Raw genomic sequence first — 449,767 nt, forward strand, 5'->3', positions numbered from 1 at the left:
GCCGAACAGCGTTCCCTGCGGTCCGCGCAGTTCCTCGACCTGGGCGATGTCGGCAAAGTCGAAGGCGGCAGTCGCGGGTCGCGCGTGATAGACCTGGTCGACGTAGAAGCCGACCCCTGGCTCCAGCCCATCGTTCGCCTGGCTGACCGCAACCACGCTGGAGCCGAGCCCGCGGATGGTGAAGGCGGTGTTGCGAGGGTTGGCCGAGCTATAGTTGAGCGTCGGGATCAGCGTGGTCAGCGCCTGTGTGTTGACGGTGTAGCTGCGGTCGACGAGTGCGCCGGACACCACGGAAAGCGCGGCGGGCACGGCTTGCTCCCGCTCGTCCCGGCGGCGGGCGGTCACGACCACGTCGGGCAGGCGATCCGCCGGTTTATCCCGCGACACCAAAGCCCCGTCAGGCGAAGGCGCAACGCCCGTGACCTGCGCCCCGGCCGCGGCAACCGGCATCAGCGCAGCGATCACGCAAACAGCCGCCAGCATGCGATGAGACATGGTCGATACCCCGATAGCCGCGGCCGTCCGCGCCGCTTTATATCCGAGCGTATATCAACACTATATTCCGTCGTATATAACCGGTCGACCGGTCAGTCGGATGTGCGCGGCTCCGTACGAAGGTGCTCGCGCAACCGCGCATAACCCGCAGCCTGGGCGATGGCGGCCACTTCCCGCTCCATCTCGCGATAGGCGTCGAGGACGGCGAGCCCGGTCGGCGTGACGCGTGCGCCGCGCTCCGTGCCGCCACCGCGGATCGTCTCCACCAGCAACGGGTCGAAGCAGCGGTTCATCTCGTCCACCAGCAGCCAGGCCCGGCGGTAGCTCATGCCGAGCGCGCGGCCGGCGGCGCTGATCGACCCGTGCGCGACGATCGCGTCGAGCAGATCGGCCTTGCCCGGGCCGATCGCCAGGGCATCGCCGCAGGCGATCTGGATTTTCACCCAGAGCGGACCGAGCTTCACGTCACCGGCTCGCGATGCAGGCGGCCGCCGCGCGAGCCCGCGTTGATGCTCTGGCATGAGGGCGGAGGGGCACTGAGGCGATCCAGTTACGCACGTCGATCTGCACGGCAGGTCCTTCGTTGAAGCCCGGCACCCGCGGCGGCGCCTCGCCGCACCCTATCGCCCTTGTGCCCGGACCGCCACGTTTCCGGCGCGCTGCCCGATCCGCTGCGCCATTGACCCATTGGCCGCGCCAGACGTTCTGGCCCCCATGAAGATGATCACCTTTCCCGATGGTGCCAGCGTTCCGGCGCTCGGCCAAGGCACGTGGATGATGGCCGAGGATCACGCCCGCCGTACGGAGGAGATCGCCGCGCTGCGCGAGGGGCTGGCGCTCGGCCTGACGCTGATCGACACCGCCGAGATGTACGCCGACGGCGAATCCGAGCGGCTCGTGGGCGAGGCGATCGCGGGCGCGCGCGACCAAGTGTTCCTCGTCAGCAAGGCCTATCCGCAAAACGCCTCGCGCGATCGCCTGCCCCGCGCCTGCGAGGCCAGCCTCGCGCGGCTCGGCACCGATCGGATCGACCTGTACCTGCTCCACTGGCGCGGCCGCGTCCCCCTGTCCGAGACGATCGAGGCGATGGAGCGGCTCGTTGCCGCGGGCAAGATCCTGCGCTGGGGTGTCAGCAATCTCGATACCGACGATATGGACGAGCTCGTCGGCAGCGGCGGCCGGTCCTGCCAAACGGATCAGATCCTGTACAACCTGACGCGACGCGGGCCCGAGTATGATCTCCTCCCCTGGCTGGATCGCCATCATATGCCGGTCATGGCGTACAGCCCCGTCGAACAGGGCCGCCTCGTCGCCCATCGCGATCTGCTGCGGATGGCGGAGGAGCGCGACGCCACACCCGCGCGGGTCGCGCTGGCATGGCTGCTGGCGAGGGACGGCGTCATTCCCATTCCCAAGGCAGGAACGGTCGCGCATGTTCGGGACAATCGCGCCGCGCTGGACATGACCTTGTCGGAAGCGGAACTCCGCCGCCTCGACGCGATCTTCCCGCCGCCGAGCGGACCGGAGCCGCTGGCGATGCTCTAGTCCGATACGGGCGCGCGCCGCGGCCTCAGCCCAGTGACGAGCCGCATCGCGACATGCTTCGTCAGCTGGTCGATCTCCAGCGTCGTCTCCAATTGGCGCAACCGGTCGAGCTCGAGCAAGGTATAGCCGTGTAGCGTCGACCAGACGGTCACCACGGCGGCGGATACATCGTCCTCGTCGTCGACATCGATCGAGAAGATTCCGCTCCTGCCGCCTCGGATCAGCAGGTCGCGCAGGACATGGCGCGCCCGGTCCGCGGCACTGCGCAGTTCCGGCGAGAGGCTGCCGTCGGGGTTCTTGACGTCCTTACCGATCATCAGGGCATAACGCGATCGATCTTCCAGCGCGAAGGCGACGAAAGCTCCGATGAGCGCCGTCAGTCCCTCCGCCGCATCCGGTGCGCCGGCAGCCGCGCGCTCCACCGTCAGTCGCAGCCGATCGTAACCCGCTGCTGCGACCGCCGCGAGCAGTTCGGCCTTGTCCCTGAAATGACGGTAGGGCGCATTGTGACTGACCCCCGCGCGCCGGGCGACCTCACGCAGTGACAGGCTTGCAGCTTCGGACTGCGCGAGCAGTGCCGCAGCCGCGTCGATCAGGGTCGTTCGCAGGCTTTCGGTACCAGATGTCGCTGGGTGCGCTTCCTTCATCCCGCATATTCGCGACACCAGTTGACACTGTCAACATTTCGATTCATGTTGACAGTGTCAACAGGGGCGAGTCGATGACCTCCTCAATCAGCAACGAGGCGGTCGCTGACGTGCGTGGCGCCGATCGATCGCCTGCCCCTCGCGCGAAGGGTAACTACGGTGCGCCGCCTTCGGCGCATCCGTCGCGCGCGCCTCCGCAAACGTCCGTCATGCCGCTCCCACCAGTTCCCACTCCCTCCGAAATCAGGCTCAAGGATATGACCATCATCGCCAATCCCGCGGTTCGCCACGCCGTCGGCGACTTCATCGTGACCGCCCTCTCCTACGGATATGCTGACCTGCCGCCACCCCTTCTCGTCAACGGGGACGGATCGACGCTGCCGGGGGCGGACGTTCCGCTTCGGGTCGAAGTAAACGCCTTTCTCATCCAGGGGCGCGGACGGACGATGCTGGTCGACACGGGCGCAGGTCACTTCATGCAGCCGAGCCTGAATCAGCTCGACGCGGCGATGCGCGCGGTGGGCGTCTCACCCGATACGATCGATGCGATACTCCTGACGCACCTGCATCCCGATCATGCCGGCGGTCTCGTCGACGCCGCCGGTGCCGCCGTGTTCGATCGGGCGGAGCTATGCGTGCATGAGTACGAACTCGCGTTCTGGGACGGAGACGAGAATCTCAGTCGCGCACCGCTGGCAATGCAGCCCGGCTTCCATGCCGCCCGCACGGCACTGGCCCCCTACCGCACCCGCCTGACGCCGTTCCGTGATGCCGAGGTCATGCCCGGCATCACGCCGCTCGCGCTTTTCGGCCACACGCCGGGCCATTGCGGGTTTCTGATCGATGGCGGCGGCAGCGAACAGCTGCTGATCTGGGGCGACATCATCCATCGACTGGACGAGCAATTGACGAACCCGGACACGGGCGTCGCGTTCGATTGCGACGGCCATGCCGCGCGCGCGGTCCGGCGCGCGACGTTCGACCGTATCGTGGCGGACGACCTCACCTTCACCGGCATGCACGTGCCGATGCCGCAGATCGGCAAGCTGTTCCGCGACGGTCACGGGTTCGCCTACCGGCCGGTCGAGACCGTCGTCTGCTGACGCGGGGCGGCTCCGCACTGTGGCAAGGGCCGTGTTAGCGCTGGCCCCGACCAGGACGGCGTGGATGAAACAATCCACCGGCAACCCGCATCGCCGGTGGCCCGCTCACCGTTCGGCCCGGAAAAATCGCGGCCCCGGCCCGTCAGAGCGACCAGCCGCCATCGACCGAGATCGCCGCGCCCGTCACGAACGCTCCCAGGTCGGAACACATCCACAATACGGCTTCGGCGATCTCCTCCGGCTTGCCCAGACGTCCGACCGGCTCAAGATCGATCGCCTTCTGGATATCGCCGCCGGTGAAGCGATCCATCATCGGCGTTTCGATGTTGCCGGGCAAGACGGCGTTCACCCGGATGTTCTGCTTGGCATAATCTAGCGCGGCGGATTTGGTCAGGCCGATTATAGCGTGCTTGGATGCCGTATAGGAGGCTCCACCGGGAACCCCGCGGACGCCAGCGCCCGAGGAGGTGTTGACGATCACGCCGCCGCCTTGCCGTACCATCTGCGCAAGCTCGTGCTTCATGCACACGAACGTACCGCGCAGATTGATGTCGAGGATGCGATCCCATTCGGCGAGCTCGATCTCGTGGACAGGGGCGGCCGTGTTCTCGACGCCCGCGTTGTTGAAGGCGACATCGAGTCGGCCGAACGTCTCGATCGCCTTCGCGACCGCCGCCCCGACCTCGTCGGGCTGTGCGACCTCGCAACCGAGCAACAGGGGTTCGGCGCCCGCGTCGCGAACGGCGGCGGCGGTGCCGGACAGCGCGTCCTCCGTACGATCGAGGATGGCGAGGCGCGCGCCCTCTCGCGCGAAGGCGATGGCCGTCGCGCGGCCGATGCCGCTGGCGGCGCCGGTGATGAAGGCGACCCTGCCTTCGAAACGCTGGGTTGTGGGCATGACGATGAACCTTTCGCGAATGGTCTGATCAGCCGGGCTCAGTCGGCGGTTTGCCCCCCGGCCGCGGGGCGTGGCTTGCCGAACACGGGAAAGGCCCGGGCCTCGCCATAGTCGAATGCCGCGATCGGATGGCCGAGACGCGCCATGTCTTCCGGCGCGATCTCGAAATCGATGTCGATGTTCTGCCGCAGATGATCCGCGTCCGTCGACTTGGGCAAAGGCACCAGACCGAGTTGCAGGCAGAAGCGGATGCAGAGCTGTGCGACGCCGACGCCATATCGCGCCGCACAGGCCGAGATGTCGGCGTCGCGCAGCGCCGCGCCGTGCGCCACCGGCGAATAGGCCTCGACCAACACGTCCTGCGCACGGCAATAGTCGATGAGGTCGAAGGGCATGTTGCCGACATGCGCCAGCACCTGATTGACGGCGGGCCGTACCGTCCCGTGCCGCAGGATGTTGTCGAGATCCGCGCGTTCGAAGTTGGAGACGCCGATCGCCCGGATCTTGCCGGCGCGATAAGCCTCCTCCAGCGCCCGCCACGCCGCCAGGTTGCCGGCATCATAGTCGCCGTCTTCGCGGAATTCGGCCCATGGCTGCGGGCTGTGGATCAGCATCAGATCGATATGGTCGAGGGCCAGCGCCCGCAGCGAGCCGTCGATCCGTGCCCTGGCATCGGCGAGGGTCTTCGCCTCCGCCGCCAGCTTCGTCGTCACGAAGACGTCGTCACGGGGGATGCCGCTGGAGCGCAGCCCCTCGCCTACCCCCCGCTCGTTGCCATAGGCTTGCGCCGTATCGACGTGCCGATAGCCGATGGCCAGCGCGTCGCGTACGACCCGGCTGACCGATGTGTCATCGATCCGCCAGGTCCCGAGGCCGATGACGGGGATCGCCACGCCGTCGGCGAGCGTGAACGTCCGATCGAGAATCATGGCCGTTCCTCCGCGTCGGCGGGCGGCTCGCCGTAGCCGGGACGCTTGGCGAGGCTTGTCCACCTGGCCTTGATGTCCGGCTTGTACACGCGGGCGTTCCACTGCGCCGGCGGCACCTCCTCGAACGCGACCGACACGGCGTCCTCGTTGTAGCCGAGCGAGTCGGTGACACCCTGCACGATCGTCGCGGCAAAGCGACGCTTCTGGTCCTCGGTCTTGCCGGGCCAGAGCTTTACGATGACGTGCGGCATCGCCTCAGTCGCTTCCAAGCGGTGCGAGATACTCCTCGTCCGTCACCTTCTCCATCCAGGTCACCGGCGATCCTCCGACGGATTCCTGGATCGCGATATGCGTCATGCCCTCATGCGCCGAGGCACCATGCCAATGCTTGTGCTCGGCCGGGCACCACAGGATGTCGCCCGCACGGAATTCGAGCTTCGGGCCGCCCGCGATCTGCGTCCAGCCGACACCCTCGGTCACGATCAGGGTCTGGCCCGCGGGGTGCGTGTGCCAGGCGGTGCGCGCGCCAGGCTCGAAATGCACGATGGCGCCGGACACGCGCGACGGTGCCTCGCGCTGGAATTGTCCGGTGATGGTGGCCTTGCCGGTGAAATAGTCGGCCGGCCCGTCGACGGTCTTCATGTCCGTCTTGCGTTCGATCGCCATATCCGTCCTTCCTTTCTGAGCCTGGACGCCCGCGGGCAGCGACAGCGCCGCCAGGCAGATGCCGAATGTCCTCATGCTGGTTTCCCTCGGCGCTATCGCCCGTCCCGATGACGGGCGTCGAGGACGACTATCTAGAGCACGAGGCCGCCCGTGATTACCGACGCCAAAGCCAATGAACTGGTGAACCAGGCTCAACAATACGCTATGCCGCGACCATGCAGATCAGCCGTTCGGATCTGGCGGACTTCGCCTATTTCCTGGCCATCGCGCGGCTCGGCAGCTTTCGGCGGGCGGCAACCGCCATGGGCGTCACGACATCGGCGCTGAGCCATGCGATGACGGCGCTCGAAGCCCGGCGCGGCGTCAGACTGTTGAACAGGACGACGCGAAGCGTGACGCTGACCGCCGCCGGCGAGGAGCTTCGCGCGAGCATCGAACAGCCGATGCACGCGATCGAAGACGCCGCGGGCCGTCTCGACCGGTATCGCGACGCGCCCGCGGGGCGGGTCCGCATCAACGTGCTCGAGGATGCGGTCGGCCTGATCCTGGAGCCGGTCATGCCCGTGTTCGTCGATCGCTACCCCGACGTCGCGATCGACGTCAGCGTCAGCAACCGGATGATCGACATCGTCGGCAGCGGCTTCGACGCCGGCATCCGTTACGGCGGTACGGTGCCGGAGGACATGATCGCGCAGCGGCTGTCGCCCGACCTGCGCTGGATCGCCGCGGCAGCACCTGCCTATATCGCGCGCTTCGGCATGCCCCGCGTTCCGGACGACCTAAGCACGCATCGCTGCGTCGGTATCCGCCTGGGCAACGAGAAGCTGTATCATTGGGAGTTCGAGCGGGACGGCCAGGCGATCGCAATCGCGACGCCCGGCCCGATCACGGTCGACGCGAGCCACGCGGCCATTGCCTTCGGCCTGCGTGGTGCGGGGATCATCTATGCGACCGAAGCCGTGCTCCGCCCGTTTCTGGACAGCGGCACCCTGCTTCCCGTGCTGGACGACTGGTCGCCGATGGGAAGCGGCTTCCATATCTATTACCCCGGCCGCCGGCACCTTCCCACGGCGCTACGTCTGCTGATCGACCTGATCAGAGAGGTTCGGCCGCTTCGCGGCTGAGTGGGCGACGGCGCAGCGTCCATCGCGATCGGCGAATTCCGACCTGTCTCAGTCCGTCCCGGTGATAGCCAGCGCGGCGAAGCTCGCGAGCCAATGTTCGCCCATATAATCGCCCGCCAGCTCGCCGATCCCGGCCGCGAGATGGTCGGCGGCGGCCGCTTGCAGCGCTGCCTGCAGCCGGCCGTCCGACGCGCCCGCGAGCGCGCGCATGGCCCATGCGCGGCTGAGGTTGAGGCCGTCGAGATGCGCGATCCGTCCGTCGGCGCGATCGCTGACACGGGCGGGTGCCGCCAGGGTCTCGGGCAACGAAGGCAGGAAGCCGGCGAACCAGACTGCGAACGTCTCGGCCGGCATCAGGCACTGCATCGCCATCGCCTCCATCAGCGTCGGGGACAGGAAGTCCTCGCCGCTCGGCTCCCACGCCTGCGCCTGCCGATCGCGGCCGAACCAAAGCTGCGCGCGCTCGACCATGGCGTCTCGCATCGCCGCATCGCCGGCGACACGAGCATAGCGGTCGGCGAGGACCAGCGCGAAGGCGCTATTGGCGTGCGTGCCCGCGCGCACCGGATAGGTCATCATCGGCAGATGCGCGCGCCATCGCGCCGCGAACGCGTCCGCGAGCGGCCGCAGCGTGGCGGCATGCGCCAGTCCCGCGACGACCAGTTCGCTGTGCAGCATCAGCAGCCATGCCCAGCCATAAGGGCGCTCGAAGCCGCGTGCGTCCGGGCGGTCGAGATAGCGGCATTCGGCGGCGACCTTCTTGGGAGTGAAGGCATCCGCGAAGAGGGCATCGATCGCCGTGGCCTCCGGCAGGTCGGGAAACAGGCGGCGGACGCGGGCAAGCAGCCAATAGCCGTGGACGCAGCTGTGCCAGTCGAAGCTGCCGAAGAAGATCGGATGCAGGTCGCGCGGCGTGTAGATATCGGCGCGATCGATCATGATATGGTCGGATTTGTGCGGATATTCGCGCGTCACATGGCCAAGGGCGATCCGCGCGAACGCCGCGGCCTGCTCGGGGGTCATCGCCACCGTCCGGGAAAGGCACACAGGGCCAGCACCGCGATGTTGAAGGCGAGCAGCATCAGCGCCGTCGGCCATTGCACCCGGATCACCCCGAACCGGTCGCGCAGCTCGAGGACCGCCGCAGGCACGAGGTTGAAATTCGCCGCCATCGGCGTCATCAACGTGCCGCAGAACCCCGAAAGCATGCCCAGCGCCGCGACCACGGCGGGATCGCCGTTGAAATGGCGGATCAGCAGCGGCAGGCCGACGCCTGCGGTCATGATCGGAAAGGCGGCGAAGGCATTGCCCAGCACCATCGTGAACAGCGCCATGCCGACGCAATAGGCGATCGTGCCGGCGAGTGGCGTGTCGAGCGCGACGACATGGACCATACCGCCCGCGACCACCTTCCCCACGCCGGCCATCGCGAAGACGCCGCCCAGGGCCGCCAGCATCTGGGGCAGGACCATCGCCCAGCCGATCGAATCGACCAGCCTGCGCGCCTCCGCGACGGGTGCGGCACGCGGCGGACGGGTCAGCACGACGGCCAGCGTCAGCGCGACGACCGCGCCGATCACCAGCGCCGCCAACGTCACCTGCTTCGGATCGATCAGCGCCACGCCCGCGATGCGACCGTCGCCGACGAGCAACGTGCCCGCCAGCGTGACCGCCGGCAGCATCAGCGCGGGTACGAACAACCACGCCCCCAGCCTCGCAGCGTCGGCACGACGGCGATCCGCACCGCTGCTGGCGACGTCGGACGGGCGAAGGCCGAGCGTCGCCAGCGCGACCATCGCCAGGACCAGGCACCCGTCGACGAGGTCGGGCAGCCATGGCCCCGCCCCGAGCAACAGTGCGAAGATCCCCCAGAAGCCGGCATTGCGCCACCGCGTGGGTGCGCCCCGGTCGCGAGCATGATGCACGGCCACCGCCGCCGGCAGCGTCGCCGCCGCCACGCCGATGGCATCGAGCCCGATCACGGTCGCCGCCGCAATCGACGATCCAGCAACAGGAGCCGGACGCCATGGATCAGGAAGGCGGCGATGGCGGTGGGTATCGCCCACACGGCCACCGAAAGCGGCGCCACCGTCACGCCATCCTGTTCCAGGATCGCCCGGATGAGCAGGATGGAGCCGATCGCGACGAACAGATCCTCGCCGAAGAACATGCCGATATTGTCGGCGGCGGCCGCATGCGCGCGGATATGGTCGCGCGTCGCGGGGTCCAGCGGCGGCCGGTCGTCCCGCTCCTCGGCACCCTCGGCCATGGGGGCGACGATCGGGCGGACCATCTGGACATGGCCGCCCAGCGACACCAGCCCGAGCGCCGCCGTGATCTGCCTCAGCGCGAGATAGCCGAGCAGCACCCTTCCGGTGGTGGCGCGGCGCAGCCGACGGACGAAGTCGCGGGCCTTGTCGCGCAGGCCGGCCCGTTCGAGCAGTCCGATCGTCGGCAGCGCCAGGAAGGGGACCGCGAGGAACCGGGCGTCGACGAAGGCCCGGCCGATCATGGCGATCACGGCGATCGGCCCATAGCCCGCCGCCGCGGCGCTGGCCAAGGCGGCGACGGTCACGACCAGCAACGGGTTCACGCCCAGCGCAAAGCCGATGACGATGATCACGATCCCCGACAGGACGAGCATGGCAGGCGGTTCCCGCTACAGCGTGGCGGCGGCGCGCGCCGCCTGATTGTATTGGCCGGACAGGCGCCGCAACAACTCGGCCGCGGCAGACAGGGCCGGGCCGTCCGGACCGTCGGCGGCGACGGCCGTTGCCAGGACGCCTTCGCGGATGTCGCGATAGCGTGCGCAGAAGGAGCGTCCCGCATCGGTGGCGGACACCAGCTTCTCCTTGCCCGACCGCTGCGTGGCGACCAGTCCCGCCCGCTCCAGCTTGCGGATCGCATAGGTGATGAGATGCGTGTCCTCGACGTCCAGCACGAGGGCGATGTCGGCAAGCCGCTTGGCGCGGTCGCGATGCCGGACGGTGTGCAGGATCAGCACGTCCAAGGGCGCCAGCGCCAGACCCGCGGCCGACGCGCAGCGCGCGATCCACCGCTGATACGCCGCCGCCGCCAGTGTCAGGCTGAATTCGAGCTCCGAGAGCGCCGGCGTCGCGCCGTCCGCGAGATGCGCGGACGATACGATCGGCCGCCTGTCTTCCGCCATGCCGGCCTCCTCCGCATCAGGGTTGCGTTCTTTGCGAAGCGTGTCAATCCAAGCCACGTTTTATCGATAAATCGTATTTGAATCACCGGGAGAAGAACGCGATGGCAGGCTGGTCGTTCTGGGTCGATCGCGGCGGCACCTTCACCGACGTGGTGGCGCGTGCGCCCGACGGCACGCTGACCACCGCCAAGCTGCTGAGCGAGGCGCCGGAACGCTACGCCGACGCCGCCATTGCGGGCATCCGCGCGATCCTGGGCCTGGATGAGCAGGAGCCGTTGCCAGTCGACCGGATCGAAGAGGTCAAGATGGGCACGACCGTCGCCACCAACGCGCTGCTGGAACGCAAGGGCGCACGCACCCTGCTGGTCGTCGACGCGGGGTTCGCCGATCTCCTGACGATCGGCGACCAGACGCGGCCGCGCCTGTTCGACCTTGCGATCGATCGGCCGGCGCCGCTGTTCGACGGCGTGATCGAGATCGGAGGACGGATCGCGGCCGATGGTGCGCTCGTCCTGCCGCTGGACGAGGCCGAAACCGCCGCGCTGCTCGCCGCCCGTCGCGCGGAGGGGTTCGAGGCGGTGGCGATCGCCCTCACCCATGCATGGGCGCATGGCGAAACGGAGGCGCGCGTAGCGGCACTGGCGCGGATCGCCGGCTTCACCCAGATTTCGGCCAGCCATGCCGTCAGCCCGATGATCGGCCTGGTCACGCGGGGGCGAACGACCGTGGTCGACGCCTATCTGTCGCCCGTCCTGCGCCGCTACGTCGACCGCGTCGCCGACGCGCTGGGTCCGATTTCCCTGCATTTCATGCAGTCGAGCGGCGGCCTCGCGGAGGCGCGCGTCTTTCAGGGGAAAGACGCCATCCTGTCAGGACCGGCGGGCGGGGTCGTGGCGGCGGCACGCACCGCACAGGTCGCCGGCTTCGACCGCGTGATCGGTTTCGACATGGGCGGGACCTCGACCGACGTTGCGCTCTATGCCGGACGGTTCGAGCGCGTACTCGACGCGGAGGTCGCCGGCGTCGCGATGCGCGTTCCGATGATGGCGATCGACACCGTCGCGGCGGGCGGAGGATCGATCCTCCATTATGACGGGTCGCGATTTCGGGTCGGGCCCGACAGCGCGGGTGCGAACCCCGGCCCCGCCTGCTATCGCCGCGGCGGACCGCTGACGGTGACCGACGCCAACCTGCTCGTCGGCAAGATCCAGCCCGACCATTTTCCCGCCGTCTTCGGACCGTCCGGCGACCAGCCGCTCGATGGCGAGGCGCCGCGGCAGGCTTTCGCCGCGCTCGCCGGCGCGACGGGTGCCGACGACCCGCGTGCGGTGGCGGAGGGGTTCCTGGACGTCGCCGTCGCCAACATGGCGGCCGCGATCAAGCGCGTCGCGCTGGAGCGAGGCGAGGACGTGGCTGATTTCGCGCTCCAGTGTTTCGGCGGAGCGGGTGGCCAGCATGCCTGCCGCGTTGCCGAAGTGCTGGGGATGCGCACGGTCCTGATCCACCCGCTTGCGGGCGTGCTCTCCGCCTATGGCATGGGCCTCGCCGACCGGGTTGCGATCCGGCAGCGTTCGGTGGAGCGGCCGCTCGGCGAGGCGCTGGACGACATCGTCGCGACGCTAGGCAATGCCGCGGCGGCGGAGGTCGGCGCCGACGCGGAGCGGGTTGCGACCGTGCACCTCCGCTACGCGGGGACGGATACGGCACTACCCGTCGCCTGGGCCGCGACGGACGTCATGCGCCTCGCGTTCGAAGAGTCGCATCGGGCGCGCTTCGGCTTCGTCAGTCCCGACCGGCCCATCGTCATCGAGAGCGTGATGGTGGAGGCGGTCGTGGCCGGCGAGCGGGCAACGCCGCTGCCGCTACCGCCGCGTGACGGCCCGATGCCGGCACCGCTCGCACACGTCACCGTGTGGACCGGAGGGGAGGAACACAGCACGCCGATCCACGACCGGGCGGCACTGCGGCCCGGCGACCGGATCCATGGGCCGGCCCTGATCCGCGAAACGATCGCGACCACCATGGTCGAGCCGGGCTGGCTTCTCTGCGTCGGCACGGGCGGCGAACTGCGGCTGACGCATGATGCAGGCGACAGGCAGCGCGTCCCCGACCCGCTCACCGTCGACCCGGTACGGCTCGAACTGTTCAACACCCGCTTCATGGGCATCGCGGAGCGGATGGGGGTCGTGCTGCGCAACACGGCGAGCAGCGTCAACATGAAGGAGCGGCTCGATTTCTCCTGCGCGCTGTTCGATGACCAAGGACGGTTGGTCGCCAACGCCCCGCACGTCCCGGTCCACCTTGGCGCAATGGGAGAAAGCGTCCGCGCGGTCATCGCGGCGCGGGGCGATACGCTCAGGCCGGGCGACGTCGTCGCGCTCAACAATCCGTTCAACGGCGGGACGCACCTGCCCGACGTGACGGTGATCGCGCCCGTCTTCGACGAGGAAGGCAGGGACATCCGTTTCTTCGTCGCAAACCGGGGTCATCATGCCGACATCGGCGGGCTGACGCCGGGATCGACGCCGCCCCTATCCCGCACGCTCGAGGAGGAGGGCGTCGTCATCGACGACTTCCTCCTCGTTGACGGCGGCACGATGCGCGAGGCCGCGTTCCGTGACCTCCTGGCCAAGGCGCGTTTTCCCGCGCGCAGTCCCGACACCAACGTCGCCGACATCAAGGCGCAGCTCGCCGCCAATGCGACCGGCATCGCCGAGCTGAAGGCGCTGGTCGCGGCCAGCGGCTGGCCGATCGTGCGTGCCTATATGGGCCATGTCATGGACCATGCGGAGGAGAGCATCCGCCGCGTCCTGTCCCGGCTGGAGGACGGGACGTTCACCTACCCCATGGACGACGGCACGTGCTTGAGGGTCGCGGTCACCATCGATCGCGACGCGCGCGCGGCGACGATCGACTTCACCGGAACCGGCCCGGCGCGCGACGGCAATTTCAACGCGCCGCCCGCGGTGACAAGGGCCGTCGTCCTCTATGCCTTCCGCTGCCTGATAGGCGAGGACCTGCCGCTCAACGAGGGCTGCCTCGCCCCGCTCACCATCGTCATACCCGCCGACAGCTTCCTCGCGCCCCCGCCCGGCAGCGCCGTCGTTGCCGGCAATACCGAGGTGAGCCAGGCCGTGTGCAACGCCTTGCTCGGGGCGCTGGGCGCCTGTTCCGCGTCGCAGGGGACGATGAACAACTTCCTGTTCGGCAACGCGCGCCACCAATATTACGAGACAATCTGCGGCGGGACCGGTGCCGGACCGGGGTTCCACGGCGCATCGGCGGTGCATAGCCACATGACGAACACGCGGATCACCGATCCGGAGATTCTCGAGCTTCGCTATCCCGTCAGGCTGGATCGCTTTTCCCTGCGACGCGGCTCCGGCGGCGGCGGGCGTTTCCGCGGCGGCGACGGTGTCATCCGCGCGCTCACCGCGCTGGAGCCGCTGACCGCCACGATCGTCGCCTCGCGTCGCACCGTGGCGCCGTTCGGCCTGGCGGGCGGAGCGGACGGCGCCGTCGGTCGGCAGCGCTTGGAACGACGGGGCGGCACGCATCGGGAACTCGACGGCGTGGCGCAGATCGAGTGGGCGGCCGGCGACCGCATCGTCATCGAAACTCCCGGTGGCGGCGGCTTCGGCGGCGGTTGAGCGGCTTCGGCGGGGTCGCCGCGGGCCGGGCACTCGACGCCCATCCGGCAACGGCCGCGCCGTCACCGGCGCCCCCAGAATGTCATTTGCCGGATCCGCCGATACCGGTACCATCCCGTCGTCCGGATCGCGATATCCAGAAAGGCTTGGGACATGGTACGCTCGAGTTTCGTCTTCGCCGCCATGCTGGCCGCGGCCCTTGGCGCACCCGCGCAGGCGCAGGATCATCCGCCGGCGAAGGACGCGAGCCGCGCGGCCAGGGACAGGGACAGGGACAGGGACATCATCGTCACGGGCACGCGGTCGAGGCTCAGCAACTGGAGGCAGGCGGATACCGATCATGTCTCGCTGATCGGCGACGGGTCCGAGGCCGAGCTGTCGCGCATCGCCCGCAACGTGGAGCGGTTGCACTGGCTGCTTTCGGGCCTCTTCGGGCGCAGCGATCAGGCCGACGACGTCGTCAGGATACGCATCACCCTGATCGGCGATACGGCGGAATTTTCCGCCATGGACCTGCAGAACACGCGGTGGCAGCAAGGTCCTTTCAACGACCTGTTCCAGGTCACCCGCTATTACGACCCGCGCGAGGACGGCGCCGTCATGGCGACGACGCGGGTCGACCAGCGCACGGTGATCGAGCGAACGCCGATCAACCTGCGGTCCATCCAGAGCGCGGTCTCTTCCCTGGCGATGACGGCGACGCCGCCGACGACCGGCGCGCCGGACGCCGGGGGCGCCAATGCGATGGGCGCGCTGGCACAGCAGTCCGCCCTGATCGGCGACTTCGCGGCGGCGGGGCTGCGTGGCCCTCACGACCTGACGGTGACGGTCAACGCCAGATCGATCGACGTGCCGGCGACGAGCATGATCTACGCGGGCTACGCCCAGCATTTCCTGATGACGTACTTCCCGGCGGCCTATCCACGCTGGTACCTCGACGGTTTCGGCCAGATCTTCGCGTCCTTCGCGCTGCAGGGTCAGAACCAGCTCATCTTCGGCCGCTCGCCCGCGGGTGCCGGCGCGGTATTCGACGAATTCGGCGGCTATCCGCTCGGCAAGGTGCTCGACGACAGCTATCTGGCGGAACAGCCCCGCAAGACGGGATGGACGCCGATCCACGCCTGGCTCCTGACGCATTACCTGCTGTTTTCCGATACGCGACGGCCGCAGCTCAACCGCTATCTGGCGATGCGCGCCAATGGTGCAGACGCGGCGGAGGCGGCGACAGTATTCGGCGATCAGAAACAGCTCGCGGCGGAGATCCGCAAGTACATGTTCGCGCGCAAGCCCTATGAGCAGGTGGTCTACACCCCCACCAAGGACGATGCGCCCTTCGTCCGACGCCTGACCGAGGGAGAGGCGGCGTTCGTCAAGGGGCGGCTGGAGCTCGGGTCGCGCATCGCCATTCCCGACGCGCCGCAGCCGGGTACGCCCCCCGGCCTCGCCCAGGCGATCGAGAAGGAGCGCGCCAGGGCGCTGGCGGGCCGCGACCGGTGGCTGGCGCGATTGCGCACGACGGCAACCCGGTGGCCGAACGAAGTGGGCGCGCACCTGCTGCTCGCCGAGGCGGAGTGCAAGAGCGACCGTGCGCCGGAGTGCCTCGCGGCGGCGGAGCGGGCTCGCACCCTCGCGCCCGAGGCCGCCGCACCGATGGCGTGGCAGGGCATGGCGCTGGTGCTCGAAGCCGCGCAGGCGCCGGCCGACCAGCGACCGGCGCTGATCGCGCGCGCGCGGAGCGCCATCGCGGCGGCGAACCGGATCGACGGCGAGGCGATCGAGCCGCTGCTCGCCTATCATGCCAGCTTCGCGCAGATCGGCGCCACGCCGCCGACCCGCGCGCTCGACGCCCTGCAGAAGGTGATGACGGAGGTGCCGAATGCCCCCGCCCCCCGGCTCAAGCTCGCATCCGGTCTGGTCGGCGTCGGCAATATGGCGGCGGCGCGCACCGTAATCCTGCCCGTGGCGGCGGGCGCCTACGACAGTCCGGAACGGCCGACAGCGCGCGCGTTGCTGCAGGCGACGGCCGCGCCGGCGATCGGGCACCCCTCGCCCGGCGCCGACACGCCCGGCAACGGCGATGCGCCGAACCGCCCCGCCGCGCCCTGATCAGCGGACGGGTCGGAGCGCTTTCACCCTAACCCGGCGGCCGGACAGGGATCCAGCCGCCGCTTCACGCACGGTCACCTGACTGCGCCCGGCCCGACGATTTTGTATTCCTTGGGCGGCGTCGCCCCCATGAGGTTCTCGACGAAATAGTCCCAGCGCCGCCGCATCATGTAGCTGGAGGTATCGCCATAGCCGTGATGCGCGCGCGGAAAGAGAATGAGGTCGAAGTCCTTGTTCGCCTTTTCCAGCGCGTCGACGACGAGCAGCGTCGAAGACACCGGCACATTGTCGTCGAGCAGTCCGTGCGCCAGCAGCAGCTTGCCCTTCAGGTTCTTGGCAAGATCCTGATTGGCCTGCAGGTCGTAGTTCGACGTCTTGCCATCGCTGGTCAGCAGACCGAGATATTTCTCGTAATAATCGTCTTCGTAGTTCCGGTTGTCGTGATTGCCGCTCTCGGCGATCCCGACCTTGAAGAAGTCGGGAAACCGGAACATCGCCGCGGCGGTCGCATTGCCGCCCCCCGAATGGCCCCAGATGCCGACGCGATCGAGGTCCAGCCACTGATGTTGCGTGGCGAGATCCTTGATCCCGGTAACCTGGTCGGGAACGGCCTGCTCGCCCATGTCGCGATAGTAGAAATCCTGGAACGCCTTCGACCGGCGCGGCGTACCCAGCGCGTCGATCTCCACCACCGCGAAGCCGAGCTGCGCGAGCGCGTTCGCGTCGCCCATCGACGGGGAAAACTGGCGAGAGGCGATCGTCCCGATGAACGGTCCCGGATAGATATAGTCGATCACCGGGTATTTCCGTTGCGGATCGAGCTGCGCCGGCTTGAAGAGCAGGCCATAGCAGAGCGTCCGGCCGTCGCTGCACCGCACGGCGATATTCTCCGGCGGCTGCCATCCCGCGTTGCGCAGACGCGTCGCGTCGCCCTTCGCCAGTTGCTCCACCACCGATCCGTCCGCCCGTCGTAGCACCGCGCTCTGCGGCTGTTGGGGGGTGGAATAGATGTCGACGAAATATCGACCGTCGTCCGACGGCACCGCGATATGGTCCTGCTTCTCCGGCGTCAGCAGCTTCGGCTTGCCGCCGTTCAGATCGACCGCGTAGATGCTCCGGTAATAGGGATCGACACCGGGCTCCCGCCCGACGCCGGCGATCAGCATCCGTCCGCTGCGTTCGTCGATATGGACCGGATGATCGACGTTCCACCGGCCCTCAGTCACCTGCCGCACCAGCTTGCCGCTCGCCGCGTCGTACAGATAGTAATGGCCCCAGTCGTCGCGCTGCGACCACCACAGGATCTGGCCGCGCTCCGACAGATAGCGCCAGTTGATCCCCTCGTCATTGTAGCCGCTGTCGAACCAGGTCGGCACGGTCTCGGCGAACACGTCGCGCACTGTGCCGGTGCTCGCATCGGCGATCCGCATCGTCTCCACCTTGTGGTCGCGCGACGTCGAGACGAAGGCGAGCGTCCGGGCATCCTTCGCCCATTGCATGTCCTGCGGTCCCTCCCCGCATACCACGTCGTCGCACAGCGACGAACGGTGCAGGTCCGCCGGCATCTTGAGGCGGAGGACGCGTCCATCGTCGACGTCGACGATCACCCGCTGGATGTGGATGATCTCCTTGTCCCCGACGAAGGGATATTTCCATGTGTCCACGCGCGAATGGCCGACCTGCGTCGTGGTCGTCGAGAAATCGGCCACGGCGCGCTGATCCTGCTGAAAGGTCGCGACCTTCCGAGAATCGGGTGACCAGATGACGATCGGCTGGTCGGAATGCTTCCAGCCCGCGTTGTCGGTCGCATAGCCGAAATCCTTGACGCCGTCCCTCGTCAGCTGCCGCTCCGCCCCGCTGGCCACGTCGCGAACCCACAGGTTCCAGTCGCGCAGGAAGACCGCACGCTTGCCGTCCGGAGAGAGCACCGCCGCCGCCGCCGCACCCCGCTGTACGAGATAGCCGGCGATCTGCCCGGCGTGCAGCGCGGGAAGCTTGGTACAGACATAGGGGCGAGCCAGCCCGCAATCATACCGCTCGCCCCCGATCGACACGATCGCGCTGGTCTTGGCGGCGTTCGGTTCCAGGTTTTCGAAGCCGAGCTTGGTCGCATCCCGCTCCTTCAGGCCGGCGGCATTGAGCGACGCCAGCAGCCCAAGGGTCTCGAATGCCGGCGCCTTCGTGCCAGCGACCGCATCGCCCAGCATGATCGTCGGCACGCCGTGATCGCTATCCACGTACCAGAAGCGCCGCGCGTCGATCCAATGCGCCGAGCGCACCGCATGATCGACGAGGGGCGCCGTCCACGGTGCCAGCTGATGGTTTGCGCGGGTGTAATCCGCGGCGGTCACCTGCGGCTTGTCCTGCGCGGCGGCCGACCCGGCGATCATGACGGCACATAGGCAACTGGCGATCAAACGCATCGGGCGGCTTTCGACAAGAGGGGATCGGACGGCCCGCGCGTGGACGAACAAAGGGGTTCCTGAATCCCGCCGCTCCCCATACGCGATCCCGCCGCGGCAGGTACGATCTACGGTCATTATGCAGACCACGGCGGCGATCACAATAGCTTGGCGGGCAAGGTCTGCTGGCGCCGCCGAACGCCGTCGGCGACGGCTGCGGGGACCGGGAACTCCGATGCGCCCTGGCCGATCCTCCCATGCGCCGGCGGCCGTGCGATCCCGCCAAGGCCGGGTTCGCGCACGCGGCCGGGACCGCTTTGCAGGAAGACGCCGCCGGCCGCCCCACGCCGTGATCGTAACGGTTGATCGGCAACGCCTTATGCTGTCACGGTGACGCGGTGCGCGATCGAATCGGGTGGCGCATGTTCGAGGGGGTCCACATGCTCAAATCCGTTGCCGCCGCCGTCCTCGCGCTCTGCGCATCCGCAGCGGGAGCGGAGACCTACGCGATCCAGGCCGGTCGCTTGATCATCGACGCATCGGCGCCCGCACGCGGCCCTTCCACCGTCATCGTGACGGACGGCCGCATCACGCGCGTCGAGACCGGCGCGGTCGCGCCCGCCGGCGCCACGATCGTCGACCTGCGCAACAAGACGGTCATGCCCGGGCTGATCGACGTCCACGTCCACCTGACCAGCGACGCCAATTTGCCCTGGTACGAGACGCTGCGACCCAAATATTCGGATAGCTACGCCGCGGTCACCGGCGTCAAGAACGCGCTGATCACGGCGCGGGCCGGTTTCACCACCGTGCGGGACGTCGGATCGAGCGGTACGTCCGCCATCGCGGTACGCGACGCGATCCGCGACGGCAGCGTGCCGGGACCGCGGATGGAAGTGTCCGGCCAGCCGCTGTCGATGATCGGCGGCCATGCCGATCCCGCCGTCGGGCTTTCGCCGACGCTTCGCGACGCGCTGGAGGCCACGCCGGAGATGTTCACGGTCTGCACGGGCACGGAAGAATGCAGCAAGGCGGTCCGCCGCCTGGGGGCGCAGGGCGTCGACGTCATCAAGTTCATGGCGACGGGCGGCGTGCTCGATCCCGGCGATATCGGCCTGGAGCAGCATTTCTCCGACGCCGAGATGAAGGCGATCATCGATACCGCCCACGCGCTCCACCTGAAGGTCGCGGCGCATGCGCACGGCGCCAAGGGCATCGATGCCGCGGTACGTGCGGGCGTCGACTCGATCGAGCACGGCACCTTCGTCGATGCCACCGGCATCGCCGACATGAAGACGCGCGGCACCTTCTACGTTGGGACCTTGCTGGCCTTCCGCGGCGCGGTGCAGATGGTCGGCAAGGGCCTGCTGCAGCCGTCGAGCGAGAAGAAGGCGCGGCAGGCGTTCGAAGCCTGGGGCGTCGGCCTCAATCGCGCCTACAAGGCCGGGGTGAAGATCGCGCTGGGTACCGACGCCGGCGTCTTCCCGCATGGCCAGAATGCGCAGGAGATCGGCCTGATGGTGACGAAGGGCGGCATGACGCCGCGCGACGCACTGATCGCCGCGACGAAGGGCGGGGCCGAACTGATGGGCCTGACCGCAGAGACGGGGACGCTCGACAATGGCAAGAGCGCCGACCTGATCGCCGTCGACGGCGATCCGCTGACCGATGCCGATGCTGTGACGCACGTGTCCTACGTCATGGTGATGGGAAAGCCGATCCCGATGAAGTGACCCGCCTCCTCAGGCAGGCGGGAGCTGAAGCGTCGGAGCTCAGCCTGACCTAGGGGACGTCGTGTCGAGGATCCGCCGGCCGTCGGCTGTAGACCGACGGCCGGAAAGACCCCCTTACCCTGCGTTGCCCGGGGTCACTGCGCCTGCTGATCCTTGGCGCTACGGGCGACCTCAGCCTTGCCCATCTGGGAGACGAGGACATCGCCTGATCCGCTGAAGTTGCCGGCGGGCAGGCTGGCGAGCCGGTTGCCGACGGCGACCGTCACCGCCTCGACCGCGCCGCTGGCCGTGGTGCGGACCGATTGAACCGTTCCGATCACGCGCCCGCGTGCATCCGCGACGTTCATGCCGCGTGTGATGGTGAAACTCCCCGCCCCCTCCGCGGCGGCGCTGCCGGCCAAGGCCAGCTGCCCGGTGCCAAGTCCACCCGCCGCGCTGCTGCCTCCTGCCGCGCCGCCGCCGGCTGCGAGCGTCTGTCCGGCTGCCGTCCGGGCGCCGTTCATCACCGTGCCACCGACGCTGCGCACCTGCGACACCGCGCCGCGGGTAGCGGCGACGCCGCTGCGCGCCGCGCCTGTCAGCGCATCCGTCCCGACGAGCTGTGCATCCGCCGAGCCGCCCGTGGAGCCGGTCGCGCCGGCGGAACCGCTGGCCGAACGTCCGCCGAGACCCGTGGCGCCGTGCAGCGCCGATGCTCCCGACGCGTTGCCGGAAGCGCTTGCCCGTCCGCTACGGGTGTCGATGCTGCGCTGTGCCTGCAGCGAGCCGCTCGACGCGGCCGCGCCGGTGGCGCGTCCCATCGTGTCACCGAGCATTCCGCCGGCGCTGCCGGAGCCCGCACCGCCCAGAGCGCCGCCAAGCATGCCGCCACCGGCACCGCCCAGCAGCTGCGCCGAGGCGGGCGCTACGGTCATCAGGCAGAGGGCCGTGCCGATCAGCCACTTGATCATGTCATTCTCCTTCAGCTGTTGCGTGTCTGATCGGAGAACGGATGCGCCGATGCGTTTAATCCCGAAAAATATTCAGCGAGGCTGCGTGCGGCAATCGCCACATACGACACCGCGTCCATAGCGGGGACCGAGCGGTCGCGCCGCGCGATCGACGGACTCCAGTGCCGCCGCGCGACGGCCAGGGTCGGCCGATTGATAGACCCGGGCGAGCGTCGCCGCGACGAGCGGCGCGGCGAACGACGTCCCGCGTACGGCGACGGTCCCTCCGTCCGCTGCCGACGCCATCATGTCCGCGCCGGGTGCGGCATAATCGAGATGCGTGGCGCGCCCCGCTTCGATCAGGACGCGGTTGCGGGCGTCGACCCCGGTCACCGCGACGACCCCCGGATAGGATGCGGGAAAGCTCGGCGGCGACGCCGGGCCGTCGTTGCCGACCGGCGCCACGATCAGCATGCCCCTGGCCTGCGCCGCCGCGACGACGCGGGCGAGCAGCGGATTGGCAGGGCCGACGAGACTGACGTTCACGACGGGGACGCCCCGTGCGGCCAGCCAGACCAGCGCCTTTGCGATGGCGGTCGCGTTGCCGCCGGCCGGATCGGCACCGTAAACATCCGCCACGACGAGCCGGGCTCCCGGTGCGGCGCCACGGATCGGTCCCCTGCCCGCGATCAGCGAGGCCACCGCGCTCCCATGGGCGCTGGGCCTTGGGGCGCCGGTCGCAAACCCGCGCTGATCGGGCGCGTCGGCGACGCCGCCGTCGATCACGCCGACTTGAAGCGCGGCCCCGCTCGGGCCGGCCGCCCGGGCAGGGACGATGGGCGCGGCCGCGATGGCGCCGCTTTCGACGTGCAATTGATCGGCCGCGACGTCGCTGGCGCCGAGCCCGCGCAGATCGCGGATCGCCGCCGCGAGACTGCGACCGGGCGGGACCGCCAGCCGGGTAAAGCGCACGCCGAGCAGGTCTCCGCTCTCGATCTCGCGATAACCTTGCCGGGTCGCGGCGGCGACCAGCGCCGCATCGGGGTCGGTCAGGACCAGCTCGCCGGCACGCGCCGGAAACCCTTGCGGGTCTTTCGCGATCCGATCGGGATAGCGGCGGACCAACTCGGCGACACGGTCGATCCGCAAGGCCTCCAGCGCGCGGGCGCCGCGCTCAGGAATGCCTGCGGCGGTATCCGCGACCGGACCGAGCGCCGGCGCCAGCTCACCGATACGCGGCATCGCGGGCAGCAACTGGGCCGCCGCCGTGCCGGCGCCCACCAACAACGTCGCCGCCAGGAGGGACGCTAGTCTCGCTTTCATCGCCAGGAATATGTCATCATGGGGATGAAACGGCCACCCGCATCCGTTTCATCCGCCATCAAGGACATCGGAGCGACATTGGCGAGGTTCGAGGACGAATTGCTGGCGATCCTGCCGCGCCTGCGGCGCTTTGCCCGCTCGCTGTCGCGCGACGCCGCTGACGGTGACGATCTGTGCCAGATTGCGATCGAAAAGGCATTGAACGCACGCGACCAATGGCAACCGGGAACGAGGATGGACAGCTGGATGTATCGCATCGCGCGCAATGCCTGGATCGACCAGGGCCGCGCCCGCACCCGGGCCGCGCAGACCTTCCTGCCCGAAGAGGCCGGGGTCGCGATCGGCGACGACGGTGCCCGCGCGATCGAGGCGCGGCTGGAACTGGCCCTGGTACAGCGCGCGATGACGGAGCTGCCCGATGAACAGCGGGAGGCGGTGGCGCTCGTCCTCGTCGAGGGGCTCGCCTATAAGGAAGCGGCAGCCGTGCTCGACGTGCCGATGGGTACGCTGACGTCGCGCCTCGTCCGCGGACGACAGGCCCTGCTCGCGCGGATGGGAGAAGCGGCATGACGATCGACGATTCGCTGCTGATGGCCTATGCCGATGGCGAGCTCGATCCCATCGCCGCGAAACGCGTCGAGCAGGCGATGGCGAACGATCCCGCGCTCGAGCGTCGCGTGGCGGACCATCGCGCGCTGCGCGACCGGATGGCCCGCGCCTTCTCGCCGATCGCGGAGGAGCCGGTGCCCGATCGCTTCGCCGCGCTGCTGACCGATAACGTCGTCTCACTGCCGCCGCGTCGCTCCCGTATCGCACGCTGGTGGCCGGCCGGAGCGGTGGCTGCCGGGCTGGCGCTCGCGCTCGGACTGGCGGCGCCGTGGCGGCAATCGCCCGGCAGCGGCGATCATGCCGGCGGCGCGCTCGGCGAGGCGCTCGACACGCGCCTCGCAGCGACCGACGGCGATCCTCGGGTGCTGGTGAGCTTCCGTAATCAGCAGGGCGCCTATTGCCGAGTCTTCGCGGGCCGCGCGCGGGACGGCATCGCCTGCCGCGACGGCGAAGGCTGGCGGTTGGTGAGGACCACACCGGGGAGCCGTGCGGCGGGGACCGATTATCGCCAGGCAGCCTCGGGCGACGCGGCCCTGCTGAACGCGGCGCAGGCAATGATGGCCGGCGACCCGCTCGATGCCGCCGGCGAGATCAGGGCACGGCAGCGCGGCTGGCGGTGAGCATCGTCTGACCCGGGGCCTGATTCACCTCCATGAAAGCGGGACCGGCATCGCTCCCGATCCAACCCTGGCGGATCGTCCTCTAGAGGCGGACGCCGATCCGCATGCCCGCGCTCGCGGCCGGCGCGCTGCGGCTTACCCCGGTGCTGCCCTGCACGCCCAGCGACAGGCGTGATGACAGGTTCGTCTCCAGGCCGACCGCGACGTCCTGCCGGTCTCCTGTCGTCTCGGTAACGCGCGATGCGTGATCGAAGTAGAGGCTGACCTCGCTCGTCCGCCCGACGCGAAGCGCCACGCCCCCTTTGGCGGTCGTGACATTCTCCAGCCGATAGTTGGCGGGCTGGCCCGTAACGGTATAGCCGAGCGCGGCAAAGGGCGTCACCTTGCCGGGCCGCGCTGCTTCCATCGTCACCGCAAAGTCGGCCTTGCCCGTCCCGAGGCCGCGAGCGGACGACGCCGTCGGCAGCTTGGCGCTGCCCGTCACAGCGAGTGCGACATGATGCCGGCGCGGCTCGACCAACTGGACCGACGCCCCGACGACGGCGTCGCCAACCCCGCCGCGCCGCACGCGCGTCGCGGGGCGCGCGGGATCGATCAGGATCGGCAGGCCAAGAAGGCCGCCCGTCGAGACGACATTGCCGGGTGCATCGACGTGGACGACGGGAAGACTGGCAAAGGTGCTCACCCGCTTTCGTCTGACCCGCAGTCCGATGGCGGCGCTCGACGTCGTGATCCGCGCCCCAGTGCCATAGCTGCCGCTGCTATGATCTGCGCCGACCGACGCGATGACCTGCGCCGCCGCCGGCTCGGCGGCACCCAGGCCGACCGCCATCACCGACAGAAACATGGCTCCAGCGATCCGCTGCATTCCTCGTCCCCCGATTCCAACCATCCTGTGGCGGGAACGACGGGGATCGTGGTTTTAATCCGGCGAAAACATTCGATCGGCCGCTTCCCCGCCACGGGCTGTATTCTTGCGAGGCGCCCCTCACCCCTATCCTTCGTCGGTTGCGCCACGAAGCGTGAGCTCGTCCTCGGCGGCCTCGCCCGTCCGCCGCAGCGCGTCCAATTCCTCCGTCGACTTCGTCTCGATACCCGCCACTTCGTTGCGGGCACCCTGAATGGCGTAGACCAGCTCGTCGATCTTGAGGTGCAGCGCCTGCTCGGAGCGACGCTGCCCGTTCAGCACCATCTGGGTGAGGGTGATCGACAGCACCGACAGGATCAGGGTCAGTGCGTTCTCGCCGGCCGCGCCCGCCGCCAGAAACCAGATCGCGCAGAAAAGCGCGACCAGGACGATCGAAGCGGGGTGGCCGAACAGGTCCGCGCCACGCCCGCAGATGCGGCAGCCCAGGTTGTAGAGTTTACGTCCCACCTTCCACCCTCGGCTGCCGCAACGCCCTCGTCCTAGAGGACGCGGTCGCCGTGCGTTGAGAGGGACGCGCGATCGCGCTCCACCTCGTCGCGCGTATAGGCAGGGGCGGAGGCGTCGAACGCGCTCCATCCTTGCGCGCGATAGGCGGCGCCGCGCGCGCCCGGGTCGACGGAACGATAGGTGTCGAGGATCGCCTCCACCTGTCCCGGCGCGGAATCGTCGGTGCGCACGCTGACCAGCGTCCCCCCGCGACGAACGCCTTCCGAATAGACGTTGGCGTCCTCGTCGCTATGGCCCGCGTTCTTGAGCGCGCCGACGATGCTGCCCGTCGCCGCGCCGCCCGCCGCACCGATCCCGGCGCCCGCCGCGGTGGCAGCGAGCCAGCCTGCCGCGACGATCGGGCCGAGACCGGGAATGGCCAACAGCCCCAGACCGGCAAGCAGGCCGCCGGCCCCGCCCAGGACCGCGCCGGTCGACGTGCCCCGGCTGACGTCGCCATGGTCGTTGACGCCTTCGTGCACAGCATCGGCGCGCGCGCCGTCGCCGGTCTGGTGGCGGCCGTCGGCATTGTTGGCGACGATGCTGATGTCGTCGCGCGCTACGCCATGGCTCTCGAGCGCCGCGACGGCGGCGTTGGCGTCCGCATAATCGTCATACAGGCGCGTGATCGTCCTGGTCATGATCTGTCTCCTGGTTGGCTGTTCGGCCCGCTTCAGCGGGTGGTGATATTGCCCTTGTAATCGAGCATCACGGTCGCCTTGGCGCCGTTCTTGATCGCGGTGCCCTGCCAGACGCCGTTGCGATCCTTGGTCAGGGCGCTGACGCCGCTGAAGCCCGCCTTTTCGAGGCGACCGCGTGCCTGCGCCTCGGTGAACGAATTGCGACCCTTCGCCGGCGCCGCCACGTCATGGGCGGTGGGGTGTTTCAACGCCGGGTTGTGCGATCCGTGCGCGCTCTGTGCGGACGCGCCCGCCGCAAGGGACGCCGCGACGAGTGCGGCGATGACGTGCCTGTGCATTGTGACCTCCTTGGTCGTAGGTCGCCGCCCGCCGTCCGCCGCACGCGTCGTGCGGACGGGAACCGGAAGGGAGCGACGGAATGTTCAGCGGACGGTGCCGCGGCGAAAGAGATTGACGATCCCCAGCAGGACCACCGCGCCCAGCAGCGACACGAGGATGGACGGCAGGCTGATGACACCGCTGGTGATGGGCGCGCCGCCGATCAGCGGCGTCAGCAGGAAGCCGGCGAGCATGGCACCGACGATCCCGACCACCACGTTGAGGAAGATCCCCTGCTGACCATCGGTCCGCATGATGATGCTGGCGACCCAGCCGATCAGCCCCCCGACGACGAGTAGAATTACCAAGCCCATGACATCCTCCAAGGACGAACCGGCGGAATTGCCGATCATCGTCTCTGCGGGCGTTCAACCGTCGGCGGGACCGTGGCGTTCATTCGGCATCAACAGGCGCGCGAGGCGGCCTGGTCATTCCGTCACGATGGGCTTGGTACTTCCGTCACGTCCGGGCCGGAACCCGAAGCGTTGCCGGGGGCTTGAAGCCGCATGAGCCAGCGACATCCGCATGCGTCCCACGCGCCCACCCTGCGTCATCTGGAACAGCTAATGGCGGGGCTTACCGTCGGCGTCATCCTCGTCGATCCGTCCGGTGCGATCGTCGGCACCAACGCGGCGGCGCTGGCGATGCATGGCGTGACGCAGGCCGACGCGCTCGGCGCGACGGCGGACGATTATTGCCAGCGTTTCTGCCTGCGCTATCGCAACCACCAGCGCCTCGCCCGGCGTGACTATCCAATCATGCGGATGCTGGCGGGCGAGAACTTCCCGGACGTCGTCGTCGAGGTGGCGCCGGTCGGCGTCAACGAGCCACGCTGGACGCATATGGTGCACGACGTCGTGATGGACGTCGATGGCGGCGATCCGGATTATCTGGCGCTCGTCATCCAGGACGTGTCCGAGCGCTACGACGCGGAGGCGCGGTTCGAGGCGATGTTCCAGGCCAATCCCGCCCCGGCCCTGATCCTGCGCCTCGCCGACCAACGCTTCCTCCGGGCGAACTCGGGTTTCGCCGAACTTTGCGGATGCTCGCGGGATTCGATCGAGGGACGCCATCTTCGCGACTTGGACATCCTGGCCCATACCGAGCGTCATTCTCTCGTCGCCGAGCGGCTACAGCATGGCCTGACCATTCCGCAGGTCGAGGCGGAATTGCCGCTGCCCGACGGGTCCTTGCGGCTGGTCATCCTGGCCGGTCAGCCGATCGAGGTCGGCGATCAGCGCTGCATGCTCTTCACCTTCGCCGATCTGGAACCGCGCCGGCTCGCGCAACGCGCACTGGCGTCGAGCGAGCATCGCGCCGCGACGATGTTCCGGCTCGCGCCCGGCGGAATGGTGGTCACCGCCCTGCCCGACCACCGCATCGTCGAGGTCAACGAAGCCTTTCTGCGCCTGACCGGGCGGGGCACGCACGAGCTGATCGGGCGCGATGCGGACGAGATCCAGTTGTGGAACGACGCTTCGCAGCGAGAGGAGGTCGAGCGCGAGTTGGATCGGCGTGGCGGCATACGCACGCTCGACGTCCGGTTGCGGCCGGCCACGGGATCGCCGATCGACTGCCTCGTCTCCGCGGAGGTCATCGACGTGCGCGGCGACCGCTGCGCCCTATGGCTTTACCAGGACGTGACCGAGCGCCGGCATGGCGAGCTCGAACTGGTCGAGGCCATCGATGCGGTGATGAAGGACGCGAGCTGGTTCAGCCGTTCCATCATGGACAAGCTCGCGACCTTGCGCGGCGGTGGAGACGCGGAGCGGCATCCTCCGCTCGATCTCAGCAAGCGCGAGCGGGAGGTGCTCGAGCTGATCTGCCAAGGCGCCGACGACAAGGCGATCGCGGACCGGCTCGGACTGACTGGCAATACGGTGCGGAACCATGTGTCGCGGCTGTATGCGAAGATCGGCGTCAACCGGCGCAGCGCGGCGGTGATCTGGGCACGCGAACGCGGCATCGGCATCCGCTGAACGGCAACGTCCGCTCTGTCGCCCTGGAGGCTTGCGCCCTCTCGCGTGCATCGAGGATGCGGCAGGCAAAGGACCGTTGGTTTGCCCTCCCGAGGAAGGGATGAGCACGGGATTTGCATTTTTTGATGATGGTTATGCCGCGCACGGATCGCGTCAAGAAAGGCAGGGCTGAGTGCCGGATGGGGTGTAGAGCGCTTATCAGCGCCGCTACACAAATAGCCGCGGAGTCGTTGGATTAGGGTCAGGACCCATTGATGTGGGAGGCGCGATCTGATTCAGGCTCCGTGAGGAGAGAGTGGATGAGCGACCTGTACTGGCTGACGGATGAGCAGATGGCGCGTCTGCAACCGTTCTTTCCCAAGAGCCATGGCAAGCCTCGGGTCGATGATCGGCGGGTGCTCAGCGGCATCATTTTCGTCAATCGCAACGGGCTACGCTGGTGTGATGCACCGAAGGACTATGGGCCGCACAAGACGCTCTACAATCGCTGGAAGCGGTGGAGCGAGAGGGGTATTTTCCTGCGAATGATGGAAGGTCTCGCGGCAGCGGAGGCCGTGCCGAAGACCGTCATGATCGACGCGACCTACCTGAAGGCACACCGCACGGCATCGAGTCTGCGGGTAAAAAAGGGGATCTCGGCCGTCTGATCGGCCGCACGAAAGGCGGCATGAACACCAAACTGCACGCCGTCAGCGATGCGGACGGGCGGCCCTTGAGCTTCTTCATGACCGCCGGGCAGGTCAGCGACTACACCGGCGCGGCAGCCTTGCTCGACGATCTGCCGAAAGCACAGTGGCTGCTTGGCGACCGTGGTTATGATGCCGATTGGTTCAGAGACGCCCTGGAAGCCAAAGGCATCCAGCCCTGCATCCCGGGCCGCAGATCGCGCAACGAGCCGGTCAGATACGACAAGCGCCGCTACCGGCGCCGCAGCCGCATCGAGATCATGTTCGGCCGTCTGAAGGATTGGCGCCGCGTCGCAACTCGCTACGACCGCTGCCCAACCGTCTTCTTCTCTGCCGTCGCCCTCGCGGCCACCGTCATCTTCTGGCTATGACCAATGAGTCCTGACCCTAGCTTGGCTGGGGCGGCAGGATTCCCATCCCAGCAAAACTGCTAGCTAAGTACTTGATTCCACTAGCGCGCAGGTACCGCCTGCACACACCATTGCTACAGTGCATTGGCACAATTTTCAATCATGATTTGGGCGGTGTTTATGGGTGCTGTCAGGAGTCAGTTTTCCGGAGCAGGCAACCAAAATGATTGCCAGTCGTCAACCAAGCTATTGCGCGCCATCATAACCGCCGGGCGCCAATCGGCACATGCATGGCGGGTAGACCCACTTGCAGACATTCCCGAGCGGCTTTCCGCTCTTCCACATCGGCCATTCGTTCTGCTGGCTGGAACGGCGGGTGTTTTGGACCGATTACTTTCGAACGACACTGGGGGGGATGGTCACCGGAGACATGACGAAGGCGGAGGAGCGATGTTGGCCGATACGCGCGCGTGCAGTCGTTTAATTTGCTGCGCGCTTCATGCGCTTACCTAGCCAAAAAGTCGTTCGCCGTCGCGATCACAGGATCTATCCCGTACGTCTCCAGTCGGACCGAGTCGAGTTCATCGAGATGGGGACTCACATACAGCCCGGGGAGCTTCAGATTACGCGTCGATAACAGCCGTTGACTCGTGATATCTCGAACCGAGTGACCGATCACTATGACACCATGGGTTTGCAGGAGTTTGTTGACTGCGTTCCAAAACGGTTCTGCCGTTGCAGCCCTCGCGGCATCCTCATGCGTCAGGACGAGAGTGTCAGGATCGTCGATCGAGCCGTCGATTTTATAGATCATGACCGGCGCAACATCAGGCAACGGGCGATGAGGCGTCGCCACAGCATATTTCCTACCGAGGGCTGCACACGCTCGCTCGAAAAGGAGATCATAGTTCGTGGTCAGGATCGTGGAAAAAGACTGCGCGGCGCGGAAGTGGGCTGGCGTCGGATTGACGGGTATCGGAGTGTCGAGCAGTTCGCGAACCACTTCAAGCAGCTCAGAACGACCCAACCGCCTTTCTGCAAAGGACGCGATTTCCGCGAATGAATGTCGCGCGAGCATCTCCGGCCCATTCATGCTTAATCCAAGTCTCTTGCCCAGCACGTCTGCCAAGGAGCTTGCTGTTGGATACCCGGCCGATATCGAAAAGCCGGCACCGGCCAACAGTAGGGCTTCTGCGAGGCGAGTCGCGCCGGCGGGCTCCGGCGGCACCGTCGCAGGTTCGTAGGTCAGCTTACTCCCGGCTGAGTTGACCTGCCGAACGGCACGCTTCAAGTAAGTATCTTGGAAGACGTCCAATAATGCTTTCCGAACCTTTCGGGCAAGATCCAGGGCGAGATCAAATTCGGCGCGAAAATGGCCGTCCTTCCACTCTCCGATTTGCTTCCGGAAAGTATCTCGTCGGACGGCGTCCTCGCTTGTTGAGTCGGTGCCGTACTTAAGCCTCTTCACAAATGGCAATACCGGCAGGCCGGAGATCCGCGCGAGATCAACCTCGAGATGAGTTACGGACTTACCTGAACCGGCCCCAGCTCCGCTAGTGGGCACCCAGCCATACCGGTCACCCATTAGGAGGACAAAGATATGCGAACTTGCAATTTCGTCCGCGAGAAGATCCCAGCTTGTAGCACCATTCGGCAGAAGTCCTTCAGCGTTCACCGGCTCGAGACCGAGATCTGCGATCTGCTCTACCACGGCCTGCCGCTCGTTCGCCAAATCCTCCATGGTGCTGCTGAGGAAAACACGGACCTTACCCGGCATACTTCGTTCTACCCTAAGCTCAGCGGTGCAGGCCGCGTTGATGTCCCATCCATGACTACGCGGCAGACAGCCCGTCAAATGGAAACTCGCGCCTCAGTAGCGACATACGCAGCTCATCAAACCGTTTCCTCTTTGAAGAGGACCCAGAAACGAACGTTCTGGCCGCCCCGCTCGATTCTCAGCTTCGGTCGCCCATTCATGTTGACTGTCTGGTGGCCGTAAGAGACGTGTCGACGACGCGGAACGGTGAAGCGTAATAAATTGCTGCCGTTCGCATGCAGCAATTTGAATGGCAGCTGTTATCGGAAGCTATCGTTCAACGCTCTCCCAACCGGTATCGCAAAACGACATAAGAGGGCCACGGAGCAGACTGGCCGCTTCGTTGATCGCGAAAGGACCGCCCACCGGTTCGACCGTGCCAAAGTCAAGCAGACCGTTTCGAATGACCTGCGCGAGCCAGCGGCGACCGGTTAGACCAACAAGGCTGGATTCGGAACCGGAACGGTGGAATTCAGCGCGCGCGTCTCGACTTTTGACCCCATGCATGATGAATAGGAAGCCGACACTAGGGGGATATTGTGACCTATCACGACGCGTCGAGGCAACTCGACTACATTCGCCAGTCGCTGTCGCAGAACAAGAAACATGTTGGTTTCTTCATCGGCGCAGGGTGCCCGCTGGCCGTCCGTGTCGAGCGCCAGCTCGAAGGTGGGCAAACCGTCAACGAACCGATCATTCCGGACGTTGCCGGCCTCACCAACATGATTGCCGCGAAGCTCAAAACACCGGCCGGCGGCAAAGAGAGCCTGTACGACCGCCTGGCAAAGCTGTTTGTCGAGGACGAAAAGGCGCAGTTCAATATCGAAGATGCGTTATCGATGATCCGCTCGATGTCGCAAGTCGCAGGCAAGGGCTCGGTGCGCGGATTCAACGCAGCGGAGCTTGAACAGCTCGACCGGTCGATCTGCGAGATCATCTCCGACATTGTCGACAGAAATCTTCCGACCAAAGAAGGTCCTTATCACGACCTGGCGATATGGGCACGGTCGCTGTCCCGCGACAAACCCGTGCACATTTTCACCACCAACTACGATTTGCTGATGGAAGAAGCGCTCGAGGACGCGAGCGCACCCTATTTCGACGGGTTCATCGGATCACGAAATGCGTTCTTCGATCTCGGCGCGGTCGAGAACGAAAAACTAATTGGTCCGCGCTGGCTCAGGCTCTGGAAGATACATGGGTCGATCAACTGGAAACTGAAGCCCTCGCAGAATGCCGCGGCTGGATCGGTCATCCGTTCAGAAAAGATCGAACCTGGTCAGAAGCACTTGATCTATCCGTCGCATCTGAAGTTCGATCAAAGCCGGAAGATGCCGTATCTGGCTCTGATGGATCGATTGAAGGATTTTATCAGCTGCCCCTCTGCGATTCTATTTATGTCTGGATATTCGTTCAGCGACGATCACATCAACGATATCATCGTGAGCAGCCTCAAGAACAATCCGACCGCGATGGTGCACGCCTTTCTCTTCGGCTCGTTGGGAGGCGCAGGCTATGCCAAGGCCATCACATGCGGGCAGCAGACCCCCAATCTCGTGATCGCTGCGCAGGACGAGGCTATCATCGGCCGCCGGCGAGCGGGCTGGATTAGCGTCGGCGTGTCGGAGCCAGGTGGGCTGGCGCAGGAGGTCATTCACCTTCTTGGCGTGGAAACCGACGAGAATGAGGGCCGAATTCCCTGTCAGCTCAACCTTGGCGATTTTGCGAATCTGGGCTTACTGCTGCGGTCGCTGAGCCGCGACGAACTGCAAAGCACAGCTCATGAATAGCGTGTCGCCAACCCTCATCGGAACTGTTCAGGATGTTAATGGCACTTCGGTCAGTGTTGCGCTGACCGGCGCACAGCTTTCGGGCCTGACCTTCGTCGATGGTCAGGGATATCGAATCGGCCAGATCGGTAGCTTCGTACGCATCCCGGTCGGCTATGCCGATCTGTTCGGCATTGTTTCGCAAGTCGGCGCAAGCGCCATTCCCGAGACTTTGGCGGACAACGGAGGCGCCGGATATCGCTGGCTCAAGGTCCAGCTCATCGGAGAGGGTTCAGCCGGTGGTCAGTTTCGGCGCGGTATCTCGCAATATCCAACTATCGATGACGACGTCCATCTGGTGTCGCAACGCGATCTCGAGCGGATCTACGGACGGCGCGGTAAGCAGCATCACCTCGTGAAGGTCGGCCACATCGCGGGATCTCAGTCGATCGACGCGCTCGTAGATATCAACAAACTAGTCACTCGGCACAGCGCGGTGGTGGGGACGACGGGCTCGGGAAAATCAACCACCGTAGCCAGCGTCGTACGATGCCTGTCGTCGTCGAAAAACTATCCGTCGTCGCGTATCTTGATCCTCGACATCCATGGCGAATATCAGGCCGCGTTTGCGGATCGTGCTCATGTCTACAAGGTCAACATTGACGCCAGCAAGACAGATCAGGAACGGCTGTGCCTGCCGTTCTGGGCGATGGAATTTGACGAACTGATGAGCCTCACCTTCGGATCCTTTCCGGCGGATTCGAAGGCCAGAAATCTCATCATGGAGCGCATCATCGCAGCGAAGGTCGCGACGGTCGAAGCGGATGAGGACAGCGACATCGACCCAGAGGCGGTGAACGCCGATTCGCCCATTCCGTTCGATATCAAGAAGCTGTGGTACGATCTGTATTGCCAGGAGTTCGGCACCTATTTCTCCGGTAAGGGCAAACTCCCGGTCGAGGAAAACTGGGCATACAAGCTTGATGCACAGGGCCAGCCGATCAAGGGTGACGCTTCAAAGGGCCTCCCTCCGCGCTTTCGCGAGGTCAAAAGCGTGGCGGGCGACGACGAGAAGATAAACTATCTGCCCGAGGCCTTAAACATACGTGCGCAGCTCGAGGCGTTCGGTGCTAAGCTGCGTATCCCCCGGTATAATTTCTTTCTGCGACCTGGCGCATGGGATCCCGATCCGGAGGGAAAGACCGATGAGACGTTGGCAAGGCTGATCAAAGGGTGGATCGGGTCGGACCGGCCGGTCACCATTCTCGACCTGTCAGGCGTTCCGAGCGCAATCACCAACGACGTGATCGGTATTCTCCTTCGGCTGATATACGACTGCCTCTTCTGGGCGCGTCACCTGTCGCAGGGCGGCCGCGAGCGCCCGCTGCTGCTGGTGCTCGAGGAGGCCCATACCTACCTCAATGGTGACATCGGCGGGCGTGCTTCAACCGTGGTGCAGCGCATCGTCAAGGAAGGAAGAAAATACGGAATTGGTGCGATGATCGTCAGCCAGCGCCCCTCCGAGATCAATTCGACGATTCTGTCGCAATGCGGCACCTTCTTTGCGTTGCGCCTGTCCAACGGCAACGACCGGTCGAAGATCACGGGCGCAATTTCCGAGAATCTCGAAGGTCTCACTAGTATGTTGCCCATCCTGCGTACGGGTGAGGCGATCATTCTTGGCGAAGGCGTCGGCATCCCAATGCGCACGATGATTGAGCCACCGCCGAAGGACAAGCGACCCGACAGCGCCGACCCGGTGGTGTGCGACGAAACAAGCCCCGAAGACTCGATGGTTCCCGGTGGCTGGGGTATCCCGATGGAGGCAGATCCTAACTATGAGGAAGTCGTTGCGTTGTGGCGGCAGCAGACCCCGTTCACATCCGCATTGGTCAATCTCGATGAAGCGCAAGGATAACAAATGGAAACTTATGACGCGTTCGAATCCTCGAACATTGCATCGCTGAAGTATGATGCTGACACCTTGACGCTGCAGGTGTCGTTCCACAATGGCTCAGACTATCAGTATTTCGATATCCCGCAGCGAATCTGGGAGGCTTTCAAACTTGCGGAGTCGAAAGGTGTATTCCTGAATGCCGAGGTCAAGGGCACCTATCGTTACAGTAAGGTCTAATGGATAGAATTCAGGACTGTCATGCCTTCCATCAAGCTCAATCACGGCCTTCGCAGGCTAGAAGTCACCGGTATCGAGCTGGAGAATAATCTAATTTTCGACTACTTCGACCGGATTCCCGCCGATCAGCGTGACAGCGTGTTCGCGAAGGCGCTTCATATCGGTGTGCTTGCGCTAAGCCAGGAACGCCTTTCGGCGTTTCTCGCCCGCACAGAAAACGAGCTCGGCACCGAACTGGAATCGTTGAAGATCCGGTTCGACATGAGCACTGAGATTTTCTCGAAAAGTTCGATGAAGGGTATCGCCGGCGAGATTGCAGTAGCGGAATATCTCGGCGAATTTCTCGCTGCGAAGGACATCCGCGATACGATCTCGCCGACCGGAAACGTTGCCGGCGCGCTGGCAAAGAATAAGACAGGCGATATTCTATGCTCCATCGACGACGGCGATGATCGGTCCATCGTCATCGAATGCAAATTCGACAAGACGATCAGTCTGGGCAATCCCAACGAGCGCGATTGGTACGGGAAGAATATTGATACGGCGCTCAATCAGCTACTGGAAGCGCAGGTCAATCGCAGGAGTGCGCAAGCGATCATCGTTTTCGATCGGTCCTCGATCAATCCTTCATTGCTAAAGCGCGTCGATAATGTCGCGTATCGCGCCGGCTTCGGGTTCATCGTCGTGATCGACATGCTGCACGGCGATTTTTCTAATCTCGGTCTCGCCTATCTGGTAGCGCGAGACCTTGCGGTCGCTGATCGACAGGTTGATCTCGACACTAATATTCTCGACCTGCTGATCGGCAGGGTAGTCAGCGAAATCAACCGCCTGTCGGACATCCGGAAGCTGATCGAACGCAATATCAAGAACTGCGAGGAAGTCCTCGGGCGGATCGATCAGTCGATGCTGTCCATTGAGTTCTGCCGGTCCTACCTGGCCAAATTCCTCAGCGACGGCATACTGTCAAAAGAAGATTTATTGGTGTTTGCCACCGGAGGCGATCTGAAGGCGCGGTATCAGCTGATCGCAACCGAGCTTGCGAACGAGAGCGAGTGAGCAGTCGGAGATCGGAAAAGGGTAGCTCTAGTTTTGACTTTCAGGCCGAGCGTGATGGACCATGATACTTTTGGAATATGACATCGACGAAAGCCCGGCGCGCCGGCTGCCGTCGCCTGGCAGATGCATCTACTGCGGCGCGACCGGAGTGAAGCTCACCGAGGAGCATGTCATTCCCTTCGCCATCGGCAAGAATGCGACGATCCTCGAAGAGGCCTGCTGCGAGAACTGCCAGAAGATTATCCAGCCTTATGAGCAGCGCGTTCTCAGGCATCAGCTGGGCGTGTTCCGCGCAATGGTCGAAGCCCCGACGCGGAACAAAAAGGATCGGCCGAAGGTGATCCGGCTTCCGCTTGTGGAAATCGTAGCGAGCGGCGCCGCTGGACGGGATCTGGGAATGCGCGAGGTTCCCATTGCCCAAGGACCGTTGATTCTCAATCTGTGGCAGTCTCCGCCGCCGTCCATCCTTGGCGAAACGATCGATCCCGCGAATGCCGATGGTGGCCCCTGGCGGTTCATCGAATCGTCCAGGGCAGACCCGATCCTACAGGCGGTGGCTGACGAGCAAGGTGTCGAGCGGGTCGGAATCGTCCTGCCACCTGTGAACCGCCTCGACTATCTTCGCTCGTTGGCGAAGACCGCCCACGCCTATGCCGTTGCCGAACTGGGGGTCGATTCGTTCGAGCCTTTCCTAAGGGACGTTATCCTCAACACCTCCGACGACATTGCGCACTTCGTGGGCGACATGCCGCGTGTCGCCAATCTCGAAGGCCCAACCGGGCACAGCTTCAAAATCACTCTTGGGCAGACCCCGCCAGAACTCGGCGACGCGGGCGGTCTGATCGTCGTCTTCATGCAGTTCTGGGCTGAACTGGGCTCGCCGCCACATCTTGTCGTCGTTGGCAGGCCGTTGATAGACATGGATGAGCATTTCACGGCTAGGTCCGCGCAGTACTTGGCTGACGGGGGGGATTGAGCCGGCGAAAAGCGGACGCGACGGTGTTCGCTTCGAGATGTCTTTGCAGATGGCCAGTATAACGGCACGCCGGAGGAAGTCGCATCGTCGACGAGAACAAAGATTGAACAGCTAACAACGAATTGATATCGTCGGAGAGCAGAGCGGGGTAGTGAGGTAGGCTTGAGGGATTGGACGGGGCCGATGGACGTCAGCGCGCGCGGCGCTGCTCGGATCGATCCGGTTCGTGCATCACGCGACGGGCATCAGTTCCACGAGGCTTGGGCTGCCCGCAGTGCCCTAGCGCTCTTGCCGCCAGACACCAATCTCGTTGCGATCGCGATGGAGGGGTTCAGCCGCGAAGATGATGGCGCCCACAGCCAGACGGCAACAGAAGTCGCGGATTTGGTGCGATATTATGGCGGGCGCACGGTCGCTGAAGCCGACCGTATCGAGGTCGTCCAATTCAAATACTCAATCGCCAGTGCCGAGATACCGGTTCGCGCCAGCGATCTACGGGCAACCGTGGCAAAGTTCGCGAAAGGCGAGGCCGAGCGGATTGATAATTTCGGCGAGGAGATCGCTCGACGCGCGCATTATGAGTTCGCGACCAATCGGCCGATTCACGAGAACCTGATGCTCGCCCTGGCAGCGCTGGCGTTAGAGACAGTCGTCACGGGGGATGCGGGTACGCAGGCCGAGCAACTGCGGGAAACGCTCGCCGCTGCCGGTGTGGATGCCCGCGCGTTCTTCCAACGCTTTGTTGCTCTCGGGCGGCTAGGCAGCCTGAAGGAGGCGCGTCAGGGGCTACGGCGAGAAATCGCCAACTGGAGCGCTCCCGGTGATCCGCAGACCCGCATTCGGCTGCGCGGGCTAGAGCATCTGGTGCGCGAGAAGGCGGGATCTGCCGGCCAACAGGATAATCTCATCGAGCGCGTCACCGTCCTCGGTGAGCTCGATATCGATCATGAGGACGATCTCTACCCAACGGCAGACGCGTTTCCCGAGGTCGGTGCGATCATCGATCGCCCGATTGTGGCTGAACTCGTCGGCAAGGCCAGGGCATCTACGCTTCCGCTCATCCTCCATGCTGAGGGCGGTGTCGGCAAGACCGTGCTGATGCAGGCGCTGGCCGAGCGGTTGAGCGCCTCCTACGCCGTCGTGCTCTTCGACGGGTTTGGTGCGGGGAGGTGGCGGGAGCCGGCATATCCTCGACACTTGGCTAGCCGCACGATCGTTCATCTCGCCAACATGCTCGCGGCGCGCGGCCTGTGTGATCTCCTGCTTCCAGCCACCCAGGAAGACACGCTGCTTCGCGGGTTCCGCCTTCGGCTTAAGGATGCGGTCGCAGCGGTACGGCAAACCGATCCGGAGGCGGGGGTGGCCCTGGTCCTCGATGCCATTGACCATGCCGCGATCGCTGCTCGTGACACTGGCGCCAATTCGTTCGCCTACCTGCTTCTCAAGAGCCTGAGCATCGATCCGATCGACGGCGTTCGTGCAGTCGCATCATGCCGAACCAGTCGGCTTGAACTGACGAGGAGGGATATAGAGACCGAGGATTTCCCGGTTCCGCTTTTCACGCTGGAGGAAACGCAGGCGCTGATCCTCACGCATGATCCATCGGCCACCTCGGCCGATATCGCTGCGCTGACCACCCGCTCAGGTCGGAATCCTCGCTGCCTTGCGGCCTTTCTGGCAGCCGGACAACCCTATGACGTGCAAGGCCCTCAGGACGGTGACGCAGGCGACGTCCTCGAGTCGATCCTGCGCGAGCGCATCGCGGCGGCGCGGCGCGAAGCAGTCCGACGCGGGGCGACTCAGACCGAGGTAGCAGCTCTGCTTGCCGGCCTTGCGATGCTTCCGCCGCCTGTCCCTCTGGACGAACTCGCAGCCGCGCAAGGCCTGACCATTGGCGACATCGAGAGTTTCGCGACGGATCTGGCACCGCTGCTGGAGCGAACGCGCTACGGCCTGATGTTCCGCGACGAGCCTACAGAGACGCTGATCCGAAAGATGTCCGACGAGGACCCGGTCGCCCGCAATCTAGTGATCGCGCGCCTTTCGGAGCGGCAAATCTACTCGGACTATGCGGCGCGCGCTTTGCCGCAAGTGCTGACCGCGACGGGGCAGGTGGACGAGCTCGTCTCGCTCGCCTTCGATCCCGCCCTCCCGACAGGATCCAGCGAAATCGGCAAACAGGAGATCCGGCTCGCCCGCATCGTGGCCGCACTTCAGGCGGCGGCACGGGCCGGCCGAACCGACGATCTCTTCAGGCTTTCATTAGAAGCGTCGCTTGTGGCTGCCGGTCACGAACGCGCCGATCGATTCCTGTACGAGCATCCCGACCTCGTTGCCATTTCGGGAGATCAGGAGGCTCAACGCCGGCTCTTTTCAACAAGAACGGGTTGGCCGGGCGGCCGACATTCAGCTCTCGCTGTAGCCTATGCCTTCGCCGGCGAAGCCGACGAGGCGGAACGTCATGCGACCCGTGCGATTGACTGGCATCGCCACCGGACAACCCACCGCGAGGAGCATTTCGACGATCGAGGTTCGGACCTGGAACGCTCGGGATTCAGTTATGTCAAACTCCTGCTTGGCGACGATCGCCGGATTTTCTCTTGGCTCGCGGCAAATGGTGATGCCTTCGCCTATGACATCGTCCGGCAGGCTCTGGAGCTTGGCGATCGGCATGCGGTCGGCGGACTCGATCAGCCTGATATGGCACTCGCGCGCCGCAAACTGGCGCGGTGCCCGGTTGCCATCCGGGGTGCCTTTGCTGCCGCCCTGATGCAGTCCGACGGAAATCGAAACCTCGACCGGACCCTTGTCCGCCGCCTGGCGTCGACGCCAAGCACGGAAAGTTATACGCTGCCACTGGAAGCCTCGCTAGTCGCGGGGCTACGCGCCGCCGACCTTGGCTGTCGAGCCGAAGCGATTGCGATCGCCGGATCCTTCGATGCGCGAACGAACACCGTATTCGCTTTCGACGAATACCGCGCCAATGAGATGGCGCCGATCCATGCCGTCGTGGCGGCCGGGCTGGAGGCGGCGCTCAAACGAAGACCGACCGCCCTGATCGATATCGCACCCACCGAGCTTTTCCAGTTGGTGCCGAAGAGCTCGCGGACGAAGGGGCCGGCCACGTTCGAACGCGAACTTGTCGCGCGCCTTGAGGGGCGCGGCGGGCGATCGCCGGGCGGGCGAGGCCGGACGACAAAGGCCGTCGGCTATAGCTCGCAACAGCGAGACCGATACGAACGCGAAAAGCGTCTGCTAAAACACCGAGTGAGACCAGCTTTAGCGTATGCCGAGCGCGTGCGTGTCTTGATCGTCGCAGCGCCAGCAGATCGGGGTGCCCTCATCCAAGATTGGCTCGGCGCCCTCGAGAAGGACGTATCTACCGCCAGCCAATATCCGTTCCGCGATGGGGCTACCTTCATCGCCCGGCTCGCCGGTCTTTCACTACTTCTAACCGGAGCCGTTCTAGAGGCATTCGATGCCCAATCTGCCCAGCGGCTAGCAACCTCACTCGCCGAGGCGCGGGATATGCCGATCGACCCGCTGATCTGGTCGATCGAGCGCCTGTCACGCAATACCCATCTTCATAACGCGGTGATGATGCTCGCCGGCAGGACCGAACGCCTCATCGTGCAGCTGACCGAGACATCGGCGCGTCTCAACGAATATGGGCGTCTTGCACGCGCGGTCTGGCGGACCTCGCCTGAAGATGCCGCAGTATACTTCCGGCGGGGCCTCGATCTAGCCGAAGCGCTGGGTGCCGATGATTTCGAGCGCGCGAACTCGCTGCTTCAGCTCGCGCCAAATTTTCATGGTCCGCCACTCGTCCGGAAAGTGTCTCACACGCTTCCGCGCATCTTCGAATTGCAGTTCTCCGATGCGGATCGCTACCCATGGTTCGAATGGTCGGAGGCTCTGCATGGCGTTCTTGGGCTTGGCATGCTGGCGACCGTTTCCCGGCTCGACGATCGTCATACCGCCGCTTTGTCGTTCACCCTCGCACCGACCCTTCGCTCGCTCACCGGCGCCGGCAAGTTGTCACCGGACATCGCCGCGGCGCTCGCCTGTCTTGCGCCCAACAAACGGACCAAGGGCGCGCGGCTCGACAAGCTTGCGGCAGCGATCCTGCCTGGTCTCGCAACGCACTACCACGAGCGACTCTTCGAAATCCTTCTGCGTGAAATCGACTGCGATAGCGCCCTTCTGGCGGACTCACGGGTCGTTGCCGGTCTTCGCCGGCTAGCGCTTCATCATCTGTCGGCCGATAGTCCCATGCGCGTGCGTCTCGAAGGCCTGCGAGCATATCCTGAGAAGGATGATGCGCCACCTGTACGCGGCGGTCGCGCAGGGGAGCCAGAGCCGCCAGAGATCCCGCTTTACGATCTCGATGCGATCAACGCGACCATTCTGGCAGCCGATGGCCAAGGGTATCGATGGCCCAAACGGGTCCTCGAAGTTCTCGTCTCACGCGCCGAACGGCCAAGGGAGCGGGTGGCCCTGTTGAAAGTCATCCCTTCCGTCGAGGGAGCTGACCTCGCCGACAAGCTGGTAGCGCTCGAGCCGGTTCTGTCCGACTGGTCGGGGCAATCGCCGGCGATTGCGGAGCTATCGCCGACGATCGGGCGGGGCCTCATCTCGCATCACGCAGAAGAGCTTGCCGGTACGGGCTGGGAAGTGACCCGATCATGGCGTCGGATCACGTCTTTGTTCGGTCTCGAGCGTGGTGAAATAGCTACGTTGGTCGTGAAGCGTCTCGGGCCTGACGCGGTCAATTTTTCGGGCGAGGACTGGCTTTCGCTCTCCGCAGAGGTGGCGCCCGCAGTGAGCCAGTTGGCGCTGGGGGAAGGTCTCGAACATCTCCTCAACCGCGTCGGCGATACCATTCCCGAGGAGATCGGGGATGGCCCGTGGCGCGACGCCTATACAGGACCTCTAAGCGAAGCGGAGAGCGTCGCCGGGTTGCTTTGGATGCGGCTCGGCCATCCCGATGCGGCAATGCGCTGGCGTGCTACCCACGCTTTGTATGAACTGGCGCGCTTCGATCGGTTCGATGTGATCGATGCCGTCGTCGCTCTCTACGATCGCGATGGCGGTGCCTTCTCCGATCCGGCTCTCCCGCTCTTTGTCCTGAATTCGAAGCAATGGCTGTTGCTCGGCTTAGGACGGATCGCGCGCGACTATCCTGAGCAGTTAGGAAAGCATCGCGCGTTCCTGAAGGCGGTGGCGCTCAATTCCCATTTTCCCCATCCCGCGATCCGGGAGGCGGCGCTCGTCGCGTTGCGCCATATGCTTGCGGTGCTCTCTAAAACGCAACGTGCCAGCGGAGAACGCGCGATCTTCAAGGCCAATCGTTCGCCGTTCCCGGCCTACAAAGGGGAGCGCTTCTACTTCGACTCCCATGATATGCCGCCCGAGGGAGAGCGTGACCCCGACGATCATTTTTACTTCGACTATGACTTCCAGAAGTATCAGGTCGCGACCGTCGCCAGGCTGTTTCGCGAGGAACCCTGGAAAATCCGCCGGCGCATCCTCGAGATCGTGCGCGAATATGATCCCAAGATCCACAGCATGTCATCTTGCCCACGGCCACATTATGAGAATGACCGGTCGAGCTCCTGGTCGGGCGGCTATCCGCCCGAAAAGGACCGTTATGGCGGATACCTCGCCTTACATGCGCTCCATATTGCGGCGGGCGAAATGCTCACTACCCGGGCCGTCAGCCGCAGCGAATATCGTGACGACGATTGGGGCGGTTTCCTCAGAAGCATCGGCCCCTCGCGGAGCGATCATGCGTGGCTTGCAGAGTGGACCGATCTCACGCCGCTCGATATCGGCGACACGATTCCAATGCCGGACACCGACCGTGCTGCGATCAACGATCCTGAGGATGAGCGCTTGTTAAGTCCTCTGGTGGGGATTTCGAATCGCCAGATTGGGAAGCGCGGCCTTGTCGTCGCGGGGCACTGGCAAAGCTCCGACCACAAGGATCTGTACGCAACCAGCTTGTTGGCTCCGGCAAAAATTGCCAAGGCCGCTCTGTTGGCGGCCATGCTCGTCGAGCCGTTTCATCGCGGCCTCCCAACGCCAGACGATTATGGCGATAACCGTCACGATTTCCCCGGCCACGGCGCTTCGGTCCAGTGCTGGATCAACACTCGCGATTATTCCGACCGATCGCTTGATCGATACGACCCGTTCGGCTCCTGGAGTGCGCAGGGACGTCCCTCTCCGGGAGCGTGGTTGCGGGAAACGCACGGGCTCACACGGGCCGATGATGCGGGGCGGATCTGGCTCGACGGGACGCAAGTCGCTTTCGTCGGAGAGGCCTGGGGTGGACCGGAATATTGGTCCGATGAGCGTAGCGGCGGGGGAAATTGGTTGCGTGCAGACGAGGCCTTTGTGAGCGGCTTGCTGAACAAGACCGATCTCGTTCTGGCGGGATTTATTCAGGCACGGATGCACCGACGCGAAGAGCGAAACAAGACCAACGACCGCATGGTCCACCGGACCTTCGGATATCTGATCGATAAGTCAGGTCGAATCACGGTGATCAAGCAGATTCCGAAGAAAATTCGGGAGGCGGTCGACCGGCTCGACCGATATAGCAAGTTTGATTTTTCCAAACGGTTCAGTGTTATTCTGCAACATCTAGAATAACGGCGGAAAAGTCCCCGATCTCGGCCGCTCCGCGGGCGCTCAAACGAACGGCAACTTCGGCATCGAGCAGCACGACCGGGGATAAGCGAAATTGGGGCTCGTAGCCGCCGTGAGGCGATCGGTGAATGAACGGCGGCTGAGTCGGTTCAGGTGCCGAAAGCTGCCGTGCTGCTTCCCACCAGTGATTGCAGCAGGCTGGGCTTTTCAGACGGCGGCCAGCTGCCGTCACACAGGGGCAGTGATAAGGGTCAGCCTTTGCCCTGAGGCAGCATGAAGCTTTTCGCAATGGAGCTGGATGCCGCTTCGGTTTCGACCAAGAAAATAACGGTACGCAGGCGCCGACCACCGTTTAGGTTGGGATTCGGGTTCGCCGCCTTGGTCGTCCATTGGGACATCAAGCCGCAAACGCCACCCTTTGGGCAGAGCGGCCGATCGCCTGAACCAGCGGCGCCCATCCGGCTCATCGACGATAAGGGCGAACCGGCCAGCGTGGAGGTCGGCCAGTCGCAGCGCTGCTGCCAATCTGCTCACCTGAAATAGCCGAGCAACGCCATTCACCAACTCGATCGACATCGGCGCTTCTGCCATCCACGGCCCAAGCATGAAGCGCGGCATCAGCACATCCGCGGCGTAACGATCGGCCTCCCGCTCGCAGGTGTGAGCTTGCGCATTCCCCGACGCATCATGACAGATCAGCCGCTGCCCGCGATGATGGTGCCAATGACCAAGCTCATGCGCGACCGAAAAGCGTTGTCGCACGCGGCTTGCTCTATCGTCGACCGTGATGATCGCCCGGTCACCCAGTCCAATAATGCGTGCATCCCCCTGCAGTAGGGGGCGATAGCGCACCCGCGCGCCAACGGACCAGGCGATCACCTCGACGTCGATTTCATGCGCTTCGGTGATGCCGAGATCCAGGAGCAGCCGTTCCGCCGGCGACAGGCTCGTCATTTCAGCTGGTCGGCATCCATCCGTTCGAGTTCGGCCAGATCGTCGATCAGCGCGTCCCAGTTGTCGGGATGGGTGCCGCGTGCGGCCAGGGTCAGCGGCGTGTCGATGTCGCTCGCCATCGCTTTCTGCAACTCAGCACGGAGCCGGGCGCGATCGATCGATACGACGGACGCGCCGCCGTCACGGTCGAGCAGCGCGCGGATTTCATGAAGCCGCGCCTTCTTCACCTTCAGTTCGGCGGCTTCGAGCTCGGCGTGCCAGTCGTCGAGGTCGGGTTCGCCGTCCTCGAGGAAATCATCCAGCAGTTGCAGCCGGGCGAGTTCGTCTTCGTCGGTCATGACACCGTCTTTCCTTTGCCGGCGCGACCGATCGCGCGGTTCATTCTCTTACGAAGGGCCGCAAGCCCATTCTCGTCGACCCCGAACTGGGTCTGTAGCTCCTCGCCGCGTTTTCCGGCGAGGACGGCATCAAGCAACGCGAGCAATCGTGGGTCGGAACGAAGCGCCTCCCGGATGCCCGAGATCGTGCGTCGAGCGTCGATCGGATCATGCGTCATCTGTTCGAACGAGGCCACGTCGTTATCCAAGCTGGCCGCGTCGAGGTCATCGTACAGGACCAGGGCTCGCCCTTCGGCCTCGGCGCGATAGTCATCACGGATCATGCTGCGCATGACCCCATTGAGGAACGCGACGATGTCCCAGCTCTCGCGGCACTTGCGGCGACCATCGAGCGCTCGGCAGATCGCCTCCTGGCGAAGATCGGCGGCGAGCAGCCGCTGATCGCGGACAAGATATTGTGATCGCACGGCAAGACGCCGGTACTGATCCGTGGTCAACGCCCGCAGGCGTTCGCGCACCTCGTCGATCGATAGATAAGAATCGTCGTCGACATCATCTGTGATCGGCGTTGGATCTGTCGGCGAGATGGCGGCCTCCTCATACCCTATACGGACAGGGTGGCATATTCGGACACGAAGGTAACAATTGTATTGGCAGGTGTCCGAATTGCCCGGCTCGTCCGTATAGGGTGATAGACCCTCGTCCGATTGATCAGGCGGCTTGCGCCCGCAGTGTGCACTGCGCGTCGTCATATTGGACGCCCGGCCGCATGACCTGCCGAGTGAGCCATGCGCTGGCGCGTTCCACGCCCTCGCTCAGATCGTCGGCGGGCTTGCCGTCGATGTGCACGATCTCACGCGGTGCGAGGCGGAAATGGCCGCGCACATGGGCCTGCGGCAGGATAAGACCCCGGTTGCCCGCCTTCGACACCCACAGGCGGCAACCGCTCTGGATGTGGCAGCGGCCATCGCGCGGCAGGAACCGCGCGATGCCGGTCAGCGCCGGGGTCAAACGGTTGCGAAATTCGAGGTGCAGCAGATCGGAACCGGTTTCCACGGCATGGCGGCCCATCTCGATCTGGTCCTCGATCCCGAGCGGATCGCCACCGGTGATGACGACGCCGGGCTTGAGCTTGCGGCTACCGAGCAGCAGCTGCACGATCGCGCGGGTGACGGCGGCTTCGAAGGTCGTGGCGGTCATCATTCTATCTCCTTATTTCATCCCCGCATCGGGGCCGTTGATCATGTCGTTCATCTCAACCCTGGTTCTCGCTGCGGCAGGCGCGCACGATCTGAGCGGCGGCGCACTCCAGCCCGGCAGCGCGGTCCCACAGGCAGTTCCAGGGCAACCGGGTGCCGATCTCGACCCCGTGACGGCCGAGCTTCACCGACAGCCCGCCACGAGCCGGAACCAGATGCAGGCCCTGATCACGGTCGCGAAAAAAGTTGAGGTCGGTGAGCAGCAGCGGGCCGGTAATCGAGCGCAGCGCTACGTCGACGCGAACGGGGTCGATCGTCTCGGGGTGAAAACCGTGCTTGATCAACATCGTGTCCCGCCTGCGCGTCGCGGCGCAGCGCAGCAGCGCCTGATCGAACAGCGGCTCGGTAACGGGGGTCATCGCGATGATGACGTTATGGTCGAGGCATTCGACCGCCCCGGGCAGGCCGGAGTTGCCGAAAAGCGGCGCGGGTTCGTCGCAGCCGAGGGCTGCGAGGACATAGTGCATCAGTGCGACCGATGCGGTCGAGAGCGTGTCATGGATCATGGGGTGACCGAGCCTTTGCAGGACAAGCGTGATCCCCAGACCGGTTGGTCTGGGTGAGGCCCCTTCGATTTTCATCTCTCGTCAGGGCTTCGCTCGGCTCCGGCCGATCTTCCCTTCCTTGCGCGACAGCGGTCGCGGCCATCGCGGAAAACAGCGTTGCCGATGACGGCATAGGCCCAGCTATCGAGCGTGCGGGCGCTGCCCGCGATGGTGCCGGAGCGATGGATCACGGCGGCCGGGCAATAGACTTCGGCCATGGCCGGCACCCAGCCGGCGATGCTGCCGGCGGGCTGACGTTGCCACCATTGCCCGGCAACCAGGGCGGTCAGCAGCACGACGGCGCTCACGCGGAACACGAGGGGCAAGCGGCGCTTCATTTTCTTTCCTCCAGCAGATTGTCGCTGCTGGAGAGGGTAAGCATTTCGAAATATGTCATATTGTTCAGGCAAAAGCGGCCAAGCTTGCCGCATGTTGCAGAAACCCGAATGTCATTCCTGCACGGCAGGACTTGGTTCGTTAACCGGTCTGGCCTACACCAGCCCCGTTCGTCAGCAGGCGGACCGAGGCGTGAGAACCTCGCTATAAGTAGCCGAATGCCCGGCCCGAACCAGTTTCGGCCGGGGGGCGCACGCGTATGTCCAGGGTTCCTCCGGGAATCTAAAGGCGTGCGCGCTCGTCTTATAGCGAGTTCTCAACTCCCGGCTTTCGGGCCGGCATCGCCTCGTTTCACGGGGCGGTGCCGCCGGCTGGGGAAGCCGGATGCATCGCCCGACACGGGGGTGCGTATGGTTGCGGGACACAGCCGCCAGTGGCGGAAAGCATTTCAAACACCATCGGTGATTTCGGCGGCCATGCTGCTCGCTGCCTGTGGCGGCGGGGGCGGTGGCGTCGCTTCGTCCGGTTCATTGCCGACGCCTGCACCCACGCCGACGCCGAGCCCGACACCAACGCCGTCTCCCACACCGACCCCGCCGCCCAGCGCTGCGGATAGCGCCGAGTACAAAGCGTCCGCCGCCGTGGTCGGTGCGAAAGCCGCCTATGCCTATGATAAGGGCATCACCGGCAAGGGCGTGACCATCGCGGTCATCGACACCGGCATCGCCACCAGCAGCGCCGAGTTCGCCGGCCGCATCTCGCCCGACAGCAAAACGTTCGAGAATAAGATCGCGCGTTGCGCGACCTGTGCACCGGAGACGGTGACCTTCCCGCTCGACGATGTGCAAGGCCATGGCACCGAAGTCGCCTCGGTCGCGCTGGCAGCCAGGAATGGGAACGGCATGCACGGCGTCGCCTATGACGCGACGCTGCTCGCGCTCAAGATCGCCGCACCGAATCTCGAGAACGTCACCGCCACTTCCGTCATTAAGGAGGCCGATGGCGCCAATCCGATGGCTATCGCCCCGGCCATCACCTATGCGGTGGAGAAAGGCGCGTTTGTCATCTCGCTGAGCGTGAACGGCGAGGCAGCCGGTCAGGTGGCGACCGACCAACGCACCGCCATGGACGGCGTCGTCAAAGCCGACCGGCTGCTCGTCCAGTCCGTCTCCAACTTCGTCGACGACAAGAGCGCCGCACCCGGCACCATCACCCGCAATCTCGTTGGCGGCGATCTGCAAAACAAGGGCAACTTCCTGTTCGGCATCCGTGTCGACAGTGCGCTGCGACCGCCGAGCGGCAATGGCCTGCCCGGCGATCTCGCCGACCGCACGCTGGCGGTCGTGGCGGTGGACGTCAGCGTCGTCGGCAAGGACGGGCAAATCACCACGGTCACCGGCAATAGCTTCGCCGCGCCGGCCATCGCGGGCGCCGCCGCGCTGCTCAAGCAATACTGGCCGCGGCTCGGCGGCAAGGCGATCTCGCGCATCCTGCTCGATACCGCGACCGACCTTGGCGACAAGGGTGCCGACCAAATCTTCGGCGCTGGGTTGCTCAACATCGAGGCGGCGATGAAGGCGCAGGCGCCCACCAGTGCTTTCGCCGCCGCCGACATGGTGCTGGCGCGCTATTCCTCGCTCAGCCTCTCCGGCCCATACGGTGGCGGTGGGCAGTTGTCCGACGCCGTCACCCGGATGACGGTGTTCGACCGCTATGGCCGCGACTTCGCGATGACTGGCACCGGCGGACCACGCAACCGGGGTTCGGGGTTGCTGGCGGGCGCGATGCTGGGGACGATCGATCCGCCTTGGCTGGCCACCACGGCCAACGACGCGAAGTTCGGTTTCACCTCCGCCGCCACCGGACCATGGGCCGCAGCGCGGTCCAACCGCCCGGCCACCTTCGCCTTCTCGCCTGCCGCAGGCCAGACCGTCAGCTTCAGCGCCAACGTCGCGGTCGGGCAAGGCGCAGGTATCGCAGGTTCTGCCTTGCGCGGTGTCGTCGCAGCGCCGATCGGCATGTCATCGTCATGGAGCGGAGTCGGCTGGTCGGCAGGCTTTGCTTCCGGCGCGTCGCGTGACGGCCGCTCTGCTTTGCACAGCTTCACTCTCGCGACGCCGTTGGGGCTTGGGGTTGAGCTGTCGGACCTGACCGAGCGCGGTCAGGTGCTGGGCCTGCGCGGGCCGGCTGGCTTTGCTCTCTCGGGTAGCCGGACGACGCTGGCCACACTGACCGCCAGCCGAACCGTTGCAGGGGTGCTGCTATCGGCAAGGGCAACGGCCGCCATTACTCGGGTCGATGGCGGATCGGACCTGCTGCGCTTTATTGGCCGGATGACCGGCACCGCCTTCGCGCTCGACGCCGCGCATCGCCTCGGCGGCGGTACCGTCACGCTTGGTCTATCATCACCGCTCCGGCTCGAACGTGCCCGCGCGGTGGTCGAGGCGCCAGTCGCCTATGATCTGATGACCGGCGCGCTCGCCACCCGCCTTACCAGTGTCGATCTGACGCCAACCGCGCGCGAGATGGACGTCGAGCTCGGCTGGTCAGCCGCGTTGTCACCAACCTCCTCGCTGCGGCTCGGCGTCGCGCATGCCTTCGACGCCGGGCACGTCGCTGGCGCGCAAGACACCGCCGGCTTTCTCAGCCTGACCCTCCGCTGATCCAGCATCACCACAAGGACATAGTCATGTACGATAGAATGATATTCGCAGCGGTTGCAGCCGGACTGCTCACCTTCGCCGCGCCCGCCTATGCCGCCGATCCGGCGACCATGGACGTGGCCGGCATCCGGCTCGGCGACACGCCGCAGCAGGTGAAGGCCGCCCTGCAACAGGCCGGATACAGGGTGACCGAGACGCGCAAAACTGCGTCCTTCTCTCAGCGCGTCGCGGTCGAGGTCGCAAACCGTAAAGGCCTGGCGGCACCCAATCCCACCTATGCCGGGATCGCCGCAATCATCGCCATGGGGCCACACCAAGAGCGCGCCGACATCCAATTCGCGCAAGCATCCGACGGCGACAGCGTGTCGCGCGTCGAGGTGACCATCCCGGGCACCGCGATGGGCGAAGCCGCGATGAAGGCACAGCTCTCCGCCAGATACGGCAAGCCCGATGCGGCGAAAGATCAGGGGCTGACTTGGCACTGGTGCGCGCCGCAGGCGGTGAAGATCTGCGGCATGACCTATACCAGTGGCGAGCTCGATACGGCATGGCCGACGCTGCGGGGCAACACCGCCATGGGCACCAATTCCATCATCCTGGAAGCGGGCACCGATGCCGATCGCCGCCTCAAGCAGGCGTTCGAGGCGGCCGTGCTGGCGCGGGCGCCCAAGACCGACCGGGCCGCGTTCTGACGATCGAACGGGGTGGCAGCGGCCACCCCGTCCATCTGTTCAAAAGCCAAGTCGCACTGATTGGCCAGGTTTCACGGCGACCTCCGCGCGCAGCCGTTCAACCAGTTCCAGCGCATCCGCCGCTGGCCAGTGACGCAACTGGCGCGCGACCACCGCGAAGTCGCCGGGCGTCAGCCCCTCTACCATGCCAAGGCATGTCGGGGCGGGCTCTCCGAAAAAACGCAGGAAGGCGGCGGCGGCACGCTCTGCCCCGAGCGGTTTCAGCCGGAGTTTAAAGACGAACCGCCGCAATGTCGCCGGGTCCAGCCCCGCCTCATGGTTCGTCGCCGCGACGACCGGCAACGGATGCAGGTCGAGCCACGTCAGCAGTTCGTTGACCTGTCCCACTTCCCAACTGGTTCGCGCCGTACTGCGGTCGAACAGCAGCGAGTCCGCCTCGTCGAACAACAGCACAGCCTCCCGCCGCCGCGCCTCGGCAAAGGCGTCGGCGATCTGCGCCTCGGTCTCGCCGACCCATTTGGACAACAGGTCGGACGCTCGCTTGACCAGCAGCGGCCGGTCGAGCGCCCGTGCCAGATGATGCGCGAAGGCGGTCTTGCCGGTGCCCGGCGGGCCCGTCAGTAGCAGCGACACGTCGCTTGCCCCGCCATCTGCCATGGTCGCGAACAGGCGATCGACTGGTCGATCGGTCTCGAACAGGTCGAGGTCGAACGCCGCCGGGCCGGGCGGCGGCAGCGTGCCACCGCGTAACGCCCGCACCAGCGCCTCGGCTGCGACGGTGCCGCCATCCGTCTCGCCCGCCAGCTTGCCCGCACGCGCGGCCATACGCAGGACGGTCGCCGCTTCCGGCGCGGCGTCGAGCAGGGTGGAAAAGCCCGGACCGGGCGTCACCTGCTCCTCCCGCGCCACCCGGTCGAGCATCGCCGCTGCCGCCGCCCGCGACGGCAGATCGAGCCGCAGCACGAAGCTCATCCGCCGCAGGATCGCCGCATCGACATTGCCGATTGCGTTGGTCGTCCAGATCACCGGCACCGGATTGGCCTCCAGCAGCCGGTTGACGAAGACCTTGCTGCCCTCACGCCGGCTGAACCAGTCGCCGCCCGCGGACGGGCTGGCATCGCCGATCAGGTCCTCCATCTCGTCGAACAGCAGCACTGCCGACCCGCGCCCGCCAAGCAAACGTTGCGCTAGCGCCAGTGCTGCGACGCGGTCCCACCGGCCGGGTTCCTCGCCGTCCTCGTCCGCCTCGCCGACGCCGTGAAGCACCGCGCCTGCCGCCGCCGCCAGCGTACGCGCAAGTTCGGTCTTGCCGGTGCCGGGCGGTCCGTAGATCAGGATGTTGACGCCCGCCGCCGCCTCGCCCAGCGCACCGCGCAGCAGGCGGACGAGAAAGTCGATCGGCTCGACATGCGCAAAGGCGTCGAGCTCCAGCGTGGCCGCTTGCCGCCGACCGACCAGCGTATCGAGCATCGCCTCTTCGCTTGCCGGAGCCCGGTCGAGCAGACGCTGCAAGGTCCAGCGGATTTCGACATCGGCCTCACCCTCACGGGTTGCTGTAAAGCAGGCCAGACCCATCCGCGTGACCGCACCCCGCCGCGCCGCGCGGTCCGCGTCCTCCGCACCCGCCCCGGCCATCTCGCCGAGGAGTTGCGGCAGGTCATGCCCGTGACGGCTGAGCAACCGCGCCAGGGCACCGACGCGCGGCAGTCGGTCGCACGCGACCATCAGCCGCAGCAGGGCCGCATCGACGGGCGACAATCCCAGCAACCGCGCCAGCGTGCCTGCGAGTTCTAGCGCCTCCGCCCGCACCGGTTCCCCACCCGGAGCAGCCAGACCGGCGAGTAAGCCTTCCCAGTTCCATTCGCCTTCCATATCGGGCAGCAGCCAGGGCCGATGCGGCTCCGCCCATTCCAGCAGCGCCTTGGCGAGCGGTGCCGTGGCGGGCAACGCGCCCGCCGTCCGGAGCATCAGGCCCCGAACGATATCCAGTTCGTCCATGTCGTATCCACGAGTCTCTCAGGCCGACGGCGCAAGCGCGCGCGTCGACGTCATTCCTGTCGAAAGGGTGAGGTGCGGCGGGGGCGGATGCCGGCCCGCCGCCAACGTCGTGGGACGTTTACGCGAAAGGCCGAAGACCGCCGACCCGTGCACCGCAATAGGCGGCAAGGTCGAACACAGCATGTCTCCGTATGGCCCGCCGGTTGGTACGGGCTGGCAGGGTTGATAGCAGAAAGTCGTTACGCTCGCAATCCGTCAGGCGATCGTCACGGCATGCGCCCCTCCCGCCTGCTGCTCGAACCGGGTACGCCGCCCGGTGAAGCGCTCGATCACCGCCGCTGCCGTGCGGGCATGCTCGCTCGGCTTGACGGTCGTGAACACGCCGCCGCCCCCCAGAGCCATCGGCAACAGCAACTGGTCGGCGAGATACGGCCCGGCAAAGGCGTCACACGCCAGATAGCCGCGCATCCGCCCGACCGCCGTCTTCGCGACCCGCTCCGCCGTCACGCCCAATTGCGCGAAACCACTGACAATCTCGGTGACATGTTCGAATTTCGCCTCCAGTAGCAGGATGTTGCCCGGCCCCTGATCGACCGGCAATTCCCGCATGAAGCATTCGCGCTCCGACCAGCCGAACGCCTTGCGGACAACGGCGATCTCGCGCTCGGCAATCGACATGGGCAACCCGGCGAACAAGGCGCAGGCCGACACGCCGAACGCCTCGCCCCGCGCCATGCACTCGACCGGCCGGAGCGGGCCGGGGGCGATATCCACCTCGATCCGCCCACCGCCACGCGGATAGAAACCATGCCGGACCAGCCGCGCCTCGACCTGCCCGCCCATCCGCCGGACGATCGGCAGGAAGCAGCGCTCGATGAACTCGAACGGCGGGGCCAGCATGTTGTGGGTCCCGCCCTCCAGCACCAGCCGCGACGGGGCGTCGGCGAGCAGCAGCGGCATCAGCACCGTCTGCAACACCAGCCCCGTCGATCCCGCCGTTCCGACCGAAAAGCGATAATCGCCAGCCTTTACCCGGCCGGGACGGAAGGTCAGGTCGGACGCCCCGACGACCAGCCCCTCGCACGTCGCGCTGCCGATCGCGCAGGCCGCCTCGATCGCGGTGACATGCTGACGCATCAGTCCCGGCTTCGATCGCTTGGCGCGGACGTTGGTGATGCGGACCGGCTCCCCGGTAACAAGCGACAGCGCGCACGCATTGCGTACAACCTGTCCCCCGCCCTCTCCTTCCGCTCCATCAATCTCGATCATGATATTCACTCTGACCAATGGTGTGCGTCGTTCACGGCCGCCTTGGCGGCCGGTGAAGCGGGGCAGCAGGCGCCCGGCCTGTCGCTATCTCCCGCTTCACCCTTTGACGCACACCACCTGTTTCAACGTGTGGACGATCTCCACCAGATCGGCCTGGGCGGCCATCACGGCTTCGATCGGCTTATAAGCCTTGGGCGTCTCGTCGATCACGCCCTCGTCCTTGCGGCATTCGACGCCCGCCGTATCGGCGATATGCTCGTCCAGCGTCACCAGCTTCTTGGCGGCCGTTCGGCTCATCACCCGGCCCGCGCCGTGGCTGCAGCTATCGAACGAATCCGGGTTGCCGAGCCCACGGACGATGAACGACTTGGCGCCCATCGATCCGGGGATGATCCCCATCACCCCCTTCGCCGCGCGCACCGCGCCTTTGCGGGTCACCAGCACGTTCTCGCCGAAGTGGTTTTCGCGCGTGACGTAATTGTGGTGGCAATTGACCGCCTCCAACTCTGCCTCGAACGGCTTGGCGATGACCTTGCGCAGCGCGGCGATGACGTTGATCATCATCATCCGCCGGTTGAGCGCCGCATAATCCTGCGCCCAGCCGACCGCCTCGACATAATCGTCGAAATGGTCGGTCCCCTCCGGGAAATAGGCGAGGTCCTCATCGGGCAGGTTCAGGTGCCATTTGCGCATGTCCTGCTTGGCCAGTTCGATGAAGAAGGTGCCGATCGCGTTGCCGACGCCGCGCGAACCGGAGTGCAGCATCACCCACACCCGCGCCTCTTCGTCGAGGCACAGCTCGATAAAGTGGTTGCCGGTGCCCAGCGTCCCCAGATGCACGAGGTTGTTCGTGTTCTTGAGCCGCGGGTGCTTCTCGCAGATCCGGTCGAAGCGCTGGACGAGAGTCGCCCAGGCCGAGACGATCGCGGGCGGCGGCGAGCCCCAACTCCCATTGTCGCGCTTGCCCCGGCCGACGCTGCGGCCGTGCGGCACCGCCTGCTCGATCGCCGAGCGGACGCCCTCAAGATGGTCGGGCAGATCGCTCGCCATCAGCGAGGTGCGCGCCGCCATCATGCCGCAGCCGATATCGACACCGACCGCCGCCGGAATGACCGCGCCCTTGGTCGGGATCACCGAACCCACCGTCGCGCCGATACCGACATGGACGTCAGGCATCGCTGCAACATGCTTGAAAATGAACGGCATCTGCGCCGCCCGCGCCAATTGCGCCCGCGCGCCGTCCTCGACCGGAACGCCCCGCGTCCAGGCCTTGATCGGCACGCCGCCGGGAACGTCGGTGTATTCGTAAGCGATGGCGGTCATTGTCTAACTCCTCGGACTTACCTGTGAGGCGGCCGGCCTATTCCGGCCGCCTCTGCCGCGTGTCGGACCGTTCAATGCCATGCGACCCGACGAATGCTGCTTCGCGAGAAGCGTGCCAAAAGCCGTCAGGCGGTCGAAGACTTGGCCTATCCATCTCACAATTCACGCTTTTCTCAAAAGTCCGATACTAAGCGGATTGACTTACACCTGACGCGGTCACGATCGACAGGGATCGTAATTTATCCTATCGTATCGCCATGAAGCCCACTGTCGCTATCGGTTTTCTCGGCTCGACACTCGACGCGAGCAAATTCGACACCGGGCGCTGGAGCCGATGGCGGCCGACGGTCGGCCTCACCATGCACGAAGACCTACGGATCGACCGGCTCGTCCTGATCCACGGGACCCAGCATGCGCGCCTTGCCGCATTCGTGGCGCTCGACATCGCCTCCGTGTCGCCGGAAACGCGGGTCGAGATGCAGGTGATGGACTTCGCCGACCCGTGGGACTTCGAGGAGGTCTATGGAAAGCTGCTCGACTTCGCGCGGGCCTATCCGTTTGATCCCGATGCGGAAGACTATCTCGTCCACATCACGACCGGTACGCACGTCGCGCAGATCTGCCTGTTCCTGCTCACCGAGGCGCATTATCTGCCGGGTCGCCTGCTTCAGACACAGCCTGCCCGTGGGTCTGGCGGCGCGGCGGGGACGTGGAACATCATCGACCTCGACCTGTCGCGCTACGACAGCATCGCAACGCGCTTCGCTGCCGACAGCGCCGAGAGCACTAGCTTCCTGAAATCGGGCATCGACACCCGCAACGCCGCCTTCAACGCGATGATCGACGAGATCGAGCAGGTCGCGGTCCGCAGCTGCGCGCCCTTGCTGCTGATGGGTCCGACCGGCGCTGGTAAGAGCCAGCTCGCCCGGCGCATCTACGAACTGAAGCGGGTTAAGCGGCAAGTGAAGGGGCCGCTGGTCGAGGTGAACTGCGCGACGCTGAAGGGTGACAGCGCGATGTCGGCCCTGTTCGGCCACCGCAAGGGCGCCTTCACCGGCGCCGCCGCGGATCGCGCCGGGCTGCTGCGCACCGCCGACACCGGCGTATTGTTTCTCGACGAGATCGGCGAACTTGGCCTCGACGAACAGGCGATGATCCTGCGCGCCATCGAGGACAAGCGCTTCTTGCCGGTGGGCGCCGATCGCGAGGTCGATAGCGACTTCCAACTGATCGCCGGCACCAACCGCGATCTTGCCGCCTGCGTGGCGGCGGGGACGTTCCGCGACGACCTGTATGCGCGGCTCAATCTCTGGACCTTCGCCCTGCCCGGCCTTGCCGAGCGCCGCGAGGATATCGCGCCCAATCTCGACTATGAACTCGACCGCCACGCCGAGCGCGAGGGCGACCGCATCACCTTTAACAAGGAAGCGCGCGACCGTTATCTCCGCTTCGCGACCAGTGCCGAGGCGCGCTGGCCGGGCAACTTCCGCGACCTCGCCGCCAGCGTCACCCGCATGGCGACCTTCAGTCCGTCGGGACGGATCAACGTCGACTGCGTCACCACCGAGATCGCACGGCTCAAGCGCCTATGGACGAGCGGGGCGGACGCGCCCGATGCACTGGCCGGACTGATGTCGCCGGAGCAGTTGGAGGCGCTGGACCCGTTCGATCGGGTCCAGTTGGCCCATGTGGTGGACACCTGTCGCGAGAGCCGCTCCTTGTCCGACGCCGGACGAACCCTGTTCGCCGCCTCTCGCCGCCAGCGCACCTCGACCAACGACGCCGATCGCCTGCGCAAATATCTGGCGCGGTTCGATTTGAGCTGGACCGACGTGATGGGCGACCGCTGACCCTGTAGCTTACGGGGCGGCCGATGCCGCCCCGTACCGCTCAGGCCGCCGCCGTGATCCTGCTCCAGCCCGTGCGGAAGGCGCTGATCTCGTCCGCCCAGAGTTGATGGGCCGTGTCCACGAGATCGGGATGCTCACCGGCCCATCCGCTCGGCAGGTGCTGCCGCGCCAACACGCAGAGGTGGACATGCTGCCGGGCGGTGCTGAGTCCGTCACCAGGCACGTGCAGCACTGCCATCGTCGACAGGCGACGACCGCCGGCCAGATGAACAGCCGCATAGGCCGACGCCATGTCGAGCAGGTCATGCGAAGGCATGTCATACTCGCCTTTGATGGTCAGGATCGCGGCGAGCAGCCGCTGATGCGGCCGGACGTTCGCATCGTAATCCTCCAACAGCCGCAACAGCGGCGTATCGGGTGCCCCCTGCGCCAGGATCAGCCGATGGTCACGGGCCGTGACGGGGAGACCGCACGGTGTTCGCGGCGCATCGGCTTCCGGTTTGAACGGTGCCAGCTTGCTGCCGAACACCGCCATGACGTGGTTGACGCTCTGCCGGGATCGCGGACGCAGCAGCGCATAGCCGACGGCCTCACAGCCGGGTTCGCGCACGTCATAGATCATGTCCATGACCTCGGCCGGGCTGTGCCACGGTACCACGGCCGCATTCTTGGTCTTCATTGTCTTTGTCACTCCGGCAGCGTGGGCTGCACACGCGTCGCCTTCTTTTTCACCCTGACGGTACAGCCGCCAAGGCGCACTCCTGCTTCTCTCCTTGTGCTTCCGGCGCTCGCCTAGCGCCCGGCCCCTCGCCCATGAGGCGGGAAACCGGGGGGAAAGTCTATATCGCTCGGCCCTTTGCTCAGGCGGGGCGGGTTCGCATCACGCGCTTTTCGCCGTTTGCTTTGGTCCACGACGGGCAGCGCGAAGTCAGGCGCGGTCGATGTCGGTGGAAGCACCGTCGTATGCGGCACGGGTTCGGGTATCGCCGTTTGTCTCGCAACAGGCATTGGTCGTTTGACCACGTTCACCGCTGCTGATGCCGGAGGAACGGCCTCGGCCGAGCTAGGCGGCCCCGCATCGTTCGCACCCTCGACCTGACGAGCAGTCGGGGCGAGCGACGGCGATCGACCGACCGCAGCGGCGAGCGGTGGGGTCGCTCGTCCGGTGAGAGCATGACGAGGCACCTTCGCGTGCGGCTCAGGTTCAGGCACCGCGGGTGACTTCGCTTGGGGCATTGGTCGCGTGATCACGTTTGCCGATGGTGATGCCGCCGGAACAGCCTCGACCGAGCTTTCGGGCACCTCATGCTTTGAGACTTGAACCTGATGATTCGTCGGGACGGGCGATGGCGATGGAGCAACCGCAGCAGCGGCCGGTGGGACAACTCGCCCGAGAGCATGATCCGGTTGCGGGAGCGACGGCTGAAGCGCACGCCACCGCTGCGCCAGATCGGGGTCCGCCAGTGCATCGGCGAGGCGATATCTGACGGCCATGGCGAAAGTCCGCTCGCGGAATTCGCGATCGCCGGCCACGATCACCCGGCCGTCCGATTTTTGAACGGCAAGACGAAACGCCGCGAGCATGGCCGCCTCGTCCCGTGCGATCACGTCGATTGTCTCACCCCTGTCGAGGAAGGCTGTGGGACCATCGGCTTTCCGGGCGTAGCGGACGCCGTCCGAGCAGGGATAGGCATGAAATCCATCGATCGACGGCAGGTCGGTCGGGCGCTTGCCGCTCCCCACTCCGAAACTGGGGAACGCCCTTGCGCTATGGCGATGACGCCACGCTTCGGCCAAGGCACCTTCCCCCTGCTCATAATACCAGCTTTCCAAATTGGGAGCGGGCCGTTTGGGCGCCTTTTGCCTGGCGAGGGCAGCTGCGCGTGCACGATCGGTGGTATGCTCTGACGATGCGGCGTCGCGCTTGGCTTTCTGCCACCTTTTCCACCGTTCGAGCTCGCCGCGATATTCATCAGCCCTGAAGGCCTTAGCTAGCCGATCCCTCTTCGCGTCACGGGCCGCGATTTCCACAGCGGCCGCCCGCGGGACGAAGTCTCCAAGGCGCTTTTCCAAGCGCACGCGGGTGATCGACCGATCGACGGCCGATGCTCGTACCTTCTCGTTTCCAACCGACAGGATGACGCCGTTCGTCCCGATGGTATCATAGCTGATACCAACCTCGGCGAGCGAGCGATGCAACGCTTCCCACGATCGCGCCGCCCGGATCAGGGGCACGGCTTCCTCCTGGGCGATGCGGTGCGCGGAACGATAGCCCGTCCGGGTTTCGAACGCCGCGGCCTTCTGCGGGATCGATTTCCGATCCGCATCGACGCGCGCCGCTGCCCCGGCACTCATCACCACCCGACCATCGACCACCTGATAGCGAGCATCGGCTTCGGCCTGCCAGCCGAACCGATCGACGATCAGGGCAACCGCCTGATGCGCTGCCTCGAGCGTGAAGCCGTCGTTGATCTCGATCATCCGCCGGGCAAGCGGATCATAGCGGTTGAGCGCGATATGGACGTGACGATTGTCGGTGTCGCCATGGCAAGCATAGATGCACGGCTGGTCGCTGACGCCGAGATGCTCGAGGAACATGCCGACCGCTTCGTCGATCTCGGCGCGCGTCGGCAACTCGCCCTCACGCCAACTCAGCAGCCAGTGGTCGATAGGATTGGGACTGCGGGTTGCCGCCTGCGCGACGGCGATCATCTCGGCGCGTTGCCCCTCGATGGCGGTGCTGACAAAGTTGCGACCACCGATATGGAACAGGCGCTCGCCTTTCGTGCCGCCGAGCTTCTCGCGCAGCATATAAGCGACCTGATAATCCTTCTCCTCGCTCTGCTTCTCGGGCTGCCGGAGATAGTCAACGAGGTTGCGGGCATGCCTCGCCCGCTCCGTGGTCGCATTGCGCCCGGCCGGGCGCGCCGGGATGCGTTTCACGATCACGGGGTGTCGGCCTTTTCATCGCCATCCACCACATCGTCCAATTCGTCGACCAACCCCAGGATCGCGGTGCAAACGTCGCCCAGCGTCGTGGCGATCACGAACTCGTCGACATCGTGCGTCTCGGCCAGCTGCTGGATGCGGCGACCCGCGACGTGCAGCGCGGCGATCTTGCGCAGGGCATCACGATTGCGCACGCCGCCACCGAACAGACGGGCGCGAACGTAGGTGGAAATTCCCACTTCGCCGGCCTCGCTGACCAAGCGCTGCCGCTCCTCGGCAGTCACCCGGAAGACGATGCGGTTGCCGGAATCCTTCCTCGGCGGACGCTTGCCGCGCGCCTTCCGAGGAGCTCGGCCCGCGTCATTCTGGCTCACGCCGTTTCTCCTGCGACAAGCCTTCGGCGCGGAGCAGGCCCCGCTGCGCGGCCGGTGGTGTCATACACCACCGATCCTGCTACCTTATTTCCTCCCTCTTCAGGGCGCAGGCGAGAGCCGGAGCGCGTGCTCCTTCTCACCTGGGTGCGCACCCTCGTTCTTCTGTTCTGCCCAGCCCGCCGGGCTGGCTCGGGGCGCGTCATGCGCGGCCCCCTTTCGCGCGCGTCGGGCGCGCCTGCCGCAGTTTCTGCGGCAGGAGGCGGATGGTCCGCTGGTCTGGCAGATGGCCCGTCACGATCGGGATCTTCGCCACCGTGGCCTTGAGCTTCTCGAGCGAGGCGCGCCCCGGATAGCGGGTCATGCCTTCGCCACCCGTCCCCTTGTGGCCGAGCAGATCGTTGCGGAACTCAATGAAGACCTCTTGGTCCTTCAACTCGTCCGACACGGTATGGCGGGCGGAGTGCATCGCCTGACCGCGCTTCCGGTCGGGCACGCTCGGCGCGATATAGATCCACCACAGCTTGTAGAAGACGTCGCCCAGCTTCCGCTTGGTATCGCCGCCGGGCACGAACTCGGGGAACAGCAGCGTCTCGCCGGCCGCGCGCATCGCCTCGACATAGCGGAGGAAGCCGAGCCGGATCAGCTCATCGGCAATGACGATTACGCGCCGGGCGGACTTGTTCTTGATCCGCCCGGTGATGGTGGGGCGGATCAGCAGATAGTCGATGCCATGCCGCTCCTCGACATCGTCGAGCATGAGCTTGGCCAATTCCTCGCGCCGCGCGCCGGTGTACCAGACGAGCAGCAGCAGATAGAACAGGCCATCGTGGATGACCTTGGGGCCGGTCTTCAGTCGCTCCTCGACGTCGACGCAGCCGGTCCATGGCGGCAGGCGGAAGATCGCCTCACCCTGCTCACGTGTATAGCGCAGCCGCGCCTCGCGTTCGTCCTTGTCGATCGGGGCCGTGAACTCACCAAAGTCGATCGGCTCGGCGATGGCCACTGCCTTGCGCGTGAAGCTGTGGATCTGGCCCAGCTTGTTGAAATGCTTGTTGGCGGTGCCGGTGGACAAGCCGATCTGATCCATGGGCACATCGCCCGTCTCGACCCGATCGGCGAAAACGGCTGCCGCCTGTTCCAGGCTCTGCCCAAGGTCGTGGTCGCCAGCCGCCTTGCCATAGTTGACGGAGAGCTGATCGAACCATTTGTCGAGCTTGACGATGTCCGCCTTGGTAACCCGCCACATCGGCGTGCCGGGCGGCAACGACTTTTGCAGCAGCACGGCAGCCCAGCGAATCTGGCGCAGCGTCTGTTCGCCGACGCTATCCTTCTCGCGCTTGCCGCCCTTGCGATGCTCCAGCAGGCGGGGCGTCGTGGCGATCATCCGCTCCGCTGCCTCGACCGGGGTGCAATGCAGCCAGTCGTCCGGCACCGCTGGCGCGGCACCGACCGGCGCCGGATGAACGCCTGCGACCGGCAAAGGCGACGGCTGCGCCGGTGCAGGCGTGGGCGAACTGCCAGGCGCCACCGTCCCGGGCATTGCCGCACCTCGAAGCTGCGCCTCTGCGGCGGCATAGGCGTCGCGGTAGGCCGGATAAAGGGCTAGCTCCAGCATCCAGCGCAGCCGGTCATCGACCGCGAAACCGGCGGCGGCAAGATGGCGATCGATCTCGTCCTGCCGGATCGGGTCGGCCCCTTGCTCCTCCCGCATGGCGATGATCCTGCGCAGGTCGGCGATCCGCTGCGCGCTCCAGCCCTCCGCCTGCAACTTTCGCTCTTCGGCTGGCAGGAAGGACATGCGACCGCCCTGGTTCTTCAGCCGCTCGAAATAGTCGACGAACGCCAGATTGGCGGCCGAGTGGTTCTCGACGTCGTATGGCGTCGATCGCTGCAGGGTGCAGACCTCCGCCAGCCGCTCCTCGTACATCGCCTTGGCGATCGCCTGGAGCTCCTGCTCGGTGATATCGGTCTTCTGCCTGGCCCGCCTGTCGAGCATCTCCAGCACCCTCGGCGTCACCGCCGTGAGCGCCGCCCCCTTGTTGCGCGCTGCCTTCCGGTCGGTGGTCCGCAGCGACAGCCGGACATCTAGGGTGCCATTATCCAATAAACGGTGAATTCGGCGCCACCAAAAAATATGCCCGCGCCGATATACATGCTGAAGACAGTCCAAAACCGCGGCCTTCCCGGCCAGCGCATTGGCACAATCCGATGCACAATTGTGCAGGTGCCAACGGCCGACCCTGATAGTCAGCCAGCGTCTTCAAACACTTAGCAGCCAATTGGCTGGGATTTCAGGCAGATGGCTGGGGCGGCAGGATTCGAACCTGCGTATGACGGTACCAAAAACCGTTGCCTTACCGCTTGGCGACGCCCCAGCAAGAAGGGCGGCCTTATAGCCGCAGCGGCGGGGTTGGGAAGCCCCGCCGTGCGTCTTTATTGCTGCCGGGCCGGGGTCAGCCGAGCCGCTGCACCCAGCCGTGCGCGTCGGTGCCGCGGCCGCGCTGGATCGCCGTCAGCGCATCGAGCATCCGCTGCGTCGTCTGGCCGGTGCCGCCCGAACCGATCGTGAAGTCGCCGTCCGCGCTCTTGACCTGGCCGATCGGCGTCACGACCGCCGCGGTGCCGCAGGCGAACGCCTCGACCAGCCGCCCGCTCGCCGCATCGGCGCGCCACTGGTCGATCCCGTACAGCTCCTCGCGCACCGTCATGCCCTGGTCGCGGGCGATGCGGATGATCGAATCGCGGGTGATACCGGGCAGGATCGTACCGGTCAGCGGCGGCGTGACGAGACTGCCGTCGTCGAACACGAAGAAGACGTTCATCCCGCCCAGTTCCTCGACCCAACGCCGCTCGACCGCGTCGAGGAACACGACCTGGTCGCATCCCTGTCGGATAGCCTCAGACTGCGCCGCGAGGCTGGCGGCATAATTGCCGCCGCACTTGGCCGCCCCAGTGCCGCCTGGCGCGGCGCGGCTGTAGTCGCGGCTGACCCAGATCGACACGGCGCGTGCCCCGCCCTTCCAATAGGCCCCCACCGACGAGGCGATGACCATGTAGATGTATTCGGCCGACGGCTTGACGCCCAGAAAGGCCTCGCTCGCGATCATGAACGGACGCAGGTACAGCGCGCCGCCGTCGATCGTGGGGATCCAGTCGCGCTCCGTCTCCACCAGCTTCCGGCAGCTTTCGAGGAACAGCGCATCCGGCAGTTCGGGCATCGCCAGCCGGCGCGCAGAATCGCGGAAGCGCCGCGCATTGGCGTCGGCCCGGAACAGCGCGACATCGCCGTCGTCGAGGCGATAGGCCTTCAGCCCCTCGAAGATCTCCTGCGCATAATGCAGCACTGCCGTCGACGGGTCGACCGTGAGCGGCGCGCGCGCGGTGATCTGCGCATCGTGCCAGCCGCGCCCCTCCGTGTAGCGGATCAGCGCCATGTGATCGGTGAAGACGCGCCCGAACCCCGGGTCGACGAGGCGCGCCGTCCGCTCGTTCGCCGCGACGGGCGACGGGTTCGGATCGAAGCGGAAAGCGGGCAGGTCAGCGGACATCATCTCTCTTCTTCAGGCTTTCGGGGTTGCAGTCGCGTACGGGCGGTGGCTAAACCGGTCAACATGGCTGCCCCAGCTCCCTCCTCCGCTTCCGCCCAGTTCCTCCGCGAGCCCGAACTCCGTCGCGGCATGGAGCTTCTGTACTTCGGTCACAGTCACCTCACCCGTTCCGTCGATCAGGGTCTCGCCGCGCAAGGATTGGGCCGGGCCCATCACCGTGCGCTCTATTTCATCGCCCGCAAGCCGGACCTGACGGTCAGCGAGCTGCTGGCGCTGCTGGCGATCACCAAACAATCGCTGGGTCGGGTACTGAACGAGCTCACCGATCGCAAGCTGGTCGAATCGCGGCCCGGCGAGCGCGACCGGCGCCAGCGGCTGCTGCGCCTGACGGATGCGGGCGCGGCGATGGAGGCGGAGCTGTTCGAGGCGGTGCGCACGCGCATGTCCGCCGCCTATCAGGCCGCGGGCCAGGAGGCGGTGTCCGGCTATTGGGCGGTGCTGGAGGGGATGATCCCCGACTCGGATCGTGCCCATGTCGAGGGTCTGCGCGGCTGAGCGCCACGAGCCGCGCGTTGGTCTCAACCCGATCGGCAGTCTGACGCGCACCCCCGTCGCCCCCCTTGGCGCGGTTCCATGCCGTGCCACGACGTATCATAGGGTCTGATCCACGTGCGTGGAAGCGCGACCGGCCGCATTGCAAACGTGTAATGTCCTGTGATCGGCGTTGCGCGCCACCGCGCGGCGTCGCAGGAGCGCGCAGCCATGCAGATAGCGTTTCTCTTCTTCGCCGCCGTCGTCGCCTTCGCGGTCAGCACGATCGCCGGCGGCGGTGCCGGGCTCATGCTCATCCCCGTGCTCGCGCTGCTGCTGCCCGGCGTGGAGGTTCCGGCGGCGCTATCGATCGGCTCCGCGACCAGTTCGTTGTCGCGCATCGCGCTGTTTCGCCGCGCGATCCGCTGGGACATCGTGCGCTGGTTCCTGCCTGCCGCTCTGCCTGCGGCCGCGCTCGGCGCGTGGATGCTGAGCCGCTTCGATCCGATGTACGTGAAGCTGATCCTCGGCCTGTTCCTCGTCGCCAATCTGCCGCTGCTGTTCCTTCCGCCGCGTGGCGGGGCCGAAGCCGGCACAAGCGCCGCACGACCGGCGCTGCTGCTATCGCTGGGCGCCGCGGTGGGTTTGCTGTCCGGCTTCACCGGTGCGGTCGGCGTCGCGTTCAATCGGATCTATTTCCGGCTGCGACTGGAAAAGGCGGAGATCGTGGCGACCCGCGCGATGAACGAAATGCTGCTGCACATCGTCAAGATCGCCCTGTACGCAACCTTCGGCGTGCTGACGACGCGGAGCGTCATCGCCGGGGCTGTCGTCGCGGCCGGCGCGATCGGTGCGTCCTGGGTGATGGCCCGTATCCTGCACCGCATCGACGAGACGCTGTTCCGCCGTGCCAGCACGATGGCGATGGTCGCCGCCGGAACGAGCATGGTCGCGAGCGCCGCCCCGGCGGCGCTGGAACGCCAGAAGGCGGGCGTCGCCCTCACCAGCACCGCGGAAGACCGCGAGCTGCAAGCCTATTGGGGGCGTCATGGCTATGGGCTCGCCTGGTCGGCGCGGAACGGCATCGTGCTGGAGAAGCGGCTGTCGCTCGCGCACCTCAAGCCGCGCTACGCCCGTGCGCTGCCGCCGACCCCGTCCGGCGCGCGGATCGTCGCGATCGAGAAGTTCGCGCAGCTCGATCGCGAGGGGCTGGAGATCCAATACGCGCGCGGCAGCACGCGGTGGGAGACGGTGGTGGTGACCGAGCGGGATTAGCGTCCGATGCTTTTGCGTAAAGGCGGTGAAGGCCGGGACCTCGGCTATTGCGACCGCGCCTGTTGCGCCATCTCGCGATTGCGCCGCGCGGACGCGGCGAGCGTTTCGGCAAGAAGCGAGACCAGTCCGTCGGGACGGTCAAGCACGTCGAGCCCCGCGCGCGTCGATCCGCCGGGGCTGGCGACCCGATCGGCGAGGACATGCGGCGTATCGGGTGAATCCGCCGCCATGATCGCTGCGCCCTCCAGCGTCGCCAACGCGAGCCGCGCCGCCTGATCCCCGGGCAGGCCGAGCGCCGCGCCCGCCTGGGCCAGCGCATCGGCGAAGCGGAAGACGAACCCCGGCCCGCATCCCGCGAGCACGGTGACATCGTCGAACTGATCGGCGCGCGCGATCCACTCCACGAGTCCCAGCGGCCGCATCAACGCTTCCACCGCCGCCCGCGCCGCCGCGTCGGCTCCGTCCGCGTTCAGCGCGACCACGCCCCGCCCGATCGCGACGGGCAGATTGGGCATCGCCCGCACGATCGATCGCGCGCGCGGCATCACGGCGGCAAGCGGGGCATGTTCGACCCCAGCGAGGATCGAGATCAGCACGCGCGGCGCATGGGCGGCGAGCGGGCCATCGCGGAATTGCGCGAGCTGCTGCGGCTTGAACCCCAGCATCACGATGTCGAACGGGGCCGCATCATCGGCATGCGGCACGCTCGTGACGACCGAAACCCCCTGGGGCATCGCCCGCCCGCTCGGACTCACGACAGTGACCAGCGACGCATCCAGTCCCGCATCCAACCAGCGACGCAGCATGGCGCCGCCCATGTTGCCGCAGCCGACCAGCAGCATCCGGCCATCGGGCAGATCGTGGTTCATCGCGTCAGGCTTCGCCCTGGGTCTCGATCAGCGCCGCAGCGAGCGCCTCGCGCGGGGTCTTGCCGCCCCACAGGACGAACTGGAACACGGGATAGAAGCGCTCGCATTCCTCGATCGCCGATTCGACCAGCAGTTCGGCGGCGCCCAGCGACATCGTGCCCTCCTCGTCGCCGTCGATCATCGCTGCGTGGCGATAGAGCAGCACCCCCGACGAGGACCAAAGCTCGAAATGCCCGATCCACAGTTGCTCGTTGACCAGACCGATCGCCTCATAGACCGCCACGCGGCGATCGTCGGTGACCTTGATGTCGGGAAAAGCGAGAAACTGCAGGACGCTGTCGTCCTCGCGCCAGAGCGCCCGCAGTTCGTAGGTGGTCCAGCTGCCCTTAACCGTGGCGACGATCTCGTCGTCGTGCCGTTCGTGTTCCCAGCCATGCGCGGCATAATAAGCCTCGAGCATGTCGATCGGGGCGGCGGCGTCCTGGTCGTGGTCGGCGTGGTCGAGCATGGCCATTGCTCCTTATCGCACGAAGAGGCTGCCGCGGCAAAACCGCGACGGCAACCCCGGTCGATAAGGTTGCGGATAAAACTGTGGAAAAGTCAGGCGTCGGTTCCCGTCGCGCCCGACGCCTGCTTCGCCTCGAGCGCGTCGAGCCGCGCCTTGAGCGCGTCGGCCTCGTCGCGCGCGGCGATCGCGATCGCCTTCACCGCATCGAATTCGTCACGGCTCACGAAATCTAAGCCGCCGATCCACTCGCGCGCCCGCGCGCGGGCGTTCGACTCCGCCTCCCGGCCGACACCGGCGAGCGTGCCGGCGGCGCCGTTCACGAACTTGACGACATCATCGAACAGGCGGTTTTCGGTCTGCATGCTGGGTTCCGGTACGAATGGGGAAAAGCGTCTTCACAGCATCTGGGACGTGTGCGCCGCCGGCGCAAGGGTTCCGGCATCCGGGTTCAGCTGGCCGATCCGCCAGGTGAGCACCCCGGCAAAGCTGATCCAGACCAGATAGGGCAGGAGCAGCCATGCCGCCGTGACGCGGATGCGCGAGAAAGCGATGGTGGTGGCGATCGCCGCGACCAGCATCAGCACGATGACGAGCAGGGCCGCACCGATCTGGTGCATGCCGAAGAACAGCGGCGTCCAGATCAGGTTGAGCGCGAACTGCACGACGAACAGCCCGATCGCGAGCGGCCGACCGCGCGCGCCGCGCGCGTGGAGGATCATTGCGAGCGCGAAACCCATCAGAATGTACAGCGTGGTCCAGGCGACGGGAAAGACCCAGCCGGGCGGCGTCAGCGCGGGCTTCGCGAGCGCCACGTACCAGCCATTCTCCATCCCCGAAGGCACCGCCCGCCCCGATGCGAAGCCGAGCAGCAGGATCAGCGGCACCGTCACCGCCGCCCAGCGCAGGAACGACATTCGAAGTTGATCCTTGGATGCGACGACGTTCACGCGATGCTCCATCCCTTCCGGTCGGCGTCCTGTGCCCTGCGCCGCAGCATCCGTAAAGCGTCCGCTATGAAGATCGTTCCGAAAGCGGTCCGATCCGCCGCGCAGCGACCAGAAATTCCACGTTTCCTTCCGGCCCGGTTATCGGACTGGGCACCACGCCATCGACCGACCACCCTGCCCCGGACAGCCAGTCGGCGACCGCCGCGCACACCCGCGCGTGAACGGCCGGATCGCGGACGACACCGCCCTTTCCGACCTCCTCGCGGCCAGCCTCGAACTGCGGCTTGATCAGCGCGAGCAGCCGTCCGCCGTCGCGAACGAAGGACAAGGGACGTTCCAGCACCTTGGCGAGACCGATGAAGCTCGCGTCGCAAACGACGAGGTCGATCGGCTCCGGCACATGCGCGTCGGTCAGGATGCGGGCGCTGGTCTGTTCGTGGACGACGACGCGGGGGTCCTGACGCAGCTTCCACGCCAGCTGGTTCGTGCCGCTGTCGACGGCATAGACGCGCGCCGCGCCGCGGGCCAGCAGCACGTCGGTGAAGCCGCCCGTCGACGATCCGACATCGATCGCGACCGCGTCCGCCACGTCCCACCCGAAATGGTCGAGACCGTGCGCGAGCTTGATGCCGCCGCGCGACACCCAGGGATGGTCGCGACCGCGCACGTCGATCGCCGCATCCGGAGCGAGCGCCTGTCCCGGCTTGTCGACCTTGCGATCGCCGACGAAGACGAGGCCGGCCATGATCAGCGCCTGCGCGCGCGTGCGCGATTCGGCGAGGCCGCGATCGACGAGAAGCTGGTCCGCACGGGTCTTTGCCATGCCGCCCGATAGCCGCTCCCCGCGGCCGCATCCACCCGGCGCGAACGGCCCTCCGCTCGGCGCTTCGCTATTGTCCATCGGAATAGTGGGTATAACTTGACCGTTGGTGGGGGCGTGCCGGACGGCGTCGCTCGAGACTACAGGCCGGACATGCCCTTTCGTATTGGAGGGAGATGGCAATGACTGGTTTCGCGACGTTCGAATCCGCTGGCCCGACAATCCTGACCGTGCCGGGCCTCGGCGGATCGGGTCCCTCGCACTGGCAGACTCTGTGGGAAGAAGCGCGGCCGGATACGATCCGCGTCGAGCTCGGCATGTGGAACACGCCGCACCGCAACGCCTGGGTCACCAAATTGGACCAGGCGATCCGCGCCGCGGAGGCGCCGGTGATCCTTGCCGCGCACAGCCTCGGCTGCCTCGCGGTGGCGTGGTGGGCGGAGCTGAGCCCGCAGCCCTACGGATGGCCGGTGGCCGGCGCGCTGCTCGTCGCCCCGGCGGACGTCGACCGGCCCGACGCGCCGGAGGCGCTGAAGGGCTTCGCCCCCTCGCCGCGCACGCCGCTGCCCTTCCCGTCGATCCTCGTCGCCTCGCGCGACGATCCGTGGATCACGATCGACCGCGCGCACAGCCTGGCAGCCAATTGGGGCAGCCATTTCGTCGACGCCGGGCCGCAGGGGCATATCAATGCCGCAAGCGGCCTGGGCTGGTGGCGCGAGGGGCAGGACCTGCTCGACCGCGTCATCGCCGCCAGCAGCGACGGCCGCGGCCACGCCCGCAGCCCGGGAGACGCCCGCGCCGTCCTGGCCATCAACGCCACCGACGCGGCACAGGCGCATTATCTGGGGCGGTGATTATCCACGAACGGGCGCGAACGGATTGACGATGCGAAGCCGCCCATCGACCGTCAATCCGTCGTGCATATCCTCAGAATAGAGCTTATCGCACCCCGCGGTCAGGGCAGCGGCGGCGATCATCGCATCGTAGATCGACAAAGAGTATTGCTCGGCGAGGCGCAGGCCAAGGCGGTGAAGGTCGGGCGTCAGCGCCACGATCGCCGGGCACCGAAAGGTCACAGCCTCTATCGCGCGTGCGACCTGATCCCATGTCCACAGCCGCTTGCGGCGAAGGACGTTGGCAAGCTCGTTCAGCGACTGCACGCTGATTGCACCGCCATCCTCCAGCAACCGCGACGCAATGCCGCTCCGCGAATCCTCGTCGAGTGCGTAGACCAGGATATTCGTATCCAAGAAAACGCGGGTCACCGCGCGTTGGCTTCCTCGCGATCGAACTTATAGCCTGCGGGCAACGGATTATGGCGGGAAAGCTTGCGGATCGTGTCCATTGCCCATTCGCGCTGCTCGTCTGACACGTCGATGGTGACGATGGGAGGCTTGACGACCTGCACTTCGTCTCCCTCATGCAGCCCGAGCGCCATAACGACATCGTCAGGAACCTGTATGACGTAGCCCTCAGGGGATCGGGTGAGCTTCATACGGCGCAGCCTATCACAGGATCGACGCCCACGCGAGCCATCGGCCCGGTCCGAACCGCTACCGGGGGGCTCAGCGCCCCCCCCCAATTAGTCGCCGTCGTTCGCACGCGATTGTGCGTTCTCCACCCGCCCCCTCATGGTTGCGGCCTTGACCATACGGTACAACCGCGCATTGACCGCGATCACCACGACGACAGCCAGGCCGATGAGGATTGCGGCCCGGACCGATCCACTCACGCCCGCGCGCCCTCGGGCACCGCGGCGCTGTTGTGGCGCAGCGCCTTCAGCACCGTCTCGACGATATGATCGGCATCGAGCCCGGCCTCGGCATATTGCACCTCCGGCTTGTCCTGATCCTGGAAGACGTCGGGAAGGCGCATCGTGCGCAAGCGCAGGCCCGCGTCGATCAACCCCTCGTCGCTCGCCAGCGTGAGCACATGGGCGCCCAGGCCACCAACGGCATTTTCCTCGATCGTCACCGCGACCTCGTGCGTGGTGAGCAGGCGCCGGATCAGCGCCTCGTCGAGCGGCTTGGCGAAGCGCAGGTCGGCGACGCTGGTCGACAGCCCCTTCGCCTCCAGCACGTCCGCGGCCTTGAGCGCCTCGGCCAGCCGCGTGCCCAGCGACAGGATGGCGACCGTCTTGCCTTCGCGTACCAGCCGGCCCTTGCCGATCTCCAGACGCTGCGGCGTCTCGGGCAGCGACACGCCGGTGCCGTTGCCGCGCGGATAGCGCACCGCGATCGGGCCGCTGTCGTGCAGCGCGGCCGTATGCGTCATGTGCACCAGTTCCGCCTCGTCCGCCGCCGCCATCACGACGAAATTCGGCAGCGTCGCCAGATAGGTGACGTCGAAGCTGCCGGCATGCGTCGCGCCGTCGGCACCGACCAGACCCGCGCGATCGATCGCGAAGCGCACGGGCAGGTTCTGGATCGCGACATCGTGGACGACCTGGTCGTAGGCCCGCTGCAGGAAGGTCGAATAGATCGCGCAGAACGGCCGCATCCCCTGCGCGGCGAGTCCCGCGGCGAAGGTCACCGCATGCTGCTCGGCGATGCCGACGTCGAACGTCCGATCGGGGAAGGCCTTCGCGAACCGGTCGACGCCGGTACCGGACGGCATCGCCGCGGTGATCGCGACGATCGTCGGGTCACGTTGCCCCTCCTTGACCAGCTGGTCGCCGAACACGTTCTGATAGGCGGGAGGGCCAGGAGGCGCCTTCGCCTGCGCGCCGGTGATCACGTCGAACTTCTGGACACCGTGATATTTGTCCGCCGCCGCCTCGGCCGGGGCGTAGCCCTTGCCCTTCTTGGTGACGACATGGACCAGGATCGGGCCTTCCTCCGCATCGCGCACGTTCTCGAGCACGGGAATGAGATGCTCGAGATTGTGGCCGTCGATCGGCCCGACATAGTAGAAGCCGAGTTCCTCGAACAACGTGCCGCCCATCGTCATGCCGCGGGCATATTCGTCGGTCTTGCGCGCGGCCTTGTGCAACGGGCGCGGCAGGCGGCGGGCGAGGCGCTTCAGCACCTCGCGCACGCCCAGGAATTCGCGGCTCGACACCATGCGTGACAGATAGGCCGACAGCCCCCCGACCGGCGGCGCGATCGACATGTCGTTGTCGTTCAGGATGACGACCAGCCGGTTGCCGGCGGCCTCCGCGTTGTTCATCGCCTCATAGGCCATGCCCGCGGACATCGAACCGTCGCCGATCACCGCGACCGCCTTCGATGGCGAGCCGGAGAGGCGATTGGCGGTGGCGAAGCCCAGCGCCGCCGAAATCGACGTGGAGCTGTGCGCCGCGCCGAACGGATCATATTCGCTTTCGGTCCGCTTGGTGAAACCGGACAGGCCGCCGCCCTGGCGCAGCGTGCGGATGCGGTCGCGCCGCCCGGTCAGGATCTTGTGCGGATAGCATTGATGGCCGACGTCCCAGATCAGCCGATCGGTCGGCGTGTCGAAGACATAGTGGATCGCCACGGTCAGCTCGACGACGCCCAGTCCCGAACCCAGGTGCCCGCCGGTGGTGCCTACGGCCGATATCGTCTCCGCGCGCAGCTCGTCGGCGAGCTGGCGCAACTGCTCCGGCTTGAGCTTGCGCAGGTCGTCCGGGGTCTTGACGGTGTCGAGCAACGGCGTGGCGGGAAGGTCAGACATCCGAACCGCTTACCCCTTCCGATCCGAGGTGTCGATTGCCGGTCTGATCCTGGTCAATGCTTGGCCGCGACGCAGTCGGCGCAATCGCCGCGCACCTCGACCACCGGCCGAATGGCCCTGAAACCCGCGGCTTGCGCGGCTTCGCGCACGCCCTGGGTCAACGGATCATTGTCGAGGTGCACGATCTGCCCACAGGAATCGCATACCAGGAAGATGCAATCGTGCAGGCAATCCGGATGCGCGTTCGCGACATAGGCATTGGCGCTCTCGACCTTACGCGCCAGGTTGGCGGCGACGAAGACGTCGAGGATGCGGTACACGCTGTTCGCAGCCACCCGGCGTCCCTGCGCCTGCGACACCGCCTCCGCGAGGTCGTAGGCGGAGGCAGGCTTGGCGAATCCCGCGAGCGCATCGAACACGGCGGCGCGCATCTGCGTCCACTGTTCGCCCGCCCGCTCCAGCGTCGCCTGCGCGACCTCGGTCAGTTCATCGCCCTGCGGTTCGTGATGCTTGTGCGCCTGCGCCATGATCTGGATTTAGGATGCCGCCCGCGCGCGGGCAAGCGGATCAGGCGGTGGCGCGCCGGTTGAGATCGTGGCCGAAGGCGAGCAGGCCGACGCCGACGACGGTCCACAGCGTCTCCGCGCCGCCGCCGGCGTCGTGCGGCAGGCTCATCGCGCCCGCCATGATGCCGAGGCCGAGCGCACCCATCGCCGCGGGCATGACATAGCCATGTTCGAGGATCCCCCGTCCCAGGGCGAAGGCGCCGAGCAGGATCGCGAACGCGAGCCCGACCTCGTGGAAGATCGGGTTGAGCAGCATCGCGCCCGCCGCGGACAGCATCGCGAGCAGCACCGCGCTGGCGACGCAATGGACCACGCACAGCCCCGACAGGCCGATCGCGAGGCGATCGAGCCCCGGCCACCACCGGCGCGAGGGAATCGTGGTCGTCATAACGCGTCGTCATCTAGGCGCATCGGGGGCGCGTTACAACATCACATGTTGCCTTTCGGCGCCGCCTTGCCGGTCGCATCCCGCTCGCGGAGCCGGGCCGCGTCGTCGGACAGGGGCGGCGTGGCGCATCGAGCGCGGTCCGCCACGCTCATCGTCGGAGGCGGCGTGGCGCAGACGAAGCGCGCCTGCGGAATGGGGATGAGGTCGAGCGGCTCGAGACTGGGATCGCGGCGCGCGATGACCGGCCCCATCTTCGCGAGGAAGGCCGCGTTACCCGGATCGGCGTCGCCGGTCGCGGCCAGCGCGGTACGCCGCATCGCTTCCGCCGCGTCGAACCGTCCGAGTTCACGCAGCGCGTTGGCGGCGCGCATGTCGACCCAGCTGCGCGCCTTCGCCGGCACATCCGCCGGCAGCTTGCGCGCGAGGCGCACGAATTCCTCCTGATAGGCCCGTGCCTTGGCCAGGCGCGCCGGCGTCTGCGACGCAGAGAGCATGCCGCCCTTCACCTCCCAGGTGGCGCACAGCAGCAGCCACAGCACGTCGTCCGCCGGCCGGCCTAGCTTCGCCGCGAGCCAATAGGCACGATAATAAGGCGTATCGCCCGCCGCCAGCAGATCGCGATAGCCGGGACTGGCGATCAGGGCCGGCAACCGCGCGGTCTCGCCGGGCGTGAAGGCATCGAACATCACCAGCCTGTTGCCGGGGCACTCGGGCAGCGGGAGCGGGAACGGCAGGTAACTATACGGTCGCCCGTCGGGACGCTGGCCGAACGTGCTGTACATCGTCGGCCGCCACGCGCTGAACGTCTCGCCGCCGACCGCGCAGGTCATCGTGGCGGGGCCGCCATGCAGCGGCGGCAAGGGCGGCTGCGGCGCCGCAGCAGGGGGCGACGCCGCTTGCGCGAGCGTCGCGAGCAACAGGCCGAGCATCCGCGTCTCCTCGATGACGATCCGCTTGGCGCGGCATGCGCCAGGGTGTAACGCCCTGGCATGTTGCAGCCAAGCGCCGCCTTCCTCTCGCGTGCCCGGCCACGCGCCCTCTCCCGCTGGTTGTTCGCCGTCGCCGGCCTCATCGTCGCGATGGTCGTCGTCGGCGGCATCACGCGCCTGACCGAGTCGGGCCTGTCGATCACCCAGTGGAAGCCGATCAGCGGCATCATCCCGCCGCTGACCCAGGCACAATGGCAGGCCGAATTCGACGGCTACAAACGCATTCCGGAATATGCCGCGTTCAATCAGGGCATGACGCTCGCCGGGTTCAAGGCGATCTTCTTCTGGGAATATGTCCATCGCCTGCTCGGTCGCGTGATCGGCATGGCGTTCGCGCTGCCGCTGCTGTGGTTCGCGGTGCGCCGGCGCATCCCGTCGGGCTATGGCTGGCGGCTCGTCGCCATACTCGCGCTCGGCGGATTCCAGGGCGCGATCGGCTGGTGGATGGTGGCGAGCGGCCTGTCGGTGCGTACCGACGTCAGCCATGTGCGTCTCGCCGTCCACCTGCTGACCGCGCTGACGATCCTGGCGGGTATCGTCTGGACGGCGCTCGACCTGTACGCGCTGCACCGCGACCCCCTCGCCCGCCCCGCCCGTCTGACCCGCGTCGGCGCGATCGCGCTGGGGATATTGTTCGTGCAGATCTGCTGGGGCGCCTTCACCGCCGGGCTGGACGCGGGCTATGCCTTCGCCAGCTGGCCGCTGATGGGCGACAGCCTGTTCCCGGCCGGCGTGCCGATGCTGGCGCCGGAATGGCGCAATGCGGTGGACAATCCGGTGGTCGTCCAGTTCATCCACCGCTGGTGGGCCTTCGCCGCCGCCGCGGCGCTGACCGTCCTTGCGGTCCGGGCGACGCGGGCGGGATCGCGCGCCGGCTTCCTCGTCGTCGCGCTGGTGGTGGCGCAGATCATCCTCGGCATCGCGACGCTGGCGAGCGGCGTGCAGATCGTCGTCGCGGTCGCACATCAGGCGAACGCCGCGCTGCTGCTGATCGCCTCGGTCTGCGCGGCGCATGCGGTCGGCCGTGGCGCGATGCGCGCCGCGGCATGAACGCCATCGCGCTCGTCCAGGCGACCTTTCCGGACGAGGAGGAGGCGCGCGCCATCGGCGGGCGGCTGGTGGAGGAGCGACTCGTCGCCTGCGCCAACGTATTGGGACCGTGCCTGTCGGTCTATCGCTGGGAGGGCGCGGTCGAAAGCGGCGCGGAGGCCATCGCGCAGTTCAAGACGCTGCCGCAGCGGGTGGAGGCGGTCGTCGCGCGGATCGCGGAGCTGCACAGCTATACCTTGCCCGCCATCGAGCATTGGACCGTCCAGACGAACGAGGCGGGCGCCGCCTGGGTGCGGGACTGCCTGACGGGGTGATGAATCGACCACTCCGGTGGGGCCGGCCAGACGTCATGGTATTATTTTACCCGTCGTGAAACCCGCACTTTGCTTGACTTCGCCGACCTCTTCCAGCATTAGCCCGCTCGTTCGCGCCGCCTCTCTCGGGCGGCGCGTCTCGTTTCGAACCGGAAAGGTCACGCCATGAAGGCGCTCATGAAGACCACCAAGGCGGCCAAGCCGCACGAGGTGGAGAAGAAGTGGCACATCGTCGACGCCACCGACCTCGTGGTCGGTCGCGCTGCGACGATCATCGCCAACGTTCTGCGCGGCAAGCACAAGACGAGCTTCACCCCGCACGTCGACTGCGGTGACAACGTCATCGTCATCAACGCCGACAAGATCCGCTTCACCGGCAACAAGGCCGCGCAGAAGGTCTATTACAAGCACACCGGCTATGCCGGCGGTATCAAGGGCGTCACTGCCGCGAAGGTACTGGAAGGCCGCTTCCCCGAGCGCGTGCTGGAAAAGGCCGTCGAGCGCATGATCCCGCGCGGCCCCCTGGGCCGTCAGCAGATGCGCAACCTGCGCATCTTCTCGGGCGCCGAGCATCCGCACGAAGCGCAGAACCCCGAGGTCCTCGACATCGCGGGCATGAACCGCAAGAACAAGGTGGGCGCATAATGTCCGACAACCGTCAGTCCCTCGCCGACCTCGGCGCCGCGCTGAACCAGCAGCGCGATGCCGCCCAGGCCGATTCCGACACCCGCGCCGATGCCTATCTGGCCGGCGAGCTGAACGAGCCGACGCAGACCGCTCCGCTGCGTGCGCAGGAGCTCGACAAGTTCGGCCGCGCCTATGCCACCGGCCGCCGCAAGGACGCGGTCGCCCGCGTCTGGCTGAAGCCCGGCACCGGCAAGATCACGATCAACGGCCGCGACCAGGAAGTCTATTTCGCACGTCCGACGCTGCGCCTCGTCATCAACCAGGTGTTCGGCATCACCGAGCGCGAGGGTCAGTATGACGTCGTCTGCACCGTCAAGGGCGGCGGCCTCTCGGGCCAGGCGGGCGCGGTCAAGCATGGCATCAGCCAGGCGCTGACCAAGTACGAGCCGATCCTGCGCACGCCGGTGAAGCGCGCGGGCTTCCTGACCCGCGACAGCCGCGCGGTCGAGCGCAAGAAGTACGGCCGTGCGAAGGCACGTCGCAGCTTCCAGTTCTCGAAGCGCTGATCCGGCGGCTTCGGCCAAGGTTCAAGCGAAGGGGCGGTCCGGCAACGGGCCGCCCTTTTCGTATCGGCCGACCATCGCCGCCCTTCGCCCTGCCCGATCGATCCGGATCGACGTCGGCCGCCCTGCGTTCGACAGGCGGACGGCATCATGCAACGGAAAGGGCAGGCGATGGACCGCACCACCCCATGGCCCCTTGGCTCCAGCGCTATGGCCGAGCGGATCAGGGCGTTCGACTGGTCCGCCACGCCGCTCGGTCCGGTGGCCGGCTGGCCCGCCATGTTGCGCGACACGGTCCAGCTGGCGCTGCATCATGCGATGCCGATGGCGGTGCTGTGGGGCGACCAGCGAATCCAGCTTTACAACGACGCCTGCATCCCGATCCTCGGCAAGCGCCACCCGGACAGTCTTGGCCGACCAGCCTTCACCAACTGGCCCGAAGCGGCGGGCCCGGCGGAACCGCTGCTCACGCGCGCGATCGCGGGAGAGACGGTGACGCTGGCAGATGCACCGCTCCGCCTCGATCGCGACGGCCGGGACGCGGAGGCCTGGTTCAGCATAACGACCTCGCCGCTGATCGACAGCGACGCGGGGCCGCGCGCTGCGGGTATCCTCGTCACCGCGTTCGAAACGACCGCCACCGTCATCGCCGATCGCGAGCGTGCCGCTGCCTTCGCCGTCCTGCGCAAGCGCGAGGCGCAGCAGCGCGTGATCCTGGAGGTGCTGCCGGTTGGGGTCGCCGTGGTGCGACCCGACGGCGAGCTGGAACAATGCAATGCGGTGATGCGGCATTTCCTGCCTACGGAGACCATGCCGTCGCGCGATCCCGAACGACAGGGACGATGGCAGGGCTGGGACGCGGAGGGACGGCCGATCGACGTGCGGGATTTCCCCGGTGCCCGGGCGCTGCGCGGCGAGAGCGTGCTGCCCGGCACGGAGATGCTCTACACCGAGGATGATGGTCGCCGCGTCTGGGTGCGGGTCGCCACCGTCCCGCTCATGGACGCCGAGCGCCGGCCGCAGGGGCAGATCACCGTCGTCCACGACGTCGATGCGATGAAGCGCGGTGCGGAGGCGTTGCGGGCCAGCGAATCCCGCTTTCGCAGCCTGGTCGAAGGGATTCCGCAGCTCGTGTGGCGCGCCAGGGAAGGTGGCCTGTGGACATGGGCCAGCCCCCAGTGGACCGCATTCACCGGCCAGTCCTGCGCGGACAGCCTCGACATGGGATGGCTCGATGCGGTGCACCCGGAGGATCGCGACGATGCGCGCGCGTTATGGGAAAAAGCGGCGGCGAGCGGCAGCCTGGCGATGGCGGGACGTCTGCGCCACGCCGCGAGCGGCGAGTATCGCTGGTTCCAGACCCGGGCGACGCCGGTACGCGACGCCGACGGCACCATCATCGAATGGCTCGGCACGTCGACCGACGTCCACGAACTGCGCGCGCTGAAGGACCGCCAGCAGATCCTTGTCGCCGAGCTGCAGCATCGGACGCGCAATCTCATGGGGGTCGTACGCTCCATGACGCAGAAGACATTGGAGACCAGCGTCGATCTCGACGACTTCAGGGCGCGCTTCTGGCACCGGCTCGACGCGCTGGCGCGCGCGCAACAATTGCTCTCCCGTCTCGACGACTATGGCCGCGTGACCTTCGACGAGCTGATCCGGACGGAGATCGCGGCGATGGACGGTGGTCCCGAGCGGGTGACGCTGGATGGTCCGATGGACGTCCGTCTCCGCTCCTCGAGCGTCCAGACGCTCGCGATGGCGCTGCACGAGCTGGCGACCAACGCGGTGAAATATGGCGCGCTCGGCCAGGCGCAGGCGACGCTGGCGATCCGCTGGTGGGTGGAACGGGCAGCGGACGAGGATCGACCCATGCTGTGGGTCGACTGGCGGGAAAGCAACGTGCGGCATGAAGGTGCGCAGCAGGGCGACCGCTGGGGGCACGGCCGCGAACTGATCGAACGCGCGCTTCCCTATCAGCTCGACGCCCGGACCAGTTTCGCGCTTACCCCGGACGGCGTGCATTGCACGATCGCCGTCCCGGTCTCGCACACGACCGCGGCCTTCATGGACATGCCGGGGAAGGATCATCGATCCGTACGATCCGCGTCGCGAGGCGGCTAGCCTCCTCCGGATCGTGCGTGACCATCAGGATCGGCAGGCCGACGTCGTCCCGCACGCGCTCGATCGCCACCATGATTTCCTCGCGGCGTGGCCGATCAAGCGACGAGAGCGGCTCGTCTAGCAGCAGGAACGCCGGATCGCTGAGCAGCGCCCGCCCGATCGCGACGCGGCGTGCCTCACCACCCGACAGGGTGCGCGGCCAGCGATCGAGCAACTGGCCGATGCCGAGCATCGCGACGACATCGTCCAGCGTCGCCGTCGCCGGCGCACCGTACATCAGATTGGCGCGGACCCGGCGATGCGGAAACAATCGCGGCTCCTGGAAGACATAGCCCGCGCGGCGAGCCTGGGTCGGCACGTCGATCCCCGCCGCCGCGTCGAACAGCAGGCGCCCGCCCACCGCGATCCGTCCGCGATCGGGCCGCAGCAGGCCGGCCACCATGTTGAGCACGCTCGTCTTGCCGGCCCCGGATGGCCCGAACAGCACCGTCAGGCCTGCCCCCGCGGTCAGGGCGAGCGCTATGTCCGTATCGCCCAGGCGGCGCGCGATCGCGATGTCAAAGGACATGGAAACCCCGCCGCACCCGCCGCGCGAGACTCTCCGACAGGATGAGCGCCACTAGGCTGAGCAGGATGGCGATCCCCGACAAGCGCCAGACCATTGCGTCCCCCCCGGGCTGTTGCAGCGCCGAGTAGATGGCGAGCGGAAGCGTCTGCGTCTGGCCGGGCACGTTTGAGACGAAGGTGATCGTCGCGCCGAACTCGCCGATCGAGCGCGCGAACCCGAGCACGGCGCCGGCGAGCACCCCGGGCAGGCTCAGCGGCAGCGTGATCGTCCAGAAGACCCGGCCCGGCCCGGCACCCAGCGTCCGCGCCGCGCTTTCCAGCCGGCGATCGACCGCCTCGATCGACAGGCGCATCGCCCTCACCATCAGCGGCAGTGCCATCACCGCAGCCGCGATCGCGGCGCCCGTCCAGCGGAACAGCACGCTCGCCCCGAACAGGCGCAGGAGCGGCGCACCGAGCGGGCCTGCCGGCGCGAAGGCGAGCAGCAGCGCCCAGCCCGTGACCACCGGCGGCACGACGAGCGGCAGGTGCACGACCGCGTCGAGCAGCACCTTGCCCGGAAAGCGCACGCGGGCAAGCAGCCAGGCAAGACCGAAAGCGATCGGCAACGTCACGACGATGGCGGTGCCGCCCACCTTGAGCGACAGGCCGACGATCGCCCATTCTTCCGGCGTCAGCATGCGGCCTGCCGCCTCCGCACGCGCCCCACGTTTCGTCGCCCTCGACGACGGCCGGCAGTCCGACACCTCAATGGGAACGGAGGTCTCACCGCGGATCGACGAAGCCAAAGCGGTGGAAGATCGCGCGCGCCTCGTTGCCGACCAGGAAGCGGCGGAAGGCTTCGGCATCGGGATGCGTCGACGCCCGCAGCCGTGCGACGGGATAGGTGATTGGCGGATAGCTCGACGCCGGGAAGACACCGGCGACCCGTACGGTCGGCGCGGCCTTGGCGTCGGTGGCATAGACGATGCCGAGCGGCGCTGCGCCGCGCTCGACAAGGGTCAGCGCCGCGCGCACGCTGTCGCCGCGCACCACCTTGGCCGCGACCGCGTCCCAGACGCCGAGCTTGCGCAACGCCGCCTCGCCATAGCGACCCGCCGGCACGGGCGTGTCGGCCATGGCGAGCGGTCCCGCCGCGAGAATCCTGGCGAGCGCGGCGCGCCCGAGCGGGATGCGGACCGTCGTTCCCCTCGCCGCGACGATCACCAGCCGGTTGCCCAGGAGGGTGGCGCGGCTCGCCGGGACGATCAGCCGCTTTGCCTCGAGCGCATCCATCCATTGTTGATCGGCCGAGACGAACAGATCCGCCCTGGCCCCCGCCTCCGCCTGCCGCGCGAGGGCGGACGAGGCGGCGAAACTGATCACGGGCCTCGGATGCCCCCGTTTCGCCCAGGCGTCCGCCGCCGCCGTCATCGACTCCTGCAGGCTGGCCGCCGCCAGCACCAGCGGTCCGGCCCGTTCCGCCGCCGCGCCGCTGCGTGCGCACACCAGCGCCGCGATGGCGGCGATGGCGCGCGCGACGATGCCGATCCGCATCATCAAGCTCACCGCGCGGGCGCGACGACGTAGCGATCGCCCGCCCAGCGTGCGACCTGCCCCGTATCCCGTCCGAACCGCAGCGTGCCGCCATCACCCTGCGCCAGGTCGAAGCCCGATGGATCGGCGATCTGCTGCGCCACGACGGCACGGTGATCGGGATCGGCGCCGCGCTGCACGACCAGCCGATATCCCATCCCCGCCGCGACCCCGACCAGTGCCGCCGTGTCGGGCAGGCGATCGCCGTCGAAATCGCCCTGGAGCGTCACGACAGGCTCGTTCACCCCATCGTCGTAGACCGGAAGACGCCCGGCGTCGCTGACCGCATCCGCCCAGTCGGCGACCGCCCGGCGGTAGCGGACCACCGGGTCGCCGCCATAGAGCGACAGCGACAGGCGTCGCGCGCAGCCCGGCCGCTGCCGCTCGACCGCACAGGCGCCATGGACCACGCCGACCGCGACGATCTTGCCGCCCGCGACGATCAGCGCTCCCTTCTCTCCGCAGGCATCCTTGCGACAGGCGGTGAACAGCCAGCCGCCGGCGATCTCCCGCGGCTTGTCCCCCGGCCCGCCGAGAACCGCGAGCGCCTGCTCCGCCACGGGTGGCAGGCCGTCGCGGAGCAGGTTGGCGCGCTGCCCCGCGGTCGCGGCACGGATGCCCTCGACGACACCCGGCGCGGCGATCAGGTCCGCGGTCGTCGCGCAGGCCTGTGGCTGCGACAGGCCACAGGTTCCCGATACGGCGGCGGCAAGGGCGAGGAGGAGCATGCGTCGGAAACCTTTCTTGGCGATGGCGTAACGCCCGGCTCAGCGCGGCGGCTGCGCCTGCTGGACCGCGGGTCGGTTCTTGACGGTCCTGTCGAGGAAGTCGAGGATCGTCGTCCACAGATGGTCGCTCACGCCGGGACCCCCGACGCGGTGCGTCTGGCCCGGATAGAACATCATCTCGAACGGCGTGTCGCTCGTCTGCATCCTGGCGGCGAACCGCGTCGAATTGTCGAGGAAGACGTTGTCGTCCGCCATGCCGTGCAGCAGAAGCAACGGCTCCCGGATTTTCGGCGCGTCCGCGACCGCGGCGGCTGCGGCATAGGCCTTAGCGTCCCTTGCCGGATCGCCCATATAGCGTTCGGTATAGTGCGTGTCGTACAATTGCCAGTCGGTGACGGGCGCCCCCGCCACCGCCGCCGCATAGACGCCTGGCGTCGTCTCGAGCATTTTCAGCGACATGTATCCGCCGTACGACCAGCCATAGGTTGCGATCCTGGACGGATCGACGAACGGCAGCGTCTTCAGATAGTTGGCGCCCGCGAGCTGGTCCTCGACCTCGACGCTTCCCATCGCATGGTAGATCTGGTTCTCGAACGCCCGCCCGCGGTTGGGCGAACCGCGATTGTCGATCTGGAAGAAGATATAGCCGCGCTCGACCAGATATTGCGGCAGTGCGCCCTGCCAGCCGCGCGTCACCGTCTGGCTGCCGGGGCCGCCGTAATGCTGGAAGAACACGGGGTAGCGCCTGCCCCGTTCCAGCGGCGGTGTGATCATCTCCCAGTGCAGCACCGAACCGTCGGCGGCCTTGATCGTGCCGAATTGCGTCGGCCGGTGCTGCGCGAGATAGGGATGATAGGGATGGCCCTCGACCAGCGCATTCTCGTCGATCCAGGCGATCCGCTTGCCGTCGCTGCCGGCCAGATAGACCTGCGGCGGCTGCGAGGGATTGGATCGCTGGACGATGACGCGGCTGGCCGCCGCATCCATCGTCGCCACGTGGGTCCATCCGCGCTCGGTCAGGCGCGTGACCGGCCCCGGCCGAATGTAGTCGACCGCATAGAGCTGTTGCTCCAGCACGTCGTCCTTATTGGCGGTGAAATAGAGCCGCCCCCTGCCCTCGTCGACCCCGACCAGCGCGGTGACCACCCACGGGCCCCTGGTCAGCTGCGTCCACCGTCCGTCCGGTTGCCAGCGATACAGATGGCCGAAGCCGTCGCGCTCCGATCGCCAGATCATGGTGCCGTCCGCCAAGGGGCGATAGGCGTCGGAAAGGTTGATCCAGCTCCTGTCCGGCGCGCGCTCGGTGAACAGGACGCGCGCCTTCCCCGTCGCGGGATCGACGGCGAGCATGTCGAGCGTCTTCTGGTCGCGGCTCTGGCGCTGGACCAGCAGCGTCGCCCCGTCCGCCGCCCAGTCGACGCGCGCGAGATAGATGTCCGGATCCGCGCCGAGGTCGACCTTGACCTGTCCCGTGCCGTCCGGCCGCATCACGTAGAGATCGACCAGGACGTTAGGCGTTCCCGCCGCCGGATAGCGCTGCTGGTAGATGCTGGTGCCGGTCGCGCCGATCGACGCCCGGGTTGCGATATGGACGGGCGCCTCGTCGAAGCGCTCGACGGCGACGAACCTTTCGTCGGGGCTCCACCAATAGCCGGTGCGGCGGTGCATCTCCTCCTGCGCGACGAACTCCGCCTCACCGAAGTGTACGGTCCCCCCGCCGCCCGTCGTGATCGCGCGCGCCGGGCCGCCGGCCAGCGGCTGTACCCAGAGGTTCTGGCCGCGGACGAAGCTGACGAAGCCGCCCCGCGGCGAAACGATCGGGTTGAGCGCCCCGCCCGGTGCCTCGGTCAGCCGCCGCACCGTGCCGTCGAGACCGGCCAGATAGAGATCGCCATCGAGCGGCACGAGCACCGACTTGCCGTCGGGCGCGAAGTCATAGGCGACGATGCCCTTCGATCCGCCGATACGTTCGCGCTCGCGCTGCATCTTCTCGGCTTCGGACAATTCGGCACCGCTGCCGACCTTGCGGCTGTCGACGAGCATCCGCTCCGCGCCGGTGCGCGTATCGCGCGCCCATAGGTCGGTGCGGTCGCGCTCGTCTGCGCGGGCGCGCAGGAAAGTGATCAGGCTGCCGTCCGGCGACAGGCGCAGCAGGCGCGGCGGCGTGCCGGACAGGTCGGGGCTGCCGAAGACGCGCGCAAGCGTCAGGGCCGGCGCCGCGGCGGGTGCGGCCTGCCCGGCCTGCGCGGCGGCGTCAGGACTCACGCCGCCCGTCGCGACCGATGCCAGCGCCATTCCCAGCATCCATAAGCGCATCCCATCCTCCGGTGATTTCGTGCGGGCGTTCATACGCAACGGTTCGGCGCCGTAAAGCATGGGTTTCGACAGGGTTACCGTCCTATCAACCGTGTCTTTACGTGCTTCGGTATAGATCGGGGTCCAGACAGGGCCTGCCGCGACAGTCAAAGGCTCGCGCGGCGGGTATTCTGCTCACACGGTCGGGGAAGTATGTTGGACACGGCGCGGACGGGATGGCACGCAAGTGCCTGGGACATGGTGGCGGCGTTCGGCATCGCCGACGGCAGTGCCGCGCATCCGCATGTCGCGCGCCTGCTCGCCCCCCATGCGGCGCCGCGCGACCTTTCGGATGCGGTCCATGCGCTTTGCACCCTGCACGGCCATCATCCGGGTCTTGCCGCCGAGGCCCGCCAGCATTGCGCGCAGCCCGACGCCTGCGACTGGCTGGAGGCGATCGCGGACGCCTTCGTGCTCGAACGCGGCTATATCGCGCGCCTTGCCGCCGCCGCCGGCCCGTTGCCCTCGACCCCCGGGCAGGCGGAAAGCGAGGCGGCGCTGCTGACCAGCGGCCATGCGCTAGAGATGCTGGCACGGTCCGAACGTCGCGGCTGCGCCACCGGGGCGGTCGCCGCCCTCGTCCACGACTGGGCGACGATCCGCGGCTTGCTCGACCATGCCGCGACGCGATTCGGCATCGACGTGCAGCCGCAGGCCTTTCCCCCGCCGGCGTACACCGGCCGCGCGATCGCGATGCTCGCGGCGACCCCCGCGACGGAGCGTGCGGTGAGCTTCGGCGCGCAGCAGCTGCTCGCCCAGCATCGCGCCCTCTGGGATCTGCTCGAGGCCCGCGCGAGCGCACGCGAGGGATGACCCGACAGCGCGCTTGCGCGCGCCCGCGCAAACCGCCTATCGCCATACCCGTTCTTCCAACGGGATATCGACCATGCAGCGTTTCGAAGGCACGCAAAGCTATGTCGCGACCGACGACCTGAAGGTCGCGGTCAACGCCGCGGTGACGCTGCGCCGGCCGCTGCTGGTCAAGGGTGAACCGGGCACGGGCAAGACGGTGCTGGCCTATGAGATCGCGAAGGCGGTCGGCGCGCCGCTGATCGAGTGGACGATCAAGTCGACGACCAAGGCGCATCAGGGCCTGTATGAATATGACGCGGTCGCCCGGCTGCGCGACGGCCAGTTGGGCGACCCCCGCGTGCACGACATCGCCAACTACATCCGTCGCGGCAAATTGTGGGACGCGTTCACGCAGCCCAGCCCGCCCGTGCTGCTGATCGACGAGATCGACAAGGCGGACATCGAATTCCCGAACGACCTGCTCCACGAGATCGATCGCATGGAGTTCCACGTCTACGAGACGGGCGAGACCGTGCGCGCGACCGAGCGTCCGATCGTCGTCATCACGTCCAACAACGAGAAGGAACTGCCAGACGCCTTCCTGCGCCGCTGCTTCTTCCACTACATCCGCTTCCCCGACCGCGACACGATGCAGGCGATCATCGACGTCCATTTCCCCGGCATCCAGAAGATGCTGGTCGGCCGCGCGCTGGACCTGTTCTACGAGGTGCGCGAGGTGCCGGGCCTCAAGAAGAAGCCGTCGACCAGCGAACTGCTCGACTGGCTCAAGCTGCTGCTGCACGAGGACATGCCGCTCGAGGTGCTGCAGAACCGTGATCCGACCAAGGCGATCCCGCCGCTGCACGGCGCGCTGCTGAAGAACGAGGCGGATGTGATGCTGTTCGAGCGCCTCGCGTTCATGGCCAAGCGACAGGGCCGCTAGGGTCCGATCCGGCAAAGCGGGATCGGCGCGGTGCCGGCACCGCTTCCGCGTCGGCGGGTCGGGGTCCGGACCCGCGGGCGGGTCGAGGATCGTGGGACGGGCGCGCCCCCCCTCACACCCGCCATCCGCCTCTAAGCGCTTTAGATCATTACCCGATCGCAATGACTTACGGGCGGTGCAACTCATCGCACCGGCGCATTTTGAGCGCGCGTTAACCATAAAATCCAACCGTCCGGTCATCGCGCGACGGCTATGCCAACTGCATGCGGGGCGTATCTCCCAGATTCGGCGTGTTGGCCGCAACCCTCATCGCGGCGATGTCGGCGGCGCTGCCTGCCGCTGCCAGCAATCTGCTCGATTACGTCGGCCAATGCGTCCCCTTCGCGCGCGCCGCCTCGGGCATTCATATCTACGGCGATGCCTGGACGTGGTGGGACCAGGCGCAGGGCCGCTACGCGCGCGGCCACGACCCAAGGGTCGGCTCGGTCATCGTATTCGCCAAGACCGGGCGCCTGCCGCTGGGACATGTCGCGGTGGTGAGCCGGATCGTCGAACGGCGCGTCCTCATGCTCACCCACGCCAACTGGTCGCGGCAGAATGGCGAGCGCGGCCACGCCGAACAGGACGTGACGCTGTACGACGTGTCGCCCGACAACGACTGGAGCGAGGTCAAGGTGTGGTTCCGCGACAATGACGGGCTGGGCGGCAGCGTCTACCCGGTCAAGGGCTTCATCTACGCCACCGGCCGCCCCGCGCCCGGCCTGTCGTCGCGCGATCCCGATTATGTCGGCGCGCTGATCGACGCCTATGTCCCGGATGCGGGGCGCCGCTAGGGCCTGCCCATAGCGGATTGGGATCCGGCGGCGTCGGGTGGATGATCGCGCCATCCCCCACGTACGCCGGCCTGCCGAAGAGGGGGCGGCCCATGACGCGGCGCTGCGACCGCCGTTCGTCCTTTTCCGCATGGCCGGCGGCCGACAATGTGCGTTGACGACTTCCACCGCCCCCATGGCTGTGCCACGCTGTCCGCAACGTTTCGTTACAGGACCTGCCATGCGCCGCGCGATCGCCACTTCCCTCCTCGCCCTCGTGCTTGCCGGCAATGGCCACGCGCAACAGCTCGGCTCCGACATTCCGAAGAGCTTCAAGGCCGTGGATGCGGACTTCGACTATGAACGGCGCAGCGTCGACATACCGATGCGCGACGGGGTCAAGCTGCATGCGGTGATCGTCCAGCTGAAGGGGCTGAAGGACGCGCCCATCATCCTGCAGCGCACGCCCTACGGCGCGGAAAGCGCCACCGAGCGCGAGGCGAGTTCGCACGGCGACATGGTGGTGCGCGCCTCCGACGCGGCGCTGCTCAAGGCAGGCTACATCCGCGTCTACGAGGACGTGCGCGGCAAATACGGATCGGAGGGTGAATACGTCAACGAACGCCCGCTGATCGGACCGCTCAATGCCACCAAGGTCGATCACTCCACCGACGCCTATGACACGATCGACTGGCTGGTGAAGAACCTGCCCAACACCAACGGGCGCGTCGGCATCATCGGCACCAGCTACGATGGGATGATGGCGGCGATGGCGCTGGTGAAGCCGCATCCCGCGCTTAAGGCGTCGGTACCGATGAATCCCGTGATCAACACGTGGATGAACGATGACGACTTCCACGGCGGCGCCTTCCGCCTGATCGGCTTCGACTATTATTACGGCCAGGATGCCGCGAAGGGGAATGCCGGCGACCTGTGGCGCGACGCCTATGACGATTACGACGTCTTCCTGCGCGCGGGTTCCGCGGGCGATTTTGCGCGGGCGCACGGCCTGGAGCAGCTGCCCTGGGTGAACCGGATGATGGCGCATCCCGCCTATGACGCCTTCTGGCAGGCGCAGGCATTGGAGACCATCCTCCCGAAGCAGCCGCAGACGGTGCCGACCCTGTGGGTCGCGTCGCAATGGGATCAGGAGGACATCTACGGCGCGGTCGCCGCCTATCGCGCGGTCAGCAAGGTCGATCCGCACCACGTCAACCATCTCGTCCTGGGACCCTGGGCGCATGGCGGCGCGAACGGCGACGGCTCGACGCTGGGAGCGATCCGTTTCGATGCGGATACCGCCCTGTGGTTCCGTCGCGAAGTGCTTCTTCCGTTTCTCGACGCCCATCTCAAGACGGGCGGCGCGCCTGACAGGCTGGCCCCCGTCACCGCGTTCCAGACCGGCAGCAACCGGTGGCAGACTCTGCCGGCCTGGCCACTCGCCTGCGAGCGCGGTTGCGCAAGACCGATGCAGCGGCTGTATTTCGCTGGCGGCGGCACGCTCGGCTGGACGGCGGGCGCCGCCGAGGGCGGCGACAGCTATGTATCCGATCCGGCCAAGCCCATTCCCTATCGGCTTCGCCCGATCCGCCCGACCTATGCGACCGGATCCAGCTGGCGCCAGTGGCTGGTCGACGACCAGCGCCCCTTCTCCGACCGCACCGACGTCCTGGTCTACCAGACGCCGGTCCTGACCAAAGCGGTCGCGATTTCCGGCGCGGCGGCGGTCGATCTCGTCGCGGCGACGACGGGGACGGACGGCGATTTCGTCGCCAAGCTGATCGACGTCTATCCGGCCGACTACAGCGAAAAGCCGGAGATGGGCGGCTACCAATTGCCCGTCGCGATGGACATCCTGCGCGGTCGGTACCGCGAAGGGTTCGAGATGGCCAAGCCGATCGCGGCCAATACGCCGCTCGCCTATCGCATCGTCCTGCCGCACGCGAACCACGTGTTCCTGCCGGGGCACCGGATCATGGTCCAGATCCAGTCGAGCTGGTTCCCCCTGTACGACCGCAACCCGCAGACCTTCGTCCCGACGATCATGGAAGCCAAACCGACGGACTATCGCAAGGCGACGATTACCGTCGGCTATGGCGGCGCGCAGGGCAGCTTCGTCGAGCTGCCGGTGGTCGACGCGAAATAGCGGAGCAGGAAGGCTGTTCAGTTAGCGCTGTCCTACATGGCCCGTGGATGGTATAAGGCGCGCATGGTCCGTACCCGGTCTTCGAATGGACTATCGTCCAAGAGGCGAACCTGTGCGACCTTTGTGACTTTCCGCGCGCCAAGCGCCTGTAAGGGCGCGTTTTCGTGTTCCTGAATTTTCTCGACGAATTACGTACCGCGGGCATTGCGGCGAGCATGAAGGAGCATCTCCTCCTGCTCGAGGCACTCGATGCCGAGGTGATCGGCCGCTCGACCGAGGATTTCTACTATCTCGCCCGTGCCACCTATATGAAGGACGAGGGGTTGCTCGACCGCTTCGACCAGGTGTTCGCCAAGGTCTTCCGCGGCCTCGAGACGCGGTACGGCACCACCGCCGCCGACATACCGGCCGACTGGCTGAAGGCCGTCGCGCAGAAATATCTGACTCCCGAGGAGATGGCGAAGATCGAGTCGCTCGGATCGTGGGACGAGATCATGGAGACGCTGAAGCAGCGCCTCGCCGAGCAGGAAGGGCGGCACCAGGGCGGCAACAAGTGGATCGGAACCGGCGGCACCAGTCCCTTCGGCAATGGCGGCTACAATCCCGAAGGGGTACGGATCGGCGGGGAAAGCACGCACAAGCGCGCGTTGAAGGTGTGGGAGCAGCGCGACTTCCGCAACCTCGACAACACCCGCGAACTCGGCACGCGCAACATCAAGGTCGCGCTGCGCCGCCTGCGCCGGTTCGCGCGCGAGGGGGCGGCGGACGAGCTCGACATCGACGGCACGATCGACGGCACCGCCCGACAGGGATGGCTCGACGTGCGCATGCGCCCCGAACGGCGCAATGCGGTCAAGGTCCTGCTGTTCCTCGACGTCGGCGGCTCGATGGACCCCTGGGTCAAGCTATGCGAGGAATTGTTCAGCGCCGCGACGAGCGAATTCAAGAACCTCGAATTCTTCTATTTCCACAATTGCCCCTATGAAGGGCTGTGGAAGGACAATCGTCGCCGCTTCCAGGAGCGCACGCCGACGATGGAGGTACTGCACAAGTTCGGCCACGATTATAAGCTGGTCTTCGTCGGCGACGCGTCGATGAGCCCTTATGAGATCACCTATCCCGGCGGCTCCGTCGAGCATTTCAACGAGGAGGCCGGGGCGACGTGGGTGCAGCGACTGACCACCACCTATCCGGCGGCGGTGTGGCTGAACCCGATCCCGGAGGCGCAATGGGGTTATACCCAATCGATCCAGATCCTGCGCCAGCTGATGTCGGACCGCATGTACCCGCTCACCCTCGCCGGTCTCGACGCCGCGATGCGGGAGCTGACACGCAAACGCTAGCCAGGCCATTTCGGACATGATAGCATCGTCGCTTACGGGAGAATTGCCATGCCGCTGATCCTCATCCTGGCGCTTCTCGGCACGGATGCCACGGCCGCGCGCTCGACCTCGGCAAAGCCGTGCGTGAAAGTCGACGCGGAGCATATTCGCCGCGACGCACCGAAGCCGACGCTGCGCAAGCTCGGCGAACTGCCACCCGCCAAGCCCTTCTACACGGTGCTGCGCGAAATCGACGGCTGTCCGCAGAACGTCGTCGTACCTGCGCGCGCGCGCTGAACGCCGGTCGACGCGCTCAGGGGTGGCTGACCACGCCGCCGGTCATCGCCTGCGGCACGCCCGTCGTACCGGGGAAGCTGATCGGCAGATCGTTCAGCCGCCGCACCGCCATATAGGCAAAGCCTTCGGCCTCCATGGCGTCGCCGTTCCAGCCCAGCGCATCGCTTGGCTCGGGTGTCAGGCCGGTACGGGCGGCGATCATCGCGAGCAGCGTCGGATTGTGTCGGCCGCCGCCCGCGACGATCAGCCGCCGGGGCCGCTCGGGCAGGTGCGACAGCGCGTCGGCGACCGATGCCGCGGTGAAGGCGGTCAGCGTCGCTGCGCCGTCCGCAGGCGACAGGCCGCGCGCCGGTTGGATGGTGAAGTCGTTGCGGTCGAGCGACTTCGGCGGGGGGAGGTCGAAATAGGGATGATCGAGCATCGCAGTCAGCACCGTCTCGTCGACGCGCCCCGCCGCTGCCAGCGCGCCATCGGCATCGAAACGCGCGCCGCTCTCCGCCTCGACCCAGCTGTCGATCAGGCCATTGGCCGGACCGGTATCGAAGGCGATCAGCCTCTGGTCGGCACCGACGAAGGTGATGTTGCCGACTCCGCCCAGATTGAGCACCGCCACCGGCTTCGGCAGTGCCGCCGTCAAAGCGGCGTGATAGACAGGCAACAGCGGCGCGCCCTGCCCGCCCGCCGCGACATCGGCGCTGCGCAGGTCGCTGACCACCGGGATGCCGGTGGCGCGTGCCAGCACCGCACCGTCGCCGATCTGCCATGTCCAACCGCGATCCGGACGGTGCGCCACCGTCTGGCCATGGTAGCCGATGACTCCGACATCCGACGCCTCCATGCCTGCATCGCGCAGCAGCTTGTGGACCGCCATGGCATGCGTCCGATCGATAAGTTCGCCGGCCGCCACCAGATCGGGACTGGCGCGGGGCCGATCGAAGGTCAGCGCCAGCGCGGTCGCGGCGGCAAGCTGTGCCCGCGCCGCATCCGAATAGGGTTCGCCGCGAAAGGCGATGGGCCGCACGACCGCTTCGCCATCGGTTTCGATCACCGCCGCATCGATGCCGTCCAGCGACGTTCCAGACATGAGTCCGATCGCGAGCATGATCTTCGTCCTCCCCCTCCCGCCTGCACGGTCGCGGCCGACCTGTCGACCGCTTCCGAGCCGGCCCGTGTCCGATCAGCGGCGCGCGATGACCAATTCCCCCGCCTTGGCGGCATCGGGGATGTCGAAGCTGAGCGTACCGGCGGCCGGGTCGAAACGTGCCGACGACGCGCGCAGTCCGCTGACCCGACCATCTCCCTGCCAGCCATGGACGACGAGCGCGATGCGCGACCACCAGGGTTTGAAGCGCCCCTGTCGCGTGTCGAACGCGATACGCAGACCGTCGGGCGTGACGGTGCAGCGCACCTGCTGGCGCAGGAGCATGCCCTTGCGGAACGCCATCGAGTGGCCATCGTCGGCGTAGAGGTCACCGCGGCAATCGTCGCCTGGATAGACGTCGAGCTGCAGCGGCCCCTTTGGCGTCTCGCTGGTGCTCTGCACCAGCGGCTGGCGCGGCAGGATCGTCCCCGCCCGGACGAAGACGGGCAGATAGTCCAGTCGCGGCGTCACCGTCAGCCGATCGCCACGCGCGGTCGCTTCCCCGGTCGCCTGGCTCGCCGACTGGATCTGCCCCGCTTCCTGTTTCTCGGGCGTACCCGCACGCCGTCCGGTCCAGTAATCGTACCACCCGCCCGCGGGCAGGCAGACGTCATAGGCGATCGGCTGGTCGGGCCGCGGCGACGGGGCAACGAGCAGCGAGCGGCCGACGGTGAAGGTCCACGACTGATCGCACGACAGGCGCAGCGCGGAGGGATAGTCGTAGAAGACCGGGCGCAGGATCGGGTCGCCCAGACGGCTGTTCTGGTCTGCCAGCGCATAGAGATAGGGCATCAGGCGATAGCGCTCCTCGATGAAGCGCCGGCGGATCGCCAGATGCTCCGGCCCGTCGACCCAGGGCTCGACTCGCGGCGTTCCCTTCGCCGAATGATCGCGGAACACGGGGTAAAAAGCGCCGATCTCGAACCAGCGGGTTGCCAGGTCCGCGCTGGGCCCGCCCGCAAAGCCCGTGACGTCCGCCGCGCCATAGGAGAAGCCGGAAAGACCCAGGTTGATGATCTGCTGGACCGACAGCTTGAGATGATCCCAGGTCGCGAGATTGTCGCCCGTCCACGTCACGGCATAACGCTGCCCACCGGCGTAGCTGGCGCGTGTCATCACGAAGGCGCGCTCGTTCGGCGCCAGCTTCCGCAATCCGTCGTAGGTCGCGCGCGTATTCTCCATGCCATAGACGTTGTGGATCTCGGCATGCGGCGCCGTGCGGGCCGCGAAATCGTCGCTGGCGATCCGGTGCATCACGTCGGGCGGCATCGTCTTGGTCGGCGTTTCGAAGATCGCCGGCTCGTTCATGTCGTTCCATGCACCGGCGACGCCGTCCGCGACCTGCTGCGCGAACAGGCCGCCCCACCAGTCGCGCGTCGATTTCTGCGTGAAGTCGGGAAACACCGATGGGCCTGGCCAGACCGGCGCGACATAGATCGACCCGTCCGCCCGATGCACGAACCGGTCGCCCCTGATGCCGCTGTCATACGGCGCATAGCCCTGGTCGGGCGCGCGCGCGACATGCAGGTCGGTGATGGTCACCACCTTGAACCCGTCCTTGCCCATGTCCCGGATGAGACCCTTCATGTCGGGGAACGTCTGCGTGTTGACGGTGAACGGTCGGTTGCGGTCCTGGAAATCGATGTCGAGCCACAGAACGTCGGTAGGGATCCGCTCCTGCCGCAGCCGGCCCGCGACGCCGCGCAGCTCGTCCGCACTCATGTAGCTATAGCGGGACTGCTGATAGCCCAATGCCCATTGCGGCACGAGCGGAGCCTTGCCCGTCAGGTCGGTATAGCGGCGTACGACCTCCGCCGTGGTGGGGCCGGCGATGACATAATAGTCGACCGGACCGTCGGGCGCGCCAAAAGCCAGAACATTGTCGTCGCGGTGCCCGAAATCGAACCAGCTGCGCCAGCTATTGTCGAAGAAGATCCCGTAACTGCCGCCCGCGCCGCCGACGGCGATGAAGAAAGGAATCGATTTGTAGATGGGATCGTCGCCGCTACCGAAGCCAAATGCGTCGGTATTCCAGTCGACGAAGCTCTTGCCGCGACGGTCGAGGCCGCCGGTCTTGTCGCCCAGTCCGAAATAATGCTCCCCCTGCGGCATCGCCTTGCGCAGCGTGAAGGCAGCGCCGTCGCGGGCGAAGGGCTGCGCGGCATCCGCGGTGATCACCTTGCCGGCCGGATCGGTGACGGTCATCCGGCCGTCGGGCGCGAAGGCGACGCGGAGCGCGGACGTGGCGAAACCGTCCGGCGTCGGCGTCACCCGAACGCGCTGCCTGCGGACATCCGCCTCGACCGCCCAGCTTGCGTCCTCCGGCATCGCGCCATCGCGGTCGATCCGCACGCGCAGGATCGAGTCGGTCAAGGCAACGACGCGCACCGTGCCGCCGGGACGGCGGACGGAGACGCCATCGAGCTGCGCAACCACCGACGCAACCACCGACGCGTCCGGCACCTGGGCCGCCGCGACCCCCGGCATGACCGCGAGCGGCGCGAGCGAAAGCAACAAGGCGGCGCGGCGCCGGGCGAGGGGCGCAAGGCCACGCGAAATCATGATCATCTCTCCCTGGGGATGGGTATGCTATGCTTCCCCAAGGAGTTGCGGGAGGAGAACCCGCGCGTCAACCACGGATGATGGCGGACGTGGCACGGGCCGGCGGACGTAGCCCGTCAGGCGCGCCGCTGCATCCCCGCTTCGCGCGCGATCGCGATCCCGTCGACGACAAGTTCGTAATGCGCGGGCGAATAGCCCGCCGCCAGGAACGACCGAACCTCCGCCGAGGGCACCGAATAGCCCCGACGCCAGCTCAGCACCGCGATGCGACGCAGCGCCTCCAGCTTCGGGTCGGCGAGCTGCGTGCTCGCCTTGATCCCGAACACCCATTCGATCAGCCGCGAGAGCGGCCCCGGACCGCGCAGCGACGACAGACCGTCACCCCGCGCCAGCCCGATCACCGAGCGTTCGAGCTCGGTCAGCATCGGCTTGTCCTCGACGGGCGCGGCCAGCCGCTGCACCGCCGCCGCGCGGGCAAATCCGGCCATGCCGGGCTCTGCGAATGCCATATATGCCATGATCGACCTCCCTTCCCGCGTCCGACCGGACGACCCCGCGCGCCACCACGGCGCACAGACCCGTTTGCGGTCCGACGGATGAACCTTGTTTACGAACGACTGGAACATCGGGCGGCCGATCCGCCGCCCCATCTTCTATACTGATCGGTATATAAGGCGGTTCATCCGCCGTCAATCGTTTTGTACCGACCGGTAGCAAAAAATTTGCGGTGGATCAGCGACCCGGCCAGACCGCCAGGCTCGTCTCGACGAGCAAGGTCAAATCCTCACGCGTCGCCCCCGCCCCGGCCTGCACGGACATCCCCAAAAAGAGTGCGAACAGATAGCTCGTCAGGCCGACGGGATCGATGTGCGGCGGCAGGTCGCCCTCGTCCCGCGCCCGCGCGAACCGCTCAGTCAGCGCCGCCTGCGACGAGGCGCGGCGCGCCAGCAAGGCATCGCGGATGGACTGCGCCTCGGGTCCGCAGGCCATGGAATTGATCACGCCCATGCAGCCGTGCGGCTCGCCCCGGCCGGTCTGCGCATCGAGCGCGCCGCGCAGCAGATATTCCGCCACGCCTCGCGCCGTCGGCTGATCCAGCGCACCCCGCATATAGGCCAGCTTTTCGGCCTCGTAGAGGTCTAGCGCCTTGTGAAACAGGGCCTCCTTGTTGCCGAAGGCCGCGTACAGGCTGGGGCGGGTGATCCCCATGGCCTCCGTGAGGTCGGTCAGCGAGGCGGCGTCATAGCCCTTCGCCCAGAACACGCGCAGCGCCGCCGCGAGCGCGGCATCGGTGCAGAATTCGCGCGGGCGCCCCTTGGCGGGGGTGCACGGCGAAGCCGGCAGAGGCGACGGGGCGGCTAGAACGGTTTCCATATCGAGCGGTATATATATCGTCGTGGCGCATCCGCCAAGCCGTTCCGTTCGAACAGCCGCATCCCCTCCCGCCGTCCTGCCGGACGCCGGCGAAGCGCCGCAGCGCCACCGCCGACGTGCCGGTCGAGGATATTCCGCCGCTCCGTCGCGTTGACGGGAACGACGCGAAGGAGAGCGACATGACCGATATCCGCAAGGTCGATCCGGGGCACGGCGCCGGCGGCGCGCCGTTTGATGACGAAAACGGTCTCTATGGCCAGGACTATCATCGGGATCGGGAGGCTGCGATGGGACGTGAACGCCCGAGCGGCACGGTGGCCGAGGACAAGGGCGCGGCACCGCATCCTGCCGAAGGCGGCGCGCGCCAAGCTGATATTCCCGCCGACAACGGTCGCCGCGCGTCGTTCGACCCACGGACCGGCGAGGTCCACGGCAGCGGCAGTTCGGCCGGCGGCGGCAGCGAAGGTGATGACTTCAGCAGCGACTCCGAGGCGGGCGATGGCTATCCCTTCACCGGCCGGGAAGGCACCGTGCAAAAGGCACCCGACGATCTAGGGCCGCCCCATTTCAAGGAGTGAGGCGCAGTCATGTCCCGCGTCGGCCGGACGCGGGGCCTCCCGTCGCATCGCTCAGCGCAGCGGCACGATCACTTCGTTGGGATGCGCGACGTTCAGTTCCTTGCGGACCATCTCGTCGACCATGTCCGGATTGGCATGGTCGGGGTCGAGCAGCGCTACGCGGTTCTTCAATACCGCGCGCCGCTGATCCAGCAGCGCATATTGCTTCTCGCGCTTGGAAAGCTGTCGCTTGTAGTCGCCATAGGCTATGATGCCGTCCGGCCCAAGCACGGCATAGACGCCAAAGATCGCGACAATCGTGAGGCCGACGGCAGGCAAGGCCGCGCGACGCATCGTCTTGCGAAAGGCAGAGGATTTCGTCGCGCGGGCCATGCATCCATCCTGATTCGGGCCGACTCGCGCGTCAAGCCCGTAAAAGCGTCAGGCCTTAAGAACGCTACGCCCGGCATAACGTGCCACCGAGCCCAGCTCTTCCTCGATACGGATCAGCTGATTGTACTTCGCGAGCCGGTCCGAGCGCGCGAGGCTGCCGGTCTTGATCTGGCCGCAGTTGGTCGCGACCGCGAGGTCGGCGATCGTCGCGTCCTCGGTCTCGCCTGAGCGGTGGCTCATCACGGCGGTGTAGCGGGCGCGCTGCGCCATGCTCACCGCTTCAAGAGTCTCGGTCAGCGTGCCGATCTGGTTGACCTTCACCAGCAGCGAATTGGCGTAGCCGCCCTCGATGCCGCGCGCGAGACGCTTCGGATTGGTGACGAACAGGTCGTCGCCGACCAGCTGGACCTTGTCGCCCACCAGATCGGTCAGGGCCTTCCACCCTTCCCAATCGTCTTCGCTCATCCCGTCCTCGATCGAGAAGATGGGATAACGACGGGTCAGATCGGCGAGATATTCGGCCATGGCGCCGCTCTCGAGCACCTTGCCCTCGCCCGAGATGTTGTAACGGCCGTCCCTGTAGAACTCGGTCGCCGCGCAATCGAGCGCCAGCATCACGTCGTCACCCGGCGTGTAGCCCGCCTTCTCGATGCTCGCCATGATGAAGCCCAGCGCTTCCTCGGTGCTGGCGATATTGGGGGCGAACCCGCCCTCGTCGCCGACGCCGGTCGCAAGCCCCTTGTCGTGCAGCGCCTTCTTTAGCGTGTGGAAGATCTCCGAGCCGCAACGGACCGCCTCGACGATGCTGTCGGCGCCGACGGGCACGATCATGAATTCCTGGAAGTCGATGGGGTTGTCCGCATGCTCGCCGCCGTTGATGATGTTCATCATCGGTACCGGCAGCACGTGCGCGGAGACGCCGCCGACATATTTGTACAGCGGCAGCCCCCGCGCGTCCGCCGCGGCCTTCGCCGCCGCCAGGCTGACGCCCAGGATGGCGTTCGCGCCCAGCCGGCCCTTGTTCTCCGTACCGTCGAGCGCGATCATCTTGGCGTCGAGCTCCGCCTGATCCTCGGCGTCGTAGCCGACAAGCGCTTCGGCGATCTCGTCATTGACCGCATCCACCGCGCCATCGACACCCTTCCCACCCCAGCGGCTCTTGTCGCCGTCGCGCTTCTCGACTGCTTCATGTGCGCCGGTGGAGGCGCCCGACGGCACCGCCGCGCGACCGAAGCTGCCGTCCTCCAGCAGCACGTCGACCTCAACGGTCGGATTGCCGCGGCTGTCGAGAATTTGGCGGCCGTGGATGTCGATGATTGCGGTCACGTAACGATGCTCCTACCTTTTGGGGCGAGATACGGGCCGGCCTCTACCCCGCTCGCTGCATAGCGGCAATCTCCTATGGCCGGAGGGAACCGCCATCTGGCGGGGCGGGTTGAGGCGGTCGAACAACGAAAGGGTTCGTCATGTCCGACACCGACGCAAGACCGATGACCGACGCGGACGTGCTGCCCGCCTCGGCCGGCGACACGCTCGACGCCGACACGTCCGGCACCGCGCAGAGCAAGACCGCTCAGGCCAAGCAGGCGATCAGGGATCAGGCCGACAAGTTCGGCGGTCAGGCCAGCGACCGCATCCGCACGCTGGCCGACACCGGCAAGGAAAAGGCCGGCAGCGCGCTCGACCAGCTCTCGCAGATGATCGGCGACGCCGCCGGTCAGGTCGACGAGAAACTGGGCGCGCAATATGGCGATTACGCGCGGCAGGCCGCGACGACCGTCTCGCGCTTCTCCGAGCAGGTGAAGGGCAAGGACGTCGACGATCTGCTCGAAGACGTCCGTGGTTTCGTCCGCGAAAGCCCGGGCGTCGCCGTCGGCGTTGCCGCTGCGCTCGGCTTTGCGCTCGCGCGGCTGGTGCAGTCGGGCCTCGACGGCAACAAGGGCTGAGCGTTCTTGGCTAGCACGGGGAACAGGCAGATGACCGAGGAGCCGGGCGTGGCGACACTGGTCGGCCAGCTCGTCGAGGACACACGCAATCTCGCCAGCGCGGAAATCGCCCTGGCGAAGGCGCGTGTCGGCGAACGGGTCTCGGCCTATAAGAGCGCCGCGATCTTCTTCGCCATCGCCGGGGTGCTCGCGCTCGCAGCCTTGGTGGCGCTGCTCGTGGGGCTCATCATGACATTGACGCCGCTGATCGGGCCGGGCTTCGCAACCGCGGTAGTGGTCGTGCTGGTCCTCGTTCTGGCGGGCGTGCTCGGCATGATCGGCAAAGCCCGGCTCGCACCGGCGAAGGTGGTACGATGAGCAACCTTCCCGGCACCCGTCTTGCCGATGCCGAGGCGGAGGCGACCGCCGCGCGCGAACGGCTCAACACGACGCTCGCGCAGCTGCAGGTCAAGCTCGACCCGCGCACGCTGACGCGACAGGCGACGAAGGAAGTGGTGGACAAGAGTGCCGCCGCGGCGGCCGCGGGGATCGACACCGCGCGCCGCAATCCGGGCGCGGTCGCAGGCGCCACCGCCGTCGCCGGGCTCTTCCTCGCGCGCCACAGGATCGCCCACCTGTTCCGCCGCAAACCCAAAACAGACCGCCGGGATTGACCGGCCACCGCGATAAAGGATCGACCCATGGCTCCCAATCACGAAACGCAAGGCCAGATCGCCGACATCGTCCACACGGCCGAAGACAAGGCGCGCGATGCCGCGCGCGCGCTCGAAGGAAACCCGATCGGGCTCGTCGCAGGCGGCCTTGCCGTCGGCGCGATCGCGGGCATCCTGATCCCGCGCTCCGCCAAGGAAAAGGAACTGCTCGCTCCGGTCGGACGGACGATCGCCGAGCGTGCCCGCTCGGCAGTCGGTGCCGCCCGGGAAGCGGGCTATCAGGCGCTCGACGAGCGTGGGCTGACGAAGAACGCCGCGCGCGATCAGGTCAAGTCGCTCTTCCAGGGGTTGACCGAGGCGGTCCAGACGGCCGGCTCCGCAGCCGCGGCATCGGCGCGGAACAAGGGCTGAAGGCTCCGCCCCGGCGGTCGACCCGCCGGGGCGGTCAAGGCCTTCAATATTGCGCTGCAACAGGCTAATGGGCGGCGATCCCTCCCTAGCCAGGATTTCGCATGAGCAAGCTTCACCTCGTCTTCGGCGGCCGCGTCACCGATCCGCGTACGCTCGATTTCGCCGATCCCGCCAGCCTCGAAGTCGTCGGGATCTTCCCCGATTATGCCAGCGCCGAGAAGGCGTGGCGTGCGGCCGCACAGCGGACCGTCGACGACGCGGAGATGAAGTTCGTGGTCGTGCACCTCCATCGCTTGCTCGAGCCGGATCTGGTCGCGCCCACGGCGTAATCGCGCACGGCGACGAACGCCGTCGCCGGCACGTTTGGATCATTCGTGCCTCGGCAAGCCCGGCACGAACGGGCAGCGCGGATCGCCCGTCGGGCAAATCGGATGGCGTCAGAACAGCTCGTCGAGACAGCGATGGAATTCAAGCCGTTCCCCATCGAGCGCGGCGATGCCGTAACCGGCCAGAAATCGCGTGGCAGCATCATCGCCGAACTCGCGCAAATTCTGCCACAGGATCGCGATGTCTTGATAGCGGTCTGCAACGCCAAGTCGCCCGACATTGATGCAACCGGTGACCACGCCCGTGGCGTCGATCAACACGTTCCCCAACGAATAGTCGCCGTGCGTGACGACGCCGTGGCGCACCGCCGGTCGTAGCGCCACCAGTCGCTCCCACATTTGAGCGGCGGACCAGCCGGCATGGTCAGGGTCGAAATCCTCATGGTCGACCATCCCTCCATCAATCAACCGGCGAGCGTGCGCCAGACGCACATCCGCGCCGGCTTCGAAGGGGCAATCGGCGATCGGCAAGGCGTGAAGGCGACGCAGGAAGCTGACGAAGGCATCGATGACGGCGGGAAGCATGGCGGGATCGTGCGCGATCCAGTCATCGCCCGTCCGCCCCGCGACGGCCTCAGTCAGCAGCCATGCTTCGCCCGGCCCCCGCATGAAATGGAGCGGCGTTGCGCAGGGAAGGCGGCCGTGCAGCCAGAACAACCGATGCGCCTCGTCGGCGACATCGTCCGCGATGCGTCCCCGACCGAATTTGAGGTAACGCGCCGGCGCGTCGCTGCGGGTCAGGCGTAAGACGCTAGCCCCGGCTTCTCCGCAGAGAACCGGCTCGACCGACCAGCCATCAATCAGGTCTTGGAGGGGACGCGGCACCGACTGCGACACGCCCCCGCCCCGATCAGATGAACTCGATCTTGCTGACCAGATAATAACGGTCGCCCGCGGGCACGGAGACTTCGACCTCGTCCTCGACCTTGCGACCGATCAGCGCGCGGCCGAGCGGCGAGTTGTAGCTGATCCGGCCGGTCTTCGCGTCCGCTTCGGTCTGCCCGACGATCTGGTATTTGACGGGCTTGTCGTCCTCGTCGAGCAGGGTCACGGTCGCACCGAACACGACCTTGTCGCCCGACAGATCCTTGGGATCGATGATCTGGGCGCGGCTGAGCTTGTCCTCGATATCGGCGATCGACGCCTCGATCTGGCCCTGGCGCTCCTTGGCCGCATGATATTCCGCGTTTTCCGACAAGTCGCCGTGCGCACGCGCTTCCTCGATCGCGTCGACGATCTGGGGACGCTCGACTTTCAGACGCTTCAGGTCCTGGGTGAGCTTGTCATAGCCCTCCTGGAGCATCGGCATCTTTTCGACGGTGGCCATAGTCTCGTGTCCCCAAATTCCCTTGCCCCCGTGCGGGCCGGTTACCCGGCCCGCCCGCACGTCACGCCATTATGTCGGAGGATCGATGGTGCGACTGCGAATAGTAGGATTGCAGGGGCCGTACTTCAAGGGAGGCGGTCCCGATCGCCTTGGCGACCTGAAGACTCGCGGGCGCGGTGGTGAAATAGGGGATCTTCTGCCCCAATGCCGCCTGGCGGATCGGCTTGGAATCCTTCAGGCTCTGCCACCCCTCGGTGGTGTTGAAGATCAGCGTCACCTCGCCGTCCATGATCCGGTCCAGGATGTGCGGACGCCCTTGCGCGACCTTGTTGACCTTTTCCACCTCGATGCCCGCGCGGGTCAGGTAATCGGCCGTCCCGCCTGTCGCCAGGATGTGGAAGCCGCGCGCGACGAGTTCGCGTACCGCGGGCACGATATGCGGCTTGTCGGTGTCCTTGACGCTGACGAACGCCGTGCCGCCGGTCGGCAACACGGTGCCCGCGCCGAGCTGCGACTTCATGAACGCGGTGGTGAAATCGGGGTCGATCCCCATGACCTCGCCGGTGGACTTCATCTCGGGCGACAGCACCGGGTCGATGCCGGGGAAACGGTTGAACGGGAACACCGCTTCCTTGACCGCATAATGATCGATGTGGCGGTCGATCGTCGGCAGGTCCTTCAGCTTCTCGCCGGCCATGACGCGGCTGGCGATCTTGGCGATCGGCGTGCCGATCGCCTTGGCGACGAAGGGCACGGTACGCGATGCGCGCGGATTGACCTCGATCAGATAGACGACGCCGTCCTTGACCGCGAACTGGATGTTCATCAGCCCCCTGACGCTCAACGCGCGCGCCAGCGCCTCGGTCTGGCGCTCGATCTCGGCGATCACCTCGGCGGGCAGGCTGTACGGCGGGATCGAGCAGGCGCTGTCGCCCGAATGGACGCCCGCCTCCTCGATATGCTGCAGCACGCCAGCGACCACCACGTCGTCGCCGTCGCAGATCGCATCCACGTCGACCTCGATCGCGTCGCGCAAATACTGGTCGATCAGCACGGGGCTGTCGCCCGACACCTGCACCGCGGTCTGGATGTAATCGTCGAGCTGCTGGATCGAATCGACGATCTCCATCGCGCGGCCACCCAGCACGTAGCTCGGCCGCATCAGCACGGGGAAGCCGATCCGCTCGGCCGCCGCCACCGCCTCGTCGCGGCTGCGCGCCAGACCGTTGGCGGGCTGCTTCAGCCCGAGCTTGTTGACCAGCGCCGCGAAGCGTTCGCGATCCTCCGCCAGGTCGATCGCGTCGGGGCTGGTGCCGAGGATCGGAATGCCCGCCTTTTCCAGCGCGCGCGCCAGGTTGAGCGGCGTCTGGCCGCCGAACTGGACGATGACGCCGACCAGTTCCCCGCGCGACTGCTCGACGTGCAGGATCTCCAGCACGTCCTCGGCGGTCAGCGGCTCGAAATAGAGGCGATCGGACGTGTCGTAATCGGTGCTCACCGTTTCCGGGTTGCAGTTGATCATGATCGTCTCGAAGCCTGCATCCGCCAGCGCGAAACAGGCGTGGCAGCAGCAATAGTCGAACTCGATCCCCTGCCCGATCCGGTTCGGCCCGCCGCCCAGGATCACGATCTTCCTGCGATCGGACGGCTGCGCCTCGTTCTCGGGCTCGCCGAAGCTGGGCGCCTCATAGGTCGAGTACATGTACGGCGTCTTCGCGTCGAACTCCGCGGCGCAGGTATCGATACGCTTGAACACCGGACGCACGCCCAGTTTGTGGCGATGCTCGCGCACCTCCTCCTCGGTGACGCCGCCGGTCATCGCCTTCACCGCCTCGTGGATCAGACCCGATCCACGCGCGATGCCGCGCGCCATGCCGCGCAGATTCGCGGACTGCAGCGCCAGCCACGCCAGCCGCTTGTCGCTGAAGCCCATCGCCTTCAGGCGGCGCATGCCCGCCGCATCGATCGGCAGGCCGTTCTTGCAGACCTCTTCCTCCGCCGCGACGATCTCCCCCAGCCGCTCGACGAACCAAGGGTCGAACTTCGCGATCGCGTGGATCTCGGCGACGGTGAAGCCCTCGCGCAGGGCCTGCGCCGCGACCAGCAGCCGGTCGGGGCTCGCCACCGCCAGCGCCGCCTCGATCTCCTCGCGCGGGGCGCCGGACAGGCGCTCGACGCGGTTGAAGCCGGACAGGCCCGTCTCCAGCCCGCGCAGCGCCTTCTGCATCGATTCGTGGATGTTGCGGCCGATCGCCATCACCTCGCCGACCGACTTCATCGCGGTGCCGAGCACGGCTTCGGCGCCCTTGAACTTCTCGAAGGCGAAGCGCGGGATCTTGGTGACGACATAGTCGATCGTCGGCTCGAACGACGCCGGCGTCGCGCCGGTGATGTCGTTGTCGATCTCGTCGAGCGTATAGCCGACCGCCAGCTTGGCTGCGACCTTGGCGATCGGGAAACCGGTCGCCTTGGACGCCAGCGCCGAAGACCGCGACACGCGCGGGTTCATCTCGATGACGATCAGGCGGCCGTCCTTCGGATTGACCGCAAACTGGACGTTGGAGCCGCCCGTCTCGACGCCGATCTCGCGCAGCACCGCGATGCTGGCGTTGCGCATGATCTGATATTCCTTGTCGGTCAGCGTCAGCGCCGGCGCGACGGTGATCGAATCGCCCGTATGGACGCCCATCGGATCGATATTCTCGATCGAGCAGATGATGATGGCGTTATCCGCGCGGTCGCGGACCACCTCCATCTCATATTCCTTCCAGCCGAGCAGCGACTCCTCGATCAGCACCTCGGTCGTCGGCGAGGCGTCCAGGCCCTTGCGGACCATGTCGACGAACTCGGACCGGTTGTAGACGACGCCGCCGCCGGTGCCGCCGAGCGTGAAGCTGGGACGGATGATCGCGGGCAGGCCGACCTGCTCCAGCCCGGCCAGCGCCTCCTCGACCGTGTGCGCGATCGCCGAGCGGGCGCTTTCCAGCCCGATCCGGGTCATCGCCGCCTTGAACTTCTGGCGATCCTCCGCCTTGTCGATCGCCTCCGCATCCGCACCGATCATCGTCACGCCGAACTTCTCCAGCGTGCCGTCGTGGAACAGCGCCAGCGCGGTGTTGAGCGCGGTCTGCCCGCCCATCGTCGGCAGGATCGCGTCCGGGCGCTCCTTCTCGATGATCTTGGCGACCACCGCCGGGGTGATCGGCTCGACATAGGTCGCGTCCGCGCCCTCCGGATCGGTCATGATCGTCGCCGGATTGCTGTTGACGAGGACGATGCGATAGCCCTCCTCGCGCAGCGCCTTGATCGCCTGCGTGCCCGAATAATCGAACTCGCACGCCTGGCCGATGACGATCGGTCCCGCGCCGATCACGAGGATGGAGGAGATGTCGGTGCGTTTTGGCATTAGTGCCCCTCAAGCGGCGGAACCCCGCCGGTAAACCCAATAATCGCTGACCACTCGGGCCGAAAGCTTGCAGCCACCTTCTGCCCTTGTGCTTCCGAGACATCAGCGACTTCGATGGCCACGGCGCCGTCGTCGCGTCGGTACACGGCAGCCGGCTCGATAACTGCTTCGCGCAACATCGCCAGAACATCGTTGACATGCTCCGGCTTGATGCGGAAGCGCGCCCAAATCATTTCTACAACGACCCCACAAAACGCTCGAACAGATACAGGCTGTCCTGCGGGCCCGGGCTCGCCTCGGGGTGATATTGCACGCTGAACGCCGGACGATCCGTCAGCTCGATCCCCGCGTTAGATCCGTCGAACAGCGACACGTGCGTCTCGCGCGCGTTCGCCGGCAGGCTCTCGCGCTCGACCGCGAAGCCATGGTTCATGCTGGTGATCTCGACCGCACCGTCGGACAGGCGCTTGACCGGATGGTTGGCGCCGCGGTGGCCTTGGAACATCTTGGTGGTGCGCGCGCCGACCGCGAGGCCGAGCAGCTGGTGGCCGAGGCAGATGCCGAACAGCGGCTTCCCCGTATCGAGCAGCTGGCGGATCACCGGCACGGCATACTCACCCGTCGCGGCGGGGTCGCCGGGGCCGTTCGACAGGAAGACGCCGTCCGGTCCCTGCGCCATCACGTCTTCGAACGTCGCGGTGGCGGGCAGCACGGTGACCTTCGCCCCCGCCTGGACAAGGTTGCGGAAGATGTTGTGCTTGCTGCCGTAATCGATTGCGACGACGTGCGGGCGCTCGCCCTCGCCGATGCGATCATAGCCGAAGCCGAGCCGCCACAGGCCGCCTTCGCGCGTCTCGCCCCAGGCATAATGCGTCTCGGTGGACACATCCTTGGCGAGGTCCATGCCTTCCAGCCCCGGCCAGGCGCGCGCCATCTCCAGCAACGCGTCGAGGTCGAAATCGCCGTTCGGGCTGTGCGCGACAACGCCGTTCGGCGCACCGCCAGCACGGATGCGGCGGGTCAGCGCGCGCGTGTCGATGCCCGACAGGCCGATGCGCGCATGCCGCTTCATCCAGCCGTCCAGCCGCTCGACAGCGCGGAAGTTGGACGGTGCGGTCACGTCCTCGCGCACGATCATGCCCAGAGCGTGCGGAGCGTCCGCCTCGATATCGTCGGGATTGGCGCCGACGTTGCCGATATGGGGGAAGGTGAAGGTGATGATCTGCCCCGCGAAGGACGGGTCGGTCATGATCTCCTGATAGCCGGTCATCGCGGTGTGGAAGCACACCTCGCCGACCGCCTGTCCTTCCGCGCCGAACCCGCGACCCCAGGCCACCTCGCCGTTGGCGAGAACCAGAACCCCCGTGGCGCCTTCCGGCTTTTCGGGCATGACGATGGGCTTGGCGTCGGCCATGATGCGGCGGGCACTCCTTATGGGTCGAACAGCAATGTCGCTAAGCCGCGCCCGCTACCCCTCGTATACCCCGCCGTCAACCGGGTGACGTGGCGGCGCGTCTGCGCTACAGTCTCCGCTTTCCCATTCGAACGAGAGCATTTCGCATGATCCGCGACGACATCAAGGCCGCCCAGATCGCCGCCATGAAGGCCGGCGACAAGGACGCACGCGCCGCGATCAGCCTGATCCAGGCCGCGATCAAGAACCGCGACATCGAGGTCCGCACGCAGGGCCCCGTCGCCGACGACGACGCGCTGGTGGTCGAAGTATTGCAGAAGATGGTCAAGCAGCGTCGCGAATCGATCGCCATGTATGAAAGCGGCGGCCGCCAGGAACTCGCCGACGCCGAGAAGGCGGAGGTCGCGGTGATCGAGCGGTTCCTGCCTGCGCAGATGAGCGAGGAAGAGACCAAGGCCGCGATCGAGTCGATCAAGGCGGACCTGGGCGCGACGGCCATGAAGGACATGGGCCGCGTGATGGCCGAGCTGAAGGCGCGCCACGCCGCCAGCCTCGACATGAGCAAGGCGAGCGGCTGGGTAAAGGCGGCGCTGTCCTGACAATCGCAGGCGGCAGGTCCAAGCCCTGCCGCCTCCTGTCGCGTCAGAGGGTGCGGATGATGCCGGAGAAGTCGGTGCCGCCCTCGCCCTTCGCGACGAACGCCTCGTAGAGTTCGGCCGCACGGCTGCCCATCGGCGTGGCGGCACCCGCATCCGCGGCCGCCTCCATCGCGAGGCGCAGGTCCTTGAGCATCAACGCAGCCGCGAAGCCGCCCTGATAGTCCCGATCGGCGGGGGTTTCCGGCCCGACGCCGGGCACGGGGCAATAGGTCGTCATCGACCAGCTCTGCCCCGAGCTTACCGACGAAATGTCGTAGAAGGTCTGCAGGTCCAGACCCAGCCGCTCGGCGAGCCGGAATGCCTCGCAGGTCGCGACCATCGTCGCTCCGAGCAGCATGTTGTTGCACATCTTCGCCGCCTGCCCGGCGCCGCTTCCGCCGGCATGGATCACCGTCTTGCCCATATCCGCCAGGAACGGTTGCGCGCGCGCGAAACCGTCGTCGCTGCCGCCGACCATGAAGGTCAGCGTGCCGGCCGCCGCGGCCGCGATCCCGCCGGACACGGGCGCATCGACCGCGACAAGACCGTTCGTCGCCGCCTGTTCCGCCAGCCGCCTAGCGGTCGCGACGTCGATCGTCGAACAGTCGATCAGGATCGCCGAGGGCGCGGCCTGGCCGAAAACCGCCTCTGCATAGACGCCTTCGACGTGTTTGCCGGCGGGTAGCATGGTGATCACCGCTTCCGCCCCCTCGACGGCAGACGCGGCATCGTCGACCGGCAGGCAACCCGCGGCCCTCGCCTTGTCCAGCGCGTCCGCGCTGAGGTCGAAGGCGCGCACGTCGTGCCCCTTCTTCGCCAGGTTCGCGGCCATGCCGCCACCCATGTTGCCCAGACCGATGAACGCGACCCGTGCCATATCTGCCTCTCCTTATCGTTATCGGCGGCGTTACTGCCGCAGCAGGTCGCGCCCGACGATCATCCGCATCACCTGGTTGGTACCCTCCAGGATCGAATGGACGCGCAGGTCGCGCCAGAATCGCTCGATCGGATAATCCTTGAGATAACCGTAGCCGCCATGAAGCTGCAGCGCGCGATCGACGATCGCCGAGCCGCTGTCGGTCGACAGCCGCTTCGCCATCGCGGAGAAGCGCGACTTGTCCGGCGCATTCGCGGTCACCTTTGCCGCGGCGAGGTAGAGCAGCGCACGCGCTGCCTCCAGGTCGGTCGCCATGTCGGCAAGCATGAACTGCGTGTTCTGGAAGTCGGCGACGGGCTGGCCGAACTGCTGCCGTTCCTTGGTGTAGCGGATCGCCTCGTCCAGGCAGCGCTGCGCCCCGCCCAACGAACAGGCGCCGATGTTTAGCCGCCCGCCGTCGAGCCCCGCCATCGCGATGCGGAACCCCTCGCCCTCCGCACCGACCAGATTGGCGACGGGCACGCGGCAATCCTCGAAGATGACCTGCGCGGTCGGCGAGGCATTCCAGCCGAGCTTCTTCTCGGGCGCGCCGAACGACAGGCCGGGCGTGTCCTTCTCGACGACGATCGCGCTGATCCCGCGGCTTTTCTCCTCCCCCGTCCGCACCATGCAGACGTAGAGGTCGTTGTAGCCCGCGCCTGAGATGAACTGCTTGGTCCCGTTCAGCACGTAATGATCGCCGTCGCGCCGCGCGCTGGTCTTCAGCGCCGCCGCGTCCGAGCCGGAGCCGGGCTCGGTCAAGCAATAGCTCCCGATCGTCTCCATCGTGACGAGGCCGGGCAGGTAGCGCGCCTTGACGTCCGCCGAGCCGAAACGATCGATCATCCAGGCGGCCATATTGTGGATCGAGATGAAGGCGCTGGTCGCCGGACACCCATAGGCCATCGCCTCCATCACCAGCGCCGCCTCCAGCCGCCCGAGCGCGATCCCGCCCGATTCCTCGCTGACGTAGATCGCGCCGAAGCCGAGCTCCCCCGCCGCCTTCCACACGTCGACGGGATAATGGTGCTTCTCGTCCCACTCCGCCGCGAACGGCGTGATGCGGTCGGCGGTGAAGCGGCGCGCGAGTTCCTGGATCTCGCGCTGGTCGTCGGTGAGGTCGAACTGGTTCGTCATGCCGGGCACTTCTGGTAACGGGTGGCGCCGACGCGGTCGGCGGGGGCGGTGACATCGCGGACGAGGACGCGACCGTCGTCCTTGAGCGTCAGGATCGTGGGCTCGGACCAGCTCATCCCCTCGCCGCTCATCGGCAGGTCGAACAGGATGCGGTCCGCGCCCTCGCGGCGAATCCGCGTCGCGGTGCCGCGCGACTCGTAGAAGGAGAGCCGGTCGCCCGCAATCGTCAGCAGCCCCTTGGTGTCGGCGCGCTTGGGGTCGCAGTCGTTCGCGACCATGCCCCATCGCCCCTGGAAGGCGGCGGGGATCGCCTTAAGCGCGACCGGCGACGGCAGTGTGACGGGCAGCAGCGCGTTGTCGGGATCTTCGGTCAGCTTCGCCGGTGGTTCCGCCTGGGCGGTCGCGGCCTGCTGGCTGTTGTTGCCCGCCCCGCCCCCGCCTCCGCAGGCGGCGACCGGCAGGGCGAGCATGAGCGCGAAGCAAAGCGTCGGAGCGCGCATCATCCTACCCCATGGTCGGAATGACGAAGGCATCCTGGATGCGGCTCGGGCCGCCATCCTCGCTGCCCGGCGACAAGGCGGAGCCGTCGGGCCAGCGTTGCGTCACCGTCTTGACCTTGGTCCAGAAGCGCACGCCCTCGGTGCCGTGCTGGTTGACGTCGCCGAACGCGCTCCGTTTCCAGCCGCCGAAGGTGTGATAGGCGACCGGCACCGGGATCGGCACGTTGATGCCGACCATCCCGACATTGACCCGCGCCGCAAATTCGCGCGCGGCATGGCCGTTGCGGGTGAAGATCGCGACGCCGTTGCCATATTGATGCTCGCTGGGCAGCCGCAGCGCGGTCTCGAAATCGGGCGCGCGCACGATCTGGAGCACGGGACCGAAGATCTCCTCCTGGTACGAGCGCATCTGCGGCGTCACGCGGTCGAGCAGCGTCGGCCCCACGAAGAAGCCGTCCTCATGGCCCTGGAGCGTGAAGCCGCGCCCGTCGACCACCAGCTCCGCGCCCTCGTCGACCGCGGTGCCGATCCAGTTTTCGACGCGCGTCTTGTGTGCGGCATTGATCACCGGTCCGTAATGCGCCTCCGCGTCGGTCGACACGCCGACCCGCAGCGCGCGGATCGCCGGCACCAGCTTGTCGCGCAGGGCGTCGGCGGTCCGCTCGCCGACGGGAACGACGACCGGCAGCGCCATGCACCGCTCCCCCGCCGAGCCGAACGCCGCGCCCGCCAGATCGGCGACGACCTGGTCGAGGTCGGCGTCCGGCATGACGATGCCGTGGTTCTTGGCACCGCCCATCGCCTGGACGCGCTTGCCTGCCTCGACGCCGCGGCGATAGACGTAGTGCGCGATGTCGGAGGAACCGACGAAGCTGACCGCGCTGATCGCGGGATGGTCGAGGATCGCGTCGACCATCTCCTTGTCGCCATGGACGACCTGCAGGATCCCCTCGGGCGCGCCCGCCTCCAGCATCAGTTCGGCAAGGCGGACCGGCACCGAGGGATCGCGCTCGCTCGGCTTGAGGATGAACGCATTGCCGCACGCGATGGCGACGCCGAACATCCACATCGGGATCATCGCCGGGAAGTTGAACGGCGTGATGCCCGCGCCGATGCCCAGCGGCTGGCGCATCGAATAGACGTCGATCCCCGGCCCCGCGCCCTGGGTATATTCGCCCTTGAGCACATGCGGGATGCCGCAGGCGAATTCGATCACCTCCAGCCCGCGCTGGATGTCGCCCTTGGCGTCGGCGATGACCTTACCGTGCTCGGAGGATAGCAGATGCGCCAGGCTGTCCATCTCGCGCTCGACCAGTTCCTTGAAGCGGAACATGACGCGCGCGCGCCGCTGCGGGTTGGTCGCGGCCCAGCCCGGCTGCGCGGCCTGCGCGGCGGCGATCGCCCGGTCCAGGTCCGCCTGGCCACCCAGCGACACGCGCGCCTGGACCTGGCCGGTGTTGGGATCGAAAACGTCGCCGGCGCGGGCAGCGGAACCGCCGCCGGCATGCCCGACGATGAGATGGTCGATCTGACGCATGACTCTCTCCTTTTGCGCCAAGCTGCCGCGAAAAGCGCCCCGCGACAACCGCTGGACGCGCAGCCCTGGCCTGCAATAGTGCAGCCAGATGAACTGGGACGACCTGCGCATTCTCCTTGCCGTCTCGCGCCACGGCCTGATCGCGCGCGCGGCGAGCGAACTGGGGACGGACCCGACGACAGTAAGCCGCCGGCTGCAGCGGCTGGAAAAGGCCTGCGGGCAGACGCTGCTGGAACGCCATCGCAGCGGCCCCAGACTCACCGCGGCGGGCCGTAGGCTCGCCGACAGCGCGGCCGCGATGGAAGCGGCGTCGCTGGGCAGCGGCGCGGCGGACCCTCATGCAGGCCGCTCCGTCGTCCGCGTCAGCACGGCCGAGGGATTCGGCACGTGGTTCGTCGCCGAGCATCTCGCCTCGTTCCTCGAGGCGCATCCATCCGTTCATGTCGAACTGGTCGCGTCGAGCGGCTTTCTCAGCCCCTCGCGGCGCGAGACCGACATCGCCATCCTGCTCGCCAAGCCGCGCCGGGGCCCGCTGATGATCCGGAAGCTCAGCCCCTATGTGCTGCGCCTCTACGCCAGCCGCGACTTCCTCGACCGCGCCGGCCCGGTGACGCAGGTCGCGGACCTGCGCGCCCACCCGTTGGTCGGCTATGTCCCGAACATCCTCTACGCGCCGGAACTCGACTATCTCGACGAGATCGGCGCGGGCCTGAGCGCATCGGTAACGTCAAGCAGCATCAATGCCCAGCATCGCCTGGTCGCGGCCGGCGCGGGGATCGGCGTGCTGCCGTGCTTCATCGGCGACATGGATGCCGGGCTCGTCGCCGTCCTGCCGGACCGCGCGATCGAACGCGCCTTCTGGCTTTCCGTCCACCGTGACGTCCGCGAGCGTCCGCAGGTCCGGCAATTCCTCGACTGGCTCGCCGAGGTCGTCGCGCGCCACAAAGGGCTACTCCTCGGCCACGCCTCGCGGCGATAAGCCCGCGCCCGCCCGCGAAGCCCGCACCCGCCCGCGCGCTCCGTGGTTCGCGCGCGCGATGGTGGCGCGGGTCAATCCGCTTCGATGGTATACGATTTGCCGCAACGGATTTCCGCCACCTGCGCGGTTTTAGCAAACTCCTACTCATTCGCTTAGCGCAACGACCAAGAATTGAGAAAAACATTTTCTCGCCGCGCTCCTAATGTCCGACCCACGCAACGGGGGATTCGGCAGCTGGTGAATACACCCGCGCCGAATATCGGTGTCGTGCGAAATATTGGGGGATTAAATGAAGAGAATGAATTTCTTGCGGCGTCTTCTTGTGACCTCCGCCGCAGCCGTGTCGACTTGCGCGCTAGCCGGCCCTGCCTTTGGCCAGGCGGCATATCAGTCCTGGTGGTTTAAGGACGGCACGCTGTATATGACCGGTTCGGAAACCAGTTGGGAGGCCGACTTTCTCGAACTCTACTTCAGCGAGGCTGCAAAGCGCGGCATCACGATCAACCGGGTCGTGCTGCGCGACAATCCCGGCGGCATCGCCCTCGGTGGCCTCTTGATGGCCGACTATTTCTTGAAGCACAACGTCACGGTGGTCGTCGACGGCGGCTGCTATTCGGCCTGCGCCTTCGCCCTGATCGGGTCGCCAAATCGCGGCATCGCCGATGCGTCCCAGCGGCCGACCATCTACGACGGGTTCGGCCCCGCGACCATCATCGGCTTTCACGGCGGTTCGGCAGAAGGGCAAGTTCTTTCCTCCGGATGGCAGGACGCGTTGCTCGACTATCTGTCGGAGCCGCTGGCCAGGCTGCCGCAGTCGCTGCGCGACCGTATCGTGTACGCCGTCCACCATATGAAGGACTCGCAGGCGTTCCTGCGCTATCAGGATCCCGCAGGGAATCTCGAGGGCAATCCCGTCACATCCTATTGCGATACCGGCGACGGTTGGCACAGCGGCACCCTGTCCGGCTGCATTACTTACAACGGCGTCGACATGCGCAACGACGGGCTGATCACTATGCCCGGCTATCAGACGATGGACGACATCCTGAAGATCACCGGCAGGGTGAAGGGCGATCTGAATCCCAATTTCAACGCCACGACCGCCGATGCCTTCTTCAAAGGGCAATACGGACAGATCACCGTCGACACCGGCGGCCGGTGGGATCTGGATACCACCAGCGGCGCCTATACCGTCTGGGTCAAGACTGGCGTTCTGAACATCCAGAAGGGCGGCTACCTCCACAACGGACAGATCGTCGCCGACCGGGGCATCATCAACCTGGATGGCGGCACCATCACCACCAACAACGAGGAAAGGCTATACGGGAACTTTGACCCCGGCCTTCTGGGTCCTCTGTTGCTCCTTAAGAACCTTGCAACGCTGTCCGGTTCGGGACGGATTGCCGGCTACAGCGTTCTCGCCGGAACGATTCTGCCGACCGCCCTCGAATTTCACGTGCCGTCGAGCGATGTCGAATCCCCCATTCGGGCCGACGTCAGCGGCCTGCCCCGTTACAAGACGGAGTTGCGTCCCACGTCGCAGACGATCTTCCAGGTATCACCGGCGACGACGAAGGCGGCTCTCACCAATTATCAGGAGCGCGTCTGGCTCGCCTCCGGCTCGCGACTGAAAGACGGAGGCGATCCGCTAAACTTTGGAGACTATATCAATATTCTTCGATCATACAACGTCGTGGCGCCGATCAGCATCTTCCCCGGCGCCACGGTCGGCGCCAATTTCGCGCAGGGCTTCTACCGTCCGGGCCAGGTCATCCCGCTGATGCAGGGCGTGATCGATTCGCGCGACAAGCCAATGCCACGGAATTGTATCGATCAAATCGCGATCGGCTACGCCGGATGCGAATTTGGTGGGGTTGGAACGACGGTTCCGTTCTATGACGATCCTTACATCGTCCCGAACTTCTTCCGGGGTCGATTCGGATATTTTCTGCGTGATGGTGAAAAGATCGCGCTCGACACGACCCGATTGTCGCAAATCGTGACCGCGAAGAAGGGCAGCATGCTCGGCTTCGATCTTGTCTACACGCCGATGGCGGCCGTTCAGGGGTTCAGTGCGACGCAGCAATACTTCAACGCCACCGACGACGGCTTCTCGTCGCTGTCGCTGGTGGCGCGGCCGGCGTTCGAGGATACGTCGGTGTTCGCCAATGCGGCGTCGGGCGACGGGCTGGGCAAGGCGCTGCGCACCGCCTCCAATCTGTCGACGCCCGGCAACGCGGAGCTGCTCGGCGCGCTGCAATTCTCCACCTTCGACCAGGCGCGTGCCGCCTCGGGCGACCTGCGCGGGGACGGCCATGCGACGCAGGTGCTCGCCGACCGCGCGATCCTCGACAGCGTCGCGCAGGTGCAGGACAGCCGCATCGCCGATCTACGCGGCGGCCGCTTCGACACGCCGACGGTCGCGGGCGAGGTCAGCGCGACCGCGCTCTCGCGTATCCCCGGCACCACGGATGCCGCCATCGGCGCGCTCGTCGATGCCATCCCCGACGCCCCCGTCGCGCTGGCCGGCGCCGGCGACGTCAATCTGTCGCAGTCGCTCGACGCGGCGGCGACCCCGGCGACGGCAGACGCCGCATCCCAGGCGGACGGCGCTGCCCAGGCCACCGGCGGAGCGGGCGACGGCGCGACCGACGCAGCACCCGTCGCGCGCACCGGCCGCAGCTGGGCGCGCGTGCTCGCGGGCCGGACCAAGGTCGGCGCCGGCGGCGGCGTGCGTGCGCTGCGCTCCGACTATGTCGGCGTCGTCATGGGCTATGACGTCACGCCCAATGACGGCGACGTCTCCCTTGGCGGGTCGCTGTCCTACGTCACCGCCGATTCGGCTGCGGGCGGCTACGCCTATCGCGACCATCTGAAGGGCTATGGCGCCAGCATCTTCGGCGTCGTGCGCCACAAGCTGGGCTCGGTCGCGCTGCAGGGCTCGGTGACGCGCATCGACCATGCCAGCAACCGCCTGGTCAGCGGCATCGACGGCATCGCGGGCGTCAACCGCGGCACGCTGTCGCGTACCGCCGTCTCCGCGCAGCTCGACAACGTGCTGAGTGCAAAGGGCAAGAAGGGGCTGACGATCGACGCCTACATCCCCGTCGTCACCTATCGCTCGCTGTCGGGCGGCAGCACCGTGGAAAGCGGCTCGCCCGCCGCCCTGGCGGTGGCCGGCACCACCTTCCAGTCGATCCAGGTCGGCGCCGGCGGCGGCATCGCCTATCGCATGCCGCTCAAGGGCCAGGGTTCGATCACGCCCTTCGCCCGCGTGTCCTACAGCCACGAACTGGGCGACACCAACGCCGCGCTGTCCGGCGCCTTCGCGACCCAGGCCGACGTGCCCTTCGCGATCCGTTCGCAGACCCTCGGCCGCGACGCCGCGCGGATCGCCGCCGGCGTCACCACCGCCGCCTCCGACCAGCTGAAGATCACGCTCACCTACCAAGGCGCCTTCCGCGACAACCTGCGCGACCATGCCGGCCTGATCGGTATTGCCGCGCGGTTCTGATCGGTCCACAACAGACTCATCGGGAGCAATGACACGACGCAGGGGGTAGAACCATGGTCCGGCACCACAAACTCTCCACTCCGGACCCCGTTCTGCCCCTCGCCGTCCCTCCGCAGCGATCAACGCGGGACGACGAGGTGCGACGCCTCGACCGGCTCGAGGTGGCAATTCTGAAACTGCTTCAAAAGGATTGCGAGATCAGTCTGGCGGATCTCGCGGAACGGGTCGGATCGACCCCGACGCCCTGCTGGCGACGCATCGACCGGATGACGCGCGAAGGCATCATCCGCCGGAAGGTCGCGCTGCTCGACCCGGCCAAGCTTGGCCTGAGCGTCCAGGTCTATGTGATGATCAAGATCGATGCCGACGGCCGCCTCAACCTAGACCAGGTCTCGGAGCAACTGTGCCGGATGGACGAGGTCGTCGAATGTCACATGCTGATGGGCTCGTTCGATTTCCTCCTTCGCGTGATGGTCGTCGATATGGAGGAATACCTCCAATTCCTGCGCGAAAAGCTCAACAAAGTACCCTATCTGTCGGAGGTCAGCAGCATCGTCTCGCTCAAGCAGGTGAAGAGCGTGACGGAAGTGCCGCTGATGTGATCGCGTGGCTGGCGGAAGGTTCGTCCAGCTTTACCGTGCGTCGGACGGGCCGGATGCCGCCCATCCCGCCCAGGCAGTCTTGCGATGCGGTCGGTCGCTCCCCGGCGGGTATGCTCCGCTTCCTACCCGACCGCGCGCACGGTCGAGGCGCGCGTCCGATGGATACGGTTCCGCTCGACCGAACCGCCGCATTCTGACAAACGCATGCGATGGTTCTGTTCGCGTATCCCGGGAGGCATGGCAAAGACGGCGTCCGCGCGCCCTTCCAGGATCGCCGGCGCCCGGGCGAACGCCTCGGCCCGGTGAAGCGAGAAACGCTGCATCGCGCATCGATGATCAGCACCGCGGACCTGCCACCGGCGGCGCGCATCGTCACGGGTGCGGCATGAGCCTTTCGCCCGCCTTCCTCGACGAGCTACGCGCGCGGACCTCGCTGTCGGCGTTGGTCGGCAAGACGGTCAAGCTGCACAAGGCTGGGCGCGAGCACAAGGGATGCTGCCCGTTCCATAACGAGAAGACGCCGAGCTTCTACGTCAACGACGACAAGGGCTTCTACCACTGCTTCGGCTGTTCGGCGCACGGCGACGCGATCCGCTGGATGACCGACCAACGCGGCCTGCCGTTCATCGATGCGGTCAAGGAACTGGCGCAGGCGGCCGGCATGGAGATGCCGGCGCAGGATCGACGCGCCGCGCAGAAGGCGGAGAAGGCCAAGGGTCTGCACGAGGCGATGGGCGATGCCGCCAGCTGGTTCAGCGAGCAGCTGAACGGCATGGAGGGGGCGGACGCGCGCGCCGTGCTGGCGAAGCGCGGCGTGTCCGCGCAGACCGCGCGCGCGTTCGGCATGGGCTATGCCCCCGACAGCCGCGGCAAGCTGAAGGCGGCGCTCAAGGATTATGGCGATCCGGCGCTGATCGACTGCGGGTTGCTGATCCAGGTGGAGGGCAAGGAGCCCTATGACCGGTTCCGCGGCCGGCTGATGATCCCGATCCGCGACGCGCGCGGCAGGACCATCGCCTTCGGCGGTCGGGTGATCGGCGATGGCGAACCCAAATACCTGAATTCGCCCGACACACCGCTGTTCGACAAGGGGCGTACGCTCTACAATATCGATCGCGCCGCGCCGGCCGCGCGCAAGGCGAACCGCGTGCTCGTCGTCGAAGGCTATATGGACGTGATCGCGCTCGCCCAGGCGGGAATCGCGGAGGCTGTCGCGCCGCTGGGCACCGCCTTGACGGAGCACCAGCTGGAACGGCTGTGGCGGATGGTCGACGTGCCGATCCTGTGCTTCGACGGCGATGCCGCGGGGCAGAAGGCAGCCCTGCGCGCCGCCGGCCGCGCGCTGCCCCTGCTCGCCCCGGGGCGCAGCCTGCGCTTCGTGACGCTGCCGCAGGGCCAGGACCCCGATGATCTGGTCAAGGCCGGTGGCGCGGGCGCGATGGAGGCGCTGCTGGCGGAGACCCAGCCGCTGGTCGATCGGCTGTGGCAAAGCGAACTTGCCGCCGAACCGCTCGACACGCCCGAACAGCGTGCGGGGCTGAAACAGCGGCTGCACGATCTCGCTGCGACGATCGCGCATCATGGCGTCCGCATCGAATATGAGAGCGAGTTCAAGCGTCGCTTCTACGAGCATTTCAAGCCGCAGCCGCGCGCGTTCGTCCCCTTCGATCAGCGGCCGCGCGGCCGGCGCGATGCGAAGGGCAATTGGAAACAGCCTGCGGCCCCGGTCACCGACGATGCCAAGGCGATCCGCGCCGTCGGCCTCGACCGCGTGCTCGCGAAAGCGGTGCTCGCCGGATTGATCCGCCACCCGGTGGAGATCGCACGGCACATGGAGGTGCTGGGCAGCCTCCGCATGGCGGATGGCGCACTTGGCCGATTGTTCGAAGCGGTCGTCGACGTCGCGCTCGAGGACAGGGCGCTTGATAGCGCAGCCTTGCGTACCATATTGGCGAACAGCGGTTTCGATTCAGTCGCGAGCGACCTGCTGAGAGCCGATACGATGCCCTATTCGTTTACGCGCAATGGCGGTGATCCGGTGCGTGCCCGGGCCGATCTGGACGAGGCGATCGCGATCCTGGTCGCTCAGCCGGAAGTGGAACAGGCGCTGGGCGAAGCGACGGCGGCAATGCAGCGGCATTTCACCGACGATGCGTTCGAACGGCAGGTGGCATTGGTGAAAGAGAAACAGGCGTTGGAGCTTCGACTTGCAAATCTGGTGCAGTCGAACGAAGACGCCCGAGCATTTGGGTCCGAGGACAATTGATGGCGAAGGCGAACATGGCGGCGGACGCGACCGATACGGCTGATACGGGCGACGCGCCGCTGATCGACCTCAACGATGCGTCGGTCAAGAAGCTGATCGCGCGCGCGAAGAAGCGCGGGTACATTACCTACGACCAGCTGAACGAGGCGATCCCGCAGGGTGAGATGTCGAGCGACCAGCTCGAGGACATCATGTCGGCGCTCAACGAGATGGGCGTCAACATCGTCGAGAATGAAGAGCAGGGCGAGGACGGGGAATCCGAGGAGGATTCCAACGACGGCGACGAGGCGACCGAGGTCGATTCCGACGGCGCCGGCGGTCCTGCACCGGAAACGAAGAAGAAAGAGACGGTCGATCGCACCGACGATCCCGTTCGCATGTACCTGCGCGAGATGGGCGCGGTCGAGCTGCTGTCGCGCGAAGGCGAGATCGCGATCGCCAAGCGTATCGAAGCTGGTCGCGACACGATGATCCTCGGCCTGTGCGAATCGCCGATCACCTTCAACGCGATCATCGACTGGTCGACCGCGCTCAACGAGGGCACGATGCAGTTGCGCGAGATCCTCGATCTCGACGCGATGCTGTCCAAGGGGCCGTCGGCCGAGCAGGTCGAGGGTGCCGAGGACGATACCGGCGAGATCAGCGAGAGCGCCGCAGGCCCCTCCTTCAAGGAAGAGGAAGAGCCCGAGGAGGTTTCTGCCGACGAGGACGAGGAGGGCGGCGAGCGCCGTCCGCGCGCCACCGAGGACGAGGACGAGGACAATACCCTCAGCCTCGCGCAGATGGAGGAGACGCTCAAGCCGCAGGCGCTCGAGAAGTTCGCCAATATCACGGCGATCTACAAGAAATTCGCCAAGGTGCAGCAGAGCCGTCTCGATGCCATGGCGGCGGGTGCAGAACTGTCGGCGGCCGACGAGCGCAAGTACCAGAAGCTGCGCGAGGAGCTGACGGCGGAGGTCGAAAGCGTCCAGTTCCATCAGGCGAAGATCGAGTATCTCGTCGACCAGCTCTATGCCTACAACCGACGCCTGACCGCGCTTGGCGGGCAGATGCTGCGCCTCGCAGAGCGACACAAGGTCAGCCGTAAGGACTTCCTCGACCGCTATATGGGACAGGAGCTGGACGAGAACTGGCTCGACACCGTTCGCGGCCTCGACAAGAAGTGGGGCAATTTCGCAGCGAACGAGGCGGATGCCGTCGATCGCATCCGCACCGAGATTAGCGATATCGCGCAGCAGACCGGCATGGCGCTGAGCGAGTTCCGCCGCATCGTCAATATGGTTCAGAAGGCGGAGCGCGAGGCCCGGATCGCCAAGAAGGAGATGGTCGAGGCGAATCTGCGGCTCGTCATCTCCATCGCTAAGAAATACACGAACCGCGGCCTGCAGTTCCTCGACCTGATCCAGGAGGGCAACATCGGCCTGATGAAGGCGGTCGACAAGTTCGAGTATCGCCGCGGTTACAAGTTCTCGACCTACGCGACCTGGTGGATCCGCCAGGCGATCACCCGCTCGATCGCCGATCAGGCGCGGACGATCCGCATCCCGGTCCATATGATCGAGACGATCAACAAGCTGGTCCGCACCAGCCGCCAGTTCCTGCACGAGCAGGGCCGCGAGCCCACGCCCGAGGAAATGGCGGAGCGCCTGAGCATGCCGCTCGAAAAGGTGCGCAAGGTGATGAAGATCGCGAAGGAGCCGATCTCCCTCGAAACGCCGATCGGCGACGAGGAGGACTCGCATCTCGGCGACTTCATCGAGGACAAGAATGCGGTCATCCCCGTCGACGCGGCGATCCAGGCGAACCTCAAGGAAACGGTCACCCGTGTCCTCGCCTCTTTGACCCCGCGCGAGGAGCGCGTGCTGCGCATGCGCTTCGGTATCGGCATGAACACCGACCACACATTGGAGGAAGTGGGCCAGCAGTTCTCGGTCACCCGCGAACGTATCCGGCAGATCGAGGCGAAAGCCCTGCGCAAGCTCAAGCACCCGAGCCGCAGCCGCAAGATGCGCTCGTTCCTGGATCAGTAACTCCCTTCGTCCGGCTTCCGGTCGGATGAGCTACGAACGGCGCCCGCCCGGTCGATGGACCGGGCGGGCGTTCGTTTGTCCAAACACGATGGCGACAGGAGCCGCACGCTGGCACCGATAACCGGCATGAAAGCACTTTCGCTATTGCAAGTTATTCGCATTCCTCGGTAGACGGCCCGTGCCCGCCGCAAGGAACGTTTCCTTCTCCATGATTGCCGATCGCCAGTATCCGCCTCGACGCCCACTGGGCGCAGCGTGGCTTGCGATCTCGGCACGCGCGTTCACTGCCCTTGTCGGAGGCTATCTGGCGGCGGCAGCGCTCGCGACCCTGCTCGCGCGGCTGCTGCCGGGGGCAAGGGCGGAGGCGACGCTGTGGGCACTGCTGCTCAGCCCCCTGCTGTACGTCATTGCAGGCCTCTGGGCTTTTCACGAGCCAAGGCTGACCCGGGTTCTTGCCATCATGTGGGGCGGCACGCTCCTCGCCGACGGGGCGATTGCACTGCTTGGCATGGGGTCGTGACCATGTCGCTGCGTCGAACGATGGCATGGATTCACGGCTGGCTGGGCCTTCTGGCGGGGTGGCTGCTGTTCGCAATGTTCCTGACGGGCACCGCCAGCTATTTCAGGCCGGAGATCACGCGCTGGATGCAGCCGGAACTGGCTATGCGCCCCGTCTCTGCCACGCACGCAGCAGCGGCCGCAGTGTCCTACCTCCAGCGCGTCGGTTTCGACGATACCTTATGGTACGTCTACCTTCCCGATTCGCGGACCAACGTCACCCGCGTGTTCGCGCTTCCCGCGTCGAAGCCGGGCGCGCCCCGCCACGATCAGGACCTGGTGCTCGATCCAGCGACCGGACATCCGGTCCGTGCGCGGGAGACACTGGGGGGCGAGCATTTCTACCGCTTCCATTTCCAGCTCGAGCTCCCCTATCCGCTGGGCCGGTGGGTCGCCGGGGCGTGCGCGATGTTCATGCTGGGCGCGATCGTGTCGGGGGTCATCACCCACAAAAGGATATTCGCCGACCTGTTCACGCTACGCTGGAACAAGGGGCAGCGCAGCTGGCTGGATGCGCATAACGTCTCTGCCGTTCTCGCCCTGCCCTATCATGCGATGATCACCTACACCGGCCTGCTGACGCTGATCGCCATGTACATGCCCTCGCCGATCGCCACCAATTACGCGAGGCCGGCCGATTTCGATCGGGAGGTATATGGTACGCCAGCCGAGATCGCGCCGACGGGTCGCCGTGCACCGCTGGTCGCCATCGCGCCGCTTGCCGACGATGCGGCGCGGCGCTGGAAAGCACCACCGGCGACGATGATCGTGCAGCATCCCAATGACGCGGCGGCGCGGGTCACCTTCATCCGATCGACGCTCGGCACCCTCAACGCCGGCGCGGCGACGCTGACCTATTCCGGCGCGACCGGGCAGCTGCTCGGCCGAACCGGCGGCGGGACAGGCGCCGCGGCATCGACGGCTGGCACGATGCTGGGCCTCCATGTCGCGCACTTCGCCGGACAGGACCTGCGCTGGGCCTTATTCTGCCTGGGACTTACCGGGACGGCGATGGTCGGCACGGGGCTGCTGCTCTGGACGGCGGCGCGGCGGCGGGCGGGCGCGGTGCCCTTTCCGGGCCTGTGGCTGGTCGAGCGGCTCAATATCGCGACGATCGTCGGCACGCCGATCGGCATGGCGGCCTATCTGCTGGCCAACCGCCTGATCCCCGCCGGGGCGCCGGGGCGCGCCGACATTGAGGTGCAGGCGATGTTCTGGTCTTGGGGCGTCGTCGCGGTCGCCCAATGCGCACGCCCGGTGCGCCGCGCCTGGACGGAGGGACTGGCCTGCGCGGCCACCGCCTTTGCCGCAGTCCCGCTGGCCAACGCGCTCACCACCCATCACGGCCTGCCCGGGTCGCTGATCGAGGGAGATTTCGTCTTCGCCGGCTTCGACGCGGCGATGATCGCCATGGCGTCGCTGTTCGCGCTGGCAAGCTGGCGCTCGCTGTCGACGGGGAAGCCCCTCCTCTCGAAGCGTGTACGCCAGGGAGCGGACCGTGCTTGAGACCGCGGTCATCACGGCCTGTGCCTGGCTGTTGCTGGCGGGAGCGTCCTTTCGGCATCGGCACGCGACGGGCGAACCGGGGCGGCGGGCGATCCTGCTTCTCCGCCTCGGCGGCTGGACGATCCTGGCAGCGGCGCTGATGCGAAGCGGCACCGACATCGGCGGCGAGCGCATCGTGCGGATGCTCGCGTCGGCGTCGCTGTCCGGAGGGGCGGTGGTGCTGGCGCTGTCGGTGCGGCCGGCGGTGGTGCTGGCGCCCGTACGCCTGCTGCTGGGCCTGTCGCGCCGCACCGAGGCGACCAGCGTCGCCGCCGCTTCGCGCTGACACGAAAAGGGCGCGGGAGGCATCCCCCCGCGCCCTCTCGTTACCCTGCCGGAAGGACCGGCGGCCCGATCACTCGGCGGCCGCGGTGCCCTTGGCCGGACGCGTGTCGCGACGCTCGGCGATACGCGCCGACTTACCGGTGCGGCCACGCAGGTAATAGAGCTTGGCGCGACGCACCGCACCCTTGCGGACCACCTCGATCGAATCAATGTTCGGCGAATAGAGCGGGAAGACACGCTCGACGCCCTCGCCGAAGCTGATCTTGCGGACGGTGAACGAGGAGCCCATGCCCTTGTTCGAGCGCGCGATGCACACGCCCTCGTAGTTCTGGACGCGGGTACGCTCGCCCTCGACGACCTTCACGCCGACCTTCAGCGTGTCGCCCGGACGGAATTCGGGGATCGCGCGCTTGGCGGTCAGCTTTTCGATCTGCTCGGCTTCGAGCTGCTGGATCAGGTTCATGTCACATCATCCTTCATGCGCCGCGCGCCAGAGGGAGACTGGACCCGAGCGCCCTCATGGCGCTCCCATAAGTCCGGCCTCCTTAGCCGTGTGTCGGTCTCGGCCATCGACTGACGCCAGGCCGCGATCCTCGCATGATCCCCCGATCGCAGCACTTCGGGGATCGTGCGCCCTTCCCATTCATAGGGGCGGGTATATTGCGGATACTCGAGCAGCCCCGTTTCGAAGCTCTCGTCATCCCCGCTGGAAGCCGCGCCCATTACGCCGGGAAGCAGCCGGATGCAAGCGTCGAGCAGCACCAGCGCCCCCATCTCGCCCCCCGACAGGATATAGTCGCCGATCGACACCTGTTCGATGCTGCGCGCCTCCAGCAGCCGTTCGTCGAACCCTTCGAACCGGCCGCACAGCACGACGACGCCGGGGCCGGCGGCGAGCTGCCGCACCCGCGCCTGGGTGAGCGGCGCGCCGCGCGGGGTCATGGCGAGGACGGGCCGGCCATCGGCGACGCTGTCCACCGCCGCGGCGAGCACGTCGGCGCGCAGCACCATCCCCGCCCCGCCGCCCGCCGGTGTATCGTCGACCGACCGATGCCGGTCGGTCGCGAAGTCGCGGATCTGCACCGCCTCGCACGACCAGCCGCCCTCACGCAGCGCACGGCCGGCGAGCGACACGCCAAGCGGGCCGGGGAACATCTCCGGGTACAAAGTGAGGACAGTCGCGGCGAAGATCATTGGGTCCAGTTTTCCACGGCGAGGTCCGGAATGTCGGCGAAGTCGGCTTCGTTGTTGGTGACAATCGTCATGCCGAGCGCCAAGGCGTGCGCGGCGATGAGCCGATCGAGCCGCCGCCGCCTGAATGGAATCTCTGGAAAGCGACGGGCCTCCGCCACGGTGAAGGGCAGCGGCGCAATGACGTCGAGCAGGCGACTCAACGCGGCTTTTTCCTGAGCATCGACGATGCCGTACAGCGTTTCCGCCACGCACAGCGCTGATGTCGCCACGGTCCCCGGCTCATGCTCTTCGACACGATCACGAAGTCGTTCGCTGACCCCGCCGATGAGATAGACGAGGATGTTGGTGTCAAGAAGGTATCGCGGGTTCGTCATGGGCGAAGCAGCTTGCCTTCCCAATCCAGGTCGCGTGGCGCCATCTCCAACCGCTCGGCCGGCCTGATCCCCGGACACGAACCCCAGATGCCGGTCAGGTCGATCTTCTTCGCCACAACCGGCGCCGGTTCGGCGACGAAGCCGCCCTGCTCCTCGCGCAGCACCATCTCGTCGCCTTCCTTCAGCCCCAGTGCCTTGGGCAGGCGGAGCGCCACCGAATTCCCCGATTTGAACACCTTGGCGCGATATTCGTTACCCATGGCGACCTCCGTATCTACAGGATGTATATACATGCGTGCAGCGGTTCAAGCGTGATGGACGATTGCATCATCATCGGCGCCGGCCCGGCCGGGCTGACCGCCGCAATCTATCTGGCGCGGTTCCATCTTTCGATCCGGCTGTTCGACAGCGGATCGAGCCGCGCGGCGATGATCCCGTGCACGCACAACCACGCGGGCTATCCGGAGGGGATCGCGGGCAAGGAGCTGCTGCGGCTGATGCTCGCGCAGGCGGAGCGCTACGGCGCGGTGCGCGAGCCGGTGAAGGTCATCGCGATCGAGCGGGACGGCGACGACTTCGTCGTGCGGACCGATCACGGCACCTATCCCGCGCGTACCGTCCTGCTGGCGACGGGCGTGGTGAACCACCGCCCCGCGGGGCTGTTGCCGGAGGTGCACGACCCGGCGCTGGAACGGGGCCTGCTTCGCTATTGCCCGATCTGCGACGGATATGAGGTGACCGATCGGCGCGTCGGGGTGATCGGTACCGGCGACCATGGCATGCGGGAGGCGCTGTTCCTGCGTGGCTATACGCGCGACGTGACGCTGATCGCGCCGGAGGCAGGCCACGAACTGGACGACAGCTGTGCGCGGGCGCTCGACGAGGCCGGTATCGCCAGGGTCGACGGCCCGTGCGGCGGCTGGGCTATCGAAGGCGCGCAGCTGGCGCTCGATACCGCCGGCGGGCGCATGGCGTTCGACAGCATCTATCCCGCGCTCGGCTCGCGCATCCGGTCGCACCTGGCAGTGGCAGCGGGCGCCCGCGCCAATAACGAGGGATGCCTGGAGGTCGACGATCACCAGCGCACCAGCATTCCTGGCCTGTTCGCGGCAGGCGATGTGGTGAAGGGGCTGGACCAGATCAGCCATGCGATGGGCGAGGCCGGGGTCGCAGCGACGACGATCCGCAACCTGCTGAACCAACGGCAGCCGATCCGAAGATGACAAAAGCGTTAGAAAGTCGCAGTGTTTAGGGGTCGGCAGACGATCGAAACATCGCGTTTTCAAGGCTTTGTTGGATCGAAAAGTCACATGCCCGTTTCGGCCATAATTAGCCCTGATCGGCACGTTCGCTGCACCGCCATTCCCGCGCCGCCAACGCGGCAATGCGACGCGCCCACATTCTTGCACACCCCCTCCCACAGCCGCGGTCATTGCGACCGGCTTTGCTGGGGATGACCGAAGCTGCGCCGCGGGCGATGCGCTTCGCTCCGATCGTGGCGACGGCCCAGGCGGGCCGCGGGAACAGTGTCAGCGACAGCCGTCCTCGGCTGAGCTTATGCCCAATCAGGACATTTGACGACGCTAGACCATAAGAAAGAGGCAGCCGCGAGGATCACGAACAAACCGATTATATGGCAGAAATGGACGTTCTTGTCCAGCCTATTCGACGTAGGCAGGATCGACGACGAGTCGCTCCGCATTCCATTCGGGCACGGCCTCCGGACGCATCGGCACCATGAAGCGCTTGCCCGTTGGCCGTTCGATCTCGAGCACGTCGCCCGCGCCGAAATTCTCGACCAGAACGATCGTGCCGAGCGGCTCGCCATCGGGGGTCTGCGCGGCGACACCGATCAGGTCGGCGTGATAATATTCACCCTCCCCCAGCGGCGGCAGCGCGCTACGCGGCACGGTAAGCTCGGTGCCCCGCAGCGCCTCGGCGGCGGTGCGGTCCGTGATCTCGGCGAAACGGGCGATCGTGCCGTTAGGCCCGGCCTGCGCCGACTTGAGCGTCAGCGCGCCGCCGTTGAACTGGCGATAGCTGGCGATATCGTCGGCGAAGACCTTCAGCCGCACCTGGCCATGGATGCCATGCGCGCCGATGACGACCGCGAGGGTCACGGTCGGCGCGCCGCCTGACGCGGATTCAGCCTTGGGGGCTGCCTTCGTCGCCGGCGGGGGCGGAGTCGTCGCCTTCGGCGGGGTCGGTGCTCGAGACCCCTTCGTTGCTGGCGTCTTCATCGTCCTCCGGCGCGGTGCGCGGGTCGGGAAAAGGGTCGTTGGCCATGATGCGCTCTCCTAAGACAGGAGCGCTAACGCATCATGGCGCAACGGGATGCCTGATGGGTGCCGACACCCGCTGCGCCGGGGCGCAATGCGCGGCACCGTCGGGACATCCGCCGCGCGCGGCAGATGTCCGACCGGCGATTACTCGGCGGTCGCCTCGGCGGCGGTCGCCTCCTCGGCCGGCGCGGCATTGGCGGCGGCTGCCGCTTCCTGCTGCGCCTTCAGCTTCTCTGCACGCTCCTCGGCGCGCTCGGTCGCCTTCTCGCCCGGCTTGCCCTTGTTGGGGTTGCTGCGCGCGGCACGCTCACGCACGCCGGCGGCGTCGAGGAAGCGGGCGACGCGGTCGGTCGGCTGCGCGCCATTCGACAGCCAGTGCTTGGCGCGCTCGGCGTCGAGGACGATGCGCTTCTCGTCATCCTTGGCGAGCAGCGGGTTGTAGTTGCCGATCTTCTCGATGAACTTGCCATCGCGGGGGCTGCGCGCATCGGCGACGACGATGCGGTAATAGGGACGCTTCTTCGAGCCACCACGCGACAGGCGAATGCTGAGTGCCATTTTCGTATTCTTCCTTGCTAAATCAGTTGTTTATTTCTTGTTCTTCAGAAAATTCTCGAACCCTGGCGGCAGCTTGGGCATGCCATCCGGCCCCGCCCCGCTGCCGAGGCCGGGGAGTCCCCCGCCCGCCTTGTTCATCATGTCGCCAAGGTCGGCGCCGCCGATCGCATTGCCGAGCCCGCCGAGACCGCCCATCGGGCCGCCCTTGCCGAGCATCGCCATCATGCCCTTCAGCCCGCCCATCTTCTTGATCTTCTTCATGGCGGTCGACATTTCGAGGTGCATCTTCAGGAGCTTGTTGACCTCCTGCACCGTCGTGCCGGACCCCTTGGCGATGCGGATCTTGCGCTTGGCGTTGATCAGGGCCGGGTTGGCGCGCTCCTTGACGGTCATCGAACCGATCATCGCGTCCATGTGGATCAGCACCTTGTCGCCGCCTGCCTGGGCGACGGCATTCTGCGCCTTCTTCATCCCCGGCATCATCCCTGCGAGCGCGCCGAGGCCGCCCATGCGGCGCATCTGCGCAAGCTGGCCGCGCAAGTCGTTCATGTCGAACTGGCCCTTCAGGAGCCGCTTCGACATGCGCTCGGCGTCTTCCTGCTGGATCGACTCCGCGGCGCGCTCGACAAGGCTGACGACGTCGCCCATGCCGAGGATACGGCCGGCGACGCGCGAGGCGTGGAAGGCCTCGAGCGCGTCCATCTTCTCGCCCGTGCCGGCGAACTTGATCGGCTTGCCGGTGACGGCGCGCATCGACAGCGCGGCGCCGCCGCGCGCATCGCCGTCCATGCGGGTCAGCACGACGCCGGTCAGCGGCACCTGCGCCGAAAAGTTCTGCGCGACGTTGACCGCGTCCTGACCGGTCAGCGAGTCGACCACGAGCAGGATCTCGTGTGGCGTGGCGATGTCCGCCACCGCCTTCATCTCGTCCATCAGCGCCTGGTCGACGTGGAGGCGACCGGCGGTGTCGAGCATCAGGACGTCATAGCCCTGCAGCTTCGCCGCCTGCATCGCGCGGCGGGCGATGTCGACCGGCTGCTGGCCGGGCACGATCGGCAGCGTCGCCACCTCGATCTGCGTGCCAAGCGTCGCGAGCTGTTCCTGCGCGGCGGGGCGATTGACGTCGAGCGACGCCATCAGCACCTTCTTGCGGTCGCGCCCCATCGCGCCCGCGCTGAGGCGCCTCGCGATCTTCGCGGTCGTCGTCGTCTTGCCCGACCCCTGCAGGCCGACCATCATCACGACCGCGGGCGGCGTGACGGACAGGTGCAGTTCGGCGGCCTCGGGATCGTCGCCGCCGAGCATCTCGACCAGCGCGTCGTTGACGATCTTGACGACCTGCTGCCCCGGCGTGACCGAGCGCAGCACGTTCTGGCCGACCGCTTCCTCGGTGACCTTGTCGACGAACTGGCGCGCGACCGGCAAGGCAACGTCCGCCTCGAGCAGCGCGACGCGCACCTCGCGCATCGCGGCGCGCACGTCGGCCTCGGTCAGCGCGCCACGGCCGCGCAGGCGATCGAAGACGCCGCCAAGCCGGTCGCTCAGACTGTCGAACATCGCCTCAAAACCCCATACATACGCACAACGCAAAAGACGCCGGCGGACGAAACCTCGTCGGCCGGCGTGCGCTCATGGCGCTTGCCTTTCACGTCCCACGATCGGAACAAGGCGTGCGCTTAGGGGAAAAAGGCGACGGTGGCAAGTATCGGGATGGACTGCCGGCGCGTGTGCCCGCAGGCTTGTGCCGTCTTTCCGGCTACCTCCCTCATCCCGGCCGCCTTCGTCATCCCGGCGGAAACCGGGACCATGGACGCGAGACGGCGGCGAGGTTTCGAGCCCCTCGAGCCGATCGCTACCATGGGTCCCGGCGTTCGCCGGGATGACGAGGGAGAGGCAGCCTCCCCCCACCATCCAAATCGTCATCCCCACGCAGTCGGGGATCCAGGAACGTGACGTTGAGGAAAGAGCCGCACGGCCAGCCAGTCTGGATCCCCGCTTGCGCGGGGATGACGGCGGTGGCGCGCACGACGGGCAAGCGGGGATGACGGGACGGCGCGAGGATGTCCGGGGGGCCGCATCCACTGCATGGACTTACCCCGCCGCCGCCACTAGATCGCGGCGCATGTCTGTTCCCGCGCCAGAGGTCATATCCCTCGGCTGCCGCCTCAACATCGCCGAGAGCGAGACGATCGCCGCGCTGGTCGCCGGGCGCGACACCGTGGTGGTGAACAGCTGCGCGGTGACGAATGCCGCCGTCAAGGCGACGCGCGCCGCGATCCGCAAGGCGCGGCGGGCGCGCCCGGGCGCCGAACTGGTCGTCACCGGCTGCGCGGCGCAGATCGATCCGGCGGGCTTCGCCGCGATGGCGGAGGTCGACCGGGTGATCGGCAACGCCGAAAAGCTGCTGCCCGCCGCCTGGGCAAGCGCGGCGCCGGTGGTCGTCGGCGACATCATGCAGCTGCGCGAGACCGCACCGCATCTAGCGGCGAGCTTTTCCGCGCATGCGCGCGCCTTCGTCGAGGTGCAGAACGGCTGCGACCATCGCTGCACCTTCTGCGCCATCCCCTTCGGCCGCGGGCCGAGCCGCTCGGTACCCGCGGGCGCGGTGGTGGAGCGGATCGCCGGACTCGTCGCGGCGGGGCACGGCGAGGTGGTGCTGACCGGCGTCGACCTGACCAGCTATGGCCAGGACCTGCCGGGCAGCCCGACGCTGGGCCTGCTGGTCGAGCGGATCCTGCGCCATGTTCCCACGCTGCGCCGCCTGCGGCTGTCGTCGCTCGACTCGATCGAGATCGACGAGAGGCTGGCGGAGATCGTCACCGGCGAGGCGCGGGTGATGCCGCACGTCCATCTGTCCTTTCAGGCGGGCAACGACCTGATCCTCAAGCGGATGAAGCGGCGGCACAGCCGCGCGCAGGCGGTGGCGATGGTTGCGGCGCTCAAGGTCAGGCGGCCTGAGATCGCGATCGGCGCGGACCTGATCGCGGGCTTCCCGACCGAGGACGAGGCGATGTTCGCCGACACGCTGGCGCTGATCGGCGACGCCGACATCGTGCATGCGCACATCTTCCCCTATTCGCCGCGCGCGGGCACGCCGGCGGCGCGGATGCCGCAGGTCGCCCCCGCCGCCATCAGGGACCGGGCCGAGCGGCTGCGCGCGGCGGCGGCTCGGCGCAGGGCGGCGTGGCTGGCCGGGCTGGTCGGCAGCACGCAGGATGTGCTCGTCGAGCGGCCGGGCGAGCGCGGCCATGCCGGCAATTTCGCCGATGTCGCGCTCGCGCAGACCGCCGCGCCGGGCACCATCGTTACGACGCGCATCACCGGCGCCACCGACACCCACCTCATCGGACGGACGATATGAGCACCACCCCCTCCTGGCACGAACGCCTGCTCGGCGGATTCCGCAAGACGTCGGACCGTCTGGTCGGCAACCTCGCCGGCCTCGGCGGCGCGCGGCTGGACGATGCGACGCTGGACGACATCGAGGAGGCGCTGATCGCCTCCGACCTCGGCCCCGAGACCGCAGGCCGCATCCGCACCCGGCTGGCGGAGGGGACGTTCGAGCGCAACATGGAGGAGCTCGGCATCCGCCTCGTCGTCGCTGAGGAGGTGGAGAAGGCGCTCGCCAGGGTCGCGACACCGCTGGAGATCGAGGCCTTTCCGCGGCCGCAGGTGATCCTGGTCATCGGCGTCAACGGATCGGGCAAGACGACGACGATCGCCAAGCTCGCGCATCTCCTCATGGAGCAGGATTACGGCGTGATGCTGGCGGCGGGCGACACGTTCCGCGCCGCCGCGATCGGGCAGCTGGCGACCTGGGCGAGCCGGGTCGGGGTGCCGATCGTCACCGGCCCGGAGGGCGGCGACGCCGCCGGCGTGGTATGGGACGCGGTCAAGAAGGCGACCGAGACGGGCATCGACGTCCTCATCGTCGACACCGCCGGCCGCCTGCAGAACAAGCGCGAACTGATGGACGAGCTGGCCAAGATCCGCCGCGTGCTCGGCCGCCTCAACCCCGCCGCCCCGCATGACGTCGTGCTCGTCCTCGATGCGACGACGGGGCAGAACGCGCTCAGCCAGATCGAGGTGTTCAAGGAGGTGGCGGGCGTCACCGGCCTCGTCATGACCAAGCTGGACGGCACCGCGCGGGGCGGCGTGCTGGTCGCGGCGGCGGAGAAATACGGCCTGCCGATCCATGCCATCGGCGTCGGCGAAGGGATGACCGACCTGAGGCCCTTCGACCCCAATGAGGTCAGCCGGATCATCGCCGGCGTCGATGCGGGGGTGAAGAAGTGAGCGCGCCGGCCTGCCTCTCCAGTCCCGCCCCTCGCACCTCCCCGTCCCGCGCACCGCGACCGCCTGCCCGGACGACGACGCGGCTGCAGAACGACATCCGGCAACACGACAAGGCGATGATGGCATGAGCAAGGCGCCCGCATCCTCTCCCGGCCTGCGCATGGGCATCGAATACGGGCCGCTGCTCGTCTTCTTCGCGGCCAACTTCCTGTTCCCGTCCGGCCTCGCGATGCGGCTGGTCGGGGCGTCGACCACCTTCCTGTCGGACATGGACCGCGCGGGCGCGCTGGTGATCGCGCGGGTGATCGTCGCGACCGTCGCCTTCGTGCTCGCGACCGTCGCGGCGATGGTCGTGTCACGGGTCAGGCTCGGCCGGGTATCGCCGATGCTGTGGATATCGGGCGCGTTCGTCGTGCTGTTCGGCGGCCTGACCGTCTACTTCCACGACCCCAAGTTCATCCAGATGAAGCCGACCTTCGTCTACGGCATGTTCGCCGCGGTGCTGGGCTATGGCCTGTTCAGCGGCCGCCCGCTGCTCGAGGGGCTGCTCGGCGCCGCCTACCCGGGCCTGACGGCGGAAGGCTGGCGCAAGCTCACGCGCAACTGGGCGTTGTTCTTCCTGTTCATGGCCGCGCTCAACGAGGCGGTGTGGCGCTCGACCAGCTGGGATTTCTGGGTCGGGTTCAAACTGTGGGGAGCGATCCCGCTGACCCTGCTGTTCGCCTTCGCCAACATCCCGATGCTGCTGCGGCACGGCCTGACGACCGACGACGCGACGACGACGCTACCGCCGCAGGAATGATCCCGCGGCGGTAGTCGGAATCAGGCCACCGTGACCTTGCCGTCGTCGATCAGGCGCTCGACCGGCTGATCGCTGATCGGGCCGGGCGACTGGTCCTCGCGGCTGTGGGCGAAGAGCCAGCGCGCGCCAAGTCCCGCGACCACCGCGCCGCCGATGGGCGCGACCCAGAACAGCCACAGCTGCGACAGCGCCCAGCCGCCGACGAACAGCGCAGGCCCCGTGCTGCGCGCCGGGTTGACCGACGTATTGTCGATCGGAATGGACACCAGGTGGATCAGGGTCAGCGCCAGTCCGATCGCCAACGGCGCGAACGGTCCCGACGAGCGCTGATCGGTCGCGCCGAGGATGACGACGAGGAAACCGGCGGTCAGCAAGGCCTCCGCGAGGAAGGCCGTCGCCATGCCGTAATGGCCGGGCGAATGAACGCCATAGCCGTTGGCGGCAAAGCCGCTCGCGACCAGATTGAAGCCGGGCGCGCCGCCGGCGAGCAGCGCGAGCGCGGCGCTGGCGAGGACCGCGCCGACGAGTTGCGCCACCACGTAGCCCGGCACGTCCCGCGCCGGAAAGCGACCCGCCACGGCCAGACCGATACTGACGGCGGGATTGAAATGACCGCCCGAGATGAAGCCGACGGCAAAGGCCATGGTGAAGACGGTCAGGCCGAAGGCAAGCGCGACGCCCGCCATGCCGATGCTGCCGGGCAGTGTCGCGCCGGCGGCCAGCACCGCCGCGCCGCAGCCGCCCAGCACCAGCCAGAAGGTGCCGATCGCCTCCGCGGCGAGGCGGCGCGCGGCGGCGATCGGCCGCGGGCGGTCGGCGGCCGTCCGGACGTTTGACTGAGCGGGAAGCGAAAGTGTCTGGTGCACGGTGATCCTGCCTCCTTTCGGGCCGTGACCCGCCACGACATCGCGGCGAACCGGCAGAGTGATCGGCGGCAAACGCGTCCGGTTCGGCCCCGTTCCTGGTATCCTTGCACCATTTGCCAGAGATAAACGCACCATGGTCGCCCCGATGCGCGGCGCACGAAAAGGGGCGCCGCCATGACGGCGACGCCCCTTCTCATCGTCTTGACTTTGCGAGGATCAGGCCGCGTCGAAACGCTTGCCGGCCTCGTCCCAATTGACCACGTCCCACCACGCCTTGAGATAGCCGGGGCGGTCGTTCTTGTAGGTCAGGTAATAAGCGTGCTCCCACACGTCGTTGCCCAGGATCGGCGTGCCACGCTCCTCGACCACGTCCATCAGCGGGTTGTCTTGGTTCGGCGTCGCCGTGACCTTCAGCGATCCATCGGCAGTCTTGATCACCCAAGCCCAGCCCGACCCGAACTGGCCCGCGCCCTTGGTGTTGAAGTCTTCCTTGAGCTTGTCGAGGCCGCCATAGGCGTCGATCGCGTCCTTGAGCGCGCCCGACGGCTGGGTCGAACCCTTGGGGCCCATGATCTTCCAGAAGAAGTCGTGATTCCAATAGCCGCCGCCGTTGTTGCGGACGAGCGCCGGCTGCGACGAGATGGTCGCCAGGATGTCCTCGATCGACTTGCCGGCGAGCGACGGGTCCTTCTCGACGCCCTCGTTGAGCTTGGCGGTATAGGCGGCGTGGTGCTTGTCGTGGTGAAAGGTCATCGTCTCCTTCGAGATGACCGGCTCGAGCGCGTCATAGTCGTAGGGGAGCGGCGGCAGTTCGAATGCCATGGCTTTGGCCTCCTGTAAGGGAAAGGGGTTCGCGCGCGTCAACGCAGCAGGCGGGTTAATGCTCCGGCGCCGTTTCGCAAGCGTGATGATCCTTGCGGAGCGGATGATCTTCGAGGGCGTCGCGCAGGCGGCCCCGACGTTCCTCCTCCCTTCGTCATCGCGGCGAACGCCGGGACCCATGGGTGCGATCGGCGCGAATGGCGCGCGACCTCGGCCGCACGCCGTGTCCATGGGTCCCGGCGTGCGTCGGGATGACGAGGAGGGAGTGGGCGGCTTTTCCCACGTTTGTCATTCCCGCGCAGGCGGGAATCCAGAGACGCTAGCGGTGCGGCTTACGCGGAACCTGCGCGTCTGGATCCCCGCCTGCGCGGGGATGACACCCTCGGAGAGGTGACAGACCGACAGGGATGCCGGCCCGGAAGCGGCGACATCCCCCCTTCGTCGTCCCGGCGCAGGCCGGGACCCATGAATGCGATCGGCGCGAATGGCGCGCGACGTCGGTCATACACCGTGTCCATGGGTCCCGGCGTGCGCCGGGATGACGAGGAGGGAGTGGGCGGCTTTTCCCCCCGTTTGTCATTCCCGCGCAGGCGGGAATCCAGAGACGCTAGCGGAGCGGCTTACGCGAAACCTGCGCGTCTGGATCCCCGCCTGCGCGGGGATGACACCCTCGGAGAGGTGACAGAACGACAGGGATGCCGGCCTGGAAGCGGCGACATCCCCCCTTCGTCGTCCCGGCGCAGGCCGGGACCCATGGTTGCGATCGGCGCTAGGGACGCGCGACCTCGGCCGCACACCGTTTCCATGGGTCCCGGCGTGCGCCGGGACGACGAGGGGGAGTCGGCGTTGCGCACTGCGATCGAGCGGATCGCCGACCCCGTGTCACCCGCCGGCGTTGATCAGGTCGTGGCGGCGCAGCGCGTGGCGAAGCTGGTCGTAGGTGAGGCCGAGCGATTCGGCCGTGGCGCGCTGGTTGAAACGGTGTTCGGCGAGCGATTTCGCGAGCAGCTCGCGCTCGAACCGAGCGACGCGCGACTTGAAATCGGACGGACCCGCGTCGCACGCGGCGACGGGGCTGTCCTCCGGCTCCGGCCGCGGCGGCGCGTCCGCCTTGGGCGGCGCGGGCGGCGGCATCGGGGCGCCGCCATGAACGCCGGAGGGCCGATAGGGCGAGGCGAAGGGATCGATCTCGATCCGGTCGACGGGCCCCTCCCCCTCCCAGCGATAGACCGCGCGTTCGACGACGTTGCGAAGCTCGCGGACATTGCCGGGCCAGCGATGCGTCATCAGCGTGTCGAGCGCGGTCGGACCGAAGCCGGGCCAGCGTTCCCAACCGATCTCCGATGCCATGCGGCGCCCGAAATGGTCGGCGAGCACGACGATGTCCCCCGAGCGCGCGCGCAGCGGCGGCAGGGTCACGACCTCGAACGACAGCCGGTCGAGCAAATCGGCGCGGAATTCGTGGCGATCGACCTTGTCCGGCAGATGTTCGTTGGTGGCCGCGACGATGCGGACGTCGACCCGCAGCGGCCGGCTGCTCCCGATCCGCGTCACCTCGCCATATTCCACCGCGCGCAGCAGCCGATCCTGCGCCGCCATCGACAGGGTGCCGAGCTCGTCGAGGAACAGGGTGCCGCCGTGCGCCTCCTCGAACCGGCCCGCCCGCGCCTTGGTCGCACCGGTAAAGGCGCCCGCCTCGTGCCCGAAGAGCTCCGCCTCGATCAGCGTCTCCGGCAGCGCCGCGCAGTTCATCACGACGAGCGGCTGGTCCCAGCGCGGGCTGAGGCGGTGGAGGCGTTCCGCGACCAGCTCCTTGCCCGTCCCGCGCTCGCCGATGACGAGCACCGGGCGATCGAGCGCGGCGGCGCGGCTGGCGCGCTCGAGCGCGTCCAAGAAGGCGCCGGATTGGCCGATGACCTGGGTCGTGCGCTGCATCGCCAACTCTTGGCGCAAAATCCCAATGGTCCGCAAGCGTTCATCCGTGGTTCATGCAAATAATACACCCAAAAACCTCGGAATTCCGCCATTTTTGAAATTGGCACGGCTCCTGCAAAGCTCTGGGCAACCCGCCGATGCGGCGGTTCACAAGGTTCAGATTTCAGGAGGTTCCCATGTTCAAGTCCGATATCGGTCGCACCCTCGCCGCCATCGCCTGCACGATCGTCTTCAGCGCCACCTGCGTGGCCGGCGCGATCGGTCCGGCGACCGGGCATGGCGCCGCGACCGTCGCGTCCGCCGCCCGCCTGACGGCGTAAGCGGCGACCCGGGGCGGGCCATGTTTCCCTCGCCCGCCCCGGCCCCAGAATTTCCAGGAGCATCACGACAGATGGGCATTTTCTCCCGCACCCGCGACATCGTCGCCGCCAACTTCGCCGACCTGCTCGAAAAGGCAGAGGATCCGGCGAAGATGATCCGGATGATCATCCTCGAGATGGAGGAGACCTTGGTCGAGGTGCGCGCCTCCGCCGCCCGCACCATCGCCGACCAGAAGGAAATGCGCCGGCACATCATGAAGCTGGAGCAGCTGCAGGCGAACTGGACCGAGAAGGCGGAACTGGCGCTGTCGAAGGACCGCGAGGACCTCGCCAAGGCGGCGCTGGTCGAGAAGCAGAAGGCGGCCGACATGGCCGACCAGCTGAAGGCGGAGGTGCAGGTGCTCGACGATGCGCTGCGCGCGTCGGAAGAGGATATCGCCAAGCTGCAGAAGAAGCTGACCGAGGCGCGCACCAAGCAGGCCAACGTCCAGACGCGGCTGGAGAGCGCGAACAACCGCTTCCGCCTGCGCGAGATGTACGCCGGCCCCAAGACGCACGAGGCGTTCAGCCGCTTCGATGTCCTGGAGCGCCGCGTCGACGATGCCGAGGGTCGCGCCGAGGCGCTGGGCCTGGGCGTGCAGAAGACGCTGGAGGAAGAGATCGCCGAGCTGCGCCAGAGCGACAAGGTCGATGCCGAGCTCGCGGCGCTGAAGGCACGGATGAACAATCGCAATCAGGAGGGTTGAGATGGAAGACATCATCGTCCCGTTGATCGCGATCACCTCGATCTTCATCGGCCTGCCCTGGGTCATCTTCCACTACATCACCAAGTGGAAGCAGGCGCCCAAGATCACCGACGAGGACGAACGGCTGCTCGACGAGATGTACAATCTCGCCCGCCGGCTGGAGGATCGCCTGAACACGGTCGAGCGGATCGTCGCCGCCGACAACCCCGACTTCCGCGTCGGCTTCGCCGCCGACACCGCCCGCCCGGGTCTCGATCGCCCCGGCATGGACCGCAAGTCCGACAGCTATCGCCTCGAAGGGAGGATGTAACATGGCCGCCCGTACGCAATTCTACATCGACCGCCAGAACAAGAAGATCTCCGGCGTCTGCGCAGGGATCAGCGACTATACCGGGCTCGACGTCACGATCGTGCGCATCGCGATGCTCGCCCTGCTCTGGGCGACCGGCGGCGTGATCCTGCTCGGCTATTGGGCGACCGCGCATCTCGCGCCGGAAAAGCCGCACGGCCTGTACCAGGACGCCGACGACCAGAAGTTCTGGCAGGGCGTGCGCAGCAATCCGACGCGCTCGACCGCCGAGGTGCGCAGCAAGTTCCGCGACATCGATCGCCGGCTCGCCGACATCGAGCTGCACTATACCAGCCGCAACAGCCGGCTGGCCGAGGAAATCGACAGCCTGCGCTAACGCCGCGGCGTCTCAAAAGGGGAAGAAGACGATGTCCGACCTTGCTCTGCTGATCCCGATCACGGCGATAGCCATCGGGCCGGTATCCTGGATCGCGAACAACTGGCTGCGCGCCCGCCACGGCTATCCGCCGCTCGACTATCGCAGCAGCCGCCGGCGCCGCGGCGGTGCCGCGGAGACCGACCTCGAGGCCGAGCGCAAGATCATGCTGCTGACCAACGAGAACGACAAGCTGACCGGACAGGTCAGCCGCCTGGAGGAACGGATCGCCGTCCTCGAGCGCATCGCCACCGATCCCGCCGAGCGTACCGCCCGCGAGATCGAAGCCCTCCGCGACCGGTAAGGACACGCGCCATGGGTCCCGACCATTTCTTTGCCATGCTTCTCGGTGCGGCCATCACGCTCGCCGTCCAATGGTACGGCCGGCGCAAGGTGCGCCAGGCGATCGCCGCCCCCGACGTCGAGGCGCGCCGCGACATCCAGCTGCTCGACGCCGAGAACGCCCAGCGCATCGGCCAGATCGACCGGCTGCAGGAACGGCTCGCCACCGTCGAGCGGATCGTCACCGACCGGTCGCACATGCTCGACCGCGAGATCGAAAGGCTCCGCTGATGAACGGCTTCACCCTCTTCATGCTCGCCGTCGTTGTCGTCGGCCTGCCCGTCAGCCTCGGCATCGGATCCGAGATGTTCAAGCGCTGGCTCAAGCACAAGGAGACGATGGCCGGCGCGCTCAATGCCCAGGCGGCGGAAAAGGCGGCGCAATATGCCGCCCATGTCGAACGGCTGGAGGCGCGGGTGCGCGTGCTCGAACGGATCGCCACCGATCGCGGCGCCGACTTGGCCGAGACGATCGACCAGCTGCGCCTCCAGGCGAATTGAGGAGCGACGCCGATGTCCCCCCTGCTCATTCCCATCCTCGGCATCTGCTGCGGCCTGCTCGCGATCTTCGGCGGCGTGTTCATCCGCCCCTGGTTCAAGCTGCAGGAACGGCGGATGGAGATCGAGGCGAACAAGGTCGCGGAAAAGGCGGCGCAATATGCCGCCCAGACCGAGCGACTGGAGGAACGGGTCCGCGTCCTCGAACGCATCGTGACCGATCGCGGCGCCGACCTGGCGCAGGAGATCGAGGCGCTGCGGGTCGAGCAAGCCGATCCGCGACTGCCGACCAACTGACCGCATCGCCCCAGGAAAGGTCGTTTGCCCATGAACCCCGCAGAGATGCTCGTCGCGATCGTCGCCCTCCTCGTCATCGGCGGGATCGTGCGCAGCCGCTTCGGCGCGCATCGTCCGGACGCCGGGACGACGCCCGGCACGGCCGTCGACGAGGACACATGGCGCCTTCGCGAGGAGGTGCGCACCCTTAAGGAGCGCGTCCAGGTGCTGGAACGCGTGATCACCGACAACCGGAGCAGCATCGATCTCGACCGCGAGATCGACCGTCTGCGCGACCGCTGAAGGAGGCGGATATGACCGACCCCAACGTCTATCTCACCGTATCGCTGTCGAGCCTCGCCGGGCTCGCGATGATCACCACCGCCGGCCTGTCGGGATGGCGCAGCTGGCTGGCGCTGAAGCACCAGCAACTGGATCACGCGCAGGACCAGCTGCCGGCCGTCCCCTCCGCAGGATCGCGGATCGAGATCGCCGACCTCAAGGAGCGTATCCGCAAGCTGGAGGCGATCGCCGCGGGCGTCGACCTGTAGGACCTGCTCTTCCGCCTGTCGCGACAGGCGCGCCCAAGGCCCCTCCCGCCAGCGGGAGGGGGGAGAGATCGAGGACCCCGTGCCTCGCGCGGTATCTCCGGCACGGACATTGCCCCGCCCCGCCGCGCGCTGTACCGCGCGGTGCCATGACCAGCCAGACCGCGAGCCTTGCCGACGTCCGTGACGAATACGGTTTCCTCGATCCCGACGACCGGTATCGGCTGCTGATCGACCTGGGCCGCGCGCTGGAGCCGATGCCTGATGCGCTGAAGACCGAGGCTACGCTGGTGCGCGGCTGTTCGGCGGCGGTCTGGGTCTATCCGACGTTGCGCGACGACGGGACGCTGCATTTCCTCGCCGATTCAAATGCGGCGATCACAAAGGGGATCATCGCGCTGGTACTGCTGACGGTGCAGGACCAGCCCCCCGGCACCGTCGCCGCCGCCGACATCGAGGGCGAGCTGGCACCCTTCGACCTCAGGAACCAGCTCAGCTCCAACCGGACGCAGGGCATCCCCAACATGATCGCGCTGATCCGCGACACGGCCGCGCGCTACGCCTGATCCCACGCGCCGGCACGTGGGGGCCGAGGACGGCGCGCTATTGCCCGCGCGCCAGGCGCGCCGCGAGTTCGGCGACATCCGCGCCCTGCGGCACGACCAGCCAGGTATCAGGCTTGCGCGTGTCGACCATCGCGACGGCGTTCTTCGGGCACAGGCCGAGGCAACGCGTCTCGACGATGCCGAGCGGCGCCTTGCGTCCCTTTTTCAGGCCGAGCAGCTTGCGCAGCACCTTGGCGAGCGGAGAGCGTGCCTTCCTGCCGAAGCCGCCGTCGAGCTTCTTCGTACACTTGCCGCAGACCAGCACCGCGCCCTGCCAGTGCGCGCCGATCTGCTTCAGCGGGGGCGCCACGTCCGGCGCTCCTCCGCGGTCTTGAGCACCTCATAGGCGGCCTGCACCGCCTGGAATCGGACGGCGGCATCGGCGTCGCCGGGGCGGACGTCCGGATGGTTTTCCTTGGCGAGGCGGCGCCAGGCGCCCTTCACCCCTTCGAAGTCCGCATCGCCATCGAGGCCGAGCACGTCCAGCGCGCGCATCTCGTCGCGCGAGCGCGTGCCGTCGCCGGGCCCGCCCCAGGCGTAATGGTTGGCGCTGGCATAGCCCGATGCCGTCCGGCTTTCCGACGCCTCCCGCTGCGCGGCCTCTTCGGCGGACAGGCCTTCGAAGTAATTCCAGCCGCGATTGTATTCGGCGGCGTGATCCGTGCAGAAATACCAGCGATCGGGGCTGTTGGGCGATTTCGGTGCCGGGCAGTCGCCGGGCCTGTCGCAGCCGTGCCGGTCGCACAGCCGCACCGTCTGCGCCTCTCGGCTGGAGCCATAGCCCCGCCAGCGGGGGAAGCCCCAGTCGTTCGATCGTGAGGTGCTGCGCGCCATTACCCCCGCGACATAAGCCTTCGGCGGCAGCGCGCAAGCACCGGTCGCGCCCTATCAATGGGGAAGGCTGAAGCGCACTCCGCGGGTCAGCGCGCCGCAGCCCAGCCCGCCGTCAGGACGGTAGGTCTTTTCGAAGCGTGCCGCGCGGAACGTGTCCTTCCCCGCCTTCGTGAAGACGAACGGCGGATAGGAGATGATCACGCGCTCGTTGCGGACACGGCCGTCTGCGTCGACGTCGAACTGCGTCCGCGTCCACCCCTCCATGCCCCAGCGCTGCGCCTCCTCAGGGAAGTTGCCGCCGACCGAGACCATCTTCGGCGGCTTGTCGATCAGCGCGCACTGGCTGGCCGCCAGGCCGGAGGCCGTGAAGGCATTGCGCGCAGCGGCGAGATCGCCCCGGGTCTGCGCGATCGAGGCGAGGCGGATCATCGCGCCGACCTTGAACGGATCGGCCGCCGGCAACGCCGCATCCTGCGCGACCTGCTGCAGTATCGCCTCGCTGCGGGAACGTCCGTCCTCGTGATCGGCAAGCATGAGCCTGAGCGCCGCGCGCGACGGCGCGTCCGCGGCATAGGGCGCTTCCGACAGCATGGGTTCGACGACGCGGCGGAACATGCCGCGCTTGTACAGATCGGCCACGCCCGCCGTGCGCGCCTCGACGTCAAGGTCGAGCCGCGCACGGGCGGGCGCGTCGTTGGCGATCGCAAGGGCCAAAGCGCGTCGCGCCAGCGCGCCGCGCTCGTCGCGCGGCAACACCGGATTGTGCACGAGCGCGAAGAGCGCGGGCAGCGTCGCCAGCGTGTCGCCATTCGCCGACGCCGCGGCCAGCGCACGTCGCTGCGCGATCAGTGCCGTCGCCGGCGCTTCGGACTGGTCGACGAAGGCAAGGCCCTTCCCCCGCCCCCATGCGATCATGTCCGCCTGCAGCGCGTCGCTGATCGACGGGCGCTGGAACGCGAGGTTGCAGCGCATCTCCACCCGGACGTTGAAACGCAGGAACGTCGGCATCGCCTTCACCTGCTCGGCCGTCCACGACCATTGCCGCACCGCGCGGGCGAATTCGAGCGCGACCTTGCCCCCACCGGCCGCATAGATCGGCCGTACCGCCTGCGCCGTGCCATCGTCGGCGATCGAGAATTCGACCACGGCCATGTCCGCCGGCTTCAACCCCGCCTCGCCGCCGCAGTCGGGCGGAACCATCGCCACGCCTGGGTCGATGAGCCCGATCGAAGTCGCACCGGCGCCGGTCATGGCGACGTAGCGCCGCGCCTCGTCCTCGTTGCCGCCGAGCAGATAGGCAATCGCCGCGTCGGAGCGGACGGAGACGTCGCGGATATCGATGCGCGACGTGTCCATGCCGCCGAAGTCGCGGACGGCGTCGCGGAAGGTCCCCTGGGCGGCGGCGATGTCGCCGCGATTGAGCTGCATCGTCCCCTTCGCTTCCGCGATCGTGCCAAGCGAGGCGGCATCGAGCTTTGCCGCCGCGAGCTGCCCATCGATCCGCGCCTGCGCCGCGGTGGCGGCGGCGGGATCGGTGAAGGTCGTAGTCTGCACCACGGCGAGCGCGGCGACCATCTTGTCGCGCGGCGTGTCGGCGATCGCCTCCGCCTTGCCGAACCAATCGGCGGCGGTGGCGTAATCGAGGCTGGTCATCGCGATCCGGCCCAGATTGAAACTGGCCTTGAACCGGTCGGCGCGCAGCGACGGGTCGTCAGCCGGCAGGATCGCCAGCCCCTCCTGGGCGGCCGCGTTCGCCTCGTCCTTGCGATCCAGCGCCAGCAGGGCAGCGCTCTTTCGGACCAGTACGATCGCGCGGCTGCGCGGGCGGGACGCGACGCGCTTCTCCAACGCCTCCCACGCCGCGAGCGCGGCGGCCTTGTCGGTGCCGGCGTCGAGCGCTTCGGCGGCATCGAAATCCTGCTGCACGGTCCGCGCGGTCTGCTGCGCCGTGGCCACCGAAGCAAAGGCCACAAGTGCCGACCCCACCCAAAACTTGCCCGACACCGAATCCCCCATGACGATTTCTATCGCGGGATCGTGCACCATTTGACGAAGACTTGCCAGAGGGTCTGTAAGCCGGGTTCTGTCCATCCCCTTGCGGGGAATAGGCGACCATTCCTCTCGGGCGACGCTTGCACGCCGCCTCCAGCAACCAACCCGGGCAGCGGGTGGGAACACACCCCGACGCACGTCGCCGCGCGCCATGCCGCCCCTATTCGGTCTTGCTCCCGGTGGGGTTTGCCGTGCCGCTGCCGTTACCGGAAGCGCGGTGCGCTCTTGCCGCACCCTTTCACCCTTACCTGCCGTAGAAGGCAGGCGGTCTGCTCTCTGTGGCACTGTCCCTGGGGTCACCCCCGCCGGGCGTTACCCGGCACCGTCGTTCCGTGGAGCCCGGACTTTCCTCGGCGCATGCGAACATGCGACGCGGCCGCCCGACCCTCTGGCCGCTCCCCCTTACTCGTCCCCCTGCGGCTTGGGAAGAAGCAGCGCGAGCAGGATCATGCGACATTCGGCGTCGATCTCGCCGTCGACGAGTTCGGGACGGAAGCGCCGCTGGAACGCCATGGTCGCGGCGAGAGGATCGGTGACGTCGTACCCGAAGCGTTCGAGCGCGAGCAGAAAGCCAGCCTTCGTCCACATCGGGTCCATCAGCTTCTGCGTCGGGCGCGGCAGGGCCAGACGCAGCCGCGCCAGGCGCGCCCAGGGAAAGAGCTCGCCCGGATCGCGCTTGCGCTGCGGCGCGATGTCGGAATGGCCGACGACATTGCCGCGCGTGATCGCGTGCCGATCCTTCACCTCCGCGACCAGCCGCACCACGGCCTCGACCTGCGCATCGGGAAACGGCCGATAGCCCCATTCATGACCGGGATTGACGATCTCTATGCCGATGCTGGCGGAATTGACGTCGGTCAGACCCCGCCAGTGCGAACGTCCGGCGTGCCAGGCTCGCTTTTCCTCCGCAACGAGGCGAAAGATACGACCGTCCTCCTCGACCATATAATGGGCGGACACCTTGGCCTCCGGGTCGCGCAGTCGCGCAAGGGCAGAGGCTCCATCCTGCATGCCGGTATAATGGAGCACGATCATGGTGATCGGCAGCGACCGCTCGTCGAAATTCGGCGAGGGCGTGTCGAGAAGGGTCATGTCTGCCTGCGTAGCCCAAGCCGGAGGCGCGCGTAAGGGCCCAAGGCGCGGCGCCGACCGGGGGCGTCAGCCCGCCGCCGCCCCGGTGGCGCCGTCGACGCGCTCGTACAGCCCGCGCAGGTCGCGACTGGGCGCGAAGGCGTCGGTCTGGCCGATCACCGTTTCTCCCGCCCCGAGGACGAGCAGCCCACCGGGCCGCAACGCCGCGGCGAAGCGCGCGAACACCTCCGTCTTGGTCTGCGGATCGAGATAGAGCAGCACGTTTCGGCACAGGACGATGTCGAACATGCCCGGCAGCGGGGCATCGGCCGCCAGATTGTGGCTGCGCACAGTCATCGCACGAAGCAGCTCGTGCTTGGCGGCCCAATCGTTGCCGACCGCGTCGAACCAGCGCATCATGCGGCGGATCGGCAGGCCTCGCTGGATTTCGAACTGCGTGTAGCGACCCGCCCGCGTCCGCGCGAGCGCGGCCTCCGACACGTCGGTCGCGACGATGTCGGGCATGGGCGTGCCGCGTTCCTCCGCGCGCTCGGCGAACAGCATCGCGAGCGACAGCGGCTCCTGCCCGGTCGAGCAGCCCGCGCACCAGATGCGCACACGCCGCTGCCTTGTCTCCAGCCCGGCCACCGCCTCGACGATCAGGTCGAAGACCGGGGCCTCGCGGAAGAAGGACGTCTCTCCGTTGAGGAGCGCGTCGACGATCTGGTCGCTGAGATACCGATCGCCGGTTTCCAGCAGCGCGGCGGCGAGCTGGTCAAGCGTATCCAGGCCCCGCGCCCGCATCAGCGGCTTGAGCGCGGTATCGATCCGCCATGAACGATAGGCGGATATCTGTTGCCCCGTCCGCGATTCGAGCAGCGCGCTGAACGCGTTGACGGCCCGCTGCGAGACGGGGGCCGTCGCGGCTGCGGGCGACGTCGAGGTGGGACGGATCGGCATCAGGGCCGCTCCCCGCGCACGACCAGCCGGCCGATCGCATCCGGCGCCAGGATCGCGTCGGCGGCGCCGATCGCCGCGACCGCGCCGGGCATGCCCCAGACGACCGAGCTCGCCTGGTCCTGGACGATGACGCAGCCGCCGGCATCGCGCACGGTCCTTGCTCCATCGGCGCCGTCGCGGCCCATGCCGCTCAGCACGATCGCCAGCAGGCGCGGCCCGTAGACGGCGGCAGCGGACGCGAACATCGGATCGACGGAGGGCAGGCAGCCGCTCGCCACCTGATCATTGGTCAGCCGTATCGCCGCACCGCCGTCGGGCAGCGCGACGCAGCGGATGTGCGCGTCGCCGGGGGCGACGACGATTCGGCCCGGCTGGACGCGGAGCCGATCGCTCGCCACCTCGCAGGGTCGCCCGGCGAGCACCGCGAGCTGCGCCGCGAAATAGGGCATGAACGACGCCGGCAGATGCTGCGTGATCAGAATGGGCAGGCGGAAGCCGGCGGGGATCGTCCGCAGCACCTGGCTGAGCGCGTGGATGCCACCCGTGGAGGCGCCGATCGCGACGAGATCGAAGTCCGCGCGCGCCGACATGGTCTCCATGCCCGTAGCGGGTCGCAGCGGAGTCGGCGCGGGGGGCGGCGTCTCGGAGGTGCTGGTGCCGAGCCTCGCGAGCTTGCCGATCAGGCTCTCCCCGAACGTCGCCATCCGTGCGCCGGCAGCCGGCTTGACCAACGTGTCGGCGGCGCCGAGCGCCAGCGCCTGCAGCGTCACCGCCGCGCCGTCACTGGCCTGGGCAGAAACCACGAGGATGCGCGCGCCCTGCCCAGCCGCGATCAGGTCGGGCAGTGCGGTTATACCGTCCACGCCAGGCATCTGCAGGTCGAGCAGGATCAGATCGACGCGTTCGCGCGCCAATAGGGTGAGCGCGGCGGACGCGGTCGCCACGCTGCCGCTGACGACGAAGCGTGCGTCGGCGTCGACGATCCGCGTCATCACCGCGCGTGCGACGACCGAATCGTCCACGATGAGCACCTTCAGCGGCGGCTCGGCATCCACCGATGCGGCAAGGGGCGTGGCAGGCGCCATGACAGGTTCGCCGCCGGGATCAGGCCATGCCGACGATCTGGAGCTTCGATTCCAGCGTGTCGCGATCGAAGGGCTTCATCACATATTCGTCCGCGCCCGCCTCTATGGCAGCCCTGATATAGGCCATGCCGTTCTCAGTCGTGCAGAAGACGACCTTCGGCCGCGTCGGAATGTTCGAGTCGCGCAGCGCGCGCAGGAAATCCATCCCGCTCATCACCGGCATGTTCCAGTCGAGCAGGATGACGTCGGGCGCGGCGGCCATGCAGGCGTCGAGCGCCTCGCGGCCGTCGCATGCCTCGGTCACGGAAAAGTCGAGCGTCTCCAGGATATGGCGGGCGACCTTGCGGATCACCTTGGAGTCGTCGACGACGAGGCAGGTCTTCATGCTGGCAGGGCCTTCTTGCTGCGAATCGCGCGGTGATCGGTATACGGAGGGAAGCGTAAGCGCCGCGTTAAGCCGCGATCGCCTGCGGCGCGGGAACGAGGCGGGCGAGGTCGATGACCAGCATCGGCTCGCCGTCCCGTTCCACCATCCCGTCGGCCGCCGCCGCCCAGCCGCGATCGAGCGCGAGGCCCGACGACAGCGGTTGACGGGCGAAGGAGGCGACGTCCTCCAGCGAATCGACGAGCATCGCGTAATGATGGCCGTCGAGCCGCGTGATGATGGCGCGGCGCGCGTCGACGGGCATGGCGGCAAGTCCCAGCGCGATGCCGGTGTCCACCACCGTCACCACGCGGCTGCGCAGCGCGACGAGGCCGCGGACCGCGGAGGGCGCGCGCGGCACGGCGACGACGGGAGAGAGGTCGACGACCGAATCGATCTGGGTCGTGTCGATGGCGACCCCGCGTCCGGCGATATGGGCGATCAGGAACAGGTCCATCGTCATTCTCCCACCGCGCGCGCGAGCGCGGCGATCAGGGCGGGCCGGTCGTAGCGGTAGATGCTCTTCGCATCGCCGCCCGTCCGCTCCCGGCGCAGGCGCACGACCTGGGCGGGATCGGCATCGGGCGGTGGCGGCGCATCCATGGTCACGATCACGTCCGCGCTGGCCCCCGGGGGAACGGTCGCGACGCAGCGATAGCCCGCCGCCTCGATCGCCGGCCGCAGGAAGGTATCCATCCAGCCGCCCGCATCCTGCTGCAGCAGGCACAGTCGGTCCGCGGGCGGCGCGGTATCGATCGCCGCGAACAGCGCCAGCGCATCGACGAGTTCGATCTGCTCGCCCTCCACGATGACGACGCCCGCGACGGTCCCCGCGCCCTCAGCGGGCGCGACGTCGCGCGGCAGCGTCACGATCTCGATCGCCTCGTGGATCGCATAGGCAATGTCCGTCTCGCCGTCCGTGAGGCGCAGCACGGGCACCTCGCTGCGGCTGCCGATCGGCGCGACGGCATGGAGCGGCACCAGGGCACCGCCAATCGCCAGTCGCAATCGGCCGCCGGTGCGCCGGATCGCTTCCGTCGGCACCGGCTCGACCCGGTCGATCGCGGCAAGCGGGAGCACGCGACGCTCGCCGTCGAGGTCCTCGAACAGCAGCGCGCTGATGCCGCGCTCCGCCTCGACGGTCTCCGTCTCCTCGACGGGCGCGGCGCGGTGAAAGCGCAATCCGGCGACGGCGGCGATGCCGGCGCCATCGAGCAGCAGCATCGGGAGCCCGGAGTCGGGCAAAGTCTGTCCGGCATAGACGCCGGTGGCCATCACCGCGGGCGCGGCCGGCTTCACCACCAGTTCCTCGGTATCGAGGACCGTGTCGATGGCGAGCGCATAGTCGCCGTCGCGCGTCGAGATGATGGCGAGCTTGCCATCCGCGTCTTCCGCCGCGTCGGCGCGGTCGAGACCCAACAGCGAACCGAGCGCGACCATCGGCAGGCGGCGACCGCGCACGGTCGCGACGGCGGCGTCGCCGATGCGATCGACGCGCACGGCTTCGCCGCGCACGTTCAAAATCTCCTCGACCGATTGACGCGCGATGGCGAACCGCTGTCGGCCCGCTCCGACGACCACGGTCGACATGATGGAGAGCGTCAGCGGCACGTAGATGACGATCGTCAGGCCGCGCCCCGCCTGGTTGAGCAGTTCGATCCGGCCGCCGATATTCTCGAGGTTGGCACGCACCACGTCCATGCCCACGCCGCGCCCGGACACGGCGGTAACGACGTCGCGGCTCGACAGGCCGGCATGGAAGACGAGATCGAGCCGCGCCTTCGCGTCCATCATCGCGATCTCGGCAGGGGTGTGCAGCTTCTGCGCGATCGCCTTCGTGGCGAGACGGTCGGTATCGATTCCCCGCCCGTCGTCCGATATCTCGATCAGGATCTGGTTGCCGGACTGGCGCGCCGAAACGGTCAGCCGCCCGGCTTCGCGCTTGCCCGCGGCGCGGCGATCGGCCGGCGCCTCGATGCCATGGTCGACGGCGTTGCGGATGATGTGGACGAGGGGATCGCGCATCAACTCGATCATCTCGCGGTCGAGCTCGACGTCCGAGCCCTCGATGGTCAGCTGGACCTGCTTGCCGAGCTCCGCCGCGGTGTCGCGCACCATGCGCGGCAGCGCGGAGAACAGCGCCTCGACCTTCTGCATGCGGGTCCGCGTGACGGTGTCGCGCATCTCCGCGACGGTCAGCGACAGCCGCTCCAGCGCGCCCTCGACCAGCGGTTCAATCGGCTGGTCGCGCAGTCGCCGCGCCAGTTCGTTGCGGGCGAGCACCATTTCCGACATGCTGCTCATCATGCGATCAAGCAGGTCGACGTTCAGCCGGACGGAGCGCGCGTTGGTACGATTCGGCATGGAAGACTGCGGCAGTGACTGGGCCGTCGGCGCGGCGTCCTCCGCCAGTGCAGCGATCAGCAGGTCCTCGCTCGAATCGTCGAGCGCCGACCCGGAGTCGATCGCCTCGACGATCTCACCGATCCGGTCGACGATCGCCAGCACGGCATTGACGAGCGCGGTGTCTGGCACGCGCTGACCGTCTCGCACCGCCGCGAGCACGTCCTCGGCGGCATGGCTGAGCCGCGCCAGCCGCGGCAGGTCGAGGAAGCCGCAGCTACCCTTGACCGTGTGCACGAAGCGGAAGATCGCGTCGAGCCGCGCGCGATCGGTCGGTTCGGCTTCCCACGCGACGATCTCGCCCGAGAGCGCCTCGAGCGTCTCGCGCGTTTCCGCGATGAAATCCTGAAGCAGGTCGTCCATGGGCCCCCGTCGGTTCGGGGACGATCCATGGACCGGCAAGGGTTAAGGCGGGGTTAGTGACGCGGGCTCGTTCAGCCGGCGTTGAACACCGCGCCAAGGATCATCACCGACTCGGCCGGCTCCGACACCTGGACGGTGCCGCCCGCCTCCGCGACGAGCGTGTTCACGAGATAGGCGGCGGCGGCACGCGGCGTCACATCCCCCTCCCCCGCGCCATCGGCGAGCGTGCGACGCAGGTCGGGGTCGAGAATGATGCGCGGCCCCTCGATCTTCACCGCGATCTCGATCTGCCCGCCGTTTTCCTCGCCGGCGACATCCAGCGTCCCGCCGCGGACCAGCGCCTCGTTGGCGATGAGCGCGAGGTTGAGCAGCACCTTGATCGCCGTCTTGGGCAGCGCGTCGCCCTCCACCATCCAGCCGAGACTGGTCCGCTTGTTGTCCGCCAGCAGGCCCTCGATCGCCGTCTTCGCCTCGCGGACGTCGATCCGCTCGCCGAAACCGCCGCCGGCGCCGAAGGCGAGCCGGAAGAACTTGAGCTTGTTTGCGGACGTCCGTGCGCTTTCGCTGAGCAACGCGAAGACGCGGGCGCGCATCTCCTCGTCCGGCTCGTCGCCGAGCAGTTCGAGCCCGTTGTTGAGCGCTCCGACGGGCGAGAGCAGGTCGTGGCACAGCCGCGAACAGAGCAGGCTGGCGAAATCGACCGGGCTGACGGACATGCTGTTCCCTTTGTTGCTGATGCGTGTGTGGCCGACACGAGTCGGGTGCGCAAGCGGCTACGCGGTCGCCAGCGCGACCGGATCGAACCGGCGTTCCACCTCGCCCGCTGCCACGGCGCGCCAGGCGCGCACGTCGCCGCCGCCGCCGCCGACGATCAGCCAGATCGTGCCGTCGGGTGCCGCATCGGCCGCGTCGCGGGGGGACGGGACGGCGCGACCGCTCGGGTGCGAATGGTAATGGCCGACGATCGGCGGCGCCCCGGCACGCGCCGCACGATGCGCCGCCAGGAGCGCGGCGGGATCGATCTCGAACCGCCGGGCCGGGTCGTCGGCCACGTTGTCGCAGGCGACGACCGCCTCGACGCGATCGTCGCGACCGAGCAGCAGGCCGCATACCTCGCGTCCCGGCGCCGCGGCGGCATGGACGCGGATTTGATCGAGCAGGTCGCTTGCAATCCAAAGCATCGTTCCCACATCGTTACGGTATGGACCGGGGGGTTTCCATCATCGATGCGACGATCGCGCCGGCCGCGGATGGCTGGCGGCTCGACCGTGCGCTCGCCGACGCCGTGCCGACACTGTCGCGCGAGCGGCTGAAGGTGCTGATCAACGCGGGCGCGGTGTCGCAGGGCGAGCGGCTGGTCCGCGATCCTGCCAAGCGCGCGGCCGCCGGGGATCGCTTCGCGGTCGCCGTTCCCAACCCGACGCCCGCGCATAACGAGGCGCAGGACATTCCGCTGGTCGTCGCCTTCGAGGACGAGCATTTGATCGTCGTCGACAAGCCGGCCGGCCTCGTCGTCCACCCCGCCGCGGGCAATCTGGACGGGACGCTGGTCAACGCGCTGCTCCATCACTGCCACGGCAGCCTGTCGGGCATCGGCGGTGTCGCGCGGCCGGGTATCGTCCACCGCATCGACAAGGACACGAGCGGCCTGATGGTGGCCGCGAAGACCGACCGTGCGCATGAAGGGCTGGCGCGCCAGTTCCACGATCACAGCATCGACCGGCGTTACCGCGCGATCACCGGCGGCGTGCCGCGTCCCCCCGAAGGCACGGTCGATGCGCCGCTCGCGCGGTCGCCCGCCAATCGCAAGAAGATCGCGATCCAGGCGCACGGCAAGCGCGCGGTCACGCATTACCGGACGATCCAGCCGCTGCGCGACGCGGCGCTGGTCGAATGCCGGCTGGAAACGGGCCGCACGCACCAGGTGCGCGTCCACATGGCCTCGATCGGGCACGCCTTGCTGGGTGACCCGGTCTATGGTAGAACAAAAGGTGCTCAGAAAGCGCTTCTCGAAACCCTCGGTTTCCGCCGCCAGGCCTTGCATGCGGCGCATCTGGGGTTCATCCATCCGATCCGGGGCGATGCCCTGGCCTTCGAGAGCGCGATGCCTGCAGATATGCAGGAACTGTTCACCGAGCTTCACGTATAGGTTCGCGTCCCCGTCGCCGCGATGCGGGACGGGCGACCCCAGGAAAGGGAGAAGACGATCATGGCAGCCCGCAGCAACGTCCCGGCGACGATTCCTGCCCTCGGCGGAGAGCAGAGCCTCAACCGCTATCTCGCCGAGATCAAGAAATTCCCCATCCTGGCGCCAGAGCAGGAATACATGCTCGCCAAACGCTTCCAGGAGCATGGCGACCCCGAGGCGGCGGCGCAGCTCGTCACCAGCCACCTGCGCCTCGTCGCGAAGATCGCGATGGGCTATCGCGGTTACGGCCTGCCCACGTCGGAGCTGATCAGCGAGGGCAATATCGGCCTGATGCAGGGCGTGAAGAAGTTCGAGCCCGACCGGGGCTTCCGCCTCGCCACCTATGCGATGTGGTGGATCCGCGCGTCGATCCAGGAATATATCCTGCGCTCGTGGAGCCTCGTGAAGATGGGCACCACCGCGGCGCAGAAGAAGCTGTTCTTCAACCTGCGGCGGATGAAGTCGAAGCTCGACGCGTTCGAGGACGGCGACCTCAAGCCGGAGGACGTCACGAAGATCGCCACCGACCTCGGCGTCAATGAGGACGAGGTGATCAGCATGAACCGCCGCATGGCGATGGGCGGCGACACGTCGCTCAACGTCTCGATGCGGGAGGACGGCGAGGGTCAGTGGCAGGACTGGCTGGCGGATGACGGCCCGCTGCAGGACCAGGTAGTCGCGGAGGCGCAGGAGGCCGACGTGCGTCACGACATGCTGGTGAGCGCGATGGACGATTTGAACGATCGCGAGAAGCATATCCTTACCGAGCGCCGCCTGACCGACGACCCCAAGACGCTCGAGGAGCTCAGCCAAGTCTATGGCGTCTCGCGCGAGCGCGTCCGCCAGATCGAGGTACGGGCGTTCGAGAAGCTGCAGAAGGCGATGATGCGGATCGCCGGCGAGAAGCGGCTGCTGGCGGCGGCCTGACCGATGCGCACCGTCGTCGTCGGCGGCGGTGCGGCCGGGATCGCGGCGGCGCGGCACCTGTACGACCGCGGCGCCGACGTCCTGCTGGTCGAGGCGGGCGCGACGCTGGGCGGACGGGCGAAAAGCTGGTCGCTGGCGCTGCCGGATTGGGGCGACGCGCGCGACCCCTCCCCTTTTCCTGCCGTACCGAGCCTGCGAACGCCGGGCTCCGCTCGGGACGGCCGTCATGACGACGCGCCGCCTTCTTCCATTGGCGTCTCCCGCCTGGGCCCCGGCATTCGCCGGGGTGATGAAACGGGAGGTGACGCGGACAGCAACGGTGCCGAAAATACCATCCCCGTCGATGCGGGCTGCGGATGGCTGCATTCCGCCGGCCGCAACAGCTGGACGGCGATCGCGCAGGCCAGCGGCTTCGCGATCGACCGGTCCTCGCCCAACTGGGACGTGCAGTGGCGCGATCTCGGCTTTCCTCCCGCCGAGCAGCAGGCCTTCGGGGAAGCCTATGACCGCTGGGACGCCGCCGCGCATGCCGCGCTCGACGGCCCCGACCGGCCCCTGTCGGATTTCGTCGCGGCCGACGATCCGTGGCGACCGATGCTCGACGCCATCTCCGGCTATGTAAACGGCGCGCCGCTCGACCGCGTTTCGCTCCGCGACTGGGCCGCCTACGAAGATGAAGCGACGGACGACAATTGGGCCCTGCCCGCGGGGTACGGCACGCTGATCGCGCATCATGCGAAGAGGCTGCCGGTGCGGCTCGGCACGTCCGTCACGCGGATCGACCATCGCGGCCGCATGATCCGCCTCGACACGCCGGCCGGTACGATCGAGGCGGATCGCGTCGTCCTGGCGCTGCCGACCACCGCTTATGCCGCCATCGCCTTCGATCCGCCGCTGCCCGACAAGCTGCAGGCGGCGGCGGACCTGCCGCTCGGCCTCGCCGACAAGGTCTTCATCGCGGTGGATGGCCCGGAATGGCCGGCGCATGCCCATCTGACCGGCAATCCGCACAGCGGGTGCACGGCGAGCCATAGATTGTCGCCGTTCGGGCGGCCGATCATCGAGAGCTTCTTCGGCGGCGCCTGTGCCGAGGCGATGGCGACACGCGAGGACGCGATCGCCTTCGCCGTGGACGAGCTTGTCGGGCTCCTAGGCAGCGGATGGCGCGCGCGGCTATTGCCCCTCGCCGCGACCCACTGGCGTGGCGAGCGGTTTATCCACGGCAGCTACAGCCATGCGCGCGTGGGTCGCGCGGGCGCGCGCGCGATCCTCGCCGAGCCGGTGGACGGGCGGCTGTTCTTCGCGGGCGAGGCCTGCTCGCGCCACGACTTCTCGACCGCGCATGGCGCGCATGACACCGGACTCGCCGCCGCCACGGCGATCCTGACGCAGCGCGCGGACTGACTTGCCCGCCGCGCGGGGACAGGCCAGAGACGCGGGCGTCATGGGCAGCATCCTCCGCATCCTCCTCAAGGCCGCGCTGGTCTTCGTGCTCCTCTCGGTGCTGATGGTCGGCGTCTATCGCTTCGTCCCGGTGCCGTTCACCTGGACGATGATGGGCGACGTGATCCAGGGCCGCGGCGTGACGAAACAGTGGATGTCCCTCGACGCCATGGACCCCGACATGCCGCGCGCCGCGATCGCCGGAGAGGATGCGCGTTTCTGCGAACACCACGGCTTCGACTGGAAGGGGATCGCGAGCGCCGCCTATAGCAACGCCAAGGGCAAGAGGCTGCGCGGCGGCTCGACGATCAGCCAGCAGACCGCGAAGAACGTCTTCCTCTTCCAGGGGGGCGGATATCTACGCAAGGCGGCCGAAGCCTATTTCACCGTCCTGATCGAGACGTTGTGGGGCAAGCGGCGGATCATGGAGGTGTATCTCAACGTCGCCGAGACCGGGATCGGCACCTATGGCGCGGACGCGGCGGCGATCCGCTATTTCAACCACGATGCAACGCGCCTCTCGCCGACCGAGGCCGGGCGGATCGCGGCCGTGCTGCCGCTGCCCAAGAAGCGCGCGGCGATCGACCCGCACGGATTCGTGCGCAGCCACGGCAATGCGCTGGCGCGCTATGTCGGGGTGGTGCGGCGGAGCGGCCTCGACGCCTGCCTGCGGACGTAGCGGGCATGTCCACCCGGGTCATCCGTGCGAAGGATTCAGACGCGCGGAGGCTGGCTGGAAGCGCAACGACGGCGTTTCTGGATTCCCGCCTTTGCGGGAATGACGTGAGGGTGGAACCGGGTCGCCCCCTGCCCCCTCACGCGAGCGGGAGGGGGGACCGAAGCTTATTTGTTGGCGTCGATCGCGTCGCCCGCCTTGTCCGCGGTCTTCTCGACGCTCTTGGCGGCCGAGGTCACCGCGTTGTTCTTCGCGCTCTCGCTGCTCTGATTGACGAACAGGAAGTAGCCGCCGATCAGCACGGCGATCAACAACACGATGGCGATGGCAACGCCGCCACCGCCGCCGCTGCGCTCCACGACCGTGGTGTGCGTGGCCGGGGTCTCGACGATACGTTCCTCAACCATGTGCGTCTCCTCTCCTGGTGAATGATGGAGAGCGCAACGCCGAACGGTACGGTGCCGTTCCGTCCATGCAACGGTTTAGAACGGCAATTTGAAACCGGGAGGCAGCGGCAAGCCGTTGGTCATCTTGGACATTTCCGCGCCGCTTGCGGCATCGGCCTTGGTCCGCGCATCGTTGAACGCGGCGGCGAGCAGGTCCTCGAGCATCTGCTTCTCCGACACTTCGATCAGCGAATCGTCGATCGAGATGCCGATGATGCGGCCTTTCGCGCTCGCCTTGACCTTAACGAGGCCGCCGCCGGCGACGCCCTCGACCTCGATCGTGTCGAGCTGTTCCTGCGCCTTCTGCAACTCGCTCTGGACGTTTTGCGCCATGGCGAGGATTTCATCGAGATTCTTCATGCAAGCCTCCGTTTTCCGGGGAAGTCTTCGAGTTCGGCTTCGGGGAAGACGGCGCGCGCGGCCTGCAGCATCGGATGTGCCAATGCCGCCTCTCGCGCGACGCCCTCCTTCATCTCTTCCGCCTCCGTCAGCGTCGGTTCGCCGGGCACGTCGTCCAGCGACACCTTCCACACCTGCCGCGTCAGCGTCTTCAGCGCGGCCGCAAGTTCGGACAGGGTGTCCGCGGCCATCGGCCGGGAGCCGCTGAAGACGATCTCCGGCGGAGCATAACGCACGAGACGCGCGCCATGGCGCAAGCGCGCGGCGAGCGCGAGCTGGCCCATATCGTCGATCGCATCGACCATCGCCGGAAAATCGGCGGGCACGGCGGGGCGTTCCTCGGCCGCCGGGACGGAAGGCGCGGCCGCCGCCGGTGCCGTGGCGGATACGCCAGCCGCGGTCGCCGCAGCCCCGCCGGGCAGGGCCGCGATCCTGCCACTGGCAATCTGCCGCGCCAACTCGCCCGGATCGGGCAGCGTCGACGCGTGGATGGCGCGAAGCAGCGCCATCTCCGCCGCCTCGATCGGCAGCGCGGCCTTCGCGACCTCGTCATGCCCCTTGAGGAACAGCTGCCACAGGCGGTGCAGCGCGGGGAAGGACAAGGCCTGCGCCCATTCGGCGCGGGCGGCGCGCTCCTCGGCCGGGTGGGCAGGATCGTCGGGCGTGCCGACCTTGGTCAGCGTGACCGCGTGCACCGTCTCCAGCAGCGAACGGAGCACGGAGACCGGATCGACGCCATAGTCATACTGACGGCGCAGCGCGGCGAGCGCACCCTGACCGTCGCCCGCGAGGACCAGCGCGAGCAGGTCGCGCACCGCGCCGCGATCGGACAGGCCGAGCATCTGGCGCACCGCCGCGGCATCGACCGCCCCGCCCTCCAGCCCGGCATGCGCGATCGCCTGGTCGAGGATCGACAGGCCATCGCGCGCCGACCCTTCCGCGGCGCGGGCAATCAGCATCAGCGCCTCGTCCTCCGCCGCGACGCCTTCCTGTTCGCAGACGTAGCGGAAATGCGCCGCGAGCTGCTCGGCGGAGATGCGGCGCAGGTCGAAACGCTGGCAGCGCGACAGCACCGTGATCGGAACCTTGTTCACCTCCGTGGTCGCGAACAGGAACTTCACATGGGCGGGCGGCTCTTCCAGCGTCTTCAGCAGCGCGTTGAAGGCGTTCTTGGAGAGCATGTGGACTTCGTCCACGATGTAGATCTTGTAGCGCGCAGAGACCGCCGCGTAGCGCGCCGCGTCGATGATCTCGCGCACGTCGTCGACCCCGGTATGGCTGGCGGCGTCCATCTCGATGACGTCGATGTGCCGCCCCTCCGCGATCGCGCGGCACGGCTCGCACACGCCGCACGGATCGATCGTCGGACCGCCCTGTCCGTCCGCCCCGATGCAGTTGAGCGCCTTGGCGATCAGCCGCGCGGTCGACGTCTTGCCGACCCCGCGCACGCCCGTCATCAGAAAGGCATGCGCCAGCCGGCCGCGCCGGATGGCGTTGCCGAGCGTGGTGACCATGGCATCCTGACCGATCAGCTCGGAAAAGGTCTGCGGCCGGTATTTGCGCGCGAGCACGCGATAGGCATTCGCCTTGCCCGCGGGCTGCGGCGGCTCGCCGAGGTCGAAGGAGTCGGACATTGGCGGTTAGATAGGCGGAAGAGACCGGGATTGGTAGCGGTGTGTGGCAGCCGGCGCGCGGTTGCCGACAGCAGCCACGCCGGAGACGTACCGCCATGTTGATGGCAAGGGAATGGTTCGAGCACGGTCCGACATAGCCACAAAAGCCGCTGGGCCGGACACCTCCGGGAGCGCCGGCGCAGGACCGATATAGACGCGATACTGTCGCGCTGCGAGGTGGGAGCCGGAACGACCCGCGGCGAAATCGTTGCGGCTGCTTCCTTCCGGACCTGACCGGGTTGGCGACGACCACGTCCGCCCGACTCCCGCGCGCCATATGGCGGGGTCGGGCGGGATGATCAAGCGTTTACCAGCGGGCGGTGCGGCAGACGCGGACGCGATGGTGGTGGCGCCACTGCCAGTCGCAAACGCGACGGACATGCGCACGACCGCGCCAGTGCGGGCCACGGTGCCAGCGCGGGCCGTCGTCGTGGCGGACCACGGTACGCTCGGTCACCACGGTGCGCTGCGCCGCGGCGGGTGCGGCGGCGATCGGCGCGAGGCCGGTCAGCGCGACGGCGCCGGCGGCAATCATGGTCAGCATCTTCATCATCGGTCCTCCTCTTACTGGAACTTAGCGGTAGACGCGGAAGCAGCGGCGCTCCGGGCCGTACCAGCCGCGCTCGATCCGGCAGACGACACGGCTGCGTGCATAGCCACCGCCCCAGCCGTAGCCGCCGCGATCCCATCCACCACGGCCCCAGCCGCGATTGTCCCAGCCACGGCGATCCCAGTCGCGGCGATCCCAGTCACGCCGGCCGCCGTCACGATGATCCCATCCGCGACCATGCCAGCCGCGATCACCCCAACCCTGCGCCGCGGCGGGCGTGGTGGCGGCGGTGAGCATACCGGCGGCGAGCGCGCCGGCTCCGAGCAAAGCTACGAGTTTCATGACGCATCTACTCCTTTCGTGCGCTCAGTAATTTCCGAGCATGCACAAAGGATGCATCAGCGGCGATGCACGCGTGCTGAACCCCTCGTTGTGAAAATGTCAGGCTCGCTGACGCGGCGCCACGGTCAGCCCGGGACGTGCACCGTCATACCGTCAAGCGCAGGCGTCAGGCGGACCTGGCACGCCAGCCGGCTGGTGGCGCGCGCACCCGGCGCGAGGTCGAGCAGATCCTCTTCCTCCTCGCTGGCGGCTGGCAGGCGGGCAAAGTCGGCGGGCGCGACGACGACATGACAGGTCGCGCACGCCATGTCGCCATCACAGGTGCCCTCCAGCGGCAAGCCCTGTGCCTGCGCCACGTCGAGCAGCCTCGCACCCTCCGCCGCGACCGCGTCGCTCGCTCCGCCGTCGGCGCCGACGAACCGGACCCGGATCATGCGGCCACCCGTTGCCGATCGGCGGCCGCCTTGATCGCATCCAGGCCAGCCGCCAGCTCGTCCTGCGTCGTGTAACGGCCGTAACCGATGCGGATGCTGGAGCGAGCCTCCGCTTCGCTGAGCCCGAGCGCGCGCAGCACGTGGCTCGACCGGCCCGATCCGCTCGCGCAGGCCGACCCGGCGGAGAAGGCGATATCGCGGCAGTCGCTCATCAGCCGCGCGACGTCGAGCCCGGCGCGGCGGACGTTCAGATTGCCGCGATAGCGATGCCGCACGGACCCATTGATCGTCCAGCCCGCCAGCATGTCCGTCGCAAGGGTCCAGAGGCGATCGAGGTGGCGATCGTCGTCATACTCGCGATCGTGCATCTCCAACGCGGCGGCGCCGAAGCCGGCGCACAAAGCCGGCGACAGCGTACCCGACCGGCCAGCCGCCTCCTGCGCGCCGCCGTGCAGCAGCGGTTCCAGCATCACGCCCCCGCCTATCCACAGGCCTCCGATCCCCTTGGGGCCGTGCAGCTTGTGCGCCGACATGGCGACGAGGTCGCAGCCCGCCGGAAGAGGCACGCGGCCATAACCCTGCACCGCGTCGCAGAGCATCAGCGCGCCAGCGGCCTTCGCCATGGTGGCGATCTCGGCGATCGGCTGGATCACGCCGATTTCGTTGTTGACCAGCATCGCGGCGACGAGCCCCGTCCCCGGCCGGATAGCGTCCGCCATCCTGTCGAGGTCTACGAGACCGTCGGGCTCGACCGGCACCACGGTGACGTCGCGGCCGCGTCGCGCCTCCGCGGCGACGGTGTCCAGCACAGCGGCATGCTCGGTCGCCAGCGTGACGATCGGCCCCGTCGTGCCCTTGATCGCCCAGTTGAGCGCCTCGGTCGCCCCGCTCGTGAAGGCCAGCGCGCCCGCACCGGCCGGGCCGATCCCCTCGACCTGCATCCGCGCGACCTCGATAGCCGCCTTCGCCTGCCGCCCCGCGCGATGCGCCGAATGCGGATTGGCATGCTGCGTCTGCAACCAGGGAAGCATCGCGGCGAGCGCCTCGGGCGCCAGCGGCGTCGTCGCCTGATAATCGAGATAGATCATGCGGCGAAGCGCCGCGTCGCCCTGGCCATCGCCCGCCAGGCGGTGATGAAGGCATCGACGTCCGCCGCATCCGTGTCGCGGCCGAAGCTGACGCGGATCACTTCCCGCCCCGCCGCCTCGTCCCAGCCCATCGCGGCAAGGACATGGCTGGGCTTCATGCTGCCGCTGGAGCAGGCGCTGCCGGCCGACACCGAAAAGCCGGCCGCATCGAGACGGATAAGCTGCACCGCCGCCGCGACGCCGGGCAGGCGATAGGAGGCGATGGCGGAATGGCGCGGGCTGGCATCCGCCACGATCTCTCCCCCCGACCGGCGGATCGCATCGTCGAGATGCGCCCGCAGCGCCGCATGCTGCGGCTCCTCCTCGGCGAGCGCGGCAGCATAGCCCAGTACGCCGGGCAGGTTCTCCGTGCCGGGACGATAGCCGCGTTCCTGCCCGCCGCTCGGGCTGAGCATCGCGAGGTCGCGGACGAGCAGAGCGCCCACGCCCGGCGGCCCGCCCCGCTTATGCGCGGACAGGGCGACCAGGTCGGCGTGATCGGCAAGCGCGACCGAGGCGGGCATCTGCGCCGCATCGACCAGCAGCCAGCCACCCGCAGAATGGACGATCGCGGCGATCTCCGCGATCGGCTGGCGCACGCCAGTCTCGCTATTGGCCCATTGCACGCAGACGAGGGTAGGCTCCGCGCCCGCCAGCGCCGCCTGCAGCGCGTCGCGGTCGACGATGCCATCGGCGCCGACCGGAATCACCGCCGAGGCTTCCGCGCCGGCGCGCATCACCGCATCATGCTCGACCGCGGTGATCAGGCGGCGCGATACCGTCGTGCGGCCGAGCGCGATCGCCAGCGACTCGCTGGCACCGCTGGTCAGCAGCACTTCGCCTCCCCAGCCGTGCGCCGCGCCGATCGCGGCGCGCGCCTCCTCCAGCGCGGCGCGCGCGGCGCGGCCCTCGCGGTGCGGCGACGACGGATTGGCCCAGAGCGCGAAGCCGCGCTCGACGCCGGCACGTGCGGCGGCGGTCGTCGGCGTAGTCGCGGCATGGTCGAGATAGATGCGGGCAGCCAAGGCGGCGGGTTCCAATTGCGTGAAGGGGCGGTCCGCCTATATAGCGCGGCAATCCCTGCGCTCCACCGGGTCGCGTCCTGATCCAGGATGCGACCTGCGCGGCGCGCGTCCCTCTACGGCGCGAGACCCATGCCCGAAGTCATCTTTCCCGGCCCGGAAGGCCGCCTCGAAGGGCGCTTCGCCCCCGCTCCACGCCCGCGCGCACCCGTCGCGATGATCCTCCACCCGCATCCCAACGCCGGCGGCACGATGAACAACCGGCTGGTGCAGGAACTCTACAAGACCTTCCAGCGCCGCGGTTTCGCCACCTTGCGCTTCAATTTCCGCGGCGTCGGCAAGAGCCAGGGCGTGTTCGACAATGGCGTCGGCGAATTGAGCGATGCGGCGAGCGCGCTCGACTGGGTGCAGAGCTTCCACCCCGAGGCCTCGACGACGTGGATCGCGGGAGTCAGCTTCGGCGCCTGGATCGGCATGCAGCTGCTGATGCGCCGGCCTGAGATCCGCGGTTTCATCTCGATCGCGCCGCCCGCCAACATGTACGATTTCAGCTTCCTCGCCCCCTGCCCGTCCTCCGGCATCATCATCCAGGGCGAGGCGGACGAGGTCGCGACGCCGGGCGCGACGCAGAAGCTGGTCGACAAGTTGCGCACGCAGAAGCACATCACGATCCATCACGACGTGATCCCGAAGGCGAACCATTTCTTCGAGCACGAGACGCCCGAGCTGATGGCGTCGGTGGACCGTTATCTGGACATGCGGCTCGACCCGAACTCGCCGATCCGCTGATCGTTGGTCGGGCGCGGGACGGCGGGGGCCGTTCCGCGCTCAGGCCTGGCGTTGCTGCGGCATCGCGAACGGCGCTTCGCTTCGCGCCGCACCGAACAGATAGCCCTGCGCCTGGGGGCACCCCTCCTCCAGCACCATCTGGCGCTGCGCCTCCGTCTCCACGCCCTCGGCGACGACGGGCAAGTTCAGGCTCCTGCCCAGGCCGACGATCGCGCGGACGATCGATCGCGCGGTTTCGTCGTCGCCGACCGAGCTGACGAAGCTGCGGTCGATCTTGATCTTGTCGAACGGGAAGGACTGGAGGTTGCTGAGCGAGGAATAGCCCGTGCCGAAATCGTCCATCGCGACGCGCACGCCCAACGCCTTGACGGCGTGCAGCGTCCGCAGCGTCGTCTCCCGATGGCGCAGCAGCACGGATTCAGTGATCTCCAGTTCCAGCCGCCCCGGCGCGAGGCCGCTGTCCTCCAGCGCCGCGCGCACCACCGCCGCCAGATTGGGCAGGCGAAACTGGACGGGCGAGACGTTGACCGCGATGCTGATCCCGTCCGGCCAGCCGGCGGCGGCGCGGCACGCCTGGCGCAGCACCCATTCGCCGATCGGGATGATCGCGCCCGTTTCCTCCGCGATCGGCACGAACAGTTCGGGGGGCACGTTGCCGCGCTGCGGGTGTGTCCAGCGCAGCAGCGCCTCGTACCCGACGACCGAGCCGAAGGCGGTCGAGACGAGCGGCTGGAACGCAAGGTGGAGCTGGTCGCGCGTGATCGCATGGCGCAGATCGTGCTCCAGCGCCCGCCGGTCGCGCGCCAGCCGGTCCATCTCGTCGTCGAAGAAGCAGGCGAGGCCCCGCCCCTCCTGCTTGGCGCGATAGAGGGCGACGTCGGCATTGTGCCGCAGCACGTCCGCGCTGGCGCCGTCCTGCGGGAAATTGGCGACCCCGAGGCTGCAACCGACCGCCATCGGATCGCGCGCGGGATCCATCTCGCCCGTGAACGTCGCCAATATGCGCGCGGCCAGCACGCGGGCGTCGTCCGCGCCGGTCTCGTGACGCTGGAGGATCACGAATTCGTCGCCACCGATCCGCGCGACCACGTCGCCCTCGCGCACGCTGGCGCGCAGCATCCCCGCGACGCGCTGCAGGATCTCGTCTCCGGCGGCGTGGCCGAAGACGTCGTTGACCGCCTTGAACCGGTCCAGGTCTACCGCGATCAACGAGAACGGCCGGTCCTGCACGATCGCCAGCGCCAGCTGCCGGTCGAACGCCGCCCGGTTGGGCAGGTCGGTGAGCGGATCATGCGACGCGAGATGTTCGACCGCACGCTGGGCGCGATAGCGTTCGGTCAGGTCGCGGATCGCCAGCACGGTGCAGTCCCGCCCCCGGTATTCGAGGTGATGGACCGCAACCTCGACGACCTGGTCCTCGGTATCGCGACAGCGGAACCGCGTTTCGAAGGGACGGGCGTCACGGGCTTCCGTCGAGGGACCGCCGGGCTCGCCGGCGTCGCACCCCTCGAGCCATCGCGAAGGCGCGGTGCCGAGGAGATCGCCCAAACCGCAACCGAACATCGCGCACGCCTGGGCATTCGCCTCGACGATCCTGCCGTCGTTGACGATGACCAGCCCCTCGCGCGTCGCGTCCGCCAGTCCGTGGAGATCGGTGAGCAGCCGATCGAACACCGCCGCGGCGATCGACGATCCGGCCAGCACGAGCGTGACGAGGACGATCGCCCATACCAGCCATGCGCCCGATCCGCCGTCTGCGCTCAGCCCCAGCGTCGGATCGGGAACGAGCGTGGCGGACGACATCGCCGTGAAGTGCAGCGTCACGATCGCCAGGATCGTCGCTCCGCTCGGCGCCGCGAGCCGCAGCCAGCCACGCAGCGCGTAGAACGCGACGAAGGCGCCGGACAGCGCCAGCCACGCAATGCCGAAGGCCACGGCGATCGGCCAGGGATCGTAGCGGATCGTCGCCGGCGCGATGATCGCCGCCATGCCGGTGAAATGCATGCCGGCGATACCCAGCGTCGAGATGCATCCCGCGGCCGTCGCCCGAACGGCGCCCGGCGACCGGCCCAGCGCCAGAAACGCCATCCAGAATGCCGCGACGGCAACGACGACGGACAGGGTGGTCAGCGCCACGTCGAAACGGATCGGCATGCCGCCGCGATAGGCAAGCATCGCGATGAAATGGGTCGCCCAGATCGCGCCCCCGGCGACCAGCGCCGCCGCGGCGATCCAGTGCCGCCGTCGCCGCTCAACGCAATCGAGCGATCGCCGCAACAGGAAGAACAACGACCCGATGCCGATCGTGCAGATCGCCGCGGCCAAGATCACCAGCCGGTAATCGTGCTGGCCGACCACACATTCCAAAACGTTGAACACCGCCCCACCCAATAGCCGCTAAGCGTTGCGCGCATTCTGATCAACTTGAGATAATGGAAGGTTTACGTGCGCCAGGAGATTGAACCGCAGCGGTTGGATATTAACACCGCGGCCATGAGCAAGCGAAGTTCGACGAACCAATTCAGTTCTATTCGAAATATGATTGAATAGAATTTTGTAAGCAAAACCATAGTCGGGAGCCGGCACGCGCCGTCACAGCGACCAGATCATGACATTGCCGAGCAGGACTGCCGCCATGATCAGCAGCAGAAGGGCCTTCTTGCGATCCTGCCCCTTGGCCCAGAGCGCGCCGCCGCCGATCAGGCAGGCGAAACAGGCGATCATCGCGATGGCCGGTGCCGCATGGGCGATGGCGCCGAGCGGCCCGTTCATGCCATTTCCCCGGCCCGGGCCGCGGCTTCGACCCCGATCGCGCGCGCATAGGCTTCCATGTCGACATTGCCCCCCGACAGGATCACCAGCGTGCGCGGCTGGGGCTCGACCTTGCCCGCCAGCAGCGCGGCGAGCGCGACGGCGCCGCCCGGCTCGACGACCAGATGCAGATGCTCCGCGGCCCAGCGTTGCCCGGCCCGCACCTCGCGCTCGCTGACCGCCACCCCCGTGGCGTCGCGCCGCGACAGCACGTCGAACGTCAGCGGCGATACGCGCTGGGTTTGCAGCGAGTCGCACGCGGTCGGCGGCGGATTGGGTCCGACGGGCTCTATCCAGCTTGCTTCCAGGCTGCGGCGCATGTCGTCCCAACCTTCCGGCTCGACCACGGTGATCGCCGCGTCCGGGAGCGCGAGCGCGATCCCCGCCGCCAGGCCCCCGCCCCCGCACGGAACGACGACGCGTGCGGGGGCACCCAGACCTGCCGCATGCATCTGGGCCGCCGCCTCGACCCCGGCGCTGCCCTGCCCTTCGATGATCCAGGGGTCGTCGAAACTCGGAACGAGCGTGGCGCCACGGGCCTCGGCGAGCTGCGCCGCGATCCGTTCGCGCGACTCCGTCGCCCGGTCATAGCGCACGACCTCCGCACCCAAAGCGAGCGTCCCGGCGAGCTTCGCGGCGGGCGCGTCGGCGGGCATGACGATCGTCGCCGCCATGCCGAGTCGCCTCGCCGCCCAGGCGACGCCCTGGGCGTGATTGCCGCTCGAGAAGGCGACGACGCCCCGCGCGCGCGTTTCCTCGTCCAGCGCGGTCAGGCGGTGCCATGCGCCACGAATCTTGAAGGCACCGACCGGCTGCAGCGATTCCGCCTTGAACGCGACCTCTATGCCCTTGATTTCCTTCACGAATAGCGGCGTCGGCGGCAGGATGCGGGCGACCTTCTCCGCGGCGTCCCTGACCCCGGCGCGCGTCGGCTGTCGCAAAATCGTCACTTTTTATCCTTTCGGCCCATAACCCACTTTACATGGGGGATCATCACTCCTAACTCGCGCCTCCGCTGCCCCATGGGACTTCCAACCGCAAGGCAGCTTTTGTTGTCGTCATGCCGCAAGGCAATTGGAGGTCCCTTGAGTTGCACCAGCATCATCGCGCGCTGGGGCTAGCGCCCCTCTCGACCGCCCGTTCCGCCGTTCTCGCGGGGGGCATCGACATCGCAAAGCGTAACCCGGTCGAGCCGGTAACGCTGGTTCGTCCGCACGCCGCGGCACGGGCTGCCCGATTCTTCGCCGAGAAGTTTCCGGGCAAGGCCATGTACGCGGTGAAGGCGAATCCCGATCCCGCGCTGATCGCGACGCTGTTCGCGAACGGCATCACGACGTTCGACGTCGCCTCGATCGCCGAGGTGCGGCTGGTCGCGCGTACCGTGCCTGAGGCCAGCCTGTGCTTCATGCACCCGGTCAAGGCGCCGGAGGCCATCCGCGAGGCGTATTTCGTCCATGGCGTGCGCACCTTCAGCCTCGATTCGATCGAGGAGCTGGAGAAGATCGTCGTGGCGACCACGGACGAAGAGGGGCGGAGCGCGAGCGACCTGACCCTGTGCGTGCGCCTGCGCGTATCGTCGGAACATGCCGCGCTGTCGCTGGGCTCGAAGTTCGGCGTCGGTCCGGACGAGGCGAAGGAACTGCTGATCCGCACCCGCCAGGTCGCTGACGCGCTCGGCATCTGTTTCCATGTCGGCAGCCAGGCGATGACGCCCGAGGCCTATGCCAATGCGATGGAGCGAGTCCGCGCGGCGATCGTGCTGGCAGCGGTGACGGTCGACGTGATCGACGTCGGCGGCGGTTTCCCCTCGGCCTATCCCGGCATGACCCCGCCGCCGCTGGAGCGCTATTTCGAGACGATCCATCGCGCCTTCGAGAGCCTGCCGATCAGCTATTCGGCGGAACTCTGGGCGGAGCCGGGCCGTGCGCTGTGCGCCGAATACAGCTCGGTCGTCGTGCGCGTCGAGCGTCGCCGCGGGTCGGAGCTGTACATCAACGACGGCGCCTATGGCTCGCTGTTCGACGCGGCGCACATCGCCTGGAACTATCCGGTCGCGCTGCTGCGCGAGCCGGAGTCGACGGTGCGCGACCATCCGTTCAGCTTCTGGGGCCCCACGTGCGACGACCTCGACCGGATGGAGGGGCCGTTTCCCCTGCCGGCTGACGTCGGGACGGGCGACTTCATCGAGGTCGGCATGCTGGGCGCCTATGGCGCGGCGATGCGCACCGGCTTCAACGGATTCGGCACCGGCGAGACGGTCACCGTTTCGGACGAGCCGATGGCGTCCATGTACATGGGCGAACAGCCGGCGGTTCAATCGAACGTCGTCAAGCTGTAACGCCGTTTTCCTAATGCAACTGCTTCCCCTTCCCGCCTCACGGCGGGAGGGGGCCATTTGGGTTTTCCGCGTCCCCAATCGAACGACGGCGGGTCTTGGAACAGGCAAAGGCCAGTCATGACCGATACTCTCACCAAAACCGACTCGCTGAGCAAGACGGCGGGGGCCAACGCGCCGATCAACGACACCCGCAAGGCGGAACTGCTGGCGAAGCAGGTCAAGCATATCGACATCAAGAGCTTCGACGCGCGCCCGATCGTCGACGCGATGAGCGACATGAGCTTCACCAGCCGCGACCTCGGCCGCGCAACCAAGATCTACAACGAGATGCTGGCCGACAAGGACTGCACCGTGTGTCTGGTCATCGCCGGTTCGACCTCGGCCGGCGGCTGCATGGACCTGTATGCGGAGCTGATCCGCAACAACATGGTCGATGTCGTCGTCGCGACCGGCGCGACGATCGTCGACATGGATTTCTTCGAAGGCCTCGGCCACAAGCATTACCAGGCGCTGGAAATCCCCGACGACGATACGCTGCGGTCGCTGTACATCGACCGCATCTACGACACCTATATCGACGAGGAACAGCTCCAGGACTGCGACTTCACGATCAACAAGATCGCGAACGAGCTGGAGCCGCGCGCCTATTCGAGCCGCGAATTCATCCGCGCGATGGGCAAGTATCTGTCGGAGCACGGCAAGAAGGAGAACAGCCTGGTCAAGCTCGCCTATGAGCATGACGTGCCGATCTTCTGCCCGGCGTTCGTCGACTCGTCGGCGGGCTTCGGCCTCGTCAAGCATCAGGTCGACCAGATGAAGGCGGGCAAGCCCTATCTGATGATCGACGCGGTGGCGGACTTCCGCGAGCTGACGGAAATCAAGATCCAGGCGGGCACCACCGGCCTGCTGATGATCGGCGGCGGCGTGCCGAAGAACTTCATCCAGGACACCGTCGTCTGCGCCGAGATCCTCGGCCATGACGATGTGCAGGTGCATAAGTACGCCGTGCAGATCACGGTCGCCGACGTGCGCGACGGCGCCTGCTCCTCCTCGACGCTGCAGGAGGCGGCAAGCTGGGGCAAGGTCAACACCGGCATCGAGCAGATGGTGTTCGCGGAAGCGGGCAGCGTCATGCCGCTGCTGGCGTCGGACGCCTATCATCGCGGCCACTGGAAGGATCGCCCCGTCCGCAAGTGGGGCGCGATCTTCGGCAACAAGTAAGTCTATTGGGGGCGACGGGGAAACCCGCCGCCCCTTCGCGTGAAGGGGCTTGAGCCTCCGCGCGCGTCGGCGCACACTCTCCCCACCGAAGCGGGGGGGATGAACGATGATGATGCTGGCCGCCGCCTTGCTACTCCAGGCGGCCGCGACGACGGCGCCGCCCACGACGCCCGTGGCGGGCCCTGCAGCCGTAGCGATCGACATCGCGCGCATGGCGGCGCTCTACGACGAAATATGCCTGCAGACCTTCCCGATCGACGCCGCGGTCGACGCGCTCATGATCCGCAAGAAGGCAACGCCGATGACCGCGGCGCACGTCAAGGTGACGCTGCGCGACGATCCCGGCCGCGGCTGGACGCTGCGCGACGGCGATCAGGTCTATGACGTCGTGCTCGAGCTGCCGCCCTTCCACGCCTGTTCGGTGCGTACCAGCGACCCGATGGTCGCGACGGGCGATCTCGAGCCCTATCGCGCGGTTGCCGACGCTTTCATTGCCAGCCACCGCGGCTTCACCGCGGGCGAGCCGATGGACATGATACGCGGCGGCATCAAGATCCATGCTGAGATGCAGGGCCGTCCGCTACCCGGCAAGCTTTTTGAAAACCTGCTCGTCGTCGAGCAGAAGGTCGTCGACGCCGCGCTGCTCGAACCGGGCTCAGTGTCGAGCCCGCTGCGCTTCGTCCACCAGATCGGCACCGGGCAATGAGGGGGATCGTCGATGCACAGTGAAATCCTGCAACCGATGGTCGCGCTGATCGCGTGGACGCTGGTCATGCTCGTCTGGACCGTCGCGACGCGCATGCCCGCCATGCGCGCGGCAGGCGTGGATATCCGCAAGCTGGTCGGTAGCAAGGCCAGCGACGCCGATCGCGTACTGCCGCCAAACGTCCAGTGGAAAGCGCACAATTACAATCACCTGACCGAGCAGCCGACGCTATTCTACGCCGTCTGCGCGGTGATCGCGCTCTCCGGTACCGGCGATGGCCCAAATGCCTGGATCGCCTGGGCCTATGTCGCCCTGCGCATCGCGCACAGCCTCGTTCAGGCGACGATCAACCGCGTCGCGATCCGCTTCGTGCTGTTCGGCCTGTCGACGCTGGCGCTGGTCGCGCTGACGCTCCATGCCGCGATGGCGGTGTTCTGATGCCCCCTGGCAGAGGCGTGGAACACGGGGCAGCGAGAGGCGGAGTGGTGCCGCGCGAGCGGGTCCGCCCCTAGCATGCGATCCAGCAAGGCCGGATCGGCGCGGTACCGGCCCTCACCCCCACCCGGCTGGCCATCCGGGATAGGCGGAGTGGGCGGCCGGGAGGAGGCGAGGGCCGGTACCACTGCCATGCACGTGGATAAACTCTAGACGCGTGCCGTCAGTTCGACGAACGCCTGCGCGCGCATGCGCAGCCGCGTGGTCGTGTCCGACAGCGTTTCGGACAGCCCCTCCAGCCGCATCGCATCCTCGCCGACCGCGGCAGCCTCGTCGCTGATGGCGCGTGTGCGATGGGATATATCGGTGCCGGCCGCCACCGAGTGATCGACGTTGTCGGCGATGATGCGGGTCGCGTCCGATTGTTCGCCGATCGCCTGTTCGATCGACTGTCCCAGCCCGGCGATCGCGTCCATCGCCCGCTGCGCCGCGCGTTGCCCCTCGACCACCTCGCGCAGCAGGGCGTGCATGCCGTCGACACGCGCGCCGACATCCTTCGCGGTGGCCGCGGTCTGGCTGGCCAGTGACTTCACCTCGCTCGCCACGACCGCGAAGCCGCGTCCCACCTCCCCCGCCCGCGCGGCCTCGATGCCGGCATTGAGCGCGAGAAGGTTGGTCTGGCGGGCGATGCTCTGGATCAGCTGGAGCATGTCGTCGACGGCGGCAGCGGAGTTGGCCAGCGCCTCTATGCGGTCGCCCGCATCGCGCATGGCATCACGCGCGCCAATCCGCATCTGCCGTGCCGCGACGGTATTCTCGCCGATCCGATCGAGCGCGGCGGACAGCGCGTGGCCGCGGCCCGCGATTTCGTCGAGCGCCTGCGCGGTCTGGATGGCAGCGGCGGCGACGGAGGCCGCATCACCGTGCGAGACACCCGCACGCCGCGCCAGCAACGCCGCAACCGAGCCTATGTCCCCGCCGATACCGGCCAGTTCGGTCGCCAGTGCCGTGACCTCCGCCGTGAAGGCTTCGCCCGCCGCGCGGACGCGTGCCGCACGCGCGTCGCGCTCGGCGGCCAGGTCTGCCTCACGCTTCGCAGCGAGGGCGGCGATCGCGTCAGCGTCCATCATCGCCGCGAACCGGCCATTGCGGGTCAGCACCAGTCCATCGCCGCCCTGCCGGGCATAAGCCGCCAGGATCGTCTCCGGCGGCAGGTCCGTTTCGACGCAGACGCAAGGTCGGATGACGACGTCGAGCGAGCTGCCGAAGCTGGGATTCTGCATCAGCGCATGGCCGAACGGGTTGAAAAGGATACCCCGCACGTCGAGCTCGCGCACGACCCCGACGGGGCGATCGTATTCATCGACGATGGCGAGCAGGCGCAGATCGGGGAAGGCCCGGAACTGTTCGATCGCCTGCGCGAGGCTCGCCGTACGCCGCAGTGAGCGCAGGTCTCCCAATTCGTCGCGCCCACGGCTCGAGATCGATCCGTCACGCAGCATGTCGAGGTCGAGAAACATGCGGCAGGCGCTAGCGCCCGACGGTAAACGCCGGGTTAGGGTTTGATGACGGTACGATGACAAACGGTCGTTTTTCGACAAAACCGCCACCACGGCGCTTTGCCGTCATCCGAACAGCCTGCGGCAGCTCCGCTCCAGCATGAGCAGCTGCCACAGCGTACGGCCATGGTCAGCCCGCCCGACGGCATGATCGCCGGCCATGCGCCCGATCGTCGCCATGTCGAACCAGCCCGTGTCGGCGAGGAAGCGCGACGTGCCCAAGGCCTCCGCCGCGGGACGGAGGTCGCCGCGAAACCACGCGCCGATCGGCGTGACGAAACCCATCTTGGGCCGGTACAGGATATCGCGCGGCAGATAGGCTTCCAGCGCCCGCTTCATCAGCCATTTGCCCTCGCCGCCGTGCAGGCGCAGCCGCGCCGGCAGCCGCGCGGCGAATTCAACCAGCCGATGGTCGAGCAGGGGCTCGCGCGCTTCCAGGCCCACCGCCATGCTGGTTCGATCGACCTTGGTCAGGATATCGCCCGGCAGCCAGATCTTGATATCGGCATATTGCGCGCGGTCGATCGGATCGCGGGCTGGCGCGTCGCGCATCGCGGCGATGTAGCGGTCCTCCGCCCTGTGCCCCTGCAGCGCGGTACGCGCGCCGGCGCTGAACAGGCGACCACGCCATTCGGGAGACGTCACGCCGACGGCACGCGCATAGGCCTCGTCGCCGTCCATCGCCAGTGCCAGCAGCGTCGTCTTCGCGCGCAGGGGTCGCGGCGCCCAGTCCGCCTTTGGATAGGCGTTGCCGAGCGTACCGAAGGCATGCCTACGCCAGGACGCGGGCATCAGGCCGCGCACGCGCTCTTCCGCCGCCTGGAACCGATAGCGGCGATATCCCGCCAGCGCCTCGTCCGCCCCGTCGCCGGACAGCGCCACCGTGACACGCTCCCGCGCGAGCGCTGACACCTGATAGGTCGCAAGCGCACTGCCGTCAGCGAAGGGCTCGTCGAAATGCGCGACCAGCGTGTCGATGAGTGCGAAATCATCGCTGCGCACGACCTGGGCGTGATGATCGGTGGCGAAGCGGCGCGCCACGGACTCGGCATGCGCGCGCTCGTCATGGCCGGCTTCGTCGAAACCGATCGTACACGTACGTACCGCCTGCGGGCTCGCCTCAGCCATCAGCGCGACGACGGCGCTGCTGTCGACGCCGCCGGAGAGGAACGCGCCGAGCGGCACGTCGGCGACCATGCGGCTGCGCACGGCGTCGCGCATCCGCGCGAGCAATTCGCCCTGCAGCGCCTTGGCCGATCCGCCGGCGCGGTCGGCGAAGCTGAGGTCCCACCATTGGCTGGGGCGCGGCACCGGCTGACCGCGGCGCAGGATCAGGACATGCCCCGCGGGCAGCTTGCGCACGCCCGCGACGATGCAGCTGTCGTCGGGAACGTAGCCATAAGCCAGAAAGTCTTCGACTGCGGTCAGATCCGGCATCCGCCGCAGCATGGGATGCGCCAGCAACCCCTTCAGCTCCGACGCGAAGGCGACGCTGCCATCGGCCAGCTCGACATAGTGCAGCGGCTTCACGCCGAACCGGTCGCGCGCGAGCACCAACAGGCCCGTGTCGGCATCGTGGAGCGCGAAGGCGAACATGCCCTGCAACCGATCCAACAGGCCGACGCCCCAGGCACGCCAGCCGTGCAACAGCACTTCCGTATCGCCGAGGGTGCGGAACCGTGCGCCCCGGCCGGCAAGCTCCGTGCGCAACGCGGCGAAATTGTAGATCTCGCCATTGTAAGTGACCGAGAGCGCACCGTCGTGCATCGGCTGCGGCGAGCCCGCGACGTCGATGATCGACAGCCGCCGATGGCCGAGGCCGACGCCGGCACCGGTCCATATGCCGTCGCCGTCGGGTCCGCGATGCGCCTGCACGTCGATCATCGCGCGAACGCGGGCGGGATCGACGGGCTTGGGAGTATTGGGGTGAAAGATCCCCGCGATGCCGCACATGGGGTCAGAGGCCCGCGGCGCGGTCGCCGAGCGTACGGATCGAGCCGAGGGCGCGGGCCATCGCGGCGATATCGGCGCGTGCGTCGCGCCCGGGCACGATCGGGGTGGACAGGTGGATCGCCACCGCCCGCTGCGGACCGCCGAACAGCTTCGCCTTCATCGTCTCGATCTTCACTCGCCGCTCGTCCGCCGTCACCGTGTCGCCGACCACGTACCACGTCGCGACCAGCCGCTCCACCGCATGGCGGCCTGCGTCGGGTGCGGTGATGCGCATCACCGACGCCCCGTCGATCGGCGCCTCGTCGTCCACACGCAGCCAGCGCCCCTCCTCGCGCAGCACGCCGGTGCCGAACGCGCCGAGCTTGTGCCCCTCGCCCTGGGAGGCGAACACCGCGATCGACAGATCGACGGGCGCACCGGCGCCGACGTAGCGCACCGACAGCCGGCGATCTGCACCCGGATAATAGGGGCGCCACGCGCCGGCCGGCACGTCGCCGATGTCGCGCCAGCCCGGCGGATGCGGCCGGGCGGGCGTGCCGGCAATCGCCGTCGCATGCGCGGTCGCGGCTGCCCACAACGGCCAGATTCCCGCCAGCGCCACCGTCAGCAGCGTCGCGATCGGCAGCCCGATCGCGCCGCCCGCCGGCGCGGACAGGGTCCGGGGGTCGAAGGCGGGCGCATCGGGCGCGCGATCGAACCAGCGCCAACCCAAGGCGAGCACCGCGGCCATGACGATGCCGAAGAACACCCAGCCATAGACGATATGATCGAAGCCGGTGGCGGCCTCGACGCTGGTCAGGTCGGCGGCATAAATGGTGCCGAAGGCGCGCAGCCCGTTGGCCAGGACCGGCACGATCACGCTGATCGCGAGGAAGGCTGCACGCCGGCGCCACGACAGGAAGCAGGTGTTGGCGACGAGCACGCCGAACGCCACCATCGCGATGACGAACTTCGCGCCGGAACAGGCCTCCGCCACCTCGAACCAATAGCGGCCGGCATGGATCAGCACGCCGTTCGACATCGCGGGAATGCCGGACAGGTGCAGCAGCGGCATGACGATCGCGACCGTCAGCTGCTGGAGCGGCGGCTCGATCGCCTCGCCGAACGGAACAAGGAACAGCGCATAGCCGAGCGGGAACAGCAGCCCGCGCGCGACCTGTGCGCCCAACAGGGTCACCACCGCGCCCTGCAGCATGGCGACGAGGCCGAACTGGCGGGCGAAGCTGACGCCCCCCGCCTCCCCCATCAGCCAGCCCAAACCGCCCAGCGCAACGAGGGCGAAGCCGGGCCACCAGACGCGGGGCGTCAATCGGCCGAGTTCGACGCGCCGCTGCCAGACCAGCCAGCCGATGACAGGACCGATGAACAGGCAGTGGCCGAACGTCGTGCTCGTCCACCATATCGTGACCAGCCGCCCGACATCGCGGTGAAAGATCGCGACGATCACCGCCGCAGCGGCCGCGAGGGCGACGAGATGACGACGCCAGGCGCCGGCGACCCGCGGCGTCGCGAGGACGAGCGTCGCGCTCACGCTTCCGCGCGCCCGTTCGGCAGCGCCAGCAACGCGTCGAGCGGCGCAAGCCGCGCCGGCCACGTGTAGCGCGCCATAACCTGCATCCGTGCCAGCCGTCCCTGTGCCGCCGCGTCCCCCGGCCCGTCGAGCAGCGCCGTCACCGCCTGCGCGAAGCCGGTCGCGTCCGCACCGATGCGGATGGTGCCGACATGGTCGATACCCTCCGCGGCGGCGGGCGAAGCGACGATCGCGCGTGCCATCGCCATGGCTTCGAGTACCTTGTTCTGGATACCCCGGGCAAGTTGCAGCGGAGCGACGCAGACGCTTGCCGCCGCCAGCCACGGCCGGACGTCGTCGACCGCACCCGTCACGCGGATGCGATCGGAGGCGAGCGCACGGACCGCCGCCGTCGGCGCACGCCCGACGATGGTAAAGATCGCATCCGGATGCGTCGCGTGAATCAGGGGCAGCACGTCCTGTGCGAACCAACAGACGGCCTCGACATTCGGGCGATAATCCATCTGACCCGTGAACAGCAGCAGCGGGCCGTCGGCGGCGAGCGGCACGATGCGCGCGGGATCGTAATAGGCGGCGTCGATGCCGTTCTCGATCGCGACGATCCGCCCGGTGCCGCCGCCCTCGCGGAACAGCGCCGCCTCCGCCGCGCTGACGAACAGACTGGCGTCCGCCCTTGCCGCGACCTCCCGTTCGAAACCGCCGAGCAGCCTCGCCTCCCGGCGCATCATCCAGCGCGCGGGGACCGGGCCCTCCGCGGCGTATCCGGCGAACTTCGCGGAATCGACGTCGACGAAGTCCATCACGACCCGCGCGCCGCCGCTGGGAAGATATTGCGCCATCTGACCGGAAAAGGCGTAGATGGCGTCGATCGGATGGCGATCCAGCAGGTCGCAGACGGCACGGCGCATCGCCACCGCGTCGAACGCGGCCAGCGACACCGGACGCCCCGTCGCCAACGCCTCGATTAGGGCGAGCGCCCGCGGCTTGCGACGCGGGACGATCGTCGCGCTCGCGAGCGCCGCGGCGAGGTCATGCGGCACAACCTGGTCGGCCGCGTCATCGGCGAAGGCGATCAGGTGAACGCGCGCCTGCGCGGCGAGATGGCAAAGGACGTGGTGACTGCGGATCTTGTCGCCGCGATCGGGTGGATAGGGCGCGCGATGCGCGAGGAACAGGATGTCCATCAGCCCAGTCCGCGCGCGATCCACGGCCCCGCCACGTTCGCGATCGGCAGGGGCAGCCGCTGCCACGCACGCACCATCAGCGCATATTTTGGATTGAGCGGATTGACCGCGCGCGCCGCCCCCGCGTGCCGCATCGCGTAGATGCGCGGTTGCGGCACGAAGCCCCAGTTCTTCTTGAACGCCGCCGCCCCCGTCCCCGTCTTCGACCGACCGAAGTCGAAGCGGGTACAGCCGCGCGCACGCGCATGGCTCATCAGCGCGAAGTACATCCGGTCGTTCGCGCGCAGGCCGCGCGCGGCGGCGGTGCCCCCGCCCCAATAGGGGTAGACCGTGCCGCGGAAGTAGAGGCTGAGCACGCTCGCTTCCGCGCGCCCGGCATGGCGCACGGTCAGCACGTCGCTGTCCAGCGCATCGGCGACCGCGCTGAACAGCCGGGCCGGAAACACCGGCGTACCGAGATTGCGCACCGATTCGGCATAGACCCGGAAATGTTCGCGGCGCATCGCAGCGTCGTCGCCGGTCGCGACGGTGAGATCGCGTTCCAGGCTCTTGCGCACCTCCGCCCTTTGCTTGCGCGGGACGGCGAGCAGCTCGGTCTCGTCGTCCTGGGCCAGGTCACGGGAGAAGCCTAGATAACTCGTCGAATCGATCGTCCAGCCGTCCGGCGACGGGCCGCCGCGCAGCTCTACCGAGGGGCAGCCGATCCGCGCGGCCAACGTCCAAGCCGCCTCCGCCAGCGCCTCCGCGCCGTCGCCCAATATGCCGCCATCGACCGCGAAGCCGGCGGATACCAGCGCCTTGCCGAACAGTGGCGAGCGCATCTCGCTGAGCGGCAGCACCCCCGCCAGCGTTCCGCCGGGCCGTTCCGCGATCAGGTACCGCGCGCGCTGTCCGGTGCCGATCGCGACCGCGCGGCTCCATCCGCTCAGGTGAAAGGGCGTCGCCCCATCGGCCGCGTTCACGAAATCGTCTATACGCGCCGCTTCGCGCGCGTCGCCCAGCGCCGCCTCGCGAACGACGAAGGACGGGGTCATGCCGGCAGCGCCGCGGCGGCGCGCGCGACGACGGCGTCGACGCGCCCCCAGTCGTGTCGAGCGATCAGGCCGGACAGCTTGCCCGCCATCGCACCCAATCGCGAATAATGGCGCACGCGCGAGCGCAGCGGCGCATGCCCGACACGCGGCTGTCCGGGATCGACCTCCCAGGGATGGAAATAGAAGACCGCCGCCTGTCGCTCCGCATTGACCTGGCGCACGGCGAAGTCGGTGAGCGCGGCGGGCAGCAGGCGGAAGAAGCCGCCGCCCGTGGCGATATGCCGTCCAGCCAGTCTGGCCACCGTCACCGGCAGTTCGATGAGGGCGCTGCCTGCCACCGGCCTGAAGGCGTAGCGCGGCGCCTCGCGCCAGCCGTAATGATCGTGGCGGACCGGCGCGACGCTCGACGAATATACATAACCCGCAGCCGCGAGTTCCTCATGCGCCCAGGGCGTACGCGCGTCGATCGAGAAGCTGGGCGCGCGATAGCCGGTGATCGCCTGCCCGCCCGCATCCTCCAGCGCGCCCTTGGCGCGGGCCAGATCGGCACGGAACGTCGCGGCGTCCATCGTGAAGACACGCTGATGGTCCCAGCCATGGCTCGCGACCTCGTGCCCCGCGTCGACGATGCGGTGGATCAGCCGAGGGTGGCGCGCGGCGATCCAGCCGAGCGTGAAGAAGGTCGCACGAACATCCGCCGCAGCGAACAGATCGAGTACCGCGCCCGTGTTGGCCTCCACGCGGCTTGCCATCCCGTCCCAGTCGCGCTTGTCGATGACGCGCTCGAACGCGCCGACCTGGAACCACTCCTCGACGTCGACCGACAGGCCGTTGAGCACGCGCTCAGGCCGCATCGTCCCACGCCGTCGGTGCGCGGATGGGCATGGCGACGGCACCGTCCGGCGCGTCGGAGGCCGTGGGGACGACCGGCGCGGGGGGCGCATCAGCGACGGCATGGACTGCGGTCGCGGACGGTGCATCGCGATCCGCTTCGACCCAGTCGACCAGCAGGGTCAGCACACGGCGCAGCGCACGTTCCTGTTCCTCGATCCGTGTCTCGAGCAGCGCGACGCGCTCGTGCAGCGCCTCGTCCCGGACTGGCGTGACCGGCATGTCGTTCGTCGACGAGCCGGTGTCCTCCGCGACAGCGGGGTTCGGCGGCACCTCGACATCGGCCTGTTCCAGCGTTGATGCGGCCGGCGCCGGCTCTTCCGCGGGCGCGAAATCGAGCCAGCGCGTCGTGCGAGGGACGAACCGCCGTTCGGGTTCTGCGGCGGCGGACGCGGGCGCCGGCGTCTCGCCCGCAGGCTGCGCACCGGCCCCCGGCAAGTCGGCGCTGATGTCGCGAACGACGCTGCGCACCAGGCGGCCGTCGATCAGAGCGCGGTCCTCGAGCGACGCCTGCAACATCACGCGTCCGGCCAGCAGGTTGAGCCGGCGCGGCACGCCGCCCGATCCGCGATACAAAGCGTCGAAGGCGTCTTCGCTGAAATCGGGCTGCCCCTGCCAGCCGACCAGCGACAGACGATGCGCGATATAGTCGGCGACCTCGTGCGGCTCCATCGGGTCGAGATGGTGGATGGCGATGACGCGCTGGCGCAGCTGCTCCAGCCGTGCCGATCCCTGCAGGCGCTCGCGGAACTCGGGCTGGCCGAGCAGCAGTATCTGCAGCAGCGCGTGCCCACCCGCCTGGAAATTCGACAGCATGCGCAGCTCTTCGACCGAATCGACCGGCAGCGCCTGCACCTCGTCGACGATCAACAAGGTGCGCCGTCCGGTGCGCGCGACGGCATGCAGCCCGCGTTCGATCGCCGTCAGCAGCTGCGCCTTGGTCAGGCCGCCGGGATCGACGCCCAGGCCAGTGGCGACGATGCGCAGCAGGTCGCTCGCCTCGATCGCGGTCGACACGATCGTGATGACGTTCAGCGCCTGGCGGTCGAGCTGCTCGGTCAGGTGGCCGACCAGGGTGGTCTTGCCGGCGCCGACCTCGCCGGTGATCACGATGAAGCCCTCGCCCTGCGCCAGCCCGTATCCCAGATAGGCCATCGCCTTGCGGTGCGTCGCGGTCTCGTACCAGAAACGCGCGTCCGGCGTCAGCTGGAATGGGCGGCCCGTCAGCCCGTAATGGTCCTCGTACATGCCAGGTCCCGTCAGAAGGAGTAGCGCGCGGCGACCTGCGCCTGCGCCGACCATTGTGTATCGACGTCGGGCAAATCGAAGGCGTAGAGGCCCGCCGACGCGCTGGTGGTGATCCGGCCGAACCTGCGGCCGTAGCTCGTCGTCGCGCCATAGGACCAGACGCCCGCGCTGCGCGCGGCCCCCGGCTCGTAATAGTTGACGAAGACGGTGGCGTCGATGCTCGACACCGCGGTCAGCGTGCGGTTGAAGAACAGCTGGCCATAGACGCTCTGATCCTCGATCCCGTACAGGGTCACGCCCTGGACCGTATCGGGGTTGTAGAGCCTGCGGTTGGCATAGCCGACGCCGCCGCCATAGGTATTGCGCCCGCGCGTGGCGCTGAACACCGCGTCGACGCCGCGCGCGCGATAGCTGGCGGTGGTGATCGACTGGAAAACGTCGTTGAGGCAGCCGCCCGGCGTCGATCCGCTCGTCGAGAAGACGCAGCCGTTATATTGCTGGGTGAACGCGTCTCGTGCCGAGATGAAGCTGGTCGGCAGGCTGTTGAGCCCGCTCCGCAGCTGCTGTCCGAAAGTCGTCACCGTATCATAGGCGTCGGCGGCGATGGTGGCGCTGCGCGAGGCGCGATAGGTAACGAGGCCGGTGTAGCTGATGCTGCCGTATCGCTTGCCCACATGGGCCTCCGCCGAGGCTCGACGGTTGGGCCGCCAGACCACGCCGGCATCGTAATAGACGCCGTCCGTACGATAGGCGATACGGCGCGGCGAACTGTCGTCGGTGACGTAGCGGCCACTGGAATCGAGCGCCGGCGCCCCGGGCGACGTGAACAGCGGCGACCGCTGGCTCGTCTCGATCCGCTCGTAGCCAAGCCCGGCGGTCAGCGCGACATAGGGCGACACCGGCGCCAGTACGTCGCCGCGAACCCGCCACGATTCGAAACGGCCGTCGAGTTGGCCCGCGTCCTCGCGATTCCAGCCGGCGGAGAGCGTCGCACCGACCGGTGCGACATCGCCCGGATTGACGCCCAGGCTGACGCCAGCGACCTGGCCGAAGCTGCTGTCGTAATAGTCGAGGCGCGGCGAACCCGCGGGCAGGCCGGTGAAGGTGGGAACCTTCACCTTGGTATAGCCGGCCAGATAGCTGGCGGCGACCGCGACCGGCCCGGCATGCGTCGCATAGCTGGGGCCGCCGAACACGGCATAGATCTGGCTGATGTTGGCGTCGTTGGCGGTGACGATACCCGGCGCGGCGCCGCGGATGTCGGCGCGCGTCCGCGTCGCGATGCCGCCCGCCTCCAGGCTCAGGCCCGGGGCGACATGCGCCGACAGGCGGGCAAGGCCGTAATGAATGTCGTCGTCGCCGACGGCCTTGTCCCACGAGAATCGTCGCTCGTACCGGTAGGACAATTGCCCCTGCACCCGCCGGGTGGTCGATGCGACGTCGATCCCGGCGGCGAGGCTGGAGTAGGTCAGCACGTCGTCGTTGTTGAGATCGGCGATCAGCGACTGGCCGACCTCGACATAAGGAGTAACCGCGACATGGCCGCGATCCTGCGCCAGCGCGGCGCTTGCCGTGCACAGGACGCCGGCGCCGCCGAGGACGAGTGTCCGTATCATTTCCCCGCCTCCTGCCCGTAATAGGTGCCGAACCGTTGCGCCCCCGGAACGAACGACACGGCGTTGAGAACCAGTGCGATATGGTCGCAGCCGTCCAGCAGCTGCACCGCCTGCTTCAGCTCGCTTTCCGGCGTGCGATCGGCGCGCACCACCAGCATCACCTGCCCAACCAGCATCGCCAGCACCGCTGCCGGCGATGCGGCGAGGGCCGGCGGTGAATCGAAGATCACGATGCGGCGCGGATTGGCCGCGAGTAGCCGCGCGATCACCGCGCGCGTGCGCGCGGACGCGAGCAGCTCGGTATCGGTCGCTGTACGCGTGCCCGCGGGCAGGATCGACAGGCCGCCGACATCGGTGCGGACCACAAGCGTCTCGACGTCGATCGTCGTATCGGCCAGCGCATCGAGCAGGCCCGGCGTTTCCGCGAGGCCGAGCTGGGCGAGCACGTCGGGCTTGGCGAAATCGGCGTCGACCAGCAGCACCTCGGTGTCGCGCTCCGCCGCCATCGATAGGGCAAGATTGATCGCGCAGAACGTCTTGCCGTCGCCCGGTCGGGCCGAACAGACCAGCACGGTACGCGCCTTGTCGGCCTCGACACCCTGCGCGACGCGCTCGCGCGTGATCAGCAGCTGGCGCTTCACCAGCCGGAATTCCTCCGCCAGCGGACCCACCGGCGCGCCGGGCACGATCATGCCCGTCTCGGCGAGCAGGCCGCGATCGATGCTCGCGATGTCGGACAGCTCGGGCGTCTCGTAGAAGGCGGCGGGCAGCTCATGCCCGACCGGGGCGCGCAGCTCCTCCGGAATCGCCAGAAAGGTCGGATCGTCGCTCGGCGCGACAGGTTCCGCATCCTGGTCCGCGCTGCTCCAATCCTCCTCCGGGGCCATCGGCGGCACCATCGACACGACATCGCGCGACGCCACCGGCGCCGGCCTCACCAGCGGCACAGCCTCTGGGATGACCGAGTCGGGGATCGGCGCGCGCGAGCGGGCATGCGCGCCGAAGTCGTAGACCTTCGCCGCGCGCTCCAGCAGCGAATCGCCGCCGGGCCGGATCGGGCGCCTCGGGGGGGACATATTGCTCATCCTCGTCAGGCCGCCATGCCGCGCTGGAGCACTTCGACGCACAGCAACAGGACGAAGGCGGCACCCAGCCCGGCCGCCCCGCCCAGGAACAGCTTGAGCCGCTTGGCGCGATGATCCGCCTGGATGCGCGTCACCACTTCGCCGATCGATCCGATGACGGGCATACCCGTCGCCTTTTCCAGCCGGGTCGCGGTGGCGAAGGTCGCGCGCAGCTGGCCGAGCAGGAAGGCCGCGGCGACGCCCGCCGCCAACCCGACGATCAGGACGCCCGTCAGCAACAGCATGCGGTTTGGTGCGACCGGCGTCCGCGGTAGCGTCGGCGGATCGATCACGGAAAACTTGATGCTGTCCGTCTGCGTTTGCGCCTGGCCGCGCATCGCGATCTGCTGCCGCTGTGCGAGCAGCTGATCGTATTGCGCCTTGAGCACCTGATAGTCCCGGTCGATCTGTCCCTGTTCCGCCGCGACGGCGGGATCGCCCGCGATCTTCGCGTTCAGCTGGTCGAGGTCGCCCTGCAGCTGCGCCTTGCGCATCCTCAGGCTCGCGAGGGTCGACTGCTTCTCCGCCAGCATCGACTGAAGCGACAGATAGAGGGGGTTGGGCGTGCCGCCGCCGGCGGCGCCCGTCGGTTCACCGCGTGCCGCCGCCTGCGCCGCTGCGAGCTGGCGCTTCAGGGCGATGACGTCGGGGTGCTGATCGGTATAGCCACGCGCGCGTGCGTCGGCGAGCTGGCCCTGCACCGCGGCGAGCGCGGCGCGCGCGGGTCCGCCGGTGGTGCCGCCGGGACCGGGAATCGTCTGCGGCGTTCCCGCCATCTGTCCCTGCACCGCCGCGACGCTGGACTGGGCGGCGGCGAGGTCGCTGTCGACCTGTGCCATCTGGCTGCGCGCCGCGCCGATACGGTCGCTGACCGTTCCGGACCCGGGCAGCGCGCCGAGATAGCGGTTCTGGAAGTCCGCGCGTTTGGCTTCCGCGTCGTTCAGCTGCCCCTGCAACTGCTGCAGCTGCTTGTTGAGGAAATCGAGGCTCTGGCTCGTCTGACTGCGGTCGCGGCCGAGGTTCTGCTCGACGAAGATGTCGATCAGCTTCTGGGTGATCGCCTTTGCCAGCTTCGGGCTGGCGGCGGTCGTGGTGATCTGGAACAGGTTGTTCTGCTGGCTTTCGACCTTGATCGCCTGCGCGAGGCCGGCGACGCGATCCGCCACGTCTCGATCGCTCGACACCGTGTTGGCAAGGTCCGTGCCGCGCACCACCTTTTCCAGGTTGACGGCGGAGATCAACGTCTGGCGGACGGTGTCGACATCCTGCTGCGCCTGACCGGCAGGGGCATCCATGGTCGGCGGCAGGATCGACTGCATCTGCACGAAGACGCGCGCACGCGATTCGTAGCGGCTGGGCATCTGGCTGATGAAGAACCACCCGAGCACGCAGACGCCCCACGCGACGGCCAGCGCCAGCCAGCGCCGGGTCCAGATCGCGTGCAGGGCCAGCCGCGCCTCGTCGTAGATGCCGTTCATCCCTTAGAACATCGATTCTGGAATGATGATGACGTCGCCGGGCTGCAGGCTGACGTTCGCGCTCGAATCGCCCTTTTTCAGCAGGTCGCCGATCTGCAGCTTGTATTCGTGCTGCTCCCCGGTCTCGCGGTCGTGCCGCACCAGCTTGGCCTTGTTGCCCGCGGCATATTGGTTAAGCCCGCCGACCGCGATCATCGCGTCGAGCAAGGTCATGTTGGCCCGATAGGGAATGGAGGCGGGTTTTTCGGTCGCGCCGATCACGCGCACCTGCTGACTGTAGGTACCCGAGAAGTTCTCGACGATGACCGAAACGATGGGGTCCTTCACATATTCACCCAGCGCCCGCTTCATGTCGGCGGCCAGCATCGCCGGCGTCTTGCCCACGGCCGGCATGTCGTTGACCAAGGGCGTGGTGATGCGACCATCGGGCCGTACCGACACCTTCGCCGACAATTCGGGGTTGCGCCAGACAAAGATGTTGAGCTGGTCGAGCGGACCGATCACATATTCCTCGCCCGGCTGTTCCTTGTTTGCGACATAGGTCGCCGGCGGCAGTTCGGGACGGCCGCTGCCGCTCGTGCAGCCTGCGAGCAGCGACGCGGCGCTTCCCAGGGCAAGCAGGGCACGGAACGATACACCGGAACGCATGCGGATCTCCTTCACGCCGTCGCCACGTCCGGCTTCGGACGTAGCGGGGGCTTTGCATCGCTATGGCCGGAGAGAGGTGAAGATAGCGTTAGTAACGCTGGCCGACGGCCGCTATCCTCTCCGCAATGCGCATGTTCCCGCTCTGTCTAGCGATCCTCGCGACGCCGGTGGTCGCACAGTCGGCGCCATCGCTGACCGGTGTCGCCATCGTGTCCGTCGGGTCGACGGCCGGGGTCGAGCGGATCGCGCCGGGCCAGACGGACACGCAGCGGCATCATGCCCCCGGCCCGGTTTCCATCGTGATCGAGGAATCCGGTATCGGCGGCGCGCGCGTGACGATGATCGACGGCGAGGCACGCAGCCTGCCCTCGTCGACCCGCCCGCTGTGCGGTCTGCAGCGTGCGGCGGGCGCGTGCACGCCGGGTCAGCCGATCAACGGGCTAGAGATCACCTATCGCGTGTCGCGTATCGTGCCCGGCCAGACCTTCACGTTCCGCGATCGATCCGCCAGCGGTCCGGGCGCGCCGATCGAGACCGCCATCACGATCCGCTGAGCGGCGCGACGAGCTCGGTGGCGGGCGGATGCCCCAGGAAGGCCGCCGGGCTCGCGCTCGCGCCATAGGCGCCCGCGAGGAAGATCGCGACGAGGTCGCCGACCGCCATGCGGGGCAACGCCACGCGATCGCCCAGCCGGTCGAGCGGCGTGCACAGCGGACCGACGACGGAGACGGTCGCCTCCGCCGCCTCCCCCATCCGCGCCGCGACCGCGATCGGATAGTTGCGCCGGACGACGGTGCCGAAATTGCCGCTGGCGGCAAGCTGATGGTGGAGGCCGCCGTCGACGACGACGAAGATCTCGCCGCCGCTTTCCTTCACATCGACGATCCGGGTCAGATAGATACCCGCCTCCGCGACCAGCCACCGGCCAAGCTCGATCGCGAACCGGGCATCCGCGAGCGCCGCCGGGCGCGCCGCGAGCGTCTCCGCCAGGCGAATGCCGACATGTTCGACGTCGAGCGGCTGGTCGCCCGCAAAATAGGGGATGCCAAAGCCGCCCCCCAGGTTGACCAGCGGCGGGGCCTGCCCCGCCTCGTCGGCCAACCGCCCGGCGAGCGCCACGGTGGCGGCCTGCGTCTCAGCCACCGCGTCCGCGGAAAGCGCCTGGCTACCCGCGTAGATATGGAAGCCGCGCCAGTCCGCCCCACCGGCGACGATCGCACGGACCAGCGCGGCGGCGCGGATCGCATCGACGCCGAACGGGGATGGACGCCCCCCCATCTTCATGCCCGATCCGCGTAGCTCGACGTCGGGATTGACGCGCACCGCCAGCCGCGGCGCGATGCCGAGCGCATCGCCCTGCGCGAGCGCGCGCGTGGCTTCGCCCTCCGATTCGACGTTGAGCGTTGCGCCCGCGCGGATCGCGGCGGCCAGTTCGGCATCGCGCTTGCCCGGTCCGGCGAAACTGATCGCGGCCGCGGGCTTGACGGCCAGCGCCACCCCCAACTCGCCGACCGACGCGACGTCCAGCCCGTCGACCAGCGGCGCGATGCGGGCGAGCAAGTAGGCGTGCGGGTTGGCCTTGATCGCATAGTGAAGATCGATCGCCGGAAAGGCGGCGCGGAACCGCGCCACCCGCGCCGCCACGATGTCGCTGTCATAGACGAACAGAGGCGTGTCGCCCGCCGTCGTCGCCCAGGCCTCCGCGTCAAGGCCCGCGATGGCCAGCGCCCCCTTCTGACCCGCGAATTCCGGCGGCAAGGGCCCGATCGGCTTCATGCCGACAGCTCGCCACGGATCGCCGCCCGGTCGAGCTTGCCATTGGCATTGCGCGGCAGTTCGGCACGCCACACGTAGCGCACCGGCTGCATGAAGCTCGGCAGCAGCGCCCGCAACCGGGTGCGCAGCGCCGCCTCGTCGTCCGGGTCGCCGGCGAGCGCGACGACGATCGTCTGACCGAGTCGCGGGTCCGGCACGCCGATCGCCACTGCCTCGCGTGCCTCCTCGCCTGCCAACACCGCTTCCTCCACTTCCAGCGGGCTGATCCGGTTGCCCGCGCTCTTGATCATCTCGTCCTCCCGCCCGACGAACCGCAGCAGGCCGTCGCTACCCTCGACCACCGTATCGCCCGACCAGACCGCGATGCCGCCGCTCTGCGTCCAGGCAGGCGCGGGGCGGAAGCGCTGCGCGGTGCGATCCGCGTCGCGCCAATATCCCTGCGCGACGAGCGGACCGGCATGGACCAGTTCGCCCGCTTCCCCCGGGGCGGCTCGGCCGCCGTCGGGACGGACGACCGTCACCTCCGCGAAAGGGATCGCGCGGCCCATCGCGTCCGGGTGCTCGTCAATCAGCGCAGGGTCGAGATAGGTCGACCGGAACGCCTCGGTCAGGCCGTACATCGCATAGAGATCCGCGCGCGGAAACCGCGCGCGCAGCCCGCGTACGAGCCGCTCGGTCAGAGCGCCGCCCGAATTGGTCAGCCGCCGGAGCGTGGTGTCCGCCGGCCACTCCGCCTCGAGCAGCTGCACCCACAGCGGCGGCACGCCCGCCAGCGTCGTCGCCCCGACGCGCGTCACCGCCTTCACCACGTCGCGCGGCGCGAGATAGTCGAGCGGTGCCACCGCGGCGCCGGCAAACCAGGTGGAAAACAGCTGGTTCTGCCCATAATCGAACGACAACGGCAGAACGCCGAGCACGCGATCCTCCGGCGTCAGGCGCAGATAATGCGCGACGGATACCGCGCCCAGCCACAGATTGGCGTGGCTCAGCATCACCCCCTTCGGGCGGCCGGTCGACCCGGACGTGTAGAGGAGCGCGGCCAAAGCACCGGGATCGTGCGCGGACCGGCCCGGGCCGGATGCGCCGAGCGGAACCGCCGCGTCGGGGACGAGCCGGCATGGCGCCGGCACGTCGTCCGCCGTCAGCGTTGCCGCCCGCCCGTCCTGCGTCACCAGCATCGCGGCGCCGCTGTCGGCCAGGATATGCGCGACCTGCGCCCGGCGGAGTGCCGGATTGACCGGCACATGGACGAGCCCGGCCCGCGCCGCAGCGAGCGGCATCACGCAGGCGAGCACCGTCTTCGGTAGCCAGGTGGCGATCCGCGCACTCGGATCGAGCGCCTGTGCCGCCAGCCAGCCGGCGACGGACGACACCGCGCGCTCCACGTCGTCGAACGTCCAGCGCCGCGTCTTCTCGATCAGGGCGACGGTCTGCGCTCCCCCACATAGGACATGGTCGATCGGCTTCGGGATCGGATCGAGCGGCTTCATCATCGTTCCTTTAACCACCCACCGCGCGATCTACACCCCCATGCCCCCGTTTTGCGTGTCTTGCTCTCCAGGCGCCCCGCCTCTACCGCATGCTGCACCGCAACCGATCGAAGGCGCCAGAGCGTGGTTCCCGAAGGCCGTACCGAAGTCGAAACCACCGTTCGCGGCGTGCTTGCCGACGTCCTTGGCCTGTCGCGCGAGCGTGTCGAGGCGTTCGAAGACGCAACGCCTCTGTTCGGCGCGCTGCCAGAACTCGATTCGATGGCGGTTGCGGGTGTCCTCACCGAACTGGAGGACCGGCTCGGCATCCTCATCGAGGACGACGAGATCGACGGCGAGATGCTGGAGACCTTCGGCGCCCTCGTCACGTTTGCCGCGGGCAAGGCGCTGGTCTAGCCTGCGGCCGGATGACCGGCCTTGCGACAGACCATTACGACTGGGCCGGCGGGCGCGAGGCGATGCTGCGGTTCGGCCGGCCAGACTGGCCGACGGTCGTTGTGGCGCAACCGCTCTTCGAGGAAGCCAATCGCACGCGCCGGCTCATTGCGACCATGTTGCGTCTGCTCGCGACGGAGGGGATCGGCGGCGCACTGCCCGATCTTCCGGGGACGGGCGACAGCCTCGTCGCGACGGTCGATGCGCGGCTCGATCACTGGCGCAGCGCCTTCGCATCCGCCTGTGCGCGGGTCGAGGCGCCCGTCCGCGTCCTGGCGATACGCGGCGGGACGTTGATCGACGCGGCGGCGCGGGCGCCCCGATTCCACTTTGCACCCGTCAGCGGCGCGGACCTGGTCAGGGACTTGCTGCGCGCGCGTCGTGCCGCCGCTCTGGCCGCGGGCGACGTCGTGCGGGCAGACGATCCCCGCGTCCCCGGTCCTCCGCTCCATCTCGCGGGCAATCACATCGATCGCACGCTGCTGAAGGCGCTGATGGACGCCGAGCCCGGCACGGCGGATCGGGCCTACACGCTCTTTCCCGCGCACGGGTCGCCGCATCCCACACTACCCGCGACGACGCGTGTCGCCTTGTGGCGGGCGAGCGAGCCCGGCGACGATCCGGCGCTCGCGCGGTCGCTGGCCGATGCGATCCTTGACTGGTTCCGGGGATGAGACAAGTCCTGCGATTTGCATGCGAAGGCGAAGTCCTGCTCGCCACGCTGGATGGCGGCGAGGATGGCGTAGGCGGCGACCGGCGGGCCGGCCTGCTCATCGTTTCGGGTGGCAACGAGATCCGCTGCGGCGCGCATCGCGGCATGGCGCGACTCGCCGGGCAGGTCGCAGGCCACGGCTATCCGGTCTTTCGCTACGACCGTCGCGGTGTCGGCGACTCGAGCGGCGACAATGGCGGCTTCCTCGCGAGCGCAGGCGATCTGGCCGCAGCGGTCGCCGCCTTCCGGTCGGCACAGCCGCACCTGACCCACGTCGTCGGCTTCGGCAATTGCGATGGCGCATCCACGCTCGCACTCTTCGGGCGGTCGGCGGGCATCGACCGGCTATTGCTTGCCAATCCCTGGGTCGTGGCGACGGCGGACGACCTTCCCCCGGCCGCCGCGATCCGTGCGCATTACGCGGATCGGCTGCGCGATCCGGCGGCGTGGCGACGGCTGCTGAGCGGGGGCATCGATCTGCGCAAGGCGATCAGGGGCTTGGGCAAGGTCGCCGCGCCTGCCCCGCGCGCGGCGCTGACGACGCGCATTCTCGCGGCCATCACGGACTGGGGCGCGGACGCCCGCATCCTGCTGGCCCAACGCGACGCGACCGCAATCGCATTCCGCGACGCGGCGCCGGGCATGACGGCCACAACGATCGCCACCGCCTCACACAGCTTCGCGGGAGAGGAGGATCAGGCGGTGCTGCTGGAAGCGGTGCTGGCGACGCTGGAGGATCGCTCCCCTCTTGGCACCCCACGCTGACGGCGGCTGCGCCGCTGCCCGCGCAGCCGCAGGCGACGGTCTATTCCGCCGCTTCAGCCAGTTCGGCGAACTCCGCCGCGGCGAGGAAACGCTCCGCGTCCAGCGCCGCCATGCAGCCGGTACCCGCCGCCGTCACCGCCTGGCGATAGACCTTGTCGGCGACGTCGCCACAGGCGAACACGCCCGGCACGCTGGTCCGGGTCGATCCCGTCTCGACCGCGATATAGCCGTCGGCGTCCAGGTCGAGGTGGCCGCGGAACAGCTCGGTCGCGGGATGGTGCCCGATGGCGACGAAGCCGCCCTCGACGTCAAGCCGCGAATGCTCGCCGGTGACCGTATCCTCCAGCTCGAGCGCGACCAGGCCGGCATTGCCGCCGCCGTCGATGAACTCGCGAACCTCCTTGTTCCACAGCACCTTGATGTTGGGGTGCGCGTGGAGCCGCTCTTGCAGGATGCGCTCGGCACGGAGCGTGTCGCGGCGATGGATCAGCGTCACGTCGGGGGAATGGTTGGTCAGGTACAGGGCCTCCTCGACCGCGGTGTTGCCGCCGCCGATCACCGCGACCTTCTTGCCGCGATAGAAGAAGCCGTCGCAGGTCGCGCACGCCGACACGCCCTTGCCCTTCATCGCCTCCTCGCTGTCGAGGCCCAGCCACTTGGCCTGCGCGCCGGTGGCGATCACCAGCACCTCGCCCTCGTAGACGTCACCGCCATCGCCAACCAGCTTGAACGGGCGACTGGTCAGGTCGACCGACACGATCGTGTCCCACATCAATCGGGTGCCGACATGCTCCGCCTGCTTCTGCATCTGCTCCATCAGCCATGGGCCCTGGATGACGTCGGCGAAGCCGGGATAGTTCTCGACGTCCGTGGTCGTCGTCAGCTGCCCGCCCGGCTGGATGCCCTGTACGACGATCGGCTGCATGCCCGCGCGCGCGCCATAGATGGCGGCCGACAGTCCGGCCGGGCCGGAACCGAGGATCAGCATGCGGGTCGTGTGGGTGGTCATGGAAACGCGCCTGTTGGGATGAAGGAATTGGGCGTGATCTAGGATGGTCGGGGGTCCGGGGCAACGGTTGCACCCGAACCCGGCCCCGGTGTCGCGGCGGTCAGGCGATTTCCGGGACGAGCGCCGCGGCGCGGATGTCCGCCGCGAGCTGGTCGACACGTGCCGGATCGGCGTCCCACGCGAACATGAAACGCGCACCGCCGCCGATGAAGGTGTAGAAGCGCCAGCCCTTCGCCCGCAGCGTCTCCAGCACGTCTTCGGGCGCGGCAAGGAAGACCGCGTTCGCCTCGACCGGAAAGATCGGCGCGATGTCGGGCAGGCCCTCGACCGCCGCCGCCAGTCGTCGCGCGCAAGCGTTGCCGTGCGCCGCGTTGCGCAGCCACGCGCCGCTTTCGAGCAGCCCGATCCAGGGAGCCGACAGAAACCGCATCTTCGAGGCGAGCTGCCCCGCCTGCTTGCAGCGATAATCGAAATCGTCTGCGAGACTGCGGTCGAAGAAGATCACCGCCTCACCTGCCGCCATGCCGTTCTTGGTGCCGCCGAAGCACAGCACGTCGACACCCGCGCGCCAGGTGACGTCGGCGGGCTCGCAACCCAAAGCGGCGCAGGCATGCGCGAATCGCGCACCGTCCATGTGCAGCTTCAACCCCAGCGCGCGGCACGTCTCCGACAGCGCGCGCACCTCGTCGATCGTGTAGACCTGCCCCGTCTCGGTCGGCTGCGTGATCGTCACCACGCGTGGTTTGGGAAAGTGGATGTCGGACCGGCTGGTCGCCAGGCTGCGCACCGCGTCCGGCGTCAGCTTGCCGCCCGCGGTCGGCGCGACGAGCAGCTTCGATCCGTTCGAGAAGAACTCCGGCGCGCCGCATTCGTCGGTCTCGACATGCGCGGAGGCGGCGCAGATCACGCTGTGGAACGACTGGCACAATTGCGCCAGCGCCAGCGAATTGGCCGCGGTGCCGTTGAACACGAAGAAGACGTCGCACTTGGTCGCGAACAGTGTGCGGAAGGCGTCGGCGGCGCGTTCCGTCCAGTTGTCGTCGCCATAGGCGGTCGCCGAACCGGCATTCGCGCGGGCCATCGCGTCCCACACCTCCGGGCAGACCCCGGCATAATTGTCGCTGGCGAATTGCTGGTCCCGCGCGGTCACGTCTCGTCGCTCCTTCCCGTCCGAAAGGGTCGCGTCGACGTACGGCTATGCAGCGTGTCCCGTTCGTTGCCGGTCCGGCCACATCCTTCCCCCGAAGAAGGGGAAGCACCACCTTGCCGGGATCGGCAGGTTGGTGCCGGGCGTCGGCCCGACTCTTGATGTCTGACCGACGCCCTATCGTTTCATGCTGCGCTGCGCAAGATCACCAGTTTAGGCCCGCGCGGGCGTAGAGATAGCGCCCGTTGAAGCCGAACGGCGAGAAATAGGGGAAGCCCAGCACCCCGGTCGAATTGTTCGCCAGGGATGTCGCGCGCGGATAGACGTCGAACAGGTTGCTGACGCCCAGCCCGAACTGCGCGCCCTTCGGTGCGGTATAGCGCACCTCGAGGTCGGTGATCGCGCGATTGCCGCTCAGCACGTCGGCGCTCGCCACCGTGCCCGGCTGGTTGACGCTGCCGTAATAGGTGACGCGCGCCAGCGCCCCAAGCCGGTCGAGCGACCAGTCGATCGTGCCCGTCACCTTCTCGCCCGGCGTTCCCTGCTCCAGCGTGAAGATCCGGCTGCGCGCGAACAGCGTCGGCGCCGGGTTCAGCGTCGCGGTGCTGGTCGGCACGCGCGTCACCGCGATCGTATTGACGTTGCCGGCCAGCGTGAAGTCGAACGTCCCCGCGCCCTGCGTCCGCGCACGATAATGCGCGACCGCGTCGATGCCCTTGGCCGTGCTCGCCAGCCCGTTGATGAAGAAGCGGCCGGCGGCGACGCTGTACGGCGCCAGCAGCGCGGCGACCTGGCTGCTCGCCGTTGCCTGGATATTCTCCGACAGCCCGATCTGGTCGCGGATGTGTATGCGATAGGCGTCGACCGTCAGGTCGAAGCCGCCCGACTGGATCACCGTGCCGACCGACAGGTTGGTCGACCGCTCCGGCTGGAGCGGCAGGCCGCCCAGCGCCGCGCCTACCGGGCTGGTCGACGGGAAGGTGCCGGTCAGGATCGGCACGCCGTTGGTCACCACCGAGGCGATCTGCGTGAAATATTGCTGCTGCAGCGACGGCGCGCGGAAGCCGGTGGAGGCGGTGCCGCGCAGCGCGAACCAGTCGGTGACATCGTAGCGCGCCGAGATCTTGCCCGTCGCGGTCGAGCCGAAGTCCGAATAATCCTCGCCACGACCGGCGATGCCGACCAGGAACTTGTCGGTCAGCTGCGCCTCGACGTCGAGGTAGATGCTGCCGCTGCGCCGGCCGCGCTTGATCGCGTTCGCCGGGCTGAACCCGCCGAAGCCCTGCGCCCCCGGCGAGGCGCCGGCGACCGCGCCCGTCGCGGGATAACCGTAGGACGCCTGCTCGCCCGGCGTGATCTTGTAGCCCTCGCGGCGCCCCTCGACGCCGAAGGCGACGTTGAGCGACTGAAAGACGTCGAACTTCCGCGTCACGTCGAGGCCGGCGACATATTGGTCGTAGGCGACCTGCCCGTCGTAGAAGTTGCGCGGGGTGGCGGCGCCATAGGCGTAGTTCGCCGAGTTGAGCGTGCGGAAGTCGACGGTGTTGCGGCCGTAGCTGAACGACAGATCGACGTTATAGCCGCCGAAGTCGCCGCGCAGGCCGGCGGCCGAGTTGATGTCCTTCGACTTGGTGTTGATGATCGGCAGGAAACCGTTGGGATAGCCCGCCAGGATCGTCGACGCGTTGGTGTTGCGCGGGAAGGCCGCACCACGCGAGTCGCGGTCCTGGTAGCCGCCGAAGGCGTAGAGGCTGATGTTGTCGGTCAGCGAGGTGCCGGCGTTGACGAAGCCCGTATATTGCTCGACCTCGGGATCGCCGTAGCGGCCCGTGATGCGGTTGGGCGTGACGCGGCGATCGATGTCGGCGCGGTTGGTCGGCTGGCGCTTGGTATATTCGCCCGACACGGTGACGAAACCGTCGCTGCCGAAGCCGAAGCCCTGCCAGGCCGATGCCGTGACGACGGGCTCGCCCTTGACGTTGCGGCTGTTGGCGGCGGTATCGACCTGCGTGTCGTAGAAGCCGTAGGTGACGCTGGCGCCGCCGCCCGTGCGCGCCTGTCGCAGGCGCAGGTTGACGACGCCGGCGATCGCGTCCGAGCCATATTGCGCCGACGCGCCGTCGCGCAGCACCTCGATCCGATCGAGCGCCACCGTCGGCACGGTGTTGAGGTCGACCGCCGCCGACCCACGTCCGACGGTGCCGTTGGTGTTGAGGTTCGCCGAGGTATGGCCGCGGATGCCGTTGATCAGCACCAAAGTCTGGTCGGGGGACAGGCCGCGCAGCGTCGCGGGACGGATCGCGTCGGTCGCGTCGTTGGCGGAAGGCCGCGGGAAGTCGATCGACGGCGCCACGGTCGCGAGCGCGGCGGCAAGCTCTGTCGTCCCCTGTCGCTGCAGGCTCGCGCCGCTCAGCACGTCGACGGGCGACACGCTGTCCAGCCGCGTGCGGCCTTCCGCGCGCGTGCCGGTGACGATGATGTCGTTGCCCTCGTCTCCGGTCGTGGCGGCGCCCGCGGCCGGTGCCGCCTGGGCCTGCTGGTCGTCGGCGGGCGTGGTCTGCGGCGAACCCTGCGCGGGCACCGCCTGCGCGGCGGCGCCTTGCGCGACGAGCGCCAGCAGCGAGGCGCCGAGGAGAGCGATGGTGCGACCCTGAGTCATGTCCCTGAAATCCCTTTTATGCCGCAACGCAGCACGATGCGGATTCGTGCCCTTACGCCAGCGACCCTGCCCGATCGGCAAAGAATTTCTATCACTCAGGTCTGGATCGGCTCTCCCCCCGACGGAACGCGCATCGCCCTCAATAACGGATGCGTTCTGCCTTCAACCCGAGCTTGGCGAGCTGCGCCTGCACCGAATCCGGGCCGGCGAGATGCCCGGCGCCGACCGCAATGAACACCGTGCCGGGCTGCGCCATCCGCCCCTTGATCCACTGCGCCCAGCGGGCGTTGCGGTCGGTCAGCAGGACCTTGGCGACCTCTGGCGAATCCTTCAGGTTGTCGTTCATCTCGCGGGCCAGGGCGTCGGGATCGCCATCGGCCCATTCCTTGACCATGGTCGCCATCGTCTCGTCCAGCTTGGGCAGCTCGTCGACCGTGCTTTCGAGGAACTGGAGCTGCGCGGGCTGCGACAGGCTGCCGAAGAAACCGAGCTGCTGCTCCGCGGTTTCCAGCCCGGTCAACGGCTTGCCCGCCTGTTTCGCCGCCGCGGTGATCACCGCCTCCGGGCCGTTGGCACTGTCATAGCCCATCTTGCTGAGCGGCGCGATCGACAGCTGGGTCGCCGCCAGCCACGGGCGGAACCGGTCGAGCGCATTCGCCGGCAGACCCATGTCCACCACCGCCTTGGTGAAGGCGGGGCGCTTGTCTGCGGGGAGCTGCTCGGTCAGCGGCGGCGCTCCCGCCGGCGCGACACCCGTCGCCATCACCAGCTTGGTCATCGCCGCCTGGTCGGGCATGACCAGTTCCAGCTTGACCTCGTTCGACCGGTCGAACGCGGTCTTCACCGCCTCGTCGAACCAGGTGAGGCCCGGCTTCAGCACGTGGATCGTGCCGAACAGATAGACGGTCGTATCCTTGTCCTTGACCACCCACAGGGCAGGATCGGCATCGTTGGCGGGGCGGGCCGGAGCCTTCGCCGCGGGTTGTTGCGCGCAGGCGGGCAAAGCGAGGAGCAGGCCGAGCGCGGTAAGGGACGTCTTCATCAGGCGGGTCATGACGGTGCTCCGAAGCGAAGGAAAGGGGGTCACGCGTATTTGCGCCACAGCCAGACGACGGCGGTCGCAGCCATCGTCGCGACATAGAGGCCGATGGCGTCGACCGCCGGCACCAGGCCGCCGCGGGCGAGGATCCACCACATGGGGGCGCCGATCCCCATGACGTAAAAGCCGGCGACGGCGCCGTCGCGATAGGCCTGGCGTTCGTGCTCGTCGACGACACGCTCCCACCGCCACGAGATCAGCGGCAGGACGATGCCCCAGGCGACCGCGATCAGGATCGCGAACCAGGCGGGCAGCGGCGCGTGGAGCAAGTCGCCCATCGTTGGCGCGCCGTCGCTGTGCGGCAGCTGCACGAACACGGTGGCGACGCCGATCACGGCACCGAACACCGCCGAGATGGCGAGCAGCCGGCGATTGGCGCGCACACTGGGCGCCAGCGGCGCATTGCCGTTCTTCGTCGAGATCATGGTCTAATCTCCAGGGTCACATGGACGTTGACGATGGGAGGGTGAAAGGACGCGCCGATCCTGCCGGCCGCCGGCCTGTCGAGTGCGGCGATACCGGGGCGGTGGAAGCCGACGGCACCGATGGCGAGCGCGATCGCAGCCGCCACGACGGCCCGATGCGGCGGCCGCCGGGTCATGCCCGCACCCGTCGGTAGAAGTAGAATACCATGCCGATCGCGGCGGACAGGAACCAAGCCATGTGCGAGATCTCGCCGAGCGCGACATATTTGCCGAGGACCTCCAGCAACACGCTCGATACCAGGCCCGCGCATCCGATGACCGCCCAGACCTGCACCGCCAGCGCGCGCTGCACCTCGTCCATTTCCCGCCAGTTGCGCCAGCTGACGACCACCGCCAGCAGCAGTACCGGCAGCAGCAGCACGTCGATGATCCAATCCGGCGTGGGGTGGCGGGGCACGCCGCGAAAGCCGTCGACGAACCCGTCGATGAACGGGATGCCTGCCAGGACGGCGGCGGCCGTCAAACCGAGTGTCAGCCGACGCTTGCGGCTGCGGACCACTTTGGCGTCTGCCCGGGCGGCGCCCCAGCCTTCCCCGGCGTCGACGCCCGACTCAGTCATGATGCTCGTCATCGAAAATCTCCTCGATGGGACGTTCGAACAGGCGGCCGATACGAAAGGCGAGCGGCAGCGACGGATCGTATTTTCCGGTCTCAATGGCGTTCACCGCCTGGCGCGATACATCCAGCCGCCCGGCCAGCTCCGCCTGACTCCAGTTGCGTTCGGCGCGCAGCACCTTGAGGCGATTCTTCATGTCGGCCTCCTCTGCCATGCCCATCCTCCAATGTCACTGTCACTTGACGCAATGTCAGGTGACCATGACTAAATGACTTTGAGTCCTGACAATGTCAACAACCCCTGACATTTTGCCGCGTACCCATGACACGCAAACCGCGGCGCCCCGCCTGTTCGCGCGCGCCGCGTCTGTTGTGCCGCACCTCTTGCGGAAGCGGCGGCCATCCGCCAAAGCCTGCGCCGATGGCTGCCCGACCCCTCTCCTTCCAAAAGATGATCCTGACGCTCCACGACTATTGGAGCGACAAGGGCTGCGTGATCCTCCAGCCCTATGACATGGAGATGGGCGCGGGCACCTTTCACCCCGCGACGACGCTGCGCGCGCTCGGGCCCGAGACGTGGAACGCGGCCTTCGTCCAGCCCTGCCGCCGTCCGACCGACGGCCGCTACGGCGAGAACCCGAACCGGCTCCAGCATTACTACCAGTATCAGGTGATCCTGAAGCCGAGCCCGCCGGACCTGCAGGACCTCTATCTCGGCAGCCTCGCCGCGATCGGCGTCGACATGACGCGCCACGACATCCGCTTCGTCGAGGACGATTGGGAAAGCCCGACGCTGGGCGCCTGGGGCCTCGGCTGGGAAGTGTGGTGCGACGGCATGGAGGTGACGCAGTTCACCTATTTCCAGCAGATGGGCGGCTTCGACATGAAGCCGGTCGCAGGCGAATTGACCTACGGGCTGGAACGGCTGGCGATGTACATCCAGGACGTCGACAACGTCTATGACCTGGCATTCAACGATGCCGGCGTGACCTATGGCGACGTGTTCCTCGAGAACGAGAAGCAGATGTCCGCCTGGAATTTCGAGGTCGCCGACACCGCGACCCTGTTCGACGCCTTCAGGAAGGCGGCGGCCGAGTGCGAGAACAGCCTGGCGGCCGGCCTGCCCATTCCCGCCTACGAACAGGCGATCAAGGCGAGCCACACCTTCAACCTGCTGCAGGCGCGCGGCGTGATCTCCGTCGCCGAGCGCCAGGCCTATATCGGCCGTGTCCGCGACCTCGCGAAGGGCGCGTGCGGCGCGTGGATGGAGAAGAACGCCGAAGGCTGGCAGGCCCGCTTCCCGAACTGGAGCGCGGCGTGACCGACATGACCGACTTTCTGCTCGAACTCCGCTCGGAAGAAATCCCCGCACGCATGCAGGACAAGGCGCGCGAGGATCTCGCCCGCCTGTTCGCGGCGGAAATCGCCAAGGCCGGCCTGGTCGCCGCCGGGACCGTCACCTACGCCACCCCCCGCCGCCTCGCGCTGATCGCGCGCGGTCTCCCGTTGGCAACGGAGGCGGTCAGCGAGGAGCTGAAGGGTCCGAAGATCTCCGCCCCGCCCCAGGCGCTCGACGGCTTTCTGCGCAAGACCGGCCTTACCCGCGACCAGCTGACGGAGCGCGACGGCGTCTTCTACGCCGTCACCGAAAAGCCCGGCCGGGCCACCGCGGACGTGCTGGCGGAGGCGATCCCGGCGATCATCCGCGCCTTTCCCTGGCCCAAGTCGATGCGCTGGGGCGCGTCGTCGCTGTCGACCGAGTCGCTGCGCTGGGTCCGCCCGCTGCACGGCATCGTCGCGCTGCTGGGCGAGGATGTCGTGCCGGTCGAAATTGCCGGCGTCACCAGCGGCGCCGCGACGCTCGGCCACCGCTTCCACCACAGTGGCCCGATCACGATCGGCTCCGCGGGCGACTATGCCGAGAAGCTGCGCGCCTGCCACGTCATCGTCGACCAGGACGAACGCCGCTCGATCATTCGCGAGCGCGCCGGGGCGCTGGCTGCCGAGGCCGGACTCGACCTGATCGCCGACGAGGGGCTGGTCGCGGAGAATGCGGGGCTCACCGAATGGCCGGTACCCCTGCTCGGCCGCTTCGACGCCGACTTCCTCAGCGTCCCGCCGGAGGTCATCCAGCTCACCGCGCGTGTGAACCAGAAATATTTCGTCTGCCGCGACACATCGGGGGCGCTCGCGAATGCCTTCGTCTGCACCGCCAATATCGAGGCGAGCGACGGCGGCGCGAAGATCGTGGAGGGCAACCGCAAGGTGCTCGCCGCGCGGTTGAGCGATGCGCGCTTCTTTTACGACACCGATCTGAAGACCCCGCTCGCGGATCAGGCGACGAAGCTGTCGAACATCGTCTTCCACGAAAAGCTCGGCACCGTGGCGGACAAGGTCGACCGCGTCGCCAAACTGGCGCGCTGGCTGGTCGAGGAGGGCATCGTCCAGTCTCCCTCCCCCACAGGAGGAGAGGGACTATCCCTCGCTGACATGGCCGAACGCGCCGCGCGGCTCGCCAAGGCGGACCTCGTCACCGGCATGGTTGGCGAATTCCCGGAGCTTCAGGGCCTGATGGGCGGCTATTACGCCGCCGCGCAGGGCGAACCCCGCGAAGTCGCCGACGCGATCCGCGACCATTACAAGCCCGTCGGCCAGGGCGACGAGGTGCCGACCGCGCCGGTGACGGTGGCGGTATCGCTGGCGGACAAGCTGGACAGCGTGGCGCAATTCTTCGCCGTCGGCCTCAAGCCTTCCGGTTCGAAGGATCCCTTCGCGCTGCGGCGGGCCGCGCTGGGCATTGCCGCGCTGATCCTCAACAACCGGCTTCGGCTACTCTTTCTCCCGGTCAGCATCAGGGCTGCGGGCGACAGCGACAGCGGCACGTCGGAGATGCTGGATTTCATCATCGATCGCCTCAAGGTCCAGCAGCGCGAAGCCGGCGTGCGCCACGACCTGATCGACGCGGTGTTCGCGCTGGGGGGCGAGGACGATCTCGTCCGCCTGCTCGCCCGCGTCCATGCGCTCCAGGCTTTCGTGACGACGGAGGACGGCGCCAATTTGCTCGCCGGCTACAAGCGCGCCGCGAACATCCTCAAGAAGGAGGGCTATGCCGCGGAAACGGACGGTCGGCAGTCGCCGCTTTCCTATGCGCCGGACCAGGCGGAGGCCGCGCTGATCGCCGCGCTCGACGCAGCCGAGCCCGCCGCCGCCGCCGCGGTGGCGGACGAGGACTTCGCGCGCGCCATGGCGGCACTCGCCTCGCTGCGCGCACCGATCGACGCGTTCTTCGACACGGTCACGGTCAACGACGCCGATCCGGCGAAGCGCGCCGCGCGCCTCGCGCTGCTCGCCCGCGTCCGCGCCGCGGTCCATAACGTTGCCGATTTCTCCCGGATCGAAGGTTGATGCGCGCCGCGACACCGTGACCTTTGTGACCTTCCGACGAAGCCTTCCCTCCCCGGGGCCACGTTCACCGAAGTGAAGGACCAGCGATGACCCAGTACGTGTTCCGTTTCGGCGGCGGCGTCTCCGACGGCGGCAAGGGCGACAAGAACCTGTTGGGCGGCAAGGGCGCGAACCTCGCCGAAATGGCGTCGATCGGCCTCCCCGTCCCGCCCGGCTTCACCATCTCGACCGCGATGTGCACGCGCTACTACGAGGAGGGCGAGCGGTTCCCGGATTCGCTGCGCGACGAGGTGGCGAACGGCATCGCGCATATCGAGGGGATCACCGGCAAACGCTTCGGCGATCCGGCCAACCCCCTGCTCGTCTCCGTCCGCTCCGGCGCACGCGTGTCGATGCCCGGCATGATGGACACCGTCCTCAACCTGGGGCTCAACGACGCGACGGTCGAGGGCCTGGCGCGGGCCGCCGACGACGAACGCTTCGCCTGGGACAGCTATCGCCGCTTCATCCAGATGTACGCCGATGTCGTGCTGGAGCTGGATCATGGCGCGTTCGAGGAGGCGCTAGAGATCGCCAAGGAGGACAATGGCTATACGCTCGACACCGAGCTGACCGCCGACGACCTGCGCGCCCTCGTCGCCGAGTATAAGGGCCTGGTCGAAAAGGAATGGGGCAAGCCCTTCCCGCAGGACGTGCACGACCAGCTATGGGGCGCGGTCGGCGCGGTGTTCGGCTCGTGGCAGTCGGAGCGGGCGAAGGTCTATCGCCGGCTCAACGACATCCCCGGCGACTGGGGCACCGCGGTCAACGTCCAGGCGATGGTGTTCGGCAACATGGGCGATACGTCGGCGACTGGCGTCGCCTTCACCCGCGATCCCGCCAAGGGCGATCGCGCCTATTATGGCGAGTTCCTGATCAACGCGCAGGGCGAGGACGTCGTCGCCGGCATCCGTACGCCGCAATATCTCACGCGTGCCGCCCGCGAGGAGGCGGGCGCCAAGCCGGCCTCGATGGAAGAGGCGATGGCGGAGGTCTATGCGGAACTCGCCGCCGTCTTCGACCGGCTGGAGACGCATTATCGCGACATGCAGGACATCGAGTTTACGGTCGAAAAGGCCAAGCTCTGGATGCTGCAGACCCGTTCCGGCAAGCGCACCGCCAAGGCCGCGCTGAAGATCGCGGTCGACATGGCCAATGAAGGCCTGATCACCCGCGAGGAGGCGGTGGCACGCGTCGACCCGATGGCGCTCGACCAGCTGCTCCACCCGACGCTCGATCCCAAGGCGCCGCGCGACGTCATCGCCAAGGGCCTGCCCGCCTCCCCCGGCGCCGCCTCTGGCCGCATCGTCTTCGATGCCGACACCGCGGAGAAGCGCGCCGCGGCGGGAGAGGCGGTCATCCTCGTCCGCGTCGAGACGAGCCCGGAGGACATTCACGGCATGCACGCGGCCAAGGGCATCCTGACCGCGCGCGGCGGCATGACCAGCCACGCCGCGGTCGTCGCGCGCGGTATGGGGCGTCCGTGCGTTTCCGGCGCCGGCGGCCTGTCGATTTCGGCGAAGGACAAGGTGCTGCGCGTGGGCAGCCGCTCGCTCGGCGAAGGCGACACGATCACCATCGACGGCGCGAGCGGTGAGGTGATGGCCGGCGAGGTCGCGACCGTCCAGCCGGAACTCGCCGGCGATTTCGGCACGCTGATGGCATGGGCCGATGGGTCACGCCGGCTCAAGGTGCGCGCCAATGCGGAAACGCCCGCCGACTGCCGCACGGCGCGCGATTTCGGCGCGGAGGGCGTCGGTCTCTGCCGCACCGAGCACATGTTCTTCGACGCCGACCGCATCACCGCGGTGCGCCAGATGATCCTCGCCGACAGCGAACAGGGCCGCCGCGCCGCGCTCGACCGGCTGCTGCCGGCGCAGCGCAGCGACTTTACGGAGATTTTCGAGGTGATGGCAGGCCTGCCGGTGACGGTGCGTCTGCTCGACCCGCCGCTGCACGAATTCCTGCCGCACGAGGAGGCCGAGTTCGCCGAGGTCGCGGCCGCCGCGAACGTCGACGTCGAGACCCTGAAGCGGCGAGCCAGCGAGCTGCACGAATTCAACCCGATGCTCGGCCATCGCGGCTGCCGCCTCGGCGTCACCTATCCCGAAATCTACGAGATGCAGGCCCGTGCGATCTTCGAGGCGGCGCTGGACGTCGCGGCCAAGGGCGACGCGCCGGTGCCCGAGATCATGATCCCGCTGGTCGCCACCAAGCGCGAGCTCGACCTGATGAAGGCGGTCGTCGACAAGGCGGCCGAGACCGTCTTTGCCGAGCGAGGCGGCAGGGTCGACTATCTTGTCGGCACGATGATCGAGCTGCCCCGCGCAGCGCTGAAGGCGGGTGAGATCGCGGAGACGGGCGAGTTCTTCTCCTTCGGCACCAACGACCTGACGCAGACGACTTTGGGCGTCAGCCGCGACGATGCCGCGCGGTTCCTGGGCGCCTATGTCGAAAAGGGCATCTACGCCAAGGACCCGTTCGTCAGCCTGGACGTCGAGGGCGTCGGCGAACTGGTGAAACTGGCGGCAGAGCGCGGTCGCGCCACGCGGCCCGACATCAAGCTCGGCATCTGCGGCGAGCATGGCGGCGACCCGGCGAGCATCGCCTTCTGCGAAAGCGTCGGGCTCGATTACGTGTCGGCCAGCCCCTATCGCGTACCGATCGCCCGGCTCGCCGCAGCGCAGGCGGCATTGCGGCGGTAAGGAAACGCTTGCGTCGCCCCGGCCTGGATGCCGGTGCGGCGCTTGCCTTTTTGCTCTAGTTGCATCGAAACTCCCGCCACTTCGTTTGATCGGCCAAGCGGAAGGGTCACGGCACATGCGCAAGACGACGGACGATATCGACACCAGCCCCTATACGGGACCGGCGGGTGGCTGGGGATCGATGAAGTCGCTGGCCGAGATTACGCTGCGCGAGAAGAGCCGGCCGGAAATCGCACGCGAACTGACGCGTCAGAACAAGCCCGGTGGGTTCATGTGCGTGTCCTGCGCTTGGGGAAAGCCGGCGCATCCGCACGTTGCCGAATTCTGCGAGAACGGGGCGAAGGCCACCGCCTGGGAACTGACCGGGTATCGCGTCACGCCGGAATTCTTCGCGCAGCATACGCTGACCGAATTGCGCGGCTGGAAAGACTTCGACCTAGAACAGGCCGGCCGCCTGACGCATCCGATGAAATATGATGCGGCGACCGACAAATATGTGGCGATCAGCTGGGCCGAAGCTTTCGCCGACATCGGTGCGCAAATGAAAGGGTTCGATCCCACCAAGGTGGTCTTCTACGCATCGGGGCGCGCCAGCCTGGAAACGTCGTACATGTGGTCCCTGATGGCGCGCATGTACGGCAGCCAGAACCTGCCGGACAGCTCGAACATGTGCCACGAGACGACCTCGGTCGGACTCAAGCAGGCGATCGGGTCGCCCGTCGGCACGATCCACCTGTCGGACTACGACACGTGCGACGCGATCTTCTATTTCGGACAGAATCCGGGCGTGAACAGCCCGCGGTTTCTCCATCCCCTGCGCGCCTGCGCCAAGCGCGGCGTGCAGATCGTCGTGTTCAACCCGCTCAAGGAACGCGGGCTCGAGCGCTTTACCGATCCGCAGAACCCGATCGAGATGGCCACCGGCAAATCGACGCCGATCGCCAGCCAATATCACCAGGTGAAGGCAGGCGGCGACATCGCTGCGCTGATGGGCCTGTGCAAATATGTCATCGCGGCCGACGATGCCGCCCGCGCGGCGGGTGAGCCCGCGATCATCGACCACGACTTCATCGCGACGCACACCGTGCGTTTCGACGATTTCGCGGCCAAGGCGCGTGCCACCGGCTGGGAAGAGATCGAACGCGAAAGCGGTCTCAGCCGGGCGGAGATCGAGGAATCGGCGCGCATCTACATCAAGGCGGAACGGGTCATCTGCGTCTATGGCATGGGGCTGACCCAGCATGTCCACGGCATCGACAACCTGCACATGCTGGTCAATTTCATGCTGCTGCGTGGCAATGTCGGCAAGCCCGGCGCCGGCTTCGGGCCGGTGCGCGGGCATTCCAACGTCCAGGGCCAGCGCACGGTGGGCATCACCGAGAAGCCCGAACTCGCCCCGCTCGACCGGCTCAAGGACCTCTACGATTTCGAGCCGCCGCGCGAGAAGGGCTGGGACACGGTCGATGCCTGCGAGCACATCATTGACGGATCGGCGCAGGCCTTCTTGGGGCTCGGCGGCAATCTCGCCCGCGCCGTGCCGGACACGGCCAGGATCGAGCCGGCGTGGCGGCGCCTGCCCCTGACCGTCAGCATCGCGACCAAGCTCAACCGCACGCATCTGCTCCCCGGCAAGACCTGCTACCTCCTCCCCTGCCTCGGCCGGATCGAGACGGACGAACAGGCCACCGGTCCGCAGGCCGTCACGATGGAAGACTCGTTCAGCCGCATCTACGCCTCGCGCGGCCGCGCGACGCCCGCGGCGGCGACGCTGCTGTCCGAACCGGCGATCGTCGCCGGCATCGCGAAGGCGACGCTCGCTTCCAATCCGAAGTTGGATTGGGACGCCTGGGTCGGCGATTACGGCCTCGTCCGGGACGCGATCGAGGCGACCTATCCCGACAAGTTCGCGCGCTTCAACGATCGGATGTGGATTCCCGGCGGCTTCTGGAAGGGCGTGCCCGCCGCGCATCGTGAATGGCAGACCGAAAGCGGCCGTGCTGAATTCAACGTGCCGACCGCGATGAGCGCCACGGGCTTCGAGGATGCGGACGGACGTTTCCGCCTGATGACGCTGCGCTCGAACGATCAGTTCAACACGACGGTCTACGGCTATCACGACCGGTTCCGCGGCATCAAAGGCACGCGCGACGTCGTGCTGATGAACCGTGCCGACATGGCGCGTCTGGGGGTCGCGGAGCACGACAAGGTGGATCTGGTCGGCGACGCCGGTGATAACGGCGACACGCGCGTCGGTGGATTGCTCGTCGTGCCCTATGACATTCCCGAAGGATGCCTCGGCGCCTATTATCCCGAGTGCAACGTGCTGATGCCGGTGTCGCATCATGCCGAACAGAGCCGGGTGCCAGCCGCGAAATCGGTGCCGGTCCGGGTGGAGCGCGCCGCCTGATCCTGGGTGCGATCCTGGCGGGCGGGCAGGCGAGCCGTTTCGGCAGCGACAAGGCCGCGGCCCTGTTCGCGGGGCGGCGCCTGATCGACCATGTCCGCGCCGCGCTGGTCGCGCACGTCTCGGCCGTCGTCGTCGTGGGGCGCGCCGAGGGGATCGCCGACTTTCCGCGGCCCGGCCTGGGGCCGCTGGGCGGCATCGCCGGTGCGATGCGCCATGCGGCGGGTCATGGCTTCACCGACGTCCTTACGATGCCGTGCGACACGCCGTTTCCACCGCCATCGCTGCTCGAGGCGCTATTGCGGCGATCGCCCTCCTATTGCGTCGACGTACCCGTCATCGGCCTGTGGCCGGCCGCGCTGGCGGATGATCTGTGCGGACGATTGACGCGAGGCGACGGGGACCGGTCGGTACGGCGATGGGCTCGGGACATCGGTGCGCTGCCGATCGCCGCACCGGCGCCGATCGCCAACATCAACGCGCCGGAGGATCTGCTCGCTTTATGAGCGGTGAGCGGCTCGAGGTGATCCGCGTCCTCCATGCGGACGGCGCCAGGAGCACGGCGGAGCGCGCGGTGGCGTGCGAGACACCCGTCGCCATCGAGGTCGACGGGCTCGGCTACGCGGTGATGATGATGACGCCGCGCGATCTCGAAGCGTTCGCCACCGGCTTCACGCTGACCGAACGGCTGGCGGACAGCGTTGCCGACATCCTCGCAATCGAGCCGTTCGAAACGCCCGCGGGCTGGATCGTGCGCGTCTTCCTGGCGCCGTCATGCGCCGGTCGCATCCGGGATCGGGTACGGCATCGCACGAGCGACACGTCCTGCGGCCTGTGCGGCATCGCGAGCCTCGAGCAGGTGCAACGGCCGGTGCGGCAGCCCCCTCCCCGCCCTTCTGTTGCAGCCGCCGCCTTGTTTGCGGCGCGGGCCGCGCTTCGCTCGCATCAACCGCTGAATGCCCGCACAGGTGCGGTCCATGCCGCGGCCGCATGCGACCAGGCGGGCACCATCGTCGCCGCCTATGAAGATGTCGGCCGGCACAACGCGCTGGACAAGCTGATCGGTGCGCGGGCGATCGCCGGTGCCGCCGACGCCTTCATGCTCGTCACGTCCCGGATCAGCTTCGAGATGGTGGACAAGGCGCTGGTCGCGCGCGCGCCGCTGCTCTGCGGCATCTCCGCCCCGACCACGCTCGCGATCGATCATGCCCGGGCTCACGGCCTGACGCTCGTCGCTCTGGCGCGGGCGGATACGATGCTCGTTGCCAGCGACCCGCACGACGTGTTTGGCTGAGACGCCAAACAGCGATCCGCTCGACGATGGGTGGGCGCCCGCCGCGCTTAGTGTCCCGAGTCCCAGAAATGATCGACCGTCGATCGCACCGTGGTCGCACGCTCCGCCGTCCATTGCGTGACGACATGCCGGTAGGCGCCGTCGAGGCAAACCGAGTCGACCACGACCAGCACCGTGAGGGCCGCGGCCCAGAGCAGCCCGCGGTTGATCGGCTGCGGCTTGACGCGGCGCAGCTTGACCTCGCCGGACCGCCGGTCGGCGACGCGGCGCTCCTGCTGGGGGGGCACGGCGCTGGGCGCGCGACGTCGTTCCTCTCGGCGACGGTCATGGGGGAAATGATAGGGCTGCTGCATCGACCTGCTCCGTCATCACCCTAGCCGGCACGTGGTTTCCAAATCGTTCCGATCCTGACAGATGACCTTTTTTTTAAATTCCATTTACTTGGTCGCAACCACATCACCCTACACGCCGGCGGTGGGGCGCTTGCCCGCACAGAGGCTCGCACGCATTCACCATGGTTCGCCGCGCACGTCCGAACATAGGCAGGCTCTCCCGCCTGATCGCCCGTCTCGCCCGCGACCGGCGCGGCAACGTGATCATGTTGAGCGCCTTTTACATTATGGTTCTTCTCGCCGTGATCGGATCCGGCGTGGATCTGGGCCGCGCCTATGCCTCGCGCACGCGGATGCAGCATGCTTGCGACGCCGCGGTGCTTGCCGGTCGGCGCGCGATGACCGCCGGTTCGGTCGATTCCGCGGTGACGGCCGAGGTAACCAAGTTCTTCAACTTCAACTTCCCCCAACGCGCCTTCGGCACCAGCGCGTTTACGCCCACGGTCAGCAGCGCGCCGGGATCGGCACAAACCGTTGTTCTCACGGCCGCCTCGACGTCGCCGGTCACCGTGATGAAAATCTTCGGATTTTCGGCCTTGCCCATTTCGGTGACGTGCAACGCCAAGCAGGATTTCGTGAACACCGATGTCGTGCTGGTCCTCGATACCACGGGATCGATGAAGGATCCTGCGACTCCAAGCGACACGGTGTCGAAGATCGCCGGCGTGCGCAACGCCGTGCTCGCGCTGTACGACCAGCTCGCCCCGACGCAGACGGCACTCCAGGCCGCGGGCATGCGACTTCGCTACGGGATCGTTCCCTATTCGAGCACCGTGAATGTCGGCGCCGCGATCATGGCCGCCAACCCCAGCTATATGGCGACGCAGGCGACATATCAGAGCAGGGCACAGAATTGGGCCTACACAAGCCAGTATTATTGCAGTTACCTGTCAGGCACCTACGATAGCCCGAGCGGCATTTGCGAGTATTTCAGCTACGGTCCACGAACATATGACGTCACGCAATATCTGTCGGGCCAGCCCGTACGGATCGCCGGCCGCGGCGGCAGCGGCAACGCCAAGGTGGGCACGTCCGACCCGAACAAATCGCAAGGCCTGACCCCGATCGCCGATTACTGGACGCCCGACCGCTATTCGGCGGCGTGGGCGGGCTGCATCGAGGAGCGGCAGACCACGCGGATGTCCAGCACCGCCACCAGCATCGACCCGGCGGCCTATGACCTGGACATCGACCTCATCCCCTACAACGACGCCACGCGCTGGCGTCCCTACTGGCCGGAGGTCGAGTATCTCAGCTACAACTGGGGCATCTATACGGAGGTCCGCAAGCCGCAGCTCGCCTGTCCCGCACAGGCCGCGCCGATGGCAACCTGGACCCGCGATGCGCTTGTCACCTACGTCAACACGCTGACGCCGGACGGGGGCACCTATCATGATGCCGGCATGCGCTGGGGTGCGCGATGGGCCTCTTCGAACGGCATCTTCGGTGCGAACAATCCGCAGACCTACAGCGGCATGCCGGTCAAGAAATTCATCATTTTCATGACCGACGGTCTGCTCGATACCGGCTATTCCGGCTATTATTCGGCCTATGGCGTCGAGGACCTCGACGCGCGGGTGACCCCGGGAGGTAACCAGTCCAGCAAGGCCGACCAGATGGCGCGGCACCAGCAACGCTTCAACCTTCTCTGCGCCAAGGCGAAGACGATGGGGTATTCGGTCTGGGTAATCGGCTTTGCCCAAGCCCTGGATACCAACCTGACCAACTGCGCCAGTTCTCCCAGCCAGGCGTCGACCTCCGCCAATTCGGCGGCGCTGGTGGCCAAATTCGTCGAGATCGGCAAGAACATCGGCGCGTTGAGGCTGACGCAGTGATCGGCATCATTGCGCCCCTCCGCGATGAACGCGGCACGACCATCGTAGAATTCGCGATCGTCGCCCCTTGCCTCATGATGCTGCTGATCGGAATGATGGATCTGGGCTTTCGGGCCTATGTCGGCGTCCAGTTGCAGGGCGCACTGGAACAGTCCGCGCGCCAGGTCACGGTCTCGACCAGCAACGACCCCGCGACGATTGCCGCCTCGGTGCGCAAGCAGATCCAGCGCATCCTGCCGCGCGCGACAGTGACGGTCACGCCGTCGAGCTATTACGACTTCGCGCATGTCGGGAAGCCGGAGCCGATCACGACGGATACGGCGCCGCTCGGCACCTACAATACCGGCGACTGCTACCTCGATCTCAACCGCAACGGCAGATGGGATGCCGATTCCGGGAGCGGCGGCACGGGCGGGTCCGACGATATCGTCTATTATCAAGCAACCGTCAGCTATCCGAACCTGCTCCCCGTCGGTCGCCTGCTCGGATTCTCGGGAACCACGACGATCACGGGCACGACGATGATGAAGAACCAGCCCTATGCGGCGCAGCCGGATCCGCCGACGATATGCAACTGATCCGCCGCCTCGTCACGCGGCGCAGGCCGCTTGCGATGCTCGCATCCGCGACCAGCGGGCTTGCGCTCGTCGAGTTCGCCTATTCCCTGCCCCTTTTGCTGACGCTCGGGGTTGGCGGGCTGGAAACCGCTCATTTCATGCAGGCGTCGCTGCGCGTGTCGCAAATCGCGATGACGGTTGCCGACAATGCCGGCCGCGTGCGGACGTCGATCGACGAAACCGACATCAATGAACTGATGGTCGGCGCCCGGAAGATGGGCGAGCCGATCGGTTTCGCCGCCAACGGCAGGATCATCCTGTCGAATCTCGAGCAGCGGACGAACACGACCGGCGGGGCCGGGCCGATCACGTCGGACAATCCCAACGGCTACCGTCAATGGATCCGCTGGCAGCGCTGCGTGGGCGCGCTGAACGTCAGCTCCAGTTACGGGGGGCCGCTGGACGTCAACGGCGCGGCCGTGACGAACCTCGACGATCCCAACCCGGACGACGGCGCGGTCGAGACCAAGTCGATGATTCTCGGCATGGGGCCGTCGACCAACGTCATCTCCGCCTCGAGCGGCACTGCCGTAATGGTTGCGGAGATCGTCTACACCTACCAGCCGATCACGCCGCTGCCGTTGTTCCGGGGCTGGACGATCCGTCGCCTTCAAGCGTTCAACGTGCGTCAGCGCACCGCCTATTCCCTTCGCAACGATAGCGCGTTGACCGGGACGCAGCGGGCGGACTGCCGCCTGTTCGACGCCACCGTTCCGACGATCTGATCAGAAGAGATTCGCGAGTGGCCTGCCGCCATCCGACCGGGCGGATGGTAGCGGAGGAGGGACTTGAACCCCCGACCCCAGGATTATGATTCCCGTGCTCTAACCAGCTGAGCTACTCCGCCGAAACCCGGCGGCTCACTCGCGAGCCGCGGCCTATATGGAGGCGATCGGGGGGCGTCAAGCGAACATGTGCCGGGAAATGTTTTCCCACGGACCGCCGCGATACCACCAGGCCGCCAGCCCTGCGACTTCCACCTCACGCGGCACAAAGTCGCGCGACAGACTCGTCAGCAGCAGCTTGGCGACATTCGGCTGCACCTTGTTCTGGATCGTGACATGGGGTCGCCAGCCGCCGGCGTCCTGCGGTGTCAGCAGACCGGCGAAGGCATCGGCAAGCCGATGGCGGATCGCGACCAGGTCCGGCGATTCGATGCGGTAGGCGACACCGCGTCCCAGCGACATCAATCCGCCGATACGCGCGCGGGGAGCCCGAACGCCGCGCGTCTCCTGCGCCAGACGGTGCTTCAGTTCCGCCTCCGCCGATGGCGGCAGATGGTGGAACAACGTCAGGTGCGCGGAAAGCTGATTGCGCTCGGGCGGAAAGTGCGCGGCGCGCTGCGCGTCGAACCAGCCCTAGTCCTGTCGCCCGAACACCGCGCTGACGATGATTGGCGCGCCGGCCGAAGGCATCGCGGACGTACTCAAATCTCCACCTGACTGCCAAGCTCGACGACCCGGTTCGTCGGCAGTCGGAAGAACTCCATCGCACTTTCCGCATTGCGGAGCATCCACGAAAACAGCTTCTCGCGCCACAGCATCATGCCCGGTCGCTCCGACGGCAAAAGGGTCTGGCGGGACAGGAAGAAGCTCGTGTCCATCATCTTGAAATCGGCGCCGCAGGTGTGAACGCGCTTCAGGGCGGCGGGAACGTCGACCTCCTCCATGAAGCCGTAGCGCAGCACGACCCGATAGAAGCCCTCGCCGATCGCCTGTTCGTCCGCGCGTTGGTCGGCGGGCCAATAGGGTTGTTCGACCACCTTGACCGTCAGGAGAATGACGCGCTCGTGCAACACCTTGTTGTGCTTGAGGTTATGCAGCAGCGCGTGCGGCACGCCATCGGCGGTCGACGTCATGAACACGGCGGTGCCCGGCACGCGGCTCGCCGAGCTCGAGGCGGAGGTGATGAACACCTTGAGCGGCATCGCCGCCTCCCGCAGCCGGGCCATCATCAGCGCCCGACCCTTCGACCAGGTGGTGAGGAGGGTGAAGACGATCAGGCCGATCATGAGCGGGAACCAGCCGCCATCGGGCACCTTGGTCAGATTGGCGGTGAAATACGCCCCGTCGACCAGGAAGAAGAGCCCGAGCAATGGCGCGGCGGCATAGACCGGCCAGTTCCACAGGCGCAGCAGCGCGACGCCGAGCAGGCACGAGTCGATGAACATCGCGCCCGTCACCGCGATGCCATAGGCCGAGGTCAGGTTGGACGATGTGCGGAAGAACAGCACCAGCAGGATCACCATCGCCATCAACATCCAGTTGATGAGGGGGATATAGATCTGTCCTGCGGTGGAGGCGCTGGTGTGTTCGATGCGCAAACGCGGCATATAGCCGAGTTGGATCGCCTGTTGCGTCACGGAGAAGGCGCCGGAGATCACCGCCTGGCTGGCGATGATCGCCGCCATGGTCGCCAGAATGACCAGCGGCAGCTGCAGGCTGTCGGGGGCGAGCATGTAGAACGGGCTCTCGAGCGCCGCGCGCCCCTCGCGGAACAGCAGCGCGCCCTGCCCCAGATAGTTGCACATCAGCGCGGGCAGCACGAAACACAGCCATGACAGGCCGATCGGCCGGCGCCCGAAATGCCCCATGTCGGCGTAGAGCGCTTCCGCCCCGGTCACCGCCAGCACGACCGATCCGAGCGCGAGGAAGGCACGCACGGGATCGTGGGCGAAGAAACGGATCGCATGATGCGGCGAGAACGCGCCCAGCACCTCAGGCGTCTGCACGACGCTCAGAATGCCGAGGACCGCGATCGTCGCGAAGTAGACGAGCATGATCGGACCGAACACGAGCCCGATGCGCGCGGTGCCATTTTTCTGCACCCAGAACAGCGCGACAAGGATGACCACCGCGATCGGCAGTACCAGCGGCGAGAAGGCGGGCGCGGCGATCGCGAGGCCTTCCACCGCGCCGAGTACGGTGACCGCCGGCGTGATCATCGAGTCGCCATAGAAGAGCGAGGTCGCGAACACGCCCAGCAGGATGATGCCCGCGGTCCACCGGCGGCTGCGCGTCCTTCCGGAGACGAGCGCCAAGAGGGCGAGGCTTCCGCCCTCCCCCTTGTTGTCGGCACGCATGATGATCGCGACGTACTTGATCGATACGACGATCATCATCGACCAGAACATCAGGCTTAGCACGCCCATGATGTGCATCGGATCGAGCGCCAGCTTGTGATGGCCGGCGAAGGTTTCGCGGAACGCGTACAGCGGGCTGGTGCCGATGTCGCCGAACACGATGCCAACCGCCCCTACGGCGAGCTTGAGCAACCCATCGCTATGATGCGGGTGACCGAGTCCATGCTCGGCCTGCGTGCCGCGTGCATCCGGCGTCGCGGCGGCGATGGGCGCGCTCATGACGAGCGCGGACCGATCGCGGTGACGCGGCCGCAGTGGCCGCAGTTCCCTACCTGTTCCATTGGCGCGCGCCTTAGCATGGGCTGAACGAAGGGGGCAACGCCGGGCACGTCGGCAGGGTCCTTCAGCCGCGGCGGACCACCTCGCGGATGACGAAATGCGAGGCGAGGCGCGCGACGCCCGGCAGGCGCGACAGCGTCTCGCGGTGGATCCGCTCGAAGGTGTCGTCCCGCCGGACCTCGACGTGAAGCATATAGTCCGCCTCGCCGCTCATCAGGAAGCACTCGCGGACCTCGCGGCAATCGACGATCTCGCGTTCGAAGGCGGCCATCGTCTCCTCGCGCTGGTCGCGCAGCGTGACGTTGACGAGCACGGTGCTCGGATCGCCCCGCGCGGCCCTGCTGAGCACGGCCCGATAGCCGGCGATGAGGCCGCGCTCGCGCAGCGTCGCCACGCGCCGGTGGGCGGCGCTGGGCGACAGGCCGACCGCCTCGCCTAGTTCGGCGCTGGTCAGGTCGGAATTCGCGGCCAGTTGCGACAGGATGCGGCGGTCCAACGCGTCGAGCACAATCGTTGCGGACATCGGCGGACCCTCGGGATGATTTCCTGCGTCCCTGCCGTCAACCGGACGAGATTGCAAACTCCTCCCGGCGCAACGGCGCTAATGCGGCGATCGACACAAGGAGAGTTCAAGATGCGAATCGGCGTACCCAAGGAGATCAAGAACCACGAATATCGTGTCGGCCTGACCCCGCCGTCGGTGGCGGAGCTGGTCGCGGCGGGCCACGACGTCGTCGTCGAGACGCAGGCGGGTGCCGGCATCGACTTCGGCGATGAGGATTATGTCGCCGCCGGGGCGAAGATCCTGGGGAGCGCGGCGGAGGTGTTCGCCGCGGCGGACATGATCGTGAAGGTCAAGGAACCGCAGGCGAGCGAGATCGCGCTGCTCGAACCGCGCCACCTGCTCTTCACCTACCTTCACCTCGCGGCCGACAAGCCGCAGGCCGAGGGGCTGATCAAGTCGGGCGCCACGTGCATCGCCTATGAGACGGTGACCGCGGCGCGCGGCGGCCTGCCGCTGCTGAAGCCGATGAGCGAGGTCGCCGGCCGCATGTCGGTGCAGGTCGGTGCGCATTATCTGGAAAAGGAACAGGGCGGCCGCGGCGTCCTGCTCGGCGGTGTGCCGGGCGTCGCCCCCGCGAAGGTCGCGATCCTGGGCGGTGGCGTCTCGGGCGTCAACGCCGCGCAGATGGCGGTCGGCATGCGCGCCGACGTGACGATCTACGACATCTCCAACGATCGGCTCGCCGAACTGGACATGTTCTTTTCCAGCCAGATCAAGACCGCCTATGCCAGCAAGGCGGCGATCGCCGCGGCGGTGAAGAACGCGCACCTCGTCATCGGCGCGGTACTCGTCCCCGGCGCGGCGGCGCCGAAGCTCGTCACGCGCGACATGGTCAAGACGATGAAGCGCGGTGCGGTGATGGTCGACATCGCCATCGACCAGGGCGGATGCTTCGAGACGAGTCATGCGACGACGCACGAGGACCCGGTCTTCGACGTCGACGGCGTCATCCATTATTGCGTCGCCAACATGCCGGGCGCGGTCGCCCGCACCAGCACCTTCGCGCTCAACAACGCGACGCTGCCGTTCGCGGTCAAGCTGGCGAACATGGGCGCCGAGGCGGCGATGAAGGCGGACGCGCATCTGGCGAACGGTCTCAACGTCTACCACGGCAAGATCACGCATCACGCGGTCGCCGAGGCGCTGGACCTGCCGTTCTCCGGTTGGAACGGATAAGGAACACAGGGGTTGGGGTCTTTCGAAAGGAAGACCCCATGTCCGTTGACGAAAAGCAGATGTCCGAAAACCCGAAGGATCACCCCACCGGCAATGCCGAGAAGGATCCGGACGATTGGACGACCGGCGGCGAGCCGATGACCGGCGCGCAGGCGAGCTACCTCAAGACGCTGAGCGAGGAAGCCGGCGAGCCGTTTGAGGACGGGCTGAGCAAGGCGGAGGCGTCGAAACGGATCGACGCGCTGCAGGAGCAGACCGGGCGCGGTCAGTGACCTCTCATCCCCTCCCGTCCGCGGGAGGGGCATCGCCGATCAACGACGCGCGGCATCCTGCATCGCGATCAGCCGATCGAGCAGCATGAGCCGAATCGCGATATCGCGCCGATAGGACGCATCGGCGGGGGTCAGCGCGAGGGCGCGGCGCCAATAGCGTCGCGCCACGTCGAAATTCTCCTCCCGCACATAGGCGAGGCCGAGGAAGAACGGCGGCGCGGGATGTTGCGGCGAGAGTCGCATGGCATGCTGGAAGGCGAACAGGGCGGGCGGCGACACGCGGTTGCCGTCGTGCGTCGCCAGGGCACCCCCAAGCGCGGTCCACAGCATCAGGCTTTCCGGAACATGCGCGATCCCGCCCAGGATGACCCGCACCGCCGCGCGCGGGTCGCCGGACCGGCTCATCGCATCCGCCGCGACCAGATACGCGCCGTCCGCGGTATATTGGCCGAGCATGCGGTTGCGCAGGTCGATCATCGTCAGGTCGTCAGGCAGGACGGCGGCGCGCGCCGTTGCGGGATGAGCGGGAAGCGTGGGTCGTCCCTGCCAGGCATAGCCGGCGGCACCGAGCATCGCCGCGGCGCCGACAGCACTCCACAGCATCCGCGGTACGCGGAGCAGCACGACCGCTGCCGCGCCGAGGGCGGCGAGGATCAGCAGCGCCAGCCAGCCCATTATTGCGCCCTCCGGCGGAAGCTGAGACGCGCGACTGCGACGCCGACGACGAGGAACACGACCGGCGCGAACCACAATGGCCAGGTCGCCCCGTTGAGCGGCGGATCGTACGTCACGTACTCGCCGTAACGCGCGATCAGCCAGCGGCGGATCGCATCGGGGCTCTCCCCGGCCGCGATCCGCTGGCGGACCAGCGCGCGCATGTCACCCGCGATGCTCGCATCGCTGTCGGCGATCGACTGGCCCTGGCAGACGAGGCAGCGCAGCGTCTCCATCAGCCGCTGTGCCTTGGCTTCGCGCAGGGGATCGCGCAGCTGCGTATTGGCGAGCGCCGCCGGCGGCGTCGACGGGTCCGCGAGGGCGGGTGCGGCGATCAGCGCCACCGGTATGAGCCAGCGCCTCATCGCGCGCCCCTGACCGCTGCGGCGATAGCGTCGACGTCTTCGGCGCGGATGTCGCCGACGTGCTGAAGGACGATCCGCCCCTGTCCGTCGATCACGAACGTCTCCGGCACGCCCGACGAGCCGATGGCGAGTTGCACCGCGCTCTGCCTGTCGTCTCCGATCCGGTCATAGGGGTCGCCGTTGCGGCGCAGGAAGGCCGCGAGGGCCGGCGCGGTATCACGGATGGCGACGGCGTCGACCGGAATGCCCATGGCCTTCAGGCGCAGCAGTTGCGGCGCCTCGGCGGCGCAGGGGATGCACCAGCTGGCGAAGATGTTGAGCAGCCGCGGCTTGCCTTGCCGGAAGTCCGTGGTCGTCAGCCCGGGCTTGCCCGCAGCAAGCGGCGGCAACCGGAATTCGGGAAGCGGCTTGCCGACTAGGTGCGAACGCACAATACGGTCCGCCGGCTTGATCAGGCCCAGCGCTGCTATGCCGAACAGGAACGAGAAGCCGGCGAGCGGCAACCAGAGCAGCAGGCGCTTCATGCCCAATAGTCCCGCATGCGCGCGCGTCGTTCGCGCCGCCAGCGGCCGATGAGCGACAGCGCCCCACCCAGTGCCACCAGCGCACCTCCCAGCCAGATCAGCGTCACGAACGGTTTCCACCACAGGCGCAGCTGCCAGCGGCCATAGCCATCCGACTGGCCCAGCACGGTATAGAGCTGACCGTCCCAGAAGGTCGCGATCGCGCTCTCGCTGGTCGACGTCGGCGGCGTCGAGAAGAAGCGGGATTGCGGGCGCAACACGATGAGGTCGTCGTCCCGCGTTGCCGACAGCCGCGCTTCCAACGCCGACCAGCCTTCGCCGATCACGGGCTTGATCCCGTCGAGCCGGACCGTGAACGGCCCGACGCGCGCGGGCTGGCCCACGGTGACCGCGAGCAGCGTCTCTTTGGTGAAGGCGCTGTCGGAGGCCATGCCGGCAAAACTCACCGCGATGCCCAGGTGCGCGACGACCATGCCCCAGGTGAATAGCGGGGTGCGCAACGGGTGGCGACGGAGCACGGGCAGGACGCTAGCGACCGCGAGACCCGCCGCGAGCGAGAGCCCGATCGTCGGCAGAACGGGTATCGGACCGAACGCCACCAGCGCCGCCGCGGCGAAGCAGGTCGCGGCAATCGGCCAGGTCAGCCGGCCGGTCAATTGCCCGGCATCGTCGCGTCGCCAGCGGATGAGCGGCCCGGCTGCCATGACCACCACGAGCGCCAGCGCGATCGGTCCCGCCGCCTTGTTGAAGAAGGGGGGCCCGACCGACAGCTGCACGCCGAAGCTCGCCGCGACCAGCGGGTAGAGCGTCCCGATCAGCACGACGCCCAGGATGACCGACAGCAGCAGGTTGTTGATGACGAGACCGCCCTCGCGACTGACCGGCTCGAAGGTCGTGCCGGCCCGCACCGTGCCGATCCGCGCTCCGAACAGCGCCAGCGCGCCGCCGATATAAAGTGCGAGCAGGGCCAGGATGAACGCGCCGCGCCTGGGGTCGACGGCAAAGGCATGGACGCTGGTCAGGATGCCGGACCGGACCAGGAATGTACCGATCATCGACATGGAGAAGGCGACGACCGCCAGCATCACCGTCCAGGCGCGCAGGCCGTCGCGCGTCGCGAGCACGGTCACCGAGTGGAGCAGCGCGGTAGCGGCAAGCCAGGGCATCAGCGAGGCGTTCTCGACCGGGTCCCAGAACCACCAGCCGCCCCAGCCCAGCTCGTAATAGGCCCAATAGCTGCCGGCGGTGATACCGATCGTCAGGAAGATCCAGGCCGCCAGCACCCAGGGGCGCATGGCCTTGGCGAAGGCGGGACCGACCTGTCCCGTCACCAGCGCCCCGACCGCGAAGGAGAAGGCGACCGATATGCCGACATAGCCGACGTAGAGCGTCGGCGGATGGAAGGCGAGACCAGGATCCTGCAGCAGCGGATTGAGACCGAGTCCGTCCGGCGGCGCCGGACTGACGCGGTCGAACGGGTTGGAGGAGAACAGCAGGAAGGCGTAGAAGCCGAGCGCCAGCGCGGCCTGCGCGCCGAGCGTCGCGATCAGCGTCCGCGCGTCCAGACGCCGCTCCAGGATCGCCACCGCTCCGCCGGCGAGGCCGAGGATGGTGACCCAGAGCAGCATGGACCCCTCATGATTGCCCCAGGCGCCGGCGAACTTGTAGATCCACGGCTTGGCGGCCGCGCTGTTCTCGACGACGACCCGCACCGACATGTCGGAGGCGAGGAAAACGGCGATCAGCGCCGCCATGGCGGCGGCGGCGAAGCCGCCTTGCAGGACGGCGACGGGCCGCACCCCGCCGACCAGCCCCTCCTGCCCGCGCGCGACCGCAGCGGCGGCGAGCACCAGCTGCAGCGCGGCGAGCGCGGCGGCGAACCACAGCGCGGCTAGGCCAGCCTCCGCGATCATTTCGTCAGCGTCTTCGTCTCGTGCATGGCACCCGCAACCTGCGGCGGCATGTACTTCTCGTCGTGCTTGGCGAGCAAGTTGGTCGCGGTAAAGCTGCCGTCGGGATTGAAATGCCCCTCGGCAACGACGCCCGACCGTTCGCGGAAAAGGTCGGGGGCGATGCCGCGGAACGTCACGGGCGTCGTCGCCAGCCCGTCGCCGACGACGAAGCGGATCGTCACGCCATCGGCGGCCCGCACGATCGATCCCGCCTGCACCATCCCGCCCAGCCGCACCTCGCGACCAAGCGGCAGGCCGTCGCGGCGTGCGTCCGAGGGCGCGTAGAAGAAGCTGGCCTGATCCCGCAGCGCGGACAGCGCGAGGAGCCCGGCGCCGACCATCGCGGCGAGCGCGAGCAGGACGAGCGTCAGCCGCTGGTTCTTGGCGGTCACTTCTCGGCCCGCCGCATCGCGATCCAGCTCGCCAGGGTCAGCACCGCGGCACCGCCCAGCGCGACGACATAGGCGGCGGTGACGAAAGGCCAGGGATTCATGCGCGGGCCATCCGGCGCATCCGCGCCTCCGCCTTGGTACGGGCGAGGATCATGCGCATGCGCATCAACACGATGCCGGCGAACAGCAAGGTCGCGCCGAGGCCGGTGAAGCCCAGCGGCCACAGGATGCTGGCATCGATGCTGGAGCGCGTCAGGCCGATCGACGGTCCCTGATGCAGCGTGTTCCACCAGACGACCGAATAGCGGATGACCGGCAACAGCACGGTGCCGGCGATACCGTAAAGCGCGGGTATGCGCCCGTCGCCGCCGCGATCGGCGTCCGCGCGGGCAAGTGCCATGTAGCCGCAATAGACGAAGAACAGCAGCAGCATCGACGTCAGCCGCCCGTCCCATTGCCACCAGGTTCCCCAGGTCGGCCGTCCCCAGATGGCGCCGGTGACGAGACAGATGGCCGCGAACGTCGCCCCCGGAACCGCGATCGCGCGTGCCGCGACCTGGGCGAGCGGGTGGCGCCAGATCAGGAATGCCGCGCTCGCCACCGCCAGCCCGCTCCAGCCGCCCATGCCGAGCCAGGCTGCAGCCACATGGACATAGAGGATACGGACCGTTTCGCCCTGCAGATAGTCGGCGGGCGTTCGCGTCAGTCCCGCCCAGCTGCCGAAGGCAAGCAGCGCCAGCCCCGCCAGCGTCAGCACCGGCGTCAGGGGCCGGGCGATGCGCAGGAAACGCGCGGGGTTGGCGAGGGCGTGGAGGCTCGGCACGATCGTGCGGGTCATAGCAGGAATGCGCCCGCCGCCAAGCCGCCACGCAGGTCCGACGCGACGGTCGGCCACCGCTCTTCCCCGCGTGGGAGGGGCGGTGGCACCCAGCCCCTCTCGATCAGCCCCTCTCGATCAGCCCCGCCCGATCAGGCGGCGCGCGATCGTGTCCGCGACTTCCGCAGCCGGGCGGCCGGTCCGATCGCTTTCGTCCCACACTTCGTTGAGGCGCGCGGGGATCTTCTCGATGCGGGCCATCACCTCGGCCTCGTCGCCCTGTCCGAGATATTCGAGACCGACATTGATGATGCCGCCGGCGTTGATGACGTAATCCGGCGCGTACAGGATGCCGCGCTCGTGCAGGCGATCATAGTCCTCGCGGGTCGCGAGCTGGTTGTTCGCGCCACCCGCGACCACCTTCGCGGTCAGCGTCGGGATCGTCGCCTCGGTCAGGATGGCACCCAGCGCGTTCGGGCTGAAGATATCGGCTTCCACGCCCAGGATGGTTCCCGCGGCGACCGCCTGGCCGCCCAGCTCCTGCGCAAGCGCCTGCGCACGGGCCGCATCGACGTCGGCGAGCGTCAGCGTCGCGCCATCCCGGGCCAGCAGCCTGGCAAGACCGCCGCCCACCGATCCGACGCCCTGGATCGCGACGTGCACGCCCTTCATGTCCGTCGCGCCCAGCCCGCGCTGCGCCGCCGCCTTCACGCCCAGATAGACGCCGTGCGCCGTATAGGGACCGGGATCGCCGCCCGCCGCGCCGCTTTCGACCGGCAGGCCGGAGACGTATTTGGTCTCTCCGGCGATGACCTTCATCCGCGCTTCGGACATGCCGACGTCTTCTGCCGTGACGTAGCGGCCGCCGAGCGACTCGACGGCGCGACCGAAGGCCTTCAGCTGCGCTTCGCTGATCACGGCGCCGAGCTTGTCGGCGAGGATCACGCCCTTGCCGCCGCCGAGCGCCAGATTGGCCATGGCGTTCTTGAAGCTCATGCCGCGCGACAGGCGCAGCGCGTCGGTCACCGCCTGGTCGCCTGCCGCATAATGCCAGAAGCGCGCGCCGCCGGCCGCCGGCCCCAAATGCGTCGAATGGATCGCGATGATCGCGCGCAGGCCCGATTCGGGATCGGTGAAGGCGTGCACGCCCTCGTGGCTGTCGAAATCGGGAAGATCCCACACCGAGGTCATGACCTGCTCCGCTGCATAATGTTGTTGCGGGAAGCGGTAATATTCTTTCCCCGCACTTTTGGCCAGCCCTGATCGGCACTTAGCAAAAAAGGACAGGAGAAATGGGGCGACCGACGGGACTTGAACCCGCAACTTCCGGCATCACAAGCCGGCGCTCTAACCAATTGAACTACGGTCGCCGCGAAGGCCCGTGCCCCTACGAGGGAGGCGGGGCTTCGTCAAGTTGCCGCAGACGTTTTTGCTCGGCGCCGCGCGAAGCAGCACGGCCGGTCGCTGCGAAATCGCCGCTTCTCCGGGCGTTGCATCACCCCGGCCGGTACGTTCAGAAGCTGCCCTGGATCGTCAGGCGATACCCGCTGCCCGAAGGCGTGAAGCCTGCCGCCGCCAAGCGCTCGGCCGCGACGGGATCGGTGGCGGCGATCCGCATCTGCGCGCTGTAATGGCCGTCGGCCGTCACCCGCAGCTCGACCCCCTCCGTGCCCGCCTGGCTTGCGAGCGGCAACAGCAACGCCGTGCCGTCGCAGCGCGCATTGCCGGACAGCTGGGTGGGCAGCGGCACGCCACCGGCGTCCCCGACCAGCGTCGCCCGCACCCGTCCGTCGGCCGCTTCGCAGGATGCGTCGGCGAAGCGGATCGTCACATCCTCCAGGATCAGCGAGGTGACCGGCAGCGGCGCGAAGACCCGTCCCGTCGGCAGCGTCGCGGTGACATGATCGAGCGCGCGGCGATGGCGGCTGATCGTGATCGCGCCGCGAAGGCCGCCAAGATCGTCTTCCAGTCCGATCCTGGCCCGTCCGATGAGCAACGCCAAAGGCGAGACGCCCGCGTGGAGCGTGCCGAGCGACAGGTCGCCGAACCGCGCCTCCACCAGTCGCCCGTCCCAGACGGATCCCTCGACGCTGCGCGCGCTGAACCCCTCTTCGCCGAGCCCGATCCAGCCCAATGCCAGCCGCATCGGCAGGAACAGCAGCAGCGCGGCGACCAGCATCGCGCCGAACAGGGCGGTGGGCCCGGTACGCAAGCGCAGGCGCCTCATGACGCGCGCGCCCTGACGACCAGGTCGGCAGAGACGCTGCCATCACCATTGTCGTGCCAGGTCGCGCTGTCCACCAGGACGCCGCTGCCCTCAAGATCCGCGATCCAGCGCGACAGCGCGGCCGGTCGTGCGGCCTGGATGGAGGTATGGACGCGCCCGCCGGTGCGCTCGTCCAGCGTGGCGAGGACAAAGCCGGCGCTCTCCGCCTGCGCGCGCAAGGCGTCGGCAAGGCTGCCCGTCAGCGGTACGCGGCGACCGGCGGCACGAATGGCGTCGATTGCGCTTTCCGTCGTGCCAAGGCGGACAACCGCGTCGGCGTGCCGCTCGCGCGCGCTCGACAGGCCGTCGCGCACCGGTCGCACGATGCCTGCCCAGAGGATGGTCAGCACGGCAAGGCCGAGCATCACGAGGATCAGGCGCTTTTCGCGCAGCGATCGCCCGTCGAACCAGGCGCGGAAGGCGGTCATCGCCGGGTCACCGTCATCTCTCCCGTCACGCGGCCGTTGGCCGCCTGGAACACGCCTGCCTCGACCGTGAAGCCGGCCCTTTCGAGCGCGCGCTTGAGGTCGGTCGGCAGCGACTCCCGCGCCGCGGCGACCGACAGGCGCAGGTCGCCGTTCGGCTGGAAATCGAGACCGGTCAGTTCCGTCCCCGGTGTCGCGCGGATCGCCGCATAGACCGCGGCAGCCGTGGTGGTGAAGCCCAGGCCCGGTCCGCGCACGTTGCTGAGCCGCTCGACCAGTTGCCGGTCGACATCGGTGACGGTCTCCCCACGGGCAAGACCGGTGCGTCCCAGTGCCTCCGCGCGTGCTTCCAGCGCATCCGCGCCGAAGCTGTATTTGGCGATCCGGACGAGATCGATGCCCAGCGTGACGAGCAGGATCGCCGCGGCCATCGTGCCGAGGCGACGCACATGCGCCCAATCGATGCCGATCCGCCGCCGGCGCGCGAACGCCCCCTGCCGAAGATCGAGCGGCGGTGCCGCGACGGCCGCGCGCAGCGCATCGTCGAGCGCCTCGCCGGTCAGGCTCTCGACCGGCGCGTCGCCGACGACGAGCGGCGTCAGCAGGGGATCGTCGGCGAAAGCGGTGGCGCGGCCCCGCATCATGCCGGTGCCGGCGATGGTGCCGTGGACATAGCCTTCCACGGGACGGGGCAGGAGCAATGGCGCCGGGATCACCATCTGCGGATCGATCCCGTGCGCGGCGAGGTCCGCCAGCCAGCCCGCCATCGTACCGCGATCGACGACGGCGATGGCGCGGTCGCCCTCCCCCTCGGGTCCGACCGCGATGTGCAGCTCGGCGATCGGTGCGGCGCTCGCCTCCGCCACCAGCAGCCTGGCGGCCGCCACCGCCTGCGCCGTGGAGCGCGCCGGAAGGTCCGCCCAGTGCAGCGTCACCGATTCCGCCGGTGCGATCGCGACGATCGCATCCTCCAGCGCCGGCAGCCCCTCGCCACCATGGATCGCGCCGGTGTCGGCCACGCGCAGCCAGCGCCAGCCGAGATCGATCGTCGGAAGGAAGAGCAAGGTCGTCATAGGTCATCGCCCCATTGCCGCGAGACGAGCCGCACGGGAAGCGTCGTCGCATCGATCAAGGCAGTTTCCTTCAGATCCGCCTGGCCGCGCGTAACGTCGATGCCGAGCGAGAACCATTGGCTCTTCAGCCCGAACTGCCCCCTGTTGGCGGGCACGACGCCATTGGCGGAGGCGAGATTCAAAAACGCGTCCGTGCTCGCGAAGCCCTGCGGCGGCCGACGCAGGATCATCGATCGCGCGGCGTCCACCGAAAGCGAATCGCCGAACAACATCGCGACCAGCGGCGCCTGTTCCGGGGTAAGCGTGTTGATGTTCAGCGTCGTGGCCTGCGCCTTGGGCAGGGTGCACAGCCACGGTCGCAGCTTCGCGTAGATGTCGGGCGTGACTCCGTTCACCGCGCGCAGCTCGCTGGGATCGGCCATCAGCGTGCCGGCGGTGCGATAGGGTATGTCCTTGGCCAGGTAGGTCTGGTCCTCCGCCCCTCCCGGCAAGGCATTCTGGTCGCTGTCGATCCAGTCGGTCGCCGCCGCGGCGATGGCCTCTCCTGCCTGTGTCGGTACGCCGACCAGGCGCATCAGCCGCACGAACTGGACGCGCTGCTCGAAATATTCGGTATAGGTCCCCTGCAACGGACCGGGCCGCACCAGGCTGTTGAGGTTGAAGCAATTGCCCCCGTCGGTCACGCGCGCGACCGCGGCACCCCCGCCGGGCAGCGGCAGCGGGATCGGTCGTCCGCTCCACCCGCCGGCCAGCGTCACCGAATTGCCCGCCTGCCGCAGCAGGTCGGTGACCCGCGTCGTCGCCAGCACCTCCGCGGCACGGGCGAAGGCCCGCGCCTGCTCGCCATCCGCGGCATTGCCGGCCAGGCGCGTCGACAGACGCAGCTGCTCCAGCGCGGCGCCGGCCATCACGGCAATCACCGCGACCAGCATCAGGACGGTGAGCAGGGCCGCCCCCCGCTCTCGATCAGGCGGGCGGCGCATTGGGCATCTGTCCGAAAGGCACCGCGGGCGGCGGCAGATAACCCGTGCCGACCAGCGTGACGATTCGCAGCACGCTGCCGTTCGTGCGCCGGACGACGAGTTCCGCCGCCTGGGGCAAGGCGGCGCCCTGCGTCCCGTCCCAGCGATCGCTCCACGCGCCGCGCAGCCGATAGCGCGCACCGACGCCGGCCACGCCGGAGAGCAGCGGCACGGGCGTGAGTGCCGCGGCGCCGTCGATCATCGGATAGGCGATCCGCACCAGGGTGCCGTCCGCGACGCGATAGGCGACCTTTTGCGCGCTCGCGCGCGGCGCCGCGTCGATATTGGCCCAGCCGGTCCTGACGAACAGCATCTGGCCGTCGGGTCCGCCGGTGAAGGCCGGCAGCATCTGTCCGGCCTCGTCGCGCGCGGGCCGGTCGATCGCCTGCCCCAGATCGCCGGACACCAGCGCGATGGTGCGGTTGAGCGCACCGATGTCGTCGAGCCGCGTCGAGGTCGCACCCTGCGCACGGACGCTGAACGACAGGATCGCGACGCCCGCAGCCGCGATCATGCCGAAGATCAGCAGCGCGATCATCACCTCGACCAGGGTGAAGCCGGCCTCCGTCCTGCGGGGCGTGCGCGGGCTCACGGCTGTGCGTCCGGGGGCCGAATTACCGTCGCCCGGCCGATCGTCGTCCCGCGACTATCCGCGACCGCGACATCGATTCGCACGATCTGTGCATTGCCCGTCGGCCGCACCTCGCGCGCCCAGTTCCACGCGCGTCCGGCGTTCGTCTCCACCCCCGCGCTGCGCCCGATCGTCGGCGTGCGTGCCTCCGTCGCCGCCTCGATCGCGACATTGCGCGCGACCAGATTCGCCACCATCGTGTCGTCGAGGATCGTCGCGCCGCGGATCGTCGCGCTTTCCAGCCGCACCAGCGCCAAAACGGCGAGGCTGAACACTGCAAGCGCGACCATGATCTCGATCAGCGTGAAGCCCGCTTGCCGTGGCGAGGGTGCGCGCGCGGCCATAGTTCAGCTCGCGACCCGCACGCTGCCGTCGGCCGCCACGTCGATGACGGCGCGTGCCGGACCGCGGGTCAGCACGACCTGTGCCGCCCGATCGGCCAGGCCGGTCGGATCGAAGACCACACGCAGCCGCCCGCCGGTCGCGCCGTCGATCCGCGCGGCCGTACCGTCGCTCCAGCGCGTCACGCGCATCGGCGTGTCCGCCATCGGCGTCCAGGCGCCCGCGACGCGCTGATCGAAGCCATAGCCGCCGGGCGTGATCCACAGGCTGACGCTGCGCCCCCCGACGATCGCGGCGTCGTGCGCCGCGCGTGCACGCAGTCCGAACCGCGCCGCCTCGTCGGCGACGCGTCCGCGCGGGTCCGGCATCGCATAGACCGCGACCGCCGCGGCCAGCGCGATCACGACGACGACGACCATCAGTTCGACAAGCGTGAAGCCGTGTTCGGCGAAACGCCGAACGGGCGTGAAGCCGTGTTCGGCGAAACGCCGAACGGGCGTGAAGCCATGACCGGCCGGCCGCTTCGCCTGGACCGCCCCTCGCGAATCGGTCGCGTTACTGCCAGGAGCCGATGTCGGCATCGATCCCCTCGCCGCCTTCCTTGCCGTCCGCACCATAGGTCCAGACGTCGGCTTCGCCGTGCTTGCCCGGCGACGCATAGAGATACGGCCGGCCCCAAGGGTCGTTCGGCAGTTTCTTCAGATAGCCGCCGCGCTGATAGCGAGAGGCGTCCGCGCCCGCCGGCGCGGTAACGAGCGCCTGCAGCCCCTGGCTGGTCGTCGGGAAGGTGGACATCTGCAGGCGGTACAGCTCGAGCCCGCCCTCGATCTGCGCGATGTCGGCCTTCGCCTTCTCGACCCGCGCCTTGTCGCCCGACGGCAATACGTTGAGCGCCACGATCGTCGCGAGCAGACCGATGATCACGATGACGACCATCAGCTCGACGAGCGTGAACCCCTCTTCGTCCCGGCGACGGCGGCGCTTCTTGTCTTCGATGTTCATAGACTTCCTCATTGACCCGCGAGCGTGTTGAGCTGGAGGATCGGCAGCAGGATGGATAGCACGATGGTGGCGACGATACCGCCCATCACCACGATGATCGCCGGTTCGAGCAACGACAGCGCGGTGGCGGTGAAGCGGTCGAACTCGCGCTCCAGATAATCCGCCGCGCGTTCCAGCATCTCGTCCAGCCGCCCGGCCGCCTCGCCCGACGCCGCCAGATAGGTGAGCAGCGGCGGGAACACGCCCGCCCGCCGCATGGCCGCCGACAGGCTGCCGCCGCCGCGGATCGCGTCGACGATCTCGTCCGACGCCAGGCGCAGCCGCCGATTGTGGATGGTGGAGGCGGTCAGCGCCAGCCCTTCGAGCAGCGGCAATCGGCTCGCGACCATCGTCCCCAAAGTGCGCGCCATCCTCGCCGCATGAAGGTCGCGCAACAGGCGCCCGACGAGCGGCAGTCGCAGCAGGCGCGTATCGACGGCGAGGCGCAACGCCGGATCCCTGAGCGCGAACCAGCTCCCGACGCCGATCGCGAGTGCGACCAGCGCCATCAGCCACCACCAGCCGACGAGAAGGGCGGATACCGCGATGACGATCCGCGTCAGCAGCGGGAGCTGCTGGCCCACCGTGTCGAACTGCTCGACCACCTGCGGCACGACGAACATCATCAAGGCCGTGACCACGCCCAGCGCCACCACCGCGAGGATCGTCGGATAGGCGAGCGCGGTGATCAGCTTGCCCCGGATTTCCGCCTGCCGTTCCAGCAGCGCGGCGAGCCGGTCGAGGATCGTGGGCAAGCTGCCCGAGCTCTCGCCCGCCGCCACCATCGCGCGATACAGGGGCGGAAAGCTCTTCGGTTCCCGCGCCATCGAATCGGCCAGTCGGCGCCCTTCGACGACGCCGGCGTGAACGGCGGCGACGATGCCGCGGACGCTGTCCTGCTCCGTCTGCCGCGTGATGGTGCGCAGCGATTCCTCCAGCGGGGACACGCGGTTGAGCGTCGCGAGCTGGCGCGTGAACAGCGTCAGCTGCTTGCCACTCATCTTGGGCCGGCCGAGCTGAAGGCCGAACAGCGGACGGCGCGTCGTCGCGGGCGGCGCGCCCGGCTCGATCCGGACGACGTACAGCCGCCGCCGGTCGAGACTGGCCCGGGCCGCGTCGATATCGGCCGCCGCAACATGCCCGCGCTGCTCGCTGCCGCGCGTGTCGATCGCGACATAGTCGAAATCAGCCATCGGCCCTGGCCGGGCGAGGCGGCGTCACAATCGCGCTAGGCATCGTCCGCCTCGCGCCGCGTCACGCGCACGGCTTCCTCGGGAGTCGTCAGTCCCGCCTTGACCAACGCCTTGGCCGATTGCGCCAGGCTGGTGCTGTGTTCGAAGGCGTGGCGCGCGATCGCCGCCTCGTCGCCGCCTTCGTTGATCAGCCGCCGGATCGTTTCGTCGACGCGCACGCCCTCGAACACCCCGATACGGCCGCGGTAGCCGGTATGGTTGCAACGCTCGCAGCCGACCGCCTCGTACACCATCTTGCCCGGCTTGATGCCGAGCAGCGGCGCGACGCCGTCCCCGGCCCGCACCGGCCGCCGGCACACGTCGCACAACCGCCGGACCAGCCGCTGCGCGATCACCGCGCGCAGCGTCGAGGCGAGCAGGAACGGTTCGACCTTCATGTCGCGCATGCGCGTGATCGCGCCGACCGCGTCGTTGGTATGCACCGTCGACAGCACGAGATGTCCGGTCAGCGACGCCTGCACCGCGATCTCCGCTGTCTCGCGATCGCGAATTTCGCCCACCATCACCACGTCCGGATCCTGGCGCAGGATGGCGCGCAGACCGGCGGCGAAGGTCAGGCCCACCTTGGCGTTCACCTGCGTCTGACCGACGCCCTCGACGGCATATTCGACCGGATCCTCGACCGTCAGGATGTTGCGGCTGCCGTCGTTCAGAAGGCGCAGCGCGCCGTAGAGCGTCGTCGTCTTGCCCGATCCCGTCGGCCCGGTGACGAGGATGATGCCGTTCGGTTCTGCCAGCGCGTGGCGGAGCAGCGCGTACATGGCCTCGTCCATGCCGAGCGCGTCGAGGTCGATGCCGGCATTCTCCTTGTCCAGGATGCGCAGCACGACCCGCTCGCCCGCCCGGCTCGGCAGCGTCGAGACACGGACGTCCAAAAGCTTGCCGCCCAACGTCAGCCCCATCCGGCCGTCCTGCGGCACGCGGCGTTCCGCGATGTCGAGCCGCGCCATCACCTTGATGCGGCTGACCACGACTGGCGCGACGTGCGGCGGCATGCGCAGCGTCTCGCGCAGCACGCCGTCGATCCGCATCCTGACGACCAGGCCGGTCTCATAGGGTTCGATATGGATGTCCGACACGCCGTTGCGTGCGGCATCGGCGATGATGCCGTTGATCAGGCGGATCGCCGGCGCGTCGTCCGCCGTATCGAGGAGATCCTCGGCGGTCGGCAGCCCTTCCGCGAGCATGTCGAGCTCGTCGCCCATGCCCACCGCCGCCATCGCCGTCGCCTGCTCGTCCATGGCATAGGCATCGGACAGCAGCCGGTCGAACGCCACGGGCGGCACGACCGCGACGTCGAACGCCCGCGCCAGATATCGGCGCACCTCGATCAGCATGCGCGGATCGGCGCCCTCGCGCAGCGCGACGACGGGCGTCGCTTCGGGCTCGGTGGGCTGCAGCACGACGCCGTGCTTGCGCGCAAAGCCGTAGGGGATGGCGACCATCGGCACCGCGGCCGGATCGACGGCTGCGCTGTCCTCGGGCAGCGGCGACGCCTCGCGCGCGACCGGCGGTAGCGGATCGAGATCGGCCCCGGGCGCGAAGGTCTCCATCACCGCCGCTTCTCCGGCCGGATCGTCCGCTGGGAGACGCTTGTTCGTACGGGAACCGCGATCCGCGGGTCCTCGATATTGCCCGGTCCCGGCGCGGACGGGATGGGAGGCGCCGCGCCCAGATAGTCGCGCACCAGCTCGTCAATCGTCGGTTCCTCGCCCGGCGTCTGCAGGCCCTGCTGCTGGCGGAGATAGCCATAGCGCCGCTCGGCCAGCTTGCGGCTGTCCTCCGGCGTGCGGAGGATCGTCGGGCGGATGAAGATCATCAGATTGGTCTTGTTGCGCGACTTCGCCTTCGACTTGAAGAGGTTGCCGAGCACCGGAATGTCGCCGAGCAACGGGATCTTCTCGATCGTTCGACGTTCCTCGTCGCTGAGCAGACCGCCCATCACGGCGATCTGCCCGTCGTCGACGGTCAGCGTCGTCTCGACCTGCCGTTTGTTGAGGATGAGATCGCTGTTGTCGTTCGACACCGGTCCCGCGATCGAGCTCACCTCCAGCCGAAGGTTGAGCTTGATCGAGCCGGAGGAATTGACCTGCGGCCGCGCGGTCAGCTCGATGCCGACGTTTTCCCGCTGCGTCGTGCGGAAGGTATTGTCGAAATTGTTCGACAGCGCCTGTCCGGTGGTGATCGGAATCTCCTGGCCGACCAGGCTGTAGGCTTCCTGATTGTCGAGCGTGACCAGGTGCGGCACCTGCAGCAGGTTCGACGTGGTGTCGCTCTTCACCGCATTGATGATCGCGCCAAAAATCGTGTCGCCGATCTGGCCACCGAACCCGCCGAAGCCGCCGGTCGAGCCGAGGATCGAGCTGATCGCCGACTGGGTCAGCTGGTCCGACGCGCCCGTGTTCGTCGTCACCGTCGTCGCGACGCCATTGGCGACGGTCGTCGTCGTGTTGCGGCCGAGCTCACGCGCGCCGATCGCGCCGGCGATCTGCAGGATGTTGGGCGCGGAGTTCGAAAAGGTCGAGGCCGCGAACGCACCGCCCGACGGGTTGGCGAGGATGAACTGCGCGCCGAGCCGGTTGACGGTGGCGTCGGAGACTTCCGCGACGATCCCCTCGATGACCACCTGCTCGCGGCGCGTGTCGAGCTGCCGCACGACATCGGCCAGTTGGCGCTGGATGTCCGCCGGCGCAGCGATGACGATCGCATTGGCGCCCTGGAAGCGCGTGACCACCGCCGCCGTCCGGCCGCCCTGCGTCGTTATCGCGGGCTGGCCGTTCGCCGCGCCGCCGCCGACGCTCGCCGGCGTCTGCGACACGATCGGCTGCGACAGCGCGGGCGCGCCCATGCGGTTCGTGCCGCCCGAGCCGCCGTTCGCGGTCAGTCCGGAGCCGGCGCGGCTCAGCTGCGTCTGCTGCGGCTGGTCCGGGGTCTGGCCGACCAGTTGCTGCAGCACGGGCAGCAGCTGCGCGGCATCGGCGTTCTCGAGGAACACGACCTTGATCTCGGTCCCGTTCTTCGCCTTCTGGTCGAGGTCCGCGGCGACCGAGGCGAGCCGCGCCACGCTCGAGGCGTCGCCGCGGATGATGACGCTGTTGGAGCTGTCGACCGCGACGACCGACGCACCGACCGCACCGGGTGCGGCGCCGCCGCCCTGCCCGCCGCCTGCCCCGCCGACCAAGCCCTGCAAGGCCGCGGCGATCTCCTTCGCGCTCGCATTCTTCAGCGCGATGACGCGGGTCGAGGCATTGTCCGCATCGACCCGGCGCAGGACCTCGCGCACGCGGCGGATGTTGTCCGCGAAATCGACGATCACCAGGCTGTTGGCGCCGCGATTGGCGCTGACGGATCCTTGGGCGCTGACAAGCGGACGCACCGTTTCGATGGCCTGGGCGGCGTCGATCGAACGAAGGCGCACGATCTCGGTGACGAAGCTGTTGCGGCCGGCCCCGGCCACGCCGATCCGGCTCGGCTGCGCGGCCGCATTGTCGATCGGCTGCACGCGCAGCGCCCCGTTGCCCGTCGGCACCGCGACCAGCCCGTTGGCACGCAGGGTCGACAGCACCGCCTCGAAATATTCCGATTTGCTCAACGGGCGATCGGTGACCACGGTCACCTTCCCCTGCACGCGATTGTCGATGATGAACGTCCGGCCGGTGACCCGCGCGGCATCGGCGATGAACGCGCGGATGTCGGCATCGCGTACGTTGAGCGTGGTCTGCGCCAGCGCGGAGGCCGGCATGGCGACGCCGTTCAGCACGAGTGCGAGGCCAGCGACGGACGGAAGGAGAAAGCGGACGGGCGAAACAGTGTTCATGGCGTGGGTGCGACCGTGATGGCGAGGGGCAGCATCTCGGTGCCGCGCTCGACGGTGATGGGAATATTGCCGCCCTTGGCGAAGTCGGCGGTGACACGATCGACGTCCTGCGGGCCGCTGACCGGGCGGCCGCCGATCGAGACGACGACGTCGCCTTCGCGCAGGCCGGCGGCGCGGAACAGCGCCCCCGAACCCTGGGGCCGCACGACGAGGCCGGTCATGCGGCCACCGTCGATGCGCGGGATGAAGCCGATCTCGTTGCGCAGCTGCCCGGCCTGGATCGCGGGCGCGGAGGATGCGCCGGGTGCCACGATCGCCGGGGCGGGCTGTCCGCCCGGCGCCGGTGCGGCCGCGGGCGCATTGTCCTGCGTCAGGAACAGATCCTCCGGCCGCCCTCCGCGATCGATCGTGATATGGTCGAAGGCGACCGCCTTGAGCGTCACGCCGGGAAGCACCTCCTCGCCGACGCCGATGCTCTTCTGGATCCCATCGGGTCCCGCGACGATCGCCGATCCGCGGCCGGACGCCTCGTCGACCCGGATGCCGTAGAGCGTAAGTTGCAGCGCAGTGACTGCGGCCGGTGCAGCGGTGCCCGCGTCCAGCCGGAAAAAGGGATCGAAGCTCGCCAGCACGTCTGCGGGCTGGCCGGGCACCACGACATCGGCAGGACGCCAGTCGCCGAGCGGCGACACCGGCGTCGCTAGCGTCCAGACCAGACGCGCCGACTGCACCGCCAACGCGCCGAGCAGCACGAGTTCGGCCAGGGAATAGACGTTGACGACCGGCAACCGCCGCAGAAGGCGGCGCGTGCGCGCGTCCAATTTCAAACGCATAGAGGTTTCCGGTCTCGCACCCTTGCGCCCGTGCATGCCATGTTCCGTGCCGATGGCATAGTGCCGAATACTGACGCCATGACGAATTGGCGGCAGCGCCGGCCCGCGGTATCGCAGGCGGCATGGCCAGTCTTCCCATCCTCGGCGACGGTGTCGACCCGCGCCCGATCGCCGACCGCATCCTCTCCCACCCCGGTGTCCAGAAGGTGCCCAATGCCAAGCTCGACCTGTTCCTGGCGCGGGGCTTCCTGCCGCCGGAGAGCTGCGCTGCGCTGATCGAGCGGATCGATGCGGTCCGCCGCCCCTCGACGATCGCGGACCCGAATGGCGATGCCGCCTTTCGCACCAGCGAGACCGGCGACCTGTCCGCCGCCGATCCGCTCGTGCAGGCGGTCGAGGCGCGGATCGCCGCCTTCACCGGCCTCGACCCCGCCCATGGCGAGCCTTTGCAGGGCCAGCGCTACGCCGTCGGGCAGGAGTTCAAGGGGCATACCGACTATTTCGACCCCGACGGGGTTGATTATGCGCGCTATTGCACGGTCGCGGGAAACAGGACCTGGACGATCATGGTCTATCTCAACGAGCCCGAAGCCGGTGGGGCGACGCGCTTCAAGGCGATCGACAAGACCATCCAGCCGGAAACAGGCAAGCTCGTCGCGTGGAGCAATCGCCGCCCCGACGGATCGCTGAACCCCGCCACGCTGCATCAGGGGATGAAGGTGCGCAGCGGGGTCAAGTACGTCATCACCAAATGGTTTCGCGAGCGACCCTGGGCGTGACCACCCCCATTGGGGGGCTCGTCCCCCTCAGAAGGTCGTGCTGAGACCCAGGCTGAACACGCGTCCCAGATTGTAGCGGTTGATGAACACCTCGCGCCCGTTGGCGAAGGTCTGGCTTTCGCGATAGCGGGTCCGCGTCAGGTTGCGCGCCTCCGCCTTCAGCTCCCATTTGCCGCCGGCGACTTCGAATCCCTGGCGCACCACCATGTCGACGCGGATGCCGGGATGTTCGACGATGTCGGGCTGGAAGCGATCGCCGCCCAGCAACGACGGACCGCGGTTGGTGACGCGATCGCTGGCATAGTTGAACAGCAATGTGATCTGCGACAGCGAGGCGGTGTCCTCCAGCCCGACCTGCACGTTGACAAGATGGTCCGACTGCCCGGTCAGCGGCGCTCCGTCGCGGAACAGCTTAAAGGCCCGGCCAAAGCCGGCGGCGCAGCCGTTAACCGGCTGTGCGCCCGGCGATACGTCCGGGACGCAGCTGTCGTCAGCGGTGATCTTCGACTTCGTATATGTATAGTTGGCGATGAACAGCGCCCGCCGCGTGGCGAAGAAGTCGCCGCCAAAGACGTCGCCGAGCTTGAAGTATTTCTGCACCTCGACCTCGCCGCCGTACAGCGTCGCCTTCGGCAGATAGGTGAAACCGGTCTGCAGCCGGTCGTCGGCGCCGGTGTAGAAGCCGACCTGCTCGATCGGATTGTCGATCCGCTTGTAGAAGCCCGCTGCGGTGAAGCGCTCGTCCCGGCCGAAGAACCATTCGTAGCGCGCCTCGAGGTTGTACAGTTCCGAATCGCGCAGGTTCGGATTGCCGAAGAACAAGCGATCCGAATCGGGATCGCGGAACTGCTGCGGGGCGAGCTCGCGGAATTGCGGGCGCGAGATCGTCTTGGCGAAGCTTGCGCGCAGCTGCTGGTCCTTGGCGAAATTCCAGGTCAGCGTCGCCGCCGGCAGGAAATAGTCGTTCTTCAGCCTCGTCGTCGTCGACTTGATCGGCGTCACGCGCTCGTCGCCCGTCTCGTAACGGACGCCGATCACGGCGCGCAGGCCGTCGAGCGCCTCCGCCTCGGCCTGCACATAGCCCGCGTGCACGTCGAGCTTCGCGGCATATTCATAGGCGCCGAGCGGCGTGTTGAACTGCAGCTGGAGCGTGCAGGGGATGGTGTTCGCCGTCTGCGGGCAGGCGTTGTTGATGACGTCCGGGCTCAGCAGATAGTCGGGGCGGAGGAGGTTATAGGGATATTGCGGCGCGGTGCCGCCGCCCAGCGACGTCTGGTAGTTGAACTGGAGCCGCGACGAGGTGCGCTTGGTGCCCTGGTAGAAATAGCCGGCGGACAGCGTCATCGGCCGGTCGGTGTCGAGCTTGTACGAGGCATCCGCCTGCCCCGTGTACAGATCCTCGTTCAGCTTGCTGAAGATGATCGAGGCGAAGGGGGTGAAGCGCTGCGTCACCTGATAGGCGCCGTCGCACTGGAAGCCGCCGGCCTGCTGGCCGCCGTCACCGGTGATCGGCAGGCCGGTCGTGGTGCGGTTCGAACAGAGGTAGTCGAACTGACGCTCATAGGGCGCGTTGCGCTTCGAATTGGCATAGGCGCCGCGGGCGTCCACCTTCAGCGCGTCGCTCAGCTGGAATTCGCCGACCAGCTGGCTTTCGATCAGCTGCCGCTCGAACCAGGCCGTGTTCTGCTGGAAGCGCAGGCCCGACGGGTTGTTGTACAGCGTCGCGGCGGACCCGCGCGCCTGCTTCAGCGTGTCGTGGATATAGACATTGGTCCAGCGCACGGTGTTGCGGCCGAACTCGTAGCCAAGGCCGATCAGTGCATTGGCGACGGCGCGATTGTCGGTGATCAGCGTGCGGAAGTCGTTGCGCAGCTGCCCGTTTTCGCTGACCGAATCCTGCTGCGTCGACAGGCGCGTGCGCCAGGTGTTGCTCGCGCTCAGCGAGGCGATGACGCCGAGGCGGGAGCCGCCCAGGTCGAACACCGATCCGCCGCTGATCTCCGCCGACCAATTGGCGGGGAGCTGGTTGTTGCGCTGTAGCAGAGTGGTCGGCGCGTTGGTCAGCTGGACGACCTGTGCGGCCGGGATGAGGCCCGACCCGCCGGGCGCATTGGTGATGAACGACGGCACCTTGCGCGCGCCGTCGTCGAAACCGATCCAGTCCGCGCCGCCGCCGTAATAGGTGTAGCCGAGCTCGCTGGTGGTCGCATCGTCCGCCGCGATCGTCGCGCCGCCCGACAGGAAGTTCTTGTCGGGGATCGCCTTGGTCGTGAGGTTGATCACGCCGCCGCCGAACTCACCGGGGTAATTGACCGAATAGGTCTTCTGGACCAGCGCCGACCCGACGATCGTCGTCGGAAATATGTCGAGCGGCACGGAGCGGCGCAGCGGTTCCGGGCTCGGCAGCGGCGAGCCGTTGAGCAGCGACGAGGAATAGCGGTCGCCGAGGCCGCGGACATAGACGAAGCCGCCGCCGACCACCGACAGGCCGGTGACGCGGGTCAGCGCGCCCGCGATGTCGCCCTCGCCCGTCCGCGCGATGTCCGCGCTCGAAAGCACCGACACGATCTGTGCCGTGGCGCGCACCGTATTGGGGATGTTGCGGCCGACGACGACGATATCGCCCAGGTCCTGCGTGCCGGGGGCGGAGACCTCGACCTGCTCCTGATCCGTGGGCGTCGCCGCGCCGTCGGCCGGGGCGGGATCCGTCTGCGCATCCGGCGACGTCGCAGTCGTCGAGGGCGTCGTGGGCGGCGGCGTGGCGCTGCCGGTCTGTGCCAGCACGGCCGGCGCCGTCAGCGTCGAGGAGAGAAGGAGGAGCGTGGCGAAGGCGAGCCGCTGCTGCTGCATGACCGTGGATTCCCGGTACGAGGGGTCTTCGAAACAGGTGCCCGGGGCGGCGCTGCCGCCACCCCGGTGCCCGACGATGTCGAGGGGGTGCGCGTCAGCGGCCGTTGCAGGCGAAATAGACCGAGTTGAACGACGGCGGGCCGAAGTCCTGGAGCGTGCTGTCGGCCGGTCGTACGGTGGTGCGGCCCCCAGCGGTCTGCTCGCCCGCGATGATGTTGACGCAGGCGACGCTCGCCGGCGTCTTCACCACGCCGTTGACGAAGCGCATGTCGGACCCGCCGCGCTGGCGGATCGCCGCCGGGGCGAGCGCCGTCTGGATGAAGGTGAAGTTGGCGAAGGTGGAGAAGGTGCGCGGCAGCAGGTCCTCGGCGTTGTTCGAGTCGATCTCGGTCGAGAAGCTGTCCGCGGTCGCGCCCAGCACGCGCTGCGCCGCGACGATGAACTGCATGAAGCCGCGATAGCCGTTGTCGATGTCGAAGCCGTCGTCGTCGGCGCCGGTCACCGCGAAATACTTGATGTTCGTGGCGCCGCCGAAGATCTCGACGCCATCGTCGGCCGAATTGTGGCTCTGTACGTGGTCGATGACGGTGCCCGAGCCGGTTCCGCCCAGCGTCAGCCCCTGCAACTCGTTGCCGTCGCTGATCGCGATGCCCGAATAGCGGATCTGGACATAGGACATCTGGCCGCTCGAGTCGGCGGCGTTGGGCCCGCCGTAAAAGCGGCCCGTCACGCCCTCGATCGCCTGCTCGCAGGTCGTCGACGAGCCCGCGGCGTTGTTCGGGCCCGTACCGCTGCGGCAGACGCCGGTCGGCGCGCGGCCGAGCAGGATGATGCCGCCCCACTGGCCCTGGCTCGCGTCCGATACGCCGTTGGCGACCATGTTCTGCTGCGAGGTGAAGATGATCGGCGCGGTCGCGGTGCCGACCGCCTGGATGCGCGAGCCGCGATTGACCAGCAGCAGGTCGTTGGTCGACTCGTTGGCATTGGCGAAGATCACCACGCCCGGCTCGATCGTCAGCGTGACCCCCGAATTCGCCCCGGTCGTGCCGACATCGGTGCCCACCTCGGTCTGGCCGGTGAAGCGATAGGCGATGCCCGGAATGCGCGGCAGCGTCAGGCTGGTCGTGATCGCCTGCGGGATGTCGCAGACCTTGAAGCCGCCGACGGTGGCGACGTTGGCGGCGCCCGTCGTCGTGCCGGTCGGCGTGTTCGTGCCGGTCGGGCACGACGCGCCCGACGCGAGCGTGCCGACCGCGGGGACCGCGGTGCAGCGCGCGCCCGACCCGCCGAATTCCGCCGAGGTCGAGTTGCAGGTCCAGCCCTGGAAGCTCGTATCGGTCGGGCCGTTGAACGCGCCGACATAGTTGGTGGAGGTGAAGAAGCCGTCGATCCGCGCCGGATCGCCTGCGGTCGCGAGCGACGTCGCGCTCGTCGGATAGATGCCGTTGATCGTGCTGCCGGTGCCGTTGACGTTGTTGTTGCTGCCGGCGTTGACGATCGCAAGCTGCTCGTCGGCGGTCACGGTGATGCCGTTGACGGTGGTCGCGGCGGCGAACTGCGCGGCGGTGATCGCGGCGGTCGGCGTCGGGGTCGGCGTCGGCGTCGGCGACGGCGCGGGCGCAGGCTGCACGATCGTCACGCTGCCGGCACCGGGCGACGCGACATTGTCCGCGCCGCCGCACGCTGCCAGCGCCAGGCTCGCGCTCGTCATCATCAGGAAATTGCCGTAGCGCGTCTTGGCCGCCATGATCGATGCTCCCAGTCGTCGTGTCGTTGGATGTCGGGCAGAGGCGCCCGCGACCGGCCAAGGCATCCCCCCTGCCGGTCTCGAACCGGCGGGTAGGCGCCTTAAATGACATGAGAATGAGATTCGTGTGACGGTGCCGCGTCAGCGATGCGACACTTTCATGACATCATGGGGTGTCAGCGAGGAGCGGGATCGGCGCCCGTCAGGGTCGCTCCGTTGCGTCGTCCGTGGCGTCGGTCGCCATCACCGCGACGTCGTCCAAGATGTTGAAGCCTGTGCGCACACCGTCCACGGTCACGCGCCGGCCGAGCAACGCGACGGCGGCGCGCGGCATGGAGACGAACCAAAAGCCCCCGCCCTCGACGTCGATACGATGACTGGACCGGCGATCGTCCCAGCTCAGCGTGCCGGTGATCACGTGCCGGGTACCTCTTGGCATGTCCGCTGCTCCCCGGAAGTCCGATGCGGTACGCCCCCGCTTGGGTTCACTTCCGACCCTTGGTGATCGGGGAGTTAGTACACCAACCTAGATTGGTCCCATGACCTTTGGGCTGGAAGCCTTGGACATACGTCACAGGCTCCCCGACCATAAGGTTCAGGAAGTGTGACGCTGTTGCGGTCAGCATCTACCGTCTAGGTGGGGGGTACTAATCCCCAGAGCCGTGCGTGGCGGCTCTATGGCTGTTATCCGCCAAGGCAGACCCGGACGCAATGCGGAGCATGGGCGGTGTTGCGCGGTTCGCCGCTCCCCATGCCCCGGACCCTTATGGCATCGGGCCATGAAACCAAAAAGCCCGCCGGTCTGGCGACCTGGCGGGCTATAATGGTGGGCGCGACAGGGATTGAACCTGTGACCCCACCCGTGTGAAGGGTGTGCTCTACCGCTGAGCTACGCGCCCGAAAACTATCGGAGGCGGGCCTTTAGGCGGCGGCACGCCGCCTGTCCAGCCCGAACTTCGTGGATCAGTTGACCGAATCCTTCAGGCCCTTGCCCGCCTTGAACTTCGGCTGGCTCGACGCCTTGATCGTCATCGGCTCGCCGGTGCGCGGGTTGCGCCCCGTCGACGCCTTGCGCTTCGAGACGGAGAAAGTGCCGAAGCCGACCAGGCGCACTTCGTCGCCCTTCTTCAGGCTGGCGGAAATCGCGTCGAACACGGCTTCGACCGCCTTGGTCGCGTCGCCCTTGGCAAGGCCGGAAGTGTCCGCGACCGTGGCGATCAGCTCTTGCTTGTTCATGAACGTTTGCCCCCTTTTAAACCATTGAGAATCGTGTCGACAGGCCGAACTTCCAGTAAGGCCGTCCGTACGGTACGAGTCAATGCCCCCGCCGTCCCGGCGCGGGATGGCGGAGGCTGATGACGGAATTGTGACGATCAGTGGTGGCGTTCGACGCCCGCCGACGCAACCCCCGGCGGCGGCAGCGCGGCAAGTTCGTCCGCGTCGGTCCAGTCGATCGCCTCCAGCGGCTCGGTCAGCGCGAGCGCCAGCACCTCGTCGACGTGCTTGACCGGCACGATGGTCAGCCCATCGCGGATGTTCTGCGGGATCTCGGCCAGATCCTTCTCGTTCTCCTGCGGGATCAGCACCGTCGTGATGCCGCCGCGCAGCGCCGCAAGCAGCTTTTCCTTCAGTCCGCCGATCGGGAGCACGCGACCGCGCAGCGTCACCTCGCCGGTCATCGCCACGTCCTTCTTCACCGCGACCCCGGTCAGCGTCGAGACGATCGAGGTGACGAGGCCGATGCCGGCCGACGGACCGTCCTTCGGCACGGCGCCCTCGGGCAGGTGGATGTGGATGTCCTTCCGGTGGAACAGCGACGGCTTGATGCCATAGCTCGGGCTGCGCGCCTGCACGAAGCTGAGGGCGGCCTGCACCGATTCCTTCATGACGTCGCCCAGCTTGCCGGTCGTCTTCACCTGCCCCTTGCCCGGCACGGTAACGCTTTCGATCGTCAGCAACTCGCCGCCGACCTCGGTCCACGCCAGGCCGGTGACCGCGCCGATCTGGTGCTCCTCCTCGGACAGGCCGTGGCGGAATTTCTGCACGCCCGCGAACTCATGGAGATTGTCGGGCGTGATCGTCACGCTCTCCGCCTTGCCCTCCAAGATGCGGCGCAGCGCCTTGCGGGCAAGCTTGGCGATCTCGCGCTCCAGCGTGCGCACGCCCGCCTCGCGCGTGTACTTCTGGATCAGGGCGCGCAGGCCCGCGTTGGTCAGCGTGAATTCGCCGTCCTTCAGGCCATGCTCGCCGATCACCTTGGGCAGCAGGTGCCGCTCGGCGATCTCCACCTTCTCGTCCTCGGTATAGCCCTCCAGCCGGATGATCTCCATGCGGTCGAGCAGTGGCTGCGGCAGATTGAGCGTGTTCGCGGTGCACACGAACATCACGTCCGACAGGTCGATGTCGATTTCGAGATAATGATCGTTGAACTTCGCGTTCTGTTCCGGATCGAGCACCTCGAGCAGCGCCGATGCCGGATCGCCGCGGAAATCCTGACCAAGCTTGTCGATCTCGTCCAGCAGGAACAACGGGTTGCTCGTCCCCGACTTCTTCAGGTTGGTGACGATCTTGCCCGGCAGCGAGCCGATATAGGTGCGCCGGTGGCCGCGGATCTCGGCCTCGTCGCGCACGCCGCCCAGGCTCTGCCGGATGAATTCGCGCCCGGTCGCCTTGGCGATGCTCTTGCCGAGCGAGGTCTTGCCGACGCCCGGCGGCCCGACGAGGCACAGGATCGGCCCCTTCAGCTTGTTCATCCGCGCCTGCACGCCGAGATATTCGACGATCCGGTCCTTGACCTTCTCCAGCGCGTAATGGTCCTCGTTCAGGACTGCCTCCGCCGCGGGAATGTCCTTCTTGATCTTGCTCTTCTTGCCCCACGGCAGGCCGAGCAGCACGTCGAGATAGTTGCGCACGACGGTCGCCTCGGCACTCATCGGCGCCATGGTCTTGAGCTTCTTCAGCTCCGCGGTCGCCTTGGAACGCGCCTCCTTCGACAGCTTGAGCGTCGCGATCTTCTGCGTCAGCTCGGCGATCTCGTCGCCGTCGCTCTCGTCGTCGCTGTTGCCCAGCTCGCGCTGGATCGCCTTCAACTGTTCGTTGAGGTAATATTCGCGCTGAGTCTTCTCCATCTGGCGCTTGACGCGGCTCTTGATCTTCTTCTCGACCTGCAGGACGCCGAGCTCGCCCTCCATCAGCGCATAGGCCATCTCCAGCCGCTTGGCCGGATCGGTCTCGACCAGCAGCGCCTGCTTGTCGGCGACCTTCACCTGAACATTGGCCATCAGCGCGTCGGACAGCTTCGCCGCCTCGACCAGCTCGCCCAGCTGCACCGCCGTCTCGGGGGGCAGCTTGCGATTGAGCTTGGCGTAATTCTCGAACTGCTCGACGACCGAGCGCATCAGCGCGGTGATCTCCGGTCCTTGCGGTTCGGCATCCTGCATCGGTTCGATCGCGGCGACGAGATGCCCCTCGCCTTCCTCCAGCGTCGTCAGGCGTCCGCGCTGCTTGCCCTCGACCAGCACGCGCACCGTGCCGTCGGGCAGCTTGAGCAGCTGGAGCACGGTGGCGGTGACGCCGACCTCGTACAGGTCCTCGCGCGCCGGATCGTCCTCGGCCGGATCGAGCTGCGCGACGAGGAAAATCTCCTTGTCCGCGGCCATGGCGGCCTCGAGCGCGGACACGCTCTTGTCGCGGCCGACGAAGAGCGGAACGATCATGTGCGGGAAGACGACGATGTCGCGCAGCGGCAGGACGGGATAGATGGTGTGCATGCAAACTCCGCGGCCGCCCGGAACCGGGCGCGGCCTCATGCCACACTATATGGGGAGGCCGCGGCGTCCATCAATCGTTTCGCGGCCAGCCGATCGCGTCATTAGCCCCTTGCCAGCGCCCCGCACGACGTGGAAACCACGCCACTGCAACAAGGGGTATACGATGACGCTTCGCCTGACGCTTGCCGCTGCTGTGTTCCTGTCGGCCAGCGCCTTCGCCGCGGAGCCGGGCAAGCCGCCGATCACCGCCCAAGTCTCCGCCTCCGGCGGCCAGCTCGATCCGGCGCAGAAGAAGCTCAAGTTCGAGTCCGCCGACCTGCAGTTCGAGGTGGATCCGGACCGCGAGGTGCTGAACGGCGTCGCGTCGCTCGTCTTTACGACGCGGGACCGCACCGACAAGGTCGTCATCGATCTCGACAACAATTACACCGTCACCGCGGTGACGGTCGACGGAGTCGACGCGTCGTTCCAGAACCCGCAGGGCCGGATGACGATCAAGCTCGCCAAGAAGGCGGCGAAGGACGCCAAGCTGATCGTCAAGATCACCTATGGCGGTCGTCCCCACACCGCCGTGCGGGCGCCGTGGGACGGCGGCTTCGTCTGGGCGAAGACGCCGGGGGGGCAGCCCTGGATCGCGACCGCCGTGCAGATGGAAGGGTGCGACCTGTTCTGGCCGTGCATCGACTATCCGACCTACGAGCCGGAGAAGGTGACGCTGCACATCACCGTGCCCAAGGGCCTGAAGGCGCCGTCGAACGGCCGGCTGCTCGGCGTCGATCAGCTGCAGGACGGGCGCACGACCTGGAACTGGGAGGTCGCCCATCCCAACCTCTATGGCATCGCGCTCAACGTCGGGCCGTACGAGGAGATCGCCGGCACCTACAAGAGTCGGTTCGGCGACACGATTCCGATGTTCTACTGGTATCTGCCCGGCGAGACGGAGCAGGCGAAGGGGCTGTTCGCCGAATTCGCGCCCACGCTCGACTTCTACGAAGGCGTGATCGGCCCCTACCCCTGGTACACCGAGAAGGTCGGCGTCGTGGAGACGCCGCACAAGGGCATGGAGCATCAGACGATCAACGCCTACGGCAATGCCTATGCCAAGGCGCCCGAGGGGTTCGACTGGCTGTTCCAGCACGAATTCGGGCACGAATGGTTCGCCAACCAGATGACGGCGGTGAACTGGGACGACTTCTGGCTGCACGAGGGCTTCACCGCCTATATGCAGCCGCTCTACGGCCGCTGGCGCGAAGGCGACGGGCGCTACACCGCGATGATGCTGGCGGCGCGGCCGGGCATCCAGAACAAGTCGCCGCTCGTCACCGGCAAGCCGCAGACCGCCGAGGACGTGTACGAGAAGGCGCCGGGCCGCGGCGGCGACATCTATACGAAGGGCGAGTGGATCCTCCACACCCTGCGCAATGCGATCGGCGACAAGGCGTTCTTCGACGCGGTGAAGCTGCTCGTCTACAACCGCACCGATCCCGCGCCGGGCAATTTCCAGCCCGTGTTCCGCACGACGCCGGACTTCATCCGCTTCGTCAACCAGACGACGGGTCAGGACTGGCAATGGTTCTTCGACGTCTACCTGTACCAGGCCGCGCTGCCCAAGCTCGTCGCCAACCGCAACGCGAGCCAGCTCACGCTGAAATGGCAGACGCCGCTGAACAAGCCCTTCCCGTTGCCGGTCGAGGTGCAGATCGACGATCGCGTCGAGAAGGTGCCGATGACCGGGGGCCTGGCGACGATTACCGTGCCGGAAGGCGCGCATGTCGTGATCGACCCGATGAGCCGCCTGCTCAAGCAGGACGACGCCGTCGACGCCTTCCAGGCGTGGAAGGCGTCGACGGCGCCGGCGAAGAAGTAGACGCTTCACTCCCCTCCCGCGTGCGGGAGGGGCCGGGGGTGGGCCCGGGCCTCTGCGAGACCGACGCAGATGGACAGGCCCACCCCAAACCCCTCCCGCAGGCGGGAGGGGCTTCGAGAGAGGACACCATGAAGACATTGCTCGCCATCTCCGCGCTCGCCCTGGTCGCCGCCGCTCCCGGCCTGCCGAAGAAGGGCGAGCCGCCGATCACCGAGCAGACGCAAAAGTCCGGCGGCGAGCGTCCGCCCGAACAGATGGCGCTGCGTTTCGACACCGCCGACCTGTCGTTCGAGGTGCTGCCGGAGACCGAGACGCTGAATGGCGTCGCGACGCTCGGCTTCACCGCCAAGGCGCCGCTGACCCGGCTGCTGATCGACCTCGACCGAAACCTGCCCGTCACCGCGATCAGCATCGACGGGCAGCCGCTGCCGAAAGGTGCCTGGACCAATCCGGAGGGCCAGCTGGCGGTCGCCTTGCCCCGCCCGCTCGCCGCTGGCCAGTCGGTGAGCGCCCGGATCACCTATGGCGGCCAGCCGCATGTCGCGGTGCGCGCGCCCTGGGACGATGGCATGGTCTGGTCGAAGACGCCCGACGGCCGCACCTGGTTCGCGACCACGTCGGAAGGCTATGGCTGCGACCTGTTCTGGCCGTGCCTCGACTTTCCGACCGGCGAGCCCAGCGTCGTCGACATCCACATCACCGTCCCCAAGGGGCTGAAGGCGCCGTCGAACGGCAAGCTGCTCTCGGTGGACCAGCTCCCCGACGGACGCACCCGGTGGAACTGGCGCACGCGCAATCCCAATACCTACGCCATCGCGCTCAACGTCGGGCCGTATGAGGTGATCGAGGGCAGCTACAAGAGCCGCTTCGGCAACTCGATCCCGATGTTCTACTGGTATCTGCCCGGCGAGAAGGCGCAGGCGCAAAAGCTGTTCGACGAATTCTCACCGACACTGGACTTCTTTGAGGCCAATGTCGGGCCCTATCCCTTCGGCGACGAGAAGGTCGGCGTCGTCGAGACCCCGCACAAGGGCATGGAGCATCAGACGATCAACGCCTACGGCAACGAATATGCCAAGGCGATCGAGGGATTCGATTGGCTGTTCCAGCACGAATTCACGCACGAATGGTTCGCCAATCAGCTGACCGCGGCCAATTGGGACGATTACTGGCTGCACGAAGGCTATGGCAGCTACATGCAGCCCGCCTATGGCCTGTGGCGGGAGGGCCGCGCCCGCTATGCCGCGATGCTGCAGGGCCAGCGCGCGACGATCATGAACAAGGTTCCGATCGTCCAGGATCGGGTTCTGACCGAGGAACAGGTCTACGAAACCGACCACGGCGGCGCGGGCCAGGATATTTACGTCAAGGGATCGTGGATGCTGCACACCCTGCGCGGCCTGATCGGCGACGATGCCTTCTGGAAGGTGACGCGCCTCGCCGTCTATGGTCGCCTCGACCCCAGGCCGGGCAATTTCAAGCCGCGTTTCGGATCCAGCCGCGAATATGAAGGCTTCGTCCGGCAAGTGACGGGCAAGGATTACGGCTGGTTCTTCGACGTCTATCTCCGCCAGGCCAAGCTGCCCGAATTGCTCGAGACGCGCAGCGGCGATGCGGTGACGCTGGCGTGGAACGTGCCCGGCGGTGGCCCCTTCCCCATGCCGGTCGAGGTCGACGTCGCCGGCAAGCTGACCACGCTGGCGATGACGGAGGGCCATGGGACGCTGACCATCCCCGCGGGGACCCATTATGTGGTCGATCCCGATGCGAAGATCCTGCGTCGAAGCGTGGCGGTCGAGGACATGCAGGCCTGGCGCGCCGCCCAGTCCGCGCGGCGCACGCAATGAGCCGGCCCAGCTCGCGCCTGGCGCCGCGCGTCGTCGAGATGGCGGCGATCTTCATGGTCGGGGACGGTCTGCTCGGCCTCGTCCAGCCCCGCCGCCACGTCGATCTGTGGAAGGACGAGGCGCTGGGTGCGGAGAAGGTCGTCGCCCCGTTCGTCGACCGGCCCGGCCGCCGCCGGCTATATGCGCTGGTGCAGGTCGCCGCCGGCCTCGCGCTTGCCGCAAGGCAGCGCCCGCGATGAGCCATTCGACCGGCCTCCCCGCGCTCGCCGTCCTCGCGACGGGATTCGTCGTCTTCGCCGCGCTCGTCCTCGCCGCGCGCCTCAAGCGCCGCGACGAGGAAGGGGCAAGGCGCGACGGGCGTTCGCTGCTCGGCATAATGGTCCAGGGCATTGCCTTCGCCGTCTGCGGCAGCGGCCCCATCGCCATGGCGCTCGATCCGTTGGGGTTTCCATCGCTGGCGCTCGCGGCCGCCACGGCTTTGCTGCTCGTCGGCGCGATCGGCCTGTTCGTCTGGGCACGCCGCACGATGGGACGGAACTGGAGCGTCGTCGCGCGGCTGCGGCAGGACCATGCGCTCGTCACCGCCGGTCCGTTCGCCCATGTCCGTCACCCGATCTACGTCGCGATCGCGCTGCTGCTGCTCGCCACCGCCATCGCCCTCGGTCACGTGCCGCGCCTGGTCATGGCATTGCCGCTGTACGCGCTCGGCACCTGGCTCCGCATTCGGGTGGAGGAGGGACTGCTGCTGGCCGCGTTCGGCGACGCCTATCGCGACTATGCGCGCCGGGTGAAGCGCTTCGTCCCCGGCCTGTTCTGACAGGTCAGCCGCACCGAGCGCGTGGCGGGGGACCGGCGGCACGGTATCAGCCGCGCCGGCACCATGAATGTGCGACGCGCGCGGTGCTATCGCCCCAGCACGATCATCGTCGCGGGCGCTGCATTCTGCAGGATATGCACCATCATCGGTACGCCGACCGCAACCCAGAAGCCGCGCGGCCGCCATGTGGTGTACAACGTCGAGAAGATCAGGAACGGCCACCAGATCACCGCCCCCCACAGCGGCGCCAGCGTGGAATGGAGCAACCCCCACAGGATCGCGCTGGCGATCACCGCCTGCCACGGCCCCAGGAAGCGCCGCAGGATGCCGAGCACGCCCGCCATCAGCAGCGTCTCGGTGATCGGGCTGAACAGCGCGATCATCCCCCACAACACCATCGGGGGCGCCTCGCCCAGGTCCGGCCCCGCTCCGCCGGGCACCAGCCGGGTTATGACGAAGCCGATCGCGACGCTGCCCGCCAGCGCCAGCACCCAGCCTAGGAGGATGGCGAGCCACGCGCGCCGGTCCTCGAACAACGGCGCGGGCAGCACCTTCAGCGGCCCGCGCCCGGCGCGCCACGCAGGACTTTCGACGATAGGATCGTCGCTCGCCGCCGTTTCCATCATGCCCGCGCCTCCTTGCGACCCTGCCATGGCCGCAGAGGCGTTAATGCCCGATGACGCGGCTGCTATCCCTGGGTCGGGGCACCGTCGCGACACTGTCCGCCAGTGAGAACGAAAAAGGGCGCCGCTCGCGCGACGCCCCTTCCCTTTTCAGCGGTGCGCTGCGGATCAGGCCGCGGCGCCGTCCTTTTTCTTCTCGGCATAGACGCGGATCGGTTCCTTGCGACCCTCGACCACGTCCTTGTCGATCATCACCTCGTCGACGCCTTCCATGCCTGGCAGGTCGAACATCGTGTCGAGCAGGATGCCCTCCAGGATCGACCGCAGGCCACGGGCGCCGGTCTTGCGCTCGATCGCCTTCTTGGCGACCGTGGTCAGCGCGTCGTCGGTGAAGTCCAGTTCCACCTGCTCCATCTCGAACAGCTTCTGATACTGTTTGACCAGCGCGTTCTTCGGCTCGGACAGGATCTTGACCAGCGCGGTCACGTCCAGGTCCTCCAGCGTCGCGATCACCGGCAGGCGACCGACGAATTCGGGGATCAGGCCGAACTTCAGCAGATCCTCGGGCTCGGTCTGGCGCAGATACTCGCCCGTCCGCTTCTCCTCCGGCGCGGCGACATAGGCGCCGAAGCCGATCGACTTGCCCTGCAGGCGGTCGCCGATGATCTTCTCGAGCCCCGAGAACGCGCCACCGCAGATGAACAGGATGTTCGTCGTGTCCACCTGCAGGAATTCCTGCTGCGGATGCTTGCGGCCGCCCTGCGGCGGGACGGAGGCGGTGGTGCCCTCCATCAGCTTGAGCAGCGCCTGCTGCACGCCTTCGCCCGACACGTCGCGCGTGATCGACGGATTTTCCGCCTTGCGGCTGATCTTGTCGATCTCGTCGATATAGACGATGCCGCGCTGCGCCCGCTCGACGTTATAGTCGGACGCCTGGAGCAGCTTGAGGATGATGTTCTCAACGTCCTCGCCGACATAGCCCGCCTCGGTCAGCGTCGTCGCGTCCGCCATCGTGAACGGCACGTCCAGGATGCGCGCGAGCGTTTGCGCGAGCAAAGTCTTGCCGCAGCCGGTCGGCCCGACCAGCAGGATGTTCGACTTGGCGAGTTCGACGTCCGCGCCCTTGGCGCCATGGTTCAGCCGCTTGTAGTGGTTGTGCACCGCCACCGAAAGGACGCGCTTCGCCTGCTTCTGGCCGATGACGTAATCGTCCAGCACGTTGCAGATTTCCTGCGGCGACGGCACACCGCCATCCTTCTTGGCGACCAGTGCGGACTTGGTCTCCTCGCGGATGATGTCGTTGCACAGCTCGACGCATTCGTCGCAGATGAACACGGTCGGTCCGGCGATCAGCTTGCGAACCTCGTGCTGCGACTTGCCGCAGAACGAGCAATAGAGGGTGCTCTTCGAGTCGCCACCGCTCAGTTTCGTCATTCAAACTTCCTTGTCGCGGGGGAGATTCCCGCTGGTGAGGCCGGGCATGGTAACCCGGCCGGTACGCAAACCACAACGGTCAAACGTCCCTAACGGCCGCAACCGGGCGGGCGCCCGGCGCGGCATCGGGGCGTTACGCCGCCTGCGCGACCTCGTCGGCCGGCGTCGGGCGCTTGTCGAACACCTCATCGACCAGCCCGAAATCCTTTGCCTCATGCGCCTCGAGGAACGTGTCGCGATCCATGCGACGCTCGATCTCCTCCAGCGGCTGGCCGGTGTACTGGGCGTACAGATCGTTCATCCGCTTGCGGATGCGCAGGATTTCCTTGGCCTGGATCTCGATGTCGGACGCCATGCCCTGCGCGCCGCCCGACGGCTGGTGGATCATGATCCGCGCGTTGGTCAGCGCGATGCGCATGCCGGGCTCGCCGCTGGCGAGCAGGAAGCTGCCCATCGACGCCGCCTGGCCGATGCAGACCGTGCCGACGCGCGGGCGGATGTACTGCATCGTGTCGTGGATCGCCATGCCCGCCGTGACGACGCCGCCCGGCGAGTTGATGTACATGAAGATGTCCTTCTTCGGGTTCTCGGACTCGAGGAAGAGCAGCTGCGCGGTGATCAGGCTGGCCATGCCGTCCTCGACCCCGCCGGTGACGAAGATGATCCGCTCGCGAAGCAGGCGGCTGAAGATGTCGAACGAGCGCTCGCCGCGGTTCGACTGTTCGATCACGATCGGCACGAGGCCCGCCTGGGTTTGCTGCAAGCCAAGGCCCGCGCGCCCCAGATGGTTCGCGAAATCGCCGGTCTCGAACGGATTGTGCATGGATGTCTCTCTTGTGCCCTAAGGAACGCCAACATCGGCGCTCCCGGCGGACAGTTCAAGCCCCGTTGCCCGGCGCCGGCAGGGCCAGATAGGCGAGCCGCCGAACCTCGCGCCGCCCACGCACCACGGTGTCGAGGATCAGCCCGGCGAACCAGCAGAGCGCAGCGACCGTCATCAGCCCGGTAATCAGGATCGCGGTCGGAAAGCGCGGCACCAGCCCGGTCTGCATATAGGTGATCGCCAGCGGAATGCCGAGCGCGACCGCGAGGAGCGCGAGCAACGCCGCGATGAGGCCGAAGAACAGCAGCGGCCGCTCGATCCGGTACAGAGTGACGATCGTGCGCAGGATGCGCCAGCCGTCCGAATAGGTGCTGAGCTTCGAGGTCGAGCCCTCCGGCCGCGCGAAATAGGGCGTCTCCACCTCAGCCACCGGCATCTTGAGCTCCAGCGCGTGGACGCTGATCTCGGTCTCGATCTCGAACCCGGACGACAGCGATGGGAAGCTCTTGACGAAGCGGCGCGAGAAGACGCGATAGCCCGACAGGATGTCGGTGAAGCTGCGCCCGAACAGCCGCGCGAGCATGCCGGTCAGCAAGGCGTTGCCGAAGCGGTGACCGCGGCGGTAGCTCTCCTGGACCTGGCTGATGCGGCTGCCGACGATCATGTCGGCCTGGTCTTCGATCAGGCGCGCGACCAGCGCCGGCGCGGAGGCCGCGTCATAGGTCGCGTCGCCGTCCGCCATCACATAGACGTCCGCGTCGATGTCCGCGAACATCCGCCGCACGACGTTGCCCTTGCCCTGAATGCGCTCGCGCCGCACCACGGCGCCGGCCGCGCGCGCGACCTCGACGGTGCGGTCGCGGGAATTGTTGTCGTAGACGTAGACGGTCGCGTCCGGCAGCGCGGCTTGGAACCCCGCCACCGTCTGCGCGATCGCGGCTTCCTCGTTGTAGCAGGGCAGCAGGACTGCGATTCGCGGCTGCGTCACTTCACTGCCCCCGTCTTCATGCAAGCGGACAAAAGCCGCGTCCCATTTAGCGTCATTCCCGCGCAGGCGGGAATCCAGAAACGCTGATGGCCCGAACCCCTGTGGGCCTTGCGCGTCTGGATCCCCGCCTCCGCGGGGATGACGTTAGGGGTCGATGCACAAGCCCCAGACATGCGTCATCCCGGCGAATGCCGGGACCCATGGATGCGGAACAACCGAAGAGTTCGCGCCCCCTCGCCATGCGCGTCAGTGGGTCCCGGCATTCGCCGGGACGACGAGCAGGGAGGGAGCAATGCCCCCTCCCCTCGATCAGCCCTCGGCCTTCGGCGCCGCGGCCTTCTTGGCGCGCGGCTTCTTCGCCGGCGCTGCGTCGGCGGCCTCGGTCCCTTCGGCGGCCTCGGCGGCGACCGGCGACGCTTCGGTCACCTGCGTCTCCGCCTCGACCGGCGCGGCGGCCTTCTTGGCGCGCGGCTTCTTGGCGGGCGCGGCCTCGGCCTCCGCTTCCGCCGCCGGAGCCTCGACTGCGCCGGCGTCCTCGCCCTTGGCGGCCGGCTTCTTCGCCGCAGCCTTCTTGGCGGGCTTCGCCTCGTCGCCCTCGGCCTTGGCATCCGCCTTCTTGGCGGACTTGCGCGGCTTGGGATTGTCGTGGTCGTGGCTATGCGTGCCGGTCGCGAAACCGTCCTCGCTCTCGATCGCGGCTTCCAGCTCCTCGCGGGTCGCCTCGCGGTCGCTGATCTCGGCCTTGTCGAACAGGAAGTCGACGACCTTGTCCTCGTACAGCGGCGCACGCAGCTGGGCGGCCGCCATCGGCTCCTGCTGGACATACTGGATGAAGCGCTGGCGATCTTCCGGGCCGTACTGCTGCGCGGCCTGCGCGATCAGGCGATTCATCTCCTGGCTGCTGATCTCGACGCCGTTCGACTGGCCGATCTCGGACAGCAACAGGCCCAGGCGGACGCGACGCTCGGCGATCTTGCGATAGTCGTCGCGCTCGGCCTCCATCTCGGCCAGCGCCGCCTGCGGATCTTCCTCGTGGCTCGCCTCATGCTCGAGCTGATGCCAGATCTGCTGGAACTCGGCCTCGACCATCGACGGCGGCACTTCGAAATCATGCCCCTCGGCGAGCTGGTCGAGCAGCTTACGCTTCATGTGCGTGCGGGTGAGCCCGTTATGCTCCTGCTCGATCTGACCCTTGATCAGCCCGCGCAGCTGCTCGAGGCTCTCGAGGCCGAGGTTCTTGGCCAGATCCTCGTCGATCTTGCTCTCGCCGGCGGTCTTCACCGACTTGACGGTGATGTCGAACGTCGCGGGCTGCCCGGCGAGGTTCGCCGCGCCATAATCCTCCGGGAAGGTGACGTTCAGCGTCTTTTCCTCGCCGGCCTTCACGCCGACCAGCTGCTCCTCGAAGCCCGGGATCAGGCGGCCCGAGCCGAGCTCGACGCCCATGTCCGTGCCGGTGCCGCCGTCGAAGGCGACGCCGTCGCTGGTCTTGCCGACGAAGTCGACGGTGACCAGGTCACCCATCTCGGCCGCCTTGTCGCCCGCATCGTCCCAGCGCTTGGACTGGTCGGCGAACTTCTGCAGCTGCTCGTCGACCAGCGCGTCGGCGACGGGAACGGTCAGTCGCTCCAGCTTCAGCGCGTCGATCGCCGGCGTCGGCACGGTCGGCAGCACTTCGAGCTCGACCTTGACCTCGGCGTCCTTGCCCGGCGCATAGCCTTCGTTCAGCTCGACCGAGGGCTGCATCGCGGGGCGCAGCCCCTTGTCGGCGATCAGCGCCTGCACGCCTTGCTGGATCGCGCTGTTCAGCGCGTCGGCGGCAAGCGCCTCGCCGTGCATCTTGCGCACCAGGTTCGCCGGCACCTTGCCGGGGCGGAAGCCGGGCATGCGCACCTGCGGGGCGACGCGCTTGACCTCGGCGTCGACCTTGGCGTCGATGTCCTTGGCGGTGATGGTCAGCGTGTAGGCGCGCTTCAGCCCCTCGTTCAACGTCTCGACAGTCTGCATCTTGGGCCTTCGATCTGGAGAAAATGCCTGAAATCTTTTGAGGCTTCCGGTCCCGCCACTGGCGGCGGGACTGGTGCGGGCGAAGGGACTCGAACCCCCACATCTTGCGATACTGGAACCTAAATCCAGCGCGTCTACCAGTTCCGCCACGCCCGCATGAGGACCCGCCGTTGGGCGCGCGTCTATATCAGCATGGCGCAAAGGCACAAGGGGAGGCAACCGTTCGCCGCACGATGGCGTTGAGGAAAGCCGTACAAGGAGAGAAAGCCATGGCCACGCAGCCGCCGCCCGAAGCCCCTACCCCCTCGCCCCAGCCCGTCGAGCCGACCGCGCCGCCGCCGGAGATCACGCCGCCGACCCCGGACATCGACCAGCCGTCGCCGGGCACGCCCGCCACCGATCCGGGCACGCAGACCCCGAGCGAAGTCTGAGGAGCCGCTGCGCCATGAGCCCGACCGATCCGCATCCAGACGACCTTCCCGCCGACGCGCCGGAGGACAATCCAGACAGCCCGCCCGCCGAGGATCGTGACGACCCCCGTCCCGACATCCAGCAGGTGGTCGAGGCCCGCGCCGATGCCGTCGCCCGCGGCGAGGGAGGCGAAGAGCCCTCCCGCTTCACCGATACCGGCGCCTTCGACGGCAACAGCGGTACCGGCGGCGAGGTGAAGAACCAGGACCTGACCCAGCAGTGATGCACGGGCGGGGCGGCCGCCAGGGGTGGCCCCGCCTCGTGTGTGATCCAGCAAGGCTGGATCGGGGCGACGCCGGCCCTCGCCCCCACCCGGCCGCCCGCACGGCGTATCGTGGATGGGCGGCCGGTTGGGGCGAGCGCCGAGGCCGCCTCCACGCTCATGGATCGGACTCTAGGGAGCGGGCGGAACGCGTCGGGCGCTGATCACGCGGATCGTCTCGACCGACACCTGCCCCTTGAACGCGCCGTTCACGGTGGCGGTCGGCGAGACGGGGGTGTCGAGAATCTTCGTCACCACGTCCATCCCCTCGACGACATGGCCGAAAGCGGCATAGCCCAGGTTGTCACCCGGCTTGGCGGGGTCGGCATCCAGCGACGGGCTCTGGTCACCGACGCTGATGGTGAAGTCGCCGCGCGCGCTGCCCGGTTCGAAGCGCGCGACCGAAATCGCTCCGCTCGTGTGGTGCAGTCCGGTCTGCGTGGTCGGCTCGTGCCTGATCGGGGGCAGCACCCTCCTCGGGTCGCCGTTCGTGCCGAACTGGATGAAGCCGAACTGGTCGGCCACCTTGACCGCGCGGTAGAAGACGACCCCATCCAGCCGGTGACCATCGACATATTTGAGGAAATTGCCCGCCGTGATCGGCGCATGCGCCGTGTCCGCCTCGATCACGATCCGCCCCGCGGTCGTATCGAGCGCGACGCGCGGCAGCGCCACCGGAGCGGGCGCGGGCGCGGGCACCTGCTGCGCCATCGCGGGGCTGCAAGCCCATATCGCCAGCGCCGTGAGCGCTCCTCGCACGATCATCCGCGTATCTCCCATCGGGTTCAGCCGGCCAGCGCCTTCTTCAGCACATCGTTGACGACGGCGGGGTTCGCCTTGCCGCCCATCGCCTTCATCGTCTGGCCGACGAAGAAGCCGAACAACGCCTCCTTGCCGCCGCGATACTGTTCGAGCTGGTTGGGGTTCTTTGCCAGCACCTCGGCGATCACCGCCTCGATCGCGCCCGTGTCGCTGGTCTGCTTCAACCCGCGATCCTCGACGATCTTCGCCGGCGCGTCACCCGTCTCCAGCATCACCTCGAACACCTGCTTCGCCAGGCTTCCGGACAGCGTGCCGTCCGCGACCAGCGCGAGCAGCTCCGCCGCCTGTGTCGGGCTGACGGGAGAATCGGCGATGTCGCGGCCCGTACGGTTGAGGGCGCCGAACAGCTCCGACGTCGTCCAGTTCGCCGCCGCGACCGGCGCCGCGCCCGCGTCGAGCAGTGTATCGAACCAGCGCGCCGCCTCGACCTCCGCGGTCAGCACGCCCGCCTGATAGGGCGAGATGCCCGCCGCCTCGTACCGCGCGCGCTTGGCGTCGGGCAGTTCGGGCAGGCTCGCCCGGCATTCGTCCAGGAACGCCTCGTCCAGCTCCAGCGGCAACAGGTCGGGATCGGGAAAGTACCGGTAATCCTGCGCATCTTCCTTCGACCGCATCGACCGCGTCTGCCCCGTGTCGGGGTTGAACAGCCGTGTCTCCTGCACGATGGCGCCACCGTCCTCCAGCACCGCGACCTGTCGCTTCGCCTCATGCTCGATCGCCTGCATGACGAAGCGCACCGAATTGACGTTCTTCGTCTCCGTCCGCGTGCCGAAGGGCTCGCCCGGCTTGCGAACCGAGACATTGACGTCGGCGCGCATCGATCCCTGGTCCATGTTGCCGTCGCAGCTGCCGACATAGCGCAGGATCGACCGCAATTTCGTCAGGTAAGCCCCTGCTTCGGCAGGAGAACGCATGTCCGGGCGACTGACGATCTCCATCAATGCCACGCCCGACCGGTTGAGGTCGACATAGCTTTTGGTCGGGTGCTGGTCGTGCATCAGCTTGCCCGCGTCCTGCTCGACGTGGATCCGCTCGATCCCGATCCGCTTGACCTGGTCGGGGTTCTTGTCGTCGGGGCTGACGTCGAGATGCCCCTCGCCGACCAGCGGATGATACAGCTGGCTGATCTGGTACCCCTGCGGCAGGTCGGCGTAGAAATAATTCTTGCGGTCGAACCGCGACCAGCGATTGATCTGCGCGTCGATCGCCATGCCGGTGCGCACCGCCTGGCGGATGCATTCGCGGTTCGGCACCGGCAGCATGCCCGGCATCGCCGCGTCGACCAGCGACACCTGCGTGTTGGGCTCCGCGCCGAAGGCGGTCGCCGCGCCGGAAAAGAGCTTGGCGTTGCTCGTCACCTGCGCGTGGACCTCCAGGCCGATCACGACCTCCCATTCGCCGGTGGCGCCCTGGATGCGATACGTCGATTCGGTCATGGATGCGTCTCTGGGGTAATGAGGGTTAGGTCGGGGAAATAGCTGGCGAGCCTGCAGTCGCGGGTGACGAGAGCGGCGTCGAGCGTCACGGAATGGCCCGCGATCAGGAAATCCGCCAGGATCGACTGGCGGGCACCGCCCCGCTGACGATAGGTCGCAAAGGCCTTGCCCGCGGCCAAAGCCGCCTCCTGCGTCAGGGGGAGTGTTTCGATCTGGAACCTTTCCAGATCGACGGCCAGGCCGTCCGGCCGCTGGGCACCCGCCGCCACCTCTGCGACGATCACATGATTGCATCCGAGCGCGTCGGCCGCCACCAGTTGCGTATAGATCCGGCGGGACCAGATGGTCGCGGGCGTCTCCACCACGTTCAGCAGATCGATGATGATGTTGGTGTCGAGCAGGATCACGGCAGCGGTTCGTCGCCGCGCAAGTCGCGCATGATTTCGTCCGTGGGACGCGTGAATTGCGGGTTGGCGCGCACCGCGGCGAACAAGGCCTCTATCCGCGCCGCGCGCTCCTCGGGCGCTTCGTCCGGCCAGCGCTTGCCCGGCAAGACCACCGCCTCGCCGCGATCGTTGATACCCACCTCCACCGGTCGACCGGGCACCAGCCCGATCGCGTCGCGCACGTCCTTGGGGATCAGAACCTGACCCTTGCTCGTCATATTGGTCGTCGTGCGCTTGTCGAGCGGTGCATTCATCGCGCGCCTCCAGTGTTACCAAGGTAACACCTTCGCGGCCGAGCGTCTACCACCACGCCTCGGGCCGCGCGGTGAAGCCAGCGCGCTGCTCGATCGCGAGGGCCGCGTTGAGCACGCCCTGTTCGTCGAGCGGCTTGCCGATCACCTGGAGGCCCAGCGGCAGGCCCGCGGCATCCAGCCCGCCCGGCACGCTCATCGCCGGCAGGCCGGCGAGGCTCGACGGCACGGTGAAGACGTCGTTCAGGTACATGGCGATCGGATCGGCCGACTTCTCGCCCAGCGCGAATGCCGCCGACGGCGCGGTCGGCGTCAGCAGGACGTCGCACGTCTCCCACGCCCGTTCGAAGTCGCGCGCGATCAGCGTGCGCACCTTCTGCGCCTGCGTGTAATAGGCGTCGTAGAATCCGGCGGAGAGCACGTAGGCGCCGATCATGATCCGGCGCTTCACCTCCGCGCCGAAGCCATCGGCCCGAGTCGCGGCATACATGTCCTGCAGCCCCGCGCCCTGCGGCAGGTCGCGCAGGCCGTAGCGCACGCCGTCGTAGCGCGCGAGGTTGGACGAAGCCTCCGCCGGGGCGATGATGTAATAGGCGGGCAACGCATATTTCGTGTGCGGCAGCGACACGTCGACGATCGTCGCGCCGGCGTCCTTCAGCCAAGCGATCCCCTGCTGCCACAGCGCCTCGATCTCGGCGGGCATGCCGTCGACGCGATATTCCTTCGGAATGCCGACGCGCTTGCCGGTCAGGTCGGCGGAAAGGCCCGCCTCCCACGCCGGCACGTCGAGCTTGAGCGAGGTCGCGTCCTTCGGGTCGAAACCCGCCATGGCTTCCAGCATGATCGCGCAGTCGCGCACGTCCACCGCCATCGGCCCGGCCTGGTCGAGGCTGGAGGCGAAGGCGATCACGCCCCAGCGCGAGCACCGGCCATAGGTCGGCTTGATGCCGCTGATGCCGGTGAAGGCAGCGGGCTGGCGGATCGAGCCGCCCGTGTCGGTGCCGGTCGCGCCGGGGCACAGCCGCGCCGCGACGGCGGAGGAGCTGCCGCCCGACGATCCGCCCGGCGCCAGCGACTCGTTGCCGCCGGCGCGCCGCCACGGCGAGATGACGTTGCCGAACGCGCTGGTCTCGTTCGACGATCCCATCGCGAACTGGTCCATGTTCAGCTTGCCGAGCATGCCCGCGCCCGCGTCCCACAGATTCTGCGACACGGTCGATTCATAGGTCGGCGTGAAGCCTTCCAGGATGTGGCTCCCCGCGGTGGTCGCCACGCCCTTGGTGCAGAACAGGTCCTTCATGCCGATCGGCACGCCGGCGAGCGCCTTGGGCGCCTCTCCCGCCGCGCGCGCGGCATCGGCGGCGCGGGCGGCGGCCAGCGCATGGTCGGGCGTCTCGACGAGGAAGGCGTTGAGCGGCTTGGCCGCGGCGACCTTGGCGACGAAGGCTTCCGCTACCTCGACCGCGGAGAAATCGCCGGCGCGCACGCCGTCGCGGATCGCGGCGATGCCCAGGGTGGTGAGGTCGGTCACGAAATGTCTCCTGCGCGGATGATCGAACGATGCGGCTGCGTCATCACTCGATCACCTTCGGCACGGTGAAGAAGCCGTGCTCCGCTTCCGGGGCATTGGCCATCAGCTCGTCGCGCTTGCCGCCGCCGGTCAGCGGGTCGGCATCGACCACGTCGTCGCGCAGGCGCAGGCTGTTTGGGATGACCGCGGTCATCGGCTCGACGCCGGTCGTGTCGACCTCGCCCAGCTGCTCGATCCAGCCCAGGATATTGCCGAGCTCCGGCGCGAGCCGGGCGGCCTCCTCGTCGGTGATCGCGATCCGCGCGAGGCTCGCGATCTTCTTCACAATGGTGGTGTCTACGGACATGGGCAAGCGGCTAGCCGCTGCCGCGGGACGGTGCAAGCGCCTGTCCCCCGCATGCGCCAGCGTGGCGGCCCGTCGGCACCCGCGCGTCCGCCTGCCTAGGGCCGATCAGGCGATCGCGGCGATCCAGTCCGGCAGGTCCGCGAGTCGCTCCAGACGCGCATAGCGCGGTGTCCCCACCGGTTCCGCCGCGGCTTCATGCGCCCAGGCGCCCTCCTGGGGAATATACGCCGCCCATCCGCCTGCCTCGAGCGCCGGCAGCACGTCCGACCGCATCGAATCCCCTGCCATCGCCGCCCGCGCCGCCGCGACGCCATGAGCGGCGAAGACCCGGCGGAACGTCGCCGCCGTCTTGTCGCTGACGATCTCGATCCCTGCGAAGCGATCGCCGAGCCCGGATGCGGCGAGCTTCGCCTCCTGGTGCATGAGGTCCCCCTTCGTCACCAGGACGAGTCGGGCCATGTCGGCCAGCCGATCCAGCGTCGCCTCCACGCCGTCCAGCAATGCGACCGGATGCGCCAGCAACGCACGGCCGGCATCCAGGATGTCGACGACCATTCGCGTCGGCAGCGTGTCGCCGGCAAGTTGCGTCGCCGTCTCGATCATCGACAGCGTGAATCCCTTGGCGCCATAGCCGTACAGCCGAAGGTTGCGCGCCTCGCAGGCGTCGAGCGTCGCGCGCGTGATCGCAGCGTCCGCAAAGGGCCGCAGCATGGATTGCAAGGCATCCTGCGCCGCCTGGAAGTGGCGCATGTTGTGCCACAGCGTATCGTCGGCATCGAGGCAGATGAGGTCGATCGGCATGACGCCGGCCTGTGCCCGCTACGCGCGCCCGTGCAAAGAGGGCGCGCGCTCAGGCGGCGGGCGGCGACGGGCGCTCGGACACGCCGCCCGCGGGAGCGGCCGCCCCGTCCGATCCGGCGGATGCGGCATAGGCGGCGGCCGCATCGGCCCGCGGCGATGCCGCGGCCTTGCCGTCGCCGCCGCCGAAGCCCAGCGTCGCCATGCGGCGCGCCACCTCCTCGTCGATCCGGCGTTCCAGCGCGGCGCGCGCGTCGGGTGCCATCGCCCTCAGATCGGACTCCCCGACCTTCATCTCGCGCATGATGTCCGCCCGAAGTTTCTTGGCGAGACGCTGCGCGGGGGTCTGCGCCGCCTCGGCCCGGAACGCGGCGACGGCGGCCTTCAGCTTGGCGCTCGAATCCTCTGTCGGCCGTCCCTGCGGCGCCGTCGGATAGCGATCGTCGTAGACGACCGGCAGGCCCGCATCGCGCTGCAGGCCCATCATGGCCGCCAGCGCCGCCCGCTGCCGAAAGGCCATGCCCAGCCCGCCCGGGGCTGAGGCATTCGCCTCGGCCTCGTGGCTCAGATAGGCGATCATGTTGAGCGGCGTATCCGCATCGGCGCGCGACTGGACCAGGTCCGTTGCGCCGGCCAGCGCCTGAGCGCCGATGCGCCCGGACTCGACCAAAGCAGAGACGACCCTGCCCAGCTGCCGCGGACTGATCCGCGTGAAGTCCACCCTGTCCGCGGATCCCGTGTCCGCTGTCCCCACGCTCTCCTCGGCGCCGGGCGCGCCCGCTTGACTGACGGCACGCGGCGCCCCCGACGCCGCGGCCTGACGGATCGGTGCCGTTCGCTGCCATGCCGTGATATCCCACATCACGTCCCTCCCTTTCGTCATCTCCCCGACCGAGCGATCGTCGCACACAAGCGTTAACGCTTTGCGACCGAAACGGACATTCCCCTTATCCGGTCGCCATTGCGTCCCCGCGCGCGGTCGGGCAGGACGCGCGCCATCACCGCACAGGAGCGAGGCTTGGCCCGCAAGTTCCTCTACGTCATTGCCGTTCTGATCGCGCTCGTGCTCGCCGCGGGGATCGCCTATCGCTATTACGGGGCGCAGCTGCTGCGTGCCGCCCTGGTGCCCTCGGAAACCTTCCGCGCGCAGCCCGGCGTCACGCCGGCGACCTATCGCGAGGCGCGGATGTGGATCGCGCGGCCCGATATCGCCGGCAATCCGGCGCTTTGGGCGCCCGCCGGCTATGCGCCCGCCGAAGCGCCCGCCGCCGCGGTCTTCTTCATCCACCCGACCAGCTATATCGGCCGCGACCATTGGAACGCGACGCTCACCGAACCGGAGACCAATGCACGCGCCGCGATCTTCCTGCGCGGTCAGGCGAGCGCGTTCAACGCCGCGGGCGAGATCTGGGCACCCCGCTACCGGCAGGCGACGTTCGGTGCCTTCCTGACCAGCGTCGCGGATGCCAACCGCGCGCTCGACCTTGCCTATCGCGACGTCGCCGCGGCGTTCGACGCCTTCCTCACGCAGGTCGACCCCAAGCGTCCGATCATCCTCGCCGGCCATAGCCAGGGCGCGCTCCACCTGACCCGGCTGCTCCGCGAGAAGGTCGCGGGCAAGCCGCTCGCGCGGCGGATCGTCGCGGTCTATGTCGTCGGCTGGCCCGTGTCGAAGGCGACCGATCTCGCCGCGCTCGGCCTGCCCGAATGCACGCGCGCCGATCAGGCCGGCTGCCTCCTCTCGTGGCAGAGTTTCGCCGAGCCCGCCGATCCTTCGCTGATCCTCGAGACCTACGATCGCACGATCGGCTTCGACGGCAGGCCGCGCAAGGATACGCCGATGGTCTGTACCAATCCCCTCACCGGCACCGCCGATGCCACCGCACCGGCAAGCGAGAACCTGGGCACGCTCTTTCCCTCCGCCGATCTCAGCACCGCGGCGATCGCACCCGGCAAGGTCCCCGCCGCCTGTCAGGGACGCGGCCTGCTGATGATCGGCGCATCGCCGCCCGACCTCGGCAATTACGTGCTGCCCGGCAACAACTACCACGTCTATGACTACAGCCTGTTCTGGGCCAATGTCCGCGCCGACGCGGACCGCCGCCTCGCGGCATTCCAGACGCAGCGCAAGGCCGCGCGATGATCACGACGGACGCAGCCGCCTTCCGCGCCGCGCTGCCCGCGGGCGGGCGCCTGCTCGGGCTCGATGTTGGCACGAAGACGATCGGCACCGCCTTGTGCGATGCCGGCTGGAGCTTCGCGAGCCCTGCGCTGCTGGTTCGCCGCACCAAGTTCAGCAAGGACAAGGCGCAGCTCGCCGACCTGATCGCGGCGCAGGGCGTACGCGGACTCGTCATCGGCCTGCCGCTCAACCTCGATGGGAGCGACAGCCCGCGCACCCAGTCGACGCGCGCCTTTGCGCGGAACATGGTGGATACCGGCCTGCCGATCCTGCTGTGGGACGAGCGCTGGTCCACCGTCGCGGTCGAGCGTGCGATGATCGAACAGGACATGAGCCGTGCCAAGCGCGCGGAACGCATCGACAATCTCGCCGCCGCCCACATCCTGCAGGCGGCGATAGACGCACTGGTGGCGGTTCCCGTCCAGGATTGATCGGAAACGTCGATCGGGCTGATCGACAGTTCTCGGCAGGAGCCGGATTGGCCATGCCGCGTTGCAGCGCCACATGGAGGCCCTCCGGGCGTCCTGCCCCATCCGATTTCCATCGAGGACTTCAGCCATGCCGACCCCCACCAACGGCTTCGCCGCCCAATCCGCCGATGCGCCGCTGGCGCCGTTCAGCTTCGAACGCCGCGATCCCGGTCCCAAGGACGTCGCGATCGACATCCAATATTGTGGCGTGTGCCACTCCGACCTCCATACCGCCCGCGGTGAGTGGGACGGCACGCTCTATCCCTGCGTGCCCGGCCATGAGATCGTCGGCCGCGTCACCGCGGTCGGCAGCGAGGTGACCAAGTTCAAGGTCGGCGACATCGCCGGGGTCGGCTGCATGGTCGACAGCTGCGGCCACTGCCCCTCCTGCCACGACGGCGAGGAGCAATATTGCACCGGCGGGGGCTTCGTCGGCACCTATAACGGTCCCGACCCGGTGATGAACGGCCACACCTTTGGCGGCTATTCCGACCATATCGTCGTCGACGAGGACTTCGTGCTCCACATCGGCCATGACGAGCAGGATCTCGCCGCGGTCGCGCCGCTGCTCTGCGCGGGCATCACCACCTATTCGCCGCTCCATCATTGGAAGGTCGGCCCGGGGCAGAAGGTCGGCATCGTCGGTTTGGGCGGGCTCGGCCACATGGGCGTCAAGATCGCCAACGCGATGGGCGCGGAAGTCTATGTCTTCTCGACCTCGCCCAACAAGCGCGAGGATGCGCAACGACTGGGCGCAAAGGACCTGATCGTATCGAAGGACGCCGATCAGATGGCCGCGCACCAGGGCAGTTTCGATTTCATCCTGAACACCGTCGCCGCCCCCCACGATCTCGACGCGCTACTGGTACAGTTGAAGCGCGACGGCACGATGTGCCTCGTCGGCGTCCCCGCCGAGCCGCATCCCAGCCCCTCCGTCGGCAACCTCGTCTTCGCGCGCCGCGCGCTGGCGGGCTCGCTGATCGGCGGGATCAAGGAAACGCAGGAGATGCTCGACTTCTGCAAGGAGCATGGCCTGACCGCCGACATCGAGATGATCCGGATGGACGAGATCAACACCGCCTACGACCGGATGGTGAAGAGCGACGTCAAGTATCGCTTCGTCATCGACATGGCGACGCTCGACTCCGCGGCGTGAGGCCGGGCGCCGCGCGTCCCGCGGAGGCGGGATCGACGCGGCGCCGCCTTGCCGGCGCGATGGCGTGCGCGCGCGCCGTCGCGGTCGCCGCGGCCCATGCGTTGCGCGGCCGCGGCACCGCGCTCACTGTCGCATGATGTCCGCATCGACGAACCGAACGTTCTTCGCTCCGGATCGCTCGAACTCCGCTCTCGGCGGGGCCCAGAACAGCGTCTCGCCCTTTTTCATCGCGTCGAGGACCGACTGCGGGGCGTTGGTCGTGATCGCAACATCGATCCCATGGGTCCGATAGAATTCCCGGAATTCCTCGTTCTCGCGCCGGAGATTGGCTTTGCCCTCGGGCGTGATGGACATCTTGTCGATGTACGCCGCGGACATGGGCCCGCCGTGCATCGCGACGATGCCCTTGCCGGTGACGATCTTGTAGGTGCCGCCCATGAAGAGAAATTGCGCGCAGGCGGAGGCACAGAGGCCGTCGACGATGATCGTGTAATGGTATCGTTCCAGGTACCGCGTCGTGTCGAGCGCCGTCTGCAGGCCACCACCGGGGCTCTTGGCGACGACGACGAGATCGTCACGATAGGATCGACCGGTGATCATCCGTTCGAGCCGCCCCTCGACGTCAAATTGGCCATCGATACAAAGGACGTTGGATTTCTCGTCGTAATACGCCGCTTTCTTGCCCCCGCATATCGCGGTCAGCGCCCTGATCTCACCCGCATCGGAGATAGGCAGCGCGCGTATCGTCGCCTGCGCCTGCGGCATGAAGAACCAAATGGGCAACAATCTAGCAGTTGCAAGAACGACTAGATTTCTGAAGCACATGAATCAGCACCTGACCGTTATTGATCCATTGGTGTTCGTAGTAGTAGTGGGGGTACTTCCGTTCGGGCATGTGCATACAACGACAGGTATATTGTAAGGCCCTGGCGTACTTACGCACACCGGCGCCTGCTGCTGTCCGCCTCCTACCAATCTCGTCAGCTTGCTGCTTAAGCTACGCATTGCGGGTCCCTTCATCTACTGAAGTGAGTTACTTCGGCCTTTTTGTCCTCGGCGACCTACGGCATCAACCAAAGAATAGTCCGATACGGATATTATTCTATCTCCGATCGAAATGGCGACAGCCGTTCGTGGCCTGCCGGCCGCGTCGCGATGCAGGTTGCCCCCCGGCCCGCGCGCGTATACCCGGCGCTCTCGATGACAGCGTCCGATCACCGCCCCGCCGCGCAGCTTCCTGGCGGCGCCGTCTTTCCGCACCGGCATCTGACCGGCATCGACGGCCTCCAGCCGCACGAGATCATGTTCCTGCTCGACGAGGCGGAGCGCTGGATCGGTGCGAATCGCGACCATGCCGCCCCCGACAAGCGGCTTGCCGGCCTCACCCAGATCAACGCCTTCTTCGAAAACTCGACGCGGACGCTGCTCAGCTTCGAGATCGCGGGCAAGAGGCTGGGCGCCGATGTCGTCAACATGCATGCCGCGCAGTCGAGTGTGAAGAAGGGCGAGACGCTGATCGATACGGCGCAGACGCTGAACGCGATGCGCGCCGACGTCATCGTCATCCGCCACATGGCATCGGGCGCCGTGCGCCTGATCGCGGACAAGGTCGACTGCCCGGTGCTCAATGCAGGCGACGGCCGCCACGAACATCCCACCCAGGCGTTGCTCGACGCGCTGACCATCCGCCGTCGCCGCGGCAGCATCGCCGGCCAGCGGGTCGTCATCTGCGGCGACGTGCTGCACAGCCGGGTCGCGCGGTCCAACATCCTCAGCCTGACCGCGCTTGCGGCCGAAGTGCGCGTCTGCGCGCCATCAACGCTGATGCCCCCGGCGATCGAGCGAATGGGTGTCACCGCCTTCACCGATTTCGACAAGGCGCTGGTCGGCGCCGACGTGGTGATGATGCTGCGCGTCCAGAACGAGCGGATGGACGGCGCCTATATCCCGTCGACGCGCGAATATCGCCTTCGGTACGGGCTCACGCCCGAGCGTATGGCGCGCCTGCCCGACGCGCTGGTCATGCACCCGGGGCCGATGAACCGCGGCGTCGAGATCGACTCGAGCGTCGCCGACGGTCCGCAATCGGCGATCACGGAGCAGGTGGAGATGGGCGTGGCGGTACGCATGGCGTGTCTGGACATCCTGACCCGACGCGCGCGCAAGGTGGAGGGCTGGGCATGACCGTCACCGCTTTTCTTAACGCGCGGCTCGTCTGCCCGGTCGCCGGCACGCGCGACGGCGGGCTTCTGGTCCGCGACGGGGCGATCGTCGCCGCCGGTACGATCGACGTTCCCGCCGATGCACTGACGGTCGACTGCGCCGGCAAGGTGCTGGCGCCCGGGATCGTCGATTTCGGCATCTTCGCGGTCGATCGCACCGCATGCCGCGCCGGCGGCATCGTGCGCGTCGCGCTGATGCCCGATGGTCGCCCGGTCCTAGACGATCCCGGCATCGTCCAGCGCGCCGCCCTGATCGGCAAGCCCGACCTGTGGATCCATCCGATCGCCGCCGCGACGCGCGGTCTCGCCGGCGCCGAGATGGCGGAGATGGCGATCTGTGCCTCCGCCGGGGCGAAGGCCGTCGGCACCGGCAAGGGCTGGATCGCTGATTCGGGCGTCATGCACCGTGTCCTCGCCTATGCGCGCGATCTCGATATCGCGGTGGTCACGCATGCCGAGGACGGCGGGCTGACGCAGGGGGCGGTCGCGACCGACGGCGAGACGGCGACGCGGCTGGGCCTCGCCTCCGCGCCCGCGATCGCCGAGGCGCTGGCGGTCACGCGCGACATCATGCTGGCGGAGGATAGCGGCGCACGCCTCCACCTTCGGCAGGTGACGACCGCCGCGAGCTTCGACCTCGTCCGCGCGGCGAAGCGTCGCGGGGTGCGCGTGACCTGTGGGATCACCCCCGCGCATCTGCACCTGTCCGACATCGCCGCGAGCGATTTCCGGACCTATGCGCATCTCTCCCCGCCGCTTCGCGGCGAAGCGGACCGGCAGGCGGCGCTTGCCGCCATCGCCGACGGGACGATCGACGTGCTGGCGTCCGGTCACGACCCCAAGGGGCCGGAGGAGAAGCGCCTGCCCTTCGCCGATTCGACACCGGGCATGGCGGGTGCGGAGACGCTGCTGCCGCTGGCGCTGATGCTGGTCCGTGACGGCCACCTGGCGATGGACCGGCTGTTTGCGCTGCTCGCCGCCAATCCGGCGCGGGTGCTTGGCATCGACACGGGCACGCTCGAGGCGGGTAAGCCCGCCGACCTCCTGCTGTTCGACGCCGACACGCCCTGGCAGATCGACGGCACCGCGTTCAGCGGCGGCGGTGCCAATACGCCCTTCGACGGCCTGCCCGTTCAGGGTCGCGTGCTGCGCCTGTGGAAGGGCGGCCGCGAGATCTGAGGACGCGACGGCCAGCGTCCAATGCCGAGGCGTCGACCGTGCCGGTGCGCGATAGGCGACACCGGACGGGTTGGCGCGGTCAGCGCGCGGCCACCTGCACCGGCGTCCGCAGCCACTGCGCCATCCGGTCGCCTGCGTCGCGGCGAATGAAGCACGTGCCGCCCTTGGCGCGATAGCCGCGACAGAAGCTGTCCGCCGCCTCGCGGCTGAACCCGCCGACCGAGAGGCGATACAGCTGGCCCTGCCGCCCGGCGAAGGACGCGCCGGTCGGTTGATGGCCGGACAGCGCGGCGAACTTGCGGGTGGCGATCGCCCATCCGGACTTCGCGACCGCGACGGTGCTGTAGGCACCGAGCTGGACGTACCATTCGCCATGCCGCGCCAGCCGCTGCACCGGCGGGACGTTCTGGACGACGACGTTGGCTGCGACCTTCATCGGTCCGGCGGCGCGGAGCATCGGGGCAGGCAGCGGCTGCACGACTTCGCGGCGCGGAGCGAAGGCGATCTTCATGGGTGTCGGGGCCGACGCGGCCGTCGGTGCAGCGACCGTGGCCAGCGTGGCCGCGGCGATCGCGGTTGGCGACGGCGACGGCAGCGGGGCCGGAACGACGGGTTCCGCCGCGGCGACCTGTGTCGGCATCTGGGCCATGGGCGCGCCGACCGGCACCGGTGCGTTGAGCGCCAGCGCGACCGGCAGGCCGGCGTCGGGACCGGGCATCACGCCGAGCAGCGCGGCGACCTGCTGCATCGACGAGCTCGGTTTGGCGAAGGCCGCCCATTGCTCCATGCGCGCGTCGACGTCGGCGGGCGACATGTCGGTGGCCGCGACGACGCGGGCCATCTGCCACTCGCCTGCCAGCGCATAGCTCAGCGCCAGATTCTGCCGCGCCTTCGGACTGCTGTGGCCGGAGCGTACGACGGGCGTCAAAATCGCCACCGCCGTCGCCGGATCGCCCGCAAGCGCCGTGGCGAGACCGAGATCGGCCGCCGGAATGGCATTGCTGTGAGCGCCCAGCGTCGCGCGCGCCGAAACCCAGTCCCCGCCCGCGATCTGCGTCAGCGCGAGGTTGAGCGCCGCCTTGCCATTGTCGGGGGTCAGTTGCAGCACGTCGCCATAGGCCGCCCGCGCGGAGGCGAAGCGACCGGCGCGCATATAGCTGTCGGCCAGGATCATCCGATAGCCGACGTCGCGCGGGGCCAGGCCTACCGCCGCTTCCGCATAGCCGATCGCGACGGGCGCGTCCCGCTTCTGCAGGGCCTGCGCGGCCTTGCTTGCCTGCTTGGCGGCGTCGCGCGCGGCGCGCTGCGCCGCGCGGTCGCTGGCGGCGGCGACATGCGCGCCATTGGCGGTGCAGCCGACCATGGTGCCGCCAAGCACCAGCGCCGACAGGCTGAGCGACAGGATCGTGCGGGTTTTCATCGGTGCTTCCCCCCGGAACTTTTAGCGGCCGCGCTTGCCCTGGGGCAGCTGCGCGACAAGCGCCTCCACCTCCGGGATCGCGGCGAGCAGCGCGTCGAGCGCCTCGGTGACGAGGTCCTGTGCGGACCGGTTGGTGATCGCCGACGCCAGGCGCAGGCGAAGATGCCGCTCCGCGTCCACGCGCAGCGTGAAGGCGGCCTTTCCGGCATGCTGCGTCTCACGGCGCAGGCGGGTCGCCGTGGCGACCGAAACGGATTTGACCGCGGGCGGCGGCGTGATCGCGGCCTGCAGGCGCTCGCGCTCGAGCAGGACGGTCGGGATCGACTCCGCCGACACCGGTGCGGGCGCATCGGGTGATGCCGGCACCACCGCGGGCGCCGCCGACGAGGGCGGCTGCGACTGCGGCTGCGGCTGCGGCTGCGGGGGCACGGCGGCCGGCGCGACCGCGGTCTCCCCGCCCATGTCGTTCCAGCCGAGATCGTCGAGACCATGGCCGAAGCCCCCCAGTCCCTGACTGCGCATTGCGGGTCGCGCCTGCCCCTTGCGGGCGAGCAGGCCGGACGAGAGGGATGCCATCGGCTTGGGTCCGCTGCCGAACATCACGCGCTCAGCCTCCCACCACGCGGCGACCGAAGCCACCGGCCGCCGGCCGCGCCCCGAAGCCGCCGCCGCTAGTCGGGACGGTGAAGACGGTGCGGCGGAAATTCTTTTCCAGCCGGTCGGCGACATAGCTCCACAGCGCGGCCACCTCTGCGGCGGACTTGCCGTTCGGATCAACCTCCATGACGGTGCGGCCATCGATCATCGACGCGGCGAAGTCGGTGCGCTGGTGCAGCGTGATCGGCGCGACGGTGCCGTGCTGCGACAGGGCCACGGCGGCATCGCTGGTGATGCGCGCCTTGGGCGTCGCGGCGTTGACGACGAAGATCAGGGGCTTGCCGGCGCGGTCGCAAAGATCGACTGTCGCGCCGACGGCACGCAGGTCATGCGGGCTCGGCCGGGTGGGTACCACGATCAATTCGGCGACGTTGATGACGCTCTGGATCGCCATGGTGATCGCCGGTGGCGTGTCGATCATCGCGAGCTTGAACCCCTGCTGCCGCAGCGATTCGAGATCGGCGGCGAGCCGGGCGACGGTGGTCTGCGCGAAGGCGGGATATTCCGCCGTCCGCTCGTTCCACCAGTCGGCGAGGGACCCTTGCGGATCGATGTCGATCAGCACGACGGGGCCGTGGCCCGCCATCTGCGCCTGCACGGCCAGGTGTCCGGACAAGGTCGTCTTGCCTGAACCACCCTTTTGCGATGCCATCGCGAGAACGCGCATAGGCCCCCTTCGAAATAAACTGCCCAAATCGGCGATGCTGAGGTGCCAGAGGCGCGCTAAAAAGCCGTTAACGACGCACGAGCGCCCCATCGGCCGCCCGCGCTTTGCCTTCTTGGGCGCGTCGGGGCATGATGCGGGCCAGGGTATCTGAGGGGTGAAGCATGCGTGGCTCGGTTTGGTTCGCGGTGGCGATGCTCGGTGCGGCGTCGCCGGCGGCGGCGCAGAACGTGAAGGCCGGTGTCGATGCCTGGGGTCGCGGCGACTATGCCGCCGCGGTTGACCAATGGCGCGGTCCCGCGGTCGCGGGCGATGCGGATGCGCAGTTCAACCTCGGCCAGGCCTATAAGCTCGGCCGCGGCGTGCCGCTCGATCCGGTGCTGGCCGAAAGCTGGTTCCGCAAGGCCGCCCTGCAGGGCCATGCCCAGGCGGAGGACAATTACGGTCTCGCCCTGTTTCAGGCGAACAAGAAGGCGGATGCCTTGCCCTGGCTCAACAAGTCGGTGGCGCGCGGCGAACCGCGTGCGCAACTCGTACTCGGTACGATGCTGTTCAACGGCGATGGCGTGTCCCGCGACTATCCGCGCGCTTATGCGCTGATGACGCTGGCCTCGCGCGCCGGCCTGGGCGCCGCGTCGGAGACGCTGGCGCAGATGGACGAATATATCACCCCGGCCGATCGCGAACGCGGGACGCAGCTGGCGCAGCAATATGCCGCCGCGCAACGCAGCGCGCCCGATGCTCGTCCCGAGCGGGCGACCCGGATCGCTACCGCGGACCTGCCGCCCTCCCGTCCCCCGGCATCCGCGTCGTCGCCGGCCACACCGCGGCCGCGCATGCCCCAGGCTTCGCCGGATCGTCCGGTGCCGGACCGCGTCGCGGAGCAGCCGGTGATCGCGCATCCGGCACCGAGCAAGCCGGCCCCCGCCGCGGCGCCGACGAAACGGGCGGCCAAGGCCGGTGGCGAAAAAACGCCCGGGCCGGCGGCCAGGGTCGCCGAGCCCCCTCTTGCGCCGAAGCCCCGCGCGAACGGCGGATGGCGGATCCAGATCGGCGCCTTCAGCACCCAGGCGAACGCCGAGGCGCAATGGGCCAAGGTGCACGGCCGCCTCGCAGGCGCCCAGCCCGCCTACGTCAAGGCGGGCAACGTCATCCGCCTGCAGGCGGTCGGCTATGCCGACAAGGCGAGGGCGCAGCGCGCCTGCAACGCGTCGGGCGTGTCGTGCGTGGTGATCGCGCCCTGATCGGGCGCGATCAATCGACCCACATCGTGCGGGGATAGCCCTGCGCGTACAGCAGCGCGGAAAGATCGCCGTGATCGATACGCGCCGCCGCCGCCGCCGCGACGACGGGTTTGGCGTGGTAGGCGACACCCAGTCCCGCGCGGCGGATCATCGCCAGGTCGTTGGCACCGTCGCCGACGGCCAGGCTCCGCGCGGGATCGATCCCTCCCGCCTCGATCGCCGCCAGCAACGTCTCCTCCTTCGTCGCCGCGCCGACGATCGGCTTGGCCACGCCGCCCGTCAGTCGCCCGTCGGCGATCAGCAGGCGGTTGGCGATCGCGCGATCGAACCCGATCTCCGCCGCCACCGGCTCCGCGAAGCGCGTGAAGCCGCCGGAGACGAGGATCGCCGTCGCGCCCTGCGCACGCATGGTGCGAACCAGTGCCTTCGCGCCGGGCATGATGGTCACGCGTTCCTTCAGGCAGCGCGCGATCACCGCCTCGTCGAGGCCCGCAAGCAGTGCGACCCGCGCGTCCAGCGCCGCCTCGAAATCGAGCTCGCCGCGCATCGCGCGCTCCGTCACGTCGGCGACTTCGGCCTTGATGCCGGCATAATCGGCCAGCTCGTCGATGCATTCGACCGTGATCATCGTCGAATCCATGTCGGCGACGATCAACGCCTTGGCCCGGCTCGCGATCGGCTGCACGACGATGTCGACCCGCGCGAACGCCTGCTCCAGCGCGACGCGCGCCGCCGCCGCGTCGGTGGCGAAGGGAATGTCCGCCGCGCGACCGGCGTCGATCCATAGCGGCGCCGCGGGCATACAGCCCGCCTGCGCAAGCCGGTCGGCTGCCGTCGAACAATCGCCCGCATCGAGTCGATCTGCTGCTATGAGCGTCGCCGTGAACACCTTGCCCTCCAAACCCGCGCTGGCGCTCATCGCAGGGCCTACCGCCAGCGGCAAGTCCGCCGCGGCGGTCCGCCTGGCCGAAGCGCACGACGGCGTCGTGATCAATGCGGACGCGAGCCAGGTCTATGCGGACCTTCGCATCCTGACCGCGCGCCCCGACACCGCCGACGAGGCGCGCGCGCCGCATCGACTGTTTGGCCATGTCGACGCCGCCGACGCCGGCTATTCCGCCGCCCGATGGGCGCAGGAGGCGCGCGCCGAAATCGACGCCGCACACGCCGGAGGGCGACTGCCGATCCTGGTCGGCGGCACCGGCCTGTACCTGCGCACGCTGATCGACGGCATCGCGCCGGTGCCGACGATCGACCCGGCGATCCGCGCGGCGGTCCGCGCGCTGCCCGTCGCGGACGCGCACCGGCTGCTGGCCGTCGAGGATCCCGCCGCCGCCGCGCGCCTGGCGCCGGCCGATGCGGCGCGCGTCGCGCGTGCACTGGAGGTGGTCCGCTCCACCGGACGTCCGCTGGCGTCCTGGCAGGACGAACGTACCGGCGGGATCGCGGACCGCGTCGCGCTCGCCGCGGTCGTCCTCCTGCCCGATCGCGCGACGCTCATCGAGCGGATCGACGCACGCTGCGCCACGATGTTCGCGACCGGCGCGATCGAGGAGGTCGCCGCCCTGCTCGATCGCAACGACGTTCCCGACGATGCCCCCATCCGGCGCGCGATCGGCGTACCGCCGATCGCAGCCATGGTGCGCGGCGAATGCGACCGCGCCGCGGCGCTTGCCCGGACCAGCCTCGACACCCGCCGCTATGCCAAGCGGCAATATACCTGGTTTCGACACCAGCCACCATCCAGCTGGCATATCGCGACAGATTCTGTCGATGCCGAAAACAAAATTGCATCTTTATTGCTATAATGGGTTGACCCACCCCGGCACCCCCTCTACCCGCGCAGCCCTCGACCAAGGCGTATGGAGGTTATCGTGGCGGAGAAGAGCGGAGCAGACATCCTGGTCGAGGCGCTGTGCGATCTCGGCGTGGAGGTCGTGTTCGGCTATCCGGGCGGCGCCGTCCTGCCGATCTACGACGCGATGTTCCGCTCGGGACGGATCAAGCACATCCTCGTCCGGCACGAGCAGGCGGCGACCCACGCGGCGGAGGGCTACGCTCGTTCCACCGGCAAGCCGGGCGTCGTCCTCGTCACCTCGGGTCCGGGCGCGACCAATGCCGTGACCGGGATCACCGACGCGTTGCTCGACTCGATCCCGATGGTCGTCATCACCGGCCAGGTGCCGACCAGCCTCATCGGTACCGACGCTTTCCAGGAGGCGGACACCGTCGGCATCACGCGCCACTGCTCGAAGCACAATTATCTGGTGAAGGACCCGGCGCGACTGGGCGCGGTGATCCACGAGGCGTTCCATATCGCCACGTCCGGTCGCCCAGGTCCGGTCGTCATCGACATTCCGAAGGACGTCCAGGTCGCCACCGCGCGCTACGTCAAGCCCGGCGTCATCCAGCACAAGACCTATCGCCCGCAGGTCAAGGCGCCCCAGAGCGAGATCGAGCAGGTCGTGGACATGCTCGCCGCGGCAGAGCGACCGATCCTCTACACCGGCGGCGGCGTCATCAACGCAGGTCCCGCCGCATCCCAGCTGCTGTGCGAACTGGCACGGATCACGGGCGCGCCCGTCACGTCGACGCTGATGGGCCTGGGGGCGTTCCCGGCATCCTCGCCGCAGTTCCTCGGCATGCTCGGGATGCACGGGACGTTCGAGGCGAACATGGCGATGAACCAGGCGGACTTGGTCGTCGCGATCGGTAGCCGCTTCGACGACCGCGTCACCGGTCGCCTCGACGCGTTCAGCCCGAACAGCCGCAAGGTTCACATCGATATCGACCGGTCGAGCGTGAACAAGAACGTGCGCGTCGATCTGGCGATCATCGCGGATGCCGGCCATGCCATGGAAGACATGGTGCGCGTCTGGAAGGCGCGTCAACATCCCAAGCCGGACACGTCGGACTGGTGGCGGCGCATCGCCGGCTGGCGCGCGGTCAAATCGCTGGACTTCCCCGAGTCCGGGACGGAAATCATGCCGCAGCGCGCGATCCGCGCGCTGTGGGAGGCGACGCATGCCCGATCGCCGATCATCACGACCGAGGTCGGCCAGCACCAGATGTGGGCGGCACAGCATTTCGGCTTCGAGAAACCGAACAAGTGGCTGACCAGCGGCGGCCTCGGCACGATGGGCTATGGCCTGCCCGCGGCGATCGGCGCGCAGCTGGGCAATCCGAAGGCGCTCGTCATCGACATCGCCGGCGAGGCGAGCATCCAGATGAACATCCAGGAGCTCGCCACGGCCACGCAATATCGCCTGCCCGTCAAGATCTTCATCCTCAACAACGAATATATGGGGATGGTCCGCCAGTGGCAGGAACTGACGTATGAAAGCCGTTATGCCGAAAGCTATTCCGACAGCCTGCCGGACTTCGTGAAGCTGGGCGAGGCCTATGGCTGGAAAGGCATCCGAATTGAGGCGCGGGGCGAACTGGAGGACGGCATCCAGGCGATGCTCGACCATGACGGCCCGGTGATAGTCGACTGCCGCGTCGCCAAGCTCGCCAATTGTTTCCCGATGATACCCTCGGGCGCAGCGCACACCGACATGATCCTGCAGGCGAACGAGGTATCCGGCACGATGGACGACGAGGCGAAAGCGCTGGTGTAACGCCGCTCCCCGCTTGCGGGAGGGGTCAGGGGTGAGCCTGTCCACCCTCAGACCCGCTCGCGGCTTTCCCAACCCCGAGCCCTCCCGAACGTGGGAGGAGGGAAGAAGTCCCATGCACATCAAGACCGAAGCCACGGAACGCCACACCCTGTCGGTGATCGTCGACAACGAACCGGGCATCCTCGCCCGGATCGCCGGCCTGTTCACCGCACGGGGCTACAATATCGAGAGCCTGACGGTGTCGGAGATCACCGCCGACAAGGCGGTCAGCCGCATTACCATCGTGACCAGCGCGTCGCCCTCGGTGATGGAGCAGATCATCGCGCAGCTCGATCGGCTGGTACCCGTGCACAAGGTCACCGACCTCACCGCCCGCGGCGCGCACGTCGAGCGCGAACTGGCGCTGGTCAAGGTCGCTGGCACCGGCGACCACCGCATCGAGGCGCTGCGCCTCGCCGAGGTCTATCGCGCGCGCGTCGTCGATGCGACGATCGCCTCCTTCGTGTTCGAGGTCACCGGCACGATCGAGAAGATCGACAAGTTCGTCGAGCTGATGGGCGAAGTGGGGCTGGTCGAGGTCGCCCGCACCGGGATCGCCGCCATCGCCCGCGGCCGCGAGGCGGCGTAAATCCCTCTCCCACCGGACGAGGGAGGGAGCGCCGAAGGCGCGGAAGGGTGAGGGCCGCGGCGCCCCGCCCTCACGAACTCCGGCTCGGCAGCGCGCTGCCAAGCCTTCCTATCCCCTCCCGGCGGGAGAGGGAAAAAAGAAGCAAAGGGACGAACAATGAAGGTCTATTACGATCGCGACGCCGATCTGAACCTGATCACCGGCAAGAAGATCGCCATTCTCGGCTATGGATCGCAGGGCCATGCCCATGCGCAGAATCTGCGCGATTCGGGCGTGAAGGACGTCGCGATCGCGCTACGCGCGGGCTCTGCGACCGCGCAGAAGGCGGAGGCCGCCGGCTTCACGGTGCTGTCGAACAAGGATGCAGCCGGCTGGGCCGACATATTGATGATCCTCGCTCCCGACGAGCATCAGGCCGCGATCTGGGAGAACGACCTCAAGGGCAATATGAAGCCCGGCGCCGCACTGGCCTTTGCGCACGGCCTCAACGTGCATTTTGGGTTGATCGAGCCGCCCGCGGACATCGACGTCATCATGATCGCGCCCAAGGGCCCGGGCCATACCGTCCGTAGCGAATATGTCCGCGGCGGGGGCGTCCCCTGCCTGATCGCGATCCATCAGGACGCCAGCGGCAACGCCCATGACGTCGCGCTCGCCTATGCCAGCGGCGTCGGGGGTGGCCGGTCCGGGATCATCGAGACCAATTTCAAGGAAGAATGCGAAACCGACCTGTTCGGCGAGCAGGCGGTATTGTGCGGCGGCATCACGCACCTGATCCAGGCGGGCTTCGAAACCCTGGTGGAGGCTGGCTATGCCCCGGAGATGGCCTATTTCGAATGTTTGCACGAGACCAAGCTGATCGTCGACCTGCTCTATGAGGGCGGCATCGCCAACATGCGCTATTCGATCAGCAACACGGCCGAATACGGCGACATCACCACCGGCCCGCGCATCATCACCGATGACACCAAGGCCGAGATGAAGCGCGTGCTCGCCGACATCCAGTCGGGTCGCTTCGTCAAGAACTTCGTCCTCGACAATCGTGCCGGCCAGCCGGAACTGAAGGCGGCGCGCAAGGCGGCGCAGGCGCATCCGATCGAAAAGACCGGTGCCGAACTGCGCGCGATGATGCCGTGGATCGGAGCGAACAAGCTGGTCGACAAGGCGAAGAACTGACGGGGCCGGCCACCCTCGCCTGTCCCGCGGGTCCACGCCCGCGGGCACGACCAGGGTGAGGGTGGCGCAACCAAGCGTTTCCGTTCCGGCGCTTTTCGTCGGGCAGACATTATGGTCAAACCCCGGCCATCCAACAGGGGAGACCATCCATGCGCCTTATCCTCGCCGCCGTGCTCGCCACGGCCGCCGTTCCCGCGATCGCACAGATCATCCCGACCGCACCGGGTCAGCCCGGCCAGCCGAGCGCCAAGGTGCCCGCCGGCACCTATCAGGTCGATCCCTTCCACACGCAGGTCGCCTGGGAAGTGAACCACATGGGCTTCTCGGTGCTGGAGGGCATGTTCGGCGCGTCGGCCGGCTCGATCACCATCGACCCCGCCAAGCCTGCCGCTGCGAAGGTCGACGTGACCTTCCAGATCGATCAGCTCAGCGTCACCGCGGCGCCGTTTGCCAAGCACCTGCAGTCGAAAGATTTCTTTGACGCAGCGACCTACCCGACCGCCCGTTTCGTCTCGACCTCGGTAACGCCGCGCGACGGAAACAAGGCGACGATCACGGGCAACCTGACGATCAAGGACCAGACCAGGCCGGTGACGATTGACGCGACCTTCGTCGGTGCCGGTACCAATCCGATGAACAAGAAGCTCAATTTCGGCTTCGACGGCACGACGACGATCAAGCGCAGCGACTTCGGCGTCGGCGCCTATGCACCGGTCGTCTCCGACACCGTGAAGCTGCACATCCACGCCGCCTTCACGGCGTAACGTTCGCCCCTGCTGCGCCGGTGCGGTTCAGGCCGCCCGGCGCACCTTGGCGAAACCCTCGAATGTCGCGCGCACGCCCGCGTCTGCCTCCGCCGTCAGACGGACCACGCGATCCAGTGCGTCGGCGGCCTCCCCCGGTTTCGCATAGGCCATGGCCCATTCGCCGAACTCGCGGGACGCGATCGTGCGGTTGGAAAGCACCACGAGCGCATAGTGCCGTGCGTCCGCCTGGATGCGCGCGAAGGCGGCATTGACCGCCCCCTCCTCGCCTTCCAGCGCCTGCAGAAACCGCTTGCCGTCGAAGAACAACAGCCCCGTCACGCGGTCGCGTGCATTGTTGCGCCGCGATTGCGCGAGGATCTGTTCGGCATCGACCGACTCGCCACGCCGCAGGGTACTGATATAGACGAGCTGGCGCATCGCGTCGGGCCTTTCCTACCGTGGATCAACAAGCCCCCGCCCGTGTCCGCTCCTTCCTAGGATCAAAGGGTTAATAAAGGCTGGCGGCAAAGCATCGCTTGACCCGACATCATCGCTGGACATGGGCCGGATCGGACGGCATGAACGAGCGGACGAGATGACCGACCTGCGCGCCTTCCTTCGACTTATCCGCCCTTAAGGGCGGCAGTGCACAGGCGCGCTTCCCTTAAGGGCCGAATCCGCTTCAGCGCCACCTAGCGCCGCGCGCGGAGTCCACCGCGGCGGCCCAGAGCCGGGACCCGATCATGCTCCGCACGCCCTCGACCAAATACCGCCCCTTCCCGCCCGTCGACCTGCCCGACCGGCGGTGGCCCGGCAACACGATCACGCGGGCGCCGCGCTGGCTTTCCACGGATCTGCGCGACGGCAACCAGGCGCTGATCGATCCGATGGACGCGGAGAAGAAGGGGCGTTTCTTCGACCTGCTCTGCAAGCTGGGCCTGAAGGAGATCGAGGTGGGTTTCCCGTCTGCCGGGGCGACCGAATTCGATTTCATCAGCGCACTGGTCCGGCAGGAGCGCATTCCCGGCGACGTCTTCGTCCAGGTGCTGACCCAGTCGCGCCGCGACCTGATCGAGACGAGCTTCGCCAGCCTTCAGGGCGCGAAACAGGCGATCGTCCATCTCTACAACGCCGTTTCGCCGGCCTGGCGCAAGATCGTGTTCGGTATGACGCGCGGCGAGGTGAAGGCGATCGCCGTCGAAGGCGCAAAGGTGCTGCGCGACCAGGCCGCCCGCTATCCGGACACCAAATGGCATTTCGAATACAGCCCGGAAACCTTCTCCACGGCGGAACTCGACTTTTCCGTAGAGGTATGCGCGGCCGTGATGGATGTGCTGCGCCCGACGGTGGAGCGCCCGCTGATCCTCAACCTGCCCGCGACGGTCGAATGCGCGACTCCGAACGTCTATGCCGACCAGATCGAATGGTTCGGGCGCCACATCCCGAATCGCGAAACCGTCGTCATCTCCCTCCATACGCATAACGACCGCGGCACCGGCGTCGCGGCGGCGGAGCTCGGGCTGATGGCCGGCGCCGACCGCGTCGAAGGATGCCTGCTCGGCAATGGCGAGCGCACCGGCAACTGCGACCTCGTGACGGTCGCGCTCAACATGTACACGCAAGGCGTCGACCCGGCGCTCGACCTGTCGGACATCGACGCCATCGTCGACATGGTACAGCATTGCACCGGCATCCCGGTCCACCCGCGGACCCCTTATGCCGGTGATCTCGTCTTCACCGCCTTCTCCGGCAGCCACCAGGACGCGATCAAAAAGGGGTTCGCGGCGCAGGCGCAACGCAACGACGATCTGTGGCAGGTACCCTACCTGCCCATCGACCCGGCCGACCTCGGTCGCAGCTACGAGGCGGTCATTCGCGTCAACTCGCAGAGCGGCAAGGGCGGCGTCGCCTGGATCATCGAGCAGGACAAGGGCCTGAAGCTGCCCAAGCGGCTGCAGGCCGATTTCAGCCGCCACGTGCAACAGCTCGCGGACGAGACCAGCCGCGAGCTCGGCGCCGCCGACATCTGGGGGCGGTTCGAGGCGACCTACCTGCCGCGCGACGACGATCGGTTCGTTTTGCGCGATTACGAGGAGAGCGGCAGCGCCGGCGATCGGCTGTTCATCGGTCGGGTCGCCGTCGACGGCGAGGAGCGTAGCATCGCGGGGCGCGGCAATGGTCTCATCTCCGGCGTCATCGCCGCGCTTGCCGAAACGACCGGACCCAGCCTGGACGTCGTCGATTATAGCGAACATGCGATCGGCCACGGCGCGGACGCGCAAGCCGCCGCCTATGTCGAATGCCGCACGTCCGACGGCCGAACCGTCTTCGGCGTCGGTCTCGACACGGATATCGCGACCGCCAGCGTGCGTGCCGTGCTAAGCGCTGCAAATAACGCACAAAAGTCCGTTATGGATTAACTCTTCATTTGGCTTGGCGTGTCATGATGCCCTCATGACACGCCCGACCTATTCCATCGACTTCGACGCACCCGGCGAATTCCTGCGACTGACGCTGCGCGGCGACTGGGACACCGACATAACCGAGCGCTTCGCGGCCGACGTCGCCACGACGCTGCGAAAAATGCTCGCGTCGGGAACGCGCCACGGCCACCTCCGGACGTTGATCGACATGCGCGAAAAGAACCTGCTGCCGCAGAACGTGGTCGCGGAATTCGCGAAGATGGTACGCCCCGACTCACCGTCGTTCCGCATCGCGATGATCGTCGCGACCAAGCTGCACGCGCTTCAGGCCAAACGCATCTCGGACGACAAGCGCGCGGTATTCGACAGCGAAGCGGCGGCCATGGCCTGGCTGATGGAAGGCAAAACGGCGCCCCTGGATGCGCAGGGCGCCCCCAGGATAGGATAGATCACGCGTCGCGTTGACGGGCGGGGTAGAATTCGGCCACGGCGGGTCATGCGCCTGTTCAAGCCGATCCTCGCGGGCGGATCCCTGCCCGACCGTCTGCTCGCGTGCCTGGGCGCGACGATCGGCATCGGGCTGACCATGCTCATCTGCGGCCGGCTTCACCTGGGCGCCGCGGACCTTCCGATCATCGTCGCGCCGCTCGGCGCATCCGCGGTTCTCGCCTTCGCCGTCCCCGCCAGCCCCTTGGCGCAGCCCTGGTCGGTGATCGGCGGGAACACCGTGTCCGCCGTGGTCGGTGTTGCCGCATGGCGCCTGATTCCCGACGTGACGGTCGCGGCCGCCGTGGCGGTCGGCGGCGCGATCCTCGTCATGTCGCTGTTGCGATGCCTGCACCCGCCCGGCGGCGCGGCGGCGCTGACCGCCGTCATCGGCGGTCCGGCCGTGCACACCGCCGGCTTCGCCTTCGCGCTGGCGCCCGTCGCGCTCAACTCGCTGGCCTTGGCGATGCTGGCGATCGTCTTTCATCGTGCTGGCAGGCACAGCTATCCGCACGTGCCCGTCGCGCTACCCCCTTTGCCGGGTCGGCTGCACGTGCAACCCGCCGACATAGACGCGGCACTCGACGACATGCACGAAAGCTTCGACATCGCGCGGGAGGATCTCGATGCCCTGCTCGACCATGCCGCCCGGCACGCGGCCGAGCGGCAGGCCGGTAGCTAGGGCTTACCAGCCCCGATCGCCGTAATCGCGGTACGCGCGGCGGTCCTCATGCCGCGCGAATCGAGCATCGCGGCGCGCCTGCGCCCGATGATAGGCGGCGGCTCGGGCATAGGCGTCCGCGGCACGGTAATCGCCGTAATAGGCCGCGGCATTGGCCGCGCGCTGATCGCGCCACGCCTCCTGCGCGCGGACGTCCGCACCGCGATAGGCACGGTCCGCCTGCCAGCGATCATAGCCCCAGGATTGTGCCTCGGCCGTGGCGGCCGTCAGCGCGATGCCGCCGGCGAGGACGGACAGGACGATGCGAAAACCCTTCATCACCGATACTCCTTCACACGGGGTTCGACCCCGGATAAAGGCGTGGCATCGCGCGACTGAACCGGGGATGATCGCCGCCGCAGGCGACGGTGCCGGCGTCCTCGCGACCACACCGGTACCGTCAAGCCGCATCACGGCCGGCAACGGCTTGCGGGCCGCGCAGGCCGGCCGATCTCGCTCGAACCGTACATTGTGCGATCCGGCAAGTCTGGATCGGGGCGGTGTCGGTCATCACCTCCAGCCTGCCACTCACACAGCGTAATCTGGAGGGGCGGCCGGGCGGAGAAGCGGGCAGGCACCGCTTCCTGGCCCGATGGTCAGATCCTAGCTGTCGTAGCGACCGGCGAAAGTCGAGATCGCGGCGCGCCAGGCGACGGGCTGATCCCACTGGACCATGTGCGCGGCATCGGCCACCTGTGTGAAGCTCGCTCGCCTGAACTTGGGCAACAGCTTGCGGAACTCGACCGGCGGGATCAGGTCGTACTGACCGCACAGCAGCAGGGTCGGCGCGACGATGTCCCCAAGCCGGGCGGTCTCATCGAGACTCGACAAAGCGCCCGTGAATGCAAAGCCGTCGCCTTCGCCAAGCATATAGGCGCCCACGGCATCGCCGCGATCCAATGGGGTGCCGTCCATATAGACGACGCCATTCCGCGGCTTGGCCCCTCGGTACATCAACTTCCCGTGGAGCGCACGCGCCGCCGCTTCGACGAGCGGTTTTTCAGCCGCGCTCACCGGCTTGCCCGACATATCGCGCAACGCCACCGCGCGCTGGTCCGGCGGCAGCAGGTCGAGATGTCTGCGCAGGCCGGCCGTGAGCATGTCGGCGGTCATCGGCGCGTCCTGGATGATCAGGCTACGCAGGCCGCCCGGCTGCCGCTCGGCATAGCGCGCTGCGACGATGCCGCCCCAGCTGTGCCCAAGCAGGTGGAACTCGCGGATATCGAGCGCGGCGCGTATGGCGTCAATTTCGGAGGCGAACCGCTCGATCGTCCAGTTGGCCCTGTCGCCTGGGGCATCGGAATGACCGCTATCGAGCTGATCGTAGAGGATGACACCCCTCTCGCTCGCCAGTGGAACCGCCGGAAACAGCTGCCAGCAGGCGCCACCCGGCCCCCCGTGAACGAAAATGATCGGTTTGCGAGGTGCCTTGAGATCACCGTTGACCCGGACGAAGATGGAACCGCCTCGGATGGGAACCCGCAACTCGCGATCGGCGGGCGGGACCAGCAATTCCGGCGCAGCCGCGCCCGCGCGGGAGCTTGCGAATATCGCGGCTGAACCAGCACCGACGAAAAACGTGCGGCGGTCGATAGACAGCATGCTTATTCTCCCGTTTCTTACAGGCGCCGCACTGATCTTCAGACCTGTGCCTGCAGCTTGCCGAAGCGGGCGGGCCACCTGGAATTGCGAAGGCGGACGTGTTTATCGATCAGCCCTGCGTTCCTGCCAAGTCCCCGCCCATCGGCGCCGCATCATCTCCGCGCCCGTCCGAGTGCCCCGCCAGCCCGCCCTCGCCGCGAAGGGCAGCTTGGCGACAGGTTGGATCGGAATGGCCAAAAAAGGGGCGGCGCGTCCTATGCAGCCGGTGGTCGTCCGATCACGGCCTAACGGCTTGGGCGGCAGTGCTAACGTCGGCGCACGATCTCGCAGCCGACGGCGGCGTCCGGATAGACGTCGGGCTTCTTGGATCGGACACGGACGTGGCGGACGCGCGGGTCGGCGAGACATCGCGCCGCCACCGCCTCGACCAGCGTTTCTTGCAGGTCGAAACCGGGACCGTCCACGAGAGCGAGGATGCCGTTGCGGACGAAATCATAGTCCAGCACCTCCTCGATCCGGTCGCTGCTTGGTGGCGCGGGATAATCGACTGTCATCCACACCGACAGGATCACCCGCTGCGGCACTGCCTCATGCGGGTGGATGCCGAGGCGCATCATGACCTCGAGCCCCTCGAGGATCGTCGTGAATTCAGCCATTCCCGTCGCCCCCTCGCCCCTCGAACATCACGTCGCCGTCTCGCTTGAGGAAGCGTTGACCGCAATCAACGTACAGCGTCTGACCGGTCACGCTGCGCGCGCCGAGCAGATAGACAACACCGTCCGCCACCGCTTGCGCGCCGACGGGGCGCTCCAGCAGGTTGCGACGCGATACCGTGTCGAATTCCTCCTCGCTCTGGTCGCCGCTGCGCAAGGTAAGGCCGGGCGCGACCGCATTGACGCGGACACGGGGGGCGAGCGCCTGCGCCAGCATCGTCGTCGCACCCGCCAACGCATATTTGCTGAGCGAGTAAGAGAAGAAATCAGGGTTCGGGTTGGCGAGCTTCTGGTCGAGCAGATTGACGACCACCCCCTCGTCCAGATCCTCCTGCGCCGCGAGCGCTGCGGCAAGCATCGCCGGGGCGACCGCGTTGATCGCGTGCAGCTCGGCCGACAAGCCGGGATCGATCGCCTCCGGCCGGTCGAACGCGAAGCGCGACGCGCTGTTGACGAGCGCGGCGATCGGAGCGCCCGTCGCGAGCCGCGCGCGGGCGAAGAGCGTCTCTACGTCCGCCGTATCGGCCAGGTCGCCCCGCACGTGCACGCCGCCGAGCGCAGCCGCCACCGTCGCGGCCTCATCCGCCGATTCGCGGAAATGGATCACCGGGCGCCAGCCGGCCTCCGCACAGGCGCGGGCGATCGCGGCCCCCAGCCGCTTCGCGCCGCCGGTCACGAGCACCCAGCCTCGCGGCCGTTCGCTCACGCCCGCGTCAGACCGATGAGCGCCAACACCTCCTTGCGGCTGCGCTCGTCGTCGCGGAAGACGCCCATCATCCGGCTCGTCGTCATCGATACGCCCGGGGTCCGCACGCCGCGCGCGGTCATGCAGGCATGACTCGCCTCGATCACCACGGCGACACCCTGGGGCTTCAGGTGGGTCCAGATGCAATCGGCGACTTCCGCCGTCAGTCGCTCCTGCACCTGCAGGCGCCGGGCATAGGCGTGGAGGACGCGCGCAAGCTTGGAGATGCCGACGACATGGTCCTTCGGCAGATAGGCGATGTGCGCCTTGCCGATGATCGGCGCCATATGGTGCTCGCAATGCGACTGGAACGGGATGTCGCGCAACAGCACGATCTCGTCATAGCCGCCGACCTCCTCGAACACGCGAGACAGGTGATGCGCGGGATCGTCGGCGTAGCCGGCACAATATTCGCGCCACGCCTTCGCCACGCGTCGCGGCGTATCCACCAAGCCTTCGCGTGTCGGATCGTCGCCCGCCCAGCGGATCAACGTTCGCACGGCTTCCGCAACCTCTGCGGGGATCGGCGCGTCGCTGGTCTGGCTCACCAGATCGCCATCGTCCGGCGTATCTCCGGTGTCGGTCATACATCGAGATCCTTCGTCAGCCGGCCGAGCGCCGGCTCCGGACAATAGGTACGATCCCGCAACGGTTCCAGAGGATGTGGCTTCCCGGACGCATACGTAATTATCTTCACCTATGCCGCTTGACTGGCGAAACCTAGGATAACACCCTGCGAGATAACGGATGTTGTGCCGGATCGCGGGCATCAGACCAGCGGGCGGCGTTCCTTGGGAGGGTGCCACCGTGATCAAATATCGCCTGCTTGCCGCGACCGCCATCATTGTGGCGACCGCGGTGCCTGCCGCCGCGCAGACCGCCGACACGACCAGCGCGCAGAATGGCGCGCCGACCAACGGCCCGGGACAGGAGGCGCCGTCGGGCACGACCACCGACTCCCAGGCCAGCCTTGGCGACATCATCGTCACCGCGCAGCGCCAGTCGCAACGGTTGCAGGACGTGCCGATCGCGGTCAGCGCCTTCACGGCCGACAATCTCCAGAAGCAACAGATCGTCAATCCGGCCGCGCTGCAGCAGTCGCTGCCCTCGATCACCTACACGAAAACGGGCTTCACCACCTCCAGCTTCACGATCCGTGGCATCGGCGATCTTTGCGTCGGCACGTCGTGCGACACCGCGACGGGCATCCACGTCAACGATATGCCGCTGACGACGACGCGGCTGTTCGAGACGGAATTCTTCGATCTCGAGCGCATCGAGGTCCTGCGCGGCCCGCAAGGCACGCTGTTCGGACGCAATGCGACTTCCGGCGTGGTGAATTTCATCACCGCCAAGCCCGATCTCACCGCCATCCACGCCGCCGGCGAATTCGAATATGGCAATTACGATTCGAAACGCGCGCAGGCCATGTTCAACCTGCCGATCGGCGATACGCTCGGCATCCGGGTCGCGGGTACCTATCTGAAGCGCGACGGCTATACCCTCAATACCTACGACAATCGGCGGATCGACGACCGCGATCTCTATGCGGTGCGCGGCACGCTGTCTTGGGCGCCCTCCAGCGACACGCGCGTCGACCTGATCGGCTATTATTTCCACGAGCGCGACAATCGCAGTCGTATCCAGAAGCAGCTCTGCCATCGCGACCCGACGGGCGTGCTCGGCTGCCTGCCCGACACCAAGGGCTTCGAGACGACGAACGGCCTTTCGACGCTGGCCGCGGTGCTGACGTCCACCGAATTCTTCAACGTCAACAATCCGGTGCTCGGTCGCTTCGCGCTGCAGAGCCTCTACGGCACCGATCCCTATGCCAGCGTGATCAATCCGACCGACGTGCGAACCGTCCGCGTCGATTACACGCCGACCTATTTCGCCGAGGAGGAGCAATATACCGCCAAGATATTCCACGATTTCGGCCGGGTGAACTTCAACTTCACGGGCGGCTACGCGCGCAACACCGTGGACAGCACGGTCGATTACAACCTCGCCGTGGAAGGGTCGCTGGCCAACAACCCCGGCCTGGCGCAGCTCAACGCGCTCGGCCGGGCGGGCAGCCCGTTCGCGTTCCTCAACGGCGTCCGCCAGACGCTGATCCCGAACGGGCCGGCCGGCGGGGTCTGCCAATCCGCGCCCGACCCTAACAATCTGGGTGTCTACGGCGGCGCGAGCATCGGCTGCTATCCGCAAAGCCTCGACTTCGACCGTTCGCGCATCACCAGCCGCCAGATTTCCGCGGAGGCGCATGTCGACAGCAGCTTCGACGGGCCGTTCAACTTCCTGCTCGGCGGGATCTATTTGGACAATCGCAGCAGAAACAACGACTATTTCGTCAACGCCTTTGGACTGGATTATGCGTCCGGCATCCTTGGCGCAGCCTCGTCGGCGGCCATTCCGGGGGTCGGCGGCAACGCTTTCCTCGCCTCGCCCTTCTATCGCAACGACACGCCCTATTTCCGGCTGAAATCCTGGGGGGTGTTCGGCGAGACCTATTTCGAGGTCAGCTCGCGCGCCAAGCTGACGCTTGGCCTGCGCTACAATCATGACGACAAATTTGTGCAGGCGCGCAACCTGACGCTCAACGTACTGACGCCGTACAACGCCACGAGCATCAACGGCGGCCTGAATTACGCCTCGACCGATTTCGATCCGACGACCGCGGGCGTGCAGGATTATGCGGTCCGCCAGGTCGCGTTCGGCCGGCTGACGGGCCGCGCGGTGTTCGACTTCAAGATCACGCCCGACAATCTGCTCTATGCGTCCTATTCGCGCGGCTACAAGTCGGGTGGCATCAATCCGCCGTTGCCGGCGACCTTCACCGTGCCCCAGGCCTTCGCACCCGAGCAGGTGGATGCCTTCGAGATCGGTTCGAAGAACAGCTTCGGCCACGGCGCCCTACGCCTCAACATCACCGGTTTCTACTACAAGTACAAAGGCTTGCAGCTTAGCCGGATCGTCGCGCGCACCGCGGTAAACGACAATGTCGATGCCAACATATACGGTCTGGAGGCAGAGGCGATCGTCAGCCCGACCCCGCGCTTCGTCGTCAACATGAACATGAGCGCGCTGAAGACGCAGATCACCGGCGACAAGCAACTGATCAACCCGCGCCTGCCGTCCGGCGGTCGCACCGACACGGTGATCATCAAGGATATCACCAACGCCTCCAACTGCGTCGTCATTCCCACCGCGGGCGGCGCGGCGGCGGCGAACGGCTATGTCGCGGCGGTCAACAGCGCCATCGGCCTGCGGGCGCCCACCGCCGTGCCGGGCACCGGCACCACCGGCGCATTCGGCATATGCTCGGCGCTCGCCGCCTCCGCCGCCAATCCGTCGGCGCCGCTGCGCGCCCTGTTCGGCGTGCCCAGCGGCGCGCTGCCCTTCACCGTCACCGATGGCGTCGGCGTCAGCCTGAACGGCAACAAGCTGCCCCAGGCGCCGACGTACAAGTTCGCGGTCGGTGCGCAATATACGATCCCGGTCGCGGGCGACTGGACCATCGTGCCGCGCGCGGACCTGAACTACACCGGCAACTTCTATGCGAGCGTGTTCAACATGAACATCGACCGCGTACCTGGCTACGAGGTCGTCAACGCACAGGTGCAGGTCAACGCGCCGGGCGACCGGCTGTATCTGCGCGCGTTCGTGCAGAACCTGACCGACAACAACGCCATCACCGGCCAGGCGGTCGGCGACCAGTCGTCGGGCCTGTACACCAACATCTTCACCATCGAACCGCGTCGCTACGGCGTCGCCGCCGGGTTCAAATTCTGATCGTGGCGGGTGCGGCGGCCCGTCGGACGCAACCCGCGGGCCGTTCGCGCGCTGTCATCCTCACCCAACAGGAGGAACGGACATGGCAGCGAACCTGAAGGCCGGCGACACGGTGACGTGGAAGAGCCACGGCGGCACCGCCCACGGCAAGGTCGAGAAGAAGGTGACGAAGGACACCAAGATCAAGGACCACACCGTCCGTGCGTCGAAGGACGACCCGCAATATATTGTAGAGAGTGACAACGGCGGAAAGGCGGCGCACAAGGCGGGGGCGCTCAAGAAGGCGTGAATCGCTCCGCCCGGCGATGGACCGGGCGAAACAGGAAGGAATGCGATGGCTACCACTACCAAGACCGGCGGCATCCACGCCCCCGTTCAGCCCTCGGCCGAGCTCGGTGCCGTCGTCGGCAACGAGAAGCTGCCGCGCAGCCAGGTGATCAGCAAGGTGTGGGACTATATCAAGTCCAACAACCTGCAGAACCCGGAGAACAAGCGCGAGATCCTCGCCGACGACAAGCTGAAGAAGGTGTTCGGCAAGGACAAGGTCACGATGTTCGAGATGAACAAGTACATCTCGCAGCACGTGAAGGCCTAAGGCGCCAGCGCGTATTCCCGAGGGCGTACCGGTTTGATCCCGGTACGCCCTCACGGCGAAGGTCCCGCCCCGGGCCGAACGACGACGCGACGGCGTGCCGTCGCAGGGCGATCAGGCGCGACCCGATTTGCGCGGGCTGAGGAAGGGCATGGCGATCGTCGAGGCGATGATCATCACCGCGCCCGCCAGCACATACATCCAGAACGAAACCGGCTTTGCCGACATCTCACCTGCCCCGATCGTCGCGCGGAGCAGCACCAGCGCCGCCCCGATCGCAAACCCCATACAAAAGCCGCGCAGCGGCGTGTCCATTGCCTGCCCCATATGGCCATATCGTCCCGGACGGAAGCGCTAGCTGCGCTTTGTTGCGCCCGATTTTCAGCCAGGACGTGCAAAGTGTCGCAATGTGTCGCGAACCCGATCAGCCGGATGTCGCAGACGGGTGGCACGGCGGGAGCACCGGGGGGAAACCCGCCACCGCCGTACCGAAGCGGCATATGGCCATGGCCCTTACGTTCGACAAGGGCGGGCGCAGCGACGGGCCGGGGCGACGGATCCACGATGCCGGGTGTCGCGACGGGGTCGTGTGACGAGCACGAAACTGCATTGCCCGCCGCGACGCGTTCATAACGCATCGGCAACGCTGTTCGTCCAGTCCCGTTCGTCGGTTTTCGTCGCGTCCGATCGCATATCTACCGCGCGCTGGAACCACGCGGCCTGCGACCTGCGGATGTTGCCCGCCCGCGTCGAACGTTGACCCTGCCGGGATTTGGCTCCTGCCTATATTTGGCCGATGCTGGATTTGACCATTCTGGCGCCCGACACGTTCCGGACGCACCGTCGCCGCCGCCAAGACGCGACGCCCTCACGCCAGCGACGTCCAATCCGGTTCGGCCGGCATCGCCGATGCCTTCGTCGTATCGAAAGGAGTGCCCCAAGGGGACGAAGCCGGGCACGCAAGCCACTGGAAAGTGTCGGTTGCTCCCCGACGCTCGATAAGGCGTAACCTACAGATCGTAGCCTGGAGCTTCGTCCTCCAGTAGCAACGGTGGATAGACGATCGGCTTATCTCCGAAATGCCGCCGCAACGCACGCTCGCGGCGCTTGAGCACGTCTTCCTCCGGATCGATTTCGTCAGGATAGTAATAGGCGACCTCGAATTTGCCATCGCGCAACACGTATTCCAGTTCCGACCACCGATCATGCTCATCCTCCGCCTCCCACAAATCAAGAAGCGCATGCAGCAAGCGTTCGTCTAACGACCGCCGATAGAGCAGTTGATTACCAAGGTCCTTGAAGATAGAATCTCCCACCATGTTGTGATCGAGTTGGGCGTAGAGCAGCGTGGGTTTCGACGGATATTCGCTGTCGTCCATCAGCAATCCGCCGATCTCCTGCAGCAGACGTTCCGACTCGGTTTCAGCCACGGCGATTCTCCGATCGTTCGTTAGAAAATTTCACACTCTTTCCCTGCCATCGACCGTCCACCACAGGTTGATCGTCGATGGTCGCACGGACTTGCCCCTGAACTGCGGAACGATTCTTACCGTCACCGCCCGTCCGACACGCTTGTCTCTCGCCCATTCATGCTCGAGCAGACGGTAGCCCCCGCGGTTGAAATTCCTGTCCTGCGCGAAGTGGTTGAACGCGTCGGTCGGACCGTCGAAGCGCGCAGCGATGTAATGGCCGCGGTCGTCGCTCGCGCGGCGCTCTGTTCCGCCCGCCTGCCGCTGTGAAGTGCGAGAGCGGCGTGGCGCTTCAGACAATCGTCAACGTACCGGAAACGCGCCGCGTCCGCCCGCGCGCGTCGATGTGATAGGCATAGCCGTTGCGAACGACCGTACGAAATTCTTCGCTCGGCGTGCTCGCGAGCCGTGCGGCAGTCCCATGTGTCGCGGCGATCTGATCCGAAGACGCACCGGCCGTCGCCGACCCCGGTAAAGGAGATGGACGCCGTTTCGGATCGGGCACCCCCCCCACGTTCCTGATGCTCCCGCTCCACGAAAGCTACCGCCGCCACCGCCGACGAATCCGCCACTCGTCCATGTGCCTCCAGGCGAAGACTCGTGAGCGGATGACTTTGGAGACGCCGCATGATTGGCCGACGCGGCAGTCTGCGCCGGGACCTTCGGCGTGCGACCTCTTGCCGGATTGTGCGGTTTCCGCCGGGACAAACCAGCCGACCAATCGCCTGAACCAGTCGCGCCGCCACCGCCGCCCCTACCGCCACCCGGGAAGCCGCCGTCCCCCCACTGGCCATGACGCTGTCCGGCGCCGACAAAAGTGAAACGGCCCGTGCCCGGATCGTGCCAAGGGTTGAACTTGAGTTCGACCCCATCCGCGTTTGTTACGGAGGGAAATCTGCCGGTCCGCAGCCATGTTGAAAAGGCGCGCCGTCTTTCGCTGTCCGGTATGTGCGTCATGCTGACCCGCAATCCATGCGGGAAGAACATTTGAGCAACATTCTCCAACAGGTCAAGCCGTATTCGGCCGCCGTCGTGCTCGGCACCGCCCTGAGGCACCCAGTTTCGCCCTCTATGGGCGCGATCTGACGAGAGTGGTGCCCCTGGCCGGACTCGAACCAGCATGCCTTGCGGCGTTCGATTTTGAGTCGAATGCGTCTACCAATTTCGCCACAGGGGCAGCGAAGATGCGCCCGGTAGCCGATGCGACGGCACACGGCAAGCGGTACACGTCCGCGATCTCACGCGGCGGGCGGCCGGCGTCGATAGCTCAGCGCTTCGGCGACATGCAGGCGCGACACCGCATCGCTGCCGGCGAGATCGGCGATGGTCCGCGCCACGCGGAGGACCCTCGTGTAACCGCGCGCGGACATGCGAGTCGCTTCGGCCGCCTGCGCCAATAGCCTGCGGCCGGCGTCGTCTGGCGTCGCCACCGCCTCCAGCAGCGCGCCGTCCGCCTCCGCGTTGGTGCGTGGCGGCTGGTCGACATAGCGCCGCGACTGGACGGCGCAGGCTTGCGCGACCCGCGCCGCGACCTCGGCCGACCCCTCGGCCGGCGGCGGCAGGATCACATCGGCGGCCGTCACCGCCGCGACCTCGGCGTGCAGGTCGATGCGGTCGAGGATGGCACCCGTTTTCAAATTGGGGTCATTCAAACAATGGGCCGCCAACAATAGCGATCTTCGCGCTCAGATGGACAGGCAGCGCTTGTGCGAGACCCGACATCCTATCGTCGGGCAAGGGCGCAAAGACCAGCACAGAGATGCCATCGTCATTTCGCTCTATCCGCGACGGTGGGAAGCCTCGGGCGGTGACATGGCTCACAGCCGCAGCTTCGTTAGCGGCAGTCACGCTGAAGTAGCTTTCACTGAATCCACACACAGGCTCCCTCCCGTCTCAGTTCGTTGGCGCGCGACGACGATAGCTGAGCGCTTCCGCCACATGAACACGCCCGATTGTTTCCGCTCCTGCAATATCGGCGATTGTGCGTGACACACGAATCACGCGGTGGAAGCCGCGAGCCGAAAGCCGCATTGCTTCCGCCGCTTGCGCGAGCAGCTTGCGGGCCGGCTCGTCGAGAACGGCCACCCGCTCCAGCAAATTGCCATCCGCTTCAGCATTGGTTCGCACGCTCGTCCCTACATACCGATCACGCTGAATGGCTCGCGCTGCGGCGACCCGCGCGGCGACCTCCGCTGACCCCTCGGTTGGCGGCGGAAGGACGAGGTCGGCGGCCGTCACCGCCGCAACCTCCACGCTTAGATCTATACGGTCGAGCAGCGGACCCGACACTTTCGCCTGATATTCGGCGGCGCAGCGGGGCGCCCGGGCGCAGGCGAGGCTGGCATCGCCCAGATGGCCGCAGCGGCAGGGGTTCATCGCCGCGACCAGCTGCACCCGCGCCGGAAAGGTGACGTGCTCATTGGCGCGTGCGACACTGATCGTCCCGGTCTCGAGCGGCTGGCGCAGCGAGTCGAGCACCGCGCGCTGGAACTCCGGCAGTTCGTCGAGGAACAGCACGCCAAGATGGGCGAGGCTGACCTCCCCCGGCCTGACGCGCAGGCCGCCGCCGGTCAGCGCCGCCATCGAGGCACTGTGGTGCGGACTGCGAAATGGGCGCGCGCGGGTCAGTCGACCGCCGGCGAGCGTGCCGGCGACCGACTGGACCATCGACACCTCCAGCGCCTCGGCCGCGTCGAGCGGCGGCAGGATACCGGGCAGGCACGCCGCCATCAGCGACTTGCCCGCACCAGGAGGCCCGATCATCAGCAGGTTGTGCCCGCCCGCCGCGGTGATCTCCAGCGCTCGCTTGGCGACCTCCTGGCCCTTGACCTGCGCCAGATCGGGCCCCGGCGCGGGTACATCGATCCCGCCGGGCTGCGGCGCGGCCAGCAGGCCATGGCCCTTGAAGTGGTTGATGAGCGCGAGGAGGTCGGGCGCGGCGAGCACCTCCACCGAGCCTGCCCAGGCCGCTTCGGCGCCCTGCGCCGCGGGGCAGATCAGCCCCGCCCCTTCCCCGCCCGCATGGAGAGCGGCGAGCAATACGCCCGGCGACGGCGCGATCCGTCCGTCCAGCCCGAGTTCGCCGACGACGACATAGTCCCCCAGCGCCTCGACATCGATAACCCCCATCGCGCCCAGGAGACCGAGCGCGATCGGCAGGTCGAAATGGGATCCCTCCTTCGGCAGGTCGGCCGGCGACAGGTTGACGACGATCCGCTTGGGAGGGAGCGCGAGGCCGAGCGCGGCGACCGCTGCGCGCACGCGTTCCCGACTTTCGCCGACCGCCTTGTCGGCCAGCCCGACGACATGGAAGCCGGGGAGGCCGGGGATCAACTGCACCTGCACCTCGACGGCGCGCGCCTCAAGCCCCAGATACGCCACTGTCCGAACGATCGCGGCCATAACCCTCCCCAGCCGATTTGTGTTCATATCGGATTTGTCGACGCTGTACATGGGCGCGTCGCCCGCTACCGCCCGCCGGGGCGACTTGCGTTTGCAATACACCCTCGCCAGATGAGCTTCAGCATGTCCGCCCGCTCCAAACAGCGTCATCCCGCCCTTCGCCTGATCCAATTGGGCGGCGGCGTGCTGCTGATCGTCGGCGCCGGGATCGTCGCGCCGCTGCCGGGACCCGGCGGAATCTTCCTGTTTGCGGGCGGCCTGGTGCTCGTGTTGCGCAATTCCCGCACGGCGCAGGTCCATTTCGTGCGGCTCAAGCGCCGCTGGCCGCGGACCGGCGCCCTGGTCGACCGCGCGATGCGTCGCCGCTCGGCCCTGCGTCGCCACGCCCGCGACAAGGCGGCGCGGTCACGGTGACCCGCGCGTTGACTTGGACCGGGCTTGCGGGTAAGCGCCCCGACCATCCGGCCGCCCTTCGTGGTGGCCCTTTTCTATTTCGACGTACTCGAGGAATGAACGATGAAGCGGACCTTTCAGCCGAGCAACCTGGTGCGTGCGCGTCGCCACGGGTTCCGTGCGCGGATGGCGACGGTGGGCGGCCGGGCGGTGATCCGGGCGCGTCGCGCGCGCGGCCGCAAGAAGCTGTCGGCGTAATCGCGACCTTGACCCGCCGCCGCGACTTCGTGGCGGCGAATGCGGGCCTGCGTGCGCCCATGCCGGGCTTCGTCCTGCTGGTGCGCCCCCGCGACGACGGTGACGCGACGATCCGCGTCGGCTTCACCGTCACCAAGAAGATCGGCAATGCCGTCGTCCGCAATCGCATGAAGCGGCGCTTGCGGGCGTTGGCGCGCGAGATGCTGCCTGACGGCGGCATCGCCGGCGCGGACCATGTGCTGATCGGGCGAGAGGGCGGGATCGAACGCGATTTCGCCGCGCTGCGCACCGAATTCGGCAAGGCGCTGGGCAAGATCGCGCGGGGCGAATCGGCGCCGGCGCGCGGCCCCCGTCCGCCCAAGCGGCGGCGATGACGGCCCGCCTGCTTATCTTCCTCGTGCGCCTGTGGCAGATCGGCCCGTCGGTCGTGCTGCCGTCCTCCTGTCGCTACCAACCCTCCTGTTCGGCCTATGCAATCACGGCGCTTCGCCGCTATGGCGCGCTGAAGGGGGGCTGGCTGGCGGCGAAGCGGATCGCGCGCTGTCATCCCTGGGGCGGGTACGGACCCGATCCCGTCCCGTAAGATTTGGGGTCGGACCTTGAACAACGAACGCCAGAATTTTGTCCTGTTCGCGGTCCTCGCCGCGCTCATCCTGTTCGCCTGGCCGCTGATCCAGGGGAAGTTCTTCCCCGTCGCAAACCCGCCGGTGACGAAGATCGAGAAGGGCAAGTCCAAGGTCCTGCCGCAGCCGTCGGCCGATCCGACCGCCGACAATCCCGCCGCGATGCGCAACCGCGACGTCGTGCTGCGGGACAGCCCGCGTGTCGCCATCGACACGCCGATGCTGAAGGGCTCGATCAACCTGAAGGGTGCGCGCATCGACGACCTGGTGCTGGTCAAGTACAAGGAAACCATCGCGAAGGACTCGCCGCCCATCCGCCTGCTGTCGCCCGCTGGCGCGCAGGACGGCTATTTCGCCGGCTTCGGCTGGCGCGACGAGGGGCTGAGCCCGCCCGCGGCCGACACAATATGGCAGGCGAGCGGTAACGTGCTGAAACCCGGCCAGCCGGTGACGCTGCAGGCGGCCAATGCACGCGGGCAGCGATTCCAGATCAAGCTGTCGGTCGACGACGGCTATATGTTCACGATCACGCAGACGGTGCTGAATGGCGGCACCGCGGCCGTGCCCGTGGCTCCCTATGGCTATGTCAGCCGCGTCGGCGTGTCGAAGGACCCGGGAACGTGGCAGATCCACACCGGTCCGATGTCCGTGCACAACGGCGGCGCGGATTACGGCGTCAATTTCAAGGACGTCGACAAGGCGCCGACGCGCTTCACCTCCACCGGCGGCTGGCTGGGCTTCACCGACAAATATTGGCTGACCGCGCTGGTGCCGGATCAGGGAAGCCAGTTCGACGGGCAGTTCCGTGCGGGCTCGGGCCAGCTCTATCAGGCGGACTATGCCTTCGCGCCCAAGGTGCTCGCGCCCGGCCAGGCGCTGACGCAGTCGAGCCGCTTCTTCGCCGGGGCGAAGGAAGTGAAGCTGCTCCAGCATTACGAGAATGCGCAAGGCGTCACCAAGTTCGACAAGGCGATCGATTGGGGCTGGTTCGAGATTCTCGAGAAGCCGATCTTCACCTATCTCGACTGGCTATTCCGCATGGTCAGCAACTTCGGTGTCGCGATCATTCTGCTGACGGTGACGATCCGCGGCCTGATGTTCCCGATCGCCCAGCGCCAGTTCGCCAGCATGGCGAAGATGCGCGCGCTGCAGCCGAAGATGAAGGCGATCCAGGACCGCTACAAGGACGACAAGGTCGTCATGCAGCAGAAGGTGATGGAGCTGTACAAGACGGAGAAGGCGAACCCCCTCGCCGGCTGTCTGCCGACGCTGATCCAGATCCCGGTGTTCTTCGCGCTCTACAAGGTCCTGATGCTGACGATCGAGATGCGGCACCAGCCCTTCTTCGGCTGGATCAAGGATCTGTCGGCGCCCGATCCGCTTACGCCGGTCAACCTGTTCGGCTTCCTCAACTTTACCCCGCCGCACATGCTGGCGATCGGCGTGGTGCCGATCGTGCTCGGCATCTCGATGTTCTTCCAGTTCCGCCTCAACCCGGCGCCGATGGACGAAACGCAGAAGCAGGTGTTCGCGGTCATCCCATGGGTGCTGATGTTCGTGATGGCGAGCTATCCGGTCGGCCTGCAGGTCTACTGGATCGCCTCCAACTGCCTCGCGATCCTGCAGCAGCAGATTCTTTACGCCCGGCATCCGGAGCTGAAGACCGCTGCGGCCAAGACGACGGTCATCGCCAAGTGACCGGCGACAGCGCCACTCCGCCGGAGGGCGGCGGAGAAGGATTGGGGTTCGCGGCCGAGCTGGTCGAGGTCGCGCGCAAGACCTTCGCGGGACCGGTGACGTTCCTGAAGTCGGCCCCGGGCCTCAAGTTCCTCCCCGATCCGATCGTGCCGGAAGTGGCGTTCGCCGGGCGATCCAACGTCGGCAAGTCGTCGCTGCTCAACGCGCTGACCGGCCGCAATGGCCTCGCCCGCACGTCGAACACGCCGGGCCGCACGCAGGAGCTGAACTTCTTCGACGTCGGCGACGCACCCTTGTTCCGGCTGGTCGACATGCCGGGCTATGGCTTCGCGAAGGCGCCCAAGGACGTGGTCAGGACATGGCGCTTCCTGGTCAACGATTACCTGCGCGGACGGGACGTGCTGAAGCGCGTGCTGGTACTCATCGACTCGCGGCACGGCATCAAGGACGTCGACCGTGAGATTCTGGACATGCTGGACAAGGCGGCAGTCAGCTATCGAATCGTCCTGACCAAGGCGGACAAGGTCAAGGCGACGGATCTTGCGGAGGTGGTGGCCCGCACGGTCGCCGACGCCCGCAAGCGCGCCGCCGCGCATCCGGATATCCTCGCCACCTCCAGCGAGGGCGGCATGGGGATTGCCGAGCTCCGCGCCGCGGTTCTGGAAGCGATCGGCTGACGGCTCCCAGGGGGTTCGGCTCGGTGGGAAGGGCGGTCTCCTCCTAGACCTCCCCGCCCTGCCCCGCTACCCGTGGGGCCATGAAGCTCATCATCGGTAACAAGGCCTATTCCTCCTGGTCGCTGCGCGGCTGGCTGGCGTGCAAGCAGTCGGGCTTGCCTTTCGAAGAGGTGGTCGTCCCGCTCTACGATGCCGAATGGGATCGTCGGCGCGAGGGAGCGGAATTCGCTCCGTCGAGCGGCAAGGTGCCGATCCTGTGGGACGGCGAGGCCGTGGTTTGGGACAGCTTGGCGATCGTCGACTATCTGGCCGACAAGGTCGGGCGCGACCTGTTCTGGCCGGCGGACGACGGTGCGCGCGCGATGGCCCGGTCGATGGCTGCGGAGATGCATTCCAGCTTCACGGCGCTCCGCCGCAAGCATCCGATGAACATCCGTCAGCAATTCCCGGCGACGCGTCCGGACGACGACGTGATCGTCGACCTGAAGCGGATCATGGAATTGTGGGCGCAGGCCCGCGCACGCTTCGGCGGCGACGGCGCCTATCTGTTCGGTGATTTTGGCGCGGCGGACATCATGTTCGCCCCCGTGGTGACGCGCATCCTCACCTATCAACTGCCGATCGCCCGCTTCGCCGCGGGCTATCTGGATGCCGTTATCCAGCATCCCTTCATGCAGGACTGGATCGCCGGCGCGCAGGAAGAGGATTGGGTAATCGAACAGTTCGAGCAGCCGATCCGGTGACGGCCGCGACCAACGACGTGGTGGCGCTGGCGCAGGCCCTGCTGCGCGCGGACAGTGTCACGCCGGCTCGCGGCGCCGTGTTCGACGTGCTCGAGGCGGCGCTGATCCCGATCGGCTTCGCGGTCGATCGTTTCGTCTGCGGCGAGGCGCCCGACGGGCCGGTCGAGAACATGATCGCGACCCGCGAAGGCACGGGTCGGCATCTGGCCTTCGCAGGCCATGTCGATGTCGTCCCGCCAGGCGAAGGCTGGAACGGCTCGCCGTGGAGCGGCGAGATACGCCACGGCCTCCTCTACGGGCGCGGCGCGGTCGACATGAAGGGCGCGGTGGCCGCCTTCGTCGCCGCGGCCGCGCAGGTTCCGGACAGAGGCCCGATCAGCCTTCTGATCACCGGAGACGAGGAGGGGCCGGCGACCTATGGCACACCCGCGCTGATCGCCCGCATGGCCGAGCGCGGCGTCGCGCCCGACCTGTGCCTGGTCGGCGAGCCGACGTCCGTCCGGCAGCTGGGCGACATGATCAAGATCGGCCGCCGCGGCTCGGTCAATATCTGGATCGAGGTGAGCGGGCGCCAGGGCCATGTCGCCTATCCCCATCTTGCCGACAATCCGGTGCCGAAGCTGGTGCGGGCGCTGGCGGCGCTCGACGCGCTGTCGCTGGATGCGGGCAATGCCTGGTTCCAGCCCTCGAACCTGGAGATCACCGACATTGCGGTCGGCAATGGCGCGCACAACGTGATACCGGCTGCGGCACGGGCTCGCGTCAACATTCGCTTCAACGACGAGCAGACCGGGCTGGGCCTGCTGGAGCGCATCACCGCGACGGTGCAGGCCGTGGAGCCGGACGCGACGATCCATGGCAAGGTTTCGGGCGAGGCTTTCCTCACGGAACCCGGCGCGCTGACCGCCATCGTCAGCGCCGCGATCCTGGACGAGACGGGTGTGGAGCCGGAATTGTCCACGACGGGCGGTACGTCCGACGCGCGTTTCCTGTCGAAGCTGTGCCCCACCGTCGAGTTCGGCCTGATCAACGCCACGATGCATCAGGTCGACGAGGCGGTCGCGGTGGACGACCTGAAAACGCTCGCGCGGATCTACACTGAGGTCATTCGAAGGGCGCGATAAGGGGCGCGCGGGTCGCCCACGACCACCCTTCTCACATCACGAGGCCCATGGCGCGTTGCGCCGATGCGAGTACCGGCGCCGCGAGGTTGCGCGCTTTTTCCGCGCCCGTGGTGAGGATGGCGTCGATCGCCGCCCGGTCGTCGAGAAGGCGGACCATCTCGTCGCGGATCGGGCCGAGCTTCGCCACCGCGAGGTCGGCGAGTGCCGGCTTGAACGCACCGAAGCCCTTGCCGGCGAACTCGCTCAGCACGTCCTGCGGATCGCGGTCGGCGAGTGCGGCGAAGATCGTCAGCAGGTTGCGCGCCTCGGGCCGCCCTTCCAGCTCGGCGAGCGTCGCGGGCAGCAGGTCGGGATCGGTCTTCGCCTTGCGAAACTTGTCGGCGATCGTGTCGTCGCTATCGACCAGCTTGACGACCGACTGTTCGGACGGATTGGACTTGGACATCTTCGCCGACGCGTCGCGCAGGCTCATGATGCGCGGCGCAGCCTTGCTGACCAGCGGCTCCGGTAGCGTGAAGAGGTCGCTGCTATAGTCGGTGTTGAACTTGGCCGCGATGTCGCGCGCGAGTTCCAGGTGCTGCTTCTGGTCCTCACCGACCGGCACGTGCGTCGCATTGTAGAGCAGCACATCGGCCGCCATCAACACGGGATAGTCATACAGGCCGACGCTGGCGCCTTCGCGGTTCTTGCCCGCCTTGTCCTTGAACTGCGTCATGCGGTTCAGCCAGCCCACCCGCGCGACGTTGTTGAGCAGCCAGCTAAGCTCGCTATGCGCGGGGACGCGCGCCTGGTTGAACAGAATCGAGCGCGCCGGATCGATGCCGGCCGCGATCATCGTCGCCGTGACCTCGATCGTGTTGGCGGTCAGCTCCGCCGGCGCGATGAACTCCGTCAGGCCGTGCAGGTCGGCGATGAAGTACAGCGTCTCGCCGCCTTGCGCCTGGATCTGGTCCTGCATCGCGACCCACTGTTTCACCGCACCCAGATAATTGCCGAGGTGAAGGTTACCGGTGGGCTTGATGCCGGAAACGACGCGCATCTTGGTCATTGGCTAGCGGCTCTGCGACGAAGGAGGGACTTGAGATCCGCCACGCGGAATGCACCGGTGACGAAACAGGCGGCGGCGTAGATGGCGACGCCCGCACCGACCAGGACGGCCAGCGCTGCGCCGCGCACCGGCAGCGAGCGGGTGAGATAGGGATCGACCAGCGGCGTCACCAATAGCAGGGCGGCGCCCATCAGCAGTGACGACAGCAGCAATCGCGGCACCTTGCGACGCACCGCCGGGTCGAGCGCAAAATGGCCGCGCCGCGCAAGGACGACGTAGAGCGAGGCGACGTTGACGGTCGAGGCGAGCGCCGTAGCGAGCGGTGGCCCGATCTGGCCCAAGTCCCAATGTGCGAGGCCGGGGATGAGGATGAGGTTACCCACAAGGTTGATCGCGACCGAATAGAGCGCGAGGCGCACGGGCGTCCTGGTATCGGCACGCGCGTAGAAGCCCGGGGTCAGCACCTTGACCAACACGTAGCTGGGCAGGCCGATCGAAAAGGCAGCGAGAGCCTGCGCGGAGCGGACGGTATCGCGCGCGTCGAAGGCGCCGTGCTGGAACAAGCCGCGCACGATCGGCTCGGCGGCGAAGACGAAGGCGGCGGTCGCCGGCAGCGTCAGGAACAACGCGAGTTCGAGGCCGCGATTTTGCGTTTCCATCGCTTCGGTATCGCGTCCCTCCGACAACAGCCGGGACACCACGGGCAGAAGGATCGTGCCAAGGCCGATGCCGATCAGCCCGAGCGGCAACTGGTTAAGGCGATCGGCATAATAGATCGCGGAAATCGATCCTGCCGCAAGCAGGTGTCCGGCAAGCGCCGTCGATATGGCGAGATTGATCTGGGCCGCGCCCGCACCGGTTGCGGCGGGAACGATCAGCTTGAGCATCTGCCGCACGTCGTCATCTATCCGAGGACGACGCAGCTTCAGGCTAACGCCGGCCTTGCGGCATGCCCACCACAACCATGCAAGCTGCAGGCCGCCGCCGGCGGTCACCGCGATCGCCTGCGCCCGAGCGGTCGCATAGGGATCGCCGCCATGGAAGAAGATCAGCGCCGCAACCATCGCGATGTTGAGCAGGATGGGCGCCGCCGCATTGACCCAGAAGCGGTGCAGCGAGTTGAGGATGCCGCCGAGCAGCGAGGCCAGCGAGATCAGCATCAGATAAGGTATGGTGAAGCGCGACAGTGTCACCGCGAAGGCGAACTGTTCCGGCGTAGGGTGCTGGCGATCGAAACCGCCTGACAACGCCCAGGTGATCGGCCAGGCCGCAAGCAGCATCGCGGCGGTAAATAGGAGCAGCACCGGAAACAGGACCGCCAGCGCACGTTCGGCGAAGTCGATCCCGGCCGGCGTCCCCCCGCCCTCCGCAACCTTGCGGTTGAAGAGCGGAATGAACGCGGCAGAGAACGCCCCTTCCGCAAATAAGGCGCGGAACATGTTGGGCAGGCGGAAGGCGACGAAGAAGGCATCCGACGCAAAGCTCGCGCCGACATAGGTCGCCTGCAACGTGTCGCGAACGAGCGCCAGCACACGGCTGGCGAGCGTCATGCCGCCGACCGATCCCAGCGCCTTGGCGAGGTTCACCCTCGTCGTTCCCCGCCTGCGGTACGCTTAGGCGTGGCCGACGTCGCCGACGGTGAACTGGCCCTGCGCCTCGGCCTGCTGCAGGTACAGCGCACCGAAGTCGATCGGCTCGAGCAGCAGCGGCGGGAAACCGCCATCGCGTACGCAATCGGCGAGCACGCGACGCGCGAACGGGAAGAGGAGGCGCGGCGCCTCGCCAAGCAGGAAGGGCTGGACTGCGTCCGCCGGCACGTTGCGCAGGCCGAACAGCCCGGCATAGGTCAGGTCGACGATGAACGCGGTCTGGCCCTCGGCCTCCGCCTTGACGTCGATCTTGAGGATCACCTCGTGCACCTCGTCGCCGACCTGCGCCATGCCGATGTTGAACTGCACGTCGATCGCGGGCGGGTTCGGATTCTGGAAGATCGCCGGCGCGTTGGGGTTCTCGAAGGAGAGATCCTTGACGTATTGCGAGATCAGGCCGGCCGCGGGCGCGGTATCCGCACCGTTCGCCATCGGCTGCGTGTCGAGCGAGGTGCCGTTGTCCTGATCGGCCATGGTGAGAAATCCTTGGGTTGAAGCGTTGGATGAAGCGTGGCGGCCGGACGCGGGACCGAAGGACCGAAGCCGCCCGTCGCGCGTTCGATCGCGATGGTGGACGCGCCTAGCAGTGCGGGCGACGCGTTTCAACGCCGGCACGGTGGCTTTGCCGGTTTAAAGCCCGAAGCGGTTTGAACAAACGGCGCCATGCGCCTATGTGGTGGGACGGATCGGAGGTACGGTGTTTTACGTGGTTCTTCTCGCGATGGTGGCGGCGTTTCTGGCGCTGCGCCTGTACAGCGTGCTCGGCAAGCGCACCGGCCACGAACAGCAGCCGCTGGTCCGCACCGCGGAGGATCGTCCCGCGACGGTCGCTGTGCCGCGGACGATCGACGTGACGCCGGACGTACGCGAGCCGCAAAATCGCAACATCGATCCGAAGGCGGAGCCCGGCATACGGGCGATCGTCGCCGGGGAGCCGGGCTTCGACGTCGGTCAGTTCCTGCAGGGCGCGCAGGCCGCGTATCGCATGACGCTGGACGCATTCTGGAAGGGCGACGAGGCGGCGCTTGCCGATCTAACCCAGCCGGATGTCGCGCATGCTTTCGGCGAGGCCATTGCCGCCCGTCGCGATGCGGGCGAGACGCTGGAGAACCGACTCGTTTCGATCGAGCGGGCGACGATCGCGGATGCATCGCTCGACGGGCGTGAGGCGCGGATCACGGTGCGTTTCGACGCGGATATCGCTGCTGTGACGCGTGACGCCGAAGGGCAGGTCATCGCCGGGTCGCTGACCGATGCGGTCGAGACGCACGATCTCTGGACGTTCACGCGCACCCTGAAGAGCAACGATCCCAACTGGACCCTGGCCGACACCGACGAGGCCTGACGGATGCGGCTGCATTGCGGCCGCCCGTGATCGTCGCTGCTGCTGGTGCCATATCGACGAAGCGCCAGCCGTCACGGACGTGGGCCTCCGTCGCGATATCGGGGAGATGGGCTCGCCCTACTCATTAAACGCTTGTTCCCGGCTGCCCGCCTGAGGCACTGCCGACGCGGACACCCGCGATGTAGGCGCGGTGCAATCGGGGACGGCCATGATCGGTAAGCGCGTATCAACAAGCTTTGCGCTGGCGCTCGCGTTGAGCGCCTGTGGCGGACGCGTAGTGCCGGTCGCGGCGGATCACCGCCCCGTGCGTCGGCCGGATGTTCGCCCTGTGCCGAATCGGCCGCTCCCGCCGCGCCCGTCCTTAACGGGCGCCGGCCAGTCGATCGCGAGCGGCCGGGCCTATGACGGCCGCATCCTGCCGGCGACGCCGCTGCTCGGCGCGCCCGTCGTGCCGAACGTCGGCGCCACCACCGCCGCCACGGCCGGCGTGGTTCCCGGTCCGTCCATCGATACGCTGCCGATCACCGAGGCGCAGGCGGAAGCGGCGCGGCAGGCGTTTCTGACCAGCTGCCCCGGCCTGATGCGGCGGACCGATGCCAGCGGCCTGACCCGTGGCCCCGATTGGCAGGCGGCGTGCGACGCGGCCCGCGCCGCGCCACGCGGCGGCGCGCGGGATTTCTTCCTGACCAATTTCGAGACCGTGCAGGTCGGCGACGGACGTGCCTTCGCCACCGGCTATTACGAGCCTGAAATCGCCGCCTCGCGCGATCGGCGGCCGGGGTACGACGTACCGATCTACGCCAGGCCCGACGATCTCGTCGATGTGGACCTTGGACAATTCTCGGCCGATCTGAAGGGCAAGAAGATCCGCGGCCGCGTCGACGGCAAGAGCCTGGTTCCCTATTACGACCGCGCCGCGATCGTCGGGGGCGCGATCGACCGGCGCGCGCCTGTCCTCGCCTGGGGCGCCGACGAGGCCGCGGTCTTCTTCCTGCAGGTGCAGGGGTCCGGCCGACTGCGATTGCCGGACGGCGCGATCATGCGGGTCGGCTACGACGATCAGAACGGTCGCGACTATACCGGGATCGGCGCGCTGATGAAGGCGCGCGGGCTGATCGGGCCGGGCCAGACCTCGATGCAGGGCATCGTCGCCTGGCTGCGCGCCAATCCCGAACAGGGCCGCGCGATCATGAACGAGAACAAGAGCTTCGTCTTCTTCCGGGAAATCACGACGCCGCCGCTCGGTGCGATGGGCTATGTCGTCAACGGCGGGGTCAGCGCGGCGGTCGACACCAAGTTCGTGCCGCTGGGCGCCCCCGTCTTTCTGTCGATGGACCGGCAGGATGCGACGGGCCTGTGGGTAGCGCAGGATACCGGCGGGGCAATCAAGGGCGCCAACCGCTTCGACACCTTCTGGGGGGCAGGCCCACTGGCAGAGGCGACCGCAGGGGGCATGGCCGCTCGCGGCACCGCCTTCCTGCTCCTCCCGGTCGGAACGCTCGCACGGATGCAGGCCGGTGCGCCCGCTCAACCCTGATGAGGCCGCGCTGTGGGCCCGCGTGATGGCGACGGTGAGGCCGCTGCGTGCGGCCCCGCGCGCCGCCCCGCCGCCGCCCAAGGCGCCGCCGCCCCCACCCCCTCCGCCCGCCGCGCCTCCCAAGCCCGTCAAAGCCGCCGGCCGGGTGCCGCCGATGCGGGCCGTGCCCGCGATCACCCCATCGGCCAAACCACGCCCCAACACGCTCGACGGCGGCTGGGACAAGAAGCTGGGCCGGGGCATTGTCATCCCGGACAGTTCGATCGACCTCCACGGGCATAGCCTCGCGTCCGCCCATGCGCTGCTCGATCAGGGGCTGGACCGGGCAATCGCACGCGGCGATCGCGTGCTGCTGCTCGTGACCGGAAAGCCGCCGCGTCCGGAGAGCGAGCGCCCGCACGCACGCGGCGCAATCCGTGCAGCGATCGCGGACTGGCTTGCCGCCTCCCGCCATGCGGATGCGATCGCGGCCGTGCGCGGGGCGCATCCGCGGCACGGTGGTGCGGGTGCGCTTTACATCGTGCTGCGCCGGGGGCGGTAAGGCTTTGCCTGAGAGGGAACGCTCGCAGGTCCGGGCGAGACCCTCGCTCGATGATCGCCGATCACCCGATCGACCATCCCCGGCTAAGCCCGAAGCCTACGCCTCCAGTTCCCGCATCAGGGTGCGCACGGCGGCGTCGATGTCGCGATCCTGATCGCGCAATTCCTCGATCTTTCGCACCGCATGGATCACGGTCGAATGATCGCGACCGCCGAATTTCCTGCCGATTTCCGGCAGCGACCGCGTCGTCAGCCGCTTGGCGAGGTACATGGCGATCTGGCGCGGGCGCGCCACGGCGCGACTGCGGCGGGCCGATACGAGATCGAGCGGCTTCAGCTCGAAATGGCGGCTGACGAGCTTCTGGATTTCGTCGATGGTCACGCGCCGTTGCGCGCCGCGCAGCACGTCGCCGAGCGTCGTCAGCGCGAAGTCCAGATCGATGCGGTCCCCGGTCAATTGCGCATAAGCGACGACCCGGTTCAGCGCGCCCTCCAGCTCGCGGATATTGGCATGGATGCGCGCCGCCAACAGGTCGAGCACCTCGGCCGGGACATCTGCATCGGGCAGGTCGCTCAGTTTCCTGTCCAGTATAGCACGGCGCAACGTGAGATCGGGCGCCTTGATGTCGGCGACGAGACCGACCGCCATACGGCTGACGATTCGCGCCTCGATTCCGTCCAGCGCCTGCGGACACCGGTCGGCGGAAATCACCAGTCGCTTACCCGCGCTCATGATCTCGTTCACGGTGTGGAAGAATTCTTCCTGCGTCGCATCCTTGCCGGCGATGAACTGAAGATCGTCGATCAGCAGCAGGTCGGCGCCGCGCAGCCGCTGCTTGAATGCGAACGTGTCGCGCGCGCGCAGCGCGGCGACGAAATCGAACATGAACCGCTCGGCGGACATGCACAGCACCGTCGCCCCGGGATGCGCGGCGAGGAAGGCATGGCCGATCGCATGCATCAGGTGCGTCTTGCCCTGCCCCGTACCCGAATGGAGGAACAGCGGACTGAAACGCGGCGTGCCGGGCTCGGCCAGCGCCTTCGCGGCATTGAACGCGACCCGATTCGCGGCATCGACGACGAATCGATCGAAGGTGAAGCGCGGGTCGAGCGGCGGCCGCTCGGCCGCGGGCTTCGGCGCAGCCATCGACTGCGCGACCGGCGGCTTGATCGCAGCGGGAATGGCGACGTCGGGTGCAGAGGTCCGAGCTGTCGCGATCGGCGTCGGCGCGACCGACAGCGCCTGTGAAGCGGCCGTCGCCGCCGGCTCCGCCACCAGCACCAACGGTGCCGGACGGACGACGCGCGTCTCGATCACGACGCCGTTGATCCGCGGCATCAGCGCCCGGAATTCGAGAAGAAGCCGGTCGGCGTAATGATTGCGGACCCAATTGGTCATGAACGCGGATGGAAGGCCCAGCCGGATCGTGTCCGGCTCCTCGGCGTCTTCGATCAGCTCCATCGGTTTCAGCCACTGCTCGAACAAACGCGCGCCGGCCGATTCACGCAGGTTCGCGCGGACGTGAGCCCAGGCGCGCTGCGCCTCGCTCCCCGTTTCCGTCGCTGCCTGCACCTTGACCACGCACACGTCTCCCAAGCTCACGCGACCCGGTCGCGCCAGCGGCTGATCTTCAGGACAGACAAGTCCCCCCTACGGCCCACCGAGCCGTCCGGCACCCCTAAGCTGTTCAGTACCGACCGCCGGTGAACCCCCGCGGCAGAGGTCGAGTTATGAAGCCTGCGACGAGTCGATCAAGCCCCAGTCCGGTCACGAATGTGAAATAAACGGGATTGACAGGCCGGCGCCCGCGGAATTGCGTCGGAAAAAATGATAAGTCACGGAAATAGAAGGATTTTGTTAGATGCGCTTCCGTGGCGCGATTCTCGAATCGTGGTGAGTCCTGCGTTTCCGATTCTGTTCCGCGGACATCTTGAGAACATTCGAATTCTCTGCGTCGCACGCACAGCAAAAAGCCCGCCGGGCAACCCCGGCGGGCCTCTATTTGCCGATGCGAGAACGACGATCAGGCGAGCGCGGAGAGACGCTTCGTCAGCCGTGCGAACTTGCGGCTCGCGGTGTTCTTGTGAAGCACGCCCTTCGCCACGCCACGCGCCAGTTCGGGCTGGACCGCCGCGAGCGCGGTGGTCGCCGCCGGCTTGTCACCCGCCGCCAGCGCAGCCTCGACCTTCTTCACGAAGGTGCGGATACGGCCGACGCGCGCACCGTTGATCTCGGCGCGGCGCTCGTTACGACGGATGCGCTTCTTGGCTTGCGGCGTGTTCGCCATTCGGGTCGGTCCTCAGGTCTATTCCGGTCAATGAAAAAGAGGCGCCGGGATCACCCTACGCCCTCTCGAAGGTGGGGCCCATACCGAAGCCTGGGGCGGCGGTCAACCTGCGACGGTTGTCAGGCCCGCTGGCATTTCGCGCAGAAGAAGGTCGACCGGCCCGCATCGACGCGCCGCGCAACGGTTGCTCCGCAATGGCATGGCTCTCCCTCCCGTCCGTAGACGAGGAACTGCTTCGAAAAATAGCCGAGCTCGCCATCGGGCCGCGCATAGTCGCGCAGCGTGGAACCCCCGGCCTCTATCGCCGCCAGCAACACGTCGCGCACGGCGACCGCGAGTCGATCGAGCCGCGCCCGCCCGATCTGACCCGCCGGCCGGGTGGGCGATATCCGCGCAAGGTGAAGCGCCTCGCATACATAGATATTGCCCAATCCCGCGACGATCCGCTGGTCGAGCAGCATCGCCTTGATCGGCGCCGCCCGCCCGTCGAGGACTTCGGCCAGATATGCGCCGGTAAACCGCTCGCCGAGCGGCTCCGGCCCCATGGCCGCGAAGGGAGGATAGTCATCCAGCGCGTCGCTGCGCCACAGGTCGAGGAAGCCGAAGCGACGCGGATCGTTCAACGCGAGCCGGCGCCCGGCCCCGGTTTCGAGCAGAACATGGTCATGCGCTAGATCGTCCGTCGGGTCGACCCGCCAGCGCCCCGACATGCCGAGGTGAAAGATCAGGGTGTCGCCGCGATCGGTGGCAATCAGCCCGTATTTGGCGCGGCGCCCGAGCGCGGTGACCGTCGCCCCGGTCATCCGCTGACGCAGGTCCACGGGGATTGCCTTGCGCAAATCGGCACGGCGCGGCTCCACCCGCGTCAGGCGCTGGCCGGCAAGAACGGGGGCAAGCCCGCGAACGGTGGTTTCGACTTCGGGAAGTTCTGGCACGCCCGACCAGCTAGGTTGCGTTTGCCCCCGCCACAAGGCGCGGCTAGGGCAGGCGCATGAGCGACACCGTCTCCTTCGGTTACGAAGACGTCACCCCTGACGAAAAGACCGCCCGCGTCGGCGGCGTGTTCACCAACGTGGCCAGCCGCTACGACCTGATGAACGACGCCATGTCGGCGGGCATGCACCGGTTGTGGAAGGACCGCTTCGTGCGACGCCTCAACCCGCGTCCCGGCGAGCAGGTGCTCGACATGGCGGGCGGCACCGGCGACATCGCCTTTCGCATCGCAGACCGCGGCGCGACGGTAACGGTCGCCGACATCAACCCCGCCATGCTCGAGGTCGGCATGGAGCGCGCGGCGAAGCGCGGATATGACGGCCTCGTATGGACCGAGGCGAATGCCGAGGTGCTGACCTTCCCCGACCGGTTCTTCGACGCCTACACGATCGCGTTCGGCATCCGGAACGTTACCGACATCCCGGCGGCGCTGCGCGAGGCGCATCGCGTGCTGCGCCGCGGCGGCCGCTTCTTCTGCCTCGAATTCTCCACCACGCTGTGGCCGGGTTTCAAGGAGGTGTACGACGCCTATTCGCACAAGCTGGTCCCGAAGCTGGGCCAGATGCTGGCGCAGGATGCGGACAGCTATCGCTATCTGATCGAGTCGATCCGCCGCTTTCCCGACATGCCGACGTTCGAGGGCATGATCCGCGACGCGGGCTTCACCGCGACTCGCGTCGAGCCGATGCTCGGCGGCCTGGTGGCGATCCATTCGGGATGGAAGATTTGATGCGAGGCGCCGCACGCTCGTGACCGCCCCCGCCGTCCATGTCTGGCGGCTCCTGAAATGGGGCCGCATCCTGGCGCGCCATGGCGCGCTGAAGGGAATAGAGGGGGACGCCAACACCCCTGCCCCGGTTCGTCGGCTGGCACGGATCGCCCGACTGGGTGCGCGTGTCCCCGCGACGCCGCGCTATGCCGATGCTTTCCAGGCCATCGGGCCGGCGGCGATCAAGCTCGGCCAGACGCTGGCGACGCGTCCCGATCTGGTTGGCGAGGCGGCGGCCCACGACCTGCTGCGTTTGCAGGACCAATTGCCTCCCGTGCCGTTCGAGACGATTCGTGCCGCGCTCGAGACGAGCCTTGGCCGGCCCATAAGCGCGGTGTTCAGTCATATCGAGGATATGCCGGTCGGCGCCGCGTCGATCGCACAGGTGCACCGTGCTGTCACCACCGACGGGCGCCAGGTCGCGGTGAAGGTCCTGCGCCCGGGGGTCGAAGCGGATTTTGCGCGGGCGATCGACACCTATCAATGGGCCGCCGCGCAGCTCGAGGGCCTGGGCGGCGAGGCGAAGCGGCTGCGGCCGCGGCTGACGGTGGAGAATTTCCGCCGCTGGACGCTGCGCGAACTGAACTTCCAGCGCGAAGCCGCCTCCGCGAGCGAACTGGCGGAGGCGATGACGGCCGAGCCCGACTTCGTCGTCCCTGCGATCGACTGGCAGCGGTCCTCAACCCGCGTGCTGACGATGGAATGGATCGACGGTATCAAGCTGTCGAACCGGCAGGCCCTGATCGACGCGGGCTATGACCTGCGCAAGCTCGCCAACACGCTCGTGCAGGCATTCCTGCGCCAGGCGATCGCAGAGGGCTTCTTCCACGCCGACATGCATCAGGGCAATCTGTTCGCCCTGCCGGGCGCGAACGGCCAGGGGCGGATCGCGGCGATCGACTTCGGCATCATGGGGCGGATCGACCGGCGCGCGCGCGTGTGGCTGGCGGAAATCCTCTATGGCCTGATTACCGGCAACTATCGCCGCGTCGCCGAGATCCATTTCGAGGCAGGCTACGTCCCGCCACATCACAATGTCGCCGAATTCGCGACCGCGCTGCGCGCGGTGGGCGAGCCGATGCGTGGCCTGCCGGTGAAGGACATGTCGATCGGCATGATGCTGGACGGCCTGTTCTCCATCACGCGCGACTTCGACATGGTGACGCAGCCGCATCTGCTGTTGCTCCAGAAGACGATGGTCATGGTGGAGGGCGTGGCGACCAGCCTCGATCCGGACATCAACCTCTGGGAGTCCGCCGCGCCGTTCGTGCGCGAGTGGATTCGCACGGAACTGGGCCCGGAAGCCGCGATCGCGGACCGTCTGATCCGCGACGTGCGCACGATCGCCGGGCTCCCCGACCTGATCCGCCGGATCGAGGCGCGCTATCCCGAACCCGGCGGCGAGCCCCCCGCTCCGCCCCTCAAGGAGATCGAGGTGGTCCGGATCGGCGGCGGCTGGCGCTATGCCGCGGTCGCGGTGATCGCGGCGGCGGCGAGCATCGCGGGCACGCTGCTGGTGGTCCATTGATCGACACCCCGCCCCGCCCCGGCGTCGTCGGCGACGTCCCGCGTATCGTTCCCGTGAAGGGGCGCGGAAACAAGCATGGCACCGGACGCGCGAGGGCGTCCGAGGCCGTTCTCTAGTCCTATGCACCGCCGCGCGCTCGCCCCCCTCTGGCTTGCCCGCCCCTCGCGTTTCGCGGACGTACAGCCGCGCGGCGGCCGGATCGGCATGGCGTTGCTCGCGCTGCTGTTGCTCGCGACGCTGCTCGTCTTCGCCAGTCCCGCCCCACCCGCCGCGAGCGGCGATCCGGCCAAGCGCGCCGACGACCAGGCCGACGTCGTGCTGTACGAGACGATCGTCGACAACGTCCGTGCCGGCCGCAATTACTACCTTGCCGCCGCCGACGCGCAGCGGGCGGGCCATTACCCCCTTAAACCGTTCGTCACGATGCGCCTGCCGACGCTCGCGCGCATCCAGGCCGCGCTGCCGCCCGTGGCGGTCCGCACCTTGCTCTATCTACTTTGCGCCGCCGTGATGGTCGCCTGGTGGGCACGGCTGTCCGCCGCCCTCTCGCGCGCGCCGCCGCGGCTGATCGCCCTGGGGCTGCTCGCCGGCGGCATGATGGCTTTCGTCCAGGCGGACCTCGCGCCGTTTCACGAGATCTGGGCCGGCCTGCTGATCGCGCTGTCGCTGGGCGTGTGGCGGCCCGGCCGCTGGCTGCCGGCGGTCGCCTTCGGTCTTGCCGCCGCGCTGATCCGCGAGACTGCGGGGCTGTACCTGGTGCTCATGGGCGGAATCGCACTTCTCGAAGGCCGCGGGCGCGAAGCGGCGGCCTGGGGGGTCGCCGCCGCGATCCTGGGTGCTGCGCTCCTGCTGCACGCGCATGCCGTCGCGGCGGTGGTCCGGCCGCTCGACGCGGCCTCGCCGGGTTGGGCGGGGCAGCTCGGTTTCGGGTTCTTCGTACGCACCATGGCATTGTCGACCGCGCTGGCGATCGCACCGCTTTGGCTCGCCGCGCCGCTGTTCGGCCTGTCGCTGTTCGGCTGGCTGGCCTGGCGCGATGCGCTGGGAATCCGGGTGCTGGCGCTGCTCATCGCCTATGGCATCGTGCTGGCGCTGTTCGGCCGGCTCGACACATTCTACTGGGGCTTGCTGGTGGCGCCGCTTTCGCTCGTCGGGATCGCCTTTGCGATCGACGGCGTGCGCGACCTGCTCGGCGCGGCGCTCGATACGCGCCGCATCACGGTGACGAGGCTGGTCCGATGAAGCGCATCCTACTGATCGTCGGCGGCGGCATCGCGGCCTACAAGGCGTGCGAACTGATCCGCCTGCTGCGCAAACAGGGTCATGCGGTCCGCTGCGTGATGACCGAGGGCGCGAGCCATTTCGTCACGCCGATGACACTGGCCGCGCTGAGTGAGGACAAGGTCTACGCCACGCTCTGGGACCTGAAGGACGAGGCGGAGATGGGGCATATCCAGCTCAGCCGCCAGGCCGATCTCATCGTCGTCGCACCCGCGACCGCCGACCTGCTGGCGCGGATGGCGGCGGGCATCGCGGACGACCTCGCCACGACGCTGCTCCTTGCCACCGACACGCCCGTCCTCGCCGCGCCGGCGATGAACGTGCGGATGTGGAACCATGCGGCGACCCGCCGCAACGTCGCGACGCTGCGCGCGGACGGCGTGACGCTGCTGGAGCCGGACGAGGGGGCGATGGCCTGTGGCGAATACGGCCCCGGTCGGCTGCCGGAGCCCGTCGCGATCGTGGCGGCGATCGAGCGCCTGCTGAGCGGCCAGACCCGCCCGCTAGCCGGTCGGCGCGTGCTCGTCACGGCCGGACCGACGCACGAGGCGATCGATCCCGTCCGCTATATCGCCAATCGGTCGTCCGGGCGGCAGGGGTTCGCGATCGCCGGCGCGATCGCCTCACTGGGTGCCGAGGTGACGCTGATCGCCGGTCCCGTGACGCTTGCGACGCCGGCCGGGGTCACGCGTGTCGACGTGGAGAGCGCGCAGGACATGGCCGACGCGGTGACGCGGGCGCTGCCCGTGGACGCGGCGATCATGGTCGCGGCGGTCGCCGACTGGCGTGTCGCCGCGGCGCCCCACAAGGTGAAGAAGGGCGATACGCCCCCCGCGCTGGTGTTGACCGAGAATGTCGACATTCTCGCGACGCTGGCGAAGGGTCCGGACCGCCCGCGCCTCGTCGTCGGTTTCGCGGCGGAAACGCAGGACGTGTTGCCCCATGCGCAGGCCAAGCGGGTGCGTAAGGGCGCGGACTGGATCGTCGCCAACGACGTGTCGGGGGACGTTTTCGGCGGCGACGCGAACACCGTGCACCTCGTGACCGCGTCGGGTGTCGAGTCGTGGCAGAGGATGCCGAAGGAAGCCGTGGCCGACCGGCTGGCCCGACGCATCGCCGAACATCTCGACGTGTTGGACACCGTACAATCCTCCGGACGGGTTTCATTGCGACCCGATCAGGGTTAAAGATCATTCCGTGAACAGTATCCGTGTCGACGTCGTCCGCCTCCCCCATGGCGAGGGCTTGCCGCTGCCGGCCTATGCGACGGCGGGCGCTGCGGGCATGGATGTCGTCGCGGCGGAAGCCATGACGATCGCCCCCGGGGCACGCGCCGCGATCGCGACGGGGTTCGCGCTTGCGATCCCGCCGGGTTACGAGGTCCAGGTACGGCCGCGATCGGGTCTTGCGCTCAGGCACGGCGTGACGTGCCTCAACACGCCCGGCACGATCGACAGCGACTATCGCGGCGAGGTGAAGGTGATCCTCGCCAATCTGGGCGACTCGCCCTTCGCCATCGCGCGGGGCGAACGGATCGCGCAACTGGTGCCGGCGCCGGTGCTGCATGCGGCGCTGGTCGAGGTCGGGGCACTGGACGACACCGCGCGGGGCAGCGGCGGCTTCGGATCGACGGGGCGGTGATCGTGCTGTTCGCCTTGCTGTCGCAGGCCATGGTCCCCGGCCCGTTGCCGCCGCAGGATTGGACGACGCTGCGGCCGCTTCCCTACAGTCGGGACACCGAGGGTGGTGGCGATCTGTCCGACTTCGTCCGCGCCGAAGTCAGATCCGGCCGATGCAATGCGGCGCTGCAGGGACCTAGCGGGTGGTCGCTGCGCGTGGACGTGGCCGTGCTGGTGACGAGCGGCCGCTTGCGGCGGGTCGTACCGCGCGCGATTCAATGCCCCGCGGTGGAGCAATATGCCGCCGGGCTCGTCTCGAGCATGGCCCGCGGCAACATCGCCGCGACGACGATCGGCGCCGATGGCTGGTACAAGACCAGCCTGACCTTCACCTGGGCGCAATAAGGCCGGAATGTCGGTCCACGCGATGCTCACGGACGAAGAGCTGACGCGCTATGCGCGCCACATCGTGCTGAAGGAGGTTGGCGGCGCGGGTCAGTTGAAGCTGCGTGCGGCGCACGTCCTGGTGATCGGCGCGGGCGGGATCGGATCGCCCGCCATCCAGTATCTCGCCGCGGCGGGTGTGGGCCGCCTGACGATCGTCGACGACGACCGCGTCGACCTGTCGAACCTCCAGCGGCAGACCATCTATGCGACGGACGATATCGGTCGCGGCAAGGCCGATGCCGCCGCCGCCGCCGCGCGGCGACTGAATCCGCATGTCGCGGCATCGGGCGTCGCGCTGCGCATCGACGCGGCGAACGTTGATGCGCTGATCGCAGGCGCGGACGTGGTTCTCGATGGCTGCGACAATTTCGCGACGCGGCTCTGCGTCGCCGACGCCTGCCTCGCGGCCCGAACGCCCCTCGTCTCCGCGGCGATCGGACAGTTCGACGGGCAGCTCGCGAGCTTTCGCGGCTGGGAGGCCGACAAGCCCTGTTACCGCTGCTTCGTCGGCGACGATCCCGAGCGCACCGGCGTGAGCTGCGCGGAGGACGGGGTCCTCGGCCCGATGACCGGGATGATCGGCAGCCTTGCCGCCCTGGAGACGATCCGTGCCATCGCCCCCTTTGGCGAGGATAGCGCCGGGCTTCTGCTGCTGGCCGACACGCTGGCACTGCGCTTCCGCACGCTGCGCCTGCCGAAGGACCCGGGCTGCCGCGGCTGCGGCCGCCCGGACCATTGATCGCCGATCAGCGCAGCAACGTTTCCGCGAAGCTTCGCACGGCCGGCCCGATGTCCTCTCGCTGCAAGGCGAGCGCGAGATTGGCTTGGATATAGCCCGCCTTGTCGCCGCAATCGTAGCGCGCGCCATCGAAGGTGAAGCCGTGGAACGGCTGCGTGCCGATCAGCTGGGCCATCGCGTCGGTGAGCTGGATCTCGCCGCCGGCGCCGGTCTCCTGCCGTTCCAGGATCCGCATCACTTCCGGCTGCAGGATGTACCGGCCGGGGATCATCAGATTGGACGGCGCGCTGCCCCGCTTCGGCTTCTCGACCAGCGCGGTCACTTCCGTCAGCCGGCCATCGACCTTGCCGGGCGAAATGATGCCGTATTTGTCGGTCTCGCTCTCCGCGACCTCAAGCGCGCCGATAACGTTGCCGCCGACCGAATTATACGCCTCGACCATCTGCGCGATGAATCCGGGCGTTCCGACCATCAATTCGTCGGGCAGCAGCACGGCGAACGGCTCGTCGCCGACGATCTCGCGCGCGCACCAGACGGCATGCCCCAGGCCCAGCGGCTCCTGCTGTCGGATGTAGACCGGACTGCCCGGCTTCATCCGGGTGCCCTCGATGGCCGCCAGCGACTTGCCACGCGCGGCCATCGTCTGTTCGAGCTCGTAGGATATGTCGAAATGATCCTCGAGCGCGCCCTTGTTGCGGCCTGTCACGAAGATGATCTGCTCGATCCCGGCCTCCAGCGCCTCCTCGACGGCATATTGGATCAGCGGCTTGTCGACGACCGTCAGCATTTCCTTCGGCATCGCCTTGGTGGCGGGCAGGAACCGGGTGCCAAGACCGGCGACGGGAAGAACGGCCTTGCGTACAGGCTTGATGGTCATCGTATACCCTGTCGTGAGCGGTGAGGCGGGCCTTAGACGGCTTGCGGGAGCGGCGCAACGCGTTGCCATCGTACGATTAGCGGCATGTTAAGGAACCGTTTTTAGTCTGCGGCGCCATGTCAGCCACGTCGCGCCCCAAGGTTCTGGTCATCTTCGGCACCCGGCCGGAAGCGATCAAGCTGTTCCCCGTCATCCGTACGCTGGCGGACGAAGCCCGGGTCGCGGTAACCAGCTGCGTCACCGCGCAGCATCGCGGCCTGCTCGATCAGGTGCTCGACATCGCAGGCCTGGAGCCGGACGTCGACCTCGACCTGATGGAGCCGGGTCAGACGCTCGACAGGCTGACCGCGCGCCTGCTCGTCGCGCTGGGCGAGGTCATGGATGCGCACCGGCCGGATCGCGTGGTCGTGCAAGGGGATACGGCGACCGCGATGGTGGGCGCGCTGGCGGCCTATTATCGGAAGATCCCCGTCGCGCATGTCGAGGCGGGGCTGCGCTCGGGCGATATCTACCACCCCTGGCCCGAGGAGGTGAACCGCCGCATCGTCGCGCCGATCGCCGACCTGCATTTCGCGCCGACGCAGACCGCCGCCGCTGCGCTGGCGCGGGAGAACGTCACGACGGGCGTGCATGTCACGGGCAATACGGTGATCGACGCCTTGCTCTGGACCAGGGCGCGCATCGCGCGGGATCGGACGCTCGCCGCCGATCTGGACCCGGTGGCGGGGCGGTTCGCGGGGCGACGCACGATCCTGGTGACAACCCATCGTCGCGAGAATTTCGGTGACGGTATGGAGCAGATCGCGCGGGCGATCGCCCGGATCGCCGCCCGCGACGACGTCGCCATCCTGTTTCCCATGCATCCCAATCCCAATGTCGGCGCGGTCATGGACCGCGTGCTGGGTGACTGCGGCAGCGTCGCGCGCATCGCTCCGCTGGACTATCCGCATTTCATACGCGCGCTCGAGCTGTGCGACGTCGCGCTGACCGACTCGGGCGGCGTGCAGGAAGAGGCGCCCGCGCTCGGCAAGCCCGTGCTGGTGATGCGCGATACCACTGAGCGTCCCGAGGGGATCGCGGCGGGGACAGCACGGCTCGTCGGTACCGACGCGGACCGCATCGTTTCCGAAGTCTTCACGCTTCTCGACGACAAGGGCGCCTATTCCGCCATGGCACGCGCCCACAATCCGTTCGGGGATGGCCAGGCCAGCAACAGGATCGCGAGGATCATCGCCGATGGGTTCGGACTCTGACCTGAAGGTCGTCGTACTTGGGCTGGGCTATATCGGGCTGCCCACGGCGGCGGTGATCGCACGGACCGGCGCGCGCGTGCTCGGCATCGACGTTTCGGACCATGTGGTCGAAACGGTCAACTCGGGCCGCGTGCATATCGAGGAAGTCGACCTAGACGGCCTCGTCTCGGGCGTCGTTGCCCGCGGCACGTTGCGTGCGTCGACCCAGGTCGAGCCCGCCGACGTGTTCGTCATCGCGGTTCCGACGCCGTTTGCCGATGATCACGCCCCCAACATCGGCTATGTCCTCCAGGCCGCCACATCGATCGCAGCGGTCCTGAAACCGGGCGACACGATCATCCTCGAATCCACATCGCCCGTCGGCACCACCGAACAGGTCCGCGACCTGCTTGCGAAGCTGCGCCCGGACTTGCGCGTTCCGGGCCGCACCGGCGAGGCCGCCGACATCGCCATCGCCTACTGTCCGGAACGGGTCCTGCCGGGCCGTATCCTGGTGGAGCTGATCGACAATGACCGCGTCATCGGAGGCATCACGCCGCGTTGCGCGCGCAAGGCCCTGACCTTCTACCGCCGCTTCGTGCGCGGAGCCTGCGTGACCACCAACGCGCGCGCCGCGGAGATGACCAAGCTGACGGAAAATGCGTTTCGCGACGTCAACATCGCCTTCGCCAACGAGCTCAGCCTCGTCGCCGACACGATGGGCGTCGACGTGTGGGAGGTCATCCGCCTCGCCAACCGCCATCCGCGCGTCAACATCCTCCAGCCCGGTCCCGGTGTCGGTGGCCACTGCATCGCGGTCGACCCCTGGTTCCTGGTGCACGCCGCGCCGGCTCAGACCCCGCTCATCAGGACGGCCCGACTGGTCAACGACGGGAAGACCGACCACGTCATCGCGCAAGCGATCGCCCTCGTCGAAGCGCATCCGGGCGCATCGATCGCCTGCCTCGGCCTGGCGTTCAAGGCGAACATCGACGACTTCCGCGAAAGCCCCGCGCTGCGGGTAGCGGAAGCGCTGGCGGCGCGGTTCGGCGAGCGGCTAGCCATCGTCGAGCCCTATGCCCGGACGCTTCCCGTATCGCTGTCGCGCCACGGCGCTCGGTTGATCGACGTGGACACCGCGATCGAGCGGTGTCCGATCATGATCGTGCTCGTGGACCATGACGTCTTCCGTTCGGTGCCACTGGAGGAAAGACGCGACAAGGCCGTGCTCGACACACGGGGCATTTGGCCCGACCAACCCCAGCCCGCCAGCATGCTTCAGCCGGTCCGACTCGCCAGCTGACCACGCCTTCACGCCCGGTTCAGGCGGTTGCGACGAGGGCGGCGCCATCCTATCTGCGCGCGCTGCCGCCATTAGCCTGGACGTCCATGCTCAACAGATTGCTCAAGTCTCGCCGGTCACGGCAGCAGCCTGCCGCTACCATTCCCCCCGGCGAGCGGGTCTATGCCATCGGTGACATCCATGGATGCGTCGACTTGCTCGACCGGCTCCTCGCGAAGATCGTGGAGGATGATGCCGCACGGGAGCCGGCAACCACGACACTGATATTCCTCGGCGACCTCGTCGACCGTGGCCCCGATTCGGCCGCCGTTATCGAGCGCCTCCACCGGCTGCACGAAACGCGTCCCAATACCCGGTTCCTGCTCGGCAACCACGAAGAGATCTTTCTTGGGGCGCTGGACGGCGATCCCAAAGCGCTGCGTCTGTTCTGTCGGATCGGTGGCCGCGAGACGGTCATCAGTTACGGCCTTCGTCCCGAAGACTATGACCGGATGGACTATGAGGAACTCGTCAAGGCACTGCAGCACCACGTTCCCGCATCCCACCGTACGTTCGTCTCAGGGTTCGAAGACATGATCGTGATCGGCGACTATATCTTCGTTCACGCCGGCGTACGGCCCGACGTGGCGCTCGACGCCCAACGTGGCAGCGACCTGCGCTGGATTCGCGACCCCTTCCTGCATCACGGCCGGCCGCTGGAAAAGATCGTGGTGCACGGACATACGATCAGCGACGGGCTCGACGTGCAACCGCATCGGATCGGCGTCGATACGGGAGCCTATACGACCGGCCGCCTGACGGCACTCGCGCTAGAAGGCGGCGAGACATGGACGCTCGAAGCCTGACGCAGACCGCCGCGTTAGGACTATGTTAACGATCGTTCCGCAAGTTGTTGCACCGCGGCAACGTCGCGGAACAGATTGTTGGGACGAGCTTTAGTTGGGTTGCCCTGTTGTCCTAATTGTGGCAGGGCGCCAAGTGACGAGCACAAGAGGGAGTTCATCATGCGTCTTGGGAAGATTGTCATGGCCGCCGCGGCCGCCACGATGGCGGTTGCTCCGGCTGTGGCCGCTCCGGCCAACCCGGCTGCGAGCCTGTCGGTTGCGAAGTCGGTTCGTACCGGTTCGGCTTCGTCGTCGAAGGACAAGCTGGCTGGTGGCGGCGTCATCGTCGCGATCCTGGCGGCCGCTGCGGTCGTTGCGGGCATCGTCGTCGTCGCCGACGACAACAGCACGCCGGCCAGCAACTAAGCTGACCGTTAGCTTCGGCTAGGAAATAGCGGCCTTCGGGCCGCTATTTTTTTGCCTGCCGAAGATGAAATCCCCTCCCGTGCCCCCTCGTCCACCCGCCCCGGCGCACCACTGCCGTAAGGGCGATGCATGGCTTCGGGTTGGCGCGGCGCTGAAGATGGATCGAGCCTCCTGGCAGCGGGGCGACCGACCCCACACCTGATCCCGCGGCGTCCGGCCAGCCCGTCAGAGTCTGATCTCCCTATGTGGAAGCGGTGCCCGCCCCCACACTCATCCGGCCGCCTACTCAGCGTATCCTGGATCGCATGCTAATCACGTGCACGAAAAAGGCCGGCTCCTCAGGCGAGGAAGCCGGCCCTTCAATCGGGGATCGGCGGCTTGCCGCGCGCTTATTGTCCCGCGGGCATCCCGGGTTGCTGCGCGCCCTGCGGACGCCCCATCATGCTCTGCTGCATCTGCATCTGGCGCACGACTGCCTCCGGCAGGAATTCGAGCAGATCGATATCAAATACGAGTGTCGAGTTGGCCGGGATCGGCCCGCGCGCATCGGCGCCGTAGCCGAGCGACGGCTTGATCCAGACGCGATACTTTGATCCCTTCGGCATCAGCTTCAGCGCCTCGGAGAAGCCGGGCACGACACCGGCCACAGGCATCGGCGTCGGCTGCTGCGACTTGTCGAACACGGTGCCGTTGAGCAGGCGGCCTTCATAGGTGATGAGCGCGACGTCGCTGTCGGTCGGCTTGGCGGCACCGGGTTTGCCCGGCTCCAGCACCTGATATTGCAGGCCAGACGCGGTCGTCACGACACCGCTGCGCCGCGCGTTGCGGGTCAGGAAATCATCGCCCTGCCGCGCCAGTGCGAAGGCGGCGATGCATGCGAGCGCGATGCCCACCCACAGATAGACGAGGTAGCTACGCTTGACGGGGCGAAGCGGAACAGCGGTGACGGTCGACATCGTAGTGGCACCTGGAGTTGTGGTGCCGGGCCGGCCGTCACCGGTGAAAGGTCGCGAAAGTCGCAGTGATTGACCCCGGCGCCTGCGCCAGGGTCCGGGCGATCTTACCGAGCGCCGTCGCGCTCCGCGCGCTTGCGCTCCAGCTTGCGGGCGCGACGCACGGCCGCGGCACGCTCACGCGCGCGCTTCTCCGACGGCTTTTCATAATGACGGCGCAGCTTCATCTCGCGATACACGCCCTCGCGCTGCAGCTTCTTCTTGAGCGCGCGAAGGGCCTGGTCGACGTTGTTGTCGCGGACGACGATCTGCATAAAACCGATGAACTCCAGTCAATAGCCAATGCGGCCGCGAACAAGGGTCCGCGCCGTGCGAACGGCTCCCCTAGCAGCGAGTCGGCGCGATGGCAACCCGCGACGGGGCGCCCGCTCGACGGCGTCCGCACGTCGTCGTTGGCGGGAAGCCATTGGCGCAGCGGGGGCGGCCGCGCTAAGGCCCTGCCCCATGACGCCGATCACGCTCTACAACAGCCTGACCCGAGCGGCCGAAATCTTCGAGCCCGCCGACCCCGCAAACGTGCGCATCTATTCCTGCGGCCCGACCGTCTATCATTATGCGCATATCGGCAATCTGCGCGCCTATCTGTTCACCGACACGCTGAGCCGGGTGCTGACGTGGAAGGGCTTCGGCCTGACGCACGTCATCAACATCACCGACGTCGGACACCTGACCAGCGACGCGGATGCCGGCGACGACAAGATGGAAGCGGCGGCAAAGAAGAGCGGCCAGGACATTTGGGCGATCGCCGCGCATTACACGCAGGCGTTCAAGCAAAACCTGAAGGACCTGAACGTCCGCGATCCCTCGCGCTTTCCCCTGGCGACGGATCATATCGCGGAGATGATCGCATTCGGCGAGAAGATCGCGGACACGCATTGTTATCGCCTGCCCGACGGGCTCTATTTCGACGTATCGACCGTGCCGGACTATGGGCGGCTTGCCGGCACGCGCGACGACGCGCCGGCGGAAGGCCGGATCGAGACGGTGGAGGGCAAGCGCCACCCCGCCGACTTCGCGATCTGGCGGACGAGCGCGCCGGGCGAGAATCGCCAGATGGAATGGGACAGCCCCTGGGGCCGCGGCGCGCCCGGCTGGCACCTCGAATGCTCGGTTATGAGCCGCCAGTATCTGGGCGACCATTTTGACATCCACACGGGCGGTATCGACCATCGCGAGATCCACCATCCCAACGAGATCGCGCAGAACCAGGCGCATGCCTGCAGCGCGGACACCGGCGCAAGCATATGGATGCACAACAACTTCCTGGTCGATCGTACCGGGAAGATGAGCAAGTCATCGGGCGAGTTCCTGACGCTGCCGGCATTGGTCGCGCGCGGCTTCCACCCGCTCGCCTACCGCCTCATGTGCCTCCAGGCGCAGTATCGCAGCGAGCTGGAATTCAGCTGGGAGAATCTGGCGGCGGCGCAGACGCGGCTGAAGCGACTGGTGCAGAGCGTCGCCGCGCTCAGGGCGCGCGGTGAGGCCAAGGCAGGGGGCAGGGGTGCCGCCGACGCCGGTCCCTATCGTGAGCGGCTGGACGCGGCGGTGTCGGACGACCTCAACACGCCGCGCGCGCTGCCGGTGCTGGACGAACTGCTTGCCGACAAGAAAGTCAGCCCGCAGGATCGGCTGGCGGCGCTGGAGGATTTCGATGCGGTGCTCGGATTGAACCTGCTCACGCTCGCCCGCGAGGACCTGCGCGTCCGGCCCGATGGCGCCGGGATCGACGAGGCGGAGATCGCGGCGCGCCTGGCCGAACGCCGCGAGGCGCGGGCGGCCAAGGACTTCGCGCACAGCGACGCGATCCGCGACTCACTTGCGGCTCTGGGGGTGGAAGTCATGGATGGCGATCCGATCGGATGGGACTGGAGGGTGACGGCATGAAGGCGGTGCTCCCCGCGCTCGCGCGCCCGCTGCTCGAACCGCGGCTGCCTGGCGGACTGGACACCGCCTGGTTCGCGACACCCGACGAGGCGAAGGCGATGATCGCGGATGCGGACATCGCCTGGGTCGACATGCAGCCGACGCAGCTGGTCGCGGACGCGATCCGCGCGGCCGGGCCGAAGCTGAAATGGGTGTCCACCATCTACGCCGGTTTGGACGCCTTCCCGCTCGACGTGCTGCGCGACCGGGGCGCGACGCTGACCAACGGGGCCGGGATCAACGCCGTCGCGGTCGCGGAATATGCGGTCATGGGGATATTGGTCGCGGCGAAGCGCTTCGACACGGTGCTGCGCGCAGGCGATCGCCACGAATGGCTGCGCGACGCCCCGGGCAAGGTCGAGCTGGACGGTACGCGGGCGCTGATCGTGGGCCATGGCACGATCGGTCGGCTGATCGGGGCACGGCTCGCGGCGTTCGGCGTGCGCGTCGACGGGGTGACGCGCTCCGGCCGCGACGGGACGCTGGGGCCGGATGCGTGGCGCGCGCGCCTTGGCGATTATGACTGGGTGGTGCTGGCGGCGCCCTCCACCGACGCGACCAAGGCGATGATCGGCGCGGACGAGCTGGCGGCGATGCGCCGCGACGCGTGGCTGATCAATATCGCCCGCGGCGACATGATCGACGAGGACGCGCTGCTCGACGCGCTGCACCACAAGCGCATCGGCGGCGCCTTCCTCGACCCCACGGATCCCGAGCCGCTGCCGGCCGACCATCGCCTGTGGGACGCGCCGAACTGCATGATCTCGATGCATCTGTCCGGGCGCAGCCAGACGCGGATGTTCCAGCGCGGAGCGGCGCTGTTCCTGGACAACCTCGCGGCTTTCCTCGAAGGCAAGCCGATGCGGAACGTCGCCGACCTCGACGCGGGCTATTGAAGCGGCAGGAACGCCCTCCCCTCCTTGCACCGCAAGAAGCAGCATAGGCCTGTCACTGCAGCGGCTTGTCGGCCTCCGCGAGGATCGGCGGCAGGTAGGGCATCGGCGCATCGGCCGGGATCTTCGCCAGCTCCGCTTCTAGCGCCGCAGCGCGCGCCTTGGACGACGGGTGGGTGCGACTGCGGAACAGACCGCCGTCGACCTCGCCGCCATGGTTGCGCCAGAAGCGGACGGCCGCCCGCGGGTCCCAGCCCGCGTTGCGGATCAGGTACATGCCCAGCAGGTCCGCCTGGTCCTCCGTGGTGCGGAACAGGCGGCCGTTGCGGCCGACCTCCGCCAGCAGGCCACGGCTGACACCCGCCGCGTCGAGGCGGGCGCGATGGCGCAGGATGGTATGCGCAAGCTCGTGGCCGATCACCACGGCCAGTTCCTCGTCCGAATAGCGCGCGAAGAACCTGACGCCGACCTGGACGATGCGGCCGTCCGAGGATGCCTCCATCTTCGGGCCCAGCAGTACCTCGAACGCGCTGCGGCATCCCGGCGAGGCCGGCAGCGTCACGCTCCGCGTGCGACCGCCGTGGATCAGCGTGACGGCGAGCGGCTTGTCGGCGGGCAGGCCGGCGATCAGGTCCTGCACGGCGTCGCGGGCGGCGCTGCTCGCCTGCGCCGGCAGCGGCGCGTCGGGCAGGTCGCGCCCGTCGAGCGCAACGAGCGAGTCGCCCGGGACGATTCCCGCGGCCGCGGCGGGAGAGCCCGGCACGACCGCCTCGACCGCGACGGGACGCTCGAAGCCGAAGCTGACCTTCGCCTGCGCGCGCAAGGGGGCGTCATATTGGCCGATGGCGTGCAGCGCCCAGCCGGGGGTCGGCTGACGATCGCGGCACAGCGCCGCATTTGCGGTGGTCAGGCGATAGGCGATCGCCGCCATGCGACCGTCGACCTCACGCAGCGCGGCAAAGGTCGCGGCGGGATCGTCCGCCGGGGCGGCAGGCGCGGCAGCGGCAAGGGAAAGGGCGGCGAGGAACGCGAACGGCATCGAGGTGCGTGTACAGCGCCATGTCCTGAAGCGAAACCGTCTCCCGATGGTCATGCCGCCCCAGTTCCGGCGACCGCGATTCCCGGGGGCGCGGAGGACCGGTACGTCGCGGAAGAATTGAGCGTGCAGGAGGCGAGAAAAGGGTACGTGGTTGCGTCCGCCCCTTTGACAAGCCCCCACCCCGCGCCTATATCCCGCTCCTCACCACAGCTTTCGGGACATGGGGCGCCGTCGCGCAGCGCCGTCATACGAATGGGAAGCTGCCGGTATCAGGGACGCTTCAAGGCCGACGCACTCGCTTGCGATCGGCTTTTTCGCGTCTCCGACCCCCGCGTCCCGTCCGGAGGCATCCGGGCAGCATATACGGCTGACGAGGCACAATAGATCCATGGCGACCAAGGCGATCCAGCAGGCCAGCACCGCGAAGCGGCGCATCCGCAAGATCTTCGGCGACATCCACGAAGTCATCCAGATGCCGAACCTCATCGAGGTTCAGCGCGAAAGCTACGAACAGTTCCTGCGCTCCGACAAGAGCACGGGCCATGTCTCGGGCCTGGAGAAGACGCTGCGGTCGGTGTTCCCGATCCAGGATTTCGCCGGCACCGCCTATCTCGACTTCGACGATTACGTCCTCGAACCGCCGAAGTTCGACGTCGAGGAATGCCGCCAGCGCGGCATCACCTATGCCGCGCCGATGCGCGTCACGCTGCGCCTGACCGCGTTCGAGGTCGATCCGGATACCGAGGCCAAGTCGGTCATCGATATCAAGGAGCAGGACGTCTACATGGGCGACATGCCGCTCATGACCGAGAACGGCACCTTCTTCATCAACGGCACCGAGCGCGTCATCGTCAGCCAGATGCACCGTTCGCCGGGTGTGCTGTTCGACCATGACCGCGGCAAGACGCACGCGTCGGGCAAGTATCTGTTCGCGGCGCGCGTCATCCCCTATCGCGGCTCGTGGCTCGACTTCGAGTTCGACGCCAAGGACATCGTCAACGTCCGCATCGACCGCAAGCGCAAGCTGCCGGTGACGGCGCTGCTCTACGCGCTGGGCATGAACTCCGAGGAAATCCTCAACCACTTCTACAACCGCGTGACCTTCGTCCGCGGCGAGGGTGGCTGGCGCATTCCGTTCGCGCCGGAGAACTGGCGCGGCGTGAAGCCGATGTTCGACATCGTCGACGCCAAGTCGGGCGAGGTCGTGTTTGCGGCCGGCCAGAAGATCAGCCCGCGCGCCGCCAACAAGGCTGGCAAGGACGGCCTGACCGAGCTGCTGATCCCGACCGAGGAGATCTTCGGCCGCTACAGCGCGTACGACCTGATCAATGAAAAGACCGGCGAGATCTACGTCGAGGCCGGTGACGAGATCACCGCCGAGAACCTGGAGAAGCTGGACAAGGCGGGCGTCGACACGATCGAGCTGCTCGACATCGACTTCGTCACCACCGGCCCGTGGATCCGCAACACGCTGAAGGCGGACAAGGCCGAGGAGCGCGAGCAGGCGCTGAGCGACATCTATCGCGTCATGCGCCCCGGCGAGCCGCCGACGCTGGAGACGGCGGAAGCGCTGTTCGCGGGCCTGTTCTTCGATCCGGACCGCTACGACCTGTCGGCAGTGGGCCGCGTCAAGCTGAACATGCGCCTCGACCTCGACGCGCCGGACACGGTGACGACGCTGCGTACCGAGGACATCCTGGCGGTCGTCAAGACGCTGGTCGACCTGAAGGACGGCAAGGGCGAGATCGACGACATCGACAACCTCGGCAATCGCCGCGTGCGGTCGGTGGGCGAGCTGCTGGAGAACCAGTATCGCGTCGGCCTGCTGCGCATGGAGCGTGCGGTCAAGGAGCGCATGTCGAGCGTCGACGTGTCGACGGTGATGCCGAACGACCTGATCAACGCCAAGCCCGCGGTCGCCGCGGTGCGCGAGTTCTTCGGCTCGTCGCAGCTGTCGCAGTTCATGGATCAGACCAACCCGCTGTCCGAAGTGACGCACAAGCGTCGCGTCTCGGCGCTCGGGCCGGGCGGTCTCACGCGTGAGCGCGCGGGCTTCGAGGTCCGCGACGTCCACCCGACGCACTATGGCCGCATCTGCCCGATCGAGACGCCGGAAGGTCCGAACATCGGTCTGATCAACTCGCTGTCGACCTTCGCCCGCGTCAACAAGTACGGCTTCATCGAGACGCCGTACCGCAAGGTCGTCGACGGCAAGGTGACCAATGAGGTCGTCTATCTGTCGGCGATGGAGGAGCAGAAGCATACCGTCGCGCAGGCGTCGGCCGCGACCGACGCGGACGGCCGCTTCGTCGAGGAGTTGGTCTCCGCGCGTCAGGCGGGCGAGTTCCTGATGGCGCTGCCCGAGACGATCACGCTGATGGACGTGTCGCCCAAGCAGCTCGTCTCCGTCGCCGCGTCGCTGATCCCGTTCCTCGAGAAGGACGACGCGAACCGCGCGCTGATGGGCTCGAACATGCAGCGTCAGGCGGTGCCTCTGGTCAAGGCCGAGGCGCCGTTCGTCGGCACGGGCATGGAAGAGACGGTGGCGCGCGATTCGGGCGCCGCGATCTCGGCCAAGCGCGCTGGCGTCGTCGACCAGGTCGACGCGACCCGTATCGTCGTGCGCGCCACGGGTGACGTGGACGCGAGCGTCAGCGGCGTCGACATCTACACGCTGATGAAGTTCCAGCGTTCGAACCAGTCGACCTGCATCAACCAGCGCCCGCTGGTGAAGGTGGGCGACGTGGTCGAGGCCGGCGACATCATTGCCGACGGCCCGTCGACCGAGTTCGGCGAGCTGGCGCTGGGCCGCAACGTCCTCGTCGCGTTCATGCCGTGGAACGGCTACAACTACGAGGACTCGATCCTGATCAACGAGCGGATCGTGAAGGACGACGTGTTCACGTCGATCCACATCGACGAGTTCGAGGTCATGGCTCGCGACACGAAGCTCGGGCCAGAGGACATCACGCGCGACATCCCCAATGTCGGCGAGGAAGCGCTGCGCAACCTCGACGAGGCGGGCATCGTCTACATCGGCGCCGAGGTCGAGCCGGGTGACATCCTGGTCGGCAAGATCACGCCCAAGGGCGAAAGCCCGATGACGCCGGAAGAGAAGCTGCTGCGCGCGATCTTCGGTGAAAAGGCGTCCGACGTGCGTGACACGTCGCTGCGCCTGCCGCCGGGCGTTGCCGGTACGGTCGTCGACGTGCGCGTCTTCAACCGCCACGGCATCGACAAGGACGAGCGTGCGATGGCGATCGAGCGCGAGGAGATCGAGCGCCTGAAGAAGGATGCCGACGACGAGCGCACGATCCTCAACCGGGCGACGTGGAGCCGCCTGCGCGAGATGCTGCTCGACCAGGTCGCGACCGGTGCGCCGAAGGGCGTCAAGAAGGGCTCGACGATCGACATGGACCTGCTCGACAGCGTCGACCGCCACGAATGGTGGAAGTTCGCGGTGCAGGACGATGCCGTGCAGGCGAACCTGGAAGCGGTGAAGGCGCAGTACGACGAGGCGACCAAGCGCATCCGCGACAAGTTCGAGGATCGCCGCGAGAAGCTGGAGCGGGGCGACGAGCTGCCGCCGGGCGTGCTTAAGATGGTCAAGGTGTTCGTCGCGGTGAAGCGCAAGCTGCAGCCGGGCGACAAGATGGCCGGCCGCCACGGCAACAAGGGCATCATCAGCCGCATCCTGCCGCAGGAGGACATGCCGTTCCTCGAGGACGGCACGCCGGTCGACTTCGTGCTCAACCCGCTGGGCGTGCCGTCGCGCATGAACGTCGGGCAGATATTCGAGACGCACCTCGGCTGGGCCGCGCGCGGTCTGGGTCGCAAGATCGGTGCCGCGCTCGACGCATGGCGCGCCGAGAACCCGAATCCGACGCCGGGTCAGGCGCCGGAAGCGGTCAAGGATGCGCTGCGCCTCGCCTATGGCGATACGTATGTCGAGGAACTGGACCGGCGTTCGCCCGACCAGCTGATCGACCTGGCGGAGAACGTCCGCACCGGCGTCCCGATGGGCACGCCCGTGTTCGACGGCGCGGTGGAATCCGACGTGGCCGACATGCTGAAGCTCGCCGGGCTGGACGAATCGGGTCAGGTGACCCTGTTCGACGGCCGCACGGGTGACGCGTTCGATCGCAAGGTGACCGTCGGCTACAAGTATGTGCTGAAGCTGCACCACCTGGTGGACGACAAGATCCACGCGCGTTCGATCGGGCCCTACTCGCTCGTCACCCAGCAGCCGCTGGGCGGCAAGGCGCAGTTCGGCGGCCAGCGCTTCGGCGAGATGGAGGTGTGGGCTCTCCAGGCCTATGGCGCCGCCTATACGCTGCAGGAGATGCTGACGGTGAAGTCTGACGACGTCGTCGGCCGCACCAAGGTCTACGAGGCGATCGTCAAGGGCGACGACACGTTCGAGGCCGGCATCCCCGAAAGCTTCAACGTGCTCGTCAAGGAAATGCGCTCGCTGGGCCTCAACGTCGACCTGAAGTCGATGGAGGAACTCGACGCCGACGACGGGCTCGCCGAGGCCGCGGAGTAACGTCCAAGCCCCCTCTCCCCCTGTGGGAGAGGGGCAAGCCGCGCAAGCGCGGCGCGGGGTGAGGGGGAGTGCGGCACGGCTGCCATATCCCCCTCACCTTCCCACTGCCTTCGGCAGCGGGCCCCTTCCTCTCCCACAAGGGGAGAGGAGAAGAGATTCTAGAGGACAGGTTCATGAACGAACTGACCAATTTCGCCAATCCGGTCGCCAAGCCCGAGACGTTCGACCAGATCCAGATCGGCATCGCTTCGCCGGACAAGATCCGTTCGTGGTCGTTCGGCGAGATCAAGAAGCCCGAGACGATCAACTACCGCACGTTCAAGCCGGAACGCGACGGCCTGTTCTGCGCGCGCATCTTCGGTCCGATCAAGGATTACGAATGCTTGTGCGGCAAGTACAAGCGGATGAAGTACAAGGGCATCGTCTGCGAAAAGTGCGGTGTCGAAGTCACGGTGTCGAAGGTGCGCCGCGAGCGGATGGGCCATATCGAGCTCGCCGCGCCGGTCGCGCACATCTGGTTCCTGAAGTCGCTGCCGAGCCGCATCGGCCTGCTGCTCGACATGCAGCTCAAGCAGCTCGAGCGCGTGCTGTACTTCGAGGCCTATATCGTGATCGAGCCGGGCCTGACCCCGCTCGAGAAGTTCCAGCTGCTCACCGAGGACGAGCTGCTCGAGGCGCAGGACGAATATGGCGAGGACGCCTTCTCCGCCGGCATCGGCGCGGAAGCGGTGCGCGTCATGCTCGAGAATCTCGACCTCGAGGGCGAGAAGGTCGCGCTGCTCGAGGAGCTGGCGACGACCAAGTCGGAGCTGAAGCCCAAGAAGATCATCAAGCGCCTGAAGGTCGTCGAGAGCTTCCTCGAGTCCGGCAACCGTCCCGAGTGGATGATCCTGGAAGTCATTCCGGTCATCCCGCCCGAGCTGCGCCCGCTGGTGCCGCTGGACGGCGGCCGCTTCGCGACGTCGGACCTCAACGACCTGTACCGCCGCGTCATCAACCGCAACAACCGCCTGAAGCGCCTCATGGAGCTGCGCGCGCCGGACATCATCGTCCGCAACGAAAAGCGCATGCTGCAGGAAGCGGTCGACGCCCTGTTCGACAACGGCCGCCGCGGCCGCACGATCACGGGCGCCAACAAGCGTCCGCTGAAGTCGCTGTCCGACATGCTGAAGGGCAAGCAGGGCCGCTTCCGCCAGAACCTGCTCGGCAAGCGCGTCGACTATTCGGGTCGTTCGGTCATCGTGACCGGGCCCGAGCTCAAGCTGCACCAGTGCGGCCTGCCGAAGAAGATGGCGCTCGAGCTGTTCAAGCCGTTCATCTACGCGCGCCTCGACGCCAAGGGTCTGTCGATGACCCTCAAGCAGGCGAAGAAGTGGGTCGAGAAGGAGCGCAAGGAAGTCTGGGACATCCTGGACGAGGTGATCCGTGAGCACCCCGTCATGCTCAACCGCGCGCCGACGCTGCACCGCCTCGGCATCCAGGCGTTCGAGCCCGTGCTGATCGAGGGCAAGGCGATCCAGCTCCACCCGCTGGTCTGCTCCGCGTTCAACGCCGACTTCGACGGCGACCAGATGGCTGTGCACGTGCCGCTGAGCCTCGAGGCGCAGCTGGAAGCGCGTGTGCTGATGATGTCGACCAACAACATCCTCAGCCCCGCGAACGGCAAGCCGATCATCGTGCCGTCGCAGGACATGGTGCTGGGTCTCTACTATCTGTCGATGATGAAGGAAGGCGAGCCCGGCGAGGGCATGCTGATCTCCGACATGGCGGAGGTGCATCAGGCGCTCAACGCCGGGTCGGTGACGCTGCACACCAAGATCGTCAGCCGCGTTCCGCAGACCGACGAACAGGGCAACACCTATCTGAAGCGCGTCGAGACGACCCCGGGCCGCATGCTGCTCGGCGAGACGCTGCCGAAGAGCCACAAGGTGCCGTTCGAGATCGTCAACCGCCTGCTCACCAAGAAGGACGTGGGCGACGTGATCGACGAGGTCTATCGTCACACGGGCCAGAAGGAGACCGTGCTGTTCGCCGACGCGATCATGAGCCTCGGCTTCCGTCACGCGTTCCGTGCCGGCATCTCGTTCGGCAAGGACGACATGATCATCCCGAACGAGAAGGACGCGCTGGTCGAGGAGACCCGCACGCTCGTGAAGGATTACGAGCAGCAGTATCAGGACGGCCTGATCACGCAGCAGGAGAAGTACAACAAGGTGATCGACGCCTGGAGCCGGTGCGGCGACCAGGTCGCGAACGCCATGATGAACGAGATCAAGGCGGTGAAGCGCTACGAGGACGGCGAGAACGCCGGCCGCGAGAAGCCGATCAACTCGATCTACATGATGGCCCACTCGGGCGCCCGCGGTTCGCAGGCGCAGATCAAGCAGCTGGCCGGCATGCGCGGCCTGATGGCCAAGCCGTCGGGCGAGATCATCGAGACGCCGATCATCTCGAACTTCAAGGAGGGTCTGACCGTCCTTGAATACTTCAACTCGACCCACGGCGCCCGCAAGGGCCTGGCGGACACGGCGCTGAAGACGGCGAACTCGGGTTACCTGACCCGCCGCCTCGTCGACGTGTCGCAGGATTGCGTCGTGATCGAGGAGGATTGCGGCACCGAGCGCGCGCTGGAGATGAAGGCGATCGTTCAGGGCGGCAGCACCATCGCGTCGCTCGGCGAGCGTATCCTGGGCCGCACCACGGCCGAGGACGTCGTCGATCCGAAGACCAACGCCGTCGTCATCCCGACGGGCACCCTGCTCGACGAACCGATGGTCGCGAAGATCGAGGCGATGGGCATCCAGGGCATGAAGATCCGCAGCCCGCTGGTCTGCGAATCGAAGGTCGGCGTGTGCGGCAAGTGCTACGGGCGCGACCTCGCCCGCGGTACGCCGGTCAACATCGGCGAAGCGGTCGGCGTCATCGCGGCGCAGTCGATCGGCGAGCCGGGCACGCAGCTGACGATGCGCACCTTCCACATCGGTGGTGCGGCGCAGCTCAACGAGCAATCCAACCTGGAAGCGCCGGTCGACGGCACGATCCAGTTCCGCGACCTGCGCCTGATCGTCGACCAGCGTGGTCGTCGCGTGGTGCTGAGCCGTTCGGGCGAGATCGCGATCGTCGACATGGACGGCCGCGAACTGGCGGTGCACCGTATTCCTTATGGTGCGTACGTCATGTTCGACGACGGCCATATGGTGTCGAAGGGCGATCGGATGGCCGAGTGGGATCCGTTCACCATGCCGGTGATCACGGAGAACCCGGGTACCGTCCGCTTCCAGGACCTGCTTGAGGGCAAGACGCTCACCGAGCAGACCGACGAAGCGACCGGTATCGCGCAGCGCGTCGTGACCGAATATCGCACCTCGTCCAAGTCGAAGGAGGATCTGCGTCCGCGCCTGACCCTTCTCGACGAGACGAGCGGCGAGAGCGGTCGCTACATGCTCGCGCCCGGCGCGACGCTGTCGGTCGAGGACGGCGCGCAGGTACAGGCGGGTGACGTGCTCGCCCGCGTCAGCCGCGAAGCCGCCAAGACGCGCGACATCACCGGCGGTCTGCCGCGCGTCGCCGAGCTGTTCGAGGCGCGCAAGCCGAAGGAGAATGCGATCATCGCAAAGGTCTCCGGCCGCGTCGTGTTCGGCAAGGACTACAAGGCGAAGCGCAAGATCGGCATCCAGCCCGAGGATGGCGGCGAGGTCGTCGAGTACCTGGTGCCCAAGTCGAAGGTGATCGACGTTCAGGAAGGCGACTACGTCAAGCGTGGCGACAATCTGATCGGCGGCAGCCCCGACCCGCACGACATCCTCGAGGTGCTCGGCATCGAGGCGCTGGCGGAATATCTCGTCTCGGAAATCCAGGAAGTCTATCGACTCCAGGGCGTGAAGATCAACGACAAGCACATCGAGGTGATCGTTCGCCAGATGTTGCAGAAGGTCGAGATCACCGAGGCCGGCGACACCACCCTGCTCCCCGGCGAGCAGGTGGATCGCGAGGAGATGGACGCGGTCAACGCCAAGCTCGGGCCGAACGAGGCGCGGGCGCAGGGCAAGCCGATCCTGCTGGGCATCACCAAGGCGTCGCTGCAGACCCGCAGCTTCATCTCGGCGGCGTCGTTCCAGGAGACCACCCGCGTCCTCACCGAGGCGGCGGTCCAGGGCAAGCAGGACACGCTGATGGGCCTGAAGGAGAATGTCATCGTCGGCCGCCTGATCCCGGCGGGCACCGGCGCCGGCATGAACCGTCTGCGCGTGGCGGCCTCCAGCCGCGACGCCGCGCTGCGCGCGCAGCAGCGTGCGCTGCAGGCGGCGATCGTCGCTCCCACCTCGGCGGCCGAGCTGCGCGCCGCGGAAGAGCAGCGGTCGCGCCGTGACGACCAGGGCACGGGTCCCGATCCGCTCGCCGAGGTCGTCCCCTCGGGCGACGGCAGCGACGAGGCCGCGGGCGAGTATCTGAACGACTGATCGTCGTTCGGGCGCACCGCCTGATGACATGAGGAACCGCCGTCCGGGATACCGGGCGGCGGTTTTTCGTTGCGGCGCAGTACGGCAAACGCGCCGTCGCCCTCACGCGCAAGCCAACGAACGACGGTGTCCGCGCCGGATCCCGGCAGTCATCGCCGCGCGGCAATTTGGCCGTCGATACCAGCTGTGTTATCGTACGGGCGTCTTTCTTCGGGGGGAGAAGAGATGCCGTATCGTCGCGCCTACCGCTGGTTGCTGACCCTTTTTCCGTTGATCGCGCTCGCATTCTGGCCGGGCTATTTCGGCCAGTTGGCCGACGCGCCCTTCGCCCTGCATGCCCATGGCATCACCGCGACGGCGTGGCTGATGCTGCTGACGCTGCAGAGCTGGTCGATCCACGCGCGCGCGGTGGCATGGCATCACCGCGCGGGCCTGGCGACCTTCATGGTGGTGCCGCTGTTCGCCGCCGCGGGTCCGCTGGCGTTGCAGGGCATGGCATGGTTGTGGCGGAGTCACGCAGATCCCTTTCACAGCGCATTCGGCGCCCGGCTCGTCATCGCCGACATGATCGCCGGGCCGTCCGTCCTCCTGCTGGTTGCCTATGCCTTTCTCCGGCGGCGGCGGGTGGACGTCCATGCCGCCGCGATGCTGGCGACCGCGCTGCTGGTGTTGCCGCCGATCATCGGACGCCTGTTTCCCGCATTGCCCGGTTTCCCGCATGGCGGGGCGGCAGGCTTCGCGGGCTTCCGACTGTCGTTCGACCTTGCCGAGGGTGTCACGCTGCTTATCGCCCTGTGGCTCGCCGGCCGGCGGCGTGGCGGCCGCGGGCCATTCGGCTTCGCGGCGGCCGCGACGGCAGCCCAGCTGATCGGCTTCGAAACGATCGGCCGCACCGCCGTATGGGATCGCCTGGTCCTGTCGCTGACCAATGTGCCGATCGCCCCGATCAGCGCGACCGCGGGCGTGGGGGCCGCCGTCCTGCTGGCGCTCGCTTGGCGCCTGGGATCGCGCGACGACGGCCGCGCGGGTGCCCACCCTGGCGCATCGCGAGGCTTGCTCGCCGCCTAGCGTGCAACCCAGCATGGCCGGACAGGGGCGATGCCCGCCCCCACCCGCCCCGCCGCCCATCGGTAATACGGGTGTCAAAGCCGTCCGGAAGCGGGAGGGGCCGGCGCCGCGTCCGCGCAAGAGCATCGGAGCCCGATCGAACGTTTATTGTTTTTCGATAATCTTATTGCTGTTATTCGATATGCCGCTATCTTCCGTGATCGGAGGATTGCCATGCCCCACGTGTCCCAGCCCCGCCTGCTGTCGCTTTCGACCCGCATCGTTCAAGCCTTTCGTATCGCCAATGTGGCGATCGCGGTGTTTTTCCTCGCGATATTGTGCGCGACGCTGCCGGGCTTGGAGCTGGTCCAAGGTGCGCTGGCGCGCAAATATGGCGGCGCCGTCGATACCGTGACGGTCGTCCTGTTCGTCCGCGTGACGTTGCTGCTGGGCCTGCCGATCTGCTGGGTCGTCGAGCGCCTGCTGGCGGCGTTGCGCGCCATCCTCGGCACGGTCGCCGAGGGCGACCCGTTCGTGCGCGCCAATGCCGCGCGCCTTCGGACGATCGGCTGGATGCTGCTGACCATCCAGGTGGCGGATCTGGCCTTCGGCGCGACCCGCCTCGTCGCGAAGCTGCTGCACATCGATTATGCAAGCTGGCAGCCGAGCTTCACCGGCTGGCTGGGGGTGCTGATCGCCTTCGTCCTCGCCCAGGTCTTCGAGCGCGGCGCGGCGATGCGCGAAGACCTGGACGGCACCGTCTGATGCCCGTCCGCGTCCATCTCGACGACATGCTGCACGCGCGGCGCATGACGCTGACCGAACTCAGCGAACGCGTCGACATCACGCTCGCCAATCTGTCGATCCTGAAGACCGGCAAGGCGAAGGCGATCCGCTTTTCGACGCTGGAGGCGATCTGTGCCGCGCTCGCCTGCCAGCCGGGCGACATCCTGACCTTCCTTCCCGATGGAGACGATGCATGACCTTCGCGAAAGCCTTCGCCGACACCTATCGGGGCAGCATCGCCTTCCTGATCGCGTGCCCCCTGCTCGCGCTCGTCCCGGTCGCCTTCGAGATGGTGCAGCATGTCGTCGAGGTGCATATCGGCATGTACGACGGCATCGCGGCCGCCAAGGCCACCGAGCATCATCCGCTGCGCCTCGCCTTCGGGATGATGAAGGTGCTGTCGCTGATCGTGCCGGGATATTGGATCACCCGCTTCCTCGCCTGGCGCGACCCGCGCGCGGCGGCACGCGTCGATACGCGCGCAGCCGTGCTCTACGCGGGCGTCGTCGCCTTCCACGCCGCGCTCAGCGCGCTCCAGCTGTTCGTCCTGCCCTCGACGGTCGGGGTGCTGCTGGCGGGATTCGCGATCGGACAGGTGATCAGCGGACTCGTGCCCGCCTGGACGGTGGCGGCGGCGCTGGGCAACCCCGCGATCGGCCCGGTCGCGTCGGCACGCCTGATGCTGCGCCAGCTGCCGTTTACCGTCGCGCTGATGCTCGCGACGATCCTGCCGCTGATGATCCCGCATTATGTCCTGGGCGCGGCGGCGATCTTCGCCGGCCGGGCATTGCTGTGGCCGGTGCTGCTGGCGGACGCACTGCTGGTCGGCTGGCTGTGCGCAGTGATGCTCGCGGCCGGATACGTCGCGGCGACGCGCGCGGCGGCGGCGGCCGGCATCACCCTCGACCCGCCGTCGCGCGCCGCCATCGCCGCTTGACCCGGCCCGCCCCCTCCCCGATAGCCGCGCGTGTCGCGAAGGGAGAGACCGGGCCTGCCCCGGCGCCGAAGGAGCAACCGCCCCGGAAACTCTCAGGCAAAAGGACCAACGCGACGACGGACATCTGGAGAGTGGCGCGGCCTCTGCCCGCGCCCGCCGACGGGATAGCGATCTCAGGCGCAAGGGACAGATGGGGCATGCGAGACGAGCCGGCACCGCCGGCGGGGAGAGGGCATGCAGTTGCAACCACCGACGGCCGCGCTGGATCGCGGCGCCGCGCGCCCGATCAGCGTCGCGGAACTGTTCACCATCGGCATCGGGCCGTCGAGCTCGCATACCGTCGGGCCGATGCGCGCCGCCTATGACTTCGCGCAGCGCGCGCTGGCGCAGGGCCTGCCGCCGGTCGGCGTCACCTGTGACCTTTATGGCAGTCTCGCGCTGACGGGGCGCGGCCATGCGACCGACACCGCGGTCATCCTGGGCCTCGCCGGCTGGGAGCCGGAACGGCTCGACCCCGATGCGGCACCGGGGATCCTGGCCGGCATTCGCGACACGGGGCGCCTGACGCTGGCGGGAGCACGCGCGCTGCCGTTTTCCGAGGCGGCGGACGTGGTCTTCCACCCGCGCGATTTCCTCGCCGAGCATCCCAACGGGCTGACCTTCACCGCGCGCCTTGCCGACGGCACCGGTTATGCGGAGACCTATTTCTCGATCGGGGGCGGCGCGATCCTGCGCAAGGGTGCGCCCCTGCCGTCGCACAATGTCGCGGTCCGCCATCCCTTTTCCTCCAGCGCGGAACTGCTCGCGCGCGGCGATGAGACCGGCTTGTCGATCGCCGACATGGTCCGCGCCAATGAAGAGGCATGGCGTAGCCCCGAAGAGGCGGACGCCTTCCTCGACGAGGTCCGCGCCGCGATGAGCGCCTGCATCGACCGGGGCATCGCGCAGGAAGGGGAATTGCCGGGCGGGCTGCGTGTCCGGCGCCGCGCGCGGGCGATCGAACGGGCACTGACGGGATGCGTCCCCGGCAGCAATCCGGCCGAAGTGTTCGAATGGGTCAGCCTGTGGGCCCTGGCGGTGAACGAGGAGAATGCCGCCGGCGGCCGCGTCGTCACGGCCCCGACCAACGGCGCGGCGGGCGTGTTGCCCTCCGTGCTCCGCTTCTACGAGACGCTGGTCGAAGGCGCGAGCGCGGAAGGCGCGCGCCGCTTTCTCTACACCGCCGCGGCGATCGGCATGCTCTACAAGAAACGCGCCTCGATCTCCGCCGCCGAAATGGGCTGCCAGGGCGAGGTCGGCGTCGCCTGCTCGATGGCCGCGGGCGCATTGGCGGCGGTACTCGGCGGCAGCAACCGGCAGGTCGAGAATGCCGCGGAAATCGGCATGGAGCACAACCTCGGCCTCACCTGCGACCCGATCGGCGGTCTGGTGCAGATCCCCTGCATCGAGCGCAACACGATGGGCGCGGTGAAGGCGATCAACGCCGCCTATCTGGCGCTGCGAGGCGACGGGAGCCACGTCGTCAGTCTCGACGCGGTCATCGAGACGATGCGCCAGACCGGCGAGGACATGCGCACCAAGTACAAGGAGACGAGCCTCGGCGGCCTCGCGGTCAACGTGGTGGAGTGCTGACGCACCGGGCGACCCTGACGGCGATCGAAGCCGCCAAACCTATTCTCGCGCCGGTCCGACTGCCGAATCCTCGGTGATCACCGCCGGCGGTATGTCGCCCTGGCGTCGCGCGATGGTGGTGAACCGGCCGCCGTCGATGCGGATCTCGTTGAAGGAGGCCGGCGAGTTCCGGGTCCGCTTCGACAGCGTGCCGGCGCCGATCATCCGCACGATCCACCCGCCGCGGTCGATCGGCACGTCGAACGGATCATGGACATGTCCGCTCAGCACCGCATGCGCGCCCGCCGCGGCCAGTGCGGTGAGCGCGCTGTCGCCGTGCCGGGTCTTCGCGGTGCCCTTCGTCCCGCCCTCGATCAGGGGATGGTGAGCCGCGACGAGGATCAGGTTGCCCTTCGGCGCCGCGGCGATCAACGCGAGCGCGCGGCGCAGCGAGCCACGGCTGACGCGCCCCTTCGACCAGTTCCACCGCCACTGCGCGCGCGCGGTGGTCTTCAGCGGGACGACCGTCACGCCGGGGAGGTCGAGTTCGTGCTCGATCATCCGCTCGACGGCGGCATAGCGCTGATAGGGCGCGAGCAGTCGCCGGAACGGGTCCCAATAATAGGGGATGTCATGGTTGCCGACCTCGAGCGTCACGGGAACGCCCAGCCCCTTCAGCCACGCGCCGCCGCGTTCGAACTCACGACGGGTCGCGCGCATCGTCAGGTCGCCGGTCATGACGACCGCGTCGGGCTTTTCCGCCGCAACCCGCGTCTCGAACCAGTAGAGCGCCGCCGGGTCCTCGGCACCGAAGTGAACGTCGCTGACGTGAAAGAGCTTGATCATGGACCGTGGAACGCCGCCATAGGAATTGAGTGCCGGACGCCGGTTGCGCGCCTCGGAGCCGATCCCGCATGGGATCAGACGCTTGGCCGTCACGCCCCATCTGCGATGGTGCGACCCATAATCGTGACGGTCCACCCTCGTCCACCGTCCTGTGCGGAACCGTACACAGCTCGCGGGAACCGACGCTATTAATGCAGATCAACGCTGCTCGCATTGTAAAGCCTCGGTCCCCGGCCCATTATTTCCGTTCCGATCGCAAGAGACCCGATGGCCACCGACCCGACCGACATTCGACAGGACCTGACCGCATGCGATCGCGAGCCGATCCATGTCCCCGGCGCGATCCAACCGCATGGGTTGTTGTTGATCGCGGCGGCGGATGGCGCGCACGAGATCGTCGGGGGCGCCGGTACGATCGAGGAGCGGCTGGCGGCGGACTGGCTGGGCCGACCGCTCGCGGACGTGCTTGGCTGCGATGTCGCGACCCTGCTGGACAACGTCTTGCCGACCAGTCCGGACGTCGCCATGCCGCCCGTGATAGCCGGGATGGACGAGACCTTCGTGGCGACTTTGCACCGGGGTGAGCGGCATCTGCTGGTCGAACTCGAGCCGACCGGCCGCGAGGCGGCGACCGCGACGTCGATCCTGTCCTGGCTTGACGCGACGGCGGCGGGGTTCGAGCGCGCCGCGGACGTGGCGTCGCTGTACGAACGCGCGGCCAAGGCGTTTCGCGTCCTGACCGGCTTCGACCGGGTCATGATCTATCGCTTCCTCGATGACGAGGCGGGTTGCGTGGTCGCGGAGGATCGCGTGCCAGGTCTGCACAGCTTCCTGAACCACCATTTCCCCGCGAGCGACATACCGCGCCAGGCCCGCGCGCTGTATATCCGCAACCGCACGCGCGCGATTCCCGACGCCGGCTACGTCCCGCAGCCGATCCGCCCCGCCGCGCTCGCGGGGATCGATCTCAGCGACGTTGCGCTGCGAAGCGTGTCGCCGATCCATACCGAGTATCTGCACAACATGGGCGTGCAGGCATCCGCTTCGATCTCGATCGTCAAGGATGGCCTGCTCTGGGGCCTCGTCGCCTGCCACAACATGACCCCTAGGCTGCTCTCACCCGACGTGCGCAACGCGGCGGCGACGCTGGCGAGCGGGCTTGCGCGCCAGATCCGCGCCAAGCAGGAGGCGGTCGCCTATCGCGAGCGGCTGAACCTGCGCGCCGTCGAGGACAATGTCGTCCCGCAATTGCAGGGCGACATTCCACTGGCGGAGATCATCGGCGTTGTGAAGGGCGACCTGCGCACGATGCTGGACGCCGACGGTTTCGCGATGGTCACGCGCACGACGATCGAGACCGACGGCCACTGCCCCCCGCCCGCCATTCTGTCGATGCTGGCCCGCTGGGCGCAGTCGCGCGGCGGCGAACCGGTCACCACGCACGAACTCGGCGCGAATCTTCCCGCAATGGCGGAGCATCGCGCGCTCGCGAGCGGCATGATCGCGGTACCGTTGCGCGACGAAGATGCGACGTTGATCTGGCTCCGCGCGGAACGCATCACCAAGGTCGAGTGGGCCGGCAACCCGCACAAGGCGGTTTCGCTGGCTCCCGGCGAGCGGCTGACGCCGCGTGCCTCGTTCGAGACATGGAGCGAGACGGTACGCGGGCATGCGCGCCGCTGGTCGCTGGAAGAGATCGAGGCCGCGCATCGACTGCGCCGCCGGTTCCACGAGGCACGAACCAGCCAGCAGCTGCGCGGCCTCAATCGCGAACTCAGCCGCATGGTCGTCGAAAAGGACGCGCTGATCGCGCAGAAGGACGTCCTGATGAAGGAGGTCAACCACCGGGTGCAGAACAGCCTGCAGCTGGTCGCCTCCTTCCTGCGGCTTCAAGCGAAGACCGCGGGCGACGGCGCGGTGGCGGAGCATCTGGCGGAGGCGCAGGCCCGGCTGGCGGCGGTCGCGCTCGTCCACCGCCGCCTCTATCGCGACGATCAGGTCGAAAGCGTCGACCTGTCCCGCTACGTCGACGAGCTCGTCGCCGACATGCGGACGTCGATGGGTGCCGATTGGGCCGCCCAGATCCGACTGGACCTGGCACCGGTGCTCGTGCCGACCGATCGTGCCGTGAACATCGGCCTCATCCTCACCGAACTGGTCATCAACGCGAGCAAATATGCCTATGGCGGGACGCCGGGTCCGCTGATGATCGCCACCGAACAGCATGGCGCGCTGCTCCGCCTGATCGTGGCGGATGAAGGGCGCGGCAAGGGCAAGGGTGAAGGGTTCGGCAGCCGCATGATGGCGGCTATGGTGCAGCGTCTGAACGGCACGCTGGACTATCTGGACAATGCGCCGGGAGTCCGGGCAATCATGACCGCGCCGATCGTCGAGTAAAATACAACGGATTCGGTTTATTTCGCGGCTTTGTCGCCGTTTTGAGTAAACGTCGATCAATTCTTCACCCGGAACGGCCATGTCGGCCGCATGCCCGCTGCATCGCCCACCCCGCGCGTTCCCGACATTCCGGGCAGTCAGGCCCGAGTGGGGCCGTACGTCCGGGCGCGGCACCCTGACTGGCTGCAGCCCCCGTTCGGCAGGCGCCTCATGGTGTCCGATGCCTGCAACCGCGACATCCCGCGCCGATCGATCCCCAGCATCGAGATCGATCCGATAAGGGACCGTAAACCAATGCTTCTCCGCGCCGCCTGCGCCCATCCAGTCACCGGCGAGGATCGGCCCGAGAGGCGGCGCGTGGACGCGCCCTCGCCTGCCCCTCGGCGACGTGGGCGGCACGCATCCGGGGCGCCGCGCGCGATGCCGATGGACCATCCGGTTTTCCGCCAAGAGACGCGTGCCCACCGAGAGGAGATCGCGTCATGAATGCGATACCGAACGCCGAGCAACGGCGGCGGTTTAGACTGTCCTCCTGGCTCGCGCCGGGCGAACGACAGCCCGCGCCGGACATCCAGTCGACGCATCTCGGCGATGCCTTCCGCGCCGGCGATGCTGCGCTCTATGCGGAAGTCGGCGACTTCATCTTCACCCATCGGCTGCCATTGAGCGCGGACGTCTTCGGCGTGGTCCTGGATTATCTGCGCGGCGGCGATTCCGCCCTGGTCTTCGCGGTTCAGGAGCAGCTGCGCACCACGCAGGGCCTCGATGCGGCGTTCATCCGGACGCTGGCCGAGGATCGCAGCGGCACGATTCGTCCGGCGGCGCTCGCGCAGATGGCGGACGGGCTGGCGGCGCAACTCGGCCGATGCCTGACGCTGATCGGGCAATCCCGGGCCTCGGCGCAGGATTACGGCATTGCGCTGGACCGCGAGGCGCGGCTTATCGCGGTCAATGACGGCGATGCCATCGGCCGGCTGATCGACCTGACGGTGCAGGCGGTCGCGACCTCGCGGCGGATGGCGGAGAAACTGGAGGAAACCCACCGCGAGACGTCTCTGCTGCGCGACAATCTGGATCGTGCGCAGCGGATCGCGGAACGCGACCACCTGACGGGACTGATCAACCGACGGGGGTTCGACGTACGGTTGCGCGCGCGCGCGGAGGCGGACGCCGCGAACGACCGGCCCTGGTGCGTCGCCCTGTGCGACATCGACGACTTCAAGGCGGTAAACGACCGACACGGGCATGACACCGGCGACCGGGTGCTCAAGCTGGTCGCCCGCGCGCTCGAATCGGACCTAGGCAACAGCGCCACCGTCGCCCGCCATGGCGGCGAAGAGTTCGCCTGCCTGTTCGCGGATAGCAGCCTGGATGAAGCCTGCGCGCAACTGAATGCCGTTCGCGCGGCCATAGCCGATCGATCGCTCGTCAATCGCGACACGGGCAAGCCGATCGGCGCGCTGAGCATCTCAATCGGCCTGGCGGAAGTGCATGGAGATCCGGTCCAGGCGATGCGGGACGCGGACGCCGCGCTCTACGTCGCCAAGCGGTCGGGCAAGAACCGCATCGCGACGGCACCGATCGACTCAGAGTGATCGTCGCACCGGCGTGTCGCGTCGCAGCTCCGGCGGCGGCAAAAACCGGGGCTCAGGCGGCCACCCGAATGTCGAAGGCGACCGGCGGCGGCGGGCCATCGAGATAGGCGGTTTCGATGCGGTCGAAGGGAAAGCCCTGCACCGCGGCGGCCGCCAGCGCCAGGCGAACCGTGCTGGCGGTGCGGGCGCTTGTCTCCACCGCATCCTCCCTGTTCATCCACGCGGCGTGGATCACGAACCCCTGGCGTAGCCGCTGGACCGGTCCGCCCGCCGCGCTGAGCCGCGTCAGACGCCGGCGAACCGTCGTTTCGGGTAGGTTCAGCACGCGCGTCAGGGTGCTCGCCCGAATGGCATGGGCACCGCTGAACTGGATGCGGGCGTTCGGATCGGTCGGCGCGTCGCACAGCGCCGCCTGCCGATCGAGGTTGCCGCACAGGATGGTGGAGAAGAGCACGAGGTCCAGCCAGCTGCCGTGGATCGCCCGATTGCTCTCGACCGTGCCGAGCATCACGTCGACGGCCGCGCCGATGCCGGCGGTCGGGAGGTAGATCTCGGCGGCCGCGCGGATCGGCGGCAGTTCCCCCGCATCGCGCAGGCCCTGCGCGAAGGCGACGAAGCTGTCATGCGTCAGCGTCATGAGTCGCTGAATGTCGGGCCGGGTGAAGACATCCGGATGCACGACTACGCCGCCCGGGACGCGAGCGCACAATTCCGCGCTGATCAGGGCCTTCACGTGGCGTCGTACGGTCTCGAATGATCGCGAGAGCGATATCGCCATCGAATGCATCGAAATGCCCTTGGTCCGCGCCCCCCCGCGCAAGGTTTCGCGCATGATCAGCGCGAAGATCGCAAAGCGATCGACATCGCCCTCGAAGCGACGCAGTCCGGCGGCGATGATCCGGGTCTGCATGAGCGCAAGATGTCGTGTAACGCTTGCGATCTTCACCTGTCCGATCCCACGGCCGCTGCTCCCGATCCCGCAGGATAGTGGCACGCCGATTTAAAAACTGTCGATGAGTCACACGATAAAACCGCCGCTTTGAGTAATTTATCGGTGCCTATCGGCGTGGGCGGCGAGCGCGGCAGCCGCGAAAAGTGCAAACGTTTGCCGAGCACCCCGGATTATCGCGCCGCGCGCACGATCGTCGGAGGCCGCGCCCCTTGCGTCGATCGCCGCGAGCAGCGTGCGCCACTCGCCCTGCTCGTGCACCGCCGCCAGATAGGCCGTCGGCAAGGCCGACGGCACCGTTTTGGCCAATACCCTCCCGCCGAGCCGCGACCCTTCGATGACGTAGAGCGCCCCCCAGCGACCATCGGGATCGTCCAGGTTAGCGGTTGCGGGGCCAGGCGCGGGCAGCGCCAGGCCGAGCGCCGCGAGGTCCGCCGCCAGCAACGCCGCCCTGGGTCGCCAGGCCGGGAGCGTCGAATCCCCCGCCAACGCCGTTTCGACCACGTGCAAGGCCTGGGCATGGGCAAACAGGAAAAGCCCGTAGTCGGTCGCATCGTGCAATCGGAACATGCCGAAACCCGCGTCGACGGCGTCGTGATCGGCAGCGGTTGCCTTGCGAAGCGTGGCGACGAACGACATTGCGCTGCCCTGCCGGCTGCAGGCGCGGCTGTCGAGGGCGGAACGTCAGGCGTGCGGCGAATCGGCTGGCGCCGCCGGGGTGCCGACGCGGCGAAATGCCCGGCGACCACGGAAATCGACCCGCGCACACCGCGGCAAACCGCGGCTTCCCGTTACGGCACCAGCGATCGCGCACTTTCGGCTTGCACGGATGGCCGCTGGCGGCCATGCGCCGCCGCGCCTATCCACGACGTGCCATCCCAACGAAAGGTCTCGCCATGGTTGCCTGGTTCCAGGCACTTATGCCCAAGCAAGGGCGGTTCTTCGAACAGTTCGAAGCGCATGCCGCGACTCTTGTCGCCGGTGCCGAGGCGCTGCAGCGACTGTTCGCAGGCGAAGGCACCACCGCGGAGCATATCGCCGAGATCGTGCGGCGGGAGCATGAGGCCGACGACATCACACGCGATGTGCTGCGCGATGTCCGCCGGATCTTCGTGACGCCGTTCGACCGTTCCGCGATCACCGATCTGATCGGCGTGATGGACGATTCGATCGATCAGATGAACCAGACCGCCAACACGATCGGCCTGTACGAGGTGACGGAATTCGCGCCCGACATGCGCGCGATGGCGGACCTTGCGGTCGAGGCGGCGCGGGTGACGGCGGAGGCGATCCCGCTGCTGCGACGTCTCGACGCCAACCAGACCCGGCTGCACACCTTGACCGAGCAACTGGTCACGATCGAGGGACGCGTCGATGGCTTCCATGCCGCTGGCCTGAAGGCGCTGTTCAAGGCGTGCGGCAACGACCAGCCGATGCGCTTCATCGTCGGCCGCGAGATCTACAGTCATCTGGAACGGATCGCCGATCGGTTCGAGGATATCGCAAACGAGATCCAGGGTCTCGTGATCGACCACGCCTGAGGCTGGCGCGATGACCATCTCCTTCACCGTGCTGGTCCTGCTGATCGGCGTGGCGCTGCTGTTCGACTTCCTGAACGGCCTGCACGACGCAGCGAACTCGATCGCCACGGTCGTGTCGACGCGGGTGCTCAAGCCGCATCATGCCGTCCTTTGGGCGGCCTTCTTCAACTTCATCGCTTTCCTGGTCTTCGACCACGCCGTCGCAAAGACGGTCGGCAAGGGGATCATCGAGGCGCAGATCATCGATCCGCAGCTGATCTTCGGCGCTCTGATGGGTGCGATCGTGTGGAACCTCGTGACCTGGCGGCTCGGCATCCCCTCCTCGTCCAGTCACGCGCTGATCGGCGGGCTGATCGGGGCCGGCGTGACCAAGGCAGGCCTGGACGTCGTCGTGTGGTGGGGCGTCATCAAGACCGTCGCGGCCATCTTCCTGTCGCCGGCACTGGGCCTCGTCCTCGCGCTGGCGCTGGTGCTGGCGGTCGCCTGGAGCACGCTGAGGCTGACGCCGATGGGCGTCGACAAGCGTTTCCGAAAGCTCCAGCTGGTCTCCGCCGCGCTCTACAGCCTCGGTCATGGCGGCAACGACGCCCAGAAGACGATGGGGATCATCACCGTGCTCCTCTATTCGCAGGGCATGGTCGGCAAGGACCTCAACATCCCGCTGTGGGTGGTGCTGTCCTGTCAGGCCGCGATGGCGCTGGGCACGATGTCAGGCGGTTGGAAGATCGTCCACACGATGGGCTCGAAGATCACGCGGCTGACGCCGGCGCAGGGCTTCTGCGCCGAGACGGGCGGCGCCATCACCCTGTTCCTGGCGAACATCGGCGGCATCCCCGTCTCCTCGACGCACACGATCACCGGTGCGATCGTCGGCGTCGGATCGGCACGGCGGCTCTCGGCCGTGCGCTGGAACGTCGCCAGCCGGATCGTCGTCGCCTGGGTGGTGACGCTGCCCGCCGCCGGCCTGATCGGCGCGGCGTTCTATGAGGCGACGAAGCTTCTTTCCGGGCTCTGATTGCGGTAAGGAACGGCAGGGGCAGGCGGGCGTCGAGGCCGCGCTGCCGCCGCCGCGAAAGGATCCGCCATGCCGCTCGAACTCACGCTGGTCGGCGCCTCGACCATCCTGCTCCTCGTCTACGTGATGGTGCAGGGACAGACGGCGACACGCGAACGTGGGATGGACTGGAATGCCGGCCCCCGCGACGGCGATGCCAAGCCGCTGGGGCCGGTCGCGGGACGCGCGGCGCGGGCGCTCGCCAACTTTCAGGAAACCTATCCCGCGTTCCTCGCGCTCGCGCTTGGCCTCGCCGTAGCGGGCAAGACCGGTGGACTCGGCGCGGTGGGCGCGGCGACCTGGTTCGGGGCGCGCATCGTCTACCTGCCGCTCTACCTCGCCGGCATCCCCTATATCCGCAGCCTGGTCTGGGCCGTGTCGATCCTGGGGCTTGCGCTGATGCTGTTCCGCTTGCTGTGAGCGCCGCGATCAAAGCGCCCAATCGAGCTGCAGCCAGACCTTGCGCGTGTCGGTGAAGAGCCGGTCGGCGCGATAGTCCGCGTAGCGCACCGCCGCCGTGGTGCGTCCGAATTTGGCGGTGGCGAGAAGATCGATCTCGTTGCCGTAATGCCGGATCAGCCGATCGCTTTCGAAGCGGTGATAGACGGCGGTCAGCGACACCGCCTTCGCCGGCCCGATCGCCTGCCATCCCCAGCCGGCGCTGCCGTAGAGGTCGCGCACGCCGTCGGGCGGCGTCGTCGTCAGCTTGTCCGCCCAGCCCTGGAACTTGAAGATCGACGACAAGGGCGTCTGGAAGCTCGCCAGCGGCGTTCCGTCGCTCGCGCCGAGCACTTCGTACCCCGCGCCGACCCGCGGGCCACCGAAATCGAGGCCGGCGTCCGCAAGCTTGTAATCGGCGGTGTAACGGTTCGGGTTGCGGTGATAATCCGACTGGCGGGCGTAGCTGAGCTGATACGAAAGCTTCGCCGCGCCCAATTTCCGCGTACCGGCGAAGCGGCCGCCATAGGTCTGGCTCGACAGGCGGTAGCCCTGCACCGCCGCCTCGTCCTCGTCGACGAGATAGGCAAAGCCGGTCAGGCGCCCGATCGGCGTCTCCCATCCCAGATTGGCCAGCACTGTGTTGCCGCCGATCGATCGCGGGCGTGCGCCGCGTCCGTCGATGCCGTTGACGGTACGGACGGACCAGACGTAGCTCACATCCGCCTTAACCTTCGCGAGCGGGGTCCATTCGACCCGTATTGCGTCAAAGCTCTGGCCGTTGTTGCGGATCGTGCCGGCCCCGACGAAGCGCTCGTCGTCCAGCTGGATCACCTGCCGGCCGGCGATCACCGCCAGGCCCGGGTCGGCATAGCGCAATTGCGCGCGATAGATCCCGATGCTCTGCGGGTCCGCGACCAGCGGACGCAGCGTCGCGGCGCCATGCAGGCCGTCGAAATAGCGGGGGACGATCGCCAGATTGCCCTGCGCCTGTGCAAGGGCCGACCAGCGACCGTCGCTGACCTGCACCCCTGTCCGGACCCGTACGGTCACCGCATCACTATCCTGGGGCAGGCCTTGCTGCTCGACATGCTCCCAGCGAAGCCGCGCCTCCACGAGCGGCGTGACCGTCTGCGCCGCCGCCGGCGTGGCCACACACGACAGCACCATGGCCGTAGTCAGCAGCGGCGTCGAACGCGTCGAAAATTTCATCATAGCCCATCCATCCCCCCGAAATGGATGTCCGCCGTAACAGCGGACTACCGCGTGACCCTAGGTTGAAGTCGTTGCCCGGCCATTACCAAATGTTTCCCGCGCCTCGGCCGCCCCCGCAACTATCGCGCAGACGGGCCGTTCTCGCGCTTCGCCGGTGAGGAGTATCAAGGCCATGGCTCGGTTTTCGGAGAAGGTGATCGTGATCACGGGCGCGGCGTCCGGGATCGGGGAAGGCGCCGCCCGGCGCTTCGCCCAGGAAGGCGCCGCGCTCGTCCTCGGCGACCAGGACGCGGACGGTCTTGCCAGACTGGCGGCCGATCTGGGCGGGACGGTCGAGACGCTGGAAATGGACGTATCCCAGGCCGAAGACTGCAAGGCGCTCGTCGCACGCGCGACGGATAGGTTCGGCCGGATCGACGTGCTGGTCAATGACGCGGGTGTCGATCATCTCGGCAAGGTCGACGAGGGCGGCGACGAGGCATTCACCAAGGTGATCGAAACCGATCTCTACGGCGTCGTCCACATGACCCGCGCCGCGATCGCCGCTCTGCGCGCCGCAAAGGGGTGTATCGTCAACATCTCCTCCGTCTCCGGGATCGGCGGCGACTGGAACCACAGCTTCTATTGCGCCGCGAAGGGCGCGGTGACCAATTTCACGCGCGCACTGGCGATGGACGAGGCGAAGAACGGCGTACGCGTCAACGCCGTCAATCCGTCGCTGACCTACACCGCCCTCACCGAGGGGATGAAGGAGCAGCCCGACCTCATCGCCAAGTTCGAGGAGCGCATCCCGATGGGACGCGGCGCCGAGCCTGCGGACATTTCCGGTGCCATCGCCTTTTTGGCCAGCGAGGACGCGCACTATATTACTGGCGTCAACCTGCCCGTCGATGGTGGCCTGTCCGCGTCGAACGGCCAGCCACCGCTGAGCTGACGGGCGCAGATCGAAAGGCCGACATGACCGACTATCGCAAGACCGATGAGGCGATCGCCAAGCTGACGCCCGAGCAATTCTACGTGACGCAGCAGAGCGGCACGGAGCGGCCGGGGACCGGCGAATATCTCTACAACAAGGCGCCCGGCATCTACGTCGACGTGGTGTCCGGCGAGCCGCTGTTCGCCTCCGCGGACAAATATGAATCGCACTGCGGCTGGCCGAGCTTCACGAAGCCGATCGAGCAGGCGCGCGTCAACGAGCTGAGCGACACCAGCCACGGCATGGTGCGGACCGAGGTCCGGTCGGCCGGCGGGGACAGCCACCTCGGCCACGTCTTCAACGACGGCCCGCGCGAGACCGGCGGTCTGCGCTATTGCATCAACTCGGCCGCGTTGCGTTTCGTGCCGAAGGCCGAGATGGCGGCGCAGGGCTACGGGGCCTATCTGGACCAGGTCGAAGGCTGAGCCCGCCCAGCCTGCGCATCAAAGCCGCTTGATGCCGTCGCGCCCGGCTTCTACGAGACCCTCAGGCGGCTTTGGTACCGCAACCATGGAGGGGCTTGGTGGAGACGCAATTCGATCCGGCGACGGTGCTCGGCGCCGACTGGCGTGACGGTCTGTGGCTCGGCCGGATCGATCGGGGCGAAGGCCCCTGCCCGGTCCTGATCCGCGACGGCGTCGTCCACGACATGAGCCGCGTCGCGGCGACCGTGGCGCAGCTGGTCGCCGCCGCCGCGTTCGACGCGGACGCGGGCGAAGCGATCGGCGACCTGTCGGCGCTCGGGCTTTCCGCAACGGCAATGCCACGCCTCCTTGCCCCCGTGGACCTTCAGGTCGTCAAGGCGGCCGGTGTGACCTTCGCGACCTCCGCGCTCGAACGGGTAATCGAGGAGCGGGCGCGCGGGGACGCATCCGCCGCCGCAGGCCTGCGCGCGCGGCTGGAGGAGCGTGTCGGCGGCGGGCTGCGTTCGGTGGTGCCCGGGACGGCGGAAGCGTCCGCGCTCAAGGCCGCGCTGATCGAGGAAGGCCTGTGGTCGCAATATCTTGAAGTCGCGATCGGCCCCGATGCGGAAATCTTCACCAAGGCACCCGTCCTCGCCACGGTCGGATGGGGCGCGGATGTCGGCATTCGCTCGGATTCCGGCTGGAACAACCCCGAGCCGGAGGTGGCGCTTCTCGTCGCGCCGGATGGACGGGCGGTCGGCGCCTGTCTGGGCAACGACGTCAACCTGCGCGACTTCGAGGGCCGCTCCGCGCTCCTGCTCGGCAAGGCCAAGGACAACAACGCGTCCGCTGCGCTCGGCCCGTTCGTGAGACTGTTCGACGACCGCTTCACGATCGACCATGTCCGCGATGCGCAGGTGACGCTGACGATCGAGGGCACGGACGGCTATCGTCTCGACGGGCACAGTTCGATGCGCGAGATCAGCCGCGATCCGCTCGAACTCGTGCGTCAGGCACTGAGCGAGCATCAATATCCCGATGGGTTCGTGCTGTATCTCGGCACATTGTTCGCGCCGGTGCAGGATCGGGACGAGCCCGGCCGGGGCTTCACCCACAAGACCGGCGACGTTGTGACGATCGCCAGCCCCGGCCTCGGCCAGCTCGTCAATCGCGTAACGACGTCGAAGGACGCCGAACCCTGGACGTTCGGTACACTGGCGCTGATGCGCAACCTTGCCGCGCGCGGCCTGCTTTCCGCCTGACCTTCGAAAGGCCCTTCCCATGACCGACGTCCCCGCCGACCGGCGCGCCGTTTACCCTTCGCTGCGCGACAAGCGCGTCATCATTACCGGCGGCGGATCGGGTATCGGCGCGGGCCTGGTCGAGGCCTTCGTCGGCCAGGGCGCGAAGGTCGCCTTCGTCGACGTCGCCGTGGAGGACAGCGAGGCGCTGGTCGAGCGCCTGGCGCCGGATGCCGCACACGCGCCGCTGTTCCGGAGGCTCGACCTCACGGATCTGGATGCCCTCAAGACCGTGTTCGGCGCCCTGATCGACGCACTTGGCGGGTGCGACGTGCTGGTGAACAACGCCGGCAACGACGATCGGCACACGATCGCGGACGTGACACCGGCCTATTGGGACGACCGGATGAACGTCAACCTGCGCCACCAGTTCTTCGCGGCGCAGGCGGTCGTACCGGCGATGCGTGCCGCCGGCGGCGGCGGCGCGATCCTCAATTTCGGTTCGATCAGCTGGCACCTCGCGTTGAACGACCTCATCCTCTACCAGACCGCGAAGGCGGCGATCGAGGGCCTGACGCGCAGCCTGGCGCGCGACCTGGGCCGCGACGGCATCCGGTGCAATGCGATCGTACCCGGCAACGTCAAGACGCCGCGGCAGGAGAAGTGGTACACGCCCGAGGGCGAGGCGGAGATCGTCGCCGCGCAATGCCTGGACGGGCGCATCTATCCCGTCGACGTAGCGGCGCTCGCGCTGTTTCTCGCCTCGGACGACGCGCGGCTTTGCACCGGTCACAATTATTGGATCGACGCGGGCTGGCGCTGATCGCGAGCGGCTTGACGCAATCTCTATCGCGCTAATAGGATATCCCGTACTGGGAGGGCGTCGCGATGCGGTGGCTTGGTTTCGGTTTGGCGTGCGTGCTGGTCGCGGGCTGCAGCAAGGCTCCCGACGCCGGCCCCGGAGACGCCGCGACGCGGGCGACGGATGTCGCATTCGCCTATCGCTACGACTTCCGCCTGCCGTCGAGCAGGATCGCAGAGGCGCAGGAGGCGCATGCGACGGCGTGCGAGCGCCTCGGTCCGGGCCGGTGCCGCATCACCGGCATGTCCTATCACCTGGACGCTTCGGGAACGGCCTCGGCGAGTCTCGACCTGCGCGTCGCGTCGCCGATCGCGCGAGGGTTCGGACAGGACGGGATAAAGGGGATCGCGGCCGCCGGCGGCGCATTGACCAGCGCCGAGATCGTCGGCACGGATGCGGCGCCGCAACGGGACGCCGCGTTGACCGGCGCGGCCGACGCGCATGCGGATCTCGGAGAGGTCGACCGACAGCTCGCGCGCGCCGACCTTTCGAAGCAGATGCGCTCCGATCTGCTGGCGCGCCGCGCCGCGTTGCTGGAGACGCAGCGACAGGCGGCGGCGGCGGGAGCGGCCGCACGTGCCAGCGTCATGACGACGCCGATTTCGTTCCGCTATGACGCCGGATCGGGCGTCGGCCTGGTCCCGCGCCTGCTGGAGGCCGCGCAGGCCGGATATGCGTCGCTGACATGGACGCTGGCGACGACCCTGACACTGATCGCATGGCTCGCGCCACCCAGCGCGATGCTTCTGCTGCTCGCGTGGGCGTGGCACCGCCTGGGCAGGCGCTGGTGGGCGCGAGTGTTCCCGGATGTTCGCAGCGAATGACGGCTGCCGTCGCCTCGACATGATAGGAAAGCCGGCATAGGTTCTGGTCTGACATAATCGAGAGGCGCGCGATGACGATGGACAGGCGATCTTTCCTCCATGGCGCCGCGGCCCTTGGTTCGGCTTCGCTGCTCGATGGCCGGGCGTGTGGCGCCAGCGGGGCGGTATTCGAACCGACATGGGCTTCGCTGATCGGCGGATATATGGCGCCCGACTGGTTCCGCGACGCAAAGTTCGGCATCTGGGCTCATTGGTCCGCGCAGTGCGTGCCGGAGGCGGGCGACTGGTATGCGCGCGAAATGTACCTGCAGGGCGCCCGCGCCTATGCCCATCACCTGAAGTATTATGGCCACCCTTCCGAGGTAGGCTTCATGGAAATGTATCCGCGCTGGACCGCGGCGCGCTGGGAACCGGCCCGGCTGCTCGACCTGTACCAGCGCGCCGGTGCCAGATATTTCATGGCGCTGGCGAACCACCACGACAATTTCGATTCCTATGCGTCGAGCCATCACGCGTGGAACAGCACGCGGATCGGCCCCCGCCGCGACATCATCGGCGAATGGAGCAGACATGCCCGCGCGCGCGGTATGCGCTTCGCGGTCTCCAACCATTCCGGTCACGCCTGGCACTGGCTGCAACCCGCCTATGGCTACGATCCCGAAGGGCCGCTTGCCGGTCGACGCTACGACGCCGCGCGCCTGACGATGGCGCAGGGCAAGGGGCGCTGGTGGCAGGGCCTCGATCCGCAGCAGCTCTATACCGGTCCGACCATGGTGATGCCCGACGGCTTCCGGTCGATCGCGGCCGCCAATGCTTGGCACGAGAAGAACGACCGGCTGTGGACGGAAACGCCGCCCGCGACCAATCCGAATTTCGTGCGCGGCTGGTCGCTGCGCTGCCGCGAGCTGATCGACGCGTATCGGCCCGACATGATCTACTTCGACAATTTCTCGCTGCCTCTCGGCCAGGCCGGGCTCGACATGACCGCGCATTTCTACAACCAGTCGATGCGCTGGCACGGCGGCCGCAACGAGGCGGTGGTGACCGCGAAGGGCACGCCCGCGGACCGACGCGGAGGCATCGTCGACGATGTCGAGCGCGGCGTGCACGACGACATCCAGCCCTATCCCTTCCAGACCGACACATGCCTGGGCAACTGGCACTATGATCGCGATCTGTACGAGAGCGACGGCTACAAGACGCCGGCCAAGGTGATCCACACCTTGTGCGATGTCGTGTCGAAGAACGGCAATCTGATGCTGTCGGTGCCGATGCGGGGCGACGGCACGATCGACGAGAAGGAGGAAGCGATCGTCGAGGCGATCGCCGCGTGGATGGGGCGCTACGGTTCGGCGATATACGGTACGCGTCCCTGGCACCTGTCGAGCGAGGGGCCGACGCGCGCCGCCGGCGGCGATTTCAACGAGGGCGGCAAGGACAGTCCCTATACGGCCCGCGATATCCGCTATGTCCGCAGGGGCAACGCGGTCCACGCCTTTGCGCTGGGATGGCCCGACGACGGCGTGGTGCGGCTGCCCGCGCTGGCGAAGCAGGGATCGGTGCGGCGGATCACCGTGCCGGGCGACCCGGCCCCGCTTTCGTTCAGGCCTACCGCCGACGCGATCGCGGTCGACGTTCCGGCGACGCTCCGCAACCCGATCGGGATCGGCCTGATCGTCGAGGGCGACGGCCTGACGCGCGTCTGATGGCCGGCGCCGCACGCGCCAAAGATTGCACCCCCGCCCCCCTTCCCCTATAGGCGCCATCGATCCTGCCCCGGCCGCGTCAAGGGCGTCGCCGGGGCTCACCGTTTCCAGGGGACAACCGCACATGGCTCGCCGCCGCCAGATCTACGAGGGCAAGGCCAAGATCCTCTACGAGGGGCCCGAGCCGGGCACGCTGATCCAGTATTTCAAGGACGACGCCACCGCGTTCAACGCCCAGAAGAAGGGCACGATCAACGGCAAGGGCGTGCTCAACAACCGGATCAGCGAGCATGTCTTCACCCTGCTCGACGCGATCGGCGTGCCGACGCATTTCATCCGCCGCCTCAACATGCGCGAGCAGCTGATCCGGCAGGTCGAGATCGTGCCGATCGAGGTCGTCGTGCGCAATGTCGCGGCGGGGTCGCTGTCGAAGCGGCTGGGGATCGAGGAGGGTACCAAGCTCCCCCGCACGATCATCGAATATTATTACAAGGACGACGCGCTCGGCGATCCGATGATCACCGACGAGCATATCGCCGCGTTTGGCTGGGCGAGCCAGGAGGAGATGCACGACATCGCCGACCTTGCGATCCGCGTGAACGATTTCCTGACCGGCCTCTTCGCCGGCATCGGCATCCGCCTGGTCGACTTCAAGCTCGAGTTCGGCCGGATCTGGGACAATGACTATGGCCGGATCATCCTGGCCGACGAGATTAGCCCGGACGGCTGCCGGCTGTGGGACATGACGAGCGGCGAGAAGCTCGACAAGGACCGTTTCCGCCGCGACCTGGGCGGCGAGGCGGAGGCCTATCAGGAGGTCGCGAGGCGGCTGGGCCTAATGCCGGAGGGCGAGGATTCGGCGGTGCTCGATCTCGACTCCCACCGCAAGCGGCGTGGCAAGTAAAGGTTGGGGTGAGTAAGATGAAGCTGCGTATCTTCGTGACGCTGAAGCCCGGCGTGCTCGACCCCCAGGGCCGGGCGATCCACCACGCGCTCGGCAGCCTGGGCTTCGAGGGCGTCGAGGACGTCCGCGCGGGCAAGATGTTCGAGCTCGAGGTCGCCGACTCGACGACCGACGAGGCGATCGACGGCATGTGCCGCCAGCTGCTTGCCAACACCGTGATCGAGAATTTCCGGGTGGAGCGCGCCTGACATGAAGACCGCCGTCATCGTCTTTCCGGGATCGAATTGCGACCGTGACCTCGCCGTCGCGCTGGAGGCGGTGACCGGGGTCAAGCCCATGATGGTGTGGCATGCCGACACCGAGCTGCCGCAGGGTATCGGCTTTGTCGCCGTGCCTGGCGGCTTCTCCTATGGCGATTACCTGCGGTCCGGGGCGATCGCGGCCCGTTCGCCGATCATGCGCGCGGTCGTCGAGCAGGCGGGCCGCGGCCTGCCGGTCTTCGGCGTCTGCAACGGCTTTCAGGTGCTGACCGAGGCGGGGCTGCTGCCCGGCGCGTTGATGCGCAACGCCGGGCTCAATTTCGTGTGCCGCGACGTCGCTCTGACGGTCGACAATGCGCAGACCGCCTTCACCAGCCGCTACGACGCAGGCGAGACGCTGTCCGTGCCGGTCGCGCACCATGACGGCAATTATTTCGCGGATGCCGAGACGCTGGATCGGCTCGAGGGCGAAGGCCGCGTCGCCTTCCGCTACGGCGAGGCGGTCAACGGCTCGGCGCGGAACATCGCGGGGATCGTCAACACCGCCGGCAATGTGCTCGGCATGATGCCGCATCCGGAGCGCAAGATCGAGACCGCGCATGGCGGCACGGACGGACGTCGCCTCTTCGAGGGCGTGCTGGAAACGGTCGGCGCGTAAGTCGCCGCGGCGCGATCAAAGCCGTGTGCGGAACGGCGAGAAGTTGGTGCCGCGGTCGAACACATCGACCCCCTCGGCTCGCTTCAGCCAGCCGACCACGGCATAGGTGACGGGCGTAAGCAGCACCTCCCAGCCCACCTTGAGCGCCCATTGCGTGAACAGCACGGTGACGACCAGCGCCGGCGTCCAGCCTTCGGCGCCCAGGAATGCGAGCGGGTAGAAGATCAAGCTGTCCACGCCCTCCCCCACCACGGTCGAGCCGATCGTGCGGGTCCAGAGGTGACGCCCCTCCGTCCACAGCTTCATCCGCGCCATGACGTAGGAATTGACGAACTCGCCCGCCCAGAACGCACAAACACTGGCAAAGACGATCCGCGGCACCTGGCCGAAGATCGTTTCATACGCTGCCTGGTTGGTCCAGGACGGCGCGGGCGGCAGCGCGACGACGACGTAGGCCATGAATGCCATGAACACGACCGCGGCGAAGCCAGCCCAGATGACCCGACGCGCCCGGGCATAGCCGTAGACCTCGGTCAGCACGTCGCCGATCACGTAGCTGACGGGAAAAAACAGGATGCCGGCGCCGAACGGCCAATCGCCGACGACGGGCAGGTGCACCACCGCGACCTTGCCCGCCCCGATCACGTTGGACAGGAGCAGCAGCGCGACGAACGCGGCCATGACGAAGTCGTAGTAGCGAAATGCCGCCCCCTGCATGGCGGCGGCATCGACGGGGCGTTCGACGGACTGGATCATGACCCCTGCACCATATCGCTGTTCCGCTGCCGCACAATCCGCGCTAATCGCATTCCCGCGCGCGCCCGTAGCTCAGTTGGATAGAGCACGAGCCTTCTAAGCTTGGGGCCGCTGGTTCGAATCCAGCCGGGCGCGCCATTTTCGTCCGTGTGCGGTCCATGCCGACCAGCACCGGCAGCGGCGCCTACCGGGAGCGCCGGGCTCCCCACCCGTAATGCATGCGCGCCGGGAGTCCGGCGGATCCGGCCCACGATCCGGCGCGGTCAACGCAAGCGGCAGCACATCGCCGGGGAAAGCCCCCTGCCCGCGCTTCGCCCTACCGGTTCAGCCAATCGGTCGTGATCGCGCCGTTATGGCCCTCTGGTGCCAGCACGGCGCGCAGGGCCTCCAGCAACGGAGGCAGCGTCTGGACGAAGGCATAGGGCGGATTGATGATGAACAGGCCGGCGCCGTTATAGATGCCGGGCTGATCCTGGTCGTACAGCCAATGCTCCACGGTGAGGAATTTGGGGATGGCGAGCCTGCGCATCTGCTCCTTCCACCGCCCATGCGTCATGCGCTCCTTCAACGGATACCAGATCACGGTCACGCCATGGCCCCACTTACGGTGTGCGGCGCCAAGGGTGGCGGTGATCCGTTCGCGCTCATCCGTCTGCTCGTACGGCGGGTCGACGACGACGACGCCCCGCGCGGTACGGGGCGGGACCATCGCCAGCCAGAACTCGTAGGCGTCGCGCTGGTGCACGGCAGCGGACGTACCGCGCATCGCCCCGCGCAGCGTGTAGGCGTCTTCCGGATGCTTCTCGTTGAGGATCAGGGAGTCCTGCGGGCGCAGACACTGCGCGAGAATGCGCGGTGATCCGGGGTAGAGCCTCGGCTCGTCGCCGACGTTGACCGCCCGGACGGCGGCACGATAGTCATCCAGAAGCGGGTTGCGATCGGCCGCTGCCCGCAGCACGCCTTGCACGGATTCGCCCGTGCGTTGGGCCTCATCACCCTGGAGATCGTACAGGCCGCAACCGGCATGGGTGTCGATCAGCGTCAACCCGCCCTGCTTTTGCTGCAACGCGCGGACGAGCTCGATCAACAGGCAATGCTTGACGACATCGGCACTGTTGCCCGCATGAAAGGAATGGCGATAATTCACGTCAGCTCCAGGTTCCGAAAAACGAAATCAGCCGCATCGCGCCCGTCCCGATAACGCCCGCTGCGAGACGCCTTTACGCGACGCGGCATGGCCAGCCATGCGCTGGCAGCGTCACCGAGATTCGATCTGCCCCGGGTCACGTGCAGGCGGAATACCGATCCTGGGCCGATCGGGCCGGACTCCACCGTCGCGCGCGGCGCGATCCGCCGATCCTGCCGGGTCAATTGCCGTCCGCATCGACCATGAAGACCACCGGCTTGCCCCGCGACATGGGCTCCCAACCCGCCGCCAGGGCGGCCCGCACGCAGCGCGAAATCGTGGCGTCATCCAGCTGCAGGCGACCGCGCGGCAACCCCTTCAAGAGCCGCTTGGGAGGCGGAAACTGCACCCATGCCTCGCGTTGCGCATCGCGCTCGAGAAGGGCGATCGTCATCCCCTTCCATCCCTCGTCATCGGACTGATGCGGCTCGCGCTGGAGGTGCCAATCATAGGTGGCGCCATCGACAAGGACGGCGCCGCCGTTGCTTTGCGTTTTCGACATGGCGGCGCCCTTAGCACGCTGGCCGCGTCAGAACACGGGTCTGCGCCGGAACGGCTGACGGACGCGTGATGTGGATCGAAAGCGGATATTCGCCGGCGCCTCGATCCCCCTCCACCATTGCGGCATGCTGGTCGCGAATGCGCACGGCCCTGGCAAGCGGCCATGCCCCCTGCCGGCCCGCCTCGCCGGCATTCGCTTGCGCGGCGGCGTCGGGTGTTGGACACGTCGTGACATGACCTTTCCCATCGACGCCGTCCGGGCGCGCTTTCCCGCGCTCGACCATCGTGCCTTCTTCGACGCGCCCGGAGGAACGCAGGTCTGTGCCGCGGCGATCGAGCGCATGGTCGCGCACCTTAACACCGGTACCGCGAATGCGGGTGGCGCCTTCGCGACATCGCGCGCGGTCGATCGGCTGAGCGAGGAGGCTCACCAGGCGATGGCCGATCTGCTCGGCGGTCGTGCCGAGGAGATCGCCTTCGGACCCAATATGACGTCGCTGACGTTCGCGATATCGCGCGCGTTGGCGAGACACTGGTCGGCCGGCGACAATCTCGTCGTCACCAGGCTCGATCATGACGCCAATGTCGCCCCCTGGCTGGCGGTCGCGGCGGACCGCGGCATGGACATCCGCTGGCTCGACTTCGATCCGGACAGCGGCCGGCTGCGGCTAGATGCGTTGCCGGACCTGCTCGACGCGCGCACGCGACTGGTGGCGATCGGGGCGGCGAGCAACGCGCTCGGAACGCTGAACGACATAGCCGCAGCCACGGCGATCGTGCGGCGGCATTCGGCCGCCCTGGTCTATGTCGACGCGGTACAATCCGTTCCGCACGTCGCCACCGACGTGACGGCGATCGGATGCGACCTGCTCGCCTGTTCGCCGTACAAGTTCTTCGGTCCGCACCAAGGCGTGCTCTGGGGCCGCGCGACCTTGCTGGACCAGATCCAGGCGTACAAGGTTCGCCCGGCCGGCACGGAGGGCGCGCATCGCTTCGAAACGGGCACGCCCTCGTTCGAAGGTCAGGCCGGCGTACTCGGCACCATCGACTATCTGGAATGGCTCGGGCGCCAGATCGATCCCCTCGCCAACAGTCGCCGCTCCCGCCTGCTCGCCGCGATGGCGGCGAGCGTCGATTATGAGCGCATGCTCGGTGAGCGGCTGCTTGCCGGCCTGGCGCGCATCCCCGGCCTGCGGCTGTATGGGCCGCCGACCATGGACGGACGCATCCCGACCTTCGCCTTCACTGTGGCGGGACATACCCCCGCCGCGGTCGCGCGGCATCTCGCGGCGCGCGACATCTTTGCCTGGACGGGACATTTCTACGCCGTCGAGGCCATCCGCCGCCTGGGCCTCGATGATCAGGGTGGGCTCGTCCGCGTGGGGCTCTGCCACTACAGTACCGCCGACGAGGTGGACCGGCTGATCGGGGCGCTGGAGGAGCTCTGAGCGTCGCGGATCGGCGTCACCGCGAGCGGGCCACCCTGCCCCGCCATCGCTCGTCTCGGTTCCGAACGGCAGCGCCAGTCCCGAGGGCAGGCGCGGCCGGGTGGGCTCGAAGGCCGGTACCGCTCCCACGAAAGTGGATCGGACTCTAGCCAACGCGCGGGAACCGCCGCATGAAAGGGTCCCCGGCAGTCAGCCTTCGGAACGGAGCGAAGCGTTATGTGGTTGAGATTGCTCGCTGCGGCGCTTCTGGTCGCGGCCACGCCAGCCGTCCTTCGTGCCGACGATCCCGCCCCCGCGAAGCCACCGGTCCTTCAGGTTTTACCGCTTTGGCCGAACGGCGCGCCTGGCTCCAAAGCCAGACGCAGCGAACCGGAGATCGCGCGGGACTATTGGGTACGCAACATCCACGATCCCTCGCTGATCGCGTTTCCGGCCGATCCCGCACACCGGAGCGGCGCTGCTATCATCATCTTTCCGGGCGGCGGTCACCGCCTGCTCGTCTGGACCAACGAAGGGACGAAGGTCGCGACGGCGCTCAACCGCATGGGTGTCACCGCCTTCGTGGTAAAGTATCGGCTCGCGAACGAACCGGGTTCCACCTATACGGTCGCCGGCGACGCGGCGGACGATGCGCGTCGCGCGGTGCGGTGGGTTCGTGCGCATGCGACGGACTATGGCATCGATCCAACCCGCGTGGGCGTGATGGGATTTTCCGCCGGCGGCGAGCTGGTCTCTCTCATCGCGGACAATCCGGAACCCGCGGGAAGGCCGGTGACCGACGCCACGGACCGGTTGAGCGCGCGACCCGACTTCCAGATCCTCGTGTTCCCCGGGCCGGCCGGCTTGCCGGCCAACAACGCCTCGCACGCACCGCCCGCCTTCATCACGGCCGGATCGCTGGACCAATGTTGTGCCGCGCCCTCCGTCGCCCTGTATCAGCAGCTGCGTGAGGCGCACGTGTCCGCCGAATTGCACATGTATGCCGGCGCGGACCATGCCTTCAACCTGGACGAGTCCAACCGCATTTCGATCCTCCATTGGCCGGATCGCCTTGCGGACTGGCTTGCCGACGAAGGGTGGCTCGATGGGAGCGCGCGCAGGCGATAGACCGGCGCCCCGGCGGGGCCTGCCTCTCCGGGAGTCGGACCGGAGAAACACAGGACCGCGATGACATGCGCGCGGACCGGCGGCGCTGCTGCGGCGAAACGACAGGCGCCCCGATACCGACGAAACGCATGACCAGCCGTGCTGGCGAAGGACCCGAACGCGCTTCCGGAATGTTTGCAACCCCGTAAGCTGCCGACAGACGGGAGAAGACGTTGACCGGCCAAGACGTGGAGAAGCTTGCCGACCCCGGTGGCGAAAGCACCGGCACGCCGGCCGAAGGCAGCATGGATGTCGGGGCGCGGGAGCCGATCGAGACCTCCGGCATACATCACTGGCAGGAAGCGACCATCACCGAACCGGGTCTCGATGCCCGCGGCAACGTCTTCTTCGCCGCGATCGAGATGACGCGGATGCCGATGGTCATCACCGACCCGCATCAGGACGACAACCCCATCGTCTTCGCCAACAACGCCTTCCTCGATCTGACCCTGTACGAAAAAGAAGAAGTGGTCGGCCGCAACTGTCGCTTTCTGCAGGGCGCGCAGACCGACCGGGGCGAGGTGGCCAAGTTGCGGGAGGCCATCGAGGCCGAGGATTCGATCGCGCTCGAACTGCTCAACTACAAGCGGGACGGCACGCCCTTCTGGAACGCAGTATTCATCGGTCCCATCCACGACGCGTCGGGCAAGCTGCTTTACTTCTTCGCCAGCCAAATCGACGTGACCCGCCGCCGCGAGAGCGAGAAGACGCTGCTCCAGACGCAGAAGATGGAAGCCGTGGGTCAGCTGACCGCCGGGCTGGCGCATGATTTCAACAATCTGCTCCAGGTCGTGAACGGCAACCTCGAACTGGCCGCGGCGCGCGTCGAGGACGGTCGGATCAGCCGCTATATCCAAAGCGCCCGCACGGCGGCCGAAAAGGGCGCCAAGCTGACCGGCCAGCTGCTCGCCTTCGCCCGCAAGTCGCGTCTCGATCCGCGACCGGTCGACGTGAATGCCACGATCCATGGCTTCTGCGACGTGCTCGAAAGTTCGCTTGGCAAGCAGACGGAGCTGCAGCTGACTCTGAGGCGTGGCCTGCCCCGGGCGGTATTGGATCCCGAGCAGTTCGAAATGGCGGTCCTGAACATCGCGATCAACGCGCGCGATGCGATGCCGAACGGCGGTCTCATCGAGATCGTGACCAGCAAGCTGCTACTCGACGGGGACGCGTTCTCACGCGAACTCTCGCCGGGGGAATATGTCGTCGTGGAGGTCCGCGACCAGGGCCAGGGCATGCCGCCCCATGTCGCGGAACGCGCCACCGAACCGTTCTTCACCACGAAGGGCCAGGGCAAGGGTACAGGCCTCGGCCTGGCCATGGCGTCCGGTTTCGTCCAGCAGTCGCGGGGCCGGCTGGAGATCGACAGCAAGGCCGGCCAGGGCACGACGGTCCGCCTCCTGTTTCCCTCGGCTACCGATAGAGACCCCGACAAGCCCGTCACCTCCCTCCCGCCCGTCTCCGCTCAGGCGGACGGCGATCGAGCCGGTGCGCATATCCTCGTCGTGGAAGACAGCACCGAAGTGCTCGCGCTGGCGCGGGAGATATTGGAGGGGGTCGGCTATCGCGTATCGACCGCCGAGACCGGAGAGGCGGCGCTCGAACTCTTCGAATCGCTGCCGGCGGGGGCGCTGGACCTTCTGTTCACCGATCTGATCATGCCGGGCGGTATCAACGGCATCGTCCTTGCCGGAGAGATCGCCCGACGTGCGCCCGATCTGCCCGTCCTGATGACGACAGGCTATAACGAGGAACTGGTGGCCGAAGGCCCGATGCGCGCCGGTCTGGATGTCCTCGGCAAGCCCTATCGGCGAAGCGACCTGCTCGATCGCGTCAGGCAGGCGCTCAATCGCGGCATCCTCGCCCGCGACGACTGACAGGTGTCTTCGCGCACCGATCATGGCCTCATCACGGGCCTGCCCCGCCCACGGTACAGGGTACACGCATGACCAGCACGAACCGTCCCTTGCGTCTCGGCTTTCCCGTCAAGGTAATGGGAAGACCGGACCTGAAAAGTCAGGACAGCCGGCGCTGGCAGAAGAACCCGCACCTGAAATGCTCGCTCGAGCTACTCGATAGCGTGCTCGACTACCTCAAGTCCGAGAAGCTCGACATGTACCGGATGTCGTCCGACATCGCGCCCTATGCCACCCATCCGGACTTGCCGCAGTTCCATTCGATGGTGGCGGACAGCGACGCCGAACTTCGCGCCTTCGGAGCGAAGGCAAGGGAGTACGACATCCGCCTATCGTTTCATCCGTCGCAATATGTGCTGCTCAATGCACCCAATCCGGCGCTGACAAAGAAGAGCATCTGGGACCTGTCGAGCCAGGCTGAGATGCTGGACCGCATGGGCCTGGGCGACGAAGCCGTGGTCGTCACGCACGTTGGCGGTGTCTACGACGATCACGCGGCAAGCCGCGCCCGCTGGATCGAAGGCTGGGAACAATGCCCCGAGCACGTGAAGCGGCGACTCGTCCTCGAAAACGACGACACGCGTTTCTCGGCGGCCGACGTACTGTGGATTCACGAGCGTACCGGCGTCCGGCTCATCTTCGACTACCAGCATATGTGGTGCCTCAACCCCGAGCGGCTCGACATGCGCGAAACGCTGGAGCGCTTCCTGGCGACATGGCCCGGCGGCGTGCGACCCAAGATCCATTTTTCGTCGCCACGCACCGAATTGCGAGAGATCAAACAGAAGATCACGCCGAAGGCCCGCGCCGCGGCGAAATCCGGAACCGCCAAGACCCGAAAGGGCGAGCTGCTGAAGGCGCCGGTGAAGGCTGCTGCACGCGTGAAGACGGTGCTGCGACCGCCGATCTGGACGGGCCATGCCGACTTCACCAATCCTTTCGAGTTCGCCACCTTCATGCGCATGGCGGAGGGACTGGTTTTCGACGTGATGATGGAGGGCAAGTCCAAGGATCTCAGCCTGCTGCGCCTGCGCCCGGATTTGCTGCGTTTCGCCCCCGATGTAGCGGCACGGTTCGGGATCACAGATGAGGATGCCGCCGCCTTCGCCGCCGACGAGGCCAGGCTGGACCATGGCGTCGATGCCGAGGCGGAAGCGGACGTCGACGAAGGAGCGCCTGCCGAAACGGCATAGCTCCGCCGGTCGACGCCACATCTCGCGGTGCGGGGGCGCCAGGGCCGGCCCCCGGACGATGCGTCCCCGCAGCACGAACGCGTCCAAAGACGGGGCGTGCAGCCTGCGCGCATGCGACACACGCCTCGGCAGATAATCGGCCAACGCGAGGGCTCCGCTTGGCTAGAGTGATTGCGTTTCCAAACAGCATCTTACGTCTAGCGGCACGCGATCATTCGGGTAAGGTGGCCTGACCTTACATGGAGAGATGGCTTGATGTTGAAGCAACTGACGTTCGTTGCCCTGCTCGGGGCCTCGTCGCTCAGCATGTCTGCCACCGGGCAGGTGACCCGCGCGACGGCTGCCGAGCGTCAGGATAGCGCACAGCCCGAACGCTATGGAAGCTGGGGCTTCGACACCAGCGGCATGGATCGCAGCGTCAAGCCGGGTGACGACTGGTTCCGTTTCGTCAACGGCGCCTGGGCGGCACGCACGCAGATTCCCGCCGACCGGTCCTCATACGGTGCATTCGCCGTGTTGCGGGACATCTCTGAGCAGCGGCTGCGAAGCCTGATTTCCGGCTATGGCGCCGCCGATACGGCCCATCCCGATCGGATGAAGGCCGCGATCCTCTACGCCGATTACATGGACGCGGCGACGGCGGATCGCCTGGACGCCGCGCCGTTGATCCAGCGTCTTGCCCCGGTCAAGGCCGCCGCTTCGAAGGACGACATCGCGGGGCTGATGGGCCGATCGCTCGGCGGATTCGGGGCCAGCTTCTTCGCGCCCGGCATCAACGACGATGCCAAGCAGCCCGATATTTACTCGCTCTATTTGCGCCAGTCCGGTCTCGGGCTGGGTGACCGGGACCTCTACCTCGATCCCAAGTTCGCGCCACAGGTCGCACGATACCGGCAATATGTCGCGCAGATGCTGACCTTCGCCGGTTGGCCCGACCCGGCGGCGTCGGCAGATGCGGTCGTGGCGATGGAGACCCGGCTCGCGTCGGCGCACTGGACGCGGGCGCAGAGCCGCGACCGCGACAAGACCTACAATCCGATGACGCTGGCGCAGCTGACGGCACAGGCGCCGGGCTTCGCGTGGCCGACCTTCTTCAAGGCTGCGGGTATCGATTCCGCGGACCGCGTCATCGTCGCGCAGAACACCGCCTTCCCCGGTATCGCCAAGGTGTTCACCGACACGGATTTGTCGACGCTCAAGGCGTGGGAAGCATTTCGCATCGCGGACGATATGGCGCCGCTATTGTCGAAGCGCTTCGTCGATGCGCATTTCGATTTCCGCTCCAAGTTCCTGAACGGCCAGCCGCAGCAGCGCGAACGCTGGAAGCGTGCCGTCGCCTTCACCGAGAACGGCATCGGCGAGGGGATCGGCCGCGATTATGTCGCGCTCTATTTCCCGCCCGAATCCAAGGCGAAGATGGATCGGCTCGTCGGCAATCTGCGCGTGGCGCTGGCCGGCCGGATTCGCAACCTGACCTGGATGGGCCCGGCAACCAAGGCGCAGGCACTCGACAAGCTGCAGGGGTTCAACGTCAAGATCGGCTATCCCGACAAATGGCGCGATTACACCGCGCTGCAGGTCAGGCCCCACGATCTCGTCGGCAATGCCGAGGCGGCGCAGCGGTTCGAATGGGACTATCGGCGTCGCCGCATCGGCAATCCGGTCGATAAGGCGGAATGGGGCATGACGCCGCAGACGGTCAACGCCTATTACAACTCGGTCAAGAACGAGATCGTCTTCCCGGCCGCGATCCTTCAGCCGCCCTTCTTCGATCCGAAGGCCGATGATGCCGTGAACTACGGCGGCATCGGCGGCGTCATCGGCCACGAGATCAGCCACGGCTTCGACGACCAGGGTCGCAAGTCGGACGGACACGGCGTGCTGCGCGACTGGTGGACCGCAGAGGATGCGACCAAATTCGAGGCGCAGGCCAGCCGCCTCGGAGGCCAATACGAGGCCTATAGCTTCGATGGGCTGCCCGGCATCCACATCAACGGCCGCGCCTCGATGGGTGAGAATATCGGCGATCTGGGCGGCGTGCTGATCGCGCTCGACGCCTACCACAATTCGCTTGGCGGCAAGCCTGCGCCCGTCATCGACGGGTTCACCGGAGACCAGCGGTTCTTCCTCGGCTGGGGGCAGGTGTGGCGGACGCTGTTCCGCAACGAAGCGCTTCGCCAGCAACTTGTCAGCGATCCGCACTCGCCGGGTCAGATCCGCGCGGTCAATCCGCTGCGCAACGTCGATGCGTGGTATGCGGCGTGGAACATCGACCCCGGCCAGAAACAGTATCTCGCACCCGAGGATCGGGTCCGGATCTGGTAAGCTATCGCGCGATAGTTCGGGCGAATGCCCGTGCTATCGCCGACGGTCACCCTCCTCGATCCCCGCCACGACGCGCGGGGCGGCGGCAGGCGGTTCTAACGTGCGATTCAGCAGCCGGAGTGGGGCGGTGCCGGCCCTCACCCCACCCGGCCGCCCATTCAGTTTACGCTGCGCTGGTCACCAAATGGAAATGAGGGCCGGCAACGCTTCAAGCACGTGGAGCAAGCTCTAGGCCGTCATGCGCACGACCGCGGCGGCATGGTCGGCAACCAGTCGTACCGTCGTGTCGCCGGTGAAGATGCCGTACCACCCCTGCGGCTCGTGCGGGGGATCGCCCATGTACTGGAGGTCGCCGGGCCGGAAGCGGAAGTCGGGATGCTGGGCGCGCGCCTCGCCGTTCCAGGCCCAGAAGTTGGTGCCGGCGATTGGACCGCCAGAGGCCATGTCCTGCTCCACAGCGGCGTAGATCAGGCCGTAGAAGCGGTCCTTGTAGCGCGTCGACACGGCGGGATCGTCGCTGCCGCCGTCGCGGGGATATCCGAATTCCTCGATGATCAGCGGTTTGTTCAGCGTCCGCGCAAAGCCGACGTGACGGGCGATATAGTCATGGGTCAGCGCCTCGCCATTGGCGAAGGTGTTCGCCAGATCGGCCTGACGCACCCAATCCCAGTTGTTGGGCCAGATGTGCGCGGTCAGATAGTCGATCTCCGTGATCCCATGCTCGCCGAGCACGATGTCGGCACGTTCGAGGCATCCCTTCAGCCCCTCCGACCCGGTGCAGACGAGGTGGTTGCGGTCGAGCGACTTGATCAGTCGCGCCGTGCCCTGCACCCAGGCATAGAAGACCGGCAGATCCGCGTTGGCGACGTCGCCCGCCGGACGCGGCTCGTTGGCGAGCTGCCAGGCCATGATCGTCGGATCATCGGCATAGGCCTGCCCCGTCACGCCGTTGGTGCGGCCGACCAATGCGCGCACCCAGTCATGGTAGAGGCCGACCGCGCGATCGTTACCGTAGAATTGGGCATTGAAGTTCGCGAACGCCGGCCATGGATATGCCGGGTCACCATTATTGATGAAACGACCGCCGTTTACATACGACAGATAGGTCATCATGCCGCCGGACCATTCCCAGAAATTGGTCAGATAGAGCACGGCGCGCATGTTGCGTTTCGCCATCTCGGCAAGTGCGAAATCGAGTCCGCCGAGCAACGTCTGGTTCCAGTTCGATCCCGGCCCGCGGAACCCCGGCGTTATCGCGTTGCGCAGCGGACCTTCCTCGGCCGAAGCGAGGAGGCGCAGGTTCGTGACCCCCATGGCCTTCAACGCATCGAGCTCGCGCACCAGGCGCGCGCGATTGCCATAGGCGGCGTCCGCACCCAGATAGGCGGCATACCAGATGTTCGCGCCCGCGAAGCGATAGCGGCGCCCGCCCGCCAACAAGCGCATGCCGTCGCGGCGCACGAAATCACGCCTTGCCCGCCCCACGCCGCCTGCACCCATCGTGGTGCAGCCGGCCAGCAGCGCCGCGCTGCCCAGCACCGCACGGCGGTCGATCGTCGCGTCCATCGTCATCCTTTCACTGCTGCTTGGCGACGCGCGGCGACCTCGTCGAGCGTCAGGTAGCGTTCCGCGTTATAGGCCGCGCGCAGGCCGGCGGCGGTATTCTGGTCGGGCGCCTTCAGCCAGCGCGTGTGCCAGGTCATGAACCATAGCCAGTCGGCGTCTGGCCCCAGGGTTGCGGGATTGGGGATCGGGCCGTTCTCGTGCAGGCAGATCGGCAGCGAGTCGCCCACGATGCGCTTCACCGCGGCGAACATCGGTGCAAGATTGCCGTGATCGCCGACGTAGATGTCGGCGCCCGCGACATCGACCATCGTTCGGCCTGGAAAGTATCGCGGATCGACGTTCTGCCCCGCCCAACCGAGCACCCAGATCAGGTGATCGAGCCGATGGTGCGTACCATAGCGATCATACATCGTCCGCCACAGCGCGCGGAACGCGTTGGCCCCGTGCTTGCCCCACCAGAACCAGTCGCCGCTGAATTCGTGGAACGGTCGCCACAGCACGGGAACGCCGCGGTCGCGGAGCCACGCCAGCTCCGCCGCCACCGCGTCCATCTGCGCGATCATCAGCCGGTGCTGCGCCGTGCCGGGCTTCAGCGCGGCGGCGACATCGAAGTCGCGTTTCGCATTCTCGTACCCCGTACCGATGTCCGGCGCGCCCCAGTGCCAGCAGAGCGTGACGACGCCACCACGGCGATGCCAACCGAGGGCACGCTCGCGGACTCCCTGCCAGTCGGCGGGATCGATATAGTCGAGGCCCAGCAGCGCCGGCAGACGTCCCGTGGTCTGCTCGATATAGGCCAGTTCATCGCGCGACCCGCCGGGGCTTTCCTGCTGTCCGGTCAGCGTGCGCCGTCCGTAGAGCGACCACAACCAGGCATAGAGAGCCCGCGCCGGCCCGGCGGCGGCCGGATTGGACAGGGGCGGCGCGACAGCGGCTTCGAGCGCTCGCGGCAACAGCGCGCAGGCGGCGCCGCCGCCGATCGCGTGACGCCGCGTCAGATCCGGCATCGACATCGCCCCAGCCCCTTCCCGTCGCCTATCGCCTATCGCCTATCGCCTATCGCGTGCCGCAGCTCACCGGCCCCGGAGGCGCACTCGCCACGCGAACCGATGATATGTCGAGGCCAAGCCGCCCGCTGGTGGCGACGATCCACGGTCTGGTCACCTGCCCCATGGCCACCCCGGCATCGGCGAAACAGTGCAGCGGCACCGCCAATTGCCGCCACGCGCCGAGTTCGCCCCTGAGCGCCCCGGTGATCGGAACGGACGCAGGCTTGCCACCTTCCATGCCCAGCGTCACCTCCGCCGTCGGCGCCTGCGAGACGCGATAGTCGAGGAGGAGGCTGAGCTGCCCGTTCGATTCCCGCGTCAGGTCGATCCCGCGCGCCTCCTCGATCATCGCGCGCGCATCACCGCCGCCCGCGAATGCGAAGCGCAGGCTGTCTTCCTGCGCATTGCGGTCGACGCGGGTCTGCCGCACCGGTCCCACCGTCGCAAGCCGGGCGCCGGCGACGACTCGCCCGCGAACGAACAGCGCGTTCTGGTCGACCACGACGCCCGCCGGCCGCGTCTCGCTGAGCACAGGCAGCTGCGCACCCTTGGCGTAAGTCAGGCCGTAACCGATGGGAAACAGCGGGTCGTAGCCCGGGTCCCGCCGGTTGAGCACATATTGGTCCAGCCGCTTCGGCCACGAGAAGCTCAGCGTACCGTGGAAGTCATAGCGCGGCTTTCCGTCCGGGCGGGCGATCAGCACGTCGGCAATGCCGCCGCCCTCGGTGCCCGGCAGGAAGGCAGCGACGAACGCATCGGCGGCGTTGATCTCCGCGTTCACCCACAGGGGGCGGCCGGACAGGAACACCGCCACGACGGGGATCCCGGCCGCCTTCAGCCGCTTGAGCAGCGCGAGGTCGGATTTGTCTTCGGGGCTATATTCCAACGTCGGCCGGTCGCCGGTGAATTCGGCATAGGGCGTCTCGCCGAACACGACGATAGCGGCATCGGGGCGTGTCGCATAGCGGCCATCGGCTGCGAGCGTCGCCTTGCCCCCGCCGGCGCGCACCGCGGCGTCGATCCCCGACCAGATCGACTGGCCGTTGGGAAAATTGGCGTTGGTGACACCGGTGCCCTGCCAGGTGATCGACCAGCCGCCCGATTGCTGCCCGATATCGTCGGCGCCCCGCCCCGCGACGAGGATGTTCGCCCCCGGCTTCAGCGGGAGGACGTTGCCGTTGTTCTTGAGCAGCACGAGCGACTCGCGCACTGCCTGGCGGGCGATCGCGCGATGGTCCGGCGCACCGAGCATCTCGAACCGCCCCGAATAGGGGCGCGACGAAGGCCGTCCCGCCTCGAACGTCCCGGCCAGCAGCTTGACGCGCAGGATGCGCCGAACCGCGTCGTCGAGCCGTGCCGCCGGGATCGTGCCGTCCCGCGCCTCGCGCAGGGTGTTGGCGTAGAGCTCTTTCCACTTCGCGCCCGAATACATGAACATGTCGAGGCCCGCATTGATCGCGGCTGGACAATCCTCGTTGGTGCAGCCCGGAACCTGGCCATGCGCGTTCCAGTCGCCGATCGCGAACCCGTCGAAGCCCATCCGCTGCTTGAGCACGCCGGTCAGCAGGCTCGCATTGCCCGTCATCTTCGCGCCGTTCCAGCTCGAGAAGCTGGGCATGACGGTGAGCGCACCAGCGACGAGACCGCTGCGATAGCCGGCGGCATGGACGTCGCGCAGCACCTCTTCGGTCACACGCGTGTCGCCCTGATCGCGCCCGCCCGTGCCACCATCGCCGAGGAAATGCTTGATCGAGGAGATGACGTGGCCGGGCCGCATGATGTCGCCGCCCACGGTGCCCTGGATCCCCTCCACCATCTTGCCGGCATAGGCCTCGACGATGGCGGGATCTTCCGAGTAGCTTTCGTAGGTGCGGCCCCAGCGGTCGTCCTGCACGACGGCCACCGTCGGCGCGAAACTCCAGTCAATACCCGTTGCCGCCGTCTCCGCCGCCGTCGCCGCGCCGATCTTGCGGATCAGCTCCGGATCGCGTGCCGCTCCGAGGCCGATGTTGTGCGGAAACAGTGTCGCACCGACGATGTTGTTGGCGCCGTGTACCGCATCCGTGCCCCAGATCACCGGAACGACGGGCCGCCCGTCGCTCCGCTTCACCGATGCGTCCCAATAGGCGTCGAACAGCTTGAGCCATTCGGGGGCCGGCGCGAATTCGTCGTTGTTCGGTGCGGAATTGCCACCGTTGAGGATCGAACCGAGCTTGTACGTCTCGAGGTCCTTTGGGGTGATGGAGGCGATGTCGACCTGGATCAGCTGGCCGACCTTGTCCTCGATGCTCATCCGGGACAGCAGCGCGTCGATCCGTGCCTCGATCTTCGGATCACGTTGGCGCCTGAGCTGCAGCTTGGGCCACGAGTCCGGATGCGCCAGCGCGGACGAGGCCGCGGACGCACGCGCATCGCTCCCCGCGGGCGCCTGCTGACCAGCGGCCCCCGTCGCGAGCACGGTCGCAACGGCCAGCGCCGCCAGCCCGTTCGACATCCCCATCCCTACTCTCCCTTGCGGATTTGCATCTTGTCTGCCGAGCGCAGCGAGGAGCTGTCAAGAAAACGCATTTCGAATTTGGTTTTCTCAAGATCGGTCGCGCGGTCGTGGCGAACACGCCGCAGACCTCCGTGCCTCGCGCCCAAGCAAAGGGACAAAAGACACGATTTCGGTCTCTGCCCAATCCGATCAGGAGCCCGCAGTGTCTAAGTAGAAGACGGAGACATGATCATGGCTCCTGCCGGATTGTGGCTGCCGCGGGCAGCCCGCAAAACGGGAGGAGGGAGAGGTACGGTAACACTGTCCACCTAGGCCGAGGCACTGCCGGAGGGGCCCGCCGTCGGTGCAAGCAGGGCACATCCTGTGGCGGGGCCGCGGGGCCGCGGCGCCGCCGGTCTGCTCCGTTCGAGCACGACAGTCGGGGTCGGCGTCGGGCCTTGGCGCACGATCCGGCACGGCCGCATCGGGACCGCCCCGGCCCGGCTTGCCGCAGGTCAGCTACCCCCGAGCATGCGACGCAGGAAGCCGCGGACCCGCGCGTCGCGTTCCGGGCCCGGCGGCCCCAGAACGCTGCGCGCGGATGGCGGAAGATGGTCCGCCGCGCCCCGCGCGCCCTCGCCGAAGACATAATGATCGAACCAGGCGCGAAACGCGGCGCGCTCGCTCGCGGGGCGATCACGGATGGCGAGGATCCCGTGGACCAAAGCCGCGAACGGCGCATCCGACGTACCGACCGTCCACCAGTAATTGACGAGCACGTTGAGCGGGCCGGTGGCACGGATCTCGTGCCACCACATCGCCGGGATGAAGATCGCGTCGCCAGGTGACAAGTCGGCGACCTGCGCCGCCTCCTGCGCCACCCGGAACAGCGGATGGCGGGCATGATCGGGTCGTTCCAGATCGACCATGCTGGTCGGCTGGCCCGCCATCGTCGCGTCGAAGGGCCCGATATACAGGTTGCCGACTTGATCGGGCGGGAAGAGGACGACCCGGCGTCGCCCCGCAACCACGGCGGCGATATTGTCGGACATGTCGAAATGGGCCGAGACGCGGCTGCCGTTGCCGATCCACAGACGTGCCGTCGCCTCGGCGGCGGGCGACGGCAGCGGCAGGCGATGGTCGCGGGTCCAGCCGGGAAAATGCTCGTCCGCCGCATTCGCGCCGGCATAGAGCGCCGGCGGTGTCGGATCGGTCGCCGTCGCCAGCAGCGCATCGAGCAGCGCGGGCAACAACACCTGCCCCCGCTCGAAATTGTAACCCGCCATGTCGTCGCGGTAGAAGAAGCGTCCGCCGATCGCCGGTGACCCCGCGAACAGACCGAGCGGCCGGCCGCCATCGTAGCCGCGAAGCAGGCCGGCCAGCGCGTCGCTACCCGCCTTCGCCGCGGAGACGGCGGGCCAGTCGGCGACCAGCCCCCGCATCACCACCGGCCGCGCCTCTGCGATCAGTGCGTCGAAATCACCGGCGGCGAGCGGCGACGCCACCTCGCGTAGCTTCGGCGCAACCGCGATCCAATCGTCAACCACTTACGAACTCGCGATAATTTCCGCCTCCCGAAGCCTGGCAGCGGCAACCGCAAAAGCAAATCATTTTGTTTACGATTGTCCGCCCCCCGGTCCGTCGCTTAGGCTCCAACGGAGGCGAAGACCGGAGGTGGCGACGATGTACATCCGAACAGGCCGGCGCATGCTGATGCTTGCGATCAGCCTCGCCGCGACCGGCGCGGACGATCGTCCCGATCTGCCGCCTGGCATAACGGCCGTGGCCGCCGGCCTACCGGCGGGACGACCGCTATCGCTCCGGGTCGGAGGCCGCGTCGTGGCGGAGGGGGCGGGCTTTCGCCGCCAATGGCCGGGCAGCTATGCGGAGGCGCGCTTCCACGGTCCGGCCGTATCGCTCGCGGTCGGGCCGGGCGACGTCTCGCTGCGCGTCACCATCGACGGGAACCCTCCGCTGGCATTGGTCCGCCCCGCGCCAGGCCTCTATCGCATCGCCACTCCGGGCGAGCGCGACCACGACATCCGGATCCAGGTCGTCAGCGAAAGCCAGGCCGGCGCGACCAGCATCGCCGGCCTCTATGCGCCGGTCGGCGCGACGCCGCTCGCACCCCCGCCGCCGCGCACGCGGCAGATCGAGTTCATCGGCGACTCGCACACCGTCGGCTATGGCAACACCTCGGCCCGGAACGATTGCACGCAGGACCAGGTCTGGGCGACCACCGACACCGCGCAGGGGCCCGCAGGCATGCTGGCCGCTCATTATGGTGCGGATTATCAGGTCGACGCGATCTCCGGCCGCGGCGTCGTGCGCAATTACGATGGTTTCGCCGCGCCGACGGTGCCGCAGGCCTATCCCTTCGCCTTGCTCGACGGCAAGATCCCGGACCGCACCGCCGGCTGGCGGCCGCAGCTGGTCGTCGTCGGGCTCGGCACCAACGATTTCTCCACCAAGCTGAAGCCGGGAGAGCGCTGGACGACCCGCGAGGCGCTCCACGCCGACTATGAGCGCAGCTATGTCGCCTTCGTCCGGCAGCTGCGCCGCCGATATCCGGGTGCGTTCGTGCTGTTGTGGGCGACCGACCTCGCCGACGGCGAGATCGCGCGGGAAGCGGAACGGGTCGCCGCCGCGCTTCGACGCAACGGCGATCGGCGCGTCGCCTTCGTGCCGGTCGCCGGCCTCCGCTTCGCCGGCTGCCACAGCCATCCCGATGTCGCCGACGATCGTGCCATCGCCACCGCGCTGGGCAAGGTGATCGACGCGCAACCGGACGTCTGGCCTATCCGTCGGTGATCGCGCTGCCGCTCGCGCTGGCCGCGGCACAGAACGGCCTCGTCCGGCGTCACGGTCTCGGGCCAGCGCGTTGCACCGGCGTGCGTTTGCCATGGAGTTCACCTGCGTGGCAGCGGTGCCGCTCCCGCCTCGCCGGATCGCACCTCAGGCCCGCGCCTCCCTGTCGGATCCGCTCGGCGATCCGATCAAGAGGGAATCAGGCACGGGCGGCCCGTCGCGCCGGATCCGCCGAACCCCGAGCGGATCATTCCCACTCGATCGTGCCGGGCGGCTTGCTCGTGTAATCGTAGACGACGCGGTTGACGCCCTTCACCTCGTTGACGATCCGCGTCGCGACACGCGGCAGGAAGTCGCTCGGAAAGTCGAACACGTCCGCCGTCATGCCGTCGGTCGAGGTGACCGCGCGCAGCGCCAGGACGCTGTCATAGGTTCGTCCGTCCCCCATCACGCCGACGGTCCGCACCGGCAGCAACACCGCGAAGGCCTGCCAGATCGCGTCGTAGAGACCCGCCGCACGGATTTCCTCGAGATAGATGGCGTCCGCCTTGCGCAGGATATCGCACCGCTCGCGCGTCACCTCGCCCGGGATGCGGATCGCGAGGCCCGGTCCGGGGAACGGATGGCGGCCGACGAACACGTCCGGCAGCCCCAATTCGCGGCCGAGCACCCGCACCTCGTCCTTGAATAATTCGCGCAAGGGCTCGACGAGCTTCATGTTCATCCGCTCGGGCAGGCCGCCGACATTGTGGTGGCTCTTGATCGTCACCGACGGACCGCCGGTGAAGCTGACGCTTTCGATCACGTCCGGATAGAGCGTGCCCTGCGCCAGGAACTCCGCGCCGCCGATCTTCTTCGCCTCCGCCTCGAACACGTCGATAAAGGTCTTGCCGATGAACTTGCGCTTGGCTTCGGGATCGGTGACGCCGGCGAGACCGTCCATGAACAGATCCTGCGCCTGCACGTGGACGAGCGGGATGTTGTAATGGCCGCGGAAGAGGCTGACGACCTGTTCGGCCTCTCCGGCGCGCAGGATGCCGCCGTCGACGAAGACGCAGGTCAGCTGGTCGCCGATCGCCTCGTGGATCAGCAGCGCGGCAACCGACGAATCGACGCCGCCCGACAGGCCGCAGATCACCTTGGCACTGCCGACCTGCTCGCGGATCTCGGCGATCTTGGCGCTGCGGAATTCCGCCATCGTCCAGTCGCCCTTCAGGCCACAGACGTGGCGCGCGAAATTGGCGATCAGCTTGCCGCCGTCCGGGGTGTGGACGACCTCCGGATGGAACTGGACGCCATAGAAGCGCCGCGCCTCGTCCGCGACGACGGCGAAGGGCGCGCCTTCCGACACGGCGACCGGAGCGAAGCCGGGCGCGAGCGAGTCGACCTTGTCGCCGTGGCTCATCCACACCTGGTGGCGCTCGCCCTCGGCCCACAGGCCGTCGAACAGCGCACAGGGCGCCGTCACGTCGACGAACGCCTTGCCGAATTCACCACCATCGCCCGAAACGACGACGTTGCCGCCCAGCTGCGCGCTCATCACCTGCTGGCCATAGCAGATGCCGAGAATGGGAATGCCCGCCTCGAAGAAGCGCTGCGGCGCGCGCGGGCTGTTCTCCGCGGTCACCGAAGCCGGGCCGCCCGACAGGATGATACCCGCAGGCCGCATACGCTCGAACGCCGCATCCGCCGACTGGAAGGGGGCGATCTCCGAATAGACGCCCGCCTCTCGCACCCGACGCGCGATGAGCTGCGTGACCTGGCTGCCGAAATCGATGATGAGGATGCTGTCGCTGTGCTGCATGGCGCAGGCCTTAGCGGGCGAGCCCGTCAAGGCCAAGCCCGACCGGATCGAGCCCGAGGCGCCACTATTGCATGCCCGGCGGCAGCTTCAGGATGAACGGCACGGTCGCAGGGGGCGGCAGATCGCCCGCCGTGACCGGCGTCTCCGGATCGTCGCCCGCCACCGTCGGACCGGAATGGCGCGATCGCGTCAGCGGAACCTCGCTCGCGTCCGTTCGCGCCAGATCGAGGAAACGTGGATCCCGCCGGAGTTCGGGGGCGGAAGCTTCCTCTTCCTCTTTCAGGCCGGAGAGTTGCATGGCGAGCGCCGCCGCAACTACGCCACCCACGCGAGCCGGGGTGACTTTCGCCCGGTCGCGCGCCCATTTCAGCTGCTCCGACGTCGGCGTCGAAATGGCCGTCCGCTGCGGCCCCTGCGCGGTGCATGCCGTCAGGCTCAGCGCCACACCCGTCGTCACCACCCGTCGCCGCATCGTCCGCCCTCTCTACCCGCCGTCCCGGTCATTAGAAAGGTTCAGACCTGACCGACCGATGAACACAACGAAAAGGGCGCGCCGTTGCCGACGCGCCCCTTCAATGGCGGATGCTCCGGGAGGATGCCGGTCAGGCGGCCTCGTCGAAGTCCTCGTCGTTCATCACCGGGCCCGAATCCTGGCCCTTGGCGGTGACGTCGCGGTCGACGAATTCGATGATCGCCATCGGCGAGGCATCGCTGGCGCGGATGCCGGCCTTAATGATGCGGGTGTAGCCGCCGTTGCGATCCGCATAGCGGGCCGCGAGAACGTCGAACAGCTTCACCAGCTGCGTGTCGTCGAGCAGGCGGGCGTGCGCGAGACGACGGTTCGACAGACCGCCCTTCTTCGCCAGCGTGACCAGCTTCTCGACGTAGGGGCGCAGTTCCTTCGCCTTGGCGACGGTGGTGGTGATCTGCTCATGCTTAATGAGCGCGGCCGACATGTTGCGGAACAGCGCAATACGATGGGCCGAGGTACGCTGCAGCTTACGGCCGCCGACGCGATGACGCATGATTCATTTCCTTCGTTCGTTAAGGGGCCGTGTCACGGAACCCCAGACCAGGCGATGTTATAGAAAGGTCACCGCCCATCACCTTTTAGAAAGTCCCAAAAGTCGCATACTTTCGCATGCGCTTTTGGTGGCCGGGTGGCGGTGCGGCGGAGCCGCACCGGTCACGTCGAACAGGATCGGGTTGCGACTGCGTCGCTCCCCGACCCGTCGGCCGGGCCTGGCCCCGTCTCCGGCGCAAGCAAGCTTGCGCCGGTGCAGGCTCAGCCCATGATTTCCTGCTCGAGCTTCTTGGCCATTTCCTCGATATTCTCGGGCGGCCAGCCCGGGATTTCCATACCGAGGCGCAGGCCCATGGACGAGAGCACTTCCTTGATCTCGTTCAGCGACTTGCGACCGAAGTTCGGCGTACGCAGCATCTCGGCCTCGGTCTTGCCGACCAGATCGCCGATATAGATGATGTTGTCGTTCTTCAGGCAGTTCGCCGAACGCACCGACAGTTCGAGCTCGTCGACCTTCTTGAGCAGGTAACGGTTGATCTGCTGCGTGTCACCCGCGACCTCGCCACCCGTCGCCGGAACGGCGGCCTGGCCGACCGGAGCCGACGAACGAGTGATCGCCGAATCGTCGAAGTGCACGAACAGCGCCAGCTGGTCCTGCAGGATGCGGCCGGCATAGGCCACCGCGTCCTCGGGCGTGACGGTGCCGTCGGTCTCGATCGTCAGCGTCAGCTTGTCGTAATCGAGGTCCTGACCGACGCGGGTCGGGTCGACCTTGTACGACACCTGGCGCACCGGCGAGTAGAGCGCGTCGACCGGGATCAGGCCGATCGGCGCATCGGCCGGACGGTTGGCGGTCGCCGGGACATAGCCCTTACCGATGTCGGCGGTCAGTTCCATGTTGAACGTCGCGCCTTCGTCGAGATGGCAGATCACCAGCTCGGGGTTCATCACCTCGATGTCGCCCGACACCGCGATGTCGCCCGCCTTCACCTCGGCCGGACCGGTGGCGGAAAGCTGGAGCCGCTTCGGGCCTTCGCCCTGCATGCGGATCGCGATCTGCTTGACGTTCAGGACGATGTCGGTGACGTCTTCGCGCACACCGGCCAGGCTGCTGAACTCGTGCAGCACGTTCTCGATCTTGATCGAGGTGACCGCCGCGCCTTGCAGCGACGACAGCAGCACGCGACGCAGCGCGTTGCCGAGCGTCAGGCCGAACCCGCGCTCCAGCGGCTCGGCGATGAAGGTCGCCTTGCGCTTGCCGTCGCCGGACTTCTTCTCAAGGCCGTTGGGCTTCTTCAGTTCCTGCCAGTTCTTTGCATTGACAGACAAGCTGTGTCCCCTGGAGTTGGGCCGACGGGGGAAACGCCGGCCTGGTAAAAACGCGCGGTGCCGCTCGTCAGCGGCCGCGCAGCATCAGACGCGACGACGCTTCGACGGACGGACGCCGTTGTGCGGGATCGACGTCACGTCGCGGATCGACGTGATCTGGAAACCGACCGCCTGCAGCGCGCGCAGCGCCGACTCGCGGCCCGAACCCGGACCCTTCACCTCGACCTCGAGCGTGCGGACGCCGTGCTCGGCGGCCTTCTTGCCCGCGTCCTCGGCAGCGACCTGGGCCGCGTAAGGGGTCGACTTGCGGCTGCCCTTGAAGCCCATCATGCCGGCCGAGGACCAGCTGATCGCATTGCCCTGCGCATCGGTGATGGTGATCATGGTGTTGTTGAAGCTGGCGTTCACATGCGCGACGCCGGCGGTGATGTTCTTGCGCTCGCGACGGCGAAGGCGCTGCGGTTCACGTGCCATTGTTGGTAATCCTGACCTTTAGTCGTGGTACGGAGACCGGGAGGCTGTCCGCCTCAAACCTGTCTTCCGACGGAGAAGAAGAAAAAACGATCCCCCGGATCGTTTTTACTTCTTCTTGCCCGCGATCGGCTTCGCCTTGCCCTTGCGGGTGCGCGCGTTGGTGTGCGTGCGCTGACCGCGGACCGGCAGGCCCTTGCGATGACGCAGGCCACGATAGCAGGCAAGGTCCATCAGGCGCTTGATGTTCATCGCGGTCTCGCGACGAAGATCACCCTCCACCGTGTGGTCGGCGTCGATCGTCTCGCGGATCTGCAGCACTTCCTGGTCCGTCAGGTCCTGGATGCGGCGCTCGGCGGCGATGTTCAGCTTACCGGTGATCTCCTTGGCCTTGGCCGGGCCAATGCCGTGGATGTACGTCAGCGCGATCACCACGCGCTTGTTGGTCGGGAGATTGACACCCGCGATACGTGCCATGAAACGTTTCTCCTAGCTCCACAGGGGCCGGCATGGCTAGCCACGACCCCCATCTCGTCGCATCTTCCGCACAGACACCGACCCCTTGTACGCATGAGCGCGGCGAGCGCAAACAAGCGCCGCCGGGAACCGGTGTTTCGGAAGCGATGGCTGTTAAGCGGCCGGTAACGTCATGTCAAGCGATCGGTTCCCCTCGAGGACGCCGGCAGCGCGTGCCCCTGACGGGCCGCCGCGCGCCGGCGTCCTCGCGCTATTGACGATAGGCGACGAACTGCGTTTTCGTCCCCGCCTTTCGATCTTCGGTGACGACGGTCATGGTCTTGCCGTCCGGCGCCAGCGTCATCGTGTAGACGGACACGACCTTGCCGCCGCGCAGGTCGGTTTCCTCGATCGTCCGGGCGCCGACACGGCGCACCTTGACGACGGTGCCGGCGGGATCGCCGACGATCGGCGCCGCAGGCCCACCGAATTTTGCGGTATAGGTCTCGCCGCTGGGCTGGGAGAAGGCGAGCGCACCGCCCGCGTCCTTGAACGTCATGTACAGGCTCGAGTCGCTCACCTGCTTGATCTCGGCCCGCTGCCAGCTGCCCGATACGGCGTGTGCACCCGCCGGCACCGTTCCGATCCGCGTTTCGGTCGATGTGCCAGACTGTTCGATGCCCTTGGCATTGTCGGTCGACCGCCATGTGGTGGTCAGCGTCTTGCCGTCGGCGGACACGGTGTCGGTGCTGGTCGAGACGGTCTTGCCGCCGCGCGCATAGGTATAGGCGACGGTCAGCGGATCGACGATCTTGACGGTGAGGTGATCCCAATAATCGTGACCGGCGACCGCCTGCGCGCTCCCGTCCGCCTTGACGGCGATCGGCGGGGTACAGCTCGCGCAGGTGTAGCGCCCGTCCTTGATCGCGAAGATATCGGGCTTGGTCGGGAGCTTGGCGGACGCGACGTCGCCCTTCCAGGTGCCGGTGATCGATGGGGATGTCTGGGCGCCGACGGGTGCTGCGAAGGTGATCGCCGCGATGGCGGCCAGGCGATAGGCGGAGCTGGGCATCGAAGTTCCTTCGGGTCGAGAGGGAACGCGCTACTCGGTCCGAAAGGACTATCCCCGCTGCGGATCGGGGTCAACCAATTCCGATACGGCCCTTTTTCGCGCAAGTGCCAGCCACCAGCGGCGCAGCGCGATCGCGGTCCACAACAGTTCGACCGCGCCGAACGGCCATGCCCCCTGCAGGAAGCCGTACGCCGACGACAGCAGACAGCCGAGCGCAAAGCCGAAGGTCCACCACGGCGACCGCGCTTCCATCATATAGCACAGAAGCATGAACAGGATGGCGAACAGGCCGAACAGCGACAGCGAATCCATGCCGCTCGACGTGGCCGCTCGCTGCCCGCCGTGCAAGGCCGGCGACCTATGCCGCCGTTAACCCGATATTAGCCGTCCCGGAGACACTCGGGTCGGACCGCCAGAGGAGTAGTTCCATGCCGCTCGCGCACCGCGTCAGCGATCACATCGCCGCCCGAATCGGCACGCCGCACCCGGCCCCTGCCGGGCCATGGATCGCGCCCGCCATCGCCGATCTCCTTGCCAGGATTGAGGCGGCGCTGCGCACCGGCGCGCGAGGCTGACGGCGTTCAGGCGATCGGGATGGCGCCGGGTGCCGTGAAGGCCATGACGAGCAGCATCACCGCGAGACCGGCGGACAGACCGCACAGGGTATAGCCGACATATTCGAGCACCGGCGGATTTGCCCGACCGGAGCGGCGGTTGCGCTCGGCTCCCTGCAACACGAAACTGGCCAACATTCCATAGGTGAATACGAACGCCCCGAGCATGATGCTCCCTCTCGCCGCCAAACGGTCCAAGCCCCCGCGGCCCCCCGGCCGCACGCAGCGCCAAACCTAAGCTTTGGTCCGCTGACAAATGGTTAACTGCCAGTCGCCCGAAAAATGCGACCAATGCCGACAGATCAGGTCGGCAGCACGATGCGGGCAATGAGCCCCGGGGCGTTGTCCGCCAGTTCGAACCGTCCGTCGTGGAGCCTGGCCACCGCCTCGATCAGCGCCATTCCCAGCCCCGCGCCCGGCGTGGTGCGGGCCGCATCGAGCCGACCGAAGCGCTTGAGCGCCTGCGCACGATCGGTTTCCGGAATGCCATGGCCGCGGTCTTCGACCTGGATAGCGATCGCGCCCGCTACCGTCGTCAGGCGGAGGACCAGCGTTCTCCCCGTCGCGGCGTGCTTCAGGGCATTGTCGATGAGATTGCTGATCGCTTGGCTGAGCAATTCCCGATGCAGCGGCATCGCAGGCGGCTCCGCGTCGATCGCGACGGAGAAGACGAACCCCGCCTCCTCGGCGACCGGCTCGTACAATTCGCCGATCTCCTCGACGAGCTCGGCGGGCTCGACGAGCGTGAAGCGGTCGCGCGACACCGCCTCCGACCGGCTGATCTCGATGACCATCGTCAGCATGCGCATGACCAGATCGGTTTCGACCAGCAGCCCGCCGAGCGCCGCCTCCCGCGCCGCGGGATCCGCGATCAGCACCGCCTGTTCCGTCTTGGTCCTCAGGCGGGCGAGCGGCGACCGGAGATCGTGCGCGAGGCTGTCCGTAACGACGCGCAGCTCGACCATCAGCCGCTCCACCTTGCCCAGCATGCGGTTGAGCTGCTCCGCCAGGCGATCGAACCCGTCGCCATGCCCCCCGTCCATCGGCACGCGCCGCGACAGGTCGCCCTCGCCCGCCGCCTCGACGACCGCGGCGATCCGTTCCAGCCTGCGTCCGACGTAACGCGCCAGAACGAGCCCGGCGAGAACGCCCAGCATCAGCGACAGGATGACCGCGACCGCCAATGCCCCCTCGATCGCCCGCTGCTCCGCCTGCACGAGGTCGAGACTGCGTCCGACGAGCAGCCAATGGTCTCCGATGGGATGCAGCGCATAGCCGACGTCGGTGGTGGTCTTCGAGCCATCGATATCCGACATGCGGAAGGTCGCAGCGACGAGCGGGATCGTCACCCTTGCCGGTCCGAAGCCGCTGACGCGACGGCCTTGGCGATCGAGCACCGCCAGGACCAGCGACGTGTCGCCGGGTGCGCGGCCTTCCCCGATCGCCTCGCGGACCGCGGCCATGCCGCCGGTGTGGAACAGCGCCCGCATCGCGTCGGACTTCTCTATCGTCTCGCGCCGTACCGTGCTGATCGCCGCGGCGCTGGTCTGCTTCCAGACGAAGCCGACGAGGACGAGGTTGGAGACGAGCGCGAGCGCGATCGACAGCAGCGCGATGCGCGCGGTGACCGACAGGCGAAGGGCGCGCAGGACGATGGGCTCCCTTCCGCCCGACTCAATCGACGGCGAGGCGATAGCCCGCGCCGCGCACGGTGTGGAGGATCGGCACGCCGAAGCCATCCTCCAGCTTGCGGCGAAGGCGCCCGATATGGACGTCAACGACGTTCGAGCCCGGATCGAAATGATAATTCCAGATCTTCTCGAGCATCATCGTGCGCGTCACTACTTGGCCGGCGTGACGCGCGAGGAACTCGAGCAGGTTGAATTCGCGCGCGCCGAGCGGAATGGTCCGCCCTGCCCGCGTGACGTGACGCGCAAGCAGGTCGATTTCCAGATCGCCGACCGCCAGCTTGGTCTTGGTCGGTTCGCTTGCGGCGCGATCGGTCCGCCGCACCAGCGCCTCGATCCGCGCGGACAATTCGGCGAACGAGAAGGGCTTGCACAGATAGTCGTCCGCCCCGGCCTTAAGCCCGTCGACGCGATCGTCCACCGCGGCGAGCGCGGACAGCACCAGTACCGGAGTCGCAATGCCGGCGGCACGGATCGCGCTGACCATCTGCAGGCCGTCCAGGCCCGGCAGCATGCGGTCGGCGATGATCAGGTCGAAAATGCCCTCGCTCGCCAGGAACAGGCCGTCACGCCCGTCCTTCGCCGCCTCCACGGCATAGCCGGCCTCCGACAGCCCCTTGGTCAGATAGGCGGCGGTCGAGCTGTCGTCCTCGACAATCAGGATCTTTCGGGTCACGCGCGCTTTGTCCTCGTCGATCTCCGTTTGACGGGAAAGGCCGGCGGAAAGCAACCTCTCCGCCGGCCTCCAACGATACCCCCGGGAGTGTCGGGTACCGATCCTGCCAAATCGTTGGTTGCCATTCTAGGCCTAGCCGATCGCCGCGATCATGAAATCAGTATGAAAGATTCGTCATGTGACACGACAACGGGCGCCGCATCGCCGCGACGCCCGTGACACCGATGGCCGCTTATCCGCGGCCGTCGAGGATCGCGTCGATCGCCTGTGCGACGTGCTCGATGTCGGCCATGCCGTCGACCCGGTGCACCAACCCGCGCACTTGGTAGATCGGAAGGATCGGCGCGGTCTTGGCGCGATACTCCTGCATCCGCGTACGGACCGTCTCCGCATTGTCGTCGGGCCGCCGCTTGAATTCGGTGGAACCGCAGACGTCGCAGACGCCCGGCACCTTCGGCAGCTTGAAGCGGTCATGGTATCCGGTGCCGCAGCGGGCGCAGGTGTAACGTCCCTCGACGCGCTCGATCAGCGCGGCCTCGTCGACCTCGAGCTCTATGACGAAGTCAAGCGTCTGGTCGCGGGCCTCTAGCAGGCCGTCGAGCGCCTCGGCCTGCGCAGCGGTACGGGGATAGCCATCGAAAATCGCTCCGCCACCGATACCTTGGTCGAGGCGTTCGCCGATCAGCGCCGAGACGATGTCGTCGGAGACGAGCTGGCCGGCATCCATCACGGCCTTTGCCTGCAGCCCGACGGGCGATCCCGCCTTGACCGCGGCGCGCAGCATGTCGCCGGTGGAAAGCTGGACCATGCCGCGCGTCGTCATCAGCCGCTGCGCCTGGGTGCCCTTGCCCGCCCCCGGCGGCCCGAGAAGGATGATGTTCACGCGCGTCTTCCCCTTTCAAACCGTGTGACGGCGCCGATCAGCGCAGGCGTCCGCCTTTCAGCTTCGCCTTCTTGATCAGATCGCCATACTGGTGCGCCAGCAGGTGACTCTGGATCTGGGTCACCGTGTCCATCGTCACGTTGACCACGATCAGCAGGCTGGTGCCACCGAGATAGAAGGGGATCGACAGCGCCGACACCAGATATTCCGGCAACAGGCAGATGATGACCAGATAGGCCGCACCGATCACGGTGATGCGCGTCAGCACATAATCGAAATAGGTCTCAGTGTTCTTGCCGGGACGGATGCCGGGGATGAAGCCGCCGTAGCGCTTCAGATTGTCCGCCGTCTCCTCCGGGTTGAACACCACGGCGGTGTAGAAGAACGAGAAGAAGATGATGCCGGCGGCATAGAGCGCCATGTACACCGGGCTGCCGTGCTGCAGATACTGGTTGAGCGTGATGATGAAGTCGCCCCACTTGCTCGTCCCTGCGACGCGCTGGCCGGCGAACTGGCTGATCGTCAGTGGCATCAGCAGCAGCGACGAGGCAAAGATCGGTGGGATCACGCCGGCGGTGTTGAGCTTCAGCGGCAGGTGGCTGCGATCGGCCTGCATGCCGCGCTGCGTCTGGCGCTTGGGATATTGGATCAGAATGCGGCGCTGTGCGCGCTCCATGAAGCAGATGAACAGCACGAGCACCACGACCGCCGCGACGATGCTGACCAGTCGCACCGCGTCGATCGAACCCGACCTGCCGCCCTCGAGCAGATTGACCAGCGTCGTCGGGAGATGCGCGACGATGCCGGCCATGATGATCAGGCTGACGCCGTTACCGATGCCGCGGCTGGTGATCTGCTCGCCCAGCCACATCAGGAACATCGTGCCGCCGATCAGGCTGACCACCGCCGCGATGCGGAAGGTCAGGCCAGGCTCGATCACCGCCTGCACGCCCTGGCTGGCACCGAATGCCTCCAGGCCGACGGCGATGAAATAGCCCTGTACCGCAGTCAGCGCGACCGTGCCGTAGCGGGTGTATTGGTTGAGCTTCTTGCGGCCCGACTCGCCTTCCTTCTTGATCGCGGCAAGCTGCGGGCTGAGCGACGTCGCCAGCTGCACGACGATCGACGCCGTGATGTACGGCATCACGCCCAGCGCGATCAGCGACATGCGCGTCAGCGCACCGCCGGAGAAGGTATTGAAGAAGTCGAGCACGCCGCCGCTGGTCCGCTGCGACAGCTGGCTGAGCACGGTCGGGTCGATGCCCGGAAGCGGCACGTAGCTGAGCAGGCGGAAGACGATCAGCGCGCCGATCGTGAACCAAAGCCGCTTCTTGAGGTCTGTGGCCTTGGCGAACTTCGCCAGGCTGATGCTTTGCGCCATCTGGTCGGCTGCGGATGCCATGCGTGTCGGTGTCCTGGAAACAGAAACGGCGGGTAAGCGTTCAACCGCCCCCGCCGCTCATATAGTCATGCTCCGAGGCTTGTCTAACCCATGGGAGCTATTGTTCCCCGGCGGAGGCCGGAGCCCAGTCGCGGGCGGCCCGTTACTGGGCCCCGGCGAACGCCGGGGAACCGGCAAGGGTCACGCCTTGAATGACGCCTTCTTCTCCTGGCGCGCCTTATAAGCGACGCCCTTCTTGGCGGCGGCCTTCTCGGCGGCCGGAACGACCGTCGGGACATCGACCGAACCGCCGGCCTTCTCGATCATCTCGCGCGCCGAGGCGGAAACGCCGGCGACGGTGAAGGCCAGCTTCGCGGTCAGGTCGCCCTTGCCGAGCAGACGCACGCCGTGCTTGCCGCCACGCGCCAGGCCGGCAGCCTTCAGCGCCGCATGGTCGATCGTGCCCTCGGCCTTCAGCTTGCCCGAATCGATCGCCTTCTGGATCGCGCCGGTGTTCACCGTCGCATAGTCCTTGGCGAAGATGTTGTTGAAGCCGCGCTTCGGCAGACGCATGTGGAGCGGCATCTGGCCGCCCTCGAAGCCGGCGATGCTGACGCCCTCGCGGCTCTTCTGACCCTTGACGCCGCGGCCGCCGGTCTTGCCCTTGCCCGAGCCGATGCCGCGGCCGACGCGGATCTTGGACTTGCGGGCGCCCTGGTTGTCGCGGAGTTCGTTGAGCTTCATGATATGCACTCGCTTTCGCTTTTGTCGCGCTGATGGAAAAAGGAAGGGGGCCGATTAGCCCCCCTCCCCGTATTTGTCACTAGGTCCCGTGCTCCCGCGAACGCGGGAGCCCCGGGGTCATACCGGTCCGGTCCTTGGCTTTCGCGTTCCTGCTTGCGCAGGACCACAATCAGCCCTGAACCTCGACCATGTGCTGGACCTTGCGGATCATGCCGCGGACCTCGGGGGTATCCTCGAGCTCCGAAACCTTGTGCATCTTGTTGAGGCCAAGGCCGACCAGCGTCGCGCGCTGGTCCTTGGTGCGGCGGATCGGCGAACCGGTCTGCTTGATCTTGATCGTCGCCATGTCCCGTTACTCCGTGACGGCCGCGGCTTCGGCCTCGGCAACGCCCTTGTCGGCGCCGCCACGACCGAGCAGGTCGGCGATCTTCTTGCCACGACGCTGCGCGACAGACTTCGGCGAAGTCTGGTCGGTCAGCGCCTCGAACGTGGCGCGGATCATGTTGTAGGGGTTGGACGTGCCGACCGACTTGGTCACGACGTCGGCGACGCCCAGGCTCTCGAAGATGGCGCGCATCGGGCCACCCGCGATGATGCCGGTGCCCTGCGGCGCCGAACGGAGCGTAACGCGACCGGCACCGAAGTGACCGTTGCCGTCGTGATGCAGCGTGCGGCCGTCCTTAAGGGGAACGCGGACCATCGCCTTCTTCGCCGAAGCGGTCGCCTTGGAAATGGCTTCCGGCACTTCGCGCGCCTTGCCATGACCGAAGCCGACGCGGCCCTTGCCGTCGCCCACGACGACCAGCGCCGCGAAGCCGAAGCGCTTGCCGCCCTTCACGGTCTTCGAAACGCGGTTGATGTGGACCAGCTTCTCGATCAGCTCCTCGCCGCCATCCTCGGCGCCGCGACGATCGTCGCGACGTCCACGGTTGCCGTCACGGCCGCCGCGACCACGATCGCCGCCCTGGCCGCGACCACGGCCGCCGCGGGGACCGCGACCGCCCTGGGGTGCCGCGTCCTGCTGCGGGGCGCCCTCGGCGCCGGCAGCCTGCTGCACGGTGTTTTCGTCAGCCATCACTTAGAACTCCAGTCCGGCTTCGCGAGCCGCTTCGGCGAGCGCCTTGACGCGGCCGTGGAACAGGAAGCCACCGCGGTCGAACACGACCTGCGTGACGCCGGCGGCCTTCGCCGCTTCCGCGACGCGCTTGCCGACCTCGGTCGCTGCCGCGACATTGGCACCCGACGTGTCGCGCGCACCCTTTTCCAGGGTCGACGCCGACGCGACGGTCTTGCCCGCCTCGTCGTCGATCACCTGGGCGTAGATGTGCTTGCCGGAACGGTGCACGGACAGGCGCGGACGACCACCGGCACGCGCCTTGAGCGCGGTACGATTGCGCCGACGGCGCTTCTCGAACAGAGAGAGACCCTTGGTCATTACTTCTTCTTCCCTTCCTTGCGGAAGATGAACTCGCCGTCGTACTTGATGCCCTTGCCCTTGTACGGCTCCGGCTTGCGCCAGCGGCGGATCTCGGCGGCCAGCTGGCCGACCTTCTGCTTGTCCGACCCGCTGATCTCGACGGTGGTGGCGTCCGGCGTCTTCACCTCGATGCCTTCCGGCACGTCGATGTTGACGTCGTGGCTGTAGCCGAGCTGCAGCTTCAGGGTCTTGCCCTGCGCCGCGGCACGATAGCCGACGCCGGTGATGACCAGCTTCTTCGAGAAGCCCGTCGTCACGCCGGTGACGAGGTTCTGCACCAGCGTGCGCTGCATGCCCCAGAAGGCGCGGGCGCGCTTGGTATCGTTCGCGGGCGTCACGCCGATCGCGTCCGGCTGGACGTCATAGGCGATTTCGTCGGCGAGCGGCATCGACAGGGTGCCCTTGGGCCCCTTCACGCTCAGCACCTTGTCGGCGATGGTCGCGGTGACGCCGGCCGGAACCGGGACCGCCTTCTTACCGATGCGGCTCATCAGAACACCTCCGCCAGGACTTCGCCGCCGACGTTCTGCTCGCGCGCCTCGGCATCCGAGAGCACGCCGCGCGGCGTCGACACGATGGTGATGCCCAGGCCGTTGCGCACGCGCGGCAGGTCCTGCGCACCCGAATAGATGCGGCGACCCGGCTTCGACACGCGGGCGAGATGCTTGATCGCCGGCTGGCCTTCGAAATACTTCAGCTCGACGCGGATGCCGGCCGCGGGGCCCATCTGCTCTTCGCTGTAGCCACGGATATAGCCCTCGCGCTGGAGGACGTCGAGCACGCGGGCGCGCAGCTTCGACGCCGGCGTCAGGACGGAGTCCTTGCGCGCGCGCTGGCCGTTGCGGATGCGGGTGAGCAGGTCACCCAGGGGATCGGTCACTGCCATGATCTAATCCTTACCAGCTCGACTTCGTGAGGCCGGGGATCATGCCCTTGTTGGCAAGATCACGCAGCATGACGCGCGCGAGGCGGAACTTGCGGTAGTAAGCGCGCGGGCGGCCGGTGATCTCGCAACGGTTGCGGATCCGGGTCGGGTTCGCGTTGCGCGGCAGCTCCGCCATCTTGAGGCGGGCGATCAGACGCTCGCTCTCGTCCAGGCTCTCGTCGTTAGCCTGGGCCTTCAGCTTCGCAAACTTGCCGGCATATTGCTTGACCAGCTTCTTGCGACGCTCGTTCTTGTTGATCGAACTCAGTTTCGCCATGGACTTAAGCTCTTCTTCCTAAGCTCCCCTCCCGCGGGCGGAAGGGGTTGGGGGAGGGAAGGACCGGCGCGAGCGCAGCTCGATACGGCCCCTCCCCTGTCCCGATTATGCCGCCTTCTTCTCTTCGGCGGCCTCGGGCTGCGGGAACGGGAAGCCGAACAGACGGAGCAGCTCGCGCGCTTCGTCGTCGGTCTTCGCCGAGGTGGTGACGATCACGTCCATGCCGCGCACCTTCTCGATGCGGTCATAGTTGATCTCCGGGAAAATGATCTGCTCCTTGATGCCGCAGGCATAGTTGCCGCGACCGTCGAAGCTCTTCGGGTTCAGACCGCGGAAGTCGCGCACGCGCGGCAGGGCGATCGTGATGAAGCGGTCGAGGAACTCGTACATGCGCTCGCGGCGAAGGGTGACCTTCACGCCGATCGGCATGCCCTCGCGCAGCTTGAACTGCGCGATCGACTTCTTCGCCTTCGTCACCACCGGCTTCTGACCGGCGATCAGCTCCATCTCGGACGCCGCCTGATCGACGCGCTTCTTGTCCTGGGTCGCCTCGCCGACGCCCATGTTGAGCACGATCTTCTCGATCCGCGGGATCTCGTTGACGTTCTTGTAGCCGAACTTGTCGGTCATCGCCTTGATGATGCGATCCTCGTAGATCGCCTTCATGCGGGGCTTATAGGCATCAGCCATCGATCTTCTCCCCGGTCTTGACGGCCACGCGGACCTTCTTGCCGTCCTGGGTCTCGAAACGGACGCGGGTCGGCTTGCCGTCCGCGGTCACGTGCGCGACCTTCGAGATGTGCAGCGGCGCTTCGACGCGCTCCAGGCCGCCCTGCGGGTTCGCCTGGGTCGGCTTGCGGTGACGGGTCGCGACGTTGACGCCGCCCACGACGACCTTGCCGTCCTTCGGCATCGCCTGCGTGACGGTGCCGGTCTTGCCCTTGTCCTTGCCGGACAGGACGATGACCTGGTCGCCCTTCTTGATCTTCGCGGCAGCCATTACAGCACCTCAGGCGCGAGAGAGATGATCTTCATGTGCTTCTTGCCGCGCAGCTCGCGCACGACCGGGCCGAAGATACGGGTGCCGATCGGCTCCTCGTTCTTGTTGACCAGGACGGCGGCGTTGCCGTCGAAGCGGATGGTCGAGCCATCGGCACGATGAATGTCCTTGGCGGTGCGGACGATCACGGCACGATGCACGTCACCCTTCTTCACCTTGCCACGCGGCTGCGCTTCCTTGATCGACACGACGATGATGTCGCCGACCGATGCCGTGCGGCGCTTCGAGCCGCCCAGCACCTTGATGCACTGCACCCGCTTCGCGCCGCTGTTATCTGCGACGTCGAGATTGGATTGCATCTGGATCATCGATCCATTTCCTTCTCGTCAATGGGGTGGATACCGACCCAACCCCGCCTAAAACAATGACCCCGGCGCAGCGGACTGCACCGGGGGAGCGGCCCTGTAACCACTCCGCTGGCAGGACGCAAGCCCTGCCCTCGCCGTCCGCCGGCCGAAGCCGGACGGAGGCTTATGCGTCGACGTCGACCCGTTCCGGCGTCGCATGGGTATTCACCCGATCGATCACCTTCCAGGTCTTCAGCTTGGAGATCGGCGCAGTCTCTTCGATGCGCACGGTCTCGCCGGCCTTGTACTCGTTCGCCTCGTCATGGGCGTGGTACTTCTTCGAACGGCGGATGATCTTGCCGTAGAGCGGGTGCTTGACCTTACGCTCGACGTTCACGACCACCGTCTTCTCGCCCTTGTCGGAGACGATCACTCCGGTCAGCACGCGCTTCGGCATGTGTCGTTCCTTACTTGGCGGCCGCAGCGCTGGTGCGCTGCGCCTGCAGGGTCTTGATCCGCGCGATATCGCGACGGACTTCCTTCACGCGGCTCGGCTTCTCGAGCTGGTTGGTCGCAGCCTGGAAGCGCAGGTTGAACTGCTCGCGCTTCAGGTTGCCCAGGCTCTCGACGAGCTGGTCGTCGCTCTGGCCGTTGTAATCGGTCCCGTTCTTCTTACTCTGGGCCATTACTCGCCTCCGAGGTGCGAGGTGTCGCCCAGGCGGGCAACGACCTTGGTCTTGATGGGGAGCTTCATCGCGGCACGGCTGAACGCCTCGGCGGCAAGGCCGCCGTCAACGCCGTCCAGCTCGAACAGGATGCGGCCGGGCTTGACGCGGGCCGCCCAGAACTCCGGCGAGCCCTTGCCCGAGCCCATGCGGACTTCGGCGGGCTTCGACGAGACCGGCACGTCCGGGAAAACGCGGATCCACAAACGCCCCTGGCGCTTGATGTGACGCGTGATCGCGCGGCGGGCCGCCTCGATCTGGCGGGCGGTGATCCGCTCCGGCTCCAGGGCCTTGAGGCCATAGGCGCCGAAGTTGAGGCTCGTGCCGCCCTTGGCATCGCCGTGGATGCGACCCTTGAAGGCCTTGCGGAACTTGGTGCGCTTCGGTTGCAGCATGACTATCTATCCTTAGCGGCGGTCGTCGCGCGCCGGACGGACGCCGGAGGTCTGAGCCTCCATCATCAGCCGGTCGGTCGCCATCGGGTCGTGACCCAGGATCTCGCCCTTGAACACCCAAACCTTGACGCCGCAGACGCCATAGGACGTGTGCGCCTCGGCCTCGGCGTAATCGATGTTCGCGCGGAGCGTGTGCAGCGGCACGCGGCCCTCGCGATAGCTCTCCGAGCGGGCGATTTCCGCGCCACCCAGACGGCCGCCGCAGGCGACGCGGATGCCCTCGGCACCCAGACGCAGCGCGGACTGCACCGCGCGCTTCATCGCACGGCGGAACGCGATGCGGCGCTCCAGCTGGTCGGCGATCGACTGCGCGACGAGACGCGCGTCGACTTCCGGCTTGCGGATCTCGACGATGTTGAGCGAGACGTCGGACGAGGTCATGCCGCCCAGCGTCTTGCGCAGCTTCTCGATGTCCGAGCCCTTCTTGCCGATGATCACGCCCGGACGCGCGGCGAAGATCGAGATGCGGCACAGCTTGGCCGGACGCTCGATGACGACCTTGGAGATCGCCGCCTGCGGCAGGGTCTTCATGATGTACTGACGGATCTTGAGATCCTCCAGCAGCAGACGGCCATAGTCATGGCCTTCCGCGAACCAGCGGCTGTCCCAGGTGCGGTTGATCTGCAGGCGCAGACCGATGGGGTTGCTCTTCTGACCCATTATGCTTCTTCCTGCTCGCGCACGACGATGCGCAGACGGCTGAACGGCTTCAGGATGCGCGTCGACTTGCCGCGGCCACGCGTGGCGAAGCGCTTCATCGTGATCGACTTGCCGACCGACGCCTCGGCGACGACGAGCGCGTCGACGTCGAGGTTGTGGTTGTTCTCGGCATTGGCGATCGCCGAGGCGAGCACCTTGCGGGCGTCGACCGCCATCGCCTTCTTCGAGAAGGCGAGGATGTTCAGCGCGTCGCCGGCCTTCTTGCCGCGGATCAGGCCCGCGACCAGGTTCAGCTTCTGCGCCGACCCACGGATCTGGGTGCCGACGGACAGGGCCGACTTGTCGTCGACCTTGCGGGGGGACTGAGGCTTGCTCATCAGCGCTTGCCCTTCTTGTCAGCCGCGTGGCCCGGGAAATACCGGGTCGGCGCAAACTCGCCGAGCTTCATGCCGACCATCTCTTCGTTGACGGTGACGGGCACGAACTTGCGGCCGTTGTACACGTTGAACGTCAGGCCGACGAACTGCGGCAGGATGGTGGAGCGGCGCGACCAGGTCTTGATCGGGGCGCGGCCACCGGCGTCCTGCGCCGTCTCCGCCTTCTTCAGCAGGCTCAGTTCGACGAACGGGCCCTTCCAAACAGAACGAGCCATCCTATCAGCCCTTCTTCTTCGCGTGACGGCTGCGGATGATCATCTTGTCCGTCGCCTTGTTGTGACGGGTGCGCGCACCCTTCGTCGGCTTGCCCCAGGGGGTAACCGGATGACGGCCGCCCGAGGTGCGGCCTTCACCACCGCCGTGCGGGTGGTCGACCGGGTTCTTCGCGACACCGCGGGTCAGCGGGCGCTTGCCCATCCAGCGGCTGCGACCGGCCTTGCCGAGGTTCTGGTTCTGGTTGTCCGGGTTGGACACCGCACCCACCGTCGCCATGCACTCGCCGTGGATATAGCGCTGCTCGCCCGAGTTCAGTCGAACGATCACCATGCCGCGGTCACGGCCGACGACCTGCACATAGGTGCCGGCCGAACGCGCGATCTGACCGCCCTTGCCCGGCTTCATCTCCACGTTGTGGACGATGGTGCCGACCGGCATCTGGCCCAGCTCCATGGCATTGCCCGGCTTCACGTCGGTCTTCTTGCCAGCGACGATCTTGTCGCCCGGCGCCAGACGCTGCGGCGCCAGAATGTAGGCCAGCTCTTCGTCGGCATACTTGACCAGCGCGATGAACGCGGTGCGGTTCGGGTCATACTCGAGCCGCTCGACGGTCGCCTCGACGTCCCACTTGCGACGCTTGAAGTCGACGTAGCGGTACTTCTGCTTGTGGCCGCCCGCGATGCCGCGGCTGGTCACATGACCCTTGTTGTTGCGGCCACCGGTCTTGCGCTTGCCTTCGGTAAGCGCCTTGACCGGCTTGCCCTTGTAGAGCGCCGACTTGTCGACGAGGATGAGGCCGCGGCGGGCCGGGCTCGTCGGGTTATAATGCTTGAGTGCCATGACCCTTAGATCCCCGTCGTCACGTCGATGGACTGGCCATCCTTGAGGGTGACGATCGCCTTCTTCATGTCAGACCGCTGATAGGGGGCACCCTTCCAGCGCTTGGTCTTGCCCTTCTGGACGATCGTGTTGACGCCGGTCACGGTGACGTCGAACAGAGCCTCGACGGCAGCCTTGATCTGCGGCTTGGTCGCGTCATTGGCGACCTTGAACACGACGGCGTTCTGCTCGCTGAGCAGGGTCGCCTTCTCGGTGATGTGTGGCGCAACGATCACGTCATAATGACGCACGTCGACGGCCTTCTGCTGCTTAGCCATTGAAGCGAGCCTCCAGCTTCTCGACCGCCGCGCGGGTCAGCACCAGCGTGTCAGCCTTCAGGATGTCATAGACGTTGGCGCCCATCGCCGGGAGGACGTTGACCTCGCGCAGGTTGCCCGCCGCCAGCGCGAAGCTGGTCTCGACGGCGTCGCCGTCGATGACGAGCGCGGTCTTGCCGAAGCCGAGCTTCGCCAGATCGCCCTTGAGCGTCTTCGTCTTGTTACCCTCGACGACCAGGCTGTCCATGACGATCAGCGAACCCGCCTTGGCGTGGCTCGACAGCGCCATCTTCAGGCCCAGCGCGCGGATCTTCTTGTTCAGCGACGGATTGAAGTCGCGAACGCGGGCACCATGGGCCTTACCACCGCCGATGAAGACGGGAGCGCGACGATCGCCGTGACGGGCGACACCGCCGCCCTTCTGACGACCGAGCTTCTTGCCCGAACGCGCGACATCGGCACGCTCGCGGGTGCCACGCGCGGTGGCGCGACGCTTCTCCAGCTGCCAGGTGACGACGCGATGCAGGACGTCGGCACGCGGATCGAGGCCGAACACCTCGTCGTTGAGCTCGACATCCGCCGCGGCGGAACCGGCGAAGGACTTGACTGCGACCTTCACTTGTTAGCCCTCCTGGCCAGCGGTGGCTTCCGGAGCAGGCTCGGCAGAAGCGACATTGTTGTTGGCGGCGCTCTTCAGCCCGGCGGGCATCGGCGCATCGGCGTGACGGGCGACCTTGACGGCGTCCTTGACGAACAGCCAGCCACCCTTCGAGCCCGGAACCGAACCCTTCACGAAGATCAGACCGCGCTCGACGTCGGTGCCGACGATCTCAAGGTTCTGCTGCGTGCGGTTCTTGTCGCCCATGTGGCCGGCCATCTTCTTGTTCTTGAAGACGCGACCCGGATCCTGGCGATTACCCGTCGAACCGTGCGAACGGTGCGACACCGAAACGCCGTGCGTCGCGCGCAGACCGCCGAAGTTCCAGCGCTTCATGGCGCCAGCAAAACCCTTACCCTGGGTACGACCCTGGATGTCGACGAACTGGCCGGCGACGAAGTGGTCGGCCGACAGCTCGGCGCCGACGTCGAGGAGGTTGTCCTCGGTCACGCGGAATTCGGCAACCACCGCCTTCGGCTCCACCTCGGCCTTGCCGAAGTGGCCGCGCTGCGGCTTGGCGACGTTCTTGGCCTTGGCGACGCCTGCGCCAAGCTGGACGGCCGTGTAGCCGTCGGTATTCATCTCGCGGCGGGCGATGACCTGCAGGCCTTCGAGCTGCAGGACGGTGACCGGCACGTGCCGACCGTCGTCCTGAAACAGGCGGGTCATCCCCATCTTCTTCGCGATCACGCCGGTGCGCATGATCCACACTCCTCACAGAGGCACGCTCGAACCATTCGAAACGTGCGTGTCGACCCGGAAATGCGAAGCGTGCCCCCGTCCCGGGCCGGTTGTCCTCTCAGCGATACGCTCAAGAACATGACGGGAGACGCTGCCCTGACTGCCGAGGCGGTCAGCGGTATCTCAAATGCCATCGCGCCGCGGGACATGAGTCGACCGCAGCGCGTAGGCAGCCCTTACGCGAGCTTGATCTCGACGTCAACGCCAGCGGCGAGGTCGAGCTTCATGAGCGCGTCGACCGTCTGCGGCGTCGGCTGCACGATGTCGAGCATGCGCTTGTAGGTGCGCACCTCGAACTGCTCGCGCGACTTCTTGTCGATGTGCGGGCCGCGGTTGACGGTGAACTTCTCGATGCGAGTCGGCAGCGGAATCGGGCCGCGGATGAGCGCGCCGGTGCGACGCGCGGTGTCGGCGATGTCGCCGGTCGCCTGGTCGAGAACGCGATGATCGAACGCCTTGAGGCGAATGCGGATGTTGCTGTCCATGATCCCTACCGATGCGAATACGAGCACGACCCCGGCCGTCGCCCCGACCGCCGTGATGGCGATGGAGCCTCGTGCCGCAGGCCGCAGGCCGGCGGGATGAGATCCCGATGCACCGCTGGATGCGGCACCGGGACGACGAGAAAGAGCCGAAACTCAAAAACTGAAGGCGCGCCCACTACAGGCACCCTCATAAAAAGGCAATCGCCCGACTCCCTTTTTTTGGGGAGCCGGGCGAAAAACCTTGGTCAGCGACGGCGCGCGGGCGCGCCGTCGGCGTCTTACTTGTCGATCGAGCTCACGACGCCCGCGCCGACGGTACGACCACCCTCACGGATGGTGAAGCGCTGGCCGACGTCCATGGCGATCGGCGCGATCAGCTTGATGCCGAGCGCGATGTTATCGCCAGGCATGACCATCTCGGTGCCCTCGGGCAGCTCGACGGTGCCGGTCACGTCGGTCGTGCGGAAGTAGAACTGCGGACGATAGTTGGCGAAGAACGGCGTGTGACGGCCACCCTCTTCCTTCGACAGCACGTACACTTCCGACTTGAAGTCGGTGTGCGGCTTGATCGAGCCGGGCTTGCAGAGCACCTGGCCACGCTCGACCTCGTCGCGGGCGACGCCGCGAATCAGCGCACCGACGTTGTCGCCGGCCTGGCCCTGGTCGAGCAGCTTACGGAACATCTCGACGCCGGTGACGGTGGTCTTGCGGACCTCCGGGTGGATGCCGACGATCTCGACTTCCTCACCGACCTTGATGATGCCGGTCTCTACGCGGCCGGTCACGACGGTGCCGCGACCCGAGATCGAGAACACGTCCTCGATCGGCATCATGAACGGCTTGTCGAGCGGACGCTCCGGCTGCGGGATGTAGTCGTCGACGGCCTGCATCAGCTCGAGGACGGCGTCCTTGCCCAGCTTCTCGTTCGAACCCGAGAGCGCGCAGGTGGCCGAACCCTTGATGACGGGGATGTCGTCGCCCGGGAACTCGTACGAGCTCAGCAGCTCGCGGATTTCCAGCTCGACGAGCTCGAGGATTTCCTCGTCGTCGACCAGATCGACCTTGTTCATGAACACGACCATCGCGGGCACGCCGACCTGGCGGGCGAGCAGGATGTGCTCGCGGGTCTGCGGCATCGGGCCGTCGGTCGAGGACACGACCAGGATCGCGCCGTCCATCTGCGCCGCGCCGGTGATCATGTTCTTCACGTAGTCGGCGTGACCCGGGCAGTCGACGTGCGCATAGTGGCGGTTGGCCGTCTCATACTCGACGTGCGCCGTCGAGATGGTGATGCCGCGCGCGCGCTCTTCCGGCGCCTTGTCGATGTTCTCGAAGTCGACCTTCTCGGACAGACCCTGGTCGGCCAGAACCTTGGTGATCGCCGCGGTCAGCGAGGTCTTGCCATGGTCGACGTGGCCGATGGTGCCGATGTTCAGGTGCGGCTTGTTCCGCTCGAATTTTGCCTTAGCCATTTTCCTACCTTCTGATTCGAATTCGGTGCCGCCCGGGGCTACGCGAACGCGGCCCTGTAGCGGGAGTTTGTCGGTAATGCCAGCCCCCGTGAAGGAGGGCCGCACGGGATTGATCCCGCGTCGTGGGACGGGCTCGGCAGTATGCCGGTCCGCCGCCGGCCTTTCGGCATTGCGGGGGCAGGCAGGCCTGCCCCCGTTCGCCTTAGGCCATCTTCGCCTTCACCTCGTCGGCGACGTTCTGCGGCACTTCGTCATAGTGCGAGAACTGCATCGAGTAGCTGGCGCGGCCCTGCGTGAAGCTGCGCAGCGAGTTGACGTAGCCGAACATGTTGGCGAGCGGCACCATCGCGGTCACCGCCTGCGCGTTGCCGCGCGTGTCGGTGCCCTGGATCTGCCCGCGGCGGCTGTTCATGTCGCCGATCACGTCGCCGAGGTAATCCTCCGGCGTCACGACCTCGACCTTCATCACCGGCTCGAGCAGCGTGATGCCCGCCTTCTGGGCGCCCTCACGCATCGCACCGCGCGCGGTGATTTCGAACGCCAGCGCCGACGAGTCGACGTCGTGATACGCGCCGTCGTACAGCGTGATCTCGAAGTCGATGATCGGGAAGCCGACCAGCGAACCGGTCGCCGCCGTCTCGCGGAAGCCCTTCTCAATCGCGGGGATATATTCGCGCGGAATGTTACCGCCCTTGATCTCGTCCTTGAAGATGATGCCCGCGCCGCGTTCGCCCGGGGTCAGCTTCACCTTCACGCGGCCGAACTGCCCGGTGCCGCCCGACTGCTTCTTGTGGGTATAGTCGATGTCGACGGGCTTCTTGAGGTATTCGCGATACGCCACCTGCGGCGCACCGACGTTCGCCTCGACCTTGAACTCGCGCTTCATGCGGTCGACGAGGATCTCGAGGTGGAGTTCGCCCATCCCCTTGATGATCGTCTGGCCCGATTCGTGATCGGTCGACACGCGGAACGAGGGATCCTCGGCGGCGAGGCGATTGAGCGCGATGCCCATCTTCTCCTGGTCGGCCTTGGTCTTCGGCTCCACCGACAGCTCGATCACCGGCTCCGGGAATTCCATGCGCTCGAGAATGATCGGGTGCGCCGGGTCGCAGAGCGTGTCGCCCGTCGTCGTCTCCTTGAGACCCGCAAGCGCGACGATGTCGCCGGCACGCGCCTCTTCGATGTCCTCACGCGAGTTCGCGTGCATGAGGAGCATGCGGCCGATCTTTTCCTTCTTGTCCTTCACCGAGTTCAGGTAGCCGCCCTTGGTCAGGACGCCCGAATAGATGCGCGCAAAGGTGAGCGAGCCGACGAACGGGTCGTTCATGATCTTGAACGCCAGCGCCGAGAACGGCGCGTCGTCAGACGACGGACGCTCGTCCGGCGTCTCGCCGTCGAGCTTGACGCCCTTGATCGCCGGCACGTCGAGCGGGCTCGGCAGGAAGTCGACGACCGCGTCGAGCAAGGGCTGCACGCCCTTGTTCTTGAACGCCGAGCCGCAGACGACCGGCACAAACGACATGTTCAGCGTACCCTTGCGGATCAGCGCCTTGAGCTGCTTGGCGTCAGGCTCGTTGCCCTCGAGATACGCCTCCATAGCCTCGTCGTCCTGCTCGACGGCGAGTTCGATCAGCTCGTTGCGGTACTTCGCCGCCTTCTCCGCCATGTCGTCGGGGATCGGCTGATATTCGAACTTCGCGCCCAGGCTCTCCTCGAGCCAGATGATCGCGCGATTCTCGACCAGGTCGACGAGACCCTTGAAGCCGCCCTCGATGCCGATCGGCAGATACAGGACGGCCGGCTTCGCGCCCAGGCGATCGATGATCGACTGCACGCAGAAATAGAAGTCAGCGCCGGTGCGGTCGAGCTTGTTGACGAAGCACATGCGCGGCACGCCGTACTTGTCGGCCTGACGCCACACGGTCTCGGACTGCGGTTCAACGCCGGCGACGCCGTCGAAGCACGCGACCGCGCCGTCGAGGACGCGCAAGCTACGCTCGACCTCGATGGTGAAGTCGACGTGGCCCGGCGTGTCGATGATGTTGATCAGATGCTCGGGTCCCTTGCCCTCTTCGGCCTTCCACTTGCAGGTGGTCGCCGCCGAGGTGATCGTGATCCCGCGCTCCTGCTCCTGCTCCATCCAGTCCATCGTCGCGGTGCCCTCATGGACCTCGCCGATCTTATAGGACTTGCCGGTGTAATAGAGGATGCGCTCGGTCGTCGTGGTCTTGCCGGCGTCGATATGCGCCATGATGCCGATATTGCGGTATAGTTCGAGCGGATGGCTGCGGGCCATGATCGGGCTTCCTTAGCGATGTGGGGAGCTCAGCACTCGGCCGGCTCCCCACGATATAGGTCAGATGTAAGACGCTTCCAAGACAGGTCGCGTCACCATCGATTTACCAGCGGTAGTGGCTGAAGGCGCGGTTCGCCTCGGCCATGCGGTGCGTGTCCTCGCGCTTCTTTACCGCGTTGCCACGGTTGTTCGAGGCGTCGAGCAGCTCGCCCGACAGGCGCGCCGACATGGTGTTCTCGCTACGCGCACGGGCGGCGGCGATCAGCCAGCGGATCGCGAGCGCCTGCGCACGCTCCGGACGGACCTCGACGGGGACCTGGTAGGTCGCACCGCCGACGCGGCGGCTGCGGACCTCGATGCCCGGCTTGATGTTGTTGAGCGCATCGTGGAACACGCCGATCGGCTCGCGCTTCGCGCGGGTCTCGACGGTCTCCAGAGCACCGTAAACGATCGATTCGGCGACGGACTTCTTGCCGTCCAGCATCACCGAATTCATGAACTTCGAGAGAACCTCATCACCGTACTTCGGATCCGGCAGGATGATGCGCTTCTCGGGGCGACGACGACGTGCCATTTCAAATTCCTTCTAAACTTCAGCCGTGATGACGAAACGCGTTCGTCGGCTTACTTCGGACGCTTGGCGCCGTACTTGGAGCGGGACTGGCGGCGATCCTTGACGCCCTGCGTGTCGAGCACGCCGCGCAGCACATGGTAGCGCACGCCGGGAAGGTCGCGCACACGGCCGCCGCGGATCAGCACCACCGAGTGCTCCTGCAGGTTGTGGCCCTCGCCCGGGATGTAGCTGATCACTTCGCGGCTGTTGGTCAGGCGGACCTTGGCCACCTTGCGCAGCGCCGAGTTCGGCTTCTTCGGGGTCGTCGTGTAGACACGGGTGCAGACGCCGCGCTTCTGCGGGTTCTGCTCCATCGCAGGGACCTTGGACTTGGCCTTCTGCGGTTCGCGGCCCTTGCGGACCAGCTGGTTGATCGTCGGCATGAAGCCTTCACCTCTATCAAAGGGTTACTTTGCTGGAGCCATCACAGCACTAGGGAATACAAAAAGGGGCGAAGGCCGCGCGAATCACCCGCGCCGCCCCGACCCACGACTTTGCATCCAGCAATGTTCAAGCTGTCCACCGCCTGTTGAGGGCGCCGGACGGGGCGGGCCTATACGCGCGAGCAGGCCGAGCGTCAACGGGCCGGGCGCCGGCCGGCAAGCGCGCCGCCGCCGGGCCTTAACGCCGCCTCAACCGTCGCGGGCGCAAGGCGCGACACGTCATGATGCACAATGCAGCCGGATCCGAGCGACATCGCGCCTTAGCCACCCAGTCTCGCTCCGTCGCGCGGTTCCTGCCCGATCGCGGCTCGACCATGGGGCCGGCGCCTACCCCTTATCCGCATCTGGCCGCGCCGATCCTCCATGCTGCCACCCTGCTCATGGCATGGATCAGGCGGCGGAGCGGCGGGACGCGATGCGGCGCGGGCGTTCGGGTTCGGATCAGCCTTCCCGAACCGGCGAACGACAATCTCCCCCTGCCGCGGGGGCGCAGCGCACCCTCCCCGATCGCCGCGGCCATCGCGCGCCATTATGCGACCCAGCAAGACCGATCGCGCGACGTGACGCATTTGCGACATCGGGCGCTTGCCCTACCCGACACGACCCGCTAGAGGCCGGCGCCGCTGCAGGAGTGTAGCTCAGTTGGTAGAGCATCGGTCTCCAAAACCGAGGGCCGTGGGTTCGAGTCCCTCCACTCCTGCCATTCCCCTCGAAATGGTTGCAAAAGAGGCAACTAAAGCACGGATATTGGGTGCTTTTCATGAATGCCGTGTCATTTTTGCGGCGAACTGAGCGTGACGCACGCTCGGCACCCGGCTATCGCGAGCGTATGGATGAAGCGACGCGTTACACCATTGTTTACGGCATCATAGGCCTCTTGCTCCTGATCGGCATTCCGTCCTTGACGGTATATCTGCGCCGACGCCGGCGCGAGAAACTGCGGCGCCGCGGGATCAAGACCTACGGCCATTGATCGCGGGAACGACGTATAACCGGCGCTCTTGCCTTAGCGTCGCAGCACCGCTATCTCCGAAATCCATCCGACAGCGAGGACGGGCCGTCGCCGGTTCCCTTTACGGGAAGCGGCGGGAAAGCCATGTCTTCCAGATCGGTATTTTGTGATTCTAGCGGGCTTCGAAAACTGTGGCGAAGACGACTCCCATCGAATTCATCCGTCAGGTGCAGGCCGAGACGAAAAAGGTCGTGTGGCCGACCCGGCGCGAGACGGTCATGACGGGCGTCATGGTGGTGATCATGACCACCATCCTCGCGCTGTTCTTCCTGGGCGTCGACTCGTTCTTCAACGCCGTTGTCCAGGCGTTGCTGAAGCTCGCGAAGTAAAGGGGCCAATTGCATGGCGCGCTGGTACATCATTCACGCCTATTCCGGCTTCGAGGGCAAGGTCCGCGACGCCATCATGGCCGAGGCGACCCGCCTTGGCCTGGAGCAGCTGGTCGAGCAGATCGAGGTGCCGACCGAGACCGTCACTGAGGCCCGCCGCGGCAAGAAGATTGCGGTCGAGCGCAAGTTCATGCCCGGTTACGTCCTCGCCAAGCTGAACATGAACGACGACGTCTATCACCTGGTCAAGAACACGCCGAAGGTGACGGGCTTCCTGGGATCGATGGGCAAGCCGCAGGCGATCAGCGAGGCCGAGGCCGCGCGGATGCTCAACAGCAAGGAAGAGGCCGCAGCGGCGCCGAAGACCAAGGTCAAGGTCGATTATGAAATCGGCGACGCGGTCAAGGTGCTGGAAGGCCCCTTCGCCAGCTTCAACGGCATCGTCGAGGAGCTCGATTTCGACAAGTCGAAGGTCAAGGTCAGCGTGTCGATCTTCGGCCGCGCGACGCCGGTCGAGCTCGACTTCGAACAGGTCGAACGGTCGAAGTAAGCGCGACAGCATTCGGATCGCGAAAAGGCCGGCGGGGCGACCCGACCGGCCTTTTTCCTTGCCCGGCTCCCGCCCGCGATCGTGCGGGGATACAGCCTCCTACCGGCCGCCGGGCGGCAGGTTGATCTCGAGATAGCGGGTCATTAGCGAATACAGGTGCACGCTCGTTCCCGGCTTTTCATAGATGCCGTGCGTGCGGTCGGGATAGGCCATCATCGAAAACGGCTTGCCCGCCGCGATCAGTGCGTCCGCCATCTGTTCCGTGTTCTGATAGTGGACGTTGTCGTCGCCGGTACCGTGGATCATCAGCAGGTTGCCCTTGAGCCCGGCGGCATAGGTGATCGGCGACCCCTTGCGATAACCTTCCGCATTGTCGTCGGGCAGCCCCATGTACCGTTCCTGGTAGATGGTGTCGTAAAGCTTCTGGTCGGCGACGCCCGCCACCGCGATGCCGGTCGCATAGAGATCCGGAAAGCGGAACATCGAATGGAGCGTCGTCGACCCGCCGCCGCTCCAGCCCCAGATGCCGACACGGGTCGGATCGATATAGGCGCGGGTCGCAAGCATCCGACGCACGGCAGCGGCTATGTCTTCTGGCCCGACGATCCCGATGCGCCGGTAGATCGTCTTGCGCCATTCCCGACCGCGCGGCGACGCGACCCCGCGCGGATCGATGCTCGCCACCAGATAGCCGTGTTCAGCCAGCATGCGGTGCCACAGCGCGCCGCGACCGCCCCAACGATCCGCCACCGTTTGACCGGCCGGCTCGCCATAGACCTGGAACAGGATCGGATAGCGTTTAGCCGGATTGAAGTTCGCCGGCTTGATCAGCCAGCCGTCGAGCTGCGTCCCGCCGCCGATGTCGACGCGGAAGAATTCGGTCGGCGGCAGCGGCCCGTCGGTCACCACGTCTTGCAGCGCCTGGTTGCGCGCGAGCACGCGCAGCGACTTGCCGGTCGTCATGTCCATCACCTCGGTGACGGGCGCGCGATCGAAGCGGGAGAAAGTGTGCCGTGCCCAGTGCGCGCCGGGGGCAAGGTCGTAGGCATGCGTTCCCGCCTGGCCCGGGCCGCTCGGCGTAACGCGCTCGACGCGCGGCGTGCCGGTGAGCGTCGCCCGATACAGGTAGCGCTGCGTCGGATTGTCGGGCGAGGCGATGAAATAGGCATAGCCCCCCGCCTCGTCGACCTGAAGCAGGTCGATCACGTCGTAATTGCCGGGCGTGCGCAACTGCATCCGCTTTCCGTCGCGTGAGGCGAGGTAGAGGTGCCGCCAGCCGTCGCGCTCGCTCATCCAGGTGAAGCCGGAACCGTTCTTCAGCCACTGGACCTGATCGTTCGCCTCGACCCAGGCCTTGTCGCGCTCCACGAACAAGGGCGCGACGCTGCCGTCGGCGGGATCGCCGAGCAGCACCTGGTAAGTGTTCTGGAGCCGGTTGGCATATTGGATCAGTACGCGGCCCGAACTTCCCGCCCAGCCCATTTGCGGAACATAGGTCTGGCGCGGATCACCCTGCAGCCTGAACCAGCGCGTCCGGCCGGTGGCGATGTCGACCGTGCCAACCTGCACCGCCGAATTGGCAGTGCCGACCTTCGGATATTGCAGCGGGATGACCTTCGAATACTGGCCGTCGGTATTCTTGATCATGGCGAAGGTGCCGACCCCGGAGGTGTCGAAGCGCCAGAAGGCGATGCGGCGTGAATCCGGGCTCCAGCTCCAGGCCTTGCGGAGGCCGAACTCCTCCTCATAGACCCAGTCGCCCAGGCCGTTGACGATCAGGTCGCTGCCGTCGCTAGTGAGCCGCTGCGGTGCGCCGCCGCCGACGGGTTCAACATAGAGGTCGTTGGCGCGGACATAGGCGATGCGCGTTCCGTCGGGCGAAAATTCCGCATACATCGTCGTCGAGGGCGCGGCCGTGGGACCGCCGATCCTGCGGAGCTGCTTGGTATCAAGGTCGAGAAGCCAGTAATCGCCGAGCGCGTGCGTGCGGCGGAACGGCTTGCCGCCCGTGAACACCAGCACCTTGCGCCGGTCGGGCGAGAAGGCATAGCCCTCCACCCCGATCGGCGCCGCCCCCTTCGGCACGAGCAACTCGGCGGGGACAAGCACGGTGCGCGCGCCGCCCGCGATCTCGTAGCGGACGATGTCGCTGCCGCCGTCGGTGCTTTTCGACGATTCTATCGCGATATAGCCGCGCCCGTCCTCGGTCCATTCGCCGCCGTCGAAACTGTCGCCGCGGATCGCGTCGGCGCCGAAGATGCGGTCGACGGTCAGCGGCCGGTATCCCCGCGCGGTGGTCGCGACAGGCGCCCTCGCGCGCTGGGCCGGCGCTTCCGGTACGGGAGTGATCTGAGCCAGTCCGATCGGCGGCGACACCGTCGCGGCCAGCAGGGCGAACAAGGGTGTCGAACGCATGGATGTCCCCCTCAAGGCATGATGCGTGCCGTGTTAGCGGAGCTGGACGGCAACGTATACGGCTCGGGAGCGACTCGCCGTCCTCGTGCGGATGCCCTGGCTTGCGACGATCGCCAAGTACTGCGCTAGGTGCGGGAGCTTGAAATACGGACGGTTGCTCCACTGCCGTGATGCAGGCAGAACCGATATCGGCCGATATTTGCCAATATTCTACATCCTCCCACAAGAACTATTGCGACCGATGTATTATCCCTGCATTGTCGACTTCAGTATATCCGTGAAGGGGCAGTGCAGTGCTCGCTCTAACGACAATGATTGCCGGCTTTCTGATCGGCCCCGCTCCAATTGAGGTGCCACCCGGCACATTCAAAACGTGGGCCTCGATCGAAAAGCGCGCGCTCGATTTCCGATCAGACGGCGTCACCGTTCATGTAGAAGCGGTGCCATGCCCCGCCCATCCTGTCGGAGACAGCGATTGCAGGTGGGATGGTTATAATAATCAGGCCAACGTCACGGTTGAACAGGCGGGGATGGATCCCGTGACAATCAAGACGGACAGCCAAAGCGCCTATGCAAGGATCGCAGTTGCTCGCTTTCGTCGAGACGACCGCAACCCTGGCATCATCATCGAAAGCCAATCAGGTGGATCGGGCGGCGATATGACGCTCCAACTCTTGATCCCGATCGGAGATCGCTACCAACTGGCTCAATCACTCAACCCCGCCGACCTGCACCTTCAAGGTCAAATAGCTGATGCGCCTCGTGATCTATCGGGAGATGGCAACATCGACCTTAAACTCGAAGACACTGCGTTCGATTCAGTCTTTGGTTGCAACGCCTGCACACCTCGCCCGCCAAAACTTCTTACCGTCAAGGATGGGCAGATCATCGATGAGAGCCGCGATCCGGGGGTCGGAGCCATATTTGCCGCTGACATGAAGCGCCTCGAACCGCTTTGCCTATCGCATGACCGGGACCGCAACGGTGCTTGCGCGGCTTATGTAGCCGATGCGGCGCGGGCGGGACAGTTCGATGCGGCCTGGACTGCGATGCTGGCGCATTACGAACATGACGGCGCTCTGTGGGAGCCGTGCGATCTGCCACCCTCGCAGTGGCAAGAGCATCAATGCCCCGAGGGGCACCGAACACGGTTCAGGCGTTTTCCTGACTCCCTGCGCGCCTTCCTGATCCGAACGGGCTATCTTCCCGCCTCAGCCCAATAGTATTGCGGCCGCTGCCGTCCGCATTCCGAAGATCGAACGGCATGGCGCCCGCGCCCCTCGCCCCATGGCTGCCAGCATGCAGCCCACGCCTCCTTGTCACGGGGGATTGACCGCGCGGCCTCACATCGGACACGCCGCGCGACATGGCCGATCTGCCCCCTCCCCCGCTCGACCTGCTGCGTGATGCGGCGCTGTTCCTCGATTTCGACGGCACGCTCGTCGAATTGCAGGAACGCCCCGATGCAGTGCGCGTCGACGATCGCCTGTCCGCGCTGGTCGCGCGCCTGTCCGATGCGCTCGACGGCCGGGTGGCGATCGTCAGCGGGCGGTCCGTATCGGGGATCCGCGCGCTATTCGGCGACCCCGGCTTCGCCATCTCGGGCAGCCACGGGCTCGAGGTCGCCTGGCCCGACGGACGCGAGACGGTGGCGGAACGACCCGCCGCCCTCGACCGTATTGTCGCGGAGATGACATCCTTCGCCTCTACGCGCCCCGGCGTGCTCGTCGAACAGAAGCCGCTCGGTGCGGCGCTCCATTACCGCCGCGATCCCGCCGCCGCCGCGGACAGCGACGCGCTCGCCCGCGCGCTTGCCGAGGAGGCCGGGTTGCACCTGCAGACCGGCAAGATGATGGCAGAGGTGCGCGTGCCGGGCGCGGACAAGGGAACGGCGCTGTACAAGCTGATGGAGACGGGACCGATGGCGGGTTACCGTCCCGTCTTCCTGGGCGACGACGACACCGACGAGCCCGCGATGGTCGCCGCGGCGCAGCTGGGCGGCGCCGGCATCCTGATCGGCGCGGCGCGCGCGAGCGCCGCGGCCTATCGGCTGGAAGGAGTCTCCGCCGCGCTGGACTGGCTGGAGGCGGCAGCGCGGAAGGCGGCGGCATGACCGACGCCTCCGTCGCCAATCCCGATGCGAACGCAATGTCGGTCGACCTGTGGCCGATCGGCAATTGCCAGGTCAGCGCGTTGATCGATCGCGTGGGCCGGTTCGTCTGGGCCTGCGTGCCGCGCGTCGATGGCGATCCGCTGTTCTCCGCCCTCGTCGGCGGCGCGGCGCCGGACGACGGCTATTGGTCGATCGATCTCGAGGATTCGACCCGCGTCGACCAATATTACATCCGCAACACGCCGATCCTCGTCAGCCTCCACACCGACTCGCATGGCAATGCGATCGAGGTGATCGACTTCAGCCCGCGCTTCCAGCGGCACGGCCGCACCTATCGCCCCGTCGCCTTCGCGCGGATCGTGCGTCCGGTCGCCGGATCCCCCCGCATCCGCGTCCGCATGCGCACCACCTGCGGCTGGGGCGGCACGTGCCGCGAACAGGTCGGCGGATCGAACCACCTGCGCATCATGCTCGATTCGATGGCGATGCGGCTGACCACCACCGCGCCAATCGGCATGGTCGAGGAGGAGCGCCCGTTCCGCATCGAGCGACCGCTGCATTTCTTCCTGGGGCCGGACGAGGGCTTCTCCGGCGACCTCGCCGAGACGGTCGAGGCGATGCTGACGCAGACGACCGCGGAATGGCAGGAGTGGGTGCGCGGCCTCGCCGTGCCGCTGGAATGGCAGGACGTCGTGATCCGCTCCGCGATCACGCTGAAGCTGTGCCAGCACGAGGAAACGGGCGCGATCGTCGCGGCGCTGACCACGTCGATACCGGAACACGCCGGGTCGGAGCGCAACTGGGACTATCGCTATTGCTGGGTCCGCGACGCCTATTACACGGTGCAGGCGCTCAACCGCCTCGGCGCGCTCGACGTGCTGGAGGGGTATCTGGGGTATCTCCGCAACATCGTCGACAGCGCGCGCGGCGGCCACATCCAGCCGCTCTATGGCGTGCTCGGCGAGGCGACGCTGGAGGAACGGTTCGCCCCCGCGCTGGCCGGCTATCGCGGCATGGGGCCGGTGCGCGTCGGCAACCAGGCCTATGAACAGATCCAGCATGACGCTTATGGCCAGATCGTGCTGTGCAGCGTCCACGCCTTCTTCGATCAGCGCCTGTTCCGCCAGTCGGGACGCGAGGATTTCGAGAGCCTGGAGCGCGTCGGCGAGCGCGCATGGACCTTCCACGACCAGCCGGACGCGGGGCTGTGGGAGCTGCGTACCCGGCAGAGCGTCCATACCTATTCGAGCGCGATGTGCTGGGCGGCCTGCGATCGCCTCGCCAATGCCGCCAAGGCGCTGGGGCTCGAGGACCGCTGCACCTTCTGGCAGGATCGCGCGGACCGCATCCGTACGGAGATCGAGGCGCACGCGTGGCGGCCGGAGACGAACCGCATGTCGGCGACATTCTCCGGCGACGACCTGGACGCGAGCCTGATCCAGCTGCTCGACCTGCGCTTCTTTGAGCCCGACGACCCTCGCTTCGTCGGCACGCTGGAGGCGGTGGAAAAGGGGCTGCGCCGGGGCAGTCACATGCTGCGCTACGATACAGAGGACGATTTCGGCCTGCCGGAGACGGCGTTCAACGTCTGCACCTTCTGGCTGATCGAGGCGCTGCACTTCACCGGTCGGTCCGAGGACGCGCGCGCGTTGTTCGACGAGATGCTGACACGGCGCACCGCAGCGGGGTTGCTGTCTGAGGACATTGATCCAAGTAGCGGTGAACTTTGGGGAAATTACCCACAGACCTATTCGCTGGTCGGCATGATCAACTGCGCCGTCCTGCTGTCCAAACCATGGAGTTCGATCCGCTGAGCCGTCTTGTTATCATTTCCAATCGCGTTTCTGCCCCCAATGGGTCGCATTCCGGGGCACAGGGCGGCCTCGCCGTCGCGCTCGCCTCCGCCCTGCAGGAGAATGGCGGCATCTGGTTCGGCTGGTCGGGGGAGGAGACGGACGAATACACCGGCCAGATCACCTTCACGCGCGCTGAGGGCGTCACGACTGCGACCGTCGACCTGGAGGCGCAGGACGTCGAGGAATATTACAACGGCTACGCCAATCGCACCTTGTGGCCGCTGTTCCACTATCGCGTCGACCTCGCCGAATATGAGCGAGAGTTCGCCGGCGGGTACAAAAGGGTCAATGTCCGTTTCGCGGAAACCGTGCGACCGCTGATCGAGGACGGCGATGCGGTGTGGATTCAGGATTACCACATGTTCCCGCTCGGCGAGGAACTGCGCCGGCTCGGGCTGAAGAACCGCATCGGCTTTTTCCTGCACATCCCCTGGCCGCCACGCCGCCTGCTGTCGATCCTGCCGGAGGCGGAGGCTCTGGTGCGCACGATGTTCGCCTATGACGTGATCGGCTTCCACACCGAGGAATGGCTGAGCTCGTTCGTCGATTATGCGTGCCACGAGCTGGGCGCGACGCTGGAGGGCGACATCCTGCGCCTAGGGGAGCGCCGGGTGCAGGTGATGGCGGTGCCGATCGGCATCGACGTGGACGAGTTCGCCGATCTGGCCACCAGCACGCGCGGCCGGCTCGCCTTCCGCCAGATGCGCGACAGCGCGGTGGGACGGGACATGATCGTCGGCGTCGACCGGCTCGACTATTCGAAGGGGTTGGAGGAGCGCTTCCTCGGCTACGAGCGATTCCTGACCGAACATCCCGAGGAGCGGAAGGAAGTTTTCCTGCTCCAGATCGCGCCGCCGAGCCGGGCGAGCGTCGGCAGCTACCAGCGCATCCGGTCCAGCCTGGAAAGCATCGCGGGTCGCATCAACGGCGCCTATTCGGATGTCGACTGGACGCCGATCCGCTACGTCAACCAGGGCTATCCGCGCGACGTGCTGGCCGGCATCTATCGCGCCGCGAAGATCGGCCTGGTCACGCCGCTGCGCGACGGGATGAACCTCGTCGCCAAGGAATATGTCGCCGCGCAGAACCCGGAGGACCCAGGCGTGCTGATCCTGTCGCGCTTTGCCGGGGCGGCGTGCCAGCTGACGGACGCGGTGCTGATCAACCCCTATTCGGCCGAAGAGATGGCCGACGCGATCATGCAAGCGCTGCGCATGGGCCGCGACGAGCGTATCGAGCGTTGGGAACGGATGATGGCGGTCATCCGCCGCGAAGATATCGCATGGTGGCGCCGCACCTTCACGGACGCGCTGGTGCGGGCGCCGGAGCCGGCATGAGCCGCATGCGCGGCAGTGCCTCGGGCATTTCCGTACGAATGAACGCATAGAGCGCCTCGCGCACCTCGCACCGCAGGTCGAACGCGGTCGACGCGTCCTTCGCCGTCATCAGCGCCCGCACCTCCATGATCCCGTCCGGTTTCGAATCCGTGATCTGGAGATTGTAGAAGCGGCCGTCCCAGCGGCTGCTTGCGCGGACCACCTCCTCCAGTTTCGCGCGCAGCCGTGGCACATCGGCGGCCGGATCGAGATACCAGAAGACGGAGCCGAGCAGCGCGCTGGTCTCTCGCGTCCAGTTCTGAAAGCTGTTCTCGAGGAACTTCGACACCGGCACGACAAGACGGCGGTCGTCCCAGATGCGGACGACGACATAGGTCAGTCTGATGTCCTCGATCCGCCCCCATTCGCCGTCGATGATGACGACATCGTCGATGCGGATGGGCTCGGTAAAGGCCATCTGGATGCCGGCGATGACGTTCTTCAGCGCCGGCTGCGCGGCGGCGCCGATCGCCAGGCCGGCGACGCCGGCGGAGGCGGCAAGCGTCACGCCGATCGTGCGCACCGACGGAATGCTCATCAGCATCATCATCGCAGTCAGCAACACCAGCACGAATACGCCGATGCGGTGCAGGATCGAGATGCGCGTCCGCCGTCGCCGCGCGCGCAGATTGTCGGGACCACTGATGTCGAAGCGGACCTCGCTGATGTCACGATAGGCGGTCAGCGCGGCGAGCAGCATCCAGCCGAACAGCCCAGGGGCGGCGATGCCGAGCAGCCGCTGCCACACATTCTCCCAGACGCGCGGCAGGTCGAGGCCGGGGGTCGCGGCGGCAAGCGCGACGCCGATCATCAGCCAGAAGGTCGGCCGGCGCAGGCGCAGCACGAGGATATCGTCCGCGCGTGTCTTCGTCCGCTCGGTGACGCGGCGAAGGACCGCGAACAGGATACGATGCACCAGCACGACGAGCAGCAAATAGCCGGCCAGGCCGATCAGGCGGGCGACCCACCCCGGCAGGTCGTGATCGAGATAGGGGATCTGCATCGTGCGCTAACACGCATCAGCGCGCCAAAGGCTCCCCTGCTGCGGAGCCGGGGCGGTGCGAGAGACACGCCAGCTCGGTCGCTGCCGTGCCGGTTCAGATGCCAGTCAGACGCGGCTCACATCCGCTGCGCGCCGGCCTGCCGCACCGCGTCGAGCGTCGGATAGCCGTTGACCGCCATCAGCAGATCGGCCTCGGCCAACAGGCACTTGAGCACATGGGCCGCCCCGTCCGCCCCGCCGAGCGCGAGGCCGTAGCTGTAGGGTCTGCCCACGCCGACCATTCGCGCGCCGAGCGCGATCGCCTTGATCACGTCGGTGCCGGAGCGGATCCCCGAGTCGAACAGCACCGGCACGTTCCCGGCCGCCGCGACGACATCGGGCAGCAGGTCGATGGCGGCGATCCCGCCATTCGCCTGGCGGCCGCCGTGGTTCGAACAATAGATGCCGTCCACACCCGCATCGACCGCGCGCCGCGCATCGTCGGGATGGCAGATGCCTTTCAGCACGATCGGCAGGCGCGTCAGCGAACGCAGCCAGGGCATGTCGTCCCAGGTCAGAACCTTGCCGAAGAGACGCGCCCACAGGCCGACCGCTTCCGCCGGCGCCGAGGCCGGCGACTTGCCGAGGAGACGCTGGAAGACGGGGTCGGCGAAATAGTTGGCCAGCACATGGCCGCGCAGCTGCGGGAAATTGGCGACGTTGAGATCGCGCGGCCGCCACCCGGTGACCCAGGTGTCGAGCGTCACGACGATCGCCTTGTAGCCCGCCGCCTCCGCGCGGCCGACGAGGCTGGCGGCGAGATCGGGATCGCGGGGCGTGTACAGCTGGAAGAACCCTGGTGTCTCACCCATCGCCCCGGCCACGCCCTCGAGCGGATCGTTCGAAAGGGTGGAGGCACAGAGCGGCACCCCCGTCGCCGCGGCGGCCGCGGCTGCGGCGAGGTCGCCGTGCCCATCCTGCGTACACAGGCCGGTGACGCCGATCGGCGCCATGAACAGCGGACTCGGCAGCGAAAGGCCGAACAGTTCGACGGACAGGTCGCGCGTCCCACAGTCGACCATCATCCGCGGCACCATGCCCCAACGGCCGAACGCTTCCGCATTGCGCCGCTGGGTCAGTTCGTCACCGCAACCGCCCTGGATATAGCCGAGCACGCTCGGCGGCATCGCCGCGGCGGCGCGCGCTTCCAGCGTCGGGAAATCCACCGGCCAGCGCGGGACGATGCCCTGCAGCCCAGCGCCATAGATCAGGTTCTGATAGTCGCCATAGGCCATTGGCCCCTCTCCTTTTCTCCCCGCTTATCGGCTGACGCTCCGCTCCGCCATAGCGTGTCGCGCGACGTGCCTTGCCCCCGATACGGATTGCGGGGGCATGGCGGGACCTGCTCGCTGGCGACGATCCCTTCGGAGCCGGTCGTCGACCTGCCGGCATCTGGCGCCCCGCAAGACGCTTCTCCGATCGGGCTCGCCCCCCTCGCCCCGGCTGCGGCCGATGGAGCCTGGTTCCATCGGGTTCATGGCCCCGCCACGTCCGGCGCGCCCCATGCCGGAGATCCGCTACGGCGGTCGGAACGGGAGGGCCGTTCCACACCGTCGCCTCTCCGACATCGGTGACGTTCGCCATCGAGAGCCTTCGCGCGCGACGACGGATGACGGAACCTGCAACCTTCACCTGTGTTGCTGCTCCGGGACATGTCGGGTAGCGACTACTCCTGTCACGAACTCGTCACATCGCGGGTGCACCGGCAATCCAATGGCCACCATCGCTTCCCAACCGGCAGAGGGCGCTACGCCCTCACGCGGCCCGCATCTCGACGCGCGGCTGCATCCCGCGGGCCGATGGATCTTCCTTGCGGTCCTCGTCGGCGCGCTGGGCTATGCCGGGATCAGCATTGCGACCGATACCGCGCAGGTCGGCGAGCAGATGGCGACGGGCGTGTTCCTGTTCCTCGGCCTCGCCCTGCTGATCGCGCTGGGGTTCGAGTTCGTCAACGGCTTTCACGATACCGCCAATGCGGTGGCGACGGTGATCTACACCCATGCCCTGCCCGCGCCGGTCGCGGTCGTCTGGTCGGGCTTCTTCAATTTTCTGGGGGTGCTGACCTCCTCTGGCGCGGTCGCCTATTCGATCATCACGCTGCTGCCGGTAGACCTGATCCTGCACGTCGGATCGCTGGGCGGGTTCGCGATGATCTTCGCGCTGCTGCTCGCGGCGATCATCTGGAACCTCGCGACCTGGGCCGCGGGCCTGCCGAACTCGTCCAGCCACGCGCTGATCGGATCGATCCTGGGCGTGGGCCTCGCCAACCAGCTGCTCGCGCGGGGCCTGTCGGGCACGTCGGGAGTCGACTGGCACCAGGCGGAAAAGATCTTCATCACCCTCCTCGTCAGCCCGCTCGTCGGGTTTGCCGGTGCGCTGATGCTGATGCTGCTGATGAAGCGCATCTTCACCGACCCGCGCCTCTACCGCGAGCCTTCCGGTGACCAACCGCCGCCGCGCGGTATCCGCGGCCTGCTGATCTTCACCTGCACCGCCGTCAGCTTCGCGCATGGCAGCAACGACGGGCAGAAGGGCATGGGCCTGATCATGCTGATCCTGATCGGCTGCGCGCCCACCGCCTATGCGCTCAACCGCACCGTGCCGGACAGCGCGACGCCGGCCTATGTCGCGCAGGCGCGCGCCGCCCAGGCGACCTTCGCCGCCCATGCCGACGGCGGCCGCCCCGCCTCGACCGATGCAGCACGCGCGACGATCACGCAGGCGTTGTCGGTGCGCCGCGTCGACCGTCCCGCGGTCTATGGCGCGCTGGCGGAGCTGTCGCGCGACGTCGGCGACCGGATCGGCAATTACGGCGCGCTCAGCCGCGTGCCCGCCGCCGCCGCGCCCAATCTGCGCGCGGACATGTATCTGGTGCTCGACGCGACCAAGCAGATCGTGGCCGACGAGGGCGCGAAGGCGCGCTTCTCCGCCGCGCAGCTGGAGCAGATCAAGGGTTATGGCGGGCGGCTCGAGCAGGGGACCCGCTACATCCCGCTCTGGGTCAAGGTGACCGTGGCGATCGCGCTCGGTCTGGGCACGATGGTCGGGTGGAAACGAATCGTCGTCACCGTCGGCGAGAAGATCGGCCAGTCGCACCTGACCTATGGCATCGGCGTATCCGCCGAGCTGATGGCGGCGAGCGCAATTTTTGCATTCGATTATATCGGCCGCCCAGTTTCCACGACACATGTTCTGTCGGCGGGCATCGCAGGCTCTTCCGTGGGCAACGGCCAAGGACTGCAAACAAAGACTATCCGAAACATGATTATCGCATGGTTTCTCACCCTGCCCGCTGCAATGGTTTTATCTGGCTCTATCTACGTTTTGCTTCTGGCCATAGGGCATGCCCTGAGTTGAATGCTAAAGCGCTACCCGTTTCGCAAGCATGTCATGAGGCTAATATACCTAATCCTTGCCGATAGTCGGCATTGAAAGGTAATATCAAGGATCGTTTTGAAAGATAGCGAAATTGAACTTGCTACGGGTGGTCGGATGGGAACGTTCCAGGCAATCGGATGGGCAGTAGGCAATCCGTGGGAAGCCGCAGGTTGGGTCGCCGACAAGGGGATTGCTGCGGGCCGCCGTTATATCAGTCCGTATTTCAGCACGCTTCCTGGCGGGGTCGAAGTTTGGCAAGGTGGCTGATTGTGCGCGTAGAGGCGAGCGCTGGTCACCAGCGCTCGTCTGATTGGGTAAGCAATAAGTTGTGCAGCAACATTCGCGTAACCGGATCGTGACGTCAGCGTCACACTGATCCGGCATGGCATTCCGAACGGGGGCCGAATGCCCCCCAGCTGGGGTGGAATGCCATGACCATCGACCCGACGATGACCACCGGTGATATGGCCGATGCCGGGGCCTCGATCCTGTCCTTCGTGTCGCACCGGCCGGTGACACCCGAAAAGCCCGACGTCGCCCGCCGCCGCTACCGCACCATCTGGATCAGCGACGTGCACCTCGGCACGCGCGGCTGCAATGCCGACATGCTGATCGACTTCCTCGATCGCGTCGACAGCGACATCCTGTACCTGGTCGGCGACATCGTCGACGGCTGGCAGCTCAAGAAGCGTTTCTACTGGCCCGCCGCGCACAACGACGTCGTCTGGCGATTGCTGAAGCGTGCCAAGCGCGGCACGCAGGTCACCTATATCCCCGGCAACCACGACGAGATGTTCCGCCAGTTCGCAGGCATGAACTTCGGCGGCGTCGCGATCCGGCGCAAGGCGATCCACCGCACGGCCGACGGGCGCCGCCTACTCGTGCTGCACGGGGACGAGTTCGACGCCATCACGCTGGGCCACCGCTGGATCGCGCTGCTCGGCGACAGCGCCTACACCGCGCTGATGGCGCTCAATCGCTGGACCAATGTGGTGCGGCGCAAGCTCGGTCGCCCCTATTGGTCGTTGTCCAAGCATGCCAAGGCGAAGGTGAAGAACGCGGTCGCCTTCATCTCGCGGTTCGAGGAGGTCGTCGCGCATGCCGCCGGATCGCGCGGCGTCGATGGCGTCGTCTGCGGGCATATCCATACCGCGGAAATCCGCGAGATCGGCGCCGTCACCTATTATAACGACGGCGACTGGGTAGAGGGATGCACCGCGCTGGTCGAGCATTTCGACGGCACGATGGAGGTGCTGCACTGGGCCGACGAGATCGCGGCGCGCGAGGCGGCGGAACGGACCGCTGCCGCGCGGATCGCCGCCTGACATGCGGATCGCGATCGTCACCGACGCATGGCAGCCGCAGGTCAACGGCGTCGTCCGCACGCTGACCGCAACCAAGGCGGAACTTGAGGCGATGGGGCATGAGGTGCTCGTCGTCTCGCCCGACCGCTTCGCCACCCTGCCCTGCCCGACCTATCCGGAGATCCGGCTGGCGCTGACCGGACGCGGCGGCGTGGGGCGCCTGGTCCGCGCCTTCGATCCGGACGCGATCCACCTGTCGACCGAAGGACCGCTGGGGCTCGCCGCGCGGCGCTGGTGCATGGGTCAGGGCCTGCGCTTCACCACGGCCTATCACACGCAGTTTCCCGATTATCTCGCCAAGCGGACGGGCGTGAACGCAGAGCTGTTCTGGCGCTACATTCGCTGGTTCCACCGGCCTGCGGACGCGATCCTCGTTTCCACCGCATCGGTGGACGGCGTCCTGGCGGCGCAGGGGCTGCGCCACACGCGCCGCTGGGGGCGTGGCGTCGACCTGTCGCTGTTCCACCCCGACGGCCCGCGCGACGAGGCGATCGCGGCGTTGCCGGGCCCGATCCAGCTCTACGTCGGGCGTATCGCCGTGGAGAAGAACATCGAAGCATTCCTCGCGGCGCCCGGTCCGGGCACCAAGGTCGTCGTCGGCGACGGGCCTGCGCGCGAAGCGCTCGCGGCGCGCTACCCGCAGGCGCGATTCGTCGGCCCGCGATTCGGCACCGCGCTCGCCGCCGCATATCGCAGCGCGGACGTTTTCGTCTTTCCGAGCCTTACCGATACGTTCGGACTAGTGATGATCGAGGCTCTGGCCTGCGGCACCCCCGTCGCCGCACTGCCTGCACCGGGGCCGGTCGACGTGCTGTCGCCAGCGGTGGGGGCGATCGACGCGGCGCTCGAGCACGCGATCCTCGCCGCGCTCGGCAGGGATCGGGCGGCATGCGCGGCTTATGCGCGCGCCTTCACCTGGGCAGCGAGTGCAGCACAGTTCCTCAACGCGCTCGCCCCGATCCGGCCGATCGCACAACGCGCCGCCTGAGATACGCATCCCGGCCCTGGCGCTATCGTCCGCTGCGCAGGCGGTCGATCATTGCGCGCTCGAAGGCCTGCGGATCAACGGCGGCTTCCCGCAGGCGCTCGCGGTCGAGCGTCGCCGCCACCGTCCCATCCGCGAGGATCACGCCCGCATCGCACGCGCTCGCGAGCACCGGCAGGTCGTGCAACGCCGTCACGAGGGTAAGACCGTCGTTGACCATGGCGCGCAGAACCTGCCGCAGGTCGTAGGCGGCGACGGGATCGAGCCAGTTGAACGGCTCGTCGAGAATGATCCGCGTGTGACCGCCGACAAAGGCGCAGGCTATCGCCAGCCGCTGCCGCATCCCCGCCGAACAGTCGCCGATCCAACGGTCTGACAGCTCCGCGATTCCCAGTGCGTTCCACAGTGCGGCGAGGCGGCGATGATCCGTCACGGCACCGCATCGCGCATAGTCGAGCAGTTCGCGTCCGCGCATCAGGTCGGGCAGTCGATCGGCCGGCGGGCAAAAGCCGAAACTGCGGGCGCGGGCTGCACGATCCTCCGCGAGATCGCGTCCGTCGACGCGGCAGATGCCTGCGGCGAGCGGCAGCCGCCCGGCAAGCGCGCGAAGGAGGCTGGTCTTGCCCGAGCCATTTGCCCCGATCACGCCGAACCATGTGCCGCGCGGCACGTCGAACCCTATGCCGTCGACGACCCGCCGCTTCCCCCGCACGACGACCGTGGCCGACAGGATGATATCGCTCATCCGATCATCCAGCGCTGATGCGCCGCCGCGCGCGACAAACGCCACACGGCCAAGGCGGCGACAGGCAGGGCGACGAAGGGGGATAGCAGCACGGTTATCGCTATCACGAAGACCAGAACGGCCACGATCAGTTCGGCCTGCAATCGCGCGTAAAGCCGGTGGGCCTGGATGCGCAGGGCCATCGGCACCAGCATGCCGGCGATGACAGATCCGACCACGACGGCACCGGCGAGCCCCACTGCGGCCGATGCTACCACCGGCGCGACGAAGAGGAACGTCAGGCCCCCGGCAGCCCGGCACAACAGGATGCTGCCCAGCCCATGCCCCGAGAGCGCCAAGAACCGCACGACGGCAGGTTCGACCCGCGTCAGCACGGCGATCGCCGCACAAGACGCAAGGGCGCAGACGGCAAGTCGGGCGCTGTCGTCTGTCGGCGCCGCCAACGTCACAATCAGAATCAGCACGGCGGCGAAGACTCCGGCCGCAGGCCGCCGCTGCCATGACAGCAGGCGGCGGTTGATCGTGGGTCGCCACCCTGCACTTGATGCGGAGGGGCGGCCGATGCCGACGGCCCCGCCGGTCGATGCCGTCAGATAGGCGGCGCAGACCACCGGGATCGTATCGGCTCGTACGATGGCCATGGCGGCAGCGAGTACCGCCGCTATCGCCGCATGACAGGCGATCAGATACCGGCGCCGGCATGTCCCCTGGAGCGCCAGCGCCGCGAGCACCCCCTCGCCGACATGATATCGCAACCGGTCCGCCAGAGCGCGCGACGCGGCGACGCCCGCCGTCACGCCGATCGCCATGGCGATCCACATCGCTTGACGCGGCGTTCGCCCGGCGAGTCCCTGATGCGCGAATGCCAGGCAGGCCGCGACCAGCACGATCGCCAGGAATCGATCGTGCCAGCCGGCCACCGCCGTGAAGACCGACCGACGGATCAACAGCCAGTCATGATCGATCAGGCCTGTCCGCCAGCGCTCCATGTCCCCCATGCCCGCGGGCATACCGCGGACAATCCACTGATGGGAAGGCCGTGGAGTGGCGAAGGCTGGCGAGCCTATTCCAGCCCACCGCCGAGCGAGCGGTAGAGTTCGACCAGGTTGCTACCGCGCGACAGCCGCGTCGTCACCAGCTGTTGCTGCGCCGCATAGGCGGTGCGCTGTGCGTCGAGCGTCGTGAGGAAGGAATCGACGCCTGCACGATAGCGCGCGTCAGACAGGCGCGCGGCGACGCTGGCGGCGTTGGCGCGGGCGGCCTGCGCCGAAACCTGCTCGTCGATCGTACCGCGCTGGGCGAGCGCGTCGGCGACCTCGCGGAAGGCGGTCTGCACCGTTTTCTCGTAGGTGGAGACCGCCGCCTGCTGCGAGGCGCGCGCATAGTCGAGATTGCCGCGCAGCCTGCCGCCGTCGAACAACGGCGCCGCGATCGAGGGTGACCCGGTATAGGTGAAGCTGCCGCCGGCGAAGAGCCCGCTCAGCGCGCTGCTGATCGTTCCCAGGGTCGCGGTGAGCGAGATGCGAGGGAACAGTGCGGCCCGGGCCGCGCCGATATTGGCGTTCTGCGCGATCAGCTGATGCTCCGCCTGCAGCACGTCCGGCCGACGCAACAGCACGTCGGATGCGACGCCGGTCGGCAGGTTGGCGATGGTCGCGTCGCCGGTCCCAAGTCCGTTCGGCAGCAGGTCTGCGGTCACCGTCGTGCCGGCGAGCAGGTTGAGCGCATTCTGGTCCTGCGCGATCCGCGTCTTGAGCACGGCGATGTCGTTGCGCGCCGACTGATAATTGGTTTCCGCCTGCCGCGCCTCGAGCTCCGAGGCGACGCCGATGCGGAATTGCGCGCGGGTAAGGTCGAGCGTCTGCTGGAACGCCTTCAGCGTCTCCTCCGACAGGCGCAGCTGATCCTGGTCCGAGGCGAGCGTCAGCCAGGCGGTGGCAAGTTCCGCGATCAGGCTGATCCGCGTCGTCCGCTGCGCCTCTTCGCTGGCGAAATATTGTTCGAGGGCCGCGCGGCTGAGATTGCGGACCCGGCCGAACAGGTCGAGCTCGAACGCCGAGAAGCCGGCGTTGACCGAGTAGAATTGCAGGTTCGACGAGCCGCCGGTGCCGATCGAGGCGCCCGTGCCGCCGGTCCCGGATCCGGTACCGACCCCGGTGCCCGTGCCGGTCCCCGTTCCCCCGCCGCTGGTGCCGCCGCCAGCGGCAGCACCCGACGCGCCCGCCGCGCCGAACAGGTTGTTGGTATAGGTGCCCGAACCGCTGATCGTCGTGCTGGGGACGAGATCGGCGCGCTGCACGCGATATTGCGCGCGCGCCTGCAGGACATTGGCCGCCGCGATACGCAGGTCGCGATTGTTGTCGAGTCCCAGCGCGATCACCTGCTGCAGCCGCGGATCGGTGAAGAAGCTGCGCCAGCCGATCTTCGTAACGTCGGGCGCGTCGCTCGCCGCCGCGGGATAGACGCCGCCCTGCGGCAGGGTCGCCGGCACCGCGCCGACCGGGCGCACATATTTGGGCGCCAGGTTGCAGCCGGCGAGCGTCGCGCTCGCGGCGGCGAGGAGGAGGATGGTCTTGCGGGTCATCGAAATCACGCTCCCTGCGGGGCGGGACGCCCCTCAGTGTCGTCATGCGCACCGCCGTCATGCGGCGGCGTGCCGTGAGGGCCGTCGTGCGGCGGCTGGCCATGGGGATCGTCATGCGCGGCCGGCTCCGCATGGCCGCCCTGGCCGAACAGGCGCAGGACGACGACGAAGAACATCGGCACGAAGAAGATCGCGAGGATCGTCGCCGACAGCATGCCGCCGACCACGGCGCGGCCGATGGCGTTCTGGCCGCCCGCGCCGGCGCCGGTCGAGATCGCCAGCGGCAGCACGCCGAAGACGAAGGCGAGCGACGTCATCAGGATCGGCCGCAACCGCAGCTTGGCCGCCGCGACCGCCGCGTCGAACGGCTTCATCCCGTCGCGCATCTTCTCCTCGGCGAACTCGACGATCAGGATCGCGTTCTTCGCCGACACGCCGATCGTGGTGATCAGGCCGACCTGGAGGTAGATGTCGTTGTTGAGACCCGTCAGCGTCGCCGCGAGCACCGCGCCGAGCACGCCGAGCGGGACGACGAGCATCACCGAGATCGGCACCGACCAGCTTTCATACAGCGCCGCGAGGCACAGGAAGACGATCAGCAGCGACAGGCCATAGAGCGCCGGCGCCTGGCCGCCCGACAGGCGTTCCTCGTAGCTGAGGCCGGTCCATTCGAGGCCGGTGCCCGGCGGCAGCTTGGCATGGATCGCTTCCATCGCCTTCATCGCCGCGCCCGACGACACGCCCGGTGCCGGCGATCCCAATATCTCCATCGACGGCAGGCCGTTGTAGCGCGTCAGCTGCGCCGGCGCCTGCTTCCACGACAGGGTCGAGAAGGCGGTGAAGGGTGCCATCGTGCCGGTCTCGCCGCGTACGTAGAAACTGCCGACGTCCTCCGGCTTCTGGCGATAGGGCTCGTCCGCCTGGATATAGACGCGCTTGACGCGGCCGCGATCGATGAAGTCGTTGACATAGGATCCGCCCCAGGCGGTCGCGATCGTGTTGTTCACCGTCGACAGGTCGAGCCCGAGCGCGCGCGCCTTGTCCTGATCGACGTCGATCTTGAGCTGCGGCGCGTCGTCGAGCGCATTGGGACGCACGCCGGCGAGCGACTTGTCGCCCATCGCCATGCCCAGCATCATGTTGCGCGCGGCGACCAGCTTTTCGTGCCCGATCCCCGCCTCGTCGACGAGTTGCAGGTCGAAGCCGGTGGCATTGCCCAGCTCCTGCACCGCGGGCGGGATGACCGCGAAGATCATCGCATCCTTGAACTGCGAGAAGGCACCCATGGCGCGCCCGGCGATCGCCTGCGCCTTGTTCGCCGCGCCTTCGCGCTGCGACCATTCCTTGAGCGGGATGAAGGCGATGCCGCTGTTCTGGCCCTGTCCGGCGAAGCTGAAGCCGTTGACGGTGAACACGCCCTGGACGTTGCCGCCCTCCTTTTGCAGGAAATGGTCGCGGATCGTGTCGAGGCCCTTCTGCGTGCGCGCAGTGGTGGCGCCCGGAGGCCCCTGCACCAGCGCGATCATGATCCCCTGATCCTCGTCGGGCAGGAAGCCCGTCGGCAGGCGCATGAACAGGAAGCCCATGCCCAGCACGATCAGAAGATAGACAAGCATCGACCGCTTCCAGCTCTTCGCCGTGCGGACCACGCCATGTTCGTAGCGGACCTGGCCGCGTTCGAACTTGTCGTTGAACCAGCGGAAGAAGCGCGCGAGCGGGCCGTTGCCCTCGACCTTGTTCGCCTCGTGCGGCTTCAGGATCGTCGCGCACAGCGCCGGCGTCAGGATCAGCGCGACCGCGATCGACAGCACCATCGCCGAGACGATCGTGATCGAGAACTGGCGGTAGATGACGCCCGTCGACCCGCCGAAGAAGGCCATCGGCAGGAACACCGCCGACAGGACCAGGGCGATGCCGATCAGCGCGCCGGTGATCTCGTCCATCGACTTACGTGCCGCCTCCTTGGGCGACAGATGTTCGGTGGTAATCAGGCGCTCGACATTCTCGACCACGACGATCGCGTCGTCGACGAGCAAACCGATCGCGAGCACCATGCCGAACAGGGTCAGCGTGTTGATCGAATAGCCCGCGGCGGCGAGGATGCCGAACGTGCCGAGCAGCACCACCGGCACCGCGATCGTCGGGATCAGCGTCGCGCGCCAGTTCTGCAGGAACAGGAACATGACAAGGAAGACGAGGATGATCGCCTCGATCAGGGTATGCACCACCTGCTCGACCGACAGCCGCACGAAGGGCGACGTGTCATAGGGGTAGATGACCTTGACGTCGGACGGGAACTGCTTGGCGATCGCGTTGACCCGCTCCTTGACCGCGGTAACCGTGGTCAGCGCATTGGCGCCGGGGGCGAGCTTGATGCCGATGCCCGAGGCGGGCCGGCCGTTCCACTGCGACTGGAAGCCGTAGTTCTCCGCGCCGATCTCCACCCGCGCGACGTCGCGCAGGCGTACGATCGACCCGTCGGTGTTGCTCTTCAGGCGGATCGCCGCGAACTGGTCCGGCGTGGTCAGCCGCGATTCCACCGACACCGTGGCGTTGAGCATCTGCTCCTTGGGCGCCGGCTGCGCGCCGATCTGGCCCGCCGACACCTGCGCGTTCTGCGCGGTGATCGCCGACGTCACGTCCGCCATCGTCAGCGCGTAATTGTTGAGCTTGAGCGGATCGACCCAGATGCGCATCGCATATTGCGACCCGAACACCGTCGTGTCGCCGACACCGTTGACGCGCGCGAGCGGGTCTTGGAGCTTCGAAACGATATAGTCGGACAGGTCGGAATCGTTGTGGCTGCCGTCCGCCGAATAGAGGCCGACGAACATCAGGAAGTTCTGCGTCGCCTTGGCGACGATCAGACCCTGGCGCTGCACCTCCTGCGGCAACAGCGGCGTCGCCGCCTGCAGCTTGTTCTGCACCTGCACCTGCGCGATGTCGGGGTCGGTGCCCTGTTCGAACGTCAGCGTGATGGTGACGAGGCCGGCCGAAGACGAGGAGGACGAGAAGTAGCGAAGGTTGTCGATTCCCTTCAGCTGCTGCTCGATGATCTGCGTCGTCGTATTCTCGAGCGTCTGGGCGTCGGCGCCCGGATAGGTCGCGGTGATCGACACTGCGGGCGGCGCGATGGCCGGGAACTGCGCGATCGGCAGGCTGCGGATCGCCAGGATGCCCGCGAGCATCGTGACGATCGCCAGCACATAGGCGAAGATCGGGCGATCGATGAAATAGCGCGACATGGGGTGTTACTTCGCCTGTGCCTGACCGGGCTGGCCGGGTTGACCGGCCGCCGGCTTGGCGTTGGGATCCCAGGGATGGCCCTGGACCGGCATGCCGGGACGCAGCATCATGCCGCCCTCGACGATCACCTTGTCGCCGGGCTTCAGGCCGCTGGTGACGATCCAGTTCTCGCCCGACGTGCGGCTGGTCTCCAGCACGCGCGGCTCGACCTTGTTGCCCTGGCCGATGACCATGACGGTCGCCTTGCCGCGCTCGTCGCGGCTGACGGCGCGCTGGGGCACGAGGATCGCGTTCTGCTGCGTCCCCTCGACCAGCTGCGCGCGCACGAACATGCCGGGCAGCAACAACCCGCGCGGGTTGCCGAACAAGGCACGGATCGTCTGCGAACCGGTCGTCGGATCGACCGTTACGTCCGCGAAGCGCAGCGTGCCCTCGATCGGATAGGCGGTGCCGTCCTCCAGCATCAGGCGCACGCGCGCATTGCCGTCGCGCGCGATCTGGCCGGTGATGATCTGCTGGCGCAGCTTGAGCAGGTCGGCGCTCGATTGCTGGATGTCGACATAGATGGGGTCGAGGCGCTGGATCGTCGCGAGCGCCTGCGTCTGTGCCGCCGAGACGAGCGCGCCGGTGGTGAACACCGACCGGCCAATACGGCCCGCGATGGGCGCACGGATCGTGGTGCGGGCAAGGTCGATCTGCGCAGTACGCAGCGCCGCCTGCTGCGCGGCGACGTCGGCGCGCGCCTGCGCGGCACTGGTCAGCGCGTTCTCGTAATCCTGGCGGGCGATCGCGTTGATCTTGACGAGCTCGCCATAGCGGCGCGCGAGCGCGGCGCTCGACGCGATCGCGGCGCGGGCCCGCGCCAGCGCGGCGCGGGCGTTGGCGACCTGTGCCTGATAGGGAGAGGAGTCGATCCGGTAGAGCGGCTGGCCCGCGCGCACCATGTCGCCTTCGGTGAACAGCCGCGCCTGGACGAGGCCGTTGACCTGCGGCCGCACGTCCGACGTCTCATAGGCGGCAGTGCGACCGGGCAGTTCCGAGGTGAGCCGGACGGGCTGCATCGCCATCACGACATAGCCGACCGGTGCCGGTCCCTGCGCCCCCTGCTGCTGCGGTGGCGCCTCGCCACCCTTGCCGCAGGCCGCCAGCACCAACGCCAGCGCCACAACTCCGTGTCGGCTGTTCATCATGTCGAAATCCGCTAGACAGTATGTGAGTGATCGTTCACTCACAAAATGCTGCTACTGCGAACACGGATTGACCGTCAAGCACCAAGGTGAAGTTTCGTTTCATGACCGATAGGATCCAGTGCTGCTCCCTCTTTGCGAACCGCGCCGAGCAACGTCGCCGACTGGTGACGGAGACGGCACGCAAGCTGTTCATGGAAAACGGTTTTCATGCGACGGGCATGGCCCAGCTCGCCAAGGAATCAGGTGTCGCGGTCGGCCAGATCTATCGCGATTTCTCGTCGAAGGAGGATATCGTCGCGGCAATCTGCAACAGCGATTGCGGCGAGTTCATGCAGAGCGGCCAGCTGGACGCGGCGATCGAGTCGGGCGATTCGCAGGGGGTGCGCGAATGGTTGCGGCATTTTCTCGATGCCGAGGATCCCGAGGGTGACGATCGGTTGTTCGCCGAGATCGTCGCAGAGGCCACGCGCAACGCGAGGATCGCGACGATCTTCCATCGGTTGCGGGCAGAGTTCGAAAGTCGGCTGAGCGCGGCGCTCACGATGCTCGCGCCCGGCGATGTGCTGGCCGAACGCCGGCGGCTGCTGGCGGACATGATCATGACGCTGTCGCTGGGGCTCAGCTATTTCCAGCTGCTGCACCAGCCCAAGGACATGCCGGCGCTTACCGCGAAGCTGATCGAGATGGTCGACCGGGAGCTGGACGCGCTCTGCACGGCGGCCGGCGCCTGATCCGGCGAGCCCGGATCGGGGCGGCGCCGATGGTCATGCGCCGTGATACTCCCGATACCAGCGCACGAACCGCGGAATGCCTTCGTCGATAGTCGTCACGGGCCGGTAGTGTAGATCCCGCCTGGCGGACTCGATATCCGCGAAGGTCCGGGTGACATCGCCAGGCTGCATCGGCAGGTCCTGCCGGATCGCGGAACGACCGATCGCCGCCTCCAGCAACGCGATGACCCGGCCGAGCGGCTCGGCACGGTGGTTGCCGAGATTGTATAGCGCGTGCGGCGAGACGCTACCTCCCGACTTCGGCGATGCATCGTCCGCGGGTGCATGGTCGTGCGCCGCGACCACGCCGGCGACGATATCGTCGACGAAGGTGAAGTCCCGCTCCATACGGCCATGGTTGAAGACGGGGATCGGCTGCCCCCGCAGGATCTTCGCGGTGAAGATCCAGAGCATCATGTCCGGGCGCCCCCACGGCCCGTAGACCGTGAAGAAGCGCAACCCCGTCTGCGGCAGCCGGAACAGATGCGCGTAGCTTTCGCTCATCAGCTCGTTGGCGCGCTTGGTGGCGGCGTACAGCGACAGCGGCCGCTCGACGCGATCCTCGACGTGGAACGGGACATCGACATTGCCGCCATAGACCGAAGAGGACGAGGCATAGACCAGGTGCGCGACACGCCGATCGCGCGCGAGTTCGAGCAGGTTGAGGTGGCCGACCAGATTCGCCTGCGCATAGACGTCGGGCCGCTCGACCGAATAGCGTACCCCCGCCTGCGCACCGAGATGGACGATCCGATCGAAGTCACGGCCCGCGAGCGCGGCACGCAGCGCGGCGGCATCGGCGAAGTCGAGATGATGGAAGGCGAAACGGTCGCCGTACGCCTGCGTGATGTGCGCGAGCCGCGCCCGCTTCAGCGCGGGGTCGTAATAGTCATTGAGCGAATCGACGCCGATGACGCGATCGCCGCGCGCGAGCAGCGCCTGCGCGGTCGCCATGCCGATGAAGCCGGCGGCTCCGGTAACCAGCGTCGTCGGCATCGCCCTTCCCCGTCAGCATCCCCGTTCGCGCGAACGAGACCGCGCGGGCTCTATGACCTTTTGCGCAGGCGTCAACCGTCGGCCTTGGCCAGCGCATAGGCCTGCGTGCCCCGGGTGATGACCGTATCGCCCGGCTCGATCGCCGCCACCGGAATATCGGGCTGCGCCTTCAACTCGGCATACAGCGGCGCGAAATCCGTCTCGACCGTGATCCGCAGCAGTTCGTCGAAGCTGGGGATGACGAAGTAATTCTGCTGGAAGTCGTCGATCCGATATTCGGTCCGCATCACCCGTGCGATGTCGAAGCCGATCCGGTTCGGACTGGGATCGTCAAGCGCGAAGCGGCTTTCCGCGTAGCTCGATACGATGCCAGACCCATAGATCCGCAGGTCGCCTCCCTCCTGGATCAAACCGAACTCGACCGTGTACCAGTAAAGCCGGCCGAGATACTTCAGCGCGTCGAGACCGAGCGCACGCTGGCCGCCACGGCCATAGGCTTCGAGATAATCCGCGAACACCGGATCGGCGAGCATGGGCACATGGCCGAACACGTCGTGAAACACGTCGGGTTCCTGCAAATAATCCAGCTGGTCCGGCCGACGGATGAAATTGCCCGCGACGAACCGGCGGTTCGCCATATGGTCGAAAAAGACGTCGTCGGGGACGAGGCCGGGCACCGCCACGACCTGCCAGCCGGTCAGCTTCATCAGCCGCTCGCTGAGCTCCTCGAAATCCGGAATGCCGGGCTTCGACAGCTTCAGCACGTCGAGCCCGCGCAGATAGGCGTCCGACGCGCGGCCCGGCAGCAGCTTGGATTGCCGCGCGAACAGCGTATCCCAGGTCGCATGCTCCTCCGCCGTATAATGCTGCCAGTCCTGCGGAACGGTCCAGTCGGCGGCGGCGCCCGGCGGGGGCGAGTCGAGCATATGCGTGTCGTCAGCCATGGGCACAGCCTAACAGAAGGTATCGGATGAAACTATACGCACGATGGCTGTTCCGGTCGTTCGCGGGCGCGGGCGCACTCGTCGTTAGCGTGCTGCTGGCCTATGGCGCCGCGGGGCTGGTCGGCGGCGCCTTGCCCGCGCATGCGGCGTGGCGCCCGCCGGCGCAGGGCATACCCATCTGGGTGGAGTCGAACGGCATCCACGTGTCGCTGGTGCTGCCGAAGGTCGCGGCGGGCATCGACCTGCGCCCACTCGCCCCGGCCGGGGACATCGCCGATCCGCGATATGCACGCTACGATCACCTCGCCATCGGCTGGGGGGACGAAGCGTTCTTCCTCGGCACGCCGACCTGGGCCGACGTGCGGCCCGGCACGATCCTGGCGGCGGCGGCGGGGAGCGACCGGACTCTTCTCCATGTCGAACACGTACCCGGCCCCGTCGAAATGAGCCGCCGCATCGTCTTGCGCCCCACGGAATACCGGCGACTGATCGCCTTCGTTCAGGCAACCTTAAAGCCGGGAGGACGTATATTGCAAAGTTATGACAGGAACGACGCCTTCTACCCCGCGCGCGGGCATTACAGCGCGATCCGCACGTGCAACGCCTGGGTTGGCGATGCGCTTCGTCACGCGGGTGTCCGGGTAGGACGATGGACGCCGTTTCCCGTCACGATCCTCGGATGGTTCCCGCCCCGGGCAGCAGCGGAGCGATAGGCTCCGACAGGGCCGGTCGGCAACGTGCCCGACCGGTGGCGCCGCCGCCCGCGCTGCTCGCATCCGAATTCCCGCGGGTCGCATGGATGCTCGCGACGCGATGGCGCTATCGCGACGCGCTCGACGCCGTGCCGGCCGGCAACGGCGGCGGAGTCATGGTCCTGCCCGGGCTGTTCGATTCCGATGGTTCCAGCCTCGTCCTGCGCCGGTTCCTGACGAGGCTGGGCTATCGGCCGCACGGCTGGGGCCTGGGTCGCAACCTCGGCGCACGCAGCGCGGATCCCGATGCTGCCCGCCTGATTGCCCGGGTCGAGGCGCTTGCCGCGGATACCGGCCCCGTCGCATTGGTGGGCGTCAGCCTTGGCGGCTTGATGGCGCGGCTGGTCGCGCATCGGCGGCCCGATCTCGTCTCCCGCGTCGTCACGGTCAGTTCGCCCTATGCCGGCAGCGGCAAGGCGACCAACGTCTGGCGCGCGTTCGAATGGGCGACAGGGGAGCGGCTGGACGATCCCGCGGTGCTGGCGCGGTGCGAGGAAATCGCCGCGCCGTTGCCGGTGCCCGCTACCGCGATCTGGAGCCGGCGCGACGGCATCGTCAACGGCCATATCTGCCGCGATCCCAGCGCCGATTGCGTCGAAGTGTCGAGCGGCCATCTGGGCGTGCACATCCATCCGGAGGTGCTGATCGCCATCGCTGCGGCGCTGGCCAAGGACGTGCGCGGGCACTGAGCGCCCCGCCGGGCACCGAAGGTTCAGTAACCGGCGCGATACCCCGAATAGCGGCAGGCTTCCTGGTCGTCGGGGTGCTTACGGCATTCCTTCGCCGCGTTCTTGCGCTCGCGGCCCTCCCTCGCCTCCTGCTTGCGCATCTTGCGGCCATAGTTGCGGTCGGACTCCGACTGGCTGGTCGTGGTCCAGTCGATCGCCTTGCCCGCAACCTGGAACGGTGCCTTCACGATCGTCGTCGCGGTGCTGATGCAGCCGCTCGTCGCGAGGCCGAGCAGGGGAAGCATGAGGGAGAATTTGCGCATTTACCGATGGTCCTCGGCGCCCTTGCGCGCCGCAACGCCCTCTAGCGGATAATCGGTGAAGAATCCGTCGATACCCTGCCGCAATGCGGCGCGGATTTCGCCCCGTATGTCGCCATGCGCATCGCCATCGCCGCCGCTGCGGAAGGGCGCGCGCAGGAACTGGTTCTCCGCACGGAAGGTCCAGGGATGGACGCGCAGCCCCGCCGCGTGCGCATCCGCGACCAGCGTGGACGGCATGTCGCCCCGCCACAGCTGCGCCTTGTTCGGTCCGATCCCCCAGGCATAGCCGGCGACCTGTCGCAGCCCCTCCGGCGTCAGCATCGCGGCATAGGACGGCGCGGCATGGTCGGCTGGTCCCCCTTCCCCGTCGACCAGCTGGATCAGGCGGATGCCGGTCATGCCATGGATACGCTTGAGATTGTCCACCTCGAACGACTGGATGAACACCGGCGCATCCGCGGTGGTCCAGCCGGCGGCTCTCAGCTGATCCACCAGGGCGACATCGGTCGGGTGACCGATAGCGGCGAAATAGGTCGGATGCTTGGTTTCGGGATAGATGGCGATCGTGCGCCCGAGTTCCTGCGAGCGGCGCTTGGCGAGCGCGATGATCTCCGCCAGCGTCGGCACCTCGAACCGGCCGTCATAGGCCGCGTTGGCGGACCGTACCGTCGGCAGACGTTCGCGCGCGCGCAGCGTCTTCAGTTCGGCCAGCGTGAAATCCTCGGTGAACCAGCCCGTCACCTGCTGGCCGTCGATCGTCTTCGTCGTGCGGCGGCCGGCGAATTCCGGATGCCGGGCAACGTCGGTGGTGCCGCCGATCTCATTCTCGTGCCGCGCGACGAGCACGTCGTCCTTGGTCGGCACCAGATCGGGCTCGATCACGTCCGCGCCCTGGTCGATCGCCAGCTCGTAGGCAGCGAGCGTATGCTCGGGCCGGTAACCGCTGGCGCCGCGATGGGCGATGACGATGGGCGGAGAAAGCGGGGCCGGCATCGCCGCACTCTGCCCGCCTGCCGTGCCATGCGCCAGTGCGACTGATTCGCAGCCGGAAACGAATAGCAGGCAGGGCGTTACGACATGGATTAACCAGGGGTTCCGTCGCATGCGCTTTACCATAAACGGGCAATCCTATCAGGCGGATGTCGACATCCGAACCTCGCTGCTCGACCTGTGCCGCGAGCATCTCGGCCTTACGGGCAGCAAGAAGGGATGCGACCACGGCCAGTGCGGTGCTTGCACCATGCTGGTGAATGGTCGCCGCGTGAACGGCTGCCTGACGCTCGCCGTGATGCATCAGGATGACGAGATCGTGACGATCGAGGGCCTGGGATCCCCCGAATCGCTCCATCCGATGCAGGCGGCTTTCGTCCGCCACGACGGCTATCAGTGCGGCTATTGCACGCCGGGGCAGATCTGCTCCGCGGTCGGCATGCTCGACGAGGTCAAGAAGGGCTGGCCGAGCCACGTCAGCGACGATCTTTCCGACCCGACATTCGACGATGGCGAGATCAGCGAGCGGATGAGCGGCAATCTGTGCCGGTGCTCCGCCTATCCCAATATCGTCGATGCGATCCGCGAGGTCGCCGCTTCGTCGGGCGACGCGAAGACCGCGCCGACGACCCGCGAGCCGGCGGAGGCGGGCGCATGAAGACCTTCACCTACGAAAAGGCGACGACCGTCGACGAGGCGGTGCGCGACATCGACCGGGCGGGCGCGAAGTTCATCGCGGGCGGCACCAATTTGCTCGACCTGATGAAGCTGCAGGTCGAGACGCCGGACAAATTGGTCGACATCAGCCGGCTGCCGCTGGGCGAGATCGAGGAGCGCGAGGATGGCGGCCTGACGATCGGCGCGCTGGTGCCGAACGCCGACCTTGCCGCCGATCCGCGCGTGATCGCCAAATACCCCGTGCTCAGCCGCGCGCTGCTGGCGGGCGCATCCGGGCAGCTGCGCAACAAGGCGACGACGGGCGGCAACCTGCTTCAGCGCACGCGCTGCTATTATTTCTATGATACGGCCATGCCGTGCAACAAGCGCGAGCCGGGCGCGGGCTGCTCCGCGATCGGCGGGTTCAACCGCATCCTCGCGGTGCTCGGCACATCCGAGCATTGCATCGCGACGCATCCCGGCGACATGCCCGTCGCGATGCGCGCGCTCGACGCGACGATCGTCACGCTCAAGGCGGACGGCGACAAGCGGCGGATCAGCATCCACGACTTCTACCGCCTGCCGGGCGACCGGCCTGACCTCGAGACCGTGCTGGAGCCGGGCGAGCTGATCACGCATGTCGAACTGCCCGCGCCGCCCGAAGGCCGGCAGGTCTATCGCAAGGTGCGCGACCGCGCGTCCTATGCTTTCGCGCTCGTGTCCGTGGCCGGCGTGGTTAAGGTCGCGGACGGAAAGATCGCCTCCGCCGCGCTGGCGTTCGGGGGCCTTGGCCCGATGCCGTGGCGCGACGGCGCGGTCGAGGCCGCTTTGGTCGGCCAGGCGCCGTCGGACGCCGCCTTCGCCGACGCTGCCGATGCGCTGCTCGCCGACGCGAAGGGCTATGGCAGCAACGACTTCAAGATTCCGCTCGCGCGCCGGGTCCTGATCGCCACCTTGCGCGAACTCACGGGAGAATGAGCATGTTCGGTTTCGGCAAGAGCGACACCAATGCGCTGACCATGGACAAGCCGCACCCCGACAGCCTGCTCGACACGGGCGCGCAGGGGGTGATCGGCAAGCCGATCGACCGGATCGACGGACCGCTCAAGGTGTCCGGCCGCGCGACCTATGCGGCGGAATACGACTTCCCCGATCTGGCTTACGGTTTCCTCGTCCGCGCGACGGTCGGCGCGGGCAAGGTGACGGAGGTGGACGCGGACTCGGTGCGCGGCCTGCCCGGCGTGATCGACGTCATCACCGACTACAAGACCTTCATCCGCAACCCCGGCCAGGGCGGCGACACGAACAAGCCGCCGCAGGGCGTCGCCGACGTCGCCTATTTCGGCGAGCCGATCGCGATCGTCGTCGCGGACAGCTACGAGGCGGCGCGTGATGCCGCGCAGCAGTTGCGCGTATCCTATGAGGCGAAGGAAGGCCGGTACAGTTTCGCCGCCTATCGCGAGCAACACGACAAGCCGCCAGAGGGCGTGATGCCGCCCTATACGGGCACCGGCGACCCCGACGCGGCGTTCGAGGGCGCCGCCGTGAAGATCGACGCGACCTATACCACGCCGAGCCAGAATTCGGCGGCGATGGAGCCGCACGCCAGCACCGCGGTGTGGGAAGGCGACGAGTTGCACCTCTACGGCGCCTATCAGATGTTGAGCACCGACCGCATCCAGCTGGCGAAGGCGATGGGCATGAAGCCCGACAAGGTGCGCATCATCGCGCGCTACGTCGGCGGCGGCTTCGGCTCGAAGCTGGGCATCGCGCCGGAAAGCGTCGCGGCGGCGGTCGCGGCGAAGGCGATCGGCCGTCCCGTGAAATGCGTGATGGCGCGCCAGCAGGTGTTCGACGCCACTGTCCGGCGCTCCAACACCGAGCAGCGGGTGCGGCTGGGCGCGGATGCGGACGGCAAGCTCGTGATGCTCGGCCACAACAGCCTCGTCTCGAACCTGCCAGAGGAAAGCTTCTTCGAGCCGTGCGGGCAGGCGACGCAGTTCCTCTATGCCGCGCCCAACATCACGATCACGCACGACATCGTGCGGCTCGACTGGCTGCTCGCCGCGTCGATGCGCGCGCCGGGCGAGGCGGTCGGCATGATCGCGCTGGAATGCGCGATGGACGAGCTGGCGGAGGCTGTCGGGCTGGATCCGATCGAGCTGCGCAAGCGTAACGAGCCGGGCGAGCATCCGATCGACCATATCCCCTTCTCGTCGCGCCAGCTGGTGCCGTGTATGGAGCGTGGCGCGGCGCTGTTCGGTTGGAGCAAGCGCAAGCCGGCGGCGGGCGATCGCCGCGGCGAGTGGCTGTACGGCATGGGCATGGCGGCCTCCGCCCGGTCCAACATGCTGCAGAAATCGAGCGCCAAGGTGTCCGTCGACGGCCAGGGCCATGCGACGGTCGAGACCGACATGACCGACATCGGCACCGGTACCTACACCATCCTGGCGCAGATCACCGCGGAGATCCTGGGCCTGCCGATCGACGACGTGACGGTGAAGCTGGGCGACACCGCCTTCCCGCCCGCCGCCGGATCGGGCGGGTCGTTCGGTGCCGGGTCGAGCGGCACGTCGGTCTATCTCGCCTGCGAAGCCCTGCGCGGCCAGATCGCCGACAAGATGGGGGTCGCGGCGGATGGTCTGACGCTGAAGGACGGGCGCGCCATCGGCGACAACCGCTCCGTACCGCTCGCGGAGCTGGTCGGCGACGGGATCGCCGCGACGGGCGAGGTCGCGCCCGGCAAGCAGGAGAAGGAAACGCTCCAGTCGAGCTATGGCGCGCATTTCTGCGAGGTGGCGGTCAACGCGGTGACCGGCGAGGTGCGGATCAAGCGCATGCTGGGCGTCTTCGCGGGCGGCCGCATCCTCAATGCGAAGACCGCGCGCTCGCAGATCCTCGGCGGCGTCACCTTCGGGATCGGTACGGCGCTGTCCGAGGAATTGATGCACGATCCGCGCAACGGCAAGATCGTTAATCGCGACCTTGGCGAATATCACGTCCCGGTGAATGCCGACGTGCCGCAGATCGATGTCGAATTCCTGTCGGAGCGCGATATCCACGCCAATCCGATGCACGCCAAGGGCCTGGGAGAACTCGGCATCTCCGGCGCCGGCGCGGCGGTGGCGAATGCGATCTACAATGCCACCGGCGTTCGCGCGCGCGACTTTCCGCTCACGCTCGACAAGTTGCTGGACGGGCTGCCGGCGGTGTAGTCGGCAGCGCCCTTCCCCCACCGCGGGGAAGGACGAGGACGGGCGACGCCGCGCCTTGCGAGGTGCGCCCGATATGCACCCCCTCCCCTGACCGGGAGGGGCTTTTTCGTCGAAAGGACACCAATGGCCGAGAACGATAGCGTCATCGCCGCGGCACGGAATTGGGCCGGCGAGCCGATGGCGTTGGCGACCGTCGTGTCGACCTGGGGCTCCGCGCCGCGCCCGCGCGGCAGCCACATGCTCGTCCATGCCGACGGCCGGTTCGAAGGTTCGGTTTCCGGTGGTTGCGTCGAGAGCGACATCCTGCAGACCGCGGCCAATGTCATCGCCGGCGCGCCCTTCCAACTGAAGCGCTACGGCGTCGCGGACGCTTCGGCTTGGGAGGTCGGCCTGCCGTGCGGCGGCGAGATCGCTGTCATGGTCCAGCCGGTGACCGCCGCCGGCTTCGATCCCGAACTGTTCGACCGCATCGCCGACGCGCGTACCGAGGGACGCGCGCTGACCGTGACCACCGACCTTGCCACCGGCCACAGCGACCTGCGGCCGCAGGAAACGGGGGAGGTGTTCGTCAATCGCTACGACCCGCCGCGGCGGCTGCTCATCGTCGGAGCGGTACAGATCGCGCAGGCGCTTGCGCGGTTATCGACGACGCTGGGCATCGAGACCGTGGTGATCGATCCGCGTGCGCGCTTCCTGACCGAAGAGCGCTTTCCCGGGACAACGCTCGACGACCGCTGGCCCGACGAGGCCGTCGCGGCATGGCGCCCCGGTCCCGCGACCGCCGTCGTGACGCTGAGCCACGACATCAAGATCGACGACCCCGCGCTGACCGCCGCGCTGGCAAGCGACGCCGCCTATGTCGGCGCACTGGGCAGCCGCAAGAGCCATGCAGCGCGGCGGGCAAGGCTCGCGGAGGCGGGACTGGACAGCGTGCAGATCGACCGGATCGACGGACCCGTCGGGATCGACATCGGTGCGGTCGGACCGTCCGAGATCGCGCTGTCGATCGCCGCCGCGATGGTGAAGGCCTTTCATGATCCGCGCTGAGGAATGCGTCCTCGTCCTGCTTGCCGCCGGACGATCGACGAGGATGGGCGACATCGGCAGCAAGCTCGACCAGCCGTTCCTGGGACGACCGCTGGGGCTGCATGTCGCGGTGGCGCTGGAGGACATGCCGTTCCGCGAACGCGTCGCCGTCTGCGGAAGCGCCGAATGCGATTATGCCCGGCACGGGTTCGCGATCGTCCGCAACGACGATCCCGCGCTCGGCCTGTCCAATTCCGTGCGGCTCGGCGTGGCGCGGGCGCGGGAGATCGGCGCGCGGGCGGTCGTGCTTGCCCTCGCCGACATGCCGCGCGTGACGGCGACGCATATCCATGCGTTGCTCGACGCGGCGGAGGGTGACGATGCGGTGGTGGCGTCGAGCGACGGCCGCCGCCCGAAGCCGCCGTGCGTGTTCGGGCGCAACCACTTCGATGCCCTCTGCGATCTCGAGGGTGACGAGGGTGCCCGGCGGCTGATCCTGGCGGGTAAGCACGTGGTCACGGTGCCAGCGGAGTTGATCGACGTCGACACGCCCGAGGAACTGGAGGAGCTGCGCCGGCTGGTCCATGCGCCGGAAGCAAGGACCCGATGGCGATAGCCTAAGCGGGCACGCGCATGAGCCGTGTTCCTGCGCACGCAGGAACCCAGAGCCTCGCACGCAATCGCCCGTAACCCTGGGCTCCCGCCTTCGCAGGAGCGCATCGAACGTCCTTGTCGGGGGCGTCGCCAGCGGCGCTAATCACTCGTGCCGCAGCGCGTCGATTGGGTTGAGCGCCGCGGCGCGTCGGGCCGGGAAATAGCCGAAGACGACGCCGATGATCGCCGAAATCGCGAAAGCGATGATGTTGATCTCCGGCACGAACAGGAACGGCAGATCGCCGAGCACGGACAGGAGGCCGACCGCCGCCTGCGCGAGCAGCAGGCCGATCAGCCCGCCCAGCATCGACAGCGCCACCGCCTCGACGAGGAACTGCGTCAGCACCTCGCGCGCGACCGCGCCGATCGCCAGGCGGATACCGATCTCGCGCGTGCGCTCCGTCACCGACACCAGCATGATGTTCATGATGCCGATGCCGCCGACGATCAGGCTGATCGCCGCCACCGCGGTGACGATGCGCGTCAGCAGCTGTGTCGTGCTGGTGAGCGTGTCGCTGATCTGCTTGGTGTCGAAGATGTTGAAATCGTCGTCCTTGCCGGCGGTGATGTTGCGGCGCTCGCGCAGCAGATCGGTGATCCCCGCCTGTACCGTGCTGGTCGAATAGGCCTGGTCGACGCCGACCAGCATCAGGCGGATGTCGCGATTGCCGGTGAAACGCCGCTGTACCGTCTTGATCGGCATGATGACGACATCGTCCTGGTCGCCGCCGAAACCGGCCTGCCCGCGCGTCGAGAGCACGCCGATCACGTCGCAGCTGATCGAACCGATGCGGAAGCGCGTGCCGACCGCCTCGCCGCCGCGCCACAGATTCTGACGCACCGTGCTGCCGATGATGCAAACCGCCCTGCCCGCGCTTTCCTCCTGCGGCGTCCAGTAGCGCCCGCTGGTCAGCGGCCAGGCCTGCACCTCGAAATACGCATTGGTGGTGCCGTTGATCGTCGTCTGCCAGTTCGCGCCCTCGTAGATCGCGGTGGCGCTCGCCTGTGCCTGCGGCGCGACGGCGGTGACGCCGGCGATCTGCTGCGCGATTGCGGTGACATCCTCGGGCTTGAACGGCGCGGGCGGCGGGCCGCCGCCGCCGCGCCCGAAGCCCTGGCCCGGGCGGATCTGGAGGATGTTGGTGCCGAGCGACGAGATGTTCTTCTGCACCTGTGCCGTGGTGGCGCGCCCGAGCGTCACCATCGTCACGACCGCCGCGACGCCGATGATGATGCCGAGCGTCGTCAGGAAAGAGCGCAGCTTGTGCCGTGCGATCGACCGGAGCGCGAGAAGAAGCGTGGTGCCGAACATCTATTGCGCCTTCCGCGACGGAACGCTGTCCGTCGCTACATTCGTCATTCCCGCGGAGGCGAAAATCCAGACACGCTGCCAATGCGCTTCCTGCGGGAAGCTCGGCGTGTCTGGAGCCCCGCCTTGGCGGGGATGACGATCGCCAGGAGCGCGCGCCGGAGCTCCCTCGCTCACGCCACCGGCTCCCCGGCGCGGTGGTTGGCCTCGATCCGCTCGACCAGCCCGTCCTTGAAATGAACCACGGTGTGCGCGAACGCCGCCATGTCGGGCTCGTGCGTCACCATCAGCACGGTGATCCCGCTGTTGGCGTTGAGGTCCGAAAGCAGTTCCATGATCTCCACCGAGCGTTCGGAATCGAGATTGCCGGTCGGCTCGTCGGCGAGCAGCACGTCGGGCTGCGTCACGATCGCGCGGGCGATGGCGACGCGCTGCTGCTGACCGCCGGACAGTTCGGCGGGCGTATGGTCCCACCATTTCGCCAGTCCGACCTTGTCCAGCGCCGCCATCGACGCCTCGCGCCGCGCCTGCTTGCTGTCGCCGCGATAGAGCAAGGGCAGCTCGACATTCTCCAGCGCCGTGGTCCGCGCCAGAAGGTTGAACCCCTGGAAGACGAAGCCTAGATATTTGCGGCGGAGCAAGGCGCGCTGGTCACGGTCGAGTGCCTCGACGTGATGGCCGCGGAACAGGAATTCGCCGCCCGTCGGCACGTCGAGGCATCCCAGGATGTTCATCGTCGTCGACTTGCCCGATCCCGACGCACCCATGACCGCGATGAAGTCGCGCGCGTGGATGTCCAGATCGATGCCCTTCAGCGCCTGGAACGCGGTCGCACCCTCGCCATAGGTCTTGGTGATGCCGCGCAGCCGGATCAGCGGGTCGCCGGCGGGCAGTGGCGGCGGCTTACTGGCCACGCTGGCCACCACCCGCCCCGGCACCGCCGCGCCGCCGGCCCGCGCCGCCACCGCTGCTGCTGCCATCGCTGCTCGCGAGCTGCCCGGTAATCACCTGCGCGCCGGGCTTCAGGCCGCCGCTCAGCACCTCGGTCATCTGGCCATTGGTCGCGCCGGTGGTCACCTGCACCGGCTGCGGCTGGCCGTCCGCGCCCTTGACGTAGACGGTCTGCGTCGCGCCATAGCCGACGGTCGCCTGGCGCTGGTTGTTCCGCCGCATCCGCCGCATCGTCAGCGATCCCGCGATGCCGTCGCCGTCCGACGACGCACCGCTCGTCGGCTTGAACCGCAGCGCCGCATTCGGGACGAGCAGCACGTTCTTCTTCTCGGAGGTGACGATGTCGGCGGTCGCCGTCATGCCGGGGCGCAGCTGCAGCGTCGGATTGGCCACCGTCAGATCGGCGGCGTAGGAGACGACCTGGTTGCTGGTCGCGGCCGTGCTGCTCGTCGAGGACGAGGAGGTGCTCGCCGCGCTCACAGTCAGGTTCGAACCGAGATTGACCCGCGTGATCGTCGCGGGAAACGTCTTGCCCGGAAAGGCATCGACGGTGAAGCTCGCCTTCTGGCCGGGCTTGACGCCGCCGACATCGGCTTCGTCGATCGCGACCTCAAGCTTCATGCTCGACAGATCCTGCGCGATCACGAACAGGGTCGGCGTGTTGAACGACGCCGCGACGGTCTGGCCGGGATCGACCTGCCGCGCCAGCACGACGCCGTTGACGGGCGAGCGGATGATCGCGCGCTGCCGCTGCGTCTCGCTCTGGGCGAGCAGCGCGCGGGAGGCCGCGACGTTCGCCTGCGCGGTCTTCAGCGCCGCGATGGCCCGCTGATAATCGGCACGGCCGGTCTGCAGTTCAGTGCCCGACGGAACGCGCCCCCCCGACAGCTTGTAGACATCTTCCAGCCGGGCGAGCTGCGCGCGGCTTTCCGCCACGGTGGCCTGCGCCTGGTTCACCTGGGCGACGTTGGCGGCGATCTGCGCCTGCTGCTGCTTGATCTGGTCGTCGATCTGCTGCGGATCGATCAGGGCGAGCGGCTGGCCCGCGGTGACACGGTCGTTGACGTCAACGACGACCTTGGTGACGAGCCCGGACAACTGCGAGCCGACGGTGACCTGCGTCGTCGGCGCGAGCTTGCCGGTGGCCGAGACGCTGACCGTCAGGTCGCCGCGATCCGCCGGCTGCGTAGCATAGTCCGCCGTTTTCTTGCCGCCGAAACAGCGGCTGACAAGCAGGCCGAGCAGGATCACGCCGATGACGATCAGTATCCATTTCAGGTAGCGTCGCCACGCCGGCACCGGCTTCACGCCCAGGAATTCGTCGGTCGTCTGCATTGCCGTGTCCTGGGCCATCAGCGGGTCTCTGTACCGGAAGGAAGCGGGGCGCCGCGTGCGGGCGCCTCGGGGATGACATTGGGGTCCCAGCCGCCGCCCAAGGCATTGTACAATGCGACGAGCGCCGTCGCCCTGTCCGACTGGGCCTGGGTCAGCCCGTTCTGCGCGGACAGAAGCGCCGATTCCTGCGTGTTGAGCGTGGTGAAATCGGTGAGACCAGTGCGATACTGGCTGCGCGCAAGGATCGCCGAATTGTTCGCCGCCTCGTAGGCGATGCGGAACTGCGTCTCGCGCCGACGCGCGGTATCGAGCGCGACGATCGCGTTCTCGATATCCTCCAGCGCAGTCAGTACCGTCCCCTTGTAGGCGGCATAGGCGGCATCGGTCGCCGCCTCGTTAGCGCGCACGACGCTGCGCAGCCGGCCGCCGTTGAAAATCGCCTGGGTCAGACCGGCGAACAGGCTGCCGGTAATGGCGCTCCCCAGGCTGCCCAACCCCGTCGCATTGGTGTTGACGTTGCCGGAGATCGCCAGCGCCGGATAGAGTGCCGCCTTGGCGACGCCGATCCGCGCCGTCGCCGCCGCGAGGGTCCGTTCAGCGGAGCGGACGTCGGGACGCCGGCGAAGCGCGTCGGCGGGGATGCCGACGCCGACCGTCTCCGGTCCGCGCGGGATCGGGCGCGCCGCCGCGAGCTGGCCGCGCAATGCGCCCGGGGCCTGTCCGGTCAGCACGCCGAGCCGCGCTACCGCGGCGGCATATTGCTGCTCGATCTGCGGGACGGTCGCGGCGGTCTGCGCACGCTGGCTGCGCGCCTGCTCGACGTCGACCGACGAGACGAGTCCCGCCTGCACGCGGAAACCCGCGATCTCCAGATTGTCGTCCTGTATCGCGAGGCTGGCACGCGCATTGACGAGCTGCGCCTGATAGGCGCGGGCCAGGATATAGTTGCTCGCCACCTCGCTCTCGACCGTCAGCAACGCCGTGGCGTAGTCGAACCCGCTGGCCTGATATTGCGCGCGGCTCGACTCGACGGTGCGGCGCACCTCGCCGAACAGGCCAAGCTGGTAGCTGGCGGAGAGACCGGCGGAAAAACTGTTGCTGCCGCCCCCGCCCGTATCGACGACCGTGCCGTCCGGCAGCGTGAACGACCGGCCGCCGCCGCGCAGATTCTCGTTGCGTTGATAGCCCGCCGATCCCGACAGCGTCGGCAACAGCTGCGCACGGCTTTGCACCAGGGCCTCACGCGCCTGACGCAGCCGCGCCACTGCCTGTGCGACGTCGGTATTGGCCTGGCGCGCCTGTTCGACGAGCTGCCCGAGAACGGGATCGTCGAAGTTCGACCACCAGCGCGTCAGATCCTCCGGCGTCTGCGGCGCGGGAACCGAATAGCCTGCCGGCACCCCGAGTTCGGCCGCCGTCCTCGGCCGATAATCCGGCCCGACGGTACAGCCGGCGAGCGCCGCGGTCAGCAGAAGGAAGGCGGGGGCACGGGACATGGCGTGATGTGTGGCCAACACACCCGCCACCTGTCCAGCCTTAATCTGTCGCAGAATGTCGCGGCTGTCATGTTACTCGAGTTCGAGGATCACCTGATCGACGGCCAAGCTGTCGCCCGCTGCGGCGCTCAGCGCCTTGACGGTGCCGCTCTTTTCGGCGCGCAGGATGTTCTCCATCTTCATCGCCTCGACCACCGCGAGCGGCTGGCCGGCCTCGACCTTGTCGCCGGCGGCAACGTCGAGACGGACGAGCAGGCCCGGCATCGGCGCGATCAGGAACCGCGACAGATCCGGCGGCACCTTCTCGATCAGATGCTGCGCGAAGGGCGCGACATGCGCCGGCAGCACGCGCGCGACGTGGCTGGCGCCGCGGGTCGTCAGCCGGAAGCCGCTGCGCGTCGGCGCGATGCGGACCGACAGCCGCTCGTCCTCACCAAGCTCCGCCTCGATCATCCGATCGCCGGGCGTATATTCGATGCCGATCTCCAGCGGCGCGCCGTCGACGGTGATGCCGTCGGTCGAGACGCCGACGGCATGATCGACGCCGCCGATCCGCACCGTCCAGTCGGCCGGCGGGCGCAGGCGATGGCCGAGTTGTCCATCGACCCGCCGCGCACGGTCCGCCTGCGCGGTCGCGGCAAAGGCGGCAACCGCCGCAAGCTCGCGCAGCAGGCCGTCCGACGCGGGCGCGCCATGGAAGCCCTCGGGATATTCCTCCGCGATGAAGCCGGTGGTCAGCCGTCCTTCGCGGAAGCGCGGATGCTGCATCAGGGCCGACAGGAAATCGATGTTGGTGCCCGGCCCCTCGATCTCGAACGCGTCCAGCGCTGCGATCTGCGCATCGATCGCCGCCTCGCGCGTCGGCGCCCAGGTGATCAGCTTGGCGATCATCGGATCGTAGAACATGCTGACCTCGCCACCCTCGGCGACGCCGTCGTCGACGCGGACGATGGCCTGGGGCTCGGCGTGCCCTTCCCCCTCACCGTCATCCCCGCGCAGGCGGGGATCAAGAGACGCGGCGTCCGCGGCTCCATCGGCGACATGGGTTATGGATCCAAGCCTGCGCGTCGATGACGGACGTCCGTCTGCGGCCTCGCTCGCCGGCGGCGGATTGTACCGCACCAGCCGGCCGATGCTCGGCAGGAAGCCGCGATATGGATCCTCGGCATAGACGCGGTTCTCGACCGACCAGCCGTTGATCCCCACATCCGCCTGACTGAAGGCGAGGCGCTCGCCGTAAGCGACGCGGATCATCTGCTCGACGAGGTCGAGGCCGGTAATCTCCTCGGTCACCGGATGCTCGACCTGCAGCCGCGTATTCATCTCGAGGAAGTAGAAGCTCTCGCCGGTCGTATCCGCGCCCGAGACGATCAGCTCGACCGTGCCGGCCGAGTAATAGCCCACCGCACGCGCCAGCGCGACCGCCTGCTCACCCATCGCGGCGCGCATCTTCGGCGTGACAAAAGGCGACGGCGCTTCCTCCACCACCTTCTGGTGGCGGCGCTGCACCGAGCATTCGCGCTCGTTGAGATAGACGATGTTGCCGTGCTGATCGCCGAGCACCTGGATTTCGATATGGCGCGGGCTCTCGATGAACTTCTCGATGAAGACGCGGTCGTCGCCGAAGGACGCAAGTCCTTCCCGCTTCGTCGCCTCGAAACCCTCGCGCACGTCCTGTTCGCTCCAGGCAAGGCGCATGCCCTTGCCGCCGCCGCCGGCGGACGCCTTCATCATCACCGGATAGCCGATGTCGGACGCGATCCGCACCGCCTCGTCGGTGTCGGCGATCTCGCCGAGATAGCCGGGCACGACGTTGACGCCGGCCTGCTTGGCCAGCTTCTTCGATTCGATCTTGTCGCCCATCGCCGCGATCGCGTTCGGCGGCGGCCCGACGAAGGCGATCCCCGCCTCCGCGCACGCCCGCGCGAAGCTCTCCCGCTCGGACAGGAAGCCATAGCCGGGGTGAATGCAATCGGCGCCGGTCTCCTTGGCGGCGAGCAGGATCAGCTCGGCCTTCAGATAGCTCTCCGCCGCCGGCGCCGGCCCGAGCCGCACCGCCTCGTCCGCCATCAGCACATGCGGGCTGCGCGCGTCGGCATCGGAATAGACCGCGACGGTCTTGATCCCCATCCGCCTGGCGGTGCGGAACACGCGGCAGGCGATCTCACCGCGATTGGCGACCAGGATTTTCTTGAACATCCTCTTCTCCCCACCCGCTTGCGGGAGGGGCCGGGGAGGGCCTGTCCACGCGCGGGCATTGTCTGGTGTCGGGAGGACGCCCCTCCCCTAGCCCCTCCCGCATGCGGGAGGGGGGACTTACTCCGCCGCCTCCGCCAGCCGGCACTCCGCCGCCATCGGCGTGACGCCCAGCTTGGCGAACAGCGCGGCGTCCTTGTCGTCGCCGGCATTGCCCGCCGTCAGCAGCTTGTCGCCGGTGAAGATCGAATTGGCGCCTGCCATGAAGCACAGGGCCTGCGTCGCCTCGGACATGCTCTCGCGGCCCGCCGACAGGCGCACCATGCTTTCGGGCATGGTGATGCGCGCCACCGCGACGGTGCGGACGAATTCGATGTCGTCGATTTTGGCGAGCGGCGTGTCGGCCAGCATGTCGCCGAGCACCGTGCCCTTCACCGGCACCAGCGCATTGACCGGCACGCTGCCGGGATGCTCGGGCAAGGTGGCGAGCGCATGGATGAAGCCGACGCGATCCTCGCGCGTCTCGCCCATGCCGACGATGCCGCCGCAACAGACGTTGATCCCCGCCGACCGCACCGCGTCGAGCGTGTCGAGCCGCTCCTGGAACGTCCGCGTCGTGATCACGTCGCCGTACCGCTCCGGCGAGGTATCAATGTTGTGATTGTAGTAATCGAGCCCCGCCGCCGCGAGCCGCTGCGCCTGATGCGGCTCGAGCATGCCGAGCGTCATGCAGGTCTCCATGCCCATCGCGCGCACACCCTCGACCATCGCGACGATCGCGTCCATGTCGCGGTCCTTGGGATTGCGCCACGCCGCGCCCATGCAGAAGCGGGTCGACCCATTGTCCTTCGCCTGCGCCGCCTTCTGCAGCACGGCACGCACGTCCATCAGCTTGGTCGCCTTGACGCCGCTCTCCGCGCTGACCGATTGCGAGCAATAGCCGCAATCCTCCGGGCAGCCGCCGGTCTTGATCGACAACAGGGTCGACAATTGCACCTGGCTCGGCGCGTGATGCGCGCGATGCACGCCCTGCGCCTGCCACACAAGTTCGTCGAACGGCAGGTCGAACAAGGCTGCGATCTCGTCGCGGGTCCAGTCGTTACGGGTCATGTCAGGATCGCCGGTGTGAAGTTGTACAGGAACGCGCCGACCCCGCCCGAAAGCAGGAGGCTGACGGCCGCTTGCGCGATACGGATCGCCCGCGCAACCTTGTCGCGCGGTTGCGGCGTCACCTCGAGGCCGGCGAGGTGGGACGCCATCAACAGGCTGACGACGCCGGCCAGGCCGATGAAGCCGAGAATGACGATCAGCTGCTTGTGCTCGAACCTCGTGCCCTGTCCGTCGGCGAAGGCGAAGACGCCGCCCAGCGAGACGAGCGCGATGCCGGTCGCATGCTTGAAGAAATCATAGGACCGGCCGAACGGCAGCTCGCCCTCCGGCGCGTCGTCCGCCTCGATCACGCGGCTTCCTCCTCGGGCGGCATGTTGTGGCCGAGCAGGCGCAGCACGTCCTCCGCCGCCTTGATCAGGTTCGTGCCGGGACCGAAGATCGCCTGCACGCCCGCATCCCGCAGCATCTGGTAATCCTGTGCCGGGATGACGCCGCCGGCGATCACCTTGATGTCCGGCCGCCCCGCATCCTTCAGGTGGCCGATCAGCTCGGGGATGAGCGTCTTGTGGCCCGCCGCAAGGCTCGAAGCGCCGACGACGTCGACCTGCTTCTCCAGCGCCAGCGCGCTCGCTTCCTTCGGCGTCTGGAACAGCGGTCCCGGCACGACCTCGAAGCCGAGGTCGCCGAACATGGAGCTGACCAGATTGGCGCCGCGATCGTGGCCGTCCTGCCCCATCTTGGCGACGAGCATGCGAGGCTTGCGCCCGAGCCGGCGCTCGGTCGCCTCGACGCCGCGCACCAGCCGCGCCCAGCGCTCGTCGTCGGTATACGCGCCGCCATAGACGCCCTTCACGGGCTTGGGATGCGTGCCGAACCGGCCGAACACGTCCTCCATCGCCGCCGAGATCTCGCCCAGCGTCGCACGCGCCCGCGCCGCTTCGACCGCAAGCGCGAGCAGATTGTCACCGCCCCGCGCACCTTCGCGCAGCGCATCGAGCGCACGCTGGCACGCGGCCTCGTCGCGCGTCGCCTTGACGCGTTCGATGCGGCGGATCTGCGCCTCGCGCACCGCGACATTGTCGACGTCGAGAATGTCGATCGGCGCCTCGTCCGCGAGACGGTATTTGTTGACGCCGACGATCACGTCCTCGCCCCGGTCGACCCGCGCCGCCCGCGCCGCCGCCGCCTCCTCGATCATCGCCTTGGGCCAGCCGGCGGCGACCGCCTTGGCCATGCCGCCCTCGCGCTCGACCCGCTCGATGATCGCCCAGGCGCCGTCGACCAGGCTCTTCGTCAGGCTTTCGACGTAATAGCTGCCGCCGAGCGGGTCGACGACCTTGGTCATCCCCGTCTCTTCCTGCAGCACGATCTGGGTGTTGCGCGCGATACGCGCGGAGAAGTCGGTGGGCAGCGCGATCGCCTCGTCGAGCGCGTTGGTGTGCAGCGACTGGGTGCCGCCCAGCATAGCCGCCATCGCCTCGATCGTGGTGCGCATGACGTTGTTGTACGGGTCCTGCTCGGTCAGCGACACGCCGCTGGTCTGGCAATGGGTGCGCAGCATCTTGGACCGTTCGTCCTTCGCGCCCAGCTGCGTCATCGCCCGATGCCACAGTACCCGCGCCGCGCGCAGCTTCGCCACCTCCATGAAGAAGTTCATGCCGATCGCGAAGAAGAAGCTCAGCCGCCCGGCGAACTTGTCGATGTCGAGGCCCGACGCCACGCCGTATTTCACATAGTCGATGCCGTCGGCGATGGTGAAGGCGAGCTCGTGGAGCTGCGTCGCCCCAGCCTCCTGCATGTGATAGCCGCTGATCGAGATGCTGTTGAACTTCGGCATCTCGCGCGACGTATAGGCGAAGATGTCCGAAATGATCCGCATGCTCGGCTCGGGCGGATAGATGTAGGTGTTGCGGACCATGAACTCCTTGAGGATGTCGTTCTGGATGGTCCCGTCGAGCAATTTGCGGTCGACGCCCTGTTCCTCGCCGGCGACGATGAAGAAGGCGAGGATCGGGATCACCGCGCCGTTCATCGTCATGGAGACCGACATCCGGTCGAGCGGGATGCCGTCGAACAGGATCTTCATGTCCTCGACGGTGTCGATCGCGACGCCGGCCTTGCCGACGTCGCCCGTCACGCGCGGATGGTCGCTGTCATAGCCGCGGTGCGTCGCGAGGTCGAAGGCGACGGACAGGCCCTTCTGCCCCGCGGCGAGGTTGCGACGGTAGAAGGCGTTCGATTCCTCGGCGGTCGAAAAGCCGGCGTACTGGCGGATCGTCCATGGCCGGCCCGCGTACATCGACGCGCGAACACCGCGCGTGAACGGCGCGAAGCCAGGCAGGCCCGGGTCCCAGCCTTCGACATCGGCCTCGGTGTAGAGCGGCTTGACGTCGATCCCCTCAGGCGTGTGCCAGGTCAGGTCCTTGCCCTTCACCTCCCTGGTTGCGGCGGCCTGCCAGTCGGCGAGGGTCGGGCGCGGCGACGGTTCGGGCTGCGCCGCAGGAGCACGGGTGCTGCCCGCGTCCTCGCCCAGGTTCGTCTCGATCTCCGCCACGTCACGCTCCCCTGAACGCGGGGGTGCGCTTCTGCAGGAAGGCCATGCCGCCCTCCATCGCATCGGCGGTGCCGCGCATCGCGCGCTGGTCGTCAGCCTCGCGCGCCAGCGCGGTTTCGAGGTCGCTTTCGAGAGCGGCCGCCAGGCCACGGCGAATGGCGCCGAGCGCCACCGTCGGACCGGCCGCGAGACGTGTCGCGAGCGCGAGGGCCGTGTCGTCGAGCGCGTCGTCGGCGACGACCTTGTGGATCATGCCCCAGTCCAGCGCCTTCGCGGCCGGCACGCGCTCGCCCAGCAGCATCATCTCCGCCGCCCGCGCCCGCCCGACGAGGCGCGGCAGCAGCCAGCTCGCGCCGCCGTCCGGCACCAGGCCGATGTTGACGAACGCCTGCAGGAAATAGGCGCTCTCGCTCGCGATGCAGAAATCGGCGGCGAGCGCCAGGCTGCAGCCGATGCCCGCGGCCGGGCCGCGCACCGCGCTGACCACGGGCACGCCGGCCTTGGCGATCGCGAGGATGGCGGGATTGTACGACCCGGTCAGCGCGGCATGAGTCGCGGCACCGGGATCCTCGCTGCCGAGCGCCCCCATGCCGACATCTGCACCCGAGCAGAACGCCCGACCGGCGCCCTGGATCAGGATCGCGCGCGCGCCGCCCAGGTCGGCGACCGCCGCCGTGATCGCCTCGAACACCGACGGCGGCGCCGCGTTGAGGCGGTCCGGACGATTGAGTGTCAGCACGAGCACGTCGCCGCGCCGCTCGGTCAGCAATTGATCGACGGCCATATCCGCCTCTCCCTATCTCCAAGGTTCGCCGGCGAAGCCGTGCCCGCCCGCGTCGTTGTCGGGGCCATGGACCGCGCGCGGCTTCGGTTCAAGGGGATCAGCCGTGATGCCCCTCCGCCGGGCTTTCCATAAGCTCGACCAGCATGCCGCCCATGTCGCGCGGATGGAGAAAGACGATCGGCGTGCCGTGCGCGCCGATGCGGGGCTCGCCGAGCACGGTCGCGCCCTTCGCCTTCAGGTCGGCGACCGCGGCGTGGATGTCGGGCACCTCGAAACAGACGTGATGCTGCGCGCCCGCCGGATTCTTCTTCAGGAAGCCGGCGATCGGGGATGCATCGTCATAGGGCTCGATCAGCTCGATCTGGGTGTTGGGCGTGTCGATGAAACACACCTTCACGCCCTGCGCCGGCAGGTCGAACGGCTCGCCGATCACCGTCGCGCCGAGCAGGGTGCGGTAAGTCTCGATCGACTGCGCGATCGAGGGCGTCGCGACACCGACATGATTGAGGCGGCCGAGGGTCATAGATCTTTGCTCCCAAGCGCTACGAACATCAGGGTTCCGAATCCGACAAAAGCGAGACCCATGACCCCAGCGAGGGCCGTCCCGATGATGGTCATCCAGAAGTGGAAAGGCCGGTCCTCTCGTGCATAGGATCCATGCCGACCCCGCCCGACCCCCGCGCGATATTCCCTCAGGGCCGCGCGAGGACAGTGAAAACCGAAGAATCCGCCCAGCAGGATCATGCAGACCGCGGTAGCGACATCACGAGTCACAGCGGGATGTTGTCATGCTTTTTCCACGGATTCTCCAGCGCCTTGTTCTTCAGCTTGCGCAAGCCCAGCGCGATGCGGCGACGGGTGGAATGCGGCTGGATCACCTCGTCGATGAAGCCCTTGCTCGCCGCGACGAAGGGGTTGGCGAAGCGCGCCTCGTATTCGGCTGTACGTTCGGCGATCTCCTCGGGCGTGCGCCCGCGGAAGATGATCTCGACCGCGCCCTTGGCGCCCATCACCGCGATCTCGGCGGTCGGCCAGGCGTAGTTGAGGTCGCCGCGCAGATGCTTGGAGGCCATCACGTCGTATGCGCCGCCATAGGCCTTGCGCGTGATGACGGTGATCTTGGGCACCGTCGCCTCGGCATAGGCGAACAGCAGCTTGGCACCATGCTTGATGATGCCGTTATGCTCCTGCGCCGTGCCGGGCAGGAAGCCGGGGACGTCGACGAAGGTCACGATCGGGATCTCGAAGGCGTCGCAGAAGCGCACGAAGCGCGCCGCCTTCTTCGATGAATTGATGTCGAGCACGCCGGCCAGCACCATCGGCTGGTTGGCGACGATGCCGACGGTGCGCCCCTCGACCCGGCCGAAGCCGCAGATGATGTTCGCCGCATGCGCCGGCTGCACCTCGAAGAAGTCGCCCTCGTCGACGGTCTTCCGGATCAGCTCGTGCATGTCGTACGGCTGGTTGGCGTTCGCCGGAACGAGCGTGTCGAGGCTCGGCTCGATCCGGTCCCACGCATCCGCTGTCGGCCGCTCGGGCACGGGCTCGCGGTTCGAGGCGGGCAGGAAGTCGATGAAGTCGCGCGCGGCGAGCAGCGCCTCGATATCGTCCTCGAACGCGACGTCGGCGACGCTGGTCTTGGTCGTGTGCGTCACCGCGCCGCCCAGCGCCTCCTGCGTCACCACCTCGTTGGTCACCGTCTTCACCACGTCGGGGCCGGTGACGAACATGTAGCTCGAATCCTTCACCATGAAGATGAAGTCGGTCATCGCGGGGCTGTAGACCGCGCCGCCCGCGCACGGCCCCATGATCAGGCTGAGCTGCGGCACTACGCCCGATGCGAGCACGTTGCGCTGGAACACCTCGGCATAGCCTCCCAGGCTCGCGACGCCCTCCTGGATGCGCGCGCCGCCGCTGTCGTTCAGGCCGATCACAGGCGCTCCGACTTTCATCGCCATATCCATGATCTTGCAGATCTTCTGCGCGTGGCGTTCGGACAGCGAGCCGCCGAAGACGGTGAAGTCCTGGCTGAACACGAAGACCAGCCGGCCGTTGATCGTGCCCGATCCGGTGACGACGCCATCGCCCGGTATCACCTGGTCCGCCATGCCGAAATCGACGCAATTATGCTCGACGAACATGTCGACCTCTTCGAAGCTGCCCTCGTCGAGCAGCACGGCAAGCCGCTCGCGCGCGGTCAGCTTGCCCTTGGCGTGCTGCGCCGCGATGCGCTTCTCACCCCCGCCCAGGCGCGCTGCGGCGCGGCGGCGGTCGAGTTCCTGGATCGTCGATGACATGGCCTCTCCTGCGAGCGTGTCCGCCCTCTATGGCATGGCCGGACACGAGGACACGCGCCGCGGCATCGAAGCCGCGGTGTCGCGCCCCCGGGGCGACCGTTGCTTTCGCGCATAGGCAGCCGACGGCGTACGAATCAACCCCCGCGACCCCTGCCCGACAGGCTCCGCGGCCCTGCCAGGCTCAGCGCAGACGGTCGAGCGTCGCCAGCACCACGTCGTTGCTCCGCATCGGCACGCCCAACACAAAGCGTCCGTCGGCGCTGACCGTCACGGTGCGCTGCACTTCCGGCAGGTCGCGCGTCAGCCCCTGCAGTTCCGCGAGTTGGGCCGGCGACAAGGTCGTGGGCGATCCCATTTCCAGCCAACGCGTCTGTGGATCGTTCGCGCGAAAGCCGGTTCGGTACAACGCCAGCCTGTAGCTTCCCGGCTTGAGGCCCGTGAAGCGCAGGGAGCGCGGCGCGTCGCGCGAGGCGGGCAACACCTTCGTAAAGAACGGGCGGTTACTGACGTCCTGTCGCGGCTGGCGCCAATCCCAGGTGAGCACGGCCGTGTGAACGCCATCGGTCGCGGCCATAGCCTGCGCCTCGTCCATGGGCACGTCGCGGCCGGTGAGCGCGTGGAGATATTTATAGGCGAACCAGGCCGGCTTGCGGATGCCCTCGCGGTTCATCAGGCCGAAACCGCCGTGAAACGGGGTCGGCGGCGGCCCCGACTCCTCGAACAGGTCGCTGTAGGTCCAATAGCTCATGCCCTGCGCCAGGCCGCGTGTGGCACGCAGCTTCTGCAGGATATAGGCGGCGCTGATATAGCTGTCGTGGACGGGATCGCGCGGCGTGTAGCTGGCGCTCCATTCGGTGAAATACAGCGGCAGCCCCGTGTAGCGGGTGGCGTCGATCTCGCTGCGGACCCGGCGCACGTCGCCGATCACGGCATCCGGACTGGCCGACAGCTTGGTATCCTCCTGCCCCTTTTCGTCGAGGAACCCGCCATCCACGCCATAGGTGTGGGTGGTGACGAAATCGATCGGGATGTCGCGCGCCGCCGTCCGCGCGAGCAGGTCCGGCACCCAGGCGGCCCCGGCCGTCGCGGGTCCGCCGACCTTGAGGGCCGGGTCGATCGCCTTGATCGCGCGCGCGCTCGCCTCGTACAGCTGGAAATAGGCTTCCTTGTCCGCCTTTTCCCAGAAGCCGGCAAGGTTGGGCTCGTTCCACACTTCGAAATACCAGCGCCGCACCTCGTCCGCGCCGTAGCGCGCGTGCATGTGGCGGACGAACGCGTCGACCAGCGCACGCCATGCCTCGGGCTGCGGATGGGAGGTATTCCCCTTCCAGTAGAAGATCGTCTGGTCCGACGTCTTGATCGCATCGGGCGTGAAGCCGAGTTCGACGAACGGGCGGATGCGCCGCGCGCGCAAGGCGTCGAACAGCCGGTCGAGGCCGCGCCAGTCGTAGACGATCCGCCCGTCCTGCCGCTTCACCGTGCCGAGCGCGTCGTGAAACGGAGCGTGGAAGCGGACGTAACGAAAGCCGAGTTCGTCCACCGCGACGCGCAGCTGCGCCAGGCTGTCGGCGCGTGACAGGGTGCCCGCGAAGTCCGAGCCGACCGACAGGTCGAACGCCCGGTCGAGCGGCGCGCCGGCGCGCGCCACGTCGACGGTCACCGCCCGCTCCTGCTGCGCCGCGGTCGGTGCCGCACACAGCATCGCGCAGGCCAGCATCGCCGCACGAAACCCTATCCTCATCGTCCCCTCCCCCTCCACGGTTCACCCGAGCGAATCGCCACGCAGTCGCCAAAGAGCTGGCCCCGCCGCCGTTTCGATCGACGATAGTCGGCGAGGACCAACAATGATAGCGCTCTCAGTATCGGCAACAAATGGCCAAAACCCGCTGCAACCAGTCGGCGATCTGTCATATACCATCGCTATCGCGGCATCTTGTCCACTGGAGGCCTGCCTTGCGTCTGTTTTGCGCCCTCGCCCTTGTCGTTGCACCCGGCGTTGCCGCTTCTTCGCCCTCGCAGGATTCCAGCGGACAGGCGCTGCCGACTGGCCAGCGACTGACGCCCACCGCGGCGCCCGGCGCGCGGTTCGAGCCGCTGGTGACGCATGCGGGTCCCCAGCCGGCAACCTTGGCCGACGGCGCCGCAGCGATTGCGGTCAGTCCCGACCGGCGCGAGATGCTGGTACTGACGAGCGGCTTCAATCGCTTCAACGGGCCCGATGGCAAAGTCGTCGCCGCGCAGTCGACGCAGTTCGTGCTGCGGTACCGGATCGATGCGCGTGGCAGCCGGTTGATCCAGTCGCTGCAGGTGCCCAACAGCTTCGGCGGGATCGCCTGGCGCCCGGACGGCGGTGGATTCGTCGTCGGCGGGGGCGTGGACGATACGTTGCACCTGTTCGCTCGTCGCGGCGCGACCTTCGCGGCGGCCGGAACGATCCCCCTCGGCCATGCTGTCGGGCTCGGCGCGGACGTCAAGCCGCAGGCGGCCGGCGTCGCGGTGAGCCCGGACGGGCGGCGCGCCCTCGTCGCCAATTATTACAATGACTCGGTCAGCCTGGTCGACCTCGCCGCGCGCCGTGTCGTCGCGGAGCAGGATCTGCGTCCCGGCAAGATCGACCCGAGCCAGAGCGGGGTCGCCGGCGGCGAAAACCCCTTTGCGATCGCCTGGACCGATACGGGCCACGCCTGGGTGTCCGCGCCGCGCGACCGCCAGCTCGTGGCATTGTCGGTGGGCGACGCAGGCGTTCGCGTGACCGCGCGCGTCGCGACGCTCGGCGCGCCCACCGCGCTGCTGGTCGACAAGCGACAGCACCGCCTGTTCGCGACCGAGGACAATGCCGATCGGCTCGCGGTCGTCGACCTCGCCGCGGGGCGCCTCGCGGCCGAGCCGCGCCTGACGCTGCCCGCCGCGCTGGCGGCCCCCGCGCTCGGCAAGGGGCTCAATCCCAACGGCCTCGCGCAATTGCCGGACGGACGGCTGCTCGTCACGCTCGGCGGCATCAATGCGGTGGCGGTGGTCGCGCCTTCGGCGGGCGGCGGGGCCGTCACGGGCCTCGTCCCGACCGGCTGGTATCCCAGCGCGGTCGCGACCAGCGCCGATGGCGCGCGCGTCTTCGTCGTGAACCGCAAGAGCCCGCCGGGCCCCAATCCGAACGGTTGCGCGCCGCAGCTCGCCATCTACCGCGGACAGCCGAACGCCTGCGGCGCGGCCAACCAATATATCTTCCAGCTGGAAAAGGCCGGGCTGCTGCAGTTCCCAATGCCACGGGATACCGTGCTTGCCGCAACGACGCTGCAGGTGGCGGCCAATATCGGCCTGCCGGGCGCGGCGGACCGTGCCGCTGCCGAGGCGCGGATGGCGGCGATCCGCGCACGGATCAAGCACGTCGTCTTCATCATAAAGGAGAACCGCACCTACGACCAGGTGCTCGGCGACCTGGAGATCGGCAATGGCGACCCGCATCTCGCGATCCTGGGCCGCGCATTGTCCCCCAACCATCACCAGCTCGCGCGCCAGTTCGTCACGCTCGACAATTTCTACGATTCCGGCGAGCAGTCGAGCACCGGCTGGACCTGGTCGACAGCGGCGCGCGTGCCCGACCTGCTCGAAAAGACCGCGCCGGTGAATTACGCGCAGCGCGGCCTCGCTTATGAGGCGGAAGAGGCGGATCGCTTCGTCTACGCGCAGCAGACGCCCGCCGAACGACTG

440 protein-coding genes, 8 tRNA genes, 2 other RNA genes, 3 pseudogenes and 2 riboswitches (2 of these 455 running past the window's edge) are annotated in these 449,767 nt (G+C 67.4%); of the genes and pseudogenes, 184 read left to right on the forward strand and 269 right to left on the reverse strand.

Features of this window, described 5'->3' with window-relative positions; genetic code table 11:
• Window positions 1-483, reverse strand: partial view of a TonB-dependent receptor gene (locus RF701_RS05055; protein WP_374758593.1) — the beginning only. The gene continues 1,908 nt to the left of window position 1, outside the view; only the first 483 of its 2,391 coding nucleotides appear in the window; the start codon lies at window positions 481-483; its stop codon lies off the left edge, out of view.
• A gap of 104 nt (window positions 484-587) precedes the next feature.
• Window positions 588-959 (reverse strand): LysR family transcriptional regulator, encoded by a 372-nt coding sequence (locus RF701_RS05060; RefSeq protein WP_308814293.1) that lies wholly within the window; start codon window positions 957-959, stop codon window positions 588-590.
• 250 nt (window positions 960-1,209) lie between these two features.
• On the opposite strand from RF701_RS05060, the gene RF701_RS05065 reads away from it, so the two are divergent.
• A complete protein-coding gene (locus tag RF701_RS05065) occupies window positions 1,210-2,040 on the forward strand; it encodes an aldo/keto reductase (RefSeq protein WP_308814294.1) in 831 nt (276 codons plus the stop codon).
• Here RF701_RS05065 and RF701_RS05070 read toward each other — a convergent pair.
• The gene (locus RF701_RS05070) at window positions 2,037-2,687 is read right to left on the reverse strand and encodes a TetR/AcrR family transcriptional regulator (protein WP_308814296.1); all 651 of its coding nucleotides are present in this window, start codon (window positions 2,685-2,687) and stop codon (window positions 2,037-2,039) included. The genes RF701_RS05065 and RF701_RS05070 overlap by 4 nt on opposite strands.
• A gap of 257 nt (window positions 2,688-2,944) precedes the next feature.
• Here RF701_RS05070 and RF701_RS05075 point away from each other — a divergent pair, with 257 nt between their 5' ends.
• Window positions 2,945-3,790: an MBL fold metallo-hydrolase gene (locus tag RF701_RS05075; protein WP_308814297.1), complete on the forward strand. Its 846-nt coding sequence runs from the start codon at window positions 2,945-2,947 to the stop codon at window positions 3,788-3,790.
• 142 nt (window positions 3,791-3,932) lie between these two features.
• Here the strand turns inward: RF701_RS05075 and RF701_RS05080 are convergent, their stop codons facing one another.
• Genes RF701_RS05080 through RF701_RS05095 form a run of 4 tightly spaced genes read right to left on the reverse strand, consistent with a single transcriptional unit; the run spans window position 3,933 to window position 6,358 of the window.
• A complete protein-coding gene (locus RF701_RS05080; RefSeq protein ID WP_308814298.1) occupies window positions 3,933-4,688 on the reverse strand; it encodes a glucose 1-dehydrogenase in 756 nt (251 codons plus the stop codon).
• Between the two features lie 38 nt (window positions 4,689-4,726).
• Entirely contained in the window at window positions 4,727-5,617 is an 891-nt protein-coding gene (locus RF701_RS05085) for an aldo/keto reductase (RefSeq protein WP_308814299.1), read from the reverse strand.
• Window positions 5,614-5,868 (reverse strand): tautomerase family protein, encoded by a 255-nt coding sequence (locus tag RF701_RS05090; protein ID WP_308814300.1) that lies wholly within the window; start codon window positions 5,866-5,868, stop codon window positions 5,614-5,616. The genes RF701_RS05085 and RF701_RS05090 overlap by 4 nt, the downstream gene beginning before the upstream one ends.
• Window positions 5,869-5,872: 4 nt before the next feature.
• Window positions 5,873-6,358 (reverse strand): cupin domain-containing protein, encoded by a 486-nt coding sequence (locus RF701_RS05095; RefSeq protein ID WP_308814301.1) that lies wholly within the window; start codon window positions 6,356-6,358, stop codon window positions 5,873-5,875.
• Between the two features lie 140 nt (window positions 6,359-6,498).
• Between RF701_RS05095 and RF701_RS05100 the strand changes: the two genes are divergently transcribed.
• Window positions 6,499-7,407 carry a LysR family transcriptional regulator gene (locus tag RF701_RS05100; RefSeq protein WP_308814302.1) on the forward strand — a complete coding sequence of 303 codons (909 nt, stop codon included), beginning with the start codon at window positions 6,499-6,501 and terminating at the stop codon, window positions 7,405-7,407.
• A gap of 48 nt (window positions 7,408-7,455) precedes the next feature.
• Here the strand turns inward: RF701_RS05100 and RF701_RS05105 are convergent, their stop codons facing one another.
• From RF701_RS05105 to RF701_RS05120, 4 genes are read right to left on the reverse strand one after another with little or no spacing between them, the layout of a single operon-like run.
• A complete protein-coding gene (locus RF701_RS05105; protein ID WP_308814303.1) occupies window positions 7,456-8,430 on the reverse strand; it encodes a DUF2891 domain-containing protein in 975 nt (324 codons plus the stop codon).
• A complete protein-coding gene (locus RF701_RS05110; RefSeq protein ID WP_308814304.1) occupies window positions 8,427-9,389 on the reverse strand; it encodes a DUF979 domain-containing protein in 963 nt (320 codons plus the stop codon). The genes RF701_RS05105 and RF701_RS05110 overlap by 4 nt, the downstream gene beginning before the upstream one ends.
• Window positions 9,386-10,051 (reverse strand): DUF969 domain-containing protein, encoded by a 666-nt coding sequence (locus RF701_RS05115; protein WP_210358359.1) that lies wholly within the window; start codon window positions 10,049-10,051, stop codon window positions 9,386-9,388. Before RF701_RS05115 ends, RF701_RS05110 begins: the two co-directional genes overlap by 4 nt.
• A 15-nt stretch (window positions 10,052-10,066) precedes the next feature.
• Window positions 10,067-10,576, reverse strand: coding sequence for a winged helix DNA-binding protein (locus RF701_RS05120; protein ID WP_308814305.1), 510 nt, complete (start codon window positions 10,574-10,576; stop codon window positions 10,067-10,069).
• 101 nt (window positions 10,577-10,677) lie between these two features.
• Between RF701_RS05120 and RF701_RS05125 the strand changes: the two genes are divergently transcribed.
• Window positions 10,678-14,226: a hydantoinase B/oxoprolinase family protein gene (locus RF701_RS05125; protein WP_308814306.1), complete on the forward strand. Its 3,549-nt coding sequence runs from the start codon at window positions 10,678-10,680 to the stop codon at window positions 14,224-14,226.
• Window positions 14,227-14,379: 153 nt separating this feature from the next.
• Window positions 14,380-16,332, forward strand: coding sequence for a hypothetical protein (locus RF701_RS05130; RefSeq protein WP_308814307.1), 1,953 nt, complete (start codon window positions 14,380-14,382; stop codon window positions 16,330-16,332).
• A 74-nt stretch (window positions 16,333-16,406) separates the two neighbouring features.
• Here the strand turns inward: RF701_RS05130 and RF701_RS05135 are convergent, their stop codons facing one another.
• Window positions 16,407-18,755 carry a DPP IV N-terminal domain-containing protein gene (locus RF701_RS05135; protein ID WP_308814308.1) on the reverse strand — a complete coding sequence of 783 codons (2,349 nt, stop codon included), beginning with the start codon at window positions 18,753-18,755 and terminating at the stop codon, window positions 16,407-16,409.
• 419 nt (window positions 18,756-19,174) lie between these two features.
• On the opposite strand from RF701_RS05135, the gene RF701_RS05140 reads away from it, so the two are divergent.
• A complete protein-coding gene (locus tag RF701_RS05140; protein WP_308814309.1) occupies window positions 19,175-20,467 on the forward strand; it encodes an amidohydrolase family protein in 1,293 nt (430 codons plus the stop codon).
• A gap of 134 nt (window positions 20,468-20,601) precedes the next feature.
• Here the strand turns inward: RF701_RS05140 and RF701_RS05145 are convergent, their stop codons facing one another.
• Together RF701_RS05145 and RF701_RS05150 are read right to left on the reverse strand one after the other, a co-directional pair.
• Window positions 20,602-21,417: a hypothetical protein gene (locus RF701_RS05145; protein WP_308814310.1), complete on the reverse strand. Its 816-nt coding sequence runs from the start codon at window positions 21,415-21,417 to the stop codon at window positions 20,602-20,604.
• Between the two features lie 72 nt (window positions 21,418-21,489).
• The gene (locus RF701_RS05150) at window positions 21,490-22,677 is read right to left on the reverse strand and encodes a S8 family serine peptidase (protein WP_308815615.1); all 1,188 of its coding nucleotides are present in this window, start codon (window positions 22,675-22,677) and stop codon (window positions 21,490-21,492) included.
• Between the two features lie 120 nt (window positions 22,678-22,797).
• Between RF701_RS05150 and RF701_RS05155 the strand changes: the two genes are divergently transcribed.
• Both RF701_RS05155 and RF701_RS05160 read left to right on the forward strand, forming a co-directional pair.
• A complete protein-coding gene (locus RF701_RS05155; RefSeq protein WP_246848250.1) occupies window positions 22,798-23,289 on the forward strand; it encodes an RNA polymerase sigma factor in 492 nt (163 codons plus the stop codon).
• The gene (locus tag RF701_RS05160) at window positions 23,286-23,948 is read left to right on the forward strand and encodes an anti-sigma factor (protein ID WP_210358351.1); all 663 of its coding nucleotides are present in this window, start codon (window positions 23,286-23,288) and stop codon (window positions 23,946-23,948) included. Before RF701_RS05155 ends, RF701_RS05160 begins: the two co-directional genes overlap by 4 nt.
• An 82-nt stretch (window positions 23,949-24,030) precedes the next feature.
• On the opposite strand, the gene RF701_RS05165 is transcribed toward RF701_RS05160, so the two are convergent.
• From RF701_RS05165 to RF701_RS05185, 5 genes are all read right to left on the reverse strand, one after another.
• Entirely contained in the window at window positions 24,031-24,816 is a 786-nt protein-coding gene (locus RF701_RS05165) for a transporter (protein WP_210358350.1), read from the reverse strand.
• A gap of 126 nt (window positions 24,817-24,942) precedes the next feature.
• The gene (locus RF701_RS05170; RefSeq protein WP_308814311.1) at window positions 24,943-25,323 is read right to left on the reverse strand and encodes a low affinity iron permease family protein; all 381 of its coding nucleotides are present in this window, start codon (window positions 25,321-25,323) and stop codon (window positions 24,943-24,945) included.
• Between the two features lie 32 nt (window positions 25,324-25,355).
• A complete protein-coding gene (locus RF701_RS05175; RefSeq protein WP_210358348.1) occupies window positions 25,356-26,003 on the reverse strand; it encodes a hypothetical protein in 648 nt (215 codons plus the stop codon).
• A gap of 32 nt (window positions 26,004-26,035) precedes the next feature.
• The gene (locus tag RF701_RS05180; protein WP_210358347.1) at window positions 26,036-26,341 is read right to left on the reverse strand and encodes a hypothetical protein; all 306 of its coding nucleotides are present in this window, start codon (window positions 26,339-26,341) and stop codon (window positions 26,036-26,038) included.
• 84 nt (window positions 26,342-26,425) lie between these two features.
• Window positions 26,426-26,695 (reverse strand): GlsB/YeaQ/YmgE family stress response membrane protein, encoded by a 270-nt coding sequence (locus RF701_RS05185; protein WP_203310842.1) that lies wholly within the window; start codon window positions 26,693-26,695, stop codon window positions 26,426-26,428.
• A gap of 252 nt (window positions 26,696-26,947) precedes the next feature.
• Between RF701_RS05185 and RF701_RS05190 the strand changes: the two genes are divergently transcribed.
• Window positions 26,948-28,360, forward strand: a complete 1,413-nt coding sequence (locus RF701_RS05190; RefSeq protein WP_308814312.1) for a PAS domain S-box protein — start codon at window positions 26,948-26,950, stop codon at window positions 28,358-28,360.
• A 299-nt stretch (window positions 28,361-28,659) separates the two neighbouring features.
• Window positions 28,660-29,417, forward strand: a protein-coding gene (locus tag RF701_RS05195; RefSeq protein ID WP_096614366.1) for an IS5 family transposase whose coding sequence is annotated in 2 segments (ribosomal slippage) — window positions 28,660-28,981 and window positions 28,981-29,417 — 759 coding nt in all. Because the reading frame shifts where the segments join, the coding sequence is not laid out codon by codon here.
• Between the two features lie 484 nt (window positions 29,418-29,901).
• On the opposite strand, the gene RF701_RS05200 is transcribed toward RF701_RS05195, so the two are convergent.
• Complete coding sequence (locus tag RF701_RS05200; RefSeq protein ID WP_308814313.1) at window positions 29,902-31,173, reverse strand: DUF4062 domain-containing protein; 1,272 nt, start codon at window positions 31,171-31,173, stop codon at window positions 29,902-29,904.
• Window positions 31,174-31,751: 578 nt separating this feature from the next.
• On the opposite strand from RF701_RS05200, the gene RF701_RS05205 reads away from it, so the two are divergent.
• From RF701_RS05205 to RF701_RS05230, 6 genes are all read left to right on the forward strand, one after another.
• Complete coding sequence (locus tag RF701_RS05205; RefSeq protein ID WP_308814314.1) at window positions 31,752-33,002, forward strand: SIR2 family protein; 1,251 nt, start codon at window positions 31,752-31,754, stop codon at window positions 33,000-33,002.
• Complete coding sequence (locus RF701_RS05210) at window positions 32,995-34,899, forward strand: ATP-binding protein (protein ID WP_308814315.1); 1,905 nt, start codon at window positions 32,995-32,997, stop codon at window positions 34,897-34,899. The genes RF701_RS05205 and RF701_RS05210 overlap by 8 nt, the downstream gene beginning before the upstream one ends.
• Window positions 34,900-34,902: 3 nt before the next feature.
• The gene (locus RF701_RS05215; RefSeq protein ID WP_308814316.1) at window positions 34,903-35,115 is read left to right on the forward strand and encodes a KTSC domain-containing protein; all 213 of its coding nucleotides are present in this window, start codon (window positions 34,903-34,905) and stop codon (window positions 35,113-35,115) included.
• Window positions 35,116-35,136: 21 nt separating this feature from the next.
• A complete protein-coding gene (locus RF701_RS05220) occupies window positions 35,137-36,174 on the forward strand; it encodes a hypothetical protein (protein ID WP_308814317.1) in 1,038 nt (345 codons plus the stop codon).
• 61 nt (window positions 36,175-36,235) lie between these two features.
• Window positions 36,236-37,150: a hypothetical protein gene (locus RF701_RS05225; RefSeq protein WP_308814318.1), complete on the forward strand. Its 915-nt coding sequence runs from the start codon at window positions 36,236-36,238 to the stop codon at window positions 37,148-37,150.
• Between the two features lie 183 nt (window positions 37,151-37,333).
• Window positions 37,334-43,807 carry an ATP-binding protein gene (locus RF701_RS05230; RefSeq protein ID WP_308814319.1) on the forward strand — a complete coding sequence of 2,158 codons (6,474 nt, stop codon included), beginning with the start codon at window positions 37,334-37,336 and terminating at the stop codon, window positions 43,805-43,807.
• Between the two features lie 225 nt (window positions 43,808-44,032).
• Here the strand turns inward: RF701_RS05230 and RF701_RS05235 are convergent, their stop codons facing one another.
• The 6 genes from RF701_RS05235 to RF701_RS05260 all read right to left on the reverse strand — a co-directional run bounded on the left by RF701_RS05235 (window position 44,033) and on the right by RF701_RS05260 (window position 47,238).
• Window positions 44,033-44,758: an ImmA/IrrE family metallo-endopeptidase gene (locus RF701_RS05235; RefSeq protein WP_308814320.1), complete on the reverse strand. Its 726-nt coding sequence runs from the start codon at window positions 44,756-44,758 to the stop codon at window positions 44,033-44,035.
• Window positions 44,755-45,096 carry a hypothetical protein gene (locus tag RF701_RS05240; RefSeq protein ID WP_308814321.1) on the reverse strand — a complete coding sequence of 114 codons (342 nt, stop codon included), beginning with the start codon at window positions 45,094-45,096 and terminating at the stop codon, window positions 44,755-44,757. The genes RF701_RS05235 and RF701_RS05240 overlap by 4 nt, the downstream gene beginning before the upstream one ends.
• Window positions 45,093-45,848: a hypothetical protein gene (locus RF701_RS05245; protein ID WP_308814322.1), complete on the reverse strand. Its 756-nt coding sequence runs from the start codon at window positions 45,846-45,848 to the stop codon at window positions 45,093-45,095. Before RF701_RS05245 ends, RF701_RS05240 begins: the two co-directional genes overlap by 4 nt.
• Window positions 45,808-46,296: a hypothetical protein gene (locus RF701_RS05250; protein ID WP_308814323.1), complete on the reverse strand. Its 489-nt coding sequence runs from the start codon at window positions 46,294-46,296 to the stop codon at window positions 45,808-45,810. The genes RF701_RS05245 and RF701_RS05250 overlap by 41 nt, the downstream gene beginning before the upstream one ends.
• A 55-nt stretch (window positions 46,297-46,351) precedes the next feature.
• Window positions 46,352-46,861 carry a hypothetical protein gene (locus tag RF701_RS05255; protein WP_308814324.1) on the reverse strand — a complete coding sequence of 170 codons (510 nt, stop codon included), beginning with the start codon at window positions 46,859-46,861 and terminating at the stop codon, window positions 46,352-46,354.
• A 71-nt stretch (window positions 46,862-46,932) separates the two neighbouring features.
• Window positions 46,933-47,238, reverse strand: coding sequence for a hypothetical protein (locus RF701_RS05260; RefSeq protein WP_308814325.1), 306 nt, complete (start codon window positions 47,236-47,238; stop codon window positions 46,933-46,935).
• Between the two features lie 474 nt (window positions 47,239-47,712).
• Here RF701_RS05260 and RF701_RS05265 point away from each other — a divergent pair, with 474 nt between their 5' ends.
• Complete coding sequence (locus RF701_RS05265; RefSeq protein ID WP_308814326.1) at window positions 47,713-49,899, forward strand: S8 family serine peptidase; 2,187 nt, start codon at window positions 47,713-47,715, stop codon at window positions 49,897-49,899.
• 26 nt (window positions 49,900-49,925) lie between these two features.
• Window positions 49,926-50,591 (forward strand): hypothetical protein, encoded by a 666-nt coding sequence (locus RF701_RS05270; RefSeq protein WP_308814327.1) that lies wholly within the window; start codon window positions 49,926-49,928, stop codon window positions 50,589-50,591.
• 39 nt (window positions 50,592-50,630) lie between these two features.
• On the opposite strand, the gene RF701_RS05275 is transcribed toward RF701_RS05270, so the two are convergent.
• The 3 genes from RF701_RS05275 to RF701_RS05285 form a co-directional block, all read right to left on the reverse strand.
• A complete protein-coding gene (locus RF701_RS05275; protein ID WP_308814328.1) occupies window positions 50,631-52,589 on the reverse strand; it encodes an AAA family ATPase in 1,959 nt (652 codons plus the stop codon).
• A 255-nt stretch (window positions 52,590-52,844) separates the two neighbouring features.
• Entirely contained in the window at window positions 52,845-53,858 is a 1,014-nt protein-coding gene (rtcA, locus tag RF701_RS05280; protein WP_308814329.1) for an RNA 3'-terminal phosphate cyclase, read from the reverse strand.
• A 96-nt stretch (window positions 53,859-53,954) separates the two neighbouring features.
• The gene (locus RF701_RS05285) at window positions 53,955-55,181 is read right to left on the reverse strand and encodes an RtcB family protein (protein ID WP_308814330.1); all 1,227 of its coding nucleotides are present in this window, start codon (window positions 55,179-55,181) and stop codon (window positions 53,955-53,957) included.
• 257 nt (window positions 55,182-55,438) lie between these two features.
• Here RF701_RS05285 and rtcR point away from each other — a divergent pair, with 257 nt between their 5' ends.
• Complete coding sequence (gene rtcR, locus RF701_RS05290; RefSeq protein WP_308814331.1) at window positions 55,439-57,031, forward strand: RNA repair transcriptional activator RtcR; 1,593 nt, start codon at window positions 55,439-55,441, stop codon at window positions 57,029-57,031.
• Between the two features lie 40 nt (window positions 57,032-57,071).
• Here the strand turns inward: rtcR and RF701_RS05295 are convergent, their stop codons facing one another.
• The 6 genes from RF701_RS05295 to RF701_RS05320 form a co-directional block, all read right to left on the reverse strand.
• Window positions 57,072-57,710 carry a hypothetical protein gene (locus tag RF701_RS05295; protein ID WP_308814332.1) on the reverse strand — a complete coding sequence of 213 codons (639 nt, stop codon included), beginning with the start codon at window positions 57,708-57,710 and terminating at the stop codon, window positions 57,072-57,074.
• A 113-nt stretch (window positions 57,711-57,823) separates the two neighbouring features.
• A complete protein-coding gene (locus tag RF701_RS05300) occupies window positions 57,824-59,980 on the reverse strand; it encodes a relaxase/mobilization nuclease domain-containing protein (protein ID WP_308814333.1) in 2,157 nt (718 codons plus the stop codon).
• Window positions 59,977-60,354, reverse strand: coding sequence for a hypothetical protein (locus RF701_RS05305; RefSeq protein WP_294321712.1), 378 nt, complete (start codon window positions 60,352-60,354; stop codon window positions 59,977-59,979). The genes RF701_RS05300 and RF701_RS05305 overlap by 4 nt, the downstream gene beginning before the upstream one ends.
• Before the next feature lie 199 nt (window positions 60,355-60,553).
• Window positions 60,554-62,458 (reverse strand): hypothetical protein, encoded by a 1,905-nt coding sequence (locus RF701_RS05310; protein ID WP_308814334.1) that lies wholly within the window; start codon window positions 62,456-62,458, stop codon window positions 60,554-60,556.
• A 196-nt stretch (window positions 62,459-62,654) separates the two neighbouring features.
• Window positions 62,655-62,729: transfer RNA gene (locus RF701_RS05315), tRNA-Gln, on the reverse strand.
• Window positions 62,730-62,807: 78 nt separating this feature from the next.
• On the reverse strand, window positions 62,808-63,902 hold the full coding sequence (locus RF701_RS05320; RefSeq protein WP_308814336.1) for a branched-chain amino acid aminotransferase: 1,095 nt from the start codon (window positions 63,900-63,902) through the stop codon (window positions 62,808-62,810).
• Between the two features lie 63 nt (window positions 63,903-63,965).
• Here RF701_RS05320 and RF701_RS05325 point away from each other — a divergent pair, with 63 nt between their 5' ends.
• Together RF701_RS05325 and RF701_RS05330 are read left to right on the forward strand one after the other, a co-directional pair.
• Window positions 63,966-64,457: a helix-turn-helix domain-containing protein gene (locus RF701_RS05325; protein WP_308814337.1), complete on the forward strand. Its 492-nt coding sequence runs from the start codon at window positions 63,966-63,968 to the stop codon at window positions 64,455-64,457.
• 207 nt (window positions 64,458-64,664) lie between these two features.
• Window positions 64,665-65,708 (forward strand): sulfite exporter TauE/SafE family protein, encoded by a 1,044-nt coding sequence (locus RF701_RS05330; protein WP_308814339.1) that lies wholly within the window; start codon window positions 64,665-64,667, stop codon window positions 65,706-65,708.
• Window positions 65,709-65,752: 44 nt separating this feature from the next.
• On the opposite strand, the gene RF701_RS05335 is transcribed toward RF701_RS05330, so the two are convergent.
• From RF701_RS05335 to RF701_RS05355, 5 genes are all read right to left on the reverse strand, one after another.
• A complete protein-coding gene (locus RF701_RS05335) occupies window positions 65,753-66,577 on the reverse strand; it encodes a pyrroline-5-carboxylate reductase dimerization domain-containing protein (RefSeq protein ID WP_308814340.1) in 825 nt (274 codons plus the stop codon).
• A 4-nt stretch (window positions 66,578-66,581) separates the two neighbouring features.
• Window positions 66,582-67,085 carry a YbjN domain-containing protein gene (locus RF701_RS05340; protein WP_210357927.1) on the reverse strand — a complete coding sequence of 168 codons (504 nt, stop codon included), beginning with the start codon at window positions 67,083-67,085 and terminating at the stop codon, window positions 66,582-66,584.
• Between the two features lie 92 nt (window positions 67,086-67,177).
• Entirely contained in the window at window positions 67,178-67,447 is a 270-nt protein-coding gene (locus RF701_RS05345; RefSeq protein WP_308814341.1) for an accessory factor UbiK family protein, read from the reverse strand.
• Between the two features lie 33 nt (window positions 67,448-67,480).
• On the reverse strand, window positions 67,481-67,999 hold the full coding sequence (locus RF701_RS05350) for a TspO/MBR family protein (RefSeq protein ID WP_203311039.1): 519 nt from the start codon (window positions 67,997-67,999) through the stop codon (window positions 67,481-67,483).
• A 97-nt stretch (window positions 68,000-68,096) separates the two neighbouring features.
• Window positions 68,097-68,855 carry a TlyA family RNA methyltransferase gene (locus RF701_RS05355; protein ID WP_308814342.1) on the reverse strand — a complete coding sequence of 253 codons (759 nt, stop codon included), beginning with the start codon at window positions 68,853-68,855 and terminating at the stop codon, window positions 68,097-68,099.
• 179 nt (window positions 68,856-69,034) lie between these two features.
• On the opposite strand from RF701_RS05355, the gene RF701_RS05360 reads away from it, so the two are divergent.
• Window positions 69,035-69,706, forward strand: coding sequence for an alpha/beta hydrolase (locus tag RF701_RS05360; protein WP_308814343.1), 672 nt, complete (start codon window positions 69,035-69,037; stop codon window positions 69,704-69,706).
• Here RF701_RS05360 and RF701_RS05365 read toward each other — a convergent pair whose 3' ends face one another.
• From RF701_RS05365 to RF701_RS05390, 6 genes are all read right to left on the reverse strand, one after another.
• Window positions 69,707-70,117: a PIN domain-containing protein gene (locus RF701_RS05365; protein WP_308814344.1), complete on the reverse strand. Its 411-nt coding sequence runs from the start codon at window positions 70,115-70,117 to the stop codon at window positions 69,707-69,709. It lies immediately after the preceding gene.
• Entirely contained in the window at window positions 70,114-70,347 is a 234-nt protein-coding gene (locus RF701_RS05370; protein ID WP_308814345.1) for a hypothetical protein, read from the reverse strand. Before RF701_RS05370 ends, RF701_RS05365 begins: the two co-directional genes overlap by 4 nt.
• A gap of 233 nt (window positions 70,348-70,580) precedes the next feature.
• Window positions 70,581-72,506 (reverse strand): 1-deoxy-D-xylulose-5-phosphate synthase, encoded by a 1,926-nt coding sequence (gene dxs / locus RF701_RS05375; protein WP_308814346.1) that lies wholly within the window; start codon window positions 72,504-72,506, stop codon window positions 70,581-70,583.
• 53 nt (window positions 72,507-72,559) lie between these two features.
• Window positions 72,560-73,033: a transcriptional repressor gene (locus tag RF701_RS05380; protein WP_308814347.1), complete on the reverse strand. Its 474-nt coding sequence runs from the start codon at window positions 73,031-73,033 to the stop codon at window positions 72,560-72,562.
• A 40-nt stretch (window positions 73,034-73,073) separates the two neighbouring features.
• Window positions 73,074-73,460 (reverse strand): MerC domain-containing protein, encoded by a 387-nt coding sequence (locus RF701_RS05385; protein ID WP_308814348.1) that lies wholly within the window; start codon window positions 73,458-73,460, stop codon window positions 73,074-73,076.
• A gap of 41 nt (window positions 73,461-73,501) precedes the next feature.
• A complete protein-coding gene (locus RF701_RS05390) occupies window positions 73,502-74,389 on the reverse strand; it encodes a hypothetical protein (protein ID WP_308814349.1) in 888 nt (295 codons plus the stop codon).
• A 60-nt stretch (window positions 74,390-74,449) separates the two neighbouring features.
• Here RF701_RS05390 and RF701_RS05395 point away from each other — a divergent pair, with 60 nt between their 5' ends.
• The 5 genes from RF701_RS05395 (at window position 74,450) to RF701_RS05415 (ending at window position 79,130) form a co-directional block, all read left to right on the forward strand.
• A complete protein-coding gene (locus RF701_RS05395; RefSeq protein WP_308814350.1) occupies window positions 74,450-75,499 on the forward strand; it encodes a COX15/CtaA family protein in 1,050 nt (349 codons plus the stop codon).
• Window positions 75,496-75,813, forward strand: a complete 318-nt coding sequence (cutA, locus tag RF701_RS05400; protein WP_203310828.1) for a divalent-cation tolerance protein CutA — start codon at window positions 75,496-75,498, stop codon at window positions 75,811-75,813. Before RF701_RS05395 ends, cutA begins: the two co-directional genes overlap by 4 nt.
• Window positions 75,814-75,978: 165 nt before the next feature.
• A complete protein-coding gene (gene rplM / locus RF701_RS05405) occupies window positions 75,979-76,458 on the forward strand; it encodes a 50S ribosomal protein L13 (RefSeq protein ID WP_308814351.1) in 480 nt (159 codons plus the stop codon).
• Window positions 76,458-77,006 (forward strand): 30S ribosomal protein S9, encoded by a 549-nt coding sequence (gene rpsI, locus RF701_RS05410; protein ID WP_203310826.1) that lies wholly within the window; start codon window positions 76,458-76,460, stop codon window positions 77,004-77,006. The genes rplM and rpsI overlap by 1 nt, the downstream gene beginning before the upstream one ends.
• Before the next feature lie 168 nt (window positions 77,007-77,174).
• Window positions 77,175-79,130: a PAS domain-containing protein gene (locus tag RF701_RS05415; protein WP_287977754.1), complete on the forward strand. Its 1,956-nt coding sequence runs from the start codon at window positions 77,175-77,177 to the stop codon at window positions 79,128-79,130.
• On the opposite strand, the gene RF701_RS05420 is transcribed toward RF701_RS05415, so the two are convergent.
• The 5 genes from RF701_RS05420 to RF701_RS05440 form a co-directional block, all read right to left on the reverse strand.
• Entirely contained in the window at window positions 79,072-79,698 is a 627-nt protein-coding gene (locus RF701_RS05420; protein WP_308814352.1) for an ATP-binding cassette domain-containing protein, read from the reverse strand. The genes RF701_RS05415 and RF701_RS05420 overlap by 59 nt on opposite strands.
• The gene (gene modB / locus RF701_RS05425) at window positions 79,688-80,377 is read right to left on the reverse strand and encodes a molybdate ABC transporter permease subunit (protein WP_308814353.1); all 690 of its coding nucleotides are present in this window, start codon (window positions 80,375-80,377) and stop codon (window positions 79,688-79,690) included. Before modB ends, RF701_RS05420 begins: the two co-directional genes overlap by 11 nt.
• A gap of 85 nt (window positions 80,378-80,462) precedes the next feature.
• Complete coding sequence (gene modA / locus RF701_RS05430; RefSeq protein WP_308815616.1) at window positions 80,463-81,236, reverse strand: molybdate ABC transporter substrate-binding protein; 774 nt, start codon at window positions 81,234-81,236, stop codon at window positions 80,463-80,465.
• Between the two features lie 5 nt (window positions 81,237-81,241).
• Entirely contained in the window at window positions 81,242-82,000 is a 759-nt protein-coding gene (locus tag RF701_RS05435) for a hypothetical protein (RefSeq protein ID WP_308814354.1), read from the reverse strand.
• 39 nt (window positions 82,001-82,039) lie between these two features.
• The gene (locus RF701_RS05440; protein ID WP_374758594.1) at window positions 82,040-84,295 is read right to left on the reverse strand and encodes a DPP IV N-terminal domain-containing protein; all 2,256 of its coding nucleotides are present in this window, start codon (window positions 84,293-84,295) and stop codon (window positions 82,040-82,042) included.
• A gap of 213 nt (window positions 84,296-84,508) precedes the next feature.
• Here RF701_RS05440 and RF701_RS05445 point away from each other — a divergent pair, with 213 nt between their 5' ends.
• From RF701_RS05445 to RF701_RS05470, 6 genes are all read left to right on the forward strand, one after another.
• Window positions 84,509-85,168, forward strand: a complete 660-nt coding sequence (locus RF701_RS05445; RefSeq protein WP_246848168.1) for a DUF6975 family protein — start codon at window positions 84,509-84,511, stop codon at window positions 85,166-85,168.
• Window positions 85,169-85,241: 73 nt separating this feature from the next.
• Entirely contained in the window at window positions 85,242-86,090 is an 849-nt protein-coding gene (locus RF701_RS05450; protein WP_203310819.1) for a MoxR family ATPase, read from the forward strand.
• 263 nt (window positions 86,091-86,353) lie between these two features.
• Window positions 86,354-86,923 carry a CHAP domain-containing protein gene (locus RF701_RS05455; protein ID WP_203310818.1) on the forward strand — a complete coding sequence of 190 codons (570 nt, stop codon included), beginning with the start codon at window positions 86,354-86,356 and terminating at the stop codon, window positions 86,921-86,923.
• A 220-nt stretch (window positions 86,924-87,143) separates the two neighbouring features.
• The gene (locus tag RF701_RS05460; protein ID WP_308814356.1) at window positions 87,144-89,048 is read left to right on the forward strand and encodes a CocE/NonD family hydrolase; all 1,905 of its coding nucleotides are present in this window, start codon (window positions 87,144-87,146) and stop codon (window positions 89,046-89,048) included.
• A gap of 164 nt (window positions 89,049-89,212) precedes the next feature.
• Window positions 89,213-90,391, forward strand: a complete 1,179-nt coding sequence (locus RF701_RS05465) for a VWA domain-containing protein (RefSeq protein ID WP_308814357.1) — start codon at window positions 89,213-89,215, stop codon at window positions 90,389-90,391.
• A gap of 48 nt (window positions 90,392-90,439) precedes the next feature.
• Window positions 90,440-90,667, forward strand: coding sequence for a hypothetical protein (locus RF701_RS05470; RefSeq protein WP_308814358.1), 228 nt, complete (start codon window positions 90,440-90,442; stop codon window positions 90,665-90,667).
• Between the two features lie 16 nt (window positions 90,668-90,683).
• Here the strand turns inward: RF701_RS05470 and RF701_RS05475 are convergent, their stop codons facing one another.
• The 4 genes from RF701_RS05475 to RF701_RS05490 all read right to left on the reverse strand — a co-directional run bounded on the left by RF701_RS05475 (window position 90,684) and on the right by RF701_RS05490 (window position 95,744).
• Entirely contained in the window at window positions 90,684-91,769 is a 1,086-nt protein-coding gene (locus RF701_RS05475) for an anhydro-N-acetylmuramic acid kinase (protein WP_308814359.1), read from the reverse strand.
• Between the two features lie 75 nt (window positions 91,770-91,844).
• Window positions 91,845-94,370: a TIM-barrel domain-containing protein gene (locus tag RF701_RS05480; RefSeq protein WP_308814360.1), complete on the reverse strand. Its 2,526-nt coding sequence runs from the start codon at window positions 94,368-94,370 to the stop codon at window positions 91,845-91,847.
• A gap of 116 nt (window positions 94,371-94,486) precedes the next feature.
• On the reverse strand, window positions 94,487-94,888 hold the full coding sequence (locus tag RF701_RS05485; protein WP_203310812.1) for a hypothetical protein: 402 nt from the start codon (window positions 94,886-94,888) through the stop codon (window positions 94,487-94,489).
• Between the two features lie 214 nt (window positions 94,889-95,102).
• The gene (locus RF701_RS05490; protein WP_210358259.1) at window positions 95,103-95,744 is read right to left on the reverse strand and encodes a TetR/AcrR family transcriptional regulator; all 642 of its coding nucleotides are present in this window, start codon (window positions 95,742-95,744) and stop codon (window positions 95,103-95,105) included.
• Window positions 95,745-95,923: 179 nt separating this feature from the next.
• Here RF701_RS05490 and RF701_RS05495 point away from each other — a divergent pair, with 179 nt between their 5' ends.
• Window positions 95,924-96,322, forward strand: a complete 399-nt coding sequence (locus RF701_RS05495; protein ID WP_210357946.1) for a hypothetical protein — start codon at window positions 95,924-95,926, stop codon at window positions 96,320-96,322.
• Window positions 96,323-96,373: 51 nt separating this feature from the next.
• Here the strand turns inward: RF701_RS05495 and RF701_RS05500 are convergent, their stop codons facing one another.
• Window positions 96,374-96,694, reverse strand: coding sequence for a septum formation initiator family protein (locus RF701_RS05500; protein ID WP_308814361.1), 321 nt, complete (start codon window positions 96,692-96,694; stop codon window positions 96,374-96,376).
• Between the two features lie 48 nt (window positions 96,695-96,742).
• On the reverse strand, window positions 96,743-98,020 hold the full coding sequence (gene eno / locus RF701_RS05505) for a phosphopyruvate hydratase (RefSeq protein WP_308814362.1): 1,278 nt from the start codon (window positions 98,018-98,020) through the stop codon (window positions 96,743-96,745).
• Between the two features lie 140 nt (window positions 98,021-98,160).
• Here eno and RF701_RS05510 point away from each other — a divergent pair, with 140 nt between their 5' ends.
• The 5 genes from RF701_RS05510 (at window position 98,161) to RF701_RS05530 (ending at window position 100,033) form a co-directional block, all read left to right on the forward strand.
• Window positions 98,161-98,640, forward strand: coding sequence for a hypothetical protein (locus RF701_RS05510; protein ID WP_308814363.1), 480 nt, complete (start codon window positions 98,161-98,163; stop codon window positions 98,638-98,640).
• Between the two features lie 30 nt (window positions 98,641-98,670).
• Window positions 98,671-98,997, forward strand: coding sequence for a phage holin family protein (locus tag RF701_RS05515; protein WP_203310806.1), 327 nt, complete (start codon window positions 98,671-98,673; stop codon window positions 98,995-98,997).
• Window positions 98,994-99,293, forward strand: a complete 300-nt coding sequence (locus tag RF701_RS05520) for a DUF3618 domain-containing protein (RefSeq protein ID WP_203310805.1) — start codon at window positions 98,994-98,996, stop codon at window positions 99,291-99,293. The genes RF701_RS05515 and RF701_RS05520 overlap by 4 nt, the downstream gene beginning before the upstream one ends.
• A gap of 27 nt (window positions 99,294-99,320) precedes the next feature.
• Window positions 99,321-99,704 carry a hypothetical protein gene (locus RF701_RS05525; RefSeq protein ID WP_203310804.1) on the forward strand — a complete coding sequence of 128 codons (384 nt, stop codon included), beginning with the start codon at window positions 99,321-99,323 and terminating at the stop codon, window positions 99,702-99,704.
• A 101-nt stretch (window positions 99,705-99,805) separates the two neighbouring features.
• On the forward strand, window positions 99,806-100,033 hold the full coding sequence (locus RF701_RS05530) for a DUF4170 domain-containing protein (RefSeq protein WP_203310803.1): 228 nt from the start codon (window positions 99,806-99,808) through the stop codon (window positions 100,031-100,033).
• A gap of 108 nt (window positions 100,034-100,141) precedes the next feature.
• On the opposite strand, the gene RF701_RS05535 is transcribed toward RF701_RS05530, so the two are convergent.
• The 5 genes from RF701_RS05535 to carA all read right to left on the reverse strand — a co-directional run bounded on the left by RF701_RS05535 (window position 100,142) and on the right by carA (window position 106,237).
• The gene (locus tag RF701_RS05535) at window positions 100,142-100,927 is read right to left on the reverse strand and encodes an APH(3') family aminoglycoside O-phosphotransferase (RefSeq protein ID WP_308814364.1); all 786 of its coding nucleotides are present in this window, start codon (window positions 100,925-100,927) and stop codon (window positions 100,142-100,144) included.
• A 13-nt stretch (window positions 100,928-100,940) separates the two neighbouring features.
• Complete coding sequence (greA, locus tag RF701_RS05540; RefSeq protein WP_210357949.1) at window positions 100,941-101,417, reverse strand: transcription elongation factor GreA; 477 nt, start codon at window positions 101,415-101,417, stop codon at window positions 100,941-100,943.
• 61 nt (window positions 101,418-101,478) lie between these two features.
• A complete protein-coding gene (gene carB / locus RF701_RS05545; protein ID WP_308814365.1) occupies window positions 101,479-104,823 on the reverse strand; it encodes a carbamoyl-phosphate synthase large subunit in 3,345 nt (1,114 codons plus the stop codon).
• Complete coding sequence (locus tag RF701_RS05550; RefSeq protein WP_308814366.1) at window positions 104,823-105,056, reverse strand: hypothetical protein; 234 nt, start codon at window positions 105,054-105,056, stop codon at window positions 104,823-104,825. Before RF701_RS05550 ends, carB begins: the two co-directional genes overlap by 1 nt.
• 2 nt (window positions 105,057-105,058) lie before the next feature.
• Entirely contained in the window at window positions 105,059-106,237 is a 1,179-nt protein-coding gene (gene carA, locus RF701_RS05555; RefSeq protein WP_308814367.1) for a glutamine-hydrolyzing carbamoyl-phosphate synthase small subunit, read from the reverse strand.
• Window positions 106,238-106,383: 146 nt separating this feature from the next.
• On the opposite strand from carA, the gene RF701_RS05560 reads away from it, so the two are divergent.
• Window positions 106,384-106,836 (forward strand): GatB/YqeY domain-containing protein, encoded by a 453-nt coding sequence (locus RF701_RS05560; RefSeq protein ID WP_308814368.1) that lies wholly within the window; start codon window positions 106,384-106,386, stop codon window positions 106,834-106,836.
• Between the two features lie 43 nt (window positions 106,837-106,879).
• Here RF701_RS05560 and mmsB read toward each other — a convergent pair whose 3' ends face one another.
• The 4 genes from mmsB to RF701_RS05580 are packed head-to-tail and all read right to left on the reverse strand — an operon-like array spanning window position 106,880 to window position 110,965.
• Window positions 106,880-107,752 carry a 3-hydroxyisobutyrate dehydrogenase gene (mmsB, locus tag RF701_RS05565; RefSeq protein WP_308814369.1) on the reverse strand — a complete coding sequence of 291 codons (873 nt, stop codon included), beginning with the start codon at window positions 107,750-107,752 and terminating at the stop codon, window positions 106,880-106,882.
• 30 nt (window positions 107,753-107,782) lie between these two features.
• On the reverse strand, window positions 107,783-108,928 hold the full coding sequence (locus tag RF701_RS05570; RefSeq protein ID WP_210357954.1) for an acyl-CoA dehydrogenase family protein: 1,146 nt from the start codon (window positions 108,926-108,928) through the stop codon (window positions 107,783-107,785).
• Window positions 108,925-109,428 (reverse strand): hypothetical protein, encoded by a 504-nt coding sequence (locus RF701_RS05575; RefSeq protein WP_308814370.1) that lies wholly within the window; start codon window positions 109,426-109,428, stop codon window positions 108,925-108,927. Before RF701_RS05575 ends, RF701_RS05570 begins: the two co-directional genes overlap by 4 nt.
• Window positions 109,429-109,432: 4 nt before the next feature.
• Window positions 109,433-110,965 carry a CoA-acylating methylmalonate-semialdehyde dehydrogenase gene (locus RF701_RS05580; protein ID WP_308814371.1) on the reverse strand — a complete coding sequence of 511 codons (1,533 nt, stop codon included), beginning with the start codon at window positions 110,963-110,965 and terminating at the stop codon, window positions 109,433-109,435.
• A gap of 88 nt (window positions 110,966-111,053) precedes the next feature.
• Between RF701_RS05580 and RF701_RS05585 the strand changes: the two genes are divergently transcribed.
• The 3 genes from RF701_RS05585 to RF701_RS05595 all read left to right on the forward strand — a co-directional run bounded on the left by RF701_RS05585 (window position 111,054) and on the right by RF701_RS05595 (window position 116,060).
• Entirely contained in the window at window positions 111,054-111,944 is an 891-nt protein-coding gene (locus tag RF701_RS05585; protein WP_308814372.1) for a LysR family transcriptional regulator, read from the forward strand.
• Between the two features lie 421 nt (window positions 111,945-112,365).
• Window positions 112,366-115,458, forward strand: a complete 3,093-nt coding sequence (locus RF701_RS05590; protein WP_308814373.1) for an autotransporter outer membrane beta-barrel domain-containing protein — start codon at window positions 112,366-112,368, stop codon at window positions 115,456-115,458.
• Between the two features lie 53 nt (window positions 115,459-115,511).
• A complete protein-coding gene (locus RF701_RS05595) occupies window positions 115,512-116,060 on the forward strand; it encodes an Lrp/AsnC family transcriptional regulator (RefSeq protein WP_308814374.1) in 549 nt (182 codons plus the stop codon).
• Between the two features lie 122 nt (window positions 116,061-116,182).
• Here RF701_RS05595 and RF701_RS05600 read toward each other — a convergent pair whose 3' ends face one another.
• Window positions 116,183-116,383, reverse strand: coding sequence for a hypothetical protein (locus tag RF701_RS05600; protein ID WP_308814375.1), 201 nt, complete (start codon window positions 116,381-116,383; stop codon window positions 116,183-116,185).
• 62 nt (window positions 116,384-116,445) lie between these two features.
• On the opposite strand from RF701_RS05600, the gene dnaG reads away from it, so the two are divergent.
• The 5 genes from dnaG (at window position 116,446) to RF701_RS05625 (ending at window position 122,745) form a co-directional block, all read left to right on the forward strand.
• Window positions 116,446-118,326, forward strand: coding sequence for a DNA primase (gene dnaG, locus RF701_RS05605; RefSeq protein ID WP_308814376.1), 1,881 nt, complete (start codon window positions 116,446-116,448; stop codon window positions 118,324-118,326).
• Window positions 118,326-120,356 carry an RNA polymerase sigma factor RpoD gene (gene rpoD / locus RF701_RS05610; protein WP_308814377.1) on the forward strand — a complete coding sequence of 677 codons (2,031 nt, stop codon included), beginning with the start codon at window positions 118,326-118,328 and terminating at the stop codon, window positions 120,354-120,356. The genes dnaG and rpoD overlap by 1 nt, the downstream gene beginning before the upstream one ends.
• 208 nt (window positions 120,357-120,564) lie before the next feature.
• A complete protein-coding gene (locus RF701_RS05615; protein WP_308814378.1) occupies window positions 120,565-120,876 on the forward strand; it encodes an iron transporter in 312 nt (103 codons plus the stop codon).
• 2 nt (window positions 120,877-120,878) lie between these two features.
• Entirely contained in the window at window positions 120,879-122,420 is a 1,542-nt protein-coding gene (locus RF701_RS05620) for a PepSY-associated TM helix domain-containing protein (protein WP_308814379.1), read from the forward strand.
• Window positions 122,413-122,745, forward strand: coding sequence for a hypothetical protein (locus tag RF701_RS05625; RefSeq protein WP_287977943.1), 333 nt, complete (start codon window positions 122,413-122,415; stop codon window positions 122,743-122,745). Before RF701_RS05620 ends, RF701_RS05625 begins: the two co-directional genes overlap by 8 nt.
• Before the next feature lie 69 nt (window positions 122,746-122,814).
• On the opposite strand, the gene rplS is transcribed toward RF701_RS05625, so the two are convergent.
• The 4 genes from rplS to RF701_RS05645 are packed head-to-tail and all read right to left on the reverse strand — an operon-like array spanning window position 122,815 to window position 124,572.
• The gene (gene rplS / locus RF701_RS05630) at window positions 122,815-123,207 is read right to left on the reverse strand and encodes a 50S ribosomal protein L19 (protein WP_043060011.1); all 393 of its coding nucleotides are present in this window, start codon (window positions 123,205-123,207) and stop codon (window positions 122,815-122,817) included.
• A complete protein-coding gene (gene trmD, locus RF701_RS05635; RefSeq protein WP_308814380.1) occupies window positions 123,204-123,938 on the reverse strand; it encodes a tRNA (guanosine(37)-N1)-methyltransferase TrmD in 735 nt (244 codons plus the stop codon). Before trmD ends, rplS begins: the two co-directional genes overlap by 4 nt.
• Window positions 123,935-124,312, reverse strand: a complete 378-nt coding sequence (locus RF701_RS05640; protein WP_210357965.1) for a type II toxin-antitoxin system VapC family toxin — start codon at window positions 124,310-124,312, stop codon at window positions 123,935-123,937. The genes trmD and RF701_RS05640 overlap by 4 nt, the downstream gene beginning before the upstream one ends.
• Entirely contained in the window at window positions 124,309-124,572 is a 264-nt protein-coding gene (locus RF701_RS05645; protein ID WP_203310783.1) for an AbrB/MazE/SpoVT family DNA-binding domain-containing protein, read from the reverse strand. Before RF701_RS05645 ends, RF701_RS05640 begins: the two co-directional genes overlap by 4 nt.
• A 54-nt stretch (window positions 124,573-124,626) precedes the next feature.
• Here RF701_RS05645 and RF701_RS05650 point away from each other — a divergent pair, with 54 nt between their 5' ends.
• The gene (locus RF701_RS05650) at window positions 124,627-125,535 is read left to right on the forward strand and encodes an NAD(P)/FAD-dependent oxidoreductase (protein ID WP_308815617.1); all 909 of its coding nucleotides are present in this window, start codon (window positions 124,627-124,629) and stop codon (window positions 125,533-125,535) included.
• A 438-nt stretch (window positions 125,536-125,973) separates the two neighbouring features.
• Here the strand turns inward: RF701_RS05650 and rimM are convergent, their stop codons facing one another.
• The 4 genes from rimM to ffh all read right to left on the reverse strand — a co-directional run bounded on the left by rimM (window position 125,974) and on the right by ffh (window position 128,709).
• A complete protein-coding gene (gene rimM, locus RF701_RS05655) occupies window positions 125,974-126,432 on the reverse strand; it encodes a ribosome maturation factor RimM (protein WP_210358317.1) in 459 nt (152 codons plus the stop codon).
• Window positions 126,433-126,457: 25 nt separating this feature from the next.
• Entirely contained in the window at window positions 126,458-126,598 is a 141-nt protein-coding gene (locus tag RF701_RS05660; protein ID WP_203310782.1) for a hypothetical protein, read from the reverse strand.
• 140 nt (window positions 126,599-126,738) lie between these two features.
• Window positions 126,739-127,152 (reverse strand): 30S ribosomal protein S16, encoded by a 414-nt coding sequence (gene rpsP, locus RF701_RS05665; RefSeq protein ID WP_308814381.1) that lies wholly within the window; start codon window positions 127,150-127,152, stop codon window positions 126,739-126,741.
• A 30-nt stretch (window positions 127,153-127,182) separates the two neighbouring features.
• Window positions 127,183-128,709: a signal recognition particle protein gene (gene ffh / locus RF701_RS05670; protein ID WP_210357967.1), complete on the reverse strand. Its 1,527-nt coding sequence runs from the start codon at window positions 128,707-128,709 to the stop codon at window positions 127,183-127,185.
• A gap of 565 nt (window positions 128,710-129,274) precedes the next feature.
• Between ffh and mtaB the strand changes: the two genes are divergently transcribed.
• From mtaB to RF701_RS05685, 3 genes are all read left to right on the forward strand, one after another.
• On the forward strand, window positions 129,275-130,513 hold the full coding sequence (gene mtaB / locus RF701_RS05675) for a tRNA (N(6)-L-threonylcarbamoyladenosine(37)-C(2))-methylthiotransferase MtaB (RefSeq protein WP_308814382.1): 1,239 nt from the start codon (window positions 129,275-129,277) through the stop codon (window positions 130,511-130,513).
• A complete protein-coding gene (gene ftsY, locus RF701_RS05680; protein WP_203310778.1) occupies window positions 130,510-131,448 on the forward strand; it encodes a signal recognition particle-docking protein FtsY in 939 nt (312 codons plus the stop codon). The genes mtaB and ftsY overlap by 4 nt, the downstream gene beginning before the upstream one ends.
• Window positions 131,449-131,572: 124 nt before the next feature.
• On the forward strand, window positions 131,573-132,250 hold the full coding sequence (locus RF701_RS05685; RefSeq protein WP_246848172.1) for an inner membrane-spanning protein YciB: 678 nt from the start codon (window positions 131,573-131,575) through the stop codon (window positions 132,248-132,250).
• A 20-nt stretch (window positions 132,251-132,270) separates the two neighbouring features.
• On the opposite strand, the gene aqpZ is transcribed toward RF701_RS05685, so the two are convergent.
• The 3 genes from aqpZ to pspF all read right to left on the reverse strand — a co-directional run bounded on the left by aqpZ (window position 132,271) and on the right by pspF (window position 135,873).
• Window positions 132,271-133,050 carry an aquaporin Z gene (gene aqpZ, locus RF701_RS05690; RefSeq protein WP_308815618.1) on the reverse strand — a complete coding sequence of 260 codons (780 nt, stop codon included), beginning with the start codon at window positions 133,048-133,050 and terminating at the stop codon, window positions 132,271-132,273.
• Between the two features lie 282 nt (window positions 133,051-133,332).
• Window positions 133,333-133,938: a superoxide dismutase gene (locus RF701_RS05695; protein ID WP_203310776.1), complete on the reverse strand. Its 606-nt coding sequence runs from the start codon at window positions 133,936-133,938 to the stop codon at window positions 133,333-133,335.
• A gap of 882 nt (window positions 133,939-134,820) precedes the next feature.
• Entirely contained in the window at window positions 134,821-135,873 is a 1,053-nt protein-coding gene (gene pspF / locus RF701_RS05700; RefSeq protein WP_308814383.1) for a phage shock protein operon transcriptional activator, read from the reverse strand.
• A gap of 176 nt (window positions 135,874-136,049) precedes the next feature.
• Between pspF and RF701_RS05705 the strand changes: the two genes are divergently transcribed.
• The 11 genes from RF701_RS05705 to RF701_RS05755 all read left to right on the forward strand — a co-directional run bounded on the left by RF701_RS05705 (window position 136,050) and on the right by RF701_RS05755 (window position 139,893).
• The gene (locus RF701_RS05705) at window positions 136,050-136,193 is read left to right on the forward strand and encodes a hypothetical protein (protein WP_203309383.1); all 144 of its coding nucleotides are present in this window, start codon (window positions 136,050-136,052) and stop codon (window positions 136,191-136,193) included.
• A gap of 71 nt (window positions 136,194-136,264) precedes the next feature.
• Window positions 136,265-136,939, forward strand: a complete 675-nt coding sequence (gene pspA / locus RF701_RS05710) for a phage shock protein PspA (RefSeq protein ID WP_203309384.1) — start codon at window positions 136,265-136,267, stop codon at window positions 136,937-136,939.
• 1 nt (window position 136,940) lies between these two features.
• Entirely contained in the window at window positions 136,941-137,249 is a 309-nt protein-coding gene (gene pspB / locus RF701_RS05715; protein ID WP_308814384.1) for an envelope stress response membrane protein PspB, read from the forward strand.
• A 1-nt stretch (window position 137,250) separates the two neighbouring features.
• A complete protein-coding gene (gene pspC, locus RF701_RS05720) occupies window positions 137,251-137,625 on the forward strand; it encodes an envelope stress response membrane protein PspC (protein ID WP_203309386.1) in 375 nt (124 codons plus the stop codon).
• 31 nt (window positions 137,626-137,656) lie between these two features.
• Window positions 137,657-137,968 (forward strand): hypothetical protein, encoded by a 312-nt coding sequence (locus RF701_RS05725; RefSeq protein ID WP_203309387.1) that lies wholly within the window; start codon window positions 137,657-137,659, stop codon window positions 137,966-137,968.
• Window positions 137,969-137,979: 11 nt separating this feature from the next.
• Complete coding sequence (locus RF701_RS05730; RefSeq protein ID WP_203309388.1) at window positions 137,980-138,237, forward strand: hypothetical protein; 258 nt, start codon at window positions 137,980-137,982, stop codon at window positions 138,235-138,237.
• Window positions 138,237-138,506 (forward strand): hypothetical protein, encoded by a 270-nt coding sequence (locus tag RF701_RS05735; protein WP_203309389.1) that lies wholly within the window; start codon window positions 138,237-138,239, stop codon window positions 138,504-138,506. Before RF701_RS05730 ends, RF701_RS05735 begins: the two co-directional genes overlap by 1 nt.
• A gap of 12 nt (window positions 138,507-138,518) precedes the next feature.
• Window positions 138,519-138,800, forward strand: coding sequence for a hypothetical protein (locus RF701_RS05740; protein ID WP_210357972.1), 282 nt, complete (start codon window positions 138,519-138,521; stop codon window positions 138,798-138,800).
• Window positions 138,801-138,830: 30 nt separating this feature from the next.
• A complete protein-coding gene (locus tag RF701_RS05745; protein ID WP_203309391.1) occupies window positions 138,831-139,082 on the forward strand; it encodes a hypothetical protein in 252 nt (83 codons plus the stop codon).
• Window positions 139,083-139,093: 11 nt separating this feature from the next.
• The gene (locus tag RF701_RS05750) at window positions 139,094-139,330 is read left to right on the forward strand and encodes a hypothetical protein (RefSeq protein ID WP_210357973.1); all 237 of its coding nucleotides are present in this window, start codon (window positions 139,094-139,096) and stop codon (window positions 139,328-139,330) included.
• A 146-nt stretch (window positions 139,331-139,476) separates the two neighbouring features.
• Window positions 139,477-139,893 (forward strand): SufE family protein, encoded by a 417-nt coding sequence (locus tag RF701_RS05755; RefSeq protein WP_308814385.1) that lies wholly within the window; start codon window positions 139,477-139,479, stop codon window positions 139,891-139,893.
• A gap of 37 nt (window positions 139,894-139,930) precedes the next feature.
• Here the strand turns inward: RF701_RS05755 and RF701_RS05760 are convergent, their stop codons facing one another.
• The 12 genes from RF701_RS05760 to RF701_RS05815 all read right to left on the reverse strand — a co-directional run bounded on the left by RF701_RS05760 (window position 139,931) and on the right by RF701_RS05815 (window position 150,305).
• Window positions 139,931-140,242, reverse strand: coding sequence for a (2Fe-2S) ferredoxin domain-containing protein (locus tag RF701_RS05760; protein WP_210357975.1), 312 nt, complete (start codon window positions 140,240-140,242; stop codon window positions 139,931-139,933).
• Window positions 140,227-140,766, reverse strand: a complete 540-nt coding sequence (locus RF701_RS05765; protein ID WP_288936259.1) for a J domain-containing protein — start codon at window positions 140,764-140,766, stop codon at window positions 140,227-140,229. The genes RF701_RS05760 and RF701_RS05765 overlap by 16 nt, the downstream gene beginning before the upstream one ends.
• A gap of 54 nt (window positions 140,767-140,820) precedes the next feature.
• A complete protein-coding gene (locus RF701_RS05770) occupies window positions 140,821-142,812 on the reverse strand; it encodes an energy transducer TonB (protein WP_308814386.1) in 1,992 nt (663 codons plus the stop codon).
• Window positions 142,813-142,822: 10 nt separating this feature from the next.
• Window positions 142,823-143,210, reverse strand: an RNA gene (gene rnpB, locus RF701_RS05775) — RNase P RNA component class A.
• A gap of 10 nt (window positions 143,211-143,220) precedes the next feature.
• Window positions 143,221-143,910 (reverse strand): N-acetylmuramoyl-L-alanine amidase, encoded by a 690-nt coding sequence (locus RF701_RS05780; RefSeq protein ID WP_210357978.1) that lies wholly within the window; start codon window positions 143,908-143,910, stop codon window positions 143,221-143,223.
• 66 nt (window positions 143,911-143,976) lie between these two features.
• Complete coding sequence (locus RF701_RS05785) at window positions 143,977-144,849, reverse strand: protein-glutamate O-methyltransferase CheR (RefSeq protein WP_308814387.1); 873 nt, start codon at window positions 144,847-144,849, stop codon at window positions 143,977-143,979.
• Window positions 144,849-145,934 carry a chemotaxis-specific protein-glutamate methyltransferase CheB gene (gene cheB / locus RF701_RS05790; RefSeq protein ID WP_287977902.1) on the reverse strand — a complete coding sequence of 362 codons (1,086 nt, stop codon included), beginning with the start codon at window positions 145,932-145,934 and terminating at the stop codon, window positions 144,849-144,851. Before cheB ends, RF701_RS05785 begins: the two co-directional genes overlap by 1 nt.
• A gap of 19 nt (window positions 145,935-145,953) precedes the next feature.
• Window positions 145,954-146,319 (reverse strand): response regulator, encoded by a 366-nt coding sequence (locus RF701_RS05795; protein WP_203309400.1) that lies wholly within the window; start codon window positions 146,317-146,319, stop codon window positions 145,954-145,956.
• A gap of 67 nt (window positions 146,320-146,386) precedes the next feature.
• Window positions 146,387-146,815 (reverse strand): chemotaxis protein CheW, encoded by a 429-nt coding sequence (locus tag RF701_RS05800; RefSeq protein ID WP_308814388.1) that lies wholly within the window; start codon window positions 146,813-146,815, stop codon window positions 146,387-146,389.
• A gap of 2 nt (window positions 146,816-146,817) precedes the next feature.
• Window positions 146,818-149,124: a chemotaxis protein CheW gene (locus tag RF701_RS05805; RefSeq protein WP_308814389.1), complete on the reverse strand. Its 2,307-nt coding sequence runs from the start codon at window positions 149,122-149,124 to the stop codon at window positions 146,818-146,820.
• 71 nt (window positions 149,125-149,195) lie between these two features.
• Window positions 149,196-149,840 carry a histidine phosphotransferase family protein gene (locus tag RF701_RS05810; RefSeq protein ID WP_210357982.1) on the reverse strand — a complete coding sequence of 215 codons (645 nt, stop codon included), beginning with the start codon at window positions 149,838-149,840 and terminating at the stop codon, window positions 149,196-149,198.
• A gap of 57 nt (window positions 149,841-149,897) precedes the next feature.
• On the reverse strand, window positions 149,898-150,305 hold the full coding sequence (locus RF701_RS05815) for a M67 family metallopeptidase (RefSeq protein WP_308814390.1): 408 nt from the start codon (window positions 150,303-150,305) through the stop codon (window positions 149,898-149,900).
• A gap of 20 nt (window positions 150,306-150,325) precedes the next feature.
• Here RF701_RS05815 and RF701_RS05820 point away from each other — a divergent pair, with 20 nt between their 5' ends.
• The 4 genes from RF701_RS05820 to mtgA are packed head-to-tail and all read left to right on the forward strand — an operon-like array spanning window position 150,326 to window position 154,361.
• Window positions 150,326-151,273, forward strand: coding sequence for an RluA family pseudouridine synthase (locus RF701_RS05820; RefSeq protein WP_210357984.1), 948 nt, complete (start codon window positions 150,326-150,328; stop codon window positions 151,271-151,273).
• A gap of 60 nt (window positions 151,274-151,333) precedes the next feature.
• On the forward strand, window positions 151,334-152,239 hold the full coding sequence (rpoH, locus tag RF701_RS05825; protein WP_198353375.1) for an RNA polymerase sigma factor RpoH: 906 nt from the start codon (window positions 151,334-151,336) through the stop codon (window positions 152,237-152,239).
• Window positions 152,240-152,242: 3 nt separating this feature from the next.
• Complete coding sequence (locus RF701_RS05830; protein ID WP_308814391.1) at window positions 152,243-153,643, forward strand: NAD(P)/FAD-dependent oxidoreductase; 1,401 nt, start codon at window positions 152,243-152,245, stop codon at window positions 153,641-153,643.
• A 40-nt stretch (window positions 153,644-153,683) separates the two neighbouring features.
• Window positions 153,684-154,361 (forward strand): monofunctional biosynthetic peptidoglycan transglycosylase, encoded by a 678-nt coding sequence (gene mtgA / locus RF701_RS05835; protein ID WP_210357986.1) that lies wholly within the window; start codon window positions 153,684-153,686, stop codon window positions 154,359-154,361.
• Between the two features lie 164 nt (window positions 154,362-154,525).
• On the opposite strand, the gene RF701_RS05840 is transcribed toward mtgA, so the two are convergent.
• The 9 genes from RF701_RS05840 to RF701_RS05880 all read right to left on the reverse strand — a co-directional run bounded on the left by RF701_RS05840 (window position 154,526) and on the right by RF701_RS05880 (window position 160,354).
• Window positions 154,526-154,765, reverse strand: a complete 240-nt coding sequence (locus RF701_RS05840; protein WP_308814392.1) for a hypothetical protein — start codon at window positions 154,763-154,765, stop codon at window positions 154,526-154,528.
• Between the two features lie 75 nt (window positions 154,766-154,840).
• Window positions 154,841-155,164, reverse strand: coding sequence for a YbaB/EbfC family nucleoid-associated protein (locus RF701_RS05845; RefSeq protein ID WP_203309409.1), 324 nt, complete (start codon window positions 155,162-155,164; stop codon window positions 154,841-154,843).
• Window positions 155,161-156,837 carry a DNA polymerase III subunit gamma/tau gene (locus tag RF701_RS05850; RefSeq protein WP_308814393.1) on the reverse strand — a complete coding sequence of 559 codons (1,677 nt, stop codon included), beginning with the start codon at window positions 156,835-156,837 and terminating at the stop codon, window positions 155,161-155,163. The genes RF701_RS05845 and RF701_RS05850 overlap by 4 nt, the downstream gene beginning before the upstream one ends.
• A 212-nt stretch (window positions 156,838-157,049) precedes the next feature.
• Window positions 157,050-157,147: signal recognition particle sRNA small type (ffs, locus tag RF701_RS05855), an RNA gene on the reverse strand.
• A 36-nt stretch (window positions 157,148-157,183) separates the two neighbouring features.
• Window positions 157,184-157,426 carry a hypothetical protein gene (locus RF701_RS05860; protein WP_308814394.1) on the reverse strand — a complete coding sequence of 81 codons (243 nt, stop codon included), beginning with the start codon at window positions 157,424-157,426 and terminating at the stop codon, window positions 157,184-157,186.
• 24 nt (window positions 157,427-157,450) lie between these two features.
• Window positions 157,451-157,768 (reverse strand): hypothetical protein, encoded by a 318-nt coding sequence (locus tag RF701_RS05865; protein ID WP_203309412.1) that lies wholly within the window; start codon window positions 157,766-157,768, stop codon window positions 157,451-157,453.
• A gap of 125 nt (window positions 157,769-157,893) precedes the next feature.
• Window positions 157,894-158,202: a 2Fe-2S iron-sulfur cluster-binding protein gene (locus tag RF701_RS05870; protein ID WP_308814395.1), complete on the reverse strand. Its 309-nt coding sequence runs from the start codon at window positions 158,200-158,202 to the stop codon at window positions 157,894-157,896.
• Complete coding sequence (locus tag RF701_RS05875; protein ID WP_308814396.1) at window positions 158,199-159,290, reverse strand: cysteine desulfurase family protein; 1,092 nt, start codon at window positions 159,288-159,290, stop codon at window positions 158,199-158,201. Before RF701_RS05875 ends, RF701_RS05870 begins: the two co-directional genes overlap by 4 nt.
• Window positions 159,287-160,354, reverse strand: a complete 1,068-nt coding sequence (locus tag RF701_RS05880) for an aminotransferase class V-fold PLP-dependent enzyme (protein WP_308814397.1) — start codon at window positions 160,352-160,354, stop codon at window positions 159,287-159,289. Before RF701_RS05880 ends, RF701_RS05875 begins: the two co-directional genes overlap by 4 nt.
• 129 nt (window positions 160,355-160,483) lie before the next feature.
• On the opposite strand from RF701_RS05880, the gene RF701_RS05885 reads away from it, so the two are divergent.
• Window positions 160,484-161,140: an alpha/beta hydrolase gene (locus RF701_RS05885; RefSeq protein WP_203309415.1), complete on the forward strand. Its 657-nt coding sequence runs from the start codon at window positions 160,484-160,486 to the stop codon at window positions 161,138-161,140.
• Window positions 161,141-161,179: 39 nt separating this feature from the next.
• On the opposite strand, the gene RF701_RS05890 is transcribed toward RF701_RS05885, so the two are convergent.
• The 3 genes from RF701_RS05890 to RF701_RS05900 all read right to left on the reverse strand — a co-directional run bounded on the left by RF701_RS05890 (window position 161,180) and on the right by RF701_RS05900 (window position 164,901).
• Window positions 161,180-163,519 carry an EAL domain-containing protein gene (locus RF701_RS05890; protein WP_308814398.1) on the reverse strand — a complete coding sequence of 780 codons (2,340 nt, stop codon included), beginning with the start codon at window positions 163,517-163,519 and terminating at the stop codon, window positions 161,180-161,182.
• A 213-nt stretch (window positions 163,520-163,732) separates the two neighbouring features.
• The gene (locus tag RF701_RS05895; protein WP_210357994.1) at window positions 163,733-163,912 is read right to left on the reverse strand and encodes a hypothetical protein; all 180 of its coding nucleotides are present in this window, start codon (window positions 163,910-163,912) and stop codon (window positions 163,733-163,735) included.
• Entirely contained in the window at window positions 163,909-164,901 is a 993-nt protein-coding gene (locus RF701_RS05900) for a pyridoxal-phosphate dependent enzyme (protein WP_308814399.1), read from the reverse strand. Before RF701_RS05900 ends, RF701_RS05895 begins: the two co-directional genes overlap by 4 nt.
• 140 nt (window positions 164,902-165,041) lie before the next feature.
• On the opposite strand from RF701_RS05900, the gene RF701_RS05905 reads away from it, so the two are divergent.
• The 4 genes from RF701_RS05905 to RF701_RS05920 all read left to right on the forward strand — a co-directional run bounded on the left by RF701_RS05905 (window position 165,042) and on the right by RF701_RS05920 (window position 168,654).
• On the forward strand, window positions 165,042-166,289 hold the full coding sequence (locus tag RF701_RS05905; protein ID WP_308814400.1) for a type III PLP-dependent enzyme: 1,248 nt from the start codon (window positions 165,042-165,044) through the stop codon (window positions 166,287-166,289).
• Window positions 166,290-166,406: 117 nt separating this feature from the next.
• Window positions 166,407-167,510, forward strand: a complete 1,104-nt coding sequence (locus RF701_RS05910; protein WP_308814401.1) for a deoxyhypusine synthase — start codon at window positions 166,407-166,409, stop codon at window positions 167,508-167,510.
• A 106-nt stretch (window positions 167,511-167,616) separates the two neighbouring features.
• A complete protein-coding gene (locus RF701_RS05915; RefSeq protein WP_308814402.1) occupies window positions 167,617-168,216 on the forward strand; it encodes a hypothetical protein in 600 nt (199 codons plus the stop codon).
• Window positions 168,217-168,228: 12 nt separating this feature from the next.
• Window positions 168,229-168,654 carry an MAPEG family protein gene (locus RF701_RS05920; RefSeq protein ID WP_210357998.1) on the forward strand — a complete coding sequence of 142 codons (426 nt, stop codon included), beginning with the start codon at window positions 168,229-168,231 and terminating at the stop codon, window positions 168,652-168,654.
• Between the two features lie 206 nt (window positions 168,655-168,860).
• Here the strand turns inward: RF701_RS05920 and RF701_RS05925 are convergent, their stop codons facing one another.
• The 11 genes from RF701_RS05925 to RF701_RS05975 all read right to left on the reverse strand — a co-directional run bounded on the left by RF701_RS05925 (window position 168,861) and on the right by RF701_RS05975 (window position 182,917).
• Complete coding sequence (locus RF701_RS05925; RefSeq protein WP_210357999.1) at window positions 168,861-170,171, reverse strand: methyl-accepting chemotaxis protein; 1,311 nt, start codon at window positions 170,169-170,171, stop codon at window positions 168,861-168,863.
• Window positions 170,172-170,276: 105 nt separating this feature from the next.
• Entirely contained in the window at window positions 170,277-172,163 is a 1,887-nt protein-coding gene (locus RF701_RS05930; RefSeq protein ID WP_308814403.1) for an XrtA/PEP-CTERM system amidotransferase, read from the reverse strand.
• Window positions 172,164-172,167: 4 nt separating this feature from the next.
• Window positions 172,168-173,694, reverse strand: coding sequence for an exosortase A (xrtA, locus tag RF701_RS05935; RefSeq protein ID WP_308814405.1), 1,527 nt, complete (start codon window positions 173,692-173,694; stop codon window positions 172,168-172,170).
• Window positions 173,691-174,878, reverse strand: coding sequence for a TIGR03087 family PEP-CTERM/XrtA system glycosyltransferase (locus RF701_RS05940; protein WP_308814406.1), 1,188 nt, complete (start codon window positions 174,876-174,878; stop codon window positions 173,691-173,693). Before RF701_RS05940 ends, xrtA begins: the two co-directional genes overlap by 4 nt.
• On the reverse strand, window positions 174,878-175,912 hold the full coding sequence (locus RF701_RS05945) for a FemAB family XrtA/PEP-CTERM system-associated protein (protein ID WP_308814407.1): 1,035 nt from the start codon (window positions 175,910-175,912) through the stop codon (window positions 174,878-174,880). Before RF701_RS05945 ends, RF701_RS05940 begins: the two co-directional genes overlap by 1 nt.
• The gene (locus RF701_RS05950; protein ID WP_308814408.1) at window positions 175,909-176,766 is read right to left on the reverse strand and encodes an XrtA system polysaccharide deacetylase; all 858 of its coding nucleotides are present in this window, start codon (window positions 176,764-176,766) and stop codon (window positions 175,909-175,911) included. The genes RF701_RS05945 and RF701_RS05950 overlap by 4 nt, the downstream gene beginning before the upstream one ends.
• Window positions 176,756-178,051 carry an AAA family ATPase gene (locus tag RF701_RS05955; RefSeq protein WP_308814409.1) on the reverse strand — a complete coding sequence of 432 codons (1,296 nt, stop codon included), beginning with the start codon at window positions 178,049-178,051 and terminating at the stop codon, window positions 176,756-176,758. The genes RF701_RS05950 and RF701_RS05955 overlap by 11 nt, the downstream gene beginning before the upstream one ends.
• Before the next feature lie 11 nt (window positions 178,052-178,062).
• Entirely contained in the window at window positions 178,063-179,667 is a 1,605-nt protein-coding gene (locus RF701_RS05960) for a hypothetical protein (RefSeq protein WP_308814410.1), read from the reverse strand.
• Window positions 179,664-180,752, reverse strand: a complete 1,089-nt coding sequence (locus RF701_RS05965) for an AAA family ATPase (RefSeq protein WP_374758597.1) — start codon at window positions 180,750-180,752, stop codon at window positions 179,664-179,666. The genes RF701_RS05960 and RF701_RS05965 overlap by 4 nt, the downstream gene beginning before the upstream one ends.
• A gap of 5 nt (window positions 180,753-180,757) precedes the next feature.
• Window positions 180,758-182,269 (reverse strand): XrtA system polysaccharide chain length determinant, encoded by a 1,512-nt coding sequence (locus RF701_RS05970; protein ID WP_308814412.1) that lies wholly within the window; start codon window positions 182,267-182,269, stop codon window positions 180,758-180,760.
• A 3-nt stretch (window positions 182,270-182,272) separates the two neighbouring features.
• Window positions 182,273-182,917: an XrtA/PEP-CTERM system exopolysaccharide export protein gene (locus RF701_RS05975; RefSeq protein WP_308814413.1), complete on the reverse strand. Its 645-nt coding sequence runs from the start codon at window positions 182,915-182,917 to the stop codon at window positions 182,273-182,275.
• A 131-nt stretch (window positions 182,918-183,048) separates the two neighbouring features.
• On the opposite strand from RF701_RS05975, the gene RF701_RS05980 reads away from it, so the two are divergent.
• Complete coding sequence (locus RF701_RS05980) at window positions 183,049-183,471, forward strand: DUF4879 domain-containing protein (protein ID WP_308814414.1); 423 nt, start codon at window positions 183,049-183,051, stop codon at window positions 183,469-183,471.
• On the opposite strand, the gene RF701_RS05985 is transcribed toward RF701_RS05980, so the two are convergent.
• Window positions 183,458-184,693 (reverse strand): pyridoxal-dependent decarboxylase, exosortase A system-associated, encoded by a 1,236-nt coding sequence (locus RF701_RS05985; protein WP_308814415.1) that lies wholly within the window; start codon window positions 184,691-184,693, stop codon window positions 183,458-183,460. The genes RF701_RS05980 and RF701_RS05985 overlap by 14 nt on opposite strands.
• A complete protein-coding gene (locus RF701_RS05990) occupies window positions 184,690-186,183 on the reverse strand; it encodes an AMP-binding protein (protein WP_308814416.1) in 1,494 nt (497 codons plus the stop codon). Before RF701_RS05990 ends, RF701_RS05985 begins: the two co-directional genes overlap by 4 nt.
• A 123-nt stretch (window positions 186,184-186,306) precedes the next feature.
• On the opposite strand from RF701_RS05990, the gene RF701_RS05995 reads away from it, so the two are divergent.
• From RF701_RS05995 to RF701_RS06005, 3 genes are read left to right on the forward strand one after another with little or no spacing between them, the layout of a single operon-like run.
• Complete coding sequence (locus RF701_RS05995; protein WP_203309436.1) at window positions 186,307-186,579, forward strand: acyl carrier protein; 273 nt, start codon at window positions 186,307-186,309, stop codon at window positions 186,577-186,579.
• An 11-nt stretch (window positions 186,580-186,590) separates the two neighbouring features.
• Entirely contained in the window at window positions 186,591-187,292 is a 702-nt protein-coding gene (locus tag RF701_RS06000; protein WP_308814417.1) for a hypothetical protein, read from the forward strand.
• Entirely contained in the window at window positions 187,289-188,095 is an 807-nt protein-coding gene (locus tag RF701_RS06005; protein WP_287979793.1) for a hydrolase 1, exosortase A system-associated, read from the forward strand. Before RF701_RS06000 ends, RF701_RS06005 begins: the two co-directional genes overlap by 4 nt.
• A 40-nt stretch (window positions 188,096-188,135) precedes the next feature.
• On the opposite strand, the gene trxB is transcribed toward RF701_RS06005, so the two are convergent.
• The 8 genes from trxB to RF701_RS06045 all read right to left on the reverse strand — a co-directional run bounded on the left by trxB (window position 188,136) and on the right by RF701_RS06045 (window position 195,246).
• Window positions 188,136-189,104, reverse strand: coding sequence for a thioredoxin-disulfide reductase (gene trxB, locus RF701_RS06010; protein ID WP_210358013.1), 969 nt, complete (start codon window positions 189,102-189,104; stop codon window positions 188,136-188,138).
• 100 nt (window positions 189,105-189,204) lie between these two features.
• The gene (locus RF701_RS06015) at window positions 189,205-190,254 is read right to left on the reverse strand and encodes a low specificity L-threonine aldolase (protein ID WP_308814418.1); all 1,050 of its coding nucleotides are present in this window, start codon (window positions 190,252-190,254) and stop codon (window positions 189,205-189,207) included.
• Window positions 190,255-190,306: 52 nt separating this feature from the next.
• A riboswitch (SAM-I-IV-variant riboswitch) is annotated at window positions 190,307-190,421 on the reverse strand.
• 35 nt (window positions 190,422-190,456) lie between these two features.
• Window positions 190,457-192,910, reverse strand: coding sequence for a TonB-dependent siderophore receptor (locus RF701_RS06020; RefSeq protein WP_210358015.1), 2,454 nt, complete (start codon window positions 192,908-192,910; stop codon window positions 190,457-190,459).
• A gap of 139 nt (window positions 192,911-193,049) precedes the next feature.
• Window positions 193,050-193,964: a TraB/GumN family protein gene (locus RF701_RS06025; RefSeq protein ID WP_308814419.1), complete on the reverse strand. Its 915-nt coding sequence runs from the start codon at window positions 193,962-193,964 to the stop codon at window positions 193,050-193,052.
• A gap of 29 nt (window positions 193,965-193,993) precedes the next feature.
• Window positions 193,994-194,434, reverse strand: a complete 441-nt coding sequence (locus tag RF701_RS06030) for a hypothetical protein (RefSeq protein ID WP_308814420.1) — start codon at window positions 194,432-194,434, stop codon at window positions 193,994-193,996.
• Window positions 194,431-194,610 (reverse strand): hypothetical protein, encoded by a 180-nt coding sequence (locus RF701_RS06035; RefSeq protein ID WP_203309444.1) that lies wholly within the window; start codon window positions 194,608-194,610, stop codon window positions 194,431-194,433. The genes RF701_RS06030 and RF701_RS06035 overlap by 4 nt, the downstream gene beginning before the upstream one ends.
• Window positions 194,607-195,065 (reverse strand): hypothetical protein, encoded by a 459-nt coding sequence (locus RF701_RS06040; RefSeq protein WP_308814421.1) that lies wholly within the window; start codon window positions 195,063-195,065, stop codon window positions 194,607-194,609. The genes RF701_RS06035 and RF701_RS06040 overlap by 4 nt, the downstream gene beginning before the upstream one ends.
• Window positions 195,046-195,246, reverse strand: coding sequence for a helix-turn-helix transcriptional regulator (locus tag RF701_RS06045; protein ID WP_203309446.1), 201 nt, complete (start codon window positions 195,244-195,246; stop codon window positions 195,046-195,048). Before RF701_RS06045 ends, RF701_RS06040 begins: the two co-directional genes overlap by 20 nt.
• Before the next feature lie 224 nt (window positions 195,247-195,470).
• On the opposite strand from RF701_RS06045, the gene RF701_RS06050 reads away from it, so the two are divergent.
• From RF701_RS06050 to fdhD, 6 genes are all read left to right on the forward strand, one after another.
• On the forward strand, window positions 195,471-196,370 hold the full coding sequence (locus tag RF701_RS06050) for a glycine--tRNA ligase subunit alpha (RefSeq protein ID WP_203309447.1): 900 nt from the start codon (window positions 195,471-195,473) through the stop codon (window positions 196,368-196,370).
• Window positions 196,371-196,375: 5 nt separating this feature from the next.
• Entirely contained in the window at window positions 196,376-198,454 is a 2,079-nt protein-coding gene (gene glyS, locus RF701_RS06055) for a glycine--tRNA ligase subunit beta (protein WP_308815619.1), read from the forward strand.
• A gap of 86 nt (window positions 198,455-198,540) precedes the next feature.
• Window positions 198,541-201,198 (forward strand): pyruvate, phosphate dikinase, encoded by a 2,658-nt coding sequence (ppdK, locus tag RF701_RS06060; protein WP_308814422.1) that lies wholly within the window; start codon window positions 198,541-198,543, stop codon window positions 201,196-201,198.
• A 115-nt stretch (window positions 201,199-201,313) separates the two neighbouring features.
• Window positions 201,314-203,605: an FdhF/YdeP family oxidoreductase gene (locus RF701_RS06065; protein ID WP_308814423.1), complete on the forward strand. Its 2,292-nt coding sequence runs from the start codon at window positions 201,314-201,316 to the stop codon at window positions 203,603-203,605.
• Window positions 203,512-204,108 (forward strand): molybdenum cofactor guanylyltransferase, encoded by a 597-nt coding sequence (locus tag RF701_RS06070; protein ID WP_308814424.1) that lies wholly within the window; start codon window positions 203,512-203,514, stop codon window positions 204,106-204,108. Before RF701_RS06065 ends, RF701_RS06070 begins: the two co-directional genes overlap by 94 nt.
• Window positions 204,105-204,896 (forward strand): formate dehydrogenase accessory sulfurtransferase FdhD, encoded by a 792-nt coding sequence (fdhD, locus tag RF701_RS06075; RefSeq protein ID WP_308814425.1) that lies wholly within the window; start codon window positions 204,105-204,107, stop codon window positions 204,894-204,896. Before RF701_RS06070 ends, fdhD begins: the two co-directional genes overlap by 4 nt.
• 47 nt (window positions 204,897-204,943) lie before the next feature.
• Here fdhD and RF701_RS06080 read toward each other — a convergent pair whose 3' ends face one another.
• Window positions 204,944-205,249: a hypothetical protein gene (locus RF701_RS06080; RefSeq protein ID WP_210358022.1), complete on the reverse strand. Its 306-nt coding sequence runs from the start codon at window positions 205,247-205,249 to the stop codon at window positions 204,944-204,946.
• 313 nt (window positions 205,250-205,562) lie between these two features.
• Window positions 205,563-205,853, reverse strand: a complete 291-nt coding sequence (locus RF701_RS06085) for a hypothetical protein (protein WP_308815693.1) — start codon at window positions 205,851-205,853, stop codon at window positions 205,563-205,565.
• A gap of 10 nt (window positions 205,854-205,863) precedes the next feature.
• On the opposite strand from RF701_RS06085, the gene RF701_RS06090 reads away from it, so the two are divergent.
• The 3 genes from RF701_RS06090 to RF701_RS06100 are packed head-to-tail and all read left to right on the forward strand — an operon-like array spanning window position 205,864 to window position 208,465.
• Window positions 205,864-207,123: a hypothetical protein gene (locus RF701_RS06090; protein WP_308815694.1), complete on the forward strand. Its 1,260-nt coding sequence runs from the start codon at window positions 205,864-205,866 to the stop codon at window positions 207,121-207,123.
• Window positions 207,120-207,701, forward strand: coding sequence for a TadE/TadG family type IV pilus assembly protein (locus tag RF701_RS06095; RefSeq protein WP_308814426.1), 582 nt, complete (start codon window positions 207,120-207,122; stop codon window positions 207,699-207,701). Before RF701_RS06090 ends, RF701_RS06095 begins: the two co-directional genes overlap by 4 nt.
• Window positions 207,692-208,465: a TadE/TadG family type IV pilus assembly protein gene (locus RF701_RS06100; protein WP_308814427.1), complete on the forward strand. Its 774-nt coding sequence runs from the start codon at window positions 207,692-207,694 to the stop codon at window positions 208,463-208,465. Before RF701_RS06095 ends, RF701_RS06100 begins: the two co-directional genes overlap by 10 nt.
• Before the next feature lie 45 nt (window positions 208,466-208,510).
• Here the strand turns inward: RF701_RS06100 and RF701_RS06105 are convergent.
• From RF701_RS06105 to RF701_RS06120, 4 genes and pseudogenes are all read right to left on the reverse strand, one after another.
• A tRNA-Met gene (locus tag RF701_RS06105) sits at window positions 208,511-208,587 on the reverse strand.
• A gap of 55 nt (window positions 208,588-208,642) precedes the next feature.
• Window positions 208,643-209,155 (reverse strand): annotated as a pseudogene (locus RF701_RS06110) (2'-5' RNA ligase family protein).
• 11 nt (window positions 209,156-209,166) lie between these two features.
• Window positions 209,167-211,101, reverse strand: a complete 1,935-nt coding sequence (locus RF701_RS06115; protein ID WP_203309455.1) for a potassium transporter Kup — start codon at window positions 211,099-211,101, stop codon at window positions 209,167-209,169.
• A gap of 124 nt (window positions 211,102-211,225) precedes the next feature.
• On the reverse strand, window positions 211,226-211,684 hold the full coding sequence (locus RF701_RS06120; protein ID WP_238940858.1) for an Lrp/AsnC family transcriptional regulator: 459 nt from the start codon (window positions 211,682-211,684) through the stop codon (window positions 211,226-211,228).
• Window positions 211,685-211,795: 111 nt separating this feature from the next.
• On the opposite strand from RF701_RS06120, the gene ald reads away from it, so the two are divergent.
• Window positions 211,796-212,902 carry an alanine dehydrogenase gene (gene ald / locus RF701_RS06125; protein WP_210358026.1) on the forward strand — a complete coding sequence of 369 codons (1,107 nt, stop codon included), beginning with the start codon at window positions 211,796-211,798 and terminating at the stop codon, window positions 212,900-212,902.
• Between the two features lie 38 nt (window positions 212,903-212,940).
• Window positions 212,941-213,174 carry a DUF3072 domain-containing protein gene (locus RF701_RS06130; protein ID WP_246848178.1) on the forward strand — a complete coding sequence of 78 codons (234 nt, stop codon included), beginning with the start codon at window positions 212,941-212,943 and terminating at the stop codon, window positions 213,172-213,174.
• Window positions 213,175-213,213: 39 nt separating this feature from the next.
• Here the strand turns inward: RF701_RS06130 and RF701_RS06135 are convergent, their stop codons facing one another.
• The 20 genes from RF701_RS06135 to RF701_RS06230 all read right to left on the reverse strand — a co-directional run bounded on the left by RF701_RS06135 (window position 213,214) and on the right by RF701_RS06230 (window position 230,641).
• Window positions 213,214-213,849, reverse strand: coding sequence for a hypothetical protein (locus RF701_RS06135; RefSeq protein ID WP_210358027.1), 636 nt, complete (start codon window positions 213,847-213,849; stop codon window positions 213,214-213,216).
• Window positions 213,849-214,253, reverse strand: a complete 405-nt coding sequence (locus RF701_RS06140; protein ID WP_210358028.1) for a cytochrome c-type biogenesis protein — start codon at window positions 214,251-214,253, stop codon at window positions 213,849-213,851. The genes RF701_RS06135 and RF701_RS06140 overlap by 1 nt, the downstream gene beginning before the upstream one ends.
• A complete protein-coding gene (locus tag RF701_RS06145) occupies window positions 214,250-214,777 on the reverse strand; it encodes a DsbE family thiol:disulfide interchange protein (RefSeq protein WP_308814428.1) in 528 nt (175 codons plus the stop codon). The genes RF701_RS06140 and RF701_RS06145 overlap by 4 nt, the downstream gene beginning before the upstream one ends.
• Entirely contained in the window at window positions 214,774-216,690 is a 1,917-nt protein-coding gene (locus RF701_RS06150) for a heme lyase CcmF/NrfE family subunit (RefSeq protein WP_308814429.1), read from the reverse strand. Before RF701_RS06150 ends, RF701_RS06145 begins: the two co-directional genes overlap by 4 nt.
• Window positions 216,687-217,121, reverse strand: a complete 435-nt coding sequence (gene ccmE / locus RF701_RS06155) for a cytochrome c maturation protein CcmE (RefSeq protein WP_203309461.1) — start codon at window positions 217,119-217,121, stop codon at window positions 216,687-216,689. Before ccmE ends, RF701_RS06150 begins: the two co-directional genes overlap by 4 nt.
• A 97-nt stretch (window positions 217,122-217,218) precedes the next feature.
• Window positions 217,219-217,959: a heme ABC transporter permease CcmC gene (ccmC, locus tag RF701_RS06160; RefSeq protein WP_308814430.1), complete on the reverse strand. Its 741-nt coding sequence runs from the start codon at window positions 217,957-217,959 to the stop codon at window positions 217,219-217,221.
• Window positions 217,960-218,076: 117 nt separating this feature from the next.
• Window positions 218,077-219,129: a Glu/Leu/Phe/Val dehydrogenase dimerization domain-containing protein gene (locus tag RF701_RS06165; protein WP_308814431.1), complete on the reverse strand. Its 1,053-nt coding sequence runs from the start codon at window positions 219,127-219,129 to the stop codon at window positions 218,077-218,079.
• A gap of 102 nt (window positions 219,130-219,231) precedes the next feature.
• A tRNA-His gene (locus tag RF701_RS06170) sits at window positions 219,232-219,308 on the reverse strand.
• A gap of 143 nt (window positions 219,309-219,451) precedes the next feature.
• Window positions 219,452-220,165: a type II secretion system protein N gene (gene gspN / locus RF701_RS06175; protein WP_203309463.1), complete on the reverse strand. Its 714-nt coding sequence runs from the start codon at window positions 220,163-220,165 to the stop codon at window positions 219,452-219,454.
• Complete coding sequence (gene gspM / locus RF701_RS06180; RefSeq protein WP_203309464.1) at window positions 220,162-220,632, reverse strand: type II secretion system protein GspM; 471 nt, start codon at window positions 220,630-220,632, stop codon at window positions 220,162-220,164. Before gspM ends, gspN begins: the two co-directional genes overlap by 4 nt.
• On the reverse strand, window positions 220,629-221,702 hold the full coding sequence (gene gspL / locus RF701_RS06185; protein WP_210358034.1) for a type II secretion system protein GspL: 1,074 nt from the start codon (window positions 221,700-221,702) through the stop codon (window positions 220,629-220,631). The genes gspM and gspL overlap by 4 nt, the downstream gene beginning before the upstream one ends.
• Window positions 221,699-222,685 carry a type II secretion system minor pseudopilin GspK gene (gene gspK / locus RF701_RS06190; protein WP_203309466.1) on the reverse strand — a complete coding sequence of 329 codons (987 nt, stop codon included), beginning with the start codon at window positions 222,683-222,685 and terminating at the stop codon, window positions 221,699-221,701. The genes gspL and gspK overlap by 4 nt, the downstream gene beginning before the upstream one ends.
• Window positions 222,669-223,316 (reverse strand): type II secretion system minor pseudopilin GspJ, encoded by a 648-nt coding sequence (gene gspJ / locus RF701_RS06195; RefSeq protein WP_308814432.1) that lies wholly within the window; start codon window positions 223,314-223,316, stop codon window positions 222,669-222,671. The genes gspK and gspJ overlap by 17 nt, the downstream gene beginning before the upstream one ends.
• A complete protein-coding gene (gspI, locus tag RF701_RS06200; RefSeq protein WP_308814433.1) occupies window positions 223,313-223,699 on the reverse strand; it encodes a type II secretion system minor pseudopilin GspI in 387 nt (128 codons plus the stop codon). The genes gspJ and gspI overlap by 4 nt, the downstream gene beginning before the upstream one ends.
• 3 nt (window positions 223,700-223,702) lie before the next feature.
• A complete protein-coding gene (locus RF701_RS06205) occupies window positions 223,703-224,278 on the reverse strand; it encodes a GspH/FimT family pseudopilin (protein WP_308814434.1) in 576 nt (191 codons plus the stop codon).
• Window positions 224,253-224,699 (reverse strand): type II secretion system major pseudopilin GspG, encoded by a 447-nt coding sequence (gene gspG, locus RF701_RS06210; RefSeq protein ID WP_203309469.1) that lies wholly within the window; start codon window positions 224,697-224,699, stop codon window positions 224,253-224,255. The genes RF701_RS06205 and gspG overlap by 26 nt, the downstream gene beginning before the upstream one ends.
• Window positions 224,700-224,707: 8 nt before the next feature.
• Window positions 224,708-225,931 carry a type II secretion system inner membrane protein GspF gene (gspF, locus tag RF701_RS06215; RefSeq protein ID WP_210358038.1) on the reverse strand — a complete coding sequence of 408 codons (1,224 nt, stop codon included), beginning with the start codon at window positions 225,929-225,931 and terminating at the stop codon, window positions 224,708-224,710.
• Window positions 225,932-225,966: 35 nt separating this feature from the next.
• Entirely contained in the window at window positions 225,967-227,436 is a 1,470-nt protein-coding gene (locus RF701_RS06220; protein ID WP_308815620.1) for an ATPase, T2SS/T4P/T4SS family, read from the reverse strand.
• 107 nt (window positions 227,437-227,543) lie between these two features.
• Window positions 227,544-229,733, reverse strand: coding sequence for a type II secretion system secretin GspD (gspD, locus tag RF701_RS06225; RefSeq protein WP_308815621.1), 2,190 nt, complete (start codon window positions 229,731-229,733; stop codon window positions 227,544-227,546).
• Window positions 229,734-229,804: 71 nt separating this feature from the next.
• A complete protein-coding gene (locus RF701_RS06230) occupies window positions 229,805-230,641 on the reverse strand; it encodes a type II secretion system protein N (RefSeq protein WP_308814435.1) in 837 nt (278 codons plus the stop codon).
• Between the two features lie 122 nt (window positions 230,642-230,763).
• Here RF701_RS06230 and RF701_RS06235 point away from each other — a divergent pair, with 122 nt between their 5' ends.
• Complete coding sequence (locus RF701_RS06235) at window positions 230,764-231,420, forward strand: 2OG-Fe(II) oxygenase (protein ID WP_210358041.1); 657 nt, start codon at window positions 230,764-230,766, stop codon at window positions 231,418-231,420.
• 27 nt (window positions 231,421-231,447) lie between these two features.
• Here the strand turns inward: RF701_RS06235 and RF701_RS06240 are convergent, their stop codons facing one another.
• The 6 genes from RF701_RS06240 to lon all read right to left on the reverse strand — a co-directional run bounded on the left by RF701_RS06240 (window position 231,448) and on the right by lon (window position 239,787).
• Window positions 231,448-234,270 carry a TonB-dependent receptor domain-containing protein gene (locus tag RF701_RS06240; RefSeq protein ID WP_308814436.1) on the reverse strand — a complete coding sequence of 941 codons (2,823 nt, stop codon included), beginning with the start codon at window positions 234,268-234,270 and terminating at the stop codon, window positions 231,448-231,450.
• Between the two features lie 94 nt (window positions 234,271-234,364).
• Entirely contained in the window at window positions 234,365-236,017 is a 1,653-nt protein-coding gene (locus RF701_RS06245; protein WP_308814437.1) for a hypothetical protein, read from the reverse strand.
• Window positions 236,018-236,219: 202 nt separating this feature from the next.
• The gene (locus RF701_RS06250) at window positions 236,220-236,456 is read right to left on the reverse strand and encodes a DUF5818 domain-containing protein (protein ID WP_308814438.1); all 237 of its coding nucleotides are present in this window, start codon (window positions 236,454-236,456) and stop codon (window positions 236,220-236,222) included.
• 385 nt (window positions 236,457-236,841) lie between these two features.
• Window positions 236,842-236,916, reverse strand: a tRNA-Val gene (locus tag RF701_RS06255).
• 64 nt (window positions 236,917-236,980) lie between these two features.
• Window positions 236,981-237,253 (reverse strand): HU family DNA-binding protein, encoded by a 273-nt coding sequence (locus tag RF701_RS06260; protein ID WP_203309477.1) that lies wholly within the window; start codon window positions 237,251-237,253, stop codon window positions 236,981-236,983.
• A 137-nt stretch (window positions 237,254-237,390) separates the two neighbouring features.
• Window positions 237,391-239,787, reverse strand: a complete 2,397-nt coding sequence (lon, locus tag RF701_RS06265; RefSeq protein WP_308814439.1) for an endopeptidase La — start codon at window positions 239,785-239,787, stop codon at window positions 237,391-237,393.
• Between the two features lie 163 nt (window positions 239,788-239,950).
• On the opposite strand from lon, the gene RF701_RS06270 reads away from it, so the two are divergent.
• The 4 genes from RF701_RS06270 (at window position 239,951) to RF701_RS06285 (ending at window position 244,318) form a co-directional block, all read left to right on the forward strand.
• Window positions 239,951-241,654 (forward strand): M1 family metallopeptidase, encoded by a 1,704-nt coding sequence (locus tag RF701_RS06270; protein ID WP_308814440.1) that lies wholly within the window; start codon window positions 239,951-239,953, stop codon window positions 241,652-241,654.
• A 128-nt stretch (window positions 241,655-241,782) separates the two neighbouring features.
• Window positions 241,783-243,501: a M1 family metallopeptidase gene (locus RF701_RS06275; RefSeq protein ID WP_308814441.1), complete on the forward strand. Its 1,719-nt coding sequence runs from the start codon at window positions 241,783-241,785 to the stop codon at window positions 243,499-243,501.
• Window positions 243,498-243,740: a hypothetical protein gene (locus RF701_RS06280; RefSeq protein ID WP_210358049.1), complete on the forward strand. Its 243-nt coding sequence runs from the start codon at window positions 243,498-243,500 to the stop codon at window positions 243,738-243,740. Before RF701_RS06275 ends, RF701_RS06280 begins: the two co-directional genes overlap by 4 nt.
• Window positions 243,737-244,318, forward strand: coding sequence for an isoprenylcysteine carboxylmethyltransferase family protein (locus RF701_RS06285; protein ID WP_308814442.1), 582 nt, complete (start codon window positions 243,737-243,739; stop codon window positions 244,316-244,318). Before RF701_RS06280 ends, RF701_RS06285 begins: the two co-directional genes overlap by 4 nt.
• Window positions 244,319-244,404: 86 nt before the next feature.
• Here RF701_RS06285 and RF701_RS06290 read toward each other — a convergent pair whose 3' ends face one another.
• From RF701_RS06290 to RF701_RS06315, 6 genes are all read right to left on the reverse strand, one after another.
• Window positions 244,405-244,944 (reverse strand): CPBP family intramembrane glutamic endopeptidase, encoded by a 540-nt coding sequence (locus RF701_RS06290; RefSeq protein ID WP_308814443.1) that lies wholly within the window; start codon window positions 244,942-244,944, stop codon window positions 244,405-244,407.
• A gap of 165 nt (window positions 244,945-245,109) precedes the next feature.
• Complete coding sequence (gene clpX / locus RF701_RS06295) at window positions 245,110-246,375, reverse strand: ATP-dependent Clp protease ATP-binding subunit ClpX (protein WP_203309483.1); 1,266 nt, start codon at window positions 246,373-246,375, stop codon at window positions 245,110-245,112.
• 133 nt (window positions 246,376-246,508) lie between these two features.
• On the reverse strand, window positions 246,509-247,198 hold the full coding sequence (locus RF701_RS06300; protein WP_238940863.1) for an ATP-dependent Clp protease proteolytic subunit: 690 nt from the start codon (window positions 247,196-247,198) through the stop codon (window positions 246,509-246,511).
• A gap of 55 nt (window positions 247,199-247,253) precedes the next feature.
• Window positions 247,254-248,186 (reverse strand): glycosyltransferase family 2 protein, encoded by a 933-nt coding sequence (locus RF701_RS06305; RefSeq protein ID WP_210358051.1) that lies wholly within the window; start codon window positions 248,184-248,186, stop codon window positions 247,254-247,256.
• A gap of 309 nt (window positions 248,187-248,495) precedes the next feature.
• Window positions 248,496-250,193 (reverse strand): trigger factor, encoded by a 1,698-nt coding sequence (gene tig, locus RF701_RS06310; protein WP_308814444.1) that lies wholly within the window; start codon window positions 250,191-250,193, stop codon window positions 248,496-248,498.
• A gap of 71 nt (window positions 250,194-250,264) precedes the next feature.
• Window positions 250,265-250,349 (reverse strand) — tRNA-Leu (locus RF701_RS06315).
• Window positions 250,350-250,462: 113 nt separating this feature from the next.
• Here RF701_RS06315 and RF701_RS06320 point away from each other — a divergent pair.
• Window positions 250,463-250,624 carry a hypothetical protein gene (locus RF701_RS06320; RefSeq protein WP_203309486.1) on the forward strand — a complete coding sequence of 54 codons (162 nt, stop codon included), beginning with the start codon at window positions 250,463-250,465 and terminating at the stop codon, window positions 250,622-250,624.
• Window positions 250,625-250,638: 14 nt separating this feature from the next.
• Entirely contained in the window at window positions 250,639-250,887 is a 249-nt protein-coding gene (locus RF701_RS06325) for a hypothetical protein (protein ID WP_210358053.1), read from the forward strand.
• Window positions 250,888-251,058: 171 nt separating this feature from the next.
• Here RF701_RS06325 and RF701_RS06330 read toward each other — a convergent pair whose 3' ends face one another.
• From RF701_RS06330 to RF701_RS06365, 8 genes are all read right to left on the reverse strand, one after another.
• Window positions 251,059-251,691, reverse strand: coding sequence for a peptidylprolyl isomerase (locus RF701_RS06330; RefSeq protein WP_308814445.1), 633 nt, complete (start codon window positions 251,689-251,691; stop codon window positions 251,059-251,061).
• A 20-nt stretch (window positions 251,692-251,711) separates the two neighbouring features.
• Window positions 251,712-253,184, reverse strand: a complete 1,473-nt coding sequence (gatB, locus tag RF701_RS06335; RefSeq protein ID WP_308814446.1) for an Asp-tRNA(Asn)/Glu-tRNA(Gln) amidotransferase subunit GatB — start codon at window positions 253,182-253,184, stop codon at window positions 251,712-251,714.
• On the reverse strand, window positions 253,181-253,591 hold the full coding sequence (locus RF701_RS06340) for a type II toxin-antitoxin system VapC family toxin (RefSeq protein WP_308814447.1): 411 nt from the start codon (window positions 253,589-253,591) through the stop codon (window positions 253,181-253,183). Before RF701_RS06340 ends, gatB begins: the two co-directional genes overlap by 4 nt.
• The gene (locus RF701_RS06345; protein WP_308814448.1) at window positions 253,588-253,884 is read right to left on the reverse strand and encodes an AbrB/MazE/SpoVT family DNA-binding domain-containing protein; all 297 of its coding nucleotides are present in this window, start codon (window positions 253,882-253,884) and stop codon (window positions 253,588-253,590) included. Before RF701_RS06345 ends, RF701_RS06340 begins: the two co-directional genes overlap by 4 nt.
• A 46-nt stretch (window positions 253,885-253,930) precedes the next feature.
• Window positions 253,931-255,412 carry an Asp-tRNA(Asn)/Glu-tRNA(Gln) amidotransferase subunit GatA gene (gene gatA, locus RF701_RS06350; RefSeq protein ID WP_308814449.1) on the reverse strand — a complete coding sequence of 494 codons (1,482 nt, stop codon included), beginning with the start codon at window positions 255,410-255,412 and terminating at the stop codon, window positions 253,931-253,933.
• Between the two features lie 43 nt (window positions 255,413-255,455).
• Window positions 255,456-255,758 carry an Asp-tRNA(Asn)/Glu-tRNA(Gln) amidotransferase subunit GatC gene (gatC, locus tag RF701_RS06355; RefSeq protein ID WP_203309494.1) on the reverse strand — a complete coding sequence of 101 codons (303 nt, stop codon included), beginning with the start codon at window positions 255,756-255,758 and terminating at the stop codon, window positions 255,456-255,458.
• Between the two features lie 105 nt (window positions 255,759-255,863).
• Window positions 255,864-256,559: an HAD family hydrolase gene (locus RF701_RS06360; protein ID WP_308814450.1), complete on the reverse strand. Its 696-nt coding sequence runs from the start codon at window positions 256,557-256,559 to the stop codon at window positions 255,864-255,866.
• Window positions 256,560-256,608: 49 nt separating this feature from the next.
• The gene (locus RF701_RS06365; RefSeq protein ID WP_308814452.1) at window positions 256,609-257,421 is read right to left on the reverse strand and encodes a hypothetical protein; all 813 of its coding nucleotides are present in this window, start codon (window positions 257,419-257,421) and stop codon (window positions 256,609-256,611) included.
• 153 nt (window positions 257,422-257,574) lie between these two features.
• On the opposite strand from RF701_RS06365, the gene RF701_RS06370 reads away from it, so the two are divergent.
• From RF701_RS06370 to RF701_RS06380, 3 genes are all read left to right on the forward strand, one after another.
• Window positions 257,575-258,699: a DUF3089 domain-containing protein gene (locus tag RF701_RS06370; protein WP_210358061.1), complete on the forward strand. Its 1,125-nt coding sequence runs from the start codon at window positions 257,575-257,577 to the stop codon at window positions 258,697-258,699.
• Window positions 258,696-259,169, forward strand: a complete 474-nt coding sequence (ruvX, locus tag RF701_RS06375) for a Holliday junction resolvase RuvX (RefSeq protein ID WP_308814453.1) — start codon at window positions 258,696-258,698, stop codon at window positions 259,167-259,169. The genes RF701_RS06370 and ruvX overlap by 4 nt, the downstream gene beginning before the upstream one ends.
• 127 nt (window positions 259,170-259,296) lie before the next feature.
• The gene (locus RF701_RS06380) at window positions 259,297-260,364 is read left to right on the forward strand and encodes an NAD(P)-dependent alcohol dehydrogenase (RefSeq protein ID WP_308814454.1); all 1,068 of its coding nucleotides are present in this window, start codon (window positions 259,297-259,299) and stop codon (window positions 260,362-260,364) included.
• A gap of 123 nt (window positions 260,365-260,487) precedes the next feature.
• Here the strand turns inward: RF701_RS06380 and RF701_RS06385 are convergent, their stop codons facing one another.
• Window positions 260,488-261,150: a hypothetical protein gene (locus RF701_RS06385; protein WP_308814455.1), complete on the reverse strand. Its 663-nt coding sequence runs from the start codon at window positions 261,148-261,150 to the stop codon at window positions 260,488-260,490.
• A gap of 414 nt (window positions 261,151-261,564) precedes the next feature.
• Here RF701_RS06385 and RF701_RS06390 point away from each other — a divergent pair, with 414 nt between their 5' ends.
• Both RF701_RS06390 and RF701_RS06395 read left to right on the forward strand, forming a co-directional pair.
• Window positions 261,565-262,548, forward strand: coding sequence for an aspartate carbamoyltransferase catalytic subunit (locus RF701_RS06390; RefSeq protein ID WP_203309501.1), 984 nt, complete (start codon window positions 261,565-261,567; stop codon window positions 262,546-262,548).
• On the forward strand, window positions 262,545-263,765 hold the full coding sequence (locus tag RF701_RS06395) for a dihydroorotase (RefSeq protein WP_308814456.1): 1,221 nt from the start codon (window positions 262,545-262,547) through the stop codon (window positions 263,763-263,765). The genes RF701_RS06390 and RF701_RS06395 overlap by 4 nt, the downstream gene beginning before the upstream one ends.
• A gap of 79 nt (window positions 263,766-263,844) precedes the next feature.
• On the opposite strand, the gene RF701_RS06400 is transcribed toward RF701_RS06395, so the two are convergent.
• The 3 genes from RF701_RS06400 to RF701_RS06410 are packed head-to-tail and all read right to left on the reverse strand — an operon-like array spanning window position 263,845 to window position 266,509.
• The gene (locus RF701_RS06400; protein WP_308814457.1) at window positions 263,845-265,185 is read right to left on the reverse strand and encodes a tetratricopeptide repeat protein; all 1,341 of its coding nucleotides are present in this window, start codon (window positions 265,183-265,185) and stop codon (window positions 263,845-263,847) included.
• A 21-nt stretch (window positions 265,186-265,206) separates the two neighbouring features.
• On the reverse strand, window positions 265,207-265,785 hold the full coding sequence (locus RF701_RS06405; protein ID WP_308815622.1) for a hypothetical protein: 579 nt from the start codon (window positions 265,783-265,785) through the stop codon (window positions 265,207-265,209).
• 7 nt (window positions 265,786-265,792) lie between these two features.
• On the reverse strand, window positions 265,793-266,509 hold the full coding sequence (locus RF701_RS06410) for a ParA family protein (protein ID WP_203309504.1): 717 nt from the start codon (window positions 266,507-266,509) through the stop codon (window positions 265,793-265,795).
• 161 nt (window positions 266,510-266,670) lie between these two features.
• Between RF701_RS06410 and RF701_RS06415 the strand changes: the two genes are divergently transcribed.
• On the forward strand, window positions 266,671-267,750 hold the full coding sequence (locus RF701_RS06415; RefSeq protein WP_210358067.1) for an SPOR domain-containing protein: 1,080 nt from the start codon (window positions 266,671-266,673) through the stop codon (window positions 267,748-267,750).
• A 10-nt stretch (window positions 267,751-267,760) separates the two neighbouring features.
• On the opposite strand, the gene serB is transcribed toward RF701_RS06415, so the two are convergent.
• Complete coding sequence (gene serB, locus RF701_RS06420) at window positions 267,761-268,639, reverse strand: phosphoserine phosphatase SerB (RefSeq protein WP_308815623.1); 879 nt, start codon at window positions 268,637-268,639, stop codon at window positions 267,761-267,763.
• Here serB and miaA point away from each other — a divergent pair.
• The 5 genes from miaA (at window position 268,620) to RF701_RS06445 (ending at window position 273,938) form a co-directional block, all read left to right on the forward strand.
• On the forward strand, window positions 268,620-269,558 hold the full coding sequence (gene miaA / locus RF701_RS06425) for a tRNA (adenosine(37)-N6)-dimethylallyltransferase MiaA (RefSeq protein ID WP_308814458.1): 939 nt from the start codon (window positions 268,620-268,622) through the stop codon (window positions 269,556-269,558). The genes serB and miaA overlap by 20 nt on opposite strands.
• Before the next feature lie 66 nt (window positions 269,559-269,624).
• Entirely contained in the window at window positions 269,625-271,370 is a 1,746-nt protein-coding gene (gene ilvB, locus RF701_RS06430; RefSeq protein WP_210358070.1) for a biosynthetic-type acetolactate synthase large subunit, read from the forward strand.
• A 112-nt stretch (window positions 271,371-271,482) separates the two neighbouring features.
• Window positions 271,483-271,998, forward strand: coding sequence for an acetolactate synthase small subunit (ilvN, locus tag RF701_RS06435; RefSeq protein WP_203309509.1), 516 nt, complete (start codon window positions 271,483-271,485; stop codon window positions 271,996-271,998).
• A gap of 156 nt (window positions 271,999-272,154) precedes the next feature.
• On the forward strand, window positions 272,155-273,174 hold the full coding sequence (gene ilvC / locus RF701_RS06440) for a ketol-acid reductoisomerase (RefSeq protein WP_308814460.1): 1,020 nt from the start codon (window positions 272,155-272,157) through the stop codon (window positions 273,172-273,174).
• 149 nt (window positions 273,175-273,323) lie between these two features.
• Entirely contained in the window at window positions 273,324-273,938 is a 615-nt protein-coding gene (locus RF701_RS06445; protein WP_308814461.1) for a YceI family protein, read from the forward strand.
• 27 nt (window positions 273,939-273,965) lie between these two features.
• Here RF701_RS06445 and RF701_RS06450 read toward each other — a convergent pair whose 3' ends face one another.
• Window positions 273,966-274,358, reverse strand: coding sequence for a BLUF domain-containing protein (locus RF701_RS06450; protein ID WP_203309512.1), 393 nt, complete (start codon window positions 274,356-274,358; stop codon window positions 273,966-273,968).
• A 305-nt stretch (window positions 274,359-274,663) separates the two neighbouring features.
• On the opposite strand from RF701_RS06450, the gene leuA reads away from it, so the two are divergent.
• From leuA to RF701_RS06465, 3 genes are read left to right on the forward strand one after another with little or no spacing between them, the layout of a single operon-like run.
• Complete coding sequence (leuA, locus tag RF701_RS06455) at window positions 274,664-276,340, forward strand: 2-isopropylmalate synthase (RefSeq protein ID WP_308814462.1); 1,677 nt, start codon at window positions 274,664-274,666, stop codon at window positions 276,338-276,340.
• A gap of 34 nt (window positions 276,341-276,374) precedes the next feature.
• The gene (locus tag RF701_RS06460) at window positions 276,375-276,791 is read left to right on the forward strand and encodes a hypothetical protein (protein ID WP_308814463.1); all 417 of its coding nucleotides are present in this window, start codon (window positions 276,375-276,377) and stop codon (window positions 276,789-276,791) included.
• Between the two features lie 48 nt (window positions 276,792-276,839).
• Entirely contained in the window at window positions 276,840-277,511 is a 672-nt protein-coding gene (locus RF701_RS06465; protein ID WP_308814464.1) for an HPP family protein, read from the forward strand.
• Window positions 277,512-277,514: 3 nt separating this feature from the next.
• Here RF701_RS06465 and RF701_RS06470 read toward each other — a convergent pair whose 3' ends face one another.
• The 5 genes from RF701_RS06470 to folE all read right to left on the reverse strand — a co-directional run bounded on the left by RF701_RS06470 (window position 277,515) and on the right by folE (window position 281,197).
• The gene (locus RF701_RS06470; protein WP_288938158.1) at window positions 277,515-277,829 is read right to left on the reverse strand and encodes a hypothetical protein; all 315 of its coding nucleotides are present in this window, start codon (window positions 277,827-277,829) and stop codon (window positions 277,515-277,517) included.
• 324 nt (window positions 277,830-278,153) lie between these two features.
• Window positions 278,154-279,152 carry an alpha/beta fold hydrolase gene (locus RF701_RS06475; protein WP_308814465.1) on the reverse strand — a complete coding sequence of 333 codons (999 nt, stop codon included), beginning with the start codon at window positions 279,150-279,152 and terminating at the stop codon, window positions 278,154-278,156.
• Window positions 279,153-279,457: 305 nt separating this feature from the next.
• Entirely contained in the window at window positions 279,458-279,808 is a 351-nt protein-coding gene (locus tag RF701_RS06480) for a dihydroneopterin aldolase (RefSeq protein WP_308814466.1), read from the reverse strand.
• Window positions 279,801-280,571, reverse strand: coding sequence for an SDR family oxidoreductase (locus tag RF701_RS06485; protein ID WP_308814468.1), 771 nt, complete (start codon window positions 280,569-280,571; stop codon window positions 279,801-279,803). The genes RF701_RS06480 and RF701_RS06485 overlap by 8 nt, the downstream gene beginning before the upstream one ends.
• Window positions 280,568-281,197 carry a GTP cyclohydrolase I FolE gene (folE, locus tag RF701_RS06490; RefSeq protein WP_210358079.1) on the reverse strand — a complete coding sequence of 210 codons (630 nt, stop codon included), beginning with the start codon at window positions 281,195-281,197 and terminating at the stop codon, window positions 280,568-280,570. Before folE ends, RF701_RS06485 begins: the two co-directional genes overlap by 4 nt.
• Window positions 281,198-281,417: 220 nt before the next feature.
• Between folE and RF701_RS06495 the strand changes: the two genes are divergently transcribed.
• The 3 genes from RF701_RS06495 (at window position 281,418) to RF701_RS06505 (ending at window position 284,997) form a co-directional block, all read left to right on the forward strand.
• Window positions 281,418-284,402: a TonB-dependent receptor domain-containing protein gene (locus RF701_RS06495; RefSeq protein WP_308814470.1), complete on the forward strand. Its 2,985-nt coding sequence runs from the start codon at window positions 281,418-281,420 to the stop codon at window positions 284,400-284,402.
• Window positions 284,403-284,484: 82 nt separating this feature from the next.
• Complete coding sequence (locus RF701_RS06500; RefSeq protein WP_203309520.1) at window positions 284,485-284,691, forward strand: DUF2945 domain-containing protein; 207 nt, start codon at window positions 284,485-284,487, stop codon at window positions 284,689-284,691.
• Window positions 284,692-284,736: 45 nt separating this feature from the next.
• A complete protein-coding gene (locus RF701_RS06505; RefSeq protein ID WP_203309521.1) occupies window positions 284,737-284,997 on the forward strand; it encodes an SWIB/MDM2 domain-containing protein in 261 nt (86 codons plus the stop codon).
• 111 nt (window positions 284,998-285,108) lie between these two features.
• Here RF701_RS06505 and RF701_RS06510 read toward each other — a convergent pair whose 3' ends face one another.
• The 6 genes and pseudogenes from RF701_RS06510 to RF701_RS06530 form a co-directional block, all read right to left on the reverse strand.
• Window positions 285,109-285,309, reverse strand: coding sequence for a hypothetical protein (locus RF701_RS06510; RefSeq protein WP_203309522.1), 201 nt, complete (start codon window positions 285,307-285,309; stop codon window positions 285,109-285,111).
• A 695-nt stretch (window positions 285,310-286,004) separates the two neighbouring features.
• Complete coding sequence (locus RF701_RS06515) at window positions 286,005-286,424, reverse strand: hypothetical protein (RefSeq protein ID WP_308814471.1); 420 nt, start codon at window positions 286,422-286,424, stop codon at window positions 286,005-286,007.
• Between the two features lie 30 nt (window positions 286,425-286,454).
• Window positions 286,455-286,763: a DNA/RNA non-specific endonuclease gene (locus RF701_RS17635; protein ID WP_374758598.1), complete on the reverse strand. Its 309-nt coding sequence runs from the start codon at window positions 286,761-286,763 to the stop codon at window positions 286,455-286,457.
• A 792-nt stretch (window positions 286,764-287,555) separates the two neighbouring features.
• A tRNA-Leu gene (locus tag RF701_RS06520) sits at window positions 287,556-287,640 on the reverse strand.
• A 61-nt stretch (window positions 287,641-287,701) separates the two neighbouring features.
• A pseudogene (locus RF701_RS06525) lies at window positions 287,702-288,091 on the reverse strand (ATP-binding protein); the annotation flags it as partial.
• A 265-nt stretch (window positions 288,092-288,356) separates the two neighbouring features.
• A complete protein-coding gene (locus tag RF701_RS06530; RefSeq protein WP_308814472.1) occupies window positions 288,357-289,865 on the reverse strand; it encodes a YifB family Mg chelatase-like AAA ATPase in 1,509 nt (502 codons plus the stop codon).
• A gap of 123 nt (window positions 289,866-289,988) precedes the next feature.
• Between RF701_RS06530 and RF701_RS06535 the strand changes: the two genes are divergently transcribed.
• From RF701_RS06535 to dapE, 8 genes are all read left to right on the forward strand, one after another.
• Window positions 289,989-290,279, forward strand: coding sequence for a hypothetical protein (locus tag RF701_RS06535; RefSeq protein ID WP_308814473.1), 291 nt, complete (start codon window positions 289,989-289,991; stop codon window positions 290,277-290,279).
• Window positions 290,280-290,381: 102 nt separating this feature from the next.
• Complete coding sequence (gene rpmH / locus RF701_RS06540) at window positions 290,382-290,516, forward strand: 50S ribosomal protein L34 (protein WP_028056723.1); 135 nt, start codon at window positions 290,382-290,384, stop codon at window positions 290,514-290,516.
• Between the two features lie 8 nt (window positions 290,517-290,524).
• Window positions 290,525-290,890: a ribonuclease P protein component gene (rnpA, locus tag RF701_RS06545; protein WP_210358090.1), complete on the forward strand. Its 366-nt coding sequence runs from the start codon at window positions 290,525-290,527 to the stop codon at window positions 290,888-290,890.
• Window positions 290,887-291,099, forward strand: a complete 213-nt coding sequence (gene yidD / locus RF701_RS06550) for a membrane protein insertion efficiency factor YidD (protein WP_203309527.1) — start codon at window positions 290,887-290,889, stop codon at window positions 291,097-291,099. Before rnpA ends, yidD begins: the two co-directional genes overlap by 4 nt.
• A 16-nt stretch (window positions 291,100-291,115) precedes the next feature.
• Window positions 291,116-292,837, forward strand: coding sequence for a membrane protein insertase YidC (gene yidC, locus RF701_RS06555; protein WP_210358091.1), 1,722 nt, complete (start codon window positions 291,116-291,118; stop codon window positions 292,835-292,837).
• 41 nt (window positions 292,838-292,878) lie between these two features.
• A complete protein-coding gene (gene yihA, locus RF701_RS06560) occupies window positions 292,879-293,514 on the forward strand; it encodes a ribosome biogenesis GTP-binding protein YihA/YsxC (RefSeq protein WP_210358278.1) in 636 nt (211 codons plus the stop codon).
• A gap of 80 nt (window positions 293,515-293,594) precedes the next feature.
• Window positions 293,595-294,257: a glutathione S-transferase family protein gene (locus RF701_RS06565; protein WP_308814475.1), complete on the forward strand. Its 663-nt coding sequence runs from the start codon at window positions 293,595-293,597 to the stop codon at window positions 294,255-294,257.
• The gene (gene dapE, locus RF701_RS06570) at window positions 294,254-295,381 is read left to right on the forward strand and encodes a succinyl-diaminopimelate desuccinylase (RefSeq protein ID WP_308814476.1); all 1,128 of its coding nucleotides are present in this window, start codon (window positions 294,254-294,256) and stop codon (window positions 295,379-295,381) included. Before RF701_RS06565 ends, dapE begins: the two co-directional genes overlap by 4 nt.
• Before the next feature lie 31 nt (window positions 295,382-295,412).
• Here dapE and trpS read toward each other — a convergent pair whose 3' ends face one another.
• From trpS to secB, 3 genes are read right to left on the reverse strand one after another with little or no spacing between them, the layout of a single operon-like run.
• On the reverse strand, window positions 295,413-296,420 hold the full coding sequence (gene trpS, locus RF701_RS06575; protein ID WP_308815624.1) for a tryptophan--tRNA ligase: 1,008 nt from the start codon (window positions 296,418-296,420) through the stop codon (window positions 295,413-295,415).
• Between the two features lie 5 nt (window positions 296,421-296,425).
• Entirely contained in the window at window positions 296,426-298,015 is a 1,590-nt protein-coding gene (gene murJ / locus RF701_RS06580; RefSeq protein ID WP_210358094.1) for a murein biosynthesis integral membrane protein MurJ, read from the reverse strand.
• 27 nt (window positions 298,016-298,042) lie between these two features.
• A complete protein-coding gene (gene secB / locus RF701_RS06585; protein ID WP_203309533.1) occupies window positions 298,043-298,552 on the reverse strand; it encodes a protein-export chaperone SecB in 510 nt (169 codons plus the stop codon).
• Window positions 298,553-298,775: 223 nt separating this feature from the next.
• On the opposite strand from secB, the gene RF701_RS06590 reads away from it, so the two are divergent.
• The 3 genes from RF701_RS06590 (at window position 298,776) to RF701_RS06600 (ending at window position 301,501) form a co-directional block, all read left to right on the forward strand.
• Window positions 298,776-299,423: a Tim44/TimA family putative adaptor protein gene (locus RF701_RS06590; RefSeq protein ID WP_203309534.1), complete on the forward strand. Its 648-nt coding sequence runs from the start codon at window positions 298,776-298,778 to the stop codon at window positions 299,421-299,423.
• A 208-nt stretch (window positions 299,424-299,631) separates the two neighbouring features.
• Window positions 299,632-300,960 carry a murein transglycosylase A gene (locus RF701_RS06595; RefSeq protein ID WP_308814477.1) on the forward strand — a complete coding sequence of 443 codons (1,329 nt, stop codon included), beginning with the start codon at window positions 299,632-299,634 and terminating at the stop codon, window positions 300,958-300,960.
• A 25-nt stretch (window positions 300,961-300,985) separates the two neighbouring features.
• Window positions 300,986-301,501, forward strand: a complete 516-nt coding sequence (locus RF701_RS06600) for a Smr/MutS family protein (protein WP_210358281.1) — start codon at window positions 300,986-300,988, stop codon at window positions 301,499-301,501.
• Between the two features lie 96 nt (window positions 301,502-301,597).
• On the opposite strand, the gene dnaA is transcribed toward RF701_RS06600, so the two are convergent.
• The 3 genes from dnaA to mutM form a co-directional block, all read right to left on the reverse strand.
• Entirely contained in the window at window positions 301,598-303,097 is a 1,500-nt protein-coding gene (dnaA, locus tag RF701_RS06605; RefSeq protein WP_374758646.1) for a chromosomal replication initiator protein DnaA, read from the reverse strand.
• Window positions 303,098-303,524: 427 nt separating this feature from the next.
• On the reverse strand, window positions 303,525-303,788 hold the full coding sequence (rpsT, locus tag RF701_RS06610; protein WP_308814478.1) for a 30S ribosomal protein S20: 264 nt from the start codon (window positions 303,786-303,788) through the stop codon (window positions 303,525-303,527).
• A 119-nt stretch (window positions 303,789-303,907) separates the two neighbouring features.
• Entirely contained in the window at window positions 303,908-304,723 is an 816-nt protein-coding gene (mutM, locus tag RF701_RS06615) for a bifunctional DNA-formamidopyrimidine glycosylase/DNA-(apurinic or apyrimidinic site) lyase (RefSeq protein WP_308814479.1), read from the reverse strand.
• A gap of 56 nt (window positions 304,724-304,779) precedes the next feature.
• Between mutM and RF701_RS06620 the strand changes: the two genes are divergently transcribed.
• The 7 genes from RF701_RS06620 (at window position 304,780) to RF701_RS06650 (ending at window position 311,164) form a co-directional block, all read left to right on the forward strand.
• Window positions 304,780-305,511, forward strand: coding sequence for a class I SAM-dependent methyltransferase (locus tag RF701_RS06620; protein WP_308814480.1), 732 nt, complete (start codon window positions 304,780-304,782; stop codon window positions 305,509-305,511).
• Between the two features lie 19 nt (window positions 305,512-305,530).
• Window positions 305,531-307,078 (forward strand): 2-polyprenylphenol 6-hydroxylase, encoded by a 1,548-nt coding sequence (ubiB, locus tag RF701_RS06625; protein ID WP_308814482.1) that lies wholly within the window; start codon window positions 305,531-305,533, stop codon window positions 307,076-307,078.
• 120 nt (window positions 307,079-307,198) lie between these two features.
• Window positions 307,199-308,320, forward strand: coding sequence for a hypothetical protein (locus RF701_RS06630; protein WP_308814483.1), 1,122 nt, complete (start codon window positions 307,199-307,201; stop codon window positions 308,318-308,320).
• Entirely contained in the window at window positions 308,317-309,546 is a 1,230-nt protein-coding gene (coaBC, locus tag RF701_RS06635) for a bifunctional phosphopantothenoylcysteine decarboxylase/phosphopantothenate--cysteine ligase CoaBC (RefSeq protein ID WP_308814485.1), read from the forward strand. The genes RF701_RS06630 and coaBC overlap by 4 nt, the downstream gene beginning before the upstream one ends.
• A 10-nt stretch (window positions 309,547-309,556) precedes the next feature.
• Window positions 309,557-310,000: a dUTP diphosphatase gene (gene dut, locus RF701_RS06640; RefSeq protein ID WP_308814486.1), complete on the forward strand. Its 444-nt coding sequence runs from the start codon at window positions 309,557-309,559 to the stop codon at window positions 309,998-310,000.
• Window positions 309,997-310,383: a hypothetical protein gene (locus RF701_RS06645; protein WP_308814487.1), complete on the forward strand. Its 387-nt coding sequence runs from the start codon at window positions 309,997-309,999 to the stop codon at window positions 310,381-310,383. Before dut ends, RF701_RS06645 begins: the two co-directional genes overlap by 4 nt.
• A gap of 22 nt (window positions 310,384-310,405) precedes the next feature.
• Entirely contained in the window at window positions 310,406-311,164 is a 759-nt protein-coding gene (locus RF701_RS06650) for a molybdopterin-synthase adenylyltransferase MoeB (RefSeq protein WP_308814488.1), read from the forward strand.
• A gap of 7 nt (window positions 311,165-311,171) precedes the next feature.
• On the opposite strand, the gene galU is transcribed toward RF701_RS06650, so the two are convergent.
• The gene (gene galU, locus RF701_RS06655) at window positions 311,172-312,041 is read right to left on the reverse strand and encodes a UTP--glucose-1-phosphate uridylyltransferase GalU (RefSeq protein WP_210358101.1); all 870 of its coding nucleotides are present in this window, start codon (window positions 312,039-312,041) and stop codon (window positions 311,172-311,174) included.
• A 116-nt stretch (window positions 312,042-312,157) separates the two neighbouring features.
• Between galU and wecB the strand changes: the two genes are divergently transcribed.
• From wecB to RF701_RS06675, 4 genes are all read left to right on the forward strand, one after another.
• Window positions 312,158-313,294: a non-hydrolyzing UDP-N-acetylglucosamine 2-epimerase gene (wecB, locus tag RF701_RS06660; RefSeq protein WP_308814490.1), complete on the forward strand. Its 1,137-nt coding sequence runs from the start codon at window positions 312,158-312,160 to the stop codon at window positions 313,292-313,294.
• Window positions 313,278-314,576, forward strand: coding sequence for a UDP-N-acetyl-D-mannosamine dehydrogenase (gene wecC, locus RF701_RS06665; RefSeq protein ID WP_308814491.1), 1,299 nt, complete (start codon window positions 313,278-313,280; stop codon window positions 314,574-314,576). Before wecB ends, wecC begins: the two co-directional genes overlap by 17 nt.
• Before the next feature lie 86 nt (window positions 314,577-314,662).
• Window positions 314,663-315,421: a metallophosphoesterase family protein gene (locus RF701_RS06670; protein ID WP_308814492.1), complete on the forward strand. Its 759-nt coding sequence runs from the start codon at window positions 314,663-314,665 to the stop codon at window positions 315,419-315,421.
• Window positions 315,422-315,601: 180 nt separating this feature from the next.
• Window positions 315,602-315,826, forward strand: a complete 225-nt coding sequence (locus RF701_RS06675) for a hypothetical protein (protein WP_203309549.1) — start codon at window positions 315,602-315,604, stop codon at window positions 315,824-315,826.
• A 389-nt stretch (window positions 315,827-316,215) separates the two neighbouring features.
• Here the strand turns inward: RF701_RS06675 and RF701_RS06680 are convergent, their stop codons facing one another.
• Both RF701_RS06680 and rpsU read right to left on the reverse strand, forming a co-directional pair.
• On the reverse strand, window positions 316,216-316,782 hold the full coding sequence (locus RF701_RS06680; protein ID WP_210358105.1) for an FKBP-type peptidyl-prolyl cis-trans isomerase: 567 nt from the start codon (window positions 316,780-316,782) through the stop codon (window positions 316,216-316,218).
• 104 nt (window positions 316,783-316,886) lie between these two features.
• Window positions 316,887-317,093: a 30S ribosomal protein S21 gene (gene rpsU / locus RF701_RS06685; RefSeq protein WP_017978269.1), complete on the reverse strand. Its 207-nt coding sequence runs from the start codon at window positions 317,091-317,093 to the stop codon at window positions 316,887-316,889.
• A gap of 190 nt (window positions 317,094-317,283) precedes the next feature.
• Between rpsU and cysS the strand changes: the two genes are divergently transcribed.
• Both cysS and RF701_RS06695 read left to right on the forward strand, forming a co-directional pair.
• Window positions 317,284-318,723 (forward strand): cysteine--tRNA ligase, encoded by a 1,440-nt coding sequence (cysS, locus tag RF701_RS06690; protein ID WP_308814493.1) that lies wholly within the window; start codon window positions 317,284-317,286, stop codon window positions 318,721-318,723.
• Window positions 318,720-319,658: a D-2-hydroxyacid dehydrogenase gene (locus tag RF701_RS06695; protein WP_308815625.1), complete on the forward strand. Its 939-nt coding sequence runs from the start codon at window positions 318,720-318,722 to the stop codon at window positions 319,656-319,658. Before cysS ends, RF701_RS06695 begins: the two co-directional genes overlap by 4 nt.
• 52 nt (window positions 319,659-319,710) lie before the next feature.
• On the opposite strand, the gene RF701_RS06700 is transcribed toward RF701_RS06695, so the two are convergent.
• A complete protein-coding gene (locus tag RF701_RS06700) occupies window positions 319,711-320,694 on the reverse strand; it encodes a M48 family metallopeptidase (RefSeq protein WP_210358108.1) in 984 nt (327 codons plus the stop codon).
• A 388-nt stretch (window positions 320,695-321,082) separates the two neighbouring features.
• Here RF701_RS06700 and rpoB point away from each other — a divergent pair, with 388 nt between their 5' ends.
• The 7 genes from rpoB (at window position 321,083) to RF701_RS06735 (ending at window position 334,102) form a co-directional block, all read left to right on the forward strand.
• Complete coding sequence (gene rpoB, locus RF701_RS06705) at window positions 321,083-325,240, forward strand: DNA-directed RNA polymerase subunit beta (protein WP_210358109.1); 4,158 nt, start codon at window positions 321,083-321,085, stop codon at window positions 325,238-325,240.
• 173 nt (window positions 325,241-325,413) lie between these two features.
• Window positions 325,414-329,700, forward strand: coding sequence for a DNA-directed RNA polymerase subunit beta' (gene rpoC, locus RF701_RS06710; protein ID WP_203309555.1), 4,287 nt, complete (start codon window positions 325,414-325,416; stop codon window positions 329,698-329,700).
• Between the two features lie 225 nt (window positions 329,701-329,925).
• Window positions 329,926-330,768, forward strand: a complete 843-nt coding sequence (locus RF701_RS06715) for a hypothetical protein (protein WP_308814494.1) — start codon at window positions 329,926-329,928, stop codon at window positions 330,766-330,768.
• 213 nt (window positions 330,769-330,981) lie between these two features.
• A complete protein-coding gene (locus RF701_RS06720) occupies window positions 330,982-331,512 on the forward strand; it encodes a DUF2975 domain-containing protein (protein WP_308814495.1) in 531 nt (176 codons plus the stop codon).
• On the forward strand, window positions 331,512-331,730 hold the full coding sequence (locus tag RF701_RS06725; protein ID WP_203309558.1) for a helix-turn-helix transcriptional regulator: 219 nt from the start codon (window positions 331,512-331,514) through the stop codon (window positions 331,728-331,730). The genes RF701_RS06720 and RF701_RS06725 overlap by 1 nt, the downstream gene beginning before the upstream one ends.
• Window positions 331,727-332,470, forward strand: a complete 744-nt coding sequence (locus RF701_RS06730; protein WP_308814496.1) for a hypothetical protein — start codon at window positions 331,727-331,729, stop codon at window positions 332,468-332,470. Before RF701_RS06725 ends, RF701_RS06730 begins: the two co-directional genes overlap by 4 nt.
• Window positions 332,471-332,499: 29 nt before the next feature.
• Window positions 332,500-332,588: riboswitch (glycine riboswitch) on the forward strand.
• Between the two features lie 116 nt (window positions 332,589-332,704).
• Window positions 332,705-334,102 (forward strand): L-serine ammonia-lyase, encoded by a 1,398-nt coding sequence (locus RF701_RS06735; protein WP_308814497.1) that lies wholly within the window; start codon window positions 332,705-332,707, stop codon window positions 334,100-334,102.
• A 39-nt stretch (window positions 334,103-334,141) separates the two neighbouring features.
• Here RF701_RS06735 and RF701_RS06740 read toward each other — a convergent pair whose 3' ends face one another.
• A complete protein-coding gene (locus RF701_RS06740) occupies window positions 334,142-334,927 on the reverse strand; it encodes a metallophosphoesterase (protein WP_308815626.1) in 786 nt (261 codons plus the stop codon).
• 267 nt (window positions 334,928-335,194) lie between these two features.
• On the opposite strand from RF701_RS06740, the gene RF701_RS06745 reads away from it, so the two are divergent.
• Together RF701_RS06745 and RF701_RS06750 are read left to right on the forward strand one after the other, a co-directional pair.
• Complete coding sequence (locus tag RF701_RS06745) at window positions 335,195-337,324, forward strand: histidine kinase dimerization/phosphoacceptor domain -containing protein (protein WP_308814498.1); 2,130 nt, start codon at window positions 335,195-335,197, stop codon at window positions 337,322-337,324.
• 482 nt (window positions 337,325-337,806) lie between these two features.
• Window positions 337,807-338,919, forward strand: a complete 1,113-nt coding sequence (locus RF701_RS06750) for a GGDEF domain-containing protein (protein WP_308814499.1) — start codon at window positions 337,807-337,809, stop codon at window positions 338,917-338,919.
• Between the two features lie 52 nt (window positions 338,920-338,971).
• On the opposite strand, the gene RF701_RS06755 is transcribed toward RF701_RS06750, so the two are convergent.
• Both RF701_RS06755 and RF701_RS06760 read right to left on the reverse strand, forming a co-directional pair.
• Window positions 338,972-339,829, reverse strand: coding sequence for a hypothetical protein (locus RF701_RS06755; RefSeq protein ID WP_210358116.1), 858 nt, complete (start codon window positions 339,827-339,829; stop codon window positions 338,972-338,974).
• Window positions 339,830-339,967: 138 nt separating this feature from the next.
• Complete coding sequence (locus RF701_RS06760; RefSeq protein ID WP_308814500.1) at window positions 339,968-340,507, reverse strand: biliverdin-producing heme oxygenase; 540 nt, start codon at window positions 340,505-340,507, stop codon at window positions 339,968-339,970.
• A gap of 257 nt (window positions 340,508-340,764) precedes the next feature.
• Here RF701_RS06760 and RF701_RS06765 point away from each other — a divergent pair.
• From RF701_RS06765 to RF701_RS06775, 3 genes and pseudogenes are all read left to right on the forward strand, one after another.
• Window positions 340,765-341,409: pseudogene (locus RF701_RS06765) on the forward strand (DUF47 domain-containing protein); the annotation flags it as partial.
• Window positions 341,410-341,419: 10 nt separating this feature from the next.
• On the forward strand, window positions 341,420-342,424 hold the full coding sequence (locus RF701_RS06770) for an inorganic phosphate transporter (protein WP_210358118.1): 1,005 nt from the start codon (window positions 341,420-341,422) through the stop codon (window positions 342,422-342,424).
• 69 nt (window positions 342,425-342,493) lie between these two features.
• Window positions 342,494-342,883, forward strand: coding sequence for an MAPEG family protein (locus RF701_RS06775; RefSeq protein WP_203309568.1), 390 nt, complete (start codon window positions 342,494-342,496; stop codon window positions 342,881-342,883).
• Between the two features lie 9 nt (window positions 342,884-342,892).
• Here RF701_RS06775 and RF701_RS06780 read toward each other — a convergent pair whose 3' ends face one another.
• The gene (locus RF701_RS06780; protein WP_308815627.1) at window positions 342,893-344,113 is read right to left on the reverse strand and encodes a hypothetical protein; all 1,221 of its coding nucleotides are present in this window, start codon (window positions 344,111-344,113) and stop codon (window positions 342,893-342,895) included.
• Window positions 344,114-344,288: 175 nt separating this feature from the next.
• Here RF701_RS06780 and RF701_RS06785 point away from each other — a divergent pair, with 175 nt between their 5' ends.
• The 9 genes from RF701_RS06785 (at window position 344,289) to purQ (ending at window position 351,951) form a co-directional block, all read left to right on the forward strand.
• Window positions 344,289-345,050: an SDR family oxidoreductase gene (locus tag RF701_RS06785; RefSeq protein WP_308814501.1), complete on the forward strand. Its 762-nt coding sequence runs from the start codon at window positions 344,289-344,291 to the stop codon at window positions 345,048-345,050.
• Window positions 345,051-345,073: 23 nt separating this feature from the next.
• Complete coding sequence (msrB, locus tag RF701_RS06790) at window positions 345,074-345,517, forward strand: peptide-methionine (R)-S-oxide reductase MsrB (RefSeq protein ID WP_210358120.1); 444 nt, start codon at window positions 345,074-345,076, stop codon at window positions 345,515-345,517.
• Between the two features lie 98 nt (window positions 345,518-345,615).
• Window positions 345,616-346,758 carry a fumarylacetoacetate hydrolase family protein gene (locus tag RF701_RS06795; RefSeq protein WP_374758599.1) on the forward strand — a complete coding sequence of 381 codons (1,143 nt, stop codon included), beginning with the start codon at window positions 345,616-345,618 and terminating at the stop codon, window positions 346,756-346,758.
• Window positions 346,759-346,777: 19 nt separating this feature from the next.
• Window positions 346,778-347,560 carry an SDR family oxidoreductase gene (locus tag RF701_RS06800; protein WP_308814503.1) on the forward strand — a complete coding sequence of 261 codons (783 nt, stop codon included), beginning with the start codon at window positions 346,778-346,780 and terminating at the stop codon, window positions 347,558-347,560.
• Between the two features lie 65 nt (window positions 347,561-347,625).
• Window positions 347,626-348,423, forward strand: coding sequence for a hypothetical protein (locus RF701_RS06805; RefSeq protein WP_308814504.1), 798 nt, complete (start codon window positions 347,626-347,628; stop codon window positions 348,421-348,423).
• 77 nt (window positions 348,424-348,500) lie between these two features.
• A complete protein-coding gene (locus tag RF701_RS06810; protein ID WP_308814505.1) occupies window positions 348,501-350,129 on the forward strand; it encodes an alpha-L-fucosidase in 1,629 nt (542 codons plus the stop codon).
• A gap of 124 nt (window positions 350,130-350,253) precedes the next feature.
• Entirely contained in the window at window positions 350,254-351,033 is a 780-nt protein-coding gene (gene purC, locus RF701_RS06815) for a phosphoribosylaminoimidazolesuccinocarboxamide synthase (protein ID WP_203309573.1), read from the forward strand.
• Window positions 351,034-351,050: 17 nt separating this feature from the next.
• Entirely contained in the window at window positions 351,051-351,281 is a 231-nt protein-coding gene (gene purS, locus RF701_RS06820) for a phosphoribosylformylglycinamidine synthase subunit PurS (protein ID WP_203309574.1), read from the forward strand.
• Window position 351,282: 1 nt separating this feature from the next.
• On the forward strand, window positions 351,283-351,951 hold the full coding sequence (gene purQ / locus RF701_RS06825) for a phosphoribosylformylglycinamidine synthase subunit PurQ (RefSeq protein WP_203309575.1): 669 nt from the start codon (window positions 351,283-351,285) through the stop codon (window positions 351,949-351,951).
• 15 nt (window positions 351,952-351,966) lie between these two features.
• Here purQ and RF701_RS06830 read toward each other — a convergent pair whose 3' ends face one another.
• Entirely contained in the window at window positions 351,967-352,707 is a 741-nt protein-coding gene (locus RF701_RS06830; RefSeq protein WP_203309576.1) for a queuosine precursor transporter, read from the reverse strand.
• 61 nt (window positions 352,708-352,768) lie between these two features.
• Between RF701_RS06830 and RF701_RS06835 the strand changes: the two genes are divergently transcribed.
• A tRNA-Arg gene (locus tag RF701_RS06835) sits at window positions 352,769-352,845 on the forward strand.
• Window positions 352,846-353,023: 178 nt separating this feature from the next.
• Here the strand turns inward: RF701_RS06835 and RF701_RS06840 are convergent.
• On the reverse strand, window positions 353,024-353,854 hold the full coding sequence (locus RF701_RS06840; protein WP_203309577.1) for a 23S rRNA (adenine(2030)-N(6))-methyltransferase RlmJ: 831 nt from the start codon (window positions 353,852-353,854) through the stop codon (window positions 353,024-353,026).
• Window positions 353,855-354,074: 220 nt separating this feature from the next.
• On the reverse strand, window positions 354,075-354,395 hold the full coding sequence (locus RF701_RS06845) for a hypothetical protein (RefSeq protein WP_203309578.1): 321 nt from the start codon (window positions 354,393-354,395) through the stop codon (window positions 354,075-354,077).
• 232 nt (window positions 354,396-354,627) lie between these two features.
• Between RF701_RS06845 and RF701_RS06850 the strand changes: the two genes are divergently transcribed.
• The 5 genes from RF701_RS06850 to RF701_RS06870 all read left to right on the forward strand — a co-directional run bounded on the left by RF701_RS06850 (window position 354,628) and on the right by RF701_RS06870 (window position 362,422).
• Window positions 354,628-355,842, forward strand: a complete 1,215-nt coding sequence (locus RF701_RS06850; protein ID WP_308814506.1) for a cysteine desulfurase-like protein — start codon at window positions 354,628-354,630, stop codon at window positions 355,840-355,842.
• Window positions 355,843-356,058: 216 nt separating this feature from the next.
• Window positions 356,059-356,949, forward strand: coding sequence for an alpha/beta hydrolase (locus tag RF701_RS06855; RefSeq protein WP_308814507.1), 891 nt, complete (start codon window positions 356,059-356,061; stop codon window positions 356,947-356,949).
• A 212-nt stretch (window positions 356,950-357,161) separates the two neighbouring features.
• Window positions 357,162-358,865, forward strand: a complete 1,704-nt coding sequence (locus RF701_RS06860; RefSeq protein ID WP_246848188.1) for a PAS domain-containing protein — start codon at window positions 357,162-357,164, stop codon at window positions 358,863-358,865.
• An 89-nt stretch (window positions 358,866-358,954) separates the two neighbouring features.
• Window positions 358,955-360,097, forward strand: coding sequence for a UV DNA damage repair endonuclease UvsE (uvsE, locus tag RF701_RS06865; protein WP_308814508.1), 1,143 nt, complete (start codon window positions 358,955-358,957; stop codon window positions 360,095-360,097).
• Between the two features lie 255 nt (window positions 360,098-360,352).
• Window positions 360,353-362,422, forward strand: coding sequence for a M13-type metalloendopeptidase (locus tag RF701_RS06870; RefSeq protein ID WP_308814509.1), 2,070 nt, complete (start codon window positions 360,353-360,355; stop codon window positions 362,420-362,422).
• Between the two features lie 228 nt (window positions 362,423-362,650).
• On the opposite strand, the gene RF701_RS06875 is transcribed toward RF701_RS06870, so the two are convergent.
• From RF701_RS06875 to RF701_RS06890, 4 genes are all read right to left on the reverse strand, one after another.
• Complete coding sequence (locus tag RF701_RS06875; protein ID WP_308814510.1) at window positions 362,651-363,994, reverse strand: mannanase; 1,344 nt, start codon at window positions 363,992-363,994, stop codon at window positions 362,651-362,653.
• Entirely contained in the window at window positions 363,991-365,001 is a 1,011-nt protein-coding gene (locus tag RF701_RS06880) for a glycosyl hydrolase (RefSeq protein ID WP_308814511.1), read from the reverse strand. Before RF701_RS06880 ends, RF701_RS06875 begins: the two co-directional genes overlap by 4 nt.
• Window positions 365,002-365,044: 43 nt before the next feature.
• Complete coding sequence (locus RF701_RS06885) at window positions 365,045-367,531, reverse strand: glycoside hydrolase family 3 N-terminal domain-containing protein (protein WP_308815628.1); 2,487 nt, start codon at window positions 367,529-367,531, stop codon at window positions 365,045-365,047.
• A gap of 497 nt (window positions 367,532-368,028) precedes the next feature.
• A complete protein-coding gene (locus RF701_RS06890) occupies window positions 368,029-369,060 on the reverse strand; it encodes a cupin-like domain-containing protein (protein WP_308814512.1) in 1,032 nt (343 codons plus the stop codon).
• A gap of 160 nt (window positions 369,061-369,220) precedes the next feature.
• On the opposite strand from RF701_RS06890, the gene RF701_RS06895 reads away from it, so the two are divergent.
• Window positions 369,221-370,324, forward strand: a complete 1,104-nt coding sequence (locus tag RF701_RS06895; protein ID WP_308814513.1) for a GDSL-type esterase/lipase family protein — start codon at window positions 369,221-369,223, stop codon at window positions 370,322-370,324.
• A gap of 244 nt (window positions 370,325-370,568) precedes the next feature.
• Here RF701_RS06895 and guaA read toward each other — a convergent pair whose 3' ends face one another.
• From guaA to RF701_RS06935, 8 genes are all read right to left on the reverse strand, one after another.
• Complete coding sequence (gene guaA / locus RF701_RS06900; RefSeq protein ID WP_203309584.1) at window positions 370,569-372,125, reverse strand: glutamine-hydrolyzing GMP synthase; 1,557 nt, start codon at window positions 372,123-372,125, stop codon at window positions 370,569-370,571.
• A 64-nt stretch (window positions 372,126-372,189) separates the two neighbouring features.
• Entirely contained in the window at window positions 372,190-372,597 is a 408-nt protein-coding gene (locus tag RF701_RS06905; protein ID WP_308814514.1) for a hypothetical protein, read from the reverse strand.
• Window positions 372,598-372,727: 130 nt separating this feature from the next.
• Complete coding sequence (gene rplQ / locus RF701_RS06910; RefSeq protein ID WP_308814515.1) at window positions 372,728-373,150, reverse strand: 50S ribosomal protein L17; 423 nt, start codon at window positions 373,148-373,150, stop codon at window positions 372,728-372,730.
• A 260-nt stretch (window positions 373,151-373,410) separates the two neighbouring features.
• A complete protein-coding gene (locus RF701_RS06915; protein ID WP_203309587.1) occupies window positions 373,411-374,478 on the reverse strand; it encodes a DNA-directed RNA polymerase subunit alpha in 1,068 nt (355 codons plus the stop codon).
• An 84-nt stretch (window positions 374,479-374,562) separates the two neighbouring features.
• Window positions 374,563-374,952 (reverse strand): 30S ribosomal protein S11, encoded by a 390-nt coding sequence (gene rpsK / locus RF701_RS06920; RefSeq protein WP_017979464.1) that lies wholly within the window; start codon window positions 374,950-374,952, stop codon window positions 374,563-374,565.
• A 105-nt stretch (window positions 374,953-375,057) separates the two neighbouring features.
• Window positions 375,058-375,426, reverse strand: a complete 369-nt coding sequence (gene rpsM, locus RF701_RS06925) for a 30S ribosomal protein S13 (protein ID WP_115377298.1) — start codon at window positions 375,424-375,426, stop codon at window positions 375,058-375,060.
• 250 nt (window positions 375,427-375,676) lie between these two features.
• A complete protein-coding gene (locus RF701_RS06930) occupies window positions 375,677-376,477 on the reverse strand; it encodes a hypothetical protein (RefSeq protein WP_308814516.1) in 801 nt (266 codons plus the stop codon).
• A gap of 48 nt (window positions 376,478-376,525) precedes the next feature.
• Window positions 376,526-376,789: a hypothetical protein gene (locus RF701_RS06935; RefSeq protein WP_308814517.1), complete on the reverse strand. Its 264-nt coding sequence runs from the start codon at window positions 376,787-376,789 to the stop codon at window positions 376,526-376,528.
• A 116-nt stretch (window positions 376,790-376,905) separates the two neighbouring features.
• On the opposite strand from RF701_RS06935, the gene RF701_RS06940 reads away from it, so the two are divergent.
• Complete coding sequence (locus tag RF701_RS06940) at window positions 376,906-377,052, forward strand: hypothetical protein (protein ID WP_210358135.1); 147 nt, start codon at window positions 376,906-376,908, stop codon at window positions 377,050-377,052.
• A 6-nt stretch (window positions 377,053-377,058) separates the two neighbouring features.
• On the opposite strand, the gene RF701_RS06945 is transcribed toward RF701_RS06940, so the two are convergent.
• The 30 genes from RF701_RS06945 to rpsL all read right to left on the reverse strand — a co-directional run bounded on the left by RF701_RS06945 (window position 377,059) and on the right by rpsL (window position 396,787).
• A complete protein-coding gene (locus RF701_RS06945; RefSeq protein ID WP_203309591.1) occupies window positions 377,059-377,259 on the reverse strand; it encodes a hypothetical protein in 201 nt (66 codons plus the stop codon).
• A 134-nt stretch (window positions 377,260-377,393) separates the two neighbouring features.
• A complete protein-coding gene (locus RF701_RS06950; protein WP_308814518.1) occupies window positions 377,394-378,830 on the reverse strand; it encodes a HAMP domain-containing sensor histidine kinase in 1,437 nt (478 codons plus the stop codon).
• Window positions 378,766-379,455: a response regulator transcription factor gene (locus RF701_RS06955; RefSeq protein WP_203309592.1), complete on the reverse strand. Its 690-nt coding sequence runs from the start codon at window positions 379,453-379,455 to the stop codon at window positions 378,766-378,768. The genes RF701_RS06950 and RF701_RS06955 overlap by 65 nt, the downstream gene beginning before the upstream one ends.
• Window positions 379,456-379,687: 232 nt before the next feature.
• Entirely contained in the window at window positions 379,688-380,338 is a 651-nt protein-coding gene (locus RF701_RS06960; protein ID WP_210358137.1) for an adenylate kinase, read from the reverse strand.
• 37 nt (window positions 380,339-380,375) lie between these two features.
• Window positions 380,376-381,740: a preprotein translocase subunit SecY gene (gene secY, locus RF701_RS06965; protein WP_203309594.1), complete on the reverse strand. Its 1,365-nt coding sequence runs from the start codon at window positions 381,738-381,740 to the stop codon at window positions 380,376-380,378.
• A 180-nt stretch (window positions 381,741-381,920) separates the two neighbouring features.
• Window positions 381,921-382,463, reverse strand: a complete 543-nt coding sequence (gene rplO, locus RF701_RS06970; RefSeq protein ID WP_308814519.1) for a 50S ribosomal protein L15 — start codon at window positions 382,461-382,463, stop codon at window positions 381,921-381,923.
• Window positions 382,464-382,632: 169 nt separating this feature from the next.
• Complete coding sequence (gene rpmD, locus RF701_RS06975) at window positions 382,633-382,809, reverse strand: 50S ribosomal protein L30 (protein WP_115377306.1); 177 nt, start codon at window positions 382,807-382,809, stop codon at window positions 382,633-382,635.
• A gap of 6 nt (window positions 382,810-382,815) precedes the next feature.
• Window positions 382,816-383,538: a 30S ribosomal protein S5 gene (rpsE, locus tag RF701_RS06980; protein WP_203309596.1), complete on the reverse strand. Its 723-nt coding sequence runs from the start codon at window positions 383,536-383,538 to the stop codon at window positions 382,816-382,818.
• Between the two features lie 3 nt (window positions 383,539-383,541).
• Entirely contained in the window at window positions 383,542-383,898 is a 357-nt protein-coding gene (gene rplR / locus RF701_RS06985; RefSeq protein WP_203309597.1) for a 50S ribosomal protein L18, read from the reverse strand.
• Window positions 383,898-384,431 (reverse strand): 50S ribosomal protein L6, encoded by a 534-nt coding sequence (rplF, locus tag RF701_RS06990; RefSeq protein ID WP_210358138.1) that lies wholly within the window; start codon window positions 384,429-384,431, stop codon window positions 383,898-383,900. Before rplF ends, rplR begins: the two co-directional genes overlap by 1 nt.
• Window positions 384,431-384,826 (reverse strand): 30S ribosomal protein S8, encoded by a 396-nt coding sequence (gene rpsH, locus RF701_RS06995; protein ID WP_115377310.1) that lies wholly within the window; start codon window positions 384,824-384,826, stop codon window positions 384,431-384,433. The genes rplF and rpsH overlap by 1 nt, the downstream gene beginning before the upstream one ends.
• Before the next feature lie 10 nt (window positions 384,827-384,836).
• Entirely contained in the window at window positions 384,837-385,142 is a 306-nt protein-coding gene (gene rpsN, locus RF701_RS07000; RefSeq protein WP_115377311.1) for a 30S ribosomal protein S14, read from the reverse strand.
• Window positions 385,143-385,247: 105 nt separating this feature from the next.
• Window positions 385,248-385,832, reverse strand: a complete 585-nt coding sequence (gene rplE / locus RF701_RS07005; protein ID WP_203309599.1) for a 50S ribosomal protein L5 — start codon at window positions 385,830-385,832, stop codon at window positions 385,248-385,250.
• A complete protein-coding gene (gene rplX, locus RF701_RS07010) occupies window positions 385,825-386,142 on the reverse strand; it encodes a 50S ribosomal protein L24 (protein WP_203309600.1) in 318 nt (105 codons plus the stop codon). The genes rplE and rplX overlap by 8 nt, the downstream gene beginning before the upstream one ends.
• Entirely contained in the window at window positions 386,142-386,510 is a 369-nt protein-coding gene (gene rplN, locus RF701_RS07015; RefSeq protein ID WP_017979484.1) for a 50S ribosomal protein L14, read from the reverse strand. The genes rplX and rplN overlap by 1 nt, the downstream gene beginning before the upstream one ends.
• 163 nt (window positions 386,511-386,673) lie before the next feature.
• Window positions 386,674-386,946 carry a 30S ribosomal protein S17 gene (gene rpsQ, locus RF701_RS07020; RefSeq protein ID WP_203309601.1) on the reverse strand — a complete coding sequence of 91 codons (273 nt, stop codon included), beginning with the start codon at window positions 386,944-386,946 and terminating at the stop codon, window positions 386,674-386,676.
• Window positions 386,947-386,956: 10 nt separating this feature from the next.
• Window positions 386,957-387,175 (reverse strand): 50S ribosomal protein L29, encoded by a 219-nt coding sequence (gene rpmC / locus RF701_RS07025; RefSeq protein ID WP_203309602.1) that lies wholly within the window; start codon window positions 387,173-387,175, stop codon window positions 386,957-386,959.
• Window positions 387,175-387,609 (reverse strand): 50S ribosomal protein L16, encoded by a 435-nt coding sequence (rplP, locus tag RF701_RS07030; RefSeq protein WP_203309603.1) that lies wholly within the window; start codon window positions 387,607-387,609, stop codon window positions 387,175-387,177. Before rplP ends, rpmC begins: the two co-directional genes overlap by 1 nt.
• 12 nt (window positions 387,610-387,621) lie before the next feature.
• Complete coding sequence (gene rpsC / locus RF701_RS07035; protein WP_115377317.1) at window positions 387,622-388,329, reverse strand: 30S ribosomal protein S3; 708 nt, start codon at window positions 388,327-388,329, stop codon at window positions 387,622-387,624.
• Window positions 388,329-388,706: a 50S ribosomal protein L22 gene (gene rplV, locus RF701_RS07040; RefSeq protein WP_115377318.1), complete on the reverse strand. Its 378-nt coding sequence runs from the start codon at window positions 388,704-388,706 to the stop codon at window positions 388,329-388,331. Before rplV ends, rpsC begins: the two co-directional genes overlap by 1 nt.
• Window positions 388,706-388,981 carry a 30S ribosomal protein S19 gene (gene rpsS, locus RF701_RS07045; RefSeq protein ID WP_115377319.1) on the reverse strand — a complete coding sequence of 92 codons (276 nt, stop codon included), beginning with the start codon at window positions 388,979-388,981 and terminating at the stop codon, window positions 388,706-388,708. The genes rplV and rpsS overlap by 1 nt, the downstream gene beginning before the upstream one ends.
• 4 nt (window positions 388,982-388,985) lie before the next feature.
• Complete coding sequence (rplB, locus tag RF701_RS07050) at window positions 388,986-389,822, reverse strand: 50S ribosomal protein L2 (protein ID WP_203309604.1); 837 nt, start codon at window positions 389,820-389,822, stop codon at window positions 388,986-388,988.
• Between the two features lie 5 nt (window positions 389,823-389,827).
• Window positions 389,828-390,139, reverse strand: coding sequence for a 50S ribosomal protein L23 (locus RF701_RS07055; protein WP_203309605.1), 312 nt, complete (start codon window positions 390,137-390,139; stop codon window positions 389,828-389,830).
• Window positions 390,132-390,758 carry a 50S ribosomal protein L4 gene (gene rplD, locus RF701_RS07060; RefSeq protein ID WP_203309606.1) on the reverse strand — a complete coding sequence of 209 codons (627 nt, stop codon included), beginning with the start codon at window positions 390,756-390,758 and terminating at the stop codon, window positions 390,132-390,134. Before rplD ends, RF701_RS07055 begins: the two co-directional genes overlap by 8 nt.
• A gap of 3 nt (window positions 390,759-390,761) precedes the next feature.
• Entirely contained in the window at window positions 390,762-391,499 is a 738-nt protein-coding gene (rplC, locus tag RF701_RS07065) for a 50S ribosomal protein L3 (RefSeq protein ID WP_210358139.1), read from the reverse strand.
• 215 nt (window positions 391,500-391,714) lie between these two features.
• Window positions 391,715-392,023, reverse strand: a complete 309-nt coding sequence (rpsJ, locus tag RF701_RS07070) for a 30S ribosomal protein S10 (protein WP_007406109.1) — start codon at window positions 392,021-392,023, stop codon at window positions 391,715-391,717.
• A 278-nt stretch (window positions 392,024-392,301) separates the two neighbouring features.
• Window positions 392,302-393,495: an elongation factor Tu gene (gene tuf / locus RF701_RS07075; protein ID WP_203309608.1), complete on the reverse strand. Its 1,194-nt coding sequence runs from the start codon at window positions 393,493-393,495 to the stop codon at window positions 392,302-392,304.
• Window positions 393,496-393,697: 202 nt separating this feature from the next.
• Window positions 393,698-395,791 (reverse strand): elongation factor G, encoded by a 2,094-nt coding sequence (gene fusA / locus RF701_RS07080; protein ID WP_203309609.1) that lies wholly within the window; start codon window positions 395,789-395,791, stop codon window positions 393,698-393,700.
• A gap of 103 nt (window positions 395,792-395,894) precedes the next feature.
• Window positions 395,895-396,365 (reverse strand): 30S ribosomal protein S7, encoded by a 471-nt coding sequence (gene rpsG / locus RF701_RS07085; protein ID WP_203309610.1) that lies wholly within the window; start codon window positions 396,363-396,365, stop codon window positions 395,895-395,897.
• A gap of 50 nt (window positions 396,366-396,415) precedes the next feature.
• On the reverse strand, window positions 396,416-396,787 hold the full coding sequence (gene rpsL, locus RF701_RS07090) for a 30S ribosomal protein S12 (RefSeq protein WP_112381158.1): 372 nt from the start codon (window positions 396,785-396,787) through the stop codon (window positions 396,416-396,418).
• A gap of 687 nt (window positions 396,788-397,474) precedes the next feature.
• Here rpsL and RF701_RS07095 point away from each other — a divergent pair.
• The 4 genes from RF701_RS07095 to nusG all read left to right on the forward strand — a co-directional run bounded on the left by RF701_RS07095 (window position 397,475) and on the right by nusG (window position 398,738).
• Window positions 397,475-397,550: transfer RNA gene (locus RF701_RS07095), tRNA-Trp, on the forward strand.
• Window positions 397,551-397,607: 57 nt separating this feature from the next.
• On the forward strand, window positions 397,608-397,820 hold the full coding sequence (locus tag RF701_RS07100; protein ID WP_210358318.1) for a hypothetical protein: 213 nt from the start codon (window positions 397,608-397,610) through the stop codon (window positions 397,818-397,820).
• Window positions 397,821-397,990: 170 nt separating this feature from the next.
• Entirely contained in the window at window positions 397,991-398,188 is a 198-nt protein-coding gene (secE, locus tag RF701_RS07105; protein ID WP_203309636.1) for a preprotein translocase subunit SecE, read from the forward strand.
• Between the two features lie 13 nt (window positions 398,189-398,201).
• Complete coding sequence (gene nusG, locus RF701_RS07110) at window positions 398,202-398,738, forward strand: transcription termination/antitermination protein NusG (protein ID WP_037534189.1); 537 nt, start codon at window positions 398,202-398,204, stop codon at window positions 398,736-398,738.
• 99 nt (window positions 398,739-398,837) lie between these two features.
• Here nusG and RF701_RS07115 read toward each other — a convergent pair whose 3' ends face one another.
• On the reverse strand, window positions 398,838-401,153 hold the full coding sequence (locus tag RF701_RS07115) for a S9 family peptidase (RefSeq protein ID WP_308814520.1): 2,316 nt from the start codon (window positions 401,151-401,153) through the stop codon (window positions 398,838-398,840).
• 293 nt (window positions 401,154-401,446) lie between these two features.
• Here RF701_RS07115 and RF701_RS07120 point away from each other — a divergent pair, with 293 nt between their 5' ends.
• From RF701_RS07120 to otsA, 4 genes are all read left to right on the forward strand, one after another.
• Window positions 401,447-402,376, forward strand: coding sequence for a hypothetical protein (locus RF701_RS07120; RefSeq protein ID WP_308814521.1), 930 nt, complete (start codon window positions 401,447-401,449; stop codon window positions 402,374-402,376).
• A 143-nt stretch (window positions 402,377-402,519) separates the two neighbouring features.
• Entirely contained in the window at window positions 402,520-403,266 is a 747-nt protein-coding gene (gene otsB / locus RF701_RS07125) for a trehalose-phosphatase (RefSeq protein WP_210358142.1), read from the forward strand.
• Window positions 403,263-405,080, forward strand: a complete 1,818-nt coding sequence (locus RF701_RS07130; protein WP_308814522.1) for a glycoside hydrolase family 15 protein — start codon at window positions 403,263-403,265, stop codon at window positions 405,078-405,080. Before otsB ends, RF701_RS07130 begins: the two co-directional genes overlap by 4 nt.
• On the forward strand, window positions 405,062-406,459 hold the full coding sequence (otsA, locus tag RF701_RS07135; protein ID WP_308814523.1) for an alpha,alpha-trehalose-phosphate synthase (UDP-forming): 1,398 nt from the start codon (window positions 405,062-405,064) through the stop codon (window positions 406,457-406,459). The genes RF701_RS07130 and otsA overlap by 19 nt, the downstream gene beginning before the upstream one ends.
• Here the strand turns inward: otsA and RF701_RS07140 are convergent.
• Entirely contained in the window at window positions 406,422-407,501 is a 1,080-nt protein-coding gene (locus RF701_RS07140) for a mechanosensitive ion channel family protein (protein ID WP_210358144.1), read from the reverse strand. The two genes, otsA and RF701_RS07140, sit on opposite strands and share 38 nt — an antisense overlap.
• 116 nt (window positions 407,502-407,617) lie before the next feature.
• Window positions 407,618-408,775, reverse strand: a complete 1,158-nt coding sequence (locus tag RF701_RS07145) for an alpha-hydroxy-acid oxidizing protein (RefSeq protein ID WP_210358145.1) — start codon at window positions 408,773-408,775, stop codon at window positions 407,618-407,620.
• A gap of 478 nt (window positions 408,776-409,253) precedes the next feature.
• On the opposite strand from RF701_RS07145, the gene RF701_RS07150 reads away from it, so the two are divergent.
• From RF701_RS07150 to RF701_RS07160, 3 genes are all read left to right on the forward strand, one after another.
• Window positions 409,254-410,897 (forward strand): anion permease, encoded by a 1,644-nt coding sequence (locus tag RF701_RS07150; RefSeq protein WP_308814524.1) that lies wholly within the window; start codon window positions 409,254-409,256, stop codon window positions 410,895-410,897.
• A 485-nt stretch (window positions 410,898-411,382) separates the two neighbouring features.
• A complete protein-coding gene (locus RF701_RS07155; RefSeq protein WP_246848238.1) occupies window positions 411,383-412,243 on the forward strand; it encodes a UDP-2,3-diacylglucosamine diphosphatase in 861 nt (286 codons plus the stop codon).
• A 1-nt stretch (window position 412,244) separates the two neighbouring features.
• Window positions 412,245-413,270, forward strand: coding sequence for a glycosyltransferase family 1 protein (locus RF701_RS07160; RefSeq protein ID WP_308814525.1), 1,026 nt, complete (start codon window positions 412,245-412,247; stop codon window positions 413,268-413,270).
• 22 nt (window positions 413,271-413,292) lie between these two features.
• Here the strand turns inward: RF701_RS07160 and RF701_RS07165 are convergent, their stop codons facing one another.
• The 5 genes from RF701_RS07165 to RF701_RS07185 form a co-directional block, all read right to left on the reverse strand.
• A complete protein-coding gene (locus tag RF701_RS07165) occupies window positions 413,293-414,012 on the reverse strand; it encodes an ABC transporter ATP-binding protein (RefSeq protein ID WP_308814526.1) in 720 nt (239 codons plus the stop codon).
• On the reverse strand, window positions 414,009-414,821 hold the full coding sequence (locus tag RF701_RS07170) for a hypothetical protein (RefSeq protein ID WP_308814527.1): 813 nt from the start codon (window positions 414,819-414,821) through the stop codon (window positions 414,009-414,011). Before RF701_RS07170 ends, RF701_RS07165 begins: the two co-directional genes overlap by 4 nt.
• A 254-nt stretch (window positions 414,822-415,075) precedes the next feature.
• Entirely contained in the window at window positions 415,076-416,596 is a 1,521-nt protein-coding gene (locus tag RF701_RS07175) for an efflux transporter outer membrane subunit (RefSeq protein WP_308814528.1), read from the reverse strand.
• A 5-nt stretch (window positions 416,597-416,601) separates the two neighbouring features.
• The gene (locus tag RF701_RS07180) at window positions 416,602-419,841 is read right to left on the reverse strand and encodes an efflux RND transporter permease subunit (protein ID WP_308814529.1); all 3,240 of its coding nucleotides are present in this window, start codon (window positions 419,839-419,841) and stop codon (window positions 416,602-416,604) included.
• Window positions 419,842-419,847: 6 nt separating this feature from the next.
• Complete coding sequence (locus RF701_RS07185) at window positions 419,848-421,032, reverse strand: efflux RND transporter periplasmic adaptor subunit (protein WP_308814530.1); 1,185 nt, start codon at window positions 421,030-421,032, stop codon at window positions 419,848-419,850.
• 101 nt (window positions 421,033-421,133) lie between these two features.
• On the opposite strand from RF701_RS07185, the gene RF701_RS07190 reads away from it, so the two are divergent.
• Window positions 421,134-421,763, forward strand: a complete 630-nt coding sequence (locus RF701_RS07190; RefSeq protein ID WP_246848193.1) for a TetR/AcrR family transcriptional regulator — start codon at window positions 421,134-421,136, stop codon at window positions 421,761-421,763.
• A 33-nt stretch (window positions 421,764-421,796) separates the two neighbouring features.
• Here RF701_RS07190 and RF701_RS07195 read toward each other — a convergent pair whose 3' ends face one another.
• Both RF701_RS07195 and phhA read right to left on the reverse strand, forming a co-directional pair.
• Window positions 421,797-422,798, reverse strand: a complete 1,002-nt coding sequence (locus tag RF701_RS07195) for an NAD-dependent epimerase/dehydratase family protein (protein WP_308814531.1) — start codon at window positions 422,796-422,798, stop codon at window positions 421,797-421,799.
• Between the two features lie 71 nt (window positions 422,799-422,869).
• Entirely contained in the window at window positions 422,870-423,742 is an 873-nt protein-coding gene (phhA, locus tag RF701_RS07200; RefSeq protein WP_308814532.1) for a phenylalanine 4-monooxygenase, read from the reverse strand.
• Window positions 423,743-423,768: 26 nt separating this feature from the next.
• Between phhA and RF701_RS07205 the strand changes: the two genes are divergently transcribed.
• Both RF701_RS07205 and RF701_RS07210 read left to right on the forward strand, forming a co-directional pair.
• Window positions 423,769-424,455, forward strand: a complete 687-nt coding sequence (locus tag RF701_RS07205) for a TIGR02117 family protein (protein ID WP_210358154.1) — start codon at window positions 423,769-423,771, stop codon at window positions 424,453-424,455.
• Window positions 424,456-424,490: 35 nt separating this feature from the next.
• On the forward strand, window positions 424,491-425,183 hold the full coding sequence (locus RF701_RS07210) for an alpha/beta fold hydrolase (protein WP_308814533.1): 693 nt from the start codon (window positions 424,491-424,493) through the stop codon (window positions 425,181-425,183).
• A 23-nt stretch (window positions 425,184-425,206) separates the two neighbouring features.
• Here RF701_RS07210 and RF701_RS07215 read toward each other — a convergent pair whose 3' ends face one another.
• Complete coding sequence (locus tag RF701_RS07215; RefSeq protein ID WP_308814534.1) at window positions 425,207-425,485, reverse strand: hypothetical protein; 279 nt, start codon at window positions 425,483-425,485, stop codon at window positions 425,207-425,209.
• Window positions 425,486-426,478, reverse strand: coding sequence for a glycerophosphodiester phosphodiesterase (locus tag RF701_RS07220; protein ID WP_210358157.1), 993 nt, complete (start codon window positions 426,476-426,478; stop codon window positions 425,486-425,488).
• A 109-nt stretch (window positions 426,479-426,587) separates the two neighbouring features.
• Here RF701_RS07220 and RF701_RS07225 point away from each other — a divergent pair, with 109 nt between their 5' ends.
• The 5 genes from RF701_RS07225 (at window position 426,588) to RF701_RS07245 (ending at window position 431,989) form a co-directional block, all read left to right on the forward strand.
• Window positions 426,588-427,133 carry a 2Fe-2S iron-sulfur cluster-binding protein gene (locus tag RF701_RS07225; protein WP_308814535.1) on the forward strand — a complete coding sequence of 182 codons (546 nt, stop codon included), beginning with the start codon at window positions 426,588-426,590 and terminating at the stop codon, window positions 427,131-427,133.
• Window positions 427,130-428,110, forward strand: coding sequence for a xanthine dehydrogenase family protein subunit M (locus RF701_RS07230; protein WP_308814536.1), 981 nt, complete (start codon window positions 427,130-427,132; stop codon window positions 428,108-428,110). The genes RF701_RS07225 and RF701_RS07230 overlap by 4 nt, the downstream gene beginning before the upstream one ends.
• A gap of 2 nt (window positions 428,111-428,112) precedes the next feature.
• On the forward strand, window positions 428,113-430,347 hold the full coding sequence (locus RF701_RS07235) for a xanthine dehydrogenase family protein molybdopterin-binding subunit (protein ID WP_210358160.1): 2,235 nt from the start codon (window positions 428,113-428,115) through the stop codon (window positions 430,345-430,347).
• Window positions 430,348-430,470: 123 nt separating this feature from the next.
• Window positions 430,471-431,394 carry an XdhC family protein gene (locus RF701_RS07240; protein ID WP_308814537.1) on the forward strand — a complete coding sequence of 308 codons (924 nt, stop codon included), beginning with the start codon at window positions 430,471-430,473 and terminating at the stop codon, window positions 431,392-431,394.
• A complete protein-coding gene (locus RF701_RS07245; RefSeq protein WP_308814538.1) occupies window positions 431,381-431,989 on the forward strand; it encodes a nucleotidyltransferase family protein in 609 nt (202 codons plus the stop codon). Before RF701_RS07240 ends, RF701_RS07245 begins: the two co-directional genes overlap by 14 nt.
• A gap of 141 nt (window positions 431,990-432,130) precedes the next feature.
• Here the strand turns inward: RF701_RS07245 and RF701_RS07250 are convergent, their stop codons facing one another.
• From RF701_RS07250 to RF701_RS07305, 12 genes are all read right to left on the reverse strand, one after another.
• Window positions 432,131-433,339, reverse strand: coding sequence for an ABC transporter permease (locus RF701_RS07250; RefSeq protein WP_203309660.1), 1,209 nt, complete (start codon window positions 433,337-433,339; stop codon window positions 432,131-432,133).
• A gap of 170 nt (window positions 433,340-433,509) precedes the next feature.
• Window positions 433,510-434,229 (reverse strand): ABC transporter ATP-binding protein, encoded by a 720-nt coding sequence (locus RF701_RS07255; RefSeq protein ID WP_308815629.1) that lies wholly within the window; start codon window positions 434,227-434,229, stop codon window positions 433,510-433,512.
• Between the two features lie 10 nt (window positions 434,230-434,239).
• The gene (locus RF701_RS07260; RefSeq protein ID WP_210358163.1) at window positions 434,240-435,640 is read right to left on the reverse strand and encodes an efflux RND transporter periplasmic adaptor subunit; all 1,401 of its coding nucleotides are present in this window, start codon (window positions 435,638-435,640) and stop codon (window positions 434,240-434,242) included.
• Complete coding sequence (locus tag RF701_RS07265; RefSeq protein ID WP_308814540.1) at window positions 435,640-437,118, reverse strand: efflux transporter outer membrane subunit; 1,479 nt, start codon at window positions 437,116-437,118, stop codon at window positions 435,640-435,642. Before RF701_RS07265 ends, RF701_RS07260 begins: the two co-directional genes overlap by 1 nt.
• 72 nt (window positions 437,119-437,190) lie before the next feature.
• On the reverse strand, window positions 437,191-439,317 hold the full coding sequence (locus tag RF701_RS07270) for an acetyl/propionyl/methylcrotonyl-CoA carboxylase subunit alpha (RefSeq protein ID WP_308814541.1): 2,127 nt from the start codon (window positions 439,315-439,317) through the stop codon (window positions 437,191-437,193).
• Between the two features lie 117 nt (window positions 439,318-439,434).
• Complete coding sequence (gene bioB, locus RF701_RS07275) at window positions 439,435-440,424, reverse strand: biotin synthase BioB (RefSeq protein WP_288938381.1); 990 nt, start codon at window positions 440,422-440,424, stop codon at window positions 439,435-439,437.
• Complete coding sequence (locus tag RF701_RS07280; protein WP_308814542.1) at window positions 440,421-440,774, reverse strand: hypothetical protein; 354 nt, start codon at window positions 440,772-440,774, stop codon at window positions 440,421-440,423. The genes bioB and RF701_RS07280 overlap by 4 nt, the downstream gene beginning before the upstream one ends.
• Entirely contained in the window at window positions 440,771-442,957 is a 2,187-nt protein-coding gene (gene scpA / locus RF701_RS07285; RefSeq protein WP_210358296.1) for a methylmalonyl-CoA mutase, read from the reverse strand. The genes RF701_RS07280 and scpA overlap by 4 nt, the downstream gene beginning before the upstream one ends.
• Before the next feature lie 22 nt (window positions 442,958-442,979).
• On the reverse strand, window positions 442,980-443,762 hold the full coding sequence (locus RF701_RS07290; protein WP_308814543.1) for an enoyl-CoA hydratase-related protein: 783 nt from the start codon (window positions 443,760-443,762) through the stop codon (window positions 442,980-442,982).
• Between the two features lie 97 nt (window positions 443,763-443,859).
• Window positions 443,860-444,285, reverse strand: coding sequence for a methylmalonyl-CoA epimerase (gene mce, locus RF701_RS07295; protein WP_308814544.1), 426 nt, complete (start codon window positions 444,283-444,285; stop codon window positions 443,860-443,862).
• A 247-nt stretch (window positions 444,286-444,532) separates the two neighbouring features.
• Complete coding sequence (locus RF701_RS07300) at window positions 444,533-446,059, reverse strand: acyl-CoA carboxylase subunit beta (protein WP_308814545.1); 1,527 nt, start codon at window positions 446,057-446,059, stop codon at window positions 444,533-444,535.
• Window positions 446,060-446,240: 181 nt separating this feature from the next.
• A complete protein-coding gene (locus RF701_RS07305) occupies window positions 446,241-447,800 on the reverse strand; it encodes a cellulase family glycosylhydrolase (protein ID WP_308814546.1) in 1,560 nt (519 codons plus the stop codon).
• A 212-nt stretch (window positions 447,801-448,012) separates the two neighbouring features.
• Between RF701_RS07305 and RF701_RS07310 the strand changes: the two genes are divergently transcribed.
• On the forward strand, window positions 448,013-449,767 hold the 5' portion of the coding sequence (locus tag RF701_RS07310) for a hypothetical protein (protein ID WP_308814547.1). 1,068 nt of this gene lie beyond the right edge of the window; the window shows 1,755 of its 2,823 coding nt (coding positions 1-1,755); it begins with the start codon at window positions 448,013-448,015; its stop codon lies off the right edge, out of view.

The sequence above is a fragment of the Sphingomonas sp. GV3 genome, from assembly GCF_031082075.1.
Classification (GTDB): Bacteria; Pseudomonadota; Alphaproteobacteria; order Sphingomonadales; family Sphingomonadaceae; genus Sphingomonas; species Sphingomonas beigongshangi.

Excerpts from the sequence above, each read along its gene's own strand:
- RF701_RS05065 (WP_308814294.1), top strand. The coding sequence starts at position 1,210 with ATGAAGATGATCACCTTTCCCGATGGTGCCAGCGTTCCGGCGCTCGGC.
- RF701_RS05070 (WP_308814296.1), bottom strand. The coding sequence starts at position 2,687 with ATGAAGGAAGCGCACCCAGCGACATCTGGTACCGAAAGCCTGCGAACG.
- RF701_RS05075 (WP_308814297.1), top strand. The coding sequence starts at position 2,945 with ATGACCATCATCGCCAATCCCGCGGTTCGCCACGCCGTCGGCGACTTC.
- RF701_RS05080 (WP_308814298.1), bottom strand. The coding sequence starts at position 4,688 with ATGCCCACAACCCAGCGTTTCGAAGGCAGGGTCGCCTTCATCACCGGC.
- RF701_RS05085 (WP_308814299.1), bottom strand. The coding sequence starts at position 5,617 with ATGATTCTCGATCGGACGTTCACGCTCGCCGACGGCGTGGCGATCCCC.
- RF701_RS05090 (WP_308814300.1), bottom strand. The coding sequence starts at position 5,868 with ATGCCGCACGTCATCGTAAAGCTCTGGCCCGGCAAGACCGAGGACCAG.
- RF701_RS05095 (WP_308814301.1), bottom strand. The coding sequence starts at position 6,358 with ATGAGGACATTCGGCATCTGCCTGGCGGCGCTGTCGCTGCCCGCGGGC.
- RF701_RS05100 (WP_308814302.1), top strand. The coding sequence starts at position 6,499 with ATGCAGATCAGCCGTTCGGATCTGGCGGACTTCGCCTATTTCCTGGCC.
- RF701_RS05105 (WP_308814303.1), bottom strand. The coding sequence starts at position 8,430 with ATGACCCCCGAGCAGGCCGCGGCGTTCGCGCGGATCGCCCTTGGCCAT.
- RF701_RS05115 (WP_210358359.1), bottom strand. The coding sequence starts at position 10,051 with ATGCTCGTCCTGTCGGGGATCGTGATCATCGTCATCGGCTTTGCGCTG.
- RF701_RS05120 (WP_308814305.1), bottom strand. The coding sequence starts at position 10,576 with ATGGCGGAAGACAGGCGGCCGATCGTATCGTCCGCGCATCTCGCGGAC.
- RF701_RS05125 (WP_308814306.1), top strand. The coding sequence starts at position 10,678 with ATGGCAGGCTGGTCGTTCTGGGTCGATCGCGGCGGCACCTTCACCGAC.
- RF701_RS05130 (WP_308814307.1), top strand. The coding sequence starts at position 14,380 with ATGGTACGCTCGAGTTTCGTCTTCGCCGCCATGCTGGCCGCGGCCCTT.
- RF701_RS05135 (WP_308814308.1), bottom strand. The coding sequence starts at position 18,755 with ATGCGTTTGATCGCCAGTTGCCTATGTGCCGTCATGATCGCCGGGTCG.
- RF701_RS05140 (WP_308814309.1), top strand. The coding sequence starts at position 19,175 with ATGCTCAAATCCGTTGCCGCCGCCGTCCTCGCGCTCTGCGCATCCGCA.
- RF701_RS05145 (WP_308814310.1), bottom strand. The coding sequence starts at position 21,417 with ATGATCAAGTGGCTGATCGGCACGGCCCTCTGCCTGATGACCGTAGCG.
- RF701_RS05160 (WP_210358351.1), top strand. The coding sequence starts at position 23,286 with ATGACGATCGACGATTCGCTGCTGATGGCCTATGCCGATGGCGAGCTC.
- RF701_RS05165 (WP_210358350.1), bottom strand. The coding sequence starts at position 24,816 with ATGCAGCGGATCGCTGGAGCCATGTTTCTGTCGGTGATGGCGGTCGGC.
- RF701_RS05175 (WP_210358348.1), bottom strand. The coding sequence starts at position 26,003 with ATGACCAGGACGATCACGCGCCTGTATGACGATTATGCGGACGCCAAC.
- RF701_RS05180 (WP_210358347.1), bottom strand. The coding sequence starts at position 26,341 with ATGCACAGGCACGTCATCGCCGCACTCGTCGCGGCGTCCCTTGCGGCG.
- RF701_RS05185 (WP_203310842.1), bottom strand. The coding sequence starts at position 26,695 with ATGGGCTTGGTAATTCTACTCGTCGTCGGGGGGCTGATCGGCTGGGTC.
- RF701_RS05190 (WP_308814312.1), top strand. The coding sequence starts at position 26,948 with ATGGCGGGGCTTACCGTCGGCGTCATCCTCGTCGATCCGTCCGGTGCG.
- RF701_RS05200 (WP_308814313.1), bottom strand. The coding sequence starts at position 31,173 with ATGCCGGGTAAGGTCCGTGTTTTCCTCAGCAGCACCATGGAGGATTTG.
- RF701_RS05210 (WP_308814315.1), top strand. The coding sequence starts at position 32,995 with ATGAATAGCGTGTCGCCAACCCTCATCGGAACTGTTCAGGATGTTAAT.
- RF701_RS05215 (WP_308814316.1), top strand. The coding sequence starts at position 34,903 with ATGGAAACTTATGACGCGTTCGAATCCTCGAACATTGCATCGCTGAAG.
- RF701_RS05220 (WP_308814317.1), top strand. The coding sequence starts at position 35,137 with ATGCCTTCCATCAAGCTCAATCACGGCCTTCGCAGGCTAGAAGTCACC.
- RF701_RS05225 (WP_308814318.1), top strand. The coding sequence starts at position 36,236 with ATGATACTTTTGGAATATGACATCGACGAAAGCCCGGCGCGCCGGCTG.
- RF701_RS05230 (WP_308814319.1), top strand. The coding sequence starts at position 37,334 with ATGGACGTCAGCGCGCGCGGCGCTGCTCGGATCGATCCGGTTCGTGCA.
- RF701_RS05235 (WP_308814320.1), bottom strand. The coding sequence starts at position 44,758 with ATGACGAGCCTGTCGCCGGCGGAACGGCTGCTCCTGGATCTCGGCATC.
- RF701_RS05240 (WP_308814321.1), bottom strand. The coding sequence starts at position 45,096 with ATGACCGACGAAGACGAACTCGCCCGGCTGCAACTGCTGGATGATTTC.
- RF701_RS05245 (WP_308814322.1), bottom strand. The coding sequence starts at position 45,848 with ATGACGACGCGCAGTGCACACTGCGGGCGCAAGCCGCCTGATCAATCG.
- RF701_RS05250 (WP_308814323.1), bottom strand. The coding sequence starts at position 46,296 with ATGACCGCCACGACCTTCGAAGCCGCCGTCACCCGCGCGATCGTGCAG.
- RF701_RS05255 (WP_308814324.1), bottom strand. The coding sequence starts at position 46,861 with ATGATCCATGACACGCTCTCGACCGCATCGGTCGCACTGATGCACTAT.
- RF701_RS05260 (WP_308814325.1), bottom strand. The coding sequence starts at position 47,238 with ATGAAGCGCCGCTTGCCCCTCGTGTTCCGCGTGAGCGCCGTCGTGCTG.
- RF701_RS05265 (WP_308814326.1), top strand. The coding sequence starts at position 47,713 with ATGCTGCTCGCTGCCTGTGGCGGCGGGGGCGGTGGCGTCGCTTCGTCC.
- RF701_RS05270 (WP_308814327.1), top strand. The coding sequence starts at position 49,926 with ATGTACGATAGAATGATATTCGCAGCGGTTGCAGCCGGACTGCTCACC.
- RF701_RS05275 (WP_308814328.1), bottom strand. The coding sequence starts at position 52,589 with ATGGACGAACTGGATATCGTTCGGGGCCTGATGCTCCGGACGGCGGGC.
- rtcA (WP_308814329.1), bottom strand. The coding sequence starts at position 53,858 with ATGATCGAGATTGATGGAGCGGAAGGAGAGGGCGGGGGACAGGTTGTA.
- RF701_RS05285 (WP_308814330.1), bottom strand. The coding sequence starts at position 55,181 with ATGACCGCCATCGCTTACGAATACACCGACGTTCCCGGCGGCGTGCCG.
- rtcR (WP_308814331.1), top strand. The coding sequence starts at position 55,439 with ATGAAGCCCACTGTCGCTATCGGTTTTCTCGGCTCGACACTCGACGCG.
- RF701_RS05295 (WP_308814332.1), bottom strand. The coding sequence starts at position 57,710 with ATGAAGACCAAGAATGCGGCCGTGGTACCGTGGCACAGCCCGGCCGAG.
- RF701_RS05320 (WP_308814336.1), bottom strand. The coding sequence starts at position 63,902 with ATGTCCGCTGACCTGCCCGCTTTCCGCTTCGATCCGAACCCGTCGCCC.
- RF701_RS05325 (WP_308814337.1), top strand. The coding sequence starts at position 63,966 with ATGGCTGCCCCAGCTCCCTCCTCCGCTTCCGCCCAGTTCCTCCGCGAG.
- RF701_RS05330 (WP_308814339.1), top strand. The coding sequence starts at position 64,665 with ATGCAGATAGCGTTTCTCTTCTTCGCCGCCGTCGTCGCCTTCGCGGTC.
- RF701_RS05335 (WP_308814340.1), bottom strand. The coding sequence starts at position 66,577 with ATGAACCACGATCTGCCCGATGGCCGGATGCTGCTGGTCGGCTGCGGC.
- RF701_RS05340 (WP_210357927.1), bottom strand. The coding sequence starts at position 67,085 with ATGCTCGACCACGCCGACCACGACCAGGACGCCGCCGCCCCGATCGAC.
- RF701_RS05345 (WP_308814341.1), bottom strand. The coding sequence starts at position 67,447 with ATGCAGACCGAAAACCGCCTGTTCGATGATGTCGTCAAGTTCGTGAAC.
- RF701_RS05350 (WP_203311039.1), bottom strand. The coding sequence starts at position 67,999 with ATGTCGTTCCTGCGCTGGGCGGCGGTGACGGTGCCGCTGATCCTGCTG.
- RF701_RS05355 (WP_308814342.1), bottom strand. The coding sequence starts at position 68,855 with ATGGCAAAGACCCGTGCGGACCAGCTTCTCGTCGATCGCGGCCTCGCC.
- RF701_RS05360 (WP_308814343.1), top strand. The coding sequence starts at position 69,035 with ATGACTGGTTTCGCGACGTTCGAATCCGCTGGCCCGACAATCCTGACC.
- RF701_RS05370 (WP_308814345.1), bottom strand. The coding sequence starts at position 70,347 with ATGAAGCTCACCCGATCCCCTGAGGGCTACGTCATACAGGTTCCTGAC.
- dxs (WP_308814346.1), bottom strand. The coding sequence starts at position 72,506 with ATGTCTGACCTTCCCGCCACGCCGTTGCTCGACACCGTCAAGACCCCG.
- RF701_RS05380 (WP_308814347.1), bottom strand. The coding sequence starts at position 73,033 with ATGGCGCAGGCGCACAAGCATCACGAACCGCAGGGCGATGAACTGACC.
- RF701_RS05385 (WP_308814348.1), bottom strand. The coding sequence starts at position 73,460 with ATGACGACCACGATTCCCTCGCGCCGGTGGTGGCCGGGGCTCGATCGC.
- RF701_RS05390 (WP_308814349.1), bottom strand. The coding sequence starts at position 74,389 with ATGCTCGGCCTGTTGCTCGCGACGCTCGCGCAAGCGGCGTCGCCCCCT.
- RF701_RS05395 (WP_308814350.1), top strand. The coding sequence starts at position 74,450 with ATGTTGCAGCCAAGCGCCGCCTTCCTCTCGCGTGCCCGGCCACGCGCC.
- cutA (WP_203310828.1), top strand. The coding sequence starts at position 75,496 with ATGAACGCCATCGCGCTCGTCCAGGCGACCTTTCCGGACGAGGAGGAG.
- rplM (WP_308814351.1), top strand. The coding sequence starts at position 75,979 with ATGAAGGCGCTCATGAAGACCACCAAGGCGGCCAAGCCGCACGAGGTG.
- rpsI (WP_203310826.1), top strand. The coding sequence starts at position 76,458 with ATGTCCGACAACCGTCAGTCCCTCGCCGACCTCGGCGCCGCGCTGAAC.
- RF701_RS05415 (WP_287977754.1), top strand. The coding sequence starts at position 77,175 with ATGGACCGCACCACCCCATGGCCCCTTGGCTCCAGCGCTATGGCCGAG.
- RF701_RS05420 (WP_308814352.1), bottom strand. The coding sequence starts at position 79,698 with ATGTCCTTTGACATCGCGATCGCGCGCCGCCTGGGCGATACGGACATA.
- modB (WP_308814353.1), bottom strand. The coding sequence starts at position 80,377 with ATGCTGACGCCGGAAGAATGGGCGATCGTCGGCCTGTCGCTCAAGGTG.
- modA (WP_308815616.1), bottom strand. The coding sequence starts at position 81,236 with ATGATGCGGATCGGCATCGTCGCGCGCGCCATCGCCGCCATCGCGGCG.
- RF701_RS05435 (WP_308814354.1), bottom strand. The coding sequence starts at position 82,000 with ATGCTCCTCCTCGCCCTTGCCGCCGCCGTATCGGGAACCTGTGGCCTG.
- RF701_RS05440 (WP_374758594.1), bottom strand. The coding sequence starts at position 84,295 with ATGGCGCTGGCATCGGTCGCGACGGGCGGCGTGAGTCCTGACGCCGCC.
- RF701_RS05445 (WP_246848168.1), top strand. The coding sequence starts at position 84,509 with ATGTTGGACACGGCGCGGACGGGATGGCACGCAAGTGCCTGGGACATG.
- RF701_RS05450 (WP_203310819.1), top strand. The coding sequence starts at position 85,242 with ATGCAGCGTTTCGAAGGCACGCAAAGCTATGTCGCGACCGACGACCTG.
- RF701_RS05455 (WP_203310818.1), top strand. The coding sequence starts at position 86,354 with ATGCGGGGCGTATCTCCCAGATTCGGCGTGTTGGCCGCAACCCTCATC.
- RF701_RS05460 (WP_308814356.1), top strand. The coding sequence starts at position 87,144 with ATGCGCCGCGCGATCGCCACTTCCCTCCTCGCCCTCGTGCTTGCCGGC.
- RF701_RS05470 (WP_308814358.1), top strand. The coding sequence starts at position 90,440 with ATGCCGCTGATCCTCATCCTGGCGCTTCTCGGCACGGATGCCACGGCC.
- RF701_RS05475 (WP_308814359.1), bottom strand. The coding sequence starts at position 91,769 with ATGCTCGCGATCGGACTCATGTCTGGAACGTCGCTGGACGGCATCGAT.
- RF701_RS05480 (WP_308814360.1), bottom strand. The coding sequence starts at position 94,370 with ATGATTTCGCGTGGCCTTGCGCCCCTCGCCCGGCGCCGCGCCGCCTTG.
- RF701_RS05485 (WP_203310812.1), bottom strand. The coding sequence starts at position 94,888 with ATGGCATATATGGCATTCGCAGAGCCCGGCATGGCCGGATTTGCCCGC.
- RF701_RS05490 (WP_210358259.1), bottom strand. The coding sequence starts at position 95,744 with ATGGAAACCGTTCTAGCCGCCCCGTCGCCTCTGCCGGCTTCGCCGTGC.
- RF701_RS05495 (WP_210357946.1), top strand. The coding sequence starts at position 95,924 with ATGACCGATATCCGCAAGGTCGATCCGGGGCACGGCGCCGGCGGCGCG.
- RF701_RS05500 (WP_308814361.1), bottom strand. The coding sequence starts at position 96,694 with ATGGCCCGCGCGACGAAATCCTCTGCCTTTCGCAAGACGATGCGTCGC.
- RF701_RS05510 (WP_308814363.1), top strand. The coding sequence starts at position 98,161 with ATGTCCGACACCGACGCAAGACCGATGACCGACGCGGACGTGCTGCCC.
- RF701_RS05515 (WP_203310806.1), top strand. The coding sequence starts at position 98,671 with ATGACCGAGGAGCCGGGCGTGGCGACACTGGTCGGCCAGCTCGTCGAG.
- RF701_RS05520 (WP_203310805.1), top strand. The coding sequence starts at position 98,994 with ATGAGCAACCTTCCCGGCACCCGTCTTGCCGATGCCGAGGCGGAGGCG.
- RF701_RS05525 (WP_203310804.1), top strand. The coding sequence starts at position 99,321 with ATGGCTCCCAATCACGAAACGCAAGGCCAGATCGCCGACATCGTCCAC.
- RF701_RS05530 (WP_203310803.1), top strand. The coding sequence starts at position 99,806 with ATGAGCAAGCTTCACCTCGTCTTCGGCGGCCGCGTCACCGATCCGCGT.
- greA (WP_210357949.1), bottom strand. The coding sequence starts at position 101,417 with ATGGCCACCGTCGAAAAGATGCCGATGCTCCAGGAGGGCTATGACAAG.
- carB (WP_308814365.1), bottom strand. The coding sequence starts at position 104,823 with ATGCCAAAACGCACCGACATCTCCTCCATCCTCGTGATCGGCGCGGGA.
- RF701_RS05550 (WP_308814366.1), bottom strand. The coding sequence starts at position 105,056 with ATGATTTGGGCGCGCTTCCGCATCAAGCCGGAGCATGTCAACGATGTT.
- carA (WP_308814367.1), bottom strand. The coding sequence starts at position 106,237 with ATGGCCGACGCCAAGCCCATCGTCATGCCCGAAAAGCCGGAAGGCGCC.
- RF701_RS05560 (WP_308814368.1), top strand. The coding sequence starts at position 106,384 with ATGATCCGCGACGACATCAAGGCCGCCCAGATCGCCGCCATGAAGGCC.
- mmsB (WP_308814369.1), bottom strand. The coding sequence starts at position 107,752 with ATGGCACGGGTCGCGTTCATCGGTCTGGGCAACATGGGTGGCGGCATG.
- RF701_RS05570 (WP_210357954.1), bottom strand. The coding sequence starts at position 108,928 with ATGACGAACCAGTTCGACCTCACCGACGACCAGCGCGAGATCCAGGAA.
- RF701_RS05575 (WP_308814370.1), bottom strand. The coding sequence starts at position 109,428 with ATGCGCGCTCCGACGCTTTGCTTCGCGCTCATGCTCGCCCTGCCGGTC.
- RF701_RS05580 (WP_308814371.1), bottom strand. The coding sequence starts at position 110,965 with ATGCGTCAGATCGACCATCTCATCGTCGGGCATGCCGGCGGCGGTTCC.
- RF701_RS05585 (WP_308814372.1), top strand. The coding sequence starts at position 111,054 with ATGAACTGGGACGACCTGCGCATTCTCCTTGCCGTCTCGCGCCACGGC.
- RF701_RS05590 (WP_308814373.1), top strand. The coding sequence starts at position 112,366 with ATGACCGGTTCGGAAACCAGTTGGGAGGCCGACTTTCTCGAACTCTAC.
- RF701_RS05595 (WP_308814374.1), top strand. The coding sequence starts at position 115,512 with ATGGTCCGGCACCACAAACTCTCCACTCCGGACCCCGTTCTGCCCCTC.
- RF701_RS05600 (WP_308814375.1), bottom strand. The coding sequence starts at position 116,383 with ATGCAGCGTTTCTCGCTTCACCGGGCCGAGGCGTTCGCCCGGGCGCCG.
- dnaG (WP_308814376.1), top strand. The coding sequence starts at position 116,446 with ATGAGCCTTTCGCCCGCCTTCCTCGACGAGCTACGCGCGCGGACCTCG.
- rpoD (WP_308814377.1), top strand. The coding sequence starts at position 118,326 with ATGGCGAAGGCGAACATGGCGGCGGACGCGACCGATACGGCTGATACG.
- RF701_RS05615 (WP_308814378.1), top strand. The coding sequence starts at position 120,565 with ATGATTGCCGATCGCCAGTATCCGCCTCGACGCCCACTGGGCGCAGCG.
- RF701_RS05620 (WP_308814379.1), top strand. The coding sequence starts at position 120,879 with ATGTCGCTGCGTCGAACGATGGCATGGATTCACGGCTGGCTGGGCCTT.
- rplS (WP_043060011.1), bottom strand. The coding sequence starts at position 123,207 with ATGAACCTGATCCAGCAGCTCGAAGCCGAGCAGATCGAAAAGCTGACC.
- trmD (WP_308814380.1), bottom strand. The coding sequence starts at position 123,938 with ATGATCTTCGCCGCGACTGTCCTCACTTTGTACCCGGAGATGTTCCCC.
- RF701_RS05640 (WP_210357965.1), bottom strand. The coding sequence starts at position 124,312 with ATGACGAACCCGCGATACCTTCTTGACACCAACATCCTCGTCTATCTC.
- RF701_RS05645 (WP_203310783.1), bottom strand. The coding sequence starts at position 124,572 with ATGGGTAACGAATATCGCGCCAAGGTGTTCAAATCGGGGAATTCGGTG.
- RF701_RS05650 (WP_308815617.1), top strand. The coding sequence starts at position 124,627 with ATGGACGATTGCATCATCATCGGCGCCGGCCCGGCCGGGCTGACCGCC.
- RF701_RS05660 (WP_203310782.1), bottom strand. The coding sequence starts at position 126,598 with ATGGCCAACGACCCTTTTCCCGACCCGCGCACCGCGCCGGAGGACGAT.
- rpsP (WP_308814381.1), bottom strand. The coding sequence starts at position 127,152 with ATGGCACTCAGCATTCGCCTGTCGCGTGGTGGCTCGAAGAAGCGTCCC.
- ffh (WP_210357967.1), bottom strand. The coding sequence starts at position 128,709 with ATGTTCGACAGTCTGAGCGACCGGCTTGGCGGCGTCTTCGATCGCCTG.
- mtaB (WP_308814382.1), top strand. The coding sequence starts at position 129,275 with ATGTCTGTTCCCGCGCCAGAGGTCATATCCCTCGGCTGCCGCCTCAAC.
- ftsY (WP_203310778.1), top strand. The coding sequence starts at position 130,510 with ATGAGCACCACCCCCTCCTGGCACGAACGCCTGCTCGGCGGATTCCGC.
- RF701_RS05685 (WP_246848172.1), top strand. The coding sequence starts at position 131,573 with ATGAGCAAGGCGCCCGCATCCTCTCCCGGCCTGCGCATGGGCATCGAA.
- RF701_RS05695 (WP_203310776.1), bottom strand. The coding sequence starts at position 133,938 with ATGGCATTCGAACTGCCGCCGCTCCCCTACGACTATGACGCGCTCGAG.
- pspF (WP_308814383.1), bottom strand. The coding sequence starts at position 135,873 with ATGCAGCGCACGACCCAGGTCATCGGCCAATCCGGCGCCTTCTTGGAC.
- RF701_RS05705 (WP_203309383.1), top strand. The coding sequence starts at position 136,050 with ATGTTCAAGTCCGATATCGGTCGCACCCTCGCCGCCATCGCCTGCACG.
- pspA (WP_203309384.1), top strand. The coding sequence starts at position 136,265 with ATGGGCATTTTCTCCCGCACCCGCGACATCGTCGCCGCCAACTTCGCC.
- pspB (WP_308814384.1), top strand. The coding sequence starts at position 136,941 with ATGGAAGACATCATCGTCCCGTTGATCGCGATCACCTCGATCTTCATC.
- pspC (WP_203309386.1), top strand. The coding sequence starts at position 137,251 with ATGGCCGCCCGTACGCAATTCTACATCGACCGCCAGAACAAGAAGATC.
- RF701_RS05725 (WP_203309387.1), top strand. The coding sequence starts at position 137,657 with ATGTCCGACCTTGCTCTGCTGATCCCGATCACGGCGATAGCCATCGGG.
- RF701_RS05730 (WP_203309388.1), top strand. The coding sequence starts at position 137,980 with ATGGGTCCCGACCATTTCTTTGCCATGCTTCTCGGTGCGGCCATCACG.
- RF701_RS05735 (WP_203309389.1), top strand. The coding sequence starts at position 138,237 with ATGAACGGCTTCACCCTCTTCATGCTCGCCGTCGTTGTCGTCGGCCTG.
- RF701_RS05740 (WP_210357972.1), top strand. The coding sequence starts at position 138,519 with ATGTCCCCCCTGCTCATTCCCATCCTCGGCATCTGCTGCGGCCTGCTC.
- RF701_RS05745 (WP_203309391.1), top strand. The coding sequence starts at position 138,831 with ATGAACCCCGCAGAGATGCTCGTCGCGATCGTCGCCCTCCTCGTCATC.
- RF701_RS05750 (WP_210357973.1), top strand. The coding sequence starts at position 139,094 with ATGACCGACCCCAACGTCTATCTCACCGTATCGCTGTCGAGCCTCGCC.
- RF701_RS05755 (WP_308814385.1), top strand. The coding sequence starts at position 139,477 with ATGACCAGCCAGACCGCGAGCCTTGCCGACGTCCGTGACGAATACGGT.
- RF701_RS05765 (WP_288936259.1), bottom strand. The coding sequence starts at position 140,766 with ATGGCGCGCAGCACCTCACGATCGAACGACTGGGGCTTCCCCCGCTGG.
- RF701_RS05770 (WP_308814386.1), bottom strand. The coding sequence starts at position 142,812 with ATGGTGCACGATCCCGCGATAGAAATCGTCATGGGGGATTCGGTGTCG.
- RF701_RS05780 (WP_210357978.1), bottom strand. The coding sequence starts at position 143,910 with ATGACCCTTCTCGACACGCCCTCGCCGAATTTCGACGAGCGGTCGCTG.
- RF701_RS05785 (WP_308814387.1), bottom strand. The coding sequence starts at position 144,849 with ATGCCGATCCGTCCCACCTCGACGTCGCCCGCAGCCGCGACGGCCCCC.
- cheB (WP_287977902.1), bottom strand. The coding sequence starts at position 145,934 with ATGGCGCCTGCCACGCCCCTTGCCGCATCGGTGGATGCCGAGCCGCCG.
- RF701_RS05795 (WP_203309400.1), bottom strand. The coding sequence starts at position 146,319 with ATGAAGACCTGCCTCGTCGTCGACGACTCCAAGGTGATCCGCAAGGTC.
- RF701_RS05800 (WP_308814388.1), bottom strand. The coding sequence starts at position 146,815 with ATGGACCTGTTCCTGATCGCCCATATCGCCGGACGCGGGGTCGCCATC.
- RF701_RS05805 (WP_308814389.1), bottom strand. The coding sequence starts at position 149,124 with ATGGACGACCTGCTTCAGGATTTCATCGCGGAAACGCGCGAGACGCTC.
- RF701_RS05810 (WP_210357982.1), bottom strand. The coding sequence starts at position 149,840 with ATGTCCGTCAGCCCGGTCGATTTCGCCAGCCTGCTCTGTTCGCGGCTG.
- RF701_RS05815 (WP_308814390.1), bottom strand. The coding sequence starts at position 150,305 with ATGCTTTGGATTGCAAGCGACCTGCTCGATCAAATCCGCGTCCATGCC.
- RF701_RS05820 (WP_210357984.1), top strand. The coding sequence starts at position 150,326 with ATGGACCGGGGGGTTTCCATCATCGATGCGACGATCGCGCCGGCCGCG.
- rpoH (WP_198353375.1), top strand. The coding sequence starts at position 151,334 with ATGGCAGCCCGCAGCAACGTCCCGGCGACGATTCCTGCCCTCGGCGGA.
- RF701_RS05830 (WP_308814391.1), top strand. The coding sequence starts at position 152,243 with ATGCGCACCGTCGTCGTCGGCGGCGGTGCGGCCGGGATCGCGGCGGCG.
- mtgA (WP_210357986.1), top strand. The coding sequence starts at position 153,684 with ATGGGCAGCATCCTCCGCATCCTCCTCAAGGCCGCGCTGGTCTTCGTG.
- RF701_RS05840 (WP_308814392.1), bottom strand. The coding sequence starts at position 154,765 with ATGGTTGAGGAACGTATCGTCGAGACCCCGGCCACGCACACCACGGTC.
- RF701_RS05845 (WP_203309409.1), bottom strand. The coding sequence starts at position 155,164 with ATGAAGAATCTCGATGAAATCCTCGCCATGGCGCAAAACGTCCAGAGC.
- RF701_RS05850 (WP_308814393.1), bottom strand. The coding sequence starts at position 156,837 with ATGTCCGACTCCTTCGACCTCGGCGAGCCGCCGCAGCCCGCGGGCAAG.
- RF701_RS05860 (WP_308814394.1), bottom strand. The coding sequence starts at position 157,426 with ATGAAGATGCTGACCATGATTGCCGCCGGCGCCGTCGCGCTGACCGGC.
- RF701_RS05865 (WP_203309412.1), bottom strand. The coding sequence starts at position 157,768 with ATGAAACTCGTAGCTTTGCTCGGAGCCGGCGCGCTCGCCGCCGGTATG.
- RF701_RS05870 (WP_308814395.1), bottom strand. The coding sequence starts at position 158,202 with ATGATCCGGGTCCGGTTCGTCGGCGCCGACGGCGGAGCGAGCGACGCG.
- RF701_RS05875 (WP_308814396.1), bottom strand. The coding sequence starts at position 159,290 with ATGATCTATCTCGATTATCAGGCGACGACGCCGCTGGCGCCCGAGGCG.
- RF701_RS05885 (WP_203309415.1), top strand. The coding sequence starts at position 160,484 with ATGCCCGAAGTCATCTTTCCCGGCCCGGAAGGCCGCCTCGAAGGGCGC.
- RF701_RS05895 (WP_210357994.1), bottom strand. The coding sequence starts at position 163,912 with ATGAACGGGCCGCTCGGCGCCATCGCCCATGCGGCACCGGCCATCGCG.
- RF701_RS05910 (WP_308814401.1), top strand. The coding sequence starts at position 166,407 with ATGACCGATACTCTCACCAAAACCGACTCGCTGAGCAAGACGGCGGGG.
- RF701_RS05915 (WP_308814402.1), top strand. The coding sequence starts at position 167,617 with ATGATGATGCTGGCCGCCGCCTTGCTACTCCAGGCGGCCGCGACGACG.
- RF701_RS05920 (WP_210357998.1), top strand. The coding sequence starts at position 168,229 with ATGCACAGTGAAATCCTGCAACCGATGGTCGCGCTGATCGCGTGGACG.
- RF701_RS05925 (WP_210357999.1), bottom strand. The coding sequence starts at position 170,171 with ATGTTTCTCGACCTCGACATGCTGCGTGACGGATCGATCTCGAGCCGT.
- RF701_RS05930 (WP_308814403.1), bottom strand. The coding sequence starts at position 172,163 with ATGTGCGGCATCGCGGGGATCTTTCACCCCAATACTCCCAAGCCCGTC.
- RF701_RS05940 (WP_308814406.1), bottom strand. The coding sequence starts at position 174,878 with ATGGACATCCTGTTCCTCGCGCATCGCGCGCCCTATCCACCCGATCGC.
- RF701_RS05945 (WP_308814407.1), bottom strand. The coding sequence starts at position 175,912 with ATGACCCCGTCCTTCGTCGTTCGCGAGGCGGCGCTGGGCGACGCGCGC.
- RF701_RS05950 (WP_308814408.1), bottom strand. The coding sequence starts at position 176,766 with ATGCGGCCTGAGCGCGTGCTCAACGGCCTGTCGGTCGACGTCGAGGAG.
- RF701_RS05955 (WP_308814409.1), bottom strand. The coding sequence starts at position 178,051 with ATGTACGAGGACCATTACGGGCTGACGGGCCGCCCATTCCAGCTGACG.
- RF701_RS05960 (WP_308814410.1), bottom strand. The coding sequence starts at position 179,667 with ATGATACGGACACTCGTCCTCGGCGGCGCCGGCGTCCTGTGCACGGCA.
- RF701_RS05965 (WP_374758597.1), bottom strand. The coding sequence starts at position 180,752 with ATGAGCAATATGTCCCCCCCGAGGCGCCCGATCCGGCCCGGCGGCGAT.
- RF701_RS05970 (WP_308814412.1), bottom strand. The coding sequence starts at position 182,269 with ATGAACGGCATCTACGACGAGGCGCGGCTGGCCCTGCACGCGATCTGG.
- RF701_RS05975 (WP_308814413.1), bottom strand. The coding sequence starts at position 182,917 with ATGCGTTCCGGTGTATCGTTCCGTGCCCTGCTTGCCCTGGGAAGCGCC.
- RF701_RS05980 (WP_308814414.1), top strand. The coding sequence starts at position 183,049 with ATGTTCCCGCTCTGTCTAGCGATCCTCGCGACGCCGGTGGTCGCACAG.
- RF701_RS05985 (WP_308814415.1), bottom strand. The coding sequence starts at position 184,693 with ATGAAGCCGATCGGGCCCTTGCCGCCGGAATTCGCGGGTCAGAAGGGG.
- RF701_RS05990 (WP_308814416.1), bottom strand. The coding sequence starts at position 186,183 with ATGAAGCCGCTCGATCCGATCCCGAAGCCGATCGACCATGTCCTATGT.
- RF701_RS06000 (WP_308814417.1), top strand. The coding sequence starts at position 186,591 with ATGACCGGCCTTGCGACAGACCATTACGACTGGGCCGGCGGGCGCGAG.
- RF701_RS06005 (WP_287979793.1), top strand. The coding sequence starts at position 187,289 with ATGAGACAAGTCCTGCGATTTGCATGCGAAGGCGAAGTCCTGCTCGCC.
- trxB (WP_210358013.1), bottom strand. The coding sequence starts at position 189,104 with ATGACCACCCACACGACCCGCATGCTGATCCTCGGTTCCGGCCCGGCC.
- RF701_RS06020 (WP_210358015.1), bottom strand. The coding sequence starts at position 192,910 with ATGACTCAGGGTCGCACCATCGCTCTCCTCGGCGCCTCGCTGCTGGCG.
- RF701_RS06025 (WP_308814419.1), bottom strand. The coding sequence starts at position 193,964 with ATGACCCGCCTGATGAAGACGTCCCTTACCGCGCTCGGCCTGCTCCTC.
- RF701_RS06030 (WP_308814420.1), bottom strand. The coding sequence starts at position 194,434 with ATGATCTCGACGAAGAACGGCAATGCGCCGCTGGCGCCCAGTGTGCGC.
- RF701_RS06035 (WP_203309444.1), bottom strand. The coding sequence starts at position 194,610 with ATGACCCGGCGGCCGCCGCATCGGGCCGTCGTGGCGGCTGCGATCGCG.
- RF701_RS06040 (WP_308814421.1), bottom strand. The coding sequence starts at position 195,065 with ATGACGAGCATCATGACTGAGTCGGGCGTCGACGCCGGGGAAGGCTGG.
- RF701_RS06045 (WP_203309446.1), bottom strand. The coding sequence starts at position 195,246 with ATGAAGAATCGCCTCAAGGTGCTGCGCGCCGAACGCAACTGGAGTCAG.
- RF701_RS06050 (WP_203309447.1), top strand. The coding sequence starts at position 195,471 with ATGGCTGCCCGACCCCTCTCCTTCCAAAAGATGATCCTGACGCTCCAC.
- glyS (WP_308815619.1), top strand. The coding sequence starts at position 196,376 with ATGACCGACTTTCTGCTCGAACTCCGCTCGGAAGAAATCCCCGCACGC.
- ppdK (WP_308814422.1), top strand. The coding sequence starts at position 198,541 with ATGACCCAGTACGTGTTCCGTTTCGGCGGCGGCGTCTCCGACGGCGGC.
- RF701_RS06065 (WP_308814423.1), top strand. The coding sequence starts at position 201,314 with ATGCGCAAGACGACGGACGATATCGACACCAGCCCCTATACGGGACCG.
- fdhD (WP_308814425.1), top strand. The coding sequence starts at position 204,105 with ATGAGCGGTGAGCGGCTCGAGGTGATCCGCGTCCTCCATGCGGACGGC.
- RF701_RS06080 (WP_210358022.1), bottom strand. The coding sequence starts at position 205,249 with ATGCAGCAGCCCTATCATTTCCCCCATGACCGTCGCCGAGAGGAACGA.
- RF701_RS06100 (WP_308814427.1), top strand. The coding sequence starts at position 207,692 with ATGCAACTGATCCGCCGCCTCGTCACGCGGCGCAGGCCGCTTGCGATG.
- RF701_RS06115 (WP_203309455.1), bottom strand. The coding sequence starts at position 211,101 with ATGAGCGCGCCCATCGCCGCCGCGACGCCGGATGCACGCGGCACGCAG.
- RF701_RS06120 (WP_238940858.1), bottom strand. The coding sequence starts at position 211,684 with ATGTCCGCAACGATTGTGCTCGACGCGTTGGACCGCCGCATCCTGTCG.
- ald (WP_210358026.1), top strand. The coding sequence starts at position 211,796 with ATGCGAATCGGCGTACCCAAGGAGATCAAGAACCACGAATATCGTGTC.
- RF701_RS06130 (WP_246848178.1), top strand. The coding sequence starts at position 212,941 with ATGTCCGTTGACGAAAAGCAGATGTCCGAAAACCCGAAGGATCACCCC.
- RF701_RS06135 (WP_210358027.1), bottom strand. The coding sequence starts at position 213,849 with ATGGGCTGGCTGGCGCTGCTGATCCTCGCCGCCCTCGGCGCGGCAGCG.
- RF701_RS06140 (WP_210358028.1), bottom strand. The coding sequence starts at position 214,253 with ATGAGGCGCTGGCTCATACCGGTGGCGCTGATCGCCGCACCCGCCCTC.
- RF701_RS06145 (WP_308814428.1), bottom strand. The coding sequence starts at position 214,777 with ATGAAGCGCCTGCTGCTCTGGTTGCCGCTCGCCGGCTTCTCGTTCCTG.
- RF701_RS06150 (WP_308814429.1), bottom strand. The coding sequence starts at position 216,690 with ATGATCGCGGAGGCTGGCCTAGCCGCGCTGTGGTTCGCCGCCGCGCTC.
- ccmC (WP_308814430.1), bottom strand. The coding sequence starts at position 217,959 with ATGACCCGCACGATCGTGCCGAGCCTCCACGCCCTCGCCAACCCCGCG.
- RF701_RS06165 (WP_308814431.1), bottom strand. The coding sequence starts at position 219,129 with ATGACCTCGGTGTGGGATCTTCCCGATTTCGACAGCCACGAGGGCGTG.
- gspN (WP_203309463.1), bottom strand. The coding sequence starts at position 220,165 with ATGAGGCGCCTGCGCTTGCGTACCGGGCCCACCGCCCTGTTCGGCGCG.
- gspM (WP_203309464.1), bottom strand. The coding sequence starts at position 220,632 with ATGACCGCCTTCCGCGCCTGGTTCGACGGGCGATCGCTGCGCGAAAAG.
- gspL (WP_210358034.1), bottom strand. The coding sequence starts at position 221,702 with ATGACGACCTTGCTCTTCCTTCCGACGATCGATCTCGGCTGGCGCTGG.
- gspK (WP_203309466.1), bottom strand. The coding sequence starts at position 222,685 with ATGCGCCGCCCGCCTGATCGAGAGCGGGGGGCGGCCCTGCTCACCGTC.
- gspI (WP_308814433.1), bottom strand. The coding sequence starts at position 223,699 with ATGGCCGCGCGCGCACCCTCGCCACGGCAAGCGGGCTTCACGCTGATC.
- RF701_RS06205 (WP_308814434.1), bottom strand. The coding sequence starts at position 224,278 with ATGCCGACATCGGCTCCTGGCAGTAACGCGACCGATTCGCGAGGGGCG.
- gspG (WP_203309469.1), bottom strand. The coding sequence starts at position 224,699 with ATGAACATCGAAGACAAGAAGCGCCGCCGTCGCCGGGACGAAGAGGGG.
- gspF (WP_210358038.1), bottom strand. The coding sequence starts at position 225,931 with ATGGCTGATTTCGACTATGTCGCGATCGACACGCGCGGCAGCGAGCAG.
- RF701_RS06220 (WP_308815620.1), bottom strand. The coding sequence starts at position 227,436 with ATGGTCGCCATCCCCTACGGCTTTGCGCGCAAGCACGGCGTCGTGCTG.
- gspD (WP_308815621.1), bottom strand. The coding sequence starts at position 229,733 with ATGCCGGCCTCCGCGCTGGCGCAGACCACGCTCAACGTACGCGATGCC.
- RF701_RS06230 (WP_308814435.1), bottom strand. The coding sequence starts at position 230,641 with ATGCGTTTGAAATTGGACGCGCGCACGCGCCGCCTTCTGCGGCGGTTG.
- RF701_RS06235 (WP_210358041.1), top strand. The coding sequence starts at position 230,764 with ATGGCCAGTCTTCCCATCCTCGGCGACGGTGTCGACCCGCGCCCGATC.
- RF701_RS06240 (WP_308814436.1), bottom strand. The coding sequence starts at position 234,270 with ATGCAGCAGCAGCGGCTCGCCTTCGCCACGCTCCTCCTTCTCTCCTCG.
- RF701_RS06245 (WP_308814437.1), bottom strand. The coding sequence starts at position 236,017 with ATGGCGGCCAAGACGCGCTACGGCAATTTCCTGATGATGACGAGCGCG.
- RF701_RS06250 (WP_308814438.1), bottom strand. The coding sequence starts at position 236,456 with ATGCCAAGAGGTACCCGGCACGTGATCACCGGCACGCTGAGCTGGGAC.
- RF701_RS06260 (WP_203309477.1), bottom strand. The coding sequence starts at position 237,253 with ATGAACAAGCAAGAGCTGATCGCCACGGTCGCGGACACTTCCGGCCTT.
- lon (WP_308814439.1), bottom strand. The coding sequence starts at position 239,787 with ATGCACACCATCTATCCCGTCCTGCCGCTGCGCGACATCGTCGTCTTC.
- RF701_RS06270 (WP_308814440.1), top strand. The coding sequence starts at position 239,951 with ATGACGCTTCGCCTGACGCTTGCCGCTGCTGTGTTCCTGTCGGCCAGC.
- RF701_RS06275 (WP_308814441.1), top strand. The coding sequence starts at position 241,783 with ATGAAGACATTGCTCGCCATCTCCGCGCTCGCCCTGGTCGCCGCCGCT.
- RF701_RS06280 (WP_210358049.1), top strand. The coding sequence starts at position 243,498 with ATGAGCCGGCCCAGCTCGCGCCTGGCGCCGCGCGTCGTCGAGATGGCG.
- RF701_RS06285 (WP_308814442.1), top strand. The coding sequence starts at position 243,737 with ATGAGCCATTCGACCGGCCTCCCCGCGCTCGCCGTCCTCGCGACGGGA.
- RF701_RS06290 (WP_308814443.1), bottom strand. The coding sequence starts at position 244,944 with ATGATGGAAACGGCGGCGAGCGACGATCCTATCGTCGAAAGTCCTGCG.
- clpX (WP_203309483.1), bottom strand. The coding sequence starts at position 246,375 with ATGACGAAACTGAGCGGTGGCGACTCGAAGAGCACCCTCTATTGCTCG.
- RF701_RS06300 (WP_238940863.1), bottom strand. The coding sequence starts at position 247,198 with ATGCACAATCCGTTCGAGACCGGCGATTTCGCGAACCATCTGGGGCGC.
- tig (WP_308814444.1), bottom strand. The coding sequence starts at position 250,193 with ATGCAGACTGTCGAGACGTTGAACGAGGGGCTGAAGCGCGCCTACACG.
- RF701_RS06320 (WP_203309486.1), top strand. The coding sequence starts at position 250,463 with ATGGCCACGCAGCCGCCGCCCGAAGCCCCTACCCCCTCGCCCCAGCCC.
- RF701_RS06325 (WP_210358053.1), top strand. The coding sequence starts at position 250,639 with ATGAGCCCGACCGATCCGCATCCAGACGACCTTCCCGCCGACGCGCCG.
- RF701_RS06330 (WP_308814445.1), bottom strand. The coding sequence starts at position 251,691 with ATGATCGTGCGAGGAGCGCTCACGGCGCTGGCGATATGGGCTTGCAGC.
- gatB (WP_308814446.1), bottom strand. The coding sequence starts at position 253,184 with ATGACCGAATCGACGTATCGCATCCAGGGCGCCACCGGCGAATGGGAG.
- RF701_RS06345 (WP_308814448.1), bottom strand. The coding sequence starts at position 253,884 with ATGAATGCACCGCTCGACAAGCGCACGACGACCAATATGACGAGCAAG.
- gatC (WP_203309494.1), bottom strand. The coding sequence starts at position 255,758 with ATGTCCGTAGACACCACCATTGTGAAGAAGATCGCGAGCCTCGCGCGG.
- RF701_RS06360 (WP_308814450.1), bottom strand. The coding sequence starts at position 256,559 with ATGCCGATCGACCTCATCTGCCTCGATGCCGACGATACGCTGTGGCAC.
- ruvX (WP_308814453.1), top strand. The coding sequence starts at position 258,696 with ATGATCACGACGGACGCAGCCGCCTTCCGCGCCGCGCTGCCCGCGGGC.
- RF701_RS06380 (WP_308814454.1), top strand. The coding sequence starts at position 259,297 with ATGCCGACCCCCACCAACGGCTTCGCCGCCCAATCCGCCGATGCGCCG.
- RF701_RS06390 (WP_203309501.1), top strand. The coding sequence starts at position 261,565 with ATGACAGCGTCCGATCACCGCCCCGCCGCGCAGCTTCCTGGCGGCGCC.
- RF701_RS06395 (WP_308814456.1), top strand. The coding sequence starts at position 262,545 with ATGACCGTCACCGCTTTTCTTAACGCGCGGCTCGTCTGCCCGGTCGCC.
- RF701_RS06400 (WP_308814457.1), bottom strand. The coding sequence starts at position 265,185 with ATGAAAACCCGCACGATCCTGTCGCTCAGCCTGTCGGCGCTGGTGCTT.
- RF701_RS06405 (WP_308815622.1), bottom strand. The coding sequence starts at position 265,785 with ATGTTCGGCAGCGGACCCAAGCCGATGGCATCCCTCTCGTCCGGCCTG.
- RF701_RS06410 (WP_203309504.1), bottom strand. The coding sequence starts at position 266,509 with ATGCGCGTTCTCGCGATGGCATCGCAAAAGGGTGGTTCAGGCAAGACG.
- RF701_RS06415 (WP_210358067.1), top strand. The coding sequence starts at position 266,671 with ATGCGTGGCTCGGTTTGGTTCGCGGTGGCGATGCTCGGTGCGGCGTCG.
- miaA (WP_308814458.1), top strand. The coding sequence starts at position 268,620 with ATGAGCGTCGCCGTGAACACCTTGCCCTCCAAACCCGCGCTGGCGCTC.
- ilvN (WP_203309509.1), top strand. The coding sequence starts at position 271,483 with ATGCACATCAAGACCGAAGCCACGGAACGCCACACCCTGTCGGTGATC.
- ilvC (WP_308814460.1), top strand. The coding sequence starts at position 272,155 with ATGAAGGTCTATTACGATCGCGACGCCGATCTGAACCTGATCACCGGC.
- RF701_RS06445 (WP_308814461.1), top strand. The coding sequence starts at position 273,324 with ATGCGCCTTATCCTCGCCGCCGTGCTCGCCACGGCCGCCGTTCCCGCG.
- RF701_RS06450 (WP_203309512.1), bottom strand. The coding sequence starts at position 274,358 with ATGCGCCAGCTCGTCTATATCAGTACCCTGCGGCGTGGCGAGTCGGTC.
- leuA (WP_308814462.1), top strand. The coding sequence starts at position 274,664 with ATGCTCCGCACGCCCTCGACCAAATACCGCCCCTTCCCGCCCGTCGAC.
- RF701_RS06460 (WP_308814463.1), top strand. The coding sequence starts at position 276,375 with ATGACACGCCCGACCTATTCCATCGACTTCGACGCACCCGGCGAATTC.
- RF701_RS06465 (WP_308814464.1), top strand. The coding sequence starts at position 276,840 with ATGCGCCTGTTCAAGCCGATCCTCGCGGGCGGATCCCTGCCCGACCGT.
- RF701_RS06470 (WP_288938158.1), bottom strand. The coding sequence starts at position 277,829 with ATGAAGGGTTTTCGCATCGTCCTGTCCGTCCTCGCCGGCGGCATCGCG.
- RF701_RS06475 (WP_308814465.1), bottom strand. The coding sequence starts at position 279,152 with ATGCTGTCTATCGACCGCCGCACGTTTTTCGTCGGTGCTGGTTCAGCC.
- RF701_RS06480 (WP_308814466.1), bottom strand. The coding sequence starts at position 279,808 with ATGGCTGAATTCACGACGATCCTCGAGGGGCTCGAGGTCATGATGCGC.
- folE (WP_210358079.1), bottom strand. The coding sequence starts at position 281,197 with ATGACCGACACCGGAGATACGCCGGACGATGGCGATCTGGTGAGCCAG.
- RF701_RS06500 (WP_203309520.1), top strand. The coding sequence starts at position 284,485 with ATGGCAGCGAACCTGAAGGCCGGCGACACGGTGACGTGGAAGAGCCAC.
- RF701_RS06505 (WP_203309521.1), top strand. The coding sequence starts at position 284,737 with ATGGCTACCACTACCAAGACCGGCGGCATCCACGCCCCCGTTCAGCCC.
- RF701_RS06510 (WP_203309522.1), bottom strand. The coding sequence starts at position 285,309 with ATGGACACGCCGCTGCGCGGCTTTTGTATGGGGTTTGCGATCGGGGCG.
- RF701_RS06530 (WP_308814472.1), bottom strand. The coding sequence starts at position 289,865 with ATGGCCGCGATCGTTCGGACAGTGGCGTATCTGGGGCTTGAGGCGCGC.
- RF701_RS06535 (WP_308814473.1), top strand. The coding sequence starts at position 289,989 with ATGTCCGCCCGCTCCAAACAGCGTCATCCCGCCCTTCGCCTGATCCAA.
- rpmH (WP_028056723.1), top strand. The coding sequence starts at position 290,382 with ATGAAGCGGACCTTTCAGCCGAGCAACCTGGTGCGTGCGCGTCGCCAC.
- yidD (WP_203309527.1), top strand. The coding sequence starts at position 290,887 with ATGACGGCCCGCCTGCTTATCTTCCTCGTGCGCCTGTGGCAGATCGGC.
- RF701_RS06565 (WP_308814475.1), top strand. The coding sequence starts at position 293,595 with ATGAAGCTCATCATCGGTAACAAGGCCTATTCCTCCTGGTCGCTGCGC.
- trpS (WP_308815624.1), bottom strand. The coding sequence starts at position 296,420 with ATGCGCGTCGTTTCCGGCATCAAGCCCACCGGTAACCTTCACCTCGGC.
- secB (WP_203309533.1), bottom strand. The coding sequence starts at position 298,552 with ATGGCCGATCAGGACAACGGCACCTCGCTCGACACGCAGCCGATGGCG.
- RF701_RS06595 (WP_308814477.1), top strand. The coding sequence starts at position 299,632 with ATGATCGGTAAGCGCGTATCAACAAGCTTTGCGCTGGCGCTCGCGTTG.
- RF701_RS06600 (WP_210358281.1), top strand. The coding sequence starts at position 300,986 with ATGGCGACGGTGAGGCCGCTGCGTGCGGCCCCGCGCGCCGCCCCGCCG.
- rpsT (WP_308814478.1), bottom strand. The coding sequence starts at position 303,788 with ATGGCGAACACGCCGCAAGCCAAGAAGCGCATCCGTCGTAACGAGCGC.
- RF701_RS06620 (WP_308814480.1), top strand. The coding sequence starts at position 304,780 with ATGAGCGACACCGTCTCCTTCGGTTACGAAGACGTCACCCCTGACGAA.
- RF701_RS06630 (WP_308814483.1), top strand. The coding sequence starts at position 307,199 with ATGCACCGCCGCGCGCTCGCCCCCCTCTGGCTTGCCCGCCCCTCGCGT.
- coaBC (WP_308814485.1), top strand. The coding sequence starts at position 308,317 with ATGAAGCGCATCCTACTGATCGTCGGCGGCGGCATCGCGGCCTACAAG.
- RF701_RS06650 (WP_308814488.1), top strand. The coding sequence starts at position 310,406 with ATGCTCACGGACGAAGAGCTGACGCGCTATGCGCGCCACATCGTGCTG.
- galU (WP_210358101.1), bottom strand. The coding sequence starts at position 312,041 with ATGACCATCAAGCCTGTACGCAAGGCCGTTCTTCCCGTCGCCGGTCTT.
- wecB (WP_308814490.1), top strand. The coding sequence starts at position 312,158 with ATGTCAGCCACGTCGCGCCCCAAGGTTCTGGTCATCTTCGGCACCCGG.
- wecC (WP_308814491.1), top strand. The coding sequence starts at position 313,278 with ATGGGTTCGGACTCTGACCTGAAGGTCGTCGTACTTGGGCTGGGCTAT.
- RF701_RS06670 (WP_308814492.1), top strand. The coding sequence starts at position 314,663 with ATGCTCAACAGATTGCTCAAGTCTCGCCGGTCACGGCAGCAGCCTGCC.
- RF701_RS06675 (WP_203309549.1), top strand. The coding sequence starts at position 315,602 with ATGGCCGCCGCGGCCGCCACGATGGCGGTTGCTCCGGCTGTGGCCGCT.
- RF701_RS06680 (WP_210358105.1), bottom strand. The coding sequence starts at position 316,782 with ATGTCGACCGTCACCGCTGTTCCGCTTCGCCCCGTCAAGCGTAGCTAC.
- rpsU (WP_017978269.1), bottom strand. The coding sequence starts at position 317,093 with ATGCAGATCGTCGTCCGCGACAACAACGTCGACCAGGCCCTTCGCGCG.
- cysS (WP_308814493.1), top strand. The coding sequence starts at position 317,284 with ATGACGCCGATCACGCTCTACAACAGCCTGACCCGAGCGGCCGAAATC.
- RF701_RS06695 (WP_308815625.1), top strand. The coding sequence starts at position 318,720 with ATGAAGGCGGTGCTCCCCGCGCTCGCGCGCCCGCTGCTCGAACCGCGG.
- RF701_RS06700 (WP_210358108.1), bottom strand. The coding sequence starts at position 320,694 with ATGCCGTTCGCGTTCCTCGCCGCCCTTTCCCTTGCCGCTGCCGCGCCT.
- rpoB (WP_210358109.1), top strand. The coding sequence starts at position 321,083 with ATGGCGACCAAGGCGATCCAGCAGGCCAGCACCGCGAAGCGGCGCATC.
- rpoC (WP_203309555.1), top strand. The coding sequence starts at position 325,414 with ATGAACGAACTGACCAATTTCGCCAATCCGGTCGCCAAGCCCGAGACG.
- RF701_RS06715 (WP_308814494.1), top strand. The coding sequence starts at position 329,926 with ATGCCGTATCGTCGCGCCTACCGCTGGTTGCTGACCCTTTTTCCGTTG.
- RF701_RS06720 (WP_308814495.1), top strand. The coding sequence starts at position 330,982 with ATGCCCCACGTGTCCCAGCCCCGCCTGCTGTCGCTTTCGACCCGCATC.
- RF701_RS06725 (WP_203309558.1), top strand. The coding sequence starts at position 331,512 with ATGCCCGTCCGCGTCCATCTCGACGACATGCTGCACGCGCGGCGCATG.
- RF701_RS06730 (WP_308814496.1), top strand. The coding sequence starts at position 331,727 with ATGACCTTCGCGAAAGCCTTCGCCGACACCTATCGGGGCAGCATCGCC.
- RF701_RS06735 (WP_308814497.1), top strand. The coding sequence starts at position 332,705 with ATGCAGTTGCAACCACCGACGGCCGCGCTGGATCGCGGCGCCGCGCGC.
- RF701_RS06740 (WP_308815626.1), bottom strand. The coding sequence starts at position 334,927 with ATGATCAAGCTCTTTCACGTCAGCGACGTTCACTTCGGTGCCGAGGAC.
- RF701_RS06745 (WP_308814498.1), top strand. The coding sequence starts at position 335,195 with ATGGCCACCGACCCGACCGACATTCGACAGGACCTGACCGCATGCGAT.
- RF701_RS06750 (WP_308814499.1), top strand. The coding sequence starts at position 337,807 with ATGAATGCGATACCGAACGCCGAGCAACGGCGGCGGTTTAGACTGTCC.
- RF701_RS06755 (WP_210358116.1), bottom strand. The coding sequence starts at position 339,829 with ATGCAGACCCGGATCATCGCCGCCGGACTGCGTCGCTTCGAGGGCGAT.
- RF701_RS06760 (WP_308814500.1), bottom strand. The coding sequence starts at position 340,507 with ATGTCGTTCGTCGCCACGCTTCGCAAGGCAACCGCTGCCGATCACGAC.
- RF701_RS06770 (WP_210358118.1), top strand. The coding sequence starts at position 341,420 with ATGACCATCTCCTTCACCGTGCTGGTCCTGCTGATCGGCGTGGCGCTG.
- RF701_RS06775 (WP_203309568.1), top strand. The coding sequence starts at position 342,494 with ATGCCGCTCGAACTCACGCTGGTCGGCGCCTCGACCATCCTGCTCCTC.
- RF701_RS06780 (WP_308815627.1), bottom strand. The coding sequence starts at position 344,113 with ATGAAATTTTCGACGCGTTCGACGCCGCTGCTGACTACGGCCATGGTG.
- RF701_RS06785 (WP_308814501.1), top strand. The coding sequence starts at position 344,289 with ATGGCTCGGTTTTCGGAGAAGGTGATCGTGATCACGGGCGCGGCGTCC.
- msrB (WP_210358120.1), top strand. The coding sequence starts at position 345,074 with ATGACCGACTATCGCAAGACCGATGAGGCGATCGCCAAGCTGACGCCC.
- RF701_RS06800 (WP_308814503.1), top strand. The coding sequence starts at position 346,778 with ATGACCGACGTCCCCGCCGACCGGCGCGCCGTTTACCCTTCGCTGCGC.
- RF701_RS06805 (WP_308814504.1), top strand. The coding sequence starts at position 347,626 with ATGCGGTGGCTTGGTTTCGGTTTGGCGTGCGTGCTGGTCGCGGGCTGC.
- RF701_RS06810 (WP_308814505.1), top strand. The coding sequence starts at position 348,501 with ATGGACAGGCGATCTTTCCTCCATGGCGCCGCGGCCCTTGGTTCGGCT.
- purC (WP_203309573.1), top strand. The coding sequence starts at position 350,254 with ATGGCTCGCCGCCGCCAGATCTACGAGGGCAAGGCCAAGATCCTCTAC.
- purS (WP_203309574.1), top strand. The coding sequence starts at position 351,051 with ATGAAGCTGCGTATCTTCGTGACGCTGAAGCCCGGCGTGCTCGACCCC.
- purQ (WP_203309575.1), top strand. The coding sequence starts at position 351,283 with ATGAAGACCGCCGTCATCGTCTTTCCGGGATCGAATTGCGACCGTGAC.
- RF701_RS06830 (WP_203309576.1), bottom strand. The coding sequence starts at position 352,707 with ATGATCCAGTCCGTCGAACGCCCCGTCGATGCCGCCGCCATGCAGGGG.
- RF701_RS06845 (WP_203309578.1), bottom strand. The coding sequence starts at position 354,395 with ATGTCGAAAACGCAAAGCAACGGCGGCGCCGTCCTTGTCGATGGCGCC.
- RF701_RS06850 (WP_308814506.1), top strand. The coding sequence starts at position 354,628 with ATGACCTTTCCCATCGACGCCGTCCGGGCGCGCTTTCCCGCGCTCGAC.
- RF701_RS06855 (WP_308814507.1), top strand. The coding sequence starts at position 356,059 with ATGTGGTTGAGATTGCTCGCTGCGGCGCTTCTGGTCGCGGCCACGCCA.
- RF701_RS06870 (WP_308814509.1), top strand. The coding sequence starts at position 360,353 with ATGTTGAAGCAACTGACGTTCGTTGCCCTGCTCGGGGCCTCGTCGCTC.
- RF701_RS06875 (WP_308814510.1), bottom strand. The coding sequence starts at position 363,994 with ATGACGATGGACGCGACGATCGACCGCCGTGCGGTGCTGGGCAGCGCG.
- RF701_RS06880 (WP_308814511.1), bottom strand. The coding sequence starts at position 365,001 with ATGTCGATGCCGGATCTGACGCGGCGTCACGCGATCGGCGGCGGCGCC.
- RF701_RS06885 (WP_308815628.1), bottom strand. The coding sequence starts at position 367,531 with ATGTCGAACGGGCTGGCGGCGCTGGCCGTTGCGACCGTGCTCGCGACG.
- RF701_RS06895 (WP_308814513.1), top strand. The coding sequence starts at position 369,221 with ATGCTGATGCTTGCGATCAGCCTCGCCGCGACCGGCGCGGACGATCGT.
- guaA (WP_203309584.1), bottom strand. The coding sequence starts at position 372,125 with ATGCAGCACAGCGACAGCATCCTCATCATCGATTTCGGCAGCCAGGTC.
- RF701_RS06905 (WP_308814514.1), bottom strand. The coding sequence starts at position 372,597 with ATGCGGCGACGGGTGGTGACGACGGGTGTGGCGCTGAGCCTGACGGCA.
- rplQ (WP_308814515.1), bottom strand. The coding sequence starts at position 373,150 with ATGCGTCATCGCGTCGGCGGCCGTAAGCTGCAGCGTACCTCGGCCCAT.
- rpsK (WP_017979464.1), bottom strand. The coding sequence starts at position 374,952 with ATGGCACGTGAACCGCAGCGCCTTCGCCGTCGCGAGCGCAAGAACATC.
- rpsM (WP_115377298.1), bottom strand. The coding sequence starts at position 375,426 with ATGGCACGTATCGCGGGTGTCAATCTCCCGACCAACAAGCGCGTGGTG.
- RF701_RS06930 (WP_308814516.1), bottom strand. The coding sequence starts at position 376,477 with ATGCCCAGCTCCGCCTATCGCCTGGCCGCCATCGCGGCGATCACCTTC.
- RF701_RS06935 (WP_308814517.1), bottom strand. The coding sequence starts at position 376,789 with ATGGATTCGCTGTCGCTGTTCGGCCTGTTCGCCATCCTGTTCATGCTT.
- RF701_RS06940 (WP_210358135.1), top strand. The coding sequence starts at position 376,906 with ATGCCGCTCGCGCACCGCGTCAGCGATCACATCGCCGCCCGAATCGGC.
- RF701_RS06945 (WP_203309591.1), bottom strand. The coding sequence starts at position 377,259 with ATGCTCGGGGCGTTCGTATTCACCTATGGAATGTTGGCCAGTTTCGTG.
- RF701_RS06950 (WP_308814518.1), bottom strand. The coding sequence starts at position 378,830 with ATGGCTTCGGCGTGCCGATCCTCCACACCGTGCGCGGCGCGGGCTATC.
- secY (WP_203309594.1), bottom strand. The coding sequence starts at position 381,740 with ATGGCATCCGCAGCCGACCAGATGGCGCAAAGCATCAGCCTGGCGAAG.
- rplO (WP_308814519.1), bottom strand. The coding sequence starts at position 382,463 with ATGAAGCTCAACGAACTCCGCGACAACCAGGGCGCCCGCAAGTCCAAG.
- rpmD (WP_115377306.1), bottom strand. The coding sequence starts at position 382,809 with ATGGCGACGATCAAGATCAAGCAGACCGGTTCGCCGATCCGCCGCACC.
- rpsE (WP_203309596.1), bottom strand. The coding sequence starts at position 383,538 with ATGGCTGACGAAAACACCGTGCAGCAGGCTGCCGGCGCCGAGGGCGCC.
- rplR (WP_203309597.1), bottom strand. The coding sequence starts at position 383,898 with ATGACCAAGGGTCTCTCTCTGTTCGAGAAGCGCCGTCGGCGCAATCGT.
- rplF (WP_210358138.1), bottom strand. The coding sequence starts at position 384,431 with ATGAGCCGCATCGGTAAGAAGGCGGTCCCGGTTCCGGCCGGCGTCACC.
- rpsH (WP_115377310.1), bottom strand. The coding sequence starts at position 384,826 with ATGGCAGTGACCGATCCCCTGGGTGACCTGCTCACCCGCATCCGCAAC.
- rpsN (WP_115377311.1), bottom strand. The coding sequence starts at position 385,142 with ATGGCGAAACTGAGTTCGATCAACAAGAACGAGCGTCGCAAGAAGCTG.
- rplE (WP_203309599.1), bottom strand. The coding sequence starts at position 385,832 with ATGGCTGATGCCTATAAGCCCCGCATGAAGGCGATCTACGAGGATCGC.
- rplX (WP_203309600.1), bottom strand. The coding sequence starts at position 386,142 with ATGGCTGCCGCGAAGATCAAGAAGGGCGACCAGGTCATCGTCCTGTCC.
- rplN (WP_017979484.1), bottom strand. The coding sequence starts at position 386,510 with ATGATCCAGATGCAATCCAATCTCGACGTCGCAGATAACAGCGGCGCG.
- rpsQ (WP_203309601.1), bottom strand. The coding sequence starts at position 386,946 with ATGCCGAAGCGCGTGCTGACCGGAGTGATCGTCTCCGACAAGGGCGAG.
- rpmC (WP_203309602.1), bottom strand. The coding sequence starts at position 387,175 with ATGGCCCAGAGTAAGAAGAACGGGACCGATTACAACGGCCAGAGCGAC.
- rplP (WP_203309603.1), bottom strand. The coding sequence starts at position 387,609 with ATGCTGCAACCGAAGCGCACCAAGTTCCGCAAGGCCTTCAAGGGTCGC.
- rpsC (WP_115377317.1), bottom strand. The coding sequence starts at position 388,329 with ATGGGTCAGAAGAGCAACCCCATCGGTCTGCGCCTGCAGATCAACCGC.
- rplV (WP_115377318.1), bottom strand. The coding sequence starts at position 388,706 with ATGAGCAAGCCTCAGTCCCCCCGCAAGGTCGACGACAAGTCGGCCCTG.
- rpsS (WP_115377319.1), bottom strand. The coding sequence starts at position 388,981 with ATGGCTCGTTCTGTTTGGAAGGGCCCGTTCGTCGAACTGAGCCTGCTG.
- rplB (WP_203309604.1), bottom strand. The coding sequence starts at position 389,822 with ATGGCACTCAAGCATTATAACCCGACGAGCCCGGCCCGCCGCGGCCTC.
- RF701_RS07055 (WP_203309605.1), bottom strand. The coding sequence starts at position 390,139 with ATGGCTAAGCAGCAGAAGGCCGTCGACGTGCGTCATTATGACGTGATC.
- rplC (WP_210358139.1), bottom strand. The coding sequence starts at position 391,499 with ATGCGCACCGGCGTGATCGCGAAGAAGATGGGGATGACCCGCCTGTTT.
- rpsJ (WP_007406109.1), bottom strand. The coding sequence starts at position 392,023 with ATGGACAGCAACATCCGCATTCGCCTCAAGGCGTTCGATCATCGCGTT.
- tuf (WP_203309608.1), bottom strand. The coding sequence starts at position 393,495 with ATGGCTAAGGCAAAATTCGAGCGGAACAAGCCGCACCTGAACATCGGC.
- fusA (WP_203309609.1), bottom strand. The coding sequence starts at position 395,791 with ATGGCCCGCAGCCATCCGCTCGAACTATACCGCAATATCGGCATCATG.
- rpsG (WP_203309610.1), bottom strand. The coding sequence starts at position 396,365 with ATGGCACGTCGTCGTCGCCCCGAGAAGCGCATCATCCTGCCGGATCCG.
- rpsL (WP_112381158.1), bottom strand. The coding sequence starts at position 396,787 with ATGCCGACGATCAACCAGCTGGTCCGCAAGGGCCGCGAACCGCAGAAG.
- RF701_RS07100 (WP_210358318.1), top strand. The coding sequence starts at position 397,608 with ATGAATGCCGTGTCATTTTTGCGGCGAACTGAGCGTGACGCACGCTCG.
- nusG (WP_037534189.1), top strand. The coding sequence starts at position 398,202 with ATGGCGCGCTGGTACATCATTCACGCCTATTCCGGCTTCGAGGGCAAG.
- RF701_RS07115 (WP_308814520.1), bottom strand. The coding sequence starts at position 401,153 with ATGCGTTCGACACCCTTGTTCGCCCTGCTGGCCGCGACGGTGTCGCCG.
- otsB (WP_210358142.1), top strand. The coding sequence starts at position 402,520 with ATGGCCGATCTGCCCCCTCCCCCGCTCGACCTGCTGCGTGATGCGGCG.
- RF701_RS07130 (WP_308814522.1), top strand. The coding sequence starts at position 403,263 with ATGACCGACGCCTCCGTCGCCAATCCCGATGCGAACGCAATGTCGGTC.
- otsA (WP_308814523.1), top strand. The coding sequence starts at position 405,062 with ATGGAGTTCGATCCGCTGAGCCGTCTTGTTATCATTTCCAATCGCGTT.
- RF701_RS07140 (WP_210358144.1), bottom strand. The coding sequence starts at position 407,501 with ATGCAGATCCCCTATCTCGATCACGACCTGCCGGGGTGGGTCGCCCGC.
- RF701_RS07145 (WP_210358145.1), bottom strand. The coding sequence starts at position 408,775 with ATGGCCTATGGCGACTATCAGAACCTGATCTATGGCGCTGGGCTGCAG.
- RF701_RS07150 (WP_308814524.1), top strand. The coding sequence starts at position 409,254 with ATGGCCACCATCGCTTCCCAACCGGCAGAGGGCGCTACGCCCTCACGC.
- RF701_RS07155 (WP_246848238.1), top strand. The coding sequence starts at position 411,383 with ATGGCCGATGCCGGGGCCTCGATCCTGTCCTTCGTGTCGCACCGGCCG.
- RF701_RS07160 (WP_308814525.1), top strand. The coding sequence starts at position 412,245 with ATGCGGATCGCGATCGTCACCGACGCATGGCAGCCGCAGGTCAACGGC.
- RF701_RS07165 (WP_308814526.1), bottom strand. The coding sequence starts at position 414,012 with ATGAGCGATATCATCCTGTCGGCCACGGTCGTCGTGCGGGGGAAGCGG.
- RF701_RS07170 (WP_308814527.1), bottom strand. The coding sequence starts at position 414,821 with ATGGCGATCGGCGTGACGGCGGGCGTCGCCGCGTCGCGCGCTCTGGCG.
- RF701_RS07175 (WP_308814528.1), bottom strand. The coding sequence starts at position 416,596 with ATGACCCGCAAGACCATCCTCCTCCTCGCCGCCGCGAGCGCGACGCTC.
- RF701_RS07180 (WP_308814529.1), bottom strand. The coding sequence starts at position 419,841 with ATGTCGCGCTATTTCATCGATCGCCCGATCTTCGCCTATGTGCTGGCG.
- RF701_RS07185 (WP_308814530.1), bottom strand. The coding sequence starts at position 421,032 with ATGATGAACAGCCGACACGGAGTTGTGGCGCTGGCGTTGGTGCTGGCG.
- RF701_RS07190 (WP_246848193.1), top strand. The coding sequence starts at position 421,134 with ATGACCGATAGGATCCAGTGCTGCTCCCTCTTTGCGAACCGCGCCGAG.
- RF701_RS07195 (WP_308814531.1), bottom strand. The coding sequence starts at position 422,798 with ATGCCGACGACGCTGGTTACCGGAGCCGCCGGCTTCATCGGCATGGCG.
- phhA (WP_308814532.1), bottom strand. The coding sequence starts at position 423,742 with ATGGCTGACGACACGCATATGCTCGACTCGCCCCCGCCGGGCGCCGCC.
- RF701_RS07205 (WP_210358154.1), top strand. The coding sequence starts at position 423,769 with ATGAAACTATACGCACGATGGCTGTTCCGGTCGTTCGCGGGCGCGGGC.
- RF701_RS07215 (WP_308814534.1), bottom strand. The coding sequence starts at position 425,485 with ATGCGCAAATTCTCCCTCATGCTTCCCCTGCTCGGCCTCGCGACGAGC.
- RF701_RS07220 (WP_210358157.1), bottom strand. The coding sequence starts at position 426,478 with ATGCCGGCCCCGCTTTCTCCGCCCATCGTCATCGCCCATCGCGGCGCC.
- RF701_RS07225 (WP_308814535.1), top strand. The coding sequence starts at position 426,588 with ATGCGCTTTACCATAAACGGGCAATCCTATCAGGCGGATGTCGACATC.
- RF701_RS07230 (WP_308814536.1), top strand. The coding sequence starts at position 427,130 with ATGAAGACCTTCACCTACGAAAAGGCGACGACCGTCGACGAGGCGGTG.
- RF701_RS07235 (WP_210358160.1), top strand. The coding sequence starts at position 428,113 with ATGTTCGGTTTCGGCAAGAGCGACACCAATGCGCTGACCATGGACAAG.
- RF701_RS07240 (WP_308814537.1), top strand. The coding sequence starts at position 430,471 with ATGGCCGAGAACGATAGCGTCATCGCCGCGGCACGGAATTGGGCCGGC.
- RF701_RS07245 (WP_308814538.1), top strand. The coding sequence starts at position 431,381 with ATGATCCGCGCTGAGGAATGCGTCCTCGTCCTGCTTGCCGCCGGACGA.
- RF701_RS07250 (WP_203309660.1), bottom strand. The coding sequence starts at position 433,339 with ATGTTCGGCACCACGCTTCTTCTCGCGCTCCGGTCGATCGCACGGCAC.
- RF701_RS07260 (WP_210358163.1), bottom strand. The coding sequence starts at position 435,640 with ATGGCCCAGGACACGGCAATGCAGACGACCGACGAATTCCTGGGCGTG.
- RF701_RS07265 (WP_308814540.1), bottom strand. The coding sequence starts at position 437,118 with ATGTCCCGTGCCCCCGCCTTCCTTCTGCTGACCGCGGCGCTCGCCGGC.
- RF701_RS07270 (WP_308814541.1), bottom strand. The coding sequence starts at position 439,317 with ATGTTCAAGAAAATCCTGGTCGCCAATCGCGGTGAGATCGCCTGCCGC.
- bioB (WP_288938381.1), bottom strand. The coding sequence starts at position 440,424 with ATGACCCGTAACGACTGGACCCGCGACGAGATCGCAGCCTTGTTCGAC.
- RF701_RS07290 (WP_308814543.1), bottom strand. The coding sequence starts at position 443,762 with ATGGCCGTCGATCAATTGCTGACCGAGCGGCGCGGCGACGTGCTCGTG.
- mce (WP_308814544.1), bottom strand. The coding sequence starts at position 444,285 with ATGACCCTCGGCCGCCTCAATCATGTCGGTGTCGCGACGCCCTCGATC.
- RF701_RS07300 (WP_308814545.1), bottom strand. The coding sequence starts at position 446,059 with ATGTCATCGACGATCCAGGAACTCGACCGCCGCCGCGCCGCAGCGCGC.
- RF701_RS07305 (WP_308814546.1), bottom strand. The coding sequence starts at position 447,800 with ATGAGGATAGGGTTTCGTGCGGCGATGCTGGCCTGCGCGATGCTGTGT.